This window comes from Vibrio zhugei (assembly GCF_003716875.1).
Classification (GTDB): domain Bacteria; phylum Pseudomonadota; class Gammaproteobacteria; order Enterobacterales; family Vibrionaceae; genus Vibrio; species Vibrio zhugei.
In genome coordinates this window covers 1211102-1672474 of record NZ_CP033078.1, presented here as the reverse complement: position 1 = coordinate 1672474, position 461373 = coordinate 1211102, and the positions used below count along the sequence as shown (strand labels likewise).

398 protein-coding genes, 7 tRNA genes, 7 pseudogenes, 4 CRISPR repeat arrays and 2 riboswitches (2 of these 418 only partly in view) are annotated in these 461373 nt (G+C 45.6%); of the genes and pseudogenes, 216 read left to right on the top strand and 196 right to left on the bottom strand.

Annotated features, from left to right (window positions below):
• The 12 genes from cydA to nadA all read left to right on the top strand — a co-directional run.
• Positions 1-980: the 3' portion of a cytochrome ubiquinol oxidase subunit I gene (gene cydA, locus EAE30_RS12990; RefSeq protein WP_123016298.1), read on the top strand. It extends 607 nt beyond the left edge of the window; 980 of the gene's 1587 nt are visible here — the last part of the coding sequence; its start codon lies off the left edge, out of view; it ends in the stop codon at positions 978-980.
• Between the two features lie 16 nt (positions 981-996).
• A complete protein-coding gene (gene cydB / locus EAE30_RS12985) occupies positions 997-2133 on the top strand; it encodes a cytochrome d ubiquinol oxidase subunit II (protein WP_123016297.1) in 1137 nt (378 codons plus the stop codon).
• A gap of 11 nt (positions 2134-2144) precedes the next feature.
• Entirely contained in the window at positions 2145-2252 is a 108-nt protein-coding gene (cydX, locus tag EAE30_RS12980) for a cytochrome bd-I oxidase subunit CydX (RefSeq protein ID WP_077312632.1), read from the top strand.
• Positions 2245-2550 carry a cyd operon protein YbgE gene (gene ybgE / locus EAE30_RS12975; protein WP_261809127.1) on the top strand — a complete coding sequence of 102 codons (306 nt, stop codon included), beginning with the start codon at positions 2245-2247 and terminating at the stop codon, positions 2548-2550. Before cydX ends, ybgE begins: the two co-directional genes overlap by 8 nt.
• Before the next feature lie 185 nt (positions 2551-2735).
• A complete protein-coding gene (ybgC, locus tag EAE30_RS12970) occupies positions 2736-3143 on the top strand; it encodes a tol-pal system-associated acyl-CoA thioesterase (protein ID WP_123016296.1) in 408 nt (135 codons plus the stop codon).
• Complete coding sequence (gene tolQ / locus EAE30_RS12965; protein ID WP_123016295.1) at positions 3133-3816, top strand: protein TolQ; 684 nt, start codon at positions 3133-3135, stop codon at positions 3814-3816. The genes ybgC and tolQ overlap by 11 nt, the downstream gene beginning before the upstream one ends.
• 3 nt (positions 3817-3819) lie before the next feature.
• A complete protein-coding gene (tolR, locus tag EAE30_RS12960; protein ID WP_123016294.1) occupies positions 3820-4266 on the top strand; it encodes a protein TolR in 447 nt (148 codons plus the stop codon).
• Positions 4267-4281: 15 nt separating this feature from the next.
• Entirely contained in the window at positions 4282-5304 is a 1023-nt protein-coding gene (tolA, locus tag EAE30_RS12955; RefSeq protein WP_123016293.1) for a cell envelope integrity protein TolA, read from the top strand.
• 13 nt (positions 5305-5317) lie between these two features.
• The gene (gene tolB, locus EAE30_RS12950) at positions 5318-6670 is read left to right on the top strand and encodes a Tol-Pal system beta propeller repeat protein TolB (protein WP_123017373.1); all 1353 of its coding nucleotides are present in this window, start codon (positions 5318-5320) and stop codon (positions 6668-6670) included.
• A gap of 34 nt (positions 6671-6704) precedes the next feature.
• Positions 6705-7259, top strand: coding sequence for a peptidoglycan-associated lipoprotein Pal (pal, locus tag EAE30_RS12945; protein ID WP_123016292.1), 555 nt, complete (start codon positions 6705-6707; stop codon positions 7257-7259).
• Positions 7260-7272: 13 nt separating this feature from the next.
• Complete coding sequence (gene ybgF / locus EAE30_RS12940) at positions 7273-8064, top strand: tol-pal system protein YbgF (RefSeq protein ID WP_123016291.1); 792 nt, start codon at positions 7273-7275, stop codon at positions 8062-8064.
• Positions 8065-8221: 157 nt separating this feature from the next.
• Positions 8222-9265 (top strand): quinolinate synthase NadA, encoded by a 1044-nt coding sequence (nadA, locus tag EAE30_RS12935; RefSeq protein ID WP_123016290.1) that lies wholly within the window; start codon positions 8222-8224, stop codon positions 9263-9265.
• A 95-nt stretch (positions 9266-9360) separates the two neighbouring features.
• Here nadA and EAE30_RS12930 read toward each other — a convergent pair whose 3' ends face one another.
• A complete protein-coding gene (locus tag EAE30_RS12930) occupies positions 9361-9930 on the bottom strand; it encodes a UPF0149 family protein (protein ID WP_123016289.1) in 570 nt (189 codons plus the stop codon).
• A 319-nt stretch (positions 9931-10249) separates the two neighbouring features.
• Between EAE30_RS12930 and EAE30_RS12925 the strand changes: the two genes are divergently transcribed.
• Together EAE30_RS12925 and EAE30_RS12920 are read left to right on the top strand one after the other, a co-directional pair.
• A complete protein-coding gene (locus EAE30_RS12925; protein WP_123016288.1) occupies positions 10250-10696 on the top strand; it encodes an L-alanine exporter AlaE in 447 nt (148 codons plus the stop codon).
• 154 nt (positions 10697-10850) lie between these two features.
• Positions 10851-10938, top strand: a tRNA-Ser gene (locus tag EAE30_RS12920).
• A gap of 195 nt (positions 10939-11133) precedes the next feature.
• On the opposite strand, the gene fdhA is transcribed toward EAE30_RS12920, so the two are convergent.
• The 4 genes from fdhA to EAE30_RS12900 all read right to left on the bottom strand — a co-directional run bounded on the left by fdhA (position 11134) and on the right by EAE30_RS12900 (position 17291).
• Complete coding sequence (gene fdhA, locus EAE30_RS12915) at positions 11134-12333, bottom strand: formaldehyde dehydrogenase, glutathione-independent (RefSeq protein WP_123016287.1); 1200 nt, start codon at positions 12331-12333, stop codon at positions 11134-11136.
• Positions 12334-13028: 695 nt separating this feature from the next.
• Entirely contained in the window at positions 13029-14348 is a 1320-nt protein-coding gene (locus EAE30_RS12910; protein ID WP_123016286.1) for an MFS transporter, read from the bottom strand.
• Positions 14349-14738: 390 nt separating this feature from the next.
• Positions 14739-16163: a diguanylate cyclase domain-containing protein gene (locus EAE30_RS12905; protein ID WP_164711862.1), complete on the bottom strand. Its 1425-nt coding sequence runs from the start codon at positions 16161-16163 to the stop codon at positions 14739-14741.
• A gap of 231 nt (positions 16164-16394) precedes the next feature.
• Positions 16395-17291 carry a 1-aminocyclopropane-1-carboxylate deaminase/D-cysteine desulfhydrase gene (locus tag EAE30_RS12900; RefSeq protein ID WP_123016284.1) on the bottom strand — a complete coding sequence of 299 codons (897 nt, stop codon included), beginning with the start codon at positions 17289-17291 and terminating at the stop codon, positions 16395-16397.
• Between the two features lie 550 nt (positions 17292-17841).
• Between EAE30_RS12900 and EAE30_RS12895 the strand changes: the two genes are divergently transcribed.
• Both EAE30_RS12895 and fabV read left to right on the top strand, forming a co-directional pair.
• On the top strand, positions 17842-20112 hold the full coding sequence (locus EAE30_RS12895; protein ID WP_123016283.1) for an acyl-CoA dehydrogenase: 2271 nt from the start codon (positions 17842-17844) through the stop codon (positions 20110-20112).
• 184 nt (positions 20113-20296) lie between these two features.
• A complete protein-coding gene (fabV, locus tag EAE30_RS12890; RefSeq protein ID WP_123016282.1) occupies positions 20297-21499 on the top strand; it encodes an enoyl-ACP reductase FabV in 1203 nt (400 codons plus the stop codon).
• Positions 21500-21592: 93 nt separating this feature from the next.
• Here the strand turns inward: fabV and EAE30_RS12885 are convergent, their stop codons facing one another.
• From EAE30_RS12885 to EAE30_RS12860, 6 genes are all read right to left on the bottom strand, one after another.
• Positions 21593-23275 (bottom strand): aspartate:alanine antiporter, encoded by a 1683-nt coding sequence (locus tag EAE30_RS12885; protein WP_123016281.1) that lies wholly within the window; start codon positions 23273-23275, stop codon positions 21593-21595.
• Between the two features lie 158 nt (positions 23276-23433).
• Entirely contained in the window at positions 23434-23697 is a 264-nt protein-coding gene (locus tag EAE30_RS12880) for a GrxA family glutaredoxin (RefSeq protein WP_123016280.1), read from the bottom strand.
• 210 nt (positions 23698-23907) lie between these two features.
• Positions 23908-24771, bottom strand: a complete 864-nt coding sequence (locus EAE30_RS12875; protein ID WP_123017372.1) for a MurR/RpiR family transcriptional regulator — start codon at positions 24769-24771, stop codon at positions 23908-23910.
• A gap of 259 nt (positions 24772-25030) precedes the next feature.
• Positions 25031-26683 (bottom strand): pyridoxal-dependent aspartate 1-decarboxylase PanP, encoded by a 1653-nt coding sequence (panP, locus tag EAE30_RS12870; RefSeq protein WP_123016279.1) that lies wholly within the window; start codon positions 26681-26683, stop codon positions 25031-25033.
• Between the two features lie 99 nt (positions 26684-26782).
• Positions 26783-27691 carry a LysO family transporter gene (locus tag EAE30_RS12865; protein ID WP_123016278.1) on the bottom strand — a complete coding sequence of 303 codons (909 nt, stop codon included), beginning with the start codon at positions 27689-27691 and terminating at the stop codon, positions 26783-26785.
• 22 nt (positions 27692-27713) lie between these two features.
• Positions 27714-28634: an HDOD domain-containing protein gene (locus tag EAE30_RS12860; protein WP_123016277.1), complete on the bottom strand. Its 921-nt coding sequence runs from the start codon at positions 28632-28634 to the stop codon at positions 27714-27716.
• Between the two features lie 315 nt (positions 28635-28949).
• On the opposite strand from EAE30_RS12860, the gene EAE30_RS12855 reads away from it, so the two are divergent.
• Positions 28950-29546, top strand: a complete 597-nt coding sequence (locus EAE30_RS12855) for a TfoX/Sxy family DNA transformation protein (RefSeq protein ID WP_164711861.1) — start codon at positions 28950-28952, stop codon at positions 29544-29546.
• Positions 29547-29593: 47 nt separating this feature from the next.
• On the opposite strand, the gene EAE30_RS12850 is transcribed toward EAE30_RS12855, so the two are convergent.
• A complete protein-coding gene (locus EAE30_RS12850) occupies positions 29594-30142 on the bottom strand; it encodes a hypothetical protein (RefSeq protein ID WP_123016275.1) in 549 nt (182 codons plus the stop codon).
• A gap of 386 nt (positions 30143-30528) precedes the next feature.
• Between EAE30_RS12850 and EAE30_RS12845 the strand changes: the two genes are divergently transcribed.
• From EAE30_RS12845 to EAE30_RS12830, 4 genes are all read left to right on the top strand, one after another.
• Positions 30529-31854 (top strand): DUF945 family protein, encoded by a 1326-nt coding sequence (locus tag EAE30_RS12845; RefSeq protein ID WP_123016274.1) that lies wholly within the window; start codon positions 30529-30531, stop codon positions 31852-31854.
• Positions 31855-31904: 50 nt separating this feature from the next.
• Positions 31905-32756 carry a hypothetical protein gene (locus tag EAE30_RS12840; protein ID WP_123016273.1) on the top strand — a complete coding sequence of 284 codons (852 nt, stop codon included), beginning with the start codon at positions 31905-31907 and terminating at the stop codon, positions 32754-32756.
• A 140-nt stretch (positions 32757-32896) separates the two neighbouring features.
• The gene (serC, locus tag EAE30_RS12835) at positions 32897-33991 is read left to right on the top strand and encodes a 3-phosphoserine/phosphohydroxythreonine transaminase (RefSeq protein WP_123016272.1); all 1095 of its coding nucleotides are present in this window, start codon (positions 32897-32899) and stop codon (positions 33989-33991) included.
• 198 nt (positions 33992-34189) lie between these two features.
• Positions 34190-34876 carry a hypothetical protein gene (locus EAE30_RS12830; protein ID WP_123017371.1) on the top strand — a complete coding sequence of 229 codons (687 nt, stop codon included), beginning with the start codon at positions 34190-34192 and terminating at the stop codon, positions 34874-34876.
• A gap of 89 nt (positions 34877-34965) precedes the next feature.
• Here the strand turns inward: EAE30_RS12830 and metR are convergent, their stop codons facing one another.
• The 12 genes from metR to EAE30_RS12770 form a co-directional block, all read right to left on the bottom strand.
• A complete protein-coding gene (gene metR / locus EAE30_RS12825; protein WP_123016271.1) occupies positions 34966-35877 on the bottom strand; it encodes an HTH-type transcriptional regulator MetR in 912 nt (303 codons plus the stop codon).
• 223 nt (positions 35878-36100) lie between these two features.
• The gene (locus EAE30_RS12820; RefSeq protein WP_123016270.1) at positions 36101-36508 is read right to left on the bottom strand and encodes a GspS/AspS pilotin family protein; all 408 of its coding nucleotides are present in this window, start codon (positions 36506-36508) and stop codon (positions 36101-36103) included.
• Between the two features lies 1 nt (position 36509).
• Positions 36510-36806: a YciI family protein gene (locus EAE30_RS12815; protein ID WP_123016269.1), complete on the bottom strand. Its 297-nt coding sequence runs from the start codon at positions 36804-36806 to the stop codon at positions 36510-36512.
• Positions 36807-36985: 179 nt separating this feature from the next.
• Entirely contained in the window at positions 36986-37387 is a 402-nt protein-coding gene (yciA, locus tag EAE30_RS12810; RefSeq protein ID WP_123016268.1) for an acyl-CoA thioester hydrolase YciA, read from the bottom strand.
• A 121-nt stretch (positions 37388-37508) separates the two neighbouring features.
• A complete protein-coding gene (locus EAE30_RS12805; RefSeq protein WP_123016267.1) occupies positions 37509-38048 on the bottom strand; it encodes a septation protein A in 540 nt (179 codons plus the stop codon).
• Positions 38049-38312: 264 nt separating this feature from the next.
• Positions 38313-39122 carry a tryptophan synthase subunit alpha gene (gene trpA / locus EAE30_RS12800; protein ID WP_123016266.1) on the bottom strand — a complete coding sequence of 270 codons (810 nt, stop codon included), beginning with the start codon at positions 39120-39122 and terminating at the stop codon, positions 38313-38315.
• Complete coding sequence (gene trpB, locus EAE30_RS12795) at positions 39122-40312, bottom strand: tryptophan synthase subunit beta (RefSeq protein ID WP_123016265.1); 1191 nt, start codon at positions 40310-40312, stop codon at positions 39122-39124. The genes trpA and trpB overlap by 1 nt, the downstream gene beginning before the upstream one ends.
• Positions 40313-40389: 77 nt before the next feature.
• Complete coding sequence (gene trpCF / locus EAE30_RS12790) at positions 40390-41799, bottom strand: bifunctional indole-3-glycerol-phosphate synthase TrpC/phosphoribosylanthranilate isomerase TrpF (RefSeq protein WP_123016264.1); 1410 nt, start codon at positions 41797-41799, stop codon at positions 40390-40392.
• A gap of 2 nt (positions 41800-41801) precedes the next feature.
• Complete coding sequence (gene trpD / locus EAE30_RS12785; protein WP_123016263.1) at positions 41802-42800, bottom strand: anthranilate phosphoribosyltransferase; 999 nt, start codon at positions 42798-42800, stop codon at positions 41802-41804.
• 23 nt (positions 42801-42823) lie between these two features.
• A complete protein-coding gene (locus EAE30_RS12780) occupies positions 42824-43426 on the bottom strand; it encodes an aminodeoxychorismate/anthranilate synthase component II (RefSeq protein ID WP_123016262.1) in 603 nt (200 codons plus the stop codon).
• A 12-nt stretch (positions 43427-43438) separates the two neighbouring features.
• Positions 43439-44962, bottom strand: coding sequence for an anthranilate synthase component 1 (locus EAE30_RS12775; protein WP_390259186.1), 1524 nt, complete (start codon positions 44960-44962; stop codon positions 43439-43441).
• Positions 44963-45135: 173 nt separating this feature from the next.
• On the bottom strand, positions 45136-45249 hold the full coding sequence (locus EAE30_RS12770; protein ID WP_123016260.1) for a Trp operon leader peptide: 114 nt from the start codon (positions 45247-45249) through the stop codon (positions 45136-45138).
• Positions 45250-45343: 94 nt separating this feature from the next.
• On the opposite strand from EAE30_RS12770, the gene rnm reads away from it, so the two are divergent.
• From rnm to rluB, 3 genes are all read left to right on the top strand, one after another.
• A complete protein-coding gene (rnm, locus tag EAE30_RS12765; protein ID WP_164711860.1) occupies positions 45344-46210 on the top strand; it encodes an RNase RNM in 867 nt (288 codons plus the stop codon).
• 9 nt (positions 46211-46219) lie between these two features.
• Positions 46220-46840, top strand: a complete 621-nt coding sequence (locus EAE30_RS12760) for an L-threonylcarbamoyladenylate synthase (RefSeq protein ID WP_123016259.1) — start codon at positions 46220-46222, stop codon at positions 46838-46840.
• 143 nt (positions 46841-46983) lie between these two features.
• Positions 46984-48000: a 23S rRNA pseudouridine(2605) synthase RluB gene (gene rluB, locus EAE30_RS12755; protein WP_123016258.1), complete on the top strand. Its 1017-nt coding sequence runs from the start codon at positions 46984-46986 to the stop codon at positions 47998-48000.
• A 148-nt stretch (positions 48001-48148) separates the two neighbouring features.
• On the opposite strand, the gene cydC is transcribed toward rluB, so the two are convergent.
• The 7 genes from cydC to EAE30_RS12720 all read right to left on the bottom strand — a co-directional run bounded on the left by cydC (position 48149) and on the right by EAE30_RS12720 (position 56688).
• The gene (gene cydC, locus EAE30_RS12750) at positions 48149-49870 is read right to left on the bottom strand and encodes a heme ABC transporter ATP-binding protein/permease CydC (protein ID WP_123016257.1); all 1722 of its coding nucleotides are present in this window, start codon (positions 49868-49870) and stop codon (positions 48149-48151) included.
• Positions 49863-51650, bottom strand: a complete 1788-nt coding sequence (cydD, locus tag EAE30_RS12745) for a heme ABC transporter permease/ATP-binding protein CydD (RefSeq protein WP_123016256.1) — start codon at positions 51648-51650, stop codon at positions 49863-49865. The genes cydC and cydD overlap by 8 nt, the downstream gene beginning before the upstream one ends.
• Before the next feature lie 137 nt (positions 51651-51787).
• The gene (gene trxB / locus EAE30_RS12740; protein ID WP_123016255.1) at positions 51788-52747 is read right to left on the bottom strand and encodes a thioredoxin-disulfide reductase; all 960 of its coding nucleotides are present in this window, start codon (positions 52745-52747) and stop codon (positions 51788-51790) included.
• A gap of 253 nt (positions 52748-53000) precedes the next feature.
• Positions 53001-53828, bottom strand: a complete 828-nt coding sequence (locus EAE30_RS12735) for a DUF2797 domain-containing protein (protein ID WP_123016254.1) — start codon at positions 53826-53828, stop codon at positions 53001-53003.
• A gap of 93 nt (positions 53829-53921) precedes the next feature.
• On the bottom strand, positions 53922-54554 hold the full coding sequence (locus tag EAE30_RS12730; protein WP_123016253.1) for a SanA/YdcF family protein: 633 nt from the start codon (positions 54552-54554) through the stop codon (positions 53922-53924).
• A gap of 65 nt (positions 54555-54619) precedes the next feature.
• A complete protein-coding gene (locus EAE30_RS12725; protein WP_123016252.1) occupies positions 54620-54949 on the bottom strand; it encodes a DUF3392 domain-containing protein in 330 nt (109 codons plus the stop codon).
• Positions 54950-54996: 47 nt separating this feature from the next.
• Positions 54997-56688, bottom strand: coding sequence for an NAD-dependent malic enzyme (locus EAE30_RS12720; protein WP_123016251.1), 1692 nt, complete (start codon positions 56686-56688; stop codon positions 54997-54999).
• Between the two features lie 509 nt (positions 56689-57197).
• On the opposite strand from EAE30_RS12720, the gene EAE30_RS12715 reads away from it, so the two are divergent.
• The 3 genes from EAE30_RS12715 to EAE30_RS12705 all read left to right on the top strand — a co-directional run bounded on the left by EAE30_RS12715 (position 57198) and on the right by EAE30_RS12705 (position 59985).
• The gene (locus EAE30_RS12715) at positions 57198-58265 is read left to right on the top strand and encodes a UDP-glucose--hexose-1-phosphate uridylyltransferase (protein WP_123016250.1); all 1068 of its coding nucleotides are present in this window, start codon (positions 57198-57200) and stop codon (positions 58263-58265) included.
• Positions 58266-58300: 35 nt separating this feature from the next.
• Entirely contained in the window at positions 58301-59452 is a 1152-nt protein-coding gene (gene galK / locus EAE30_RS12710) for a galactokinase (RefSeq protein WP_123016249.1), read from the top strand.
• Between the two features lie 233 nt (positions 59453-59685).
• Complete coding sequence (locus EAE30_RS12705; protein ID WP_123016248.1) at positions 59686-59985, top strand: type VI secretion system PAAR protein; 300 nt, start codon at positions 59686-59688, stop codon at positions 59983-59985.
• A gap of 67 nt (positions 59986-60052) precedes the next feature.
• Here the strand turns inward: EAE30_RS12705 and EAE30_RS12700 are convergent, their stop codons facing one another.
• The 6 genes from EAE30_RS12700 to EAE30_RS12675 form a co-directional block, all read right to left on the bottom strand.
• Positions 60053-61057 carry a substrate-binding domain-containing protein gene (locus EAE30_RS12700; protein WP_123016247.1) on the bottom strand — a complete coding sequence of 335 codons (1005 nt, stop codon included), beginning with the start codon at positions 61055-61057 and terminating at the stop codon, positions 60053-60055.
• 215 nt (positions 61058-61272) lie between these two features.
• Positions 61273-62379 (bottom strand): phosphoribosylaminoimidazolesuccinocarboxamide synthase, encoded by a 1107-nt coding sequence (locus EAE30_RS12695; protein ID WP_123016246.1) that lies wholly within the window; start codon positions 62377-62379, stop codon positions 61273-61275.
• Between the two features lie 224 nt (positions 62380-62603).
• Positions 62604-62996 (bottom strand): hypothetical protein, encoded by a 393-nt coding sequence (locus EAE30_RS12690; protein ID WP_123016245.1) that lies wholly within the window; start codon positions 62994-62996, stop codon positions 62604-62606.
• A gap of 209 nt (positions 62997-63205) precedes the next feature.
• Complete coding sequence (locus tag EAE30_RS12685) at positions 63206-64267, bottom strand: J domain-containing protein (protein WP_164711859.1); 1062 nt, start codon at positions 64265-64267, stop codon at positions 63206-63208.
• Between the two features lie 143 nt (positions 64268-64410).
• On the bottom strand, positions 64411-65106 hold the full coding sequence (locus EAE30_RS12680; protein WP_123016243.1) for a DUF2786 domain-containing protein: 696 nt from the start codon (positions 65104-65106) through the stop codon (positions 64411-64413).
• A 117-nt stretch (positions 65107-65223) separates the two neighbouring features.
• Positions 65224-65907 carry a DUF3334 family protein gene (locus EAE30_RS12675; RefSeq protein ID WP_123016242.1) on the bottom strand — a complete coding sequence of 228 codons (684 nt, stop codon included), beginning with the start codon at positions 65905-65907 and terminating at the stop codon, positions 65224-65226.
• A 210-nt stretch (positions 65908-66117) separates the two neighbouring features.
• Here EAE30_RS12675 and ydiJ point away from each other — a divergent pair, with 210 nt between their 5' ends.
• On the top strand, positions 66118-69177 hold the full coding sequence (ydiJ, locus tag EAE30_RS12670) for a D-2-hydroxyglutarate dehydrogenase YdiJ (RefSeq protein WP_123016241.1): 3060 nt from the start codon (positions 66118-66120) through the stop codon (positions 69175-69177).
• Between the two features lie 69 nt (positions 69178-69246).
• Here the strand turns inward: ydiJ and EAE30_RS12665 are convergent, their stop codons facing one another.
• Positions 69247-69969 (bottom strand): DUF3581 domain-containing protein, encoded by a 723-nt coding sequence (locus EAE30_RS12665; RefSeq protein WP_123017369.1) that lies wholly within the window; start codon positions 69967-69969, stop codon positions 69247-69249.
• Positions 69970-70308: 339 nt separating this feature from the next.
• Between EAE30_RS12665 and yqfB the strand changes: the two genes are divergently transcribed.
• Positions 70309-70614 (top strand): N(4)-acetylcytidine aminohydrolase, encoded by a 306-nt coding sequence (gene yqfB, locus EAE30_RS12660; RefSeq protein ID WP_123017368.1) that lies wholly within the window; start codon positions 70309-70311, stop codon positions 70612-70614.
• A gap of 93 nt (positions 70615-70707) precedes the next feature.
• Here the strand turns inward: yqfB and EAE30_RS12655 are convergent, their stop codons facing one another.
• Both EAE30_RS12655 and yeiP read right to left on the bottom strand, forming a co-directional pair.
• Positions 70708-71028 carry an HI1450 family dsDNA-mimic protein gene (locus tag EAE30_RS12655; RefSeq protein ID WP_123016240.1) on the bottom strand — a complete coding sequence of 107 codons (321 nt, stop codon included), beginning with the start codon at positions 71026-71028 and terminating at the stop codon, positions 70708-70710.
• A gap of 12 nt (positions 71029-71040) precedes the next feature.
• A complete protein-coding gene (yeiP, locus tag EAE30_RS12650) occupies positions 71041-71607 on the bottom strand; it encodes an elongation factor P-like protein YeiP (protein WP_123016239.1) in 567 nt (188 codons plus the stop codon).
• A gap of 198 nt (positions 71608-71805) precedes the next feature.
• Between yeiP and EAE30_RS12645 the strand changes: the two genes are divergently transcribed.
• Entirely contained in the window at positions 71806-72573 is a 768-nt protein-coding gene (locus EAE30_RS12645) for a nucleotidyltransferase domain-containing protein (RefSeq protein ID WP_123016238.1), read from the top strand.
• A 9-nt stretch (positions 72574-72582) separates the two neighbouring features.
• On the opposite strand, the gene EAE30_RS12640 is transcribed toward EAE30_RS12645, so the two are convergent.
• Positions 72583-74967, bottom strand: a complete 2385-nt coding sequence (locus tag EAE30_RS12640) for a DNA polymerase II (RefSeq protein WP_390259132.1) — start codon at positions 74965-74967, stop codon at positions 72583-72585.
• A 443-nt stretch (positions 74968-75410) separates the two neighbouring features.
• Between EAE30_RS12640 and uvrY the strand changes: the two genes are divergently transcribed.
• The 7 genes from uvrY (at position 75411) to EAE30_RS12605 (ending at position 79257) form a co-directional block, all read left to right on the top strand.
• Complete coding sequence (gene uvrY / locus EAE30_RS12635) at positions 75411-76055, top strand: UvrY/SirA/GacA family response regulator transcription factor (RefSeq protein WP_123016237.1); 645 nt, start codon at positions 75411-75413, stop codon at positions 76053-76055.
• Positions 76055-77884 carry an excinuclease ABC subunit UvrC gene (gene uvrC / locus EAE30_RS12630; protein WP_123016236.1) on the top strand — a complete coding sequence of 610 codons (1830 nt, stop codon included), beginning with the start codon at positions 76055-76057 and terminating at the stop codon, positions 77882-77884. Before uvrY ends, uvrC begins: the two co-directional genes overlap by 1 nt.
• A 46-nt stretch (positions 77885-77930) precedes the next feature.
• A complete protein-coding gene (gene pgsA, locus EAE30_RS12625) occupies positions 77931-78488 on the top strand; it encodes a CDP-diacylglycerol--glycerol-3-phosphate 3-phosphatidyltransferase (RefSeq protein WP_123016235.1) in 558 nt (185 codons plus the stop codon).
• A gap of 359 nt (positions 78489-78847) precedes the next feature.
• Positions 78848-78921, top strand: a tRNA-Cys gene (locus EAE30_RS12620).
• Between the two features lie 2 nt (positions 78922-78923).
• Positions 78924-78999: transfer RNA gene (locus EAE30_RS12615), tRNA-Gly, on the top strand.
• 65 nt (positions 79000-79064) lie between these two features.
• Positions 79065-79151 (top strand) — tRNA-Leu (locus EAE30_RS12610).
• 30 nt (positions 79152-79181) lie between these two features.
• A tRNA-Gly gene (locus EAE30_RS12605) sits at positions 79182-79257 on the top strand.
• A 127-nt stretch (positions 79258-79384) separates the two neighbouring features.
• Here EAE30_RS12605 and EAE30_RS12600 read toward each other — a convergent pair.
• Positions 79385-79867 (bottom strand): GNAT family N-acetyltransferase, encoded by a 483-nt coding sequence (locus EAE30_RS12600; RefSeq protein WP_123016234.1) that lies wholly within the window; start codon positions 79865-79867, stop codon positions 79385-79387.
• A gap of 289 nt (positions 79868-80156) precedes the next feature.
• Between EAE30_RS12600 and pheS the strand changes: the two genes are divergently transcribed.
• The 3 genes from pheS (at position 80157) to ihfA (ending at position 84291) form a co-directional block, all read left to right on the top strand.
• The gene (gene pheS / locus EAE30_RS12595) at positions 80157-81140 is read left to right on the top strand and encodes a phenylalanine--tRNA ligase subunit alpha (RefSeq protein WP_123016233.1); all 984 of its coding nucleotides are present in this window, start codon (positions 80157-80159) and stop codon (positions 81138-81140) included.
• 18 nt (positions 81141-81158) lie between these two features.
• Entirely contained in the window at positions 81159-83546 is a 2388-nt protein-coding gene (gene pheT, locus EAE30_RS12590; protein ID WP_123016232.1) for a phenylalanine--tRNA ligase subunit beta, read from the top strand.
• A gap of 448 nt (positions 83547-83994) precedes the next feature.
• Complete coding sequence (ihfA, locus tag EAE30_RS12585; RefSeq protein ID WP_123016231.1) at positions 83995-84291, top strand: integration host factor subunit alpha; 297 nt, start codon at positions 83995-83997, stop codon at positions 84289-84291.
• Between the two features lie 72 nt (positions 84292-84363).
• Here the strand turns inward: ihfA and EAE30_RS12580 are convergent, their stop codons facing one another.
• Positions 84364-85149, bottom strand: coding sequence for a nucleotidyltransferase family protein (locus tag EAE30_RS12580; RefSeq protein ID WP_123016230.1), 786 nt, complete (start codon positions 85147-85149; stop codon positions 84364-84366).
• A 323-nt stretch (positions 85150-85472) separates the two neighbouring features.
• Here EAE30_RS12580 and EAE30_RS12575 point away from each other — a divergent pair, with 323 nt between their 5' ends.
• On the top strand, positions 85473-86123 hold the full coding sequence (locus tag EAE30_RS12575; RefSeq protein ID WP_123017366.1) for a thiopurine S-methyltransferase: 651 nt from the start codon (positions 85473-85475) through the stop codon (positions 86121-86123).
• Between the two features lie 43 nt (positions 86124-86166).
• On the opposite strand, the gene purT is transcribed toward EAE30_RS12575, so the two are convergent.
• Positions 86167-87342 (bottom strand): formate-dependent phosphoribosylglycinamide formyltransferase, encoded by a 1176-nt coding sequence (gene purT, locus EAE30_RS12570; RefSeq protein WP_123016229.1) that lies wholly within the window; start codon positions 87340-87342, stop codon positions 86167-86169.
• A 307-nt stretch (positions 87343-87649) separates the two neighbouring features.
• Between purT and EAE30_RS12565 the strand changes: the two genes are divergently transcribed.
• Positions 87650-88342: a 2'-5' RNA ligase family protein gene (locus tag EAE30_RS12565; RefSeq protein ID WP_123016228.1), complete on the top strand. Its 693-nt coding sequence runs from the start codon at positions 87650-87652 to the stop codon at positions 88340-88342.
• Positions 88343-88406: 64 nt separating this feature from the next.
• A complete protein-coding gene (locus EAE30_RS12560) occupies positions 88407-88802 on the top strand; it encodes a thiol-disulfide oxidoreductase DCC family protein (protein ID WP_123016227.1) in 396 nt (131 codons plus the stop codon).
• Between the two features lie 103 nt (positions 88803-88905).
• On the opposite strand, the gene cdd is transcribed toward EAE30_RS12560, so the two are convergent.
• From cdd to sbcB, 4 genes are all read right to left on the bottom strand, one after another.
• Entirely contained in the window at positions 88906-89802 is an 897-nt protein-coding gene (gene cdd, locus EAE30_RS12555) for a cytidine deaminase (RefSeq protein WP_123016226.1), read from the bottom strand.
• A gap of 203 nt (positions 89803-90005) precedes the next feature.
• Positions 90006-90692 (bottom strand): LrgB family protein, encoded by a 687-nt coding sequence (locus tag EAE30_RS12550; RefSeq protein ID WP_123016225.1) that lies wholly within the window; start codon positions 90690-90692, stop codon positions 90006-90008.
• Positions 90692-91081: a CidA/LrgA family protein gene (locus EAE30_RS12545; protein WP_123016224.1), complete on the bottom strand. Its 390-nt coding sequence runs from the start codon at positions 91079-91081 to the stop codon at positions 90692-90694. Before EAE30_RS12545 ends, EAE30_RS12550 begins: the two co-directional genes overlap by 1 nt.
• A gap of 23 nt (positions 91082-91104) precedes the next feature.
• Positions 91105-92529, bottom strand: a complete 1425-nt coding sequence (sbcB, locus tag EAE30_RS12540) for an exodeoxyribonuclease I (protein WP_123016223.1) — start codon at positions 92527-92529, stop codon at positions 91105-91107.
• Positions 92530-92800: 271 nt separating this feature from the next.
• Between sbcB and EAE30_RS12535 the strand changes: the two genes are divergently transcribed.
• Together EAE30_RS12535 and EAE30_RS12530 are read left to right on the top strand one after the other, a co-directional pair.
• On the top strand, positions 92801-93136 hold the full coding sequence (locus EAE30_RS12535; RefSeq protein WP_123016222.1) for a hypothetical protein: 336 nt from the start codon (positions 92801-92803) through the stop codon (positions 93134-93136).
• Between the two features lie 262 nt (positions 93137-93398).
• Positions 93399-93875, top strand: coding sequence for a LabA-like NYN domain-containing protein (locus EAE30_RS12530; RefSeq protein ID WP_123016221.1), 477 nt, complete (start codon positions 93399-93401; stop codon positions 93873-93875).
• Positions 93876-93950: 75 nt separating this feature from the next.
• On the opposite strand, the gene EAE30_RS12525 is transcribed toward EAE30_RS12530, so the two are convergent.
• Positions 93951-94760, bottom strand: coding sequence for a DUF2076 domain-containing protein (locus tag EAE30_RS12525; RefSeq protein ID WP_123016220.1), 810 nt, complete (start codon positions 94758-94760; stop codon positions 93951-93953).
• A 230-nt stretch (positions 94761-94990) separates the two neighbouring features.
• Between EAE30_RS12525 and yegD the strand changes: the two genes are divergently transcribed.
• On the top strand, positions 94991-96370 hold the full coding sequence (gene yegD / locus EAE30_RS12520) for a molecular chaperone (RefSeq protein ID WP_123016219.1): 1380 nt from the start codon (positions 94991-94993) through the stop codon (positions 96368-96370).
• Between the two features lie 268 nt (positions 96371-96638).
• Here the strand turns inward: yegD and EAE30_RS12515 are convergent, their stop codons facing one another.
• Positions 96639-97070: a hypothetical protein gene (locus EAE30_RS12515; RefSeq protein WP_123016218.1), complete on the bottom strand. Its 432-nt coding sequence runs from the start codon at positions 97068-97070 to the stop codon at positions 96639-96641.
• Between the two features lie 877 nt (positions 97071-97947).
• Between EAE30_RS12515 and EAE30_RS12510 the strand changes: the two genes are divergently transcribed.
• The 4 genes and pseudogenes from EAE30_RS12510 to EAE30_RS12495 all read left to right on the top strand — a co-directional run bounded on the left by EAE30_RS12510 (position 97948) and on the right by EAE30_RS12495 (position 102218).
• Positions 97948-98982, top strand: a complete 1035-nt coding sequence (locus EAE30_RS12510) for a succinylglutamate desuccinylase (RefSeq protein ID WP_123016217.1) — start codon at positions 97948-97950, stop codon at positions 98980-98982.
• A 67-nt stretch (positions 98983-99049) separates the two neighbouring features.
• Entirely contained in the window at positions 99050-100039 is a 990-nt protein-coding gene (gene btuC / locus EAE30_RS12505) for a vitamin B12 ABC transporter permease BtuC (protein ID WP_123016216.1), read from the top strand.
• The gene (gene btuD, locus EAE30_RS12500; RefSeq protein WP_123016215.1) at positions 100032-100787 is read left to right on the top strand and encodes a vitamin B12 ABC transporter ATP-binding protein BtuD; all 756 of its coding nucleotides are present in this window, start codon (positions 100032-100034) and stop codon (positions 100785-100787) included. The genes btuC and btuD overlap by 8 nt, the downstream gene beginning before the upstream one ends.
• 484 nt (positions 100788-101271) lie before the next feature.
• Positions 101272-102218: pseudogene (locus EAE30_RS12495) on the top strand (IS30 family transposase).
• A 41-nt stretch (positions 102219-102259) separates the two neighbouring features.
• Here EAE30_RS12495 and EAE30_RS12490 read toward each other — a convergent pair.
• The 5 genes from EAE30_RS12490 to EAE30_RS12470 form a co-directional block, all read right to left on the bottom strand.
• Positions 102260-103210, bottom strand: a complete 951-nt coding sequence (locus tag EAE30_RS12490; RefSeq protein WP_123016214.1) for a hypothetical protein — start codon at positions 103208-103210, stop codon at positions 102260-102262.
• 613 nt (positions 103211-103823) lie between these two features.
• Positions 103824-104396 (bottom strand): nucleoside triphosphate pyrophosphohydrolase family protein, encoded by a 573-nt coding sequence (locus EAE30_RS12485; RefSeq protein WP_123016213.1) that lies wholly within the window; start codon positions 104394-104396, stop codon positions 103824-103826.
• A 128-nt stretch (positions 104397-104524) separates the two neighbouring features.
• Positions 104525-104875, bottom strand: coding sequence for a DUF2750 domain-containing protein (locus EAE30_RS12480; protein ID WP_123016212.1), 351 nt, complete (start codon positions 104873-104875; stop codon positions 104525-104527).
• 113 nt (positions 104876-104988) lie between these two features.
• Positions 104989-105555, bottom strand: coding sequence for a DUF1415 domain-containing protein (locus tag EAE30_RS12475; RefSeq protein ID WP_123016211.1), 567 nt, complete (start codon positions 105553-105555; stop codon positions 104989-104991).
• 92 nt (positions 105556-105647) lie between these two features.
• Positions 105648-105881 carry a glutaredoxin family protein gene (locus EAE30_RS12470; protein WP_123016210.1) on the bottom strand — a complete coding sequence of 78 codons (234 nt, stop codon included), beginning with the start codon at positions 105879-105881 and terminating at the stop codon, positions 105648-105650.
• 153 nt (positions 105882-106034) lie between these two features.
• Between EAE30_RS12470 and rlmF the strand changes: the two genes are divergently transcribed.
• Entirely contained in the window at positions 106035-107132 is a 1098-nt protein-coding gene (gene rlmF / locus EAE30_RS12465) for a 23S rRNA (adenine(1618)-N(6))-methyltransferase RlmF (RefSeq protein WP_123016209.1), read from the top strand.
• Between the two features lie 65 nt (positions 107133-107197).
• Positions 107198-107425, top strand: coding sequence for a hypothetical protein (locus EAE30_RS12460; protein WP_123016208.1), 228 nt, complete (start codon positions 107198-107200; stop codon positions 107423-107425).
• A 6-nt stretch (positions 107426-107431) separates the two neighbouring features.
• On the opposite strand, the gene EAE30_RS12455 is transcribed toward EAE30_RS12460, so the two are convergent.
• Both EAE30_RS12455 and metA read right to left on the bottom strand, forming a co-directional pair.
• The gene (locus EAE30_RS12455) at positions 107432-108043 is read right to left on the bottom strand and encodes a hypothetical protein (RefSeq protein ID WP_164711858.1); all 612 of its coding nucleotides are present in this window, start codon (positions 108041-108043) and stop codon (positions 107432-107434) included.
• Positions 108044-108324: 281 nt separating this feature from the next.
• A complete protein-coding gene (gene metA, locus EAE30_RS12450) occupies positions 108325-109269 on the bottom strand; it encodes a homoserine O-acetyltransferase MetA (RefSeq protein WP_123016206.1) in 945 nt (314 codons plus the stop codon).
• A 207-nt stretch (positions 109270-109476) separates the two neighbouring features.
• On the opposite strand from metA, the gene EAE30_RS12445 reads away from it, so the two are divergent.
• The gene (locus EAE30_RS12445) at positions 109477-109851 is read left to right on the top strand and encodes an ATP-binding protein (protein ID WP_123017365.1); all 375 of its coding nucleotides are present in this window, start codon (positions 109477-109479) and stop codon (positions 109849-109851) included.
• Here the strand turns inward: EAE30_RS12445 and EAE30_RS12440 are convergent.
• From EAE30_RS12440 to EAE30_RS12420, 5 genes and pseudogenes are all read right to left on the bottom strand, one after another.
• The gene (locus tag EAE30_RS12440) at positions 109817-110977 is read right to left on the bottom strand and encodes an ABC transporter permease (protein ID WP_123016205.1); all 1161 of its coding nucleotides are present in this window, start codon (positions 110975-110977) and stop codon (positions 109817-109819) included. The two genes, EAE30_RS12445 and EAE30_RS12440, sit on opposite strands and share 35 nt — an antisense overlap.
• The gene (locus EAE30_RS12435) at positions 110977-112134 is read right to left on the bottom strand and encodes an ABC transporter permease (RefSeq protein WP_123016204.1); all 1158 of its coding nucleotides are present in this window, start codon (positions 112132-112134) and stop codon (positions 110977-110979) included. The genes EAE30_RS12440 and EAE30_RS12435 overlap by 1 nt, the downstream gene beginning before the upstream one ends.
• A gap of 4 nt (positions 112135-112138) precedes the next feature.
• Positions 112139-113119: an HlyD family secretion protein gene (locus tag EAE30_RS12430; protein ID WP_123016203.1), complete on the bottom strand. Its 981-nt coding sequence runs from the start codon at positions 113117-113119 to the stop codon at positions 112139-112141.
• Positions 113116-114582: pseudogene (locus EAE30_RS12425) on the bottom strand (TolC family protein); the annotation flags it as partial. The pseudogene EAE30_RS12425 and the gene EAE30_RS12430, both read right to left, overlap by 4 nt.
• A 138-nt stretch (positions 114583-114720) precedes the next feature.
• Positions 114721-114954, bottom strand: a complete 234-nt coding sequence (locus EAE30_RS12420) for a hypothetical protein (RefSeq protein WP_123016201.1) — start codon at positions 114952-114954, stop codon at positions 114721-114723.
• A gap of 544 nt (positions 114955-115498) precedes the next feature.
• Here EAE30_RS12420 and EAE30_RS12415 point away from each other — a divergent pair.
• The 6 genes from EAE30_RS12415 (at position 115499) to EAE30_RS12390 (ending at position 119316) form a co-directional block, all read left to right on the top strand.
• Positions 115499-116470, top strand: coding sequence for a chemotaxis protein (locus EAE30_RS12415; protein WP_164711857.1), 972 nt, complete (start codon positions 115499-115501; stop codon positions 116468-116470).
• 163 nt (positions 116471-116633) lie between these two features.
• Positions 116634-117326 carry a DUF2726 domain-containing protein gene (locus tag EAE30_RS12410; RefSeq protein ID WP_123016200.1) on the top strand — a complete coding sequence of 231 codons (693 nt, stop codon included), beginning with the start codon at positions 116634-116636 and terminating at the stop codon, positions 117324-117326.
• Positions 117327-117437: 111 nt separating this feature from the next.
• A tRNA-Val gene (locus EAE30_RS12405) sits at positions 117438-117514 on the top strand.
• A gap of 16 nt (positions 117515-117530) precedes the next feature.
• Positions 117531-117607 (top strand) — tRNA-Val (locus tag EAE30_RS12400).
• A gap of 258 nt (positions 117608-117865) precedes the next feature.
• Positions 117866-118315: a hypothetical protein gene (locus EAE30_RS12395; protein ID WP_123016199.1), complete on the top strand. Its 450-nt coding sequence runs from the start codon at positions 117866-117868 to the stop codon at positions 118313-118315.
• A 227-nt stretch (positions 118316-118542) separates the two neighbouring features.
• Positions 118543-119316: a hypothetical protein gene (locus tag EAE30_RS12390; RefSeq protein ID WP_123016198.1), complete on the top strand. Its 774-nt coding sequence runs from the start codon at positions 118543-118545 to the stop codon at positions 119314-119316.
• Between the two features lie 83 nt (positions 119317-119399).
• Here the strand turns inward: EAE30_RS12390 and EAE30_RS12385 are convergent, their stop codons facing one another.
• From EAE30_RS12385 to EAE30_RS12375, 3 genes are all read right to left on the bottom strand, one after another.
• Complete coding sequence (locus EAE30_RS12385) at positions 119400-119582, bottom strand: hypothetical protein (RefSeq protein WP_164711856.1); 183 nt, start codon at positions 119580-119582, stop codon at positions 119400-119402.
• A gap of 125 nt (positions 119583-119707) precedes the next feature.
• Entirely contained in the window at positions 119708-120658 is a 951-nt protein-coding gene (locus EAE30_RS12380) for an MFS transporter (RefSeq protein WP_123016196.1), read from the bottom strand.
• Between the two features lie 375 nt (positions 120659-121033).
• Positions 121034-122704 (bottom strand): BCCT family transporter, encoded by a 1671-nt coding sequence (locus tag EAE30_RS12375; protein WP_123016195.1) that lies wholly within the window; start codon positions 122702-122704, stop codon positions 121034-121036.
• A gap of 422 nt (positions 122705-123126) precedes the next feature.
• Between EAE30_RS12375 and EAE30_RS12370 the strand changes: the two genes are divergently transcribed.
• The 15 genes and pseudogenes from EAE30_RS12370 (at position 123127) to EAE30_RS12300 (ending at position 138392) form a co-directional block, all read left to right on the top strand.
• Positions 123127-124806, top strand: a complete 1680-nt coding sequence (locus EAE30_RS12370) for a methyl-accepting chemotaxis protein (protein ID WP_123016194.1) — start codon at positions 123127-123129, stop codon at positions 124804-124806.
• A complete protein-coding gene (locus EAE30_RS12365) occupies positions 124728-124940 on the top strand; it encodes a DUF4144 family protein (RefSeq protein WP_123016193.1) in 213 nt (70 codons plus the stop codon). The genes EAE30_RS12370 and EAE30_RS12365 overlap by 79 nt, the downstream gene beginning before the upstream one ends.
• A 287-nt stretch (positions 124941-125227) precedes the next feature.
• On the top strand, positions 125228-125665 hold the full coding sequence (locus EAE30_RS12360; RefSeq protein WP_123016192.1) for a GNAT family N-acetyltransferase: 438 nt from the start codon (positions 125228-125230) through the stop codon (positions 125663-125665).
• 97 nt (positions 125666-125762) lie between these two features.
• On the top strand, positions 125763-126230 hold the full coding sequence (locus EAE30_RS12355) for a helix-turn-helix domain-containing protein (protein ID WP_123016191.1): 468 nt from the start codon (positions 125763-125765) through the stop codon (positions 126228-126230).
• Between the two features lie 43 nt (positions 126231-126273).
• Positions 126274-126558: a hypothetical protein gene (locus tag EAE30_RS12350; protein WP_123016190.1), complete on the top strand. Its 285-nt coding sequence runs from the start codon at positions 126274-126276 to the stop codon at positions 126556-126558.
• Positions 126559-126602: 44 nt separating this feature from the next.
• Positions 126603-127804 (top strand): annotated as a pseudogene (locus EAE30_RS12345) (IS256 family transposase).
• Positions 127805-127814: 10 nt separating this feature from the next.
• A complete protein-coding gene (locus EAE30_RS12340) occupies positions 127815-128069 on the top strand; it encodes a GNAT family N-acetyltransferase (RefSeq protein ID WP_123016189.1) in 255 nt (84 codons plus the stop codon).
• A 195-nt stretch (positions 128070-128264) separates the two neighbouring features.
• A complete protein-coding gene (locus EAE30_RS12335) occupies positions 128265-130088 on the top strand; it encodes an ABC transporter permease (protein WP_199287053.1) in 1824 nt (607 codons plus the stop codon).
• 1 nt (position 130089) lies between these two features.
• Positions 130090-131235: an ABC transporter ATP-binding protein gene (locus EAE30_RS12330; protein ID WP_123016188.1), complete on the top strand. Its 1146-nt coding sequence runs from the start codon at positions 130090-130092 to the stop codon at positions 131233-131235.
• A gap of 47 nt (positions 131236-131282) precedes the next feature.
• Complete coding sequence (locus tag EAE30_RS12325) at positions 131283-132395, top strand: ABC transporter substrate-binding protein (RefSeq protein WP_164711855.1); 1113 nt, start codon at positions 131283-131285, stop codon at positions 132393-132395.
• A gap of 73 nt (positions 132396-132468) precedes the next feature.
• Positions 132469-133998 (top strand): inositol monophosphatase family protein, encoded by a 1530-nt coding sequence (locus EAE30_RS12320; RefSeq protein ID WP_123016187.1) that lies wholly within the window; start codon positions 132469-132471, stop codon positions 133996-133998.
• Positions 133995-135011, top strand: coding sequence for a LacI family DNA-binding transcriptional regulator (locus tag EAE30_RS12315; RefSeq protein ID WP_199287052.1), 1017 nt, complete (start codon positions 133995-133997; stop codon positions 135009-135011). The genes EAE30_RS12320 and EAE30_RS12315 overlap by 4 nt, the downstream gene beginning before the upstream one ends.
• Positions 135012-135189: 178 nt before the next feature.
• Positions 135190-135879 (top strand): oligogalacturonate-specific porin KdgM family protein, encoded by a 690-nt coding sequence (locus EAE30_RS12310; RefSeq protein ID WP_123016186.1) that lies wholly within the window; start codon positions 135190-135192, stop codon positions 135877-135879.
• Positions 135880-135889: 10 nt separating this feature from the next.
• Positions 135890-137176 carry a histidine-type phosphatase gene (locus EAE30_RS12305; protein ID WP_123016185.1) on the top strand — a complete coding sequence of 429 codons (1287 nt, stop codon included), beginning with the start codon at positions 135890-135892 and terminating at the stop codon, positions 137174-137176.
• A 106-nt stretch (positions 137177-137282) separates the two neighbouring features.
• The gene (locus EAE30_RS12300; protein WP_123016184.1) at positions 137283-138392 is read left to right on the top strand and encodes an NAD(P)-dependent oxidoreductase; all 1110 of its coding nucleotides are present in this window, start codon (positions 137283-137285) and stop codon (positions 138390-138392) included.
• A 44-nt stretch (positions 138393-138436) separates the two neighbouring features.
• Here the strand turns inward: EAE30_RS12300 and EAE30_RS12295 are convergent, their stop codons facing one another.
• Together EAE30_RS12295 and EAE30_RS12290 are read right to left on the bottom strand one after the other, a co-directional pair.
• Positions 138437-139456, bottom strand: coding sequence for a HoxN/HupN/NixA family nickel/cobalt transporter (locus EAE30_RS12295; RefSeq protein ID WP_164711854.1), 1020 nt, complete (start codon positions 139454-139456; stop codon positions 138437-138439).
• 243 nt (positions 139457-139699) lie between these two features.
• Positions 139700-140893, bottom strand: coding sequence for a class I SAM-dependent methyltransferase (locus EAE30_RS12290; RefSeq protein WP_123016182.1), 1194 nt, complete (start codon positions 140891-140893; stop codon positions 139700-139702).
• A 170-nt stretch (positions 140894-141063) separates the two neighbouring features.
• Here EAE30_RS12290 and yccX point away from each other — a divergent pair, with 170 nt between their 5' ends.
• Positions 141064-141333, top strand: a complete 270-nt coding sequence (gene yccX, locus EAE30_RS12285) for an acylphosphatase (RefSeq protein WP_123016181.1) — start codon at positions 141064-141066, stop codon at positions 141331-141333.
• Between the two features lie 25 nt (positions 141334-141358).
• Here yccX and EAE30_RS12280 read toward each other — a convergent pair whose 3' ends face one another.
• The 6 genes from EAE30_RS12280 to EAE30_RS12255 form a co-directional block, all read right to left on the bottom strand.
• Positions 141359-141688 carry a TusE/DsrC/DsvC family sulfur relay protein gene (locus EAE30_RS12280; protein WP_123016180.1) on the bottom strand — a complete coding sequence of 110 codons (330 nt, stop codon included), beginning with the start codon at positions 141686-141688 and terminating at the stop codon, positions 141359-141361.
• Positions 141689-141827: 139 nt separating this feature from the next.
• Complete coding sequence (locus tag EAE30_RS12275; RefSeq protein WP_123016179.1) at positions 141828-142490, bottom strand: Bax inhibitor-1/YccA family protein; 663 nt, start codon at positions 142488-142490, stop codon at positions 141828-141830.
• A gap of 350 nt (positions 142491-142840) precedes the next feature.
• Positions 142841-143596: an amino acid ABC transporter ATP-binding protein gene (locus tag EAE30_RS12270; RefSeq protein WP_123016178.1), complete on the bottom strand. Its 756-nt coding sequence runs from the start codon at positions 143594-143596 to the stop codon at positions 142841-142843.
• Between the two features lie 18 nt (positions 143597-143614).
• Complete coding sequence (locus tag EAE30_RS12265) at positions 143615-144712, bottom strand: amino acid ABC transporter permease (RefSeq protein ID WP_123016177.1); 1098 nt, start codon at positions 144710-144712, stop codon at positions 143615-143617.
• Between the two features lies 1 nt (position 144713).
• Entirely contained in the window at positions 144714-145895 is a 1182-nt protein-coding gene (locus EAE30_RS12260; RefSeq protein ID WP_123016176.1) for an amino acid ABC transporter permease, read from the bottom strand.
• A 110-nt stretch (positions 145896-146005) separates the two neighbouring features.
• A complete protein-coding gene (locus EAE30_RS12255) occupies positions 146006-147037 on the bottom strand; it encodes an amino acid ABC transporter substrate-binding protein (protein ID WP_123016175.1) in 1032 nt (343 codons plus the stop codon).
• 448 nt (positions 147038-147485) lie between these two features.
• Here EAE30_RS12255 and EAE30_RS12250 point away from each other — a divergent pair, with 448 nt between their 5' ends.
• Positions 147486-148427, top strand: a complete 942-nt coding sequence (locus EAE30_RS12250) for a precorrin-2 dehydrogenase/sirohydrochlorin ferrochelatase family protein (RefSeq protein ID WP_123016174.1) — start codon at positions 147486-147488, stop codon at positions 148425-148427.
• A 57-nt stretch (positions 148428-148484) separates the two neighbouring features.
• Here EAE30_RS12250 and EAE30_RS12245 read toward each other — a convergent pair whose 3' ends face one another.
• Entirely contained in the window at positions 148485-149291 is an 807-nt protein-coding gene (locus EAE30_RS12245; protein ID WP_123016173.1) for a Cof-type HAD-IIB family hydrolase, read from the bottom strand.
• A gap of 237 nt (positions 149292-149528) precedes the next feature.
• On the opposite strand from EAE30_RS12245, the gene queE reads away from it, so the two are divergent.
• From queE to EAE30_RS12220, 5 genes are all read left to right on the top strand, one after another.
• Positions 149529-150197: a 7-carboxy-7-deazaguanine synthase QueE gene (gene queE, locus EAE30_RS12240; protein ID WP_199287105.1), complete on the top strand. Its 669-nt coding sequence runs from the start codon at positions 149529-149531 to the stop codon at positions 150195-150197.
• A gap of 14 nt (positions 150198-150211) precedes the next feature.
• Positions 150212-150895, top strand: a complete 684-nt coding sequence (gene queC / locus EAE30_RS12235; protein ID WP_123016172.1) for a 7-cyano-7-deazaguanine synthase QueC — start codon at positions 150212-150214, stop codon at positions 150893-150895.
• A 326-nt stretch (positions 150896-151221) separates the two neighbouring features.
• Positions 151222-151455, top strand: a complete 234-nt coding sequence (locus tag EAE30_RS12230) for a hypothetical protein (protein WP_123016171.1) — start codon at positions 151222-151224, stop codon at positions 151453-151455.
• A 202-nt stretch (positions 151456-151657) separates the two neighbouring features.
• Positions 151658-152662, top strand: a complete 1005-nt coding sequence (locus EAE30_RS12225) for an ABC transporter substrate-binding protein (RefSeq protein WP_241967659.1) — start codon at positions 151658-151660, stop codon at positions 152660-152662.
• Complete coding sequence (locus EAE30_RS12220) at positions 152659-154002, top strand: diguanylate cyclase domain-containing protein (protein WP_123016170.1); 1344 nt, start codon at positions 152659-152661, stop codon at positions 154000-154002. Before EAE30_RS12225 ends, EAE30_RS12220 begins: the two co-directional genes overlap by 4 nt.
• Before the next feature lie 5 nt (positions 154003-154007).
• Here the strand turns inward: EAE30_RS12220 and EAE30_RS12215 are convergent, their stop codons facing one another.
• Complete coding sequence (locus EAE30_RS12215; protein WP_123017358.1) at positions 154008-154556, bottom strand: MSHA operon transcriptional regulator; 549 nt, start codon at positions 154554-154556, stop codon at positions 154008-154010.
• A 536-nt stretch (positions 154557-155092) separates the two neighbouring features.
• On the opposite strand from EAE30_RS12215, the gene EAE30_RS12210 reads away from it, so the two are divergent.
• Positions 155093-156115, top strand: a complete 1023-nt coding sequence (locus tag EAE30_RS12210; RefSeq protein ID WP_164711853.1) for a GGDEF domain-containing protein — start codon at positions 155093-155095, stop codon at positions 156113-156115.
• Positions 156116-156164: 49 nt separating this feature from the next.
• Here the strand turns inward: EAE30_RS12210 and EAE30_RS12205 are convergent, their stop codons facing one another.
• The 4 genes from EAE30_RS12205 to EAE30_RS18785 all read right to left on the bottom strand — a co-directional run bounded on the left by EAE30_RS12205 (position 156165) and on the right by EAE30_RS18785 (position 161922).
• Positions 156165-158981 (bottom strand): Hsp70 family protein, encoded by a 2817-nt coding sequence (locus tag EAE30_RS12205; protein ID WP_123016168.1) that lies wholly within the window; start codon positions 158979-158981, stop codon positions 156165-156167.
• A 92-nt stretch (positions 158982-159073) separates the two neighbouring features.
• Entirely contained in the window at positions 159074-160954 is a 1881-nt protein-coding gene (locus EAE30_RS12200) for an Hsp70 family protein (protein ID WP_123016167.1), read from the bottom strand.
• Positions 160954-161586: a DUF2760 domain-containing protein gene (locus EAE30_RS12195; protein ID WP_123016166.1), complete on the bottom strand. Its 633-nt coding sequence runs from the start codon at positions 161584-161586 to the stop codon at positions 160954-160956. The genes EAE30_RS12200 and EAE30_RS12195 overlap by 1 nt, the downstream gene beginning before the upstream one ends.
• Positions 161587-161769: 183 nt before the next feature.
• Complete coding sequence (locus EAE30_RS18785) at positions 161770-161922, bottom strand: hypothetical protein (protein WP_164711852.1); 153 nt, start codon at positions 161920-161922, stop codon at positions 161770-161772.
• Between EAE30_RS18785 and EAE30_RS12190 the strand changes: the two genes are divergently transcribed.
• Positions 161921-162451 (top strand): 3'-5' exonuclease, encoded by a 531-nt coding sequence (locus EAE30_RS12190; protein ID WP_123016165.1) that lies wholly within the window; start codon positions 161921-161923, stop codon positions 162449-162451. The two genes, EAE30_RS18785 and EAE30_RS12190, sit on opposite strands and share 2 nt — an antisense overlap.
• Positions 162452-162614: 163 nt before the next feature.
• Here EAE30_RS12190 and EAE30_RS12185 read toward each other — a convergent pair whose 3' ends face one another.
• From EAE30_RS12185 to EAE30_RS12170, 4 genes are all read right to left on the bottom strand, one after another.
• Positions 162615-163061 carry a tellurite resistance TerB family protein gene (locus tag EAE30_RS12185; protein ID WP_123016164.1) on the bottom strand — a complete coding sequence of 149 codons (447 nt, stop codon included), beginning with the start codon at positions 163059-163061 and terminating at the stop codon, positions 162615-162617.
• A 102-nt stretch (positions 163062-163163) separates the two neighbouring features.
• Complete coding sequence (locus EAE30_RS12180; protein ID WP_123017357.1) at positions 163164-165074, bottom strand: metallophosphoesterase family protein; 1911 nt, start codon at positions 165072-165074, stop codon at positions 163164-163166.
• 31 nt (positions 165075-165105) lie between these two features.
• On the bottom strand, positions 165106-165468 hold the full coding sequence (locus EAE30_RS12175; RefSeq protein ID WP_123016163.1) for a VC1380 family protein: 363 nt from the start codon (positions 165466-165468) through the stop codon (positions 165106-165108).
• Positions 165469-165663: 195 nt separating this feature from the next.
• Complete coding sequence (locus EAE30_RS12170; protein ID WP_123016162.1) at positions 165664-166260, bottom strand: FMN-dependent NADH-azoreductase; 597 nt, start codon at positions 166258-166260, stop codon at positions 165664-165666.
• 339 nt (positions 166261-166599) lie between these two features.
• Between EAE30_RS12170 and hrpA the strand changes: the two genes are divergently transcribed.
• The 7 genes from hrpA (at position 166600) to EAE30_RS12135 (ending at position 178039) form a co-directional block, all read left to right on the top strand.
• A complete protein-coding gene (gene hrpA / locus EAE30_RS12165; RefSeq protein ID WP_123016161.1) occupies positions 166600-170529 on the top strand; it encodes an ATP-dependent RNA helicase HrpA in 3930 nt (1309 codons plus the stop codon).
• Positions 170530-170633: 104 nt separating this feature from the next.
• Positions 170634-171107 (top strand): outer membrane beta-barrel protein, encoded by a 474-nt coding sequence (locus tag EAE30_RS12160; RefSeq protein ID WP_123016160.1) that lies wholly within the window; start codon positions 170634-170636, stop codon positions 171105-171107.
• Positions 171108-171596: 489 nt separating this feature from the next.
• Positions 171597-172115 (top strand): Hcp family type VI secretion system effector, encoded by a 519-nt coding sequence (locus tag EAE30_RS12155; RefSeq protein WP_123016159.1) that lies wholly within the window; start codon positions 171597-171599, stop codon positions 172113-172115.
• Positions 172116-172251: 136 nt separating this feature from the next.
• Positions 172252-174324: a type VI secretion system Vgr family protein gene (locus tag EAE30_RS12150; RefSeq protein WP_123016158.1), complete on the top strand. Its 2073-nt coding sequence runs from the start codon at positions 172252-172254 to the stop codon at positions 174322-174324.
• Positions 174325-174413: 89 nt separating this feature from the next.
• Complete coding sequence (locus tag EAE30_RS12145; RefSeq protein WP_123015357.1) at positions 174414-175361, top strand: IS30 family transposase; 948 nt, start codon at positions 174414-174416, stop codon at positions 175359-175361.
• A 79-nt stretch (positions 175362-175440) separates the two neighbouring features.
• A complete protein-coding gene (locus EAE30_RS12140; protein WP_123016157.1) occupies positions 175441-176037 on the top strand; it encodes a DUF4123 domain-containing protein in 597 nt (198 codons plus the stop codon).
• A 13-nt stretch (positions 176038-176050) separates the two neighbouring features.
• Complete coding sequence (locus EAE30_RS12135; protein ID WP_123016156.1) at positions 176051-178039, top strand: LysM peptidoglycan-binding domain-containing protein; 1989 nt, start codon at positions 176051-176053, stop codon at positions 178037-178039.
• Here the strand turns inward: EAE30_RS12135 and EAE30_RS12130 are convergent.
• Positions 178008-178955, bottom strand: coding sequence for an IS30 family transposase (locus tag EAE30_RS12130; RefSeq protein WP_123014135.1), 948 nt, complete (start codon positions 178953-178955; stop codon positions 178008-178010). The two genes, EAE30_RS12135 and EAE30_RS12130, sit on opposite strands and share 32 nt — an antisense overlap.
• A gap of 139 nt (positions 178956-179094) precedes the next feature.
• On the opposite strand from EAE30_RS12130, the gene EAE30_RS12125 reads away from it, so the two are divergent.
• A complete protein-coding gene (locus EAE30_RS12125) occupies positions 179095-179763 on the top strand; it encodes a hypothetical protein (protein WP_164711851.1) in 669 nt (222 codons plus the stop codon).
• An 87-nt stretch (positions 179764-179850) separates the two neighbouring features.
• On the opposite strand, the gene EAE30_RS12120 is transcribed toward EAE30_RS12125, so the two are convergent.
• Positions 179851-180807 (bottom strand): formylglycine-generating enzyme family protein, encoded by a 957-nt coding sequence (locus EAE30_RS12120; protein WP_241967653.1) that lies wholly within the window; start codon positions 180805-180807, stop codon positions 179851-179853.
• A 121-nt stretch (positions 180808-180928) separates the two neighbouring features.
• On the opposite strand from EAE30_RS12120, the gene tssI reads away from it, so the two are divergent.
• Genes tssI through EAE30_RS12105 form a run of 3 tightly spaced genes read left to right on the top strand, consistent with a single transcriptional unit; the run spans position 180929 to position 185617 of the window.
• Positions 180929-182404 carry a type VI secretion system tip protein TssI/VgrG gene (tssI, locus tag EAE30_RS12115; RefSeq protein WP_390903949.1) on the top strand — a complete coding sequence of 492 codons (1476 nt, stop codon included), beginning with the start codon at positions 180929-180931 and terminating at the stop codon, positions 182402-182404.
• Positions 182386-182982: a DUF4123 domain-containing protein gene (locus EAE30_RS12110; RefSeq protein ID WP_123016152.1), complete on the top strand. Its 597-nt coding sequence runs from the start codon at positions 182386-182388 to the stop codon at positions 182980-182982. Before tssI ends, EAE30_RS12110 begins: the two co-directional genes overlap by 19 nt.
• A gap of 13 nt (positions 182983-182995) precedes the next feature.
• Complete coding sequence (locus EAE30_RS12105; protein WP_123016151.1) at positions 182996-185617, top strand: LysM peptidoglycan-binding domain-containing protein; 2622 nt, start codon at positions 182996-182998, stop codon at positions 185615-185617.
• Positions 185618-185670: 53 nt separating this feature from the next.
• On the opposite strand, the gene EAE30_RS12100 is transcribed toward EAE30_RS12105, so the two are convergent.
• A complete protein-coding gene (locus EAE30_RS12100; RefSeq protein WP_241967651.1) occupies positions 185671-186597 on the bottom strand; it encodes a formylglycine-generating enzyme family protein in 927 nt (308 codons plus the stop codon).
• A gap of 249 nt (positions 186598-186846) precedes the next feature.
• Between EAE30_RS12100 and EAE30_RS12095 the strand changes: the two are divergent.
• The 7 genes and pseudogenes from EAE30_RS12095 to EAE30_RS12070 form a co-directional block, all read left to right on the top strand.
• Positions 186847-188007: pseudogene (locus tag EAE30_RS12095) on the top strand (type VI secretion system Vgr family protein); the annotation flags it as partial.
• Between the two features lie 214 nt (positions 188008-188221).
• On the top strand, positions 188222-189169 hold the full coding sequence (locus EAE30_RS12090) for an IS30 family transposase (protein WP_123014135.1): 948 nt from the start codon (positions 188222-188224) through the stop codon (positions 189167-189169).
• Positions 189170-189363: 194 nt separating this feature from the next.
• Positions 189364-189534, top strand: coding sequence for a hypothetical protein (locus EAE30_RS18780; protein ID WP_164711850.1), 171 nt, complete (start codon positions 189364-189366; stop codon positions 189532-189534).
• 284 nt (positions 189535-189818) lie between these two features.
• Complete coding sequence (gene otsB / locus EAE30_RS12085) at positions 189819-190580, top strand: trehalose-phosphatase (protein ID WP_164711849.1); 762 nt, start codon at positions 189819-189821, stop codon at positions 190578-190580.
• On the top strand, positions 190567-192363 hold the full coding sequence (locus tag EAE30_RS12080; protein ID WP_123016147.1) for a glycoside hydrolase family 15 protein: 1797 nt from the start codon (positions 190567-190569) through the stop codon (positions 192361-192363). Before otsB ends, EAE30_RS12080 begins: the two co-directional genes overlap by 14 nt.
• The gene (otsA, locus tag EAE30_RS12075) at positions 192360-193745 is read left to right on the top strand and encodes an alpha,alpha-trehalose-phosphate synthase (UDP-forming) (RefSeq protein ID WP_123016146.1); all 1386 of its coding nucleotides are present in this window, start codon (positions 192360-192362) and stop codon (positions 193743-193745) included. The genes EAE30_RS12080 and otsA overlap by 4 nt, the downstream gene beginning before the upstream one ends.
• 133 nt (positions 193746-193878) lie before the next feature.
• Positions 193879-194520: a LysE family translocator gene (locus EAE30_RS12070; protein ID WP_123016145.1), complete on the top strand. Its 642-nt coding sequence runs from the start codon at positions 193879-193881 to the stop codon at positions 194518-194520.
• A 122-nt stretch (positions 194521-194642) separates the two neighbouring features.
• Here EAE30_RS12070 and EAE30_RS12065 read toward each other — a convergent pair whose 3' ends face one another.
• The gene (locus EAE30_RS12065; RefSeq protein ID WP_123016144.1) at positions 194643-196019 is read right to left on the bottom strand and encodes an alanine/glycine:cation symporter family protein; all 1377 of its coding nucleotides are present in this window, start codon (positions 196017-196019) and stop codon (positions 194643-194645) included.
• Between the two features lie 95 nt (positions 196020-196114).
• Positions 196115-196212, bottom strand: a riboswitch (glycine riboswitch).
• A gap of 401 nt (positions 196213-196613) precedes the next feature.
• On the opposite strand from EAE30_RS12065, the gene EAE30_RS18775 reads away from it, so the two are divergent.
• On the top strand, positions 196614-196772 hold the full coding sequence (locus EAE30_RS18775) for a hypothetical protein (protein WP_164711848.1): 159 nt from the start codon (positions 196614-196616) through the stop codon (positions 196770-196772).
• 22 nt (positions 196773-196794) lie between these two features.
• On the top strand, positions 196795-197538 hold the full coding sequence (locus tag EAE30_RS12060; RefSeq protein ID WP_123016143.1) for a chromosome partitioning protein ParA: 744 nt from the start codon (positions 196795-196797) through the stop codon (positions 197536-197538).
• Between the two features lie 102 nt (positions 197539-197640).
• Here EAE30_RS12060 and EAE30_RS12055 read toward each other — a convergent pair whose 3' ends face one another.
• Both EAE30_RS12055 and EAE30_RS12050 read right to left on the bottom strand, forming a co-directional pair.
• Positions 197641-198123 (bottom strand): YajQ family cyclic di-GMP-binding protein, encoded by a 483-nt coding sequence (locus tag EAE30_RS12055; protein ID WP_123016142.1) that lies wholly within the window; start codon positions 198121-198123, stop codon positions 197641-197643.
• A 19-nt stretch (positions 198124-198142) separates the two neighbouring features.
• A complete protein-coding gene (locus EAE30_RS12050) occupies positions 198143-199207 on the bottom strand; it encodes a 3-deoxy-7-phosphoheptulonate synthase (protein ID WP_123016141.1) in 1065 nt (354 codons plus the stop codon).
• A gap of 203 nt (positions 199208-199410) precedes the next feature.
• Here EAE30_RS12050 and EAE30_RS12045 point away from each other — a divergent pair, with 203 nt between their 5' ends.
• Positions 199411-200301: a putative PEP-binding protein gene (locus tag EAE30_RS12045; RefSeq protein WP_123016140.1), complete on the top strand. Its 891-nt coding sequence runs from the start codon at positions 199411-199413 to the stop codon at positions 200299-200301.
• Positions 200302-200405: 104 nt separating this feature from the next.
• Here the strand turns inward: EAE30_RS12045 and EAE30_RS12040 are convergent, their stop codons facing one another.
• Positions 200406-201776 carry a hypothetical protein gene (locus tag EAE30_RS12040; protein WP_123016139.1) on the bottom strand — a complete coding sequence of 457 codons (1371 nt, stop codon included), beginning with the start codon at positions 201774-201776 and terminating at the stop codon, positions 200406-200408.
• A gap of 98 nt (positions 201777-201874) precedes the next feature.
• Here EAE30_RS12040 and EAE30_RS12035 point away from each other — a divergent pair, with 98 nt between their 5' ends.
• Positions 201875-202708, top strand: coding sequence for a CvfB family protein (locus EAE30_RS12035; protein WP_123016138.1), 834 nt, complete (start codon positions 201875-201877; stop codon positions 202706-202708).
• Positions 202709-202875: 167 nt separating this feature from the next.
• Here EAE30_RS12035 and rsmF read toward each other — a convergent pair whose 3' ends face one another.
• The 4 genes from rsmF to EAE30_RS12015 form a co-directional block, all read right to left on the bottom strand.
• A complete protein-coding gene (gene rsmF / locus EAE30_RS12030; protein WP_123016137.1) occupies positions 202876-204300 on the bottom strand; it encodes a 16S rRNA (cytosine(1407)-C(5))-methyltransferase RsmF in 1425 nt (474 codons plus the stop codon).
• Positions 204301-204413: 113 nt separating this feature from the next.
• Complete coding sequence (locus EAE30_RS12025) at positions 204414-207047, bottom strand: PqiB family protein (RefSeq protein WP_123016136.1); 2634 nt, start codon at positions 207045-207047, stop codon at positions 204414-204416.
• On the bottom strand, positions 207040-208284 hold the full coding sequence (locus EAE30_RS12020; RefSeq protein ID WP_123016135.1) for a paraquat-inducible protein A: 1245 nt from the start codon (positions 208282-208284) through the stop codon (positions 207040-207042). The genes EAE30_RS12025 and EAE30_RS12020 overlap by 8 nt, the downstream gene beginning before the upstream one ends.
• A gap of 97 nt (positions 208285-208381) precedes the next feature.
• A complete protein-coding gene (locus EAE30_RS12015; protein ID WP_241967777.1) occupies positions 208382-210139 on the bottom strand; it encodes an ABC transporter ATP-binding protein in 1758 nt (585 codons plus the stop codon).
• Between the two features lie 130 nt (positions 210140-210269).
• Here EAE30_RS12015 and EAE30_RS12010 point away from each other — a divergent pair, with 130 nt between their 5' ends.
• The 13 genes from EAE30_RS12010 (at position 210270) to rmf (ending at position 231189) form a co-directional block, all read left to right on the top strand.
• Positions 210270-210746, top strand: a complete 477-nt coding sequence (locus EAE30_RS12010) for a GAF domain-containing protein (RefSeq protein WP_123016134.1) — start codon at positions 210270-210272, stop codon at positions 210744-210746.
• Between the two features lie 101 nt (positions 210747-210847).
• Positions 210848-211480 carry an RNA chaperone ProQ gene (gene proQ / locus EAE30_RS12005; RefSeq protein ID WP_123016133.1) on the top strand — a complete coding sequence of 211 codons (633 nt, stop codon included), beginning with the start codon at positions 210848-210850 and terminating at the stop codon, positions 211478-211480.
• Positions 211481-211497: 17 nt separating this feature from the next.
• Positions 211498-213504, top strand: coding sequence for a carboxy terminal-processing peptidase (gene prc, locus EAE30_RS12000; RefSeq protein ID WP_123016132.1), 2007 nt, complete (start codon positions 211498-211500; stop codon positions 213502-213504).
• 223 nt (positions 213505-213727) lie between these two features.
• Positions 213728-214402 carry a hypothetical protein gene (locus tag EAE30_RS11995; RefSeq protein WP_123016131.1) on the top strand — a complete coding sequence of 225 codons (675 nt, stop codon included), beginning with the start codon at positions 213728-213730 and terminating at the stop codon, positions 214400-214402.
• Positions 214403-214566: 164 nt separating this feature from the next.
• Positions 214567-217176 carry an aminopeptidase N gene (pepN, locus tag EAE30_RS11990; protein WP_123016130.1) on the top strand — a complete coding sequence of 870 codons (2610 nt, stop codon included), beginning with the start codon at positions 214567-214569 and terminating at the stop codon, positions 217174-217176.
• A gap of 118 nt (positions 217177-217294) precedes the next feature.
• Positions 217295-217513, top strand: a complete 219-nt coding sequence (locus EAE30_RS11985) for a DUF2835 domain-containing protein (RefSeq protein ID WP_123016129.1) — start codon at positions 217295-217297, stop codon at positions 217511-217513.
• Positions 217514-217706: 193 nt separating this feature from the next.
• Positions 217707-222539: an NAD-glutamate dehydrogenase gene (locus EAE30_RS11980; RefSeq protein ID WP_123016128.1), complete on the top strand. Its 4833-nt coding sequence runs from the start codon at positions 217707-217709 to the stop codon at positions 222537-222539.
• A 73-nt stretch (positions 222540-222612) separates the two neighbouring features.
• Complete coding sequence (gene pyrD, locus EAE30_RS11975) at positions 222613-223623, top strand: quinone-dependent dihydroorotate dehydrogenase (RefSeq protein ID WP_123016127.1); 1011 nt, start codon at positions 222613-222615, stop codon at positions 223621-223623.
• Positions 223624-223832: 209 nt separating this feature from the next.
• A complete protein-coding gene (locus EAE30_RS11970) occupies positions 223833-224375 on the top strand; it encodes a cell division protein ZapC (RefSeq protein ID WP_123016126.1) in 543 nt (180 codons plus the stop codon).
• Positions 224376-224873: 498 nt separating this feature from the next.
• Complete coding sequence (rlmKL, locus tag EAE30_RS11965; protein WP_123016125.1) at positions 224874-226997, top strand: bifunctional 23S rRNA (guanine(2069)-N(7))-methyltransferase RlmK/23S rRNA (guanine(2445)-N(2))-methyltransferase RlmL; 2124 nt, start codon at positions 224874-224876, stop codon at positions 226995-226997.
• 245 nt (positions 226998-227242) lie between these two features.
• Positions 227243-229162: an ABC transporter ATP-binding protein gene (locus EAE30_RS11960; protein WP_123016124.1), complete on the top strand. Its 1920-nt coding sequence runs from the start codon at positions 227243-227245 to the stop codon at positions 229160-229162.
• Positions 229163-229174: 12 nt separating this feature from the next.
• A complete protein-coding gene (locus EAE30_RS11955; protein ID WP_123016123.1) occupies positions 229175-230854 on the top strand; it encodes a DUF3466 family protein in 1680 nt (559 codons plus the stop codon).
• A 158-nt stretch (positions 230855-231012) separates the two neighbouring features.
• Positions 231013-231189, top strand: a complete 177-nt coding sequence (rmf, locus tag EAE30_RS11950) for a ribosome modulation factor (RefSeq protein ID WP_077313008.1) — start codon at positions 231013-231015, stop codon at positions 231187-231189.
• Between the two features lie 175 nt (positions 231190-231364).
• Here the strand turns inward: rmf and fabA are convergent, their stop codons facing one another.
• Positions 231365-231883: a bifunctional 3-hydroxydecanoyl-ACP dehydratase/trans-2-decenoyl-ACP isomerase gene (gene fabA / locus EAE30_RS11945; RefSeq protein ID WP_123016122.1), complete on the bottom strand. Its 519-nt coding sequence runs from the start codon at positions 231881-231883 to the stop codon at positions 231365-231367.
• A 64-nt stretch (positions 231884-231947) separates the two neighbouring features.
• On the bottom strand, positions 231948-233603 hold the full coding sequence (locus EAE30_RS11940) for a S16 family serine protease (RefSeq protein ID WP_123017356.1): 1656 nt from the start codon (positions 233601-233603) through the stop codon (positions 231948-231950).
• Positions 233604-233769: 166 nt separating this feature from the next.
• Between EAE30_RS11940 and matP the strand changes: the two genes are divergently transcribed.
• The 3 genes from matP (at position 233770) to EAE30_RS18770 (ending at position 235048) form a co-directional block, all read left to right on the top strand.
• Positions 233770-234225, top strand: a complete 456-nt coding sequence (gene matP, locus EAE30_RS11935) for a macrodomain Ter protein MatP (protein ID WP_123016121.1) — start codon at positions 233770-233772, stop codon at positions 234223-234225.
• Between the two features lie 10 nt (positions 234226-234235).
• Entirely contained in the window at positions 234236-234541 is a 306-nt protein-coding gene (locus EAE30_RS11930; protein WP_123016120.1) for a DUF3634 family protein, read from the top strand.
• A gap of 303 nt (positions 234542-234844) precedes the next feature.
• Positions 234845-235048, top strand: a complete 204-nt coding sequence (locus tag EAE30_RS18770) for a hypothetical protein (protein ID WP_164711847.1) — start codon at positions 234845-234847, stop codon at positions 235046-235048.
• 1099 nt (positions 235049-236147) lie between these two features.
• Here EAE30_RS18770 and EAE30_RS11920 read toward each other — a convergent pair.
• The 3 genes from EAE30_RS11920 to EAE30_RS11910 all read right to left on the bottom strand — a co-directional run bounded on the left by EAE30_RS11920 (position 236148) and on the right by EAE30_RS11910 (position 239510).
• On the bottom strand, positions 236148-237884 hold the full coding sequence (locus EAE30_RS11920) for an ATP-binding protein (RefSeq protein WP_123017355.1): 1737 nt from the start codon (positions 237882-237884) through the stop codon (positions 236148-236150).
• A gap of 4 nt (positions 237885-237888) precedes the next feature.
• The gene (locus EAE30_RS11915) at positions 237889-238986 is read right to left on the bottom strand and encodes an FIST signal transduction protein (RefSeq protein WP_315972115.1); all 1098 of its coding nucleotides are present in this window, start codon (positions 238984-238986) and stop codon (positions 237889-237891) included.
• 167 nt (positions 238987-239153) lie between these two features.
• Positions 239154-239510, bottom strand: coding sequence for a hypothetical protein (locus EAE30_RS11910; protein ID WP_123016118.1), 357 nt, complete (start codon positions 239508-239510; stop codon positions 239154-239156).
• A gap of 468 nt (positions 239511-239978) precedes the next feature.
• On the opposite strand from EAE30_RS11910, the gene EAE30_RS11905 reads away from it, so the two are divergent.
• The 3 genes from EAE30_RS11905 (at position 239979) to ttcA (ending at position 242882) form a co-directional block, all read left to right on the top strand.
• Positions 239979-240728: an FNR family transcription factor gene (locus EAE30_RS11905; RefSeq protein ID WP_123016117.1), complete on the top strand. Its 750-nt coding sequence runs from the start codon at positions 239979-239981 to the stop codon at positions 240726-240728.
• Positions 240729-240862: 134 nt separating this feature from the next.
• Positions 240863-241801: a universal stress protein UspE gene (gene uspE / locus EAE30_RS11900; protein WP_123016116.1), complete on the top strand. Its 939-nt coding sequence runs from the start codon at positions 240863-240865 to the stop codon at positions 241799-241801.
• 145 nt (positions 241802-241946) lie between these two features.
• Positions 241947-242882: a tRNA 2-thiocytidine(32) synthetase TtcA gene (gene ttcA, locus EAE30_RS11895; protein ID WP_123016115.1), complete on the top strand. Its 936-nt coding sequence runs from the start codon at positions 241947-241949 to the stop codon at positions 242880-242882.
• Positions 242883-242975: 93 nt separating this feature from the next.
• Here the strand turns inward: ttcA and EAE30_RS11890 are convergent, their stop codons facing one another.
• Both EAE30_RS11890 and EAE30_RS11885 read right to left on the bottom strand, forming a co-directional pair.
• Positions 242976-243800: a glucosaminidase domain-containing protein gene (locus tag EAE30_RS11890; RefSeq protein ID WP_241967765.1), complete on the bottom strand. Its 825-nt coding sequence runs from the start codon at positions 243798-243800 to the stop codon at positions 242976-242978.
• Positions 243763-244581, bottom strand: a complete 819-nt coding sequence (locus EAE30_RS11885; RefSeq protein WP_123016114.1) for a DUF2189 domain-containing protein — start codon at positions 244579-244581, stop codon at positions 243763-243765. Before EAE30_RS11885 ends, EAE30_RS11890 begins: the two co-directional genes overlap by 38 nt.
• Positions 244582-244940: 359 nt before the next feature.
• Here EAE30_RS11885 and potA point away from each other — a divergent pair, with 359 nt between their 5' ends.
• The 4 genes from potA to EAE30_RS11865 all read left to right on the top strand — a co-directional run bounded on the left by potA (position 244941) and on the right by EAE30_RS11865 (position 248935).
• Positions 244941-246050, top strand: a complete 1110-nt coding sequence (potA, locus tag EAE30_RS11880) for a spermidine/putrescine ABC transporter ATP-binding protein PotA (protein ID WP_123016113.1) — start codon at positions 244941-244943, stop codon at positions 246048-246050.
• On the top strand, positions 246037-246897 hold the full coding sequence (gene potB, locus EAE30_RS11875) for a spermidine/putrescine ABC transporter permease PotB (protein WP_123016112.1): 861 nt from the start codon (positions 246037-246039) through the stop codon (positions 246895-246897). Before potA ends, potB begins: the two co-directional genes overlap by 14 nt.
• Positions 246897-247667, top strand: coding sequence for a spermidine/putrescine ABC transporter permease PotC (gene potC, locus EAE30_RS11870; protein WP_123016111.1), 771 nt, complete (start codon positions 246897-246899; stop codon positions 247665-247667). Before potB ends, potC begins: the two co-directional genes overlap by 1 nt.
• Before the next feature lie 227 nt (positions 247668-247894).
• Complete coding sequence (locus tag EAE30_RS11865) at positions 247895-248935, top strand: extracellular solute-binding protein (protein ID WP_123016110.1); 1041 nt, start codon at positions 247895-247897, stop codon at positions 248933-248935.
• An 83-nt stretch (positions 248936-249018) separates the two neighbouring features.
• On the opposite strand, the gene cobB is transcribed toward EAE30_RS11865, so the two are convergent.
• Entirely contained in the window at positions 249019-249741 is a 723-nt protein-coding gene (gene cobB, locus EAE30_RS11860; RefSeq protein ID WP_123016109.1) for a Sir2 family NAD+-dependent deacetylase, read from the bottom strand.
• 152 nt (positions 249742-249893) lie between these two features.
• The gene (locus EAE30_RS11855) at positions 249894-251360 is read right to left on the bottom strand and encodes a sigma-54-dependent transcriptional regulator (protein ID WP_241967776.1); all 1467 of its coding nucleotides are present in this window, start codon (positions 251358-251360) and stop codon (positions 249894-249896) included.
• A gap of 167 nt (positions 251361-251527) precedes the next feature.
• Here EAE30_RS11855 and mobA point away from each other — a divergent pair, with 167 nt between their 5' ends.
• Together mobA and EAE30_RS11845 are read left to right on the top strand one after the other, a co-directional pair.
• The gene (mobA, locus tag EAE30_RS11850; protein ID WP_123016107.1) at positions 251528-252142 is read left to right on the top strand and encodes a molybdenum cofactor guanylyltransferase MobA; all 615 of its coding nucleotides are present in this window, start codon (positions 251528-251530) and stop codon (positions 252140-252142) included.
• Positions 252143-252232: 90 nt separating this feature from the next.
• Positions 252233-252505, top strand: coding sequence for a DUF2960 family protein (locus tag EAE30_RS11845; protein WP_123016106.1), 273 nt, complete (start codon positions 252233-252235; stop codon positions 252503-252505).
• Positions 252506-252585: 80 nt separating this feature from the next.
• On the opposite strand, the gene nagK is transcribed toward EAE30_RS11845, so the two are convergent.
• Both nagK and EAE30_RS11835 read right to left on the bottom strand, forming a co-directional pair.
• Positions 252586-253503: an N-acetylglucosamine kinase gene (gene nagK, locus EAE30_RS11840; protein WP_123016105.1), complete on the bottom strand. Its 918-nt coding sequence runs from the start codon at positions 253501-253503 to the stop codon at positions 252586-252588.
• Positions 253504-253541: 38 nt separating this feature from the next.
• Positions 253542-254294 carry a tRNA-uridine aminocarboxypropyltransferase gene (locus EAE30_RS11835; RefSeq protein WP_123016104.1) on the bottom strand — a complete coding sequence of 251 codons (753 nt, stop codon included), beginning with the start codon at positions 254292-254294 and terminating at the stop codon, positions 253542-253544.
• A gap of 112 nt (positions 254295-254406) precedes the next feature.
• Here EAE30_RS11835 and EAE30_RS11830 point away from each other — a divergent pair, with 112 nt between their 5' ends.
• Positions 254407-255207 carry a sterol desaturase family protein gene (locus EAE30_RS11830; RefSeq protein WP_123016103.1) on the top strand — a complete coding sequence of 267 codons (801 nt, stop codon included), beginning with the start codon at positions 254407-254409 and terminating at the stop codon, positions 255205-255207.
• Between the two features lie 106 nt (positions 255208-255313).
• Positions 255314-255838, top strand: coding sequence for a C40 family peptidase (locus tag EAE30_RS11825; RefSeq protein WP_123016102.1), 525 nt, complete (start codon positions 255314-255316; stop codon positions 255836-255838).
• A 14-nt stretch (positions 255839-255852) separates the two neighbouring features.
• Here EAE30_RS11825 and EAE30_RS11820 read toward each other — a convergent pair whose 3' ends face one another.
• The gene (locus tag EAE30_RS11820; protein WP_123016101.1) at positions 255853-256194 is read right to left on the bottom strand and encodes a DUF3802 family protein; all 342 of its coding nucleotides are present in this window, start codon (positions 256192-256194) and stop codon (positions 255853-255855) included.
• Positions 256195-256514: 320 nt separating this feature from the next.
• On the opposite strand from EAE30_RS11820, the gene EAE30_RS11815 reads away from it, so the two are divergent.
• The 4 genes from EAE30_RS11815 to EAE30_RS11800 all read left to right on the top strand — a co-directional run bounded on the left by EAE30_RS11815 (position 256515) and on the right by EAE30_RS11800 (position 260923).
• Positions 256515-257384 (top strand): fructosamine kinase family protein, encoded by an 870-nt coding sequence (locus EAE30_RS11815; protein ID WP_123016100.1) that lies wholly within the window; start codon positions 256515-256517, stop codon positions 257382-257384.
• Positions 257385-257516: 132 nt separating this feature from the next.
• A complete protein-coding gene (locus tag EAE30_RS11810; RefSeq protein WP_123016099.1) occupies positions 257517-258257 on the top strand; it encodes a riboflavin synthase subunit alpha in 741 nt (246 codons plus the stop codon).
• Between the two features lie 211 nt (positions 258258-258468).
• The gene (locus tag EAE30_RS11805) at positions 258469-259845 is read left to right on the top strand and encodes an MATE family efflux transporter (RefSeq protein WP_123016098.1); all 1377 of its coding nucleotides are present in this window, start codon (positions 258469-258471) and stop codon (positions 259843-259845) included.
• Between the two features lie 58 nt (positions 259846-259903).
• Complete coding sequence (locus tag EAE30_RS11800; RefSeq protein WP_123016097.1) at positions 259904-260923, top strand: DUF3080 family protein; 1020 nt, start codon at positions 259904-259906, stop codon at positions 260921-260923.
• A gap of 27 nt (positions 260924-260950) precedes the next feature.
• Here EAE30_RS11800 and EAE30_RS11795 read toward each other — a convergent pair whose 3' ends face one another.
• From EAE30_RS11795 to EAE30_RS11765, 7 genes are all read right to left on the bottom strand, one after another.
• On the bottom strand, positions 260951-261826 hold the full coding sequence (locus tag EAE30_RS11795) for a DNA ligase (protein WP_123016096.1): 876 nt from the start codon (positions 261824-261826) through the stop codon (positions 260951-260953).
• Positions 261827-262052: 226 nt separating this feature from the next.
• On the bottom strand, positions 262053-263249 hold the full coding sequence (locus EAE30_RS11790; RefSeq protein WP_164711845.1) for a tetratricopeptide repeat protein: 1197 nt from the start codon (positions 263247-263249) through the stop codon (positions 262053-262055).
• On the bottom strand, positions 263246-263878 hold the full coding sequence (locus EAE30_RS11785) for an energy transducer TonB (RefSeq protein WP_123016095.1): 633 nt from the start codon (positions 263876-263878) through the stop codon (positions 263246-263248). Before EAE30_RS11785 ends, EAE30_RS11790 begins: the two co-directional genes overlap by 4 nt.
• Complete coding sequence (locus EAE30_RS11780) at positions 263878-264282, bottom strand: ExbD/TolR family protein (RefSeq protein WP_123016094.1); 405 nt, start codon at positions 264280-264282, stop codon at positions 263878-263880. Before EAE30_RS11780 ends, EAE30_RS11785 begins: the two co-directional genes overlap by 1 nt.
• Positions 264279-264824, bottom strand: a complete 546-nt coding sequence (locus tag EAE30_RS11775) for a MotA/TolQ/ExbB proton channel family protein (RefSeq protein ID WP_390258298.1) — start codon at positions 264822-264824, stop codon at positions 264279-264281. The genes EAE30_RS11780 and EAE30_RS11775 overlap by 4 nt, the downstream gene beginning before the upstream one ends.
• Positions 264825-264836: 12 nt before the next feature.
• Positions 264837-266183: a MotA/TolQ/ExbB proton channel family protein gene (locus EAE30_RS11770; RefSeq protein ID WP_123016093.1), complete on the bottom strand. Its 1347-nt coding sequence runs from the start codon at positions 266181-266183 to the stop codon at positions 264837-264839.
• A 4-nt stretch (positions 266184-266187) separates the two neighbouring features.
• Entirely contained in the window at positions 266188-266952 is a 765-nt protein-coding gene (locus EAE30_RS11765; protein ID WP_123017350.1) for a DUF3450 domain-containing protein, read from the bottom strand.
• A 192-nt stretch (positions 266953-267144) separates the two neighbouring features.
• Here EAE30_RS11765 and EAE30_RS11760 point away from each other — a divergent pair, with 192 nt between their 5' ends.
• Positions 267145-267684 carry a lipocalin family protein gene (locus EAE30_RS11760; protein WP_123016092.1) on the top strand — a complete coding sequence of 180 codons (540 nt, stop codon included), beginning with the start codon at positions 267145-267147 and terminating at the stop codon, positions 267682-267684.
• An 80-nt stretch (positions 267685-267764) separates the two neighbouring features.
• Here the strand turns inward: EAE30_RS11760 and EAE30_RS11755 are convergent, their stop codons facing one another.
• Positions 267765-268718, bottom strand: coding sequence for a lactate/malate family dehydrogenase (locus tag EAE30_RS11755; RefSeq protein WP_123016091.1), 954 nt, complete (start codon positions 268716-268718; stop codon positions 267765-267767).
• A 297-nt stretch (positions 268719-269015) separates the two neighbouring features.
• Here EAE30_RS11755 and EAE30_RS11750 point away from each other — a divergent pair, with 297 nt between their 5' ends.
• From EAE30_RS11750 to EAE30_RS11725, 6 genes are all read left to right on the top strand, one after another.
• Complete coding sequence (locus EAE30_RS11750; RefSeq protein WP_123016090.1) at positions 269016-270308, top strand: extracellular solute-binding protein; 1293 nt, start codon at positions 269016-269018, stop codon at positions 270306-270308.
• A gap of 64 nt (positions 270309-270372) precedes the next feature.
• Entirely contained in the window at positions 270373-271254 is an 882-nt protein-coding gene (locus tag EAE30_RS11745; RefSeq protein ID WP_123016089.1) for an ABC transporter permease subunit, read from the top strand.
• A gap of 13 nt (positions 271255-271267) precedes the next feature.
• Positions 271268-272110, top strand: a complete 843-nt coding sequence (gene ugpE / locus EAE30_RS11740; RefSeq protein ID WP_123016088.1) for a sn-glycerol-3-phosphate ABC transporter permease UgpE — start codon at positions 271268-271270, stop codon at positions 272108-272110.
• A 61-nt stretch (positions 272111-272171) separates the two neighbouring features.
• Positions 272172-273260, top strand: coding sequence for a sn-glycerol-3-phosphate ABC transporter ATP-binding protein UgpC (gene ugpC / locus EAE30_RS11735; protein ID WP_123017349.1), 1089 nt, complete (start codon positions 272172-272174; stop codon positions 273258-273260).
• A gap of 7 nt (positions 273261-273267) precedes the next feature.
• On the top strand, positions 273268-274056 hold the full coding sequence (locus EAE30_RS11730) for a DeoR/GlpR family DNA-binding transcription regulator (protein WP_199287103.1): 789 nt from the start codon (positions 273268-273270) through the stop codon (positions 274054-274056).
• A gap of 2 nt (positions 274057-274058) precedes the next feature.
• Positions 274059-274772: a glycerophosphodiester phosphodiesterase family protein gene (locus EAE30_RS11725; protein ID WP_123016086.1), complete on the top strand. Its 714-nt coding sequence runs from the start codon at positions 274059-274061 to the stop codon at positions 274770-274772.
• Positions 274773-274825: 53 nt separating this feature from the next.
• Here EAE30_RS11725 and EAE30_RS11720 read toward each other — a convergent pair whose 3' ends face one another.
• The 3 genes from EAE30_RS11720 to EAE30_RS11710 all read right to left on the bottom strand — a co-directional run bounded on the left by EAE30_RS11720 (position 274826) and on the right by EAE30_RS11710 (position 278494).
• Complete coding sequence (locus EAE30_RS11720) at positions 274826-276361, bottom strand: methyl-accepting chemotaxis protein (protein ID WP_123016085.1); 1536 nt, start codon at positions 276359-276361, stop codon at positions 274826-274828.
• Between the two features lie 148 nt (positions 276362-276509).
• Positions 276510-277967, bottom strand: coding sequence for a bifunctional NUDIX hydrolase/phosphatase PAP2 family protein (locus EAE30_RS11715; protein ID WP_164711843.1), 1458 nt, complete (start codon positions 277965-277967; stop codon positions 276510-276512).
• Positions 277968-278011: 44 nt separating this feature from the next.
• Positions 278012-278494, bottom strand: a complete 483-nt coding sequence (locus EAE30_RS11710; RefSeq protein WP_123016083.1) for a GNAT family N-acetyltransferase — start codon at positions 278492-278494, stop codon at positions 278012-278014.
• 494 nt (positions 278495-278988) lie between these two features.
• On the opposite strand from EAE30_RS11710, the gene EAE30_RS11705 reads away from it, so the two are divergent.
• Entirely contained in the window at positions 278989-280239 is a 1251-nt protein-coding gene (locus EAE30_RS11705; protein ID WP_199287091.1) for a dicarboxylate/amino acid:cation symporter, read from the top strand.
• A gap of 68 nt (positions 280240-280307) precedes the next feature.
• Here EAE30_RS11705 and EAE30_RS11700 read toward each other — a convergent pair whose 3' ends face one another.
• The 7 genes from EAE30_RS11700 to EAE30_RS11670 form a co-directional block, all read right to left on the bottom strand.
• Positions 280308-280787 (bottom strand): DUF2947 domain-containing protein, encoded by a 480-nt coding sequence (locus EAE30_RS11700; RefSeq protein WP_123016082.1) that lies wholly within the window; start codon positions 280785-280787, stop codon positions 280308-280310.
• Between the two features lie 72 nt (positions 280788-280859).
• Complete coding sequence (gene rimJ / locus EAE30_RS11695; protein WP_123016081.1) at positions 280860-281426, bottom strand: ribosomal protein S5-alanine N-acetyltransferase; 567 nt, start codon at positions 281424-281426, stop codon at positions 280860-280862.
• Positions 281427-281436: 10 nt separating this feature from the next.
• Positions 281437-282975, bottom strand: coding sequence for a transcriptional regulator TyrR (gene tyrR, locus EAE30_RS11690; protein WP_123016080.1), 1539 nt, complete (start codon positions 282973-282975; stop codon positions 281437-281439).
• A 109-nt stretch (positions 282976-283084) separates the two neighbouring features.
• Positions 283085-284104 carry a YcjF family protein gene (locus EAE30_RS11685; protein WP_123016079.1) on the bottom strand — a complete coding sequence of 340 codons (1020 nt, stop codon included), beginning with the start codon at positions 284102-284104 and terminating at the stop codon, positions 283085-283087.
• Positions 284101-285477, bottom strand: coding sequence for a YcjX family GTP-binding protein (locus EAE30_RS11680; protein WP_390258303.1), 1377 nt, complete (start codon positions 285475-285477; stop codon positions 284101-284103). The genes EAE30_RS11685 and EAE30_RS11680 overlap by 4 nt, the downstream gene beginning before the upstream one ends.
• A 154-nt stretch (positions 285478-285631) precedes the next feature.
• Positions 285632-285817 carry a hypothetical protein gene (locus tag EAE30_RS11675; protein ID WP_123016078.1) on the bottom strand — a complete coding sequence of 62 codons (186 nt, stop codon included), beginning with the start codon at positions 285815-285817 and terminating at the stop codon, positions 285632-285634.
• 134 nt (positions 285818-285951) lie between these two features.
• Positions 285952-287475 (bottom strand): fumarate hydratase, encoded by a 1524-nt coding sequence (locus tag EAE30_RS11670; RefSeq protein WP_123016077.1) that lies wholly within the window; start codon positions 287473-287475, stop codon positions 285952-285954.
• A 185-nt stretch (positions 287476-287660) separates the two neighbouring features.
• On the opposite strand from EAE30_RS11670, the gene pabB reads away from it, so the two are divergent.
• From pabB to EAE30_RS11630, 8 genes are all read left to right on the top strand, one after another.
• Positions 287661-289022 carry an aminodeoxychorismate synthase component I gene (gene pabB / locus EAE30_RS11665; RefSeq protein WP_123016076.1) on the top strand — a complete coding sequence of 454 codons (1362 nt, stop codon included), beginning with the start codon at positions 287661-287663 and terminating at the stop codon, positions 289020-289022.
• A gap of 42 nt (positions 289023-289064) precedes the next feature.
• Complete coding sequence (locus EAE30_RS11660; protein WP_241967764.1) at positions 289065-289682, top strand: CoA pyrophosphatase; 618 nt, start codon at positions 289065-289067, stop codon at positions 289680-289682.
• A gap of 221 nt (positions 289683-289903) precedes the next feature.
• A complete protein-coding gene (locus EAE30_RS11655; protein WP_123016075.1) occupies positions 289904-291265 on the top strand; it encodes an L-serine ammonia-lyase in 1362 nt (453 codons plus the stop codon).
• Between the two features lie 171 nt (positions 291266-291436).
• Positions 291437-292618, top strand: coding sequence for a macrolide transporter subunit MacA (macA, locus tag EAE30_RS11650; RefSeq protein WP_123016074.1), 1182 nt, complete (start codon positions 291437-291439; stop codon positions 292616-292618).
• Positions 292618-294612 carry a MacB family efflux pump subunit gene (locus tag EAE30_RS11645; RefSeq protein ID WP_123016073.1) on the top strand — a complete coding sequence of 665 codons (1995 nt, stop codon included), beginning with the start codon at positions 292618-292620 and terminating at the stop codon, positions 294610-294612. Before macA ends, EAE30_RS11645 begins: the two co-directional genes overlap by 1 nt.
• A 7-nt stretch (positions 294613-294619) precedes the next feature.
• The gene (locus EAE30_RS11640) at positions 294620-296035 is read left to right on the top strand and encodes an efflux transporter outer membrane subunit (RefSeq protein WP_123017345.1); all 1416 of its coding nucleotides are present in this window, start codon (positions 294620-294622) and stop codon (positions 296033-296035) included.
• Between the two features lie 153 nt (positions 296036-296188).
• On the top strand, positions 296189-298132 hold the full coding sequence (locus tag EAE30_RS11635; RefSeq protein WP_123016072.1) for a RecQ family ATP-dependent DNA helicase: 1944 nt from the start codon (positions 296189-296191) through the stop codon (positions 298130-298132).
• Between the two features lie 127 nt (positions 298133-298259).
• The gene (locus tag EAE30_RS11630) at positions 298260-299285 is read left to right on the top strand and encodes a purine-nucleoside phosphorylase (RefSeq protein WP_123016071.1); all 1026 of its coding nucleotides are present in this window, start codon (positions 298260-298262) and stop codon (positions 299283-299285) included.
• 72 nt (positions 299286-299357) lie between these two features.
• On the opposite strand, the gene EAE30_RS11625 is transcribed toward EAE30_RS11630, so the two are convergent.
• Both EAE30_RS11625 and EAE30_RS11620 read right to left on the bottom strand, forming a co-directional pair.
• Positions 299358-299699 (bottom strand): MliC family protein, encoded by a 342-nt coding sequence (locus tag EAE30_RS11625; RefSeq protein ID WP_164711842.1) that lies wholly within the window; start codon positions 299697-299699, stop codon positions 299358-299360.
• 61 nt (positions 299700-299760) lie between these two features.
• Positions 299761-300804 (bottom strand): DUF1176 domain-containing protein, encoded by a 1044-nt coding sequence (locus EAE30_RS11620; protein ID WP_123016069.1) that lies wholly within the window; start codon positions 300802-300804, stop codon positions 299761-299763.
• 240 nt (positions 300805-301044) lie between these two features.
• Between EAE30_RS11620 and EAE30_RS11615 the strand changes: the two genes are divergently transcribed.
• From EAE30_RS11615 to EAE30_RS11605, 3 genes are all read left to right on the top strand, one after another.
• Positions 301045-301437 (top strand): DUF2946 domain-containing protein, encoded by a 393-nt coding sequence (locus tag EAE30_RS11615; protein WP_164711841.1) that lies wholly within the window; start codon positions 301045-301047, stop codon positions 301435-301437.
• A gap of 83 nt (positions 301438-301520) precedes the next feature.
• Positions 301521-302843, top strand: coding sequence for a PepSY-associated TM helix domain-containing protein (locus EAE30_RS11610; RefSeq protein WP_123016067.1), 1323 nt, complete (start codon positions 301521-301523; stop codon positions 302841-302843).
• A 161-nt stretch (positions 302844-303004) separates the two neighbouring features.
• Positions 303005-304021 (top strand): lipoate--protein ligase, encoded by a 1017-nt coding sequence (locus EAE30_RS11605; RefSeq protein WP_123016066.1) that lies wholly within the window; start codon positions 303005-303007, stop codon positions 304019-304021.
• 91 nt (positions 304022-304112) lie between these two features.
• Here the strand turns inward: EAE30_RS11605 and EAE30_RS11600 are convergent, their stop codons facing one another.
• From EAE30_RS11600 to EAE30_RS11570, 7 genes are all read right to left on the bottom strand, one after another.
• A complete protein-coding gene (locus tag EAE30_RS11600) occupies positions 304113-305330 on the bottom strand; it encodes a tetratricopeptide repeat protein (RefSeq protein WP_123016065.1) in 1218 nt (405 codons plus the stop codon).
• Positions 305331-305342: 12 nt separating this feature from the next.
• Positions 305343-305972, bottom strand: coding sequence for an energy transducer TonB (locus EAE30_RS11595; RefSeq protein ID WP_123016064.1), 630 nt, complete (start codon positions 305970-305972; stop codon positions 305343-305345).
• A 3-nt stretch (positions 305973-305975) separates the two neighbouring features.
• Positions 305976-306383, bottom strand: a complete 408-nt coding sequence (locus EAE30_RS11590) for an ExbD/TolR family protein (RefSeq protein WP_123016063.1) — start codon at positions 306381-306383, stop codon at positions 305976-305978.
• Positions 306384-306408: 25 nt separating this feature from the next.
• Positions 306409-306936, bottom strand: coding sequence for a MotA/TolQ/ExbB proton channel family protein (locus EAE30_RS11585; protein ID WP_123016062.1), 528 nt, complete (start codon positions 306934-306936; stop codon positions 306409-306411).
• A 9-nt stretch (positions 306937-306945) separates the two neighbouring features.
• Complete coding sequence (locus tag EAE30_RS11580; RefSeq protein ID WP_123016061.1) at positions 306946-308322, bottom strand: MotA/TolQ/ExbB proton channel family protein; 1377 nt, start codon at positions 308320-308322, stop codon at positions 306946-306948.
• Complete coding sequence (locus EAE30_RS11575; protein ID WP_123016060.1) at positions 308319-309089, bottom strand: DUF3450 domain-containing protein; 771 nt, start codon at positions 309087-309089, stop codon at positions 308319-308321. Before EAE30_RS11575 ends, EAE30_RS11580 begins: the two co-directional genes overlap by 4 nt.
• Before the next feature lie 76 nt (positions 309090-309165).
• A complete protein-coding gene (locus EAE30_RS11570; RefSeq protein ID WP_123016059.1) occupies positions 309166-311649 on the bottom strand; it encodes a TonB-dependent receptor plug domain-containing protein in 2484 nt (827 codons plus the stop codon).
• Between the two features lie 877 nt (positions 311650-312526).
• On the opposite strand from EAE30_RS11570, the gene EAE30_RS11565 reads away from it, so the two are divergent.
• The 5 genes from EAE30_RS11565 to EAE30_RS11545 all read left to right on the top strand — a co-directional run bounded on the left by EAE30_RS11565 (position 312527) and on the right by EAE30_RS11545 (position 318237).
• A complete protein-coding gene (locus EAE30_RS11565; protein ID WP_123016058.1) occupies positions 312527-313549 on the top strand; it encodes an ABC transporter permease subunit in 1023 nt (340 codons plus the stop codon).
• Position 313550: 1 nt separating this feature from the next.
• On the top strand, positions 313551-314594 hold the full coding sequence (locus tag EAE30_RS11560; RefSeq protein ID WP_123016057.1) for an ABC transporter permease: 1044 nt from the start codon (positions 313551-313553) through the stop codon (positions 314592-314594).
• A gap of 21 nt (positions 314595-314615) precedes the next feature.
• On the top strand, positions 314616-316463 hold the full coding sequence (locus tag EAE30_RS11555; RefSeq protein ID WP_123016056.1) for an extracellular solute-binding protein: 1848 nt from the start codon (positions 314616-314618) through the stop codon (positions 316461-316463).
• On the top strand, positions 316456-317310 hold the full coding sequence (locus EAE30_RS11550) for an ABC transporter ATP-binding protein (RefSeq protein WP_123016055.1): 855 nt from the start codon (positions 316456-316458) through the stop codon (positions 317308-317310). The genes EAE30_RS11555 and EAE30_RS11550 overlap by 8 nt, the downstream gene beginning before the upstream one ends.
• Before the next feature lie 102 nt (positions 317311-317412).
• Positions 317413-318237 (top strand): ABC transporter ATP-binding protein, encoded by an 825-nt coding sequence (locus EAE30_RS11545; RefSeq protein ID WP_123016054.1) that lies wholly within the window; start codon positions 317413-317415, stop codon positions 318235-318237.
• Positions 318238-318347: 110 nt separating this feature from the next.
• Here the strand turns inward: EAE30_RS11545 and EAE30_RS11540 are convergent, their stop codons facing one another.
• Together EAE30_RS11540 and EAE30_RS11535 are read right to left on the bottom strand one after the other, a co-directional pair.
• Positions 318348-320336 carry a HAMP domain-containing methyl-accepting chemotaxis protein gene (locus EAE30_RS11540; RefSeq protein WP_123016053.1) on the bottom strand — a complete coding sequence of 663 codons (1989 nt, stop codon included), beginning with the start codon at positions 320334-320336 and terminating at the stop codon, positions 318348-318350.
• Positions 320337-320372: 36 nt separating this feature from the next.
• A complete protein-coding gene (locus tag EAE30_RS11535; protein WP_164711840.1) occupies positions 320373-321374 on the bottom strand; it encodes a substrate-binding domain-containing protein in 1002 nt (333 codons plus the stop codon).
• 493 nt (positions 321375-321867) lie between these two features.
• Between EAE30_RS11535 and asnS the strand changes: the two genes are divergently transcribed.
• From asnS to EAE30_RS11510, 5 genes are all read left to right on the top strand, one after another.
• Positions 321868-323268, top strand: coding sequence for an asparagine--tRNA ligase (gene asnS, locus EAE30_RS11530; RefSeq protein ID WP_123016051.1), 1401 nt, complete (start codon positions 321868-321870; stop codon positions 323266-323268).
• A gap of 217 nt (positions 323269-323485) precedes the next feature.
• Positions 323486-324676 (top strand): amino acid aminotransferase, encoded by a 1191-nt coding sequence (locus EAE30_RS11525; RefSeq protein ID WP_123016050.1) that lies wholly within the window; start codon positions 323486-323488, stop codon positions 324674-324676.
• Positions 324677-324802: 126 nt separating this feature from the next.
• Entirely contained in the window at positions 324803-326116 is a 1314-nt protein-coding gene (locus EAE30_RS11520) for an IS4 family transposase (RefSeq protein WP_123017299.1), read from the top strand.
• A 207-nt stretch (positions 326117-326323) separates the two neighbouring features.
• Complete coding sequence (locus EAE30_RS11515) at positions 326324-328213, top strand: DUF294 nucleotidyltransferase-like domain-containing protein (RefSeq protein WP_123016049.1); 1890 nt, start codon at positions 326324-326326, stop codon at positions 328211-328213.
• A gap of 7 nt (positions 328214-328220) precedes the next feature.
• The gene (locus EAE30_RS11510) at positions 328221-328937 is read left to right on the top strand and encodes a 3'-5' exonuclease (protein WP_123016048.1); all 717 of its coding nucleotides are present in this window, start codon (positions 328221-328223) and stop codon (positions 328935-328937) included.
• Positions 328938-329043: 106 nt separating this feature from the next.
• Here the strand turns inward: EAE30_RS11510 and EAE30_RS11505 are convergent, their stop codons facing one another.
• Positions 329044-330927 (bottom strand): methyl-accepting chemotaxis protein, encoded by a 1884-nt coding sequence (locus tag EAE30_RS11505; protein WP_123016047.1) that lies wholly within the window; start codon positions 330925-330927, stop codon positions 329044-329046.
• A 234-nt stretch (positions 330928-331161) separates the two neighbouring features.
• Positions 331162-332733 (bottom strand): BCCT family transporter, encoded by a 1572-nt coding sequence (locus tag EAE30_RS11500; protein WP_123016046.1) that lies wholly within the window; start codon positions 332731-332733, stop codon positions 331162-331164.
• A gap of 386 nt (positions 332734-333119) precedes the next feature.
• On the opposite strand from EAE30_RS11500, the gene EAE30_RS11490 reads away from it, so the two are divergent.
• Positions 333120-333596, top strand: a complete 477-nt coding sequence (locus tag EAE30_RS11490) for a MarR family winged helix-turn-helix transcriptional regulator (protein WP_123016044.1) — start codon at positions 333120-333122, stop codon at positions 333594-333596.
• 84 nt (positions 333597-333680) lie between these two features.
• Here EAE30_RS11490 and EAE30_RS11485 read toward each other — a convergent pair whose 3' ends face one another.
• The gene (locus EAE30_RS11485; protein ID WP_123016043.1) at positions 333681-334085 is read right to left on the bottom strand and encodes a MarR family transcriptional regulator; all 405 of its coding nucleotides are present in this window, start codon (positions 334083-334085) and stop codon (positions 333681-333683) included.
• A gap of 213 nt (positions 334086-334298) precedes the next feature.
• Between EAE30_RS11485 and EAE30_RS11480 the strand changes: the two genes are divergently transcribed.
• A complete protein-coding gene (locus EAE30_RS11480) occupies positions 334299-334970 on the top strand; it encodes a DUF2982 domain-containing protein (protein WP_123016042.1) in 672 nt (223 codons plus the stop codon).
• Between the two features lie 4 nt (positions 334971-334974).
• Here the strand turns inward: EAE30_RS11480 and EAE30_RS11475 are convergent, their stop codons facing one another.
• The 5 genes from EAE30_RS11475 to gyrA all read right to left on the bottom strand — a co-directional run bounded on the left by EAE30_RS11475 (position 334975) and on the right by gyrA (position 341517).
• Entirely contained in the window at positions 334975-335628 is a 654-nt protein-coding gene (locus tag EAE30_RS11475) for an MBL fold metallo-hydrolase (RefSeq protein ID WP_123016041.1), read from the bottom strand.
• A gap of 52 nt (positions 335629-335680) precedes the next feature.
• Positions 335681-337297, bottom strand: a complete 1617-nt coding sequence (locus tag EAE30_RS11470; protein ID WP_164711839.1) for a L,D-transpeptidase family protein — start codon at positions 337295-337297, stop codon at positions 335681-335683.
• 161 nt (positions 337298-337458) lie between these two features.
• Positions 337459-338076, bottom strand: a complete 618-nt coding sequence (ribA, locus tag EAE30_RS11465; RefSeq protein WP_123016039.1) for a GTP cyclohydrolase II — start codon at positions 338074-338076, stop codon at positions 337459-337461.
• Positions 338077-338253: 177 nt separating this feature from the next.
• Positions 338254-338439 (bottom strand): hypothetical protein, encoded by a 186-nt coding sequence (locus EAE30_RS11460; RefSeq protein ID WP_123016038.1) that lies wholly within the window; start codon positions 338437-338439, stop codon positions 338254-338256.
• A gap of 420 nt (positions 338440-338859) precedes the next feature.
• On the bottom strand, positions 338860-341517 hold the full coding sequence (gene gyrA, locus EAE30_RS11455; protein ID WP_123016037.1) for a DNA topoisomerase (ATP-hydrolyzing) subunit A: 2658 nt from the start codon (positions 341515-341517) through the stop codon (positions 338860-338862).
• A 364-nt stretch (positions 341518-341881) separates the two neighbouring features.
• Here gyrA and ubiG point away from each other — a divergent pair, with 364 nt between their 5' ends.
• The 4 genes from ubiG (at position 341882) to yfaE (ending at position 346856) form a co-directional block, all read left to right on the top strand.
• Complete coding sequence (gene ubiG / locus EAE30_RS11450; RefSeq protein ID WP_123016036.1) at positions 341882-342589, top strand: bifunctional 2-polyprenyl-6-hydroxyphenol methylase/3-demethylubiquinol 3-O-methyltransferase UbiG; 708 nt, start codon at positions 341882-341884, stop codon at positions 342587-342589.
• A 440-nt stretch (positions 342590-343029) separates the two neighbouring features.
• Positions 343030-345312, top strand: a complete 2283-nt coding sequence (nrdA, locus tag EAE30_RS11445) for a class 1a ribonucleoside-diphosphate reductase subunit alpha (protein WP_123016035.1) — start codon at positions 343030-343032, stop codon at positions 345310-345312.
• Between the two features lie 132 nt (positions 345313-345444).
• A complete protein-coding gene (nrdB, locus tag EAE30_RS11440; RefSeq protein WP_123016034.1) occupies positions 345445-346578 on the top strand; it encodes a class Ia ribonucleoside-diphosphate reductase subunit beta in 1134 nt (377 codons plus the stop codon).
• Positions 346578-346856, top strand: coding sequence for a class I ribonucleotide reductase maintenance protein YfaE (gene yfaE, locus EAE30_RS11435; protein ID WP_123016033.1), 279 nt, complete (start codon positions 346578-346580; stop codon positions 346854-346856). Before nrdB ends, yfaE begins: the two co-directional genes overlap by 1 nt.
• A 60-nt stretch (positions 346857-346916) precedes the next feature.
• Here the strand turns inward: yfaE and EAE30_RS11430 are convergent, their stop codons facing one another.
• A complete protein-coding gene (locus EAE30_RS11430; protein ID WP_123016032.1) occupies positions 346917-347159 on the bottom strand; it encodes a 30S ribosomal protein S6 modification protein in 243 nt (80 codons plus the stop codon).
• Between the two features lie 229 nt (positions 347160-347388).
• On the bottom strand, positions 347389-348630 hold the full coding sequence (locus tag EAE30_RS11425; protein ID WP_123016031.1) for a CinA family nicotinamide mononucleotide deamidase-related protein: 1242 nt from the start codon (positions 348628-348630) through the stop codon (positions 347389-347391).
• A gap of 463 nt (positions 348631-349093) precedes the next feature.
• Here EAE30_RS11425 and EAE30_RS11420 point away from each other — a divergent pair, with 463 nt between their 5' ends.
• A complete protein-coding gene (locus tag EAE30_RS11420) occupies positions 349094-350704 on the top strand; it encodes a methyl-accepting chemotaxis protein (RefSeq protein WP_123016030.1) in 1611 nt (536 codons plus the stop codon).
• Between the two features lie 392 nt (positions 350705-351096).
• Here the strand turns inward: EAE30_RS11420 and nhaA are convergent, their stop codons facing one another.
• The 4 genes from nhaA to EAE30_RS11400 form a co-directional block, all read right to left on the bottom strand.
• A complete protein-coding gene (nhaA, locus tag EAE30_RS11415) occupies positions 351097-352275 on the bottom strand; it encodes a Na+/H+ antiporter NhaA (protein ID WP_123016029.1) in 1179 nt (392 codons plus the stop codon).
• 199 nt (positions 352276-352474) lie between these two features.
• Positions 352475-353614: a lipocalin-like domain-containing protein gene (locus EAE30_RS11410; protein WP_123016028.1), complete on the bottom strand. Its 1140-nt coding sequence runs from the start codon at positions 353612-353614 to the stop codon at positions 352475-352477.
• A complete protein-coding gene (locus tag EAE30_RS11405; protein WP_123016027.1) occupies positions 353614-356070 on the bottom strand; it encodes an ABC transporter permease in 2457 nt (818 codons plus the stop codon). Before EAE30_RS11405 ends, EAE30_RS11410 begins: the two co-directional genes overlap by 1 nt.
• A complete protein-coding gene (locus EAE30_RS11400; protein WP_123016026.1) occupies positions 356051-356722 on the bottom strand; it encodes an ABC transporter ATP-binding protein in 672 nt (223 codons plus the stop codon). The genes EAE30_RS11405 and EAE30_RS11400 overlap by 20 nt, the downstream gene beginning before the upstream one ends.
• Positions 356723-357147: 425 nt before the next feature.
• Here EAE30_RS11400 and EAE30_RS11390 point away from each other — a divergent pair, with 425 nt between their 5' ends.
• Positions 357148-358587, top strand: a complete 1440-nt coding sequence (locus EAE30_RS11390; RefSeq protein ID WP_123016024.1) for a DUF2867 domain-containing protein — start codon at positions 357148-357150, stop codon at positions 358585-358587.
• A 70-nt stretch (positions 358588-358657) separates the two neighbouring features.
• Here the strand turns inward: EAE30_RS11390 and EAE30_RS11385 are convergent, their stop codons facing one another.
• From EAE30_RS11385 to rsuA, 3 genes are all read right to left on the bottom strand, one after another.
• A complete protein-coding gene (locus EAE30_RS11385) occupies positions 358658-359308 on the bottom strand; it encodes a DUF2913 family protein (RefSeq protein ID WP_123016023.1) in 651 nt (216 codons plus the stop codon).
• Positions 359308-360507: a Bcr/CflA family multidrug efflux MFS transporter gene (locus EAE30_RS11380; RefSeq protein ID WP_123016022.1), complete on the bottom strand. Its 1200-nt coding sequence runs from the start codon at positions 360505-360507 to the stop codon at positions 359308-359310. Before EAE30_RS11380 ends, EAE30_RS11385 begins: the two co-directional genes overlap by 1 nt.
• 108 nt (positions 360508-360615) lie before the next feature.
• Positions 360616-361311 (bottom strand): 16S rRNA pseudouridine(516) synthase RsuA, encoded by a 696-nt coding sequence (rsuA, locus tag EAE30_RS11375; RefSeq protein WP_123016021.1) that lies wholly within the window; start codon positions 361309-361311, stop codon positions 360616-360618.
• 82 nt (positions 361312-361393) lie between these two features.
• Between rsuA and radD the strand changes: the two genes are divergently transcribed.
• From radD to EAE30_RS11355, 4 genes are all read left to right on the top strand, one after another.
• The gene (gene radD, locus EAE30_RS11370) at positions 361394-363169 is read left to right on the top strand and encodes a DNA repair helicase RadD (RefSeq protein WP_123016020.1); all 1776 of its coding nucleotides are present in this window, start codon (positions 361394-361396) and stop codon (positions 363167-363169) included.
• 119 nt (positions 363170-363288) lie between these two features.
• Positions 363289-363672 carry a PepSY domain-containing protein gene (locus tag EAE30_RS11365; RefSeq protein WP_241967763.1) on the top strand — a complete coding sequence of 128 codons (384 nt, stop codon included), beginning with the start codon at positions 363289-363291 and terminating at the stop codon, positions 363670-363672.
• A gap of 15 nt (positions 363673-363687) precedes the next feature.
• Positions 363688-364347 (top strand): response regulator transcription factor, encoded by a 660-nt coding sequence (locus EAE30_RS11360; protein ID WP_123016019.1) that lies wholly within the window; start codon positions 363688-363690, stop codon positions 364345-364347.
• Entirely contained in the window at positions 364337-365704 is a 1368-nt protein-coding gene (locus EAE30_RS11355; protein WP_123016018.1) for an ATP-binding protein, read from the top strand. The genes EAE30_RS11360 and EAE30_RS11355 overlap by 11 nt, the downstream gene beginning before the upstream one ends.
• A gap of 156 nt (positions 365705-365860) precedes the next feature.
• Here EAE30_RS11355 and EAE30_RS11350 read toward each other — a convergent pair.
• Positions 365861-366601: pseudogene (locus tag EAE30_RS11350) on the bottom strand (glycosyltransferase family 2 protein).
• A 287-nt stretch (positions 366602-366888) separates the two neighbouring features.
• Between EAE30_RS11350 and rplY the strand changes: the two are divergent.
• Complete coding sequence (gene rplY, locus EAE30_RS11345; protein WP_123016017.1) at positions 366889-367167, top strand: 50S ribosomal protein L25; 279 nt, start codon at positions 366889-366891, stop codon at positions 367165-367167.
• A 235-nt stretch (positions 367168-367402) separates the two neighbouring features.
• Positions 367403-368509: a CRISPR direct-repeat array (repeat unit 28 nt; unit sequence TTTCTAAGCCGCCTATACGGCGGTGAAC).
• A 248-nt stretch (positions 368510-368757) separates the two neighbouring features.
• Here rplY and EAE30_RS11340 read toward each other — a convergent pair.
• Genes EAE30_RS11340 through cas6f (EAE30_RS11305) form a run of 8 tightly spaced genes read right to left on the bottom strand, consistent with a single transcriptional unit; the run spans position 368758 to position 376831 of the window.
• Positions 368758-369555, bottom strand: a complete 798-nt coding sequence (locus tag EAE30_RS11340) for an MATE family efflux transporter (RefSeq protein ID WP_123016016.1) — start codon at positions 369553-369555, stop codon at positions 368758-368760.
• Entirely contained in the window at positions 369555-370670 is a 1116-nt protein-coding gene (cmr6, locus tag EAE30_RS11335) for a type III-B CRISPR module RAMP protein Cmr6 (protein ID WP_123016015.1), read from the bottom strand. The genes EAE30_RS11340 and cmr6 overlap by 1 nt, the downstream gene beginning before the upstream one ends.
• Positions 370663-371088, bottom strand: coding sequence for a type III-B CRISPR module-associated protein Cmr5 (gene cmr5 / locus EAE30_RS11330; RefSeq protein ID WP_123016014.1), 426 nt, complete (start codon positions 371086-371088; stop codon positions 370663-370665). Before cmr5 ends, cmr6 begins: the two co-directional genes overlap by 8 nt.
• Positions 371078-371956 carry a type III-B CRISPR module RAMP protein Cmr4 gene (gene cmr4, locus EAE30_RS11325; protein WP_123016013.1) on the bottom strand — a complete coding sequence of 293 codons (879 nt, stop codon included), beginning with the start codon at positions 371954-371956 and terminating at the stop codon, positions 371078-371080. Before cmr4 ends, cmr5 begins: the two co-directional genes overlap by 11 nt.
• Positions 371957-371970: 14 nt before the next feature.
• On the bottom strand, positions 371971-373164 hold the full coding sequence (locus EAE30_RS11320) for a type III-B CRISPR module-associated protein Cmr3 (RefSeq protein WP_241967762.1): 1194 nt from the start codon (positions 373162-373164) through the stop codon (positions 371971-371973).
• On the bottom strand, positions 373161-375032 hold the full coding sequence (cas10, locus tag EAE30_RS11315; protein WP_123016012.1) for a type III-B CRISPR-associated protein Cas10/Cmr2: 1872 nt from the start codon (positions 375030-375032) through the stop codon (positions 373161-373163). The genes EAE30_RS11320 and cas10 overlap by 4 nt, the downstream gene beginning before the upstream one ends.
• Before the next feature lie 2 nt (positions 375033-375034).
• Complete coding sequence (gene cmr1, locus EAE30_RS11310) at positions 375035-376249, bottom strand: type III-B CRISPR module RAMP protein Cmr1 (protein ID WP_123016011.1); 1215 nt, start codon at positions 376247-376249, stop codon at positions 375035-375037.
• Between the two features lie 24 nt (positions 376250-376273).
• Entirely contained in the window at positions 376274-376831 is a 558-nt protein-coding gene (gene cas6f / locus EAE30_RS11305; protein ID WP_123016010.1) for a type I-F CRISPR-associated endoribonuclease Cas6/Csy4, read from the bottom strand.
• A gap of 574 nt (positions 376832-377405) precedes the next feature.
• On the opposite strand from cas6f (EAE30_RS11305), the gene EAE30_RS11300 reads away from it, so the two are divergent.
• Complete coding sequence (locus EAE30_RS11300) at positions 377406-378605, top strand: IS4 family transposase (protein ID WP_123014377.1); 1200 nt, start codon at positions 377406-377408, stop codon at positions 378603-378605.
• A 37-nt stretch (positions 378606-378642) separates the two neighbouring features.
• A CRISPR array of direct repeats spans positions 378643-379390; the repeat unit is 28 nt; unit sequence TTTCTAAGCTGCCTGTGCGGCAGTGAAC.
• Between the two features lie 469 nt (positions 379391-379859).
• On the opposite strand, the gene EAE30_RS11295 is transcribed toward EAE30_RS11300, so the two are convergent.
• The 8 genes from EAE30_RS11295 to cas1f all read right to left on the bottom strand — a co-directional run bounded on the left by EAE30_RS11295 (position 379860) and on the right by cas1f (position 391058).
• Positions 379860-380234 carry a hypothetical protein gene (locus tag EAE30_RS11295; protein WP_164711838.1) on the bottom strand — a complete coding sequence of 125 codons (375 nt, stop codon included), beginning with the start codon at positions 380232-380234 and terminating at the stop codon, positions 379860-379862.
• Between the two features lie 62 nt (positions 380235-380296).
• Entirely contained in the window at positions 380297-381313 is a 1017-nt protein-coding gene (locus EAE30_RS11290) for a hypothetical protein (protein ID WP_164711837.1), read from the bottom strand.
• Between the two features lie 336 nt (positions 381314-381649).
• A CRISPR array of direct repeats spans positions 381650-382277; the repeat unit is 28 nt; unit sequence TTTCTAAGCCGCCTGTGCGGCGGTGAAC.
• Positions 382278-382409: 132 nt separating this feature from the next.
• The gene (cas6f, locus tag EAE30_RS11285) at positions 382410-382973 is read right to left on the bottom strand and encodes a type I-F CRISPR-associated endoribonuclease Cas6/Csy4 (protein ID WP_123016008.1); all 564 of its coding nucleotides are present in this window, start codon (positions 382971-382973) and stop codon (positions 382410-382412) included.
• Between the two features lie 3 nt (positions 382974-382976).
• Positions 382977-383984: a type I-F CRISPR-associated protein Csy3 gene (gene csy3, locus EAE30_RS11280; protein ID WP_123016007.1), complete on the bottom strand. Its 1008-nt coding sequence runs from the start codon at positions 383982-383984 to the stop codon at positions 382977-382979.
• 1 nt (position 383985) lies between these two features.
• Complete coding sequence (gene csy2, locus EAE30_RS11275; protein WP_123016006.1) at positions 383986-384972, bottom strand: type I-F CRISPR-associated protein Csy2; 987 nt, start codon at positions 384970-384972, stop codon at positions 383986-383988.
• Positions 384965-386308: a type I-F CRISPR-associated protein Csy1 gene (csy1, locus tag EAE30_RS11270; RefSeq protein WP_123016005.1), complete on the bottom strand. Its 1344-nt coding sequence runs from the start codon at positions 386306-386308 to the stop codon at positions 384965-384967. The genes csy2 and csy1 overlap by 8 nt, the downstream gene beginning before the upstream one ends.
• Before the next feature lie 421 nt (positions 386309-386729).
• Entirely contained in the window at positions 386730-390089 is a 3360-nt protein-coding gene (gene cas3f, locus EAE30_RS11260) for a type I-F CRISPR-associated helicase Cas3f (protein ID WP_123016003.1), read from the bottom strand.
• Positions 390090-391058 (bottom strand): type I-F CRISPR-associated endonuclease Cas1f, encoded by a 969-nt coding sequence (cas1f, locus tag EAE30_RS11255; protein WP_123016002.1) that lies wholly within the window; start codon positions 391056-391058, stop codon positions 390090-390092.
• Between the two features lie 318 nt (positions 391059-391376).
• Between cas1f and tssD the strand changes: the two genes are divergently transcribed.
• The 6 genes and pseudogenes from tssD to EAE30_RS11230 form a co-directional block, all read left to right on the top strand.
• Positions 391377-391850 carry a type VI secretion system tube protein TssD gene (tssD, locus tag EAE30_RS11250; protein ID WP_123016001.1) on the top strand — a complete coding sequence of 158 codons (474 nt, stop codon included), beginning with the start codon at positions 391377-391379 and terminating at the stop codon, positions 391848-391850.
• On the top strand, positions 391829-392770 hold the full coding sequence (locus EAE30_RS11245; protein ID WP_241967761.1) for a DUF4225 domain-containing protein: 942 nt from the start codon (positions 391829-391831) through the stop codon (positions 392768-392770). Before tssD ends, EAE30_RS11245 begins: the two co-directional genes overlap by 22 nt.
• Positions 392694-393119 (top strand): annotated as a pseudogene (locus EAE30_RS11240) (IS30 family transposase); the annotation flags it as partial. The gene EAE30_RS11245 and the pseudogene EAE30_RS11240, both read left to right, overlap by 77 nt.
• Positions 393120-393228: 109 nt before the next feature.
• On the top strand, positions 393229-393489 hold the full coding sequence (locus EAE30_RS19190) for a DUF6444 domain-containing protein (RefSeq protein WP_315972110.1): 261 nt from the start codon (positions 393229-393231) through the stop codon (positions 393487-393489).
• A 14-nt stretch (positions 393490-393503) separates the two neighbouring features.
• Positions 393504-394649 carry an IS66 family transposase gene (gene tnpC, locus EAE30_RS11235; RefSeq protein WP_315972111.1) on the top strand — a complete coding sequence of 382 codons (1146 nt, stop codon included), beginning with the start codon at positions 393504-393506 and terminating at the stop codon, positions 394647-394649.
• 35 nt (positions 394650-394684) lie between these two features.
• Positions 394685-395212 (top strand): annotated as a pseudogene (locus EAE30_RS11230) (IS30 family transposase); the annotation flags it as partial.
• 51 nt (positions 395213-395263) lie between these two features.
• Here the strand turns inward: EAE30_RS11230 and EAE30_RS11225 are convergent.
• Positions 395264-396463 carry an IS4 family transposase gene (locus tag EAE30_RS11225; protein WP_123014377.1) on the bottom strand — a complete coding sequence of 400 codons (1200 nt, stop codon included), beginning with the start codon at positions 396461-396463 and terminating at the stop codon, positions 395264-395266.
• A 1046-nt stretch (positions 396464-397509) separates the two neighbouring features.
• Positions 397510-399401: direct repeats of the CRISPR family, unit length 28 nt; unit sequence TTTCTAAGCTGCCTGTGCGGCAGTGAAC.
• A 388-nt stretch (positions 399402-399789) separates the two neighbouring features.
• Between EAE30_RS11225 and EAE30_RS11215 the strand changes: the two genes are divergently transcribed.
• Positions 399790-400398 carry a cytochrome c oxidase assembly factor Coa1 family protein gene (locus tag EAE30_RS11215; RefSeq protein WP_123015998.1) on the top strand — a complete coding sequence of 203 codons (609 nt, stop codon included), beginning with the start codon at positions 399790-399792 and terminating at the stop codon, positions 400396-400398.
• A gap of 192 nt (positions 400399-400590) precedes the next feature.
• Positions 400591-400914 (top strand): quaternary ammonium compound efflux SMR transporter SugE, encoded by a 324-nt coding sequence (gene sugE, locus EAE30_RS11210; RefSeq protein ID WP_123015997.1) that lies wholly within the window; start codon positions 400591-400593, stop codon positions 400912-400914.
• A gap of 76 nt (positions 400915-400990) precedes the next feature.
• On the opposite strand, the gene EAE30_RS11205 is transcribed toward sugE, so the two are convergent.
• Together EAE30_RS11205 and EAE30_RS11200 are read right to left on the bottom strand one after the other, a co-directional pair.
• Entirely contained in the window at positions 400991-402163 is a 1173-nt protein-coding gene (locus EAE30_RS11205) for a flagellin N-terminal helical domain-containing protein (RefSeq protein WP_123015996.1), read from the bottom strand.
• 183 nt (positions 402164-402346) lie between these two features.
• Positions 402347-403321 (bottom strand): calcium/sodium antiporter, encoded by a 975-nt coding sequence (locus EAE30_RS11200; RefSeq protein ID WP_123015995.1) that lies wholly within the window; start codon positions 403319-403321, stop codon positions 402347-402349.
• Positions 403322-403625: 304 nt separating this feature from the next.
• Between EAE30_RS11200 and EAE30_RS11195 the strand changes: the two genes are divergently transcribed.
• Both EAE30_RS11195 and EAE30_RS11190 read left to right on the top strand, forming a co-directional pair.
• On the top strand, positions 403626-404810 hold the full coding sequence (locus EAE30_RS11195) for a DEAD/DEAH box helicase (RefSeq protein ID WP_123015994.1): 1185 nt from the start codon (positions 403626-403628) through the stop codon (positions 404808-404810).
• Between the two features lie 244 nt (positions 404811-405054).
• On the top strand, positions 405055-405273 hold the full coding sequence (locus EAE30_RS11190; RefSeq protein WP_123015993.1) for a hypothetical protein: 219 nt from the start codon (positions 405055-405057) through the stop codon (positions 405271-405273).
• Positions 405274-405355: 82 nt separating this feature from the next.
• On the opposite strand, the gene EAE30_RS11185 is transcribed toward EAE30_RS11190, so the two are convergent.
• Positions 405356-405610, bottom strand: a complete 255-nt coding sequence (locus EAE30_RS11185; protein WP_123015992.1) for a DUF1289 domain-containing protein — start codon at positions 405608-405610, stop codon at positions 405356-405358.
• Positions 405611-405749: 139 nt separating this feature from the next.
• Between EAE30_RS11185 and EAE30_RS11180 the strand changes: the two genes are divergently transcribed.
• On the top strand, positions 405750-406199 hold the full coding sequence (locus tag EAE30_RS11180) for an META domain-containing protein (protein WP_164711836.1): 450 nt from the start codon (positions 405750-405752) through the stop codon (positions 406197-406199).
• Between the two features lie 51 nt (positions 406200-406250).
• Here EAE30_RS11180 and EAE30_RS11175 read toward each other — a convergent pair whose 3' ends face one another.
• The 3 genes from EAE30_RS11175 to EAE30_RS11165 all read right to left on the bottom strand — a co-directional run bounded on the left by EAE30_RS11175 (position 406251) and on the right by EAE30_RS11165 (position 409373).
• Positions 406251-407204, bottom strand: a complete 954-nt coding sequence (locus EAE30_RS11175; protein ID WP_123017341.1) for a class I SAM-dependent methyltransferase — start codon at positions 407202-407204, stop codon at positions 406251-406253.
• 43 nt (positions 407205-407247) lie between these two features.
• Complete coding sequence (locus tag EAE30_RS11170; RefSeq protein ID WP_123015990.1) at positions 407248-407952, bottom strand: TIGR01621 family pseudouridine synthase; 705 nt, start codon at positions 407950-407952, stop codon at positions 407248-407250.
• Between the two features lie 134 nt (positions 407953-408086).
• Positions 408087-409373: a sodium-dependent transporter gene (locus tag EAE30_RS11165; protein WP_241967775.1), complete on the bottom strand. Its 1287-nt coding sequence runs from the start codon at positions 409371-409373 to the stop codon at positions 408087-408089.
• A 475-nt stretch (positions 409374-409848) separates the two neighbouring features.
• Between EAE30_RS11165 and cls the strand changes: the two genes are divergently transcribed.
• Entirely contained in the window at positions 409849-411303 is a 1455-nt protein-coding gene (gene cls, locus EAE30_RS11160; protein ID WP_123015988.1) for a cardiolipin synthase, read from the top strand.
• Between the two features lie 74 nt (positions 411304-411377).
• Positions 411378-412568 (top strand): cystathionine beta-lyase, encoded by a 1191-nt coding sequence (locus EAE30_RS11155; protein WP_123015987.1) that lies wholly within the window; start codon positions 411378-411380, stop codon positions 412566-412568.
• A gap of 67 nt (positions 412569-412635) precedes the next feature.
• Here EAE30_RS11155 and EAE30_RS11150 read toward each other — a convergent pair whose 3' ends face one another.
• Genes EAE30_RS11150 through pspB form a run of 3 tightly spaced genes read right to left on the bottom strand, consistent with a single transcriptional unit; the run spans position 412636 to position 413865 of the window.
• The gene (locus EAE30_RS11150) at positions 412636-413250 is read right to left on the bottom strand and encodes a DNA-3-methyladenine glycosylase I (RefSeq protein ID WP_241967760.1); all 615 of its coding nucleotides are present in this window, start codon (positions 413248-413250) and stop codon (positions 412636-412638) included.
• A 17-nt stretch (positions 413251-413267) separates the two neighbouring features.
• Positions 413268-413639 carry an envelope stress response membrane protein PspC gene (pspC, locus tag EAE30_RS11145; protein ID WP_123015985.1) on the bottom strand — a complete coding sequence of 124 codons (372 nt, stop codon included), beginning with the start codon at positions 413637-413639 and terminating at the stop codon, positions 413268-413270.
• Positions 413632-413865: an envelope stress response membrane protein PspB gene (gene pspB, locus EAE30_RS11140; RefSeq protein ID WP_164711835.1), complete on the bottom strand. Its 234-nt coding sequence runs from the start codon at positions 413863-413865 to the stop codon at positions 413632-413634. The genes pspC and pspB overlap by 8 nt, the downstream gene beginning before the upstream one ends.
• A gap of 453 nt (positions 413866-414318) precedes the next feature.
• On the opposite strand from pspB, the gene sapA reads away from it, so the two are divergent.
• The 6 genes from sapA to EAE30_RS11110 all read left to right on the top strand — a co-directional run bounded on the left by sapA (position 414319) and on the right by EAE30_RS11110 (position 420468).
• Positions 414319-415941 carry an ABC transporter substrate-binding protein SapA gene (gene sapA, locus EAE30_RS11135; protein WP_123017340.1) on the top strand — a complete coding sequence of 541 codons (1623 nt, stop codon included), beginning with the start codon at positions 414319-414321 and terminating at the stop codon, positions 415939-415941.
• Positions 415941-416903: an ABC transporter permease gene (locus EAE30_RS11130; RefSeq protein WP_123015983.1), complete on the top strand. Its 963-nt coding sequence runs from the start codon at positions 415941-415943 to the stop codon at positions 416901-416903. The genes sapA and EAE30_RS11130 overlap by 1 nt, the downstream gene beginning before the upstream one ends.
• Positions 416890-417777: an ABC transporter permease subunit gene (locus EAE30_RS11125; protein WP_123015982.1), complete on the top strand. Its 888-nt coding sequence runs from the start codon at positions 416890-416892 to the stop codon at positions 417775-417777. The genes EAE30_RS11130 and EAE30_RS11125 overlap by 14 nt, the downstream gene beginning before the upstream one ends.
• The gene (locus EAE30_RS11120) at positions 417777-418763 is read left to right on the top strand and encodes a peptide ABC transporter ATP-binding protein (protein ID WP_123015981.1); all 987 of its coding nucleotides are present in this window, start codon (positions 417777-417779) and stop codon (positions 418761-418763) included. The genes EAE30_RS11125 and EAE30_RS11120 overlap by 1 nt, the downstream gene beginning before the upstream one ends.
• Positions 418764-418769: 6 nt before the next feature.
• Positions 418770-419588 carry a peptide ABC transporter ATP-binding protein gene (locus tag EAE30_RS11115; RefSeq protein ID WP_123015980.1) on the top strand — a complete coding sequence of 273 codons (819 nt, stop codon included), beginning with the start codon at positions 418770-418772 and terminating at the stop codon, positions 419586-419588.
• Between the two features lie 133 nt (positions 419589-419721).
• The gene (locus EAE30_RS11110; protein WP_164711834.1) at positions 419722-420468 is read left to right on the top strand and encodes a substrate-binding periplasmic protein; all 747 of its coding nucleotides are present in this window, start codon (positions 419722-419724) and stop codon (positions 420466-420468) included.
• Positions 420469-420682: 214 nt separating this feature from the next.
• Here EAE30_RS11110 and focA read toward each other — a convergent pair whose 3' ends face one another.
• Complete coding sequence (gene focA, locus EAE30_RS11105) at positions 420683-421531, bottom strand: formate transporter FocA (protein WP_123015978.1); 849 nt, start codon at positions 421529-421531, stop codon at positions 420683-420685.
• 369 nt (positions 421532-421900) lie between these two features.
• Between focA and EAE30_RS11100 the strand changes: the two genes are divergently transcribed.
• A complete protein-coding gene (locus tag EAE30_RS11100; RefSeq protein WP_123015977.1) occupies positions 421901-422131 on the top strand; it encodes a TIGR02647 family protein in 231 nt (76 codons plus the stop codon).
• A 221-nt stretch (positions 422132-422352) separates the two neighbouring features.
• The gene (locus tag EAE30_RS11095) at positions 422353-423177 is read left to right on the top strand and encodes an NAD(P)H-binding protein (RefSeq protein WP_123015976.1); all 825 of its coding nucleotides are present in this window, start codon (positions 422353-422355) and stop codon (positions 423175-423177) included.
• A 75-nt stretch (positions 423178-423252) separates the two neighbouring features.
• Here EAE30_RS11095 and EAE30_RS11090 read toward each other — a convergent pair whose 3' ends face one another.
• Together EAE30_RS11090 and aspS are read right to left on the bottom strand one after the other, a co-directional pair.
• Positions 423253-423831: a thymidine kinase gene (locus EAE30_RS11090; protein ID WP_123015975.1), complete on the bottom strand. Its 579-nt coding sequence runs from the start codon at positions 423829-423831 to the stop codon at positions 423253-423255.
• Positions 423832-424007: 176 nt separating this feature from the next.
• Complete coding sequence (gene aspS, locus EAE30_RS11085) at positions 424008-425786, bottom strand: aspartate--tRNA ligase (protein WP_123015974.1); 1779 nt, start codon at positions 425784-425786, stop codon at positions 424008-424010.
• A gap of 276 nt (positions 425787-426062) precedes the next feature.
• Between aspS and EAE30_RS11080 the strand changes: the two genes are divergently transcribed.
• The 6 genes from EAE30_RS11080 to EAE30_RS11055 all read left to right on the top strand — a co-directional run bounded on the left by EAE30_RS11080 (position 426063) and on the right by EAE30_RS11055 (position 432342).
• Entirely contained in the window at positions 426063-426929 is an 867-nt protein-coding gene (locus EAE30_RS11080; protein ID WP_123015973.1) for a DUF72 domain-containing protein, read from the top strand.
• 178 nt (positions 426930-427107) lie between these two features.
• A complete protein-coding gene (gene cmoA, locus EAE30_RS11075) occupies positions 427108-427839 on the top strand; it encodes a carboxy-S-adenosyl-L-methionine synthase CmoA (RefSeq protein WP_123015972.1) in 732 nt (243 codons plus the stop codon).
• A gap of 73 nt (positions 427840-427912) precedes the next feature.
• Positions 427913-428884, top strand: a complete 972-nt coding sequence (gene cmoB / locus EAE30_RS11070; RefSeq protein ID WP_123015971.1) for a tRNA 5-methoxyuridine(34)/uridine 5-oxyacetic acid(34) synthase CmoB — start codon at positions 427913-427915, stop codon at positions 428882-428884.
• Between the two features lie 184 nt (positions 428885-429068).
• Positions 429069-429824: an ATP-dependent zinc protease family protein gene (locus EAE30_RS11065; protein WP_123015970.1), complete on the top strand. Its 756-nt coding sequence runs from the start codon at positions 429069-429071 to the stop codon at positions 429822-429824.
• Positions 429825-429833: 9 nt separating this feature from the next.
• Positions 429834-431342: an inactive transglutaminase family protein gene (locus tag EAE30_RS11060; RefSeq protein WP_123015969.1), complete on the top strand. Its 1509-nt coding sequence runs from the start codon at positions 429834-429836 to the stop codon at positions 431340-431342.
• Between the two features lies 1 nt (position 431343).
• Positions 431344-432342 carry an alpha-L-glutamate ligase-like protein gene (locus EAE30_RS11055; RefSeq protein ID WP_123015968.1) on the top strand — a complete coding sequence of 333 codons (999 nt, stop codon included), beginning with the start codon at positions 431344-431346 and terminating at the stop codon, positions 432340-432342.
• Between the two features lie 217 nt (positions 432343-432559).
• On the opposite strand, the gene mukB is transcribed toward EAE30_RS11055, so the two are convergent.
• From mukB to cmoM, 4 genes are read right to left on the bottom strand one after another with little or no spacing between them, the layout of a single operon-like run.
• Positions 432560-437017, bottom strand: coding sequence for a chromosome partition protein MukB (gene mukB / locus EAE30_RS11050; protein WP_123015967.1), 4458 nt, complete (start codon positions 437015-437017; stop codon positions 432560-432562).
• A complete protein-coding gene (gene mukE, locus EAE30_RS11045; RefSeq protein ID WP_164711833.1) occupies positions 437014-437742 on the bottom strand; it encodes a chromosome partition protein MukE in 729 nt (242 codons plus the stop codon). Before mukE ends, mukB begins: the two co-directional genes overlap by 4 nt.
• Positions 437723-439060, bottom strand: a complete 1338-nt coding sequence (gene mukF / locus EAE30_RS11040) for a chromosome partition protein MukF (RefSeq protein ID WP_123015965.1) — start codon at positions 439058-439060, stop codon at positions 437723-437725. Before mukF ends, mukE begins: the two co-directional genes overlap by 20 nt.
• A gap of 14 nt (positions 439061-439074) precedes the next feature.
• Positions 439075-439854 (bottom strand): tRNA uridine 5-oxyacetic acid(34) methyltransferase CmoM, encoded by a 780-nt coding sequence (gene cmoM, locus EAE30_RS11035; RefSeq protein WP_123015964.1) that lies wholly within the window; start codon positions 439852-439854, stop codon positions 439075-439077.
• Positions 439855-439969: 115 nt separating this feature from the next.
• Between cmoM and elyC the strand changes: the two genes are divergently transcribed.
• Complete coding sequence (gene elyC, locus EAE30_RS11030) at positions 439970-440815, top strand: envelope biogenesis factor ElyC (protein WP_123015963.1); 846 nt, start codon at positions 439970-439972, stop codon at positions 440813-440815.
• Between the two features lie 90 nt (positions 440816-440905).
• Here elyC and torR read toward each other — a convergent pair whose 3' ends face one another.
• On the bottom strand, positions 440906-441613 hold the full coding sequence (torR, locus tag EAE30_RS11025; RefSeq protein WP_123015962.1) for a two-component system response regulator TorR: 708 nt from the start codon (positions 441611-441613) through the stop codon (positions 440906-440908).
• 471 nt (positions 441614-442084) lie between these two features.
• Here torR and purR point away from each other — a divergent pair, with 471 nt between their 5' ends.
• From purR to EAE30_RS11010, 3 genes are all read left to right on the top strand, one after another.
• Positions 442085-443086, top strand: coding sequence for an HTH-type transcriptional repressor PurR (gene purR / locus EAE30_RS11020; RefSeq protein WP_123015961.1), 1002 nt, complete (start codon positions 442085-442087; stop codon positions 443084-443086).
• A gap of 155 nt (positions 443087-443241) precedes the next feature.
• A riboswitch (cyclic di-GMP riboswitch) is annotated at positions 443242-443342 on the top strand.
• A 111-nt stretch (positions 443343-443453) separates the two neighbouring features.
• Positions 443454-444041 (top strand): TfoX/Sxy family DNA transformation protein, encoded by a 588-nt coding sequence (locus tag EAE30_RS11015; RefSeq protein WP_123015960.1) that lies wholly within the window; start codon positions 443454-443456, stop codon positions 444039-444041.
• Positions 444042-444147: 106 nt separating this feature from the next.
• A complete protein-coding gene (locus EAE30_RS11010) occupies positions 444148-444471 on the top strand; it encodes a putative signal transducing protein (protein ID WP_123015959.1) in 324 nt (107 codons plus the stop codon).
• Positions 444472-444488: 17 nt separating this feature from the next.
• Here EAE30_RS11010 and EAE30_RS11005 read toward each other — a convergent pair whose 3' ends face one another.
• The 4 genes from EAE30_RS11005 to topA all read right to left on the bottom strand — a co-directional run bounded on the left by EAE30_RS11005 (position 444489) and on the right by topA (position 451166).
• The gene (locus EAE30_RS11005; protein WP_123015958.1) at positions 444489-445292 is read right to left on the bottom strand and encodes an alpha/beta fold hydrolase; all 804 of its coding nucleotides are present in this window, start codon (positions 445290-445292) and stop codon (positions 444489-444491) included.
• Positions 445293-445430: 138 nt separating this feature from the next.
• A complete protein-coding gene (gene glgA, locus EAE30_RS11000) occupies positions 445431-446900 on the bottom strand; it encodes a glycogen synthase GlgA (RefSeq protein WP_123015957.1) in 1470 nt (489 codons plus the stop codon).
• A complete protein-coding gene (gene glgC, locus EAE30_RS10995) occupies positions 446890-448107 on the bottom strand; it encodes a glucose-1-phosphate adenylyltransferase (protein ID WP_123015956.1) in 1218 nt (405 codons plus the stop codon). The genes glgA and glgC overlap by 11 nt, the downstream gene beginning before the upstream one ends.
• A 431-nt stretch (positions 448108-448538) precedes the next feature.
• Positions 448539-451166, bottom strand: coding sequence for a type I DNA topoisomerase (gene topA / locus EAE30_RS10990; protein WP_123015955.1), 2628 nt, complete (start codon positions 451164-451166; stop codon positions 448539-448541).
• A gap of 325 nt (positions 451167-451491) precedes the next feature.
• Here topA and EAE30_RS10985 point away from each other — a divergent pair, with 325 nt between their 5' ends.
• Positions 451492-451743 carry a DUF2498 family protein gene (locus EAE30_RS10985; protein WP_123015954.1) on the top strand — a complete coding sequence of 84 codons (252 nt, stop codon included), beginning with the start codon at positions 451492-451494 and terminating at the stop codon, positions 451741-451743.
• 110 nt (positions 451744-451853) lie between these two features.
• Positions 451854-453185, top strand: coding sequence for an IS4 family transposase (locus EAE30_RS10980; RefSeq protein ID WP_123014367.1), 1332 nt, complete (start codon positions 451854-451856; stop codon positions 453183-453185).
• 47 nt (positions 453186-453232) lie between these two features.
• Here the strand turns inward: EAE30_RS10980 and aroA are convergent, their stop codons facing one another.
• Both aroA and EAE30_RS10970 read right to left on the bottom strand, forming a co-directional pair.
• Positions 453233-454516 carry a 3-phosphoshikimate 1-carboxyvinyltransferase gene (gene aroA, locus EAE30_RS10975; protein WP_123015953.1) on the bottom strand — a complete coding sequence of 428 codons (1284 nt, stop codon included), beginning with the start codon at positions 454514-454516 and terminating at the stop codon, positions 453233-453235.
• A gap of 216 nt (positions 454517-454732) precedes the next feature.
• The gene (locus EAE30_RS10970; RefSeq protein WP_123015952.1) at positions 454733-455197 is read right to left on the bottom strand and encodes an outer membrane lipoprotein; all 465 of its coding nucleotides are present in this window, start codon (positions 455195-455197) and stop codon (positions 454733-454735) included.
• 33 nt (positions 455198-455230) lie between these two features.
• On the opposite strand from EAE30_RS10970, the gene aat reads away from it, so the two are divergent.
• From aat to infA, 3 genes are all read left to right on the top strand, one after another.
• Complete coding sequence (aat, locus tag EAE30_RS10965; protein ID WP_123015951.1) at positions 455231-455968, top strand: leucyl/phenylalanyl-tRNA--protein transferase; 738 nt, start codon at positions 455231-455233, stop codon at positions 455966-455968.
• Entirely contained in the window at positions 455965-456666 is a 702-nt protein-coding gene (locus EAE30_RS10960) for an arginyltransferase (RefSeq protein ID WP_123015950.1), read from the top strand. Before aat ends, EAE30_RS10960 begins: the two co-directional genes overlap by 4 nt.
• 81 nt (positions 456667-456747) lie before the next feature.
• Positions 456748-456966: a translation initiation factor IF-1 gene (gene infA, locus EAE30_RS10955; protein ID WP_005493784.1), complete on the top strand. Its 219-nt coding sequence runs from the start codon at positions 456748-456750 to the stop codon at positions 456964-456966.
• A gap of 157 nt (positions 456967-457123) precedes the next feature.
• On the opposite strand, the gene clpA is transcribed toward infA, so the two are convergent.
• Both clpA and clpS read right to left on the bottom strand, forming a co-directional pair.
• Positions 457124-459394, bottom strand: a complete 2271-nt coding sequence (gene clpA, locus EAE30_RS10950) for an ATP-dependent Clp protease ATP-binding subunit ClpA (RefSeq protein WP_123015949.1) — start codon at positions 459392-459394, stop codon at positions 457124-457126.
• A gap of 50 nt (positions 459395-459444) precedes the next feature.
• Positions 459445-459765, bottom strand: a complete 321-nt coding sequence (gene clpS / locus EAE30_RS10945; RefSeq protein WP_123015948.1) for an ATP-dependent Clp protease adapter ClpS — start codon at positions 459763-459765, stop codon at positions 459445-459447.
• 472 nt (positions 459766-460237) lie between these two features.
• Here clpS and cspD point away from each other — a divergent pair, with 472 nt between their 5' ends.
• Entirely contained in the window at positions 460238-460459 is a 222-nt protein-coding gene (gene cspD, locus EAE30_RS10940; RefSeq protein ID WP_123015947.1) for a cold shock domain-containing protein CspD, read from the top strand.
• Between the two features lie 120 nt (positions 460460-460579).
• Here the strand turns inward: cspD and EAE30_RS10935 are convergent, their stop codons facing one another.
• Positions 460580-461373, bottom strand: partial view of an NADP-dependent isocitrate dehydrogenase gene (locus EAE30_RS10935; RefSeq protein WP_123015946.1) — the 3' portion only. It continues 1438 nt past the right edge of the window; the window shows 794 of its 2232 coding nt (coding positions 1439-2232); its start codon lies beyond the right edge, outside the window; it ends in the stop codon at positions 460580-460582.

Sequence of the window (461373 nt, the reverse complement as noted above, 5' to 3'; positions counted from 1 at the left end):
GTTCTTACTACCTATTGAAAGGTCGTGACCTACCGTTTGCTCGTCGTTCGTTTGCGGTTGCGGCATCATTTGGTATTGCAGCTGTCTTGTCTGTGATTGTCCTTGGTGATGAATCCGGCTATGAACTTGGTGATGTGCAAAAAACCAAACTGGCTGCGATTGAAGGTGAGTGGGAAACCCAACCTGCACCAGCTGCTTGGACCTTAATCGGCTTCCCTGATCAGGCTAAGCAAGAAACGAAATTTGCGCTGCAAGTGCCATGGGCTCTCGGTATTATTGCGACTCGCTCGCTAGATACTGAAGTTCACGGTCTGCGTGATTTGCGTAAAGAACACATTGAACGTATTCGTAACGGTATGTATGCGTACTCATTGTTAGAAAAACTTCGTAATGGCACGCAAACACCGGAAGAAAAAGCCGAGTTTGAAAAAGCCAAAGTCGACTTAGGTTACGGATTGCTTTTGAAACGCTACACAGACAATGTGAGCGATGCAACAGAGCAACAAATCCAAGCCGCGGCGGATGATTCTATCCCGAAAGTATGGCCGCTGTTCTGGGCGTTCCGTATCATGGTGGGTTGTGGCGTGATTATGTTAGTGATTTTTGCCGCGGCATTTATCCAAACTTGCCGTAATAAAATCCATCAGCATCCAATTTTATTGAAAGCCGCATTATTTGCCATTCCATTACCATGGATTGCCGTTGAAACGGGGTGGTTTGTTGCTGAGTATGGGCGTCAGCCATGGGCTGTTGGTGAAATTCTACCAACCAATGTTGCCGCTTCCGCGCTAACAGCTGGTGAATTAATCACGACTCTAGTGGCGATTCTAGCGCTTTATACAATCTTCTTGGTTGTTGAAGTATTCTTGATGGTTAAATTTTCTCGTACTGGTCCAAGTAGCTTGAAAACTGGCCGTTACCACTTTGAGCAAAACGGTAACTCTGTTGAAGACAAAGTTAACCGCCAAGTAGAAGCTTAAGTAAGGAGAGACGATAATGTTTGACTACGAAGCCCTACGATTTATTTGGTGGGTACTGATTGGTGTATTGTTCGTTGGTTTTGCGATTGCTGACGGTTTTGACATGGGTGTTGGGGCCTTAGTGCCTCTCATCGGTAAAACTAACACTGAACGCCGTATGATGATCAACACCATCGCACCACACTGGGATGGTAACCAAGTTTGGTTAGTTACAGCTGGTGGCGCGTTATTCGCGGCTTGGCCAATGGTATACGCTGCCTCATTTTCCGGTTTTTACCTAGCGATGATTTTAACGCTAGCTTCTTTATGGCTACGTCCTTTGTGCCTAGAGTACCGTGCTAAAATTGATGATGACGGCTGGCGTAAAGCGTTGGATGTCGGGATCTCTCTTAGCGGATTTATTCCACCGTTAATTATTGGTGTTGCTTTCGGTAATTTGTTGCAAGGTGTACCGCTAGAAATTAACAACCTACTTATGGTGAGCTACAAAGGCACTTTCTTTGGTCTGCTTAATCCATTTGGTATCTTGTGTGGTCTCGTGAGCGTATTGATGTTCTTGAACCAAGGAACAACATGGCTACAAATGAAAGCCTCGGATCAAGTGCATGCTCGTGCGACTCGCCTAGCTCAAATCACTGGTGTATTGAGTGCAGTGCTGTTTGTTGCGGCAGGCTTCTGGGTGAAAAACCTGGATGGTTTCATCGTCAACAGCGTGATCGATACCAATGCGGCGTCAAACCCACTAAATAAAGACGTGATGACTCAAGCAGGGGCTTGGATGAATAACTTCCACGAGTATCCGCTAATGTGGGCGGCACCTATCTTGGGTGTAGCTATGCCATTATTGGCTGCGTTGTTCTCACGTGTCGGCAAACCCGCATTTGCCTTTATTATGGCAAGTTTAGGGACCGTTGGTATCATCTTTACTGCTGGTTTCGCGATGTTCCCATTTGTGATGCCTTCAAGCATTCACCCAGATGTGAGCTTAACCATTTGGGATGCAACGTCCAGCGAAATGACGTTGAAACTGATGACGGGTGTGGCGGCTGTGTTTGTGCCAATCATCCTGCTATACACCGCATTCTGTTACTACAAAATGTTCGGTCGTATCAGCAAATCAGATATTGAAGACAACCAGAAATCAATGTACTAAGGAGCACGTCTATGTGGTATTTTGCTTGGATTTTAGGGGTGTTGCTAGCCTGTGCATTCGGTATCATTAATGCCTTATGGCTAGAACATCGTGAAATGATGGACGAAGACAGTGAATAGTCATTGTTCCGAACGTGTTGCCAAATGGCATGCTCCAATGGATAACTGGCCATTGCGCTTGTTATCCATTGTGCTGGGGTTTATCCACATTGGTTTAGTGATGTGGAACCCAGTCAGCTACGCTGATCACATCGGTGGTTTTAACATGGTGAAAGGCGTGTTATTGATCTGGGCGGTATGTTCTAGTGTCGTTTATGGCATTGGATTCAAACCCCGCCATTGGATTTGGCAAATCACGTTCAGTCCATATTTTTCTCTTATCATCTTAACGGTTCTGACAGTGGTTAGATTCTCGTAATCAGAAAGTCATTGTAAAGTAATGCGTTGGTGAGGAAATGAACACAATAGCGCTGTCTTATTGAGACAGCGCTATTTTTTTATCAGAACCTCGTGAAAAGTCCTGTTAAGCCTTGTACTCGTGTCACAGTATTGCGTTATAGTAACCAGTCAGTTGTATGAGGTAAAAATAGGGGCTCAACAATCATGAACATATTTGAATGGCCAGTACGTATCTATTATGAAGATACTGATGCTGGAGGTGTGGTCTATCATGCTAATTATCTGCGGTTTTTTGAGCGAGCTCGGACCGAAATGTTGCGCCATGCAGGTATGAATCAGCAGTCATTTTTGGAACAAGGCACCGGCTTTGTTGTCCGACACATGGATATCGATTTTATCAAGGGCGCACGGCTCGATGATCAACTCACTGTGAAGACTTGGGTGACTAATATGAAAAAGGCGTCCATGATTTTCTGTCAAGAGCTAGTCAATCCTGAGGGTAACGTATTGTGTAAAACCATCGTTAAGGTAGCATATATTGATAATGTAAACATGAAGCCTATTGCTATGCCTTCCACTTTAACCACGGAGTTGATCTCAAGTGAATGCTGATATTTCTATCCTAGACCTGTTTTTAGAGGCAAGCTTGCTTGTCAAATTTGTAATGCTACTGCTATTGGGAATGTCTGTGTGTTCATGGGCCATGATCTTTCAACGCAGTAAACGATTAAAAACAGCGCTACGTGAAGCGGATGCGTTTGAAGATAAATTTTGGTCTGGCAGCGATCTATCGCGTTTGTACCAAGAAAGCAAAACCCGCAAAGATTCGTTATCGGGAACCGAAGAAATTTTCTACAGCGGCTTTACTGAATTTGGCCGTTTACATAAATCGAATGCGGCATCCCCCGATTTTGTTATGGATGGCACGAGCCGAGCCATGCGCGTCGCTGTTGGACGTGAAGTTGAAGATCTCGAAACCAGTTTGCCATTCTTAGCGACGGTCGGTTCAATCAGTCCATACATTGGTCTATTTGGGACAGTATGGGGCATCATGCATTCATTCATTGCCCTTGGACAAGTTAAGCAAGCAACGTTAGCAATGGTCGCACCTGGCATTGCTGAAGCTTTGATCGCCACGGCAATGGGTCTGTTTGCTGCGATTCCTGCCGTTGTTGCGTATAACCGTTTAACGGACAAAGTGAGTAAGTTGGAACATGCTTACGCCAATTTCTCTGAAGAGTTTCACAGTATCTTACATCGCCAAGCGATGGCTGGTAAGGAATAATTTATGGCAAGTTATCAACCGAAAAAACGGAAGATGACAGCGGAAATTAATGTCGTGCCATACATTGATGTGATGTTGGTTTTGCTGATTATTTTCATGGTTACATCGCCTTTCGTGACACAAGGTGTCGATGTAGATTTACCTCAGACCACCACGGCTAAACCTGCATCAGAACTCGCGGGTGACAGTGCAAGCTTTATCATTGTTGAAATCGACAAACAAGGCGATTTAGGGATCAGCGTTGATAACCAAGAAATGGAACGAGGAGTGTCGTTGCAAGATGTTGTCGTTCGTATTAAAGCCGAGCGCCAGGTCAATCCAAACACCCAAGTTGCAGTGGGGGGAGATAAAGCGACGTCTTATTCCAATATTGTGATGGTCTTGGATCAACTGAGTAAAGCGGGCATTCCCAAAGTGGGATTGTTAACAGATATTAAAGATGATGAATAGGCTTGGTTAGCATTCATGAGATCAAAAAATCAAGAAAAGCCTCAGTTTACGGCACCAGTAATTATCTCGATAGCCTTACATGCTGTTTTGATTGGTGCGTTAGTTTGGAGTGCGGATTTTAATCTAGAAAAGCCGAAGCCTAAATCTTCTGGAAAGATGGTTGAGGCTGTGGTGGTGGATCCTAACTTGATTCATCAGCAAGCAGAGAAAATTCGTCAGCAACGTGCAGAGGCTGCGCAAAAAGAGCAAGCTCGCAAAGCGAGATTGGATAAAATGCGTCGTGAAGCCGATGAGTTAGCGAAAAAACGCAAGGCTGAAGAAGAAAGCATTCGTAAGCTGAAAGAGCAGCAAGCCCTCGAAGCGAAAAAGGCACGCGAAGCGGAAAAAGCGCGCCAAGAGCGTGCAGCGCAAGAGAAAAAAGCGGCCGCAGAAAAAGCCCGCCAAGAGAAAGAACGCGCGGCGAAAGCAGAAGCGAAGCGTAAGGCTGAAGCCGCGGCTGCAAAAGCGAAAGCTGAGAAAGAAGCCAAAGCGCGTGCCGAAAGAGAGAAAGCCGAAAAAGCGAAGCAAGCTGCTGCGGCCGCCAAGGCGAAGCAAGAGCGCTTAGCCAAAGAAAAGGCGGCCAAAGAAAAAGCCGCCAAAGAAGCGGCCGCTAAGGCAAAAGCGAAAGCTCAGCAACAAAAGCAGCTTGAAGATATCTTCAATGGATTAAAAAATGAATCCTCGGAGAACAGTGCAGCTCAAGCAAAGCACGTAGCCAGTGAATCAGACCGATGGGGTGCCATTTATCAACAGCTGATCCAGAAAAATTTGTTGCTTGACGACAATTTTAAAGGAAAAGACTGTAAAGTGAACCTGCGGTTGATTCCAACGGGGACTGGCGCAATATTGAAAAACATCACGGTGGAAGGTGGCGATTCTCGTTTATGCCGAGCAACACGGGCGGCTGTGGCGAAAGTTGGTACGTTCCCACTCCCGAAAAATGATCCAGCAGTTGTTGAAAAACTCAGAAATATCAACTTGACCGTTGCACCAGAGTAAAAAGGAAATGCTTGTGTTAAAGCGACTATTTTTAGGAAGTGTATTGATACTGCTTAGTAGTATCCAAATGGCCAACGCGGCGTTAGATCTTGTGATTACCGATGGGATCAGTGCGGCAAGGCCGATTGCTATTGTGCCATTTAAATGGGAAGGCAACTCGCGACCTCCGGAAGATTTGGCCTCAATTGTGTCCTCGGACTTAACCCGCAGTGGCAAATTCAGCCCCGTTCCTGTGAGCAAAATGCCACAGACTCCGTATAACACTCAAGATATCGACTATAAAGCGTGGACTCAATTGGGGGTCGATGCGCTTCTGACTGGTACTGTATCGCAAGATGCCAATGGCAAATATGTCATTCGCTATCAGCTGATTGATGTCGTGAGAGGACAATTAACTCAAGGTGCCAGTAAGTCCTTGAGCAATGATGGGCAGTTGGTTGTCTCTAATGACCAAGTTCTATTTAAGAAAGTCGCCCGTGTTTCAGAGAAGAAACTGCGTATGTACGCTCACCGTATTTCGGATTTGGTGTATGAGCAGTTAACAGGCGAAAAAGGTGCGTTCTTGACGCACATTGCTTATGTGGTAGTGAAACACGAAGACAAATACCCATATCAACTGCGCATTTCAGATTATGATGGTCATAATGAACGTATTGTACTGCGTTCTAAGCAGCCGATTATGTCACCGTCGTGGTCGCCTGATGGCAAAGAGTTGGCATACGTCAGTTTCCAAAATGGCCACGCAGAAATCTATATTCAAAATATTTATACAGCGAAGCGCGAAAAAGTGTCCGCTTACCCTCGGCATAATGGGGCGCCTGAATTTTCACCGGATGGGAAGAAATTGGCGATTGTTTTATCCAAAAGTGGGTCATTTCATGTCTATATTTTGGATTTAGCTAGCAGGAAGCTGACACAAGTGACCCATGGTCGATCTAATAATACGGAACCGTTTTGGATGCCGGATGGGAAGTCCCTCATATTTACGTCCGATCGGGGTGGTAAACCACAGATTTATCGAGTAAATTTAAGCGATGGTTCGACGAAGCGCCTCACTTGGCAGGGCAGTCAGAACTTGGGTGGGCAGATCACTCCAGATGGTCGTTATCTCATTATGGTAAACCGTAGTAACTCGGGCTTTAACTTAGCGAAGCAAGACTTGGAAACAGGTGCGGTGCAAATTTTAACGAAGACTTTACTTGATGAGTCTCCAAGTATTTCACCGAATGGTGCTATGGTTATCTACAGCTCTATTTATAATGGGAAAAACGTATTATCCATGGTATCAATAGATGGGCGCTTTAAAGCACGCTTACCGGCAACAAATGGACGTGTTCGAGCGCCAGCATGGTCACCATTTTTATAAGCACACACTTTTCAATTAAGTAAGGAAAATGAAGATGCAACTCAATAAAGTTCTTAAAGGATTGCTTATCGCGCTACCTGTTATGGCAATGTCCGCATGTAGTTCAAGCGATGACGCGACGGATGCTTCTGGTTCGCAAACTAATCAGCAGCAAACAACGGGTCAAAGCAGCCAATCAACAGATACTGACGATACAATGGCAACTCCAATGGAGAGCAGTGAATCGCAAATGTCTGAAGAAGAAGCTAAGAATCAAGCACTTCGTGAAAAGCAAACTGTTTACTTTGCGTTTGATAACTCAACAATTTCAAGCGATTACGAAGACATGTTAGAAGCACACGCCTCATACTTGAGTGAGCATCCAAACATGAAAGTGACGGTTGAAGGTTATACCGACGAACGTGGTACACCAGAGTACAACATTGCACTGGGTGAACGTCGTGCGAAAGCGGTTGAGAAATACCTAGAAGCATTAGGTGTTCAAGCAAGTCAAATCTCTATCGTTAGTTACGGTGAAGAGAAACCATTGGTTCTTGGCCAATCTCAAGCTGCATACGCGAAAAACCGTCGTGCAGTTCTAGTATACTAAGTAGGAATACTTTATGTTCAGTAACTTAAAGCAAGTTGTTATGCTTACGTTACTGGCAAGTGCAGCGAGCAGTACGCTCGCTGCACCGGCTCCAGTATCAGATATCGACTATTCATCAAATCAAAGCAATGGCCAAGCCAGTGCCTCTAACACGAGCGGCAGTCAAGACTCAGAAGTCCAACGCCTTGAAAGATTGGTAAAAAGCCGTAGTCGCATGCAATTGCAAATGCAACAGCAGTTGGATGATATGTCTCAAGAGATCCGCAGTTTGCGCGGCAAACTAGAGAAAAATTCGTATAATATGCAACAAATGACGAAGCGTCAGCGTGAGTTGTTTGTTGAGCTGGACGATCTGCGTAGTCAAATGAAAACGGCAAAAACCGCAGATGCTTCCCAGCAAGACATGAATAGTGACGATGAAGGTACGTTCTCAAGTAATAAAGATGAACGCAGCGCTTATCAAGATGCTGTTGATCTTATCTTGAAGAAACATGATTATGATGGCGCTATTCAAGCATTTGAGAAATTCCAAAAAGACTTTCCGGACTCCGTCTATACTCCGAACAGTCATTATTGGTTAGGACAGTTGTTCTTTGCCAAGAAAGATGATGTCAAAGCGGCTCAGAATTTTGCCAAAGTCGTGTCGTTTGAAAAATCGAATAAACGCCCCGATGCGTTAGTGAAGCTCGGTGATATCGCGCGTCGTAATGACCAAGATGCCCAGGCAAAGAAATACTATCAGCAAGTCGTCAGCGATTACCCTGACAGCTCATCGGCAGAAGTGGCCAAATCCCATCTGAAGTAATATGGGGTGTGGTAAAAAAGAGCCGCGTTTATCGCGGCTCTTTTTTTATGTGTTGTTACAATCAGACGGTCACACCCGCATACTCGGATGAGTTTTTGATTCTGCGTGAATATTCAGTGTAGAATACACGGATTATCATTTAGCCTAGATTTGAGCAATGAGTCATATACTGGATAAAATTGACACGATTTACCCATTTCCACCGAAACCTGCGCCATTAACTGCCAATGAGAAACAGGCTTACATAAGCCGTATCAAACGTCTTCTCAAAGACAAACAGGCCGTCTTAATTGCCCACTACTATACCGACCCAGAAATTCAAGCACTGGCTGAAGAGACGGGTGGTTTTGTGGGGGACTCTCTTGAAATGGCCAAATTTGGTCATCGTCATGAAGCGACAACCTTAATTATTGCTGGTGTCCGCTTTATGGGGGAATCGGCAAAAATATTGACGCCGGAAAAGCGCATTCTTATGCCTACTCTTGAAGCGGAGTGCTCCTTAGATTTAGGTTGTCCAGCCGATAAGTTCACTGAGTTCTGTGATGCCCATCCTGACCATACCGTTGTCGTGTACGCGAATACCTCCGCGGCAGTGAAAGCTCGCGCCGATTGGGTGGTCACATCCAGTATTGCCTTAGAGATTGTTGAGCACTTAGATAGCCACGATCACAAGATCATTTGGGGACCGGATCGTCATTTAGGGTCATACATTGCCAACCAAACGGGCGCTGATATGTTGCTGTGGAATGGCGAATGTGTGGTGCACGATGAATTCTCAGCGGATTCACTTCGTAAAATGAAAGCGGTTTATCCTGATGCCGCCATTCTTGTGCATCCAGAATCCCCAGCAAGTGTGGTTGCGCTAGCGGATGCCGTGGGCTCGACCAGTCAATTGATTAAAGCGGCCAAGGCATTACCACAGCAGCAAATGATTGTGGCAACGGACAAAGGCATCTTCTTTAAAATGCAACAGCTTGTGCCAGAGAAGACTCTTATCGAAGCTCCAACGGCCGGAGCGGGCGCAACGTGCCGTAGCTGCGCACATTGTCCATGGATGGCGATGAATGGTCTACAGGCGATTGAGCAGGCATTGACTGACGGAGGTGCAAATCACGAGATATTTGTCGATGAGTCTGTGCGTGTCCAATCATTAATACCACTGAATCGAATGTTGGACTTTGCTGAGCGGCTCAATGGCTAATGCAGTCCACAGATAAAGGGCTGAGTCATCGATAAAACAAAGCCCCAGTGATGGTATCTTAATCACTGGGGCTTTTGCTTATGGCAAGGCAAGGATTACGCTTGCTGAGCTAAGGCCACTCCACGTATGGTAAGCCCACATAACATGGTTGGAATCGCGTTAAAGATTTCCTCGAACTGTTCCAGTCCTTCGATACCTTGAGCGCTCAATGTGGCAATGGAGGTTTCCGGGTCGTACAGCATACTGACGGATAATAGGACACCGCCTAAGAGGGAGCTGTCTTCGCTCTCTTCAGGCATAATGGTTTCCCAATCGTCCTGAATAAGCTGCCAGCCTTGGAGTAATCCCTCACAAAAATCACGAACGTTACTGTTCACAATTTCTTGATCATCTAAGGCGTAACCTTCCGGCCAAGACCAAGTATTTTCTAATAGTGCAGGGCGGAAGCGATTCCACATCGCAATGATTTGCTCTAAATAATTTTCCAGCTGTTCGCCATCATTAAACGGAGCGACTTCCTCTCCCCCCCATAGATAAGGAATCCAAACTTCTGGAGGAAGCACATTCGGAGAGCATGCCATGGCGGTCACAAAACCGGTGGTTTTGGGTTCGTTTAATAATTTTTGGTTTAACTCTGGTTGAGCAAGAATTTCTTGAAGCGTCAAAATGCTTTCCCGTTGTTGATCATCGTTATTCTGCTCTTAGTGTACCCATAAACCTTGATGAAGTGCGAGGGATATAGGCGAACTTTTCGCATTTTCTCGTGCTTTTGCACTGATCCCCACGGTCAACGACCAGTAGGTAGTGCTGGTTTTTCTGACAAATCTGATGGTTTATTAAAAAATTCATTATAAAAATAGCATCAAAAACCAATAAATATTTGTTTTAATAGCGCCTTAAACTGCTTATTAGCTTTTAAGCCAGTTTTTAATACTACTTATAGGTTTTTAATTTAGTTTTTTATACTAATATGGAGAAAAGTGAGTGAAGTCAAACATCCCGGAACGACTGCGCAATGCGGCCGCCGATACCTTTGCGATGGTGGTATTTTGTTTTATTACAGGTATGGGAATCGAAATTTTTATTTCCGGAATGACGTTTGATCAGTCTTTAGCTTCACGCACCTTGTCCATTCCTGTGAACATCGCTATCGCGTTTCCCTACGGTTGGTTTCGTGACCGAGTTATGGCTTTGGGTAAACGCTTGTCTCCAGCACGTACCATGCGGAATGTGGCGGATTTGATCGCCTACGTCCTCTTTCAATCGCCAGTGTACGCCGGTATTTTATTGGTGGTTGGAGCTTCGTGGGAACAAACGATGGCGGCCGTGGCGAGTAACGCTGTCGTCTCATGTGCGATGGGCGTTTTTTACGGTTACTTTCTCGATTTTTGTCGTCGTTGTTTCCGTGTGCCCGGTTATTATCAAGTCTAAAGAAACGTAGGAAAAAGACACAAATTAGCTACTTTGTGAGCAAACACACTGGTACTTAAGGTTTTTTATCAGTTTATGCTTGACCAAAGTGAAGATAATCATTAAATTACGCTCCGTTAACGCAAACAAGCCGTTGCTGTTGACCACAAAATTTGGTGAGTTGTCCGAGTGGCTGAAGGAGCACGCCTGGAAAGTGTGTATACGGCAACGTATCGAGAGTTCGAATCTCTCACTCACCGCCAAATATAAAAAAGACGCCTATAAGGCGTCTTTTTGCGTTTCTGAGATATGTGAAATTATCGTTTGTCGGTCGCTTTACTGGTACGTTGTCATCTTTGCCACAATCTCAGTGGGTCGGAGTTTTGAGAGGGTATCAGTGTAAAAAGCCGCAGAGTTTGCGGCTTGATTATTTCAATTGATACGACGAGTCGAGCGGCTTAGCTAAACTCACCATGTGGGTCGATAACAAATTTCTTCGCGGCGCCGCCATCGAAATCAGCATAGCCTTGTGGGGCTTGATCAAGCGAAATCATTTGCACGTTTACCGCATCGGCAATTTTTACTTTATCAAACAAAATCGATTGCATAAGGCCACGGTGGTATTTCATCACAGGGCATTGGCCAGTGTGGAATGAGTGAGACTTCGCCCAACCTAAACCAAAACGCATACTCAGCGCGCCATGTTTGGCGGATTCATCTTTTGCTCCCGGATCTTCGGTCACGTACAGGCCCGGAATACCAATAGAGCCTCCCGCTCGCGTCACTTGCATTGCAGAGTTAAGCACCGCCGCCGGAGCTTCCTCATGGCTTTGTCCACAGCCACAACCGTGAGCTTCAAACCCCACACAATCGACAAAACAATCGACCTCACGTTCTTTCGTGATGGCTTCAATTTTATCTTCCATGCTGCCATCTTCGCGTAAATCGATGGTTTCACAGCCAAAGCTGCGCGCCTGTTCTAGGCGATCTGGGATCATGTCCCCGACAATCACGCAGGCGGCGCCAAGTAGCTGAGCAGAGACGGCTGCCGCCAAGCCAACGGGGCCAGCGCCTGCCACGTAAACCGTTGAACCAGGGCCAACACCTGCCGTGACACAGCCATGGAAGCCTGTGGGGAAAATATCGGATAACAATGTGAGATCTTTGATTTTTTCTTTGGCTTGATCCGGATCGGGGAATTTCAGCAGATTAAAATCGGCGTAGGGCACCATCACGTATTCAGATTGGCCGCCAACCCAGCCCCCCATATCCACGTAGCCATAGGCTGCGCCTGGACGCGAGGGGTTCACATTCAAACAAATGCCAGTTAACCCCGATTTACAATTGCGACAACGACCACAGGCAATATTGAATGGCACTGAGACGATGTCGCCGACATCAACAAATTCAACATCGCGGCCTTTTTCCAAAATGATGCCCGTAATTTCATGCCCAAGCATAAGTCCTTCTTCAGCGGTGGTTCTACCGCGAACCATATGTTGGTCACTGCCACAAATATTGGTGGTTAAGACTTTCAAGATAACACCGTGTTCGCATTTACGGTTACCCAAAGCAAGTTCTGGATAAGCGATGGATTCAACGGCCACTTTTCCTGCGCCTTTATAAACGACGCCGCGGTTAGATTGTTGATTGGACATAGGGTATTTCCTTATTGAGGCTGTTTATCGTTGTAGAGGTTCTATCACCAAATCGGCGGAATGCTAAACATCACGAGCGATAGAGATCACAGCAAAGCGTGTGTAGGCAAGCAAAGCATGATTCTTGTTAAGTAATCGCTGATCGATTGAGTGAACATTCTGCAGTGTGGTTGATTATTTATAGTAAGCACGATGAACATACCGCCCAATCTGGAAGTATGGGGGTATGAATACGTCTTTCCTTTGCCTAATTGCGACATGGTAGGGTGGTTAAACTGGAAGCTGAGATAGGGCTCACAAGCCTGATAATGAACTTATTACTCTTTGAAAGGGATGATCTGTTGAGTGTGATAAAAATATGTAGAGAGTGACATGTCTATGAGTTGAGCAAAAAACCGCGATTTTGATGCATAATTTTTAGCCATGAAAAGCAGTCAATGGAGAAAATTTCGACAAAATAATCCGATTTTTCTGTATTTTTTAATGGTTAGTCGAGATATGAGTGACGAATGAGGCAAAATTAAAGATTAACAGTTTGAGATGTATCGCTCACGTAGCCTGATTGAAGGTGATATAAGGGGTTCTATAAGTGACATTGTCACATATTGGTCGTTGGGTTCCTGACTCTTGTCAGGTTTATCAAGAAATCCTCCTCTCTTCTTGAGAGAGGAGGATGGATGAGCGAGGGGATTTGTTTACGCGATGCCTGCCGTCAAATCCAGTTTTGGCCGGAAACAAATCACGGCAACACTGGCAATGATTCCGACAACGGACACGGCTGCGACGTAATAAACCGGTGACATTGGATCGTTAACGATCATGGTACTGACGAGCATTGGGGTCATGCCACCGAAGATGGCGTAAGCGACATTGTACGAAAACGACAATCCTGAAAAGCGAATCGCGGCTGGAAAGCTCTTGACGGCAATGGCCGGAACCACTCCAACAATCCCGACAAAGAACCCGACGACGGCATACATTGGGAAGAGATATGTGGTGTCGTGTAGCATGGTGCTATAGAACGCCCAAAAACTTGCGGCTAATCCAAGGCTGAAAATGGCCATGATTGGTCCATTACCAAAGCGGTCTGCCAGTGACCCAGAAACAATGCAGCCAATTAAGATAAAGATAATAGCTAAGCTATTGGCCTCCAATGCCTTAGTCGGATCTAAGTGAATCAAGTTTTGTAATAACGATGGGGTCATTAAAATTGTCACGACGATTGCCGCGGTGAGTACCCAAGTGACCGCCATCGATACAAAGACGGAAGGTAAGTGGTGTTTTAGTACCGCTTTGATAGGCATATCCGCCGCCAGTGTTTTTTGTGACTGCATGGCTTTGAAAATTGGCGTCTCATGCAACCAACGACGAAGATACATGGTTATAAACCCAAAGATTCCGCCTAATAAAAAGGGAATACGCCAAGCGTAATTATGTACTTGTTCGACGGTATAGGTGGCGTGGATGGCCGTCGCGACCAGTGATCCGATTAAAATGCCTGCGACTAACCCCGCTGATAATGTGCCACATGCAATACCGATGCGATGCTTTGAGACGTGTTCGGTGACAAATACCCAAGCCCCCGGTGCTTCACCCCCAATCGCCGCACCTTGTAAAACACGGCACAATAGCAATAATAACGGCGCAGCGAGACCAATGGTCTCATAAGTGGGCATTAAACCAATTGCCATTGTTGGGACGGCCATAAGGAAAATACTTAGCATAAACATGCGTTTACGGCCTAACAAGTCACCAAAGTGGGCCATAATGATGCCGCCCAGTGGACGGGCTAAATAGCCGGCAGCAAAAATGCCGTACGTTTGTACTTGGCGCATCCATTCAGGCATATCGCTGGGGAAAAATAACCCTCCAACGACATTGGCAAAATAGACAAAAATAACAAAATCGTAAAATTCCAGTGCGCCACCGAGTGCGGATAGGCTAAGTGTTTTTGCATCACTTTTTGTTAGTTTTTTATTCTGCTCGGTTGATACTTTTCCCGGTTCTGTGTTCATAAAATTGTTCCATCAAATTACGTTCATTTTTATAGTAGATTATGCTGTTTCGTTATTGCGTGGCTGACCTAGAACGGCCTAGGTTAATCCGCAACTAAAAGTGGATTAAACCAGCATATAGCTATGATAATAACGATGGTAACGCATTCGTAAAGAGGCGAATGGTAATCGGTGGAATGGAATGTAACACTCAGAAACGATATTGCTTGGGCAGTTGGGGAGACGACATTTTTTGATCGGGATCAATTTATTTTTTATGGAATAAAAAACCAGATAAATGCCATATTGCAATATTTGCTATAAATGCAAAAAAATGAATTTTATTTATTTTTGCGGTCATATGTGCGGCAATGTGTCGCATTATATCGCATCCTCTCTAAGGATAATGTGCTAGCGATGACGATTTTTTGAAGCTTTCGACATATCGATAACTTGAGAATTCCGTTGATTGGACTCGTGATCCGCCGTTACCGTCATCCGCTTTTTCGCAAAACTTAACAGCGTATCTGGTTCGATACTGTCGTCAGGGCATACGGACGAGCCAATATTGAGATACACATCCACTTGATTGGAGTTGTTAATATTAAACGAGTGATAATTTGTTCCCGCGATTTTTTTGGTGATGGTGGCGAGAGAGTCGTCATGATTGCTGAGATCGGCGATGATGACGAATTCGTGACCATTAATATGATAGATAAAGTCACTATCGCGCTTCACGCTGCACAGTCGATAGGTCAGCTCTTTCAGCGTATCGTCGCCAATCGTCTGGCCATGTTCATTCACGATCTCGTTATAGTTGTGAAGCTTAATATAGAAACAAGCAAATCGTCCTCCAAGAAACTTAATTTGTTGGGTTTTATGGTACAACGCTGTATTGAGTGCGTTATGGTTGAGTAAACCCGTCAACGTGTTGCGATTGGCTAAAGTAAAGAGGTTTTGTTCGTGTTCAATGTATTGGCTTTTTTCAATGATGGTTGCAATTGAAATGCTCGCGTCTTCTCGAATGAGTTCACGCTGATGAATGATGGCAGGTTGTTGCTGTCCATTGCTGTCAATGATCATGGGTTCACTGCTATCGAGCTTAAAAATTTGTGATTTTTTCAATGTCTGCATCGTTGCTTCATCATAATGAAAAAGAGCATGCGCTGCTTCATTCGACATGATAACGCGGTCTTGCTTATCAAAAATAATCAGTGCGGCTTTGGCCGATTGGATTAAGTCGCTTAATACATGGATAGTTTGTTCTGACTCTAACCGATTACGGCGGAAGCGGTAGAGAATAAACGCAAAGTTAATCAAAGCCAGTAAAAAAGTCATCAGCTGTATGATGCGCAGATCTTGCGTGTGAGCGTTGGCACTTTTTTGAACGATGGAGGTTAACTGATTCATTTTATCGAGAACTTTCGTGTTAACCGCTTCCATAATCGAGCGAATTTTTTCATATCGACCGATCGTTAACCCGTTACGCAAGACGCTGGAGTTAATGGCATGTAAAGACTGCACTGAATCGAGAGTTTGTTTGATGATCGTTTGGGCTTGCGGGCTATCAATTTTTTGAATTTCGATTAATTTTTTCTCGGTATCAATAACATATCCACTATTTTCAAATGCTCGCAGGGTATCGATAAACATGTCGTAGGCACTAATGTAGCCCATGAGGTTCTCTTGAGCGGACTTGTTTGATAGCTGCTGTGGGTCAATCGCAAAAATATACTTTGCCATGGTCTGTGAGAGCATACGCTGACGCCCCGCAAGATTGACCACGATTGTTTGCTCGGTGACTTGACGAGTTATCTGGAAATTGAGAAACAGCATAAAAACATCTAAGCACAAAAAAAGAGCAATTGCGCTGAATAGATAAGCTTGTCCTCTTTTGGTTGAACTGGTTAGTAACATGAGTGCCTACGTCGTATTAAATGCCTAAATAAATACTAGTCTAGGTCTGTACAATCTTCTAACCCCTAAGAGGTATTTCTTTGCTTAAAGGGTTGATTGATTGTTTTTTAAGCAGAAAATGCGCAAAATTTACTGTTAATTAGCATGTTTTTAAGCGTATTTTCTTTGATAGCGTTTTATCATGGTGGTGTTTCCTAATTGCCCACCTTGGTGTAAATACAATAGATTCATGCCTTCTTTAGCGTGTTTTGGCCACCATTCTAGCAATTGTTGCCACATAAAAGGGTCATAAAGTAAATCAAACTCGATCTCTGTTTCTTGGGCTAATTGTTGCCAAATACTCCAATCTCGTGGATACAGTTTACCAAAATGATGCTTTTGATCTAACCCTAGGATCGTTGGATAATCAGTCTCTCCGAGCTCCTGCCATTGAGATTGCAAATATTCTGCGCCGCCGACACATGCACAGGTGACAACCTGTATATTCTTAGGAGCAAGCGCTTTATGAAGATAGAGAGCCGAGGTTCCTGTCCCCGATGGGAGGGCAACCACCCAGTGTTGGGGAGGTTGATGGCGGAACCATTCAAGGAGCTCGGCAGCAAGGGTGTTAATGCCTGCCTCGGCTTGTGGAAAACGCCCACCCTCAGGAATGAAACAGGCATTCTGGGGAACCGATAGGGTGCTTAAGTGGTCAGTGAGAGAAGTGTCATAATACGCTCTTGTTGAAATAATATTGGCCCCTAATTCCAGCGCTTTGGCGTAATTACCCAGAGGGTTTTGCTGCAACCAAGCCGGAATATGGTCGACATAGTAATCCAATGACCAACCTTTTAAGTGCGCAAGCGCGGCCATTGAAAATAAAGAATTCGCCTGAGCCGAGCCATAACTGATGAGGCGATCAAATGTTGCGCTCGGTGTGTGCAAGAGCGTCATTAATTTGCGGGCCTTATTTCCTGAAAATTGCGGGTGAAGCAGATCATCGCGCTTTAAGGCAAAGGAGATACCATTAAATTGATGATAAGTGACAGGCGAATGGGCGAGTTGCATATTGTTCTTTAAACATTGTGAATGGCGCTAGGGCGCAGTGTAGCATTTTATAAGAATCATTTATCCCTATGTTGTCTACCATATTTTGGCGTCATCATGAACGTTAGACAAAAAAAACCCAGAACAAAGCGAACTGGGTATATACAAACGTAGGAGTGATAAATATGAAAAATAAACGTAAATTCGTGATAAAAACCAATACAATGAAATGTTGTTGATGATTTCGAATCACACTAGATATGACTGCCTCTTCGCAGAAGAGTTCCAACTGCCTCAAAAGTTTTTTGAGTTTTCTTGCTCATTCCTCCTACCGTTGTCTCAAAAACGACCATTTCTTGTGGGCTTATATTGTGAGCATAAGGAAGTGGACTATAGTTTTAATTAAGGTGAATAACGCATGGATTGCTGTTCTTATCGTCTACATTAGCTAGGTGAAAACAACGAACGTTGAGAGTGTTCAGCCACGCATGAGCGATACAGTAACGGAGTACTGAGTCGTTATGCTAGCTCTGTTCGGTTTATACACACCGCGTAATAGAAGGGACATGATATGGGCTCTCTACGCCGTAAATGGGTCAGTGATTCGGTATTAAATTGGTTTAAACGCGCGTTACCACCGCTGTCGGAAACCGAAACACAAGCTATGGAAGCAGGAAGTATCTGGTGGGAAGGGGAACTATTTTCTGGCGCGCCAGCTTATCAAACCTTGTTGGATTACCCTAAACCAACATTGAGTGAGCGAGAACAATCATTCATTGATAATCAACTGAATCAATTACTGGCAATGGTGGATGATTTCAGTGTGATGAATCATGACCGCAATCTGTCGCCAGAGGTTTGGGATTTTCTTCGAAAAGAACGCTTTTTCTCGCTCATCATTGACCAGAAATTTGGTGGGTTGGGGTTTTCTTCATACGCTAATTCTACCATAGTGACAAAAATTGCTACGCGCAGTATCAGCGCGGCAGTCACTGTGATGGTCCCTAACTCCTTAGGTCCAGGAGAGCTACTTTCTCATTACGGCACGCAAGAGCAACAAGACCACTGGTTGCCACGTTTAGCCGATGGGCGTGAAATCCCTTGCTTTGCATTAACTGGACCAGAAGCCGGCTCGGATGCGGGCAGTATTCCCGATAATGGCATCGTCTGTATGGGGGAGCATGAGGGCGAGCAGGTTCTTGGTATCCGGCTGAATTGGAATAAACGGTATATTACGTTAGCGCCGGTCGCGACCGTACTGGGTCTAGCGTTTAAATTGTATGATCCCGACCATCTACTGGGAGAGCAAACGGCATTAGGCATTACTTGTGCTTTGATTCCGGTTGATCATCCCGGCGTGGTGACTGGCGAACGCCATGATCCAATGGGGCTAGCCTTTATGAATGGCCCGACCCGTGGGGAAGATGTATTTATTCCGATGGATTGGTTAATTGGAGGGACGGAATACGCCGGTAAAGGCTGGCGAATGCTGGTGGAATGCTTATCGGCAGGACGGGGTATTTCTCTGCCCGCGTTAGGCGCGGCTCTGGGACATCTGAGCTTAAGAACCACGGGTGCTTATTCTTATGTTCGTAAGCAGTTTGGTTTATCAATTGGCCGTTTTGAAGGGGTCGCGGAATCGCTTGGGCGTATTGGTGGGCTGACTTATCTTCTTGAAGCGACCAGAACGTTGACGACGACCGGTCTGGATTTGGGTGAGAACCCTGGCGTGGTAACGGCGATAGCAAAATATCATATGACCGAATTAGGACGACTGATCTTAACAAATGCGATGGATGTGCATGCAGGCCGTGCGATTCAACGAGGTCCGATGAACTATTTCAGTGCTCATTATCTCGGTGTGCCGATTGCCATCACGGTGGAAGGGGCCAATATCCTGACACGTAATTTAATGATTTTCGGACAAGGCGCCATTCGCTGCCATCCTTATATTCTAAAAGAAATGGAGGCGGCAGCGAATCCTGATACCCAAGAAGGGAAAAAAGCGTTTGATCGTTGGTTATTTAAGCATATTGCGCATACCAGTAAAAACGCTCTGCGCGGTTTTGCTCACGGCCTAACGGGGAATCATTTCGTTAAAGTACCGAAGAATGTCAGTTTTACTCGTCCTTATCAGCACATTACCCGTTTAAGTGCTGGCTTAGCTTTGTTATCCGATGTCGCTATGTTGACACTGGGTGGGCAACTCAAGCGCAAGGAGTTATTGTCGGCTAGGCTTGGGGATGCTTTGGCGCACTTATATATGGCGAGCGCCGTTATGAAACGTTTTCATGATGAAGGAGAGAAAGCGCAAGATCGCCCCTTTGTTGATTATGCATTACAGCATTGTTTTTATCAGGCGGCTCATGCGCTTGATGAAACCTGTGTGAACTTTCCAAAACCTTGGTTAGGAAAAGTGCTAAAACGTTTGATCTTCCCACTGGGGCAAGGTTTTTCTCCACCGAATGACCGCAGTACTTTGTCGGTGGCCCGTTTACTGATGAAACCGGGTGAGCAACGTGATCGCTTTTCGCATTTATGCTTTGTCGGTTCAGACGATTCGGACAATATTGGTTTGATGGATCGTGCCTTTGAGGCCATGATTGCGGTAGCGCCTTATGAGCAGCATCTGCAAGAAGCGGTAGCTTCTGGTATGATTGACCGTTCTTTGCCTCTTGCGGAAAAGCTAAAACAAGCACAGGACGCGGGAGTATTGACCGAGTCGATGGTCGAAGAAGTGTTAAAGGCCGAAGCGTTACGAGTGAAAGCCATTCAAGTGGATCATTTTAGTTATGATTTTAAAGAAGTTTTGACCAACGCGAGTGGGCACTCTACACTTTGACACGTTATTAAAAATGATATTGGCGTACGCAAGGGCTTCAAGTAGAGGCCCTTGCTGTTTTTTCGTTTAAGATTGCATCGTTAGTGATCCAACCACTTGGGATTTCAACGCATTTTGACAAAAATAAGGTGCGCTCTGACGAGGAAACTTTTATCCTTACGCTGATTTTGAAAGGAAGTTGAATATGATCATCAAACCTAAGATTCGCGGATTTATCTGCACGACAACGCACCCAGTGGGTTGTGAAGAAAATGTAAAACAACAAATTGCACACACCAAGGCCCAAGGTCCTATCAAAAACGCACCTAAACGTGTGTTAGTTGTAGGTTCATCAAGCGGTTATGGTTTGTCTTCTCGAATTGCTGCGGCATTCGGTGGCGGTGCAGCGACAATCGGTGTCTTTTTTGAAAAGCCAGGCACAGAGAAAAAACCAGGTACTGCGGGTTACTATAACTCAGCAGCATTTGATAAGTTTGCAAAAGAAGAAGGCTTGTACTCGAAGAGCTTGAATGGTGATGCTTTCTCGCATGAAGCGAAGCAAAAAACCATTGATTTGATCAAAGAAGATTTGGGTCAAATCGATATGGTGGTGTATTCCTTGGCATCGCCAGTACGTAAACTTCCAGACTCAGATGAAGTGGTACGCTCTTGCTTGAAACCGGTTGGTGAAACGTACACGTCAACAGCGGTCGATACCAACCGTGATGTGATTATTGAAGCCAGCGTTGAACCCGCAACCGAACAAGAAATTGAAGATACTGTCACCGTGATGGGTGGCCAAGATTGGGAATTGTGGATCAATGCATTAGATGAAGCTGGCGTTTTGGCTGATGGTTGTAAAACCGTTGCTTACAGCTACATCGGTACTGAGCTTACTTGGCCTATCTACTGGCATGGTGCTCTTGGCCGTGCAAAAATGGATTTGGATCGTGCTGCTGCTGAGCTTAACGAGAAGTTAGCTGCGAAAAATGGTACAGCGAACGTGGCTGTATTGAAATCAGTGATTACTCAAGCAAGTTCCGCGATTCCAGTTATGCCTCTTTATATCGCAATGGTATTCAAAAAAATGCGTGAAGAAGGTGTGCACGAAGGCTGTATGGACCAGATTTTACGCATGTTTAACGAGCGTTTATTTAAAGAAGATGGTTCTGCACCAGACGTTGACGATCAAAACCGCCTGCGTCTTGATGACTTAGAATTGCGTGAAGATATTCAAGCATACTGTCAGGCGCTATGGCCACAAATCACCACAGAAAACTTGAAAGAGTTGACGGATTACGTAAGTTACAAACAAGAGTTTTTGAAACTGTTTGGCTTTGGTATTGAAGGCGTTGATTACGATGCTGATGTTAACCCACAAGTTGAGTTTGATGTTCAAGACATCTAATCAATGGAACTTTCAGTTGGCTTAGCTTTCATGAATGGATAAAAAAAGCGCTCTTCGGAGCGCTTTTTTATGGGTTATTATTGGTCTCTACTCTTAATTTAGCAGTATTAAAATTGTACCAGCTAGCGTCATCAGAATATTGGCAATGGCATACGTGCCTGCATAGCCTAATGCAGGAACCGTTGATTTAGCGTAGTCGTTAACAATATCCATTGCAGGCGCGCATGTACGAGCACCGATGATGGCGCCAAACAGCAACGCGCGGTTCATTTTCAATATATAAGCGCCGACCACATAGGCAAAAAATACTGGAACCACACTGACCAAAAAGGCTAAGCCAATCACTTTAAAACCGATATCTGACAAATGGTCAAACATCTGAGCCCCGGCGCTGAGACCAATACTCACCATGAAAAACATCAAGCCTAAGTCCTTCACCATATTAAGCGCCCCCTGCGGAACGTAGCCAAACGTCGGGTGGTTGGCTCGTAAAAAGCCGAGTGTAATACCCGCTAATAGCAGACCGACGGCATTGCCAAGACTGAAGGATACTTGGCCAAATGTCATCGTTACTAAACCAAGCAAGATGCCTAAGATAAAGAAGCTACAAAATGCGAGGAGGTCAGCCATTTGACTGTGAATGGAGATAAAACCGATTTTATCTGCCAAACCTTGCACACGGGACTTTTCGCCGCTGACTTGTAATACGTCGCCTTTGGCTAACACAATCTCTGAGTCCATTGGCATTTCGATTTGTGCTCGGACGACGCGATTGAGGAAACACCCGTATTCAGACATATTAAGATCCGTTAACCGTTTCCCTGCAACGGCATCGCTTTTTACCACGATCTCTTCTTCAGAAATTCTTAAATCCAGCAAGTTACGATCAAAGACTTCTTTGCCATTACGAAAGCTGGGATCAAGTCGTGCGTGGCTATCTGGGTAGCCGACTAACGCGATTTCATCACCTTCTTGTAAAATGGCATCACCGTCTGGATGGGCAAGAATGCCATTACGACGAATGCGTTCGATATAGCAACCCGTTTGACGATAGATTCCGAGCTCACGCAAGTTGCGGCCATCCACCCAGTTCACCAATTCAGGACCGACGCGATAGGCACGAATAATCGGTAAATAGACTTTGCGTTGACTGTTTGCCCCTAAGCCTCGCTCTTTCGCAATTTGCTGAGCCGAATCGGAAAGATTCTGCTTTTGAATTTTCGGGAGCAGCTTCGCGAACATAATCATGCTGATTAAACCGATCAGGTAGGCCATGGCATAACCAACAGAAACGCTGTTGAGTATCAAACTGATGTCTTTATTATGTGGAACTTGCGATAACCCTGAGTTGATGGCGTCTTGAGCACCAACCAACACGGGGGTCGAGGTGAGGGCACCAGCCATCATACCTGCTGATAATCCGTAGTCGAGGTCGAGATAATAACTGCCAAAATAGGTGATCCATGTGGCGGTGACTAGGACGACTAAGCTCAGTATTAAATAGTGTTTGCCGTCGCGAAAGAAAATGCCAAAAAAGTTAGGACCCGCTTCAATACCAACACAGTATATGAATAGCATAAAGCCAATGGTCAGAGCGTCCGCATCAAAGGAAAAACCGAGATGGCCCATGATCAAAGACGTAGCTAACACACCGATAGAATTACCGAGCTGCAGACTGCCTATGCGGATTTTACCAATAGCAAGCCCAATGGCCAACGCGACGAAAATAAGTAGGATGGGATTTTGTTTAAGTAGAAAGACTACGTCAATATTCACAGGTACCGCTCAAATAGCATAATTGTCTGAACAAGAGTATACGCATCATTGTATATAACTATAAGGAAAATATAAGGGGAAATATTCATCTTTCACAAAGATTTTATAAATAAAAAAGCCCGCAGCATCAGCGCGGGCTTCTTTATGAAAAATCCGTTTTAGTCAAACAGACCTAAATGTTCTTTTGCGTAGGCTTCAAATTCACTACAACCACCGATAGGTTCTTGATCGATGAAGATTTGAGGAACCGTTTCAACCGGTTTACCAACACTCTTAGACAAATCTTCTTTAGAGATACCTTCTGCTTGAATATCAACATAGCGGTAGTTAAAGTCTTCATGCTTCTCTTTTAATGTTTCTGCGTGCTCTTTTGCACGAACACAGAAAGGACAAGCAGGACGACCAAAAATAACAACAAACATAACTCTCTCCTTAATTGCTTTAGTAGCCAATATGCCCTATTCAATATAGAAAATAAAGGTGCATTTACCATTCAATCCAATAGGTAAAATCTATTGCTTATAAAATACACATATTGAAAGAGAAGGGGCGATGCATTGATCAAGTTTCAAAAACAACAGGTCAATGCATCCGTTCACGCTAATCGTCAGCCTTAGGTGAGCAATGTAAACTTATTCACTGGTAAACTGCGAGAATTTATCGTAACGCGAGTCTTTTAGCGACTCTTTCACGCGCTTCAAGTTGTCTCTAAAACCTGACCCTCGTCTTAAGGTAAATCCGGTAGCTAACACATCAATGACCGTCATTTGAACCACACGGCTTGCCATTGGCATATAAATGTCCGTATCTTCCGGCACATCGAGGCAAATCGAGAGAGAGCTGACTTGATCCAGCGGTGAATCTTTTGCGGTAATCGCGATCACTGTTGCGCCGTTTTCAATAGCGAGTTGGGCAATGTCGACTTGACTCTTCGTTCTACCAGTATGAGAAATGAGAACCACGACATCGTTATCAGTGCAGTTAATGCAGCTCATCCGTTGCATGACCACATCTTCAAAGCAAGTGATCGGAATATTAAAACGAATGAACTTATTTTGAGCGTCTCGTGCTACCGCAGAAGATGCCCCTAAGCCAAAAAATGAAACGCGTTTGGCTTGCGTTAATAAATCGACTGCTCGATTGATTTGGGCCGGATCGAGACTATTTTTTGCTACATCGAGGCAAGCCATGGTGGATTCGAAAATTTTGTGGGTATAGGCATCTGGGCCATCATCTTCTTCCACATTTCGGTTCACATATGGGGTACCGTTGGCCAAGCTTTGCGCAAGATGCAATTTAAAGTCAGGGAACCCTTTGGTGTCTAAACGGCGACAGAAGCGATTCACTGTTGGCTCACTCACATCGGCCATTTTAGCTAACGTTGCAATGCTTGAATGAATGGCTTCCTGCGGAGCAGCCATGATCACTTCGGCAACTTTACGCTCAGATTTGCTGAAGTTTTCTAGGTTTTTTTGGATTTTTTCTATTGTATTCATTGTCATCACGCAGGCATAAATAAGTAGTCGTCGATCTCATCCTAGCTCTAAAAAGCACGTATTCGAGTACAACTAGGTTCAATGGCATTGGAGGGAGTATAAACCCTCCATGGCGCATTTCATAAATGAAACGCGCTATCAATCAATGATTCTATGACAGGCCTCAAACTACGTTTGATTAGAATGACATAAAACCCAAGGATTCATTCAATATATACAGGTTTTTATGTGTCATTGACACTGAAATTCACGTGAAGTGTCACGATTGGTCGAGTATTGCTCGGCAGTCGGCTTCAATCATTTTTAGTAACGATGTGGCTTGCTGAGCTAAATGGCGCTGTTCATCGAGTACTGACCTGAGTATGTCTTCTGTTGTTAGGGGATTCGCGAGCACCACTCGAAAAACCACAATGGGGTAAGATGACCAACGCAATGGCGTTAACTGAGTTCGTGAGACAAATGAGCGACCATTTTCGCGTTGTTTTTTCTGCATAAAAATAGTCAGTTCATTGAGTAACGCATTGAGTTTGTTTTGCTGTTCTTGCGTCGCAATTGCTAGCGCTTTGACAGCGATGTGTGGAACATAACGATAGGTGAGCAAGCATAATTCAGGCTTGGAGACCAATTCAAAATCCGCTTGCTCACTAATAAGCCTCGCAAAAAAGTGGGCTTTTTGAATACTTTGATCAATGAGTAACTGATAACCACGACGGCCTAAAATGTGTAAGCTTGAGTACACCAGCATCGCGATTCCCGAGCGCGAACCTTCCAGCGTATGACTGCCCAAATCTTTTGAGCCCGCCCGCAAAATGTATTGTGCATGATGTTCGATTGCCTGTAATGCACTCGGGTTTTTAAATAACACCATGCCAGCGCCCATGGGAATGTAAAGCTGTTTATGCGCATCGATGGTGACAGAGTCCGCTTGTTCAATACCGCGCAATAAATGGCGATGGGTGTCAGAAAATAAGGTGGCACCTCCCCAGGCGGCGTCAACGTGAAAGTGGATGTTTTCTCTTTGGCATATCTTAGCCATTGCTGGCAATGGATCGACGTTACCGGTTTCCGTTGTCCCGGCTATTCCCACAACCGCAAAGACACACACATTTTTCTGCTTTAATTGCGTGAGCGTCGTTTCAAACGCCGCGAGATCGAGACGATTGTGTTCATCGGTGGGGATGGTAACCACATTGTTTTGTCCTATTCCGAGAACATCAGCGGCTTTTTTTAACGAGTAGTGACCACGCTCAGAAACAAGGATCGCTAAATCATCGTAGCCGTAATGGCGCAAAGCCGCGTTCAAGCCCGAATGAGCAATGCCTGCAAAGCCTCCATCAGCGGGTAAAGCGTGGTTTCTTGCCACCCACAGTGCCGTGATATTGGCGACCGTCCCCCCGGAACAAAATGCCCCAAGAGAATGGGAGGCACTGTGCATGAGTGGTGCATAAAACGCATCGCTACGCTGATAGATCAGATGATGAAGCATGCCAAGCACTTGACGCTCTAAGGGGGTGAAAGCTTTAGACGTTTCAATTTTCACTAAGTTTTGGTTAAGTGCGGTCATGACCTTCGCGAGAGGCAGTAAAAAGTATGGCAACGCAGAGGTCATATGCCCAATAAAGTGAGGAGAAGCCGTATGCACAGAATGAGCGACGACTTTTTCAAGCAGATGATCGGTGTGGACAGAAACAAATTCCGGCTCATCGGGAATCTGCGCTTGTGCAAAATCTCGCTCTATATCAGCCAACGGTTTTTCTTCGGCCACAATATGATCGTTTAAAAAAGCGTTGAGGTTATGAGAAAGTGCTGATTCGATTTGCGTTAATGTTGACTCAGGCCCTTCGGGCACCGTAAAGATTTTTAGCAGGCTTTCAAAACTCACTGTCGCTTTTTTATTACTATTTATTGTCATGCATTCAACCTAAATGTACAAAAAGTGGTGCGATAGAGAAGGTAATATTCACTCTGGTACTGAAATATCGAGCCACTTTTTGAATGTGTAGCGCTGCTTTTAGAGTGTCGATAAGGAAACAAATAACAGCATAAACACGGGCACAAAGAGACTCAGTATAAAGCCACTGACAATCGCTACCGGTACACAGTGCACCCCACCTGTAGTCTGAATCACGGGCAAGGTAAAATCCATTGCCGTTGCCCCCGCATAACCGATGCTGGTACAGGGACGACGATGAATTAACAGTGGAATCAAGACCAATGCAATTAATTCTCGTACTAGCTCGATGATAAATGAGCTACCACCAAAAATCGGACCATAAGCATCGCCCATCAGTATGCCTGAAAGCGAGTACCAGCCGAAGCCCGACGACATGGCTAATCCTTGTAATATGGGCAAGTGTAAAACAAGCGCCGCTAAGACTCCACCAACCCAACAACTGACGACGACAACAAGCGCAATCAGCGTACCACGCTTGTTAAGCAAAATTTGTTTTAATGTCAGGCCACTATTGCGCAATTGGATCCCGATAAAGAAGAGCAAAAGAAATAAGACCCCTTCACTGACAGAAGCGACCCAGTTGAGCCGATAAGGTTGCAATATGCCAACGATAAGACCTGCACCGACGACGAATAGAAGTTTACACGAGTCCATTGCCATATGATGAAGGGGGACATGCTGCTTACTGGCAGCGGCGTTCATCGGCAGCAGTTTATCGACAATGGGTAATACGGAAAAATTGCACAGTGCCATGAGCCCGATAAAGACTGCTGAGTATTTGCCAATTTCTAAAATATTGTCATCAAGATTATCAAGAGCTGAAATGCTCAACCCCATCAGAAACAAAATAATATAAATAAGATACGTTGTGGACTGATTGATGACATGCAGGCAGCGTGCATTTTTAAACGACAAAAAATAGCCCACAACGAGTGGGGCAAAAATCAGTAACATCCCTGAAAACATACGATACCTGAGGCGTTAAAATTTAAAATCCACTCGAAAGAATGGCAGAGCGAAGTTTTTCGTTGAAGTCATGATCGGAAAGATTACTCAATTCGAACAGGACCTCTGCGCCTTCAGCATTGAGTTCGACTTCATGTTCTGCGATGGCGTCATCACGCTTACGAAACATCAATAAATGGCTGGCGATTCGGGCAATATCTAAGTAACGCACTTCGTGTTGTGGGGATTGCAATTCTTGATTGCTTGCGACCTCTTGGAAATCCAGATCGAAACCCCAGTTTTTTAGCACGAATTGGCTGATGCTTGAACAGCGCGATTGAAACACCTGCATGGCGATGTCTTCGTGTAAATAATTGCCACGTTCTAGGTACAAATGGTATTCGTTGACTAAGCAAAACAGCCCGATGTCGGCAAGAAGACCGACTAATAGCGCTTTTTCATCTTTGAGGTAATCGTATTCTTTTGGCGCTAATGTTTTAAATGTCTCAGTAACGAGCAGCATGGTCGCACCGAGCTCTCGTGCGTTGTGGGCACTGCTTGCGAGCATCTTATTACACTCTGAACTTAAGTCGATACTGTGTTTGAGCTGCTCGATCGCTTGTGCGGTCACGATATCTCGGACTCGTATGATCCCCAAACGACCCACAGCGGTCATTAAATCGTTACATGTGATGTTGCGGCGGTTAAATACGACGGAGTTCGCGATACGAATCACGACGGCTGCCAGACTAGGATCATCGATCAAACAGTCGGCAACGTCAGAAACGGTCGTGGACTCTTTTGTACACAACTGTTGAATTCGTGCAACGGCTGCAGGAAGTGGCGGCAATGAAATCCTGCCAGTCTTAAGTGATTGTTCGACTAACTCAGAGAACTCGCTCTTCAAGCTTTGCATCAATGCTTGATGGTTGTCTGCTAGCCAATAAAAAGATAAATGATTCATAACCGCATTAACTTAGAGAAAACTGTTCCATATTTTACCTATGTCGTACGGTGAAGTACAAGTGAATCTGATTTTTCAATCGCTATTTAGAGTTATTTACAGCGCAATAAGAGGTGGCCAACACTTTTCACAACAATGATAAACAATAACTGACATTACTTGCGAGATGTGTTCGGTAGTTCACATGACGATTCGTGACAATTTCATGACTAGAGCTAATACTTTAATTTCACTGAGTTGACTAGCTCCAGTCAGAGAGGGACCGTATCCAGAGAGGTACAGGCTAAAAGATATGCACAAAGGAGGATGTCCAGGATGTCAAAAGAGGTTTTTAATAAAGTCGTAGAACAATACGGTGCGCAAACTACACGCTCTATGTTTGGTGGTATTGGTTTTTTTCATTGTGATGTGATGTACGCATTGTATAGCCGATCGCACATTTATCTTCGTGGAACTCAGCCATTTGAATCTCAGTTACAAGCGCTCGGGTGCCAAAAATTTAAGCATGTCAAAAAAACGACAGTGGCGACGGTCAATTATTACGATATTTCAGCGTTTTTATTGGACAATATTGATCTGGCGAAAGCTCTGATTGATGGCACTATGCAGGCGGTTATTGAGGAAGAAGATAATCGGCGCAGCGTTTATAATCAACGTTTACGAGACTTACTTAATCTTCAATTGACGACGGAAAGGATGTTGAAGAAAGTGGGGATTAGTGATGTGTCGACATTTTTTCATGTTGGCGCTGTTGCTGCTTTTGTTCGAATCACAGAATTTTATGGCCATAAAACCGATATTCGTCTTTTGTGGAAATTAGCAGCCGCTCAAGAGGGCATTTATTGGGAGCTTTTAGAAGAGACGCGTAAACAAGCTTTACTGAATGAATATGAGCAGCGAGTGTATGTTTAGCGATTTAATAGTTAGCGTTGAGCTAATTAGCTCAACGCTAATATCAATCAGTATTTAAAACGGGCTGAGAACATGAGTTGGTCATCATAGGTGCCATTGATACGAGCGGCCGCCCCTAGAGAGAACAATTCTGTTGAATGAAAACGTGCATAAACGGTACCTGTCCAATCATCGTTATCATCAATAGAGACATAACCAACATCACCACCCACTTCCAGTTGTGGACCTAACCACTGGCGAACACCGACATTCAACTCCATACCAGAATCGGGGCTATTTTGGTGTTTTTTATCGACCACTCGCCATAACATAGCACCGGTTAAATCCGCCCAGTTATTAATTGGCGCATGAAAACCCAATCCAGTTGCCGCATCGAAATCACCATTAAACTCAGAATCAACGCTGGCAAGAAAATGTGCATTGGGATGAATAGAATGGCTTAGTTTGGCGCCATAAGTCACGGGACTAACACCGATTCGCGCGTCTACGTAGTCATAGTTAAAATTGCTCATTGACGCAGAGCCTTCTAGATCGGTGGCAGCCAGAGTTTGGCCTGATGCTAGCAGCAATGCTGCTGCCATTAACATTTTACGCATAGTTTCCATAAACCTATATTGTAATGTGATTTTCAATCGGAGAGCGACCGTCAATAGGCGCCATTAGCCCAACGACCATCTTAATCCTGAGTATCAAAAAATTGTCGCTATTCAGTTATGGACTAAAATAAAGCAAGTTCAATGCCATAGTAAAACTTTCTGATCTCATTGTGTGTAAAAATATGAGATCACTTAAAAGTAGACAATACCAATACGTGTTTGCAAGTACGCTTCTGGATCAAAAAACATGAAAAGCGATGTTATTGAAGGATTTTAACAAAAAAAGCTTAAAAATTCGCTTTTTTTTAAAATTCTCTGGAGGTTAGTCCGCTAAACTGTGAAGATATTGGAATAAATAATGCCGACGACATCGACAGGAAAATGATATGAACAACGTTAAGAAGGTTGGAGCCATCGCAGGAGCGATCGCGATTGCTGCATGTTGGCCACTTGCCGTGGGCCAGATTGGCCAGAATGTCCTTGAAAAAGGAATAAAGAATATTCATTCACCCGATGTGGATGTGTCATTAGTGAAGTACGACCGCGGATACTTGTCGTCAGATATGACGTCACGTGTGACTATTACGGACAGTAAACTGGCACGTCAGTTCAAAGCGGATGGTTTACCAACGACTTTTTTGGTTCACAGTGACATTGACCATGAATTATTCAGTTTATCCTCAAATACGACTTTACCAGATTACCCCAATTTCCCATTCACGCTGGACACGCAGACACAATTGAATGGCAACACCAACTTCAAGCTTAATATTGAGAAATGGAATTATCAGCATGATGGCAAAGATGCGTACTCGATCTCGACCTCTGCGGGTAATGTGACGGGCATGATCACCAAACTCGGTGAGTTAAGCTTTAAATCGACGCTTCCGTCTGTGGCGGTTGATTTTTCTAACGATGCTAAGATTACCATTCATGACATTGCTATTGAGGGTTCAGGTAAACGGTCGGGAAGTTTGTGGGTCGGTGACCAAACCTTAACTGTTGGTCGGATTAATGCAGTTGGGAACTCTGCCAATCCGCCTAAGCCGAATGCGGGCGCACAATCTATGCAACAAGCTGAACCTATCAGTGCGACGATTGAAGGGTTAACGTATGAGTTCTCATCGCGCCTTGATCAAAAAGAGACGCGTTTTACCAGTCAGCATAAAATTACCATTGATGAATTTAAATCGGATGATTTTGACGCGCACGATTTAACGTTAGGGGCGGCATTGAATAATGTTGACCGAGCTTCGTTTGTGCAGCTTTCTGATCTTTATAACGGCCGCTCTAACGTCACTGGGCAAGATTTAGGACAAGCGTTGCCGTTTATTGATACTTTATTTGCCAAAGGGTTTTCTGTCGAAATCAGTCAATTGGATGGTAATATCGATGACGGTGATTTTACCTCACAATTGAAAATTTCTATGCCAGAGGGAACCGAGCATGTGACCCGCAACCCAGCACAAGTGATGCAATTATTGCAGGGCAACTTAGGTGTGACGTTATCCGAATCGCTCGCCAAGCAGTTTCCTATGTTGCAGCGTACTGCGGACGAATTGGTTGTCTCAGAAATCGCGAAGCAAGGCAAAGACGGCTATACCATGAAGGCGACCATTGAGAAAGGGAACTTGGTGTTTGACAAAGACCATAAGATTCCTTTGCAAGTATTAATGATGATGAGTATGGGGTTATTACAATACGCTCATTGATCATCATGCGGAGCCGGTAGGCTCCGCTTTTTTATAAGGACACCAACAAGATGAGACAGTTATCCCGTTACCATCGAGCCATGCTTTGCATCGTTGTATTATTGATGATGGTGTTAGCGAGTATGCGTAGTCTCGATGAGCGAACTCATCTTATGATAGACCAAGCGTTGGTCACCACGGCAAGTAGCTACGCGATAGCTCGTACATTAGATGCCGCAATTTCGACGCTTAAAAGCTCCGAGGTATCGGCTGGGGTAGTCTCGATTGATGTTGGGCAGGTGCTCAATCCGATCAGCGATTTGATCGATAAATTCAGCGATATTATGGTCGTCGCGTTTACGTCACTGACGCTACAGAAGGTGTGGTTAGTCATGTTATCTTCCTTACCAGCCAATGCGCTGTTTGTTACCGTGGGCGCATTGCTTATTGTCAGCGTATGGTTACCGCAGCGTTGGCGTGAACAACGCTGGTTATGGAAAGTCTTCGCATTTTTAGCCATTAGCCGTTTTATTATTTTATTCAGTGTGTTGAGTACCTTATTGGTCGATCATTGGTTTATTGATCAACAAATTCAGCACCGCCAAGTCAGTGTGGCTCGTGTCAGTGATGCCAGCCCGACGTCTGCGCTAACCAGTGACCCTGACGTGAAAAAAAATGACGACAGTTTTTTAGGGATGATAGAACGGATTAAAGCACAATGGAGCGCATTGGCTGATAATGTGCAGCAACGTAAAGAGCAATTGTTGCAATTTGCACAAAAAGCGGAAGACTCTGTGCTTGATATGTTGACCTTAATGGCTTTGTATATATTGAAAACTGTGATATTACCATTGGTCTTCTTAGGGCTGTTTTATGTGTGGATGCGTCGGGTATTCTCGGTACCGAGGGTGTTTACGCATTAACGTGTAAGAAAATTTCCCGTTTTATAAGAAAAGTTCTTGAGTGCATGAAAAAGGCTCTTGTGCCACTTTTTATTCATTTCGAAAAGTGCTATTAATCATAAGCAGTTATATTCAAATACATTAGCAGGAGCGAGATACTCATGGAGCCTAATAAGGACGTCATCTTTAATTTTTCAGCTGGACCCGCCATTTTACCGAAAGCCGTGATGGAGCAAGCGCAACAGGAATTCGTGAACTGGCATGATATGGGCACATCAGTGATGGAGATTAGCCATCGCAGCCAACCTTTCTTACGTGTAGCAAGTGAAGCTGAGCAAGATTTACGTGATCTCTTGAGTGTTCCTGATAACTATAAAGTTCTGTTCTGTCAGGGCGGCGCTCGTGCGCAATTTGCGGCAGTACCAATGAACCTTTTAGGTGACCACAAGAAAGCGACCTATATTGATGGTGGGTATTGGGCAATGAGCGCAGTCAAAGAAGCTCAAAAATATTGCCACATTGATTTGTACGACGCGAAGATGGAAAAAGACGGAAAGACCGCAATTCAGCCGGCCTCTGAGTGGATGATTGCTGACGATGCGGCTTATGTTCATTTTTGTCCGAATGAAACCATTGATGGTGTCGAGATCAGTGAGCTTCCTGTGACTGACAAACCCATCGTTGCTGATATGTCATCCAACATTTTGTCAAAGAAAATCGATGTGAGTCAGTACGGTGTTATTTATGCGGGCGCTCAGAAGAACATCGGTCCTGCTGGGATCACGATTGTGATTGTTCGCGATGATTTATTAGATATGGCCAATGAGCTGTTACCAAGCATACTCAATTATAAGGTTTTGGCCGAGGGAGACTCGATGTTTAATACTCCGCCAACCTTTGCTTGGTATATGTCAGGGTTGGTCTTCAAATGGCTGAAAAAACAGGGTGGATTGGCGGCTGTCGAAGCGACGAATCAACAAAAAGCCGAATTGCTGTACGATGCAATTGACCGTTCTGATTTTTATCGCAATACCATTCATCCTGACAACCGTTCACGTATGAATGTGCCTTTCCAATTGGCCAAGCCGGAGCTTGACGAGCTATTTCTTGAGCAAGCACAACAGGCCGGATTGATTTCCTTAAAAGGCCACCGAGCGGTGGGCGGGATGCGTGCCTCTATCTATAATGCGATGCCGATAGAAGGTGTGCAGGCGCTGGTGGATTTTATGACGAAGTTTGAACAGCAATACGCGTAATGACTTAACGTACGGTTGATGTACTGATTGATAAAAAAGCCTCGCCTTACGGTGAGGCTTTTTTTATAAGGTTATCCTCATGATGTCTACGATAGCGCTGTCTGGCACTGACAAACTCGGTAACTCATGATCGCGACTATTACCTGCATGGACATTTCTGGTATTATCCGCCGCACGATGTATTTAACGGTTTTTATCATGCTTCATTCTTTACTACTCATATTACCTGCGATGCTTCTTGGAGCGCAGCTCATTCTGACACTTGTGTTAGTCAAAGGCGAAATTTGTCCGGGTCAGAGAGGGCGTATTCATAAAGTGCTGCCTGTGATTGGTGTACTTTGGTTAGCGACGGCGATGGTGCAACCGAGCTCATTATTGGTTGGGGCAGGGATCTTTTATTTTTACTCACAAGTACAAACGAAGAAAACACGCAAAGAAGGGCCGCTCTGGGTGTTACACGCCTCCAGCGTTTACGCCTCAGTGATTTTAGTTTGGAATGCATTCAGCTTGCCACTGTGGTCAATCGGTGTGTCTTCTTTATTGAGTGTCGGATTGCTAGGAGCCTTGTTTGCCCATTTGTTGTTGACGATTGCCCGGACACGTTTACAAGCCTTTCATCGTCTTTTGCCTGTGGGAGGGATCCTCTTTGCCATGGCGGTAGTGTTGTGTGTGGTACCTTATGCTTTGCAATTGCCACAAGAGAGTTTGCACGTTGCCACACAACAGCTTTTGACCTATTTTGCACTGCTCGTGTTAAGCATCATTATTTGGGCGTGGCATATGCTGACGGGAAAAGCTGTGATGAAAACTCAGCTCGCGATCGCACAGGTTGTATTGTTGGGCGCTATGATGGGCTTTGAACAGGTGTATTTGTCGATAGCATGATTTTCAATTCGGCTCTGGGCGTAGCACTTTGTCAGGATGGGTAGGGCAATGGTCGCCGAGCGCGACCGTGTGATTGAGCCAGTTGCTCGCTAAGCAACATGAATGCCATCAAGATGAAGCTGACATTGCTGGCGTGCGGTTGAGAAAAAAGCCTGTAAATAGTTTTTGTTTTTCTCACTATTACGGGTGGCGGCAAATAAACGCCGTTTTAATCCTTGCCCTAATGGTAAACTCGTTACCAATCCTTGACGAGAAAACTCACTGATTGCCCAGTTCGGTAGGGCGGCAACGCCAAGACCCGCCGAAACCATTTGTACGAGCATTAAGGTATTATCGGCTTGTTTCCATTTTAATGGTTCGATACCAGCAGGTTGGAGAAAGTGTTTAACCACATCCAGCCGTTGTTTTTGAACTGGATAACTGAGCATCGTTTGATCGGCGAGATCGCTCGGTTCAATTCGGCTTTTTTGCGCTAATGGATGGTTTGTTGCGGTGATCAAGCACATTTCAAAGTCGAACAAGGGTTCATAATGCACTTCTGAGCGCGGCAGAATATCGGAAGTGATCACGAGATCCAATTCACCCGCGAGTAAAGCCGGAAGGGGTTCAAAACCAAAACCGGAAGAGAAGTCCAACGTGACATTGGGCCAAGCGATTTGGTATTCCCGTAGCGCTGGCATCAGCCATTGAAAGCAAGAATGACATTCGATCGCCATGTGTAAGCGGCCATTGATGTCTTCTTTTAAACTCGCTAAATCCTGTTCCGCCTGTGCCATTTTAGGCAGGATCTCATCCGCGAGTTGTAATAAGATTTGCCCTTCTGACGTGAATTTCACTGGACGCGTCTTCCGCAAAAATAATTGCCCCCCTAGGCGTGCTTCCAAATCCTTGATTTGATGAGAGAGTGCCGATTGGGTCAAATGTAAGGCGGTCGCGGTTGACGTGAGCGAGCCACTATCTCGCAAAGAGACTAAGGTTTTTAGATGCTTTAACTCAATCATTGATGACGTTTCCTTTGTCTAATCGGCTGAGAAGGTCAAGGATTCATTTCCTTGGGTAATCCATGCATTACAATGTACATCGATAACTTGGGTGTGTAAACATCTAGACGGCTATATATGATTTGGTGTGTTACCTTACTAGGCTGTATCAGTGTGATTGAAGGGGACCCTCATCACATAAAAAAGCCCTATTCGTTATGAATAGGGCTTGCTAGAAAGGACACTATTTTTTCGGCAGCAACTTATCACAGCTTTTATCTGTGATGATATTATCAATCAGTAATTTACCCCGGCTATCACGTATTTTGATTCGATAATCAATTCCTTGGGTAAGATTATCGGAAATAGTGGGGTTCTGACAAAACGACATCGCACTGTGTGTCATGACATCTTGTACTGGTTTGGCTTCTGCGGCGTCAGTGTTGTAAACCATCATCATTTCAATCATGGAACCTCTGGAATTGGCTCGCATGATGTGTAACGGACCATACTGTAATGGCAGTTCAGAAGAGAGTAACGCTGCGCGATTAGTGGCGATCATCTCGAGACGCTTTTGGTCTTTATTAGCCGAACTGCAACCCGCCAGTAGTGCTATGATCAACCCAACAGCGCCTAACGTACGAATTTTCATATTAAAATACTTTCTTATAAGGTTTAACAACAGTTTTAGCGTATACGCCTGCACCCACATACGGATCGGCAGCAGCCCATGCATGAGCCTCTTCAAGAGAGGAAAATTCTGCGATAACGGTTGAGCCTGTAAATCCAGCGTCTCCAGGGTTTTCAACATCCAGTGCGGGCATTGGACCTGCAGTTAAAAGGCGTCCTTCATCTTGCAGTTTTTGCAATCGTTCAAGGTGTTGAGTTCGCACACTCATACGTTTTTCTAGTGAATTCTCAACATCTTGAGAGTAAATAACATACCACATCGGCTCTTCCTTTTACGTTGAATCACAGTCACGGTGAATCCATTATTCTGCTGGTAATGAAGATGATTGCAACCTTTAATCGCACGTGACTGAATCAGAGTCAAACATCCTCATTTTTCTGATTGATAATCAATACTATAGTTCAATTAGTTTACACTCACCACCGCAAATTAATGTGATCATTTATCCATATTAATCGCCCGGGGACGCCCATCAGCATCAACGGCGACATAGTGAAAGGTTGCTTCGGTCACTTGAAAACGGTCGTGTACACCATCTTCTTTCACGGGTTTAACCCATAACTCTAGGTTTATGGTCATTGACGTCCGTCCAATCTTGATACAATCACCATAGCAGCAGACGACATCGCCGACTCTGACTGGTTTTTTAAAGGTAATACTGGAAACTGAAACGGTGACAATACGGCCAGAAGAAATTTCTTTGGCTAAAATGCCACCCGCTAAATCGAGTTGTGACATGATCCAGCCACCAAAAATATCGCCATTGGCGTTAGTATCGGCAGGCATGGCTAAAGTACGGAGCAACATTTGACCTTTCGGTGAATGTACGTCTTGTGTCATAAATAACTATCCACGAGGTATAAAATTACAGCGGCCATTGGCCGCTGATAAAAATAGCATTATACCTTGAAATATCTGAAAGCGGCACTGAAAAGCCACGCTTTCTTCGGCACACTGCGTACTAGGCTTCCGGATCTTTTTTCGGCATATGCTTGTACATATACAAGACCGTCAGCACGGTAAAGACCAGTGTTGCGATAAAGAGGCCAAACACTTTAAAGTTGACCCACACATCCAAAGACACGTGGTAGGCTAAAATGATATTGACGATACCACTTAAGGTAAAAAATCCGACCCACGCCCAAGTCACGCGTGTCCAGACTGTATCTGGTAAGGTGAGCTCTTTACCTAACATACTTTTTATTAGAGATTTTCCCATCAAATGGCTCACCATAAGACCAATCGCAAAGATCCAATTGATGAGAGAAACTTTCCACTTAATAAAATCGGGGTTATGGAAAGCGATCGTCATTCCACCAAAAATCGTTACCAGTGCGAAAGTGATCAGTTGCATCTTTTCGCATTTTTTATAGACCATATAAGTGATAGCGATTTGCAATGCGGTCGCGGCAATCAGCGCACCTGTTGCGGTATAAATGTCCGCATACTTATAAAGCACAAAAAAGACAATCAGTGGAATAAAGTCGAGTAACTGTTTCATGGATAGGGGATTCCTCATTAAATACAACGGACAGTCTATCGGAAAGCGACATGAAGAAAAATAGTCATGGCAACTCCCAGACAAAATAGCTTAGCTGGCAGGTGTTGACCACCCTAAATTGTCGCCTCGTAACAATTGTTTACTAACGAGTGTGATCGAGACAGACAAACGGGCAACGATGAGGGGCTGTGTGGGATAGAGAGGGCCGCTTAGTATTGAGTGGCGAACAAAGGCCATCGAACGGAATTCGATGGCCATCGAAGGTTAGGCGCGGTGTGTCGCGGCTTTCATTGACTGGATAAATTCGCCTAAATGCTCTAACAGCGCTTCGGGATTGTTTAACCGTGTTTCAATGATTTTCACAACCGCCGATCCTGAAATGGCACCCGCTGCGCCAGCTTGGATTGCCTGTTGCACTTGCTCCGGTTGCGAAATACCGAAGCCGAGTAAAGCCGGGGGAGCATCAAACTCGGCTAATCGGTCGAGCAGCTCGTGAACCGGCATGTTGGCCTTGGTTTCGGCGCCTGTCACGCCTTGACGCGAGAGGAGGTAAGTGTATCCATCACCATATTTCGCGACTTTGGATAATGTGTCATCGTCGGCTTGAGGCGGAGCAATAAAAATAGGTTTAATACCATATTGCTGGGCGGCAGCAACGAACGGGGCACTTTCATCTGTCGGTACATCGGCGATCAGGACGGAATCCACCCCGGCTTTTTGACACCGTTGGTAAAAGTTTTCAATGCCTCGTGAGTACACCAAATTCGCATAAATCAGCAAGCCAATGGGAATGTCGGGATTGGTATCGCGCACATCGCGAATGATGTCAAAACAGGTATCCGGCGTGGTTCCTGCATTTAAGGCGCGCACGTTCGCACTTTGAATGGTGGGGCCATCCGCGAGCGGATCGGAAAAAGGAAAACCGAGCTCTAGGGCATCAGCACCAGAATCAATCAAGGTTTGTATGATTTGGCGCGACAACTCTGGACTGGGATCGCCAATGGTCACGAAGGGCACAAACGCCCCTTGTTTTGCTTCGTCGAGTTGAGCAAATAAGTGGTGATAACGATCCATTAGAGTTCTCCTTTTTCTTCGAGGATTTTGTTCACGGTGAAGATGTCTTTATCGCCACGGCCAGATAAGTTGACCACCAGCAATTGCTCTTTCTCTGGTTCCTCGTAAGCCATTTTTACAGCATGGGCGAGGGCATGAGCCGACTCTAGCGCGGGAATGATGCCCTCATGGCGCGCCAAGTTTTGAAAGGCTTCCAGAGCTTCATCGTCAGTCGCATTGACATATTCAGCGCGGCCAGTGGCGTTAAGATGCGCATGTTGAGGGCCGACCGATGGGAAATCTAATCCTGCCGAAACCGAATAAGACTCTTCAATTTGCCCAAAATCATCTTGCATCAACGGCGATTTCATTCCAAAAAAGATACCGGTTGTCCCATGTTTTAATGGAGCCCCATGCTGCGGTGTATCGATGCCTTTTCCGCCGGGTTCCACACCGATCAAACGGACCGATTTCTCTTCGATGAAATCGGCGAACATCCCAATCGCATTGGAACCGCCACCCACACACGCGATGACTGCATCAGGAAGGCGACCTTCTCTAGCGAGGATTTGATTTTTGGTTTCTTCGCCAATAATACGCTGAAATTCTCGCACAATGGTTGGGAAGGGGTGAGGGCCCGCTGCCGTCCCGAGTAGATAGTGCGCCGTTTCATAGCTGCCCGCCCAATCGCGCATGGCTTCATTACAGGCATCTTTGAGTGTGGCCGCGCCAGAGTGTACCGGAATCACTTCGGCGCCCATTAAACGCATCCGAAAGACGTTCGGGCTTTGACGTTCTACGTCTTTTGCGCCCATGTATACTCGGCATTTTAGATCCAGCAACGCACAGGCCAATGCTGTGGCGACGCCATGTTGTCCCGCTCCGGTTTCGGCAATGATTTCGGTTTTGCCCATCCGTTTCGCAAGCAACGCTTGTCCAAGCACTTGGTTGGTTTTGTGCGCGCCGCCATGCAATAAATCTTCTCGTTTTAGGTAAAGGCGAGTCTTGGTGCCTTTGGTCAGGTTACGCGTTAATGTTAGCGCGGTTGGACGTCCCGCGTATTCTTGTAATAACCCCATAAACTCGGAACGAAATTCATCGTCTTCTTGGGCATCGATGAATGCTTGCTCGAGCTGGTCAAGTGCAGGGACTAAGAGTTGAGGCACATATTGGCCACCAAACTCGCCGAAATAGGCATCTAATTTCGCCATGATGAATTCCTTTTAATATCGTCGCCTGTGTTTAATCAGACGATTGGATGAATAAAATAGTGACAGCCTGAGGACGGTTAATAGTCTCGCAGCGCTGAAAAAACGTTCGCTAATTTCTGTGCATCTTTTTTACCCGGCGCGCTTTCCACGCCCGAGTTGAAATCAAGGCCGATACACCCGAGTTGATGAGCGCGTTTAGCATTGTCTGGGTTGAGGCCACCCGCCAGTATGATCTTTTCTGGTTTATCGATCAGTGACCAATCGAACGTCGCACCAGTACCGCCACTTTGACCATTCTGCTTGCTATCAAAGACGTGACGGTCAATGTTGCGTTCCATAAGCTGAGGAAGGTCGGTTTGCACGCCATAGGCTTTCCAAATCTGCATCGATTCTGGTAACACTGCGCGCAATGCATCAACATAGGATTGATCTTCTTGGCCGTGCAATTGTACCGCGGTTAATCCCAGTGTCTTGGCTGTGTGCGCAAGCGTATCGATGGCCGCGTCTCTGAACACTCCCACATAGTGTAAGGGGGCGTCAGCCATGATCTCTGCCGCTTGCTCTGTGGTAACACAACGCGGAGAACCATCGACAAAAATCAATCCGCCGTAGACCGCTCCTGCTTGGTATGCCTTCATTGCATCGCCACTTGAGGTCAGTCCGCAGACTTTATTTTCACCCAGTAATACCCGACGTGTCGCCAATTCCAAATTGTCTTCGCTCATCAGCGAGCTACCAATCAAAAATCCGCTCGCATAAGGGATGAGATCAAGTACTTGCTGATGGGTATACACGCCTGATTCAGAAATAATGGTAGTGCCCTTAGGAATCAGTGGCGCCAGTTGTTTGGTGCGATTTAAATCCGTGGTTAAGTCACGTAAGTTACGGTTATTTATCCCGATAACCCGTGCGTTCAGTGCAAGAGCTCGGTGCACCTCTTCTTCCGTGCTGGCTTCAGTGAGCACGCCCATTCCTAGTTGATGGGCCACGTTGGCGAATGCTTGGTACTGCTCATCAGACAAGACAGATAACATTAATAAAATGGCATCTGCTCCGTAATGACGGGCCAAGTAAATTTGATAGTCGTCGACGATAAAATCTTTACATAGGACCGGCTGTGAGACCTGATGACGGACTTCTGGAAGAAAATCGAGCTTACCTTGGAAGTATTTTTCATCGGTGAGCACCGAGATTGCACTGGCATAGTTTTTATAGACCGAAGCGATGTCTCCTAGATGGAAGTTGTCGCGGATCAGTCCTTTTGAAGGCGAGGCCTTTTTACACTCTAAAATGAAAGCGGTGTTCGGTTGGCTGAGCGCATCATAGAAACTGCGGTCAGACGTCGTTAACAGCGACTGGAAACTCTCCAAAGGTTGTGCCGTTTTGCGCTCAGCAACCCAGGTGTATTTGTCGTTCACGATACGTGCGAGCACTTGTGCCATTTTAGTGTGCTCGACAGAAATATGAGGTGAAAGCAGATCTGACATAATTAGCCTCGCTGTGCCAGTTGTTGTAACAATTGATACGCTTCGCCAGACGCCATGACATCCTGAGCTTGGCGTACGTTTTGTTGCAGATCTTCATGGCCGAAGAGTTTCAGCAGTAGAGCCACATTCGCCACCACGGCGGCATTGTGAGCAGGTTTGCCTTGACCTGTTAAAATATCGCGGCTCAATATTTGATTCTCTTCTGGGCTACCACCTTGGATATCTTCCAGGTTATAGCGCGGCAAACCAAAATCTTCTGGCTCTAATGTATATTCTTCGATGCGGCCTTCACGAATTTCTGCGACATGCGTCGTGCCATGTATTGCAACTTCGTCGAGGCCGGCACCATGAACGACTGCAGCACGTTTCATCCCCATTTGTACCATGGTTTCGGCAATAGGGCGAATCAAGGTTTGGCTATACACGCCCATTAATTCAATGTTGGGGCGTGCTGGATTAATCAAAGGGCCCAGAATGTTAAAAATCGTGCGGGTTTTCAATGCTTGGCGCACAGGCACGGCATGACGGACCCCCCCGTGATATTGCGGTGCAAATAAAAACGCCACGCCAAGCTCATCCAGAGCACGACGGCTTTCTTCGGCCGGCATGGTTAAGTTAATGCCAAAGGCTTCCAATAAATCGGAGGAACCAGAACGACTTGAGACGCTGCGGTTACCGTGCTTGGCGACCTTCACTCCACAAGCCGCTGCGACAAACGCAGAGGTCGTTGAAATATTGATGGTATTCGCACCATCGCCACCAGTGCCCACAATGTCAGCAAAGTCATAATCGGGACGAGGAAATGCACTGGCGTTTTTTTGCAATGCTTTGGCTGCGCCTGCAATTTCACTCGGGGTTTCCCCTTTAATTTTTAATGCGGTAAGTGCGGCACTCATACTGATCGCATCAAGTTCGCCACGAATAATATGATCAAATAAGTGTTGGCTTTCCAATTCGCTTAGCGAGTGTTGTTGGTATAATTTTTCAATAATCTTTTGCATGATCGTCGTTCCTTGAATAAGCACTAAGCGGATATCGGTGTGGAGTGAGATGGCAATGTCCACGTTATTGCGTTTTCTAATAGCTGTGCACCTTGAGTGGTCATAATGGACTCAGGATGGAACTGGAAACCGCACACTTTATGCTCTTCGTGACAGACCGCCATGACCATATCGTCCACGCAAGCTAACACTGATAAATCGTTGGAAACCGATGTGGCGACCAAAGAATGATAACGAGCCACAGCCAAAGGGGATGGCAACCCAGTAAAAAGCGCATGTCCTTGATGAGTAATGTGTGACACTTTGCCGTGAACGATCGCGTCGGCATTACCCACGTGTCCACCATAGGCTTCGACAATGGCTTGATGACCCAAGCAGATGCCTAAGATGGGCACTTGCCCTTTAAAATATTGGATCAGCGCTGGCATATTACCAGCCGCCGCTGGCGTTCCCGGTCCAGGAGACAACACAAGCAAAGGCTGCTCGGTGTTTTTGATCATTGCTTCTATGTGTTCAATGGAGACCGTATTTCGGTAAATATGGACTTCATGACCTAATGCACGGAACTGGTCAACGAGGTTATAGGTAAATGAGTCGAAATTATCGATAAAAATAATATTTGCCATGGGAGACCGTCCTTATGCTTGATGCGCTTGCTGAATGGCCGTGATCACGGCTTGAGCTTTTGTGCGAGTTTCATCGGCTTCTGATTGTGGGTCTGAGTCGTAAACCACCCCCGCGCCCGCTTGAACTGAGGCAATGCCGTTTTGTACATAAGCCGAACGAATAACAATGCAGGTATCCATTTCTCCTTGCCCTGTGAGATAGCCCACCGCGCCACCGTAGCTACCACGGCGCTCTTGTTCTACGTCTCGAATTAATTGCATCGCACGAATTTTCGGTGCGCCTGTTAGGGTCCCCATGTTCATGCTGGCTTGATAGGCATGCAGTGCATCGAGATCGTCGCGCAGTTGCCCCACAACACGGGACACCAAGTGCATGACATGACTGTAGCGATCCACTTTCAGTAAATCGGCCACATATCGAGTCCCTGCTTTTGAAATACGTGCCACATCATTGCGCGCCAAATCGACGAGCATCATGTGCTCTGCCGTTTCTTTTTTATCGGTACGCAGCTCCAATTCAATACGACTGTCCAAATCAGGGTCGATACTGCCATCAGCATGCTTACCTCGACGTCGAGTACCCGCGATGGGATATATTTCCACTTGATTCGTCATGTGCGAATATTTCAACGCACTTTCCGGTGATGCCCCGAATAAAGTGAACTTTTCATCCTGCATATAGAACATGTAAGGACTGGGGTTATTGATTTTGAGCTGTTCATAAGCTGCTAGGGGGGAAGGGCAAGGAAGAGTGAATCGACGTGATGGCACGACCTGAAAAATATCCCCTTGCACAATCGAGTGCTTCAGTGATTCCACAATGTCACAGAAACCGCGATCACTGATGTTGGTCGTGAGTTCACAGTGAACAAGCGGTTGGGCGACGACCGAGGCCAACGGCTCAGAAATGGTTTGCTTAATATCCTCAAGACGTTGTTGCATCGCTGAGCAGGCAGTGTCTTGGCTATTAAATACAGCGCCTTGCAGGTAAGAGGTTTGTTTTTGGTGGTCAATGACCATCAAGGTTTCAGCGACATAAAAAACATAATCTGGACATTGCGTCGTATCGGCCACATCGCCTACCTGCTCAAAGTTTGCTGCGAGGTCGTAGGCAAACAGCCCGCCGATAAACAGAGCAAAAGGGTCATGATTATCCGTATTGACCGTCTGTTGCACAAGTCGTAACGCATCAAAGGTGGAATGTTGACGTAAACGGCTATCCTCATCCAATGACTCATCCGACTCAGTAAAGCTGAGGAGCAGATGAGTGATTGAGGAACGTTCATGGGTCACTGCTGATGGAATATTGTGTTCAATAGTATTCAATAAACGCTGTCCATTCTCGGTAAGCGCTTGCAGTGTGACGGTATTGCCATGACACGTAATGCGTAATGCGCTATCGATAATCAACAGGCTTTTTAAATCTTGCTTCGAGTGGATTTCCGCTGATTCTAGGAGTAAACAGTCAGAATGATCAGCGCAGAGCGTATGAAAGAGCGTTGTGGGATTACGCGTATAAGTCAATACCTGTGTCATGACTTCGAGAGAAACGCTTTGTTGGATAGCTATGGTCTTTTTCACAAGACCTCCTTATTCATCACTGTATTCTTTGAAAAGTGGGGCTCGATAAAATGGAATGTCGCCCGAATGAGAGTAAAAATAAAAAGCCCGCTGGCTGGGCGGGCTATAATGCAGTGTGCAATCCGTTGTTACGATGCGTACACTTCAGCCCAAAACATAATAGGCCAGCGTTGCCAACGTACGGATTGTTTCGTTGCCATTGCGGGTTTCACTTTATGTGTTGGGTTAAATTCTTGTAACATGATAGTCCTTAAGTGTGTACGCCATATCTGTGTACTAGTTAACTAGTGTGCGGGTTAATTGTCAAGCACCAAATCGGCAAAAAATGAGATAATCATGAAAATAGATCTACATAGCCATACGACGGCATCGGATGGTCGCTTTACCTACGATGCTTTGATCGAACGCGCTCATGAGTTTGACATTGACGTATTGGCCATCACAGATCATGACTCTGTGGATTCCTTACAGCCCGCTCAAGCGTATATCGAGCAACAAGGGTATTCGATGACCTTGATCCCAGGGATTGAAATCTCCACAGTATGGCAAAACAAAGACATTCACATCGTGGGCTTAAATATTGATCCGGCCAACCCACAGTTAGCTCAGTTAATTGCTGAGCAGAAGCAGCGCCGCCGAGCGCGAGCCGCTTTGATTGGAGAGCGCCTAGAGAAGGTGACTCGCCCAGGTATTCTTGAAGAGGTGCAAGCGTTAGCGGGGGAGGCCGAAATCACTCGCGCGCATTTTGCCAAATGGTTGGTTGATCAGGGATATGCCAAGAGTATGCAGAAAGTCTTTAAGAACTATATGACACGCAATAATCCCGGTTATGTTCCACCCAATTGGTGTACGATGTCTGATGCGATTGAAGCGATCCACGCTGCAGGAGGGCAAGCGGTATTGGCGCATCCGGCGCGATATCAATTGACCACCAAGTGGGTGAAACGCATGTTGGAAACCTTTTCTGCCGCGGGTGGCGATGCCATGGAAGTGGCTCAGCCGCAACAAGCGCCACAAGAAAAGCGCATACTTGGCGATTATGCGATACAATACAATCTATTAGCTTCTCAAGGCAGCGACTTTCATTACCCGTCCCCGTGGATGGATTTAGGACGCAATTTATGGCTGCCGAAGGGAGTAACGCCCATTTGGGAAACGTGGGAAGCATCGTGTTTCCCCACATTGTCAGAACAGGATGATTAAGGAAGCGCCATGAGCCAGTATTTTTATGTTCACCCTGAAACGCCACAGACACGCTTGATGAACCAAGCGGTCGCGATTATTCGTAATGGTGGAGTGGTCGTCTATCCGACCGATTCAGGCTATGCACTAGGGTGCCAGTTAGAAAACAAGAACGCGTTGGAGCGTATTTGTCAGATTCGTCGTCTCGATGATAAACACAACTTTACTTTGTTATGTCGTGATTTGTCTGAGCTGTCGTTGTACGCACGCGTCGATAATAGTGCCTTTCGTTTATTGAAAAACAATACACCGGGGCCTTATACCTTTATTTTCAAAGGTACGAAAGAAGTGCCTCGTCGTCTGATGAACGCGAAGCGTAAAACCATTGGTATTCGTGTACCAGATAATATCGTTGCGTTAGAGTTACTTGAAGCCTTAGGCGAGCCATTGATGTCGACATCGCTGATTTTACCCGGTAAAGACACCACCGAGTCTGATCCTGAAGAGATTCGTGCGCAGCTTGAGCACGCGGTCGATGTGATTCTTGATGGCGGCATTGTTGGCGAACAACCTACCACGGTGATCAATTTCAGTGATGATAGTATTGTGATTGAACGTCACGGTTCCGGTGACACCTCGCCATTTGAGTGAGCGTGAACGATGCTGTGTGCCAGAGGATTTGACACACAAAAGAGATGCTTTTTATTATCGGATTTGAGATACTACTCGGCCGCGGTCGAGTCGGATCGCATTTTGTTAATTGACGTCTGAGAAGACGACAGATAGGTAAATAGATGAGCGAAAAGTTACAAAAGGTTTTAGCACGTGCTGGGCACGGTTCTCGTCGAGAGCTTGAAGCTCTTATTAGAGCAGGTCGTGTCAGTGTTAATGGCAAGGTAGCTGCACTGGGTGAACGCCTAGAAGATGATAACGCTGTTGTGCGTATTGATGGTCACACTGTGTCAATCAAACCGCATGAAGAAGAAGTGTGCCGAGTTCTGGCGTATTACAAGCCAGAAGGTGAGCTATGTACTCGCCACGATCCAGAAGGTCGTCGCACGGTATTTGATCGTTTACCAAAAATTCGAGGTTCACGGTGGATTTCTGTTGGTCGTTTGGATGCGAACACATCAGGTCTGTTGTTATTTACAACGGATGGTGAACTAGCAAACCGATTGATGCACCCAAGCCGTCAAGTTGAACGTGAATATTTGGTGCGTGTTTTTGGTGACGTTGACGAACATAAAGTTCGTAACCTCGTCACGGGTGTCGAGCTTGAAGACGGTAAGGCCCGTTTTGAAGATATCGTTTATACCGGTGGTGAAGGTTTAAACCATACGTTTTACGTTGTGATCAACGAAGGCCGTAACCGCGAAGTGCGTCGTTTATGGGAATCGCAAGATACCACAGTAAGCCGTCTAAAGCGTGTGCGTTACGGTGATATCTTCCTTGAGAAAAGTCTGCCACGTGGTGGGTGGATGGAGTTGACGTTGAAGCAAGTCAACTATCTGCGTGAACTGGTTGATCTTGCGCCGGAATCAAATACGATGCTGGATCAATCAAAAGACAATACCTCTCGCAAACGTGAGCGCTCGCGCAGTCAAAAAATTCGTCGCGCCGTACGTCGTCATGAAGAACGTGTGACGACGCCGAGTAAAGGGCGCGGCAGCAAGCCGAGTGATGCCGGCGGTCGTGGTCGAGCCAATAACGCGAAGACACAGACAGACGGTAAAGACTCAGGCCAGCGTCCAGCAAAACGTACGCCGAGAAAGCCGCAAGTGGGCAAAAAGCAGCGTCGTACTCGCCAATAATCGTATGATGGTGAGGTACAAATAATAATCCCGAGCTTAGGCTCGGGATTTTTTTATGTGCAAATAAGCTTAGGAACAGTGCGGTGATCGCACCATATGAAGAGACGCCACCTGCATACTAAGCACGCAGCTGGCGCCTCTGCCGCCTTTAGAGGGTTTGGTTCAGTTGGAAATAACGACCGCCTTGCGCCATCAGTTCAGTATGGCTGCCATGTTCCACCACTTCGCCTTCCTCAATTAAACAAATGCTGTCCATATGATCCAAATCGACTAAACGGTGGGTAATGAAGACCACTGTTTTGCCAGCAAAGTGTTGTTGGAATAGCGCAAGAATGTTTTTCTCAGTTTGCTTATCCAAGCCCTCAGTGGGTTCGTCGAGGAGTAAAATAGGTCCATCATGTAAAATCGCGCGAGCGATCCCAATACGGCGTTTCTCGCCACCGGATAGCTGACGACCGCCATCACCCACCCAGCCATCAAGCCCGGGCGCGTCCAATAATTTCTCTAAACCAACATTGATCAAAATACGCTGTAATTCGTCATCGCTGGCCTGAGGCTTCGCCAAAATTAAGTTATCACGCAGTGAGCCATTGAGTATATCGACCCGCTGACTCACGACACTGATAGCCGCTCGTAAATCGCTTTCAGCCCATTGTTTAAGTGGCGTTCCTGCGATACGAATCTCACCATCTTGTGTATCCCAATAGCGTGATAATAATTGCATTAACGTAGATTTGCCGGACCCGGTTTGCCCGACGATCGCGACTTTATGTTGTGCCGGGATGGATAACGACACCTGATTGACCGCTTTACGTTCGTCGGCATTATATCTGAAGGTGACATTATCAAAGTCGAGGGAAAACTCCCCAGAATGGGGGGCCGACTGATTTGGGAACACAACATCAGGTTCCGCCAGAATGACATCATTAAGGCGACGCGCGGAAGACAATGTTTGGCTTAAGTATTGGAATGCTCCTGCAATCGGCATCAATAACTCCACACTTGCCATGGTCGCAAACACAATCAAAGCGATGAGTGGGCTAGGGGGTTGTCCCCCGACACCGTCAGCAGATAACCACAACATCAGTACCATGGTCCAACCATTGGCTAGCATCAATAAAGCTTGAGCCAAGCCGGCAATGTGCGCGTTAATGCGCTGGTTATTAATGAGTTTATCTTGGGCTTCATTAATGGCTGTACGGTAGCGTGCTTCAGCACCAAACAAGGTCAGCTCGCTAAATCCTTCTAACCAATCCAGCATGGTAATACGAAAATCAGCGCGGTTTTGCGTCAGCTCTTGACCGTTTCGTTGACCTAGTTTGTAAAAAATGACCGGCCAAGTCAGCAGGATCGCTAATAAAATACCGCCTAAAATCAAGCCGAGACGTTCATCAAACCAGCACACCAGTACGGTGATTGATGCGATGCCTAAGGTGCCGACAACCACTGGGCTAATTAAGCGAAGATAGACATGATCCATGCTATCAATGTCGGCGACAACGCGGTTGAGAATATCGGCGTCTCGCAAGTTAGAAATACGACCTGGGATCAAAGGCGTGAGCTTTTGAAAGAAGAAAATACGCAAGTCGGTTAACAGCTTAAAAGTGGCATTATGACTGACAACGCGCTCGCCCCAGCGCCCCGCGGTACGTCCCATGGCAAAGCCACGTACAAAACCACTAGGAAGCATAAAATTGAAGGTTTCTTTGGCAACGGACAGTCCGGCTACCGCGGCTGCGGAGAGAAACCAACCGGAAATGGTTAACAAGCCAATTGAGGCCGCGAGTGTTGCAAAACCGAGCAGCATCCCGAGAGACAAGCCGAACCAATGTTTTTTATACAATTTGAGGTATGGCAGTAGTTCACGCATCGAGATTCCCCTTATCGGCTTCTTGATGGGCTTGGTTGGCGGCTAGCATGGTCGCAAATAACCCGTCTTTTTGTTGACTTAATGTTGTAAAATCACCGCTTTGTACCAGTCGACCATTGTCCAGTACAAGAATATGGTCCACGGTTTTCAACGGTGATAGCTGGTGGGTGACCAGCAAGGCGGTATTTTTCTGGATTTGAGTTTCTAATCCTTTCATCACAAGTTGTTCACTACGAGCATCTAAGCTTGCCGTGGGCTCATCCAATAGCCAGAAAGAACCATGCTGTAACATGGCACGGGCTAATGCTAACCGTTGCGCTTGCCCTACGGATAATCCCCCAGAGCGATCAGTAATCGCATAATCGAGGCCATGATACTGAACGAACTCCGCCGCAAAACTGCTTTCTAGTACGGCTTCAAGCTGCTCGTCACTGACTTGCTTGCCCATAGTGACGTTGTCACGAATAGTGCCGTTCAGTAATAGCGGATTTTGACCGACCCAACTGATGTAACGCCGCCAATCGGTATGACCCAGATCGCTCAGCTCTATACCATTGATGGTTAAGCTACCATCGTAAGGCATGAAGCCTAAGATGGCGTTAATAAGACTGGTTTTACCCGCGCCACTTGGACCAACCAGTGCTGTGGTATGGTTTTTACCAATCGTAAATGAGATAGGACCGACCAATTCATCGCCTTCTGGACTAAAGACTTTTAAATCTGTCGCGACAATCTCAACCGAATCGGTATCAGCCAGTGGCGTAGTGCCCGAGGTGACTTTACTGACATCAACCTCTAAAAACTCGACGATGCTCTCTGCCGCACCGACCGCCAACTGTTTAGCGTGATAAAACGTCCCTAAATCTCGTAACGGTTGATAAAATTCCGGTGCTAGAATCAGGATGAACATCCCAGAAAATAGTGTCACGCCTGCACCGTAATAACCAAAATCGAGTTTGTCGATAAAGCTAAAACCAAAGTACACAGCGGTCAGCGCAATCGCGATAGACGTGAAAAATTCCAATACCGCTGAAGATAAAAAGGCGATACGTAACACATCCATCGTGCGATTACGGAAGACTTCTGATGCCCCGCGCATGACTTCTGTTTCTGCATCGGCGCGATCAAACAATCGGATCGTTGTCATCGACTGTAATCGATCGTAAAAGTGCCCAGATAATCGGCGTAAAGCTTTAAAGTTACGACGGCCAGCGTCCGCCGCTTTCATGCCAACGAGCGCCATAAACAAGGGGACGAGCGGAGCCGTCAGTAAGAAAATTAAGCCTGCGGCCCAGTTGACTGGGAACACAACCACCAATATCACCACTGGAATCATGACCGATAACGCCATTTGCGGCAGGTAACGAGCAAAGAAATCATGCATGTTTTCTACTTGCTCAAGCGTGAGCGCCGCCCACGTTCCCGCGGGTTGGCCTTTAATGTAGGCTGGGCCAAGTTCACGCAGTTTATCCATGATGAGTTGGCGGATATAAATACGAATTTCTTCGCCACAGCGGAATCCAGCGATTTCTCGCGCCCATGAGCATAATGCTCGTAAGCCGATTAAGGCGAGAAGACCCAAGAAGTAGGGGATCAATTCCGATTTGTCTGTGTGGTCGATGATCAAGTCATGCAGTAAGGTGGCCAAGAGAGCGGCCTGTCCCACTAAAAACACACTCGATAAGACACCAAGGCCGATGGCAAGCATTAACCAGCGCTTGGCGAGTTTGCTTTGCGCTTTTAACCATTGGTTTAAGCTACGTTGTTTTTTCTTATCCATTATGAGGGCTTTATTTAGAAATGTAGGTTGAGCGAGCAGCTAGTATACATAAGAAAGCCCAGCGGTTATACCGCTGGGCTTTTTTGATTCACTGGAATACTGCAAAATAAAGTTACATTTAAGTTTATTTATTCAGCTTATTTATCAGTTAGGCTATCTAAATAACGCTCAGCATCTAACGCTGCCATACAGCCCGTTCCCGCCGAGGTGATTGCCTGACGGTAGTTATGGTCCATGACATCGCCTGCCGCATAAATTCCTTCAACACTGGTTTGTGTGGCATTACCGTTGAGACCAGAATTGACCACAATATAGCCGTTACTCATGTCCAGTTGGCCGACAAACATTGCGGTGTTAGGCTGATGACCAATGGCAATAAATGCGCCCATAACCTCAAGGTCTTCGGTCTCGTGTGTTTGGGTATCCTTGATGCGTACGCCAGTGACGCCCATCTCGTCGCCAAGAACCTCATCGAGGGTGCGATTAGTGTGCAGCACAATTTTCCCTGCTTCGACTTTTTCATAGAGACGGTCGATGAGGATTTTTTCTGCGCGGAAGGTATCACGGCGGTGAATCATGTGGACTTCAGACGCGATATTGGCAAGATACAGAGCTTCTTCAACCGCGGTATTACCACCACCGACAACGGCGACTTTTTGGTTACGGTAAAAGAAACCGTCACAGGTTGCACAAGCAGAGACGCCACGCCCTTTGAACGCTTCTTCGGAATCTAAGCCAAGGTATTTTGCTGACGCGCCCGTTGAGATGATGAGCGCATCACAAGTATATTCGGTGCTGTCACCAAATAAACGAAAAGGACGTTTTGAGAAATCGACGCGATTGATATGATCAAAGAGAATTTCGGTATTGAATTTTTCCGCGTGTTCTTTCATGCGATCCATGAGGCCAGGGCCGGTGAGATCGTCTGGGTCACCTGGCCAGTTTTCTACCTCTGTTGTTGTGGTCAATTGACCGCCTTGTTGCATCCCGGTGACGAGAACAGGGTTAAGGTTCGCGCGAGCGGCATATACGGCCGCAGTATAGCCAGCAGGACCTGAACCAAGAATTAATAGATTTGCATGTTTTACTTCACTCATGTGAGCTCCCATCTCTTAGATGCATGTGACTGTTGTTATCATTGTAAGGACTATATATGGGGTTGCAAAGCACATACAAGGGCACAACGAGAAAAATGTGCTTATAAAACCCCATATAGTGTAGCGATTTTATCTGGCCAGTCGTACAACTTTTACTTATATGGTAGGGCGTTATCGCATGTCGACAGTATCGGCCAGACATACCCGGTCTCCCCTCTACACGCTGTTTAGAAGCCATACCGAGTCCTTGGGTTTAGACGGTGGTCACCGTCACTTCATACGAGGTAAATTTACGCACGTTGATGACTCCAGTATCGAAAATTAAGTACTGGCCTTTGATGCCTTGTAAGGTGCCTTGCACTACTGGATTTTTGTCAAAGTTGTGAGAGACGATCTTACTTGGGTAATGGTCAACCGGATAGCGGATATCGGTAGTTTGTGTATGCAACTCTTCAATCGCATCTTCGCCAAAACGAGCACGGATTTCGGCAATTTTATCGTCTAAAAGAGGTCTTAGTTCGATGAAATGTTCAGTGAGTGACATGGGTGTCGCATCCATTTTTAATAGGGTTCGCCAATTGGTTTTATCCGCGATGTGTTTGGCGAGTTCCACTTCAATCAGTCCAGAAATATGACGGGTTTTCACCTTAAAAATCGGTAATCCTTGCATGGCGCCCTGATCTATCCAGCGGGTCGGGATCTGGGTATGGCGAGTGATGCCCACTTTTAAACCTGAGGTATTAGAGAGATAGACGAAATGGTCAACCATACAGTTTTTCTCGCCCCATTCTGGTTCACGACATGTGCCTTGATCGTAATGACATAGCTCAGGCTTCATAATGCACATATCGCAGCTCGCCAATTTTTTCATGCAAGGAAAACAATGACCTTGTGCATAGCTCTTTTTCGTTTTTTTACCGCAGTTACTGCAGAAAATATTGCCTGTGTGTTCCAAATGCAATTCGGTACCGATTAATGGGTTAAGTTCTACGAATTGCTCACCGACGGGAAGACGATAAGAGGTAACACTCCCAAGGTTGGCGTGCATCTTATGTAATACACCTGTTGCAGTAAAAGACATGACATTACTCATTATTGTTGATTTGCGGGCAATGTTACCAGAAGTCGGCGGGGGATAAAGAACAAATCCCCCGGTGCCAGCGCGAAATGTCTGCTAAGACGCGCTGGCGGCAGATGGGCTGAGTTGAATCGGATGTTTCGGGCCGAGGAATTTCGGCTGAGTGTTCATGATATATAAGTCAAACATGGCTTTTGCCCTCGCTAACACTTCGCGCAAACGAACGCTGTAACCAGAGTGATTGACTGGGCCGGGGACGGCCAGACATTTGGCATTGATGTCATGGTATTGCGCAATATAGAGCGCGCGCTCGCAATGGAACCCTTGCGTGATAATCAGAAAATGGTCTTCTGAAAAGATGCGTTTTGCTCGGACGATAGAGTCCAAGGTGCGAAATCCCGCATAGTCTAAATAGATTTTATCCTCAGGAATGCCCGACTTTAATAAATCACGCTTCATGGTCCAAGGTTCATTATAAGAACGGTGGGCATTATCCCCACTGAGCAGAAAGCCCGATAATTTGCCTTGATGATACAGTTTCACTGCCGCATCGATGCGGTTGGCATAATAGACGTTTAATATTTTTCCTAAATATTTACTGGTTCCGAGGACAACGCCAACTTGAAAATGTGACACGTCATCGATGTCATAAATAATGTTGTCTTGGGTTTGCCATGCCACCCAACGATCATTGGCGATTAAGCAGGCACCCAAAACGAGGAGACTCATGAGTCCCCAGAGAAAAATACGGCGAATTATCCTCCAACACTGGGAGAAAAAGGCGCCGAGCGGTATTAGATTTGACGGTTCTTTTGTGCCCATAGGCCAATGACAATAAAGCTCGCTAAAATAAGAATAAACATCATGCCTCGTTCCATGTTAGCGAGTGTCCGAGCTAAGTAAGGGCTTGCTTTTACAATGATTAATCCGTAACCAAACGCATTAATCAAAATAAACACCACGGTACGGACAATAAAATGTTGATGGCGCATCATACGACGTATTGCGTTATTGATTTCACCACCCAGCATGACAAGAAAACAGGCAATAAATGCGGTTGAAATATCGGAGACATAGGGTGCGATAAAGCGACCAGCAGGTGCAAAAAAATGTAGTAGTTCCATAGATATTTATCAATAAAAAAAAGCCCCAAATAGGGGCTTAAGATAACTTAAAAAGCAGTTCGTTTGTAGCGGCGATACTCTGGCTGCCAGAAGTGCTGGTCAATGGCATCGATGATCGCTTTCTCAGAACGTTCAGGCGCGACACCTTGTTCAATCGCTTTTTTCGCGACAGCAAGGGCAATTTTCTTCGATACCGAGTGAATCGATTCCAGTGGTGGAAGCAATGCGCCATGACCATTAATGGCTAATGGTGAGGTTTCTGCTAGCGCGCGGCTGGATTCTTGCAGCATTTCGTCGGTAACACGTTTTGCATTCACCGCTAACACGCCAAGGCCAATCCCCGGGAAGATATAGCTATTGTTACACTGGGCAATCGGGTAAGTCTTACCATTGAGAACGACGGGTTCGAATGGGCTACCTGTTGCGACCAATGCTTCGCCATTTGTCCACGTAAGGATGTCTGCAGGCGTCGCTTCAACGCGGCTGGTTGGGTTAGACAATGGGAACACAATCGGGCGCTCACAATTGGCGTGCATGGTTTTGATCACGTCTTCACTGAACAGACCAGGCGCACCAGAAACCCCGATAAGTACCGTTGGCTTCGCTTGACGAACAACGTCGATCAATGAGTAGCCATTGTTGCCTTCAGATGTCCAATCTTTGGTGTTCGCTTTGGTTTGTACCAAGCGTTGTTGGAAGTCGAGTAGGTTAGGCATACCTTCTTCAAGAAGACCCCAACGATCCACCATGTACACTTGTGAACGTGCTTGTGAATCTGAAATGCCTTCCGATACCATTTGTGCGATGATGGCTTCTGCAATACCACATCCGGCTGAGCCGGCACCCACGAAAGTAATACGCTGTTGTGATAACTTGGTTCCTGCTGCTTTACAAGCGGCAAGTAATGAGCCGACTGCAATTGCGGCTGTGCCTTGAATGTCATCGTTGAAGCAGCAAACGCGATCTTTGTAACGCTTCAATAACGGCATAGCATTTTTTTGCGCAAAATCTTCAAACTGGATCAACGCATCCGGCCAGCGACGTTTCACCGCTTGAATGAATTCTTCAACAAAGGCATCGTATTCGGCACCAGTAATACGCGTATGACGCCACCCCATGTACATTGGATCGGCAAGACGTTGCGGGTTATTGGTACCAGCATCTAAGACAACTGGTAACGTGTAGGCTGGGCTGATACCACCACAAGCGGTGTACAGTGCCAATTTACCAATTGGGATACCCATACCGCCGATACCTTGGTCGCCCAGACCAAGAATACGTTCGCCGTCGGTCACAACAATGACTTTGACGTTTTGGTTTGCCGCATTGTTTAAAATATCATCAATGCGATCGCGGTTGGCATAAGAAACAAAGACGCCACGTCCACGGCGATAGATATTAGAGAAGTTTTCGCAAGCTGCACCCACGGTTGGGGTATAGATGACCGGCATCATCTCAGAAATGTGGTTTTGGACAAGGCGATAAAATAACGTTTCATTCGTATCTTGTATGTTACGAAGATAGATATGTTTATCCATATCATTTTCAAAGTTGCAGTACTGTTGATAGGCACGGACAACTTGTTCTTGGATGGTTTCTGTTGCTTCAGGCAATAGCCCTTCCAAGTTAAAAGATACACGCTCTTCTGCGGAGAAAGCGCTGCCTTTGTTCAATAATGGTGTACTCATTAGAGCCGCACCAGCATAGGGTAAATATAGTGGACGTTTATCGTTGTTCATTTTTGGCCTTAAGGGGGATATTGAAGACGCGAAAATCATACGGATAACCGATGAAGTTGTAAATAGAAAGCCTTGGTGGAAATAGGATTATTTCCGGTGTTTTGTCTAATAAGTCGCCAGTTTATCGGCAAAACTGCTAGCACTCGCTGAAAAAGCGGATGAGTACTGATGGTTCTATTGACAATCTCACCATGAAACGAGAAATCGCTCCGTTTTCATTGTAAACGTTATCATGTGGTTTTGCTCGGATTTAAGCGGATGGAAAATCGTATCTCAGTGGGCGAAGAAAGAGAATGTGATAATTTTGTGGTAACGTTTACACAATGTGTCGATTCTCACAGAATCACGGAGGTAAGCCCGTTAAACTAGTGTAAATGAGGATGAGTTGTCTCCAGAGAACCAGACGTCATATCGATTGACAGGTAAGCGCTGAGAACGATTTATCGATACCCATTATCACAGCTATGCGTGCGTCATAGTTGAGTACCACCAACGAAAGAGTAACCTTCATGGCAGAGTTGACCTTTGATCCTGTTGAACACCCCCATCGCCGTTTAAACCCGTTGACTGGACAGTATGTACTGGTCTCGCCACATCGAGCGAAACGTCCATGGAGTGGGCAAAATGACCTCGCCCCGACAGAGTTGTTGCCTGACTATGATGCGGAGTGTTTTTTATGTCCTACCAATACTCGAGTGTCCGGTGATGTCAATCCGGATTATTCAGGAACCTTTGTCTTTAAAAACGATTTTGCCGCGCTCCAGCCTGATACTCCAAGCGCTCCAGCTCGTGATAATGCTTTGTTCCATTGTGAAGACGCACGCGGGTTAAGCCGCGTCATCTGTTTTTCACCGGATCACAGCAAAACGCTACCGGAATTATCGCTTAACGCGATTCGGGGCGTGATTGATACGTGGGATGCGCAGATTGCTGAATTAGGGCGTGATTATGTCTGGGTACAGGTTTTTGAAAACAAAGGCGCGATGATGGGGTGTTCGCAGCCACATCCTCATGGCCAAGTGTGGGCAAATAGCTTTTTACCGAATGAAGTCGCTAATAAAGAACGGCATTTACGTGAGTATTTTGCAAAAAATGGACGTAACCTGCTGATGGATTATGTTCAGGCGGAAATAGAGGATGGGGCTCGAACCGTCGTCGATACGCAATATTGGTTGGCCGTGGTGCCGTATTGGGCGGCCTGGCCATTTGAAACTTTATTATTGCCTAAAATGCCTGTACGTCGTATGGCTGAGTTAACTGGCGAGCAGCGCGATGATCTCGCGCTGGCGTTAAAGAAACTGACCAGTCGCTATGACAATCTTTTTCAGTGCTCGTTTCCCTATTCGATGGGATGGCATTATGCGCCCTTTTTTGAAGAAGGGAGTGTGCTTGATCATTGGCAGTTGCACGCCATGTTCTACCCACCGCTCTTGCGCAGTGCAACCGTAAAAAAATTCATGGTGGGCTATGAAATGCTGGCAGAATCGCAACGTGATCTTACCCCAGAGCAAGCGGCCGAACGCCTACGCGCAGTTAGCGATGTACACTTTAATGAACCATCGTCATCCTCCTCGTAACCAGTTTTTGTCAATTTTTATAGAGTAAATCAATTATGTCTGAACCAAAACATATTGTGTGCGACACGTTTCAACGCGTTTTCTATTATCAACCTCAGTCGTTGATCCATGCTCCAGGTCGCGTCAACCTGATCGGTGAACATACCGATTATAACGATGGATTTGTTTTACCATGTGCGATTGACTATCACACTGTCGTGGCAGCCAGTCCTCGTCCGGACCGCATCGTGCGGGTTGTGGCGTGTGATTATGATGATGAACAAGATGAGTTTGATCTGGATGCGCCGATCACGTTTATCGAAAACAAGCTGTGGGCGAATTACATTCGTGGCGTGGTGCAGTGTTTAATCACGCGTGGTTATGCCTTGTCTGGCGCCGATCTTGTAATAAGCGGTAACGTGCCACAAGGGGCGGGGCTCAGTTCGTCCGCAGCGTTAGAGGTCGTGATCGGACAAACGTTTAAGACATTGTGTCAGTTGCCCTTATCACAAAGTGAGATCGCTCTTATCGGCCAACAAGCCGAGAACGAGTTTGTCGGGTGTAATTGTGGCATCATGGACCAATTAATTTCGGCGCAAGGTCAACAGGATCATGCATTATTGATTGATTGCCGTTCATTGGACACACAGGCGATTCCGATGCCTTCTGACGTTGCCGTTATGATCATTAATAGCAACAAGCAGAGAGGGTTAGTGGACAGTGAATACAATGCGCGCCGACAACAATGTGAAGAAGCGGCGCGGCATTTAGGTGTCAACGCTCTGCGTGATGTTACGCTTGCCGACTTTGAGCGCCAGCAAGATCAACTCTCGCCTGTTGTTGCCAAACGGGCACGGCATGTGATTTCAGAAAACCACCGTACAGAGTTAGCCGCGAAGGCGCTGGCGGCCGGTGATTTGGCGCAGATGGGAGAGCTCATGGAGCAATCGCATCGCTCAATGCGTGATGATTTTGAAATCACGGTTCAAGAAATCGATACGCTCGTTACGATCATTAAAGAGGTCATCCATTCGCAAGGGGGCGTGCGTATGACGGGCGGCGGATTCGGTGGATGTGTGGTGGCTTTAGTGCCACCGCATCTCGTCGAAGCAGTGCGTCATGCTGTGACGACTCAGTATCATGCGAAGACAGGGTTAAAAGAGACCATTTATGTGTGTAAAGCGGTCAATGGGGCCGGTTGTTTGTGAGCGTGTGAAGGACTTTTTTTCGAGCAAGAACTTGCTTCATAGGCAAACTCTTGCTCGCTGAGACAATACTTTGCCTACGTTTGTGTAAAATAACTCGCTAAGTGATTGTTTTCTGGTTTTTCATCATAGGTGCGATTCTTGCAAGTTATATGAATTCGCGCGCTAGCGAATTCATATTATCGACAGAGACGGCGGAGTGCCGCGTTCTAGAAAACGATCAATAAGGAGCAAGTATGCCAAATGCAGCACGAGTAGGGGATATTGACACCGGACACGGCTGTTTTCCACCCACCTCGATTACCGCAGGCAGTGGCGATGTATTTATTGACGGAATTGCTGCTGCACGTGTTGGCGATCCGTTAATGCTTCATGCGTGTCCATGTCCAACTATGCCACATGGTGTGCACGGACGTAGTATTGCCGCAGGCTCTGGTACAGTGAAAATCAATGGTCAACCCGCTGCCCGTATTGGCGATGCGATTGATTGTGGCGGGAGTATTGCAGTGGGATCCGGCACGGTCATTATTGGTTAGTGTTTGTTCATTGTATGGAAATAAAAAACCAGCCTCGGCTGGTTTTTTTCTAGGCATAAATGCGTGATCAGAGTAATGACTTGACCGAATCTCTTTTCACCATTGTCGGGGCGTACTGCGTTGACATATTCGGATCCAGCGGTTTGTTCTCGGCGAGTGTTAACGCAATATGCGCCGCACGTTCAGCCATCACATGGATAGGGTAGCGTACTGTCGTTAGGCGTGGCTTCACATAGCGCGCAATTAACCCATCATCAAAACCGACAATCGACATTTGCTTGGGAACGTCAATATCATTGTCATCCAGTGTTGAGAGCGCCCCAGCGGCCATATAATCGTTATAACCGACGACGCCCGTAATTGGCAGTGACCGATTTAATAGATTGGTCATGGCATCTTCACCCCCTTCTAAGCTTGGTGAGCCATAACTGATATAGTCTTCCGGTTGTGCCAAACCATAATCTTTTAGGGCCTGACGATAGCCATTGATGCGTTTTTCGACATCTTCAATATTGTGATTTGAAGCGATACACGCAATATGCTTATGCCCATGGCGAATCAAATACTCAGTGGCTAAATACGCCCCTTGAACATTATCTAACGATACGCAGCGTTCTGCGATTGCGGGAATATGTCGATTAATGATCACCATTCCTTTGGCTTCGTTGGCAAAGGCGATGAGTTCGTCATCAGACAGTGCTTTGGCATGCACAACGAGCGCATCACAACGATTATTGATCAATAACTCTAATGCTTGTCGTTCACCGTCGGCTGAATGGTAGCCATTACCAATCAGTAGGTGCTTACCGTGCTGATGTGCCACCGTATCGACCGCTTTGATCAGTGTGCCAAAAAACGGATCGGAGACATCGGCCACCAACACGCCCATGGTTTGGGTACTTTGGCTGACTAAGGCTCTCGCAGTCGCATTTGGTCGATAGCCAAGCTCCTGCATGGCTTTTGTCACGGCATCGATGGATGCGCTGCTGGCTTTAGGTGATTTATTGATAACACGTGAAACGGTGGCAACAGAAACACCGGACAATTTTGCCACATCTTTAATGGTTGCCATGGAGAGGACTCAATATACATTCAATGGAATAATTAAACACTTTTCAGTGGATTAAGGCAAATTTCTTAGTCACAAGTTTCCACAAAGTTGTTGGCGTTGGCCTGTTGATGCCATGGTGATACTGGCGACAGGACAACCTTGCGCGAGTGACCACCGAAAAAAGAGAAGCGATTGCTTCTCTTTATTCTGGCGTATACGTATTGGCATATACGAACTTAATGGTCGATCAATTGATATTCTTTATCCAAAATATCGATGATTTCTTGTTTGGGATTGGCACTGAGTGGTATCGCTTGGCCAATAATTTTTTCGGCAATACCAAGATAAGTACGTGAAATATCCATTAGTGCCTCATGGGGTAGGGCATTGTCACGAGCCAACGCTTCACGCTCTGGCATGCGCTCTTTGTTTAGCAAAATATCTGGGTCAGGGAAGTAACGCAATAAAAACTGGCGAAACCCTTCTTTAGAGTTTTCAATAATCTCACCTTTGGCATAGGCATGACCATCCCAAATACGCGAGGAATCTGGCGTGCCGACCTCATCCATATAGATGAGCTTTTCTTTGCCTTGCGCATCGGTGATATAACCGAATTCGAATTTAGTATCGACAAATAATTGGTCAATATTGGCCAATGCGTCCCTGATCACACTAAAACCTTGCTTGAGGAGCGTTTCGTAGCGATCAATATCGCTGGGCTGAGCAAAGTTAAACGCTTGGTAGTTCGCTTCAAGATCATGGCGAGTGATGTCGACATCGTCGGCTTCCGGTACGCCCGGAATACCACGCAGAATGCCTTTAGTCGATGGCGTGATTAACAGTTCATCGAGGCGAGCGTCTTTTTGTAAGCCATCGGGTAATTCAATGCCACAGAAAGTTCGTTCGCCTTTTTCATAAGCTCGCCACATTGAACCGGTAATGTATTGACGGCATATCGCTTCTACTTTTACTGGTTTCGCCTGCTGTACGATCCACACGAAAGGATGAGGAATATCGACGATGTGACTTTCGGCAAGTCCATGCTGTTTGAAGCATTCAAACCAATGATTTGAGATTGCATTTAGTGCTGCGCCTTTTCCTGGTACACCGTTTAAACCGCCTTCAGCGTGCCAAACACAGTCAAATGCCGATATGCGGTCACTAATGACCATGATCGCCAATGGCGCATTGGGAGCCACATTGTAGCCCTTTTCTTGAATAAGCCGCTGGCTATCTTCTTCGGTTAGCCAATACACGGAACGAACTTTACCGCTGTGTACGGGAAGGCGGGTGCGAATCGGGAGGTCGTCGTTGACGGCAAGAACTTGTTCAGCAAGACTCATGAGACATTCCTATCAGATGTAAAATGGCAAAAGCGTCACCATCACGCACTCAGGCGAGATTGACTATGCGCATGATACCAGAAACACATAAGGCTTCCAGAGAAAAAGCAAACGTTTGCTTTTTCTCTGGGTATTTTTCTTTATTTTGACGAGCATTAGCGCGGTGGCATTGGATGAGCACGCCAGTTGAGCGGCGGTGGAATAAGCCCTTCCCACAAAAACTGTTAATGCAATGCCTGGGTCGTGGGCGAGACAAAAAACACTTCGCACTGATGTTGTTTACCTTTCGTAATTAACAACTGTCGAAGCGCTGTAGGAATGCGGTGTGATGCGACTACAGCACTTGCCGTACCACTGCGAATCGCTTGGAGAACCGTATTGACTTCATCATGACGCTGTGACGGTTTCATGTGAATGACTTTATGGAAATCAACGTGATAAGAGCTTAACTCACTGATTTGAGGACGTGGACACTCGGCAGTATATAAGATCCATTGACGCTGATTAGAAAGCAGTGCCAAACGTTGCATCATTGAGGAAGCTTGAACAGATAACGCAGGGTGAGCGTGTAAACCCGTTGGCAATAACGAAGTCATTGAGTCATTTGAATGAAGCATAATACTGGTTTCCTATACATACTGTATGAATAAACAGCACTGTGTTTTTATGGCATGATCAAGTCTTTTTTGTTGGTTTTTTGAACATGGATCGTGTTTGTTTATTCAAAGGAAGGCGGCAGGCTGCGGGCAAAAATAGAGGGATTGATGACGTTATTGGCGATTTAAAGTCTTAGCAGAAAGCGGCGACGCGTTACTGTGCACTGGCGCTAGCGGCGTTGGGCCAGCAGATATTTTACTGCATGGTTCAGGCGTTTCATTTCTTCATCACTGCCTTTCATATCGGGATGATAAATTTTACACAGTTGTTTGTAGCGAATTTTGATGGTTTTATTATCAGGCAATGTGGTGGGGGTATAGCCAAGGATCGCGCAGGCTACGGCCATTTTTTGACTGTGGGGTTCATTAGGTTGGGGCGGTGACGACGGTGCGGATTGTTGTGCCAATTGTTGTTGCAGTTCTTTATGGCTTTTTTGCAGCAGCTGTAATTGTCCAAATAGACGCTTTAACTGCTGTTTTTGTTGTTTAATGGTTTTGGATTTTGTCAATAACTCGCCTGCCTGTTCGGCGGCGCGTTGTTTCATCGCGTGCTGATAGCCTTGCGTTTGCTGTCGCTTCATTCGCATAAACCCAAGTAATGCCATCCCCAATAAGATTACGAGTACAATCAATAGATTGGAACGTGAGACATAACCGGAAGTTTCGAGCTGGTCATCGGTTTTATCGGCGCCACTTGTGGCAACTGGCTCCGTGACCGCTTGTTCTAGCTGATTAATTGACGCGACTTGACGGGCGCGCTGTTGATTAAATTTCTCTTCCAGCAACTGAGCGTATTTTTTTTCCGCACGGGGATCGCTGGTACTGGCAATGTGGTACCAAAGCTCAGCGAGTACGCTTGTGGGAATAGAGGCTTGCTTGAGGTTCTCATAGTAACTCCCAAGTTGAAACGATGCCTGTGGCGCGCCCTTTAGGGCTAAGCGAGTGAGCCAAAATTGTACTTTCTGTGAATCTGGGGCTGTCCCATTACCGGTTTGATATGCCGCAACGAGTTGCTGCATCGCCTTGATATTGCCTTGCTCGGCGGCTTTTTCAAACCAGAACACAGCTTGTGAAGGGGAGGCACTCACCTGTTCACCTTGTTGATAGGCAAGCGCAAGTGCATATTGGGCTTGGGCATCATTGGCGTCTGCTTGACGCTTAAGTACGGCGAAATCAGCAGCATACGCTGAGCTGGCAAAGAAGACACTTACGATGAAGATCAGTTTCAACACGGATTCACTGCTCACTGGTTGACTAAGAATACGGTATCGGTTTTTTCGCGAAAAACCAAAGTGGCGCGGAAAACACACCACTAAGTCAATAAGGATAGAGGGTCTGAGCGGGTAATGCCATTGCTCGCGAGAAAGAGCAGGGTTTAGGAAGACGTCCGTTTGAGCATTTTCGGTTTTTGAGCTCCGTCGACCGCTCGATTGACTGACAGTCGGCGACCTTTCTTTAATCCCACCTCATAATCATCGGTCAGGTTTTTAATCGCTTCGCTCATCTGTTTTTTGAACGTTTCACGGTCAATATTTTCAAATTCTTTATCAATGTAATTATTGATTTTATTGGCAGACTCTTCATCTGGGGCAATTTCAGGCAGCTTTTCTAGCGCCCCTTCAATCCAACCTGAGATAAAAGAATTAACACGTCGTGTGACTTCGTTGGTCGAGGTGCCTGATCCAGAAAAACTATTTCTAAATTGACCTGTTTGCTCATTCAATTCGCGATAGACAATATCAAACGCAAACGCTGCAAAAATAGCACGGTCTGCTTCGCCAATAAATTCACAACGTTTCAATCCTTTATGATTGAGTAATACCGCTTCTACACCGAACTTGGTGTTAATCCCGCGAATGATGCGCAGAATATTAGAAGAGATATTAGTGGGTAACAGATGTGTCGATTGGGTTTTCCCCATTTTGATGAATTCGATATCATCTTTATCCAACCCATACTTCACCATTAAGCGGTGCGCCATTTTTATCGCGCTGGCTGCTTCGTTTACATTGGCAGAATTACCCAATTCAAGACATTTGGCGATTCTTTTAAGTGCTTTCTGTTTATCCATAGGCTTGCTAAAAACGATCTTAGGCAGTCGGAAAAGTCCGGTATTTTACCGTTTTTGCATGAGAATATAAAGGGGAAGAGGCTGCTCGTTGACCAAGCAGCCGGTAACTGGATGAAATTAAATACCTAACTCATCTAATAAATCAGAATTCAAATCATCGACATCTTGTTTGGAAGCGGCGGTATTTTTGGCCATGGTTTCTTGTGTCGCTGCTAGAATATCATCAGGACTTTCATCTTGTTGGATTTCAAAGTCTTCTAATTGGATAAATTCGGTTTTATCCATGGCAAGTTCAAGATAAAAAATATTGTTTTTCTGAGTAGAAAACGTTACACGACGCGCTTGCGGGCGGTCTAAGTTGGTATCAACCGATAAGTTGACCTGCTTATTGAGGCACAACATTTTAGGTTGGTTTTGGGTTATGTTGGTTTGGAGCTCTTTACGGACTTTATTGGTGAAGTCACCGACAAGCTGGTTCATCAGTTCACCTAGCACGTCACCCACTTCATCAGAGGTGTGCAAAACAGCAAGTTCGTCTTCCGGGATGCCCATATTGATCATATAACTTGAGTAAAGCTCTAAAGCGGCTTTGGCGGTAAAGTTGATCACCACTAACCCTGAAAATCCACCATCAAAGAGTACGAAACAACCAAAGTCGGGTTTGAGCGAGGTTTTTGTGATTTTTTGTACCATCGCTGAATAGCTGACTTTCTCGTTGGTAGCAGAACTTAGAACGGTTGAAACTGACTGACAAAGCTTCAACAGAATGTCTTCAGTGGTAATGGTTTTGTTTTTTCTCATTATGGTAACCCGTTAATTCGATTTATGATAAAAATTGAAAGTAGACAACATCTTGTATTATAGCATTTTTTGCTAGTATGCATTTTGTCACTCAGATTCTGTTTTGAACACCTTTTTAAATGTTGTAAAGTGAACTCACTCAAAGATTAATGTTAAAATTAACTCATTCCTTCTACTCAATGATGCAGTAGACGTAGGGGCAGGAAGCACATGTTACCAAGACTTCACCACCATTCTGATATAGAGCCAAGCGTCGTTCATTTCTTGAATGAACTTGATGCTGCGGGCTTTCAAGGAGATATTGAAACCCAATACTCCAGTCGATTTTCTGTTGCCACTGATAACAGTGTTTATCAGCAATTGCCTCAGGCTGTCGTTCATCCACGCACGTCTGAAGATGTGGTGCTCATAGGAAAGATTAGTTCAAAACCAGAATTTGAAAATGTCACTTTTTCACCACGAGGCGGTGGGACAGGAACGAACGGGCAATCCTTAACGCAAGGCGTGGTGGTTGATTTGTCTCGTCACATGAATAAAGTGATTGAAATTAATGAAAAAGAAGGGTGGGTTCGTGTACAGGCAGGCGTGGTTAAAGACCAGCTTAACGATGCCGTTCGCCCTTACGGATATTTTTTCTCGCCGGATCTTTCGACGAGCAATCGTGCAACCTTGGGTGGGATGATCAATACCGATGCTTCCGGACAAGGGTCATTAAAATACGGGAAAACCTCCGATCACGTACTCTCACTGCAAGCGGTATTTGCTGATGGTTCCCTCTTAGAGACCGATGGTAGCGGGCCCGATCCACAAGAGACTTCGTTCGCGGCTCAAGCGCTATCGGTTACCGAGCATATCTGCCGCACTCAGCGTGATGCCATTGTCGCCAAGTTTCCACCGCTGAACCGTTTTTTAACGGGGTATGATTTAAAGAACGCCATCAATGAAGCCGATGACAGTTTTGATATCACACGGGTTTTGTGTGGTGCCGAAGGATCGCTTGCGTTCATTACCGAAGCCACGCTCAATTTAACGCCGATTCCTACTGCTCGCACGTTGGTCACTGTTAAGTATGACAGTTTTGACTCTGCGCTTCGTAACGCGCCGCTGATGGTGGAAGCGCAAGCACTGTCGGTTGAAACCGTTGATTCCAAGGTACTGAATTTAGCCAAACAAGACATCGTTTGGCATGGGGTTCGCGATTTGATCACCGATGTGCCTGGGCTTGAGATGCAAGGAATTAATATTGTCGAGTTTGCCGATCAAGACCAAGCGAGTGTCGATCACTTAGTGGCTGAACTGGTGGCGCGTCTGGATGAGACCATGCAAAAAGGTCAATCGGGTATTATCGGTTATCAAGTGTGTACGGATTTGGCGAGTATTCAACGTATTTATGGAATGCGTAAGAAAGCTGTCGGCCTGTTAGGCGCGGCGAAAGGTCGAGCGAAACCTGTCCCATTCACGGAAGATACCTGTGTCCCGCCCGAGCATTTGGCGGACTATATTAGTGAATTTCGGGCACTGCTCGATAAAAATCAACTGACGTATGGCATGTTCGGTCACGTTGACGCTGGGGTATTGCACGTACGCCCTGCGCTGGATATGTGCGATCCGCAGCAAGAGAAAATCATGCTGCACATCTCGGATGAGGTGGTGAAGCTGGTGGCGAAGTATGGTGGATTGATGTGGGGCGAACATGGTAAAGGCTATCGCTCAGAATACAGTCCTGCTTTTTTTGGTGAGGCGCTCTATCAAGAATTACGGCGCGTTAAAGGCGCATTTGATCCGCACAATAAAATGAATCCTGGCAAAATTTGTACCCCGCTGGAATCACAAGCCGAGCTGGTGAAAGTCGCGAGCGTGACACGGGGCTACTATGACCGCCAAATTGATGTGCAAGTTCGCGATAGCTTTAAGCAAGCAATGCTGTGCAATGGTAATGGTTTGTGTTTTAACTACGATACCAGCTCGCCGATGTGCCCATCGATGAAAGTGTCTGCTGACCGCCGTCATTCGCCGAAAGGCCGGGCTGGCTTAGTCCGAGAATGGCTACGCCAATTGAGTGAAGAAGGCATCGACATTTTAAGCCTAGAGCAGGAAACCTATGAGCGGACATCCACCGTCAAAGCTCTGGTGAATCGCGTGCGTCATCGTCTCAATCAACGTCATGAATACGATTTTTCTCACGAAGTGTTTGAAGCCATGAACGGGTGTTTGGCCTGTAAGGCATGCGCCAGCCAGTGTCCAATCAAAGTCGATGTTCCAAGCTTTCGCTCACGCTTTTTGAATATTTATCATTCGCGATATCAGCGTCCGGCGAAAGATTATTTAGTGGCGAATATTGAAACCCTATTGCCGACGATGGCGAAAATTCCCCATGTTGTCAATCGCCTATTGTCGCAAGGCTGGGTTAAACATGTCACAAAAAAAACCATTGGTTATGTGGATGCACCGTTGTTGTCGGTTCCCGTGTTGGCCAAGCGAATCCGTCGCCATCCGCTGGAAGCTTTCGATGTGCAGCGTTTGTCGCGGCTATCTGAGGAGGAGAAACAACAATACGTCATTTTGGTACAAGATCCTTTTACCTCCTATTATGATGCTGACGTGGTTGAGGATATGATTGCGCTCGCCGTCAAGCTGGGTAAAAAGCCCGTTTTATTACCGTTTAAACCTAACGGTAAATCCCAGCACGTGAAAGGCTTTATGCAGAAATTTAAGTCGACAGCGACGAATACCGCAGAATTTTTAACGCAAGTCGCTGAGTTAGGTATTCCGCTGATCGGGGTGGATCCTGCGATGGTGCTTTGTTATCGCGATGAGTACGTGGAATTGCTTGGTGACCATCGTGGACAATTTGATGTTTTGTTGGTGCACGAATGGTTATTACCCCAGTTGTCGGAATCCACTCACGAGCAAGGGATGACGGATACAACGCCGTGGTATTTGTTTAGCCATTGTACCGAAAAAACGAAGCTACCCAATACAGAAGCCGAGTGGGGGACCATTTTTGCGCATTTTGGGGCTCAATTACAGGCAGTGCCGGTGGGATGTTGTGGTATGGCTGGCACGTTTGGTCATGAAGCCGATAAGCTGCAAATGTCGACGGATATTTATGGGTTGAGCTGGAAACCCAATCTTGCACAATTGCCACAAGAGCGATGTTTGATGACCGGTTACAGTTGCCGCAGTCAGGTCAAGCGCTTTGAGCACTATCAGCCTAAACATCCACTACAAGCCGTACTGTCAATTTTAAATGGTATGACGCGGGTGTGAAAGGGGAAGTGATTCTCGATACAAAAAAACGAGCCAGAGGGCTCGTTTTTTATTTGTCTTGCTTGATGATTATGCCGTGCAATACTCAGAAATAAACTCTTTTTTGAGCGTGTTAAACCGAGTCACCAAGTCATCAATGTCGTCTTGATTATAGGGTTTTAAGCCGCTTGCTACCATACGCTTCACCCCTTTGCCAATCACAATACCGTCTTCTTTGAAGGTAAAGTTTAATGTGACGAGGCCACGTTTACCTTCTACATCAAAGGTAGCGCCAGTGTATTCAATTTCTGGGTGGATAAGATCAAGGCGCTCAAATTCGACTTCCATACTTTCGTATATAACCAACGGGCGCTGGCAATTGATCATCATCTGTTTCTCTTTCATAAGAGGAACGAGGATGTGAGGAAAGTTTTTTCCAGAGAACTGCACGTAGTTGGTCACCACATGTTCAATGAATTCGTCATTATGAGTGGTTTCGCCAGAGCGATTCAGGTGTAAAAATTCTTTGCCGGCATCGTTGACGACCGCACTTTCTTCGTCGCTACGCTGTTCAATATGCAGCAAGACATCGTCACTGACCATGCCAGAAAAATCGAAGCGCATTTTTTGGCTGATGCCCTCTTGCTTTAAGAGCACGGCAAAAAGTAAATCCCCAGGGACACAAAAACGTTTATTGTCTTCGTCGTGAATAGGGTTGTAATCACCGGCTATTTTCTTAGCGAAGTGACTTGCTTGACGGCGAGTGAATCGAAACTGTGACTCTTGAGATGAAAAATAGGGATTTAAAAACATAATATACGCTACGTGACCAAAACCGTGCGGCATTATAACGGACAAATGGGATGAATTGGTCTATCCAGTCGAAAAAAAACATTTTTTATTATGTGAATTTAGATGGTTTTATTTTAATCAGTTGTTTTTATTTGAATTATTGGGTTTTTAGCCAATGAGTAAAAATGAAAAAACGGAATAAATATAGCGTGATTAGGCGCCAAAAGTGATGGGAAAAGTCATCTCTTGCTCGTTCTTCTCGTCTTATTGTGTTTGGAACTCTGGTGGATTGAGTGTTTAATAGCGGCCACATTGTTGAGTAAAGTAACGCCGAAATTAGGGGGTGACACGATGAAATACATGACGTTTTTTGAACGGTTTGAGGACGATATTCTGGCCGGTAAGAAAGTGATTACATTGCGCGATGACAGTGAAAAAGACTATCAGCAGGGCGATATTGTTGAAGTCGCAACGTTAGAGCAAGGCCGCACGTTTTGTCATATTCGTATCCGTGAAGTGACAGAAGTGGGGTTTGATCAACTGACGACTCGTCACGCCGAGCAAGAGAACATGACGTTGCCTGAGTTAAAGCAGGTTATTCAAGCCATTTATCCTGGTATTACGCACTTATATATGTTGGCTTTTGAGCTCTACGACCATGCGTAAACTGCGTCATTTTTCAGGCATTTATGTGCGGTGGTAATGTGCGCGAGCGATACAATAAAAAGCCAACGTTTGACCGTTGGCTTTTTGATTATCTTAGTCTCGTTTCCACAACATGTGACAGAACTTATGTTCTGGATCGCGGCTTACCAGCATACGAGCGAAGACATCATCCAAGACATCATCGTCTTCATTGACTAGCCCGATACGAACTTCTGCATAGCGTTCTTTATCGACCTCGAAACCGACATGTTCCACCCAGTCGTCACCCGTTTCAACCACTTCAGCTGCACCGCGTTCATCAAACTGAGCGGTAAATAGAATGACATCGGCTGGCTCTAAGTTATCTTCTGCCATTTCCAAAAAAATGTCATAGGCCGTATCAATGGTATCGTCGTAAGAAATCAAGTCTGTCATAGCGCCTCTTTATTATGCTCGGCTCATGAATTTACGTTCTGCAATGTTGATGACAACACGTTCACCGCTGGCAATATACTCTGGTACTTGTACCACTAGGCCAGTTGCAAAATAGGCTGGTTTGGTGCGTGCCGATGCCGATGCGCCTTTGATGGAAGGGTCGGTTTCTTCAATCACTAACTCAACCGAAGATGGCATTTCCAAGGCGACAGGTTTACCGTCAACGAGCACCACATGCAAACCTTGAATTTCTTCCGTCATAAATAACAGTTCGTCAGCAATGTCGGTCGATTTAAAGTTGAATTGAGTATAGTCTTCGTTGTCCATGAACACATGCTCATCGCCATCGACGTAAGAAAATGACACAGCACGCTTATTCATGTCGACGGTATCCAATACATCGTCCGATTTATATCGTTCGTCGACGCGAGCGCCTGTTTCTAAGTCCGTACAACGCAGTTTGTATATTTTTGAACCGCCACGACCACCGGGTGTCGTAACTTCAATGTCTTTGATCAATAGGGTTTTGTTATTTGCGAGAATCGCGAGCCCTTTTTTTAATTCACTTGCCTTTGGCATGAACGGTATCCTTCATTGTATGAGTCGGGGCATTATAGCGAAGGTTGCCCGCGAAAACATCTCTCTTTATGGTGTTCTCTGACTTAACACTGATGATAATTTATTCACCATTCCAGCAAGATAGCGACAATATATTGATTAAGCGTCAGGGATCAGCGAACATAGCAGTCATCTTGATTAACAGAGTGAACGTCAGCGATGCCATTGAATGTGTTAACGGCACAATCGCCGTTACAATCGGATTATGTGCCTGCCATCGGCGAGCTCGTGAAATTTTTTCGGGCTGGCTTAGGGGATAACTTACACAGCTTGTATGTGTATGGCAGCGTCGCACGTGGCACCGCCAAACCGGGGCGTTCGAATATTGATGTTATTGTGGTGACTCATGAGTCGTTTGACGCCAATCGTGTCACTTTGATCAATACCATCCGCTATCGCTTCCAACGGCATTACCCCTTTGTGATCGATTTAAACGTGAAAACGGCCTTAGCCAGTCATGTTGCTTCTCTGGACAGTTTGTTTTCTTGGGGGTTTTTGTTACGTCATTGTGCGCGATGCGTGTATGGCAGCGATTTGGGCGAGTGCTTTGGTGACTATGAGCCGAGTTGGGAAATCGCCAAACACTGGAACATGGATGTGGGATACAAAGTGGCGTATTACCGAGCGAAAATTGCCAAAGCCACTCGCGGGGAAGAGCAAATCAAAGCCCAAATCGATGTGGGTAAAAAGCTCCTACGCGCGAGCTATTCCTTGATTATGCACCGTGACAAACAATGGTTTGATGATCCCATAGAATGTGGTCGTCAGTTTTTAGTGTATCACCCGGAAAAACATCGAGAGATTGACCGCTTAGCCCTGCTGCTGCGTGGGAAAGTCATTCCCAAGCGCTCTGTTGTCGGTTTATTAGATGACTTTGGTCCATGGCTTGCTAAGCAATATGAAAAAACCGAGTTCAAAATTGGCTGATTTGTGGGGTTAGAACAGCCCTAGTTGCGGTGCATTCAGCGCATCGAATTGGCGACCCACAAACGGCAAAATGGCGTCGGCCACGGGTTTTAATTGTTTCTCGATATAGTGGTCATAGTCGAGCGGGCTTCGGCAATATTCTTTAGGTTCCGGCCCATTGACGGTGATCACATAGCTGATGCTGCCTTTATTTTGATATTGTGGGGCGCGGCCTAGTTTGATGTTAATTTCATCCGCAAGACGAGCCGCCCGCACTTGCGGTGGGACGTTACGTTGGTAGTCAGTGAGCTTTTGGCGTAGACGTTTGCGATATACCAATTCTTCATCAAATTCTCCAGCCCGAGTGCGCTGCGTGATATCTCGGATGTAATCATCAGGCGATTGATCGTGGAAAATCATCTGATACAACTCTTTTTGAAAGCGTTGCGCTAAGGCTGTCCAATCGGTGCGTACACTCTCTAATCCTTTAAATATCATGCGTTCATTCTCACCTTCACCCAGTAAGCCAGCGTAGCGCTTTTTGGATCCCGTTTCTGAGCCGCGGATCGTTGGCATCAAAAATTTTCGGTAATGATTTTCGTACTCAATTTCTAAAATCGATTTGAGTTGGTAGTCGTCCTGCAAGTGGGTCATCCACCATTGATTGATCGATTCAACCAATGTAGCGCCAATGCGATCGGCGTCTGGTTGTGTGCATTCATAGCCTAAAGAGACAAACGTGGAGTCGGTGTCGCCGTAGATGACCTGATAGCCATAAGACTCAATTAATTCACGAGTTTTTTTCATGATTTCATGGCCACGCATGGTAATACTGGAAGCCAAGCGTGTATCAAAAAAACGGCATCCTGACGAGCCGAGTACGCCATAAAACGAGTTCATGATGATTTTTATGGCTTGGGAAAAGGCGCTTTCATTATCCCTCTTGGCTTGGTCGCGCGCGATCCATAATTGTTCGATCATCTCGGGTAGAAAATGGCGAGTGCGATGAAATTGGCCACCACGGAAACCGGGAACGGCTTGGTGCATGTCTTTGCCAACGTCGAGTTTCAAGCCTTCAATCAGCCCGAGTGGGTCAATCAAAAAGGAGCGTATAATGGATGGGTACAGGCTTTTGAAATCCAACACGAGAACCGAATCATATAAGCCGGGTAAGGAGTCCATGACATAACCGCCAGGGCTCGCTTGCCAGTCTTCTGATTGCAGATTTGGCGCAATATAGCCAGCACGATGCAATTGCGGTAAGTACAGATTCGTAAACGCCGCAACCGATCCGCCAACACGATCAAGTTCTAGGCCAGTGAGACGTGAGCGCTGTATAGCAAATTCCAATAAGTGGGCATGCTGAAATAATCGATTCACCAACACACAATCTTGTAAGTTGTATTTGGCCAGTGACGGCTTATCGTGAGCAAACATGTGATTGATTTCGGCCATACGGTCATGCACATTATGAATCGCTTTTCCTTCTCCCAGTAGTTCCTGAGACACCGCCTCGAGAGACCAAGAGCGAAACTGGTAAGTGGCGGTTTTGAATGTATCAATGCCATCCAATACCACTCGGCCCGGGATGGTAATAAATCCCTGCTGTGTTTTTGATGCGCTACGGAAATAGCTGGTTTGTTTTCCCCGGCCAATGCGCAGAGCAATGCGGTGCCACTGCGCTCGGCGATGCAATAACCGAAAATCAAAATCAATGACGTTCCAGCCAATGATCACGTCGGGGTCGTATTGCTGAAACCAATCGACCAGCGCGTGAATCAGCGCTTTCTCATCCTTGACCCATTCAATGGGCGTGTCTGCCTCTTGCGCGTTGCCCACCATAATAACGCGTCGATCCATTGGGCTATCTAGTCCAACGGAATATAAGACGCCTTTTTCGGAGCATTCAAAATCCAGCGATACGACAGATAACTGGGGAATATAATCGGTTGGGCGACATTTGGCATCGCGAATTTGAATAAAATGACCATGATGGATTGGTGTCCCAGTAAACGCCACACTGCCACGAATAAAGCGCTCCATAAGATAGCGATCAGCAAGGCGAATGTCCGTTTCATAGATAGCGATCCCCTGTTGTCGCAGGCGCTGTTGACATAATTGGGATTGTGCCAACGTTGGCGCATACACCGCACTCACTGCGGCACCGGAGAAATGAGCCATCTCAAGGGGACGCAATTCGATTTGGGGCTCCGATTGTAAGAGATTGCTGGCCTGAGCCTGTGCGGTTTGCTCAATAAAAAACACTGGGCGTTGCTGCGAAATTAAGAGCTGTGTTGGGCCTTGGGGGGTGGCTAGCCAAAGTTCAATAGAGGTCGTTGTACCGACGTCACGAGCGTGTCGAGTGAGCAAAAAGCCTGTGTGATGAGTCATAATATCCGCTGAGTGGTTGTTCATACTGCCAGTGTGTCACCCGTGGTATCTTATCATAGAAAATCACCAAAACTGATAGGCGACGTAATGAAGCTGGTACTGGGACAATCCGGTTATTTTTTCTCGAAATGTGCACCATAACCTTGGTTCATCGACTGATTTTGTTATTATCGGTCTCCGCTACTTTTTAATGACTGTCATTGTCAATGATGTGATGCCGACGCTTTTGGCTGCGCGGCGGATTTGTTTGTGAAAGATCATTCACCGAGCTGAGTAATTTGTGGCAATACGTTGATTTTGACTTTTTTTACTATAGGGTAGGAAAAGTGAGGCAATAAGTGCTTGCTAAACGTGATGTTTCAGCACATAGTCAAGAACTATATTGTGAATTAAGTTTAACTGGGCGAGCGTCTCATTGAGGTTAAACCTCGACGTTGTCGCCAACGAATAAGTGTGGAGATACAAGTTTGATAAATGTTTTCCTTGTAGATGATCACGAACTGGTTCGCACAGGGATACGACGTATTATTGAAGACGTCCGTGGGATGAGTATAGCAGGGGAAGCTGTCAGTGGTGAAGACGCGGTAAAATGGTGCCGCCATAGTCATGCCGATGTCGTGTTGATGGATATGAACATGCCAGGTATCGGTGGATTAGAAGCAACCAAGAAAATTTTGCGTTTCAATCCGGACGTAAAAATCATTGTATTAACCATTCATACTGAAAATCCGTTTCCGACACGCGTTATGCAAGCCGGCGCTGCTGGGTATTTGACCAAAGGTGCTGCACCTGATGAAATGGTGAACGCCATCCGCGTGGTGAATAGTGGACAACGCTATATTTCGCCGGAGATCGCGCAACAAATGGCGCTGAGCCAATTTTCTCCAGCTTCTGAAAACCCTTTTGCTGATTTGTCTGAACGTGAATTGCAGATCATGATGATGATTACGCAAGGACAAAAAGTCACGGACATTTCTGAGCAACTGAATTTAAGTCCTAAAACCGTGAATAGCTACCGCTATCGATTGTTTGCGAAGCTCAACATCGGTGGTGATGTGGAACTGACACACTTAGCGATTCGCCATGGAATGCTAGACACAGAGAAGTTGTAGTGCCTGAATTTGATTCTGTCGCTTTTCTAAAAACGGTGACTGATCAGCCTGGCGTTTATCGTATGTATAACGCTGATGCTGAGGTCATTTATGTCGGAAAAGCTAAAGACCTAAAGAAACGTTTAACCAGCTATTTTCGTAAAAATGTGGATAGCGAGAAAACGCGAGCGTTAGTCAGTAATATTTGTAAGATTGATGTCACCGTCACGCATACGGAGACAGAGGCTCTCATACTCGAGCACAATTATATTAAGCAGTATCTACCGAAATATAATGTGTTACTGCGAGACGACAAATCTTATCCTTACATTTTTATCAGTAATCACAAACACCCTCGTTTATCCAGTCATCGTGGCGCTAAAAAACGCAAAGGGGAGTACTTTGGCCCGTATCCTGACTCCCGAGCCGTACGAGAAACGTTGCACCTGTTGCAGAAGATCATTCCGGTACGCCAGTGTGAAGATTCTGTCTATAGTAATCGCACACGCCCATGTTTGATGTATCAAATTGGTCGATGTGCTGGACCGTGCGTGGATGAACTTGTCTCTGATGACGATTATGCTGAGCTGGTGGATTTGGTGCGGCTGTTTTTGCGTGGTAAAGATCAGCAAGTATTGCAGCAATTGATTGATAAAATGGAACAGGCTAGCACACAGTTGCGTTTTGAAGATGCGGCAAAGTTTCGTGATCAAATCCAAGCGATTCGTCGTGTACAAGAGCAGCAGTACGTGTCCGATGACAGTATGGAAGACATGGATGTGTTGGGCTTTGCTCAGGAAAATGGGATTGCCTGTGTCTATATTTTAATGATACGCCAAGGCAAGATTTTAGGCAGTCGTAGTCATTTTCCAAAGATTCCAAACAACACAACCCGTGAAGAAGTGTTTGAGAGTTTCTTAACGCAGTATTATTTGAATCACAATGAAGCGCGTTCTATGCCAAATCGCATTGTGGTTAACCGGGAATTGTGTGATGACTCCGCGCTATTGCAGTCCGCATTAAGTGAGATTGCTGGTAGAAAAGTCTATTTTCATTTGGATCCCAGTGGTTATCGTGGTCGGTATTTGAATCTGTCGAATACCAATGCGCGCACAGCGATCACGACAAAAATCAATCATAAGATGACGATTAGCCAACGTTTTAAAGCGTTGCAAGAAGAATTAGGGCTTGAGTCCATTCAACGTATGGAATGTTTTGATATTTCCCATACAATGGGGGAAAGTACCATTGCCTCTTGTGTCGTCTTCAATCAAGAGGGGCCACTCAAATCTGAGTATCGCCGTTATAATATCACTGGCATTACGGGCGGGGATGATTACGCTGCGATGGGGCAAGTTTTAGAACGTCGCTATTCCAAGCAATTAGACGTCGACAAGATCCCTGATATTATTTTCATCGATGGCGGTAAAGGGCAGCTCAATCGTGCCTATGAAATATTGCAACAGTGCTGGGTGGATTGGCCAAGGCGACCTCTATTAATGGGGATCGCGAAAGGCGTGACTCGCAAGCCCGGTTTGGAAACGCTCATTACGGTTGATGGACGTGAGTCCAATTTACCCAGTGATGCTCCTGCGTTGCATTTAATTCAGCATATTCGTGACGAAAGCCATAATCATGCCATTAGTGGTCACAGAGCAAAACGGGGTAAAACTCGTCGTACAAGCAGTTTGGAAGGAATCGAAGGTGTGGGGCCGAAACGTCGGCAAGCACTATTAACACACATGGGAGGGTTGCAAGAACTGAAACGAGCCACTGTAGAAGAAATCGCCAAAGTCCCAGGGATCAGTCATTCTCTGGCAGAAAACATTTATCAGGCATTGAAACAATAGTAAAAATGCCGCACCATAAACGCGCTGTCGATAAGAGCTTATAATTATGCGTTTTAACATCCCAAATATTCTTTCTTTAATACGACTTTTTCTAATACCAGTTTTTGTCGTGACGTTTTATCTCCCATTTACTTGGGCTCCGTTTGCTGCTGCTATGGTTTTTTGGGTTGCAGGATTCACTGATTGGCTCGACGGTATGTTGGCAAGAAAACTTGGCCAAACCTCCCGTTTTGGCGCCTTTATTGATCCGGTTGCGGATAAGGTCTTAGTGGCATCGGCTTTGATTGTCATCACTGAGCATTATCATACGATTTGGATTACCATACCTGCGGTAACCATGATAGCCCGTGAAATCATTATCTCAGCCTTGCGTGAATGGATGGCGGAAATTGGTAAGCGTGCGAGCGTTAAGGTATCTTGGATTGGTAAAGTGAAAACACTGTCACAAATGTTTGCTTTATGGGTATTGATTTGGCGCTATGATGATTGGATGATTTGGCTCGGCTATGCAGCGATTTATTTGGCGACAATATTAACGTACTGGTCAATGGCACAGTATCTTGCGGCCGCAAAAGACGATTTATTAAGTGAAGAAAATCTGTGACTGGGGTGTGACCGCACACCGGTGAATTCATGAGAAAAGCGAGGCTCCTGTTGAGTCTCGTTTTTTTGTATCATGACCTATCAATGTGGACAGATTATCGAATCAGCTCTCCGCCTTTGGCTCAATAGGGGAGTTTATCCTGTTAACGAGATAGTGTTTTCTCATGATTAACGTGACTTATGTCTCGGAAATATAACTCTTTTAGTCGGTATTTTAATCAAAATGTCCTGTTTTGAACGCAAAATAGTCAAACGATACAAAATGATAAAAAATTCTGTTGACTCATTGTCGTGAATCCGTAAAATGCATTCCCGTACTCAAGAGGAAGCGCACAGCGTGTCATCCGATTCAGTATCGAAGGCGTGTTGGCAGAGTGGCTATGCAGCGGATTGCAAATCCGTGGACCTCGGTTCAACTCCGGGACGCGCCTCCATTGCGACACTAGCTCAGTTGGTAGAGCGCGACCTTGCCAAGGTCGAGGTCACGAGTTCGAACCTCGTGTGTCGCTCCAAATTAAAGAATATGGAGTGTACTCGGTATTCTAGATGGTGTGCCTATCATCGCAAAGTATTGCGTGCCCTGGTGGTGGAATTGGTAGACACAAGGGATTTAAAATCCCTCGGCGTTCGCGCTGTGCCGGTTCAAGTCCGGCCCGGGGCACCATCTATTAAAGTCTGCATTATGATGTAGCATGCGACACTAGCTCAGTTGGTAGAGCGCGACCTTGCCAAGGTCGAGGTCACGAGTTCGAACCTCGTGTGTCGCTCCAAATAAAAAGCCCGAGTTTCGACTCGGGCTTTTTTCGTTTTTACCTATTTTGTACCAATCAGAACGGCAGTGAATTCCGATACGCCGTTCCTCCTTCCTAAACTTATCGTGGGCTGCGTTATCGCTGTTTATAGCGTCATATCCATCCAGACATCACAGCCAGTATGAATGACACCGGGCATCGGTTCACTGCGATGCTCGAAACCCAGGCGCTCATACAGACTGATAGCCGATTTCATCGCACTTAATGTATCCAAATAGCATTGGCGGTAGCCTAACTGCCGGGCAACGTCTAAACAAGTCTGAACCAATTGTTTTCCCGCGCCTTTACCGCGCGCTGCTGGTAATAAAAAGACTTTGCGTAATTCACACGTGTCTGATGAATCTAAAAAAGGAGCGATACCGCCACCTCCAATCACTTGGCCATGTTCGATCGCCACGAAGTATTGTGAACCTTGCTCAGGGTTATAGTATTGGCTCATGGCTTGTACTTCGGCATCCGAAGGCCCAAATCCATCGCCAATTGCACCATACTCCTTGCCAACGGTTTCGATAATATCGCGTACCGAAGCATCATATTGCTCAGTAATTGGGATAATATGCATGCTCATCTTTCCTTTTTATATAACTCTCCAAGGTGGCTCATTCTATCCATATGAGATCGCCCGTGCAAGAATGTGACAACGGTTGGTCAGCGCGGCCGATAAATGCTCGAATTTGTGCTTAATCACGCATTTCATTTGGCAATGGGGGCTGCATTCGGTACTATGTAAAGCTATCTAAAAACACCCCCAGAATCCCTTACGGTCAACCCATTGGGTGTCGTTTGGACTCTCGATCGGGACTTTGGAATGGAGACCATTCCCAAAGGAAACTGCTTAACGAGCAGGCGAGGACATAATGCAACATCTACAAGAGATTATTGCTAACGCGACAGCGGCGATTGAGTCAGCTGAATCGTTAGTCGCACTGGATGAAGTGCGAGTTCAATATCTAGGTAAAAAGGGTGAGCTTACCGCTCAACTGCAAAGCCTAGGTAAACTACCACCAGAAGAACGACGTACCGCAGGTCAAGAGATCAATGCAGCGAAAGGTCAAGTTCAACAAGCGATTGTCGCACGTAAAGAAGCGCTACAAAGCGCTGAACTTGAAGCAAAGTTAGCCGCGGAAACGATCGATGTGACCCTACCTGGGCGCCGCATTGAAAATGGCGGTTTACATCCAGTGACACGTACTATCGAGCGTATTGAAAGTTTCTTTGGTGAGCTTGGGTTTACAACACAAGCTGGACCTGAAATCGAAGATGCATTCCACAACTTTGATGCGCTGAATATCGCTGAGGATCACCCAGCGCGCACCGATCACGATACGTTCTTTTTTAATCCTGATTTGATGCTACGTACTCATACTTCTGGTGTGCAAATTCGTACTATGGAAAATGGTAAACCACCGTTCCGTTTCATTGCACCAGGCCGTGTATACCGTAACGACTACGATCAGACACATACACCCATGTTCCACCAAGTGGAAGGCATGCTGGTTGATGAGAAAGTGAATTTTGCGCAGCTTAAAGGTGTGCTCTACGACTTTTTAACCAACTTCTTTGAAGAAGAGTTGGAAGTGCGTTTCCGTCCGTCTTACTTCCCATTCACCGAGCCTTCTGCGGAAGTTGACGTGAAGCGTAAAGATGGAAAATGGTTAGAAATTTTGGGTTGTGGCATGGTCCACCCGAATGTGCTGCGCAGTGTCGGGATTGATCCTGAAAAATACTCGGGTTTTGCTTTTGGTATTGGTATTGAACGTTTAGCCATGCTTCGTTATGGGGTTAACGATCTTCGTGCCTTCTTCGAAAATGATCTTCGTTTCCTAAAACAGTTTAAGTAATCCAGAGGTTTAATCACTATGAAATTCAGCGAAACATGGCTTCGTGAGTGGGTGAACCCTGCGGTCACAACTGACGAACTGACTCATCAAATTACAATGGCTGGCTTGGAAGTAGACGATGTACTTCCTGTTGCGGGCGACTTTAAAGGCGTGAAAGTAGGTCAAGTTGTGGAGTGTGCTCAACACCCCGATGCCGACAAGCTTCGCGTGACAAAAATTGATATCGGTGCCGATGAATTACTCGACATCGTCTGTGGTGCGCCGAACTGTCGCCAAGGCATCAAAGTGGCCGTCGCCACGGTAGGCGCCGTGTTACCGGGTGACTTTAAAATCAAGAAAGCGAAACTTCGCGGTCAACCATCGCATGGCATGCTTTGTTCATTCAGCGAATTGGGTATTGATATTGAATCAGACGGTATTATGGAACTGGCAGACGATGCGGTTCTTGGTACCGATTTCCGTGAGTTCTTGGGTCTTGACGACGTGACCATTGATGTGGACCTAACGGCGAACCGAGCGGATTGCTTCAGCATTCGTGGTCTTGCACGTGAAGTGGGCGTGTTAAATCGTACTGACGTCAGTGAACCCGAATTGACTCCGGCGACCAATACCATCGAAGACACGGTCTCAGTCGATGTACAAGCGCCTGCGGCTTGTCCTCGTTATTTGAGTCGTGTGATTAAAAACGTCGATGCTAGCGCGCCGTCACCGTTATGGATGCAAGAGAAATTGCGTCGTTGTGGTATTCGCAGCGTTGATGCGATTGTAGATGTGACCAACTATGTCATGCTTGAACAAGGTCAACCTATGCACGCCTTTGATCTTGCTAAGATTGAAGGTGGCATCGTGGTACGCATGGCTACCGTTGGTGAAAAACTTACCTTGCTTGATGGATCAGAAGTGGAGCTTCAAGAGGGAACGCTTGTGATTGCTGATCACGATAAGGCTTTGGCTTTAGCGGGTATTTTTGGCGGTCAAGACTCAGGCGTTAGTACGACGACACAAGATATCATGTTGGAATGTGCCTTCTTTGCCCCTTCGGCAATTCGTGGGCGTGCTCGTGAATACGGTTTGCATACCGATTCTTCGCTACGTTTTGAGCGTGGGGTGGATTATCAGTTACAAGCGATCGCCATGGACAGAGCAACACAGTTATTGGTTGAGATCTGCGGTGGTGATGTGGCGCCAGTCGTGAGTGCCGAATCGCAAGCCGACTTACCTCAGGCGAATCGTGTCGCTTTACGTCGTAGTAAATTGGACGACCTATTAGGTCATCACATTGCCGATGACGATGTGGTCGAAATTTTACAACGTTTAGGACTGAGCGTGACAGCCACGGATGCCGGTTGGGAAGCCACCGCACCAAGCTGGCGTTTTGATATTGCCATTGAGCAAGATCTGATCGAGGAAGTGGGTCGTATCTATGGTTACGATAACATTCCCAATCAGTCACCTGTCGCTGCGTTGAGCATGAATCGTCACAAAGAAGCGAACATGCCGTTAAAGCGCGTTCGTGATTTGCTGGTCGATCGAGGCTACCATGAGGCGATCACTTATAGCTTTGTAGAACCAGAGCAGCAAAAACTCACAGTGCCTGGAGTGGAGCCACTCATTCTGCCTAATCCAATTTCTGCAGATATGTCAGCAATGCGTTTGGGGTTAATCCAAGGGTTGCTTAATACAGTGGTCCGTAACCAGAAACGTCAGCGGCCACGCGTGCGCTTGTTTGAATACGGTTTACGGTTTACGCCAGACAGCACGGCTGAAAATGGTATGCGCCAAGAGCCGATGTTGGCGGGTGTACTAGCCGGTAGCTGCAGTGAAGAACATTGGGATATCGCGACTGCTACGGTCGATTTCTTTGATTTAAAAGGCGATGTTGAAGGCATTCTTGAGCTTACAGCCAATGATAAAGCGTATCACTTTGAAGCGGTTAAGCATCCTGCGCTGCATCCAGGACAAAGCGCTGCGATTATGTTTGATGGTCAGCAGATCGGTGTCATTGGTACAGTGCATCCAGAACTCGAGCGTAAGTTTGGTTTGAACGGCCGTACTGTTGTATTCGAAATTGAATGGAATGCAATTGCGACCCGTGTGATTCCTGAAGCGGTAACGTTATCCAAATTCCCAGCAAACCGTCGTGATATTGCTGTCGTAGTGGATGACAGTACTGCGTCTGGAGACATAGTACAAGCTTGTGTCGATGCTGGTGGGCAATGGCTTAAAGATGCGCAACTATTTGATGTGTATGTAGGCAAAGGGGTTGAAGAGGGTAAGAAGAGTCTTGCCATCGCCTTGCTCCTACAATCGACAGAGCGAACGCTGGAAGAAGCGGATATTACGGCAAGTGTCGATGCCATTGTTGCGGCGATCGGTGAGAAATTTGGTGCAACATTGCGCGATTAATTGTTAGCTACACCGCAAAAACAGAAAACGGGCTCCGTCAAGGGGCCCGTTTTTTTATCGATAAGATTAAATTTGCGCGGATAATGTCAACATAACGTCATGTAACGTAATGATTTATAATAAAAATTATTTTTTTTTGCGGTGGCGTTTTTTTTTCAAAAAATTTTCATTTGGTTTTTAATTCTACTGAATTTTATTATTTAGATTAAATCACTGAAAAACGACATCAATAACCCTGATATCGACGTCAAATACTATCATTTTGATATTGATATGCGTCTATATTTTGTTGGCAACAAAATTTTTTGAGTGAAAAAAGTTGGCGAAAATCATAAGCTTGGCATACACTTTTCAAGTGCTGTCGATAGGTTGTTGATTCGGCAAGGCAATTATTGCCAAGGCGCTGCCGATAGGGCAGCAAGATTAACTAAGCTTTGAGGGAAGTTTTATGGCGCTCACAAAAGCCGATTTGGCAGAAAGCCTGTTTGAAGAATTGGGTTTTAGCAAACGTGATGCCAAGGAAACGGTGGAAGTGTTTTTTGAAGAAATTCGTAAGGCACTAGAAAGTGGAGAACAGGTCAAGCTCTCAGGATTTGGAAACTTTGACTTACGTGATAAAAATCAACGTCCTGGTCGTAACCCTAAAACAGGGGAAGATATTCCGATTTCAGCTCGCCGCGTCGTAACGTTCCGCCCAGGGCAGAAACTAAAAGCCCGAGTCGAGAACATTAAAGTCGCGAATTAAGTTCGAGCAAAAAAGACCACGCTTGTTGGCGTGGTCTTTGTGTGTTTGGCGATGTATATCATGTTGTAGAGATTATGCCGCTTGAGCTTGTAGGCGCGTTGTAATGTACGGATGCCATGCATCGTGATAAAGGTTCTTTGCTTGAGCACGCAGTTGCTCAATTTTTACGGTTTCTATCTCATTCAATGCACGCTGTTGTATTGCTGCTGTCCGTTCTATTGCTTGAATGTTTTCGTATATAGCATGCTCGGCCCCACTTTTCACTTTTTCAATTCCGGCTAAATGTAATTGTACTTCGGCAATCATGTGAGTTTTAGGGAGACGAACGAGTACGTTTAAGTCACGGTAACCTGAGGCTGTTGGATTTTTAAAGCGATTTTTCACTTTCACAATGGTGGCTGAGCGATTGAGCATTTCATAAGCTTTGACCAAACTCGGTACATCATTGGCAACAAGGGTGGCACGTGCTAAATCCGTGATACGCTCATTCTGACCAGAGAAATCGGCACGGATTTTTTCTTGGGCGCGTTGACGTGATTTTACTCCGCAAGTGTAGGGGATGGTATCGGTTAACATCGCGGTTTCTTTACATAGGTTAGTGAGTTCGTATTGGGCTTGATGCGCTTTGCTGTAAAGCACGTCAAAATCGCGGTAGGGTTGCAGTGGCGTGGATGAGATAGGCTGAATGCCATATAACCCGCTTAGGCTATGTTTAAATACTTCAGAACTGATTTCACTTTGAGATTCCCCTGTGCGGCTGTCCTCGATGCTCGTATCGATTGGCATCGGCGCTGCAAACGCGGGGGCACGGCTTAGAATTAAAAGCATCAGGGCCGTGGTACGGAATAAGAGGCTCATAGTCACTCTCCTTGGCTAACGCTGTATGAGTCAGAATGGGCACGAAAAGGATTTCATGACAACAGCTCGCGAAAGGTACTTAGCTCTTTGTTCTAATAGTTATATCTGGTCTGCAATAGAAAAAACAATGCCTATGACACGAAAATGACAATACATTTGCACAACGGGTCACTGGCGTAGCGTGTACATACTGGATTCTCCTCTAGAATGATTTGAAAATAGTCAACGATATCAATGATAAAAAAGCGGTAGCGTTAGGGGCTATCGTTTTTTTTGAGAATCGGTTAGGCTTAGCTCATGATGACAGCTTAGAGAAAAATAGTATGCAAGATCCGGAATTTTGGCATCAAAAATGGGCGGATAATAAGATTGGTTTCCATAACGGAGAGGTTCATCCCTTTCTCGCCAAATATTGGTCAGCGTTGGCTCCTAAACGCCACGAGCGCGTTCTCGTGCCATTGTGTGGAAAGAGCGAAGATTTGGTCTGGTTGGCAGAGCGCCATGATGATGTGGTAGGGGTGGAACTGAGTCCAATCGCAGTGCGTGCCTTTTTCGCCGAACATTTTTATACGCCGATGGTCACTCAGCTAAGCAGTGCTCACGAGCTATATCAATTTGATGAACTGTCGATCTACACGGGCGATTTCTTTACCGTACCGGTAGAGACAGTTGATATTGTTTACGATCGTGCTGCGTTAGTCGCGCTTCCTGCGGAAATGCGCATCGACTATGCTGAGCGTGTAAAGCGCTTACTGTCACCGCAAGGACGACTGTTGGTGGTGACGTTGGATTATTCTCAAGATGAAATGGCGGGGCCTCCGTTTAGTGTGGATGAGCAAGAGCTACAACGCTTGTTCTCCGGCTACACATTAACGCTACTTGAGAGTGAGCAAGCCGATGAAGTGCATCCTAAACGTGTGGATAAAGGTTTGTCTCGGTTTGCCGAAAACGTATGGTTGATTACTGCGCCATAATAACAGCGTTAGGTGGACCAATGTCCACCTAACATCGATGGATTTAATAATGAATCTGGATCGCGTTACGACATTCTGCGGCAAGCTCAATGGCGTGCTCGACCGTTTCCCCGCGCGCAAGGGCCACGCCTAGTCGGCGGCGGCCATCAATCTCTGGTTTGGCGAATAAACGAACTTGGGTATGCGGTACCAGAAGCGCATGTTCCAAACCACCAAAGCCGAGTGAAGTCGATACCCCTTGACCTAAAATAGCCGCGGAAGCGCTGGCACCGTATTGCGTGATATGCCCAATAGGCAAGCCTGTGAACGCGCGGACATGGAGCGCGAACTCTGAAAGATCTTGTGAAATCAGCGTCACTAAACCCGTGTCATGCGGGCGAGGGGAGACTTCATTAAAAATAACGCTATCGCCTTTGACAAAGAGTTCGACCCCAAACAGGCCATAACCGCCTAACGCATTGACCACTTCTTTGGCCACATATTCGGCTGCCTTGCGTGCTTTTTCGGTCATTGCTTGTGGCTGCCAAGACTCACGGTAATCGCCATCCTCTTGACGGTGACCCACTGGAGCACAGAAATGCACGCCATCGACGGCACGGACGGTGAGGAGTGTAATTTCGTAATCAAAGTCAATGAAGCCTTCAACGATAACGCGACCTGCACCACTGCGACCACCCGCTTGTGCGTACTCCCATGCGGTTGGAATGTCTGACGAGGAGTTAAGGACACTTTGACCTTTGCCTGATGAGCTCATTACGGGTTTGCAGACACAGGGAAAACCGACGGCTTCGACGCCTGCGTTAAATTCTTCGTAAGTATCAGCGAAGCGGAAAGGTGAGGTTGGCAACGCGAGGGTTTCTGCGGCTAGGCGACGGATGCCTTCACGATCCATGGTGAGGCGAGTGGCGTTCGCCGTTGGCACGACATTAAATCCTCTCTGTTCTAATTCAATCAGTTTTGACGTGGCGATCGCTTCAACTTCAGGAACGATATAGTGAGGCTGCTCTTGTTCGATGATGCGATGCAGCATCTCACCATCTAGCATATTAAAAACATGACGACGATGGGCAATTTGCATGGCTGGCGCGTTATCATACCGGTCGCAGGCGATCACTTCCAAACCAAGGCGCTGACATTCAATCGCAACTTCTTTACCTAATTCTCCTGAACCAAGTAACAGGACACGAGTTGCATTTGTACTTGTAGCGGTTCCCAACATAAAAAATCCTTCCCAATGTATAGAGTGCTGATAATAAACAGCGCACATAATACGGATTTTAATGCAAAAAGCAAACGTTTGCGTAGTCGAAATTATTGACTATGAATTAATAAAGAGGAGCCCGGACATACCGCATTGAGTGTGTGAGTAAGCGAGAGTTATGGTGATACATGAATCTCAGAGATGGGCGCTGTATCACGAGAATGTCATGTACAAACGGTATACTTTAGGGCGATTATTTAATGATATTGTATTTTCCATCAATAAGTTAAGTCGTCTATGCCATTGGATTATTTAAGAGGAATGTATGACTTCTGTTTTTATGTCTACCGTTAAGGCTGGGATGAGCGCTTGTCTGCTTGTTGCCTTACCGCTATGGGCTCATGCAACCAGTATCGACGTTTTTGCTATGCCGTCAGACAGTGTGGTGAAAACAATGCAGCAAACCAGTGATACGCTGCACTCTTACGGTATTGACAGTTTTTATCGTCAAGGTAAGCCTGTTCATATCACTCTGTATTTGACAGAGTTTCCATCTTCAGCTCAAGAAAAAATCACTCAGATTGTCCAACGGTTTGCGAAAACACAGGCGCCGTTTCCTATTACGGCCAGTGGTGTCACCGTGACCAAAGGGCACTGGGCGTTTATCGATGTGAAGCGCAGCGCCGCGCTGCAGCGTTTGGCTGATGAAATCACACTCGCGCTCGAACCGTTACGCGTTTCTGATCCGACGATGCCTGACTGGGTCAAAGCGTATCCGAATAAACAGGCGGCATTTGAGCGCTATGGCAGTCCAAATGTGTTTCAAAATTTCACGCCTCACTTAACGCTCGTTGGGGGCGAAACCAACCCTAACTTAGCCAAGTTCGCGAAGGCCATGCACCAGCATCCCCCCTATGTGCAGGGAAAAATTGTAGGAATCGGCGTGGGCATTACGGATAAGTGGGGTCAGCAAAAAACGATTTTGGGTGAATACCGCTTCAACAAGGCGCAGCCATAGTGAGTCACCTACAGGTGTGATAGAGTGTAGATTCACTCGAACACCACTAGGTAGAAGTCAGATAATGAGCTCATTGATCGTGTTTTATGATGGAACGTGCCCGTTGTGTGCAAAAGAAATGGACCAGTTACGTAAGCGTGATACGCAGCAGCGTCTCCATCTCGTTGATCTACATAGTGACGAGTTTGCGCAATTTCCCGATATTGACCCGGTTGCCGCCAGCGAAATCTTGCATGCGGTTGATCAGCAAGGTCGATTATTACTTGGGCTAGATGCGGTGCATAAAGCGTGGCAAATGGTAGGGAAAGGATGGGTCTATGCGCCATTGCGCTGGCCTTTAATTCGACCTGTTGCAGATTGGTGTTATTTGTTTTTTGCTCGCCATCGTTACCGTATTTCGTTTCTTTTTACCGGTACCTCGAGGTGCGAGAGCGGACAATGTTCCATTAACAAGAAATAATCCTTCGGTCATCTGATGTTATAGAAGCCCTTTCATGTTGCAGTGAAAGGGCTTTTTATATTCGTCTTGCAGTGTTGTCTTCGTTTGCTCGACGAATACTCAATCACTTTGATGGGACGGACGCGTAGCTGAATTCAATGTCTGGGTTGAGCCCATCAAGTGTGGCTTGCGTGCTATCGAGATGACTGATCGGCGTATTTCCCATTTCGACCAATGCCACATGAGTGACCAGAGAAAAGTCCAAGCCTGCCATGCGCATTTGAATTAACGCCACTTGCAATGGCGCAAGGCTGGGATTAAACGCCGCATTTTCAGCATAAGCGCCTTGGAAGGTGTCCTGCGTCGTGGTCCGTAGAGCCACGCCACTGACATTATGGGTATAAGGCGCATGGCTGATATTCAGTGCTGCGAGTGCCTGCGTCAAGAGAGGATCATCTAACGGATGCTCAACGCCTTGATGAGACTTATCCATCAAACGCTGCGCAATGTCTAAATCATCAGGGCCAAAAGATTCAGGAAGATAGTGTTGCAACGACAACTCGTCTCGTTGTGGTAATTGAATCATCAACGAGGAGGCCGTAGTCAACTCATTCATGAACTGGCGACAGTGACCGCAGGGAGTATGATTGACCGTGACGTCTTTAATACCCGTTTCACCTTTCATCCATGCATGACTAATGGCCGCTTGTTCTGCATGGATGGATTGACCCAATTGTACCCCTGAGAACTCCATGTTGGCGCCAAAGTACAGCGTACCAGTCAGTCCTCGTGCTATGGCTCCCACATAAAATTTTGAAATAGGCACATGCGCATAACAGGCGGCTAGGGGGAGAAGCGCGACACGTAAATCGGCATCATTGAGCCCAGAGCATTTGAGGAGTGTATCAAACTGTTGGCTAGAGAGTGTTGCGTCAAAATCCTTGTCTAAAACAATCGGAGTAAGAGAGTCGGCAATTGACTCAGGAAGGCGGCTTAACGCCTGCTCGAGTAAATCTTTCATTGGAGCATCCTAATTGATTATGGATAGTCAGTTTAGGGAAAATGCCAGTTATTGAAGTGATGATGGTCACATTTCAAATGAAAGGTGTTATTTTTATTGCATTAATAGTTATAGATCACGCAAGAAGGCGCGTCTTCCACGCGCCTTTAAGCTTTGCATTGCGCCACAATGGCATCTGGGGGACGCCATGGTAGGCAGCAGCATCAGTGAAGGAGTTGATCGAGCCAGACTGTCAACGTGAAGAGAAACGGCGCCAAAATTGACGTAATAACTCCGCATAATACCAATGCCAGAGAGCTGAATGCCCCGTCTTTGGGATCGGTTTCTGCGCAGGTTGCCGTTCCTAAGGCATGTGAGACCGAGCCCATCGATAACCCTCTGGCAAGCGAATGTTGGATATTCAAAAAGCGAAGAATCGGATAGCCCATGATGGCCCCGAACAGTCCTACAATCATCACCACGATCGCCGAAATCGAAGGTTCCCCACCAAGGTGACTCGCGACTTCCATTGCTATCGGAGTGGTCACCGATTTGGCCATAAGCGCGGCGACTAAGTGCATGTCTGTATGTAATAACACCGCAATGACGCTGGCCGTTATCATTGACATCACGCTACTTAAGAGGCAAGCCAATAAAATCACTCGCCAATTGGCACGGATTTGCGGGAGTTGTTCGTATAGCGGAAAGGCTAAGGCAACGACCGCAGGACCGAGTAGCTGGCTTAAATAAATGTTATCGGCGTAATACGTTTTAAAGGGAATATTCAATGCCGTCAGCAGTACGATCAGTAGAGCAATACAAATCAGTAAAGGGTTTGCGATGGGGGAGGAGATTTTCGCGCAAAACCAACGACAAATGAAAAATACCGCAATGGTAACAACCAACCACATTAGTGATGCTCCTTATGAGACGCCTGAGGTTCAATACGATTCATAAACTTGTTGAGAACAAGGCTTAATATCACCAAGACGATGAGTGAGCCACCAATCGCACTGGCTAAGATCGCCCAAGCATTATTAATCATGAGATCAAAGTGGTCCATTAATCCCACACTGATGGGAACAAAGAGCAGCATCATGTAGCGAATGAAGAAGTGGCAACCGGGCTTCACCCAGTTGACAGGCGTGATACCACTGACAAGCAATGCAAATAAGATCAACATACCAAAGATACTGCCGGGGATAGCAATGGCGAGGAGGCTTTGAATCCAATTACCGAGGGTTAAACTAAGATAAATGAGCGCGAATGACACGCCGTACTGCAATAGTGTTTTGGGCATAGTGGTGATGTCGTAATGTAAAGTTAAGACGCGATGTGTTCGACGTACTGATAAACTGCTTTCAGCAGAGCCATTTTCTTGGAGTCGCTTTCATGCTCATGCATTAAGTTCTCCAAATTCAACATGTATGATTCGATATGACTTTCGAAATACTCTCGGCAATGATCTTTCCAACGATGTTGTTCACTTTCGCTGAGCGTCCAAGGGAAGTGACGGGCACGATAGCGAAACAGCAAAGGCTTGATGCGCGGATCATGAAATTGAATGTCTAATGCACCAAGATTCTCTGGGTGGCTGTCGCGAATGATGGCCATAGCGGCTTTATCTGTGGGAGAGAAGAACCCGTCATAGAGTTGGGTATCAACATCGGTACTGGCCGGATATTCTCGTTCATGAGAGAACAAAGTGACGAGTTTTTCCCGAATTTGTGTATTCTCACGCAGGATTGCAAGATGCGCTAAACACTGTTGACGATCGATGCCGATTTGCGCCGCATTGTCAGCGGTTAGGGTTTTCGCTGGTGCCAGTATTGGGCACTTATTAATGTGGACGAGTTTTACTGGTACCGGATCTTCGTCGGGCCCTAATGCTTCTTTCTTAGTGTACAGTCGCTCTGTCAATTCGTCGGCGGTTAAATCCAGGAGGACTTGCGGGTCTTTAGCCAGATCGACCATGATCACCGCATTCTTATTGGTGGGATGCCACGCAACCGGAACGACCCAACTGGTGTAGTGACAGTCGCGGCCCAGCATGCCAGAGACATGCATCAGTGGCGTCATATTGACAATATCGATCAAATCGTTGAGTGGACGCTTATTGCGCATACTAAAGAAATAGTCAAACAGTTTAGGCTGAGCCAATTTTACTTTCTTTGCCATTTCAATGGTTGCGATGACATCGGCTAATGCATCATGCGCATTTTCGTGTTCTATACCATTGGCTTTCGACAAGTGTTCCAGTTTAAAGCTGGTGTAGCCGTCCTCGTTTTGAGGCCATTCGATGCCCTCAGGACGTAAGGCATGACAAGCACGCAGTACATCAAGGAGGTCCCAGCGAGAGTTGCCATTTTTATAACTCCACTCATAGGGATCAAGAAAGTTACGATAGGCGGTATAGCGAGTGACTTCATCATCAAAACGAATATTGTTGTAGCCGAGGTTGGTCGTATTGGGGGTAGCAAGCTCTTGATAAATGCGCTGAATGAATTCAGGCTCAGGCACGCCTTTTTGCATCGCGACTTGAGGTTTGATACCGGTAATTAACGCAGCTTCAGGATTGGGCAGGTAATCTGCAGGTAATTGACAATAGAGGACGACCGGTTCACCAATGATATTAAAATCTTTATCTGTACGAATTCCAGCAAATTGGCTTGGCCGATCTTTTGCTGGGCTGGTCCCCCACGTTTCATAGTCAAAGAAAAAGAAAGTTGGTTGGTGGTCCTGTTGCATGGTTATATTACCGTATTTATCAATGGTTCCCCGCTATTAGACCACTGGAGTATGCAAATGGCAATGGCAGAAAAAATAAAAGCGATGATCGATAAAAATGTCATTACTGCGCGATGATCTAAAAAGTTTGCTAACAAGGCCCTATGTGTATTAAGTTGGGGACATATCACAGTATTGACGGATGATGAGCATAGCTTAGTGTATGGAGTGATTTTCGTCCGTTAGGCATGCAATATCATAATTTGGCTCATAGCAGAGTAGGAATAACACAATGAAACTGATGATGAAGTATGTTTTGCTATTTGCAGTATTGTCACTATCTCCTGGCGCTTTCGCCTATATGAATCCATCTGCTTATAATATGATGGGTGGAGCGATGATGGATCCTAAAAATCCTCAGTATCAACTCTCTGATAGTGACAATAAAACGAAGTCAACGTCTCGAAAATCGACGAGTGCGACACGCAGTAAAAAGATGAGTTATTCTGAGCGAGAACAGCTGCGTCGCAAGCGAATGCGTCAAGTCGTTAATCGCCATGAAAGCCAAGCGGCTAAGGATAACCGAGAAATGTTATATGGTGATGATGGCCTGCCTTTAACGCACTAATGATAGAAAACAGTGAAGTATGGTAGTAAGACTGGAACCCTGTTAACACTCCTAGATGTGTGATCCGTCAGACCCGTACTTATGTCTTGATTAATAAGTGATTGTCGTCGAAACTGAACAGACTGCCTTTGTGTTAATTTCCTCCTACTTGTTAGGGGGATTTTTTTGTTTAGTGGAAAATATCCGCTCAGCGCTCGTTAAGCATCGACTGGCGATAGGGTAACTATGATATGCTTGCTCATTTCACTGAAAGGTCACTCCCATGGAAAAAATCGTCATACTCGTTGATGTGCAAAATGTGTATTACACTACGCGCGAAGCTTATCAATGCAATTTTGATTATAACGTTTTTTGGCGCTCTGTGACCCAAAATAGAGAAGTGGTTAAGGCCATTGCATACGCCATTGACCGTGGTGATGAAAAGCAGCGCCAGTTTCAAAATATTTTGCGGGCGATTGGCTTTGACGTGAAAACCAAGCCTTTTATTCAACGAGCTGATGGAACCGCGAAAGGCGATTGGGACGTCGGCATTACACTTGATGCGGTTGAATTTGGACAACAAGCGGATACGGTGGTCTTGTTGTCCGGTGATGGCGATTTTAGCTTACTTCTGGATCACATGGCCGACCGTTATGGCTGTGCAACGGAAGTGTATGGTGTGGCACCATTGACCGCGTATGCACTTATTCAATCGGCGACGCGCTTTATTCCAATCGACGGCCCACTTTTACTCAAGTAGTGAAAGATGACCGAGAACACGTCTGATTGGAATACGTGGCTGACTGTGATTAGGTGATGTGACGTTCATCACCGATCAATTGAAGTCATCAAAGTCTCCTCCGCCAAAACCTCCGTCGTCGAAGCCGCCACCGAAGCTGTCGTCACCGCCAAACCCATTCGAAAAGGGATCATTAAAGTCATTATTATCGAACCCACCCATGGTATTTGGATCCATGTTGTCACTGGCAATGTTTTGATCAGCGAAGCTGCTATTGTCAAAACCAGCTGGTCCAAAACCCTCTGAGCCCATGCCATTATTCATAAAGTCTGACTGGTTCATCATATCGTTGGGATCGCCCATTGATTGTGTGGGATCATCGTTAATAATGTTCACGATTTCTTCTGGTCGATGACCAGAAAACATATCCATCATCATATTGCCGAGCATCATGCCGCCAGCAACGCCGGCCGCGGTTTGTAAGGCCCCACCAAGGAAGCTGTTATTTCTCTGATATCCGCCGCCGTAATTGGGTGGATACCCTCCCGCTTGGGGGCCATATTGGTTTGAGCCAAAGCTGGGGCCTCTAGTATCAAAATTAGCACGGCGAGTATTGGAAGAACGGCGTTGATTGCCACCGAAGACGCGAGAAAAAAAGCCGCCAGATGGCTTTTGTTTCTCTTGCTCTAGCTGTGTTTGTAAGGCTTCAACTTGCGAGTGCAATTGCTTGATCGTCGCCTCTTGCATGATCATGGTTTGCGCCATGTAGTAGGGGGCAGAAGGTTGTTGTACTACATGCTTTTCAATCAATGACTCGGCATCTCGGTCGCGATTAGTATTTTGCTTTTCAACGTGATTAAGACGTTGAAACAGTTCATCAATCACTGTTTGAGTGTGTTTATCCATTTTTTACCTCATGCGTACGACTCTTAGTGAATATTTATTTAGTCTATAAATTTTAGAGAGAGTTCAAATTTCTATGCATGTGAATGTAACGATATAACAGATAGGCTGGGTGATAGTCGTGATACTCAGGGAGTGATAAGGATTTATTTCGTGACGCTGTCACATAAACTGGTGTTTAGCGTTTAATACGTGTAAAGTATCGGGCTATTTTTTCGACAAGGGAAGAGGCTGTGTTTATTGGATTTGATTATGGAACCTCGAGTTGTTCTGTCGCTTACATGCAAGACGGAACACCATCTCCGATTGCACTTGAAGGCGATAATATTTACATCCCTTCAACGCTGGCGGCTCCGACACGCGAAGCGGTCACGGAAAGTTTATATCGATTTTATAATATTGTGCCGGACACTCAAAATGGGCAAGCGTCGCTCAGACGTGCCGTGGCGGTGAATCGAGAAGAGGGCATCGAGCTCGCTCCAGGTGATATCGCCTTCGGGCAAGCAGCATTACAGCAATACTTGTCGGATCCCGAATTTACCTATTACGTCAAATCTCCGAAATCCTTTCTTGGAAGTACTGGCCTACGTGATGCACAACTGCAATTTTTTGAAGATCTGGTATGTGCAATGATGGCGAATATTAAGCAGCGTAGTGAGCAAGCACTGCAGGAACATATTGACGATACAGTCATTGGTCGTCCGATTCATTTCCAAGGCCGGGGCGGCACACTCGCTGACCAGCAAGCCGAGGCTATCTTGCTGAATGCCGCTAAGCGAGTCGGATTTAAGCATGTTGAGTTTCAGTTCGAACCGGTTGCTGCTGGTTTGGAATTTGAAGCATCGCTTACTGAGGATAAGATCGTTTTGATCGTCGATATTGGTGGAGGTACGACCGATTGTTCCATGATTGAGATGGGGCCTAATTATCGACATAAGCAGGATCGCACACGGTCTATTTTGGGCCATACGGGTCAGCGTATTGGAGGAAATGATTTAGACATTCATCTCGCTTTCCGTCAATTGATGCCTGAATTTGGTTACGGCTCACTCATGCGCTCGGGATTAGAAATGCCGATTACCCAATTTTGGAACCCTGTCGCAATCAATGATGTACCAGCACAAACGGATTTTTATTCACAAGCCAATAAGACACGTTTGCAGGAATTATATAAAAACGCTCGAGAACCTGAAAAACTTGCACGTTTGTTGCAATTACAGCAATCCATTCTAGGACACGGTGTGGTGAGACGGGCAGAAGAAGCGAAAATTGCCTTGTCGCAGCAACAGCAGATACAGTCGCAGTTGGATTTTTTACAGGATGAGGTGACTATTACGCTTACTCAGCAGGCCATGATGGAGTCGATTCAGGCGCCGAAACTTAAAATGATGCGATTAGTGAAAGAAGCGGTGGACCAAAGTGGCGTGACTCCTGATGTCATTTATATGACAGGCGGCTCTGCAAAGTCCCCGATATTACGTCAAACTGTTGCAGACTTACTACCCGATATTCCCGTAGTGGGCGGCAATGACTTTGGTTCGGTAACCGCAGGGCTCGCTCGTTGGGCTCAAATGTGCTTTGGTGTTTCACCTAGTTCGGTCACTGAAAAATAGATGTTATAGGATATTTGTCATTAATAACCTTTTTGAATGAGCGATTATTTTTTTATTTTAAGGTTGGAATAAAAAGGTATATTGGGCGGTATTGATTTGGCTATATTGAGAAGACAAATAGAATGGTTTCGTTACTTAAATATATTTCTGACCTAGTTTTGACAATATATATTTAATTATGACATTTTCATGACAATAAGGTAGGTGTATTTATTTTTCCCATAAAAAAGGCTCCCATATGGGAGCCTTTTATCAATCTATAAGCGAATTATTTTACGCTTTTGATTGTACCTTTGTAGCCCATTACTTTTACGTGTACTTTTTTGAATACAAAGTAATCTTGAGTGTTGATTTCGTAGCGTGGAGCAACGATTAGATCTGCACCAGATGCTTTGATTGCATTGTAAGCTGCTGCTGATTTAGCAGGTGCTGTTGGATCTGCGAAAGATAGAGCGCCGCCGCCTGCACCGTAGCTTACACCGTCAACGAAGTGATCGCCAGCACCCCATTTGATAACGCCCATAAGTACGTTTACAGTTGCTTCGCCAGAGATTTTTTGACCAACTTGGATGTCAGCTTTAACTGAAGATTCTACGTTAGCTTGTAGAGCAGTTGAAGGCTGGCTAGCGTTGTAAGAAGAACAACCTGCAAGAACAGTAAGAGCGATTGCAGCTGCAGATAGTTTTAGTTTATTAGTCATTGTGTATCCTACTTTGTTTGAAATTAAATCTCTCGGGTAAAGCCCATAGAAATTTTTAATTAGTCGAAGATGTTTAATAAAAACAAATCTAAAATTTGTTTAAGCCGTTTATTAAACTTATATAGATTAATAAACCAATGAAAAACGTCAAGGGTATCTTTCTTCGCCTTGTGTCATCTCATCGGTGAGACTATAGAATAAATTTAAAAAAAATAAAACACTTAATAATTATCAAAATTTTTGAATAAAACGAGAAAAAGTATTTTAGTCACAAAAGCGTAGTCTCTTTGTCATACTTTTAAAGAGTTATCTTTGGAATATATGTCTCATTTTTTGTTTTCATTTTGCGAATGAAAGACGATTTATCGAAGAGAGCGGTGCACCTTATCAATAAATACGGCATGGCTGTTAACAAATTACTAAAAATTGGTTTTCTAATATATGGGATTAGAATCACAAATACTCAGTGTTTAGATGAGTGATTTACTATTTGTGTGTGATTAAAAAGTAAACAAAAAGTGCATATTTAGTGTTTTTCTTTATTGATTCGACTTTTCGCAGATCATTATTGGCGACTGTTTTTATCCGTTTAACACTTAACTGTTGGTGTGTTGCTTATAAAATGTACGATTATTGCTGTCTTCAAGTCGACACTGTGGACATGCTCGTGTGCTCGTATTGATGTCGTCTATTCCTGTTCCAATAGTTGCTGGGATGTGATGGCTATTGCTTTACTTAGTTCTATAAACCTTTCAAAATGAGTTTATGCATTATGAGTATGCCGATCAGCAGTGTTGAGTGTCGAGAGATGACACGTCTCTTCCGTTGTGGATTCAACCAAGGTGATCAGAGTCGATTACGATAGGAAGGAGTAATAATGACCACGCCACTTTTTCAAACTAGTTTTCTTGCTGATACGTTAGATATGACGTGTTCTAATGATCCCGTATCCGTTACCACTTCTGCTGGCGTGACGATAAAGCGCTGGGAGCGGGGAGTGATTGAGGTGCTCCCTTCCTCTGCACGTGCGACGGATAAGCATGTGCTTGTTTCGGCGGGAGTGCATGGAAACGAGACGGCGCCTTTAGAGATGATGGATCATTGGGTGAATGACATTGTGGCAGGCAAGCTCAACGTAGGTTGCCACTGTCTGTTCATTATTGCGCATCCACAAGCAATTAATCGACATACTCGTTTTATTGAGACTAACCTAAACCGTTTATTTGATGCTCACCATGACGCAGCGACTCTGGAGTCGACCATTGCACAGCGCTTAAAACACTATACGGATACCTTTTTCCTGAATACCCCGAGAGAATCACGCTGGCATTTTGATTTACATTGTTCTATCCGCGATTCTAAGCATGTGTCATTTGCGGTCAGTCCACGCTCGCGTCATGAGACTCGCCATGCCGATCTTATGCGGTTTTTGAGTGTTGCTCATATTGAAGCCCTCATCTTGTCGAATGCCCCATCGAGTACTTACAGTTGGTATTCTGCAGAGCATCATGCCGCGCAAGCTCTGACGATTGAACTCGGTAAAGTGAACCGCTTAGGGGAAAATAATTTAGCGCGCTTTGAGGCATTTATGAATGCCATGGGTGATGTCATTGCTGGGCAAGATAACGAGTCAACTCGATCGCCAGCGTCACCTGTTGTCTACCGAGTGACTCGCACTCTCATGCGACTAAGCGAAGATTTCAATTTCTTATTTCAGGATGATGTACCAAACTTCACATCATTTGTTCACGGCGAGGTGTTTGGGCATGATGGCGAAAAACCCTTAATGGCGCAGAATGAGCACGAAGCGATTGTTTTTCCCAACCCGAAGGTCGCTATCGGTCAACGCGCAGCGCTGATGGTGTGTAAAGTAACGGTTCGTTATGAACGTGGGCAGATCATTTGCGACTAGTCGAGAATGTCATTTTTATTCGTGGGCGTGCTCGGTGGGTAACCTCACTAACGCATGTTTTGGGTGTATGAACTTCCAACAACTATTGAAACGTAAGCAACAGCGTTGGCGCCGAGCGACGCTAATCATGTCGGTTGGGTTGCTCATCGTGTGTGCATTGTATTTAACGTTAGGTAGCGTTTCAATCAATCTATTTCATCCCACCTCACCGCTCGCATCGCGATTGTTATGGGAACTGCGTTTGCCCCGTTTGCTTGCCGCATTATTGGTTGGGTCTGCGCTGAGTGTTGCCGGCGCGACGTTACAGGTTTTACTGAACAATAGTTTGGCTGAGCCTGGTGTCATTGGCATTTCGGGTGGTGCCAGCGTCGGTATGCTTATCGCGTTTTTTTTCTTTCCAACGATTTTTATGACTCCAGCATTGATGTTGTGTGCGATGGCTGGTGCCTTAGTGTTTACATTATTGCTTGTCTTGTTTGGACAGAGTTTGCGGTTAACCACAGCCAAGTTATTACTCGTTGGCGTGGCATTAGGGGTATCGGCGAGTGCGGTTGTGACTTGGAGCTTTTATTTTAGTGATACGATGCATTTGCGTCAGCTCATGTATTGGTTGATGGGGAGTTTAAGTGGGGTCACTTGGGCACAGGATGCGGTTGGACTGCTGTTACTTCCTGTGATGGTGTGGTTGATAAGTAAAGGGTACATCTTGGATCAATGGATGATAGGTGAAGCGCATGCTAGGCAGCTTGGACTCAATATTGAACGTCTTCGATGGCAGCTTATTATTGCCGTCGCTATCTTAGTCGGTGGGGCTGTGGCGTTAGGAGGCGTGATCGGATTTGTTGGCTTAATTGTTCCTCATTTACTGCGTTTGTCGTTGGGCAGTGAGAATCGTCGGCTGTTACCTTTGTGTGTGCTCGGGGGCGCGGGCTTATTGGTATTCGCCGACTTGATAGCAAGAACCGCAATATCGGCAGGCGAATTACCGCTTGGTGTGGTGACGACGACAATTGGTGCCCCCATTTTTATTTGGATACTGATAAAACATCATGATTGAGATTAACAACGTCCAAGTAGACCAGCGTTTGTTGCCTTGTTCCGTCACATTCTCAGCGGGATCAATTGTACATATTGTCGGGCCCAACGGCAGTGGAAAAAGCTCATTGCTCAGCGCCATTTCCGGTTTATTACCTTATCAAGGAGAGGTGCTTTATGATGGGGAGAATATTGCGGCCGTGAGCACACGTCAATTGGCTCAATGGCGTGCATACCTACCTCAATATCAGACCCCAGCTTTCCATGTCGACGTGTTTCAATATCTGGCTTTATCTTTACCAAGTTACGTCGATGCTCTCCGAGACGATGTGAATACCGTGATTCATCAATTGTGTGACAAGTTGCAATTGACGGATAAATTATCCCGGTCTATCCATCAACTGTCGGGTGGCGAATGGCAACGGGTTCGATTAATTGGTGCGTGCTTACAGTTGTGGCCTGAGTGGAACACTCAAGGAAAAGTGCTTATTTTGGATGAGCCTGCGGCGCCGCTAGATATTGCTCAGCAAGCACTTTTATATACGCTTCTAGAGGAAATCAGTCGATTGGGGATAACGATCATCATGGCCAATCATGATCTCAACCGTACGTTTCAGCAGGCCCATCATGTTGTGCTTCTGCAGCAAGGTCGTTTGTTCGCCAGTGGTTCTCCAGCGCAAGTCCTTACGGAAGAACGAGTCGAGGCCGCGTTTGGAACGCCCGTCATATTAGCAAAGCTATCGGAGCGCACGGTATTATTGTTTGATTAGTTTTGGTGCAAAAAGCACAAACTTGGAACAGTGATGTTTATTGACGACAATAAATAAAATCGGATGGCTATTTATTTATATAAAAAACAATGACTTATAAATATTTAAAACTTGGCATACAATTAGCATTAATAAGATTGATACATTCTCGTTCTTGTTAGGCTTTTATAGTCTCCTTTACCACTTTGTTTAACAAAGTGGTTTTTTTTTGTTTTTACTATCGGTATGAAAATGGTGAAAGAGGGATGCGATGGAGCGGATAATCCAAGTCATGGCCGCTTTAGCCGAATACGAATCAGCTTATTGGATAAACGTCATAATAAATAGGCTACTTCTGCACGGAGCGAAAGTGGCCATATGAGAGTATTACTGAGTTAGTCCCGATTTCAGATAATAAGTGCGACATTCATGGAAATATGTAGAAGAGGAAGCCAACTGCTGAAAGTGGTACGCTCTTCTCGCCAAAGAAACAAGCAGTACTACCATGAATTATCAACAGTTGACCGAAGGCAGAAGATACCAGATTTCTGCTCTTTTGGAACGGGGAATTTCGGTTCCTGAAATAGCTAAAACAGTTCAGTGCCACCGCTCGACGGTATACCGTGAGCTTAAACGCGGTCGGAAGGGAGAGCATTATTGCCCTAACGAAGCCCAGATGTCGTCTACCAAAAAGCGCAAAACAGCACGTAAATACCGAATACCAAAGGAACGTGTCGATTTTATCCGCCTTCTTTTAGAAACAGATTGGAGTCCAGAGCAGATTTCTAATGTATTAACGAAAATTGGTGCATCTGTCAGTCATGAGTGGATCTATCGCTTTGTTGCTCAAGATAAACGCTTGGGCGGTAAGTTATATCGTCACTTGAGACAAGGTCATAAGCGGTATCGCCGAGGTAAACAAGAGAAAGCTCCAGCGATAAAAAATGCCGTTTCGATTGATATAGACCAAGCATCGTTGACAGTAAGGAGCGGTTTGGTGACTGGGAAATCGACACTGTGCTAGGTAAGCATGGTACAGGTGCAATGGTGACTATTTTAGAGCGTAAGACTCGATTTTACGTGGTAAAGAAAGTGCCATCTAAGTCAGCGGATGATGTCACCAAAGCGACAATAGAGCTACTGAAGCCCTATAAGAAACATGTCCATACCATTACGGCAGATAACGGGCGAGAGTTTGCAGGTCATGAAACCATCGCAAAAGAATTAAAGGCTGATGTGTACTTTGCTCATCCGTACAGTTCTTGGGAGCGTGGTGCTAATGAGAATGCGAACGGTCTTTTAAGGCAATATGTGAAGAAAGGAACCGATCTAACGACAGTGACGGACATCGATATAGAGTTCGCTTTATCGCGGATAAATTACCGTCCGAGAAAGTGTTTAGGCTTCAAGCAGGCAGCCATTATATTTGAGGAGATGGCTTTAGCTTCTTGATATTGGAGAGTGTCGCACTTCGCAGTTGAATTCGGGGTGTATTAAAAGTGGAAATCAATTTGAGTACGGAATAAATTACGATCGGCTTTACGATCCATACCATCTAATTCACCAGAACGATTACGCTCTTGATACGAGTAAAAAGTTTCCCAAACAACATTGGTATACAATACATACTTCGCACCGATGATACCGCCTCTTGTATCGGCAGGTAATGAACCCCATTCATCATCATGTGAGTAATCACCATAGCGCTCGAAATCAAAGTAACGCCCATAGACGCTATAGGAACCGACATCTTTGAGGTTCACTTCTTTATAATCGATACGATATTCTTGGCTGGTATTATAATCATCGGCATTGGTTAATACGAATGCACCACGAAGCACAATATCAGATGTAGCTTGCATTTTTAGCTCGACCGCGCCCATGCGATCCATTTTTTGATCATCACTATGATTTTCGTTGGTCGCAAATGTCAAACTGGTTTCTAAGCCCTGAGCAAGTTGTCCAGTGACATTCAAGCCGCTGATTTGAGTTTCTTGTCCATTTGGCATAGTGACCAAATCCCCTTGACGAGGGCGTAACCAGAAGGCTTTCGTATTCCATTGGTCGGTAATGTTATAGTCAAGTTGTACACCATCTGCCGCATGGCCAAATGGTACGGCTTGGAAGCCAAGTCCCCACCATTTTGTACCCAAAGCAATACCGACACCGCCACCAGGTCGTCCTTCAACCCAAATCCGTTGTACGGTACCGTCTTGGTCATCACTGCCGGCATTTCCATCACGCCACGATTGGTTGACGGTGTAGCCTTTACGAGCTTCTAATTCGAAGCGGGCAATCCATTCATCCGAGACTTTCATTTTACCTTGTAAATCCATATAAAAGTGTCGGTTATTGGTGCCAGAGCCTACGGGTTCATTATCATCATGATCGTATTTTGCGCGGAAGAAACCATAGATAGAGACTCGATCGATAAGAGATTGCAAAGATTGGTATGACGATCCGTCTTCTTGTTTGGTTTTATTTTCGTAATCTGCACGTAGTAATTCTAAGTCAGCAAATTGTTTTTCGTATTACTTTTGAAGGTCTTGCACCTTCTTTATTTGTGCATCTAACGCTGCATTGTCAGCCGAGTGCGCAGCAAAAGGTAACATTGCAGTGACTGCAAGAGCCAGAGTAGTAAGGGGTAGAGAGGTTTTCATCGTTATTTCCTTTTACGTTTATTTCATTATTATTTTGTATTTAGAGTAGGTGTTGTTCGATTGCAGTATATAAATCTCCACGCATAGATATTGTGGAATTGAGCACGAATTTTTTCTAAATAGGTGGGAATAGGAAAGTGGTGTTCAATATGATCGGTTTGATCACTTTTTTGAGGATGAAAATTTAGTCAATAGCTGAACAATAATAAACGGAAACGGCAATGTGTCTTATTTTGGCAGGGAGTGTTTTTTGGCTGGAATTATTGCGTTGTTACGTGGATGTAACCAATTGGTGAGTAAACTGGGGCGGTATCCAATCAATAAAAATGGCAATGCATTAAACACGCATTGCCATTTTTATATAACTATCATTCACTCGTAATGAGACGTTACCTTATTAAGCGATCGGCGCCAAATTCGCTGGGCGATAATACACCGATTTTAATACTTTACCAGCCTTGATGGTTTTGGCGTCAGACGTAAAATCCTTGGCACACTTGGCAATGATGTAGTCGCCTTTGGTGATAGGAGTCAGTGTGATGCCTTGTTTGGCATAAAAGGCTTGTGTTTCGTCGTACTCTTGTTGAGTGCGACATACCTTACTCATGTTGGAGCTGTGTACTTCGTCCCAGCAAGCAAGGAAATTAATTTGGCAGTTGGCGGCGACGTTTAGTAACACATCAATAAAGTAACTGATTGATAGGTTGTCGTGAATTTGGCTAGCGCCTAGATGGACTAAGCGCCCCATGAGTACGTAAATACTATCCACGATGGCATCGGCTTGTTCTATTTTATCTGGTGCTTGTGCAAGCTCAGTCAATTCTTCAATGATGAGGGATGAGTGTAATGTATCTTGTTGAGCATCCAGCGTGTCTGGTTGAGCGACCGGCAAATCAAAAGTCGTGCGGAATTCACGAATATCGCGGTATAAGTGATCAAAGAGTTCTTGAGAGAGTTGGGTAAGTTGCATGAATCCAGTCCAATAAATAAAGATTGGCGCTTATAGTAGCAAAGCCGCGTACGCCTCGCTATGGAAGAGTGTTGGAGGAGGAAAGAACAAGGTGTACGAGACACCTTGTTGTATAATCGTATTGCGGTTTATAGGTACAATTTCACAAGATCGGCCGGTTCGACTTCCTTACCGTCTAAATTTTGATTCCAGTTAGGACCGATTAATACACCGTCTTCATCTAACGTGACCAACCAATCTTCAATAAAGACATCCAGTGGAATGCTCACTACTTCAAATTCTGCCCACTCTTCAATATTGTGTGTTTCAGCGTCTTCTTTTGTTGACCAAAATGGCATCACTTCGCTGTTGGCGAATTCAGTTGAGTCACATGATAACCAACCTTCTTCTGTTTGCAGGCCCCACACGGTTTGTGTATTTTGGGTTTCTTCTACGAAAAGTGCTAGGTTTGCTTGGAGATCAGTGCTTAATTTGCTCATGTTTTATTCTCTTTATGATGATGGCGCTCAGGGTAGCATTCAATGGTGAAAATGCCCATGATGAATTGCGCTTGCTTGCGTACTTATCGATGTTCGTTGCTGGGTGAGTGACCTTATGAGCGACGATATAAATAGGGAAACAATCGGTGTTTTTCACTGGTGGTGAGATTCGTGACACGCTGAATGTTATTGTCTGGAATCGCTTCCGGATCCGGGTAGTGTTTCAATACTTTTTCCATACTGTCTTCTCGGATCAAGTGATAAATAGGATAGGGGGCTCGATTCGTCAAATTGGCGGGATCTTCTGGGTCGCAGTCTGCAAAACAATAATCAGGATGGAATGTGGCAACCTGATAAGTCCCCTCCCAGTTTTCTTGGCGAATAAGAGCGTCGATCCAATCGATGAAAAAATTGTAGTCAAAAAAGTGATGTAACATATCCGGAACCACGAGTAATGTGGTTTCGAGATCCTCTGCAGATTTGGCATCCAATTCACGTAAGCACTGTTCGATATCGCTCAACAGGACCTCCTCAGAGGTGGCCAAGCTGACATGAATCTTAATTTGCTGATTTCTTTGGGGTTTGGCTGCAAAGGGGCATAAGTTTAATCCGATCACAACATCATCAAGCCATTGATTAACTTGTTGTGAGATGGAATCAATACGTTGGAGTGTGTTCATAGCGATAAGACGTCAATAATAATGGGACGATAATAGCACAAATCGAGCATGAGCATTCGTACAACTCTTATTTGTGCCCGTGCTTTTTGTATTTACTGACGTGAACGATATAGCTTTTCAAAATTCCCAGAATTCCAGCCGATCATCACCCGATCGCCGACTTTTAACACAGGCAGACTGCGGGCACCTATCGCATCCAATTCTTTACGACCGCGCTGCATTTTCGCATTACAGAGTCGATAAGGAATGTTTTTACTATCCAAATAGCGCTGAGCATCCTTACAGTGAGGACATTTATCTTTGACATACAAAACGACGCGTTTCACAACAAAACTCCTTAAGCGAATATTAGGAAGCGCAGTGTAGCGGTGCACTGACTTCGATGCAATTGTTCTGCAGTGGCATAATTGTAGGATTCAGGTAAACTTTGCGCGTTAATCTGTACCTACCACGATCATCTGCAATGAGAACAAATCATCATGGGAACGCCCGCCACTTCGAAACACCGTAAGCCTTATCCTTCATCACGCAAAAAAGTGTCTCGCGGTACGAAGCCGACTCCATCGTCAGGAAATGCTGTGTCGATGAATGTGGTAACGTGTCATTCTCAACCGGGTCTGCATGCCAAGAACCGTCATCAGGGCTTATATAATTTTGAGTTATTAAGCCAAGCAGTCCCTGAACTTCGGGCTTATTTAGTGAAAAATCCACGTGGACAGTGGACTATCCCGTTTAGTGACCCTCAAGCGGTGTTGTTATTAAATCAAGCGCTATTGTCGCATCATTATGGTATTCACTTTTGGCAAATTCCAGTGGGATATTTGTGCCCGCCAATCCCTGGGCGCGCGGACTACATTCATCGTGCTGCCGAGCTTCTATTCTCAGATTGTCCAACATTACAAGGACAAGCGATCACCATGCTCGATATTGGTATGGGAGCGAATGCGATTTATCCGATTATTGCCGCCACCGAGTATGACTGGCAGGTTGTGGGGAGCGACATTGATCCTGTGTCTATTCGCAATGCCGCCAATATTGTTGAGAATAACTCACGCTTAAAAGATAAGGTGGTTGTACGTTTACAATCTCAGCCAACAACCATGTTTACAGGGATTATTTTGCCCAAAGAGCGCTATGCACTGACAACCTGTAATCCGCCGTTTCATGCGTCTGCCGAAGAGGCTCAGCAGAGGACGCGGCGTAAATTAACCAACTTAGGTAAACATCAACACAAACGGACGAAATCTGCGAACGTATCATCGTCTAAACAGACCAAATCGACGGCACTAACGTTAAATTTTGGTGGTCAACAAGGCGAGTTGTGGTGTCAGGGGGGAGAAGCCAGCTTTTTGCGCCGCTTAGTCCAAGATAGTGCGAACTATGCAACGCAAGTACTTTGGTTTTCCAGTTTGATTTCGAAAAAAGACAATGTACGTTGGATGAAAAAGCAGTTAGCGAAAGTCGGGGCGTGTGATGTGCGAATTGTCGATATGGCTCAAGGTCAAAAAATCAGCCGTTTTATTGCGTGGAGCTTTCAAAACGCTGAGCAGCGCAAACAATGGTCGCAAGAAGCATGATAGGTTAAGTTGTGTACATCTTGGCCGATACAGGTATAACGACTGCTGATCCTCTTGGAGGTAACATGGACTTTGAATTTTTTGTGCCTTGCCAACCGAATTGGTTATGTAAGCCATTTTTTTTCGTGTTTACCCTGTTATTACTTGTTGGGTTGGGGTTTTTTATCCGCATTGTTTATCGTGAATATCTCAAATCGGTTCGCGTGAAAAACACTCATCATCGTCGTCGCATGCATTATCGCGATCGCAAAGGTGGCGATGATGGTAGGCCTACCAATTTAAGAAAGCATTAATGGTCATCACTGTGCTGCCAATACTGACTCGGTTGTGTGGTGGCGGTGAAATATCGTTTCCCAGCCTTGTTGCTGAGCGCGACTGAACAACTGCTGGTGTTGTTGGTATACGTGCTCGGCTTCTTCATACCGGTCTTCTTCTATATACATACGCAATAGTCTTACTAGCATGTGCGGACGACTCGGTGCATGATTGACCGCTTGTTGCATAAACCGTATGGCCTTGTCTTTTTCTCTTGCGCGCCACCAGCATTGGGCCGCACTGTCATAACTGAGCGCCACATTTTGGTAATAGGGTTGTTTGATGGCTTTATCGAAATAGTGCTGAGCTTGAATATAATGGGTCTGTTGACAAAGGAATACCGCAAAATTGTGCAATAGTTGGCTATTATGCGGGTAGTGTTGTAAAGCCTTGTGATACGTGGTTGTGGCGCGTTCGGTTTCTTTCACGGTGGTGTAGTAATGCGCGAAAGCCATTAGTGTCGGTAGGTAATGTGGTGCCGCTCGCTGCGCGCGATATAAATTCGTCAGTGCTTTTTTCGATTGCCCTCGTTCTAGATAGGCCATCGCTAACGTCAGTCGATTATCGGCAATCTGTGTATTATCAACGTTGCTCATAGGCGCATGAACACAGCCTGAGAGTGCGAATAATCCCCCAAGTATGATTATCACGATGACCAACCGATTGAGTCGACAGTATCGCGGTTTCTGAATGGTATGTGCCTTTGAAGGAGAGATTAGCATCGGACTTTTTATATCGATTATGGAACGAGTGATCGATAGTAAAGACCACACAGCCAATCGACAGTGTGTGGTCAGGACACTGCGACTGACGTATCAAAATTGTTTCGTAGCCAGTGTGTTTATGGGCACCGCTGTGTGATGCCCATCGAAGCCTTCTATTCATCGTCCTTGGTGAATTTATCTTCACTAAAGTTATCCAAATCAAAGGGTGTTTGTTGGTAAACGCAGTAATTTAACCAATTTGCAAAGAGTAAGTGACCGTGGCTGCGCCACGTGGCGCTCGGCGTATTACTTGGATCCCCGTCCGGATAATAATTAATGGGCATCATGGGAGCGAGCCCTTGGCTGAGATCACGTTGATATTCATCATGCAGAGTGTCAGCATCATATTCTGGGTGACCAGTGACAAACACATTCCGTTTGTCTTTTGTGCAGGCAAGGTACACTCCAGCTTGTGGTGATACGGCGAGGATATCAATGTCGGTATGTTCGGCGAGATAATTTGGATCGAAATCCGCATGGCGTGAATGCGGTGCTAAAAAGGTATCATCGAAACCACGAGTGAGTGGATGATATTGAAACTGAGTGTCATGGGCATAGACCCCAGACAGTTTTTCTTTGCGGGTGCGTTTAGGAAGATGATAAATCGATTTTAACGCGGCTTGAGCGGCCCAACAAACATACATGGTAGACGTAACATGATCCTTTGCCCAAGCAATGACAGCTTGTAGGTGGCTCCAATAAATCACATCTTCAAATTCTACTAGACCCAATGGCGCACCAGTAATGATGAGACCATCGAAATTGCGATTCTTCACCACATCGAATTGGCGGTAAAAAGAGTTTAAGTGTTCTTCTGGTGTATTTTTACTGGGTCTATCATCAATCCGCAATAGCTCCACATCAATTTGCAATGGAGAGTTAGAGAGTAGGCGTAAAAACTGGGTTTCCGTTTCTATTTTTTTTGGCATGAGATTCAGGATCAAGACTTTCAGCGGACGAATTTGCTGTGTGGTTGCTCGTGATTCTGGCATGACAAAAATATGCTCTTGGCGTAGCACATCTCTCGCTGGTAGTTGATCGGGGATCTTAATAGGCACAACATACTCCCTTTGTTATTTTGGACGTCTATACATCTAGACTTATAACCTAAAACATCGATAATGTCGAGACTAAAGTCCGACTTTAGTTACGATCCTGCGCTCATGTGTGTGGTTTTTTATCAAAAAAATAGTGGATGTAAATCGATGAGTAGTGAGGCTCACCGAGATACTGATGGTACGCATTCAGACTGTGGTGTAATGGAAATGACTTTGACTGTCACACTTATTCGCGGTTTACCAGGTTCCGGTAAATCGACGTTGGCACAACGTTTACCAGGAGTGCATTTGGAAGCGGATATGTTTTTTATCAATGCACAAGGCGAGTATTGTTTTCAGCCTGACCAACTGAGTGCTGCACACACCTGGTGTCAGCAACGCAGTGAATATTGGCTCCAACAGGGGCAAAGTATCGTGGTGTCGAACACGTTTGTTCGCCATTGGGAAATGGCTTTCTATAAAAGGTTAGCACAGCGCTACCGGGCTAAGCTCAAGATCATCGTGTGCCAAGATGAATTCGGCAGCATACATGATATTGAGCCCGCCGTTATCGAGAAAATGCGCCGTCGTTGGCAAGATTAGTCGATGCCATTCGGCCATGACGAGCAAACTGCCACCAAGCTAATCCCCCCCAAAATAAGGCTTGTAGCCAGAGCTGTGTCCATTGGGTTGAGATTTGCTGCCAATGGACGCCCATTTGGTTTAACGCGAGGAAACCCTGTATTCCTGGCGTACTTGGAAACAGATTGGCGACCCAGACGATAGGTTGTGGAATACTTTCTATTGGCCAGATGAACCCAGCGGAAAAAACCAGAGGCATTGAGCTGACCAAGACAATTAATGTGACGTATTCTCGACTGGGTGTTATGGCGCCTAAAAAGATACCAATGAAACAGGTACTGAATAAAAACGGCAACAATAGGAGTAATACGTTGGTTGGCGCAGCGATGGTTTTGACGCCATGCCAGTGAAAGCTTCCTCCCATATAGTAGGCACTCAATATATAGTAAATCAATATGAGTACGATGGTACGAGCACCGAGTAGAGCCCATTGTGAACTGTCTGACCAATATCCATGGCTTTGCTTTTGTGTGCCACCCAGTAACCCCGCAGCCATGACCATGGTTTGTTGTAAAATTAGCACAAATACCGCAGGCACTACGTAGTCGACATAGCCCATACGTGCATTAAATGTGGGCTTGAGATTGTTTTGCAGTGGCGAGAGGGTCTGCTTAGCTTGTGTCAATGCATCACCGCTGCTGAGTAAGTGTTGAATTTTGACTTTTGCAGCTAAGGTGCCAGCGGCTTGTGATAGCCCTTCAACCACGGTTCCGTATACCAAAAAATAAGAGGCATCACCCGCATAAGCGAGTGTCGGGTGGTGGCTCATGGCAAGATCACGATAAAAGTGATTTGGAATGACCAAAAAGCCCGCAATCTTTCCTTGATAAAAGTCGAGTTTTGCTCGTTCGATAGAATGAATGCGTTCCACCACTTGCAATTGAGGCGTGGCATCCACCATACGTTCTAGATGGTAACTGATTTGGCTGTTGTCTAAATTGACGATCGCAATGGGTTGATCTCTGGGAATTTGATGTTCGTAGGGCAGGGGGTATAAAAACGAGTAAAAAAACACGCCGCCAAAGACTGTGATGACCACAACGCTATTAGTGAACAAGGCTTTGCATTCTTGAATTAGCTGACGCATTAATGATTGTCTCCCTGATACTGTATCGATGTCGCTGCTGCGCGAAGACGTAAACGTACCAGCCCCAGACCAATAAGGAGCGGAATAAGATACATCGTCATCCATAACATGGGTTGCAGACTGGGGAATGGGGCGAGGTCGTAATTCACTTGATTGATTTGCACCTTGATGTAGTGAGTCACTGGCAGTAGGTTACGCCAAACTTGCGCAAGTGTATCCATATTGGAGGCAGGGAAAGTGATCCCCATAAAGGCAAAACTTGGCGCGGTATATGCCGCCGAAAAGCTGAGGGCACGAGCAGGATCGAGGGTGATAAAATAAAATAGCCCCCCCATAATGATGCAGGCCGCAATTGTCAGCCATTGCGCGAGTACCACGACCCAAAGTTGCCCTTGTTGTGGCCAATCTAGCACATAATAAAACCATCCTATAAACGCGATACCTTGCGCGGCAAACCACAGGGCAAATGGCCAGAGTGCGTCAGCCAAACGGTGAAATGGTGTCTCACCTAGCCACGTTATGAGGCCAAAACGTTGATGGTAGGTCGACAACACCAAAATAGTACTAGTGACAATGGCAATTTGCCATAACGCGGGGATGATCCCTGACACCAAAAACTGTGCGTAGTTCATGTTGAGATTGAATAGGGGGGTGAGCTGAGTCCCCACAGGAACGGCTTCCCCTTTCACTTGGCTTAATGTTTGATTGCCTTTGGCTAAGCGATGCCCTGCATCGATTTGAGCGCTCATGGTTTGCATGACTTTAGTCATGGCCGAGCTTATCAAACGGCCAGTTAAAATATACTGACTATTGTAAAACGTGGTGATCTTAGGGGACTGATGACGTTGGATATCCCGGTCAAAATGACGAGGAATGACGGTGTACGCATAGATATGACTTTCAATGAGATCGGATTTTGCCATGGTTTGACTGGGGTACACGCGTATCACGTTTAATGCCGAGGTGGCGTCAATGTTCCTAATAACTTGGCGTGAGCGTTCGCTGTGTGATAAATCGACAACGCCCACCGGTAAGGCGCGGACAATCCCCTGAGAAAAAATCCACCATAATAGCAACGCCAGACCCAGAGGCATCCACACGATAGCACTCTGTAGCCATTTATCTTGCTTGATGAGGGTCCATGCATTAACACTCATAAGACTATGGCGCCAGCTCTACAGCAACAGTCATTCCCATGCGAAGTTGAGGCTGCGGTTTGATCGGGTGAGCTTCGACCTCGAAAGTACGCAAATCAAAACCTTGTGAGGCATCAGTCGAACGCCATGTGGCAAAATCTCCCATCACTGCAATATGGGTCACTTTAAATGTGAGAGTTTGATTAAGCGCAGGCACAAATGCCTGAATTTCTTTGCCTTTTTTAAAGTGTGAAAGGCGATCTTCACGAACATTAAATACTGCCCATGTATCGCTTGTATCGATGACGGTGACAACGGGGAAACCTTGTGGCGCCAGCTCTCCACTATGCAACAACACTTGCGAAACTTCGCCATTAAACCAACTGGTGATGTGAGTATCATCAGCGTAAGCTTGGACTTCAGCCACCGCACCCGCGGCCGCTTTGGCTTTCTCACTCGCGGCTTCAATGGTTTCTTTTCGAGCCCCTTCTTTAGCGAGCTGGTACATTTGTCGAGCGGCACTTTCTGTGTAGCTTGCGGCTTGCCATTGTGTTTTGGCTTCATCACGTTTTTGTTCGGAGATCACCCCATCATTGTATAAATTATTAATCCGGCGATAGGTTTTTTCCGCAAGTAAGGCGGCACTGCGTGCTTTCATCCATTTATCTTTTGCGGCTCGAATTTTTTGTTCGCGCGCTCCGTTGCGTGCTTCGGCTTCCATGGCTCCAGCCGCTTTTTGACCGGCGACGGCTTGCTCTAATTTAGCGTCAATTTCTGGGCTATGGAGTGTAAAAATAGATTCGCCTTTTGTGACGCGGTCACCTTTTCTCACAAGCACTTCATCAATACGACCGCCGACTTTCGAGGAAATACTATATTGTTGTGCATCGATTTGGCCTTGAATTCGAATGGGTTGAGGTTGATAGGCTTGATAAAACCCCCAAGCGATAACGCCGATGAGGAGGAGGGCGAACAAAGCAATCAAACTTTGAGTGATACGTTTCATTTTACAACCTCAGATCTAGGTGAAGGAGCAGCGCTTGGAGCGTGATATAACGTTATAGCGGAGCGGCGATAGTGTGAGAATGTGTCCACTTCGCTACTGAGTGCTAATAGTGTGGTGAGGGCTATCAAATAATTGTAACTGGCAACCGCTTGCTGAGTACGTACTTGTGCTTGATACAGCTCTGCATCCACGACATCGACGGATGTCGACAGCCCTTGATTAAAGGCTTTCTGACGTAAACGTAGGTTTTCTTTGGCTAAATCGAGACTGGAGTTTAATCCAGACACTTCTTCGAGCGCTTGCTCAGCTTGTTGGTAGGTACGTTGAACTAAAACAGACAGATCCTCATGTGCTTGAGCTCGCAAATAGTGAATTTGGGAAATCGCACTTGATGCGGCTTTTTCTCGATCACTTCGCCCTGTACTTTCAATCAAGGGAATATTCACGCCAATACCCGCCACCCAATCCGGTTTTAGCTGGCTAGCGATAGAGTCATCTTCATAGAGGTTGTAGCTACCAAAAAGGTAAACATTCGGATAATACTTACCTTGTTCCGATTTTCTTAAGCTGGTGGCTTGCTTCTCTTTGGCATCTAAGATGGCCAGTCCAGGGTAGGTGGCGAGCGTTTGCTGAGTAAACGCGCTCATGGGTGGCAGAGTCCGATTGGTAAATAGCCCATCTTTAGGAGAGACCACGGAGTTTTGGCCTAAAATCGTAGTGAGTGCACTTTGCGCTATGTCGACATTTTTTTGTGCTTTTTTGCGCTCAATGATGGCTTTATCAAGAGCCACGTCTGCCTGTAAACGTTCAACATGGGCTATTTGACCTTGTTGTTCGAGTTTGACTGCATTATCGCGATGTTTCGTGAGTCCTGCTTCTACGGCTAAACGCGTATTCAACACTTCTTTTGTTAACACGACACTGAAATAGTATTTTGCTAAATCTTCATATCGAGCGAGTGTTTCCATTTTCAATTGACTGGAGGCTTCATTCTGCTTGCCTTGAGCGGCATCCTGCGCAGCGCTAATACGGCCACCAGTGAATATCGGCCAGATAGCACGAATCGACGAATGTACCACATCCTGCTTGCTTATTTGCGTGGTACTTCCAATGCCACCAAGAGCGGAGAGTTCTTGATTGATGGTCTCAATGAGAGTCGATAATGTTGAGGTTACCTGTTTGGGGCCGGTGAGTTTGGTGTTATCGAGGATCTTTTTACCCGATAATGTAATGTCATCATCCAAACGAGTATAACTGGCTCCGACTGAAACACGAGGGTAGGACAGATTATCCGTGGCATCTTTGAGATGTTGGTAACGCGCCACATTTTCTCTTTCTGCTGCTAATGAGTTGTTATCTTGTTGCAACACTTCCCACGCTTGCATAAAAGAAATAGGCGCGGCTGATATTGGAAACGCGTGAAAAGCGATTGCCGTGCTAATGAGATAAGAAGCCAATGATTTCATTGTATATGTAACCAACCTTGGTTAGGATAAGCTGAATAAATGATTATAAGTCAGACATATAGCATAGCAATCACTTTGATGCATACAAGGAATGTAAAAACATCACTGCGCTCCACATTTTTTGACGAATCTTAGCTAAAAATGACAGGTTTCACAGCACAGATGCTCCGCACGCCATTCAAGATCGTCCTCGGTATCCATGGATTTCAGTACATCTCGCCCTGTCATCTGAGGGCTAGAGAAAATCACGATCACTTCATTGTGCTCAGATGAATCAACTTTATAGGCACGGACACTTGTAAATGTCGAATGTAAGTGATGCCCGAGTAAACGATAGTTTAAACAGATTCCTAAATCGTCGCGTTCCATAATTGCCTCCTGTATTCCGGTGATAAAAAGTGGATGAAGGATATTTGGCATATCTACCTATTAAGTATAGTTCTATTGACGATAGGTGCGGGAGGAATAACGTTATATATGGCACAGTTCGGGAGCGAAACAGCCTAAGGGATTACATTTTGACTCGCCTCCTTGCTGGAGGCTAGGTATGCATTACGCGGAGCCTCTGTTTTAAACACGATTGGATGACTAGACGAAGGCCTGAATAGCAACTAAAGTCTTATTGAAATAAGTGGATTCCGCATCGTTCTCCTGCGTCACAAAAAAGAGATGTTATTGAGTTGATAGGATTGTAATTTTCACTTATGTGGTTATGCTAAGCGTTAATTAATATATTGAAAATAAGTACTAATACTAAATAGGTAAGGGTGGCTTAGAATATCCAACCTGGTAAATCTATATAGAAGCACTGTTGTAATTTATACCCAAGATAGCGTGGTCTCGCTCGATGGTGACTACGAGACATACGGTGTACTTTAGAACCCACTCCCAATTTTCGAATGATGTGACAATTATGAGCAAAAGTGATGCAATTTTACTAGAAAGTGGAACAAATGAACTTGAAATTATCGAATTTCATTTAGAAAAACATTTGCCAAATGGTAAAACAAAAACGTGTTATTACGGCATTAACGTTGCGAAAGTACGGGAAGTGATTCGCGTTCCTGAAACCACGGATTATCCTAACGCTCAGCCACATATGATTGGGGTGTTCTCTTCTCGAGATATTTTGACACCGCTTGTTGATTTAGCCGGCTGGTTAGGGGTACCCGTACAAAGCGATATTGAGAAAAAATTTGTGATTGTGACGGATTTCAATCGTATGACGAATGGCTTTTTAATTGATAGCGTCAGTCGCATCCACCGTATCTCATGGAATGATGTCGAATCGCCGAGTCAATTTTTGGAGGCGGGAGAGCAAGATTGTGTCGTCGCGGTGGTCCGCAAAGAAGACAAACTGATTATGATTTTGGATTTTGAAAAAATAATTGCCGATATTAATCCAGAATTGAGTATGGAAAAATACGACGTGACCATTGACCGTAGCGTCGATTTAAATCAAGCCATGATCGCAAAACGCAATGCCAAGACGATTATGCTGGTGGATGACTCAGCATTTATTCGCAGTCTTATTCAGGATACGCTGACCTCGGCAGGCTTTAATATTATCGCCTGTAAGGATGGCGGAGAAGCCCATGAAAAACTCACTGAATTAGCCGAGCATGCCAAGTCCGAAGGGGTGAATGTTACGACCTTTGTCGACGCCATCGTGACGGATGTAGAGATGCCGAGAATGGACGGTATGCACTTATTGAAGCGTTTGCGTGAGCATTCAGACTACAGCGATATGCCTATCATTATGTTTTCATCTATCATGAGTGAAGATAACCGAGAGAAAGCCCTGGCGCTTGGCGCCAACGATACGATTACCAAACCTGAAATTGGTAAAATGGTCTCTCTCATGGATAAGTATGTTTTTGAGTAGCTAGCGTGGATGACAAAAAAACGGAGCACTTCATGCTCCGTTTTTTTATGTTTCGTGTAAACTTGGTTGAGTAACTGAATGAAAGCTTTAATGATTTCAAAATGAAGCATGAATGAACAGTGGCCTAACAAGGCATTTGGATGATTTGAGGAGTAGTGCTCATATGTTCGACATCTTTATTGTTGTCGCAATTTTAGTGACGTTTTTTTATGTGATTCAAAAGTATGTGTTGAAGCAGGAAGACACCAAACGTTATCAATATCGTGTAAAAGGCCCCGTTTTGTCGGCCAATGAAGGAGCTTTCTATAATGCACTGGTTGCTGCGGTTGGTGAACATGGTGTGGTGTTAACCCGAGTCGCCATGAGCTCAGTGCTCACACCGCATAAAGCGACGAATAAGAAGGCGTGGTTTATTGCAAATAACTATATTTCTCGGAGCTATTTTGATTATTTGGTGTGTGATGCGCGTACGCTAGAGCCTCGAGTGGTGTTGGAATTGGATAATGGTAAAGCGTTAGATAAAGGCAAAGTTGAGCGCGAAAAACTGGTCATGCAAGTCTGTAAATCGGCGAACCTGCCCTTAATTGGCGCTAATATAAAATTGAGTTATCAGGTTGGGAAATTACGCCGTTTACTGGCAACACATATTGACTTAATTGAACCGGATAAAGAAGTGCGTTTCTGCAAACGCTGTGGTAGTCCCATGATTTTGAAAGTGGCCTCTCAAGGTGAGTATAAAGGTCGGCGCTTCTTTACTTGCAGCCGACAACCACATTGTACTTATACGGAAAATTATAATGTCGTGTTTGATGAGATGGAGCAAAATGCCTTGCCCACACTTTTTAATGAGCAATAAGGCTTAAAAGTGAACAAATTGTTCATCTAAGCGGCAACTGATTCAAAAACTGAGATTTTTTTCTTGCGTCGCTTCATCACAGCCGTTAATATTCTTCCCGTTCCTTGGAATGCGTCCGTAGCTCAGTTGGTTAGAGTATCGCCTTGACATGGCGGGGGTCGGTGGTTCGAATCCACTCGGACGCACCATAGGAAAACACATTTAGCGTCTGTAGCTCAGTTGGTTAGAGTATCGCCTTGACATGGCGGGGGTCGGTGGTTCGAATCCACTCAGACGCACCAGTTTTTAAAAGCCTGCTATTTTTAGCAGGCTTTTTTCATTTCTATAGTCCACTCTATTTATCCTCATGATGCGCGTCTCTCATTGGCGTATATTGTCATCCTTCCTTATTCAATACTTGACTGAGCATTGTTCGTGCGGTTGACATCATTTTCTCGTCAATTACCAAGAGAGTCGATTGATAAGTCGTCTGTATCAAGGTAATTTAATTGATGAAAGGAATACTAAATTGAACCGATAAGCAATGAGGGAGAGTTAGGATGAAAAAACTATTGACGATTTTCATGGGAGCGATCTTTGTAACGAATATTGTGGGTTGTGGCACCATTATTTACCCTGAACGTAAAGGTCAGGTGGATGGCAGACTTGATGCCGGTATTGTTGCTTTGGATGCTGTTGGACTGTTGTTTTTCTTCATACCCGGTATCGTGGCATTCGCTGTCGATTTTTCCAATGGCACGATTTATTTACCAGGCGGTCAATCTGCTCAGTTAACGCCGGAGGATAAGGCGTTTTTAAAACAACATAAACAAGGTGACAGCATTGAAATGTCAGCGGTGCGTACCGTCGCGGAAAGACATCATATCGCTGTGCCTCAACAGTCCTCATTAAATGCCGTCTCGGTGGCGGATACACAAGACTTACCCGCATTATTTCAACGTAACCTGACTCGTAATAACAGCGTCCAATTAGCGAGTGTGGCCCAGTAAACGATGGTTTGATAGTGATGGCACTGACTCTTCTATTCTGTTATGAGTCGTGCCTATCATGATCGTGAAGCGTACTATTTTGGTAATCTAACTATTCTCAATGTATTTATTCAAACTATAGAGTATTTATACTATTCTAATATTGCGGTAAAAATCTTGTCCTGCTGGCGCTCAACCTCTGTAGGTTAACGCATCAAGCATGATGAACTCATTAGGTGTAAGGTGTCATGTTTACAAATTATTCTCGTTCAGTTGGAAAGGTCACCGCGGTCAGTGCGTGTCGACCTGTTGAATTAGGTATTCGAGTTCACCAATCACTCTCTTCTCAACTTGAGGTTGGTTCGGAGTTGATTATCGATGGTGTAAAAGTACCGGTTGCTCGGCTTGAGGGGGATGCGTTGTTTTGTTCTCTTGATGCGTGTGCAATGAATTCAACACTCTCGACAGCAGCGCTCCATTCTCTGGTGAATGTTGTCTCTCTTGGTTGTACTGATCCTCATGACGAATATCGAGTCATTACCGGTCAAATAGATTTTCAAAGCGAAATTCAGTCTATGCTCAGGCATGAGGATATTTTGCGTTTAGAGGTTTCTTTCCCTGTGGACGATGGTTGGTTAAAGAGCCTCGTTCCCGAAGCTTATCTGGCCATCAATGGAATGAAAGGTGTTGTCGAGCAGGTGGATGCTGAGGCAGGGCGCATGACCATCAGTATTGACGCGACGCTTAGCAATATTCAAATTATCGAGATGAAGTTCGTCGGAGATGTCGTCAATGTTGAAGTTGAGCGATTGAGTCCGAAAGCGTTACAGGCGGTCGATAATGGATTAAGCCAAACGCTTGGAGAACTGTACCCCATGTTCCATCAGCTGTTGAAGCTACAGGGAACCACCTTGGAGAATTTGGCTTATCGAGCAAGAGCCAAGCTTCATCAAGAAATTGTAGGAACTACAGCAAAAGAAGCGACCGTATTACAAGAGTTAGAATTATTGGAAGATGTTTAAGTGTGAATCTTTCTGTGTGGTTACCTTAAGCTGATAAAATAAAGGCACCCTAGGGGGCCTTTATTCATCTGTACAGAAAATCGTTACTTATTTGGTATTTCTTGCTCAAACACGGAATGATAGCTTTCATCATTATCGTGATATGTTTCAATCAAGAGTTCACTGCCTTCAAATGGTTGTGACGCTTGGCCAGCTTGGGCAAGTAAATGGAACATACGCGTCCACATGCCATCTTGTGGTTGTTGTGATTTTAAGTGATCCATCATTACCCCTTATTACCATCTCGACTTCGTTAGTAATAATATTCTCACTTCTGCACAATAGTGACGAATGCTTTTGGGGTAATATCAGGCTTTGGTCACATTGGTTAATTTCAATATGAGACCTAGCGCTAATATTGGCGTGATGAGAGATAACCAGAAACCGGGAACACTGCAATCCATGCCGCCATGAAGATGAGCGTATCGGTATAACCGAACCATTGGCTCATTGAAGTTGAAAACACGGCTGTCCAATCGAGTGGCCCAATAAATTGCTGTAACAAAGCAAGACCCAAACCGAATAATGTAAAGGCCCAAAAATACGACTGCTTCATCAGAGTCAGCATCGATACCGGCTCTTTTGAAATTAAATCTCTTTCTTTGAGTGAAGCCTCAATATCCACTAACATCACTTGGGCGTAATGGACGTCTACCATCTTTTCTAACGTTAAAAAGGCATCATTTTGGCGTTGTACCATTGCAAGCCAACGAGGTGAGTCGGGCATAAATAAAATGACGCTTGCAAATAGGAAACATGGATAAAGTTCTAGCTGAAGTAAGCCGTGCCAAGTTTGTGTTGTCGTCGGTATTTGATGAGCTAGAAAAAAGCCAAGGATAAACAAACCGATTAACGTCGTGATCAGGGTTCCGCTTTGAAACCAGTTGAGTTTACCTTGTTCATCTCTTGGGATGACTTCACTAATATAGAGTGGTAATACAACCGCTACAATGCCTACGGACATGGCACTCGCGATTCTAAAGAAAACAAACCACGAAAACGTATCAGCATGAGATGACCCTAATGATGATACTAGGAAAAGTACGCTGGCCAGTAACATTGCGTTTTTTCTTCCCATACGTGCGGCCAACCAACTGGCACCAAATACACCAGCGATGACGCCAATTCCAATATTAAGCATTGCCCAAGATAAACTGAGAGAATCTAATTGGAATTGAGTCGATACGGATGCGATGATCGTCGACATGACGGCAGTATCAAAACCTAGCAGAATACCGCTTAGCGCAACCGCGCTAAAAATCATAATAATAAATTGTGTTTTGTAATTTGAGATTGCAGACATAACTGACTCCTTTTTTCATTGTTATTGGAGTAGATGGTGTCTGGATTTGAAAGGTGATTGATGACAAAACTGACATATCCAAAGACTCTACTCATTATGCATCGACGTGGTCGAAACAAGGCTAGATCAGTGATGTCAGGAACAAATATCAATATGCGATATGGAAATCAGTGGTCTTAAATGCGCTTTGATGGAACGGAGTGAGAAACTCGCTCTTGAACCCAAAATATATCTCCTCTTTTATTCAACTGCATAAATCCTAACACAAAAGGAGGGGAGGTTCAAAATGCCACCCTTCGTGATTGTTTGTAAACCATTCATAAAAAAGGCCTCTAAACGAGGCCTTTGACGATACAATCATGAATAATTCAGGCCCTAACTTTTGGGACTGATGATTTTCTTAGCTCTAGGCTCGGACATGAGGCCTTTGATGAGTGAAATCGTGGCGACGATGAGTACGATTGTGAAGGGGAAGCCTGTCGCGACAGCCATTGCTTGGGTGGATGCTAAACCGCCACCAAGCATCAGTGCGATAGCAACTAAGCCTTCAAAAGTACACCAGAAAACACGTTGTGGCGTTGGTGACTCTACTTTACCGCCTGACGCGATCGTATCAATAACCAATGATCCGGAGTCCGATGACGTAATGAAGAAGACAATCACTAAAACAATGCCAACAAATGAGGTAATAGAATGCCAAGGCATAATTTCCAACATTTTAAACAGTTTTAGTGAGAGTTCTGCATTTTTCACCGCTTCATAGCCATGGTTCAAGTACTGATCAATCGCGGTGCCACCGAATGCGGTCATCCAAAAAACACAAACCAAAGAAGGGACGAGCATCACACACACAATAAACTCACGAACTGAGCGACCGCGAGAGACACGTGCGATGAACATACCTACGAATGGTGACCAAGATATCCACCAAGCCCAATAGAACGCAGTCCAACCTTGTGAGTAGTTCAAGTCTTCACGTCCAAAAGGCATCGATAATTGCGGGAAGTATTCAACATATCCCACGAGGTTAGTGAAAAAACCTTCTAGGATTTGCATTGTTGGTCCGGCAAACACGATAAAGAACAGTAATACCCCGGCGACGATCATATTGATCTCAGACAAACGTTTCACACCACTATCCATACCCGCGAGTACGGACATTAAGGCTAGCGCTGTAATACATACGATCAAGACCACTTTGGTCGTATCCGTCAACGGAACACCAAATAAGAAGTTCAATCCTGTGGCCGCTTGTTCTGCTCCGAATCCCAGCGAGGTCGCAAGACCAAAGACCGTTGCGATAACCGCTAAAATATCAATGATATGACCAGTCCATCCCCAAACGCGTTCGCCAAAAAGTGGATAGAAAATTGAACGCATAGTAAGAGGTAACCCTTTATTAAACGAAAAGATAGCTAATCCTAACGCCAACAAAGAATAAATTGCCCATGGATGCAATGCCCAATGATAAATGGTCGATGCCATTCCTAACTGACGAGCGAGTTCTGGATCGTTCAATGCTCCATCAAGAGGTGCCCAGTCGGTTCGAATGCCATTTTCCATCACAGTACCACCGAGTGCCGTACTGAAATGAGACATGGGCTCTGACACACCGAAGAACACTAAACCGATCCCCATACCGGCGGCAAACAGCATCGCTAACCATCCAGAGTAGGAATAATCGGGTGTTGCATCGGTACCACCAATTCTTACACGGCCTAGAGGGGAAAACGCGATAAGAATACAGGCAATCACGAAGAAATCACCGGACAGTAAGAAGAACCAATCAAAGGTTGACACCATACCGGATTTTATCGACTCAAATAGCGGCTCGACTTGATCGCGAAAAGCTAGTGTGGCAATCACAAAAAGGACAATAGCCAAACCAGAAATCGCAAACACTCGGTTATGGATGTCTAGGCCAAATGGCCCCACAGATACAACAACATTGTCTTGACCCACGGTATAGTCGGTATCAATTGGGTTAGCTTTCCCTGTAGGACGCGGGATGCCACCATTATCATCTTTGTTATGGTCGCTGCTCACGGTATCTCCTTTTTACAGCTTATAAAGTTGGCTAAGTATAGATGAATTAACCTGGATTTTAAAAGATATAGTTGCGATGAATAGGTAATTTACGATCTAAGTAAGAACAATCGTATTTATGGCGGTGAATTTGCGTTATTTATGAACTAATCAGAATAAAATCAGTTGCATAATATCAATGACAGTAACGCAATCGCTGTCTTTATGAATTTGTGATCTGGAATATCTAATTTAGGCACGCTCTCAAAACTTACAACTATACTAGTAACATAATTAATCTGAATATCATCAACATCAGTTTGTTAGCTCAGAAAAATCCATTCACGGGATAGGTTTCATTGAGCGTAACACAGTGTGACGTAATGTGCCCTGCGCTTGATATTCTGCCTTGATAATTTAGGCGACTAAGGTGGTATAATTTTATGAAGATAAGAACCAAATTAATTCTTGCCTTTAGTATTGCAGTGATCATTCCGACTGGGATTTTAGCGTCATTGTCAATTAATGAGGCCGCGAAGATAGCCAAAGAGCAATTTAAGAAGGCGACATATAAAGAAATTCTCCAAGTCGACCGAGCTTTCACGATGTTTTTCGACAATGCCAAACGCAATATCAGCTACTTGGCTCAGCTCCCTATAGTGAAAAATGAAGTACCAAATGGACCTAATTTTACGACTCAGCAGGGAATTGACGCATTCCCAGGCTGGAAGAACTTACCGGGTAAATCGGGCGAACTCTGGAGATTATTTGAGAACTATGCAGATTCGCATCGCGACCTTGCCTATGTGTACAGCGGGCGTGCAGATGGTGCCTACATCGAATGGCCGGGAAGTACATTAACAAAGCCTTATGACCCACGAGTAAGACCATGGTACAAGTCGGCAATGGCCAGTGAGGGTAAGCCTGTGGTGACCAACGCCTATTATTGGGCGGGCGATGATGCTACTTATATCGCCATTACGCAGGCATTAAAGGACGATCAAGGCAAGTCTGTCGGGGTGGTCAGTTTTGATGTCTCTGTGAATGAACTGACGGATATTGTGAAAAACATCACTATTGGTGATAACGGCTTCATCGTGTTAATCGAGGATAACAATAATATTTTAGTCGACTCTTTGCATCCAGATAATACGTTTAAACCGATAAGCAAAGTGAACACACCGTTTTTTAAACTTTTGTCGGAAAATCCTAAGGGATTATTTGAAGTTGAGCGGGATAATGTCGCGTATTTCGGTCAAGTGATCACGTCTAAAGCACTTGGATGGCATTTTGTGGCGATGGTACCTCAATCGGAAGTCTACGCTGCGGCAAAACGTCAAAGCTACATGACAGCTGTTATCACCATTCCATTGGTGGTGATCTTTATCATTATGGCGGTCTTTGTTGCGCGAGCCATTACCTCGCAAATTAATAATGTGACTCATGTGCTACAACAAATCTCCCAAGGTCATGGGGACTTAACGGTAAAATTGGATGCTTCCAGTAACGATGAAGTGGGTGAGTTATCGTTGGCATTTAATCGTTTTGTCGACAAGCTTGCCTCGTTGATAAGCGAAGTATCGGGATTGAGCACGCAATTAAAAGTGATGGCGGAAGCCACTACCACAAAAGCGCATCAATGGCAGGATAATTCAAGGCAACAATTGGAAAAAGTGACCTTGGTGACTGATGCTATCAGTGAAATGTCGAAAGCCACAGCTGAGATTGCGTCCAATTCAGAGCAAGCCGCAAGTGTGGCCGAAGAGGGTTCAACCGCGTGTAACGATGGTAAAACCGTTGTGGAGAACACTCGCACGTCGATAGAAACGTTGGCGGTTGAAGTGAAAAATACCAACGATATTATTGGTAAACTGAATGATAATTCTCAGCATATTACGGCAATTATTACCACCATTCAGGGTATTGCCGAGCAAACGAACTTGCTTGCACTCAATGCTGCGATTGAAGCGGCTCGTGCTGGAGAGCATGGACGGGGTTTTGCCGTCGTTGCCGACGAGGTGCGTAACTTGTCGCAGAAAACGACATCGTCGACCGAAGAAATATTGATAGTGTTGGAAAGTGTTACTTTGTACGCTCAGTTGCAGGACGAAGTATTGAATTAGTTCGCCACAAACACACTTTTACATTGCAACAAGTGACAGAACTGATTCAAGCTCATGAGTTTAGTCAGCAACAAATGTGTATTATAAAAATACACTTTCCTTCGATTGAATCCGCCATTCTCGCATTAAAATAGAATTCCTCCCCACACCACATACTATGATTCAATAGAAAGGGTGATTCATCGGTTTTATTTTAATATCAATAAACCGCAGTAACTGTCTGAAAGTGAGACTATTTCATCCTATTATCATTCTAATGGATTAATTGAATGGATTTATTCAAATACACTGATGGTATCAAGATTAAAGCGTTCGTGATTGATTAACTCTATGAAGCGAAAATAGCTTGGCGCTCGATATTCATCGCGGTAGAGTGAATTCATCGACCTGTTTACTATTGATGAATCATAAGGATATGTCCATGGAAGTCCGTTTTTTAGAAAACAATCATGACTATGAAGCTGTATTAACAATCTTGTTGCAATTACGACCAAGCTATACGTTAGCGACTCTGAGCGAACAAGTCGAAAAGCAACGCCAACAGGGGTATCACGTTGTGTATGTTACCTCTGATTCTGACATATTGGCGGTGGCAGGATTTTGTTTTTGTGAAAAACTGGCTTGGGGTAAGGCCATTTATATCGATGATCTTGTCACAAATAATCAGCATCGTTCGGGGGGTGTCGGCGGCTTTCTCATGTCGTGGTTTCGGCAATATGCCGTAGAAAAGGAGTGTGAGCAAATTCACTTAGATTCTGGGGTTCAGCGTTTTTTGGCCCATAAATTTTATCTGAGAGAAGGGTTTCATATTGCGAGTCATCATTTTTCTATTACCGATTTTAATAAATTAAGTGACTGATTTTTATATTATGTCATAGGGATGTCGTGCTGGTGTCGTTATCATTTTTACTTCGTGACGGTAGTGTTGTGCTCGACACAGCAGAAGGATAAAACGAATGATTATTAGGAAACTCAGGTTACAGCGGGGATGGTCGCAAGAACAGTTATCACAATTCACTGGATTAAGCAGTCGTACCATTCAGCGTATTGAGAAAGGGCAAACCCCCAGCTTAGAATCACTAAAATCGTTGGCTGCTGTATTTGAAATTGATGTAAATGATCTTCAAATGGAGCCAAATATGAATAGTAAACTCTACGTGACCGATGAAGAAAGGCAAGCACTGGATGCCGTACGAAAACTGAAAGGCTTTTATGGTCACTTATGTAAATACGTGTGTGTGATGGTGTTGTTATTTGCCATTAATTTGATTACTCACCCTGATTATATATGGGCCTTTTGGCCGTTATTCGGGTGGGGAGCAGGCCTCACATTTCACGGGTTAAGAGTATTTAATGTGGTCAAGTTATGGGGGCCTGAATGGGAAAGAAAACAAGTTGAGAAGCGTTTGGGACGTAAGCTGTAATCACGTTATTACAAGGGTGTGAATGAGAATCAAGGACAACGGATTGGATAGGAATAAAACGTTATTATTTAAACCGGTGGATGTCGAGCGCGATCTGAATCGGTGTATTAAGGCCAGACGAGATGCTTATTTTTGTTCCTTTGGAACGTATGAAGGCGTTGAGCAGCTATTGGATGGTTATACCGAAAGAGTCATCGAGCGCAGCACTCAAGATGAGTGGTACTATGTGCATGTCTGGATGGACGGAGGCTTTGCTGGACAATTGGAGTTTCGCTGCTTTTCACCAGAGCCCGAACCGCACACCGGCTATGTTCACGGTAGTGTTTAGAAATCTGTGTCATTTCAGTAGAATATACAAAACAGGAATGACACATGACCAACGAATTCGATTTAGCACAAGCCATTAAAGCACTTCAGTCCGGACAAGACCTAACGGGTAAGGATGGCTTTTTAACTCCGCTCATTAAACAGATCACCGAAGCAGCCTTGAAGGCAGAGCTTCAACAACATCTGGAAAATGATGAGCAACCAAACAGAAAGAATGGCTCCAGCAAGAAAACAATTAAGTCTTCTGTAGGCTCGTTTGAACTGGATACCCCACGTGACCGCACTGGGTCGTTTGAACCGCAATTAGTTAAGAAAAACCAGACCAAATTAACAGATGAGATCGACCGCAAGATCTTATCTATGTTCTCCCTCGGGATGAGCTATCGTGACATCCGTGGTCATGTGGAAGACATGTATGGTATTGATGTATCAGAAGCCACCATTACAAGTATTACAGACAGTTTGATACCAGAACTTAAAGAGTGGCAACAACGTCCACTCGATGCCCTCTATCCATTTGTCTGGCTTGATGCTATCCACTACAAAATCAAAGAAGACGGACGCTATATTAGCAAAGCGATATACACGATCTTAGGGTTAAATATTGAAGGTAAAAAGGAACTGCTTGGTCTGTATCTGTCAGAATCTGAAGGGGCAAATTATTGGCTTTCAGTACTAACGGATCTGTATAACCGTGGTGTGGAAGATATCTTGATTGCCTGTGTAGATGGACTGACTGGCTTCCCAGAAGCCATAGCAACCATTTATCCTGATACCGAAGTCAGCAGTGCATTGTTCACCAGCTCCGCAATTCCATGAAGTACGTAGCCTCTAAGCACCAAAAAGAGTTTATGGCAGATCTGAAGCCAGTCTATCGAGCAGTCAGTAAAGCAGCCGCAGAAACGGAACTCGATCGTTTAGAATCAAAATGGGGGCAACAGTACCCGATCGTGTTACGTTCTTGGCGTAATAAGTGGGAAAATCTATCGGTTTTCTTCAAATACCCAGCCTATGTACGCAAAGCGATTTATACAACCAATGCTATTGAAGCGGTGCACCGTCAGTTCCGCAAACTGACCAAAACCAAAGGTGGGTTCCCGAACGAAAATAGCTTGCTAAAGCTGCTGTACGCTGGGATATTGAATGCCTCTAAGAAATGGACAATGCCAATCCAGAATTGGAATATGACATTGTCTCAGTTGGCGATCCACTTTGAAGGTCGCTTAGATGACGTCTTAGATATTTAGTCAACATTAGCTGACACAGAATTCTGAACGCCCTCATGTTCACCTTATTTATCTTTGCCCAGAGTATCGTGGGCAAGGCCTTGCTAAGTATTTACAGCACTATATTAAGCAAACGTTATTGGGGGCAGAGTGCTCGCGTGCCGTGTTGTCAGTCAGTCGCGATAATGTTCGAGCCTTACGCTTTTATCAGCGACATGGCTGGCAATATTTAAGGCCTAACCTGAAACATTCATCAACCGATTTTTATTGTTGTCATTTCCATTAACCTCTGCCGCATAAGCAGCCTCCAATGTCTCCTTATGCGGCATCTTCTCTGCGTTTTGCTTCATTCTATGTCTCACGTTTTCTTTACACTTCTGTCATAAAAACTTATTGCACACGTGTGCAAAACCATCATGGAATTGTCATATAACTTCCTTAGCCTAATCACTCATTCATTGCGTTGATTTGGAGTCTGACTGTGGGAAGGATCAGTGATACTCAGGTGGCTTCTTTATGGTGTGCCAAGTTAAAGCACACGGTTGCGTTTTCTTATCGCGAGCCAGCGAATTGGATGGGCATACTCTTGGTGAGTGTATTCGCCTATGTGATTTTGGCGCCTATCGTTTCAATTATGCTCAATGCTGGGATTGTTCAGGTGGGGGATGCAACTCGCATCCATGCGATGGAAGGGACATGGACGGGGTATTATTTGATGCGTGCACTCGCATCACGAATGTCCAACTTACTCGTGTGGACGCCACTCATTCATACTGTCGTCATCGCCTTAACCACGGTGATATTCAGTGTGATCATCGGTGTCACGTTAGCATGGTTTGTCAATCGGACGGATATCGCTGGGCGGAAATGGTTTTTAACGGCGCTGATTGTGCCTTTTATGTTGCCATCGTGGACGTTTGCTTTGGCTTGGAAAACCGTTTTTAAAAATGGTGTCGTCGGAGGACAGCCCGGCTGGTTAACGAGCATGGGCATAGAGACACCCAACTGGTTGGCGTATGGCTATGTTCCCACCATTGTCATTCTCACCTTACATTTTACCCCCATGGTGATTCTTATTGTCGGGAATGCGATGAAGCGATTTGATAGTCAGTTGGAAGACTGTGCACGCATTCTTGGCGCCTCACGACGAACCATTGCTTGGTCGATTATGTTACCCATGATGCGTCCTGCGCTCATGTCAGCAGCACTGTTGATTTTTGCCGACTGCATTGGTGAGTTTGCCATTCCTTACATCCTAGGCTTACCGGTGCACTTTGATACCTTGTCGACTCAGCTCTATCGATCTTTGAATTCTCGTCAAAATGGGGTTGCCGCCGTCATTGCTTTGGTGATTATGCTCATGGGCATGCTGACCTTGCTGTTGGATTTACGAATGATGCGTGAAGCAAAACGCTTTATCACCATCGGCGGCAAAGGTGGGATGGAAAGAGTCTCTCAGCTTGGCCGCTGGCGGTGGCTCGCGGCGCTATTCCCTTGCAGCTTTATTGCGCTGGGTGTGGTTATTCCTCTCGTAATCTTATTTTTATCCACCGTCATGATTTTGCCCGGTAGGTTTACATTCGACAATTTTACTTGGGATTTTTGGGTAGGGCGTCAGCTCGATACTGTGGCATTGAAGCAAGGAATATTACTGACTCCAGACTTTTGGCATTCAATGGGCAATACGCTTCTGATTGTAGGCAGTGCTTCTATTGCCTCTGGGATACTGGGTTTGTTCGTTGGCTATACGGTGATGCGTTGTTCTTTTCAACCGCTAAGTCGCTTTCTTCGCCAAATAACCTTCTTGCCTTATTTGGTGCCAGGCATTGCTTTTGCGACGGCGTTTTTATCCTTATTTGCTGAATCACACGGGCCGATTCCCGCCTTATACGGCACACCATTCTTATTGATTATCGCATTGATAGCAGAAAAGATGCCGTATGCCAGTCGTTCGGGAATTGTCGCCATGACTCAGTTGGGAAAAGAACCTGAAGACGCTGCGCAACTCGCTGGGGCTGGTTGGTTGACGCGTATGACCCACATTATTATTCCGATTCAAAAAGGGCCGCTAGTCACGGGTATTTTACTGCCGTTTATTTCTGGCATTAAAGGCGTCAGCCTGTTCATTATTTTAGCGATTCCGTCTACCGATGTCCTCACGACTTACTCGTTACGTTTAATCGATTATAACTATGACCAAGCGGCCAATGCGGTGGTGCTGATGATTGCATTGATTGCTTGGCTAGGTACGGTCGCCATCCAAACATTGTCTGGTAATGCATTATCTGCCGGACTGGAGAATTAGTATGCCATCTATCCACTTACATGATTTAACCAAGCGTTATCACGCGAATGCAGCTCCTGCGGTAGATCAACTGAACCTAACTATTAACGACGGTGAATTTCTGTGTTTACTCGGGCCATCAGGCTGCGGAAAAACCACGATATTACGGATGATCGCTGGAATTGAGCCGATCAGTGGCGGCCGTATTGCACTTGATGATGTCGTCATTGATTCGGTCGAAGAGGGGCGATTTGTTCCGCCAGAGCAGCGTGAGATTGGATTAGTCTTTCAAAGCTATGCCTTATGGCCGCATATGACGGTGGAGCAAAATGTGGCATTTGGCTTAAAGCTTAAGAAAGTGCCGTTAGAGGAGCGTCAGCGGCGTTGCCGAGAGGTCATGGAGAAACTGCGTATTCGTGACTATGCCACCCGTTATCCGGCACAGTTATCTGGTGGACAACAACAGCGTGTGGCGTTAGCAAGAATGTTAGCCGTCAATCCCAAAGTATTATTACTCGATGAACCGTTATCGAATTTGGACGCCACATTGCGGTTAGAAATGCGAAATGAATTGCGCCGCTTGCATCAGATCTATGGAACCACAATTGTTTTCGTCAGTCATGACCAATGGGAAGCGATGACATTGGCGACTCGGATTGTGGTGATGAGTGAGGGGTGCCTACAACAACTCGGTACGCCCAATGAGATCTATGCCACGCCAAGAAATCGCTTCGTGGCGGAGTTCATCGGTAATCCGCCAATGAACATGATTGATATGCAAGCCCGTCATTCGTTATTAGTTCACCATCTGCATGCATTGACCCCCATGGCAGCGAATAGCCACTGGTGCGGCATACGCCCAGAAGCGATAGAGGTTGTCAAGACCGCAGGAGCGGATACATTGCCAATGCTGGTCGAGAGTATTATTCCTACTGGCGGCAATTGGATCATTGAAATGACCTATGGCGAGGACACCGTACGCTGTTGCCTCAATCGATTACCCAGCTTTGCGATGCAAGAGATTGTCTACGTGATGTTGCCAGCCTTGGAACTGCATTTTTTTGATCATGACCATCAACGACTTTGGCAGCAAAGCGAGCAAAATTTTGCTGAGCCAGTTGATGTTATGCCGTCTTCCCACCTTAATCCGACCTATCAATTTGGCTGAGACACAAGACGGCAATACAGCCTAAGAGCTTATATAAGGAAATTACCATGACTTTGAAAGCGATACCAACGTGCCTAGCGACCATGATAGCCATCAGTATCGGCCATCAGGCCACCGCGGCTCAACTTGACCCATCCGCAGGTTTGATTCAGGCCGCTCAGCAGGAAGGCCAACTCACGATTTATGCGTCTACTGGCAAAATAGTGCAGCAAGCTCACGCGTTCGCGAAAAAATATCATATCAATGCCGTGGGCATTAAAGCGAAAGCCCCGCAAATCATTGACATCATGAGCCGCGAAGCGAAGGCCAATAATGTGCGTGCCGATGTTGCTTTATTGGAGGACGCGCCAGCGGCATCCATGCAACTTCTCCAACAGCATGTCGTGTTTACTTATGTTCCTGATGAGTTGCAATCTAAGATAGCTCAGCGTTATCAGCACCCATTGGCGGTCGTGCTTGCGCCCAATGTACTTGCGTATAACACGGCGCACCATGCGACTTGTCCTATCCGTAATTTATGGCAACTGACGCTCCCACAATGGAAAGGACATGTTGCCATGCAAGACCCAACGGGTAAGCCTGCGTATACCGATTGGTTTAATCAAATGGCAGAACACCAAGACCAGGCACTGCGTCACGCGTATCAAGCGCAGTTTTCTGAGCCACTGATGACCGATGAAACCAGTGCGATGGCGGAGTTTGTTAAACGTCTGGCTCATAACCGTCCATTGCTGACCCATTCGGATTCGGATTCTGCCGCAGCGATTGGCTCGCCAGATGCGAAACAAGATTTTGTTGGGTTCATTTCCACGGCAAAATTTCGCAAAAATAAGCAGGGCATGAAGCTCGGTCTATGTACGGGGGTGACACCCGTTATTGGGTGGAAGTATCCAAGTATAGGGGTGATCGCCACAGGATCGCAGCATAAAGCGGCCGCCAAGTTATTTATGCATTACGTTCTCACCAAGCAAGGCATTGCTCCGCAAAGCGTGGATGGAAAAATGTCGACCAATCAGGATGTTCATTTACCCAACAAGGAAGCCTCTGGGATAGAAGCCTATCGTCAGCAGCTGATGGACTTCAGTTTGCAAACCGTGAAATCAGATTGGGAACATCGCCAAGACTGGCAAGATTTATGGACGTTGAGCTACATGCAATAGCCGCGAGTCAATGATAGCCATGTGGCGCTTTGTCGGCTGGACGTGAACCATCAAAATTTATGAGGACAGACTTTTGAAGCACTATATTGCGCAACGTGAAGCAGCGCTGAATACCATTATTAAGCAAGCAGGGGAGCTGGCATGGGCCTTGTTCCGCTCTCGCGCGGCGGGTGAATATGAATTGAAAGGGACCCAAGATTATTTAACCGAAGCGGATGGGCAAGTCGAACGTTTTATCATTGAGGCCTTGCGAGAACACTTTCCCCATGATGCGGTACTCGGCGAAGAGTCGGGAAAACGGGGCGCGGATGAACAGGCGATGTGGGTGATCGATCCCATCGATGGTACGGCCAATTTTGCTCGAGGAATTGAACATTTTTGCGTGTCGATTGCGTTTGTCCATGCTGGAGTCACGGAATTAGGCGCAATTTATAACCCCGTGAGCGATGAGCTGTACCGAGCACGACGTGGCGGCTTAGCCTATAAAAATGACGTATTGATGACCGTTTCTCGCACCTCATCTTGGGCTGCGGCTACGTTTGAGCTCGGTTGGTCGAATCGTGTGCCTCGGTCTCGTTATCTCTCCACCCTCTCGGCCATGCTCGACTGTGGGGCGAACGTAAGGCGAGGCGCATCTGGGGCTTTAGCATTGGCTTGGGTCGCCGAGGGAAGAATTGATGGCTATATCGAATTACATATGAATGCGTGGGATTGTTTAGCTGGGCTGCTCATGGTGCGTGAAGCTCAGGGAAAAACAGGCGACTACCCACAAACGATGAGCGATATTTTTTCCGGAGGCGCTATATTGGCAACCTCAGCCGAGTTTGCGTCGCGACTTGCTTCGTTGACACACATTCCACTCGCTGGCGTGGCGAGCACGACCACCAAGCCACCAGCCACGTTCCACTATCCTCGGCCGCCCATCAGTTTAATTTATCCGCAGTTACCGGGATGGCAGGCAGACCTCTACATCGGAGGTGCTGCGGGGGCAACGGATCTCACCTTACTGGCTGAGCATGGCATTAAAACCGTCGTGAACTGCGCCGTTAATTTAGATATTGATTGGGTCATTGAGCCAGGCAAAGACATGGAGGCGCATCGGGTTATGCATGGAGCCGGCGCGCTACGCTATTATAAATTAGGGTTGATTGATGGGCCGGGCAACACGCCCGAGCAGGTGTATGCTGGCTATCAACTCCTGCGAGCGGCCTTGTTGCAACGTTTACCTAATAAGCCATCCTATCGTCATCACGATCACGGTAATGTGTTGGTGCATTGCCGTGGCGGCCGCAGTCGTTCGGTCATTGTGGTGGCGGTTTTTTTACATTTGGAATATCCCGTGCAATTTCCTTCACTGCAAGCCGCCATTGGCCATATTCGTGAAAAACGCCAGTTGCACCCCCAAGAGTGGCATGAAACGCCAAAACCAGAATTGATTGCGCTAGGTGAATATGCGATTGCCATGCATCACGCGATCAGCAATCAGGAAGATGCTCAATTGGCGAGCCGCCTTGGCTGGGATAGCACCATGAGCAAGACGTTTGTTGATGGTGCCCACCGTCAGGGAGCGGATGTAGACACCTCTCTTAAGGTGTGTAAATGATGAATAAGACGAAAATGTTTCCGGTGGCGACAGCCAGTGATGTTGCACGGCAAGCGGGGGTATCCCGATCTGCGGTTTCTCGCACCTTTACTCCCGGGTGCAGTGTGTCCGAAGAAACGCGGCGTAAAGTGTTAGCCGCTGCTAAGGATCTCAATTATCACGTCAATATGTTGGCAAGGGGGTTATCCAAAGAAGACAGCCGACCTGTGTGTATTCTGGGGGGAAAATTGGCTCAGCCATTCCAAGCCAGCCTGTTAGACCAATTGACGCGACAACTCCAGCTATCGCAACGTGCCGTGATGGTGATTAATACGGCTGGCGGTGAAGCCAGTGCCAATCAAGCGCTTAAGCAGACGTTAAATTATCGCGCAGCGGCCACGGTGGTATTGTCGGGCACACCACAAGCCTCGCTCGTTGAACAGTGTGTACAAAGTGGTCAGCAAGTGGTGCTCGTCAATCGCCTAGGGCAGTTTGATGGTGTCGACCACGTAGGCATTGATTACCGCCACACCATGAGTGACGCCTATGGGATGTTGGCGCGTGCTCAGTGTGACAACATCGCTCTTATTTCATCGAAGATACAGTCGCCGAGTATGGTCAGCCGCGAGCAGGGCTTTTTACAGGCTGCGGCCCTGAGCGGACAGGAATGCTCGGTATACCGGTGTGAAGCGACGTCTTATGAAGGCGGAGCGCGTATGGCTCGTCAGCTATTTGCACGTCGTCATCGTCCCGATGGGGTATTTTGTGTCACCGATTTGGTGGCTTGTGGTGTGATTGACGTTGCGCGCTATGAGTTCGGTTTGCGTATTCCAGAGGATCTGTGTGTCGTAGGGTTTGACGATATCGAACAAGCGGGTTGGGGCGCTTATCAATTAACCACATTTGCTCAGCCGTTACAGCATATGGCCGCCGCGATTAATCAGTTACTTGCACCTGAAGGGCGAGGGGCCACTTCTTTAACGCAATTATTTACCGCCTCGCCTGTGTGGCGTAAGACTGTCAGGCCAAGTTAGCCGCAACTATCAGTCAAAGGCGGACGACAACGTCGTCTTGTTTATAGACCCATTATTTCACCACGCTGAGCGTCATTGCTCAGCCCGGCGGGCTTGCTACGCCTGATTCTTTCTTAACGTAATAGACGTGCCATTTTTTAAATCACGTTGACAATATATCACTAGATAGGAACCTAGTATGAAAAAAACAAGGATATGGTCACTAGCCACATGCGCTATAGTGGTCTCTCTGAATGCCCAAGCGACCAGCGTCTCATACAGTCATCAATACGAAGATGTTGCAAAAACGCACACCGACGAAATTGGTGTCAGTCATCATTTGTCTATAGGACCGAAGATTTCCGCGGCATTGAAATTTGAACCTAATGAGGAAAAGAATGGTGAGGCAGGGATTGCTTTTCATGATGAACGTTGGCACGAAACCAAGTTGAAGTTGAGTTATCCGTTAGCGGCCGCTGACCACTTGACGCTTGAACCTGGCGTGTCGTGGGCACGCAAGCAAGATAGCTATAAGTACAAACCCTTTATTAAATTCAAATATAAGGCGTTAACTGCACTAACATTGACCAGCCGTTATCGCTATGAGATCTCGGACTATGCGTATAAACCAACACGTAAGAAGCATCGTGTTGATATTGGGGTGAATACCACGTTTCACCATGTGGGTATTGGTTATCAATATACCTATTACCATGGTGATAGCGCGTTATATGATCACAGTCGTCATGATTACGAACAAGCCATCACGGTTGCGTATCCTGTCACTCATGCGTTCGCACCGTATTTAGAGTTGACCAATGAATCCGTCAGCAAAAGTAGTGACCGTCGTCAAACTGAATTTGAAGTTGGCTTCAAATATACCTTTTAGGAGTTGAAATATGTGGTATTTAACAAAACAATCCCTGATCGTCATTTTTGTTAGTATGGCGAGTGTGGCTTGCTCAGTGCAGGCGAGCGACTATACCTTAGACAAAGTGGTGACGGTGACTCGTCATGGTGTGCGACCACAAACCAATAGTGAAAAACTGGATAAAGGGACGGGGAAAGTATGGCCTCGTTTTACCGTTGCTGACGGTCATTTAACGGGACACGGTTATACTGGGATGTGGCAGCAAGGGCGTTATCAATTGGCTGAGTGGAAACGGCAAGGCTTGGCGTTAGCCACCGATTGTGCCAGTGCCCATGAGAATGTTTTTTTATGGACCAGCCCGAAACAGCGCATTAAGGCAACAGGAAAAGCGATGGCTGATGGTATGTTCCCAGGGTGTGGCATCGCACCACTTAGTGTCGATGCGGAATATGGGCCACTGTTTGAATTGTATCATCTGCATGCAGCCCATATGGATAAAGACATTATGCGCCAGCAGATTATGGCGCGCATGATCTCACCGCAACACGCTCGAGAGCGTTATCATGATGCTGTGACATTATTGCGCTCGACGGTCTGCGCACCCGATGAGTGTAGGTTTCTTGATCAGCCTTGGGGAGTGGCCTTTAAATCGACAGGTAAACCAATGTTAACCGGGCCGGGTAAACTGGGGGCGACGATTGGTGAGACCATTCGTTTGCAATACAGTGATAACTTGCCGCTGGACAAGGTTGCCTTCGGACATGCGAGCGATGCCGACGCCGTCAAAGCCTTGATGGCGATTCATGCCGCGCAGTACAACTACGCACTCAATACCTTGGAGTTCGCATCGCACAGCGGATCGTTATTGATGCGCCAAGTGTTATCAGCCCTCACCTCTGGCACGGCATTGCAAGCACAATGGCCGGGAGATACACGTCTGCGGCATCGTTTAGTGATGTTAGTTGGGCATGATTCAAACATTGCAGAACTTCAAACCTTACTGGGCTTTTCTTGGACACTTGCCGGTTACCCGAGTAACGATATTCCTCCCGGTGGAACACTGAGCTTTGCTCGTTTTCATCAAGCGAACAGTACTCAACCTTGGGTCCGAGTACGCTTCTCTGCGCGCAGTCTGGATCAATGGAGAAATCTAACGACATTGGATCATCAGCATCCGCTATTGCACGTAGATTTGCATCTCCCCGGCTGCCGCAACACTGACGTCGGGACGCTATGCCCACTGGATACGGTAGTGAAAAAAGCGAGCCAACATTTAGTGAAAGATGGCATGGCGTTACCGGTATTTAAATCCTAAATTATGTCGTCAATGAGAGTCGATGGCTTTGCTCCTAGGCGAAGGATCGACTTTCCTATATAGTCATTGATTGAATTATTTTGCATGACGAGATGGGAAGGAATTCATGTACAAGGACTTTACAGCTGAACTGAGTTGGGCAACTCAGCACATGCCTCGCACCAAATACGCGTTAGAAGCTTTACCTGATTTAAGCCAAGTGCGTTTAGCGTGCAATATGCACTTAGATTTAAAAATGGCACCGCTGGTGGCGGGGCTGCTCGACAAAGGTGCTGCTATCTATTTGACGACGTGTAATCCAACGACGGTACAAGATGAGGTTGTCGAACACTTAAAAAGCAAAGGCGCTGTTGGTGAGGCATGGCGTGATATGGATGACAACGCTTGGCAGCGGTCGTTTGATAACGCGTTGGCTTGGCAGCCCACGCATTTGTGTGAGATGGGAGCTGATTTGACGACACGTTTCCATCAAACTGGCCGTCCTAACTCGATTGTGGCGGGATTAGAAGCGACCGGTTCGGGGATCAGTCGTTTAGCTGGCGTTACCCCCCAGTATCCCATCTTCAATTGGGATGACTTGCCAGTAAAAGAAGGCTTGCATAACCGACACATGGTTGGCTTGACCGCTTGGCATACCTTTTTTCAAACCACGCACTTAACGTTGCACGAGAAAGTCGTGATTATTATTGGTTATGGGTTAGTCGGACAAGGCACAGCAACATCGGCCAAAGCGTACGGTGGAAAAGTTGAAATTGTTGAACGCGATCCGGCTCGAGCACTGCAAGCTCAATACGATGGTTGGCATGTGGTGACTCTCGATGAGGCGGCACAATATGGTGATGTTTTTGCAACGGCGACCGGGGCTGAGAATGTCATTGGTGCGCATCATCTTGAGGCCATGAAATCAGGTGCGTTTGTTTTAAATGTCGGGCACGTGGCAAAAGAGATTGCCGTTGATTATCTGCGATCTAATGCGGTGATGAGTGAGCCGATGCCCTACATCAATGCCTATACTTGGCATGATAAGACGGTCTATTTATTGGCAAACGGTTCGATGTTTAATCTCACTGCCGGTTATGGCGACAGCTTGAATGCGTTTGATGTCACCTTAGCCGTAATGGTGGCAGGCATTGGTCATATTGTGAGCCCCGAAGCGCAGCAGCAGGGGGCTGGGGTTTATCTGTTGCCTGAGCGGATTTGGAAAGGTGTTTTGTAGAGGCGTGATATCACGCCTCCATCCTCAATAAGGCCGATAAGTGCTTATTGAGGGTGATAAACCGCCCTATGGTAATAGCCACGCCAGCGATAATGGCAAAAGGCGACTATCCAAAAGATCAAGAGTGTCACAATCATCATTAAGCCGATGTGCTGAGTGACTTGCGCAATATACGTGAAGTCTGCGCTGAGTGATGGATTAAGTGGCCAATATTGGGTAATGGCGTAAATTAAACACAGTGTGCCAACATAAATCGCCATTATTATGGAGGCGACAGTTAAGGCTGTATTGTAATAGAGCTTTAAAAATGGATTGTCGAGAGTCCAACGGTAGGCATGCCCCACTGCGATATTATTAATGCTATCGACGAGTAACATCCCTAGGGTAAACAGGGCAGAGAAAATGATCATTGTGGTGATTGAAATGCCCGTTTTTACGTAGGACATCGCAATCGACATCACACTGAGCTCAGTGGTGGTCATGGCACACAAGCCGAATATAAATCCGATGAAATACATTTGCTTACTGCTTTTTAAACGTTTATCCAAAAAGGTATACACTTTCGCTAGTGGTGTACACGCGGTTTTACCCATCGGTGTGTTCTTTTTGGCGTGGCGATAATTTTTCCACAGTTTTCTGAGCGCGATTCCGTTTAAAGTGGCAATCGTCAGTAAAAAACTCCCGCAGATGAAATGGCCAGCGTTGTGCCCTAAGTGAAGCATCGTCTGGGTTATTGCTGGGTATTGATGAATCAACGCACTCACTATGATAGTAATCAGAATGATCATGGTGGCATGCCCAAGAGAAAAGTAAGTGCCGACATTCACCGGAATGTAAGCTCGGTTCTGCATGAGTTTACGCGTTGAATTCTGGATAACTGCGACATGGATAGGGCTAAGTGCGTGGCGTATGCCAAGCATCCATGACATAGACGCCATGGCAAACAAGGCCGAGCTTTGGGCAAACGCGATCAACGCCCAATCCCAAATGAGGATATTTGCAATAACGACAACACTAAAAAGGCCAATAGAGCCGCGAATATCAGATTTTAATGTGGCTAACATGGCTCCCTCAACACAGATAACCCAAGTTCGGAATGAATATAAATGAAAGCGTTTACAGTAATATGGTGCAAGCAAATATACTTGAAAACAAACATTGATTCCACAATATTTGTTTTTATATGATAATTTTAATAATACTTGTATGTTATTATTTTTTGTATAACCAAATGAATGGCTTAAATAATAAAAAGGAGCCATAGATATTTAATCTATGGCTCCTTTTAATACTAAGCATTCTGTTGATTATAATACTTTACAAGCAAATCCTTTCAGGTAAAAACCTTCTGGGTAGGCGGTGTCGATTGGATGATCAGCGGCTTGCTCAAAGCGTTCAACAAATTTAACTGACCGTTTGGCATCTAAAGCCGCATCGGCGATGATCTTCTGAAAAAGCACTTGATCCATTAAGCCTGAGCAGGAATAGGTAAGCAGTGTGCCACCCGGTTTTAAAATTTGCATTGCTAACATATTAATGTCTTTATACCCACGACAAGCACCATTCAATTGTGCTTTTGACTCAGCAAATTTAGGTGGGTCCATGATCACCACATCAAACTGAGTTCCTTGATCGCGGTATTCGCGTAACAATTTAAAGACATCTGCATTGAGGAATACTGCTCGTTTCTTGCTAATGTCAAAGTCATTTAACTGCGCATTAAACTTGGCACTCTCTAATGCAGGTTGAGAGACATCTGCATTGATGACACGTTTAGCGCCACCTTTCAGGGCATATAAACCGAAACCACCTGTATAAGAAAAACAGTTTAATACTTCTTTATCTTCAACGTATTTCATTGAGTTTAAGCGACTGTCTCGTTGGTCTAAATAAAATCCGGTCTTATGTCCATTCACAATATCAACACTGATTTTAACGCCATTTTCTTCGATAATCACCGACTCAGGTGGTGTGTCGCCGTGCAATACGCCAATGCTTTCTGCTAAGCCTTCTTTTTTACGGACCGCGACATCAGAGCGCTCATAGATGTGACAATTGGGATAACAATGTACTAAGGCCTGCACTAAATGTGTTTTATGGTATTCAGCGCCTGCGCTTAGCAACTGGCAAACAAGATAATCTTGGTATTTATCAATGGTGATACCCGGTACGCCATCGGATTCTGCCGCAAGTAAGCGGTAACCGGTCAGACCATCGCGTTTTATCACTTCGTCACGTAATTGCTGTGCAACTTGAATACGCTTGATAAAGAAATCGCGATCGATCGGCTCTTTTTCAAAACTCCAAATGCGAGCGCGAATCTGTGATTCGGGGGAGTAGGCCGCTTTTGCTAACCAACGACCGTCATGGGCGTAGACATCAACAGTCTCACCTGATTCAGGCGTGCCTTCGACGTGTTGAATGCCTCGAGAAAAAATCCATGGATGGCGACGTAATACAGATTTTTCACGGCCTTTGGCTAGACGGATGGATGATGTCATTAGTGTTACTCAAATCGAAAATAAAAGAGGCGGGTATTGTCTGGCAACTGGCTATGAAAAGCAAATGATTCACGCGTGACGGTGGTCGTCACAAGATGTTCAATCGAGGGTTTGATCGTAGAAATTCTCGCGTTAGTATGAATTAGCCATAACTAGCGAAGTGAGGAATTATGAAGTGTGAAAAAATGGTGGTATCTGGCGTCGTTCAAGGTGTTGGCTTTCGTTATTTTACCGCTAACGAATGTCTAAAACGATCACTGACCGGGTATGCTAAAAATTTATCCGATGGACGAGTTGAAGTTGTGGTATGCGGTGATCAATCACAGCTTGACGATGTATTCTTGCAATTGCAAAAGGGTCCAAGAACAGCTGTTGTCGACAACGTCACTCGAGAACCCTATGAGCCGACTCATCCTATTGATGACTTTCGTATCCACTGACCGCCGCTATAAAGCTGCGTGATGGTTATAAACATTTGGCGGGTTTGGGTAAACCTGCCAATTTTGTTGCCTGTTTCGCTGGGCCTTCTGGGAACAACTTAAAGAGATATTTACTGTTGCCTTTTTCTTTGCCGTATTCTTTTTCCATGGCTTTAACGAGCATGCGAATGGCTGGCGAGGTATTAAATTCTTCATAAAAGTTGCGTACAAAATAAATGACTTCTTTGTGCGCGTCTGTTAAATCAATGCCTTCATGTTCTGCTAACACAGGGATCAGGCCAGCTTCCCATTGAGTGTGATCTAACAGGTAGCCTTCTGCATCAGTCTCAATGAGGGTGTCTTGGTAGTGAATCATTCTTGGTTATTCCGTATTGATATTGTCTATAGGGTAACGAAGCTCGATCATAGGCTCAAGTAGAAAATAAGAAGCCCGAGCGATGGGCTCGGGCTTCTAAGTGAGATTTCCAGTGGGTTAACCACTGATACCGCATTGTTTAGTCGTCGTTCATGACACCCAGAATGCTGAGCAAGCTGATGAACAAGTTATAGATCGACACATAAAGCGAGACGGTTGCCGAAATGTAGTTGGTTTCACCACCGCGTACAATTTGTTGCGTTGTCAGCATAATCACACCCGTTGAGAACAACACGAACATACCGCTCATTGCTAAGTGAAGCATTGGCATTTGTAGGAAGATGTTCGCGACCATGCCGATCAGTAGGACAACGAACCCAGCCATCAGTAATCCACCCAAGAAGGAGAGATCACGCTTGGTGGTCAGGGCATACGCGGATGAGCCTAGGAATGCGAGAGCTGTACCACCGAGAGCGGTAACAATCACATCGCCCATCCCAGCGCCAACGTACATATTTAGAATCGGGCCTAACGTATAACCCAAGAAGCCGGTAAACAGGAACGTAAAGACGAGTCCCATACCGTTATTACGGTTCTTTTCGGTTAGGAACAACAAACCGTAGAAGCCGACTAACATAATGATAATGTTTGGTCGAGGAAGGTTCATCGCCATGGAGACGCCTGCCACAACCGCTGACCAAAGCAGAGTCATAGAAAGCAGTGCGTAAGTATTCTTAAGCACTTTGTTCGTTTGCAACACACCAGTTTGGGTGTTTGAGCGAGAGTACATTGAATTATTCATATTCTTCCTCGTAAAGGCATTACGTTTACTCATATAGACATTTATGGGGCCGAAAGTTCACTTTTTCAAGCTTAAATGTCTTTACTAACGTTTCTCGACGTTGGTTTATGTAGTGTTATCAGCTTAACAGTGAAACCATTAAGGTGCTAACGTTGATTTTATTTATATTTTTCATGTCTCATCATAATCAAGTTTGCGCTATGACAGTATCAGCAAGTTGTAACACGATATGTCTTATTGCTTAAGCTAAGCGGCTAAAATGCCGATCGTCCAGCGTCTATGAGTAGGATTTGTATGAACATTCGCGGTATAGCAACGTGCGACTGACTTTCGGCTACTTATGGTTTACTTCAATGAGAGAGAATTTGTGCCAAGAAGTTTTGTGTACGCTCTGATTGCGGATGATTAAAAAACTGTGTTGGGGTGTTTTCTTCGATGATTTCACCAGCATCCATGAAAATAACGCGATCAGCGACTTCTTTGGCAAACCCCATTTCATGAGTCACGCACAGCATGGTCATGCCTTCTTGAGCCAGCTCGACCATCACATCTAAGACTTCTCGAACCATTTCTGGATCCAGTGCAGATGTCGGTTCATCAAATAGCATGACTTGCGGGTTCATACACAGTGAGCGAGCGATGGCAACCCGTTGTTGCTGTCCTCCAGACAATTGCCCAGGGTATTTCTCCGTCTGATCGGCAATTTTGACTCGTTCGAGATAGGTCATCGCCAGCTCTTGTGCTTGAGCTTTGGGCATATTTTTGACCCAAAGCGGGGCGAGCGTACAGTTTTCTAATACCGTGAGGTGTGGAAATAAGTTGAAGTGCTGAAAACACATGCCCACGTTTTTTCTTACCGCTTCAATATTCTTTAAATCATCATTTAATGGACGACCTGCTACGATGATGTCACCAGCTTGATGCTCCTCTAGCCGATTAATACATCGGATCATGGTGGATTTTCCCGAGCCAGATGGACCACAAATTACAATGCGTTCGCCTTTTTTTACGGTTAGATTGATGTTTTTTAAAACATGAAAGTCTCCATACCATTTATTCATTTTATTCAGTTCTATCATGGGCTGGGTATCTTGATACTGCGTCATACAAATTCCTTTTTATTGCTATGATCTGTGGCCTGTATGCAGGCGTTTTTCTAGCCAAATCGAGTAACGGGACATTCCAAAACAAAATATCCAAAAGACAAGAGCGACAAAGACATAGCTTTCTGTGGCAAAGCCTAACCAATCCGGATCATTGATGGCCGCTTGTCTAATGCCTAATACATCAAACATGCCGATGATCATGACTAAACTGGTATCTTTAAATAGGCCGATAAACGTATTCACGATTGAAGGGATGGTAATTTTGAGCGCTTGCGGCAAAATGACTAACCCCATCTTTTTCCAATAACTCAATCCTAATGCATCCGCCGCTTCGTATTGGCCGTTCGGGATGGCTTGCAAGCTGCCACGCACGACTTCGGCCATATAAGCGGCACTAAATAATGCGACGCCAATCAATGCACGTAACAGTTTATTCAAATCGTGCCCTTGAGATAGGAAGAGTGGAATCATCACGGACGCCATAAAAAGTACTGTGATGAGAGGAACGCCGCGCCATAGTTCGATATAGAGGGTACTCAAACTGCGAATGATTGGCATAGTAGAACGGCGGCCTAAAGCCAGCACGATACCGACTGGTAAGGAAACGACAATCCCAATCAGTGCAATGACTAGGGTAACCAGTAAACCACCCCAGAGGTGGGTATCGACCGTACTGAGGCCAGCAATATTCCCATAGAGTAATCCAGCGATAATAAAGGGATACACACCAATGAAAAAAGCAAAGATCCAACGTCTGGCTGGCATTTTCTCATAGGCTAGCATGGCGACCAGTAGTGCTAGCGTGGCGTAAAACAGCCGTGGGCGCCAAAGCTGATCGCTCGGATAAAAACCATATAAGAATTGCTCCCAGCGCACGTGTATCATCACCCAGCATGCCCCCTCACCGTGACAAGCCGTGCGACTGTTCCCCACCCAGTCCGCTTTTATTAGTGCCCAATCTACGATGTGCCAAATCCCTTTGAGTGCAAAGTAACCAATGACTAACGTCATGAGTGTATTGATTACATCGCTAAATAAGTGAGTTTTGAGCCAGCCGATGATCCCGGTGGTTTTTGTTGGTGGGGGAAGGTCGGGTTGAAATTGATGTTGAGTCATATTAACGCTCCACTAATGCCATTTTTTTGTTATAGAGATTCATCAGCAGTGACGTCACAATACTGAGTGTTAAGTACACCCCCATTGTCATGGCAATAATTTCGATTGCTTGACCAGTTTGGTTCATGGTGGTCCCAGCAAATACGGCCACCAAATCGGGGTAACCAATGGCGGTCGCTAATGAGGAATTCTTGGTTAAATTTAAATATTGGCTGGTTAATGGTGGAATAATAATGAGCATCGCTTGAGGAATGACGATCAAGCGTAACGTTTTATTACGCGATAATCCTAAGGACATGGCAGCTTCACTTTGACCATGCTCGACAGCGTTAATCCCAGACCGGACGATTTCGGCGATAAATGACGCCGTATATATTGAGAGGGCAAACCAAAGTGCCACTAATTCGGGGAGCACGGTTAAGCCACCGCGAAAGTTAAAACCTTTCAATACGGGGTAGTCGGCAGAAATAGGGCTGCCTAAAGACCAAAATACGACAAGCGGTAATATAAAAATCAATACCAAGCCGTAAGGCCAGACAGAATGGGTCTGCCCTGTGTTATAAAAGCGTCGTTTCGTCCATAAGGCAATCAGTAGTGTTGCTCCGATTCCCACGAGAACACTGATTGCCACCCATCCGCTGCCATTATTGAATACTGGAGCCGGTAAATATAATCCCCGAACGTTGAGAAACAGGCTCTCACCCAGATGGTAGCTCTGCCGTGCCGACGGTAAGGTTTGCAGTACGGCGACATACCAAAACAGGATTTGCAATAAGAGCGGGATGTTGCGAAAAATTTCGATATAGACTGCGGCACAACGATTGATTAGCCAATTGCGGGAAAGCCTCGCAATGCCAATGATAAAGCCAATCAACGTAGCGAAAATAATGCCTAAGATGGACACTAAGGCCGTATTGAGTAGACCGACAAAAAATGTTCTTCCGTAAGAGTAGGTTTCATCGTAGTCAATGAGGGTAAAACCAATCCCGAATCCAGCGGTTTGGTTTAAAAAATCAAAGCCTGTCGTAATTCCTCGGGATTCGAGGTTGCTCATGGTGTTGGCTACAATCGTGAACAGGCCATAACCTAATACGATAACGGTTATCAATTGAAAAACGATGGAACGGTATTTGGGGTTGTATAACCAATGGCTTTTTGGCGTGTTGTGTGTCGTGGTATTCATAAGACATAACCTTCTTTCCTTGAACTGCGCGAAGAGGCTCCTGCCAACGCGACTTCATAACGGGCAGCGGCCAAGATACGCCGCACTGCCCGTATTATTCTGTTCGAAAGTTATCGAATCGGTGGGGCATACATGAAACCGCCCGCATTCCAAAGAGCATTGACACCGCGGTCAATTTTTAAGGGTGAATCTTCTCCTACGGCTTGTTTGAAAACTTCACCATAGTTACCGACTTGCTTAATAATTTGATAACCCCAGTCATCGCGAATGCCTAGCCCGGATCCTTTTGGACCGTCGACACCTAAAATACGCTGTATATTGGGATCGTTGGACTTGAGCATTTGATCGACATTTTTCGAGGTAATGCCGTATTCTTCTGCATTAATTAGCGCGAATAATGTCCATTTGGCGACATTAAACCACTTGTCGTCGTTTTGACGAACCACAGGGCCTAGGGGCTCTTTTGAGATGATCTCTGGGAGCACTTTCGCGCTATTGGGTTTTGCTAACGTGAGGCGTAAGGCGTACAAACCCGATTGGTCGGTGGTCATTGCATCGCAGCGACCAGATTCAAACCCAGCCACCATTTGTTGCACTTTATCAAATACCACTGACTGGTATTTCATTTTATTTTTTCGGAAATAGTCTGCCAAATTTAACTCAGTGGTGGTGCCTGATTGCACACAGACAGAGGCGCCATCAAGCTCTTTCGCACTATTGACTCCCAGTGACTTTTTCACCATAAATCCTTGACCATCGTAGAACAGGGTGCCCGCAAAATTGAGTCCGAGAGAGGTGTCGCGAGTCAGGGTCCAAGTGGTGTTGCGTGATAGCACATCGATCTCACCAGTTTGTAGCGCGGTTAAACGCTCTTTGGCGGTGAGTGGTACATATTTAACTTTGTTTTTATCGCCTAGTACAGCGGCTGCGAGCGCTTGGCAATAGGCCACATCAATGCCTTTCCAATGCCCCTTGGCATCTGGGTTCGAAAAGCCAGGTAAACCAGTGCTGACTCCGCACGTTAATTCTCCCTTTTTCATCACACTATCCAAGGTGCTTTGCTCAGCAGCATTGACTTGGGAGGTCATCATTGTTGTGCTTGCGGCAATGATACAAGCGAGAAGTGTTTTATTATTTACCATTATGTATCCATCCTATGTACGTCGTGGTCCTTCCGATCGCCCAACAGGCGGCATGTTGTAATCCGTCGTTTAGAAACAGGCTTATTGACCTTGGGTCAAGTAAGTGTGACTGACTTATACGATCCAGTAAGAGCATATTCCTACCGCACCATATAAATTTGACCTGATTTATTTTATGCTTGCCCATCGTTCAAGAAATAGAATGACCAAATGGCAATCTTTTGTAAATAGAGCAAATAGTGACCAAGTCGGTGCAATGTAGTGAATGTGGTTTGAATAGCACTTTTTGTGAAACAAAAGGGCGGGTATAAGCTAAAACCACAGAGCGATTCACTGGATCACCAATGAAGTTCACACATATATTATGGAACGGATGTCAGGGTGATTGAGTTTTGCACCAAAATGGAACAGACACCACTGATTGATTAACGAAGGTACCTCATACATTATGCAGTATTTCCCAGTATTTCTTAAATTGACCGATCAGCCTGTACTTGTTGTAGGTGGCGGCGAAGTGGCGTGCCGTAAGACCGATGCCTTATTAAGAGCCGGGGCTCGTGTCACGATTATTTCGCCAACATTGGCCGATCCATTGCGATTACTCGTTGAAGCAGGGCAATGTGAGTGGATTCAAAACTTTTATTCGGCACAGTTTTTAGACGCCCAATACGTGCAAGTGTGGGCAACGACTGATAATCCAAGTTTGAATCATGAGGTGTATCACGATGCGAAGCGGATGGGGATTTTAGTCAATGTTGTGGACGATCAACCCTATTGCCAATTTATTACGCCTGCCATGATAGAGCGTGGGCGGATTCAAATTGCAATTTCAAGTGGTGGGGCGTCTCCGGTATTAATTCGTAATTTGCGAGAAAAGATTGAAGCCATCTTACCCAATAATTTAGGGTTACTGGCTGAATTCGGTGCCTCGAAGCGAAACTCGATAAAAAGCGTGTTGACCGATCTTGATAGTCGTCGTGCTTTTTGGGAGCAATTTTTTGATCAACCGGAAGTCAAAAATGCTCATGCACGAGAGCAATTAGAAAAGGTTTATGTGGCGTTGTTGGAGTCCAACCCGGTTAAACAGGGACAGCGGCTGTGGATTGAATATACGCCTGATATTAACCGTTTGTCATTAGGAGCAGTGCGTCAACTTCAGCAAGCGGATCGCGTATTGCACCCAGAGGAGTGTCCCAATGAGATCATGGATCTATGTCGACGGGATGCCGAGCGAGAACGGTTTAGTGAGGCAGGAGAATTGGGCACGCGCCTGCAGGAGCTGCAAGGTATGAGTGAGCAGGTGTGCATCCTGGTGCCCGAAGCGCAGCAAGATTTTGGTCTGTTGCAGCAATATGATCAGGTGATGAAATTGGCCCCAACCATAGGATAAGTAGACTCAGCGCACCTTATCATCGTGTGATCTTGGTGCGCTTTGGTATGGGGGCGATTAACGTAAAGCGTATTTTTCTATTGCAATGGCGACACCATCATCATCATTGCTTGCGGTGATGGCATCGGCCACGGCCTTTGTTTCATCCATTGCATTATCCATGGCGATCCCGAGTCCAGCATATTCCAGCATATGGATATCATTGCCGGCATCGCCCATGCTAATGATTTGTTCGCGAGGCACGTTCAGTAACGCGGCAACCGCGGCAAGACCCGCGCCTTTATTGCTAGCAGGGTTTAGAAACTCTAAAAAGTAAGGCGCACTTTGTACAATGGTAAACTCATTGTAGAGTTCCGGTGGGAGTACTTTTATAACCTCACTGAGCACAGCAGGCTCATCAATGATCATGGTCTTAATAATCGGGTGTTCATCATCCAGTGTTTCAAAGTCTAATTCGGTAATCCCAATCCCGTTAATGGTCGCTTCTACCTCTGTATAACGACTATTTTTTGGAGTGATAAGTCCATGGATGGTACTGAAAGCATGCACGTTAACGCCGAGTTTTTGCGCAATTCGAGCAATCTTCTTGGCAGCTTTACCATCTGTAATGTTTTGATGAACGATTTCTCCGGCCCCAAGGTTTTCAACTAAAGAGCCGTTGTAATACAAAACATAATCATCATCGCCGTGGATGTCTAATTCCGCCAACTGTTGACGCATTCCTTCAATCGGGCGCCCAGATGCTAACACAATTTTTATGCCTTGCTGGCGAGCTTTGGTGATCGCTTCTTTGGTTCTTGGTGAAATGTGTTTTTGGCTATTAAGTAACGTGCCATCCATATCAAGCGCAATAATTTTATACATAGGTAACCTTAACCACTAACCGAAACAGTAAAATGTGAGCGATAAACATTCGATGTGGTTGATTCACCGAAATGTCATCACACCATGATGTGCAGAAGAAACATCTTACAATGAAAGTGTATAGGATGAAAATGACCTTATGTTTTTGCGAGCTCGCGCATGTTTAGTTTGACCTTGTCTCTGGCTTGCATTATCGTCAGCGTCCTTAAATTGAGTGACTGAGTTAGACAAATGACCTTGTATAAAATCAACGAAATGTTTGAGACAATCCAAGGCGAGGGCGTTTTTACTGGTGTTCCCGCCGTCTTTGTTCGATTACAACAATGTCCGGTAGGGTGTGCATGGTGTGATACCAAGCACACTTGGGACGCGACGCCACAAGATGAAACAACATTTGATACTGTGCTTGAGAAAGTGGAGGACAACCCGCAATGGTGTTCAGCGTCAGCGGCCGATGTTGTGCAACGTTACCAAGCACAAGGTTATACTGCGAAACATATTGTGATCACAGGCGGAGAGCCTTGCATTTATAATTTGCATGCTTTAACAGAAGCATTTGAAGCGATCGGTTGTCGTTGCCAAATTGAAACCAGTGGCACTTATCCAGTACAGGCGACAGAGAATACATGGGTGACAGTGTCACCAAAAGTGGCGATGAAAGGTAAACTGCCCGTTATCGACAGTGCTTTATTACGCGCGAATGAAATCAAGCATCCTGTGGCTACAATGAAAGATATCGATAATCTTGATGAGCTTATTACCCGGGTCGATTTGCCTGTCTCTACGGAAATCGCTTTGCAACCCATCAGCCAGAAGCAACGCGCAACAGAATTGTGTATTGAGGTATGTGTTAAGCGTAACTGGCGTTTGTCGATTCAAACTCATAAATACCTCAGCATTGCATAAGAGAGTAAAGCATCATGAAAAAAGCAGTAGTTGTCTTTAGCGGCGGACAAGATTCCACGACTTGTCTTGTACAGGCACTGAAAGAGTTCGATGAAGTGCATGCAATAACGTTTGATTATGGACAGCGACATAAACTGGAAATTGAAGTGGCACAATCGCTAAGTGCGCAGTTAGGCGTTGCTGCTCATAAAGTCATGGATGTCAGTTTGTTAAATGAATTAGCGGTGAGTTCGTTGACGCGTGATGACATTCCAGTATCCAATGAACTACAAGACAATGGTCTGCCGAATTCTTTTGTGCCCGGACGTAACATTTTGTTTTTAACCTTGGCGGGCATTTATGCTTATCAAATTGGCGCACAGACGGTCATAACTGGCGTGTGTGAAACGGATTTTTCTGGGTACCCAGATTGTCGTAACGATTTTGTCAAAGCGATGAACTCAGCTTTAGTACAAGGTATGGACAGAGAACTAGAGATTCGTACCCCTTTGATGTGGCTCAATAAAGCGCAAACATGGGCGTTAGCGGATCAGCATGACGCTTTGGATCTCATTCGTCATCACACTCTAACATGTTATAACGGCATCATTGGTGATGGCTGTGGAGAGTGTCCTGCGTGTCATTTGAGAAAAGCAGGGCTCAATGATTATTTGAATGAGAAAGAAACCGTAATGGCAGAGCTCATTGCTAAACAATAAGTTACGTTGTTTTTCCCTAAGCCACGCAGATTGCGTGGCTTTTTTTGCTTATTATATGGTAGGGCGTGTATCAGGCCATCAAACACGTTGGATGAGATTACGCAAAATGGAGTCGGACTTTGGGCAGATGGTAAGCCGTGGTTATTAATGAGTAATCTGCGATAAACCAGTTGGCGTGTTTAAGATATATCCATTTGAAATATCGTTATTTTCTATTATATATAAGGTATAAGTATTTAAGATTCGTTAATTTGTTTTGTTTGAATATTGACCATTTTGATAAGCGACCTATACTGTATATAAAGCCAGTAGTAAGGAGGTGTTGTATGCTGTGGGATACATTAAAACGCGTTAATCAACTACGACAAGCAGCAATGTCGGATCCTGAATTTATTAAGTTAGCTCAAGAACACGAAGAAACGCTGCAACTGGTTGAGCAGAACTTTGAACCGAAGAGGTTTAGGCGAGCTGCACCGTCTAAATCGAAAAAAGTGAAAGCGTTGGCTGATATCTATGAACAAGCCGCTTTTGGCGAGAATCTGTCTGATCATGAGCATTGATATCGACCACCATTATATTGTTGAAGTCAGCCTTGGTTGTGAGGCTGACTTTTGTTTGCATTAAATAATCTTGCAAATTATTGCAAGGCATCTCATTTCTATAAAAATAACCCATAAGTAATAGAGAATATATCGATGTTGTCTATAATTTATACCATTGCGTTTAATAGAAGCGTATAAAGAAAAGTATGAGGGATAAAGGTTGCGAGTCGCACTAAAAGTTACGTTTGGTCTAGCGGTTGTTGCATTCGGTATTGTTAGCGTTTATTGGCTAATGAAAGAAGACGATATGGATAGTAATATCAGTAATGAAATTCCCGCAAGCATTGCGGTCTCTCAAACGCCATTATCGACGCCTTTCTTCATTGCGCACAAGCTTGGGCTATTTAAACTGCAGGGTATTGATATCTCGTTGGTCCCCTGTAATGGCGGGGTGGAGTGCATGGCCATGATGCAAAAAGGCGCTGCTGATTACGCAACTATTTCAGAGTCCGTGGCGATGTTTAATAGTTTTAAGAACACCGATTTTTCTATTCTCAGTACTTTTGTGACGTCAGATAATGATCTGAAACTGTTATCACTGACCAATCGTGGATTTTCGTCGATTCGAGACTTAAAAGGAAAATCCATTGGTGTCATAAAAAGTAGTGCTAGTGAGTTTTATCTTGATTCACTGCTTTTAGCGTCCGGCATGGATACCGCTGATGTCAATCGAGTGTACATGGGACCAGATAAACTCGTTCAAATGATGAAAATCGGGAAAGTGGATGCGATTTCTTCTTGGGAGCCGTGGGGATATCGAGCGCAGACGACCATGGATATTGCTAATTTGGGATTTAAGGGAATGTATACCTTATCGTTTAATTTGGCCACGTTGAAAAAGGAAGGCCAGTATTATGATGAGCGTTCAAAGCGTATTCTGATAGCTTTGCGGCATGCAATTAAATGGATCATCGAGCATCCAGAAAAAGCGAAGAAGATCGTGAGTGGCAGTTTGAATATTGAGATAAGCCAGCTGAATTGGATATGGGGCGACTACGTTTTTAGACTATCGATGACGAATGTGCTTTTGGCGAATATGCAGTTACAAGCTCGTTGGGCGTTAGAGCATGATCTCGTCAAAGGAAAAAGCATGCCAGATTTGAGGGGCATACTTGATGATTCGGCATTCAGGGCGAGCCAGGAAGATGGAGGCCTCGAGCCATGATGAATTCTCTTACTCGTAAACTAACAGTACTGACGATATCGTCAGTACTGTTAGTTGGCTTTATTTTTTTCTCATTGTGCAAAATATGGCAGGAGCAAAATCATACTCTTGAGCAACTTGGCAGGCTGGCAGAAATTGAACGAAGTGTCGACGGATTGCGAGGTCAGCTTTGGGTGTTTCTGCAGTACGGTGATCGCAGTAGTTTAGATCAGGTTGCGGTTGAGCAAAAATCACTGGAAAAACGCTTAGTACTGTCAGCGGATAAAGGCCTGAATTTGCATAACTTACTCAATATGAATCGCAGTCTGGATGTGTTGTTAGAGCAAGAGCGTGTTCTGGTGTCTGACTCTGAAAGTAAAAGTGGAAAAGAGGGGCAGCGTTATTCTGTCGGATCTGGCGAGTTGCTCCATGCTCGCTACAACATGCTAATTCAAAATATGACAGATGAACTGAGTTATCTTGAACAACTTGTTCTTGATAAAAGTGAGAAAAACCAAAAGCTTGCATTAGTTTCTACCTTAATACAACAGTTAATTCTTTCTGTGTTAGTCTGTGGTTTTGCTTTTTTCATTCGCCATCACTTCAAACGTGGTTTTTCTCTGCTTAGCCAGGGGATCGGGGATCTCGCAAAAGGGAATCTTGATAGCCGTCTTTCCTATCATAACGTTGATTCAGAATTCGAAACCTTAATTAAATTTTTTAATCAAATGAAACGTTCTTTGCAGGATACAACGTATAGTAAAGATGAATTAGCGCATGAGGTGGCGAGACAAACCAGTAAGATCAATAAGCAGAAACAACAATTACAATTTTTGTCAGAAAAAGACGTGCTAACTGGTGTGCTGAATCGTCGCGCATTTAAAGAGTATTTACAACGTTCACTTGTTAATGCTCAGCGCACCAAGCTGCAACCTGCCATCTTATTTATCGATCTGGACGAGTTCAAGCAAATCAATGATCAATATGGCCACGAGGCGGGTGATAAAGTGCTTTGTGTGATTGCGAAACGATTACACGATAACTTAAGAGAGTCCGATTTCTTGGGGCGTTTTGGTGGGGATGAGTTTTTAGTGTGTTTAGATCTACTAGAAGATCATTATGGCGTTAAAAGTAAAGCTCATCAGTTGCTTAAAGCGTTGAGTAAACCTATTTTAATCGGTAATCAAGGTGAGGTCACGATTGGTGCGAGTATCGGCATTGCCTTGTATCCATCACAAGCAGAGGATGTGGATGGATTAATAAATTTAGCTGATCAGGCAATGTACAAAGCCAAGTTTTCGACAGATTACAGTGTGTATAGTGAAGGATTTGTTCGCTTTGACGAAATAAAAAGCGACTAATCATTCTATATGACGACATGTTCCACATAAAAAGGATTAGTGAATTTCTTCGGTGAGCCGAACTTAGAGTAAACCAGCTTGTTCCAAAGTTTACTGTCAAACTCTCCTTTGGGTATGGCAGGGTATAAGGTATCGAGTTCCTCACGGGCAAAGTGCAAAAATTCTTTTTTCTTTATCTGATTGTATCGTTCGACAATTTGGTTGTATTTTTTCAGCCATTCGATTTTGAATGCTCGCAATGTTTGATACGCTTGCTGCTCAGGCACACGTGATAAATAGACACGCTTATACGCGACTTTTCTGTCTATCATAGTCAGCATTGTTGTCTGAATATAGCGACCGTGATGGGTAATGGATATCTCTTCTTCTTTAAACGTCGAGAAACTCCACCCTTTTGGTAGAAATTGTCGTTTTCGATATTCTTGGTTACGCACACGAATAGCGTCGTACAAAATGATATCAGATGTCCCCTTAAAGGTTCTCTGCCATTTTGCAATACGAATTTGTATCGAACCGGGAAGGCGGTATATGTTCGTAAATTTATCTAGAGTCATACGTTGCTCAGTGTATCGATAGATCGTTAACGCATCGTGAATGATGCCACCATGACCATGACAGTTTTTGATGAAAGTACTTATAGTTAGTATTAAAACTATACACTGAATCGAGGTTATCGTATAGAGCCACTTATTACTTAAATATCCCGCTTTATTCTCAATTATGAGATATTTTATCATTAAGTTTTATGAATATCGGTTCTTGTTAACATTAAAATATTCTTTTCTCTTAAAAGCCCAGTAACCTACGTTAAGTCTTTCTATTCTAAGCATGTTATCTACGATAAAAAGTGACTGAATTCAGGTTAACTAGGAATATGGCTTAAGTTCATGCAATAAATGTTGGAGATTGAAGAAATTTTTTATTGTATGATTCGTCTCCTACATTTAAAGACGATTTAGCAATAATGGCCAACGGGAATATTAACTTTATTAACATAGCTGTAATAATCAGTGATCTCTTATTTTTTGGTGTTGCAGCGTTTCTTATATATACGGTTAAACAACAGTTTAAACACCAAAAACGTCAGCCGATGTTATGGTTTATCGCCTATTGGTTTGTGAGCAGCAGTATTTATGGAATCTTTGTTTTATTAGATAATACTAGCCATGCGATGAGCCTTCTGGTCAGCAGTAGCTTACTGCAGTTGATTCCTTATCTGTTTATCATCTCTATTTTTGAATTGTATAATCGTTCAATCCCACAACGACTATATATTATTTGTGTACTACATGTCGTTGGCTTTACGATGATTAATACATCCGTGCACTTATTCAGCGATATTCATAGTTACGCGAATGGTATCGTGACGTACTTTAGTATTATGAGTGTATTTTTATATGCGGCATATCGTATTTATATCGAGAGTTCAATAAAAAAATTAGGTGATAAGATATTATTTTTAAGTGTCTTATTATCGGTTGCTATGAGTCTGGTTGCGTTGATTGCAGATTTTATTCTGCAGTCTTATTTAGATGACATTATTATGGTGGTGCTGATAAAAAACATCATATTTTGTATGCAGCTAGTTGCTATTATTGCTCGTTTTTTCTTCCATGAAATTGAGTGGCATCATGAACGTTCAATTCGAGATAAGTTGACAGGCTTATATAATCGACGATATTTCGAAGAGCAAGCGAAATCGTTTTTGAAAAATAACAATTCTCATTGTTATCTCGCGGTACTAGATATTGATCACTTTAAACCGATTAATGATAAGTATGGGCACCTCAACGGTGATGTCGTGTTAGAAACCATCGCGGAATTATTATTAACATTTTTTAGCAAGGATCTCGTTGCGCGCTATGGCGGGGAAGAATTCGTTATTTTGCTGAGAGAGCAGAGTGAGAGTGACGTTAAGAAGAAACTGACTAAATTTCGCAAGACCATTGCGATGTATCCATTTTCAGTGGCGGACGATATTGTCAAAGTCACGGTCAGTATTGGTGTATCGAGGTTGGAAAAAGAGAATGAGCTGAGGACGAGTTTTTCTCGAGCCGATAAGGCGTTATATGATGCGAAATTTAGTGGGCGAAACCAATTGGTCACCACCTAGTACTAAGATAACCAGCAGTGATGTTATCACCACCGGTTACCTTGCACGCTCAGTTGATTAGGAAAAGGCCGGTAGGAAGGGCATCACCATAAGCACGTTTTGACTCTTGTTCCGATAATTCCATTTTATGGCTTACTAATTGATACCAAGAATCGGGCAGTTTATTTTCACTGAGTTTAGTGAGCACTTGCGAGCGGAGGTCATCACCCACATCGCGCGTTCTGTCACCACTTTTACGACACATCATTACCGTCGCAAACGCCGCCATTTTATCGTGTTGCCAATCTTGCTCCAGCAATGTCGGTAGCCATTGTTGGATTTGCTCACGCGGAATCACATTGTGCGCACTGCCATACAAAGGTACGCGGCTTGCGATGCGTCCGAGCGCCCACCAATGCTCAGGTTTGAACTGAGGCTGTTTCAACGCTTTATTTAAGAACCAAGTCGCCAGTAACGTCTTATCTTCTACGTCAAGATGCTCTAAGGATGCCGCTAACCGCACCATTGCCTCATAGCCTTTGTCCTGTGTCTCCTTGCTATTTTTTGCATGACGAGCCGAGCCGGGATGTAAGTATTTGGCAATATCTGCGAGTAACGTTTCTTGTTGTTCTTGATCGAGCCCTCCGCAGACACGGCGCCAAAACGTCCACCAATCAGACCATGTGGAATGCGTTGGGAACTGTAAACCCTGTTGATACAGAGGCCAAATTTGTTCGATACGCCAGCTGTCTGTGCTATCGCCAAACCCCGGGCGAAGTGTATAGCCTGCCAATCGTAACCAATGCTGCTCGTGTAATTCGGAGCGTCGACGCCGTTTGCGTCCTGATACTAATGTATCAAACAGCCGACGCAGCGTAGCAAACGGCCAATCTTCTCGTTTACCTAGTCGTTTTTCCAGTGTTTTATTTAAGGTTTTTATGGTTTTCGGATCCGTACTGTTTTTATTACCACTGTATATTTTACTTAATAAGTCTATTGCAGCCTGTTCATTGTGGGGGATATCCGGCGTGTGATCCGCTAAGCTTTCACCTTCTTCTCCTCGCACGGCAAATTCGACTTGCCAACGCTGCGTTTCATCATCGCTACGCACACATTCGATTTTCAATGTTCCCACTTCGGTGAGCTGACACGCTAATTGTACTTCTACGCGATGTTTTTGATTGGCCTGTAAGGACGATGGCGATTCATTACTTTTTAGTGTGGTGATGTAAGGGGGCAACGGTTGAAACAGTTCTGGATCAACCGTATATAAAGCCCCATTTTGTACTGCTTTAGCTTGTCCGATAGTGTCATGAGTAGAGGTCAACAGAGTAAAACGCACGGGCTCTTCAAGCGTGAGTGAAAAGCGCCGGCTCGTTAACCGGATTTCCTGTCCTTCCTCAGTGCCTTTGGCGAGTAAGCACAACGCCTGAGATGGGCCTTTTTTCTGTGGTAGGTGTAAGAAATAAGACCGAGCGGCACCACCACCAATCAGTATTTGTGCACCATGACGCGCTTTGCCGTAAGCCACCGCGCCTAAAGCGACCGAGCAATCAGGGCTTGGGTTGTGAAGCAGAGTAAGTGGGGTGTCACTCCAACTGTCCATCAGTTGTGTGACGCGCTCGGTGATTGATCGGCTATTAAAAGCGCCACCGTTTAAGAGTAAACCCACGGGAACGGCGACGTGTTCACTGTTCGATGGCATTGCGTCACGCGCGACGCTTTGGTGTTGATGAAGAAAAGCCGCGATATGCTTGCTCACTGCAGGATCTGCCACGTAGGGGAGGCCGAACTCGACCATGGCGCTCCGACGCGTATTCGGTGTATCACTCAGCTCACAAAGCGGGAAAAAACCTTCTAAAGCGATGTTATGAACATCCTCACGGCTTAGACCTATACTCTTTGCGCCCCCAAGTAAGCGAGACCCACTTCCTAACAACGTAATTTTAGTCTGCTCGGGGGCATTGTCCGCTAAGAGTGTTTCTTTCGCTTTGCGAGTTTGTTGGATCAATTTTGTCAATGAGGCCGCATTTAACTGTTTCGCTTCCCCAAAACGTTGCTCGGCCAAATGGGCGAGTGCGAGGTCGATATTATCTCCCCCTAACATCAGGTGGTCACCCACGCCAATTCGATTGAGTGCTAATTGATCGCGCTCAAAATTGGTACTGACCAAGCTTAAATCCGTTGTACCACCGCCAACATCGCACACAAGAAGCAGCGGGATATCGCTTAATTCTTGATGGGCGGTGTCTTGATGGCGTGCATACCAGTCGTAGACAACCGCTTGTGGTTCTTCGAGTAAAGCAATATCCGTCAATCCGGCTAACTCTGCCGCTTGTAACGTGAATTTACGCGCTGATTCGTCGAATGAAGCGGGAACCGTGATCACAACTTGCTGTTGTTCGAGCGGTTGGTTGGGATGACGATAATTCCATGCTTGGCGAATATGATTAAGATAACTGGCACTCGCGACGATAGGAGAGACTTTTTCGACATCGGATGATCCAGCCCAAGGAAGAATCGCTTGAGTACGGTCGACGCCGGTATGAGAAAGCCAGCTTTTCGCGCTCGCAACTTGGCGTCCCTCGACTTTTGTTCCTAATTCTCGCGCCCACTCACCAATGATCACCTGAGGCAAATCACCGTCCACAAGGTGTTCGTCCCACGGAAGCATCATATCGGTCTTGGCAAATTGTTGTTTGGCTGGGTGATAGCGAAAAGAGGGCAGCAGGGGCTTACGGACCACCTCACCAGGACCAATAAGCTGATCGATGGGAAAAATTTCAACAGGTTGTTGCGAGAGATTCTCGCCCAGCTCGCAATACGCGACAACGGTATTCGTGGTGCCTAAGTCAATACCGACAAGAAATTGAGCAGCGGTTGTCATGATATGACCTCATTGAGTCGACAAAGTTGTCATCGAGATGACAGACAAAAATACAACAAAAACGGCGCCGAGGGGCACCGTTTAATGGCTGTTTATGAATATAGATCGCCCGCGGTATCTTGGTGTTGATCGCGAACGTCAAATTCGACATGCCAACGCTGTTGATTATCCACAGCGACCGCATGTAACTCTAACGTCCCCAATTCGGTCACGTGTGATTGCAGCGTCACAGGAACAACGTCGCCTTCGCTACGGCCTTCTGATACCGGTAAGGTCACCTGTATCTCAGGTAGCTCTTGCAGTTCAGCAGGCGCCCAGTAATCAAGATGAGTACCAGCTATGTCATCACGACGTACCGTGGAACCATAGAACTGAAAATGCACCGGCTGGCCAATGACTAAGCCAAATTGCTGACTGGGCACGTCAACGTGTGAACCTTCTTCCATGCCAAACGGGGCGACACAGAGTGCTTCCATTGGTGTGGGCATTCCGGGAATAGCTGGCATCGCGCTTTCAATACCAACATAGTAAGCAGAAGCAATACCGCCACGGATGCGAACCCCTTCACCACGGCGTACAGACCCATAATAGGCGGCACCATTGGCGACCGAAAGATCCAAATCCGCGCCTTCCAGCTGACGAATCGGCTCGGCATCCGCTTGAATTAACCATAAATTGATGGTTTCTAACAAGCGTTCAGCGACTTGGGGGGATTTTAATACTCCGCCATTAAATAAAATGGTATTGGGTTTGATAAAATTGGTTGCGGGAACAGGCATGCCGGGCACCTGAAACGGCATACTCGCATCATTCTCTTGCTGCGCATCGGCTTGCTTGGTTAAAAATGCAGCAATGTGGCGAGTAATCCCCGCATCTTGTGCGTAAGGTAGGCCCATTTGAGTTAAAGCACCACGAGCACGTTGTACTGGATGCTCATGAATGTCCACTTGTGGAAAGAATCCATCAATAATGGTTTGTTCTACTTCTTCTCGAGTCAGCTCCGTTTTGAGTGTACTGCCCATCAGTTTAGAACCTCGGCTCGGTACAACAATGGGCATACTCTGAGTATCATTCTCACTCAGTAGAGTTTCTTTTGCGTCGCGACAGGCATGCGACATCGCTTGGATTTGCCAAGGCTGCAGCTCTTTGCCTTCTTGAGCCAGTTTCATTTTGAGTCGGTAAGCCAGTGCGAGATCCATATTGTCACCGCCCAGCAAAATATGCTCGCCAACGGCAATTCGATTAAGCACGAGGTTGCCATCTTCTTCGGTTACTTCAACTAAAGAGAGGTCCGTCGTCCCTCCACCAATATCCACGACAAGTACGATATCGCCGACGTTGACCTGATCACGCCACGCCGTTTGCGTGTGATCAATCCAGTGATACATCGCCGCTTGCGGCTCTTCTAGAAGCGTTATGTTGGAGAGGCCAATATTGCGTGCGGCTTCGGCGGTTAACTCACGAGCCGCTGGATCAAACGATGCGGGTACCGTGATGGTGACATCCTGTTGGGCAAGTGGCGCATCCGGATGTTGGTACAACCAAGCTTGTGCAAGATGGTCAAGGTATAATTCTGTGGCTCGTAGCGGAGAGATTTTGTCGACATCTTCAGGGCTGCCAACAGGCAAGAAGGATTGACGACGGTTGACTCCACCATGGCATAGCCAGGATTTTGCGCTGGAGACTAAGCGAATCGGCGTTTTTGCACCAAGGTTACGCGCGATCGCGCCAACCAGAGCCTTCGGCTGATCGGTCCAAGGCAGGCGACGGGATTCGGCGGTCATTTCATGTTCATGAGGCTGATACAAAAATGACCCCAGTTGAGTGTACTCTTCTACGGTGCCGGGAGCGGTCATTTGAGCAATCGGCATGACTTGAACAGACGCGTCTTCGTTGCCGAGTTCTAAAAATGACATAACACAGTGTGTGGTTCCTAAATCGATCCCCACACTGTAATGTGGTTGTTGTTCCATTACAGTTCTACCTCCGCAGGTGCCACGATTGAGGCGTCATAATTCTCTGCTAGCTTGGGTAAGTTGACATCACTTGCTTGCCATCCTTTATGGATGAGAGTACCAGTAAATGGCGCTTGTCCGGTGACGTGTCCGGTTAAACGAATGGCTTGTGGATTAAAGTTTTCTCCGATGGTAATGCGTGATTCTTCCTCTTCATTACGAACCGGTGTAAGAGTGAGGTAATCATCAAGCACTTTCTTACCACCTGAGTGAATAACACGCGCTGCTGCGCCCACTTCTTCATCACTAAACTGGGTAACATCTTCTTGTAAAAAGTCGATTAAGCGAGCTTCGTGTTGAAACAAGGATAACAGCTGGAGAGCGGAATCGGTTGAGGCCGTGGCGAGTTTCGACTCGACTTCGACAATCTTTTCGACTTCTTTTTCAACTTCAACAATTTTTTCGACCTCGACGATTTTTTCAACCGGCTTTTCAACTTCAACAATTTTTTCAACGGGTTTTTCGACGATTTTTTCAACGGTTTTTGTTTTACGCGTAATCGCATAAATCAGTAAAGCGATAGTGGACGCGGCTAAACCAGCATGAAGCATATCGAATGTGTGAGGAATCGCGTTTATATCGAAGTTCATTTTAAATTCTCTATTAGATCTGGCATTGTCAGACGCTCTGAAACGACCGAAACAATTGGGTTGACTTTGAGTTTTAGAATTGCGCCGATAGTACCATATTTAGGGTTTAACGCGCGCAAAAAATCACAATATGCTTACCATATGGGGTTGATAGTGCACGTTTTAAACGTTCTTTAGCGAGCTTTAGCCCAATATTTCAGCAAAACGCGCTTGGTAGGGTGGCGTTGATAATATTTTCGGCAGAAATTCATCAAAATCATGTCCAGAGTGGCTGTCCTTTGATGTCTCAGGTAAACTGTGCGCCGTCTTATCGTCATAAAGGATAGAAATCGGCATGAACCATAACCGTGTTGTATGTTTTGATCTGGAAATGTGTTGTTGGAACGAGAATGGTGTCGGGCGCACGGGCGAGATCATTGAAATTGGTTTAGCCGAAGTGGATCTAAAATTGGGTCAGATAGTCAAGCGCGCGCAATATTACGTCAAACCTGAGAAAGATGAGATATCAGAGTTTTGTGTCCAGTTAACGGGGATTACTCCGCGTACCATTGAAAAACAAGGTCGTCCGCTTGGTGAGGTATTGCAATCGATGATTAAAAATTACGGTGGCAATAAAAAAATCTACGCAGCATGGGGGCGCGATGATGACATTCTTCGCACAGAATGCCAGCAAAAAGGCTTGGAGATGCCGTTTAAAGAATTCATCAATCTCGCCACGTTATATCGTATACAGCAGCGTATGAAAGAAAAACGTATTGGTCACCGTGATGCACAGCTAGCGCTGGGGATCGATTGGGAAGGCCGACAACACAGTGGCTATATTGATGCCTATAACTTGGCCAAAGTGGCGTTAGCGATATTGTAATCAAGCTGTCATTAAACTGCCTTGTGATCATCATTAAAATGCAATGAATACACCGTAACTTTATACAGACTCAGACGAGTAGCATCATACGAGTAGCATTATTATAACAAGGTAGTTAACTGGTATTTATGAAAGTACACTGATCATGTACTTTCATTTTTTACTATGTGTTTTCGACCACCATCAATTTCGCCCGAATGAACTCGCTGTGATCAACGTAGAGGAGTTCAGCGGCTTTACGAATCACGGCTTCTTCCAAAGGGTCGATCTCTTTGTCAGCGTACGCCACCTTCCATAGAGCATGAATGACATCAAAACGTGCGTCTTGAGACAACTCGCGTAATTGACTGGTGAATTCATAAATAGACGCCGATTGTTTTATTTTTTCATTCGCCTGCTGGATCAAATCTGACGCTTGTGTCGCGTCAACTTCGATAAGCTTCGCGAGCAGATCTCGTTTAGCTTGCTCTTCTTCTGGGGAGATATCATGATCCGCCCCTGAGACTTCAGCAAGGAGGCAGGCCATCGCAAGATCGGGATTGTGTTGTTGTTGATTAAAATCCGTCCCTTCAGTGAGTTGTTTAAAAATGGAGGTTAAGGAATTGAGCATAAGAAATACCTTTGTTGCCTAGAGGGGGCGTTTGTTGACGCTAAGACTATTATGGATAAAGTAAGGGGTTTATTGGCCCCTCACAACAGGATAGTGACGGATTTAACGCGATTCTGACTTACGCATGGCGGGTGTTGGAGGGAATTCAACCTGTTTGCCTTCGCTGGTCATAATCCCCACATACCTTGGTTTGCCTGATTCAGCTAATTTCAAAACGCCGACCGCAGTATGATTATACAAATGTCGAAATGTCTTACGCGCGGGATGACGTTTGCGAATTTCAAGTCGCTTACGTTTCGTCAGTCTATTTAATGGAGAATGCGGACTGTATAATACCGCATCGGCATAGTCGCAGAGCGTTAATAGTGGCTCGGGGAACTGATTCTTAAACCCACTGCAGGTCACCTGAAAAATATTAGGGCTGGAATTGCGTGAGCGCAATTTGATGTCATAGGCGAAAGAGTAATGCACGTCGCCTGAAAGGATGACGTAGTTACTGGGGGTGCGGCTGTGTGTGAAAATGTTCATCAATGTATTGGCGCAGCCGCGATGCGCCATCCAGTTTTCCGCATCGACCATCAATGGCTTGCCAAACCACGTCATCACGCGCTGTAATGCCTCGATAAATTTGACGCCAAACATGGGGGCGGCAGACACAATAATGACTTTATCTTTGTTCTCGATCGCTTGTTGAAGTTCCATTAATGCTTCCCAATCCATCAACCCTGAAGGGCGATGACTGTGAGACTGTGAACGCCAGCGGCGTGTACGAGTATCAAGCACGATCATGGACGGTGAAGTATCGGTAATGTAGTGCCAGTGTTTGAAGTCATTGATATGATCAATCAAGGCGTCTTGATGGGCAGTATTAGGCGAATGACAGTACTGTGCAATGCGCTGATGGAACGTGTCATCGAAGTGATGAGGCGCGTTCCCCCAACCTTGGAAAAACCAATAGCTCACTAACGCATTGCCGATAATACGTCGCGAGAAGGGATGGGTTTGCGCTGCATGCTCCCAGCTGTCGGTTAAGTTCCAATCATCGGTCACATCATGATCATCAAATATCATATAGATAGGGATATGCGCCATCATGGACTGCAGCGCGGGCAGCCCGTCAACAAATTCGCTCAGCGTCGCTCTTTCTGACAACCATATAGCTTGGTGATCTTCTGAAAGTTGTTGGTACGCTGCTTGTTTGCCATGGTGATGAACATTCAGGAGATCGTACTGTTGCCAAAGGATGTCTGACCAAACTAACAGATACATGCCGGCAAATTCACCGAGCGTGATTAGGTGGTTGTCGTTTTCGGTTGAGGTAAAAATAGGTTGAGTTCGGCGACCTTTGAGCCGATGACCTCTGTGCGTAACGTGAGGCAAAATATCATCACGGTGATAATAACTTAACGGGTGAGCATACAGCGCATTCGCATCGTTGACGATGGCTTCAGGCAAGACTTCGTTATAGAGTCCGAGCTTTTCTATTACCGTATGAATCGCGGCTAACATTGCTCCAGCGACATGATCCGCGTAGATTTGATCACCACTCATCATAATTAAATCAGGCCGCTCTTCTGGCGTGGTTTTGACTAATGATTGGCTTGCGGTGAGCAGGGCGTCGCGGCATGGATCGTGCGGGTTGCGACAGGAGCCATGCATAATATGATCGGCTCGACCACTCAGATAAAAGGTCAGTTCGGTTTCATCCTCACTCAGCAGTGCGGGATACAGCTCGGTAAGTGAGCCCTGTTGTGTGTCGATGCGATAATGGTAGCGCTGCTCAGCGGCGAACTCACCAGTCAGTTCAACCAATGTAATCCAGGCATGCTCACCGATTTGATACTGTTGAACCGTCTCTAACGGCAGAGTAAGCAGCGGTGTTGGAGTATGAGGGTGAGAAAGCGTAATGGAGCCAGTAAGCGGTTGCGAGGTTGCCAGCCAAATAACGATAGAACTTGTTGTGCATTGACGTAATAGTGGACCCGCTAACAGAAAAGGGACGTCATTTCGCAAATTCGACAATACGGCTTCCTACATGGTTGGATTATGAAGACTCTTCTGGGTGATTTAAGGCACCTAACATTTCAATAAACTCAGCGCTGCTGTGTTCATGAGCCATAAGCAATATGGCTAATAATGCCTCTGTTTTTTCTGGTTGTCCGCTTTCTTCTTGTAATATGTTTGTCAATTGTTCGCGAATGAAATTCTCTTCGTGCTCAACAAACCCTCGGCCTTCTTCTTCGCCTTGTTCTTCTTCTGGCGCATTATCAAAATCAAGAAATAAAAATCCCTCATGGAGATTGCCGCGCGTGAGGCGTTCGGGCAACCATACCTCACCGGTGACCACTTCAGGGTCTTGGTCTAAAGGGATAGAATGTAAAATCTTAAGAAGTTGCGATGCTTTCACGGTATCCGCTTATTTAGTCAGAAAAATAATGAGGGTGTGTCTTATGTTCTTTAAACATAAACTTCAAGTTTGATAAGAGCAAACTTTTGCAACCAGATTCTCTCTAATTTGCAGGCCTCACAGTATAAGCGCATCCATAAAAAAAGCCATTCAGAGAATGGCTTTTTACTGTTAATGCAATCTGTTATATGACGATTAAGCCAGTTTTAGAGTGCTTAACTCCGCTTTAGCCGTTTGTAAACCTTGTGCTTGATGTTCATCACCCATTGCCAAGGCTTCTGCGTAAGCAAATTCCACATCAGTAATACCGATGAAACCAAGAATGGTTTTTAGGTAAGGTTCAACGATGTCGTGCTCGGTTCCTTTGTGAATACCGCCACGAGTGGTAATCACGATCGCTTTTTTGCCTTTAACCAGACCTTCAACACCATTTTCAGTGTATTGGAAAGTAATCCCCGCACGAGCAATAAGATCGAACCAGTTTTTCAACTGAGTAGAAATCGTGAAGTTATACATTGGCGCTGCAATGACGATCGTATCCGCGGTTTTCGCTTCTTCAATCAAGGTGTCGGATAGATTGACAATTGCTTGTTGTTCGTCTGTTAGATCACCGCTTGCCGCTGCACCGAATGCGCCGACAATGGACATATCCAATACAGGCAGTGGTTCGGCCGCAAGATCACGCAATGTCACTTGTGCACCTTCGGCAGAGGCCAAGTATTCATCAAGAAGTTTGCTAGATTGAGAGTATTCACCAAGAATACTAGATTTAAGAGCTAAAATACGAGACATACCGTTATCCTTTCTATTGAAGTGATGAGTGTTAATTCGTTTAAGTGGTTCATATGTTAGCGTTTGACAAGCAAGAGCAACAGTCGTCAATCTTGCTTATCTTGTTCAATTTTTTTGAATGAAGGTGGCGTAACTCCCGTTCGATTAAGCAAATGAGACCCACACAATGATGAGTGTCGCATACGGTGGGACAAGGTTCACCGCGCTGTCGGTCAACGAACCATGCTGTGTGTGAATGAGTGTTATCTGATTGATGATGCGTGGGAAGGTTGCTGCGACATGAGGAGTCTGTGTTACAATTCGTGCAGTTTCGTCTTCAAATCATAAATAGGACACGTTTTGACTCAATCTCCAGTCAACTCAGAACAGCCTGTTAAAGCACAGGCCAATACGGCAAAGTCGCTGAAAAAAGCACTCGAACAATGCTTAATTAAAGACCGTTTTCGTTTGAATAAGCGAATCAACGGTGCGAGCCGTATCAAAAAAGACGCGGCACGCCATGCCGTATTCGATGAAATTGCCCAAGACATCGCCCAATCAATGATGGTGGTGCAGCAACGTTTGAATAAACCCGTACATATTGATTACCCCGATCAACTGCCTGTTAGTCAAAAACGTGACGATATTGCTCAGGCGATAGCAAACCATCAAGTGGTGATTGTTGCCGGTGAGACAGGTTCAGGGAAAACCACGCAGTTACCGAAAATTTGTGCGGAGTTAGGCCGAGGCAAGCATGGCTTAATTGGTCATACTCAGCCACGCCGTTTGGCGGCTCGCTCAGTGGCCAATCGTATTGCTGAAGAAATGAAAACGCCGCTCGGCGACGTGGTTGGCTATAAAGTTCGTTTTAGTGATCAAGTTTCATCAGATACCCAAATTAAGTTAATGACGGATGGGATATTACTGGCAGAAATACAGAATGATCGGTTTTTAAATCAATATGATACCATCATTATTGATGAGGCTCATGAACGCAGTCTCAACATTGATTTCATTTTGGGGTATTTGAAAGAACTGTTACCACGCCGCCCTGATCTCAAAGTGGTGATTACCTCGGCAACCATTGATCCAGAGCGTTTTTCTCAGCACTTTTACAATGCGCCGATTATCGAGGTGTCTGGTCGTACTTATCCTGTTGAAACCCGTTATCGTCCGTTGTCTGGCGATGATGAAAGCGATCGCGATCAACAAGAAGGCATTATTCAAGCTGTTGAAGAACTGTCTGATGAAGGCCTTGGCGATATTTTGGTTTTCATGAGCGGTGAGCGAGAAATTCGTGATACCGCCGATGCGCTCAACAAACTGAAGTTGCGTGATACTGAAGTTGTACCACTGTTTGCGCGCTTGTCTGCCTCGGAACAAAATCGCATTTTCCAATCTCACACCGGTCGACGTATTGTACTGGCGACCAACGTCGCAGAGACCTCACTTACGGTTCCTGGCATTAAATATGTGATTGATCCCGGTACGGCACGGGTGAGTCGTTATAGCTACCGGACGAAAGTACAGCGCTTGCCGATTGAACCGATTTCCCAAGCGAGTGCCAATCAGCGAAAAGGACGGTGTGGGCGTGTTACTGAAGGGATTTGCATTCGGTTATATTCTGAAGAGGACTTTGAATCACGTCCTGAATTTACTGATCCTGAAATTCTCCGTACCAATTTAGCCTCAGTGATTTTGCAGATGACGGCCTTGGGGTTAGGGGATATCGAAGCGTTTCCGTTTGTGGAAGCGCCAGATAAGCGCAATATTCAAGATGGCGTGCGTTTATTAGACGAGCTGGGAGCGATCACGGAGAAAGCCAAAGGTGAACGTAAAACCAAAGCCTTGACCCCGTTAGGACGGCAACTCGCTGCGTTGCCGATTGATCCGCGTTTAGCCCGTATGGTCATTGCTGCCCCACAATTAGGGTGTTTAAAAGATGTCATGATCATTGCGTCGGCTTTGTCGATTCAAGACCCACGTGAGCGACCCAGTGATAAAAAGCAAGCGTCTGATGAGAAACATCGCCGCTTTGCTAATGAAGAGTCCGATTTCTTGACCTTTATTAATCTGTGGGACTATTTGCAAGAACAGCAGAAGGCTTTGAGCAATAATCAATTTCGCCGTCAATGTAAGCAAGACTATCTGAACTACCTCCGTGTTCGTGAGTGGCAAGATGTGTATACCCAGTTGCGCCAAGCAACGCGAGAAATGGGGTTTAAACTGAATAGTGAACCGGGTAACTATGACAGTGTTCATACCGCGATTTTAAGCGGACTGCTTTCTCATGTCGGATTAAAAGATCAAGAAAAAAACGAGTATCAAGGTGCGCGCAATGCTCGCTTTCATATTTTTCCTGCTTCGGGTCTTTTCAAAAAACAGCCCAAGTGGGTGATGTCTGCCGAGTTGGTAGAAACTTCAAAACTGTGGGCGCGTGTGGTGGCTAAAATTCAGCCAGAGTGGGTGGAGTCATTAGCTGGGCATCTCGTGAAGCGTAGCTACAGCGAACCTCATTGGTCGAAAAAACGCGCCACCGTGATGGCTTATGAAAAAGTTATGTTATTTGGGATTCCATTGGTGGCAAAACGGTTAGTGAATTACAGTCACATTGATCCTGTTGTGAGTCGAGAACTGTTTATTCGCAGCGCATTAGTCGAAGGCGAGTGGGAGACTCGCCACGAGTTCTTCAAGCAGAACCGTTCGTTATTGTTAGAAGTGGAAGAATTAGAACACAAATCACGTCGCCGCGATATTTTGGTCGATGACGATGAATTGTTTGAGTTTTATGATCAGCGTATTGGCACCGAAGTGGTGTCCGGTCGCCACTTTGATACATGGTGGAAACAGCAGCGTAAACAGAATCCAGAGTTACTTAACTTTGAAAAAGAGATGCTGTTTAAAAATGATGCCAGTCATGTGACGGATTTAGATTATCCCAACTTCTGGCATCAAAATGGTATTAAGCTCAAGCTGAGCTACCAATTTGAACCGGGAGAAGATAGTGACGGTGTCACGGTACACATTCCGTTACCAATCTTGAACCAAATCGAGCCTCATGGGTTTGATTGGCAAATCCCAGGTCTGCGACAAGAATTGGTAACCACCTTAATCAAGTCACTACCAAAGACCCTGCGTAAAAACTTTGTGCCAGCACCGAATTATGCGGAGGCATTTTTAGCCAGAGTGACGCCAATGGAATTGCCGCTGCTGGATGCACTTGAGAAAGAGTTGCGTCGTATGACTGGGGCAGAAGTAAAGCGTGATGATTGGAATATCGATCAATTACCCGATCACTTAAAAATGACGTTCCGAGCGGTCGATCATCGCCGTCGTAAAATCAAAGAAAACAATGATCTGTTTGCTTTGAAAGAGAGCTTAAAAGAACAAGTACAAGAGACCTTATCTAAGGTTGCCGATGACGATATCGAACAGCAGAATTTACACACATGGTCGTTTGGGACGCTACCACAGGTGTATCAACAAAAACGTGGTGGCTTTGAGGTCAAGGCGTTCCCCGCCATTGTCGACAACAAAGACAGTGTTGAGATTAAACTGTTTGAAACCGAGCAAGAGCAGATCGAAGCGATGCGTCAAGGTCAACGTCGCCTTGTCTTATTGAACGTGCCTTCTCCAATCAAATACTTACACAGCAATTTACCGAATAAATCGAAACTTGGCTTATATTTTAATCCCTATGGCAAGGTATTGGATTTGATTGATGACTGCATTGCCTGTGGAGTGGATAAATTGATCGAACAACACGGTGGTGTGGTGTGGGAGCCAGAGCAATTTGAAGCATTAAAAGAGTCTATTCGTGGGGAGCTCGGTGATACCGTTGTGGACATTGCCAAGCAAGTGGAAACGATTCTGACGAAGGCGTTTGAAATCAATAAGCGCTTGAAAGGCAAAGTCGACCTTTCGATGGCCTTTGCGTTGTCTGATATTAAAGCACAAATCGAAGGGCTGATTTTTAAAGGGTTTGCAACCGAATGTGGCTGGCAACGTTTGCCAGATATTCTACGCTATATGAAGGCGATAGAGCGTCGTATGGACAAGTTGCCGATCGATCCCAATAAAGATCGTGCTCATATGCTGAAAATTGAATCGGTGACCAATGATTATAAAGAGTTGCTGAATAAAATTCCGAGAGGAATGGATATTCCGGAAAAAGTGAAAGACATTCGCTGGATGATAGAGGAGCTGCGCGTGAGCTATTTTGCTCAGCAACTCGGTACTCCGTATCCGGTATCCGATAAACGCATTAAAAATGCGATTAATGATATTTAGGAATGAAATTTGCTTAATTCTGACAGAATACGATATTATGGCGCTTTAGCGGCAATAGTTATCCGTTCTAAGTTGTCACTTAACTGACTGAGAGAAGATTACTCATGAAAAAAACACTACTTGCACTGGCACTGATTGGTGCTTCAACATCTGCTTTCGCTGACTCATGGATTTACGGCGGCGCATCAGTCGGTAATGCAAAAATTGATGGCGTTGATGGTACTGCGTACAACATCCATGCAGGGACCGGTCTTTTGCCAATTATCGGTGTCGAAGCGGGTTTAAATAAATTTGATAGTTTTGACCACCGCAGTGATTTATCATTCAACGATACTTATATTGCCTTGAAACCAAGCATCAACTTTGGCCCACTGCAAGTGTACGCGAAAGGCGGTCTACATAAGTGGGATAAAGACTCTGATAATGGCAGTGATGATGGTTACGATGTGATGTACAGCGTCGGTGCGGATTACGAAGTGTTTGGTCCTATTTCTGTGGGTGCGAACTATTCGAACTACAAAATGGATCACGATGATATGGAAACGTATAACCTAACGGTATCGTTCAATATCCTTTAATTTCTCTACCATGTTGTATTGAAGACCGTTGAAATAAAATGCCAGCATTCATGCTGGCATTTTTTATGGGCCCTCAGACAAGAGTGACTGACACTGCAAGCCACTCTTGAAAAGGCGGGTGACCCAGTCATCGACTACTCTTGGGATGAATCGGTCAACTAGCTATGATTGCTCCGTAGGTAAAACAGCCAATGTATGCTGGATCGCTTACTGTGCCTACGCTCTCCGTCACGGGAAAAATGAAACAATAAACCATACAGAACAGCGTAAAGTGGAAGAGGAACTCTATAAAAGCTATTGAGCGTTAGGTGAGTCGAAGTTTGCCCAGCGAGCAAGATCTTGCTCAGCTATAGGCAGCTTATTGCTTTATTAATTGGAGTGTAATTATAACCTACTGAAAAATAAAGATACCAATATTGGCATCGACTTTGCTCTCTTGTTGGTACGCAATACAAATTTGATGAAACAAGTAAATTAAGGAATTAAGCCATGCCAACTCCATGTTATATCTCTATCGAAGGTCAAACTCAGGGTCTTATCACTGCAGGCGCATGTACTGCTGATTCAATCGGTGACTCATTTGTTGAAGGTCACGAAGACGAGATGCTGGTTCAGTACTTTGACCACAATGTGACCGTACCAACGGATCCACAATCGGGTCAGCCATCTGGTCAGCGTGTTCACAAGCCGTTCCAGTTTACCGTAACGCTGAACAAAGCCGTGCCTCTACTATACAACGCATTGGCGTCAGGTGAAAAGATGACGAATGTGGAATTGAAATGGTACCGCACATCGATTGAAGGTAAGCAAGAAAACTTCTTCACGACGAAGCTAGAAAATGCTTCTATCGTCGACATTCGATGTGAAATGCCACACTGTCAAGATCCAGCGAAAGCGGACTTTACACAAAACTTAACCGTATCGATGACTTACCGCAAAATTACGTGGGATCACGTGAATGCTGGTACTTCAGGTTCTGATGACTGGCGTAAGCCGATTGAAGCGTAATTTACGCGCGCTTAACATTGCCCGAGGACCCTCGGGCAATAATATTAAACCTTAAGCACAACGCATTCCTTTTTGGATTCAATGTGTTGTGCTTAAGGTTTTTGACGTATATAAGAACACGAAAGGAAATGTCAGGATGGCGACGTTACACTATGCAATCACAATCGATGGCCTAGACGACGACACACTGGTGGTGCGTCGATTTGATGGACATGAATCCATCTCCGATAGTGAATTTCGAAATGAGGCATGCTATGGCTTTCGCTATATGATTGATTTAGCAAGCCGACAGTCTCATATCACTCCAGATCAAGTCGTTGATAGGAACGCTGAGCTTACTCTCTACCGAAACGGTGAATTGGTGCAGCGTGTTAATGGTATCGTCAGTCATTTCAGCCAAGGCGACATTGGCCATCATTTTAGCTTTTATTCGTTAACGCTCGTACCCTCTCTCGAGCGTCTTGCCCTGCGACACAATAGCCGTTCGTTTCAGTTAAAAACCGTTCCAGAAATCATTTCTATCTTGTTGCAAGAGATGAATATCAACGATTATGCGTTCTCCATTGATCGAGAGTGCGCGCAGCGTGAATTCTGTGTGCAGTACCGAGAAACGGATATGGAATTTCTACACCGCATAGCGGCAGAAGAAGGACTGGTTTACAGTTTTATTCATGAAGAAGGTAAGCACACGCTGTTGTTTACGGATAAAACCGCCAGTTTTCCTTGGGTCGCGGAGCCGGTACCTTACAATGCTTTAGCTGGTGGTGCGAATGACGCCCCATTTATCAAAGAGTTGGCCGCTCATACTCAGTCAGAATTTACCCATTCCGTTACTCGTGATTATAGCTTTAAAAAACCCACTTATACGTTTGCACAAAGCGCTATTGCGGCCGATATCGATTATCAACTGACGGGTTATGAACACTACGATGCCCCAGGTCGTTTTAAAGATGATGAAAGTGGTAAAGCGTTTAATGATATCCGCTTGGCTTATCTACGTCGTGAATCCCAAACCCTGACGGGCAAAAGTAATCAGCAAAGCTTAAAAGCGGGCTATCAATTTTCACTCTCTGAGCATCTGAATGAGCAGTTCAATCGTGATTATTTAGTGGTCGGTTTGAGCGTTCAAGGCGAGCAGCCGCAGGCGTTAGAAGAGGAGGGCGGCTCTGGGGCGACGACGTATGCGAATCAGTTCACCGTCATTCCTTCCACTCTACGCTGGCAAGCTAAGCCAACGCCGAAACCCCAAGTCGATGGTCCTATGATTGCTTTTGTGGTTGGCCCGGATGGCGAAGAAATCTTTTGTGATGAGCACGGCCGCGTTAAATTGCATTTCCCGTGGGATCGCTATTCCAACAGTGATGAGCAAAGCTCGTGCTGGGTGCGCGTGTCTCAAGGTTGGGCGGGCAGCCAATATGGCATGTCCGCCATTCCGCGCATTGGTCATGAAGTGATTGTGTCATTTTTAAATGGCGATCCGGATCAACCGATTGTGACGGGTGGGACCTACAACGAGAACAACATTCCGCCGTACGTATTACCGGATCATAAAACCAAGACAGTGCTTCGCACTGAAACCCATCAAGGGGATGGCTACAACGAGCTGAGTTTTGAAGATCAGGTGGATGAAGAAACCATCTTCTTACACGCGCAGAAAGATTACGACGGCATCACCAACAATGACCATACGCGCGTTATACACAATGACAAACATCTCACGGTCGATCGACATGACTACACCAAGATCAAACGCAATCATCATGAGTCGACCAAAGGGGAAAGCCGAACCGCAGTCGATAAAAACCGCACCTTTGTGATTGATGGTGATATGCACGTGAAAGCGGGCAAAGTATGGGTCAATGAATCGGGCAGTGAAATTCATATCAAAGCGGGCCAAAAAGTGGTGATTGAATCTGGAGCGGAAATTACCGCCGTGGCCGGTGGCAGTTTTGTGAAAGTCGACCCAGCGGGGGTGCATCTTTCTGGCGCGGGTATCAACCTTAACTCAGGCGGTAGCGCCGGCGCCGGCAGCGGCTTTAGTGGACTGGTAGCGAAGTTGCCAGGGGGCGTGGACGCGGCCGATGCCCCCGAGGAAGCGGTTGCTTACACAGCCACACCCAGTCAGTCTGGGTTATCCCCTAACGTTTATACCGCAGTCACGCCCGGTACTTATAGTCAAATGGTTTCAAACGGTCCCGATTTCAGATAATAAGTGCGACATTCATGGAAAGCGTAGAAGAAGAAGCCAACTGCTGAAAGTGGTACGCTCTTCTCGCCAAAGAAACAAGCAGTACTACCATGAATTATCAGCAGTTGACCGAGGGCAGAAGATACCAGATTTCTGCTCTTTTGGAACGGGGAATTTCGGTTTCTGAAATAGCTAAAACCGTTCAGTGCCACCGCTCGACAGTATATCGGGAGCTTAAGCGAGGTCGTAAAGGCAACATTTATTGCCCAAATAAAGCCCAGCTGTTGTCGATTAAAAAGCGCAGAACAGCGCGTAAATACCGCATACCAAAGGAGCGTGTGGATTTTATCCGTCTTCTTTTAGAAACAGATTGGAGTCCAGAGCAGATTTCCAATGTATTAACGAAAGTTGGGGCCGCTGTCAGTCACGAGTGGGTCTATCGCTTTGTCGCACAAGATAAACGCATGGGCGGTAAGTTATATCGCCACTTGAGGCAAGGACACAAGCGTTATCGCCGCGGTAAAAAAGAGAAAGCGCCAGCGATAAAGAATGCCGTTTCGATTGATGACAGACCAAGCATCGTTGACGGTAAGGAGCGGTTTGGTGACTGGGAAATCGACACCGTGCTAGGTAAGCATGGTACAGGTGCGATGGTGACTATTTTAGAGCGTAAGACACGATTTTACGTAGTAAAGAAAGTGCCATCTAAGTCAGCGAATGATGTTACCAAAGCCACCATAGAGCTACTCATGCCTTATAAGAACCATGTCCATACCATTACGGCAGATAACGGACGAGAGTTTGCAGGTCATGAAACCATCGCAAAAGAATTAGAGGCTGATGTCTACTTTGCTCATCCTTATAGCTCTTGGGAGCGTGGTGCTAATGAGAATGCGAACGGTCTTTTAAGGCAATATGTGAAGAAAGGAACTGACTTAACGACGGTGACTGACATAGATATAGAGTTCGCTTTATCTCGGATAAACTATCGTCCAAGAAAGTGCTTAGGCTTCAAGCAGCCAGCCATTATATTTGAGGAAATGGCTTTGGTTGCTTGATATTGGAGAATGTCGCACTTCGCAGTTGAATTCGGGGCGAATTAACCAAAGAAATTTGTAATTGTGGAAAAGGTGGAACATGTCCAGTGCACCAATAAATCCCGAATGGCGAATTCATCCTTTTGATTTAAATTCACTTTATCATTCTCCAGCGCTTTATATGATTGTTGAAACGCTACTTTGGGAAGATTGGAAATTTAACTTATATAAACATGGTGTCGAGCCTGAATTTGCCCTTTTATTTCATACGACGCCTTATCAACATATTGATGAAGGACCGGTTGTGATGCGTATTACGCGCTCCAAGGAGTTGATTGATATGTGCGTTGAACACATGAATGCATCGCCGTGTGGGTGTTTTATTACGACGAGCGACGACATTGAATGGAAGACGTTACTGAGTACATTGCGTCAAGCCATAATGGCACCGAATGAAAGAACCGAAGTGTTATTGCGTTATTACGATCCAAGAACATTACTCCCTCTTTTAGCCGTAATGAGTGACGAAGAGCGCACTCAGTTATTTCCAGGCATTCAGCAGTTTATCTGGACATCACAGCAACAATGGCTTGTCTCTACGATGGATGCGGCCCAACAAAAAGATGAATCGCAGCCTTGGATCTTAACCGATGCAAAACTTGAACACATGCAAACTGTTTTAGACCAGTGGTCATAGGGGATAATTTTTAATGTCGAATTCTTACACGATACAATCGGGTGACACTCTTTTAGGCATTGCCGTTGAACACAATGTATTATTTGACGATATTCTCGCGTTGAATCCTGAATATCAAGCCAATCCTGATAAGATTTTTCCGGGGAAAACGATCCGTTTACCTGAAGAAGAGACACTCAAACACACGGAAGCAGCGAATCAAGTTCCGCCTCCTGGTATTTTGAGAGGTACCTGCGAAAAAGGCGCGATTAGCAGTGCGCCAACGTGTGTGGCGGAAGAGTTGGTCGATATCGTCTTTGTTTTAGATGACGAACATAAGCCAGCAGATTTTTATTGTCTCACGCAAAAAGATAAAGATTTACTGCTTGAAGAAGAGACCATCACACAAGGATTTATCAAGCAATTAAAAGAGTTAAATAGTAAAGCGCCCAACCCAGAGACAGCAACGGAAGAAGACGTTAAACAGCACATATTGGATCGTCAAGCTTGGTTAGAGTCGGTGATCAATGCGGGCGCTGTGGGGTATGGAGAAGACACGTCGAGTCATCAGCCTCAAGTCGCTTCGACAGGCGAGAGTACGAGTGAACCGTCGCAAGTTGCCACAACAGGCGAGAGTGATACATCGGGGAATAAGTCTGGTCTTGATAAGGATGAAAATAAGAAACAGATCGAATCAAGGATTGAAGAAATAAGCCAAAAAATTGGATTTGTCGATGAATATACCCATGAGTTTTTTCAAGATAAATCTGGCAAAATTATCGGCGAAAAACTGCTTGCTGAGCTCGAAGATGATCAACAATATTGGCAATCATTATTGGATAAAGCAGAAAAAAAATCAGTCTCGGCCACGAAACAAAAAGTAGATTTAAACGATTTTGCTCATATTAGAAAGAAAACATTGAAACCAGCAGCAACCGATCATATCAAAGAGATTGTAGTGGCGGGCGAGAATCGGACGATATATGTGCGTCCTCAGTTTTTATTGAGAGAAAAAGATAAACATTGGGTTTCGAATACATCGGATGTCGGTTTCAAAGAAGCGTTGGATGCATTGGATCCGCAGAAATTTAAAAAGAAACTCCAAGAGAGCCTAAGACAAGATTTATTTAAAAATAAAGAGATCCCCAAAACGCTCAAAGCCAATCTTGCGAAGTGGGAGGTCGAAGGGTGGAACTGGGTCGCATGGGAGGCGCATGGTTACCTCAATAATAGTGATGGTAAAACGGTATTTGCTTTAAGTAGTAGTGCCCAATTATTCCGCTGGGCGGCTCAGGCCAGCGCTGGTAGCAAATTAGAGTTACAAGATGGTGTCTCGGCGGACATTGGTGTGGGGGCCGACGCCTCGTTTTCATTGGCAGAGGCGGCGGTCAAAACAGAAGCCTACGTGCCTTATAAGCAAGGGTGGGAGCTCAGTTTAACCTACCAAAATGAGAAAAAAGAGGATTGTCGTTATTCATTTGGGCGTTTCCGATTTAAAGCGGCGATTGAGCTCAGTGCATTTCTTGGTGTGACGGCATCCGGGAATGTGGGGGCGGCTGCGACGACCGATAAAAAGGTGGAAAACCCGAACCCTGGTACGGATATTATTATTGCGCCCAACGTTAGCATTGAGCCACAACGTAAAACTGAGAATACTCCCGGCGGCAATATCGGTGTCAAGGCGGGCGGCTTTGCAGGCGCCCAATTGGGCGGGCAGGTCACAGGCGCAGTTGAGTGGTTAGATCCGGATGATGCCCCCAAACTTGATTTTTCCGCGTTAGCGCAAGTGTCTGCAGAAGGCAATGTGGCCTTTGGTGCCGGCGCGGGCGTCGATTTTCAGCTAGCTTTAATTGACAACAGTAAATTTTATTTACATTGCTCTGCACAAGTGGTTTGGGGCCCTGGTGCCAAAGGCGGATTTGCCACAGAAATCGATGGCGATAAATTATTTGATTCCCGAATTCAACTGCGAAGTGCGACACTCTCCAATATCAAGAAGCTAAAGCCATCTCCTCAAATATAATGGCTGCCTGCTTGAAGCCTAAACACTTTCTCGGACGGTAATTTATCCGCGATAAAGCGAACTCTATATCGATGTCCGTCACTGTCGTTAGATCGGTTCCTTTCTTCACATATTGCCTTAAAAGACCGTTCGCATTCTCATTAGCACCACGCTCCCAAGAACTGTACGGATGAGCAAAGTACACATCAGCCTTTAATTCTTTTGCGATGGTTTCATGACCTGCAAACTCTCGCCCGTTATCTGCCGTAATGGTATGGACATGTTTCTTATAGGGCTTCAGTAGCTCTATTGTCGCTTTGGTGACATCATCCGCTGACTTAGATGGCACTTTCTTTACCACGTAAAATCGAGTCTTACGCTCTAAAATAGTCACCATTGCACCTGTACCATGCTTACCTAGCACAGTGTCGATTTCCCAGTCACCAAACCGCTCCTTACTGTCAACGATGCTTGGTCTATCATCAATCGAAACGGCATTTTTTATCGCTGGAGCTTTCTCTTGTTTACCTCGGCGATACCGCTTATGACCTTGTCTCAAGTGACGATATAACTTACCGCCCAAGCGTTTATCTTGAGCAACAAAGCGATAGATCCACTCATGACTGACAGATGCACCAATTTTCGTTAATACATTAGAAATCTGCTCTGGACTCCAATCTGTTTCTAAAAGAAGGCGGATAAAATCGACACGTTCCTTTGGTATTCGGTATTTACGTGCTGTTTTGCGCTTTTTGGTAGACGACATCTGGGCTTCGTTAGGGCAATAATGCTCTCCCTTCCGACCGCGTTTAAGCTCACGGTATACCGTCGAGCGGTGGCACTGAACTGTTTTAGCTATTTCAGGAACCGAAATTCCCCGTTCCAAAAGAGCAGAAATCTGGTATCTTCTGCCTTCGGTCAACTGTTGATAATTCATGGTAGTACTGCTTGTTTCTTTGGCGAGAAGAGCGTACCACTTTCAGCAGTTGGCTTCCTCTTCTACATATTTCCATGAATGTCGCACTTATTATCTGAAATCGGGTTTATTTATTGTCCTCGCTAAAGGGTTACAGTATGTGGATTATCGACAATTAAAAAATATAGCAGAAGATGTATATAAATATTTCCAAGATTCTACTTATGTTGCTTTTGCTTCTGAGCTGATTGATGATCCAAGTAGTATCATTACTAAATATATGAACAAGGGATTTGATTTTTTTGATCGCTATTTTGATGCAGAAAGAGCATTAAGAGAAGAAGCATTGAACATTGCTGACAATGTATTAAATGACAATAGCCAAGTATGGGAAAAGTACGATCAATCATTACTGTTACCAGAAACGATTGCCATGATGTTGCATACTTTAGTCACTGACTTTTTCTGGAAATCCACAGAAAAGCAAGAAAAAGCCATTTGCTATTTATTAAGTAACACCGTGACAAGTTGGCGTAAATTATCGGAAATATTATGCCGCATGAATAAAGACGGTCATAAAGAAGGCAAAGTGAACGCTATGATTGCTAATTTAAAACGCATTAATGCGATATTAGATGGCGATCAGCAAGATGAATTTGATGATTGGATTTTAGAGTTAAGCGTTAAAGATAAACGAGATCTACTCAATAGAGACGGTCGCTTAGCATTTACGCCATTAACTGGCGATCAGTTCAGAAATAAAGAAGCCGAAGTGAGAGGTAAGATTGCTCGCCTAACGACACCGGATTCGAATGAGTATTTTGTATAAGTTTCTATTTATATGCTAGGTATCGAGTTTTCTCGATACCTAATGTTTATCTGTAATAGCTCAGACTTCTTAATCTGACAGTTATCGTTAATTTGCTGCACATCTAAAGCTGTCGCTTATTGAATGATGTTTCAGTTGTGGATCTTGACCTCCTCGGCCAAAGACTCTGACGGCTCTACCAGAACGAACAATTTTTTGAGCCCCTTTTTCTGGTCCTTGGGGGTTTTTTATTGGAGAATGTAGATAGTAATCTTTACTATACCAATCATTAACCCATTGTCTATTGACGCTTGTCATATCATAAAGGCCTAATGGGTTTGGAGGGTAAATACCTATATTTTCTATACTTAACGAGGCGTTGACTTCATTATCTGTATATTCAACATATTTCTTGGTTTTGGGGTCATAATAACTGCCTTCGCGAACCTGACGATAGCCGGTATTCGTGGCATAATACACATGTTTCCCACGGCTACGCGCGGCATATTCCCATTGGGCTTCTGTAGGGAGATCGAAATTGATTGTTGAAATTTTCCTAAGCCACAAACAATAATCTTTGGCTTCTTGCCAGCTTTTGGTTGACGCCGGACGATTTGATTTATGATCGACTCTGTCTTGGTAATCTGGGTCACTGCGTTTTACTTGGCGTTTTTCATGAAACGCATACAGCGCAACTGGTAATTGGTTAATTTTACGCATCCATTCCATATCGCCAAATGAGGTCATATATTTTGATATGGAATAGGAATCAAGCGTAACTTTATGAAGGTGTTGCGCGCCATTCGCTACGCTTGCAGGAGAGGCTAAACAGCTGGCATCGGGCGACCAATCCATGCGAGTGAACGTTTTTGATGGAATATTACAGTTGGTTTTAAAATCGCCCATGTCAAAGGTGCCACCTTTAACATACACCAAGTTTTCGACGGCGCGGACCACCACATCGGCGGCTTTTTCTTTCAGATCTTTAGAGGCATCCGGGTACAGGGTATTAATATTGTCAACAATCGTCTTCACCTGTTTTTTCGACAATGTCTCGCTAGTCACGTCCAGATCATTGGATTGCGACTGACAACCAACGAGTAATATAGGTAGAGTAAGCCAATAGAGTTTCATAGCGCAAAATAATGGTATTTGAATGATGGTATTATTGTAATCGATTGACGGTTTGCTTTCAGTAGCCACGCACAAATTAACAAGAATTTGTCATTATAATTGGGAGCATGCTCGCTCTGTATCTATAGGAGCAATCGCTATATTATTACATAAAAGAGGTAAACCGACCTATACGTTTGCACAAAGCGCCGTTGCCTCAGATATTGATTATCAATTATCCGGGTATGAGCATTATGATGCGCCAGGTCGCTATAAAGACGACGAAAGCGGTAAAGCGTTTAATGCTATTCGTCTTGCTTATCTACGCCGTGAATCGCAAACGCTCACAGGGAAAAGTAACCAGCAATGTTTACAAGCTGGGTATCAATTTTCGCTGACTGAGCATCTGAACGATGAGTTGAATCGCGATTATTTAGTGGTTGGGCTGAGCGTGCAAGGTGAACAGCCACAAGCCTTAGAAGAAGAAGGCGGTTCAGGCGCAACCACGTATGCGAACCAGTTTACGGTGATCCCCGCGACGCTCACTTGGCAAGCCAAGCCCACCCCGAAACCGCAAGTGGATGGCCCGATGATTGCGTTTGTGGTGGGGCCGGATGGCGAAGAAATCTTTTGTGATGAGCACGGCCGCGTTAAATTGCATTTCCCGTGGGATCGCTATTCCAACAGTGATGAGCAAAGCTCTTGCTGGGTGCGCGTGTCTCAAGGTTGGGCGGGCAGCCAATATGGGATGTCCGCCATTCCGCGTATTGGTCATGAAGTGATTGTGTCATTTTTAAATGGCGATCCGGATCAACCGATTGTGACGGGTGGGACCTACAACGAGAACAACATTCCGCCGTACGTATTACCGGATCATAAAACCAAGACAGTGCTTCGCACTGAAACCCATCAAGGGGATGGCTACAACGAGCTGAGTTTTGAAGATCAGGTGGATGAAGAAACCATCTTCTTACACGCGCAGAAAGATTACGACGGCATCACCAACAATGACCATACGCGTGTGGTGCACAATGATAAGCACCTTACTGTTGACCGACATGACTACACCAAGGTCAAGCGCAATCAGCATGAATCGACCAAAGGCGAAAGCCGCACCGCAGTGGATAAAAACCGCACCTTTGTGATTGATGGCGACATGCACGTGAAAGCGGGCAAAGTGTGGGTGAATGAATCGGGCACGGAAATTCATATCAAAGCCGGTCAAAAAGTGGTGATTGAATCCGGCGCAGAAATTACCGCGGTGGCCGGTGGCAGCTTTGTCAAAGTCGATCCAGCAGGCGTGCATCTTTCTGGCGCGGGCATTAATCTCAACTGTGGCCTGGTGGCGAAGTTGCCAGGTGGTGTGGACGCGGCCGATGCCCCTGAGGAAGCGGTTGCTTACACAGCGACACCCAGTCAGTCTGGGTTATCCCCTAACGTTTATACCGCAGTCACGCCCGGTACTTATAGTCAAATGGTTTCAAACGGCGAATTAACCAAAGAAATTTGTAATTGTGGAAAAGGTGGAACATGTCCAGTGCACCAATAAATCCCGAATGGCGAATTTATCCTTTTGATTTAGATTCACTCTATCATTCGCCCGCTCTTTATATGATCGTTGAAACGCTACTTTGGGAAGATTGGAAATTTAACTTATATAAACATGGTGTCGAGCCTGAATTTGCCCCTTTATTTCATACGACGCCTTATCAACATATTGATGAAGGACCGGTTGTGATGCGTATTACGCGCTCCAAGGAATTGATTGATATGTGCGTGGAACACATGAATGCATCGCCGTGTGGGTGTTTTATTACGACGAGCGACGACATTGAATGGAAGACGTTACTGAGTACATTGCGTCAAGCCATAATGGCACCGAATGAAAGAACCGAAGTGTTATTGCGTTATTACGATCCAAGAACATTACTCCCTCTTTTAGCCGTAATGAGTGACGAAGAGCGCACTCAGTTATTTCCAGGCATTCAGCAGTTTATTTGGACGTCACAGCAACAATGGCTTGTCTCTACGATGGATGCGGCCCAACAAAAAGATGAATCGCAGCCTTGGATCTTAACCGATGCAAAACTTGAACACATGCAAACTGTTTTAGACCAGTGGTCATAGGGGATAATTTTTAATGTCGAATTCTTACACGATACAATCGGGTGACACTCTTTTAGGCATTGCCGTTGAACACAATGTATTATTTGACGATATTCTCGCGTTGAATCCTGAATATCAAGCCAATCCTGATAAGATTTTTCCGGGGAAAACGATCCGTTTACCTGAAGAAGAGACACTCAAACAAACGGAAGCAGCGAATCAAGTTCCGCCTCCTGGTATTTTGAGAGGTACCTGCGAAAAAGGCGCGATTAGCAGTGCGCCAACGTGTGTGGCGGAAGAGTTGGTCGATATCGTCTTTGTTTTAGATGACGAACATAAGCCAGCAGATTTTTATTGTCTCACGCAAAAAGATAAAGATTTACTGCTTGAAGAAGAGACCATCACACAAGGATTTATCAAGCAATTAAAAGAGTTAAATAGTAAAGCGCCCAACCCAGAGACAGCAACGGAAGAAGACGTTAAACAGCACATATTGGATCGTCAAGCTTGGTTAGAGTCGGTGATCAATGCGGGCGCTGTGGGGTATGGAGAAGACACGTCGAGTCATCAGCCTCAAGTCGCTTCGACAGGCGAGAGTACGAGTGAACCGTCGCAAGTTGCCACAACAGGCGAGAGTGATACATCGGGGAATAAGTCTGGTCTTGATAAGGATGAAAATAAGAAACAGATCGAATCAAGGATTGAAGAAATAAGCCAAAAAATTGGATTTGTCGATGAATATACCCATGAGTTTTTTCAAGATAAATCTGGCAAAATTATCGGCGAAAAACTGCTTGCTGAGCTCGAAGATGATCAACAATATTGGCAATCATTATTGGATAAAGCAGAAAAAAAATCAGTCTCGGCCACGAAACAAAAAGTAGATTTAAACGATTTTGCTCATATTAGAAAGAAAACATTGAAACCAGCAGCAACCGATCATATCAAAGAGATTGTAGTGGCGGGCGAGAATCGGACGATATATGTGCGTCCTCAGTTTTTATTGAGAGAAAAAGATAAACATTGGGTTTCGAATACATCGGATGTCGGTTTCAAAGAAGCGTTGGATGCATTGGATCCGCAGAAATTTAAAAAGAAACTCCAAGAGAGCCTAAGACAAGATTTATTTAAAAATAAAGAGATCCCCAAAACGCTCAAAGCCAATCTTGCGAAGTGGGAGGTCGAAGGGTGGAACTGGGTCGCATGGGAGGCGCATGGTTACCTCAATAATAGTGATGGTAAAACGGTATTTGCTTTAAGTAGTAGTGCCCAATTATTCCGCTGGGCGGCTCAGGCCAGCGCTGGTAGCAAATTAGAGTTACAAGATGGTGTCTCGGCGGACATTGGTGTGGGGGCCGACGCCTCGTTTTCATTGGCAGAGGCGGCGGTCAAAACAGAAGCCTACGTGCCTTATAAGCAAGGGTGGGAGCTCAGTTTAACCTACCAAAATGAGAAAAAAGAGGATTGTCGTTATTCATTTGGGCGTTTCCGATTTAAAGCGGCGATTGAGCTCAGTGCATTTCTTGGTGTGACGGCATCCGGGAATGTGGGGGCGGCTGCGACGACCGATAAAAAGGTGGAAAACCCGAACCCTGGTACGGATATTATTATTGCGCCCAACGTTAGCATTGAGCCACAACGTAAAACTGAGAATACTCCCGGCGGCAATATCGGTGTCAAGGCGGGCGGCTTTGCAGGCGCCCAATCGGGCGGGCAGGTCACAGGCGCAGTTGAGTGGTTAGATCCGGATGATGCCCCCAAACTTGATTTTTCCGCGTTAGCGCAAGTGTCTGCAGAAGGCAATGTGGCCTTTGGTGCCGGCGCGGGCGTCGATTTTCAGCTAGCTTTAATTGACAACAGTAAATTTTATTTACATTGCTCTGCACAAGTGGTTTGGGGCCCTGGTGCCAAAGGCGGATTTGCCACAGAAATTGATGTGGGCAAATTGTTTGATTTGTTTATTGTTATCGCTAAAGGGTTACAGTATGTAGATTATCGTCAGTTAAGAAACATTGAGCCTCCAGTATACGAATATTTTAAAAACTCGACTTATGTTGCTTTTGCCTCTGAACTGATTGATGACCCCAGTGAAACCTTTACTAAATATATGGGGAAAGGGTTTGATTTCTTTGAGGACTATTTCGCTAGAAGAAGAAAAGTAAGAGAAGACGCCTTGAAAATAGCAGATAATGTATTGAATGATAATAGCCAAGTATGGGAAAAATATGATCAGTCATTACTCTTTCCGGAAACAATTGGCATGATGTTGCATACTCTTGTGACTGATTTTTTCTGGAAGTCCACAGAAAAGCAAGAGAAAGCTATTTGTTACCTATTAAGTAACACAGTCACAAGTTGGCGTAAGTTGTCGGAAGTATTATGCCGGATGAATAAAGATGGTCATAAAGAAGGCAACGTGGATGCTATGATTGCTAATTTAAAACGCATTAATGCGATATTAGATGGCGATCAGCAAGATGAATTTGATGATTGGATTTTAGAGTTAAGCGTTAAAGATAAACGAGATTTACTCAACAGAGACGGTCGCTTAGCATTTACGCCATTAACTGGCGATCAGTTCAGAAATAAAGAAGCCGAAGTGAGAGGTAAGATTGCTCGTCTAACGACACCGGATTCGAATGAGTATTTTGTATAAGTTTATATTTATATACTAGGTATCGAGTTATATCGATACCTAGTATATAATAGTTAATTTGCTGAACAACGAAAACTATAATTTACTGAATGGTATTTCAGTTGTGGATCTTGACCTCTTCGGCCAAATACTCTAACGGCTACACCACTGCGAACAACCTTTTCAGAGCCTGTTTTTGGTCCTTTTGGGTTTTTTTCAGGAGAGTGTAGGTAGTAATTCTTACTATACCAATCATTAACCCATTGTTTATTGACACTCGTCATATCATAAAGGCCTAATGGATTAGGGGGATAGACACCTATCTTTTCAATATGATTCGAGGCGTTCACTTGATTGTTGTTATATTCAACATATTTTTGGGTTTTGGGATTATAGTAACTGCCTTCGCGAACCTGGCGATAGCCGGTATTCGTTGCATAATACACATGTTTCCCACGGCTACGCGCGGCGTATTCCCACTGAGCTTCGGTAGGGAGGTCGAACTTGATTGTTGAAATTTTGCCAAGCCACAAACAATAATCTTTGGCTTCTTGCCAGCTTTTGGTTGACGCGGGGTAATCTGAAGCATAATCGACTCTGTCTTGGTAATCTGCATCGCTGCGTTTTACTTGACGTTTTTCATGAAACGCATACAGCGCAACTGGTAATTGGTTGATTTTATGCATCCATTCCATATCACCGAATGAAGTCATATATTTCGAGATAGAGTAGGAATCAAGCGTAACTTGGTGTAAATGTTGCGCGCCATTCGCCACGCTTGCAGGAGAGGCTAAACAGCTGGCATCCGGTGACCAATCCATGCGGTCAAACGTTTTTGATGGAATATTACAGTTGGTTTTAAAATCGCCCATATCAAAGGTGCCACCTTTAACATACACCAAGTTTTCGACGGCGCGGATGACCACATCGGCGGCTTTTTCTTTCAGATTTTTAGAGGCATCCGGGTACAGGGTGTTAATATTATCAACAATCGTATTCACCTGCTTTTTTGACAATGTCTCGCTAGTCACGTCCAGATCATTGGATTGCGACTGACAACCAACGAGTAATATAGGTAGAGTAAGCCAATAGAGTTTCATAGCGCAAAATAATGGTATTTGAATGATGGTATTATGGTAATCGATTTATAGTTTACCTTCAGTAGCAGCGTAAGATTTAACAAGAACTTGTCATTATAATGGGAGCATGCTCGCCATATAGGTATAGGAGCAATTCGCTATACCGAGTTCAATCGCGATTATTTAGTGGTTGGGCTGAGCGTGCAAGGTGAACAGCCACAAGCCTTAGAAGAAGAAGGCGGCTCAGGCGCGACAACGTATGCGAACCAGTTTACGGTGATCCCCGCGACGCTCACTTGGCAAGCTAAGCCCACCCCGAAACCGCAAGTGGATGGCCCGATGATTGCGTTTGTGGTGGGGCCGGATGGCGAAGAAATCTTTTGTGATGAGCACGGCCGCGTTAAATTGCATTTCCCGTGGGATCGCTATTCCAACAGTGATGAGCAAAGCTCTTGCTGGGTGCGCGTGTCCCAAGGTTGGGCGGGCAGCCAATATGGCATGTCCGCCATTCCGCGCATTGGTCATGAAGTGATTGTGTCATTTTTAAATGGCGATCCGGATCAACCGATTGTGACGGGTGGGACCTACAACGAGAACAACATTCCGCCGTACGTATTACCGGATCATAAAACCAAGACAGTGCTGCGCACTGAAACCCATCAAGGGGATGGCTACAACGAGCTGAGTTTTGAAGATCAGGTGGATGAAGAAACCATCTTCTTACACGCGCAGAAAGATTACGACGGCATCACCAACAATGACCATACGCGTGTAGTGCACAATGACAAGCACCTTACCGTTGACCGACATGACTACACCAAGGTCAAGCGCAATCAGCATGAATCGACCAAAGGCGAAAGCCGCACCGCAGTGGATAAAAACCGCACCTTTGTGATTGATGGTGATATGCACGTGAAAGCGGGCAAAGTATGGGTCAATGAATCGGGCAGTGAAATTCATATCAAAGCGGGCCAAAAAGTGGTGATTGAATCTGGAGCGGAAATTACCGCCGTGGCCGGTGGCAGTTTTGTGAAAGTCGACCCAGCGGGGGTGCATCTTTCTGGCGCGGGTATCAACCTTAACTCAGGCGGTAGCGCCGGCGCCGGCAGCGGCTTTAGTGGATTGGTAGCTAAGTTGCCAGGGGGCGTGGACGCGGCCGATGCCCCCGAGGAAGCGGTTGCTTACACAGCCACACCCAGTCAGTCTGGGTTATCCCCTAACGTTTATACCGCAGTCACGCCCGGTACTTATAGTCAAATGGTTTCAAACGGCGAATTAACCAAAGAAATTTGTAATTGTGGAAAAGGTGGAACATGTCCAGTGCACCAATAAATCCCGAATGGCGAATTCATCCTTTTGATTTAAATTCACTTTATCATTCTCCAGCGCTTTATATGATTGTTGAAACGCTACTTTGGGAAGATTGGAAATTTAACTTATACCCGATTTCAGATAATAAGTGCGACATTCATGGAAATATGTAGAAGAGGAAGCCAACTGCTGAAAGTGGTACGCTCTTCTCGCCAAAGAAACAAGCAGTACTACCATGAATTATCAACAGTTGACCGAAGGCAGAAGATACCAGATTTCTGCTCTTTTGGAACGGGGAATTTCGGTTCCTGAAATAGCTAAAACAGTTCAGTGCCACCGCTCGACGGTATACCGTGAGCTTAAACGCGGTCGGAAGGGAGAGCATTATTGCCCTAACGAAGCCCAGATGTCGTCTACCAAAAAGCGCAAAACAGCACGTAAATACCGAATACCAAAGGAACGTGTCGATTTTATCCGCCTTCTTTTAGAAACAGATTGGAGTCCAGAGCAGATTTCTAATGTATTAACGAAAATTGGTGCATCTGTCAGTCATGAGTGGATCTATCGCTTTGTTGCTCAAGATAAACGTTTGGGCGGTAAGTTATATCGTCACTTGAGACAAGGTCATAAGCGGTATCGCCGAGGTAAACAAGAGAAAGCTCCAGCGATAAAAAATGCCGTTTCGATTGATGATAGACCAAGCATCGTTGACAGTAAGGAGCGGTTTGGTGACTGGGAAATCGACACTGTGCTAGGTAAGCATGGTACAGGTGCAATGGTGACTATTTTAGAGCGTAAGACTCGATTTTACGTGGTAAAGAAAGTGCCATCTAAGTCAGCGGATGATGTCACCAAAGCGACAATAGAGCTACTGAAGCCCTATAAGAAACATGTCCATACCATTACGGCAGATAACGGGCGAGAGTTTGCAGGTCATGAAACCATCGCAAAAGAATTAAAGGCTGATGTGTACTTTGCTCATCCGTACAGTTCTTGGGAGCGTGGTGCTAATGAGAATGCGAACGGTCTTTTAAGGCAATATGTGAAGAAAGGAACCGATCTAACGACAGTGACGGACATCGATATAGAGTTCGCTTTATCGCGAATAAATTACCGTCCGAGAAAGTGTTTAGGCTTCAAGCAGGCAGCGATTATATTTGAGGAGATGGCTTTAGCTTCTTGATATTGGAGAGTGTCGCACTTCGCAGTTGAATTCGGGAATTACCGTCCGAGAAAGTGTTTAGGCTTCAAGCAGGCAGCCATTATATTTGAGGAGATGGCTTTAGCTTCTTGATATTGGAGAGTGTCGCACTTCGCAGTTGAATTCGGGGACAACTTGCGGCAAGAACGAATGCAACAACGAATGAGATTATCACCATGGTTTCTGAAAATTTATCGAAAACAGAGTCAACGGTGAATCTGATCACTGAGTGTCAATCGCAAACCACTGAAGCATTGGATTCTTCTAATAGTGCAGGAGAGGTCATTCAAGAGATTGAGCTCGGTGCAGATAGAGTCAATGATGCGATTCAACACATGAAAATGTAATATTTATTAGGCATAACGATGAGAGGCATATATAAGGTGTCGGTCGTTTTCAAGACAATAAATAACTAGGATGGCGGGCCGAGTGCCCGCTATTTTTTTTGCCACATTACTTGATGGAATTGTTATTTAAATATTCATTATATTCGAATTTTTTTTAATTTTTGTTGTCAGATAAAACTGTGAATGGGTTAACGCTATAGAACTAAATGCAATTTTTTTCAAGATTGTTTTATTAAGTTTATCACGTTATTGTAATTATGAACTTACAAAAAGCGAGCAAGGAAATGAATAAGACATTACCCCCGCTGCCTTTTGACAACGTTGCACTTTTTTTCGACTTTGATGGAACGTTAGTCGAGCTTCAAGCTACTCCGGAAGCCGTGATCGTCGGCGATGAATTACGCACATTAGTCACATCGTTAGGCAGAGAACTCAACCAAGCGCTAGCGTTAATTTCAGGGCGCAGTTTGGACTCGTTAGATCACTTACTTGCCATGCCGACAGTCAATGTCAGTGGCAGCCATGGCATGCAATTTAGATGTGGATCATCCGGTGATACATTTCTTCATCCCAATACGGTGACATTGCCTGATGCATTAATTAAAGATTGCCAACAATTTTGTCACAAGCATGATTTATTGCTCGAAGATAAACCGTTGACGGTAGCCATTCATTACCGTTCAAAACCCGAAATGGAAAACCAAGTAGAAGCGTATCTCCAGCAGTTAGCTGCCCGTTTTTCTTCATTGGATCTGAGTATCCAAGCAGGAAAACGTATCCGAGAACTCAAGCCCTCTGGTATCAATAAAGCTTCCGCACTCGACTACTTCATGAGTCAACCCCAATTCAAAGACAGAACCCCCTGGTATTTTGGTGATGATGTCACCGATGAAGATGCGTTTACATGGGTTAATGAGCGACATGGCGTGTCAGTCAAAATTGGTGAGGGCGAATCGAATGCGCAATATCACTTAGCATCACCACAAGAGGTGATGGCTTTTCTTCAAGACAGACTAGCGGTAAGGGATAACCATGATAGAAAATAATTTGGATTTAGCACTGATCGGTAACTGTCGAATTAGTGCTCTGATCGATAAAATGGGTGAGGTCGTGTGGTCTTGCATGCCACGGTTTGACAGTGACCCGGTCTTTGCTTCGTTACTAAAAACGGGAGATAAGTCTGAGCTTATCGGGACTTATGGGATTGATCTTGATGGCTTTTCTCACAGTGAGCAGCAATACCGTAAAAACACCGCCATTCTAGAAACTACGTTGTATGATTTGCAGGGTAACAGCGTCAAAATAGTCGATTTTGCCCCTCGCTTAATGTTGTATGGACGTATGCACCGACCTGTGACTTTAATGAGGATTTTAACGCCTGTTGGTTCGCCGCGCATACGCATTCGTTTACGCCCTGCAGACAATGAGAATAATCAGGCCTACAAAAGGATTGAAGGCACCAATCATATTAAATACACCAGCGATACTCTGTCACTGAGGTTGACGACGGATTTATCCGTCTCCAGTATCTATGATGAGAGCTGGTTTATTTTAGACAGTGAATCGCATTTAGTCCTTGGTAATGATGAGAGCCTAGAAGAGCCGATTCAACAGCTTTCACAGCGATTCGCTAATGAAACCGAGCTGCATTGGCGAAGTTGGGTGTACAACTTAGCGATTCCATTTGAGTGGCAAGATGCGGTCATCCGCTCGGCCATTACGCTCAAACTCAGCGCCTTTGAGGATACTGGGGCCATTGTGGCCGCCATGACGACCTCTATTCCTGAAGCTAAAGATACCGAACGTAACTGGGATTATCGTTTCTGTTGGTTGCGTGATAGTTACTTCACCGTGCATGCGCTGAATCGTTTAGGTGTCACAGCGACAATGGAGCAGTATCTGCGTTACTTAGTTAATCTCGCTACCCATATCGATGATCAGTATCTACAGCCAGTATTTTGTATCAATGGCCGTAAACAGATGGAAGAGAAGATCGTTGATAAGCTGGATGGATATCGAGGCATGGGGCCCGTTCGTTTTGGAAATCAAGCGGCGGATCAAATCCAGCATGATGTCTACGGTGCCGTGGTACTTTCCGCCACGCAGATGTTTTTTGATGAGAGGATTCGCAAACCGGATGACAAACGCCTATTTCCTATTTTAGAGAAAGTCGGTGAGAAAGCCGTGCAGTACTTTGACCAGCCTGATGCGGGGTTGTGGGAGTTACGTGGCAGTCAGCATATTCATACTTTTTCGAGCATCATGTGTTGGGCTGCAGCGGATCGTCTCGCCAAGATCGCTCACAACTTACAATTGCCCGGCCGTCAAGAGTATTGGCGCAAACATGCAGACACGATTAAAGCGACCATTGATGAAAAAGCCTTTAATCGTGAGCTTAATAGCTACACGGCAACATGGGGCGGCGATACCATGGATGCGAGCCTACTGTTAGCTTGTTCACTGGGGTTTGTGTCTGGAGACGACCCTCGTTTCGTCGGGACGGTAGAAGCTATTGAAAGCCATTTACGTCCAAAAGGTAGCAAATACATTTTCCGATATGTGGTGGAAGATGACTTTGGTGAGCCAGAAAATGCGTTCACGATTTGTTCTTTCTGGTACATCGAAGCCTTATCCGCGATCGGTCGTCAAGCCGAAGCCCGTGCCTTGTTTGAAGATTTACTCGAGCGACGTAATCACGTTGGGTTACTGTCTGAAGATCTTGAACCCGATACTGGAGAGTTATGGGGTAACTTCCCACAAACTTACAGCATGGTTGGTATTATTAACTGCGCGCGTATGTTGAGTAAGCGTTGGGAGGAAGAATTATGAGTCGTTTAGTGGTGGTATCCAATCGTGTTGCGAGACCCGAAGCACTGAAAGGTGGGGCGCAAGGCGGACTCGCAGTGGGTGTGTTAGCGGCCATGTCGGAAGCGGGGGGGTTATGGTTTGGCTGGAATGGCCGTATTGAAAACCGACCCACAACCGACGTCCGTGAAGAGCGCAAGGATAATATTGACTTCGTCACTATAGGTTTGCGGCAAAAAGAGTATCAAAACTTTTACGCGGGTTTTTCGAATAACGTGATTTGGCCGCTTTTCCACCAGCGACCGGATTTGATGCGTTATCGTAATCATTACCGCGCGGGATATCTGGGCGTTAATCGTAAATATGCCAATCATTTATTGTCCTACTTGCGTCCAGATGACACCATTTGGATTCATGATTATCAGTTAATTCCTATGGCAAAAATGCTGCGTGAAGCGGGAGTGACGTGTCCGATTGGCTTCTTTTTGCATACGCCGTTTCCGGCCTTTGATTTGCTACGAGCGTTACCCTGTTACGAAAAAATGCTCGAAGAGTTATTAAATTATGACCTTGTCGGCTTTCATACTGGTATTGATGAACATAACTACCATGAAGCGATTCGGGTGGCGTGTCAGGGGAATACTGTCGATGGCCATGTCACCTGTGGCGACCATCAACAACAAACGGGTGTTTATCCCATTGGTGTTGCACCAGATGCAATTGTTGAATCCGCCAGTCGTGGACAAAGTACCCAAGAATATAAACAACTGAGAAAAGAGCTTGGAGATCGTAAGCTCATTATTGGAGTTGATAGGCTGGATTACAGTAAAGGTATCTTCCATCGCTTTCAGTCTTATGACTTGCTTTTGAAGAACAATCCAAAATTACATCGTAAGTTGGTGTATATGCAGGTCGCTCCGACGTCGCGTGGCGATGTAAAAGCTTACGCACAATTGGCTCAACAAGTTGAACAATCAGCCGGACATGTTAATGGTACTTACGCCGATTTTGATTGGACTCCGATTCGTTATATCAACCGCGGATTTCGACGTAAAACCATCATTGCTCTCTACAATATGTCGCATATTGGTTTTGTGACGCCCTTGCGTGATGGTATGAATTTGGTTGCGAAAGAATATGTGGCGGCGCAAAACCCAGAGGATCCTGGCGTATTAGTGCTCTCAAAAATGGCTGGCGCGGCGGAAGAGTTAGACGGTGCGTTGATCGTCAATCCCTACGATATTGAGAGTGTATCGGAGGCATTGGCGAAAGCGATACAAATGCCGCTTGAAGAACGTATTGACCGTTGGAAACGGATGATGGAAGTGTTGCATCGTAATGATATCGATACTTGGCAGAGACGCTTCAGGCAAGATTTGAAAGTGCACCCGCATCCCGCACTCTAAACGAAAACAAAGCCAGCATGATGGATACTGGCTTTTTTCTTTCTTAATGGCTGATGGGATCAATATTCTCCGCAGACAATGGCGGATGAATAAGGTATAACGTTATTTAGAATAAACTTGTATAGGTAATGGAATGTATATACATAATTTTGAAGCATTTATTATTGCTATCACCATACTGACGCTGACACCAGGCTTAGATACGGCTTTGGTGATTCGTAATACTTCTCGCTCTGGCTTACAAGGCGGATGTGTGACGAGTTTCGGTATTTGTTCCGGCTTATTTGTGCATGCATTGTGCTCTGCTATCGGTGTGTCTGCTATCTTGACGCAGTCTGCGGAGTTATTTCAGATCGTTAAATGGGTCGGGGCCGCGTATTTGATTTGGTTAGGATTCAGTAGCTTAAGAACCGTTTTGCACGGTGCGGTCAAAGGGATGGACGCCGATAAAGTGCAACCGGTGAATGCCGACTTTAACGTGCGTCGTTCGTTGAGAGAAGGGTTTCTTTCCAATGTTCTTAACCCGAAAACCGCGGTATTTTACTTGGCATTTTTACCTCAATTTATTAATCCAGAGCACTCTGCCGTTCTACAATCCCTGTTTATGGCGGGCATACATTTTATTATTGCCATGGTTTGGCAGTGTTGCTTGTCGGGGATGCTCAGTAAGGCCAAGCATTTGTTGAAAAGTGCCAAGTTTACGGCCTCCATGGAAGGAACAACGGGCACCGTATTAATTGCCTTAGGCGTCAAGCTGATGTTAGAGCAGCGCTAAATCGCTATTGACAAGCCGCTTTGATGGTTATGAAAAAGGCGAAGCCCAGAAGGGGCTTCGCCTACATATACATCGTCATCGTGTGACTTTACTGTTCATCGCTGATTGACAACGCCTCACCATTAAGACGTTTGTGAGGCTAGGGCATCATTTTGATTGGCTGGCGTAAAGTAAAGACGCGTTTCTTCTGCAACGACATGACGCAGTAATATCAGACCGATCAAATTCGGGATCGCCATCAGTCCATTGACGATGTCTGCGATGATCCAAATGAGATCCAGTTGTAGAAATGCGCCAGAAGCGATTAAGGCAATAAACAGCAACTTGTAAGGTAATACGGCTTTGGTGCCCAACAAGAACACCACGCAGCGCTCACCGTAGTAGTTCCAACCTAAAATGGTGGTAAACGCAAAAAACATTAAGCCAATTGAAACGAGAATGGGGCCCCAAGTTTGCGAATCTAAACCAACGGCAAAGGCATGAGTGGTCATTTCGGCCCCCGCGTAGTCACTTTGCCACGCTCCAGTTAAGATCAATGCTAAGCCCGTCATCGTACAAATCAGTAGGGTATCAAAAAACGTCCCCGTCATCGAAATCAGGCCTTGCCGTACACACGAGTGCGTTTTTGCCGCCGCAGCGGCCATTGGTGCACTGCCGAGCCCGGATTCATTGGAGAAAACCCCCCGTGCAATGCCTGATTGAATGGCGAGCATGATAGACGCGCCCAAGAATCCGCCTGTTGCCGCACTAGACTGGAACGCGGATTGCAACACCAATTGAATGGCTGGCAAAACATGTTCTGCATTGGTGATGATAATCGTCATACAGGCGACCACATAGAAGACTGCCATGGTCGGTACGACTTTTCCTGCCACTTTTGAAATAGACTGAATGCCGCCAATGGTGACAATCGTGACTAGCACGGTTAACACGGTTGCGGTATAGATTTTATTAATACCGAATGAAATTTGCGTCGCGTCGACGATGGCGTTGACTTGCGCGAAAGTGCCGATCCCAAAACACGCCACGCCAAGTGCGAAAATCGCAAAGAGTACGGCTAAGACATTCGAACCCACACCATACTTTAAGTAGTACATGGGACCGCCAACCATGTGGCCTTTATCATCCGTTTTACGGTATTTGATCGCTAACAAACATTCTGCGTACTTGGTGGCCATACCAAATAATGCTGCGAGCCACATCCAAAAAAGCGCGCCTGGTCCGCCGATTTTGATTGCGGTAGCGACACCGACAATGTTGCCGGTGCCAATGGTGGCCGACAACGCGGTACACAGAGCCGCAAATGCAGAGACATCACCAGGTGTTTTGCTGGCTTTATCCTTACTAAATACCATTTTGAGCGCCGTCGGTAGGTGGCGAAACTGGATGAAACCTAAACGAAAAGTGAAATAAGCCCCGGTACCAACAAGCAAAATGAGTAATGGTGGTCCCCACACGAAGTGGTCAATAGTATTGAGTGTATCTGTCAAAGTGGTCATTAGTTCCCCTTAATAAACAAAAGCTAAGGAGAAGAGGGAAAGGGTATATCGGCAGGTATCGTGCGTATGTAGACTTGTGTGGATACAAAGTCGCCTTTCTCTCCTCTGTCCTTTTGCCTGAGAGTTTCGTCTCACAGAGGTGAGATTTGCTCCTTCGGCGACCGATTAAACGATTCTCTCCAGAGGTTCCTCCAACTACAGTCCTCGCCTATTCTGATTAAACAGAATAACGCACCTGAAAGATTTACTTCTTCGGCGGGTATGCATGCCTCAATAGCATTTCGCTAGGCAAACATCCTCTCTCCTGCAGTCTTCATCGGAACAATTATCTAGTGCATAGATAATTTGTGGCCAAGATAGTAGCGAAAAGATCGTGTGATGTCATCCACAAAATTTCGTTTCAATAAAAAGGCGTGTACAGACACTCAAACCAGTATGAGCAAAAATGCATAGAGGTGTATGATAGTGTCTGATTTTGTCTTAAACTGATGAAATACAATTCAAATGAAACAAAATTACCAAGCAGCAGACTTTTCTCTGACCATTCATTTTGTTTCAATGGTATAAAGCATTATGCTAAGGAGCATATCCAGTATGACTCGACTGATTGCGATAGCGGTATTGCTTATTATTGCTTTTGTATTAGTGCGGTATGGAACGAATGCGCGCTTACAAAAAAGTGTAGTGATTACGGTGGGCTTAGGTCTTGTTTTGTATGTCGCGTCAGTGGTGATTGTTGAATTATTTCGCTGAGCTATGAGTGAGGAGAAAAAGCGTGAAGCAAAATCATTCTGATGAGCATGATGATGTTGTCGTTATTGAAGAGCGTGACAAACGTACGTATCTATACATCGGGATTGCCGCTGCCATCGGATTAGCGTTAGGTGGGCTGGTGGGATCTACGGTCACATCGTCGAAATGGGAAAGCGCTTATCATCAATTGAATAAACGTTATGGCGATTTAAAACAAGAGACTCATCGTCAAACGAACGATGCGCAAGCGACGATTGCCAAAACGAAAGACAGTGTGCAGGAACAAATTGATGCGGCTGTGGCGAAGGTGAATGCCGAGAAAGACGATAAGATCAAAGCATTAGAGAAACAAGTGTCTGAGCTTGAGAAAGTAAACTCGTCGCTCGATGAAAAGGTCACCACGCAGAAGCAGACGATTGCAAAAGTGGATAAGCAGAAGCAGTCATTGAACCGTAAAGCCAATCTGCAAGCGAGTGTGTTTGAACGCTCACGAGAGATCTTTCAAAAAGAACTAAAAACCAAGCAAGAGCTTGAGCAACTGCAAAAAGAGCGTGATGAGTTGGCACCTAAAATTAAGACACTGAAAGAAGAGTGCGATTTGTACCTTGCAGGCACATCTTGGGATGCAAAATCCGATGCCTGTGATAAGCAAGATGAAGCCAAGTCTCGCCTTTCTCAATTGGATCAAATGATCCATGTCCATCGTATGGATCTGAAGCAAATACAAGCACTAACCAATGACATTGGTCTTGATGGCTCGCACTAGGTAGCATGAAAGACATAAAAAAGTCCAGCTCTACGCTGGACTTTTTTATTGGTAGCATCCGAGCGCGCGGCCAGACCTTGCTGATCGCGCTTGGCATCTAACTCAGTCTCTAAAGTTTTCAAACTGAAGTGGTAACTCAAGCTCAGCGGCACGTAAATGAGCAATGGCCGTTTGCAAATCATCCCGTTTTTTACCGGTGACACGAACTTTCTCGCCTTGAATAGAGGCTTGAACTTTCAGTTTCGCATCTTTTAGCATTTTCACGATTTTCTTACATGTTGCCGTATCAATACCTTGCTTGAAAATGACATCTTGATGCCACTTCTTGCCTGTACGGGTTGGCGTTTGGATGTCCATCGCCCGCTGATCCACTCCCCGTTTGGCTAACTGATTACGGAGGATATCCATTAATTGACGTAGCTGGAATTCACCTTCACAAGTAAAAGAAACGGTAATGTCCTTGAGTTCAATCGACGCATCAACATTACGAAAATCGAAACGTGTGGTGAGCTCTCGGGCCGCGTTTTCTACGGCATTACGCAGTTCAACGGAGTCGGTTTCAGAGACAATATCAAAAGACGGCATAACGAGGGTTCCTTATCGGCTATTTTTGACGTTGGCGGCGAGCTTGTACGGCATTCGCGAGCATATTGAGCATGGTGACGGTATCTTCCCATCCTAAACACGGATCAGTAATCGATTGCCCATAGGTTAAGCGAGTAATGTCTTTCATGGGCTGATTACCTTCGACAATAAAACTTTCTGCCATGATGCCAGCGATAGCCGTACTTCCAGACTGTAATTGTTGGCTGATATTTTTCGCAACATCGAGTTGTTTTCTATGCTGTTTTTGACAATTTGCATGGCTAAAGTCAATCACTAAACGCTGAGGCAGCCCGTGTTGGTCTAAGTGTGCGCATGCCGCATTAATCGATGATTCATCAAAGTTAGGGCCATCGGATCCTCCGCGCAGAATCACATGGCCGAATGGGTTACCATGCGTTTGATAAACCGTCATTTGGCCATGTTTGTCAGGGGAGTAAAAATAGTGGCGCGCTTGCGCAGCCCGAATGGCATCCACGGCAATTTTGACATTACCGTTCGTTGCATTTTTAAATCCGACTGGGCAAGAAAGGGCGGAAGCCATTTCACGGTGAATTTGTGATTCTGTCGTCCGCGCACCGATTGCTCCCCATGAAATCAGATCAGCAATATATTGCCCGGTGATCATATCGAGAAATTCTGTGGCTGTTGCTAGACCCATTTCATTGATTTTCAGTAATAAGTCTCGAGCTTGGCTCAACCCATCACGGAGTGCATAGGAACCATCAAGATGGGGGTCAGTAATTAAACCTTTCCAACCAACGACAGTACGCGGTTTTTCAAAATACGTCCGCATGACAATACACAAATCTTGTTGGTATTGTGTTTGGATATCCGCTAAACGACGTCCGTAGTCGAGAGCCGCATCGGTATCGTGAATAGAACATGGTCCGACGATCACCAGCAGGCGGTCGTCTTGACCCGTTAAAATGGCTTCCACTTGTTGGCGAGAATTGGCAATCCGTGTTGCCACTTCGTGACTGATTGGGAAGCATTCATTTAACTCGGCCGGGGTTGGCATTGGCCCTAATGCATGGGTTCTTAATTCGTCGGTTTTTATTGGCATGATGTGCCTGTCCATTTATTGCGAAGCCGTTAAGATAGCGAATTTAGAGATGGGAATAAACTCTTGTTATTGAAAACAGGCATTTTTTATTCACAAATGAAAAATTATGCAAAATATCGAGATAAATATTAAAATAATCTTGAGTTTTTGAGCATCCATGGGTATTTTCACCCTAATGATAATAAAGAAGTAACGGAGCAAGAATGAGTGAGCAAAATATGAGTGTGATAAATGCGGGCCTAAACATAGGAACGGGCGTGCTTAGCAATGCGGCTCAAGGCGATAGCTCTGCCGTGTTCGTATCCTTGTCTGAGCTTATTGCTGAGCATGTATTTTATCATCCTGCATTAGTGTCGGGTACGGAAAGCCTCAGTGATCTCGAGTTACAGTCTCTTGCTAGTATTTTGAATGAAAAATCGATTAAAGAGCATTTTATTGCAACTCTCGTCAGTCATATTGAAGAAGCGATCACCGATAAGAACGCGGTGATTCAAGTATCGTTGAGTGACAGTGATAGCCATCATTTTAAAACGTTGATCGGTGGCCGCAGTGTCGAGAGTGATGAAGTGAACCCAGCGATCGGTTTACGTGGTGTATCGCGATTTGCGTCGCCAGATTACGCGGATGGTTTTAAATTAGAGTGCGAGGTGATTAAAGCGCTACAGCAATTGGGGTACCAAATTGAAATTGTGGTTCCTTTTGTGCGGTCACTGAGTGACGCGGCGACCATTATCGATCGCTTAGCTGAACAAGGGTTACCCCGCGGTTTGAATGGACTCAAGGTCTCTTATATGTGTCATGTGCCATCAGCTGCACTGCTGGCCGATCGGTTATTACAATATTTCGATGGGGTATTGATTGATTGGGATGCGTTAACGCAATGTATTCTCGGAATCGATAAATATAATGAGAAGCTGGCGTACTTGTACAACCCTGAGAGTCAGTCGATCACCATGTTGGCCGATTACGTGACGTCTGCGGCAGAAAAAGTCAATAAACCGTTGTCGATTGTGACAACCGATTTAGGATCCTACCCTAAATTACAAACGTATTTGTTAGACAATCATAGCACGACGCGAGTGTTCAACTTTTAAAGGCAACAAGCGAGTCGTCGCACGAGGTTGATGAGGGCGACGAGTGATAAAGGTATCCGCGTGAGCAGATACCTTTTTTATTTACACCGACCGCATTGGGTTTGTTAATCGATCGGGTTGAAGTTATTTGGTAGAGGGATCGCTTCAATATCGACAATACGACTTCGATTCAGTACGACTTTCCAGCGATAATATTTCGCCGGGCCAACATGACTATTTTCTTTAACGATTAAGTTCAATAAATGGCGCTTTTCGACTTTTTCTTTGCTGACTTGACCATTATTGAGCACGTATAGCTTATTTGAGCCTTTATCCATCAACCGTGTAATCGGGCGTAAGTCTATCATCATCGACTCGCGTGTCTGTTCATAACCGCTTAAGAAACGTGAGGTACGCATTTGCACTTTGGCGTGATAATGCAAAATCTGCTCTTCGCGTTGTACGACCCGTTTTTTGCGTATGACTTGGATGGTATCGGGTAGCTCTGCCAGTTGTTTATAGTCAAGCCATTCAAATTTTTGTCCCACGGGTTTTCCACGAGTCGGATCGTGGTAGATACGCATCCAGCGCGGTTTGCCTTTACGAGCTCTTCGCCACAACCAATCTTTCATTTCATCTTTAAATATTTCACGAATGGCGTACAAAACTGCCATAACGATAATAAAAGAAGCGGTAATTTCGCCTAAATAATCTCTAGCAGTAACGGCGAGAATGGTGACAAAAATCATGATAAAACCGGTGGCGCCACCTTTCACCATGCGGCGCACGTTTTTACCTAACAGCTCCAGTTTTTCATTCAAAACGACTGGGTGTTCGATCAAGCGGCGTAATAAACGCATTTTATTGCTTAATCGAGTAGGGTCTTCACTGACCTTAGAGCTGTTATAGTGGTTCAGGGCGCGATGAGCTTGTTCTTTCTCAGCGAGTGTGATCAGGCGCTCTTTTACGGTTTTATAGTCTTTATCGCGAGGTAGGGACGAGACAATGGATAAAAATTTTTGTTCGGTATACCAAGACAAATAATTATCAATATTAGAGTAATAGCGTTTGATCCCTTCATCGTAAGGAACGTTACGTCGCAAGCGTTTGAGAATGTCGAGCGAGAGTTCGATCACAATGTCGACTTCGTCCGAAATATCCGCATCTTCATTGCTCTTGATTTGACTCACCGCCAAATCTAACGCCGTCACATATTGATAAGCAAACAGACTCAGACTGACGCGATATTGTTGTGTCGATAGGCGGCCACGTTGGGCAAGTCGACTGTGAACAAGCGGAAGTAACATCTCATCACTGAAGTACGCCCGTTTTTGGTGAAAGGCGGTGTGATAAAACTCGGTTTCGGAGATAATGTCAGGTCCCAAGCCGAGTTCACCAGGAACAAACAGGTAGAAATCGACATCGACTTCTTTACTTTCGGAGATTTGTGTACTGATTTTTAACGTGACAGCGTCATGTTTATCAACTCTGATCAACTAATACTCCCCAAAATAGTGATTATTTTATTTTTCGTTAGAGAAAGCATAACAGAGATAACGTATAATCTCTGCAAATTTGATGTGAGACAGTTTAGATGATGAATATAGGTCGAATAAACCGCCTAGAAGTCGTGAATAAAGCCGAATTTGGGGTATTTCTTGATGCGGGTGAGTATGGCAGAGCATTGCTACCCAATCGTTATACTTCGGATGATATTGAAGTCGGTCAATACGTTGAGGCGTTTTTGTACTTTGATTCGGAAAATCAGATTGCTGCTACCACGGAAACGCCCATTGCCCAAGTCGGTGAGTGGGGATTGATGAAAGTGGAAGGCGTGAACAACGTTGGCGCATTTGTCAGTTGGGGAATTAAAGAAAAAGATTTGTTGATTCCTTATAGCGAACAGCGTGGACAACTGTACGAAGGTCAAACCATTTTAGTCTACGTATATAGCGACAAGGCGTCGGGACGTATCGTGGGGACCACCAAATTTAATAAATGGCTCGATCAGACCCCCGCAAACTACCAACCGAATCAGGAAGTGGACTTGTTGATCGCTGAGCGTTCTGAATTGGGCTTTAAAGCCATAATCAATGGGCAACATTGGGGGATGCTATTCCCATCCGATGTGTTTGGTAAGTTGTTTGTTGGTAAAAAGCTTAAAGGTTATATCAAAGAGATCCGTGACGATGGCAAGATCAATTTAGCATTACAAAAACAAGGTGTTGCTAAAATGGATGACTTGAGCAGTAAGATCCTTGATCTGCTAGAGAAAAAAGGCGGCTTTTTACCGTTGAGTGATAAATCGTCCCCGGATGCCATTTTTGCCACCTTTCGAACCAGCAAAGGCACGTTTAAGAAAACCATTGGCGGCTTGTATAAGCAGGGAAAAATTCGGATCTCGGCTGACGGCCTAACGTTATTGTAGGGCGATTCATGGTCAAATAAGCCCATATTTAATCAATATGGGCTTGATAACAGATCTTGTAGCCAGCGTATGAATCGTGTTTGATCACGTTCGTTGCAGTCATAAACGTGTAGCTGTCCACTACACGTTGACCGCCATACCCACCTCATTGTGGTAGGCCCTATGGCTCAAAAGAAAGTTTTATCGCGAACCAATTCGCGTGGCAGGGCATTTTTAATACGATTTCCCACCCATTTGCCAAGACCAATAACGGCATTATCAAAACAGACAATCACTTCACCACTACCTGAGACCGTCTCTGGTCGAATATCGCGCCCCATGAACCACTCACGGGCTTCGTTGATACCAATGTCAACTCGGTGAGTGTTATCGTTTTGCACCAGTGTGGTCGCCACTTGATGTTGCCAGCGGAATCCTTTTTTGTGGGTTTCGGCAATTTTTATCCCCATGCGGGAGAAGCGCATTTCACTTAACAATGGTTCGAGAGCGGTTGGGAACAACCAAATGTCTTTATCTCTTTCCCATAGGCGAGCATCTGTGGGGAGCGTGACGCCTAAGTCGTTGTACAGAGCTTCACTGATGGTGTTCGCCATGTTTCGAGAGACCTTACGAAAAGGAAATTTACCGAGACGTTTTGTCACATCAGGTGGAGTCACGGAAGCATTTTTACGAATCCGAGCAACGAAAAACCCTTCGCAATCGTACATTTGAGGCCAGATGTGCAAAAAACCTTCTTCCGTCAGTGATGTTTTTGCTTCAGGGAAGAGATCGTGCAAACTGTCAAAAGTGACAGTGTCACCAAAAGTATGTTTTAAATGTGCACACACGTCTTGGTTTTCTTCTCGGCTTAACGTGCATGTCGAATAGACTAAAATACCGCCAGGTTTTAAGGCGTGAAAGGCACTCTCGATAAGGGCTTTTTGCGTCGTTGCGATCGATGTAATGGCCTCATGACTCCAGTTTTTAAGCGCATCCGCATCTTTACGAATGGTGCCTTCACCAGAACATGGCGCATCAAGTAAGACCGCATCAAAGTATTCAGGCAGCCAAGCACCGAAGACGCAACCATCATAATTGGTGAGGGCGGTATTGCGAATACCACAGCGTTCAATGTTGGCATGCAGTACTTTCACGCGACTGGCAGAATATTCATTAGCGACTAATATTCCTTGGTTCTCCATAAGCGCGGCTATTTGGGTCGTTTTTGAGCCTGGGGCTGCCGCTGTATCAAGTATGGCCTCCAATGGTGCGGTATTGTGATGGAATAGTGCACTAACAGGCATCATTGAACTGGCTTCTTGGATGTAAAATAGACCAGCCATATGCTCAGCCGTATTGCCTAAAGAAACAGAAGATTCATCAGCATCAATCCAAAATCCTTCCTGACACCAAGGGATGGGGGTTAACTGCCATCCATGGTTGTGTGCGATTTGTTGGAACTGTTGAATACTGAGTTTGAGCGTGTTGACTCGAATGCTTTTTCGCAATGGACGCTGGCAGGCGGCAGTGAAATCTTCCATTGATAAATGACTCGGCAGAATATCCGCCATGGAAGAAAGGAAACGCTCTGGGAATGTAATGTTGGAATGCACAATGGTTCTCTGTCGCAATGAATTCGGCGTTAGTATAGCTTGAATGATGGACTAGTGGCAGTCTAGAAAGAGAAAAAGCCGTCGCTGAGCGACGGCTTTTTGAGGCAGAGAGGTTACGGTTTAGGGATAACCGTCGACCATTCTTTCCAATCTTCTTCTGCGCTTTGATGGAGGATGAAAGATTGTCCTTCTTTGGCAGCGTGTAGCAGCGGTTGCTTGTCTGGTGTTGCAAAGCTGATACCACCACGAATAAGGCTATCGAGTGTTCCTGACTTAACGCTCGCACCACTGATGCCAATCGATACATCAACACCAGACGTATTCCAGAATACGGTGTTTTGACGCACTAAATAGGCGTATTGAGGTTTGATTTCAATGGTGGATACGATCCTGTCGGCAAGACTGCTTAATGCGACTTTCTTGACGTGACCCACTTCTAATCCACGATACAACACAGGCGTGCCAACCATGACTGACTGGCGAGAAGCGCTTTGTAATACAAAGGTGGTGCCCATCGCTTTGTAAGGGGATTTACTTAAAGAAAACTCGGTGGTCGCAGCGCCATTCCCCGGCTCCACCGAAATACTGTTATGAAACAGTTTGTCGATGTTATCGATGCCTTTTAAGCTGATCTTCACTTTTGATACCCAAAATACGCTGCCTGCACGTGCTAGCTGTTGGCTATAGTCAGGCTGAATCTGGGCTTTAATCGTCACATTGTGGTGGGCAAAGTCTGGAGCAATGCTGATGACTTTGCCGACGTTAACCCCTTTGTATTGGAGGGGAGTACCGACTTTTAAGTCAGGGTTATCCTCAGTGACGAGGGTGACTTCTGTACCATGGTGACGTGCTTGATCGTAATCAGGATAGAGCTTCCAATGATCATTGACACGATTGTCGATACCTTTGAAATTATCAAACTCAATTCCGCCTTTGAGCAGGCTTTGTAGCGGTGCCGCTTGCATACTGATCCCAGATAAAGACGCTTGAATGTCAATGCCGGAATGGTTCCAAAACACGGTGTTCTCGGTCAGTAAATGCCGATATTGATTCTCAATGTTTACGGTGACTTCGACGTCCGCATCGGTTAAATGATATTGGGTGACTGTTCCCACTTTGAGGTTTCGATAGAGCAGCGGACTGCCCGTGCTAATGGGCGGCAGTTTATCGGCCACTAAGGTCAGAGCTTGTGAACCACTTTGATTGACCTGCGCTAAATTGGCTAAGGACTGGTTTTCATACAATTGATAATGTTTGGCAGCGTGCTTTTGACCTGCGCTCATAAAACTGATTGAGCCCGTCAATAGTCGTTTTGCTGGTGGTATGCTCACGCTTACGCCGTCATCGCTTAGCTGTGCACGAGCACTACTCGATAGGTAAAAACGATTTTGTGAACGTACGAGGTGGCGATATTTATCATCAATCGTGATGGAGAAGGCGACCTTGTCTTTTTGTAACTGCACGTCCACGACACGCCCAACCGTGATACCACGATAATAAATGGGCGTGCCAGTTTCTAAACCGTAAGAATCGGGTGCCCATAGTGTCAAACTCATCGCATGGCGTTTATCAAACGCAGCTTGACGCTTAGCGACGAATTGACGCACGGTTTTATCACTGGCTTTATGTTCACTCGGAATCAACGTTAAAAAGTTGCCTTTAACGAAATTGGTTAAATTCTTGCTTCCAGAAACGGACAGCTCCGGTTCTTCTAGCAAAAACTGTGTGCCAGAGGTGAGTAAATCACTAAAGGCGGGTTCAACGGCGGCACTTGCGACGACGTGTGAACGATCATCGTTAAAGTTTAGGTCGGTAATCTGACCAATCTCGATGCCTCGATACATAATCGGGGACCCATCTGGGTTGACCTGACTATTATCGGGTAGGGTGATCGTAATGGGAATGCCGCGACCAGCGGTCTTTAAGTTCTTATATAAGTGAAATTGTGCATGCTCTTTTACCGGCTCCCCACCATCAGGAGAGTCGACCGCAATCGCTCCACCGATGAGGGCACTGAGGCTTTCTAGGTGTACATCAATGCCATTAAAGCCCATATTGGCGCCGATACCACTCACGTTCCAGAAGCGACTTTTGTTGGTAATGACATCTTTATAATCTTCTTTGATTGACGCCTGAATGAGTACCGACTTATTATTTTTATCCAACTGATAACTTAATACTTCACCGATTGGAATTTTCTTATAGACAATTTGCGAGCCGACGGAAAGGCCGCCTAGGTTGCTGGCGTTTAATTGTACGGACATGCCATGGTGCGCAATTTGGTTCGCGGGGGCACTGTCTAACGCTTGGTATTCGTCTGGGTGATTATTGGTCTCCGTTTCGCCTGGTTGAATGGCGATGTAGTTTCCGGATACCAAAGCGTCAAGGCCGGAAACCCCAGATAAACTGGCTTTTGGTTTCACGAGCCAAAATTGGGTGTCTTTTGATAAAAGTTTGATTGCTTCCGGATAAATTTCCGCGTCCACAAAAATACTCTCGAGATCCGGAGAGAGTTTGATATTTCTTACCATGCCGACTTCTAACCCTTGATAGCGAATCGTTGTTCGACCTGCTACTAGGCCTTGTCCATTGGAAAAGTGGATTTGAACTCGCACCCCAGCATCATTAATGGCTTTATAGACCAGCCATCCCGCTAAAACCATGGTTAAGATCGGCAATATCCAGAGAGGGGAAATTCCCCGGCTGCGCTTAATCTCCGGTTCATATGACTTCGAATTGTTATTCATCAACAGACCTTTTTTGAGTGTTATCGTCGGTGGCGGCACAGTCCCACATCAAGCGAGGATCAAGGCTTTCAGTGGCAAGAAGTGTCAATACCACGACCAATCCGAACGCGACAGCGCCATTACCAGGAATAAAATTCAGGAGCTGACCACGGTCAACAAGGGTTAACATAATAGAAATGACAAATAAGTCCAACATCGACCATTTACCAATCATTTTGATAATAAAAAATATCCGCATGCGATGCTTGGCAAAGGTCATGCGTTTAAATTGAATGCTTACCAAGATATATCCAAGCCCAAGGATCTTCGCCATCGGCACTAAAATGCTGGCGATCAGTATAATGATAGCAATACCCGCCATATGACTATTAAATAAAGAAACGACGCCAGAATAGATCGTATCGTCGAGATGCTGGCCATTAGTAAGCAGTATCGAAATTGGAATCAAATTCGCTGGAAAAATCGCGACAGTGGCCGCGATTAAATAGGCCCACGTTCGTTCGATCGATTGAGGACGGCGTTTGTGTAAGCGATGGTGGCATCGTTGGCAATGGGTACCCGCGGGTTGCGAAAAATGACAATACAAGCAATGAACATCTTTGCTTTCATGCTGATAAGTGATTTCACTTCTCCAGGCTTCCCAATAGCGACGAATACTCACACGGCTGATCAGTAACACGGTGAGGATTTGTAACATAATCAAAGCGTAAAGGGCTGGGCCCACCATCAGATCGGCATAATCTTTTAATTTGAAACTCGCAATCGCAATGGCGACTAAAAAAACATCGATCATTGCCCAGCCTTTGAGTCGATAGATAATGTCACTCCCGATGCGTAACCCCATGAACCAACGCTTATGTAAGGCGATGTGGCAAAGTATCAGTGCACTGCATAATAAGACTGGGGCAATGATCGCACAGAACATCACCAAGGCGGCTAACTCGGCAAAGCCATCGTTATAGAGGTGCTCAATGCCATGCCATAAGGAACCATTAATGGTCACTCCCAATAAACGTACTGAGAGAAAAGGCATGGTGTAAGCGGGAATGAATAAACACATACATGTGATGGCAATCGCCAAATTACCGGAAAGTGAAGGGCTGCCTCCGCGACTGAGTTGCGTATTACAACGAGGACAGTAGGCGTCATGCTTAGCATCTAACGGCTGTGGCTGCAAAGGAAGATCACAACCTTGGCACAGGCGCGTCGTCGCAATGGCGGGCGTCTTATCACACATTTGTAGCGTTCTCTACTCTTTCATATTAAGTGACAGTGTCACAAAAGGCACGCTTTCAGGGATGGTCGTTGACTCAGCGCCATATAACCCGAAACGATTAAACAGAATGCTGCACTGTACCATATAATGTTTGATAGAGCCCAGCTTCATTCAGCAACTCTTTATGAGTGCCTCGTTGAGATATTTGTCCATCTTCAAGAACATAGATTAAATCCGCTTGTTTTACCGCGGACAAACGATGGGCAACAATTAAGGTGGTTCTGCCTTGTAAAAAGACACTCAATGCGTGATGGAGAGCGGCTTCAGTTGCCGTATCGAGTGCCGACGTCGCTTCATCTAAGATGACAAATTTCGGATCACTTAAGACCATGCGGGCAATGGCGAGCCGTTGTCGTTGCCCGCCAGATAACCGCACGCCATTGCGGCCGACCGGTGTGTCTAACCCTTCGGTGAGCTGCTCCATCACATCATTCATTTGTGCGACTTGGAGGGCTTGCCATAGCGCCGCTTCACTGTAGTTTTCTCCTAACGTCAAGTTATTGCGCAACGTGTCGTTGAACAACACGGGCTGCTGTAAGACCACCGCGATTTCTTCACGAATCACATCGAAGCTGATGTCGTTGGCTTTTTCGCCGTTGTAGTAGATATGGCCTTGAGTGGGTTGGTAGACCCCAATTAAGAGTTGAATCAGCGTTGATTTTCCGCCACCACTGGCTCCGACTAATGCAACGGTTTTTCCCGCGGGAATGGTTAAGTTTAGCGCACTCAGCACGGCGTGCTCGTGGTTGTAAGAAAAAGATAAGTCGTTAACTTCTACCGCGACTTTGTTGGTGTGCGTAAAAGGATTCACTTTACTGATGGAAGTGGGCTCTTCTTCTAAGGCGAGCAGTTGGTTAATGCGCTTTAAGGCGGCTTTTGCCCCGTACCAAGAAAACTGAATCCCCAGTAACTCTTGTACTGGACCCAGCATGAACCATAGATAGCTAAATACGGCGAGAATCTCACCAATGGACAGATCACTAAATAACACCATTAACATGGCAACCGCGCGAAAGAGCTCGAAGCCTACCAAGAACAGCAAAAACGATAAGCGACCTGCTGCTTCAGAGCGCCAAGCGAATTTGTCTGCGCTGCTTCTGATGTCATCGGCCTGAGCTTTTAACTGTTGTAAAAAGATGCGTTCACGATTTGCCGCACGCAATTGATAAATCCCGTCGAGCGTTTCTACTAAGCGTGTTTGAAAACGTTCAAACGATTGGTTTTCTAATTTTTTCAGGTGTTTTACTTTACTGCCGAGACGACGTGATAGAAAGATGACGACTGGGTTAACACATAAAATAAATAGCCCCAGGCGCCAATCTAGCCACAACAACACCAAAGCCGTGCCGGTAACGGTTAACAACCCAATGATGAAGCGACTTAATGTGGTTCCGATAAATTGGTCGATGGTTTCGATATCGGTAATTAAATGGGCGTTGATTCCGCCACTGCCCTGAGTTTCATATTGCTTTATGCTAATTCGCCCCAATTTATCAATCATCTTGCATCGCATGCGGTAGGTGATGGTTTTTGATACCAAGGTAAATTGACGTCCTTGCAAAATATTGAGCAATTGTCCTATGGTTCGCATAATGATGACGAGAAACAGTGCAAATAGGATGTACCCAGTAGCAGTTTGATAGTGACTGGGAAGAATGAGGTTGAGTACTTCAAGCCCACTTCCGGGCTTGTTGAGCAATACTTCATCGACCATGAGTGGCATTAACAAAGGCACGGGCACCGTCATTAGCGTCGCGAGAATCGCAACGAGATTCGCGAACAAAAGCTTGGATTTATGCTGTTTTGCTTGAGTTATTAGCTAAGAAACGCTAATAGTGTCCTGTGAATCTGTCATAGCAATGATGGAAACATCCTATTTTTATCAATGAGTTTGTATTGTACGAGCTCAGAATTATGAAGTCTTTAAGTTTTAATTGGAAATGTATATGAATATCGAACAATACCAGCGTCTCACTAAGCAAGCGGTCTCGTTGGTGGAAAGTGAACCCAACTTGATTGCCAATCTCGCTAACATCAGTGCGCTACTCAATATGGAATTAGAAGACATCAATTGGGTCGGCTTTTATGTGATGGATAGTGAAGACGAAATGGTATTAGGCCCTTTCCAAGGATTGCCAGCGTGTGTCCGTATTCCGGTTGGAAAAGGAGTTTGTGGTACCGCAGTCTCGACAAATACAGTACAACGCATTTATGATGTACATGAATTCGAAGGACATATTGCCTGTGATGCCGCAAGTAACTCTGAGTTAGTCATCCCGTTTTCGATCAACGGCAAGGTGGCAGGCGTATTAGATATCGACAGTCCAAATATCGGTCGTTTTAGTGAAATTGATCAATCTGGATTAACAGAATTGATGAATCAGGTTGAAAACCTGCTCAATTCACACGCTAACAAAGCATAAATTGGTGTTTGCCTGTGGTTTTTCCCATTCAGGTCACTATAATACCGAACATATTTATTGAAAATGCTTTGCGGAAGTAGCCGCACCAACCAGGAACCCTCATGGAAAACACTGAAAAGTTAAAAAACAGCAAAGAAGTTATCGCATACATTGCTGAATGTTTCCCTAAATGCTTTACTTTAGAAGGTGAAGCCAAGCCATTAAAAATTGGTATTTTTCAAGATCTTGCAGAACGTCTAAGTGACGACTCAAAAGTCAGCAAGACACAGCTACGTGCTGCTTTAAGACAGTACACTTCTTCTTGGCGTTATCTGCATGGTGTTAAACCTGGTGCTGTGCGTGTCGATCTCGATGGTAATGACTGTGGTGAATTAGAAGAACAACACATTGAACATGCAAAAACAGCGTTAGCCGAGAGCAAAGCTCGTGTTGACGCTCGTCGTAAAGAGCAAAACAAGAAAGCACGTGAAGAAGGTAAAGCGAAGACAGCGCAAAAACCGCAAAATCGTCGCCCTAAATCTCAATCAAAAGCACCTGCAAAAGCAAGTAATAATAAGCCAGTTGAAACACGTGCTTTGAATACTGATGAAGCATCGGTCGGTAAACAAGTAAATGTAAATATGGGCAAAGGCAACATGGCAGCGACCATTGTTGAAATTAATAAGGAAGATGTGCGTGTCCAACTTGTTAACGGCCTACAAATGGTTGTCAAGATGGAGCACTTGCGCGCTTAAAGGAGATATTCCTACGCATGAAATGCCGTTCAAAATTGACACTGATTGCTGCTAGCGTTTGGCTAGCAGCATTTTCAGCTCAGGCTGTAGAAGCCAATATTAGTGAAGAAAGCTTACCTAAGCTCAAGCCTGAATCCCAGCAGTCTATCGCTGCAAAACGGGTCACTTCACGGTTCACACGCTCTCATTACAAGCATTTTTCTCTCGATAATCAGTTCTCTCAAAAGATTTTTAACCGTTATTTGAAAATGTTGGATTACAACCGCAATATTTTCACTCAAGCGGATATCGATTCTTTTCACTCTTGGTCCACACAAATTGATGATCAATTGAAGGCAGGTAACAACGAGATTGCCTTTAAATTGTATAATTTGTCTCAACAAAAACGTTATGAACGTTATCAATATGCATTGTCGCTACTCGACAAAAAAATGTCATTTGATAAAAACGAATCCATTCAGCTCGATCGCTCTGAAGCCGCGTGGCCAAAGAACGTCGCCGAATTGGATGATTTATGGCGTAAACGAGTTAAATACGATGCATTAAACTTGAAACTGGCTGGAAAAGATTGGCCGGAAATCAAGAAAACATTGACTAAGCGATACAACAACGCCATCAAGCGTTTGAGTCAAACGCACAGTGAAGATGTATTCCAGATTTACATGAATGCGTTTGCACGCTCCATTGATCCGCATACCAGTTATTTATCGCCACGCAGTGCCAAACAATTTCAAACCGATATGAATTTGTCTTTGGAAGGCATTGGCGCGGTACTGCAAGCGAGTGACGATTACACTGAAATTCGTTCACTCGTGAAAGGTGGCCCGGCTGAAAAAAGTCACAAGTTGTCCAAAGGCGATAAAATTATTGGCGTCGGGCAGGACGGTGAGAAAATCGTCGATGTGGTCGGCTGGCGTCTCGATGATATTGTCGATTTAATTAAGGGACCGAAAGGTACCAAAGTTAAATTGCAAATTTTACCAGACAGTAAAGGCGCTAAAAGTCACGTTGTCACAATTGTTCGGGATAAGATTCGTCTTGAAGACCGTGCAGTGAAATCGGAAGTGAAAACGGTAGACGGGCATAAGATTGGCGTCCTTGAAGTGCCAAGTTTTTACGTCGGTTTATCGAAAGATACGGATAAGCTTATCGAAAAGCTGAAAGCCAAACACGTCGATGGGATCGTTGTTGATCTGCGTAACAATGGGGGTGGTGCGTTAACTGAAGCGATTGGCTTGAGTGGATTGTTCATTAAGAGCGGCCCTGTTGTCCAAGTGCGAGATAGTTACGGTCGCGTCAATATTGACAGTGATACCGATGGTAAAGAAGCGTATTCAGGGCCGATGACGGTGTTGATTAATCGATACAGTGCTTCGGCCTCAGAGATTTTTGCGGCTGCCATGCAAGATTATGGTCGAGCGGTCATTTTGGGCGAGAATTCCTATGGGAAAGGCACGGTTCAGCAGCACCGTTCGTTGAATCATATTTATGATGTCTTCGATGATCCATTGGGATACGTACAATACACTATCCAGAAGTTCTATCGTATTGATGGTGGCAGTACGCAAGAGAAGGGAGTGAAGCCCGATATTGCGTTCCCAACTCCGATCGATCCTAAAGATACGGGCGAGAGTGTGGAAGATAATGCGTTGCCTTGGGACAGTATCGCGAAAGCGGACTATCGTCCGGTTCATAATGATCGAGATCTGATCAAGGAATTGACGACTCAGCACAAGGCGCGTATCGCCCACGACCGTGAATTTGGCTTTATTGCTGAAGATATTGCCAAGTACAAAAAAGAGAAAGACGATAAATTCTTATCTCTTAACGAGCAGGTTCGTCAGAAAAAAGCGGAAGAAGCGGATAGCGAGCAGCTGCAACGTGTGAATGAACGTCGCAAAGCCGACGGTAAAAAACCGTACGCTTCGTTTGATGATATTCCCAAAGATTATGAGTCGCCAGACGCATACTTAGATGAAGCCGTTGCCGTGACGGGCGATATGGTTGATGATATGAAACATTAATATCATCGCTAGCACTCTATCGAAAAACGAGCCTATATGGCTCGTTTTTATTTTTGTCGCGAGCGTCGTTGTCATCACATCGCGAAGTAACACCCCGCAGAAACAAGGTTCGTTACTGTCTGTAGCGATCACATCCACAGCGCCATTATGGCAAATTCTCCTACCAGCCCCATCAGCTTTGTCTACGCTTAGCATAGAGTCTAGTAATGGTAAGGAGTGGCTTATGAAGTGGCTGCGCTGCGTAATTTTGAGCTTATGGGTGATGGTGACGCCCTTTAGTTGGGCACATCAAGATGGTCAGCATGACATCACTTATTTTGATCATCCCTTTCTCTTAGGCGATTGGTATTTTATCAATCCCCATCCAGAAGACACACCAGAGGGTTATCGTTCTATTCATGTGCAGCTGCGCTCCGATTATCGCTTCCAAATTGATGTAAAAAAGCAGGATCATTCCGTTCAACATTGGCAAGGACACTTCTCTGCCAACGATGAAGCGTTGCAATTTCAATTTACGAATGGAGAAAAGCACAATTATGCTTACCAAGGTAGCCATAATACCTTGTATATGAATGGGCTCTATTTTTATAAAGCGTTGCCACGCGAGCTAGCAGGACAATGGAAAAGTGATGATGTAAAAAACCTCGAAGCTAGAGGCAAGCATGCTGTTGACCATATTGAATTGCTCATCAAACCGGATTTCGTCTTCTTGTTTCGCTCTGTGACGTCTCAAGGCGATGAAACGGTGCATCAAGGCGTGTTTTATATCGAACAGAATCATTTTGTTTTCATGTATGAGCATGGTCAGCATGATGCTAAGTATTCGTTGCATAACGATACGATGACGTTAGATATGGAAAATGGATCGCTCCTTACGACGTTGAGTCGAGCGCCTTAATGGCACAGATACAATTGGCGCTTTTATCAGCAATAATGCGAGCTATTCTCATAAAATACCGAGTTTTTTGCAGATAGGGGTTGTTATTGTCGATTGTCGGCTTAAGATCATTAGCATCTATATTGGATAGTCACAATATCATTACGTCAAAAAGGATTACGGCAATGGCTCAAACTCCTCAAGCCAAATACAGAAAAGATTATACTCAACCTTCGCATACCATTACGGACATTGAGTTAACTTTTGATTTGCACGATACGGCGACAACGGTCACCGCGGTTTCTTACGTTAAGCAATTATCAGACAGTGATACATTATGTTTACATGGTGACGGTCTCACACTAGAAGCGTTAAAAGTCGATGGGGCTGACTGGGATGCGTACGAACAAAAAGACGATCAATTAGAGATTCGTGATCTGCCCGCCCATTGTGAGCTGACCATCATCACTCTCATCAATCCAGAAGCGAATACTGCATTGGAAGGGCTTTACAAATCTGGCGGTGCATTTTGTACGCAATGTGAAGCAGAAGGGTTCCGTCGCATTACATACTATCTCGATCGTCCCGATGTTCTGGCTAAATTCACAACGACAGTGATTGCCGATAAACAGGCGTATCCATACTTATTAAGTAATGGTAACCGTATCGAAGAAGGGCTGACAGACAATGGTCGTCATTGGGTGAAATGGCAAGACCCTCATCCAAAACCCAGCTATCTGTTTGCATTGGTCGCCGGGGATTTTGACGTCCGTCGAGATCACTACACCACCAAATCAGGGCGTGATGTGACATTAGAGATTTTCGTCGATAAAGGGAACCACGAGCGTTCCAAGCATGCGATGACGTCTCTTATCAACTCAATGAAATGGGATGAAGAGCGCTTTGGTTTAGAGTACGATCTGGATATTTATATGGTCGTTGCTGTGGACTTCTTCAACATGGGAGCGATGGAAAATAAAGGCCTGAATGTCTTTAACTCTAAATACGTTCTAGCTGATGATCAATCCGCGACTGACAGTGATTATCTTGGTATTGAGGCGGTCATTGGTCACGAGTATTTCCACAACTGGACGGGTAACCGTGTGACCTGTCGTGATTGGTTCCAATTGAGCTTGAAAGAGGGGCTGACTGTATTCCGAGATCAAGAATTCTCTTCTGATCTTGGTTCACGAGCGGTGAATCGTATTAACAATGTGTGCGTGATTCGTGGTGCACAGTTTGAACAAGATGCCGGCCCAATGTCTCATCCTATTCGTCCAGAGAAAGTGATAGAAATGAATAATTTCTATACCGTAACTGTGTATGAAAAAGGCAGTGAAGTGATCCGAATGATGCACACACTGTTGGGTGAAACTCAGTTCCAAAAAGGCATGACACTGTATTTTGATCGTCATGATGGTACCGCAGCAACGTGTGAAGATTTTGTTTGTGCGATGGAAGATGCCTCTGGAATTGACCTGACACAATTCCGTTTATGGTATAGCCAGTCTGGCACGCCAACGTTAACGGTGAGCAGCGAATACGATGCCACGGCACAAACGTACGCTTTGACCGTAGCACAGCATACCCCCGCCACTCATGATCAAAAAGACAAGCAAGCTTTGCACATTCCTTTTGATATTGAGTTATACGCTGCTGATGGCAGTGTGATTGAGTTACAGCGTAACGGTGAGAAAATTGATCACGTTCTGAATGTGACCCAAGACTCGCAAACGTTCGTGTTTGATAACGTGGCTGAATGCCCAATCCCTTCTTTACTGCGTGAATTTTCTGCGCCAGTAAAATTGGTCTATGACTATAGCGATGAAGAGCTGACATTCTTAATGGTGCATGCGACGAATGAATTTGCTCGCTGGGATGCGGGTCAAATGTTATTGGCTAAGTACATTCGTCATAATGTAGAGCAAGTGCAAGCGGGTAACGAGATTGAGTTACCAGAGCATATCATCGATGCGTTCCGCGGTGTATTGCTTAATGACAGTCTCGAACCGGCCTTTATTGCTGAAGTGCTGACCATGCCAAGCTATAACGAAGTGTCTGGCTGGTTTGATACGATTGATGTCGATGCCATTGCGAAAGTGCTTCATGAGATTAAATTCACGTTAGCAACGGCGTTGGTCGATGAACTGAGCGCGACTTACCATACACTTAAACAAACAACATATACGATTGACCATGCGGCAATTGGGCAACGTTCACTGCGTAATGTGTGCCTAGGCTACTTAGCTTATACAGAAGCAGGCAATCAGTTAGTTGAAGCACAGTATCGTGATGCGAATAATATGACGGATACGATGGCCGCGATGACTGCAGCTAACCGTGCCCAACTGCCATGTCGCGCAGCACTTATGGCTGATTATAGTGATAAGTGGAGTGCTGATGGCTTAGTGATGGATAAATGGTTTATGGTTCAAGGAACCAATCCAGCCAGTGATGCACTTGAGGTGATTCGTCAAACTATGGACTCACACCCTGCATTCAGTTTGAAAAATCCAAACCGAACTCGCAGTTTAGTGGGGGCATTTTTCCGAGCGAATCCAGTTAACTTCCACGCAAAAACCGGGGAAGGATATCAATTTGCAGGGCAAATCATTCGTGAATTAAACAGCTCGAATCCACAACTGGCAGCGGGTATGATTGATTCATTGATCCAGTTCCCGCGTTACGATAACGAGCGACAAGCGATGTTGAAAGCGGAGCTCGAAAAATTGGTCGCGCTGGATAACTTATCATCGGATCTGTATGAGAAAGTGACCAAAGCGTTGGAACAATAAATCGGTGTAACGGGTGGCGAAACCTCCATTCATCCATCCAAATATTTTACATCACTGATGAATAAAAAAGTGGCACTTGCGGGTGCCACTTTTTCTATCAGTTTGCGTAGCATCTATAATGAAAGACTATTATTTTTCTCTAAATATCTCTTATCAAGAGTTTGTCGCTCACTATTCGGGAGTCGCGGCCAATGTTGTGGTAATGACGGAGCAAAACTTACGCCTGCAATTACCCGCTTCGCGTTTTCGACCCTATTTAAGTCAGTTGGGTATAAGAGGGCGTTTTCGTCTTGTAACGGACGACAATAACAAGTTTCACAAACTCGAGATTCTATAATCTGTTACTTTTCCAGCATATTATTGCGTTGAGGTATCGTGTCATGCACAGTAATACTGTGTAGCAGTTAACATTATTAACATTCACCAAATAAGTTACTTACAATTAGCGAGTTAAGTCAAAGCGTAACGGTGCAGTAAGGTCTATTATTACAGGGTACTATACTCATTATAATGTAATTTTGGAGTTGCTTATGCCCACGCGAGATACTCTTATGCCGGTTCTACTTGAAAAAGTATATCAATTGATCCAAGACCGGCTAGAGCTTGCTCAACAGCCACTTGTGACACAACTGGCCCAACATCTTTTCAGTAATATTTCCCAAGATGATTTAGTCGCTCGCAATGAATCGGATCTTTACGGTGCGATTGTGAGTCTTTGGCATCATATCAATGAAAAGTCTCCAGACAGCTTATCCGTTAGGGTATTTAATCCGTCGATCAGTCGCCAAGGTTGGCAATCAACTCATACCATCATCGAAATTGTTGTGCCAGATACGCCGTTTCTGGTGGATTCTGTCAAAATGACATTAAGTCGTCTCGATTTGACTTCCCATTTAATGCTCAATGGTCCCACACAGATTTCACGTAAAAAAGATTACAGTGTCACTTCTATTAATCAGGCGAAAGGTGAATGGCACTCGCTCTTTCATATTGAAGTGGACCGCTTAAATACAAAAGAAGAAATGAGCGAACTCAAAGAAGAGATATTGTCGGTGCTGCAAGATACTGCCTTGGTTGTGCAAGATTGGCAGCCGATGGTCAGCCGTTTAACGAGCGTGATCACACAGCTTGAGAAGGAGCGTAAAAACATTCCGATCGAAGATGATCGTTATGAAGAGACGCTCGCGTTTTTGCGTTGGTTGGGGGATCATAACTTTACGTTCATGGGATACAAAGAATTCGATTTGATCGAAGCCGATGGAGAAAGCATCCTTGAGCCGACAAAAGATCAAGGGCTAGGTTTATTCTCAGATACCACTCATATCCGTTCTATTAAACTGTCAGAATTTCCGGATCCTGCCCGTTTGGAAGCGAAGAAGCCGTATTTATTGATTGTGACGAAAGGCAATAAACAGTCGCGTATTCATCGACCAGCGTATACCGATTACATTGGCATTAAAAAATTCGATAAAAATGGCAAAGTGATTGGCGAACATCGGTTTACTGGGCTTTATACCTCGGCTGTTTATAATCAAAGCGTTGAGAATATTCCCTTAATCAATGAGAAAGTTCAGCGTATCTTAGCAGCAAGTAGTTATCGACAAAGTTCCTACGCCTATAAAGCACTGCATAATATCTTAGAAAACTATCCACGTGATGAGTTGTTGCAATCCTCGGAAGAGGAATTATTAGAAGTCGGAACTGGCGTGGTACAGATGCAAGATAGAGATATGTTGCGTCTGTTTGTTCGTCGTGATCCTTTTGGACGCTTTTTCAGCTGTATGGTGTATGTCTCTAAAGAGCGTTACAACACTGAACTGCGTCGGCAAACCCAGCGTATTTTCAAACAATATTTCGGTTGTGATCAGGATGTTGAATTCACAACGTATTTTTCCGAAAGTCCATTGGCTCGTACGCACTATATTGTGCGTGTCGACGACAACAGTATGGAAGTCAACGTAAACAAGATAGAGCGAAATTTAATGGAAGCATCCACCAGCTGGGACGATCGTTTATCAGAAGCCATCATTGCCAACTTTGGGGAAAGTAAGGGTCTACCTCTATCAAAAGAATACATGAGAGCGTTTCCGCGTTCATATAAAGAAGACATGATGCCAGGTTCGGCTGTGGCTGATATTGAGCGCATGGAAAATCTTAACGAAACTCATCGTTTAGGCATGCTGTTCTATCGCCCACAAGAAGAACAAACCAATTCTAAAGCGGTCCGCTTAAAGCTGTATCATCGAGCAGAGCCGATTCATTTGTCAGATGTTATGCCGATGTTGGAGAATTTGGGTTTGCGAGTGATCGGTGAATCACCTTATGAAGTCGTAAAAACCAATATGCAAACCTATTGGATCCTTGAGTTTTCCATGTTGCACAAAAGCGACAAGGTAGTGGATCTGCGCGAAGCGCGGGATCGTTTCCAACAAGCGTTTGCACAAATCTGGCGTGGTGAATTGGAAAGCGATGGGTTTAACCGTTTGGTTCTAAGCTCGGGCCTGACAGGACGGGAAGTGTCTATTTTGCGTGCTTATGCACGATATATGCGCCAAGTTGGATTTCCGTTCAGCCAACAGTACATTGAAGATACTCTGCATCATTATCCGGATCTTGCCAGAGCGCTGGTGGAACTCTTCAAACGTCGCTTTGATCCTAAGTTCAAAGGCGATATGAAAGGCCAGCAGGGCTTTATCCAGTCGATCACCGAGCAATTAGAGCATGTCGATGTATTGGATGACGATCGTATCATCCGTCGTTACATGGATATGATCATGGCAACGTTACGGACCAACTATTATCAACTGGATGATCAGCAGCAGCCAAAACCTTGGTTAGCACTGAAAATGAGTCCGAGAGACATTCCGGACATTCCAGAACCGGTTCCTGCTTATGAAATCTTTGTGTATGCGCCAGATATGGAAGGGGTGCACCTACGTGGTGGCAAAGTGGCACGAGGTGGCTTACGTTGGTCGGATCGTCAGGAAGATTTCCGTACAGAAATTCTAGGCTTAGTGAAAGCTCAACAGGTGAAGAATACGGTGATTGTCCCTGTTGGAGCCAAAGGCGGCTTCGTCTGTAAGAAGCAGCCAATGTTGTCGAGTCGTGATGAAATTTTTGCTGAAGGCAAACGGTGTTATCAGCGTTTCATTCATGCGCTATTGGATGTGACGGATAATATTCTCGAAGGACAGTTAGTTGCTCCTGAGCAAGTGGTCCGTCATGATGACGACGACCCTTACTTGGTAGTGGCGGCCGATAAGGGCACAGCGACGTTTTCTGACTTAGCGAATGCGGTATCAGACGAATATCAATTCTGGTTAGGCGATGCGTTTGCTTCTGGTGGCTCTAATGGTTACGACCATAAAGCCATGGGTATTACGGCCAAAGGTGCGTGGGAATCAGTCAAACGCCATTTCCGAGAAATGGGAATAAACTGTCAAACCACAGACTTTACCGTTATTGGTGTCGGTGATATGGCGGGCGATGTATTTGGCAACGGTATGCTTTTGTCCAAGCATATTCGATTACAAGCCGCGTTTAACCATATGCATATTTTCATTGATCCCAATCCTGATGCCGCAGCAAGCTGGGCCGAACGGGATCGATTATTTGCGTTACCCCGTTCAAGTTGGGAAGATTATGACAAGTCACTGATCTCGAAAGGCGGGGGTATTTTCTCTCGTAAGGCGAAATCCATCCCACTCAGTGCTGAGATCCAGACGATGCTCGGTACTAAGAAAGCGGCACTACCACCGAATGAATTGATCCGTATGATCCTTAGCATGAAAGTGGATCTGTTGTGGAATGGGGGCATTGGGACGTACGTTAAAGCATCGACGGAAACCCACACCGATGTGGGCGATCGTGCCAATGATGGTTTACGCATTGATGGCAACCAGCTGAGAGCTCGTGTGGTCGGTGAAGGCGGAAACTTGGGCATGACTCAAAAGGGTCGAATTGAATACGCCTTAAATGGTGGCCGCGTCAACACTGACTTTGTTGATAACGTCGGGGGCGTGGATTGTTCTGATAACGAAGTGAATATTAAAATCTTCCTGAATACCTTGGTGGCCAGCGGTGATTTGACCGTAAAACAACGTAACCAAGTGCTCGAGAAAATGGAAGAGGAAGTGGGTCACATTGTATTGGATGATGCTTATTGCCAGTCAGAGTCCATTTCGGTTTCTGATTATCAGGGTGTGCAAGTGGTTAAAGAGCAAATTCGCTTTATCCATTCATTGGAGAAGACCGGTTACTTGGATCGTGCGCTTGAATACATCCCTGATGATGAGACCTTATTGAGTCGTGAGAAAAAAGGGGTAGGTCTGACGCGTCCAGAAATTGCAGTATTAGTGGCCTATAGCAAGATGTTGCTTAAAGAGCAATTGGCCTGCGAAGAGATCGCGAGCGACAGTTATCATTCTCAGCAGTTAGCACAATACTTCCCAACTGAGTTACGCCGTCACTACGCGGAAACAATGCCACAGCATCCATTGCGTAAAGAGATCATTGCTACCGCGCTTGCAAACCAAATGGTGAACGAGATGGGCAGTAATTTTGTCGCGCGCTTACATGATGAAACGGGCGCGGAAACCATTGAGATTGCGAATGCGTATGCGGCTACTCGCGAGATCTTCGGTTTGCCTTGGGTCTTTGAGCAGGTTCGTCGTTTAGATAATATCGCGACCGCGCAAGCTCAGTATCATGTTATTAAAGTGGTGCGTCGTACCTTACGCCGACTGACACGCTGGATTTTACGTAATCGCATGGGGAATTTATCAGTACAAGAGTTGATCGACCGTTATCAAGCGGATGTAACAACGATCATTGAGAAGTTGGAGAGTGTGCTCGTCAGCGACGAATTGGCAGAGCATAATAAAGAAGCTGAGGGTTGGGTTGAACAAGGTATTGATCCAGAGACTGCGGCTTATGTGTCGCGACTATCAAGCTTGTACAGTGCTCTGGATATTGCCAGTGTTGCCAAAGATCAGCAGCAAAGCGTGGAAAAAACCGCACGTGTCTACTTTAGCTTAGGTGAACGTTTATCGTTGCATTGGTTCCTAAAACAAATCAATCAGCAAGCGGTGGACAATAACTGGCAGGCGTTAGCACGAGCGGCATTTAGAGAAGATCTTGATTGGCAGCAACGTCAATTGACGGCACAAGTGCTTTCATGCGATGGTGATGAGGAAATCGGGGTGGCTATCGACCGCTGGATAGAAGCGAATCAAGTGGCACTCTCGCGTTGGGAAAACATTCTCAATGAGTTTAAAGTCGGGACCGTTCATGAGTTCGCCAAGTTCTCGGTCGCATTACGAGAATTGATGTTGCTCAACTTAAATTGTCAGTCTGTGCAATAACATTTGAATTGTGTACGCGACTCGTCAATAATAACGCCCCGTTTATTCGGGGCTTTTTTCTTTCGGAGGCACAATGCTTTACCGCTTAGCCAGAACTGGCTTTTTCCAATTGGATGCTGAAAAGGCACACGATCTTGCCATTCAGAACTTCAAACGTTTCACCGGTACGCCTATTGAGTTGTGCTACCGTCAGCAACTTCCTTTCCGTCCTGTAGAGTGCATGGGCATTACCTTTAAAAACCCGGTAGGTTTAGCCGCGGGGCTTGATAAGAACGGCGAATGTATCGATGCATTTGGTGCGATGGGCTTTGGCTTTGTTGAAGTCGGTACGGTGACACCGCGCCCGCAGCCAGGGAATGATAAACCGCGTTTATTCCGTGTATTGCCAGCGGAAGCGATCATCAATCGTATGGGGTTTAACAATGAAGGTGTGGATGTTCTTGTTGAGAACGTGAAACGAGCGAACTTCGATGGTGTTATTGGCATCAATATCGGTAAGAACAAAGATACCCCGATAGAAGAGGGGGTGAATGATTATCTGGTGTGTATGGAAAAGGTGTACCCCTATGCCGGTTACATTGCCGTCAACATCAGTTCACCGAACACACCAGGACTGCGCACCTTGCAATATGGTGAAACACTGAACGATTTATTAGCGACATTAAAAGCCAAACAAACGGAACTGGCCGAACAGCATGATAAATACGTTCCGTTGGCATTAAAAATTGCACCAGATTTAAGTGATGATGAGATCGCACAAATTTGTCAGTCTTTGATCGACAATAAGATTGATGGCGTGATCGCGACGAACACCACATTGGATCGCAGTTATGTTGAAGGCTTGAAGCACGGCCGTGAAACGGGCGGATTGAGTGGACGTCCTCTTGCTTCACGCAGTACCCAAGTTATTAAACAGCTCTATCAGGCACTAGGCGATCAAGTTCCCATTATTGGGGTCGGTGGTATTGATGATTATGTCTCAGCAAAAGAAAAGTTGTTAGCCGGGGCGAAGTTGGTTCAGGTGTACAGTGGATTTATCTATAAAGGCCCGACTTTGGTCAAAGATATTGTGACTCACTTGTAGATCGTTCGCAGTATAGGCGAATGAGCCGTAGGGTGGGCCGCTAAGCCTAGCTCTCAATAGAAGTGACAAGGTGACGTTAAGAGGAAATGACCCGTTCATTTCCTCTTTTTTTTTATTGTCTCACTAATAGAATTACCTCTATTCATTGGCAAAGGTAATTAAGCGTTTACCTAAATTCCAAAAAAAGATGAGCATATCGAGAGGGCACAATGCTTAAACCCAGTGATAAATGGAATTGGTACTATTCGGATGACGAAGGTTATCTGATGATGGAACTGGACGATAATATGTTGTTTCGTACTAATCTCAGTCGTAATGTACTGGTTGAGTGTGCGTTTCATCCATCTTCATTTTCGGTCGATGATGCCTCTGACTATCAAACCTTCAAAGAACAGATTGTGTGTTTGCCTCTGAGTGAGCCACGCAAAGCAGAATTAGCGCTGTATTGTGTCGCTGCCAAGCGATTCCATAAGCCTGTACAGCCTAAAAGCTGGTTTTTTTCCTACCAAGGGGCCGGTTATGAACCGGAAATGGGGGATATCATCACCTTGATCAATGACCTTAATGAAGGGCATTTTATTGTTTTGGATGTCGGTAGTAATGCCAGTTTATGTGCATTAGTCGATCTGGATGATTTCAGTTTAAATGGGTCCAAATCGTTATCGTTTGGTTGTGTTATTAAAGTAATGCATGATCGTATGGCCAGTGCCAATCATAAGCTCATTACTGAAACCATTGCCTTGGTTGGTTAACAGACCCTCGCTTCATTCTCTCTCCCGCATCGGCTTAATGGCCGATTTTTTTTATCTATTGATTCCATCTTTCCCTGTCCGCTTCAGTTTTTATGGTTCCTGCTTTGCTAAAAGTGCGCGCTTATGCTGTATTCCGATGTAATCGGTGCTGTATTTGTGTGAGAGTTGTGCAAAATTATTCAGACTTTTACTGCAATAAGTGACACTTTTTAGACAACAATAGCGGTTTATCTTCGCAAAAAATTCCTCATTTCCTGTTATATCTGGTTATTTTTTAACGAATATTTTTATCTGGTATAGTCCAGGTTAGGTGTGAATAATTAGTCATTTTTGCTTAAGGGGTTGTACCATGTTTGGCGATACGAAGAGGACGCGAAGCTAAGTTGGCGAGTGGTTAGGCAATTGCACGGGCGTTTCATGAAAAAAATGGATTAGATTTAGGCATGGCCTTTAATGTCGGTTATAATCACAGACCATTTTTACCATTCGAAGAGCACTATGAATCAGTATCTGGCGGTGACGTCCAACGGACTTGAGAACTTGTTAGTGGAAGAGCTAACGCAATTAGGCATTACCAATGCAAAACCGGTACAAGCCGGAGTGAAATTTAAAGCAACTAATGAACAAATTTATCGTTGCTGCTTGTGGAGCCGTATTGCTTCACGTTTTGTGCGCATTGTGTCTGAGTTCACTTGCCAAGATGATATGGATTTGTACCTCGCAACGTCTGCTGTGAACTGGGTGAATCATTTCCACAGTTCTAAGCGATTTGTTGTTGACTTTAACGGCACCAATCGCGAAATACGCAATAGCCAGTACGGTGCGATGAAGGTCAAAGATGGTGTCGTTGATTGCTTTACGAAAAAGGATTTGCCACGGCCATCGATCGATCGTGATAACGCCGATGTACGCATTCATGTTCGCCTACACAAAGATAACGCGTTGCTGGGGATTGATATGGTTGGCCCAGGATTGCATATTCGTGGCTATCGCCCCGAGTCAGGGCGTGCTCCTTTACGTGAAACGTTAGCGGCGGCCATTATCATGCGCAGTGGCTGGCAAGCGGATAAGCCGCTACTCGATCCGATGTGTGGTTCTGGTACGCTATTGATTGAAGCGGCCATGATGGCGGCGAATATGGCGCCTGGAGTCAAACGTCAGAAATGGTGTTTTGAAGCGCTGGAAGACTTTGAACCAGAGGTCTGGGCGGAAATTAAAGCGGAAGCCAATGTACAAGCACGCCGAGGCGTCAAAAAAGTTGACGCTCAATTTTTTGGGCGTGATAACGATGAACGTGTACTGCAGGTCGCCCGTGACAATGCGCGCCGAGCGGGGGTTGATCACTTAATTGATTTTGCCGTCAGTGATGCTGCAACGGTTACTCGACCAGACAACTTTGAGCAGGGGGTGGTGGTCTGTAACCCACCTTATGGCGAGCGTTTAGGTACCCATCCTGGCTTGATTGCACTTTACACCGCATTTGGTGCGCAACTGAAAGCGGAGTTTGGCGGTTGTAAGGCTTCGATTTTCTCAAGTTCTGATGAGCTGTTAAGCTGCTTGCGTATGCGCGCCGATAAGCAGTTTAAAATGCATAACGGTGCGTTACAGTGTCACCTTAAAAACTACGGTATTACTGGCCGTGCACATGATAAAGGGCAAGATCATGAGCCTAGTGTCGTTGCTCCCGATTTTGCTAACCGCCTTAAAAAGAACCTAGGGAAAATTGGTAAATGGGCGAAGCGAGAAGGTCTAGATTGCTACCGTGTCTACGATGCCGATTTACCCGAATACAATGTTGCGATAGACGTGTATTTAGACCATTTAGTGATTCAAGAGTATGCTGCGCCCAAAGATATCCCAGAAGAAAAGGCGAAGCGACGTTTGACCGACATTATTCGCGCCGCTATTCAAGTACTTGACATGGATGCGAATAAAGTCGTGATTAAGGTGCGCGAAAAGCAAAAAGGGACATCGCAGTACCAGAAATTGAGTCAAGAGTCTCACACGATGATTGTGCATGAGTATGGCGTGAAACTGGCGGTCAATCTGTACGATTATTTAGATACTGGTTTATTTTTGGATCACAAGCTTACGCGGCGTAAATTGGGTGAAATGGCGCCAGGAAAAGATTTCCTGAACTTGTTTGCTTATACCGGATCTGCGACGGTACATGCCGCGTGTGGCGGGGCACGTTCTACGACGACGGTCGATATGTCAAAAACGTATTTAGCGTGGGCGCAAGAAAATATGGCCTTAAATGGTCAGGTAGGACGTCAGCATCAGTACGAGCAAGCAGATTGTTTGCAGTGGTTAGAGAGCGCGAAAGGTCAATACGATCTAATTTTTATTGATCCACCGACGTTCTCTAACTCGAAACGCATGTCTGGTACATTTGACGTGCAACGTGATCACATTGATGTGCTCGCCCAATTGAAACGCTTACTGCGCCCGGATGGCGTGATTGTATTTTCTAATAACAAGCGGCAATTTAAAATGGACAATGCTGGGGTGGAAGAGCTAGGCCTGCAGGCGAAGAATATTTCTTCTCAGACCTTACCGCTGGATTTTGCGCGCAATAAAAACATCCACAATTGTTGGATTGTCACGCATCAATCGGCATAAGCCAATGAGACCGAAGACGCCGCTTGCCAACCAAGCGGCGTCTTATTATACCAACCGCATTGTCGTTTACGTTAAAAACGAGATGAGGGGTTTATAAGTATCATCAGGATAATCGGCGTCGTCTGACTGGGGAGTTTGTTATTTTTAGTTACCTTGTCACTTTTCTCAGACGCTGATCGGCGTTGCTAGCACACCGATTATCCTGATACTTTCAACAAATAACGTTAATGGTTAAATAAAATATAATGGCATTGATTACTATCAATAATGGATTACTGGCATTTGGCGACCATCCATTACTCGACGGTGCGGATTTCGCACTGCAAGAAAACGAACGAGTCTGTCTGGTTGGACGTAACGGGGCGGGCAAATCAACGCTGATGAAGATCTTAGCGGGCCGTATCGTGATGGATGACGGTAAGATGCAAGTGACTCAAGATGTTGTCGTGTCACGCTTAGAGCAGGATCCCCCTCGTGACCAAGCAGGATCTGTTTATGACTACGTCAGTGGTGGGTTGCAAGACATTGGTGAATTACTGAAAAGTTATAATCATTTGTTAGAAACCATTGCCACTGATCCTTCTGAACGTAACTTTAAAAAACTTTCAGACGTTCAAGAGCAGTTGGATCACAATGGTGGCTGGCGCTTTGAAGAACGCATTAACAATGTGTTGTCCTCATTGAAATTGAATGGCCAAATATTACTAACAGAATTATCTGGCGGGTGGCAGCGTAAGGCCGCGTTAGCTCGTGCCTTGGTATGTGATCCCGACGTATTGTTACTCGATGAGCCAACCAACCACTTGGATGTGGGAACGATTGAGTGGTTAGAAGGGTTTCTGAAAGATTTCCGTGGTTCGATCATCTTTATTTCCCACGACCGGACCTTTATTAAATCAATGGCAACCCGCATTGTCGATTTAGACCGTGGCAAATTAGCGTCTTTTCCTGGTGACTATGAGAATTATTTGGTTGCGAAAGAAGAAGCGCTGCGTGTTGAAGAAATGCAGAATGCTGAGTTTGATAAGAAACTGGCACAAGAAGAAGTGTGGATTCGCCAAGGTATTAAAGCGCGCCGAACACGTAATGAAGGCCGCGTACGGGCCCTAAAACAGTTGCGTGAAGAGCGTAACCAACGTCGTGAAGTGCAAGGTAAGGTTAACTTACAAATTGATGACGGTACCCGTTCCGGTAAGATTGTCTTTGAAGCGGAGCATCTTAGCTATAGCATCGAAGACAAAACGCTGATTGATGATTTCTCATTTACGATTCAGCGTGGCGATCGTATCGCACTGATTGGTCCTAATGGATGTGGTAAGAGTACGCTACTCAAACTACTTCTTGAGAAATTGTCGCCAGACAGTGGCTTTGTACGCTGTGGAACGAAGTTAGAAGTCGCGTACTTCGATCAGTATCGTGAAATTCTCGATCCAGAGAAATCGGTGATTGATAATTTGGCCGATGGGAAACAGGAAGTGATGGTCGGTGGACGTCAGCGACATGCGTTGAGTTATCTGCAAGATTTCCTATTTGCTCCTAAACGTGCTCGCACTCCCGTCAAAGCGCTTTCTGGGGGAGAGAAAAACCGGCTGTTATTAGCGCGTATTTTCCTGCGTTCTAACAACTTATTGATTCTTGATGAACCAACCAACGATTTAGATATCGAAACATTGGAACTTTTGGAAGATTTGCTTGCCAATTACCAAGGCACATTACTGCTTGTGAGTCACGATCGTGAGTTTGTCGATAATACCGTGACGACAAGTTGGATTTTTGAAGGTAATGGGCATATCGAAGAGTTTGTCGGTGGGTATCACGATGCGCAGCAACAACGCAGACAGGTGAAAGAAACGCGTCAAGAGACCTCACCACGTCAAGAAAGCGTTAAACAGGTTGAGGAACCTCGTAAAACCGCGGATCCGAAGCCGAAAGCGAAGAAGTTATCTTATAAACTGCAGCGCGAATTAGAAGCTTTACCACAAACGCTCGAACGATTAGAAACTGAGATCAATACACTCCAGGAAGAAGTGAATAACCCTGAGTTTTTCGCGAAACCTGTTGAGGAAACGCAACCCATTTTAGACAAGTTGACTGCCAAAGAGCAGGAGCTTGACATTGCTTTTGAACGCTGGGAAGAGCTGGAAGCAATTCAACAGGACAGTTAAGACATCGAACTTATGGAACACAAAACTTTTAAAAGAACGTGCGTATCAGCGGCTATCCTATTGGCATCCACGCACGCATCCGCTGCGCTTTATCAAGTCGTAGAAAGTACGCCACCAGTGAATGGGTATCAAAGCGCTTATGGCGTTGCCATTACCCAAGGGACAGACGGAACCAATAGCCCACAAGGCTGTTTTTCGGCCAGTGCCACAAACTGTGATACGAGCGATTTCCCGATGGCTGTGGAAACTCGTGCTAATCAGTCCAATGGCGGGCAAGCCGTCGATGGCGTTGGCTATAACGAAGAAGCGCCGTTTGGTATTGATAATGAGTTTGAGTATGTTGATACTCAAGACGATTTTAAAAACTACTGTGACAGCCAATTACGTTACGCAACCTGTGAATCGTGGGCCGCGACTCGCTGGCAGGCTTGGAACCTTGGCTCAGTGAATGCGCGCAGCTTCATTGAGCAGACGCAAGTGGGCGATGATACTCATAATACCGTGATTAACCATTTGGATGAGAATGGTGATGCGGTAGGAGTGCAACAAAACTTAGGTAGTGCAGCGATCAGAAGCACGAAAGGAGTGGCAGGGGTATATAGTAATAGCGCGTTTAAGGATCCAAGTGGCGATCAGGTGCGCGCATTTGATACCGATGGAACGTTTGTTTCTGGCAGTATAGGTACTATCACTTCGTTTAACAGTAGCTCATTTGCCAAAACCAAAGCGGCCTTGTGGTCAACCGATGGCAGTCAGCAAGTTGCATTAAATTGGCCATCTAAGGTGGAAGACAGTAGTGGCAACGAGCATGATCAATTAGCCCAAGCGAGCATGCGCAGTTTTAAAGTGATTGGCGATACCATTTATGGTGTGGGTTATACGACGGTTGAAGATGATGACCGGTTCTATATGCGCGCCGCGGTGTTTACAGCGAATAAGAACTCATGGACAGAACCATCTGACTGGGGGACCCCCAAGCTGGTGACTGGTAACGATATTAACGATGATGATGTGTACATTAACAGCCGTTTAACGGATGTGAACAATAACAAAGTCGCGATTGGTGAAGCGAAACGCTTTGGTAGCAAGCCAGAAAATCGCGCCGCTGTGCAGCGCATTTTTGTGATGCCCAATGTGGATAACACTGGCTCTGAGCAATTCTTGTCCGGCGGCATTTTCTTTAGTGGTGCTGGTGGTAAAGCGCAAGCCATTAATAACTACAATGAAATTGTCGGCCAAATTGATACCGAGAATAACGCTGAGATCGACGGTAAAGTTCGTCGTAAACGCGCGTTTATCTATCCATACAGTGGTGAGAGAACGGACAATACCCGTCGTAATCTATTCAACGGCAAAGGCTGGTGGTTAGATAACTTAACCAATGGCGGCTCTTTTTCTAACACCAACAACCAATACCGTATTATTGATGCTGCGGATATTAACGATGCGGGTGTGATTGCGGCAACCGCACTGAAATGTGAAGGGGGGTATCAAACTACCGCCTATAATTCGCGTTGTGATGGCACAGAACAAGTTGTCGCTGTGAAATTGCTCCCAATTTCTGGTGCAACGTCGAGCGATATTAAACCTCGCCCAGAGGACAACCAGAGCGTCTCTCGTAGCGGCGGCGGTAGCCTTGGCTGGGGGGCTTTGACTTTACTCGCATTATTTGGGTTCCGTCGTAAGAAATAAAATTTTTGTCAATAAGGGCATGGGGTCACAAAATGACGTCATGCCTTTTTTTTGTCTTGTATCTCATCATATTTTGAGCAATTCTAAATATGTGGTCATGAAAATGACGCATAGCGGTAATTATTTTGTAACACGAAATACTGTAGAGGACTCCAAGTATGAAGAGACAAAAGCGTGATCGCCTAGAAAGAGCACAATCTCAAGGCTATAAAGCAGGGATTAATGGTCGTTCTCAAGAGATGTGTCCTTACTCACAGCAACTTGATGCCCGTTCCTATTGGTTAGGGGGTTGGCGTGATGCTCGAGAAGATAAAAACATGGGGCTCTTTAAGTAATAGAGTGAAAATAACAGAGTAGATTAACTATCGTGATTCCTTAAATGGAAGTATTAAGCCCCTTATCACAGGGGCTTTTCTATATCTTAATACAACCTAATGCACTATAACTAAATGTTTTGAACTTAAAAAAACGGCGCTGAGAGCGCCGTTTAACGATAAGGTAATCTCTATATTAGAACGCAGAGGTGTCAGTAAATAGACCCACTTTTAGGTCTTTAGCGGCGTAAATTTCTTTACCATCCACTAAAACACGACCATCAGCAAGACCCATAACCAAACGACGGTTAACCACACGTTTCATATGAATTTCATACGTGACTTTTTTTGCTGTCGGTAGGATTTGACCGGTGAATTTAACCTCACCAACACCAAGAGCACGGCCTTTACCTTTGCCGCCAACCCAGCCAAGGAAAAAGCCAACCAGCTGCCACATCGCATCTAGACCAAGACATCCCGGCATTACTGGGTCGCCAGGGAAGTGACAGTCAAAGAACCAAAGGTCTGGAGTAATATCCAGCTCAGCAATAATTAGGCCTTTACCGTAATCACCTTCGGTTTCTGACATTTTAGCGACACGATCCATCATCAACATGTTTGGCGCTGGTAGTTGTGGATACCCAGGACCAAATAGCTCACCACGGCTAGAAGCTAGCAAGTCGTCACGGTTGTATGAATCTCGTTTATTCTGCATTATCAATTACTCCAATTTTTGATAGGTGCATGTTAGTGAACACCTGTACGCCAAACAACTCCGATCAGTTTGAAAACAGTTTGTTTTTAAGTCGTTCAAACCAAGAGTCAGGCGTATCATCTTTGTCAAAATTATCAATACGGTCCGCAATACGGCGCAGCACATTGTCTTTTTCTTCTTTCCCTCGAAATGGCGTGTCCAATAAAATCGGCATCACGTCATCGACGGTTTCGACTGGCCAAATTGAAAACTGACCCTGTTTTATACTCTCTACTACTGTGGGATGCAGTGCAAGATGTTTCAAATTACTTGCCGGCATAATCACACCTTGCTGGCCGGTGAAGCCTTGGTGTTCACAGACGCGGTAAAACCCTTCAATTTTTTCATTTAGGCCGCCAACGGCCTGAACACGGCCAAATTGGTCCACGGCGCCTGTCACGGCCTTTTGTTGATCGATAGGTAGCCCAGACAGGGCGCTCACCCAAGCACACAGCTCAGCGAGTGAGGCGCTGTCGCCATCGACTTCACTGTATGACTGCTCAAAGACCACAGAGGCAGAAAAGGGCAAGGGCACATCTAAATCGAGTGCACTACTGACAAAGGCTTGCATGATCATCATACCTTTGGCATGCAAGCTACCGCCCAATTCTACTTTTCTTTCCACATCAGAAATATCACCATCCCCAAAGTGGACAACACAAGAGATACGCGCTGGCTCACCATAAGACAGGGGATGACCGGCCACATCAACCACGGTGAGTCCATTGACTTGGCCAATCTGTTTCCCTTCCGTTTCGATGATCACCTGCCCATCGAGGATGTCATCCATTGCTCGTTCTGGTAAGTAGGATGCACGATCATAGCGTTGACGAATAACGGCTTCCACATCATCAGCATCAATTCTTTTTCCTTGAGTATAGCTTTTACACTCGGCCAGAATAGCGCGATGCCAAAGTAAGCACAGTGGAGCGTAGTGTTGATCTTCTGTATAACGCGCGCCGGCCTTCATCAAGGTATGAATCGCATCAATGCTCAACTCAGGAATCTCATAGAGGCGACACAGCCATTTTAAAAACCCGAGGTATTCCAGTAGTGAGTCGGCATTGAGTTTAATATCGGGTTCTAATTCGCTAAATAAACATAAGCCGGCATGAATGTCTGAATCGAGGTAATCTATGTCACCTAGCTGCGCGCGATCGCCTAATACAATGACACGGATATCGAAACGACGACGCGGCCATTGCAAAACAGGAGACTCTGAATCACAATTTATTGGTGTTGTTTCTTCCCCAAGGATCGCAGCTTTCAGAACTGGCCAAGATTTTGGATTCGCCAATAGTAAGTTAGCAGAAATAATCAGAATTCCACCGTCAGCTTGTTCGAGCAAACCAGGAACATGTTGAGTGATTTCTCCATTGTGGGCTTTAACTTGGCCCAATACGTCGACCATATTTAACGTCTCAGTACGAACCACTGGACGGCATCCTTGCAAGCTCTGCTGAAGAGATTGCTCAATATGTTGGCGATAAATGGAATTATCTGGGGCATTAATCAGTAATAGGCGTGTAAAGCCTTCCATTTCTATGAACTGAGATAGCGTAGCGGCCAAACGAGGTTGCACCTCGAGCAGTGTTTTTTCGGGGAGAGAAGCATACTGAGTAAACTGCGCGTCGTATTCGTCATACTGAGGCGTCACTGAACGCCAAATTTCTTGAGTCATTGAAATGTAATACTGATGAAAAGGGGCTAAATTATATAGAAAAATAACGCTGGCGAATAGCATAGAAATGACCAATGATTATCGACAAGTTTTGATGGACTAAAATTGAATATGAGCGTCGTATGGGTTACGCTGTCACACTAAACAGACACGGATTTTGTGAAACATGAAATATCAGCAGCTTGAAAATTTAGAATGTGGATGGAAATGGCAATACCTAGTCAATAAGTGGAAAGCCGGTGAGCATATCACGCGCTATGTTGATACTAGTGAAATTGAGTTGGCGATCCATCAACTCCGTTCTCTTGAAAGTGATCCTACATTGGTGTTGGAGTGGATAGACAACCATATGGCACCGGAATTTGACAATAAGTTAAAGCAAGCTATTCGTGCAAAGCGTAAACGTCATTTCAATGCAGAGCAGGTCCATACACGTAAAAAGTCGATTGACCTTGATTATCGCGTTTGGGAAAAACTGTCCGAACGAGCGACAGAATTGGGTTGTACCTTGTCTGACGCGATAGAATATCTATTGAGTGAGGCATCTCGTAGTGAAAAGGCCAGTCGTACAGTCTCTAGCTTGAAACAAGATTTGAATAAATTGTTATCTTCGGACTCGTGAGGTTCAATGTATGTGGTATTTAGTTGGGATAGGCTTAGTTGTGGTGATTTGGTTGGTTGCGGATAGACCGATACTGAAAATGACATTTAAACATGGCCATGTTAAAACAGACAAAGGTCATTGCCCACCGTCATTTTTACGAGAATTGAAACAGATTGCCGAGCGTGATGGTCTTGACGGGAATCTAAAAGTCTATCAGTTAAGTACTGGAATGAAATTGGTGTTTTCGAAAAGTATACCGAATAATGTCCAACAACATATCCGTAATGTTTTCCCTCATCAAGGACTCAAATCTAAGGGTAAAAAGAAAGCCTAAGCCTATGGTCGTCTCCTTACGTTTAACCGGTGTTATTCCCATTTATAATGCACTATAACTAAATTATTTTTAACAAAAGATATCATACTTGAGCAACACTATTTGTCACTCATTTACAATGAAATCATAAGCTTAACTAGTAAACTAGTCATTAATAGAGGGGGGATCTCTCCATTTGTTGATCTAACTCACGCCATGATTATTCAATAATGCTGCCTATGTCACCTTTGCATGACGCATTGAACACTACCTTAGTTGTATAACAAGACAATAACTTTCAACGTGAACGAAAAGGTGTACATCATGACGGTATATTATTTAGATAGACATCCGCAGAGCAATGGTGAATATCAATTGCATGAAGATGGATGCACAAAACTGCCTTTACCCAGTGACAGAACGTATCTTGGTACTTTTCAAACCCTTGATACGGCCATACAAAAAGCCACTCGCATTCATCATCGTTGTCGACCTTGTGCGATGTGTTGCGAACCAATCAAGGTATAAAGTAGGGTACAGATTCACGATTCATCAAATACTGTTTTTATATACAGGCACATAATTATCCGTGAAAGAGAAATATACGAGCTGTTGGCCTTTTTTCGTCATATTCTGCTCATTAAAGTAGCGTTTCTTTTTAAGTGACAAAATGACTGTATATAATCACAGTATTTATCTCGATAGAAGTAGAAAAGACGCTGTTGCAATAAGTGATACTGTAACAAAATTAAATAATCGTTGGATCTGTGACATTCATCTTAAAGCTAAATCTGATTGAGATCACAATAATGTATAACAAAGAATAAAAATCCCTGATGAAATTAGATAAATAAAATAGAGCATCTACACTAATAAAGTAAGTTTACTTGGGATGACTTTTGTTGGATAACTCCTTTGACCCGCTATAGGCGGTTTTCTTTTTGCCTGCCGTCAGGCAAAGCAAGTAAACACAAGGTCACTGACGCCAACGCTCATCGTATTGAATCCAACCGTAAACGTGATTTCTTTATTACTTACCATGACTGCTTACTCAGTTTTTAATGTCACTAATATTACCTGATGAAGGCTCACTAGGTTCGGCTTGTTTAAGTTGCCAAGATGGTTTTTGGCAGTAAACATACTAAGCGAAGGAAAACGATGACTTCGTGGATTCGGTGAGTTCCGAACAGTCATAAAGAATAAGGTTTGGCTGATGATTGAGATAAGACGTAATTTGCAGCCAATTTATCCAAAATAATCCTGGCGGTGGATGTTGGTGACATGTGCAAACAATCATTGGCAAGTCGTTCGAACTTATCCAAGTTAATAATGAGGATAATCGTCAGATAGTTTAAGGCGATGGCAACATCGAATTTCACTAGAGCTCAGCGTAAAACAGCATGTTATAAAGACTTAACAAACCGTGTTAAATTATAATACATTAGTTCGCATTATGTATATTATGTTAAATATGGTTTAGGTATCCATCATCTGCTTGCCTATGTGCTGTCCCCTTGTGTTTGGTGAGACATTGCCATTGAACATAACTATTTACCATAAAATACCTAATAATCATATTTATCATCTTCGATTAAAAATAGGATTATTAGTGAAGCTAACAATGAGCTTAACGTAAGTATTGCTGTAGTACAGTATTTAAATCCTGTGTTCGTATCGGTTTCATGATGAAATCATTCATACCCACATTCATACAGCTGGCTTTTTCTTGATTCATCGCATGCGCGGTCAATGCAATGATTGGAATGGAAATGTGTTTCTCGCGAATCAAACGCGTTGCTTCAATCCCATCCATGACGGGCATGGAGAGATCCATAAACACCAAATCGTAATCGTGATCGCACGATAATAAATCAATCGCCTCCAGTCCATTATTGGCGAGTGACACTTTATAACCCATGCGTGTTAATAATAACTTGATGACCATTTGGTTTGTTTTCGTATCTTCAACGACCAAAATATGATGGGCTTTGCTCTCAATTTCAACGCTCGCATTGAGAGCTTCTACTGGCTCTATCAGGTTTTGCTCTTGGCCACTCAACGGTGTTTGAGATTGCAACGGAACGCGAATACTAAATCGAGTGCCTTTACCTACATGACTTTCGATATGTATTTCGCCATCCATCATATCCACTAAGTATTTTGTAATAGTCAGGCCCAAGCCTGTACCGCCATAGTTGCGTGTTATCGAGTTATCCGCTTGGATAAAGGGACTAAACAGCTGTTCTAACCGAGATTGATCAATACCAATACCTGTATCGGTTACCACTATCTCTAACCATTCTTGCTGATAAGTGGTTAACTTGACTGAAACTTTTCCTTTGGCTGTAAACTTGATCGCATTACCTACAACGTTATAGAGAATTTGAGTTAACCGCGTGGGATCTAGCCAGTAATTTGAAATGGTATCAACATCTTGTTCAATCTCGAATTGGATGCCTTTTTCCACAGCAAGCTGCTCATGATATGACAAGGAATGCCGCAACTGCTTATCTAGATTTATCCAGTTACACTGTAACTTAAAGTGGCCTGATTCAATACGACTGACATCGAGGATATCATTAATAATAATGAGTAACAGCTCGGCTGAATTCTCCATTTGTTCTAATAACACGCATTGCTCGGTACTGCTTTTTTGACGTAACACATCAATCAAACCTAAAACGGCATTCAATGGTGTACGCAATTCATGACTCATCATCGCTAAAAATTGCGATTTTGATTCGTTCGCTTGTTCTGCTTGCTGTTGAGCTATTGATAATTCTCGTGTTTTTATATTAACGAGTTGTTGTAACTCTTCCTTATACTCAATATCACTGATTGCGCGCTCTAACAACGGGCGAAACCGGAGTAATGTCGCTTTCGTTTCAATACTAAACTGCCCTTTTTTCGTGCCTGTCAGCAATAATACCGAGTCACTGGCTTCCGCTCGAATTCCTGTCATTAACACCGACTTTAATTGCTGTTGCAGTTCACGACTTAAATATTGAAATTCTTCTTGTTCTTCTGGTTCAAAAAGAATGATACTTTCGCCATCTAGAACACGCTTAAATTTCTTGGTGTGTTGCCATTGTTTACCGTCGAAATCATTACTCGACGTCAGAAACGTAAAGAAAGATGAGCAAGTTTTACTTTTTGAAATTACGACAAAGTCATCAAAATCAATATACTGGCTGAGTGATTTTTTTAGCTCTTCAAATATTTGATATTTATTATCGGCATTACTTAACGCAGAAAGCGTTGCTAGAATCACGCGATTTTCTTCGGCTAAACGTTGCTCTCTTTCTTTACTTCGCTCAAGTTCTAACAAAGTTTCATTGAGGAGCTCGACATGTTCTGAATTCATAGCATCATTCTGAATCATAGAAAATTACCGAAGATATCATAAGGTTACCATGAGCATTTTCTCCACCAATAAATCGTCCTTGCTCTCCAAATGTAAATGGGCAAATAAAAGACTGGCCATTCATTTGAGAATTCAGCTTTTCATAAACTTGTTGAATACCATCACCTAACCACAGCATCGAACCGGCACAATGAATAATGATCGCTCCGCATACTAAGGACTCATGATAATTTTGTGTATTTGCTTCTTTAACGACTCGTGACGCACGACAGATAAGTTGCTCTCGAGATCCCGTCATGAGCTGAATTTCTTTACCGGTTTGAATTTCAGCAAATAATTCCACACACCCATTAGGAAGGAAGTAGATGGGATGAGTCAGTTTATAATACGGTTGCTGATAGATTGATCCCGCGACAACCCCGAGTGGGAACCGCGCAATATGGTCGAAAATGTATTGTTCAGAAATGCTTTCACCTGCATGTTCATTTATCCACTGTTGATAAACGTTCTTTGCGGGTAACCCATCTATTTCACAAATAAGCCGACCTTGCGCTAAGGTAATTTCACCTTTAAATGTCGTCGGAGAATACCCGGCACCGAACCCCGTGGTCAAAGGCTTACTCGTGAAGCAGAGCTGAATTGCAATGCCATTTCGACTCGCACCTTTATCGGAAATCAACGACCAACGACTTTGAATCATATTGTCTGCCGCGCTGCCGCCAATAATGGGAATATGAGTCCCAAACGTCTCATCAATGGCATCAATATAGCGCTCTTCACAACCTGGAGTTGCATGCAATAGAATCAAGTTAGGGACTTCCCCTACTCGATCGGCATCCTGCAACGCTTCATCAATCAATCGCTGTATCAATTGAGGATCACCATGACTCTCATGCTCCAAATCGGCTATCGCTGAACCATAAGCGCACGCTGAATCATTATGAATAAACAGCACACCGACTACGGGCCCTTCATGATAACCGTGTTCCGTCATGATGCCCTTACAGGAAGAACATCCGATAAACGGGACATTGGGTAATCTGGATTTGAGTGCGTGAGAAAGTGCTTCCGGACAATATTCTTCTGTGTAATAACACAGCATTGCAACAGGAGTCTCTTGCGCGACCTCTTCGCATATACTCTGAACGGCGGCTGAACTATCGAGTAAATGAGAAAATGCGGTTAAAAAACGCATCGGATGATTAGTGTGTTCGGACAACGTCATCGGTGACTCCAAAGGAACGTAATTGTGCTATAGCGCGGCCAGATTTAAATCGAAATACGCACGCGAACTTTATCGGTCAAAGTCACGTATAATGGTTTGTCTAGTTGGTTTGGTGACACTTGGAATGCCCAACTTTGTGGCATGATTGGTGTCACTTCCCCCTGTTGAGAGCTAGGTGACCAATTTTTTGGCACTTGATGAAGTTCATAACTCGATAAGCTGGTTTTGACGATCTCAATCATATGGTCATCGATTTTTACTTTACATTGATCTCGACCTATACATGACAGAGTTTTCTCATTTTCATAAGTAAAACTGCGCCAAGTAAACGCCCCGATAAGCAGTAACATCATAATAACAACTTGTAGTAATCGTTGTTTAGTGAGCTTTTCTGCAGGCATAGTTGGAATCTCCGGATCGGGTGTATTTCTGACGACATGATCAGCATTTAATAAGGGCCGTATTCTACTGGAAATTAGAGGTAATGACATATTACATGGAATAATTAACCATTATTTTGCGACAAGATCTCTATTTGAGTAATTACTCCACGCCTTATGCGGTAGGAGTTACATAGTCGTGAAGAGGCGTTCTGTGCTCAAATGAATCACTGATTTTTACAAATTATGATGGTGTACAGAATGCATATTGTTATTATTTTGTTATTATTGAGAGGAGTCGCGGTGATTTGTTTTCAGTTCATACTGATTGTATAGAATCAAAAAAGCGCGATTTTTATAATAGTTCTATCAATAATGAATTATGATCAATTATGTTAACCAATTGATATATGGAGTTTTATTTATCTATCCTTTGTTAAGTATGAGTGTTAACATACCCGCGTACATCAATATTAGTGAAAGGTTATTATGATATCTGATAAACCAGCATCAAAGCGTATTCAGTCCGGTGGATGTGCCATTCATTGCCAAGATTGTAGTATCAGTCAACTTTGTATCCCTTTTACGCTGAATGATTCAGAACTTGATCAGTTGGATCAAATTATCGAGCGTAAGAAACCGATTCAAAAAGGCCAAGAGCTTTTTAAAGCTGGAGATGAGCTTAAATCCCTGTATGCGATTCGCTCAGGTACGGTAAAAAGTTACACGATTACTGAGCAAGGCGATGAGCAAATCACAGCATTTCATCTTGCAGGCGATATCGTCGGTTTTGATGCCATCACATCAGATTCTCATCCGAGTTTTGCACAGGCTCTCGAAACCTCGATGGTGTGTGAGATTCCGTATGAAATCGTCGATGACCTTTCCGGTAAAATGCCGAAATTACGTCAACAGATCATGCGTTTGATGAGTAACGAAATCAAAGGTGATCAAGAAATGATTCTTCTGTTGTCGAAAAAGAATGCGGAAGAGCGTTTGGCGGCGTTCCTTTATCATCTCTCTACACGCTTTTCTCAGCGTGGTTTCTCCCAGCGAGAGTTCCGTTTGACCATGACTCGTGGTGATATTGGTAACTATCTAGGGTTAACGGTAGAGACAATTAGCCGCTTACTTGGTCGTTTTCAAAAATCTGAACTGCTTGCGGTGAAAGGTAAATACATTACCATCTTAGATCATGATGCGATCAAAGAACTCGCCGGCGTAACGGATAACGATTAACAGATTGATATGATGTAGCTTTCTATCGAGCTACATCATATTTTTATCGACTCTTCTTTCTTCTTTCTATCCCTGCCCCCACATTTGCGCTAGAGTATTACTAAGCTCGACAGACAATCATAAGGGGTTTGTTTATGAGTATTTATAGCAATATTCTCGCCGTCGCAGACATCAATCGCGATGAACAAGTCGCATTGGCTCGTGCTGCAAAGCTGGCCGCGCACAGCCGCTCTCGCAGTCAACTCACCTTTTTTTTGTCCATCTACGATTTTTCTTATGATATGACGTCCATGCTCTCTTCAGAAGAGCGAGATGCAATGCGTCAAGGCGTCATTTCTCAGCGAGAACAATGGATGAAATCCATCGCTCAGCCTTACTTAAATGATCATTTCGACTTGCATATTAAAGTGGTCTGGCATAACCGCCCGTACGAAGCGATTATTCGAGAAGTGTTTGAAGGTCAACACGACATTGTCATCAAGGGGACTCGCAAACATGACTTACTTGAATCTGTTTTATTTACCCCCACAGATTGGCATTTGCTACGCAAGTGTCCAACGCCAGTTGCCCTAGTGAAAAATGCCCATTGGCCACAAGGCGCGAGTATCATTACCTCTGTTCATGTCGGTTCAGAATTGGCTACCCATCAAGCTTTGAACGACCGCATGGTGGAACGCGCACTCAGTATGAGTGAACGATTGAATGCAACGCCCTACCTCGTCAATGCCTACCCTGCGACTCCTGCCAATATTGCAGCTGAGCTACCAGAATTTGATCCGACCTCGTATGCGGATGCGATTCGTGGTCATCATTTAACCTCAATGAAAGCGTTAAGACAAAAGCATGGCATTGCCGAAGAGCACACTCGGGTTGAGCAAGGGTTACCTGAAGATGTTATCCCGAAAGCCGCAAAAGAACTCAATGCCGGCATTTGTATTATTGGAACGACCGGACGCACTGGCCTTTCCGCTGTCTTTCTCGGCAATACGGCAGAACAAGTCATCGATAAAATTGGTTGTGATATTTTAGCACTCAAACCAGAAGGCTTTGTGAGCCCTCTCGACCCGAACTAATCGATCATAGACGGGGTTTAAACCGTATCCCTCGTGAATTATCACGGGGGATTTGCTTTTCAGTGTGCTAAAAACTGGAATCTCTGGTATTTATGCGTATCATACGCACTTCATTTTGTTACCAAGATAAAAGAGCGCCAGCTAAATGACCGAGCAAACTCCAGAGCGTACCAAAGCGCAACAATATAACCTTAATAAACTGCAAAAACGTCTGCGTCGTAATACGGGTCAGGCGATAGCTGATTTCAACATGATTGAAGATGGCGATCGTATTATGGTCTGTCTGTCCGGTGGTAAGGACAGTTTCACTATGCTTGATATTCTGATGAGTTTGCAAAAGAGCGCTCCCGTCTCTTTTGAACTGATCGCGGTAAACTTAGACCAAAAGCAGCCCGGCTTTCCAGAAGATATCTTACCTCAATACCTCGAGAATCTCGGTGTACCATACAAAATAGTTGAAGAAGACACGTATTCCATTGTTCAAGACAAAGTGCCAGAGGGGAAAACGACCTGTTCACTCTGTTCACGTTTGCGTCGAGGCATTTTATATCGCACAGCCAAAGAGCTTGGCGCCACGAAAATTGCTTTAGGTCACCACCGTGATGACATCTTGGAAACCTTATTCTTAAATATGTTTTACGGTGGAAAAATGAAAGGCATGCCACCGAAATTGGTGTCCGATAATGGCGAGCATGTTGTGATTCGTCCGTTAGCTTATTGCCGTGAAAAAGACATCATCAAATTTTCTGAAGCCCGCGCATATCCGATCATTCCATGTAATCTATGCGGCACTCAGCCTAATATGCAACGTCAAAACATCAAAGCCATGCTTAATGGCTGGGATAAACAGTTTCCTGGTCGGATTGAGACGATGTTTAAAGCGATGCAGAACGTGGTCCCTAGCCACCTAGCAGACCATAACCTCTTTGATTTTAAATCCATTGATAGCGATTCTGGAATCATTGATGGCGGAGATATTGGCTTCGACAAAGACAGTTTTCCGATGCAACCGGAAATGGACGACGACGTGGCAATTGAGGTGGATCCCTCACTGACGTTGAACGTGACAAATGTATCGTAACTGCTATTAAGTGACCCCGTCACGTTATGACTATGTGATCATACAAAAAAGGCTACCCTAGGTAGCCTTTTTTCATCACCAACGTTTGTCTTTTTAATATTCCCAATATTGCTCGTTATGCTTAATCATTGAACTGATAATATTGACATACTCTTGCCCACGTTCAGAATAATTGGTTAAGCCCTGAACCAGTTTGAGCGCCGCTTGTGTACTGAGAATTTTTTCACCTCGTTGGCGTCGTTCATAACGAATATGACGCAGTGGCTGATAAGCTTTATTGCGATTCACATTCATAAAGTAACGATGGATCGATTGACTCACGGAAGAAAACTTCGCAACTTCATGCGTCATGTCGGCCCCTCGTTGTTTGGGTACTAGGCCGCATCCCGATTGATAACACCATTGTCCAAAAAAGTTATTGGCATTTCTGGCAAATCGTGAGGTTCCCCACGCCGATTCGTTCGCGGCTTGAGATAACGCAAGGGCTTCGGGTATCACATCCACTCTACGTAGCATATGATTGACCCATTTCTTGGTCACTACACCGCCGTTAATTTTCAAATCATAAAGCTCTCCTAAGAGTTTGGCGTTCACTTTTTCCTTCTTGGATAGCGTGTCCCCGTTGTCTAAAGTTTGCTTGATTTGTTTAAGCTGTTGGCGTTCATGCAGTATGCGTTGATTCTCGTTTTGTATGCCATCACGCATATAATCGAAAAACTCCGCTTTACGTGCATCAATATTGTGCATGGCAGCAAAATCTGGCGGTGGGCCCATACTTTGGCGTTGGTAGCTATCTTTGCTCGATTCACTATCCGTTGTTTTGGTAACCAGTTGATAGCCGCAACTGGCTAAAATCGCCACGACACCAACAATGAGAATATTACGCATTAAAGATTTGGCTTGGTTTGTCTTGATCATTTTCCCCTCCACTATCATTGCTATCATCATGCGGAGTCGCGACAATTTTTAAGCGCACGCCGAACATATTACGATATATGATCCCTTTAACATGAAAGAAAAAAGGCAGAACCAATACTAAGCCTATGCCATAAAACATTAATGCCGCAAGAAATAAACCCATTATCACCGCATAAATGACGGCTAGCTGCAGAAGTTTGCGGTTGGCTGCACGTAACGATATCCACAATGCATTAAAGGGGCGAATCCGCTTTTCACAAACAAGTAACCCTGCGTTGGTAAACGCTAAAGAGAGATAGAGTGAAATGACAGGAACCAACAAATTGGCGATGCCTTGCAAAACCAAACTGACTAACGTAACGATAATAACAGGAATGGTGTACTGTAATCCGCTTCCGATTTGCTTGGTTGTGGTCTTTAAACCGACAGCATGGCTCATTGCCATTAGTGACACGCCGGCATAGAAAGGGGCGCTAATCACTTCGTAACTAAAATTCGCGATATACAATGAACGCATGAACCCTTCGGGTAATTTGCCATTTTTTGCAAAGTTCTCAAAGATTTCGGTCACATTGGAGACTTGGAAATGCAGCGCGAGAAAGAAAATGGCTAATTGCAAAATGGCTAATAAAATAATCGCTGGACTAAATGAAAGAAAGTGCTTGATGGTGCAATCCCAAGCTTCTTTAAACACGCTAGTAATGCTCAGTTGATATTGTCCAGAAAGCGCAGTATCAATACTACCGCCTAAGTTGAAATCTTTTTCTGTTTCGTTATTCATACACTGCTCTAGTGGGCTGAATGGAGTGTTAAAAAATCTCAGCCGAGACTGAGATTCATGCAAACCTGATTGCGAGTCATTATTTCACAAAAGTCATGCGTTATTATACGGTAATGTGTGATACGACTAAATGAGTAATGTGACTCATGTGTGGTTTTTGGCTCAATAATAGACATTCTTTACCATTATGGGCTGTCCTAACATAGTTAAATTGTTAGTGTATGTAACGGATTTTTTTCATCCAGAGACTAAAATGTTTTGACTTCCCGTTCGCGATGATTATGATGCGCGGATCAGTATATGACACATGGTTAAATTTGACTAAACCACGCTAGACCAAGGTAGGAGAAAAACAGACGTTGAATAACGAGCATTCCGCTGAAAATACAGTCATCAAACTGACTCACGTGACGAAGAGTTTTGATGGCAAGGAAATCATTTCTGATTTAGATTTAAACGTAAACCACGGTGAGTTTCTCACTATTCTTGGCCCTTCTGGCTGTGGTAAAACGACCGTATTAAGAATGATCGCAGGCTTCGAAAGTGTCGATTCTGGTTCCATCTTGTTAGACAATCAAGATGTCACAGAAACACCGGCTGAAAGCCGTCATGTAAATACTGTTTTTCAAAGTTACGCCCTCTTCCCTCACATGACCGTATTTGACAATGTGGCCTTTGGCTTGCGCATGCAAAAAGTGCCAAGTGCAGAGATTGAACCACGTGTCATGGAAGTGTTGAGCATGGTGCGTCTTGATCATATGGCGCAGCGACGTCCCCATCAGCTTTCCGGTGGCCAACAACAACGGATTGCAATTGCACGTGCTGTGGTTAATAAGCCCAAGGTATTGCTTCTCGATGAGTCGCTTTCTGCATTGGACTATAAGCTGCGTAAACAAATGCAAACTGAGTTAAAGCAGTTGCAGCGTAAGCTTGGTATTACCTTTATCTTCGTGACGCACGATCAGGAAGAAGCCTTATCGATGTCGGATCGCATTATCGTGATGCGTGATGGCGTGATTGAACAAGATGGTAGCCCTCGCGAAATTTACGAAGAGCCTAAAAATCTCTTTGTCGCGCGTTTTATCGGTGAAATTAATGTATTCCCTGCCGTCGCCAAAGAACGTTTGGATGCAGAACGTATTTTAGTGAGCATTCATGGCGTGGACAACAGTGTCTACTACAAAAAGCCGATTGAAGCGGGCCAGAAGTTACAAGTTCTACTTCGCCCCGAAGACTTACGTATTGAAGAAATCTCACAAGCGGAATCAAAAGGATTGGTTGGTTACGTGCGTGATCGTACCTATAAAGGGATGACGCTGGATTCAGAAGTTGAAATGGAATCGGGTGACATCGTGATGATCAGTGAGTTTTTCAATGAAGATGACCCTGATGTTGATCACTCCATTGGACAAAAAGTCTCGGTCACTTGGGTGGAAAGCTGGGAGGTTATTCTCGATGACGAAGCGTAAGTTTAATCTACAAAAGACCATTGTTTTTTTAGTTGTAGGTTGGCTCACGTTATTTGTGTTGGTACCAAATTTAATGATCATTGGTACAAGCTTTTTAACCAAAGATGACGCGAACCTGCTGAGCTTTGACCTAACGTTTGATAACTATTTTCGCTTAATTGATCCTCTCTATGCGAAGGTGCTTGCACATTCGTTCTATATGGCGATTCTGGCGACATTTTTTTGTCTGATCTTGGGGTATCCATTTGCGTATCTGATTACTAAAATGCCAGCGAAATGGCGCAGCTTTATGTTGTTTTTGGTGATCATTCCCTTTTGGACAAACTCGCTTATTCGTACCTATGGAATGAAAATGGTGCTGGGAACTCACGGTGTATTGAATACCGCGTTACTGTCTCTCAATATTATTGACCGCCCTATTCGTATTATGTACTCCGAGACGGCTGTCATGATTGGATTGGTGTACATTTTATTGCCATTTATGATTTTGCCTTTGTATTCATCGATTGAAAAATTGGACAAAACATTTTTAGAAGCAGCACGCGATCTCGGCGCTAACAAGATACAAATCTTGTTGAAGATTGTGTTTCCTTTGACCATGCCTGGAATCATTGGTGGGTGCCTGCTGGTGTTACTGCCAGCATTGGGGATGTTCTATGTTTCTGATTTACTTGGCGGAGCGAAGAACCCATTGGTGGGTAATGTGATTAAGAGTCAAGTACTGAATGCTCGCGATTGGCCATTTGGTGCGGCAACCAGTATCGCTTTGACCATTGTGATGGCCTTATTAATGTATGCTTACTATCGAGCAAGCAAACTCCTAAATAAAAAAGTGGAGCTGGATTAATGGGAAAATCGATTAAATTTAGCTTTGTTGGGGTGATCTACCTGTTTTTGTATCTCCCCATTGTGGTTTTGATTGTTAACTCATTCAATGCCAGTCGTTTTGGCTTGCGTTGGCAAGGGTTTACCACTAAATGGTATGAATCATTAGTGCATAATGACAGCTTAATGCAAGCGGCGTGGCACTCGCTCACGGTCTCGGTTATTTCCGCCACTGCGGCAACCATTATCGGTACATTAACTGCTGTAGCGCTATTTCGTTACCAATTTAAGGGAAAAGCCATGGTCAGTGGCCTGCTTTTTGTTGTCATGATGTCGCCAGATATTGTTATGGCCATTTCGTTTTTAGCCCTATTTTTGGTGCTGGGAGCGCAGCTGGGCTTGATGACATTATTGATCGCGCACATTACGTTTTGTCTACCGTTTGTTGTTATTACCGTTTACAGCCGTCTCAACGGGTTTGATGTCAAAATGTTAGAAGCGGCGAAAGATCTCGGCGCGGGTGAGTGGACGATTTTAAAAAGCATTATCATTCCATTAGCAAAGCCAGCGGTTGCCGCAGGTTGGCTGTTGAGTTTCACTCTGTCTTTGGACGATGTCATTATCAGCTCTTTTGTCACTGGGCCGAGTTATGAAATCTTACCATTGAAGATTTACTCGATGGTTCGCATCGGACTCTCTCCAGATGTGAATGCCTTAGCGACGGTTATGCTGGTCTTATCCCTATTGTTGGTCATGGGATCACAGTGGCTGGCACGAGACGGAAAACCGTAATTCTTCCCAAATCGACTACAATGATGGAAGCGTGACTGTTCGCTTTCATCATTGTGCGAGAAACTCATGCGCGATTGGCCATTTCTCGAGGTTCGAGGCGATAGTATGGTGCATGGTTGTCATGAAGCGTAGTAACACGCACTTATTGAGTAATCACATTCTGAGTGGAAGCTCTGAGTGAAAAGACACTCAACGTATCATTTCAATAAACTAGACATGGAAACGTAATGAAAAATAAATTGTATGCTGGCATGTTATGCGCATCAGCACTATTCAGCGGTAGTGCAATGGCACAAGATGACAATGTGCTCTACTTTTACAACTGGTCTGAATATATCCCACAAGAAGTGTTACAAGACTTCACTAAGCAAACGGGTATCAAAGTCATTTATTCGACTTATGAGTCGAATGAGACGATGTATGCGAAGTTGAAGACGCAAAAAACCGGGTATGATCTTGTTGTACCTTCAACATATTTCGTTTCTAAAATGCGCAAAGAAGGAATGATTCAAAAAATCGATCATTCAAAATTAAGCCATTTTAAAGATATCGATCCCAACTACCTCAACAAGTCTTTCGATCCGCACAGTGATTATTCCATCCCGTACGTATGGGGAGCGACTGGCATTGGTGTGAACACCGAATATCATGATAAGTCTAAGTTCACTAGCTGGAGTCAGTTATGGGATAAAGACTACGAAGGTCAACTGATGTTAATGGATGACGCTCGTGAAGTCTTCCATATCGCTCTAGTGAAACTTGGCTATAGCCCTAATACTACGGATCCTAAGAAAATCCATGAAGCGTATGAAGAACTGAAAAAGCTCATGCCAAATGTGTTGGTGTTTAACTCCGATTTCCCAGCTCGTCCTTATATGGCTGGTGAAGTAACCTTGGGTATGCTTTGGAATGGTTCGGCTTACGCGGCGCATAAAGACGGTGCTCCGATTGAAATCGCTTGGCCTAAGAAAGGCGCTATCTTCTGGATGGATAACCTTTCCATTCCAACAGGTGCGAAGAATGTTGATGCGGCTTACAAAATGATTGATTTCTTATTGGAGCCACAAAACGCAGCGAAGATTTCGCAAATGACTGGCTACCCAACTCCGGTGAAAACGGCGTACCAATATCTACCGAAATCGTATAAGAATGATACCAGTGTCTTCCCGCCAGCTGATGTCATGAAAAACGGCGTTTTCCAAGACGATGTGGGCGAAGCTTCTGCACTTTATGAAGAGCTATTCCAAAAGCTGAAAGTGAGTCAGTAATTGGTCTGCCTAACAACTGAATAAGCCAAAGCCACTTTCGATGAAAGTGGCTTTTTTATTGGATGAGCTCAGTGAAAGCAACGTTACTCTGTTTGTAACGCCAACAGCTCATCGACCAGTTTAGGGACCTCAATACTGGCTTTCCCATAGCGTTTCTCGGCAAATTCCGTTTGCACGGCGCTAGGTTCAATGTTTACTTCGATAGTATGCGCGCCAGCTATTTTGGCCTCATGCACAAGACCGGCAGCAGGATAAACAACGCCAGATGTGCCGATAGCAATGAACAAATCCGCCTCTTGGATGGCCTGATAGATATCGCCCATAAATAATGGCATTTCACCAAACCAAACGATGTGAGGTCGCAATTGCGAAGGCATTTGGCAACAATGACACAGATCGCCCGTATGAAGATCCGTCTTTTGCTCGACCGTTTGCTGTGATTCGGTGCATCGCGATTTCAATAGCTCACCGTGCATATGCAGCACATGCTGACTGCCGCCACGCTCATGTAAATTGTCAATATTTTGCGTGATGATCGTGACGTTACCTTCTAATTCGCGTTCTAATTGTCCTAAAGCTTGATGAGCCGCATTCGGTTGAATGTCGGTTTTTTGCAAATCACGACGCCGTTGATTATAAAATTCTTGAACTAAATCAGGGTCTCGGGCAAACCCTTCAGGGGTTGCCACATCTTCAATACGATGCTGTTCCCATAAGCCATCTTCACTGCGAAAGGTTTGGATACCAGATTCTGCTGAAATACCAGCGCCAGTGAGGACAACGATATTACGATAAGGAAACTTCATGATTGATCCTTTTATCCATGGTTGGTGTGTTCATTTATGTGACAGTGTCACCATGTTATGCAGGTAATAACAACCAAGCCAATGGTAACGGACTGTAACCCAATACCAGTGTAAATAAATCGTGTTATAAAAAAAGAGTCAAGCCACCCTTTTTACTGAAAAAACGCCGTTTTATCCGACAGTGTCATCACCTTCCCCCACTCTTTGAATTTTCGTTCCAGTGTTTTGCGATTGACGCCAAGCACTTTCGCAGCCGAGGAGCGATTCCCCTGATGCGCACGAACGACCTGTTCAATATGATGTCGTTCTACGTCTTTGAGAGTCCAGTTATGCGGATAATCATGCGGCTGACGTGGATCGAACTGGTGGTCCTCATGAAGTGTCGGCATGCTCATGCCATTCGAAACTGTCACAGTGACGGGCGTTTTATAGGACATCGAATGGGTGCGTAACCAATAATCTGAGGGAGATTGTTTCAGTAGAATGCAGTTTTCGACGAGATTCTTCAGCTCTCTGACATTTCCCGGCCAATGATAATCACGAATGATGGCGATGTCTTCTTCTGTCCACCCTGGGAGAGGTAAACATAAGTCGCGACAGAGCCGCTTTGCGAAATAAGGCAACAGCAACTTTAAATCCGACTTGCGTTGTCTTAATGGTATGACCGTGAGACGGTCGGCATACAGGCGGCCGAGTAACGGTGATGGACTGCGAGCAACCAGTTGATCACAGAGAGGACGATTGGTCGCCATAACGACCCGCACATCAATCGGCAAATCATAATCCGCTCCCACTGGACGAATGTGCCCGGTATCAAAAACGTTGAGTAGTCTCTTCTGTACGCCAATCGGTAGATTGTCTATTTCATCAATATACAGGGTTCCTCCATTGGCTCGTTTCAGTAATCCCGGCTGGTACACTTTACTTTGCATGGTATTACGGTGTTGCCCGTACAATATTTGCTCCAAGGTATCTTCTTGAGAAATATGCCCAGCTAATGGCACAAAAGGTCCATCGCGCAAGCTAAGTGCATGTAGACGCCGAGCGACCAGTTCTTTCCCCGTCCCCGGCTCTCCTTCAATTAACAGTGGTGTGGTATCATGGCAACGTAGATGTGTACTCTGCTTAAGCGCTAAGGTGAACTCGGATTCACCAATGATCTTATGCGAATGATGTCGAGAAAAGTCTTGGGCGAGTAGCACGGCCTTGTGGTTCTGCTGAATGGTTCGCATGCAATGATGAATCACATGGCTGGCTTGCTGTATATTGACTGGGGTAATGATGAATGACGCGTAAGAACGATACCAGTATGTAAATACGGATTTTAGCTGGTCTTGTTCGATCAGCAGTAACACTTGAGAATACTGACGATGCCATGCTTGTATCTGTTCGAATACTTGCGTGTGATCGGCGAAAAGCGTGGGATCAATAATCACCACATCGTATTGATATTCTTTCATGGCTTTAGCAACGTCTATCACATTATCGACGACAACACATGTGCTAAACCACGATGCGAAATGCTCGGTCAGTGCGGCCGTTGTTTGCCGCGAAGCACTAGCCAGTAAGACGGAATAAGCTTGGTAGACAGGTTTATTATCTGAGCCGTTGGTCATCATCAAGTACATCACCTTCGAATCAGGAGACATCTCCTCTATTAAAGGTAGAACGTAAACCAGAAAAGGCGAATTAATACGCTGAGTAAGCCAGAAACCATCACTCACAGCGATGATTTCTCTCTTTCTTTTACACAGGCATAAACCAGTGATTACAACGGAGTTTTATCATGATCGATCCTAAAGACATGACCTGGGTCATTTTGGCTGGCGGTCAAGCAACACGCATGCACCATAACGACAAAGGGCTCGTGATATTCCAAGATCAACCACTTGTCGAACACGTGTTAACTCGCTTACGACAACAACTGCCCACTCCTATTTTAATTAATGCTAATCGTCATATCGAAGATTACGCCCACTATGGGCGCGTGATTGAGGATATATGGCCGGGGTATCTGGGTCCATTAGCGGGGATGCATTCTGGTTTACAACATGCTCAAACGCCTTGGGTCGGTTTTTCACCGTGCGATAGTCCGTTTCTTCACAGCCAACTCATTGCACGCTTCTGTCAACAAGAAGACGACGGTATGGACGCGTTTGTCGCAAGCGATGGGGAGCGAGTACAGCCAGCGTTCGTGGTCATCCGGCGTCGTTGCTTACCGGTTCTTGAAGCCTATCTTGCCGCTGGAGAGCGCCGTCTCATGGGCTTCATCAGGCAATTGAGTCACCGTCACGTTGTGTTCAATGATGAAGCGTACGCGTTTGTTAATATTAATTCTCTTGAGGAAATAGAAGACTATCGTCTCATTTCCCCATCGTCGCCATCATTAGATGTGTGTTGATTCTAGTAATAAATGCCGTGTAATGCGTGACAATTAGGTGAGTTCAAGGCAGAATTCGCCAGTCAAGATTATGAAATAAGAGAAACGACTATGTCTCGTACTATTCTGTACACGTATAATGATGAAGAAAAGACCCTTGTCTTCTCTTATCAAGAATATCGCTCAGCACATGAAGCCGTCGCTGCAGCAGAAGGGATCGATTTAACCCATTACCTGAAAATGGAGCAACAAATTGAAGCGATCTCGGATACAAAAGCAGTGCGTAATTATCGTGACAATCATTTTCGTCAATTAGGTTTTACTCGTATCACGCTAAAGCCGAAAGAAAATGTTGGTATTGGTAAAAAACCGACTCAGAAGTAAGAATGGAATCTATGTAAGGGGAGCTCTCTAGCGCCCCTTTCTATTCTCTGGCATGAGCATGCTGTATCACTGTGCGTCACTCATTTCGAGGTGTCTAAATTCAGGAATGCCGCGCCGCGAACGCCGCCGGAATCGCCATGACGAGCTTGAATAATTTTAGGGCAGGTTGCGACCGACATCAGATAACGAGGAATGCGTTTAGGAAGTTCTTCATACAACAATTCAAAGTTTGATAACCCGCCACCCAGCACAACAACCCCAGGGTCCAAGGCTGTGAACAAACCGCCAAAACAGATGGCAGTAAACTCTAAGTAGCGATCGACAAACGCCACCGCATTTTTCTCATTGGACTGATACGCTTTAATGATGTCTTCCGCCGAACATTGTTCATCATAATCGTGCGCATAAAGCGTTTCAAAGCCACGACCAGATAAATAATTATCTAGGCAGCCTTGTTTACCGCAACCGCATTCCAGTAAAGGTGGATTGTCTCCTAATGCAAACCATGCATCAATTGGCACACGCATATGACCGACTTCGCCAGCAACGTGATTGCGTCCAGACAGCACTTGGCCATCAATAATAATACCGCCGCCAAATCCCGTTCCCATAATCAACCCTAATACCGAACCTTGGCCTTGGAATTCATCGTCCCATGCTTCGGAGAGAGCAAAGCAGTTCGCATCATTTTCGATATTTACGTCACGCTGTAACTTTTCTTGCAAGTCCTGACGTAACTCTTTGCCATTCGCTGCGGGAATGTTCACGGTGAGCAGAGTCCCGTCTTTGGCATTTTCCATCCCCGGTAGGCCAATACCGATTTTCCCTTTTTCACCAAACTTCTTATCATGACGTTCGACCAATTCGATGATCGATTCAAGTAATTGGTCATAATCATCAGTACTGGTCGCTAAGCGTTCTTTCGCCACGCGCTCTAACTGATTATTGAAAGCGCCAAACTCAATTTTTGTACCACCAATATCAAATCCATAATACATGGGACATCCTCTTACTGTCATCACGTTACCATCGTAACCTATGTGCGGTGTGCCTCTATCGACGTGAACCGTTTTTTCCATTGTAAATATAAGGATAGCTGTGGTCGAGAGTCATCGGCCACACCTCGGCTCTTCGTCATTAAATAGGTTTCTTTAAAGGCGTTAAACCAATAGTGCAAAGCGTTTGCTGCCTGTGGTTCCCCTATTTCTTGCAAAATCAATGAGGCCACTTCGGCGGTTGCCAAGTACTGCTCGTTCTCAGACTTACGCATAATATAATCAGAAACCGTATCAGGTGTAATTGACATCATTGGCAAAGACTGTAAATAGGCGGATTTTCGATAAATACGCCTAGCTTCACGCCAACTGCCATCAATGAAGACCAAGAGCGGTATTTTGTCATCGGCGACGAATGATGATGCAGTGACGACTTTGGCCTTCTCCTCGACACTGGTTGCGGGGAATACCAGTACAGGCGCATATTTTTCATCCGCGAGTTGCGCCAACATGTCTGCGCAAGGCTCTGTTCGGTGCCATTGAAAAACGCTGGTATCTTTAATCGTATCCGCGATTAATCGCCCAGTATTACTCGGTTTAAACACTTCATTCTCCGAGACGATCAACATTGCCGCGACACGGGTGTTGATATCGGGTTGGTGGGCACATAAACATAATGACTCGGCTACGCGGCAATACATACAGCGTGTAATTTGCGCCCCTCTCGCAATAAAAGGTTTAGTTGATTGTTTGAGTCTGAATTGATACAAATGATGGAAGCCGTGAATTCTCATGACATGCTTAAATAAAAAACCATAATGAGAATTCTACGTATACCGGTGACAGTTCGCTAGTAAACTTTGATAAATGCTGAATAAAACCGTTCGTTGGTAAAAAGGATTAACCATGAATTACTATAATGCTTGGCTGCAGTGGGGATTTTTCTTACTGGTATTTTTGGTGCTCGCAATTTGGGAATCCAATCGACCACGGCGCACCTTAGCACAAGTCAAAATCTTACGTTGGCTCAATCACTTCTCGTTATTCGCTATTAACATGACGTTGTCACATTTCATCATTCCTTTCTTTGCGATAAGTTCCGCATTGTGGGCACGAGAACACAATTTTGGCATTTTAGTTACACTGAATATTAACCCCTATATCGCTGTTATCGTGACAGTATTGGCGCTGGATTTAGCCCTCTATCTTTTTCATGTATTGATGCATCGTTTACCTGTGTTGTGGCGAGTACATCAAGTACACCATAGCGATACTGACCTTGATACTTCAACAGCACTTCGTTTTCACCCGATCGAGTTTTTATTAATGTTGTGGGTACGAATCGGTGCCGTCACTCTACTGGGTGCGCCAGTATTAGGGGTTGTCGTCTATGAATTACTTTTTAGTGGTATGCTTATTTTTAATCACTGTAATATCAAACTGCATCCCCTGAGAGAGCGTCAATTGCGCTGGCTCATCGTCACACCGGACGTCCACCGTATTCATCACAGTTTGAATGAAAAAGAACATAATAGTAATTTAGGCTTTGTCTTTTCTTTCTGGGATCGGTCATTAGGGACGCATATCATTGATCCTTTGCTGGGTCATCCCGCCATGCGGTTAGGTTTATCTTTTGCAAGAAGAAGTCGCGAGCAATGGTTAGATCGTTTAATTTGCCTGCCCTTTCGCCGTAATATAGATAAATAATGGTCGCGGTGATTAAATTTTACTGGGAATGTGTTGTTTATTGACACAGTAATAATTTAGTTATGGTGCACTAGAAATGCTTAGATTTCTCTCACTCAAGGACATTATGACAACATCACATCTCACTGTTGGGCTCCTAAACACATGGACACGATCAGTCACGGTTATTCTATTTGTTGTTGTCAGTTTGTCTGGATGCAACACCACCCCTTCAGCGTCATCTCCCCCAGAAACGCGAACAACCATAAACCAGGAGAGTCTCTCTCAGCCTAGGCCACTGAATCAATTCTATGAAAAGTGGCGCGGTGTTCCCTACCGCTGGGGCGGAACCACACCAACAGGTGTGGATTGCTCAGCATTGGTTCAAATTGCCTATGAAAAAACTTGGCAAGTGGCGCTTCCCAGAACCACCAAACAACAAAGTTTAGTGGGAAAGCGTATTGCGCCATCCCATGCTCGTTATGGCGATTTGGTCTTCTTTCATATCACTAAAAATGAGAAACACGTGGGCTTATATTTAGGTAAGCAAAGATTTATCCACGCCTCATCATCCAAAGGCGTAATGATTTCACGATTGAATAACCCGTATTGGGCGGCTCGATTTTGGCAATTTCGTCATATCAACAAATGAGACGAGATTGAGCATTAATCGTAAGTGGCAACGGCTGAGTCAAATAAGTTTTTCAACAAAGCAACATATTCATCCAGAAAACGAATTTGCTCATTCGTGGCATTTTTTTCCCATACCCCAGCCAAGACTTCTCCCAAATCTTCAACCACCGCATCCGCTTCCTTTAAAAGCTTAAAGCGAATACTTGAATGGAGCTCAGGGTTTTGTTCAAAAATGGCCATAATGTTACTTGCCACCATGTCAGTCACCACATCTTCAATACTTTCTTCACCGATATCGCCATCTTTAGTAAAAATATCAAGATTAAAGGAAAGATGTTCGATCAGTGCTAGGTAACCATCGGTATCTACAACCACTTTGTTTCTCCGCTTCAAATGCTTGGATTAATTGCGTTTCTTTATACTAAGCGATGACACCTAACTGTGACAAATGCTTTGCTGTAATTTGCAGGTATTTCTCTTAATATTGTGTACTGCCTACTCACAGTTCACTCGACATGAACCCTAAAATACTATTATAGTCAAAGCTCATGAGAATACTCTAGCGGGCATAATAATACTCGTCAGCGTAACAGGTAAAATTAATCGGTATCACGGAACGTAGAGAACCGGATTTCTAATCTGTCTCTAATTCACTACACTCTCAGTATCAAGTCATGCCAATTTAGGGGGCGACGATGTGGGCATCCATTAGTGAACAACTGACACAAGCGTTGGGTCACGCTTTTCCGATAAAAGAGAAACAAGCGATCGACGGCGGCAATATTAGCCATGTTTACCGTATCAGCAATGGCCTCGATAGCTATGTGGTCAAGGTCAATACCCGAGATTTCCTTCCTCAATATCAAGCAGAAGAAGACTCTCTCACGCGTTTATCTCACACGCACACTATTATGGTTCCTAAAGCCATCATTAGCGGTCAAACAAAAAGTCACGCCTTTATCATACTAGAAGACCTTCCAAGTTCTCCATTACAGTCAGAGTCTTGCAGTTATCAGTTGGGTCAACAACTGGCTAAGCTGCACCAATGGGGAGAACAAAAGCAATATGGCTATGACGACGATAATTTTATTGGCGCGACCCCACAGCCAAATGTGTGGACCAATAAGTGGCATCAGTTTTTTGCCGAACAGCGCATTGGTTGGCAGCTACAATTACTTAAAGAAAAGAATATGGCCTTGGTGGAAATTGAGGCATTTGTCGCACTGATCAAAGAACGGTTGTCTCATCACCACCCGAAACCGGCTCTACTTCATGGCGATTTATGGCGAGGCAATGTCGGACAAACGCCTTCTGCACCGATATGCTATGACCCTGCTAGCTACTGGGGCGATCGTGAATGTGACCTCGCTATGACAGAACTGTTTGGCGAATTTCCAGCCGCGTTTTATGATGGCTATCACTCGATTTGGCCACTGGATGATGGCTACTGGCATCGCAAAGCCATTTATAACCTGTATCATATCTTGAATCACTGCTATCTGTTTGGCGGAGACTACTTAAACCACGCCATCGTATTGATTGATGAGATAACCAAAAGCGAATAACACGTGTTATGCATAAATATGATTGAACGCGCCAGTGAGTTGCTAATCACTGTGAGATACAGGTAAGATAAGCCAGAGTTTCCACGTGCCATTCAGTATAAGTGGCTTACACCACATCAGGGATAACGCATTATGTTTACCGGTATCATTCAATCTGTCGCTCACATTGCTTCCATTCAAGATCATCAAGGTATCCGAACTTTCGAGATTGAGTTCGAAACCGGTTTTTGCGAAGACTTATCCATCGGTGCCAGTGTCGCAGTTGATGGAGTCTGTTTAACGGTAACGGCACTATTATCACCTACACGGGTTAAATTTGACGTGATGCTCAAGAGCTTAATGATTACCACCTTGAGTGAATTCGTCGAAGGACAAGCGATCAATGTTGAACGTGCGGCCAAAGATGGCGCAGAGATTGGCGGTCATCCGCTGTCAGGGCATGTAGACTTTCGAGCCACCGTGCTGGATGTGCAAGCCATCGATGACAATTATCGTATTCGTATTCGTGTAGAACCACACTGGTTGAAATACATTTTCCCAAAAGGCTATATCGCCCTCAATGGCGCAAGCCTGACCATTTCTGACGTTAATAAACAAGAGCATTGGTTTGATGTTTGGTTAATTCCAGAAACGCGTCGTATGACGACCTTCGAGTTAAAACAGCCAGGATCTGAGATCAATATTGAAATCGAGCGCGGAACACAAGTGGTCGTGGATACGGTGCGAGACGCGATTGAAGAAAAACTCGGAGCGGTTCTTCCCTTATTAAATACACTGCTCGCAGCCAACGGGGAAGACATAGATTCATTAGCGCAGCAAGTTCAGCATAATATGAGAACCCATCAACAAAGTGACACTATCAAGCGAGAATAGACCACGGCGATCTTTTTCTAGCGAAAAGCATCGTCGATGGCGATGCTTTTTTTGTGTCATAGAATAAGTGATATGTCTTGATACAATAAGTCCAATGCAAACCTATGAAATAGCTGGCTCTATTCACCACATTTCATTATGATTCGTTCCAAAAATCACAATAATAATCGGTAAATCCGCCTATCATCTTTACGTCCTTTGGGAGAACTTTGTGCAACACTACAAACAAGAAACGTTGAACTTGATCAAGTTAGCATCGCCGATTTTGGTCGCTTCCATTGCGCAAACAGGAATGAGTTTTGTCGACACCATCATGGCCGGTGGTGTCAGCGCAACGGACATGGCCGCCGTGTCAGTGGCCGCCAGTTTATGGACGCCTATTATTTTATTCGGTGTCGGCTTACTGATGTCGTTAGTGCCAGTCATTGCCCAGTTAAACGGGGCGTCTCGTCAAAAGAAAATTCCCTTTGAAGTACAGCAAGGCATTTCGATGGCGCTCTTACTCAGTATTCCAACGATTATATTATTATTGAATGCTGGCGTGATTGTCGAACTCATGGGGATAGAGAAAACCATGCAGGACAAAACCATCGGCTATTTGCATGCGGTGGTATTTGCCGTTCCGGCATTTTTATTATTTCAAGCTTTTCGTAGTTATACCGACGGGATGGCCTTAACAAAACCCGCGATGGTGATTGGTTTCATCGGTTTATTATGCAACGTGCCATTAAACTGGATCTTTGTGTATGGCAAGTTTGGGGTCCCAGCTTTTGGCGGGGTCGGCTGTGGCATTGCGACGGCGATTGTATATTGGATCATGTTAGCACTTATCGTCTTTTACGTGATCACCTCCAAAAAGTTGGCTCACATTGACGTGTTTGGTCAATTTCATAAACCGCAGTGGCAAACCCAATTCAATTTATTTCGCCTAGGTTTTCCTGTTGCGGCTTCAATTTTCTTTGAAGTGACCTTGTTTGCTGTAGTCGCACTGCTGGTTGCTCCGCTTGGTCCAATGGTCGTCGCTTCTCATCAAATTGCGGTTAACTTTTCATCTCTTATTTTTATGTTACCCATGAGTATTGGTGGTGCTGTTTCTATCCGCGTTGGGGGCAAATTAGGTGAAGAGAACCTGCGTGGAGCAACCATTGCTTCTAATGTTGGCTTGATAGTGGCGTTAGGCACCGCAGTGATTACCGCGGCATTGACCGTAGTGTTACGTCAAAGCATTGCTGAGATTTATACAGACAACGAGCAAGTGATCACTCTGGCGATGCAACTGCTTTTATTTGCGGCTATCTATCAATGTGCGGACGCGGTTCAAGTCGTGGCGGCAGGTGCCCTGCGCGGATACAAAGATATGAATGCCATACTGGTGCGCACCTTCTTTGCCTATTGGATACTGGGCTTACCCGTCGGCTATATTTTAGGACGAACCAACCTTGTGGTGCCATCAATGGGAGCCAAAGGCTTTTGGTTTGGATTTATTGTTGCACTTGTGGCTGCCGCGTTATTGCTTGGTAAACGCTTGCACTGGTTGCAAAGATGCGGTGGGGCTGAAAAAATGGGCGACGGAATCAATCATGATTAGCCACTGATATATTCTAAACTAAAGGTATCGCTATTCACCGAAAAAGGAGAGCATCACGATGAAACTGTGTATCCGTGTAATGATCGGTTTCTTGGCTCTCCTCATCAGCGCTTGCCAGTGGAATACTGGCTCGTCAATTGACAACCAGTTCAATACTTACCTACAGCGCATCGCCAATGTGCAAAACGTGAGCTCATTATCCTCACCATCGTTTCACAGCAAGCCATTACCCAGTAAAAGACAATTGCATCACCCTATTCCTTCAGTCTCTCTTGGATTACTGGACAGTTATCAGTTTCGCCAATGTGATCTTTTCCATTTAATTGCTAACCGCAACTCAATATTAGGCAAAGTCCAAGATGCGTTTCGCAACCTCGATTACCAATTGCAGATCCTACATGGCCTTCATCAATGCGGCCAGAATACAAAGCTAAGTACACAGTTTCGCAAACAAATTCAAGTCTTAGCATTGGTTAAACAAGAGCACATCATCCAGCATTGGCAGAATTTTTTATACACCAGTGATGTCATGCGACGCCAATTCACACCGCAACGCTGGTATAAAGAGCAACGCAACTATGGACACACCCGCGCCGCCTTAACCCAGCTCAATCACATTCATCGCTGGATCGCCGCCCGCGACTGGCAACACGCGCCCCCCACCATCACGTCTTACCAAGAAACGTTGGACAAGCACCCACTCATTGGCGATCTCCGCTATTCGATGCAACACGCCACACAATGGTTAACGGTTATCACCCGTCAGTTACGAAGCAATGATGCCCAAATATGGTGTGGCCGACACGCAGACAAGACACGCCTTGAACATCTACGTAATGTCTTTCAGCGCTTTTTCATTGGTGAGATTCAGCCGTACTTATCACGTATTGATGGCGCTTACCTCGATATTGAGCCGCAATTGTCGCTATTGTCACCATTGTCCCCTGACAGCGCGCCTACTTACACGCTGCCAATTGTCACCACGCACCGTCAGTTTCGTCATGCCATTTCTGCACATATCCAGTATTGGCAAGATCTCTTCAAACGATGCTCCATCGCTGTCGGACAAAATCATTAGCCAGTGCCTTTCCCATTGGCGATGCACTTACTGATCGAGACGGGTTCGTAAAAATCGAGCAAATCTTGGTTTTCCGGTATGAGTGAGCCCATTAAACCGAAAAGTGACCGTGCTACCAATGGCAGGTGGATGGCGACGTTGCTGCTCGGTTAAGCCGCTTCCCAAATAAAATACTTGGCCATTCGCGTCTCGAACTTTTAACGAGCCGACCAATCCATGCCATTGACCCTGCCCTGGCTTATACCCAATCACCACCGCTTCAGCATCGGCGACTCGTTTCAATTTCAATAACGCATCACTGCGCCCTGGATGATACTCGTCTTGAACCGATTGCAGCATCACACCTTCCCCCTGTTGCTCATCAATGTGAGACAGCGCCTTGAAGAGTTGCTGGTGAGATTGAATCGATTGATGCCTAACACGTTGAACATGAGAGCGCTGGAAATCGTCGACCCATTGCGACAGGCGCGCATAGCGTTGCGGGTAAAGCCCCTCACTGTGAGGCATATCGAAAACCATCCAACGGATCCTTCGCCAAGCGTTATCATCTGGATTGCGATCGAGAACCGTGTTTTGCACCGTATTAAAGTGACCACGCCCAGCCCAGAGCTCTCCTTCGATCCATACCTCTGGGAAATCCGCCGTGAACCAATCAGGCGCATGAATCCGTTTGCCGGTCCGTGTGATCAGTTGGTGACCATCCCAAATAGCTCGAATTCCATCGTATTTTTCACTAAACCAATAGCGATGAATCTCGATGGATGGGCGATATTCGTTGGCTAATGCGACATCCGGATCGGTGGCATTCGTCGCGCTCTCGCTCGCGGCTAGTGGCGCGCTGACTAAACTGGGGAAAAGTGACCATAACGATATCGTTACCGCCTTAGATGTGAGTCGTCTCATCACTATCACCTACTGGGTTGACTATAAGAAACCTCAGTATAACGGGAGTGACCCTCCGTCCTTTCACACAAGATAGGCTGCCGCGAAGCACCTCAAGAATAAAAAATGCTTTAATGAATCAGGCGGTCTGTGTTTTCGAGTGACCTCTCAAACCACAGACGAGGCAATGAAAAAAGCCAATGACAAACACGCTCATTGGCTTGAAGCAATACGATGTATTCGTCCTCTACGAGGTGTGCTTTTTGCTTAATCGTTTCAAGTGTTTTAAGTATCGAATCCAACTTTTCGCTTCCACGGAGGGTTGAACACGATTGGCATAATAAGCTTGCTTTAATGCATGATCGACTTGGTGAAGCTGATAGAGAGCCCGTGTTCGTGCTAACGCCACATCGGCTTTGTGCTCAGGCTCCTCAACCTTGTCGAGTACACTTAAAACCGCTTGATATTGGCCTTGCTGCAGCATCAGTTGCGCGACCTGCCAATGGTATTGCTTATCGCGCCGCGCCGCCAATTGCCATGTTTCAATGGCCTTATCCCATGCTTTCGCTCGTTGCCAATACTGTGCTTGTGTGACCAATAAGTTAGTATTATTTGCCAACCCTTTTATCGTACTCATTACCTGCGCCGCACGTTCAGGAATGCCGTTCTGAGCATATAGCTGAGCCAACAATTGACGGTCATGTTGCTCAAAGGGAATGCCTTGTAATCGAGCTAAAGCCAGTGAATCCAAGGCATCGCCATAGCGTTTTGTGCGCATTTCAAGGTTCACTAATTGCATCCACCATTGCTTTTTATCCGGCTCAAGCAAGAGCAAGCGTTTCAAGCTAATGATCGCGCCTGCCCATTGCGATAGCTGCAGCTGGGCACCGACTTTTAACGACAATGGCTGCACAGCATCGGGCATTCCCAGCTGCTCATAGTGTTGCACGCCTCTCAGGGTCTTTCGCCATTGGCCTAATTGATAATGAATTTGGCTAATGCGCAACCAAATTTTATCGCCTTTATTCCCCTTAGGTAAGCGTTTAGCTAAGCGGTAGTATTGATGTAAAGCTTTGTCATACTGTTTGTCTATTAGCAAAACATCCGCCAACATATGTCGCGTTGACCACATGGATTGTGCTTCCAGCTCATTGGAATTGACCGCAATGGTGAGCGCCTTTATTGACGGTTCAAGCTGTTCATTTTGCCAATAAAAGATGCCCAGCATACGTGCAATATAAGCTTGGTCATAACCACGTTTTGGCATCGGTACCAACACATCAATCGCCTGTTGGTAGTGCTCTTTATCCGCAAGCTTTTTGGCTTTCAATGCCTTGGCTGCAATAGGCGCACTTAATGTGGCGGCTTGTGTCGACGCCACTAAGGTAATCCAGCCCGCTGTTAGCCACACCGCAGCTCGTAACAATCTATGCGCTTTCATCATTTTGTTAACCTAAATTGTAACTTAACCGTTTGCCCTGGTTGCGACACCGCTTTGCCATTCACTTCTTTCGGTTTGTACTTCCAACGCTTCAAAGCGCGAATAGCCTCACGTTCAAACATATGCTTCGGTTTTGCTTTGATAATGTCAATATCAACAGGTTGACCAGAGGCATTAATCGTAAATTTCAGCAACACGAAGCCTTCCACACCTCGTCGTTGTGCCCGTGTAGGGTAACGAGGATTCACGCGATACATCGGCATGGCCTGTTGATTGACGTTAATATCACCAATCGTAGGCGCACTCACGTTGATGCCTGTGATTGCCGTATCTAGCCCTAGCGCCTTGACGCTGACCGGAGAAGCCTGTGGTGACACATCGGGAGAAGACGTGCGCGCTGTCGGCTTAACCATTTGCTGGGTCTTTGGCGGCTTGGGTGCCTCTGGCTTGGGAGGGGGTCGACGCTCGCGTCGATGTACCTCTGACTCTTTTTCCACCATCATCATCGTAAACCGGACAGGATCACTGTGATCGGGGGCTTTGGCACCGTTATGCGTCATCCATGCCATCAACATAAATAAGCCAAACGCAACAGATAACGCTACCGGCAACGCGATAAGAAATCGACGCATTACTTTTTCTCCGCCGCCAGTGCTATCTGCTCGATGCCCGCGCCTTTCGCCGCATCCATCACTTTGACGACCGTGCCGTTGTAGGCATGTTCGTCGGCTTGAATCACTAACGATGTATTCGGTTTATCCAAACGTAACTGCTCAAGTGCCGCTTGGACACGCTCGATATCGACGCGATGCTTATCGATGATCACGTCATTGGCATCAGTGATTGCGACAAAAATACTGGCATTTTTCTGACTAGACACATGAGAGGCGGTGGGTCGATTAACATCCACACCGGATTCAGTGACAAAAGAGCTGGTCACGATAAAGAAAATTAACATGATGAACACAATGTCCAACATTGAGGTCAAATCAACCTGTGCTTCTTCTTGTTTCGATGGTCGTCGCCCCAATCTCATCGTTGACTCCTTAACGCCTTTTCTAATTTAAATTCAGTCATTTCGCATTTTTTCACAAGTCGTGAATGAGCAAATAAACCGGAGAGTGCGGCAACCATACCCGCCATCGTTGGCAATGTCGCCAGTGAGATTCCAGACGCCATTTGCTTGGGATCATTGGTTCCTAGGTTGGCCATCACATCAAACACCGAAATCATGCCTGTGACGGTGCCAAGTAGCCCTAGCATGGGGCATAAGGTGACCAATACCTTGATCACACTTAAATTCCGCGTCAATGCTAAGTGCGCTTTATCTAACCAAGCCGCGCGGATTGCTAACGCATACCACGATTCATGATCTTGGCGTTGTTGCCAACGTTCTATCCACTGCTGACGTTGCTTGGGAAACGTACACAGCAAAAATAGGATGCGTTCAACGACAAGCAGCCAGCAGACGACCACAACGGCAGCCAAGCCCCATAAAACGACCCCACCTTGTGACATGAACTGCTCTAAAGGAACCAATACGTTCTGAAAAGACAGCATGATACTTTGATGATCCATACTCGCTTTACCTTACTCGTGTGACGCCGCTAAACCGTCTTTTTCTGCTTGTTCAGCTACCATGCCAATACCTTGTTTTTCAAGAATATTGCGAATAATTTCCGCTTGAGAACTCAATACATTATGGCTAAGCAGTAATGGAATGGCGGCGACCAAACCCAGTACCGTGGTGACCAAGGCCATCGATATACCCCCGGCCATCACCTTGGGATCCCCGTTCCCGAATTGAGTGATCACTTGGAATGTTTCAATCATGCCCGTTACGGTGCCTAGCAATCCGAGCATAGGAGCCAATGCCGCCAATAATTTCAACATTGACAAACCTCGCTCTAATTGCGCTTGCTCATCGACCACCGCTTCAAGTAAACGCAATTCCAATGCTTCCACACTGCGAGGTTTTTCTTTGCTGTAAACCGCTAAGACTCGCCCCAATGGATTATCCGTTAAGGTTTGTGGATGACTGAGTTGATGATTGATTTGACGACGCGCAATCAGCAAACGCATACCGCGATAACCCGCAATGCCTAGACCAACAACGAGTAAGGCAATAATAATATTCCCCACCGCGCCACCAGCTTTTAGACGATCAAACAATGTCGGTTCGTTTGCCAATTGTTTGATCAAGGTGCCTTGTGACGGATCAATCGTCATTGGTACAACTTTCCCCTGTAACAACGCATTGATTGAGGTGAGCGTTGGCCCCTCATCCGGTTGGCGCGCATATTGGCTTGCCTCATGGGCCGCATTATCCCAGTTGACGTAACCTTGGTCCGTGATTAGCGCCAATGCGCCAAGCCGGATCGCCTTGGTCGGTTCGGTTTTGCCGTCACCATTGACATAATTGATGGTCACCGGAGCAACTTGGCCACTGGCGTTGATCTGTGCTTGCATCGCATGCCATAACCCCGTGAGTTGTGCCATGGAAGGCAACGTACGGGCAGGCACAATATCATTCACTACATCCAGATGATGTTGACCATCAGCGCCGGTCACCGAGTGTGATAGATCACGCTGCACTTCTTTCGCATTTTGGCGAATGACGCCAAAGACCTCACCAAGCGAGCCAGTGGCTAAACGCAATTTTTCTTCCCGCTTCGTTAAGGTGTCTTCGTTGTGACTAAACGTCTTAGATAAGTCATCAGCTTGCTGTTGCAAAGTATTACGCAACGCAATCAGTTTTTTCTGTTGCTTTTTCAGTTGTGCTTCTTGTGCTCTGAAATCACGCTCGCGCTGCACATTATGCGCATGCTGAGTCTGTTGCTCAGTTCGCGCCTTAGCCGGTAAATTATCCGCGCCCAAAGTCGGAAATGAAACAATGCTGGTCAGCGCAAGTAATGTGACGATGGATTTAACAGTCATAAAGTTACTTCGCCTCTGCAGTTTTTAAAGATACGGGTAAAGAAAGAAAAGACGGAGATTCTTTTTCTTTGGCTACTTTAAAGGCATGATCAATGCCCTCTTTGGCATCACTATCGAGCGCTTGCCATTGGTTGGCTTGCGTATTCCATGTCCAATATTGGCTTCTATTTAAATTACGAGCCACCAGCGAAAGGCGACCTAAATACAATACTTGAGCTTCAATCTGCGACTGATTGACGGTGATTCGACCACGGTAAGTCCCTAATTTCGTCCCGTAATCCAGTTCAATCTGATAAGCCTCTAGGATACGACGAAATTTCTCCGCTTCAGACACATCTGCGCGCGGCATTAATTGCTTGAGTTTGTGAAGACGATTCTGACGCGCTTGACGTCGCAACGGCTTATCATTCTGAATGCTGTGTTCCAAGCCATCAAGCATCTCGTACATGAGTGGCACGATCCCTTGACGGGTGGTTTTCACTTGCGCGATTTGCTCGTCAATATTCGCTATTTCTTGCTGCTGGCTTTCCACCATTGCTTGCACATGATCACGATAGATACGTAAGTTTTTGGTTTCTTGTTGCAACTGCTCGATTTGTGCCTTGAGTTTTATGGCGGACTCTGCACTGCGATCCACCTTCTGCTGACTGTTTGCAGAGGAATGATTGGTGTCATGTTCAATCGATTTTGCAGTGTCTATGGGGTTTGCCAAACCAGGAAAGGCATAAGCGAGCGCAACAATGGCTAAGGTCGGTTTTATCATGGTCATCATTTTGGTTGGTTATCGTAACAATCCCTCTATTTGATATTGATAAACACTCTCATTATCAAATAGATTTAAATTCTAACGTGTTTTAGAAAATTCTACAATAAACCTTTGTACATTCGTATTTCTATGCATTGGATCGCTTGCAAACCCATTCAACTCGTTGATAATGGCGTAAAACAAAGGAGTTTTACCATGAATGTATTCAAAACGATCAGTTTGACTCTGTGTAGTCTACTTTTATTGGCTGGCTGTACCGGAAAACCGGATAATATTGACCCAGTCACCAATTTTCAGCTCGATCGCTATCTAGGACATTGGTATGAAATCGCGCGCCTCGACCACAGTTTTGAAAGTGAGCTATCGAATGTGACTGCGACTTATCTTATGAATAATGATGGAAGCGTGAATGTCATTAATCGTGGCTATAGCAAAGAAGACCAAGAGTGGCAACAAGCCGTGGGTAAAGCGAAGTTCGTGAAAAGTTCCGACATTGGCCATTTGAAAGTTTCCTTTTTCGGTCCCTTTTACGGCAGCTATATTGTTTTCTATTTAGCGCCGGACTACTCAATGGCATTGATCACGAGCTACAACCGTGATTACTTTTGGCTACTGTCACGAACGCCTACATTGTCGAAAGAGAAAATGGCCAAAGCCCGAGAATTGGCTGAGCAAGCTGGATTTGATCCTAACCAATTTATCTACCCGTCACAAACCCCCATTAGCATTCAGTAAAGTCTGACTGATGCCTCTCCTATCCCGCAAGTCACGGTGATTTGCGGGATAGCGTTTCGATAAAGACACCCCACCAAGTCCTACATCACCAGACCCGTTTTTTCCGATACCTTCACCATATTTCGGTGCATCTCTTCGGCAATCGCTAACATGATGCGTGTCTCTTCATCGGTAAACGGGTGAATCAGTACTTTTTCGATCCCTTGGCGACCAATAATCGCAGGTAAGCTCATCACCACATCCTCTAGGCCATACTCGCCTTGTAAAAAAGTCCCCACAGGCAACACTGACCGTTCATTAATCACGATAGCCTGAATAATACGAAACACACTCGCCGCAATCCCGTGGGTGGTATTGTGTTTACGCCGAAAAATCTCATATCCCGCTTGTTTGACAGAATCCAGCAGTTCATCCGCGTCAATACGATCAAGATGATTGGCATCGCAATAATAATCCGCGGGTTGGCCTGCGATACTAATCAGACTTTTAGGTGCAAAACAGTGACGACCATGTTCACCTAACACATAACCGAAAACGTTCTTAGGATCGAGATTGACACGTTCAGCGACAATCGTCATCAAGCGAGCCGTATCAACCACACATCCGGCTGAAATCACACGTTCAGGTGGAAATCGTGTATTGGTAATAATACTGTGCGTGACAATATCACAAGGATTCGACACCACAATCACAACAGCGTTAGGCGCCACTCGTTCAATGTTATTGGCGATATCAACCCCGATCTTGCTATTGATTTCCGCAAGATCGAGTCGGTTTTGTCCTTCTTTGATCTGCGCGCCTGCCGTCACCACGACAATATCCGCCCCAAGCATATCCATATACTCATCACTCGGCGTAATGCGAGTATTTTTCGTAAACGTCAACGCTGCCGTATGGTGAAAATCAAACACTTCCCCTTCGGCCCTCTCAACATTACGATCAAGTAAGACGAGCTCGCGAATACTGCCCAGCGTTAATAAGTAATTACAAATACTCACGCCAACGGCCCCTGCGCCAATAATCCCTATTTTCATCTGTCACTCCTGTGATCCATTCCCGATGCAATAATCATAGCGGTTACTAGAGACACAAATCAAATGAATATTTTGAATACACAAAATAAATTAGTTTTTTATTTTTATAAAAAGCATCAAAGTAGTGCATTATATTATTATTTTCACCAAATTGGTGCGTTTACACGGACAGCGCCTGCTTTCTATCTGGTCATCATTTCGACATATTTCATCCATATAACCGTCATGTTTCACCGTCATGCTAGTGGTGAACGAAACATAATCGTATTCGCTCGAAACTTAATAAGGATGCAAGTTATGAAAAAGCTATGGGTAGCGGGGTTACTCTCTACGATGATGGCCACACCCACATGGGCCAGTACCAACATTACATGGTGGCACGCCATGGGAGGTCAATTAGGTGAGACTGTGAATAAAATCGCACACGATTTTAACGCCTCACAGGATAAATATACGATTACCCCCGTATTCAAAGGAACCTATACAGAGACGTTAACCGCCGGCATCGCTGCCTATCGTGGTGGCGAAGCCCCCAATATTCTACAAGTATTTGACGCGGGCTCAGCCACCATCATCAATGCCAAAGGCGTCGCTATTCCTGTTCAAGATCTCATGACTCAATCAGGCTACGACTTTAATACCCAAGATTACATTGCAGGGGTGCGTAACTTCTATGCCAATGATGACGGCAAAATGATCGGGATGCCCTTTAATAGCTCTACTCCAGTGTTGTACTACAACAAAGACATTCTGGCCAAAGTAAACGGAAAACCACCAAAAACCTACGAACAGCTCGAAGCCCTCGCCAAAAAACTGAAAGCGAAAGGCTATGCCACTTTTTCTGAATCTTTGACCCCTTGGACCATGTTCGAAAACTTTAAGTCGCGTCACAACCTACAGTTGGCCGACAAAGAAAATGGTTACCGTGGATTATCAACAAAAATCATGATTAACAGTCCAGATGTCGTTATGCATTTCACCAAGTTGCAACAATGGGCTAAAAAAGGCTACTTCAAATATTATGGTACCGATTGGAATGCCAATCAGACCCCATTTGAACGCCAAAAAGTGGCCATGTGGGTCGGCTCATCAGGCTCATTTGGTGGCCTTCGTGAACGTGTTAAGTTCCATATGGGAACCACGTTCCTGCCCTATTGGAAGTCACTGACGCCGAAGGGATACCATACCTTCATCGGTGGCGCCGCCTTATTTGCCTTAAGCGGTCATGATAAAGCTCAGAATCAAGGCGTTGCCGCGTTCTTTCATTACCTGACTAGCCCGAAAGTTCAAATGTATTGGCATAAAGCCACGGGCTATGTGCCGGTGACAAAAGCCGCGTATAAAATGACAAAAGAGTCGGGCTATTACCAGAAGACTCCCGATGCCCAAGTCGGTGTCGAACAGTTATCCCTTCCTTCCGGCGAGTGGACAAAAGGTTATCAACTGGGTTTCTATCCACAAATTCGTACCGATATGGAAAAACAGTTTGACCGTATTTTCTCAGGCCAAGCAGATGTCAAAGCCAGCTTGGATAAGGTAGCGAAGCAAAGCGAAGCACTTCTCAAGCGCTTCAAACGCACTGTTCAATAATCATCACGCGGTGGCCCAATGTCGCACAGACATTGGGCCTTATTGAGGCGTTAAGGATAATCCTGTGGCTCGACGACAACAATTTTTTCATTCACCACTTCCGTATTTACTGCTGTTTCCGCAGATCGCTATCATCATTGCCTTTTTTGTCTACCCAGCCGTCGAAGCGATCTATCTGTCGTTTCGTTTGGAAGACCCATGGGGGTTGAACTCAAACTTCGTTTGGTTTGAAAACTATACGCGGCTCTTTACCTCGCCCGATTACTTATCATCCCTCAGCTTTACACTACTGTTTGCGCTATTAGTGACGGTGGTCTCATTGGGTATCGCGTTACTCCTTGCGGTTAAAACCAACAATATTTTACACGGTAAAGGGGCCTACCGAACCACGTTAACTTGGGTCTATGCCGTGGCTCCAGCGGTAGCGGGCATCATTGGCAGTTTCATGTTTGACCCAAGCATCGGTATTTTAACCCGTTTCTTTCATCACCTCGGCTGGGCGTTTAGCTTACAAACGGATCCCTTTGATGCCACGTTTGGCTTGATATTGGTATCAGTATGGAAGCAAATTCCCGTCAATTTCATTTATTTTCTTGCAGGGCTTCAGTCGATTTCCCAAGGGGTCAAAGAAGCCTCATTGCTCGATTGTGAGAGCGATTCCAAGCGTTTTTGGACCATCACGTTTCCCTTGCTGGCTCCAACAGGTTTCTTCCTATTGGTTATCAATATCACGTATGCGTTCTTTGAAACCTTTGGTGTCATTGACACGATGACCGCTGGCGGGCCAGGCGGTAGTACCACGTCTCTCGTCTACAAAGTGTATCAAGATGGCTTTATTGGGGCCGACTTAGGCGGCAGTTCTGCTCAGTCGGTGGTGTTGCTCATATTGGTGCTTATTCTGACCATCATTCAATTTCGCGTGGTTGAAAAGCGCGTGCATTACTAATCAGGAGGATAGTATGCGTTCAAAACAAGGGTGGGATCATGTCATTCTCATACTCGGTGTGCTGTTTATGCTCGCCCCAGTCTGGCTCATTTTTGCCAACTCGACACATACCCCCAACGAGATTCTAACTCATGGGTTGCAATGGGGAATTGGCGACCATCTGGTCGCGACCTATTCTGAAGCCTGGGATAAAACGTTAGGTTTTACTGGCGGTATTACCGCAAAGTCTATGGTGATCAATTCTCTTATCATGGGGTTGGGGTTTTCAATTGGCAAAATTTGTATTTCAATGCTAGCAGCTTACGCCTTGGTGTATTTTAGGTTACCGTACGCGACCGCATGGTTTTGGTTGATCTTTGTCACCCTACTACTGCCTTTAGAAGTGCGTATCATCCCTTCTTATGAAGTGGTCTCGAAACTGGGTATGTTAAACAGTTACTCTGGTCTCATCGTGCCTCTAATTGCTTCAGCCACCGCCACCTTTTTCTTTCGCCAGTATTACAAAACCATTCCTGACGAATTGCTTGAGGCCGCTCAGCTCGACAATGCCGGTCCGATTCGCTTCTTCATTGACATTCTGGTTCCACTGTCACGCACCATGATGGCGGCCATTTTCATCATCATGTTCGTCGTCGGATGGAATCAATATCTCTGGCCCATAATGATTACCACCAATGAAGATTATTACACCATCGTCATGGGCATAAAGCAGCTATTAAATAATGTCTATGACACGAGCACACCACGCTTCGATTATGCGTTTGCCATGGTGATGATCGCCATGTTACCGCCGATGCTGGTCGTAATGATATTTCAACGTTGGTTTGTTAAAGGACTGGTCGAAAGTGAAAAATAACCCAAAAAAATCTCAGCGAATGGATAGCCACGACATGACTCAATCGACACAAACAAATACCATGCTGGATATACGTCAGCTGGTCAAAACCTACGATAATGGCCATCAAGCGGTCAAAGGGGTTGATCTTGCGATCAAGCCGGGGGAATTTCTTGTTTTAGTGGGGCCTTCGGGATGTGGTAAATCCTCCATCTTGCGGTGTATTGCCGGTTTAGAGAGTTTAACATCCGGCGAAATCCACCTTGCTGATCGACGTGTCGATACGGCCAAGCCTTCCCAACGCGATATCGCGATGGTGTTTCAAAACTATGCGTTGTATCCGCACATGTCGGTTTACCAAAACTTAGCGTATGGCTTGAAAAACCGAGGGGTCGATAAAGCCACGATCGAGAGTAAAATCCAGCACGTCGCGACTATCTTGAAAATAGAAGACTATTTAGAACGTAAGCCTGCCAAACTCTCGGGAGGCCAGCGCCAACGTGTGGCGATGGGACGCGCGATTGTGCGTGATCCGCAACTGTTTCTATTTGACGAACCACTCTCCAACTTGGATGCGGCGCTACGCGCTCATATGCGACTGGAAATAAAAAAAATCCAACGTGAACTGGGGGTCACTAGCGTCTATGTTACCCATGATCAAGTCGAAGCGATGACATTAGCCGATCGTATTGTCGTACTGCGTCATGGCGAAATTGAGCAAATTGGCCCACCTTCTGAGGTTTATCATTACCCCGCCAGCACCTTTGTCGCGAGCTTCATTGGAAGCCCTGCGATGAACTTTGTCACCGGATCACTGGTTGAAGGCACCTTAACACTCAATCAACACAGTGTTTACCTACCAGACTACGCAGGCTTTTCATGTGACAACGTCACAGTAGGAATTCGCCCCGAACATGCCAGCTTAGATGCGGCAAGTCCTGAGCGTTTATTGCTGCCACTGAGCGTCAGTGTCGTTGAGCCGTTAGGTCCAAATCAGTTAGTGCATGGTCAGTTAACTCAGCAATCCTCGGCCTCTTTTATCGCCGTAACCCCAGAAATGCCCATCGACCAAGGCAATACCTTGCCCTTATCGGTATTGGCAGAGCATATTCACCTGTTTGATGAACAAGGGATTCGGATAGCCCCTCAGCGGGCTCACACCGTCGTATGAGGTGCACATCGTGAAATTGAGCGAACGACAGAAGCACATCATGCAATGGTTGCACACATCCAATAGCATTTTGCCCAGTGGACTCATGGCGCAACATTTTGGAGTGTCGGTACAAACCATTCGCAAAGATATGAATGAAATGAGCGATTTGGGGTTGGTCCGCCGTGTGCATGGTGGCATTCGTTTACCCAGTGACAACGACAACTTATCCTTCACCAATCGTGAGTTACTGCACTTTGCCGCCAAAGAACACATTGCCCAGCAGGTCGCTCAGGCTCTTCCACCGAACTCAAGCATTTTTCTTGGCATTGGTACCACACCGAAACAAGTGGCTCAGGCATTGCTAGACCATTCAGGATTAACCGTTGTGACCAATAATATCAATGTGGCGTTAATCCTTAGCCGTAATCCAGATATCCAAGTACATCTTGCTGGCGGCTTGGTACGTTCGTCAGATGAAGATACCATTGGTGAAGTCAGTACCGCTTTCTATCGCCGTTTCAATATACAATATGGTATTTTTGGTGTCGGTGGCATCAGCCAACATGGGCGACTGCTCGATTTTTATGCAGAAGAAGCCCATTTAAATCGTGCCATTATCGAACACAGTCAATACTGCTGGTTGGTTGCCGACCAGCACAAATACGGGCGTTATGCCCCAGTGGTGAGCGGACAACTCAGTGAAATTGATCGGTTATTTACCGATGCAGTGAGCACCGATTTGGCTCGTCTTTGTCATCAATATCAGGTGGATGTGTTTCATGATACAACCCATGAATTTAATCAGAAGGAATAACCATGTCTTATACACTGGTAGGACACCGTGGCGTCGCTGGCCATTATCCTGAAAATACCCCCGTAAGCGTACAAGCGGCGATTGACATGGGGTTAAGATGGATTGAGGTGGATGTGCAGCCAACAAAAGATAATATCCTCGTGATCTGTCATGATCATAAAATTGACCGTTGCAGCAACGGACAAGGCCGTGTTGATGAATTGACCTATGAACAACTCTGTCAACATGACTTCGGCTCTTGGTTTGACCCACGTTTTGCTGACCAAACCATCATAACTTTGTCACAGCTGTTAAGCTTGGCCGCCTCTTGGCAATTGCGGTTAAATCTTGAAATAAAAATTGATCGCCACGACCCTCGATTGGTTGTCGAGCTGCTCACACAACAACTCTCCGAGAGCCCCCTCGCTCCTGAGCATGTTTTGTTATCAAGTTTTAATCATGACGTGATTCGCTATGCAGAGCAATTATGTCCTAATTACAAACTCGGCGTGCTAACAGAGCGGCTGACCAACAAAGATCGCAAGTTATTAGATCAAGTTGACGCTTTCAGTTGCCATGTGAACTATCGCTGGCTTACGGAGCGTCACCTCACTGAGCTGCAACGCGCAGGCAGACAAGTGTGGTGTTATACCGTGAACCAGCCGGAAACCTTTAAGCTACTCGACCAAGTGGATGGGGTTTTCAGTGATTTCCCCGAGCGATTCTACTCAGCATAGTCACGCCCCTGCCAGCCCAACAGACTGTTAAGCTGGCAGGGAGTTCTCACGCGCTACTCAAATGTTTTGCCGAGCGCAGCTAAATTTTGCGCACTCTGTTCAACATCGCCCGACAGTTCATAGACGCGATTAGCATCCGATAACGTTCTGTTCGACGCCTCTTTTATTGTCGACAAATTCAAATTGATTTCTTTCGCGACGACACTTTGTTCCTCTGCCGACGTTGAAATAAGCGTGGCGGCATCGTCAATGATAGCCATTGCCTCCGATAATTCATTAATGCTGGTTTTCGTTACCACCGTATCCTGCTTGCAACTGAGCGCCGCCTCTTCCCCCGTACTCATGGTGTGCTTTAATGAAGTTAAGGTGGCGGTCACTTCTTGCATGGAGGATTGAATGTTCTTCGTGGCATCATGGGTGCGTTGACTGAGAGCTCTAACCTCATCGGCGACAACAGCAAATCCTCTTCCTTGCTCACCGGCCCGGGCAGCTTCGATCGCCGCATTCAAGGCTAACAAGTTAGTTTGTGACGCCACTCCTTGGATATCTGACATTACGTGGTTAATTGTCTCAATTTTTGCTTCCAACTCTGTAGTGGCCTGAGTAGAACGATTGACCTCTTCCGCTAACAAGTTCACCTTATTTTCTGTTGAATCAATGTTTGTCATCACTTGTCGACATGTGTCATTGGCGGAGCGTACTTGCATCGACGTTTCTTGGCTGTGCCTCGCCACTTCATCGATAGTGGCGACCATTTGTTCGACTGCCGCAGAGATTTTCTCCAGTTCCGTTGCTTGAATTTCGATGCTACTCTCGCTGCTTCTCGCCAATTTTTGCATTTCTTGCACTTGTTCCAGTAACTGATGACCACTGTCTGCTGTGCGTCCAATGATGGTACGTACCTTGCCCGTTTGCATCTTCAAATGAAATTCTGCATCGTTTTGCGGACTCTTACAGTAAACCCAACGAGAAATACTATCGTAATGGTCACGCAGCCTTTGTGAGTATTTAGGATGGCGCACGACGTCTCGATAAAATAACAGCATGAACATCATGGGGAGCAGCAGAGAAAACCAAGGATCAAAGACGACAGTGGTGACAAGCAACAGCACCGTCAAGAGTGAAAATAGAGTGAGTCGCTGAACGAGGTTTAACTGTATCCACGGCAATGCTCGGCGATGATTCACCAGTTTGGCATAAAGCGCTTCAGCTCGCTGGCGAGTCTCTGGCAATAAACGCCGTCTTACCGATTGATAACCGACGAAGGTATCATCTTTATAAATAGGCGTAACATAGGCATCTACCCAATAATAACGCCCATCTTTACAACGATTTTTAACCGCTCCACGCCAAGGCTGATTGGCTTTTAAATGTGCCCACATATCTTTGAAGGCTTCTTTAGGCATATCTGGGTGCCGCACGATATTATGAGGCTGATTGAGCATTTCATCTAAAGTAAAACCCGATACACGGCAAAATTCATCGTTCGCATAGGTAATCATACCTTGCTTATCTGTTGTGGATACGAGTTGGACGTCAGCAGGAAAGGTGACTTCTTCATCAATGATGGATGCGTGTGTTGTCTTCATAGTAAGTGTTACACCAAGCTAAGTTCTTAACATAAGTGTAGACTCAAAACATGCAATCCGAGAAGTAAGTCTGTGACACCATTAATAAAAATAAAGCTCATGTGTCAATACATGAGCTTTGTTAGAAAAATAGGTATCAATAGAGTAACTAAGGCAATGACGGTTTGCGCTTGGTCAACAATGCTATTTGAAAACCAATATCATGCAAACTGATGCGACGGAAGGTTAAAAGAAAGACCATCAGGGTTATCGTGCTGTAATGCAAAAACGACAGCCATAAACTTAAGGTCGTACTATAAGAAAAATGATGTAAGAGCAATTTGAACACAAGATGACAGCACACTAATGCTCCCATGCTTCCCAACGCCCGAAAAAACGTCTTTTTATGATCAAAGGGACGACCAAAACCTAATGCCACCACGACCGCCGCTAATATCGCGAGCCACTCACGGAAACCTGGGGTAGACCATAGATAGGTCAACATGGCGCTGAGCACTAATAAGGCAAGCCAAATTTTGTAAGAGAGCAGTTGTTCGTTAAAGTCGACCGTGGCACGACTTTCCAATTGATACACGTTCCAAGTAATGGTCATTCCCAATATCGCGCCAGCCAAACAATCGGAAATAAACACGTCACCAGAAAGAAATTGCGCCACAATTTGCCAAACAATCGCGATTCCTAACGCTGGCATCCATTGATGTGAAGTAATGTGTTCACGTTCTTGCCACAGAATGAAAAAACAACTGGTTAAGATCGCCGTCACGACGCACGGCATGCTATAACCCGCTTCCATTATGGGGTCCAAGGTGGGTAGATACACATAGGGTCTTGGCAACGCGATGCCACGTTGTAGCAAGAGACAAACTAAACTCACAAAAGCAACCGTAAACAGAAGCTTAAGCATTACCCTAGTCCCAAAGAAATAGATAAAGAGTGGAAAAAGAATCAATGCCAATATCGGATTAGCCAGCATATTGCCAAGCGATATAGCCCCGCCAATCAATTTTACCCCCCAATCGGGCAAACTTTGCAGCATATGTTGAAAGCCAACGAGAAAATGCAGTTCATGCTGCTGGAAAGAAGGGGCGATAGCGATCAAGTCTGGCACACTTCGCATCGGCTGATCCGTTGCATGCTTAAACATGTTTTTCATTAAAGCCCATTGTTCTGGATAGCGATAATCACGGGCATTAACGCGTTTTGGATCAATCAACATACCACTCAATGTTTCAATACCAAAATCTGGCGCGCCCCAAATAGGAAGGTTTTTTCCACCTAGAGCATTGTTGGTATCTAGCGCAATGACATTCGATTGACTGACACAATCAAACACATAGGCTGTTGGGGTTTGGCCTATTTGTTTGACGACATCAATCACCAACCCTGTTTCTTCCCACATCTCACGTTGCGCTGCTTGGCCTGGTAACTCTCCGGCTTCAATATTGCCGCCAGGTAATGATAATTTCCCCGTGATATACTCACGAATCATTAACAGCTGATTATTCACTTTGGTTATACAGACTGCACCGCGCTGCGTATGAACGGGTTCAATACTTTCTTGTGCATTCACTGTACCGACGGTCATGAGACCTACTAATGTGGCCATAAGGCAAAGTAGTCGTTGATACACTTGTTTTATCCCAATCTTAGTCAGCATCCCGCTACTGACTTCCTTAGCCAATGAATATGCTGGGTAAAACCACTATTGTGGTAAAAACCCTGTGCTCCCACATTAAAATCCCACACTTCGACAAATATTTCTTTTACCCCATACTGTTGAAACATGTGTTCAATACGTACCATGAGTTGCTTAGCAGCCCCATGATGACGAACATCTGGTTTGACATATAACTCATCAATACTTCCCATCAAAACTGGCTTACTGACGGTCGACATTAATTCGCAAAAATGACCAGAAATAAAACCAATAACTTGGCTGGCAAGCGTTGCAACAAAGACCAAACATTCCGGGTCATCAAGATATTGAGCGATACTTTTCTCTGACTCAATCTCTTGTGCTGTTTTAAAATACTCCGGACATCCCCGATGATGTTCATCATGAAGTTGAAACATCAACTGATTGAGAATGCTTAAATCCTCACTGCATGCAGGTCTTACGACAACATTGGGCATGGTTAAGTGTCCATAATAAATAGATAAACGCTATGCAGCGCCGAGCTGAGTGTTGCGATTATCATCATCTTCAATCCAATCACAAGTCACCTGAAATCGTCACTCATTGACTGGAGTATACGAACTTAAAATGACAGTTCAAACAATTTATTGACCAAAACATGACAATCTTTCATATAAAATGCGTTTCGATTCTCTTGGTCTCATTTTTAAGACAATGATTCATTTCTATAAATACCTATTATTTCATTGAATTACAAATATTACTCTACCAGTTAAGTACTTTCTGTCATTCAATATCCACGGTTTAGGGTACCAAGCCGTTAGACCGTGGACCGGGTGATCATACACTGCAGTGCCATCCAACCGGATGAAAGGTACGGTTGCACAGACCTAACGCCCACAGTTTTTTCTCGCGAAATGTCACTTTATCCTGCAAAAATACGATCTTTTAGTGTAAGTTACCGCATTCATCAAAAACTGGAACGTTTATTATGAATTTGAAAACACTACTGAGCAGCTGGTCAAACATGCTGCTTTGGAAAAAAATTGGTATCGGCATGATCTTAGGGATTGTCGTTGGCGCATTGATGGGACCCGATGCTGCCATTTTCAAACCTATTGGCTCGCTATTTATCAATGCCATCAAAATGCTGATTGTACCGCTGGTATTCTGCTCACTGATTGTCGGCATCACATCGATGAAAGATACCCGCAAAATGGGACGAATTGGCGGGAAAGCGATCGTGCTCTATATGCTAACCACTGCGATAGCGATTGCCATCGGGTTGGGCCTGTCAGCCATTATTCAGCCGGGCGCTGGCTTAAACATGTCGGTTGACCCTAATCAATCCGCTCAAGCCGCGCAACAGTCGCCTACGCTTATCCATACTCTGCTCAATATGGTGCCTAAAAACCCCATCAATGCACTGGCTGCTGGCAATATCTTGCAGATTATCGTTTTTGCGTTGGGCCTAGGTATCTCTTTAGTTTTAATTGGCGAAGAAAAATCCGCTCCCGCCGTCAAACTTTTTAATAGCCTAGCGGAAGCCATGTACAAATTGACCGAATTGGTGATGAAGCTGGCGCCTTACGGCATTTTTGGTTTAATGGCATGGGTGTCTGGCAAGTACGGTATGGACGTACTCTGGCCGCTAATTAAAGTGATCGGCGCCGTTTATATTGGTGCGGTCCTCCATATTTTGGTGTTCTACTCAGGGATGCTGGCGTTTATTGGTCGTTTAAATCCTATGCGCTACCTGAAAGCCATCACCAACCCAGCCGCGGTGTCATTTACTACGTCGAGTAGCTCAGGAACACTGCCAGCAACCATCAAAGCCAGTCGAGAAGAAATGGGCGTTTCAGAAGGTGTGTCTGGATTTGTCTTACCACTTGGCGCAACAATTAATATGGATGGAACAGCGCTGTACCAAGGGGTATGTGCCCTGTTTATCGCGCAAGCCTTTGGTATTGATCTCAGTATGGCGGATTATGCGACCATCATTGTAACCGCTACCTTAGCGTCGATTGGAACAGCGGGCGTCCCTGGCGCAGGACTTATCATGCTGTCACTGGTATTGAGTACAGTCGGATTACCGATTGAAGGCTTAGCCATTGTTGCTGGGATTGACCGAATCTTAGACATGGCACGCACGACCATTAATGTGTGTGGCGACATGATGGTGGCAGTCTTGATTGCCAAGAGTGAAAAAGAATTGGATAACGATATTTATAACAAAGCCTAGTCGTTATCTAGTATCAAAACAATGCCAACGCAAAACGTTGGCATTGTTTGTTTTTCTAACCCGCTCAGTTATTGGGTATAGCGCTGGCCTAAGCTGACCGTGCCATTGGTATGGAACCATAACGCTTGTTGACGTCGGCGACCCAGCAGAATCGGGCCATCATCATAGAATAAAAAATTCTTCCAATGACGTTTAAATATCGACCACTTCGTCTCAATGATGTTGTACTTTTCATAACAAAAATACACCGTAACATCATCTTGCCAATCGATATGCTCTAAAATAGCGTCTGGCATTGACGCCTCATCACTCTCCCATTCTGGCATCCAATTAATGGTTTCAAACCAAGCGTCTTTACGGCTCGGCCAGTCCTGTGCGCTAAGGCGCTCAGAATCGGGACTTTGCGCGCTGATATTATCTTTCCAGAACTGAGCCGCACGTTGCGCCGTCATCGGCTTGATGTAAGCCAAATCCTCTTCTGGGACTGGCATGGATTGATGAGTGAAAATCCATTTTCTTTGGTATTCGTCCAAAGGTAAAAATGACATGAAGTGTCCTTTATAATTTGATAGAGACAGCGAAACCGTCACAATACCGCATTGTGAGCGGTACTGACTTTGTCATTCGGCCTGCCAATGCTCGTTAAGCAATGCGACTAAACGATGATCGCGCCATTGGCCATCGATCAATAAATAATTGGCAGCAAACCCCTCTTCAACAAAACCGACGCGTTTAAGTACTGCAGCGCTACGCTGGTTATGAGGCATGTAAGCGGCGTTGATGCGATGCATATTTTGCTCTGAGAACATATACTCACAGGCCATTTTGAGTGCTCGGCTCATGATGCCGCGCCCTTGTGCTTTTTCAGCCAGTGAGTATCCGACCGAACAAGAATACAGCGGAAATTTTGCCAAGTTACTGAACGAAATGGTGCCAAGCATTTCACTGGTGGCCTGATCAATGATCAACAAGTAATACGCCATGCCCAAGCGATGTAATTCATGCAGTTTAACCAACCGATCCCGCCAAGTAATCGGCGCATAAAATGCGGGGGTTCGCTGTGGTTCCCAAGGCTTTAAATACTCACGATTATCACAGAAATATTGACTGATCAACACAGCGTCGTCGACCGTCGCCGTGCGTAAGGCAATATCATTATCGACTTGGTGAACATAATACAATGACATGGGTTTCTCACTAGCGTTTTTTGATGCCATACTCGCGTAACTTGTTCGCAATAGAAGTATGTGACACGTCAAGACGTTTTGCCAATTTCCGACTCGATGGAAAAGACTGGTAGAGGCGATCTAACACCTGATGCTCATACGTTTTCATGATGTCATCTAAGGAACCGTCTAAGAACAACTGCCCCGTCACGCCCGCCGTGGATTCACTATGTGGTAAATGAAAATGGCCAATACCTAAAGGTTCATCTTGTATTTCAGTCAACGCACGCAACACCATGTTATCCAATTGGCGCATGTTGCCAGGCCAATGGTAGTGTGCCAACTCATCCAGCAACGTGTCTTCCATCTCAGGGCGTGAAATGCCCAGGCTGCGGCTGTGCTTGGTGATAAATAACTCAAGTAACGGCGCAATATCACTGGGTCTATCACGTAATGGTGGAATGCGTAAGGTTAAAACATTCAGGCGATAATATAAATCCTCGCGGAAACTGCCTGCATCCGATAGCGCCAGCAGTTGATGGCGCGTCGATGCAATGACACGTACATCCAGATGGATTTCTTGCTCTTCCCCTACGCGTCGGAATGTTCCGTCCTGCAAAAAGCGCAATAACTTAATTTGCAAGTGAGGGCTCATTTCCCCAATTTCATCGAGAAACACCGTGCCACCATTCGCCAACTCAAAAATGCCCTTGCTGCTAGGCTCAGTGTTGCCCGCAATACGGCCAAACAGTTCCGTCTCGGCCACATCGTCCGGCATGGACGCACAGTTAACGACTAAAAATGGCTGTTCACCTCGAGGGGAACGATGATGACAGGCGCGTGCAAGCATTTCTTTGCCTGTACCGGTTTCCCCTTCAATCAGTAGCGGTTGATCCAAGCTGGATAGCTTCTTCGCTTGATTCAACAAGGTTTTATGCCGATGAGAAACGCCGACAAAGTGCTCAAACCCCAATAAAGAATCGAGCGGAACGCGATCATCGAACGCTGACGATCCTTTCATCGGTTTAAGCATCATCATCGCCCCTGCGAGCGTCGATTCTTTCGACTCCCCAGTAATGTAGACCGGCGTGACTTCAAGTTGATAATCGAGCCCTTCAAGCACAACATGATCACGTAAACGCGCTTTACTGCCTTCTATCCAGCGAGGGAAGTTAAAAGTTGGCACGAGATGAGAAATGGGTTGATCAATCACTTCATTGGCAGGTTTATTCAGTGTCGCAATGGCACTGAGATTGGCCATGTCGACTTCGCCTTTAAGATTGATCGACAAAACACAATCTGGGAGGTTGTCGAGTAACGAGATGAGCTCCGTATTGTGGCGCTCCATCGGCATAAACTGAATTTTACGCACATCTTTTACACCAGTAATACGACGAATTTCCGTCATCAACTCACTGAAGGTGGCGAAATCACTATCTGGGCAATTCAGGTAAATAATGCCGCTAATGTCAATTTCAATACCTCGGAGATCAATATTTCTCGAGGCGAGGATATCAAGCAGTTCTCGGGTTAATCCGAGTCTGTCTTCGCATAAGACTTCAAGACGCACGATGCTTTCCTACCAAGTGTCACGAAAAGTTGACAGTAGTGTCTACCAAGCAACTCAGTGCGTCAAGTCATGTCTGTGGTTATCGCATTGAATACGCTGGCTATCCGGCCTATTTTACCGCTACCGCTGCTACTTTCGCCAAGATATGTTTACGAACCTGCGATAATTTCACTCGGCGTTGTTCAACCCAAGGCAAAGGCCGCAGTAGCGCCATCGCTTTAATACCAAGCCGCGCCGTTAAAATACCGACGCCAATACCTTGCCCTGCACGAGTGGAGACTTTCGCGGCCAAGTCCATCGAGAGTAAATCGAAACTCGCATCCACCACCATCTCACTCGCGCCTGCGGTTGCCATATTCACGAGCACCGCTTTAAACAACTTCAACCGTGACCAGTAACCCAATTCAATCCCGTACAAATCAGCGAGCTTTTCGACCATTTTGAAGCTGCGCCAACCAACTAATATCATATCGGCCATCGCGAGTGGGCTCACGGCCACCAGCACCGCCGCTTCTGTTGAATAGCGCGTCACGATATCTAAAGCCTGCTTATCTTGTTGTTCAAGCACGAGCGCGTCATACAACTCCAAGATTTCCGCATCGCTATGACTGTTATTAATGCTGTTTTTCCAGCGTTGATAACCCAAATTGGTGGCGTGGATATCGCCAAGTTCAGCCAGCTTGTGGCAGAACGCTTCGCCTTGTCCGACTTGATTGTCTAAGATTAAGCGCTCCGCTTGCTCTTGAATTGAAAAATGACGCTTGAGCTTACGTAGGTGCCATAATTCTTTACATAATGCGCCGACACCGACAGCGGCCAAACCCGCAATGAATGCACTCCACCCAACACTTAACCAGTCAGAGCTACGAATAGCAGTTAACACCGAATCGACGGTTTGCCACACCACTAAACCACCAAAAACCGCGATCGCCGTACTGATTTTCCAAAGCCGGCCATTGCGTGGGCGCACCACCTCATCGAGACTCGCCTCAATCGCGTGCTCATCCTGCTCTTGCTCTGAAGGGACAAACATTTCTGCTTGGTGAAAGGCCTGCTTTTCGCCAAGTTCGAGTTCTTGCTCTGGGTATAACTCACCCTCAAAGTGCCTTTTTTGTTTATAGTGACTCATCGTAATTTGTCTCCCAATAATACATCGAGGGCTTTATCTAAACGAATGTGGGCAAGTGGCGCATCTCGCTCTGATCTGAGTGGCCGAAACTCACTAAAATCAAACCGATGCTGCTCAAAGTACTCTGGATCAGGCAGTTTTTCTGGGACGTCGCCAGGGTAAAGAGTTTGCTCTTCGCCAGTAAGCAATGTGCCTTGAATTGCGGGATGTTGAGTGTCTTTCACCGCAATATAACCAGACTGTGTCGCTCTTACTGACGCCATGCTAATGCAGCTCATATCGATGTTTTCAAAAGCCGCATGCTGCCATGCCGGATGCACCATTTGCTGAAGTAAACTCACCAAGTTCGTGTGTTGATCTGGCGTAATATGATCCGCCTTGGTGGCCGCAAACACGACCTTATCAATTTTAGGCGCAAATAAACGGCTCAATAACCCCGAGCGACCGTAACGAAAACTGTGCATCAACTGTTCCAGCGCGCTGCGCATATCCATAAAGGAATCAAACCCAGCATTGAGCGGTGATAAGCAATCAACCAAAACCAATTGTCTATCAAACGTTGAAAAATATTGCTTATAAAAACGCTTCACTACTTTCGATTGGTACTCTTGATAGCGCGCTTGCAACAAAGTTAAATAACTGCCTGACGGCACCTCTTCGGATGCCAACGAGCTCACTACGGGAAAGAATTGCAAAACCGGAGCACCAGCCAATTCTCCCGGTAACACAAAGCGTCCCGGCTGAACCCAGTGAAGTCCTTCCGCTTTACAGCGATGTAAATAATCCGTGTATAACTTGGCAATATTTGCCATCACCTGTTCATCGGCGGGTGCGTGCAGATCCAAAGCCTCGAGTGCCGAGAGCCATTCTGCCGCGAAGGCTTTGCGCTGGCCATGCAATGCTTGCATTTGCTGCTGACTCCACGCAAAAAAATCGAGTTCTAATAAGGGCAAATCTAGCAACCATTCACCAGGATAATCAATAATATCCAGGTACAACGTCGCTTGTGAGCTCAGTAAACGTTTGGTTCTTTTTTGCGGCCGATAACGAATGGCTAAACGGATTTCACTGACGTCTCTTGTCGGTTCCGGCCATGCAGGCGGTACACCATATAAAGACGCCTCGGCTTCATCATACGAAAAACGTGGCACCATTAAGTTCGTTTGCGGCACACGGCGCGCACCAATCAAACGATGATCGCGAGCGGCTGAAAATAACGGTAAGTTGTCATGAGACGAGCTATGTAACAACTGGTTGACCAATGACGTGATAAAGGCCGTCTTGCCTGCCCGCGATAATCCCGTGACCGCAAGGCGGATATGCGAATCGGTCGTTCTGTGAACCAACTGGGCCATGTCTTTACGCAGTGACATTATTTGGACTCCTAGGGCCGAAAAGAAAGTGGCCAATCTTGCACTATAGAATGGGAAGAAATGGGGACGGTAGTACGATTAAACAACCAGTTAGATGCAAAGTTGACAACGCATTGACATAACAAACCACCGCCTCTCCCGTCATCTGAGTGGCTTAATCATCTTCTGTGAGCTTATAAATGACCCACAAGGCTAATTCCAGCATTAACGCTAACACTGTGCTGATAACCACGTATTTATTTTGGAAAATATTCAAGCCAGAAAACAAAAAGTCATAGGTGAGAATACCGCCAAAAATGATCAATACCGCCCATTGTAAAAACCGAATGAAACGTGACATACACAGCGTCCCTTTTAGTGAAAAGTGAATCAAATCTAATATCAAGATAAGCGTAAAATCAAGACTATACAAACAAAAAGCGCGGCTTGAGCCGCGCTTATGTCGTTTTTATCGCACACGATAACAAAAACCGATTACTGATTGTGCTCGGCTTCTTGAATTTTAACTCGCCATGTATCAGGGCCTAAACGATGGACGTTGGCGCCAGAGGAGTCCACTGCCACCGTGACTGGCATATCTTCGACTTCAAACTCATAAATCGCTTCCATCCCCAAGTCTTCAAATGCCACCACTCGCGCTTTTTTAATGGCTTTGGCGACTAAATATGCCGCGCCACCCACGGCCATTAAATACACCGCTTTGTGTTTTTTCAACGATGCGACCGTGTCATCACCCCGTTCAGACTTACCAATCATGCCCATCACACCAATGTCTTCCAGCATCATATCGGTAAACTTATCCATACGGGTTGCGGTTGTCGGTCCTGCTGGCCCAACGACTTCATCACCCACCGCATCAACCGGACCGACGTAGTAAATGAATTTACCTTTGAGATCGACGCCCTCAGGTAAAGACTCGCCTTTGTCCAACAGCGCTTGAATACGTTTATGCGCGGCATCACGTCCGGTGAGAATTTTACCGGATAGTAACACCGTTTCTCCGGTACGCCATGTTTGTACGTCTTCTTTGGTGATGGTATCGAGATTCACCCGGCGCGTATTACTGTTCACTTCACGAGTGATTTGTGGCCAATCTTCCAATTTTGGTGGCGTCAATTGCGCAGGACCAGAGCCATCTAATGTGAAATGGATATGCCGTGTCGCTGCGCAGTTGGGGATCATACATACCGGTTTTGAAGCCGCATGCGTGGGGGCTGATTTAATTTTAACATCCACCACAGTGGTCAATCCGCCCAATCCTTGCGCGCCAATGCCTAACTTATTGACGCGATTAAAAATATCCACACGCAGCTCTTCTTCCGCATTTTGCGGACCACGTGCGATTAAATCTTGAATATCAATGTGTTCCATCAAAGACTCTTTTGCCAGCACAGCCGCTTTTTCTGCCGTACCACCAATACCAATACCGAGCATTCCCGGTGGACACCAGCCTGCGCCCATGGTCGGCAAGGTTTTTTCGACCCAAGCAGCAATGTCGTCTGATGGGTTTAACATGACCATTTTGCTCTTGTTTTCACTGCCGCCACCTTTGGCCGCGATACGCACGTCGACTTTGTCGCCTTTCACCATATTGATATGAACAACGGCTGGTGCGTTATCTTGTGTGTTGATGCGCGCGCCAGCAGGATCTTTGAGAATCGACTTACGCAATGGATTATAGGGATTGCAGTATGCTTGACGTACGCCTTCATCCACCATTTCTTGTACCGTCATATCGGTTTCATCCCATTGGACGTCCATACCAATATCAACAAAGCATGTTACGATCCCGGTATCCTGACAGATAGGACGATGCCCTTCTGCCGACATGCGAGAGTTAATCAAAATTTGAGCGATCGCATCTTTTGCCGCCGGGTTTTCCTCACGTTCATGTGCACTTTCGAGTGCTTTCACAAAATCCACGGGATGGTAGTAGGAAATGTATTGAAGCGCATCAGCCACACTGCTGATGACATCTTGCTTGCTTATTACCGTCATTGCTTGCCTCGTTATTATCGTATACGTCCAGTAAGGGTGGTTGACTGAATGGTGGTTTACAAGCCCACGCCAATACTCAGTAATGAGATTAACCACCCTCAATTGTTCTATTTTTATGATACTCTTGGATATCACGATACGCTATGTAATCCATTGTTTTACAGAATCTAAATCAAATAAAGTCCATGAATCACAAAAAAAATACGCTCATCGATATCGAGAAACTCGCTTATGCTCCTAAACTTGCCGAGCAATTATTCGAACCCATACAACATCTTCCATGGGCGATGTTGCTACGTTCTTCTGCCGAGAATCATCAAGATAGCCGATTTGATGTGCTAGTGGCTAAGCCACTCGTCACATTAACCACATTTGCAGGTCAAACCACCATCGAGACAGCGCAACAACACATGGTGAGTCATGACGACCCATTTGTCTTGACCGCGCAGTATCAAGAGCAGTATTTGCCCGATTTAACGTGTGATTTAGATGTTCCCTTTGTCGGCGGAGCACTAGGCTATTGGGCCTATGATTTAGGTCGGCGGATTGAAACGCTCCCAGCCACAGCAGAGCACGATATTGCAATGCCCGACATGGCGGTAGGGCTGTATGAATGGGCAGTGATTGTCGATCACCAAACACAAAGCGCTTTCGTGGTCGGTCAGAATGTGCTCGACGCATGGACTTGGTTAAAAAATCAGCCGCGTCCACCAGCTGCATCGCTCACTGTCGGTCCGTGGCAGTCGAATATGACTCAAGCGCAATACGCTAAGAAATTCAATGCGGTGCAAGCGTATTTACGCAGTGGAGATTGCTATCAAGTCAATTTAACGCAACGCTTTTGTGCGCCCTATCAAGGGAGTGAATGGCATATTTACACTCAGCTCGAACAGGCGAACCGCGCGCCCTTCTCTGCTTTTCTGCGCTTGCCACAAGGGGCCATCATCAGTCTTTCTCCGGAGCGGTTTTTGCGAGTCAATGACCGCCACATTGATACCAAGCCGATTAAAGGCACTCGACCACGCAGTGAGGATGCCAACCAAGATAAGAAACTCGCCAATGAACTGGCTCACTCGGCGAAAGATCAAGCGGAAAACTTAATGATCGTTGATCTGTTAAGAAACGATGTGGGGAAAGTGGCGATGCCTGGCTCCGTGCGAGTTCCCCATTTGTTTGCGGTCGAATCGTTCCCAGCCGTGCACCATTTAGTCTCGACGATTACCGCTCAGCTTGATGAGCGCTATACCATGGCACAACTGCTGCGCGCCTGTTTTCCCGGCGGCTCTATCACCGGAGCCCCCAAAATTCGCGCCATGCAGATCATTGAAGAGCTCGAACCGCACCGACGCAGTCTTTACTGTGGCTCGATCGGTTACATAAGCCGTCATGGCCGAATGGATACCAGTATTACCATTCGCACTCTGATTGCCTGTCAAAACTTGTTGTATGTTTGGGCCGGTGGTGGTTTAGTTGCAGATAGCCAAGTTGATGATGAATATCAAGAAACGCTGGATAAGCTCTCACGTATTCTCCCATTATTGGGATAAGCTCTTTACTATTTTACGCCCCGAACGCTATAGGAGTCTGCCGTGTCGTCCTTCTCGAAACTCGATTTTTTAAATCACTTCGTGCTAAGCCCTGCGGCACAATATCCAACCGCGACTCAACAACCAGCCAAGACTCTAGCAGGAAAAGCAAACTCATTGCGCCATGCAGGAGTATTAATCGGCTTAGTGGAACGCCCGAATGGGTTGCACGTCATTTTTACACGGCGAGCCGACCATTTGCGGCACCACCCAGGAGAAGTCAGTTTTCCAGGGGGGCGCTATGAACATGACGACGCCTCTCTCAGTGATACCGCACAACGTGAAGCGCGCGAAGAAATCGGCGTGCCGATTGAGGATATTGACGTCATTGGTCAATTGCCGCCCTTGGTGACCGTCAGCCAGTTTTGTGTGACCCCCATCGTCGCGTTTATTCCCTGTGATTATACGCCACGCATCGATCCCAATGAGGTGGCTGAAGTGTTCGAAGTCCCAGCTCAACACATCTTCCATCCAAGCTCTCTTGGGTCTTATACATTTACCATTCGCAATCAAGCCCATCAAGTCTTTGGTATGACGTACAACCACCATTTAATATGGGGAGTCACCGCGCAAATTATTCATGCATTACAACAACAATTAGCGCTACCTGAGCACCGCTAAATCGGCCCTAATTTTGATGGGCAACCATCACGTTATCTTGCGTGATTCACAGACAGCTTTTTTATTCTCAATTTTCTGACTTATTGGTGGTGTTTCCCCATTGAGTTAGGTAGTCTACGCCGCTCAAACGTTATCAACTTGTTATTGGGTAAATTCTTCCCCCAAACGATCATAATCGGTTTCTCTTTCATGCCATGAGAAGTCGTTTTCGAGGTAAATGCATGATTAGTGTCTTTGATATCTTTAAAATTGGCGTCGGTCCATCAAGCTCTCACACTGTGGGGCCAATGAAAGCCGGTAAACAATTTATTGATGATCTGCAACAAGCAGGAACACTTCACCACGTCGATACCATCACGGTGGATGTCTATGGATCACTATCACTGACAGGGAAAGGTCATCATACGGATATTGCGATCATTATGGGGCTGTCTGGGCAGTCACCAGAAACGGTAGATATTGATAGCATCCCTTCTTTCATTGCTCAAGTAGAGCAATCTGAACGGTTACCGATTGAAAACTATCAACATCAGGTTATTTTTCCCCGTGAAGGTGGCATGAATTTCCATCAAAGTAATCTGTCATTACATGAAAATGGGATGCAAATTCACGCTTGGCAAGATGGTCAACGTCTATTGAGTAAAACCTACTACAGTATCGGTGGTGGCTTTATTGTCGACGAAGAACATTTTGGCCAATCATTGGAAACCGATGTCACCCTACCTTATCCTTTTTCTAGTGCTGATTCCTTAGTGAGTTTATGCCATGAACATGGCCTATCGATCAGTGCGCTCGTCATGAAAAACGAACAGGCCATTCATTCTCAAGACGAGATCAAAGAATACTTTGCCAAAGTGTGGCGCGTGATGAAGGACTGCATGGACAGAGGCATTGATTCCGAAGGTTTACTGCCAGGGCCATTGCGTGTGCCTCGCCGCGCCTCCGCGCTTCACCAACAGCTATTAACCTCAGAAAAATTGACGAACGATCCGATGGCGGTCGTAGATTGGGTCAACATGTACGCCTTTGCTGTCAATGAGGAAAATGCCGCCGGTGGACGCGTGGTCACCGCCCCCACCAATGGTGCGTGCGGAATTATCCCAGCGGTTCTTGCCTATTACGACAAGTTTATCCAAACCGTGACGGAAAAAGACTATTTACGCTACTTTGCGACGTCAGGTGCCATCGGCGGGTTATATAAGCAAAATGCCTCTATCTCTGGTGCTGAAGTCGGTTGCCAAGGGGAAGTGGGCGTCGCATGCTCAATGGCCGCCGCTGGGTTGGCGGAATTATTAGGCGGTAGCCCGGAGCAAGTCTGCATTGCCGCAGAAATTGGGATGGAACACAACCTTGGCCTAACGTGTGACCCTGTTGCAGGGCAAGTGCAAGTGCCTTGTATTGAAAGAAATGGCATTGCCGCGGTAAAAGCCATTAACTCAACACGTATGGCGATGCGCCGCTCGTCAGCCCCGCGCGTCTCCTTAGACAAAGTGATTGAAACCATGTTTGAAACAGGCAAAGACATGAACGCGAAATATCGTGAAACCTCACAAGGGGGTTTAGCCGTTAAAGTCTTCTGTTAGAAACAGAAAATAGGCATAGAACGATAAAAAGACCGACACCACCCATTGTCGGTCTTTTTTGTAGATAACACTCGAATCATGGGATATTTAAGTGGTTTTATCTTTGCTTCTATAGCCAATTCGTTTTATAAATACCTCATACGTGTTATTAACTCTGAGCCCCTACGACCTATGCCAACTTTTTTAAAACGTAAAATCGTTTTTATTCCTCTTCTTGTCATTGTTATTGCAGCTAGTCTTTATAGCGTTTTGAAGCCCGAGCCAGAAAAACCTCAGTACACGACTCAACCTGTCACCAAGGGTAATATTGAAAAAACGGTGATTGCCACTGGTATGTTACATGCGTCAAACATGGTTGAAGTCGGGGCGCAAGCCTCAGGGCAAATTAATCGTCTAGCGGTGAATTTAGGCGATAACATCAAACAGGGTCAATTAGTCGCGCAAATCGATAGCATGACACAGCAAAATACGCTCAAAGAAGCCGAAGCCTCTCTCAATAGCTTGCAAGCGCAATTACGTGCTAAACAAGCGCAAATTCGTCAAGCACAAGCTGAATATCAGCGTCAACAAGCCATGCTAAAAGATAAGGCAAGCTCAAAAGCCGATTATGAAAGTGCAGAAGCCAATCTTGCTGTGTATCAAGCAGAAGCACAGCAGCTAGATGCCAAAATCCAACAAGCCAAAATTTCTGTGGATACCGCTAAAGTGGATTTAGGCTATACCACGATTTCTGCTCCTATGGACGGTACCGTGGTTTATAAAGCGGTCTCAGAGGGACAAACGGTCAATGCCAATCAAACCACGCCAACGATCATTGAGCTTGCCAATCTCGATAAAATGACCGTCAAAGTAGAAATTTCTGAAGCGGATATTATCCATGTCAAACCCGGAATGCCGGTGCATTTTACCATTATGGGCGATCCAGAACATCAATACGTCGCAACGTTACGGGCCATTGAGCCAGGTCCAACCATTATGACGGGGGATGACAGTAATCTATCCGCCGGTGACAATGATGCCATCTACTATTATGGTCTCTTCGATATTGCCAATCCAGATCATATCCTGCGTATTGGTATGACAGCGCAAGTGTCCATCGTGCTGCAACACGCCAATGATGTCTTGATGGTGCCCTCGCAAGCGGTAAGCTCAACCACTGACGACACGGGTAAAAACCATTATCAAGTCCCTGTATTAGACAACGGCAAATTGGTTTATCGTGATGTCACAGTGGGCGTGAATAACAAAGTGAATACCGAGATACAATCTGGTCTTAAACAAGGAGAGGAAGTGATCGTTGGTATGCCAAGTGGTAGCAACTTCGCTGACCACATCGGACGAGGACCTTTTTAATGTCATCACCTTTACTTGAAGTTCGCCATGTATCTCGCACTTTCAGTGCTGGCGACGAATCATTAACGGTACTGAAAGACATTAACTTAACGATTCACCGAGGTGAAATGGTCGCGATTGTCGGCTCGTCTGGTTCAGGTAAATCGACGCTGATGAATACATTAGGTTGTCTTGATCAACCCAATCAGGGTCAGTATCTCGTTAATGGTCAAGATACATCGCACATGGACTCCGATGAACTCGCGCGATTAAGACGCGAGTATTTTGGTTTTATTTTTCAACGCTATCACTTGCTTGGGGATCTTAACGCTTTAGGAAATGTCGAAATGCCTGCCGTCTATGCGGGCGTCGATCGTAAAACCCGAGAAGCGCGTGCCACCGAATTGCTCACTCGCTTAGGCTTACACGACCGGCTTGATCACAAGCCCAACCAACTTAGCGGCGGACAACAACAACGTGTGTCTGTGGCACGAGCGCTGATGAATGGTGGTGACGTTATTCTGGCCGATGAACCGACCGGAGCGCTTGATAGTAAAAGCGGTCAGGAAATGATGCAGTTATTGCGTGAATTGCATCAACAAGGTCATACCATTGTGCTCGTGACCCATGATATGGCGGTGGCCGAGTTCGCCGATCGCATTATTGAAATTAAAGATGGCGAAATATTAAGTGACACCGTCACAAAAAGAGCGAAGCAGGCCTCTGCAACCACCACCGATTCTGAACATTTATCCGCTTCCTCTCACGAGATTGATCCGCCATCACCAACGCGTACCTTTAATCTTGGGGGCCGATTCATCGACGCCTTACTTGAGTCGTTTAAAATGGCGCTCATTGCCATGTCCAATCATAAGTTACGCACATTTCTGACGATGCTGGGAATCATCATTGGTATTGCGTCTGTGGTGTCGGTCGTTGCACTCGGACGTGGGTCCCAACAAGCGATTTTAGCCAACTTTAAATCGATGGGCACCAATACCATCAGTGTGTATCCTGGCAGTGGCTTTGGAGATCGAAAATCAGGGCGTATCCGTACGCTTAATTACAGTGATGTTGAGGCTTTGCAAGCCGCTCCCTATGTCGATAGTGCCACTCCGCAAATCTCCACTTCTGCCGTTGTGCGCTATTTAGATAAAAATAAAACCGCCCGTCTTACTGGTGTCAATGAAGACTTTTTCCGTGTGAAAGGATTTAGCTTAGCGAGCGGGCAATTACTCGATGCACAAAGTACGCGAGCCATTGCGTTAGAAGCGGTGATTAACGACAACACAAAGAAAGAAATCTTCCCAGACACCAACGCGGTCGGAAAAGTGCTGATCATCAATAATATTCCCGTTCGTATTATCGGGGTGACCGAGCCCACCAGCAGTCCATTTGGTAATAGTGAGCAATTGGAAATTTGGGTGCCCTACACCACAGTCAACACGCGCTTTTTGGGCAGCTACTATTTGAGCACGATCATCATCCGCATCAAAGATGGCACACCGATGAAATCGGGAGAGCAAGCCATCAACTCACTGATGAAAATGCGCCATGGCGTCAAGGACTTTTTTACCTTCAACTTCGATACCGTACGTAAAAATGTCGAGAAATCCACTCAAACCATGGCGATTTTGATCTCTGCGATTGCGATTATTTCGCTGATTGTCGGCGGCATCGGCGTCATGAATATCATGCTGGTATCGGTCACTGAACGCACCAAAGAAATCGGCGTGCGTATGGCGGTCGGCGCTAGACAAGCCGATATTTTACGACAATTTCTTATCGAAGCCGTTCTCGTTTGTTTATGTGGAGGCGCCATCGGTATCGGTTTAGCGTTTGGGATTGGTGCGGTGTTTGATGCAATGGTGAAAGGCAACATTCAGATGGTGTACTCGACCGCCTCTATTATCTATGCGTTTGTCTGCTCTACCCTTATAGGGATCGTCTTCGGCTTCTTGCCAGCACGTAATGCAGCAAAACTGAATCCCATTGATGCGTTATCAAGAGAGTAGCTTTGTAATGATAAAATCTGTAACACAAATAACCACGATCGCGGTGTGCGTTTCACTGCTTATCGGCTGTGCTAACCGTTCAGAGTTCACGATGCCACAAACGGACGTACCGCAACACTGGCAACCGAGTAATGCCACCAATGCGCAGCAAGCCATTACGAGCCAATGGTGGACGCAATTAAACGACCCGACGCTCGATCACTTGATTGCACGCGCGCTAAAGACCAACAACAACCTCATTTTAGCCGCGTTAACGTTGAAAAAGGCGCGCTTAAACGCGGGGCTTGATGAACGTGCTCTCTATCCAGATCTTTCATCTACAACGTCGGCACAACGCACAAAGTCCCTCGATAACGGTAATAGTACGCCCAATTTCTCCACCTCTCTTAACCTCAATTATGAAGTCGACTTGTGGCGTAAATTAGCGAGACAAAAAGATGCCAGCGCTTGGGCCGCCATAGCTAGCCAGCAAGACTTAGAAGCAACAGCACAAAGCTTGGTGGCCACCACCGCTCAACTGTATTGGCAAGTGAATTACCTCCATCAAAGACTCGCGTTGAGTCAAGAAAATAAGAAAGCGGCGCAAGCCATTCTAAAATTAGTAAACAGTCAATATTCTCATGGTGCAGTGTCACGACTCAATGTGTTAGAAGCCAAACGTAATTTGGCTGGATTAGAAGCCACACACAGCAGCTTGGTACAACAATTCATTGAGTCTCGCAACGCGCTGGCGGTCTTGTTTAATCAAGCGCCCAAAGCAATGACATTGCCACTCACCCCATTGCCAACAGGGGAGCTGCCTAAAATCAATGCGGGAATTCCCGCGCAGCTTTTGAAACGCCGGCCAGATGTCAAAGCGGCGTTATTTCAATTAAAATCCGCTTTAGCCGCGAAAGACGCGACGGATGCAGCCTTCTTTCCTCAGCTCAACTTAACGGGCGCCTTAGGCAGTTCGTCCGATCAACTGAGTCATTTATTATCCAATCCGATTGGCACATTAGGCGCGAGCCTGACACTGCCCTTTTTAAATTGGAATCAAATGCAGATCCAGCGAGATCTCTCAGATGTAAACTATCAAACGGCCATCGTCAATTATCGCCAAACCTTGTATGCCGCATTTGAAGACGTCAATAATGCCCTATCCTCACGGATTAATTTGCGAATTCAACAGGATAAACTGCAGCAGCAATTTGATAATGCCGCGGAAGCTGAAAGTATCTATCTTAGCCAATACGAAAATGGAGCGATCGGTATTAATGATTTACTCGATGCCCAAGAAAATGCGCGGAACGCCAAAGCCGCGCTGTTAGAGAATCGCTATAATCAATTAGTCAATTTAGCCACGGTCTACCAAAGTCTTGGTGGCAACGATCTGATTCGCGCCCCAGAAACCCTACTGGGCAACACCGAGCCTTCCGCCTAGCGCTCCGCTCCTGTGTCATGCCTTAGCAAGCAATAACGCCAAGGCATGACATACCTCAAAAGCTCGTATGGCGTCACCACCATTGATTGGCATGCGGCAACCCTATATGCTACGCGGTGTTTCGTTACCCCAGCCCTATGCCAAGGAGATGATATGGCCAACGCAATAGAAGACACCCTTCGTGATTACTTTGGTTTTGACCAGTTACGTCGCGGTCAATCCGACGTTATTTCACGTGTCATCGCGGGTCAATCTGCGGCGGCTATTTTTCCGACCGGCTCGGGAAAGTCGCTATGCTATCAATTGCCCGCATTGCACCTTCCTCATCTTACGCTGGTGATATCCCCGTTGTTGGCGCTAATGAATGATCAATTAGAATTTCTGCGCAGTAAAGGCATCGCCGCAGCGAGTATTGACTCAACTCAAGACCGTGCCAGTACCCAACAAATCATGCAACAAGCTCGATCTGGAACGCTGCGCATTTTAATGATCTCCGTTGAACGCCTAAAAAACGAACGTTTTCGTCAATTCATCGCGCAGGTCCCCATTTCTCTGTTAGTGGTGGATGAGGCGCATTGTATTTCAGAGTGGGGACATAATTTTCGTCCCGATTACTTAAAACTGCCTCAATATCGTGAAGAGCTGAACATACCTCAAGTCTTGTTGCTGACAGCCACCGCAACCCAGCAAGTCGTCGAAGACATGAGTCAGAAATTCGCGATCCCACGCGAAGCGATTACCATCACCGGATTTTATCGTGATAATTTGGACTTAACTGTGCAACCCTGCTCGGATGCGGATAAACCTCAACATTTGAGCGACCTTATCCAAAGGGAGCCAAACGCCTCCACTATCGTGTACGTTACCCTTCAGAAAACAGCGGAAAATGTGGCACGTCAGTTGCAGCAAATCGGCATCAATGCAGCGGCCTATCACGCTGGGCTGCCTCATGAGCAGCGCGATGCCATTCAAGCCGCATTTATGCAAGGAAAAACCCCTTGTATCGTCGCTACTATTGCCTTTGGCATGGGGATCGATAAAGCCGATATTCGTCGGGTGATTCACTACGACTTACCCAAATCCATCGAAAACTATTCCCAAGAAATCGGTCGTGCAGGCCGGGATGGTCAACGTTCCCATTGCATAACCTTAGCCAATACCGAACACGTCAATGTTCTTGAAAACTTTGTCTATGGTGATACACCAGACAAATCGTCGATTGCCATTGTCATTGAACATATTTATCAAAGCCAAGACGGTCATTGGGAAGTGATGATGAATCGCCTATCGCGTGACAGTCACATTCGTCTATTACCACTCAAAACATTATTGGTCTATTTAGAACTTGAGCACGTTATTGAAGCTCAGTATAGCTATTTTGCGAGCTATCGATTTAAGTTGATTGAATCGATTGACCACATCGTCGCTCGTTTTGAAGGGGAACGCCGTCACTTTGTCGACGCCATTTTTCAATGCGCGACTCCAGCAAAAGTTTGGTTTTCTCTCGATTTTGACCGCTTGTGGCAGCAATTTCAGGCGGATCGCCGTCGAGTGGTGACGGCGCTGGATTATTTTCATGAGCAAGGCTGGATCGAACTAGAAAGTAAACAAATGACGGATGTCTATCGTGTATTGGATACACAGTTGCCGGTGAATGTATTGGTTGAACGACTGCACCATTTATTTCTCACTAAAGAACATAGTGAAATCACACGCATTCAAGTGATGCTGGACTTTTTTGCCAGTGAACGCTGTCTGAGCCATACATTGGCCAGCTATTTTTCTGATCACCATGCCCCCAAACAATGTGGGCACTGCTCCGTGTGCGCTGGGAACATTGCACAGCTGCCCAAAGCTCAACGACCGCCGCTTCCAGAGGAGAATCTCGGTACTTGGATCGCACCTTTTGCCAACGCGTGTCACGAGCTCGGGGTCACACTCACTCAGGGAGCGATCAGCCGCTTTCTGTGTGGCTTAACCAATCCTTTGATAACCAAACTGAAAGCGAATAAAATGCGTGGATTCGCGCAGCTCGAACACTACCCGTTCGCCGACGTCAAGGATGCGGTTGCGCGCCAGATGCCACACATTCACTGAAATGTCTAAGGCCAGACAGTGTAAAATAAGCCAGCGACGGTCTCCAATCGTCATCACCGAAGATGACTGAACCACTCACGCTTTTCCTATATGAATAGGAATTGATATTTTTGATAAAAAGGATGTTATGAAGATCCGCTCTTTACTCTGGGCACTAAGCCTTCTCGTTAGCGCCGCTTCGTCTCACGCACATACGATCGATTTACACCAAATTATTACGCCCAAAGTCATGATCGTCACCAGTTCGTCTGGCGACACTAAGCCTTGGCTAGAACATATCAAGTTTACCCAATCCATTGCTTTATCCGGCCTGAATCCACAACATCCGGATCTGTATTGCACGGATGATGCGGTGTGTCTCGTCACCACGGGGATGGGCTATGCCAACGCGGCGACGACAATGATGGCCCTGTCATTTAGCGCTCGACTCGATCTATCCAACACCTATTTTATGATTGCTGGGACAGGTGGCATTGATCCAAAGTATGGCACGCTAGGCTCCGCACATTGGGCGCGCTATGTCGTTGATGGTGGCTTGCTTCATCGTATTGATGCTAAGCAGACGCCCGAAAAATGGCAGCAAACACTCTTCGCGTTAGGCACTCACGCGCCAAATAAAAAGCCCAAGATATACGCAGGAACAGAGGTGTATCATCTCAATGACGCACTCGTAAACAAAGCTTATAAAATCAGTCAATCGGTGACATTATTCGATACCGAGCAAGCGCAAAAAGCTCGCGCGTCATTTCCTGACTACTCCATTGCCGCCAAAAAACCGAGCGTTTCCATTTGTGATACTTTGTCCAGTGACACGTTCTGGGCTGGGTCTCGTATTGCAAAAGCCATGCATCAACATGCTGCGCTGCTAACCAACGGCAAAGCGAAAATCTGCACCACACAAATGGAAGATAATGCCAGTTTAACGGCTCTCAAACGTGCCGCGGAGGCTGGGCGACTCGACTTTAATCGAGTCTTAATTTTACGCACTGGCGCGAATTTCGACCAAGAAACCCCAAAAAAGAGCGCGTTAGAGACCTTAACGCAAGATAAATCGGGGGCTCTGCCCGCGACAAAAAATGCCTATCGTGTTGCAAATGCTGTGATTTATCATATCACTCATCATTGGTCACAATGGCAACACGGCATCAAATAACCAATACGGCACCCATATAAATGGGCAGCCCTGAGGCTGCCCATTTTTACGTCAGGAAACACATCAGTCACACTAACGCGGGGCTACGCAGTGATACAACGTCCCATCCATTGTCAATAATGCAGTCTCACCTTTTGTCCAAAATTCAACGTGTTCCCCAACATAACGTGCCCCCGAGGCTGACTCAGCCCCTTTTAATATACTGGTCTCATGCTGAGTCGATAATGTAATGACATCAGAGTCGGTATATTGCACATAGATATCTTGTAATGAGCCACAACGATAAGTCACCGCATGAGGAATAAGCTCATCGGAGTCTAACGGCGCTGATTGAGAATCGACATCAACACAGCCGGTCAAACCAAGACTTCCTAGTGCCAAACCAGTCACCAGGCTCGATTTTTTCCATATCATATTTAACCTCCTGTCCATTTCATTCACTGTGAACGATACGTTTATCCATGGCCGTTCAATGTTACTGCCCCGCCACCACAGCGTGATATTCGGTCATTTCATCGATGCCACCGCCAATTTCTCGGCACAATCCGGTCGTACTTTTAGAGACTTTCGCAAATTTGAAACCATCAAATACCCACTTACCATGAGTCATGCAATCTCCAAGCCCGCGTCCTTTATTGGTATAGGTCAGCACACCTTGGCGGTATTGATTGACTTTGTTGCTGACAATTTGTGGTTCGAAGAACGGCTTGTCATTTTTTACCACCAACGCAAGGGAACTACGATTATAGGCGCCGGAAAAGCAGGTCGCCATCAGTAGAGTTCGTTTGTCAGTCAACTTAGCCACACGAAAATGCGGTAACGCCTTGGGTTTATCGTCTTGCTGAGCAAGCGCCATTGGACACTGTTCTTGCATCATTTTATTCATCACAGGACCAAAGTGCTGATAATCGGCTTGACCTTTATCGACCTGATGAGTGTGACTATCGACAACGTTGACGGGATACACAACCGGAACAAACGGTGCGTTCGGCACCAAAGAGTTCGACATACTCCCCTTATCAATCACGGCACTTGGCGTACCAGTACGTTCTTGAACTTCATCCATATGACGAAAGACATCACGCGCACCTTGAGTTGATATCGGCCAAGATTCTTTTCCCTTCGATACAACAATGCTCGGTGAGTTACTTTGCATGCCGTCAATCAGGGCTTGTACTTGAGGACGCGTTAAATAGCCGCTGGGAGCAATCCGCCCTAGCGCTTGCCCGTTAACTTCAAGACGATAATTCGGATGAGGGACGTTGCCAGACTGTGTTGACTGAAAGTACATTTTCCCTTCAAACATCGCCTCTCCGCCCGCACGACGCGTCAACTTGACGGCGGAGGGGTGTTCACTTCCGGGCTTGGTATATCCTGCTGCATTACAAGTATTCTCATTGTTACACACTAATATCCAGTCTTGACGTTTCAATGGCGTGCTGTTGGTCGACTCGGATAACGACGTACTGCAACCCACCATGAAAAACGGCACACTAAATATGAGTAATGGCTTTAACATGCTAATGTCATTCCTTATTTTTCTATAATCTCAATCAAATAGCTCTTCACTGAACCGCTGAGGCCGATCCAGATGGATACATAACGGCTCGATTCTAAAAGGCTTCATTGTGTTATATGTCAACATAATCACAAAACCGAGGCTAACCATCGAAAATAACTGACGAATTCTCTTCAATTGGGTAAAAATTGTTAAAAATATGATATATTCGCTGCACTTTCGGGAGTCGGACTGTGTTCTTTGTTGCTACAACGTTTTAGATCTACAAAATATCAACATCTTGTCAGTAAGTTAGCCTTATTTGCTATCTTGCTTATTTATGTTGCTCCTTTGATTTCTATGTCGATCGTGATGATTGGTCATCATCCACTGATGGAGCACTCAACCGCCCAATCCACTTCCATGATGACCGTGTCCTCTGGAACGCCATCTCATCACAGTGGCTGGTGTCAGTATTGTGATCTCCTTGCGAGTTTGCATGGCGCGACCGATTTTGCCCTAGCAATCATTCCATCGATGAGTGGTTTGGTGTACATGGATACGCCAAAACTCTTGAGCCAATCATTAGCGAAGCACTCGACACAACATCGCCCACGAGCACCACCATACGCTTTCTCACTTCGTCTGATATAAATATCTACTATTGATTCGCTTACTGCCGCAAGCGGCAAGTAAAGGCGTTGGTTTTCTATTAGCTAATGAGAAATCTCTCAACTATGACGCATTCAAAGCACACCCCGCCCAAGACACTGGCGGCATTCATTAAACGTTTACACTTTTACATTGGCTTATTTGTTGGCCCATTCATTTTTATCTCGGCACTAACGGGGACCTTATATGTCATGACCCCACAGCTAGAGCATTGGGTGTATCACGATCAACTCACCGCTCACGCTCAAGGCCAGCCCCAGCCATTAAGTAAACAAATCGAAGCCGCGCAAGCGAGCCTCGATTCACCACTGATTATCAAATCCGTTCGACCTGCACCACAAGCTGGCGACACGACTCGTGTACTTTTTCGCGATCCCACTTTAACTCGCTATCGTGCCAAAACCGTCTTTGTTGATCCTGTCACTCTCGAAGTGAAAGGCGATCTCGCCAGCTATGGGACAAGTGGTATTTTGCCACTGCGTATTACGCTCGACTTCTTGCATAAAGATCTCTTGCTCGGCGATGTTGGTCGCTATTACAGTGAGCTGGCCGCATCGTGGATGTGGATAGCGGCGCTAGGAGGCCTATTTCTTTGGTGGCGCCAACGCCGCAGTCTTTCTCGCCAAGTAAAAGCGGGGTCATTGGCACATTACCGTTCAAGACACAGTAAAGTGGCTCTTTGGATCTCGGCTGGCCTGATTTTCTTCTCAGCCACCGGCCTCACTTGGTCAAAATGGGCAGGAGGCAACATTGCTCAATGGCGTCAAGATATCGGTTGGGTTACCCCATCTCCGTCACGCCAGTTAAATGATGGTCCGGGACACTCGGTATCCATCACCAACCAAGAGTTTGATCAGGTACTTGAAAGTGCTCGGCAGGCGGGTATTCATGCGGGGAAAATAGAGATTGTTCCCTCTTATACCAGCGATCGTGCTTGGTTTGTTCGAGAAATTCACCGTGCTTGGCCGACTCAGGTAGACTCGGTTGCCGTCAACCCTAACAATATGCAAGTGATCTCGCATGCTGAGTTCGAACATTTTCCCTTGATTGCAAAATTAATCCGTTGGGGTATTGATGCCCATATGGGGGTATTATTCGGCTTACCCAATCAGCTGATATTGGTAGCCTTTGGTTTAGCGTTATGTACCGTGATCATTTGGGGCTACCGGATGTGGTGGAAACGTCGGCCAACCTCCGGGGACTCTCTGATTCCATTGACACAAGCTTGGTTAAGCCTAACTCCACTAATGCGACTTTGCGTCATCATTCTCGCGGTACTACTGGGAATCGCATTGCCCGTCATGGGGGTAAGCCTACTTCTGTTTTGCTTTATTGACATCTTACGCTGGAAATACTCAACGCATCGTTCTAGTCAATCAGCGTCTTAACCCAAATTTGAGGTGCCATCGGCACCTCTTTCTTTTATGGCGTGGCATGACACACAAGATTCGCGTGGCCTCCTGATTGAAATATGCTATCGTCTCATCGACCAATCACCCTGCCTGTTTTCAACCATGAGTATCATAGGCAATCGTCACAGAGGTAGATAATGAAGAAAACTCGAGTGCTCATTTCCAACTCGCATAATCCTTGGTTTAACTTAGCCGTTGAAGACATTATATTTCGCTCGATGTCGGCGGATCAGCGTGTCTTATTTTTGTGGCAAAACGACGATACCGTTGTGATTGGTCGCGCACAAAACCCATGGAAAGAATGCCGTACAGAACAAATGGAACGTGACAACGTCACTTTGGCGCGTCGCCAAACCGGAGGCGGCGCGGTATTTCATGACTTGGGCAATACCTGTTTCACGTTTATGGCAGGCAAACCAGAATACGACAAAACTGTCTCAACACAGATCGTACTGAATGCCCTCGCCTCGCTCGGTATCAATGCCGAAGCTAACGGTCGGAACGATTTGGTGATTACCGACGAAAACGGCATTCGCAAGTTTTCGGGCTCAGCCTACCGAGAGACCGTCAATCGAGGCTTTCATCACGGAACTATCTTGATGAGTACCGATATGACACGTTTGGGCGATTACTTAAACCCTGACGAAAAAAAATTGAAAGCGAAAGGCATTACCTCAGTGAAATCACGCGTGATTAATCTCAATACCGTGATTGCAGACATCGATCATCAAATGATCTGTGATGCCATAATTGCCGCTTACTGCGCGTACTTCGATACTAAGGTCGATATTGAGTGGATCTCACCTGAAAATGCCGAGTACTTACCCGATTTTAAAGAGAAATTCGCTAAGCAAAGCAGTTGGGAATGGAACTTTGGTAGCACACCGGCATTTGAACATTCCCTCAGTGAGCGCTTCAGTTGGGGGGGCGTCGATGTGTATTTGGATGTGGAAAAAGGCCAAATCACCCGAGCACAACTCTTCACGGATATGCTTGACCCGACACCGATTGAAGCGCTAGAAACGGCCATAATTGGCTGCGATTATACGCCGCAAGCCTTATCGCACTGTCTGAGTCAAATGCAAACAACGCATCCAGAATACGCCGACTTACTCAGCGACGTAAGCACTTGGCTTCACCAGCAAGTGAGCTAACCTGATAAAAAAAGGGAAGCCGAAGCTTCCCTTTGCTGCGTGCGACTGACTCACACTTAGCATACATGGTATGTTGCAGTGGTCCATTCCCCTATCCTTGCAGATAGGCTATCCAAGCTTGTGCCATGGGTTTGACCTCTTTCGAGTGGGCTGCTTGCTTCATCGCATCTAACGCTTGAGCGGTTTTATCTAACTCAAAGTACGCCATGCCCGTTAAATATTTTAGCTCAGCCTTATTATCGGCATTCGCATCCGGTGATGGCGCCGCAGCAAACGTCACGACTTGTTGGTAATCTTTATTTTGTAGCATCAGTTTGGCAATGCGTTGTTGTGCATCCCAAGTCGGTGCCATATGGTACGCGTCCTTGTAGGCATCAATCGCTTTATCCAATTCTTGTGCTTGATGATAAAATCCCCCTAATAGCTTGACGTGCTTCGCCGTGCGTTCCACTTTTCCCTGTTGCATCGCGGTATCGAGAATCGTGGCAGCCCGATAGGGAATACTCATAAACGCTTCGAAGTTCGCTAATCGTAAGATTTCCTTTTCGTCGTTCATTAAGCCTAATGTGTAAGGCATTTCTAACGCTGCCAAGGCTTTTTTCTCTTGATTCAACTCCATGTATGCACCGGACAGTTGAGTCCAATAGCGTTTCTTATTTGGGTATTTCGTGGTTAACGTTTTTAATACCCCGACCATGTTTTGATATTGGCCTAACTCGTGATAAGCCGCCATCAAGAGCAAATACCAATTTTCGCTCGGTGACTTGCTGAGTTTGATGGCTTGTTTCATTGGCGCAATGACGTGACGATAGTCTTCTAGCTGAACATAAGCACTGGCCAGCATCACATACGCACGAGCTTGCGGCTTATCTTTTGTGGTTTTACTCACCTCAAACCATTGCTTTAATGTTGCGATTGACGACTTATACTGCTCTTGGGCAAGGTAGAGTTGTCCGAGCGCATAGCGGATCTGCTGAGCCACTTCGACAGGCAATCCCCCCGTTTTAATGGCACCTGCAAAATACTCAATGGCCTTAGGGTAGTTATCTTGCATCGAGTACAAATACCCAATTTGCTGCATCAAAACCGCTTTATCGAATTTTCTCGACGCACTACCTAGTGCACTTTGCAGCTTTTCATGGGCATCCGAGTACTTCTTCAGCGCAATTAATCGCTGCACGCTGTTCACCACTCGATAAGTATAATCCGACAACTGAGGCTTAGATTTCGCATACCCATTTGTTGACGTCACAACGTTGGTGAATAGCAAAGTCAACGATGCCAGCAACAATGTCAGTAATTTTCTCATTGTTTACCTTCCTTAGTTCACCGTAAACTCAATTTCTTGAGAAATACGTGCCGATGTCGGTTTCCCATCGACCATTTTAGGTTTGAAGGTCCATTTAGAGACAGTACGCCGTGCCACCCGTCCTAGATTGAGATGACGAGGATCTTCTTTGACCACTTTGACGTTTTCTACAGCGCCATTCGCGTTCACGGTAAACTCCAACCGTACGATCCCTTTTTTCAACCCAGAGCGAGCCGCTTTACGTGGCATTTGAGGTAAAAATGTTGCCAACGGTGTTGGCCCATTATTGCCTACCACTTGTCCCCCGCCTTGGCCAAAACTCCCCAGAACCGACCCTCCACTGATATTCACTGGTAGGTCCAAATTTGGCATGTCCATCGCCATTTGCTGCATAACGGGTTTAACGGTCGCCGTCACTTTCAACTTCGGTGGCGGCGGCGGACGCTTCGGTGGCTTAGGTTTAGGAAGCTCTCGCTTTTTCTCTTCAACTTTGCTCTCGCGTTTTACGCGTACAAAGTCAACCATACTGACATCATCGCCAGATTTCAGCTGGTGGTGCTCTTTATTGACCAGCTTGTCCATGCCCCAAAATAGGCTTAAACAGACAATGAGCGCCAGTGCTATTGAAGCCAAATAGCGCATAGCTTACCCCTTATGCTTCGCGGCAATCGATATATTCTGTACTCCAGCCATTCGGATTTGATCCATGACTTTAACAACGACCCCAGCACCGGCGTCTTCGTCTGCTTGAATCACGACTGCCCCTTCAGGACTTTCGGCTCTTAATCTTTCGATATTGGCTCGTACCGCATCGACGTCAATATGACGCTTATCGATCCAAACCTCGCCACCAGCATCAACCGCTACCATAATGTTGCCTTTAGCCACCGTTTGCGCGGTGTTGGCACTTGGGCGGTTCACCTCGATCCCCGCCTCTTTAACAAATGACGTTGTCACAATAAAGAAGATCAACATAATGAATACGATATCCAGCATCGGTGTCATATCGATGGCTGCTTCTTCATCGTTTTCTGTACTATAACGTCGTTTCATGATCTATTCCCTCTCAATCCTTTGTTCAGACCATGTGCTTAAGCTGGTCTTCTAATTTCTGAGTTGTCACTTTCGCCAAATGGTCAAGGCGAGAGCTAAAAAATAACCCAGACAATGAGGCCACCATACCGGCTAGCGTCGGAATCGTTGCTTTCGAAATCCCTGAGGCCATAGCTCGCGGGCTACCTGTCCCGACCACCGCAAGAATGTCGAACACGTGAATCATACCAACCACGGTACCGAGCAAGCCTAATAATGGGCACAGTGCAATCAATACTTTAATCACCGACAATCCTCGTCGGTTCTCAACGCTCTGTTGCGACACCAATTCATTACGAATAGCGTGTGCATTCCAGCTCTTCTTATCGCCACGAACCTTCCAGGTGTCTATCGCTTGCTTGCGCAGCTTAGGCGCCATCGTGGCAAAGTAGAACCAGCGTTCTAACATCATGACCCATAAGAGAATGGTCAGGAAGAAAATGGCAACAAGGACATTTCCTCCCATCCCCAAAAAGCGTTGTATATGGTCAAATTGTGCATATAACCACCACATAGTCGCTCCTTAGGCGCTCGCCGCATTCATTTTTTCTTGATAACGAGCGATGAAACCAGCACTTTGTTCTTCAAGAATTTGGACGAGACGGCGGCCTTTACTGTGCACGAGGGAGTATAGGAACAATAAAGGAATCGCCACAACCAAACCTAACATCGTGGTCACCAAGGCTTCGGAAATACCTCCTGCCATCAGTTTTGGATCGCCAGTACCAAATAAAGTAATCGCTTGGAATGTACCAATCATCCCCATAACGGTTCCTAATAATCCTAGCAATGGGGCCACAGAAGCAATGAGCTTAATAATGCTGATAAAGCGCTGAATGCGGGGACCATGGCGCAAGATAACTTCATCCAACTTAGACTCTAAGTCTTCCAAGTTATCGCCAGCATGATTTTTATACGCAGCGATCACTTCCCCGAGCGGATTCCCTTCAATGACCTCATCGGATTTCGCTTGTTTACGCATTTTCCCACCAATCATGGTGAGGCGGACATAGCAGAAAATAGCGATTAATGCACCAATGGCCCCCAAAGCTAGGATGACATAACCTACAATCCCGCCTTGCTCCACACGTTCTTCCACTGTTGGACTTTGCACCATCAGTGACAAAATCGCACCACGCGACGGATCCAAGTAGATCGGCTGGTAATCCTGTTTACTGTGAGTGAAGGGTTTCAATAAATCGGTCATCGTACTCGACGGTTGACGAGATAACTCTTCAAACTTACCCGTTGCTGGGGTATATGTTAGGTATTTACCATCGGCAATCGCATTAAACTCACCGACTAATGTCACATCTGTTGTTTGCTGCTTACCACCGCCATAGACAACCGTCGCTTTCGTGGTGGTTGTCTCACCAGAGGCGACTAACTGATGCAAAATGATCTGCCAAAATGACTCTAACTCTTCAGTGGAAGGCAGTTCTTTGCTAGCGGCTAATTTACTTAATATTGCATCACGCTTTGGAAAGCGGACATCATTCTGTGAGGCATGGAACGATCCTTTAAACTCTCCCGCGTATTGACGTACCACACCAAACATTTCACCCAACGACCCTGAGCGCTGTTTGAGCTTTTCTGATAACGCGGTAAGCTGTTTATCATTGCCGTCAAAAGTCGCTTTTAACGTGTCTCCGCGCTGAGTTTCCGCTTTGAGATCCGCTTTGGCTTTTTGCAGTAGTTGCGCCTGTTGTTTTTCATCGTGCAAAAACCGTTGTTCACGCTCCTTGTTGAGCTTAGATTCGATCACACTTTGTGACTGAATTTTATTCAATAAATCAGACAATGTTTTGGCTGGTGCTGTTGATGTCTCTGCCGACCATGCTGATGAGGCCATGCACACACTCGAGATCAGTGTCAGTACCCCAATTTTTACATGTTTCATAGTGAGGTCTCCCCTGTGTAAACTGGCAATTTGATAAGTGCAGGTGGCGCTTGTTTCTTAGCGATACGAATCCCTTCTTGTACCGATGAACGGTAGCTCTCAGGTAACGTTACCCAAGCGTGGGTTTTATTGTTCCACATGCCAGTTTCATCACCATCAGGAGATTGATATAGCAGTGCGACACGACCTAAACGTAGGAAGTCATAAGTCACTGTTTTTCCATCACGTTTCAGGCTAGCTTTGTAGGATTCAATCGTGCGCGAGAAGCCTTCTTCAATCTGATAGGCATCCATGACCTTACGAAATTTTTCAGAAGTAGTGACATCAGGGCTATCCATCAACTCACGTAGATTGGCAATGCGTTGCGTCCGTTCTTTTTTCTGAAAAGGCAGATCCAGCGCAATAAATTCATCCAATGCATCAACCATCTTCAGCATCAACGGCACGACTTCCATCGACGTTTGATCAATTTGCTCAATTTGACGATGCAGTGATGCCAACTCAGCTTGTTGTTTGGTGACCATGCGCTCAACTTGATTGTTGTACACTCGCATGCTGTCGAGTTGGCGTAATGTGGCTTTATAGTCCGCGAACATACTTTGAGTTTTCTCAGAGTATTGATCGATTTTCTTCTGCGACACTTGCGCTGAAGTGTCTGTTTTTTGCTGTGTGTTCACCACAGAATGGGTATCTGCAGCAAACAACGAACTGCTTGAAAGAATCAAAGCGGTTGTCACTGCGCCGATGCGAAAGTGCTTGCACTTCATATCGTCTCCTTGTGTAAAGTCAGTCTTAAATCTGGCGCGAAAATCCTTTCGCGCCATTTAGGGTAGATCATGAATGTTAGAGTGAATAACTCAAACCAGCGTAGACATAACGGCCGATGTTATTGGCATTTGAAAAGTCATAACCGTTGGAGTCGTTATAATACGGTGCTTCTTTATCCAACACGTTATCGACACCAAACGTTAACGTTAAACGATCGAAACCGGTGTAGTTCACTTGAGCATCCCACGTCGTCCAAGCATCAACATATTTATGTTCAGATGTTTCATAAAGTTGGGTGTAGCGGCCCGTGTAGTTCACCGTGTTGATAACCGCATAATCGGCAATGTTCCACACGAGATTCGCTTTACCTTTAAAGCGCGCACCGTCATAGTAGGTACCGATGTAATCTTCAATATTACCTGCAGAATCACTACGCTTATGCTCGATATTGTAGGTACCACGTAGTGTGGTTTTAAACTCGCCCACATTCGCAGTATCGAAAACGTAGCGGATTTCGCCATCCAACCCAGAGACTTCTTGCTTGGAAACGTTCACATAACTGTTTTGCACGCTTCGAATTCGGCCATCGGGTTCGTACGTCACACCGATATCCTTATTGACCAAATCTTGCTCATCTAAGGTATCAATCATATTGGTATTGGTAATATGGAAATAGTCCAATTTCAACGTCAAACCATCCGTTGGATTAACGACCGTACCAAAGTTAAAGCTGTAGGAATGCTCGGCTTCTAAGTCTTTATTACCGCCGCTGACAATTTCAACTTCTTCCTTTTCATCACCTTTACGCGGGTTTTTGACTGTCTTATAGCTCCGTGTTTCGCTCATGTTCACTTCTGGAAGCGTTGGCGCTTTAAACCCTTCGCTGTACGATGAGCGGAACATGATAATGTCAGAAGGCTGATAGCGTAGCGCCACTTTCGGGCTAAATGCGCTGCCGAAATCACTGTAGTGCTCACCACGTGCTGCTAATTGCATCTCTAACGTTTCATGAAGAGGGATATGCAATTCCGAGTAAGCCGCAACGACGTTCCGGTGCCCATCAGATCCTGTCCCACCCGAGCCAATAATGGCATTACGAGCATTGAGTGGATCAGGTGTATCTTCCCCTGCTTCATAGCGGAACTCGGTACCGACGGCGAGTTGCATATCACCCGCCGACATTGCGTAAACAGGGAAAGATGCATCAGCATTAAAGAATGCCAATTTTGATTCACCTTTCCGTTGTGTGGTCACTTTTGCACCCGCTAAGGAACTCGGGTCGTTATTGGTCACAAACGGGTTATAAGCGCCGCTATCGATGGCTGCTTTATAGCCCGTTTTGGTCACGTAATTTTTGCCATCCGACGTGGTTTTCGTGTAGTGATAGCCACCAGACACACTCCAATCCACATCGGTCTCAAAGAGAGAGGCGTAGCCTTCCAGCCCCGTCACAAATCGCACAGAATCGGTGGTGATTTCATTCTTACGCGGTCCCGCTTCCATAATACGGTGATATAAATACACATCTTCACCATAGGTATTATTCGGGTTAGACGCTCCGACTTGGGTAAGCTCACTATCCGGCGTTGGGGCTGCATGCGTTTTCGTGTCTACGCGGTTGTAGCTCAATTCACTATTCCACGTAAGATCTGGTGTAATTTGATGCGTTACTGTCGATAGCACACTAAACCGTTCGGTTTGTGGTTCTATTTGTCCATACTCAGCAAAATCGTAAACACAATCTTCGCTGCCGCCACACAATGAATCGAGTTCTTCTCCGTCATCAGCGGCCATCACCGTACCTGGAACACCGTAAGAACTGCGCCAATCATCGCCGCCTAAGCGAGTTTGATCAGCGGTATGTGTGTTAGAACGGTTCTTACTCTCAATGTTATTCTTGCGTACAAAGTTTGCTGTCACCATGACGTTAGTACGACCATCATTGAAATTTTTCCCCGCTGTTGCCGTTAAGTCGAGGGTTTCACCATCTTTTTTGGTGGTTTCCCCTACTTTGGCATCAAAATCAAACCCTTCGTAGTCACGCTTGGTGATTAAATTGATGACACCGCCAATCGCATCTGCGCCATAAATCGCTGACGCGCCATCTTTCAAAATATCAATACGCTTAATCGCAGAAAGGGGGATGGAGTTGAGATCGACAAACGTATCTGAGGTATTCTGCGCAAACGCATAATTGGCGACACGTCGACCATTGAGAAGGACCAAAGTACGGCTTTGTCCTAAACCGCGTAGCGACACACCTGACGATCCAGCTGCGAAGCCGTTCGTGAAAGAAGCGCCATAGCTGTTCCCACCATTTTGCGTTAAGCCACGTAACACATCACTGACATCCGTTGCTCCCATCTGTTTGATGTCTTTGGCAGTATACACATCCACCGGGCTTGGACCTTCCATGTCCGTTGTCGCAATATGCGAACCGGTGACTTTCATTTTTTGCATTTTTTCGACATTGTCTTCGGCATTAGCGGATGACACACATACAACAGTGCCTAATACCAAACCAATGGCCACTGATAGGCTGGTTCTTTTATTTAACATCCATATTCCTTACGTTTGCTTTCCATAGTTTTTCGAAATTCTCACTACTACTCACTTAGTGAAAGCGATCACGCTCATGGTGGTGAACACACAAGTTTTTCAAATCAATCACTAAGCAAGCAGAGGTATACACCCAGCCAGATTACTTCGTCAACTTAGGCCCCAACGGCAATAAGAAAGGATAAAGGACCGATTAATTTTAAAAATTCAGACTATTGTCATGGTAATGTCACTCAATGTCAGAACAAAAACAATGAATACGTCAGGTATTTATGATTTATTAATGTTTTATGACAAACTTAAAAATATAACTATCAAAAAGAACATTATTTTAGGATTCATTTAATCATTAGAGTTTTTACTCTTTTTGATAAAAGAATCATTAAAATCTGATACCTGAAGTTTTATGCTATAAAAATGAAGAAAAACATAGGTAAAATAGGACTATAGTGGCCTTAGACAGCAGTTCTATAAGCATCAACACCTAGTTGATGGTGGTTTTTTATTCAAAAAAAGCCCTCTAATTGACCCGTTATCTAGTGAATGTAAAGAGTAATAAAAACTCTATTTTTAATTTTTACAGTTTTTTTTACTTATTTTTATTATCTATTACTTTCAAATAACTCAGTTGAAGTAATATTTTATTTGTTATATGTTTCGATTGCTAAAGGGATTCACTGCTTTTGGTGTTTATATCGCACAATGATCGTGCTAATACACCATCTTGGTGCAATTGATGTATATTGCTTATTTTCATTTATTGCGTTTCCAATTTATGGATCGAGAAGCGCGATGGTGAAAGTCACTGATATATTCCTATCGAACCCCTCTATTTCGTTATGCATTGGATGCTGACAGTACACATGGAGTTTTTATTATGCTGTCTTACTTTTTGCGGCGTTTCGCATTAATTATTCCGACCTTTTTGGGTATTACGGTATTAATTTTTGCTATCACTCGCTTTGTTCCTGGCGGCCCTGTTGAGCGCATGATTTCAAAGATGCAGTCTCAAAACGAGGGTGGCGCAGCAGTCTCTGGCGGGCACTCTAACGCGCTATCCCCTGACCAAATTGCTGAATTAAATGCTTTTTATGGGTTAGATAAACCGGTAACAACTGCCTACATTGAGTGGTTGACCAAACTCGTACATCTCGACCTCGGGGAATCCACACGTTATTACGAGCCCGTCACAGATATGATAGCCGAGCGTTTGCCCGTATCTTTATTTTATGGCGCCATGACCTTTTTCATTAGCTATTTCATTTCAATTCCTTTGGGATATTGGAAAGCGATGAAACACGGTTCATTATTCGACTCAACCTCTTCTGTTATGATCTTCATTGGTTTCGCCCTGCCTGGATATGTGGTTGGTGTATTATTAATCACCTTCTTTAGTTATCAACTCGAATGGTTGCCTATGGGGAGCTTTGTGAGTGATGATTATGATGACATGACCTCTACCTATTTGCAGTTCAAAGATATTATGTGGCATGCCATATTACCACTCACTTGTTATTTAATTGGCGATTTTGCCATGCTGACAATGACAATGAAAAACAACCTTATGGAGAACTTGTCGTCAGATTATATCCGTACGGCTATCGCCAAAGGATTACCATTTAGAACTGCCGTACGAAAACACGCCTTGAGAAATAGCTTAATTCCAGTCGCCAGTCACTTTGGCAACTCACTGTTATTTTTCATGACAGGCTCATTTCTCATTGAAGTCATATTCAATATCGATGGCATTGGATTATTAGGGTATGAGTCCATTATGGAGCGGGATTATCCTGTTGTAATGGGCATTGTTGCCATTAACGCAATCTTATTAATGCTTGGCAATATATTGTCAGACATCTGCGTTGCATTAGTCGATCCTCGTGTAAAATTCGGAGCCTAGCATGTTTGCAGTCAGCCCATTAACTCGCAAGAAGATAACGAATTTTAAACGAATTCGTCGCGGGTATTACTCTTTTATTATTCTGTCTATTTTCATTCTTCTTTCACTGGTTGCTGAACTATTCATTAATAGCCAAGCGCTTGTTGTACATTATCAAGGTCATTATTATTTCCCGGTATTCAGTCGCGTTCATCAAGCTAACGAGTTTGGTCAGTCTGGTAGTGGTGAGGCAAATTACCGAAAACTGCAAAAAACATTTGCCGCGCAGAACACGGACAATTACGTCATTATGCCTCTCGTCCCTTTTAATCCTTTAGAGCAAGATTTTAGTGGCCACTATCCCCCAACCTCTCCTAGTGCACAGGATCAACACTACCTGGGTACCGACGTAATAGGACGTGACATATTGGCACGCTTAGTCTACGGATTTCGAACCGCCATCGGTTTTGCTCTCATTACCATGGTTTTATCCTTCATGATTGGGATTACCATTGGGTGTGCAATGGGCTTCATCGGCGGCAAATTCGATATGTTTTTTCAACGGTTTATTGAAGTGTGGTCGATGGTGCCGTTTCTTTACGTCATTATGATCTTAGTCTCAATTATACAACCGAGCTTTTCTCTCTTTGTCGCGATCAACGTATTGTTTAATTGGATAGGCATTACTTGGTATATGCGGACCATGACCTACAAAGAAGCGGCTCGTGATTATGTAATGGCGGCGAAAGCATTGGGCGCGTCTTCAACACGCATTATATTTAAACACATTCTACCCAATACCATGGTCATGGTTGTGACATTAGCGCCCTTTGCTATTGCCGGCAATATTACTGCGCTCACGGCACTCGATTATCTTGGATTAGGCTTGATGCCGCCAACCCCGAGTTGGGGAGAACTGTTACAACAAGGCAAGTCCAACTTAGATTCACCATGGATTGTATCGTCGGTGGTGTGTTCCATCGTGGCGATATTGGTCATGGTGACATTTATTGGTGAAGCGGTACGTGCTGCTTTCGATCCAAAAAAATTCACACGTTATACATAATCTCATAACAAGGATTCGTTTATGAAAGGATTATCTCTTACTACGTTAGCTCTGCTAAGCGCACTCTCGAGTGGTGTTTCTGCGGCCAACCTGCCGACTCAATTGCAGTGGATACATCATGATGATGAACCACTATTTGCTTCCGACAAAGCGCAATTTGGCGGCACTTTCCACACCTTTATGATGAGCTTTCCACAAACATTGCGTAGCGTAGGGCCTGATGCCAACTCCGGCTTCCGAGCTTATTTAATGGATAATGTACCAAAACTGGCTGGACGCCACCCGAATACTGGAAAATGGATCCCGCAACTGGCCACCGCTTGGGCCTATGGTGACGATCACCAAACCGTGTATTTTAAACTCGATCCACAAGCACGTTGGTCCGACGGTGAAAAAGTCACCGCAGATGACTACTTGTTTATGCTGACTTACAACCGTTCAAAAGACATTGTTGATCCTTGGTATAACGACTTTTTTACCAACAAAATCACTGATGTCATTAAGTATGATGACTACACCATCGCCATCAAGTCTGCCACTAAGATGACTCATGATGAACTGATGATTCAAATCAATATGCCGAGTAATGGCGTGCAACCCCGTCCAAAACACTTCTTTGCTAAAATAAAGAACGACAAAAATCATGATGGCATACCGGATGATTTCGTTCGTCGCTATAATTTTAAAACCGAACCCACAACAGGTCCTTACTATATCGATAAGATCAAACGTGGTAAGCAGGTTGTTTTCAAGCACGTCAAAAACTGGTGGGGTTACCACAATCGCTATTATAAAAACCGCTATAACGTTGAAAAAGTGAATTATCGCGTGATCCGCGATGCGGATATTGCACGTAAGCACTTTGAACGCGGTAACCTCGATACCTTCGGATTAGTTCTTCCTTCCCTATGGCATGAAAAGTCGAATACCTCTCCTTATCAAAATGGATATATCGATAAGTTCTGGGGTTACAACCAAACACCACAAGGTGCTGGCGGATTGTGGATGAATACCAAAGATCCTTTACTAAGCAATCGTGATATCCGTGCTGGAATTACCTACGCGACAGATGTTGATGGCATGATAAAACAAGTACTGCGCGGCGATTATATGCGACTGCCAAGTGCCATGGGCTATGGTCATGGCGACTACGATATTAAAGATGAGACAGCCCCAACCTTCGACCCTAAGCGCGCGATCGAATTCTTTAATAAAGCAGGGTTTGACCATATTGGTCCAGATGGCATTCGCATCAATGATAAGGGGCAGCGCTTGAGTGTTGCCATTACCTACAGCAGCAGGCTGCATACTCGCCGCATAGCCTATTTAAAAGAGCAAGCCAAAAAAGCCGGCCTTGAGTTCACACTCAATCTATTGGACGGCTCATCCGCATTCAAATACATGCTTGAGAAAAAGCATCAAATTGCATTTTTACACATGGGCGGAGGCGAAGTTCCAGCGTATTGGGAATACTTAGACTCGGTCAATGCGAAACCACAGAGCAATAACTTCACCAACTACAGTAATCCACAAATGGATCAATTGATTGACCAATATGATCATGAATTTGACGTGAAGGCTAAACAAAAACTCTCTCATCAGATTTTAGAAAAAGTGGCCAATGAATACTTAATTGTTCCCGGTTATATGGTGCCATATACACGTGAAGCTTATTGGCGTTGGTTGAAATTTCCGAAGCATGCCATGACCAAACGCACAGAAGGTCTGTTTTCGCCCATTGGTATCTCGAATTTTTGGATTGATAGCCAAACGAAAGAAGAGACACAAAAAGCGATAGACCAAGGAAAGACCTTCCCTCCTGTCACCATCATTGATGATCGTTTTAAAATGGGAGCGAGCGATGAGTAAAGAGATCATCCTTGAGGTCAAAGATTTACATGTTTCTTTTGCGAACGATGATGACATTGTCGAAGTACTTCATGGCGTGGACCTCACTGTCTACGCCGGACGAACATTAGGATTAGTCGGAGAATCGGGAAGCGGTAAAAGTGTCACAGCGATGTCCATCATGGGGCTGCTTCCGCAGCCTTATGGACAAGTGACGAAAGGCTGCATTTTGTACCGCGACGTGGATACCGTTACCTTACCAGCAAAGAAACTCTGGCAAATGCGCGGCAACCGTATTTCGATCATTTTTCAAGATCCGATGACCGCCCTCAACCCAGTCCATACAATACGACGTCAGTTACACGAAATACTGGAATTACATCGCCCAGAGCTCAATAAGAAAGCCCGCAATGCGGTTGCCCTAGAAATGCTGGAGAAAGTACGTATTCCCCTGCCCGAAAAACGCCTGGATGAATATCCTCATAACCTATCGGGGGGGATGCGTCAACGCGTGATGATCGCAATGGCTCTTGCCTGCAAACCCGATATTTTGATCTGTGATGAGCCGACAACCGCACTCGATGTCACAGTACAAGCGTCCATTCTCGATTTAATGAATGACTTACAGGCGGAAACAGGGATGGCGATGATTTTTATTACGCATGATCTGGGTGTCGTAGCCGAGGTTTGTGATGATGTCGCCGTGATGTATAACGGTCGTATTGTCGAATATGGCGAGATTTTTGAATTGTTCGACCATCCTAAGCACCCCTATACAGAAAAGCTACTCGGATTAATGCCACGCTTAGACAGTGCCCCCAAACAGATGATTGACATCAAAACACTTCCTGATGATGCATTTGTATAACCCTATGTCATCCACCAACTGTATCGCACTCTCTATCTCACCCTATTTTGGACAACTGTGTAGATGACTTATGGTTATCAGGACAGACATCAAGAGGATCGTATGGCTGAACTATTAAAAATCGATAATATTAAACAGCACTTTGTATCAGGCAAGCGCCTTTTCAATCAAGGCTACGTCATTAAGGCGGTCGATGGCGTGTCTTTTTCGTTGCAACAAGGTGAAACGCTTGGCTTGGTCGGCGAATCTGGCTGCGGAAAAAGTACCTTGGGGCGGACCATTCTAAAACTGTTTGAGCCAACGGAAGGACGTATCTACTTTGAAGGTAAAGATATTACTGATTTTACCCCCAAGCAAATGGCTCCCTTGCGCCGCGAAATGCAAATCGTGTTTCAAGATCCCATGGAGTCACTGAATCCGCGTCATAATATTGGAATGATCATACAAGAGCCCTTCGATATTCATGGCATCGGCACCCAGGCCGAGCGACAACAATGGGTTAAAGAATTGTTGGTTAAGGTCGGGCTACCTGAAAACGCGGTCAGTCGGTATCCGCATGAATTTTCAGGAGGACAGCGCCAGCGTATTGGTATCGCTCGCGCCATCGCACTGAAACCGAAATTGTTGATCTGTGATGAATCCGTCTCCGCGCTAGATGTTTCCGTACAAGCGCAAATTTTAAATTTATTACTGAAACTGCAGCAAGAAATGAATCTTGCCATGATTTTTATTTCACACGATTTATCGGTAGTCAGACACGTGTCAGATACGGTTGCGGTCATGTATTTTGGTAAAATAGTAGAAATGAAAGACGCCGTGTCCCTCTATCAAAATCCGGAGCATGACTATACTCGTACATTGTTATCCGCCATTCCCATTTCTCATCCCAAAGATCGTAAAAAGCATCGCGCTGCACAGCTAACCTGAACCTTGACACTGTCAACGCTGCTAGATAAACAGTGAGCTGAACCATACGTTAAATACCATCCATAAAAAAGGGAGCCAATGCTCCCTTTTGTCTTATCCGACCTATAGAATTAGACGTTGAATTGTTCTATAAGAGCAAGCTGTCGGCGAGCTTGGTCGCGCAGTTCATCACTTGACTTGGCGTTACTTGCCGCCCCTGCAGCCGTTTCTTCCGCTGAGTCGCTGATGTCTACCACACTGCGACTGATCTCTTTAGCCGTCGAACTCTGCTCTTCGGTGGCAGTGGCGATTTGCATGTTCATATCGACGATCTGACCAATCAATTGACTCATCGCCACCAGCCCTTGGCCAGCTTGCTCGGAGACGGCAATGTTGGAGTCGTTTTTGCTCAAGTTCACATTGATGACGTCCACAACCGCTTTAATCAAGCGTTGCATGATTTCAATCATTTGCTGAATTTCTTCGGTCGATTGTTTGGTGCGACTGGCAAGGTTGCGCACCTCATCCGCGACAACAGCAAACCCGCGACCTTGTTCGCCCGCTCGAGCCGCTTCTATCGCCGCATTCAACGCGAGCAAGTTTGTTTGCTCTGCGATGTTTTGAATCGTATCGATGATCGTATCTATTTTCTCACCATACTCATTCAACTCAATCGCAGTTTTTGATGTTTTCTCGATTTGCTCTGCTTGCTCTTTAATATTTGCAATGGCTTGTTCAATACTGGAGCCAACCTCTTTTGTCTGGCTGTGCGCTTGCTCTGCAGACATCATGGTATCTTGCGCACGCTGAGCCACTTCAGACACCGAACTTTCCATTTCTGTCATGGCAGAGGCCGTGGTTTCTAATAACGAACGTTGATTTGAAACCGCAGCAGTGGTCGTATTACTGATGGAGGCATTACTGTCCGCCACTTGTGAGAGCATTTGCGCCGAATCAGTCAACTGCGTGAAGGTACTGCGTAAATTGATCACCAACCCATTAAGATAACGGCCGAGCTCTCCAAATTCATCTTTTGACGCTTGCTGGAACGTGACGGTTAAATCGCCTTCGGTCATTTTAATCAGTGCCCGTTTGAAATCGCCAATGGCTTTGCGTACCCATTTCGCGATCCAGAGCGACACAAGAACCGCAATCACAAGAGCAATCGCACTGACAGTAAACATGGCATTCTTAATAAACACAATACTGCTATGAGTACGATTGCGTGCCTGTTCGGCCATATGCGCCGCAGCTTGATCAAACTCAATCATGGTACTTTGCAGTTTTTGCGTATCAGAGCGGATGCTGGCAAGGTTCACATTCGTTTCTTGTTCTAAACGATGCTGATTCAGATAAAGATGATACAAGCCATCCTCTGCGGTCATTTCATGCAAGAGCGGAACTAACATGACGCTGAATAACTTGCCCATATCGGCACTGTTATCTTTAATCGCTTCAAAGCGATTTTTAATCACAATATCCATTCCATCTAAGCGCTTCGTCAGCGCTTGCAAATCGCGACTGACCATATATTGACTAAACGCTTTAAGAACTTGGGTCGCCTCGCGGTTTAAGCCAGTAATGGTGGATTTGAAATTGGGATTATCTTGATAGTAACGTTCTTTCGAGTATTTTGATAAATAGTAGGTAAGGCGCTGATCAATGTTATTAATCACCTTACTATGGCGATCAATCGCACTCGCATTGACCAGCAGTTCACGGTGAATGCTCAATAACGCCTTACTGGCCTTCGTATATTGCGTGCGTAAAGCTTCTATCGCGGTTAATTTGGTTTCAAGCGCCCCATTATTATTCAGCGCTTGCACTTTTAATTGTTCGATATTGCGATCAATTTTATCGCCTTGTTGCTGAAAATCCTTCTCTAGTTGATTAATACGTGAAACGGATGTCTCAGCAAACACACCAATAACGTAGTTATTTTGCTGGAGCATATCACTCCGTAGGCTCGCCACTTTCTGATTAATTGGAAACGCTACATCGGTCACTTGACCAAGGTCGGACTCAATTTTTCCCACAGAAAAATAGTTAACGCCAACAAGCCCCAGTAAAAATATGACCAATACGGCAAAGCCCATAATAATTCGATAGACTAATGACATAATCTGTTACTCCAATTCTTAACGTCCATGACTCAACTATTGTTCACCGTCGAGCAACAGCTTGTAATTCTCTTTTGTGATTAACTTAAACGGTACCCAATGAGGGTTTTTAACGCTTTGGTGATTAAGCAAACGATAAGTCATGTCGACCACGGCTTTTCCTTGCCCTTTCCCGTCTTGCAATACAGTGATGTCTAAATTGCCTTTGTCCATCTCTAAAAGTGCATCATATATTCCGTCAATTCCGCCAGTGTAATAAGACTTCACGTCTTTACCGTTATCACGTAATGCCATGAGTCCCCCCATGAGCATCTCGTCATTATTTGACACTAAGATATTGAAATCGAGATTATCTTTGATCCATTTTTCGACAATATTATATCCTTGGTTACGTTGCCAATTTCCGGTTTCTGCCGCTACCACCGAGAGATTGGGATATTTTGCAACAACATCATACACATCCTTAGTCCGAGTAATCGCCGCCGGATGATTCATTTCACCTTTGAGCAAAGCGACCTTGCCTTGATAACCGGCCAATTGCGCCAACGCCTCCATTTGCATCGTCCCAGAGTCGACCTCATTTGAGCCAACATAAACCGTATTCGCGGGCATCGTAGACAAATCCGCAACGGGCTCAGTGTTGACAAACACTAATGGGACATCTTTAGCAAATTCAAGCAACTGTTTATTTTGCTCATGGGTGCCAGTGGCAAACACCACCACAGCATCGGCTCCAGAATCAATATAATGTTGAATCTGTTTCACTTGCTCATCAAAATCATTGTCCACATCGTCGACGTACACATAATCGTGACGAGCGTCTACCGCCTCTTCAATACTGTCAGTAATGGAATTCCTAAAGTTATCTTGCGAACTCACCGAGACGGCAAAAAACGTTGCATTCGCATAAGCACTGAATAGACACACGTTGAGAATAACGAATAGACGCATCATCCAACGTTGTACTGGGGGGACGACCTTTTCACCTTTTAATACATTGATTGCCCTTTTTTTGGCAACTCGAACCATACGACTCATTACCACTTCCTCATACGCACGGGAAAACCCATTCATTTCTCTTCATTCTGCGAGGAAAACAAGAGAAATTCGGTCATTGTTTATACATTCAAATATAGTTATATAATTGTATTCCTGAGTTATTATTCATTTAATATTCAGGCGATGTGTGTGCTTTAAACGAAGATATGCAACACGATGTAAATGTCTAACAAGTGAGACGAAAAGACTGTGATAGTTGCTGCATATTGAATTAATGCGAACAGGAAATTAATTATTTGTGAGTTGCAACTCATCCTTACCCGCAGAGCGTAAACTAAGAGCAACAATGTCAATTGCTTAAATAATATCCAGTTTCCTCATATTAAGGCTTGAAGCCTAGGAATTGACAGGTAATATGGAGCATCGCAATTGTAAAATCCCCTACAACTCGATGTTTTGGCTGTTTTTCGCTCAAGATTGGGCAAAAACCACGCGAGATTGTATTTTTACTTCTATGGAGACATAACAAAACATGACTTACGCGCCTGTAACAGACGTACTAAGCGGAAAGCTCGCAGTTGACAGTGAAGTCACTGTTCGTGGCTGGGTTCGCACACGTCGTGATTCCAAAGCTGGAATCTCTTTTCTCGCCATTTACGACGGCTCTTGTTTCAACCCGATTCAGGCCGTGGTTCCGAATAATCTGAATAATTATGAGAACGAAGTCCTAAAACTGACAACAGGTTGTTCTGTGGAAGTGACGGGTACGATTGTTGCGTCTCCAGCAAAAGGCCAAGACTTCGAACTCGCAGCAACATCGGTGAATGTGGTGGGTTGGGTAGAAGATGCTGATACTTACCCTATGGCGAAAACGCGTCACTCGATTGAATATCTTCGTGAAGTCGCGCATCTACGTCCGCGTACCAACGTTATCGGTGCGGTAGCCCGTGTCCGCCATTGTCTATCCCAAGCGATCCATCGTTTTTATCACGAACAAGGGTTTTTCTGGGTATCCGCGCCATTGATTACTGCTGCTGATGCAGAAGGTGCCGGTGAAATGTTCCGCGTTTCAACACTGGATTTGGAAAACTTGCCTTTAACCGATGCGGGTAAAGTGGATTACAACGAAGATTTCTTTGGTAAAGAAACCTTTCTAACTGTATCCGGCCAGTTAAACGGTGAAGCGTATGCATGTGCTCTCTCTAAAGTGTACACGTTTGGCCCAACATTCCGCGCCGAGAACTCCAATACTAGCCGTCACTTAGCAGAATTTTGGATGGTGGAACCTGAAGTCGCGTTTGCCGATTTAGAAGACATCGCCAAATTGTCTGAAGATATGCTTAAGTATGTGTTTAAAGCCGTGCTTGAAGAGCGTCGTGATGACCTTGAGTTTTTCGCGCAACGTATCGATAAAGAAGCCGTTACTCGCCTTGAAAAGTTTGTTGAGTCAGACTTTGCGCAAGTTGATTACACCGATGCCATTGATATCCTTATTCAATCGGGCAAAACGTTTGAATTCCCTGTTGAATGGGGCATTGATCTTGCGTCTGAGCACGAACGTTTCCTTGCTGAAGAACACTTTAAAGCCCCGGTTATTGTTAAAAACTATCCAAAAGACATTAAAGCCTTCTACATGCGTATGAATGAAGATGGTAAAACCGTTGCCGCCATGGACGTTTTGGCTCCAGGTATCGGTGAAATTATCGGTGGTTCTCAACGTGAAGAACGCCTAGATGTGCTTGACGAGCGCATGCGTGCCATGAATATCGCTCCAGAAGACATGAACTGGTATCGTGACTTACGTCGTTACGGCACCGTTCCTCATGCAGGCTTTGGCCTAGGTTTTGAACGTTTGGTGTCTTATGTTACTGGCATGGGTAACGTTCGTGACGTGATTCCTTTCCCGCGTACGCCACGTAACGCCAACTACTAAAATCATTCGTCTGAGTGATACGGATAAGGCGACCTTCGGGTCGTCTTTTTATTGCTACCCACTAGGTCGATTGATCTCCCCTACGCTCTGCCTATCCAATATTCACAACACGCCCATCAGTTATTTGTACTTTTTCTCTTTTGATGAGTTGTTTCAACGACACGAGACAGGTATAAATAGATCATGATTTCTCTTTTACCCCGACACGGATACTATTATGTTTGAAAAAATTGTCGCAGCGCCTGCCGATCCAATTCTAGGCCTCACGGAAGAATTTAAAAAAGACACTCGCCCAGAGAAAATTAATCTCGGGGTCGGTATTTATAAAGACGAATCAGGGGAAACCCCCGTTCTTGCGACAGTCAAAAAAGCAGAAGCGGATTTATTGGCGAACGAAAAAACCAAATCCTACCTTAGCATTGAAGGCACGGCGGATTATGGATTAGCGGTGCAGAAACTCCTGTTCGGTGACGACGCTGCCATCATTACTCAACAACGAGCAAAAACCGCTCAAGCGCCTGGCGGTACCGGTGCTCTGCGCATTGCGGCTGAGTTTGTTAAACGCCATTTTGGCGCGGTGAAGGTTTGGATTAGTAATCCAACTTGGGCGAACCATCATGCCGTATTCAGCAGTGCAGGCCTAGAAATCGCCCAATATACCTATTACAACGCAGAGTCACATGATAAAGATTTTGCTGCAATGGTGACCGATTTAGAACAAGCGTCTGCAGGCGATGTGGTCTTATTACACGGCTGCTGTCATAACCCGACCGGCATTGACCCAACCTTTGAAGAATGGCAAACCCTTGCTAAGTTGGTCGCCGATAAAGGGCTTATCCCACTGTTTGACTTTGCTTATCAAGGATTTGCTTCTGGCGTTCAAGAAGATGCCGACGGATTACGGGAATTTGCGAAGTGCAATGACGAAATTCTGGTTGCCAGCTCATTTTCCAAGAACTTCGGCTTATACAATGAACGCGTCGGTGCGTTTACCTTGGTGGCCGCCAATACTACGATTGCAACTGACGCCTTTTCTCAAGTAAAAAAAATCATTCGTGCCATCTACTCAAATCCTCCAGCACATGGGGCCGCTGTCGTCACCCATATTCTCAATTCCGCAGAACTGCGTGCGGAGTGGGAACAAGAAGTCGCCGATATGCGTCAACGTATCCACGAAATGCGTCGTCTGTTTGTACAAACATTAAAAGACAAAGGCGTCAGTGCGGATTTCAGTTTCATCGAACGTCAAAATGGCATGTTCTCATTCTCCGGCCTTAACAAAGCACAAGTGGCTCGCTTGAAAGACGAAGCGGCCATTTACATCGTCGGTTCAGGACGTATCAGCGTCGCGGGTATGACGAAAACTAACATGCAGCCGTTATGTGAAGGGATTGCCAACGTCCTATAATCGTTATTTCAAGTGATAAAAAGCCAGCCCTATGCTTAATGCCGATCAGTTAAGACTAAAATGATCGGTTGAAGGATCCATCTAACGTGTCAAAATCCGAGTGTATTCATGCACTCGGATTTTTTTATGTTTTTAAGACAAGCACTTAACCAAGTACACAAATTTTCTGCTGAACAACTTTCGGGGTTATCTGACCTACTTTCCCCTGAACTCATTTCGCAATGTTTAGAAGATACCGGAATTACCACAGTTCGTAGACGAAGATTGCCTATGGAGATGATGGTATGGAGTGTCGTTGGGATGTCTTTATATCGTCACTTGTCTATGGAGAAAGTTGTGTCGAAACTGGATATCCTCCTTCCAGGTAAGAAGCCATTTGTTGCTCCAAGTGCCGTCATCCAAGCCAGACAACGGTTGGGCTCCGATGTCATGAAATCCGTTTTTACTCAAACACAGAAGATTTGGCATGATAAAACGCCTCATCCAGACTGGCATGGACTCACGCTTCATGCTGTCGACGGCGTCGTCTGGCGAACGCCAGATACGAAAGAAAACGGTGAGACATTCAGTCGGACTCGGAATCAAAAGTGCTCGTCCGAATATCCTCAAGTGCGCATGGTCTGCCACATGGAACTGACTAGTCATCTTCTAAATAGCGCTTCGTTCGATTCCACATCAACAAGTGAAGTGGACCTAACAACGGAGCTCATAGAGCAATCACCAGATAATAGCCTGACTATCTTCGATAGAGGTTTTTATGCGCTAGGGCTTTTACACCGTTGGCAGACAACAGGGACAGAAAGACATTGGCTAATTCCCATGCGTAAAGGGGCGCAATACACGACACTTCGCCAATTAGGACGTGGTCAAGAGCTGGTTGAGTTAACGCTATCCCCACAAGCGAAGAAGAAGTGGCACGATGCACCAGAAACACTCGAGGCTCGATTAATCACCAAGACGATAAAGGGGAAGGAAGTTCGGTTATTAACCTCAATGACAGATCCCTTGCGTTACCCAGGGCAAGACATAGCCGAGCTATATAGCCATCGGTGGGAAATCGAACTTGGTTATCGAGAAATGAAGCAATATATGCTGCAAAACACCCTAACCCTAAGAAGTAAAAAGCCTGAGCTAGTAGAACAAGAATTATGGGGCATGCTGCTGGCTTACAACTTACTTAGGTTCTTGATGTGCCAAATGGCTTACGATCAAAACAAGGTCATGCCTTACCAGATAGGGTTCAAACAAGCTTCGTTGTTCTTAATAGGGCAATTACAGCAACTGCCGTCAGTGGCACCGGGAAGGGTCCCGGAGGTGATGAATTACATCTTAGATATGGCTGAGAGTTTTACGCTGCCAGAAAGGAGAGAACGAAGCTATCCAAGAGCAGTAAAAAGAAGGCCCAGTCGCTATGCGACCAGGCCTTCTAAAAGATGTTAAATGCCTCTTAACTTACAAGCATTAAGCCCTATGCTGGCTTTTTTTCTCTTCCGGTGCTCTCAGTGTCAGGTCTTGGTCTCAATGTCTCTCAACGCGCGTCACAACACAGCGCAGCGCCGTGTTTTAGTGTAAAATGATGTATTCAGCCATTGGCAAACCGTGACACTGAAGATATACAAAACAACACGTTATTATAAGGAGCCTTCAATGGATGCTGAGCTACAAGAAATTATAACCTTTCTCAGCCAATACCCTCCGTTTAGCGATCTGTCAGAAGAAGTATTGGCAGACGTCACCGGACAAATTGAGATTGCCTACTATCGACAAGATACTCCAATTATCCATTTTGGCGATTACATCGAAGACTTATTCATTATTCGCAGTGGCGTCGTGGAAGTGTATCGCCGAAAAGGTGAACTCTATAATCGCTTAACCGAAGGCGACATGTTTGGTCAAATGGGATTACTGACCAACAATAAAGTCCGCTTTCCAGTAACCGCCATTGAAGATACGCTCGTATACTGCATTCCCGTATCTCTATTTCAAAAGCTGTATGATGAATATGACAACTTCGCCGATTTTGTTGAAGTAGAAGATAATGCACGCCTACGCCAAGCGGTATCAAGCCAGACTGATGAAAACGATTTAACTACCGTCAAAGTCACGAGTTTATTGGCCGGCGAACCTTTATTCGTGCACACGGATGCGACCATCCAAGAAACCGCTATCAAGATGTCTGAGGAAAATACGTCCTCCGTGCTTATCATTGACCCCAATCGTACCGACGACGATGACGATGACAGTTCAGCTGTCGCTGGCATTATTACCGACCGCGATTTATGTCGTCGTGTTCTGGTCACGGGGATGGATCATAGTCGTACCGTCAGTGAGGTCATGACCACAGACGTCATTTCATTGGATCACAATGCGTATGTCTATGAAGCGATGTTAATGATGCTGCGTTATAACGTTCATCACCTTCCGGTTTTAAAAGAAAACAAACCCATTGGTATTATCGAGATTTCCGATATCGTGCGTTACGAATCGCAAAACTCACTCCTATTGGTGAGCAGCATCTACCAACAAAAAACCGTCGATGACCTGGCGCAAGTGGCGACACAGTTACAAGAAAGCTTTGTTCGCATGGTTCGCGAAGACGCGAACTCACATATGATCGGTACGGCGATGTCCACCATTGGGCGCAGCTTTAAGCAACGCATCATTGAGTTAGCAGAAGAAGAGTTCGGCCCAGCCCCTATCCCCTTCTGTTTCCTCGCACTGGGCTCCATGGGACGTGACGAGCAGTTAGTCGTGACCGATCAAGATAATGCGATCATCCTTGATGACAGTTACGATGAAGACAAGCACGGTGCGTACTTTGAGAAGCTGTCTCGCTTTATTTGCGATGCCCTGAACCAATGTGGTTATACGTATTGTACTGGCGATATCATGGCAACCAACCCAGAATGGCGTATGACTCGCCGTCAATGGGAAGCGTGCTTTGCCGACTGGATTGATAATCCCAATCCCAAAGCGCTGCTCAATGCCTCAATCTTTTTTGATTTAGATGGGGTTTATGGCCGCTTGAAATGGGCCGAGCAGTTGAATGGATTTGTGGTTCGCCGAGCTCGTCGCAACAACCGCTTCTTAGCTTGTCTCGCGCGTAACTCGCTCAATCGCACCCCCCCATTGGGCTTTTTCAAAAATTTCGTTATGGAAAAAGATGGCCAGCACAATAATTCCATCAACTTAAAGCGACGAGGCACTGCGCCATTAGCGGATTTAATCCGAGTACATGCCCTCGCGGTTGGCTCACGCGCCAAAAACTCATTTGAGCGCCTCGATGACATTATTGATGCCGGTATCCTACCGAAAGGACGAGGGCAAGACTTGCGTGATGCCTTAGAGTTTATTTCCGTGGTACGTATTCGCCATCAAGCCATCGATATTGAGAATGGCCAAGAGCCAGATAACAACATCGAGCCTGAAAATTTATCCGATTTTGAGCGACGTAACCTTAAAGATGCTTTCCAGATCTTGAGTAACGCCCAAAACTTTTTGAAATATCGCTATCAAGCAAGCGGCAGCTTTAAGTAGGTAGAACATGATACAGTCATTTGGAGCACCGAGCATTGATTGGCCTTATAAGTTTCGTAGTAAGCTAAAACTGGCTAAATATGAACCATTGCGGCAATTTTATGCTGCCACGCTACCAGAAAAAGGCACGCCTTTGCGCGAGGTAGAGTTTTTGGCCATGGATTTTGAAACCACCGGCCTCAATACCGACAAAGATGAGATCATCACTATCGGTATCGTCCCCTTTTCCTTTGATCGCGTCTACCTTAATCGCGCTCGTCATTGGACGGTACGCCCCCGCCAAAAGTTACAGGATAACTCGGTGGTCATTCACGGTATTACCCATAATGATATTATGGATGCCCCAGATTTAACCGAAATTATCAGTGACGTACTCGAGTCCATGCAAGGCAAAATCATGGTGGTACACTTTCGGAAGATCGAAAGAATAATGCTCGATAAAGCCCTGAAAAGGCGGATTAAAGAAGGAATAGAGTTTCCTGTCATTGACACAATGGAGATCGAAACCCGAATTCAACGGCAAACGTCAGGTAGTTTTTGGAATCGACTGCTGGGGCGTCGTCCCGCCTCTGTTCGGTTAGGACAATCTCGCTTGCGTTATAACCTACCACCTTATACTGCCCACCATGCGCTTACGGATGCGATAGCCACGGCGGAGTTATTTCAAGCACAAATGGCTCATCATTTTACCCCCGATGATCCCATTCAAAATTTCTGGCTGTAAACCACCGATTCGGCATGCGGGTCTCTCGTGATTCCCATAAAAAAACCGGCTCTTGCAGAGCCGGTTTTTTGTTATTCGACGAATTGCCGCGCGTCGCTGGATAGCATTACAATTTAAATCGACCGATTTGTTCTTGTAATTGATGAGAAAGCGCAGAAAGCTCAGAAGCTTGCTTGGCCGCTTCGCCCGCTTCTTTCGCAAGCTCTTCAGATACATCACGAATGCCTGAAGTATTGCGCGTAATTTCCGAAGTCACCGAGGATTGCTCTTCAGCAGCAGAGGCAATTTGCGTTGCCATATCACTGATCACCTCAACCGATTGCTGAATTTGCGTTAAACTGGCGGCCGCTTCGGTGGCATCGTCTACCGATGTATCGGATAACTTGTGGCTATCACCCATGATATTAACGGCTTTATGCGTTGTCGCTTGCAGGGTTTCAATCATGGTTTGAATTTCCGTTGTTGACGAATGCGTACGCTGACTTAATACTCGGACTTCGTCAGCCACCACCGCAAATCCACGTCCCTGCTCACCAGCACGCGCTGCCTCAATCGCAGCGTTGAGTGCCAGTAAATTGGTTTGTTCGGCAATCCCTTGGATAGTCGATAGAATCGAATTAATGCCATCGGCATGAGTTTGCAACTCCTCAATCACAGAAGTCGCAACGCCCACTTCTTCAGCTAAGCGTGCGATGGAGCTCTGAGTCTTAGTCACTTGATCGCTACCATGTTGCGCCGCGGATACCGCCTCATTCGAACTGCTCGCAGTGTTATCTGCATTGCCAGCGATTTCATGAGTCGCAGCCGCCATTTCATTAATCGCCGTGGCGACCATATTGATTTCATCTTGCTGCACGCGAATGCGCTCGCTACGATTTGCAGCATGAGCTGCGGTCGTCGTCGATTGGCTATGTAAACTCTGAGAAATACCTCTTAATGTCATCATCATGCTGTGCATGTTACTAACAAACACGTTGAAATTAGACGCAAGTTTCCCCACCTCATCGTGACTCGATACGGTCAAGCGTTGAGTCAGATCGCCTTCGCCAGAAGCAATCTCTTCCAACGCACTGGAAACACGCAGCAGATCCTTGGTTAGCACACTTACCACATAGGCAACGGCAAACAACATAATAATGGTGATCACAATACCCGTGATAATCAGTTGATTTAACATACTGTAATACAATGCAAACTCAGTTTCTTTATCGAGTTTCAGCATGAGAATCCAGTGCGTATTAGGGACTTTAGAAAAATACAGCAGTTTCTCTTGACCATTAATATCAAATTGGGCCAACTGACCACTTTGCATGGCTTTTTCAATACTGTTCATGGACAGATCGTCATCCAAAGCGCTCACTGGCTTAAGAATGTTTTCTGCTTTTTGGGTCGCGAGAATGGTTCCATTTTGACTGTCTATTAACGAGGCGGAGGCATTTTTACCAATATCCAAGCTAATCACATTATTGACCAACTGCGCAATGAGCACGTCGCCAGCTAACACGCCCTCACGGCCACCCGTGTGATGGATAGGCGTCGCAAGCGTCACCAATAGCTCGTTGGTCGCAGCATCACGATAAGCTGAGGTCAACACCATTTTATTAGCCTGAGTGGCACTTTTATACCAGCCACGTACTCGAGGATCATACCCTGCACTGTTTCTTTCAGGGTGAGAACGTAGCATGTCGCCTTGACTCGTGCCAAAATACACATCATCAAAATCCCCAGCTTTTCTTGCTTGCACAAGGAAGGGTTCTATGTCTTCGGCTTGAGTATTATCTTTCAGCGCTTTAATTAACGCGACTCGTTGACTGATCCAGTCGGAAATTCCTTTCTCCGCACTTTGTGAAACAGTCTGAGCTCTCACCTGGACACTATTTTGAGTTTCTGTTTTTAATTTGGCAGCAGCAATCCAAATCAAGGCAATGGCCATAATAGCGAGCATCGCAATGCTCACGGCAATTAATTTTTGTTTCAACGATAAACTCATAACGACATCAGTCTCATAGTAAGTAAACTTATTGCTATCATTCCATAATTGTCCGAGTTACGACACTATTTTTTACCGTTAGCTGGCTTATTTTTTACCTAAAAATAACACTCGTTATTTACTTAATACACAGTAAGCATGGCGAATGGGAAAATCAAGGGGCGCAACGGCGGAATAAAAAAGGGCTGAGTCATAAACTCAGCCCTTGAAACGATTTAAACCAACCATTGATAGTTAATATTCTTCCGTATTCATTCCCTTCACGAGACTGAAACACATCAATAATAAAATAATCGTGAACGGTAGCGCCGTACAAATGGCCGCTGCCTGCATAGCTTGTACAGCGTTACTTCCGCCAATCCATAACAATGCAATGGCAATCGCACCTTCCAATACAGCCCAAAATACCCGCTGCAGTATTGGTGCATCGAGCTTCCCGCCCGCCGTGATGCTATCGATAACCAATGAGCCTGAATCTGAAGACGTAATAAAGAAGACCAGCACTAACACAACACCAATGATGGACAGCACCGTTCCGTAAGGAAGCGCATCAAACATCTCAAACATCGCAAGAGAGACATTAGTCACACCTTTATCGCCTAATACGCCGACATGATGGATGATTTGATCAATGGCAAGCCCACCGAATACTGACATCCATACCAGTGTCACAGCTGTTGGGACAATCAAGACAGCCGTCATAAACTGACGAACAGTCCGTCCACGTGATACTCGAGCAATAAACATCCCCACGAATGGTGACCATGAAATCCACCAAGCCCAATAGAAGATAGTCCATGCTTTCAACCAAGTTTCATCAGGGCGATCATGCGGGTTACTTAGTGCCACGATATTTTGGATATAAGAGACTAAGGTTTCTGGGATCGCAGCGAAGGTGACATCATAGCCAATAAATGCAACCACAAAGAGCAAAAGGAAAGCCAGAATCATATTGATGTTAGAGATGACTTTCACCCCACCGTCAATGCCTCGAATCACTGAAATGGTTGCCAGCAGAGTGACACCAACAATCACGATGATTTGTAGACTGATACCATCTTTAAAACCAAACACGTGATGCAGGCCACTTGCCGCTTGCTGCGCGCCTAAACCTAATGATGTTGCTAAACCAAACAAAGTGGAAATCACAGCGAGAATATCAACAATGTGACCGGCCCATCCCCAAGCTCTATCACCTAAAACAGGGAAAAATATAGAACGGATAGAAAGTGGTAGACCTTTGTTATAGCAGAAAAACGCAAGAGACAGCGACATAACGCCATAAATGGCCCAAGGATGTAATCCCCAGTGGAACATGGTTGCACCCAAAGCCAATTTTGCGGCCTCCGGGGTATTCGCTGTCACATCTAAAGGAGTACCATAGGCGCCAGTGTAGTAACCAGCAGGCTCGGCAACACTCCAAAACATCAGACCAATACCCATGCCCGCAGCAAACAACATGGATAACCATGAAAAGAAAGAATGTTCAGGTGCGGCATCTTTACCACCGAGACGGATCCGACCGTAAGGCAACACAATCATTGCTAAGCAAAAGACGATAAAAAAGTTCCCTGCCCACATGAAGAGAACATCAAAATTATCAATGATTTGCCCTTTAATCCCATTCAACACACTTTTCGCAGTATCCGCATCTGACAGTAGCGTTGCCACTAAGAAAATCAGGATTAAGCCAGCACTTACTCCGAAAACTGGGTTATGTACATCAAAACCCCACTTTTGGACATTATCTTGTCCTACCGTATAGTCGGTATTATCAATACTGTATTTATCAATACTCTTCTTCATTTGACCTCTCTATATAGATAGTTCTTGATTGAGTATGATAGTAACGAACACGAACGCTTTGCATGCCTAATCCATCAGCATTTATTTCGTGTTCGATTTATTTACTATGCACTCATCAGGCCAATGATTATACATAATCATAAATTACAGTCTAATAAATTACTCATTAAAATGGAAAAAGCTCGACAAACGCTCAATTTAGTACATTTACTGTTCAACATGACGCATAATAATGATTTGCCTACTAAATATTTCACAACTTTACATTTATATAAAAATGCCCATGATCGAGGATAAAAAAAAGTATGACATCAACACTTTTCAACCGTTGGTAAGTGCGCTATTGTCCCCGCTAAGTACAACCATTCTCTTTCGGACACAAAAAATTGGAAAAACATGAAGAAGTTCTGGTCGCCATTCGCCAGATCATCCGAGCCATCGACTTACATTCAAAACAATTAAGTAAACATGCTGGTTTGACGGGACCGCAATTGATTTTAATGCGCTCTATCGAAAAACTTGGGCAGGTCACTATCCGTGAGTTATCCAAGCATACGAACATGAGCCAAGCGACCGCCACCACCATCTTGGACCGATTAGAGCGTAATGGGTACGTTACACGTACTCGCAGCCAATCGGACAAGCGCAAAGTCCATGCGTACTTAACCGAGTCTGGTCAAGAGATTCTTGCCAAAGCGCCACAGCCGTTACAAGATAACTTTGTCGAGCGATTCCATAAACTGGACGAATGGGAGCAAACCTTATTGCTGTCATCTGTGCAACGCTTGTCGACGATGATGAATGCAGAAAATATGGATGTGGCCCCGATGCTAGAGCTAGGCAGTATTTCTAAAAGTGTCTAAGGTTTGTCTGTTTCCACAATTAAAAAGGCCCTGAATTCGTTCAGGGCCTTTTTAATACTGGTAAGGTTATTCACTTAACGTCACTTATACCGCTTTATAAATAACTTTATTTCCACTGAGCTGTTCTTTGGTAACAAGCTCTTCTTGAAGGAGTTTTTTCAGTGCACCAGTCGCCCAAGAAGCCGCTTTTGTGTCTTCTTGACCTGCCGCTAGACCGATGGATTTTGGATTGATACCATTGGCATTCGCAACGACAATATCTAACACTTGTTGCTGTTTAGGCGTCAGTGTTACGGTTACTTCTGCTGGTTGAGCAACACGCTCTTTTTTAGGTGTTACCATCGCCGCTTTCTTTGCTACAGGCTCAACCTTCGCTGATGTATCCGCTTTCGGTGTCGAAGCTTTCGGTGTCGAAGATAGGTTCGCCACAATCGCTTTCATACGCTTTTGCAGTTTAGACTGCACTTTACGCTTATGAGCAAGTCTCATTGAGTATGTCTCCATTTCACTGCGTGGGGCAGTGGTGAAAATTGAAGCGCGCTTTATACCAAATAATCACTGTCTTTTGTAGTGGCGGGCATCACTTCCCGATAAAAAAGCGCCGTTTCACCGACAAGCGGCTATTATTTGTCCATTAGTTGGCGATTTATTAACTAAAATCCATGGCACTAAAATTGGCTTTACAAATGACGAAGAACCTTTATGCAAACCTTACATCTTCATAATCATACATGGGATACCAGCTCTAAAAGCTTTAGATTACTCAGTCTAGCGGGCGTCATTGTCGCGCTGGTTGCCATCATGTTTTCGCCTACCTTACCGATTGCTATCGCAGTCGCAGTATTAGTCAGTTTGCTTTGGGGAGTGAGTTACTGGCTATTAATCAGCAGTCGAGTCCAGTACACCCTCACCGCCACGCATCTTCAACAACATCTCGCCAAAGGCGGATGGGTCGTTAAGTGGAATAACATTAGTCGGATTGATATTTGTCAAGACGTACGTGCCGATGGCTGGAGAGAACCGCTCCCTTGGGTTGGCATTCGTTTAAAACACTATCCGCCCTATTTACAGAGTATTTGTCCACGGATCGCCAGTGATATTCTTATGGATCAACGTTCCTTATTGTATCTTGGCGTCAAACGTCATCCTCAGTATGCTTTAGAAGATATTCTGCTGGATTCAGAGCCCTATTATGATGAACATGGACATCGATATGCGGGTCTCATGGGAATGTTAGCCAACCGTATGCGCTATCAGAGGGAGTTTCATGGGTATGATGTGTATGTGTCTGCATCGGACTTAGATCGCAGTCCTGAAGAGTTTGTAGGATTGGCTCGGCGGTATCTTGCCGCCGCCGAGCCAGAGTCCACATAAAGCGCTACAGCGGTACTTCATCGCCGACAAAGGGATTGCTCGCTCTCTCCTGACCAATGGTGGATTTAGGCCCATGTCCCGGTAGAAAAGTGACATCGTTACCCAGTGGCCACAGCTTGGTTTTAATCGAATGCACTAGCTGATTAAAGTCTCCTTGAGGAAAATCTGTGCGGCCAATACTGCCGTTAAATAGAACATCACCCACAATCAATAATCGATGACTCTCACTAAATAAAACCACATGTCCTGGGGTATGTCCTGGCGTATGATACACAGATAACGTTTCTTGACCAAAGGACACGCGGTCACCGTCTTGTAGCCATTGGTCGGGCAAAAACGGCGAAACGGGTTCAAAGCCAAACATTTGACATTGCTGCGCCATGCCTTCTAACCAAAACGTATCCGCTTGATGTGGTCCAATAATCGGCATTGAACCCAATCGTTGGACCAACTCCTGCGTGCCCCCGACATGATCCAAGTGACCATGAGTCAGCACAATCTTGACCACTTTTACGTTCAGTTGCTCGACAATCGTCGCGAGCTGCTGCGCATCGCCCCCCGGATCCACCACAATGCCTTCCATCGTTTCATCGCACCATACGATTGAACAGTTCTGTGCAAAAGCCGTGACTGGAACCACTTGATATTGTAGAGACATAAACGTTAAAACCTTAGCTATTCGTATTGTTTGTTACTATGACACTGTGGCTTTATTTTGACAAGCGAGCCGACACATCCTGCCAAGCAGCCGCTGAGGTTCGTGGCTCTGGTAGACGATCGTGCTGATAAATGTCTGCACGGTAATGAACCTCACCCTTGGCATACCATGCCGTTTGATAAATCAGTTGTACCGGAATAGAGTGCTGCAAACGCACCCGCCGATTCGCAGCCAATGCATCCTGCGGTTGAGTATCGGCAGAAGACTTTGCTCCGGGCTGTTTCATTAACACTTGTGCAAACTGCTTAGCATGTTCCACTCTGACACATCCTGAGCTTAAGGCGCGTTGTTGGCGAGCAAACAAATACTTATGTGGGGTATCGTGTAAATAAATCGCTCGGCGATTGGGCGTAACAAACTTATATTCACCAAGAGAATTATGACGGCCCGCTTTTTGACGTAAGCGATAAGGAAACGTCTGTGACGCGTCAACGTGCTGCCAGTCAATCGATTGAGGTTCGACCGGCGTCGGATTTCGCCAACTGTGAATGACCTCTAGCTGATGGGAGTCTAAATAATGCGGGTCGCGCTGCATTTTAGGTAAAATGTCGTCCATCATAATACGATAAGGAACATTCCAAGTGGGATTAAATACCACGGTTTGCAAACGCGTATTCATTATCGGTGTTGGTCGGCTCTCACGCCCTACAATGACATTCGATTCAAATGCCAAATGTCCCTGATACCAATATTGCATGTGATAAGCAGGAATATTAACTTGTACATAGGATGCTGCCGTATCTGCCCATAGTCGTATGCGTTCGGCATTGACGGCCAATAGATAACGTCGCTGAACGATGGGCATATTCAACCATCGCAACGTGGCTCTGTCTAACTGTCCACTCACCTTCAGTCCATGCATGTTTTGGAATGTCTTGATGGCAGTGTCTAACGGCTGACCAACATGGGATGAATGACGATCAATATCGCTAACATCAATATTGACTAATGCTAATCGCCCAACCAGTGTCCTTTTCTGTAGCGGTGTCAGTTCCTGATTCAAACGACCCTCTAAATGGAAAACTGGAATCGTCTCCTCGTTATGCTGCGACAAAAAGCGATAAGCGGAGACCAACTGCCAGTAAGCATCGCGTTTTGGCGTCGCACTGAGGATCAATTGAGTCAGAGTCAAATCGGCGCCAGCCTGCTGAACGTCTGCAATAACAGAGGCGCTCGGTGGGGGTAACGGCGCGTTTAACGGCCGCTTAAAAAACCAGTATTGCCCCCGCATCGGCGCATAATGTGCATACTGCAAGTAAAGCAGTAACGTATCCGTTGCAAGTACATCATAGCGTTGCCAATCCCGGCGAGATTCATAGAGACGCAAATACTTACGCTGGCGGTCGAATAAAGGGCTGACTCTGGCCTCTTGAATTAAGGCCAGTTGCATATCGAGCGCTTGCCTATCTTGCCGATTCTGCCATAAACGCTGAAACTGATTATGCGTATAAATTTGTTCAAGTCGCGTTGGGTACTCGAGAAAATACGTAATCGGCTCTTTCGGTGAAATCCAGCCGCGTTGCACAAATGCGTTCAGGCTTTGTGCATATAACGTATGGGAAAAGCACAGAGTGGCAACAAAGAAACAACAGGCTATCAATTTGATCATTACGGACATCCGTCACTGTGTATCGCTTAAAGAGTATGGCAAAGTTTTTCTCTTTGCGCACTCCCGTTACCCATTATTACACTAATTAAATCAATGATTAGGCGAGATATAATAAAAAAGCTCCAGTGGCGACTGGAGCTTTCATATCGGAAGGAATTGCATTAAGTGAGCTTGAGCTGATGATGGCCGTGTGAGACCTTTGCTTTTAAATACTCTTCATTACCGTCTTTAATATGAGCACTCGTATGCACCACATCGACAATCTCAATACCGAATTCTTTGAGGTCATGAATTTTTTTAGGATTGTTGGTGACTAAACGAATTTTATCGACATTCAGTGCCTGTAACATTTGAGCCGCTTCAGAGAAATCACGCAGATCATCCGGAAAGCCTAAATGGTTGTTCGCTTGATAGGTATCCATCCCTTCGCTTTGTAACTTGTAAGCATCGATTTTATTGTACAAACCAATACCTCGCCCTTCTTGGCGTAAATACAATATGATACCGCCGGTATTCCCCATTTTCGCGAGCGTTTCATCCAGTTGTTCACCACAATCACAACGAGAAGAATGGAAGACATCCCCCGTTAAACATTCAGAGTGCATACGCACGAGAGGAACCGCTTGTTGATCCGCGTGTTTAAATATTAATGCAACATGTTCCTTGTCCGTATTTAAACCACGAAATGATAAAATTTCAGCATCAATATTGCTGTTAGCGCCGACTTTTAAGTCGACTCTGGCTCTTACTTCCGCCATATCTTTACTCACTTTATTCATTGTTGCTGCATCTTAGCGAAACACGCAGACAATTTCTATTTTTTGTTAGTCTTACTATGGGGGCAAAAATACGGGTTTTCAATGGTCAGCAGCCAGTCAACGCGATACGACAACAACAAAAAAACTCGATACTGGCAATATCGGGTTTATCTATGGGGCAATAGAATGATGCAGCGATCAATGACGCTGATTGTTCTTCCACATGGTCAATTCAATCCAAACTTGTTCGAGTTCTTTTAACTCTTCTTGCGTCAAAAACGATAAGGTTGGTTTACATTGAGGCATCGCATTCGCCTGTAGCAAACTTATGCGCTTATAGAAATCCTGTTTTAATTGAATAATTGCTTCTTGTTCCAATGCCATTCCCCATAAACTTTACTTAAGTCTCAAAAATAATACCATTTTTCATTTATTCATGCCAAATAAACAATGTCTTTGGGACAAAAGTCACAAAAAATAGGTTTATCGTGACAATGCTCCCCCTCAGTAAGCATGAACTCACATCCCAGTCACCAGTGCAGAGCGCTGTTTATTTATTAAGTATAGAAAAAGAAAGGTGAAACAGAGAAAAAAATTAACGATTGTAGACACTTATCATTATAAGAAACCTAACGTCTTTTTCTGAAAAGGATCCAAATCGACTCGCCTTTGATCGTTAACACCTTGTGACTGATGAGACCCCATCATCGATCAACCGTAAGGTATTGATTAGCCGATGCAGGCAAAAAAAAAGCCGAAGATCATCTTCGGCTTTTTCACGTTCATAATAACGATCAATCTATATTAAGACTCATCGGAATCAACGTCGTCATCATTATCGACGGCTTGGTCAGAGTCACTCACATCATCTGCTGATGTTTGCGCGTCGACGGGTGTCACTGACTCATCACTCTCTACCGGTAAATCTTCTTCTGCGATTTCTTCGATGCGTTGCAACGCAACCACATCTTCGCCTTCCGACGTACGAATCAGAGTAACGCCTTGCGTATTACGACCCACTTGGCTGACTTCATCAACACGAGTACGCACTAACGTTCCCGCATTAGTGATCATCATGAATTCATCACGCTCATCAACCTGAACGGCACCAACGACCGAGCCATTACGCTCAGAGACTTTGATAGAAACCACACCTTGAGTGGCACGGCTCTTCGCTGGGTATTCGGCAAGTTGCGTCCGTTTACCGTAACCGTTTTGTGTCACGGTCAGAATATCACCCTCGGTATGCGGCACAATCAACGACATGACATGGTCACCTTCTGGTAACTTCATACCACGTACACCCGATGCCGTCCGTCCCATTGCTCGCACGTGGCTTTCGTTAAAGCGAACCACTTTACCGGATGCCGAGAACAGCATGATGTCATTATCGCCATGCGTAATATCGACACCAATCAGTGAATCCTCGTCACGTAAGTTAACAGCGATCAAACCGTTCTTACGCACGTTAGAGAACTGATCTAACGAGGTTTTCTTCACGGTACCATCGCTGGTTGCCATAAAGATGTAGTGATCTTCAGAATATTCACTCACCGGAAGAATGGCCGTAATGCGCTCTTCTGGCTCAAGCGGTAAAATATTCACGATCGGTTTACCACGGGCCGTACGAGTCGCATGCGGCAGTTGATAAACTTTCAAGCGATAAGCTTTACCTCGTGTTGAGAAACACAAAATATTGTCATGAGTATTCGCAACCAGAAGACGCTCAATAAAGTCTTCGTCTTTCATGCGGGTGGCACTCTTACCACGACCACCACGACGTTGCGCTTCATAATCACTCAGGATTTGGTATTTCACATAGCCTTCATGTGACAACGTCACAACAACATTCTCACGAGCAATCAGCTCTTCCATGTCAATATCATGGCTCGCTGCGGTGATTTCTGTCAGACGTTCATCACCGAAATTGTCACGAACAATTTCCAGCTCTTCACGAATCACTTCCATCAAACGTTCCGTGCTGGCCAGAATATGTAAGTACTCAGCGATTTGGTCTAATAGGCCTTTATATTCTTCTAGAATTTTTTCATGTTCTAGACCGGTTAGACGGTGCAAACGCAATTCAAGAATCGCTTGCGCTTGTTGCTCCGTGAGGTAATACATACCATCACGAATACCAAACTCTGGTTCTAACCAAGCTGGGCGAGCCGTACCTTCATCACCGGCACGCTCTAGCATGCTGGCAACATGACCCAATTCCCAACCACGGGAAATTAAGCCAGTTTTCGCTTCTGCTGGTGTTGCTGCTTGACGAATCAGCTCAATCACTTCATCGATATTGGCAAGCGCTAACGCTAACCCTTCCAAGATATGAGCACGATCGCGCGCTTTACGCAGTTCGTAAACCGTACGACGCGTGACGACTTCACGACGGTGGTTAACGAAGCACTTCAGCATGTCTTTTAAATTAAACAGCTGCGGTTGGCCTTCGTTCAATGCCACCATGTTAATGCCGAATGTCGTTTGCAATTGCGTATTGGTATAAAGGTTGTTTAGAACAACTTCACCTACCGCATCACGCTTACATTCGATAACAATGCGCATACCTTCTTTGTCGGATTCATCACGCAGAGCGCTAATGCCTTCGACTTTTTTATCTTTCACCAGCTCAGCAATTTTCTCAATCAACCGCGCTTTGTTCACTTGGTAGGGAATCTCAGTGACAATAATGGTTTCGCGACCATGCTTGTCCGCTTCGATATTCGCCTTAGAACGCATGTAAATCTTACCGCGTCCTGTTTTGTAAGCATCCACAATCCCTTTACGCCCACTGATCATCGCCGCTGTCGGGAAATCTGGGCCAGGAATGTATTCCATCAACTCATCAATAGTGATGTCTTCATTATCGATGTAAGCAAGACAGCCACTTACCACTTCGTTCAAGTTATGAGGCGGAATATTGGTCGCCATACCGACAGCAATACCAGACGAACCGTTGACCAGTAGGTTTGGAATTTTCGTTGGTAGCACCGCTGGAATGCGTTCCGTACCGTCATAGTTATCAACATAATCAACAGTATCTTTGTCTAGATCAGCCAATAGCTCATGCGCCATTTTGGCCATACGGACTTCCGTATAACGCATAGCCGCCGCTGAGTCACCATCGATCGAACCAAAGTTACCTTGGCCATCCACCAGCATATAACGCAGTGAGAAAGGCTGTGCCATACGCACAATCGTGTCATATACCGCGGTATCCCCGTGTGGGTGATACTTACCAATTACGTCTCCGACCACACGGGCGGATTTTTTATAAGGTTTATTCCAGTCATTTCCCAGTACATTCATTGCAAATAGCACACGACGGTGTACTGGTTTTAGGCCATCACGCACATCAGGAAGAGCACGACCAACGATAACTGACATCGCATAGTCGAGGTATGAACCGCGAAGCTCGTCCTCAATGTTGATGGGCGTGATCTCTTTAGCAAGATCGCTCATAGAGCCATTATCCCTCTATAGTTTGATCGGTATATTCAGAACCGAAAGTAAGGCGGGTTTCACGACTCATCAGTCCTTAAACACCCAATCATTATTTTGTCTGAATATAATTGATACGTATAAGGTGAAAAAATATAACACAAAAATCGAAACTTCGGCATTACTTTCCCTGTCCTTTTATTAGCATGTGATATGAAGTCCACTGTGGTTGATGATAAAAACACCGATCTTCAGTTCCGCCCACCACCATCGAACAAAAAAACATCACCTAAGCAAGAATATGAGCCAACCGCTAGGAAACTTGCACCGGAAAGTTATAATACCCTCTCCTTATTCAATGGCGATAAACGATTAGTAGGCTCCCATGACACAATCACAGAATGTTGATCCGCTCGAAATTAAAAAATTTGAAGATATGGCTTCACGCTGGTGGGATTTAAACGGCGAATTCAAGCCCTTACACCAGATTAATCCATTAAGGCTACAGTATGTGATGGACAAGGCAAACGGACTCTTTGGCAAAACGGTACTGGATGTGGGCTGCGGTGGTGGCATCTTGGCAGAAAGTATGGCGAAAGAAGGCGCCGACGTCACGGGTTTAGATATGGGTAAAGAACCCTTAGAAGTGGCTCGCTTACACGCACTCGAAACTGGGACCCAACTGTCTTACATTCAAAGCACCATTGAAGATCATGCAACCACGCATCGCCATCATTATGATGTGGTGACGTGCATGGAAATGTTAGAACACGTCCCAGACCCACAGTCCGTGATCAGCGCCTGCTGTGAACTGGTGAAACCCGGCGGTGACGTTTTTTTCTCAACACTCAACCGTAATTTCAAATCCTATCTGTTTGCGATTGTCGGTGCAGAAAAACTCTTGAAAATCGTGCCCAACAATACTCACGATCATAATAAATTTATCCGTCCATCGGAACTGATGTCGATGGTCGATAATACCTCTCTGCAATCACAGGGCATCACTGGCTTGCTCTACAACCCATTAACGGATACCTATCGCTTGGGTCGTAATGTGGATGTGAATTATATTGTGCACACTCGCGCTTCTTAATCAGTCATGACTCAGCGCTGAATCCGCGCGCGTCTCTACAAAACGTAGAAAGGCGCGGATTTGAGCAATCGTTGTTGGTTTATCCAACAAATTATCGAGAGCGTTTTTGAAGGAAAGATCAAGCGATTTTTTTTTGATTTGGTCGATAATAAATCGATTACAGGAAAGCAAAATTCTCGCTCCAATCCTAACCGTTTGTTCTCAGTTAGCGATTACTAACCGTTTTTTTTTGTTTGTCGAGTTATCCACAAATTGTCCAAGATCTCAGGCTTGCAATAGCCCCTCAATAGCACTATCTTGTAATACGAAAACATACAGACCCCTACATATAGTGTTTTGACCCACTAGATATAGGGTGAGCTTTTTTGAAGAAAGCGGCATTAGCAAGCATTCAAACGCATAATGCCGTTTTTTCAGTTTCATTAGGGAAATAAAGCAGAATGAACCAAGAACTCACTGTCACTAAGCGTGATGGCCGTACAGAAAAAATCAACTTAGATAAGATTCACCGCGTAATCACATGGGCGGCAGAAGGTTTAACTAATGTTTCAGTTTCTCAAGTAGAACTTCGCGCTCATATTCAGTTCTATGAAGGCATCACTACTTCTGATATTCATGAAACCATCATCAAATCTGCAGCTGATCTTATCTCAGAAGAGAGTCCTGATTATCAGTATTTGGCTGCACGTCTTGCCATTTTCCATTTACGCAAGAAAGCCTATGGTGAGTACCAGCCACCACGACTTTTCGATCAAGTCACTAAAATGGTGGAACTGGGTAAGTACGACAAACATCTGATTGAAGACTACACAGAAGAAGAATTTGATATTCTTGATTCCTACATTGATCACAACCGCGATTTGAACTTCTCGTATGCGGCAGTGAAACAATTAGAAGGAAAATACTTCGTTCAAAACCGCGTGACAGGTCAAATCTACGAAAGCGCGCAGTTCTTGTACATGTTGGTCGCAGCCTGCTTATTCGAAAACTACCCGAAAGAAACGCGTTTGGACTACATCAAACGTTTTTATGATGCGACATCGACGTTCAAAATTTCATTACCTACCCCGATCATGTCTGGGGTGCGTACTCCAACACGCCAATTCAGTTCTTGTGTATTAATTGAATGTGGCGATAGCCTTGACTCGATCAATGCCACAGCAAGTTCCATCGTGCGTTACGTGTCACAACGTGCTGGCATCGGTATTAACGCGGGTCGCATTCGTGCATTAGGGTCAGAAATTCGTGGCGGTGAAGCTTTCCATACTGGTTGTATCCCATTTTATAAGTACTTCCAAACGTCAGTGAAATGCTGCTCACAAGGTGGGGTTCGTGGTGGCGCCGCAACAGTATTCTATCCACTATGGCACGGCGAAGCGCAATCTCTATTAGTGCTGAAAAACAACCGTGGTGTGGAAGAGAACCGTGTTCGTCACATGGACTACGGCGTACAGTTGAATAAGTTGATGTATCAACGTCTGGTTGATGGCGGCAATATCTCACTCTTCTCACCTTCTGATGTACCCGGTCTGTACGATGCTTTCTTCCAAGACCAGGACGAATTTGAACGTCTATATGTTCAATACGAAAACGATCCTGCGATTAAGAAAGAAACCGTCAAAGCGGTCGATTTATTCTCATTGTTGATGCAAGAACGTGCTTCAACCGGTCGAATCTATATTCAAAACGTCGACCACTGTAACACGCACAGCCCATTTGATGAGAAAGTCGCGCCAGTACGTCAGTCCAACTTATGTTTGGAAGTGGCTCTACCGACCAAACCGCTATCAAACGTCGAAGATGATCAAGGCGAAATTGCACTGTGTACGCTCTCCGCATTCAACCTTGGTGAGATACACTCTCTGGATGATTTCGAAGAGCTCTCAGATCTTGTTGTACGCGCACTCGACTCGTTACTCGACTATCAAGACTACCCTCTACCCGCTGCACGCGTTTCAACCATGAACCGCCGCACACTGGGTGTGGGTGTGATTAACTATGCGTATTACTTAGCCAAAAATGGCGTGAAATACTCAGATGACAGTGCATTGGCTCTGACCCATCGTACCTTTGAAGCCATTCAGTATTACTTGCTCAAAGCATCGCTGGAGCTAGCAAAAGAACGCGGTCGTTGCCCATCGTTCCATGAAACAACGTACGCTCAAGGCAAATTGCCAATCGACACGTACAAGAAAGACTTGGATGCGATTTGTGATGAATCGCTGCATTACGACTGGGACACGCTACGTCAGGATATTATGACCCACGGCTTACGTAACTCGACGTTAACTGCATTAATGCCGTCAGAGACCTCGTCACAAATCTCGAATGCCACCAATGGTATTGAGCCACCACGTGGCTTCGTCTCGGTCAAAGCATCGAAAGATGGTATCCTTAAGCAGGTGGTGCCTGAGTACAGCAAGTACAAAGACAATTACGAGTTACTGTGGAATATCCGCGGTAATGACGGCTATTTACACCTTGTTGGTATCATGCAGAAATTCGTTGACCAATCGATTTCAGCGAACACTAACTATGATCCAAGTGTGTATGGCTCAGGTAAAGTACCAATGAAGCAGTTACTCAAAGATCTGCTCACTGCGTATAAATATGGTGTCAAAACGCTGTACTACCATAACACTCGTGATGGCGCATCAGATGCCCAAAACGATGCGGTGCAACCTCAAGATGACGATTGTGCTGGCGGCGGTTGTAAGATTTAACCGTATTCGACAAGAACTCAAAGGGGAGCACATGGTAGTGTGTCTCCCCTGCTCCATTCGAGCATTAACCTATAAATTCTCACGTCTTTACTCACATACTGGTTGGTAAAGATGCATAACGGATGAAGTGACATGGCTTATAGTACTTTTACACAGATTAAAAATAACCAGTTGAAAGAACCCATGTTCTTAGGTCAACCTGTCAACGTGGCGCGTTATGACCAACAAAAATATGAAATTTTTGAAAAACTGATCGAGAAACAACTGTCATTCTTCTGGCGTCCAGAAGAAGTCGACGTCTCTTCTGATCGAATCGATTACGCTAAGTTACCTGAGCATGAAAAGCACATTTTCATCTCGAACTTGAAATACCAAACCTTGCTCGATTCAATCCAAGGTCGCAGTCCAAACGTGGCTTTATTGCCGTTGGTGTCGCTGCCAGAATTGGAAACGTGGATTGAAACCTGGTCTTTCTCAGAAACCATTCACTCTCGCTCTTACACACATATCATTCGTAATATTGTTAACGATCCTGCTCTCGTGTTTGATGACATTGTCGAAAACGAATATATCGTCAAACGTGCTGGGGATATTTCCAAGTACTACGATGAACTTATCACGCTGTCCAATGATTACCATCGCTATGGTGAAGGTACCCACAACATCAATGGCAAAGAAGTAACGGTCAGTCTGAATGGCTTGAAAAAACAGTTGTATTTGTGCTTGATGTCAGTCAACGCGCTCGAAGCTATTCGCTTCTATGTCAGCTTTGCCTGTTCCTTTGCCTTTGCTGAACGTGAACTGATGGAAGGCAATGCCAAAATCATTAAATTGATCGCCCGTGATGAAGCACTGCATCTCACAGGGACACAGCATATGTTGAACCTACTTCGCAATGGTATGGATGACTTCTCATTCCTACAAATTGCAGAAGAAGCCAAGCAAGAATGTTTTGATATCTTTAAAGAAGCGGCCGAGCAAGAAAAAGAATGGGCGGAATATCTTTTCAAAGATGGCTCTATGATTGGCCTGAACAAGGATATCTTGTGTCAGTATGTTGAATATATTACCAATATTCGTATGCAGGCAGTGGGCCTAGAAGCCGCTTATCCAGAAGCGACAACGAACCCAATTCCTTGGATCAATGCTTGGTTGTCGTCAGATAACGTGCAAGTCGCGCCACAAGAAGCAGAAATCAGTTCTTATTTAGTCGGTCAAATTGATAACGAAATCAGCTCTGATGACTTTGAGGGCTTCGAACTGTAATGGCAGCGGTCAAAATCAACAAACATTTAGTGATTGAATCCAATACATCAGATACGTTATTGGAAACCATGGAGAAAGCCGGCTTAGAGCCCGAATACAATTGCCGTGATGGACACTGTGGCGCCTGTCGCTGCAAATTAACCAGTGGTTCGGTGGAATATGTTGGCTTTGCTATGGCATTTCTTCAACCGGGTGAAGTGCTGCCTTGCATCAGTAAAGCAAAAACAGCGCTTCAGCTCGACGAAGTGAATTATCAACCTAGCTCCAAGTTTGCTTGATGACCTCTCTGTCATAAAAAAAGCCAGACGCTGATGCTCTGGCTTTTTTTAATCTTTAATCTATTTTTCACTTAACAAAAAATCTTCTACAAATGCACCGGATACCGCTTTTGCACCAATCTCACGTCCATCTGCATCAAATAGTGATAAACGATAGCCCAGATCATCCTGATCTTCTTGATAAAATGGAATACCCCGCCAAAGTGAGACCATATCGTAACCACTATGACTAAGTATCTCTCCCAACACTACTTTTTGACTAGATACTGCATACCAAACTGATATTTTCGATTGATTAAACATACCTGCCTCGTGACACTTCCTTGGTTATTTAGAGCTTTCAGTGTAACGACAATCGAAGCAGGAAAAAGCACAATTTTTACGGTTTCTTCAGCATCACATCAAAATCATACGCTTAGTAATTAGACTAATTAAGCATATTAAATAACATTTTCGTTAAATCGTATAATAAGATTAAAAATCATAACCCTACAGTAATACTAAGTGACGATGTCACCGAAAAAGGGGAAATTTAAACCAACTCACTCGCGGGAATAAATAACGCTTTCACTTCTTCTGCTCCACCACATTGTGTGAGTACTGGCTTGCCTGAGAGATACCGTCTGAGCATGTCCGAAAGCAACGTACCGATCAACATTTTTTGATCATCCGCAGAATATTGGCGGGTAAAGCGGAAAATTTGCCCCCATTCACCTTCTGGTGCTGAGAGTGCTATCGAAAACTGTCCTTCTTCAGAGAGAGGCCCCGTCACCAACGCCAATTCTGTCCCGCATTTATCACGCGTCGCCCCTGCCAATGCAAACACAGGTGCCAACCCATCGCTTTCACCCAAGTCTGCTTCAACATCATGACTTAAAATCCAGTTATGTCCACTGCGTGACTCAATCTCTGGATTGCTCATCAACCAATGAGATAACCAGCCTTTCGTCGACTGTTCAGCAATCGATAAACGCAGACCTTTGCTCGCAACAAGCTGACCCAAATGGTCGAGCATAGGCTGATCAATACTGACCGTGTACGGCTCGATATGTTGAAAAATCAATTTTGCGACTTTTAAACGCCGTTCATTATCCCCTTTGGGACCAAACAGTTTGACCTCAATAAACGGTAAATACGAACGGTATCCCAACGAATACCCTTGTGGTAACTGCAATTTATCCAAACGATCTGAAAGCCCGGATTCGGAAGAACCAAAGGTATAGAAGTAGCTACACTCTTGCCCAGCTTGATCGGGGTACATAACGTGTAAGTCCGGTATGATCTGCTCTTCAACCATCCGCTTAAACTCACTCGGCACTCCGGGAGTAAAATAAAACCAGCAGTCATGAATCTTCATCTTAAACCCGCAAGCCGTTCCTATTGGGTTCGGTATAATTTGCGCGCCTTCCGGAAGCATCGCTTGTTTTATGTTGCTCTGCGGCATGGTTTTATGGCGGCTATTAAAATAGTGACGCATCGTCTCTACCCAAGATTCAAACAAGACTAAGGGGAGACTCGCAGCGTCTGCGGCCGCTTCAGCACTCAAATCATCAGTGGTGGGGCCTAAACCACCATTTACAATCACGACATCACAATTAAACGCGAGCATGGTCAACTCTTCGACTAACGCCTGCTTCGCATCTCCGACGGTCGAACGCTTACACAGCGCAAAACCATGACGAAAGCATTCTTGGCCTAACCAAGCCGCATTAGTATCGACAATATCACCATGTAAGACTTCTTCGCCTGTACTTAACATTGCTATTTTTAGCATGGATCTCTACCTCTGATTTACCGGCTATGTGGACATGAAGTCCTATCACTTCCATTAAGCGCCAAATTAGCCGCAATCGCGTCAATGGATTCGTGGTGTTTTTGTGAGTATGTCATGTCCGGATCTATTTGATAATAGGCATTCGTTTTCTTATTTTATTCGCCTCACCAAGCGAGAGTCGCTAGCGTGGCGGTAACGCTCTCCTTGAACAAGGATTCAACCTCGATAAATAGAGAAAAATGGTCGGTTGACATAGCCGTTTTTCATTTTTTTTCAACCAAATGGGCAAGTTTATATTTTTCTAAAAAACTTGATCTATTTAACATTATGCTAGGTTCAAATTAGAAAAAAAACCGTCTTAGGCCAACCTTAGATGGGGAAAAAATATTCGTACACAGTCGGATCCCCCCGCAAACCTTATTTCACATAAAAATTAGACCAATTTGCTAGGTGGTACATCAATATGCTTCAACTAAAACATATCAAGGTTGGCCGTAAGTTCACAATATTGACCTCAGCCAGTTTACTGGGATTCATTCTCCTTCTCTGTTTGGCCGCAAGCGAACTCAACGACGGCCTAAAGAATGAACGTAAAGCCCAGTTAACCTCCATCGTTCAAGGTACCATTAAACAGTTGGCTTACCTTAATAACACCTATCCAGAAGAGCAAGCCAAAGCGATGGCCAAAAAGCTGCTTACTGAATTTCGCTATTCGGATAATAACTATCTGTTCGTTATGAACCCACAACGATTCTTATTGGTTCATCCCAATCCAAAAATAATCGGCCAGCAAATGGGCGAACCCGGTTCGGCCTCGGGGCAATTAGAGTTTTGGAAAGAGGTCGTCTCAATCGCTGATGGGGGTAACCATGGGACAATTGAATATACGTGGCCCGAACCTAACGGTGAAGAATCGAAAAAAGTCGCCTATGTTCAGGGTTTTGCCCCATGGGGATGGGTCGTCGGCACAGGCGTTCGTATCGATGATATTGATGCGGCGGTGTATAAGCAGATCCTCAATATGGCCATTGTGGCGTTACTCGTCATGATTTTGATGTTCACACTCAGTATTATTATTCGCCGTTCTATCGTCAATCCACTCACTTTGATTATGGAAACCATGAAGAAAATTTCCAAAGGCGATATGACCGCTCGCATTGAGTATGACGGTCGTGATGAGATTGGTATTTTAGGACGAGGCATTAATGAAAGTATTTCAGACGTGCATACGGCCTTAAAAAATTCCGTTGATTCGGCCAATTCCGTCTCGGGAGCGGCAATACGAATCGCATCCAGTGCAGAAGAAACCAGCCTAGCTGTCAGCAGTCAGCAAAATCAATTAAGCAACCTCGCCACCGCTATGAACGAAATGAGCGCAACGGTATCAGAAGTGGCCCGTCATGCAGAAGATACCGCACAAGACACGCAAAGTGCTACCCAAGAAGCCAGTACGGGTGATCGCGATGTTAACGCGAGTGTCGACAGTATCAAAGCATTAACCGATGAACTGGAAGCTGCGAATAAACAAGTGAACGAGCTGAAAGAAGGCGTCATGGAAATCAGTGCGGTCACGGCTGTCATCAGTGGTATCTCCGAGCAAACTAACTTACTGGCTCTTAACGCTGCCATTGAAGCAGCACGTGCCGGTGAGCAAGGTAGAGGTTTCGCCGTAGTGGCAGATGAAGTGCGTAACTTAGCCAGCCGCACCCATCATTCAACGGATGAGATCCAGACCACAATCACACGACTACAGCAATTAGCGATGGCCTCAGTCAACTCGATGGAAGCGAGTCAAAAACTGGCCTACTCGAGTGTGGAACGCGCAGAAAATGCAGGAAAAGATTTAGGCCTGATCGTCAATCACATTCAAAAAGTGAATGACAATGCCGCGCAAATCGCCACAGCAGCAGAAGAACAAAGTGTCGTAGCCGAAGACATGAACAAAAATGTCAGCAGTATCAATGACTCCTCATCAGAGATGTCTACTGCGGCCAATTATCTTGCCAAGGAAAGTGAGCAATTGGCTTTACTATCTCGCCAGTTGGATGAAGAACTCAAACACTTTATCTTATAGCACTTGATCGCCTAGCAACGACCAAGAGGCTATGTGGTGATGTCTAATAATAGGCATCACCACGCCACTCAGCTCAAGTGATACCAATATTGGCATCAACCTCATCCGGTAAACCCTGTTTACCGGATTTTTTTATTATTCACATTCTCGTAACGCTCTATTGCCTCTCTGTCGACGCCTAAGACCAAACTTTGAAGCACACCATTCCAACATCTTGGTGCGCCCTGTGTAAGAAACAACACGCGCACGAACAAGCCTTGTCGAATCCATGCGATATCAACCACCCGCTAAGCACAACAAGCACAGCTCCATTGACGAGCAAAAACAAAGCCGCCCACATCAAGTGGGCGGCTTTAAGCAATCAATATTGAGTGAAGTGACGTAAGTAAGAATTAACGCTCTTCTGTCATCGGATGCAAGACATTTTCTTTTTTCGGCAAGGCCAAACTCAATAGTATAAACCCGACGACTGCCGCCGTGGTTGACCCCATCAAAATGCCCAAACGCGCATAGGTATCATAATGAGATAACTCACTGCCGAAGGCTAACGAGGCGATGAATATCGACATCGTAAAGCCGATACCGCACAACACCGCTACGGCGAAAATGTGCTTCATATTCACTCCTTTAGGTAGCTGAGCAATCCCGGATTTAACCGCAATCCAACTGAAGGTAAAGATGCCCAATGGTTTACCAATAAAGAGCCCTAATGCCGCACCAAGCGGTAACATGGAGGTCAACCCATCAATGGAAACCCCTTTCAAAGAGATACCCGCATTGGCAAACGCAAACAAGGGTAAAATAGCGAAAGAGACGTAAGGATGCAGAGCGTGCTCTAAGCGCTCCAATGGACTGTGAGACTCATCGGTTTTCCCTTTGAGAGGGATAGCAAAACCAATCACCACACCCGCTAGCGTCGCGTGGACACCGGATTTCAGAACGGCGACCCAAAGAATCACACCCACTATCATGTAGGCCGTAATACTCGTCACGCGTTTGGCATTCATAATAAATAATACCGCTGTCGCAACAAAACCGACGCCTAATGCAATCGTTGATAAATCACTGCTATAGAATAACGCGATAATGATGATCACGCCCAAATCATCAATAATGGCAAGCGCCAACAAGAATACTTTTAAGCTGACCGGAACGCGCGGCCCTAATAGCGCCATAATACCCAGTGCAAATGCGATATCGGTCGCCGCTGGAATCGCCCATCCTTGTATCGCTTGCGGATCTTCGGCGTTAAAGGCCACATAAATCAGTGCGGGTGCCAACATCCCCCCTACGGCAGCGATCGCTGGAAATATTGCCGTTTCTTTCGACTGAAGCGCCCCATCCAATAGTTCGCGTTTAACTTCAAGGCCTATCAATAGGAAAAAGATCGCCATTAAGCCATCGTTAATCCAATGTGCCACTGAAAGTCCCAAAACATATTGGTGCAAAGTTCCATTATACAGATCATACAATGGGGAGTTGGCGACGATCATGGCTATGATTGCAGCAATAACGAGTAATATACCACCCGACGATTCTGTTTTAAAAAACTTGGTTAACAGCGCAGTCATTCAATTATCCTTATAATTGTATTGAAGATAACAACTTATCATACAGTGTAGCCTTAAATCACCTATCTGAATAATCGCTTGTAATGAACAAACTCATCGGAAAAACCGAAAGAATAGAAGTCTAGCCACGTAAATTCTGATATAAAGAGTATAGTTCAAAACACAATATACGCGGCCTGTCTGTCAAGAAAACGACAAACTAATACCCAGTTAACTGCATAAATCCGGTCGCGGTGTGTGAACCACTGACATTAATTGGGCCACTCCAACTCGGTACCAGTAAGGGTAACCAGTCAGCTCGGTTGATTGCCGTTGCGGTCAAATTGACATGATAGTCAGGCACACGGATATTCCATTGATAAGGAATGTAATGAGATTGACCACTCACCCCCATTAATGTCGGTGTCATGATGATATCGCGGGCAGACAAATTCACCACCGTACCTCCCGGATAAGTCAACACCCCGCGGAACTGGGGCTTTTCTCCAGCTTGACGAAAACGCGTAACCGATAAAGTCATGCCGGATGAAAAATGAAAAACAAACCAGTCTCTACCCGATTGAGGTTGGAGCAATAATTGATTTCCCCATCGTTGCCCCAACCATGCCTGACCAGAAACCTGAATCGGCTTATCATGATGAGGCAACCTTAAACGACCAGAAATATCCGCCATAGGGGCCTGCCATCCAAACGATGATGCATTACCTACAGGGTGTTGAGCATGAGTTTTACCCCACTGTTGCCGCCCATTTTGACCAGGGCGTACCCATTGTGACGTCGTCCCCAGCGCCAATTGCATACTCCATTGCTCTGTCGCTACATGTAACTTTCCAGGTAATGGCACGGATCCCGTTCCATCTAAATACCAATTATCAATCCATAGATTAAAAGGGGTTGTTTGCAGGCCAGCCTGAGCTGAACTACTGCGGGCGATACGTTGCGCATACCAATGATGACCACGATCAGAAATCGTCACTTGCGCGAGGTACAGCTGAGTATGACTTCCTCCACCATGTCCTAAGCGAATATATTGCCACTGGATACCATAGTGATGACCATCGTCTGTCTTGACGTTCGCCGCGATCGTCCACCATTCATGTTGATAATGAGGATGAAAGGCAAAATCCGTAGGTAAGGTAACGTTACGCAAGTCTGCCAGCGAGGCAGTAGCGTGATCGCCTGTCCGGTACCAGGTGTCACTCACTTGCTTGCTTGATTTAATGGATAACGGATGCGTATCATTATGGGTTTGAAAGAGCAGATACCCGACCGCGCCCATCAGTAAAAACAACACAATAATGGCAGTAATGGTAATAATACGCAGAGTACGAGCTGTCATTAAACCGCATCCCGAAACGATTTCATTGGAGAACGACGCACCAAACGCAGGACAGGCAACGCACCTGCGACTAATAATGCAAGCATAGAGAACATCGCCGTTTGTAGGTATTTCTCGGGGATCATTTGCACATCCATCGTCCAACCAAACGAGTCTTGAATAAAGACATTCATCATCAGTTGTGAAGACCAAATGCCCAACGGAATTGCAATGATCACGGCAATCGCCCAAAAGACCAGTAATTGTAACGCCCCCATGCAGACTAACTCTTTGGTTGAAACCCCTAACACGCGCAGCAGTGCCACGTGACGCTTGCGAGAAAACTCACCCGCAACAGTGGCAAAGAAAATACCGAATACCGCAATGAGCATTGTGATATTGCCTAAGGTGTCAGTGATGAGGAAAGTCCGGTCGAACACTTTCATCGCCTGAGTGTGCAAATAGCTATTACTGTGTACTCGCTCAACATCAAACAAGAACCGCGAATTCAGGCGAGACTTAAGCTCAGCCACATCATGCTGTCGATCGCGCGTTAATACGGCCAAACCAACCCGACCTTGCCCAACAAACGCCGACAACCAATGATGTTGCGACATCATGATTTGTCCGTAAGGATTGCCATAATCATAATACACCCCTGCAATCAACCAATGTTTACCCATCGGTGCTGGCAAATCGATAAATTCGCCAGGACGTAAATGGTGTTTGGACGCTAAGGTTTCACTGATCATCACTGCGCGCGAAGAGTGCAGAAAATACCAGTAATGCGGCACTGCCAATTTTACGGTCAGCGCATCTCGCTCCCGCGGGGAATTCCCGGTACTGACAACCTGCAGCGTCCCTTTATTGGAAGACACATCTTTTTCCCAGCGCCACCATACCGCGTTCACTTCTGGTTGTTTTTCCAACCATTGACTGACAACCGACGCTTTATCTGAGCTTGGATATAAGTACAAATCGGCGGCCAAACGTTCGTCTAACCATTTATCGGTGGTTAAACGAAAGCTGCCAACAATGGTTTCCACGCCAATATTGGCTGCCATTGCAATAATAAATGCCATGGTGGCAATCCCTCGAAAACTCATACTCGCCGCCGCATCGGCAAAGAACCAACGCACTTTGACCCAAGGCAAACGAAACGACAAAATATCAAAGGTTTTCCATATAATATAAGGCGTTAATAACGCGACACTGAGTAAAATCAACCCGATCAACGCAAAGCTCTGCATCTGTGTTTTAGGCAGCTGATGAATCACCAACGCGGCCACGATGAGCAGAAACGCCAATATGGCCTGTATCGCAAATTCTCGCCCGGCAAAGCAAATCAATGACAACTTAGCCGTCAGGCGAATCGGTGGCGATTTGAGCAAACGTACCAGCGGCCATGCGCACGACAACAATGCCCCTGCCGTCGCCATCATCAAGGTGTATAAGCTCCAGCTCCAATCCCAATGAACGGAGAGCCCGACGTTCGCTTCATACAAGTCTCGTAAACTTTGCGAAACCGACGGAATGATTTGATTTGCCAACATCAAGCCAAACACGTTACCACACAGCCAACTCACCAAAATTAATCCAAGCAGCTCTAACGTAATCGCTTGTGCCAATTGTCGGTGTGAAGCCCCCGCTTGGCGCAGTAGCCCAACCAGCGGCTGACGTTGAATCATCGACAGTGACATGGCTTGATAGAAAATGAACAGCCCGACCAAAAAGGACAGCATGCCCATCGCGGTTAAATTTAGGTGGAACGCCTCGGTCAGTCGCTGTAATTCCGGCTTAGCGGTACGCACCACCACTAAATTAGCGGGTAAATGGTCTTTGAGTGCTTGCAACTGATTCGCCGTCATCGTGCCACATGCGATAACGCCTAACCCCGAGTCATGCTTTAACGCACGCACCACAGATAAATCCGTAATGGCATGTGTCCCTTTCACCTGACCTTGATGGTCAATCATCACCGGGCCAATGACCGTGCCATTATCCAGTGTGACTTTCTGACCTTGCCGCCATTTCTGGCGTTTTGCCAAATCGGCGCTGACCATCACCGGATACGGTGGATACATCAATGCCAACGTTGTCGCATCGGTCAGTTTCAAGCCGCGATTTAATGGCAGCATCGCAGTGGGATCGATGCCCATCAAGGTTAACTCTTGTCCATTGGCGGTCGTGATAGGATAGCTGTCTAACGGCACACACTGAGAAAAACCAGCGCGGCGCAATGCCACATAGACATCTTCCGGAACCCGATCTGCCATGCGTTGCGGACGAATACGATAAGACAGTGGCGTCGAGAACAGCTTCTCTCCACTTTGATAGGATTGCCGAGCATAATGGTTGATGGCCGTGACCCCAGAGAGCAGTGACACGCCCAATGTTAAACCAAGCCACACCAGTACCAATTGCATTGGATAGCGGCGATAATGACCAAGTAGCGCTTTAACTACGGGCCATAACATGCAGATGTCCTCCTTGCAATTTAATGCACCCATCCATATGTTGCGCCACCTTTTTACTGTGCGTGACCAGTAATAACGTGCAGGACACTTCCCGCGCAAGATGAGTAAGCAACCGCATCACCGCTTCTGCATTACGCTCATCAAGACTGCCAGTTGGCTCATCAGCCAATAGGATGCTCGGCTCCATATACAACGCACGAGCAATTGCAGCACGCTGCTGCTGCCCGCCCGACATTTCTTCCGGGTAGCGTCCAAGTAAAGGCATGAGATCCAACGCGGAGAGTATTTGTCGCCATAGACCGGGATCTTGCGGCAACCCTTTTAACTGACGACAAAAGCGAATGTTGTCGGCAATATTGAGTGTTGGCAGTAAATTAAACTGTTGAAATATATGACCAATATTACGACGACGAAATAGCGTACGTTGCCTCTCGTCAATGTTATGCATGGGGAAATTATCAAACCAAATCTCCCCACTATCGACCACATCCAATCCAGAAATGAGATTGAGTAAGGTGCTTTTCCCCGAGCCACTTTCCCCCATCAGGGCAAGTTGTTCGCCACGGTGAACGGTTAACTTTGCCCCTTGAAGTACAGGATGGAATTCTCCTCCATCTTTATAGCCTTTGGATAAGTTAACCAGCTCTAACATCCTTTCTCTCACCGTGATTATTTTGGAAATGCGAATCTACACGAAAACCGTCAGTTGAGAAAGCGTTAAGCTCATTGTGTCTATTAAGGAGACCATCATAGCCTTATCACCATAAAACAGACGCGCTGACGTCAACGATAACGGGACTTTCGCATAAAGAATAAAGGGATAGACGTAACGCTTTTTCGGTATACGGCCGAAAGCGGCGCCTACCATGATAGGAAATCCCTCATTTTTATGTGATTATGTTAGCATATTTAAGTATCGAATGTGCAATCCTAGATAACTAATAAGATCATAAGCTTAGCAAGCAAACACGCCAAGCTTAATACCAGCGTATTCCAGCGGGTTGATCGCCCATAAAATGCCAGACTGGGAAGGCGTTAGAATGCGCATTGCTTTACCTGTCGATTAAGGATGGCTATATGACACATATTATTGTTCTCGGCGCGTCAGGCTACATCGGGTCACAACTGGTCCCTTTGTTATTATCACAAGGTCATACAGTCACCGCGACGGCGCGGCAGCGAGAAACACTAGAAAAACAATTAACAGAGCACCCTAACCTCACCTTGCATGCATTGGATCTCGCAGACAGTGAAGCGGTCAACGCCTTGCTCCCTCACTTCGATACGGTGTTTTTCTTAGTGCATGGCATGTCGCACGGAGATTACTTCGTCGATTACGAATTGTCCTTAGCGGACAATGTCAGTCACGCGCTGCAAGGCAGCCACGTCAAACATGTGATCTATCTCAGTGCGTTACAGCCGAAATACGGTTCATCAGAGCATGTGAAAGCACGTAAGAAGACCGGCGATATCCTAAGAAAAAGTGGCGTTGCGATCAGTGAACTCAGAGCCGGGATCATCGTTGGCCCAGGCTCCGCCGCCTTCGAAATTATGCGCGATTTTGTGTATAACCTCCCCATACTGATTACCCCAAAATGGGTCGATGCCAAAGCCAACCCTATCGCGTTAGATAACCTTAATCATTACTTGCTTGCCTTGGTGATGGAGCCCCCTTCCACGCATCAGATCCTCGAAGTGGGTGGACCGAATGTCCTGACCTATCGTGAGCAATTTAAAATTATCAGCCGTTTAGCCAATAAACCGTATCGTTTATGGTCAACCTCGTTACTGACGCCCAATATGGCCTCACATTGGCTCACCCTCATCACATCGGTTCCGGCGCCAATAGGAAAAGCGCTCCTAGGCGGATTGGAGCATGACTTCATCGCGAATTCCATGCCGATTTCAATCCGTTTTCCCCAGCATTTATTGACCTATGAGGAAGCCGTCTCTGCAGCCATTAAACACGATGGGGATTTTATTCGTAATAAAGTGTGGGGGTATGATCCGGTTGCCTTATATCGCTGGCAACCCGGCTTTGGTTATTACCCCAAACAAGCGGGCGCCACCCTCAAAACCGATGTATCAGCCGAAGCGCTCTGGCAAGTGATTCAACATATTGGCAGTCGTCAACACGGCTATTTTTACGCCAATGTGTTGTGGCGCTTGAGAGAGTGGTTAGATGTACTCGTCGGAGCAGGTAAACCCATCAGACGCAGTCCACCGGGGCCTCAATTACAAGTCGGTGATTATATTGATTCTTGGAAAGTGATTCGCTGCGAGCCCAACCAGTTTTTATCACTGCTGTTTGGATTACGCGCTCCCGGCTTAGGCCGCTTAGAATTTACGATTCGCGAAGACAATGGGCAACGCACTTTGGATATTCGAGCGTGGTGGCACCCCAAAGGATGTCGTGGGCTCCTCTATTGGTTTGCTATGATGCCGGCACATTTGTTCATTTTTCGCGGCATGGTCAAAGTGATTGAACGAAAAGCGCGAGCATTAAGCGAAACCTAACCTCCCAAACCGCTGGCACCAAATAAAAAAACGCGGCTATCAAGCCGCGTTTTTCACATAAAAGGCTCAGCTAAACTTGAAAACTCAACGGAATTTGCGCCAATTGATTGCCTTGGTTGCCCGGGAAGATGTGATATTCACCATGGTATTTAACGACCGATTTATAATCGGTTTGTTTGTGCAATACAAACCCTGCCTGCGACGCTAACTCGATAAACACCTGATGATCGCCGCGCACGAACCAGCTCATAACACTAACCAAGGTGTCACCCTCAAAACAATCGTCACACTGATTGGCACATAATGCCAAAGAGTTTTGTCCATCCGTGTAGATTTGCACTTTGCGCTGTCCAACAATCGGCTCCGAGGTAGACACCTCCCACCCGAGCTCTTCCAGTTGATCCAAAAAGGTTTCAATGTTCTTATCGGTAATCGTAACCGGTTGTGCATAGCATTGACGGTAGTACGCGGCAATACGACGGAAGGTAGGTAACAAATGCGCATCGTTACCTTGCGAGCGCCCAGCTTTTTGCCAACGCACTAAATCATCACGTACGCAACGATCAAAGCGTTGGCTCTTCAACGCTTTCGTTACCCAACGGACTAAAAAGTGGTTATTGGCCACAGGAGCATCGACCAATTTTCCAGCCACATGCTCCGCTTCCAACTCTTCCAATGCCGAGTTGACAACGTTTTGAATCTCTAAATAATAATCAGTCATTATGCCTTTCTTCCAAACAGCCAATAAAATCCACCAGAGAGTACCGAACATGCGGACATAACCACAATCATCGGCCATTGCACGCCACCAGGCAGCGCTGCCACTAACGTGCCTACTAACGAGCCCACACCAAAACGTAACGTGCCCGCCAGCGACGAAGCGGTGCCGGCCATGTGAGGGTAACCACTCAGCAACAACCCCATCGAATTACTGCCGATCGTGGAAATGGTGCCTATGAACATCATGACAAATGGAACCATGCCCCATAAGCCAAGGTTAAGCCACCAACCGACGAACAAGCCTATCCCTGCGATCAATTGAACAAGCAGGCCAAAGCGCAGCATGGCGTGCGACCCAACCTTTTTCACCAAACGGCTATTCACTAATGTGAAGATGATCAGGGCAACAATATTCAAACCGAACAAATAACCAAAGTCATTCGGTGTGACGTGAAATAAATCAATATAAACAAAAGAGCCCGCGGTTAAAAAGGCAAACATACCAGAAAACGAAAACGCGCCTGATAAAATCAACCCCATCGCTTGAGGATTCGTCAGTAACGTTTTGTAATGGCGCAATGTCCCCATCAGATGGACTGGCTGACGATTTTCCGGTTGCAACGTTTCTGGGATTTTCCACAACACTAAGGCAATCACCAAGACGGAAAATAACGTTAACACCCAAAACACCGAGCGCCACCCAAACCATACGGCCAAATGTCCACCGAGCATCGGAGCCAATAACGGAGCTAAGGTCACCACTAATGTGACAAACGACATCGCACGAGCAAAATCTTCTCGGTCAAACATATCGCGTACCACAGCTTGAATCACGACCGCTGCCGCGGCCCCCGCAAACCCTTGCGCCGCACGTACGAAGGTCAGTTCCAGTACGCTTTCTGCGGTGGCACACGTCATCGCGGCCAACATAAACAACAGCGTACCCACAATCATCACCGGACGCCGCCCGTAACTGTCCGCAAGCGGGCCATGAATCAACTGGCCAATCGCAAAGCCTGCCGTATACACCGTTAACGTCACCTGCACCGCACCGGACGTCACACCAAAGTCTTTCGCAATATTCGGCATTGCGGGTAAATACATGTCTATCGCCAGCGGAGTTAATGCCCCGATGGAGCCCAGAACAATGAACATGAGAAGGCCAATATGGGACTGGGAATTTGATGTGGTTGAATTCATAAATCTCCAAAAAAATGAAGTGATGCCAGGCATCACTTCATGTCATTCATTAATATAAGACGTGAAGGGGGTTTTACCGACCTCCCCCAACGCTTGTATCGTCGTGGCTTAAGACCATACCGAGTTTACTTCTTCCTCGGTTAAGAAACGGTAATCACCGGGTTCTAAGTCTTCATCCAACACAATCTTGCCAACACGCTCACGGTGTAGCCTTACGACTTTATTACCTAAGGCCGCAAACATCCGCTTCACTTGATGATATTTGCCTTCGTGGATGGTCAGTAACACCTCAGTGTCATCGATGATGTCAAGTTTGGCAGGTAAGGTATTGTCCCGCTCATTGCGCAGTTCAATCCCTGATGCAAATTGTTGCACGTAATCCGCTTGTACGGGATCTGCCAACCAGACGCGATACGTTTTCTCGCATTTGTGTTTTGGTGAAGTAACTCGGTGAGACCATTGCCCATCGTCAGTAATCAACACTAAACCCGTGGTATCCGCATCGAGACGACCGGCAAAGTGCAAATCTTTCGTATTGGCTTCATCTAATAAAACAAACGCCGTGTCGTTATAGTCATCAATGTGGGTACACACGACCCCTTGAGGCTTATGCAACATAATATAACGTGGCCCAGATAAGGTCAGTTCACGGTCACCCCATACCACGGTATTGTCTTCAGTGACATGCACCGCCCCTTTTTTAAGGACCGCCCCATCCACTTCAATCTCACCACTTTTAAGAAGCATGGTGGCTTCTTTACGTGTCACGCCTAACACATCACACAAAAATTTATCTAAACGCATGCATACCTCATCTGCTTTAAGTCAGGTATTATACCTATCCTAATTCAATTAGTTGAGCCATTTCACAGAATTTATTTCAATCATGTATCAATTACGCCCGTACCAGAGTGACTCGGTCAAAGCCGTGATCCATTATTTCCGTCATCATCACACCCCAGCGGTCATCGTGTTACCCACCGGTGCTGGCAAGAGTTTGGTGATTGCAGAGCTCGCTCGGCTCGCCAAAGGGCGCGTGCTGGTGCTGACGCACGTCAAAGAATTAGTCGAGCAAAATCATGCGAAATACGAAAGCTACGGCCTGAAAGCCGCGATTTTTTCGGCAGGATTAGGGCGCAAGGAAACCGATGAAAAAGTGGTCTTCGCCTCTGTTCAATCTATGGTCAATGGCCTTGACGAGTTTTCGGAGCAATTTTCTTTATTAGTCATCGATGAATGCCATCGTGTTCCCGATAATGAAAACAGCGCGTATCGCAAAGCCATTACGCATTTACAGTCCGTCAATCCGAACATTAAAGTGCTCGGTTTAACGGCGACGCCATACCGCTTAGATATGGGCTGGATTTATCGTTATCACACGCGCGGCCAAGTGCGTACCGAGCAAGCGCGCTTTTTTCACGATTGCATTTTCGAGCTGCCAATTCGTTATCTTCTTGATGAAGGCTTTCTCACTCCCGCTCGCATTCTTGACATGGCGGTGCTCGGGTACGATTTTTCCTCCATCCGGCCTTCTACGAACGGCTACTACAAACAAGATGACTTAAACTCCGTGTTGAAAGACTCACAACGTGCGACGCCCGCCATCATCGAGCAAGTGATCGACTACGCACAAACACGCAAAGGCGTCATGATTTTTGCCTCGACGGTCGACCACGCCAAGGAAATTCTTGGTTATTTACCGCCTTCAGAGTCGGCTCTGGTGATCGGTGACACCAGTGCCGATGACCGTGATGACATCATTGAACGCTTTAAACAAAAAAAGCTCAAATATTTAGTCAATGTCTCAGTGCTCACTACTGGCTTTGATGCCCCGCACGTGGATTTAATTGCCATTTTACGCCCCACCGAATCGATCAGCTTATACCAACAAATTATTGGCCGCGGCTTACGTTTAGCACCGGAGAAAACAGACTGTTTGGTTTTAGAATACGCAGGCAATCATTACGATCTCTATCAGCCTGAAGTGGGCGAGCCGCCCCCAGACTCAGACAGCGAAATCGTCACCATTCCCTGCCCGGCTTGCGGTTTTAATAACAACTTCTGGGGCAAACTGGATGCCAATGGCTTTCTTATCGAGCATTATGGCCGGCGTTGCCAAGGCTACTTTGAAGAGGAAGACACGGGCGAAAAAGAAGAATGCGGATATCGGTTCCGCGCCAAGTTCTGTGGTGAGTGCGGCGCTGACAACGACATCGCGGCGCGGCGCTGCCATACCTGCGATGCCGTCTTAGTTGACCCGGATAAAAAATTACGAGACGCACTCAAACTCAAAGACGCAATAATCATGCATTGTGTCGACTTACGCATGGAAGCGGGTAAAAACCAATTGGGGAAACCGCAGCTCAAAGTGATTTACCAAAGCGATCAAGATGCCGAGATCAGTGAAGTCTGGCCACTATGGACAAAAACACAAAAGACGGTTTTCTTACAACGTTTTGTTAATCCACAGCTGGTCGACCGCCACCGCCCCTTCACCGATACCGCGCCGACTAAAATCGCCAATCAAGTGCATCGTTTCCGACCACCGGAAATTATCATTGCCCACAAAAAAGGCCGTTTTTGGAACATTCGCGATAAGCTGTTTGAGCGTCCAACGGATCCCACACTTTTATCCGGTGATGACGACAAGGTTCAGTTTTGATTCATCTTCGCTCCGTTACTATAGACATTCATGTACAAACTGGTGGTAGAATTGCGGTGAGGGATGGCTTGATACCCTTACCGTGACCACCAGAGATAAAAAGGGTGTTCACTATGCGGATGAATCAGTTAAAAATGTGTCTATGGCCAGCAATACTCCTTGGGGTCACACTACCGGCGTGGGCCAATGATCACTTTCCTTCGCCCGCAACCGATATGTATGATGCGCCAAATGGCACACAAGTCGAGATCGCCGACGATCAGCAACAAGTCTATCAAGCGGTGCATGATGGTGACATCCATCCGTTTTCGGCCCTGTATGCCAAAGTCGATCAACAATTACATGGACGCGTCATCAAGGTTGAACTCAATAAAAACAATAACCAATGGGTGTACAATCTCAGACTGGTCTATCAAAACACCGTGTATAGCGTCAGCTATAATGCAAAATCATTGAATATGACGGCCATTCGTGGACGGGATGTTACAGCCGTACTTAAATAAACACAGTGGAAAATCATGAAAATACTCGTTGTCGAAGACGATGTTCGCCTAGGCCAACAAATTATCGAAACCCTCGAAAATCACGATTGGGTGCCAGAGCTGTCACAAGATGGCGTGGATGCCTTGTACCGTGCCACGTCTGAAGAATGGGACGTGATCGTATTGGATTTAGGCTTACCTAAGCTCGATGGTTTAACCGTACTCAAAAGCATGCGCGATGAAAACATTAACACCCCCGTCGTGGTGCTCAGTGCACGCGATAACCTTACTCAACGAGTAGAAGGCCTGAATGCAGGCGCGGATGATTACTTAACCAAACCTTTCGAAGTGGTCGAGCTTATCGCGCGCATTCGCGCTCAGCTGCGCCGGGCCTCTGGCAACGCGTCTCCTATTCTCCAAGTTGGCGATCTCAGTCTCGATACTCGCAGCTCGAAAGTGATGTGGAAAGGCACGCCGGTCAGTTTAACAGCGCTCGAGTATAAGGTCATTGCCTACTTCATGCATAACGCCGATAAAGTCATCTCACGCACCGAGTTAGTCGAACACATTTATAAACAAGACTTCGACCGTGACTCCAACACCATTGAAGTGTTCATCGGCCGTATACGCCGTAAAATTGCCCCCAACATCATTAAAACCGTCCGTGGTTTAGGTTACCAACTGCATGCCGAATAAACACGCTGACGGGCATAAAACGCAACTCAGTTTAAAAAGCCGCTTTTTATGGGCCGCGACACTTTGGGTCAGTATCATGGTGGTCTCCGCGGGATACTTGATCCCGTCGCTGGTGAAAAACTATTTGGTCGAAAGCACCCAAGATCAAATGCGCTTAGCATTAGATGAGATCACCGCCAACCTCAATACCGACAAACAAGGCAATTTGCTGTTATCTCATCGCTTGTCCGATCCTCGCTATAGTCAGCCGTACAGCGGCTATTATTGGTCGGTCAGCCTGAATAAAGACCAACTGCGCTCGCGCTCTCTGTGGGATAAAACGCTGCGTACCGATACGTCAGGGCTCAAACCAGTGGTCAAAGGTGCGAGAGGTGAACCGCTTTTGACACTCAGCCGGACCATTTATTTGCCCAACGTCGCCCATGGCATTCATATCACGGTGGGTATCGATCAAGCGCCGATGCAAAGCACCTTACAACAGATTATGGGTCAGCTTTGGACCATTCTTGGCCTGCTGTTTTTTGGCATATTGCTGTTTGTCAGCATTCAAGTGTCTTGGTCATTACTGCCGTTAAAACGCATGCAGCGTGAGCTCGCCGCATTGCGCAATGGCGAACAATCTTCACTCAACAATCGCTACCCTCAGGAAGTGTCCCCCCTAGCGGATGACTTAAATGCCCTGCTGTTCCATTATCAAGAGTTATTGGAAAGAGCGAGAAACCAATCAGGCAATCTGTCCCACGCGTTAAAAACGCCACTATCGGTACTCAAAAACGACGTCGCACAACTCAACCCAGAGGACAGTGCTCGGTTAGCCGAACCACTCAAGCAAATTCAGGCGCAAATTGATTATCACCTAGGCCGTGCACGCATGGCAGGGTCTAGCAATATCTTGTCGGTAAGAACAAACCCGTGCTCAAGGGTGGATGCCATCGCCATGGCATTTGATAAAGTGTACGTTACACGCGATATCACCTTGGTCAACGAACTCGATTCCGATTTGTACATTGCAGTGGAAGGCTCAGACTTCGACGAAATGGCAGGCAATCTGTTAGAGAATGCGTACAAATGGTCGACGTCATTAATTCGAGTCTATACCGAGAATGAGCACGACGGTTGGATTGACTTGTGTATTGAAGATAATGGGAGCGGTATTGAGCCAGCCCTTATGAAGCAAGCCGTGCAGCGTGGCGTACGTTTGGATGAAACCACCCCCGGAACGGGGCTTGGCTTAAACATTGTGAGTGAAATGGCGCACAGCTATCGTGGCGAACTGCGCTTAGAGCCGGGTCATTTGGGCGGCCTTAAAGCGTGCTTACGTTTTAAAATAGCCGCGGCGACCACGCTTCCTAGTTAACCTTCCCCACTTCCTATGGCGCTACGCCTTATCGCCATAAAAAACCTCGAACACTGGCGGTGTTCGAGGTTTATTCGCATAACGTCATCACGTTTTTGTGGACAACCTAAAGAGAAGACTCACTCTCTTTATGTGAGGACTAAAGCGAATTCTAGGTTAACGAGATTGCTCGCTGTAATGCCCAAAGGGATACGGAATTTCACGGTTATGCATCTCGCCCAAAATTAAGCGACGGATATTCGCTCGTAGATACAACGCCCCGGTGGATAAATACCCGTCCTAAATTAGACGCCTCGGATCAAACTCAAAGGAAATCGTGTGAGAAAGCATTCTATAACGGGACACTTTCGATGCACGTCTGGCATAATCACAGTCTTCACATAACTCTATCTCCTCATCAAAGCCACCAATGTCGAGATGCGTTTGCTTTGTCGAGAACAAACAAGCGCCTACTGCAGTCGGGAAAAAGAACTGACTGAGGAACAATCCCGCATTAAACACGCCATAGCCGGCTTTGTATTTGAGTGGCGCTTTATTCACGTTTCGGTACACGCCAGCCACATCCAAGTTGCGCTTATCCAAATCTTTCATCGCGCTCGCCAAAAAATCCGGCTCTAGACGCGTATCGGCGTCTAAAAATAATAATCTATCATACTGGGCCAATGTTGCACCGGTATTACGGCCCAAACTGACACCCCGTTTTTTCATAGTATGCACACGTAAATTTGGCAGATGAGGCGCATACGTATTGGCAATCTTCACGGTTAAATCGTCACTGGCTGAATCGACGACGATCACTTCAAAATTACGATAATTCTGAACGACTAAATCACTTAACAAACGACTAATGCGTTTTTGCTCATTCAACGTAATGATCACGATACTGATTGGTTTCATAAGGCTTATCCTTGTTGGTTGCGCCACGTTGATGATTACACTAACAAAGCCCAACTGAACGAAGAATGAGCCCGTCATTCACATTCCATTCATACTCCTAAAGACGTATGCAAACGCGTATTGTCTTGAAAACTCAGCATGTTCCATTTTTTCTGTTGCTCTACCGTGGGAGTAATGATAGTATCCGCGCTCGCTTTGTTGCAGTTTTCTCTGTAACCGCGATGTACCACGGAGTGCAAGGTCGCATGCACACGTGATGTTTTTTTACTATTTTGAGAGTAAATACTATGAAATTTGAAGCAGTAGTACGTACTGAGCTAGGTAAAGGTGCGAGCCGCCGCCTACGTCTCGCTGGCAACTTCCCTGCTATCGTATACGGTGGTGAAGAAGCGCCTGTATCAATCGTTTTGAACCACGATGACGTTCTTAACCAAATGGACAAGCCTGAATTCTACGAAGCAATCACTCTTGTGATTGACGGTAAAGAAGTGAAGGTTAAGCCTCAAGACGTTCAACGTCACGCGTTCAAGCCAAAAGTTGAACACATGGACTTCATCCGTATCTAATTCCCTTACCAGGAATTCTTCGGATTACCTCCAGCCTTTTGCATATAGTTGATGTTCGGTTTTACCACCCGAGATATCACAGAAAATTCGAAACCCCGATGCTACCAACATCGGGGTTTCACTGTTTTAGAGCAAACCAAACCAATATAACCCCACCCGCTCCTTTTCTCATCTCTCACCAAGCTGCCTACTCGGCAGTGAACTATCTCGCAAGGCTCATAACCTAGAGGTCGGGTTTCTAAGCTGCCTGTGCGGCAGTGAACAAAACTTAACCTTACACATAAAACGGTTTATGTTTCTAAGCCGCCTATACGGCGGTGAACACCAAGAGTTTTGTAACTGCATTAATATAAATTTTCTAAGCCGCCTATACGGCGGTGAACATTACTGCGTTATCGACACCCCGCCGACCCTGTTTCTAAGCCGCCTATACGGCGGTGAACGTTTAGCTTTAATACAAATTTAGCTTGACTTTTTTCTAAGCCGCCTATACGGCGGTGAACCTAAGGGAAATTGAATTTAACGCCCGGTCAATTTCTAAGCCGCCTATACGGCGGTGAACCGCGACCGTAAGGCCGTAGAGAAGCAGCACCATTTCTAAGCCGCCTATACGGCGGTGAACCATCAGTGAGATACGCTGGTCAAGAGGTTGGCTTTCTAAGCCGCCCATACGGCGGTGAACATATTATTCGGGAGCAGCTAACAACTTATTTCTTTCTAAGCCGCCTATACGGCGGTGAACGCATTCGATCTGCAATAACCTTTGTCGAATATTTTCTAAGCCGCCTATACGGCGGTGAACAGTATTGGATTGGCGTGCCGTTGGCCGGAGTGTTTCTAAGCCGCCTATACGGCGGTGAACTCGAAATGTGCCGCGTCGCCCTTCGCGCAAATTTTCTAAGCCGCCTATACGGCGGTGAACACCATCAGCAGCACGAGTAAATCGCCCTTGTCTTTCTAAGCCGCCTATACGGCGGTGAACATACTATTCCAGAAAATATGGTAGTTGGTATCTTTCTAAGCCGCCTATACGGCGGTGAACAAGACAGCTAAGACCTGGGAAGAGCTGCACCATTTCTAAGCCGCCTATACGGCGGTGAACACAAGGAGGTCGAGCGCGAATCCGGCCGGGCTTTTCTAAGCCGCCTATACGGCGGTGAACTCCTTGTCGGCATCCAGGCGCAACTGCTTCCCTTTCTAAGCCGCCTATACGGCGGTGAACTCACCGAGCCGGGCCACATGCTGATTTTCGTGTTTCTAAGCCGCCTATACGGCGGTGAACGCACCGTCTCGATGTAGAGGGTAACTAGTATGTTTCTAAGCCGCCTATACGGCGGTGAACTAGACCAATATAGCACAAAGCAACGTAAGACCAAGGACTTAACTCAAATACCCTCTTTTTACCCTTTTTTCAGAGCCACTTCTAAGTTATTGTTTTTATTAATGGGTTAAAACAGCGAAAAATAAAGGGTCAGATGGTTGATATCAAAATCACCGCCTCCCCTTTGCTTGCATGATGCACCGAGTACATTGTTTCTCGTGGGGAAATCTATATAGAACCACAGCTATGCTCAGAAGCAACCTATGCGGCTACTTCTCTTTCATGCAACAATCATCAAATTGCTCCATTTCTTTATCAGTACAATCAACGATAAATTTTTGCTGGCCTTTGGTTTTCGTCACTTTCAATAGGTCTTTGCCAAATTTTGGGGTTTTAAGACTGGCGATATCAAAACCTTGTGTCTCAGTGCACTTGTTTTTACTGACCATTTGTATATAAGCAAGTACTTCGCTACGGCAAAAGTTTTTTCTTGGTATGGCCGGACAGGTCACTTTATTATCCGGACTCGAATCAGATTGCAAAACAACCGTTATATCATCATTCTCAAGGTAGTCAGGATCAAATTGCTTAAACTCCTCATCTGTACACGCTATGGTTAGTACATCATTCCCTTTTCCCCGCTGTATTTCGAGGATGCGCTTTCCAAACTCTTTCTTTTTCATATAATTCAATGAAAATCGCTCCGATCCGCCCAGCATTCCTAAATAACCCAACACCTCTTGGCGACAAAAGTCTTTACGGCTTATCGGTGGACATTCTTTGGTATCACCGTGCTTGGTTTTTAAAACGACCGTAATCACTTCATCGTGAGACAATAGCTCTCGTAATTTTTTATCAATAAACAGATACACAACCCCCGCCGCCAACAAACTGGTTGAGACTGAAACGACAAGGCTGTAAATAAAGCTACCTTCAATATACAATCTAGCCTTGTCACCAATCGAGTAAATACCGATTTCATTGCCGCATATCCCAGCTAAAATAATGGCGAATACTGGAATTAGAAATACAATGAACCAAAAAAGCCCAGTTCGTTTGAAAGCCATTATTTTTCACCTCGTAATTGTTTTAATCGGGCTTTTCTTATCCCATGATTTTTATTTTTCTTATTCTTTGGAATGTAACCTATATCATTTAAGCATTTAGCTAGCGATAAACGATCTTCCATGCCCCAGCTCTGAATAGCGTAATCAATACGCTCTTCCAATTTATCACGGTATTGTTCATTATCACTTTGCGTCTTATATTGCTTTTGTAGCTCTTTGCAAACGTCTTCCACGGTTTTAGCGTTTTCGGCTCGCTGCTGACGTTGTATTGCTTCCAATTCTCGTTTTTCACGTACTTCAGGGGGTAATCTTAGTTCAGCTTCTTTTTGCAGTTCATCGTGCAGCTGCTGATTCATTCCCATATATCCATATCCCGCCGCTGTTTTCGCGCCGATGCCATTATCTTGCAAGGCTTTGGTAAGCATTGTCTGACACAGTTTAACGTGCTCGGGATCGCCTTCGATAACAAACAAAAAACTCCCTCGCACGGTGAGTAAGTGATTGGGGACTGGGCTGTCTTTATCCGAAGGTTCGGTTTGATTACCGTTGTAATAGGCTTGATGATGGGTAGTGACGACATCCAGTACAAACGGCTTCGTACTTTCTAGTGGAACCCACCATGCGTCATGAAATATCACAGTGCCTGAAACTCGATCAGGCTGGTCGCTGTCATAGGTGCCAAATAACTGTTCGATGGCTTTTGTAGAGCCTGTTAAATTTTTCTTTGCCCACGCCCTAACCACACCTTTGACACTGGCGCCGGGGATATAGGGCATGCCGTAATTCCGGCTTAAACTGCAGCCGGTTTCTAATGCGCCATTGCCCGTAAGGCCAATCAATAAACGGTTTTCAAGTGTCATCACTGTTTGGCTAAAACGATTGCCGTCACTCGTTAGATCAAACCAGCGATTAAAGGCCTTCGGGTATAGATCGCATGTAAAATCAGCAATCTCTTTTAGATGCTTGGTTTTAGGCGTTTCACCATCTTTGCCAATCTTATCGCTGTCTTCTTTTTGCTGATTCAACCCCTTTTGTAACCAAAGACTAGGATTAATCGATTGGCTTTTCTGCACCTTGAGTAAATCATCAATATCTTTTCTGCGAAGATCAGTCATGACTTACCTCCTCCTGATCTTGCATATCACCAGATGGGCCTCGTTTTAGCACACCTTGTACATAGCGGCGCAACCAGCCAGAGATTTCCAGTGCTTCACGGGTGTAGCGCATGATTTGCTTGAGATCTGAGTCAATGATTTTTTTATGGAACGCTTCACTATTTTGAACATCGTCAAAATCGTTATCAATCTTCTTAAAAGTAGCGAGTAGATGATCCAATAATTTTGCATGGGAATCTTCAGACGCTTTTGAAAGCAAAAATCCCGTGGCTTGTGGTAAACCATTTTGTAGAATCATCGTGGGCAGTTTATGCGCAATGGTGGCATAGCTCTTATTGAGTGTTTCGTCCCCGCCCTCTTCGAGCTTAGCCACCTGTTGATAGGTAGTTTGAGCAATGATTTGATTTCTAGGCATCATCTCTTACTTCTCCTTGTACCATCATTTGCACCAAGCCACTCCCTACGCCGGCATTGCCGCCCATTTGTAACAATGCTAAATGAGCGAGGGCTTTAAACTGCGCTGCGTGTTCTGATTGGTATTGTTTCGTACTTTCATTGAAGCTATAGCTCCCCCATAATACACACTCAGCAGGCAGGTTTTCTTCCGTCCATAATGCGCCGTTATCCACTACCCCTGTGTCTTGATTGATACGAATGCGAGTCCGGACTTCGGTCGCCGTTTCTGCTAAATAGGCAAACACATCATCTGGCAAAATCACAAAATGCCGTTGGAAAACCTCTCGAGCCGCTTTATCTTTATCATCCGCATACATGACTTTCGATAAACACTCGGCCCATTGTTGCGTTTGTTCATCGCCTTTAACCGCATCGATATCCAGCTCTTCAAACACGACTTTATCAGCGGGGCTATTTTCGCTGTCTTTGCCAACATAGGCTTTATCTTTGCTTTCAGTTGGCAGATCAATGGCTATTCCCAGCGCCTTTTTATAGCGCTGCAAAATAAATGGGCACGTGGCATACGCTACAATCCCATATAGGCTGCGCACCGGCAGTAATAGTAAATGCGCATCGGTAATGGAGAGTGCTCCGGCAAAATTATCGTTCGTTCCTTTCGCTGGACGCCCAAACAGTACACTTGTTAAATCATTGTCGTTACTGCTTGTCGATAAATGCGCACGCAGCACGCCACGTAGGGTTGCACCTGGCACGATGGGCAGATTTGTCGCTCGCTCACGAATAATCGGTTGATCGACAATCCCAACCGATTGGCCTGAGCCACAATGCAGGATCGTTTGCGTAATAAGATGATAGGTCTGAAATGACATAATATGGTCCTTATTTAATTCTTTGATTCGTTCCATGCATACGCCATGGGAAGCATCAGGCCAAAGCCATTGAGGTTATGTTGTTTTTCGTCACACAGGTGTGCCATCCAAAGCTTTTCTATCTCTTGCTCTGTGGCAGTGCCGTCAACGATCTCAAACCAATAGGTTGCCCCGGCGGGGATCATGCGTTCACTTGCGCGCGGTTTATTGCTAGCCAGATCCCAACCGGACTGAGGCTGCCATCGATCAAGTGCAGCGGCTTTCAGTCTAAGCTTTAATGTTTTACATCCTGGAGGTGTGCCCTCAAGCTTCTCTTCGTCAAGCCAAGCTGGGCGCCAGCCAGCGTTAAAAATAGCTGGGGTTAGCAACGTCAAGGTGAGTCCTTGCGCAGTAACAATATCCGAAGCAAAATTTTGTGGACGTTGCGGCCATATACAACAAGGAGAAACCTCGGCCAAACGGCGCTCGCCGCCTAAATTCATTGCCGTGAGCGAGATCTCACCACGAATACCTGCCAAAATGCCAACGCGTTCAGAGGGAAACACATCATGTTCATTTGGCTGTTGCCACATGGTTAAGCCCGTGGTTTGAAATATTTGCCCATCAACAGACGAGCGCGTTGTGTTATCACGCTCGATATGGGTACGAATATCGGGCTTGGTGGGTGTCCAACCGTTCTCTTTTATATTTGAAAATTCGAGTTTTTTACCGCGCCGCCATTCCAATAAATCGTTGATCGACCACCATTTGGGGCCACTCACCGATTTACCATCAATGTCTTGCGATAAAATTATTAGCGGCAGTAAGCCGTTGGGCAGATCACAACCTTCATCAGCTTTCGGCTTTTCCGGTTGCAGCCCAACCAAGGTGGACTTACCGTCTACCGCAAAGTACTGCGCATCCGCCGGTTTGGGCACCAGAATATGTTTTTGTTCAAGGTTATCAGTCGACTGATCGGCTGGAATTTTTATCGCTAACGGACCACTAATCTGTACCTCAAGCAGTGCCTTAAGCTGTTCTTGATTATTCTTTCTATCATTAAAATCAATGCCAATCGTGCGGCCATGTAAGTTGCGCAACGCTCCCGCGATGGTCGATGGTGGTGGAAACTTTGCGGCCTCAGCATCGGAAATCGCTTCAAACGGGCGACTGGAGCGAATAATTAATGGATCTTTCGGGTTTAATATAAAGTAATTCAAATCACTCATTCGCTCTCTCCTGCGGCTAAATCGGTAGACGTTTTCGCCGATAACCAACGGGCAATACGCAACATATTGGCTAATTCATCCAAAGGCTGCGCCTGTGCTTGCTGTCGCAACTGCTGCTTTAACAAGGCCACTTGTTGTCCCAATGTGCGCTTCGACTTTTCTTTTGGTGGTTCATCATATTGATCAACCTGTTCAAGCTGTGCTTGCGTATATTGATGAGCAAAGGAAGCTCGAGCGAGCATACGTTCCATTTCACTGAGGCGAATGCCCTCACCCGTTTCTTTATCCACTTTTTCTGCATCCTGTGTCCACTTAAGGCGTTGGGACATGGCTAACACCTCTTGCATAATGCGGGTGGGCATTAAGCCGTTTTTAAAGCCGGCTACAAATGCTTTTAAAGCATGCAAAGTTGGTTCCTCATCCCAACGGCAGCGCCAGGTAATTTCATGCCCAGAACGAATGCCTAAATGAATGGCTAGTGCGTTGCGCGGTTTTTCCAGTCCATTTCCTTTGGCTAGTTTTTCCGCTTGAATGGCACGATGGCGAAGTTGGCGCATCGGCTGCACAAAATGGCCGACTGCCAAGCCCACTGATAATGTCGGTGACGTTTTAACGACTAGATTGCGTTGTTCTATGACATCCTCCATAGTTTCAGCGAACATATTTTTCAACTCTTGCGCGCACACCAAAGCCGTATTGAGCGGCAGGAACGCGAGCACATCATCCCCGCCCGTGTAAATGGCATGGCCGCCATGTTGGCGAACCACACTACGTACCTCGGTCGCAAATTTGTGTAAAGCTTTAGATATGGCGATAGAATCGGCGGTCTCTTTAGCTTCTGATAATAACTTGCCCATGTGGTCGCCATCGGCCTTGAGTAATACGCCGTAAGGCGCTGGCGCGCCTTTATTATCCTTAACGAGATCAGACAAACATTGGAGCAAATTCGTTTTGATGGTCTCATCAAGCTCTTTTTCTTGCTCAATGCGGCTAGCAAATAGGTATTCACCGTCAAACGGGAAAGCTTGATATCTTTCCTTATTGCCCTTGACGGGCGTCGCAAGCTTCGCCTCGTCAACTAAGGGCTGGTAACATGTTTTAAGGTTCTCCAGTTGCTCTGAACTTAGAGACTGTAACCAAGGCTCCGCCACCACTCGTGAAAATGGCGTAAATTGCTCAAAATGCCCCGCTTTACGCTTGATAAGCCCTAAAATGTCCAACTCTTCACGTTCACTCAGCCGCAACTGGTGCTGGTGGTCTGGATTGCTACGAGATTGTTCCGTTAAGGTATTATTCGCCCCGTCCAACGTGGATTTAAACAACCCCAGCTTCGTATCTTTAATGGGTAGAAAGTCTTTGGTTTGTTTACGTGCGGCCAGCAGTTTGCCTAATCGCTTAGATGCCTTGCCATATTGGTTAGATTCCAGTTTGACCCACGCGGCATAGGTTTCGAGAATATCGTTCTGTTGTTGTTCAAAGCGCGCCCAGTCCACATGAAAGCCTAGCAGCTTTTCCTCACGAACTTGCTCTATGATGTCATCCAAGCGTTCTTTTGCCGCGAGTTTCGCATCATCAACAATGCGACGTACCTGCTCAGAATTATCCGCTTTAATCACCGCACGAATCACATTGGCGATATTGGCTTCGGTCTTTTGATTAGAATCAGGATCTTGCGGCAGTAGATCAATATCAGGATGTTCTGGGCTTGGGAAGACCAAGCAACGGCTTTGGGCTTGATGTAGATTCAGCGCCACCGCACGCGACACTTCCGACAATAACCACGAGCCACACCATAAATCTTGGCTACGCCGCCCTGCTTCAATAAAACTCTGTACCGGGCCAATACTAATCGCGACTAAATACTCCATGGTTATTGTCCTTTTTCAAAATAGTCGAGGAAGGCGGAAAGCGGGTCGTTAGGTCGGCCTTTCATTGGTTTGATGCCTTTAATGTCGTTAGTGAGTCTATCCCTCTCAGCTTGCTGATTTTCATCTGGCCAATGATTAACTTGATAAGTCACCTTTTTATTATTTGAAGATAACCTTAACTCTAATGGTTCTACCAAAGCCTTTTCCCAGTGCGGTAGTAATAACGCAGCCGCTCGCCATTTTTCACCGTCTTTGTAAGGGCGAATAATCAGTGGGCTTGCCATTCGTTCAGAATCAATTGGTTGGAGCGTCATATCATCAGGATCATTATTTTTACCAGGGAATTGAAACTTGATAGGCATACCAAATGCAGCCCTAGGAAAAATCAAATTTTTCTCAAATTCTGGCATATGACGTTTGTTATCATTCTTGCCTGTCAAATGACGTAATTGGTCGGCTTCCGGCCAAAAACTTCGTCCGGCTTTGCCCGATGAATTATTTCGCCCCGACCCCGGTTTTTGACGGAATTCAAACAACCTTTCTGCGGCATATTTCCAAGCTTCCTGAGCGCTGCTAAACGTTTTCTGTGAAAATTTAAGACGAGGAATCTCAATATCTTTGCGTTTCAATGCAGGGTGTTCGGCAGTGATAAGATCTACATTTTCAATACTGACCGCACCAAAACCTCTTCGAGTACGACCACCAATGCCGCCAAACGAACACCACCAACGTAATGCTTCTTCAACATCGCGCTTCACAGCATCGTTATAGCGGATAAATAGGGTAAACTTATAATTATCCTTAAGCCAATCTACCGCCCCGTTGATACTGGAAGAACCAAAAATATACTTAATTCCGTCATAATACTTATTTGATTTTATGAAATCCTTATCAAATACTGGCTGAGATTGAACTCGAATCTCCACCTGACTGGCCATCGCCCCATCATCACCAATCCCACCCCAAATTTCCTTTTCCTTTTTGAACAATTCATTAGGATCTTTAGGTCCACAGGCAATCCGCCACCAAAAGCGCAGTTGCCCACGAATCGAACTGGCGCGGATCGGCATATTGGTATCGACTTTACTGGCTTCAACGCCACCACCATACATGGGCGTGACCAGCGTACATTGGTATGTTTGCCACTGTTTTTCTGTTGCTTTATTTAACTCGTCGCTTAGGCCTTCAAGCAACTTTCCATCTATTTGTCGGCGCATAAGCCACCTCTTCCTGACATTGAATTAGAACCAAGGCACGCTTGCTGTGTTGCTTAGGCCATATTTGGAGAATGCCTGATCGGCCTGACTCGCTGGACATCGCGTTTGCTGAATAAACAGGCGAAACGTCTCTCCTGTAGATTGGCTTTTGATTTGCACAAAAGGCAGATCTAAACGCTTGGTCTTATCTTCGGGGAGCTGTTGGCAGGCTTCTTGATAGCTGATGGAATGTCGCTTCATGGCACGGCGCCGTAAATTGTCTATATTGTTTTTGGCATGAACTCGTGATACCAAACAATGCTGGTCAGTAGCGGGGATGGGTTGAATATCGCTGGCCTGCGTGTAATCACTCAGACCTTTTCGCCATGATAGGGCTTCTAGCTTGGTCAATGCCGCAAGGCTTCCATGGATACGTAAAATTTGACCTAAATTGCGTGCATTTAGCAACGGAAAACTAACCGCAATATCACCTTGAGACACACTCACCAACGCTCGATGTAATTTACTAAACAATGCATTCATTAGCACGGGTGCCGAAAACTCCGGATCCGCCATCACCTTAATTTCAAAAAAATAATCCATAGGACATCCTAGTTCTTATCGACACCTTTTCGTAGTTTATAACGCTCGTTTTTTAGCGGCGTATATTGTGGAACCTCTAGTTAGCCATTATTTAAAGCAAACATCATTTTTATTAACAAAATCTTATACATGGATCAAATTTTATGACCGAATATCACTAAGCCGTGAGCACGCCGCTGCCTGTGCGGCAGTGAACTTAGATGGGTGAGTGCCTGCGGTCATGGGGGTTTTCTAAGCTGCCTGTGCGGCAGTGAACTTATAGTAAACTCTCCGTTCAGAGGCGCTATTTTTCTAAGCTGCCTGTGCGGCAGTGAACCTAAATTCTGCTCTTAAGCTTCTAATTTCTGCTTTCTAAGCTGCCTGTGCGGCAGTGAACAATGGGGTAAATCCTACATCTCAAGTTTTAACTTTCTAAGCTGCCTGTGCGGCAGTGAACGTATTTAACGCGCTTGTCTTACGAATCCCCTCATAATTTCTATATAAAACAATGAGTAGACGCACATCGCTCATTCTGATCTAATGAATTTCGCCAAAAACACACTTGATTCAATGAATTTAATAGGGAGCCCTAACGATGCGCGATGTTCAAATTCTACAGCAAACTCTTGAAAACCAATGCCCTGGTATTCACAAAAAACGACTTAGATCTCTTATGCTTGCAACCAGAGCGGTACTGGGCGGCTCTGATCTCACCCTCACTAAAATTGGACGAGCTCTCGACACTGATACCACGGTGAAACATGCCATCAAACGTATTGACCGATTGCTTGGTAATCGCAGTCTACATCGTGAAAAAGAGTCCATATATAAATGGCATGCGTCCCTTATTACCCGAGCCAATCCTTTTCCTGTACTACTGGTTGATTGGTCGGATGTTCGTGAGCAACTGCGCTATATGACATTGCGAGCTTCGATATCCGTTAAAGGTCGCGCCGTCACGCTTTATGAACAGGCATTTGAGTACAAAAACTACAACTCACCCAAGAGCCATCAGCACTTTCTCGATAAGCTTCAATCCTTGCTCCCCCAAGGTTGCACCCCTATCATTATCTCCGACGCTGGCTTTAGAAATACGTGGTTCAGGCAAGTCGCCAACAAAGGTTGGTTCTGGCTTGGGCGTGTACGGGGCGAAGTCTCGATTAAGTGTGGCGAGAGCGCTTGGCAATGGAATAAAGCCTTTTACCCTCAAGCGACTGATAAGCCGCTGTTTTTAGGAGAAAGCCAACTGGCTAAGCGCTCACCGCTTCAGTGCTTTGCTTACTTATACAAGAGTCATCCCAAAGGCAGAAAAGCCCATCGGCATAGTCGAACCTGTCAGAAACACTCGGCTGGAAAAGTGTTCCATAAAGGAGCGAAAGAGCCTTGGCTTCTGGTCACTAACATCCCCAACCATGTACTTAACGGCATTAAAATTACCCGTTTGTACGCCAAAAGAATGCAAATTGAAGAGTCGTTCCGAGATCTAAAAAGTCCAGCCTACGGGTTGGCGCTTCGCCATAACCGAACACGTTGCACCAAACGTATTGATATCTTGTTGCTCATGGCATTGATGGCCGAAATCATCATGTGGTGGAATGGCTTAATCGCCATGCAAGCCAAATGGCATTATGACTTCCAAGCCAACACCATCAAGCATCGCCGTGTGCTCTCCATTCCTAGACTTGGTAAGGAAGTACGTTGCCACCGAAGATACCGAATACAAGAGTCCCAATATCATTGGGCAATGGTCGAATATCAACGCCTTACGCATACCTGTGGGTTGGGGGAATTATGAGGGGATCCGCCAGCGCGCTTGTTGTTGAGCAGTTAACTTTCTAAGCTGCCTGTGCAGCAGTGAACCTATCTGGCGTAAACATGGCGATTGGCGGCGCTTTCTAAGCTGCCTGTGCGGCAGTGAACTGGCGGATTACTTAAAGCCTACTTACCGATATTTTCTAAGCTGCCTGTGCGGCAGTGAACATCTTTAAGTAGAGAGTTTTTATTTTGCGACGTTTCTAAGCTGCCTGTGCGGCAGTGAACCTCCATTCACCATTCCTGTTATTTCTTGGAATTTTCTAAGCTGCCTGTGCGGCAGTGAACTCTGGATTCTTACACCCTGCCATATCGGGACATTTCTAAGCTGCCTGTGCGGCAGTGAACCAGAGAGAGCATCAATATTGAAGCCCTATTCTTTTCTAAGCTGCCTGTGCGGCAGTGAACATTTATTCTGCTTTTTTGATGGCTGGAAAAACTTTCTAAGCTGCCTGTGCGGCAGTGAACCTGGGTTCTCACACCCTGCCATGTCTGGGCAATTTCTAAGCTGCCTGTGCGGCAGTGAACAAAACCTTTTACATTGTAGCAATCTAACACCATTTCTAAGCTGCCTGTGCGGCAGTGAACATCTGAGAATTTGTATTCTCGTTCGCTGTTCATTTCTAAGCTGCCTGTGCGGCAGTGAACAACAACAAGGTCAGCCTCAATATCAACAGCAATTTCTAAGCTGCCTGTGCGGCAGTGAACTGGGATACCGATACTATTCCAGAAAATATGGTTTTCTAAGCTGCCTGTGCGGCAGTGAACTAGACTGTTATAACAGAAAGAGACCGGATAGCAAAGGATTAGCCAGAAAAACCCTTTTTACCCCTCTTTTGAGAGCGATTTATAACTTATTGTTTTTATTGGCATTAAAAAATCGAGAAAATAAAGGGTCTAGCACTAACCCATCCTCCCCCCTCTGGGGGAATTAGAGGGGGGCGCACAGCACCAAGGTCGCTATGGTGATAGCGCCCGCTCAGCGTGTTCCAGACCATTCAAATTGACTGAGGTGATTGGCGGCCAATCACGCCAAGCAAACATGCCACGCCACCAGAGAGCGCGCGGAGAGTCCCCTCCCCAGCCCTCCCCAAGGGGGAGGGAGCCGGATTCGGATTCAGATTCAGATTGTGCACTATGCAACCGCGACGTACTATTTACTGAAAAATATCAATTAAACGCCGCCTGTGCGGCGATGGACTGGTACAATACCACAAAAAAACAGCCTATCTACTCCTTAACCGCCCAGCGTTTGATGGCGAAGTTTTTCGCACACCTTAGGAGAAATAGCATAAGTGTGGCTTGAGAAACGTCTTGCTGAGCGAGATAGCTCCTTGCATTCCACAAAACCAGTCGCGGTTGTTTTAAGTTGATAAAATAACGCTCCCGCAAGCAATGGCGCAATGAGCAAGGCACTAATGAGACCTGATCTGACATACAACTTATTGTACTTAGACTGCCTCCAACTCCCTGTGGTCACAAGAGTCATAACAAAAGCACAAATACCGAAAAAAAAGAAACTAAACATTGCCCATATATTCACTGCTCCCGTAATAACAACATAGTTAGGTTGACTTTCAAAAATAGTACTGATGTTTTCGAGAATAAACATTGCTGAAACTATGATAATCAATATCGATACTATTAATTTAAAAACCCGACTCGCTATTTTCCTCACTGTGCTAAAGCCTCTAATTTGTTTGTAATCTCAGACGATAATCCATAACTTTCATCCAATTTATCAAGGAGCTGACCAATCGCCCATGATGCAAAAGCAAAGATTGCCCCTGCAAATAAAACACTACCACCAGAGCCTACAACCGCTAACGCTCCGGCAACCACCGTTGCGGTCATGCCTTTCACAATATCCCCCGCTGAGTTAACACCTAACTCGGTCAATGTTGCCTCATCTCTTAAAATATAATCCGCCGCATTGATACCAATAGAAAAGGCTACCTCACATCCCGGATTCGCCTTAATATACGTAATCGCACCTTTTATTTCGGTTAACCCTATCGCGGCTTCAACCACTCTAGGGTTATTGGCTAACCACTTATTTCCTTTCATTAGCGTCTGCTTATGTCGGCGAAAATTATTAATAATAATCCAATCCACACCATTGATGTTTTTGATCCTTGATTCAACACCTAACCCGCCTAAACCTTTGGCGGTGGATATCGCATCTATAATACCTTCACCTAAGTTTTTATAAGCTTTAGTATCAGAAATATTCTGTTTGACCGATAGATTTTCATAAAATTCTTGCGCTTCAGCTAAGGATAATACCGCAATACTTGTCACTTCACTGACATAGTCAACATTAATGATTTTTTCACCATTCGGTGCGAGAGGATTATAAGGAGGCCAATACATATTTGAGCGGCTCATCTTGACCGTTCTTGATTGCGCGGCAGCAAAAGCCTTGTCACTTTCTTCTAAATTTGCGATACGTTGTGCTTGCAATCTTTCTTTTACCGAGGCTCTAACCGGCTCTGACGAGGGCGGCGTATGAATACTCGTAATGCTCGCACCAGTGGAGGCAACATTTTGTTTTATTACCTTTTGTAACTGCGCGTCGCTTTCATGCCATTCTCTCGTCATCACACAAGATGCACAGCTGCACGTTTCAGGGTTGTATCCTATTGGGCACTGATACAAAGTTTCTTTATCAAAGATGTCGTAAAAAGCCATTATGTTTTCTCAATGATGTGCACATAAGTCAATCATACCCCCAAAAATAGCGAGGCAAAAACTTGCTTAAGCGAAGGGCGCGTTATAGTTGTGGTCAACTTGACCAAGGTGGTTGGCGGCCAATCATGCCACGCAGCCTCATCACGTAACTACGCCAAACAGACATACCACTCCACCAGAGATCGCGCGGAGAGTCCCTCCACAGCCCTCCCCAAGGGGGAGGGAGCGAGATTGGCGCACTTTACAGCGACGTATTATTTTCTGGAAACCATCAATAAAAAGCTGCCTGTGCGGCAGTGAACGAAACTGAATTGCAAGGACTTGATGCATCGCTTTTTTCTAAGCCGCCTGTGCGGCGGTGTAGCTCTAGAACCTGCAACGGAATTTGAAATGAAATTTCTAAGCCGCCTGTGCGGCGGTGTAGTTGAGCGTATCAAATATAAGGAAGCGGCAAGCTTTCTAAGCCGCCTGTGCGGCGGTGTAGGAATACTGGGGGCTGACGCTGAAATGACGATATTTCTAAGCCGCCTGTGCGGCGGTGTAGATTGCATTCCGTTAGATTTATAAGCTTGCGGATTTCTAAGCCGCCTGTGCGGCGGTGAACAAACTGGAAACGAACACATGGCGTATTTAATCTTTCTAAGCCGCCTGTGCGGCGGTGAACATCCCATTCTGGCCGCTGACATTGGTTGTTGTTTTCTAAGCCGCCTGTGCGGCGGTGAACCAAAATGCAAATGTGGAGCATCTAATCTGACATTTCTAAGCCGCCTGTGCGGCGGTGAACGGAATTAATGGTTGCCACGTGGCCGACAAAGGTTTCTAAGCCGCCTGTGCGGCGGTGAACTTCCCCCTTGTCTCGTTCCGCTTCTCTATCCATTTCTAAGCCGCCTGTGCGGCGGTGAACTGGCGTATTTACCATTATTAGCACCGTAAAATTTTCTAAGCCGCCTGTGCGGCGGTGAACTAGATGAAATTACCAATATATTGCTGATTTTAAAAGAGCTTTAAGTCTTTCTAGGTAAAACACCCTTTTTTTTTCGCTGAGTATCACAAAGCCCGTCATAGCGGGCTTGGTGAGTGGTCAGAAAAAAAAGGGTTAAAACTTAGGTACCACTGTCGTTGCGCTTAAGCCGTATTTAGAAAAGCCAATATCTGAGTGATTCGGCTCAGAGACAACGGTTTGCTTTATAAATAAAGGAAACTGTCGTCTTCCCGTCGATTGGCTTTTAATACGTACAAAAGGCAATTCCGAGCTTTCAGCTACGCTATCAGGAAGCTGCGCGACAGCTTGGTCATAGGTTAATCCATGGCGTTTCATCGCGCGGCGACGTAAACGCTCAGGACTACTTTGTACATGCACCCTTTGCACCTGCCAATAATCATTGACATCGGGAGCCGCCGCAATCGCTGAAACGGCCGTAAAATCCCCTAGCCCTTTACGCCACGGTAGCGCTTCTAACTGTGTTAAACGGTGTTGGCTACCATGCAATCGCAGTGTTTTCCCTAAGGATTTTTTACTTGCCTTAGGAAAACTCACACCGATATCGCCATTGGATACCTCAACCAATGCCCGATGCAATTTACTAAATAACGCATTCATCAGGATAGGCGCAGTAAATTCTGGGTCTTCTAGGATGTTAATATCTAGATAGTAGTCCATACATTACTCCGATTTACTGCCAAACACGCCACCGCGAATCAGATTAGCCATGACATAATGCTGCTGTTCAAGCTCAGGTACTTGGCCTTTTTCCATCCATTTATCGAACAAGGTATAGAAATCATCTTTGTTACTGCGGTAGGCTTTACCTCGGCTGGTCACCGAGCCAAACGGTTCGGCTGAAATCGGGCCCACTTCCTCTGCGCCTTGATACCAGGTATCAACAGTGCGAATCGCATTGCCGATTTTTTGTGAGTGTAGCGCGGCGGTACCGTCCACATCGTAAAGCACTTTACTCTTACGAGAATTGCTATCCAACACCAACTCTTGAGATGGGAACACCTCTTGGCCTTCACCCAGTTTTACAAACGCTTCGACTTTCAGGTAAGTAAATTGATCACTGGCAAGCCCTTGTTCGATCGCCGCTGACAACGCGTTGAGATCCTCACTTTGATAATCAAAGTCACGCAGTGATAAGTCATAACCATTAAATGTCCACACCGTTTCCCCTTCCTTGGTCACTTGGGTTACGCGAACTTTGATATCTTCTGCGCCAACGCGGTTACGCCATAGGAAGCGACCATTGGCTAAGTTGGAGGCATAACGGTGCGCTAATGTTGCAAACGACTGATCCGTAATGTAGGAATGAATGGTGTCACTTAACACCGCTTGATAGTCAGGATTATTACAAGCCGATGGCGTAGCAAGATCCCCCAATACCCGTAAGCTGAAGACGATTTTTAGGGTATCGCAATCAAAGGGTAACGCTGCCGTATCCACTTTTTGTAAGTTGGCTTTATTCACTTCTTGGTCTAATTTCGCTGGATCATTCAAAACCGCATTTTTTTGACGGTTCGAAATTGTGCCGCGTACGGCTTTTTCTTGCAAAGCGATCGGTTGCCACTGACTGTCACTGTTGATATCAGACCAATTACCTGCGAGAAGCAGGCCATCCGAGTTGGCCAATTTACGTTCAAATGCTAAGACTGATGCGGTTTTTACGGCTGCCATGCTAGTTCTCCTCAGAGGTTACGGTATCGTCATTCATTAATAAGACAGAAATATCCGGTTGGTAAGTGTTATTACATAAATACAGTGAGCGTTCGGCGTCATAAGATTGCGTCCAAAGGAGATGCTCAATATCTTTGATTCGATGCGGGCTAATCCACTGCCCAAGTGAATAAATCGACTCAACAAACTGAACGGGCACGCCACGATCACGAACATGACCAACACATCCAGGATCGTATAATTCAGAAATGCCTTGATAGCCGATCATGATGGGTTTAAGCCAGCCACTAAACTCTGGGCGCTCTACCTCCCATTTCGACTTATCGCCTTCTTGAGCGGGAGCGTCTGAGCGCATTTTTCGAGCACTAAAATCCAGCCAAGCTTCCATCAGGGGTTGTTGCGTTTGCTCAGCGTGCGCTTGCAAGACATCGTGGCGGCTCACCAACGCGAAACCTGGTAGAAATTGACGTAAGAATTGCTTACGCGCTTTGTCATCACGCTTCATTGACCCCGCATCTCGCACTACCTCGACGGCTTCGATTGACTCAATGATTCCGCCTGCGAGCCGCATAGGCGCGATCATTTGCGGGACAAACTCAGCAAAATCATCCAGATCGTCTGGCTCGATGTAACCGTCATCCTCTTTGCTTGATACCAAGATCAACACGCTGACGTCCATACGCATCTTACCCTCTTCATTAAAAGGGGCGGTGACGGCTTCTTTCCCTTTAAGCACCAGTGGATTACGGGTTAAAGCAAAGTAATTTTCGCGGCTCATGTTGTTGTTATAAGACTGAACCTGGCTGCTGTGGCAAATCACCGCACACCCTTTTAGCACAATATCGGTTGATATTTTTTGCTGAACTTTACGCTGTAAGGCATGGGTAAACCCTAAAAAGCTCGTCATCGCCGGAAAGCCCCACGTTAGCCCAGCAATGGCGTTTGCCCCTTGTACCTGTGCATGTTTGATGACAAGTAACTTATCCATGGAACGCTCCTTCTACATCGTCTTTCACTAGGCGCAACTCTTGGGCGGTCAACACTTTCCATTGCATAAATTCCACATCACCTGTGGCAATCTCTGAGTTACGCGCTAACTCAGCGTTTAAAAAGCGCGAAAAGTCTTCAGCCACTTGGACTTGCCACATTTTTTTATCGTATGCGTCGTTAAAATCTGAGTCGCTATAACGTCGTTGAGGATCAAGCCAAAGGGTTTGATGCTCGGGTAAATGACAATCAGGATGACTTGACCAGCCCGCCGGAAACGCTCGCACACTGGCACCATAAGCAATCAGGCGATCAACAATCTCATCAACACGGCGAGCTCGCTCTGCGCGAATTTCCCACGTGCTACGCTCATGCAGATGCGCCGCGAGGAATTTCTTAAGCCCCATAAGTAGCGGGTAAACCTGTCGCGAGAAGGGGCCTCGGAAAATGGATGTTACTTTTAAAGGCGGCTGCTCTTGGCTCTGCCATGTTGGCGGGGCGCTGCTGAGTAGATAAGCACGACCACCACGCGTCGAGTTGAGTTGACTGATATTTTGCGGTTTAGTGCCCCCAAAGGCCTGCACCGCCAGATAGGGGTATTCAACGGTTGGAGTGTCACTGTGCTTTTCATTGCGGCGGGCATCGCGTGCCGCTTTTTGCGCTTCTGAAAAGCGAGCGGTTTGCACGCGATCATAAATCGCATGGGTGAGTGATGTAGCAAACACAGGTAATATTAGATGGTAACCGCCCTCTTCGAGCGGCCAAAAGAGCTGTTTCGCGAGTTTATGGGAACTGGGATCTTTTGCTGTTACCGCGAGTTTAAAGCCGGCTAACCATTCGGCTAGCTGCTGATCGGATTCCGCGAAAGGTTCAAAAGGGGTCATATCACCTTGCTGAATAAAGTGGACCAGTCGCTTACCCTTTTGCTCAAGCATTAAAAGCTTGCCCACATCCAACGCAGCGGCGTTGCCCACAATATCAATCGCAGGCTCTGCGATACTGTTGGTTCCAATAAAATCTCGCTTTCCCGTAAACTGGTCAGCAAAAATACTGGTGCCTTTGGCATCCGAGTGGGTAAACTTTAACGCATGGGTCACCAGTTGGAGCTGCTTGGCGCGGCTCGCCGCATCCGTTAACCATACGCTTGGTTTAAAGCGTGCTTCCTCTTCTAACCTCCGCTCAAAGCGCTGCTGCTCATACGCTGCCACCTCTTCTGCTTTAGCCGCTTTGATGCCTTTTGCGGTATCCTTATCAAACTTCTCTAACCGATCGTCTCGACGGCCATGGATATAGTCGCGGATTTTGTCGGTAATGCTATTATCCCATTCAGTTGACATCAGGCATTCCTTCACTAGAAAAAAGTTTTAAATGTAGAGAAAGCATTCATTAAAGATGGCTTTATCAATGTAAGTATGGAGCAGACCATCATCATACTTTTAAAGATATTACACTCCCAAGTTTCTGTTTCGGTGACAACAAGCTTGCTGTTTTGTTTAAAATCAATCGCTCTGATTTTTTCTTTTTTAATAAACACCATATCCACTCCAATAGTTAACATAGAGTAAGCATATCTCTACAAGCCAAAAATATCAACCATTATAATATTTTCTAAATTTTCATTTTTTAAAAATCTCTACCATAGATTTACAGAGTTAAATGCTACGTATAATATACGCTGACCATAGCGATATGGCTCAGAAGATTATGATATTCTCTAATCATATTAACTTAACCGCTGAATAAGCGGCTCTACAAGCCCTACCTCAAGGGCTTGTAGAAACCTAAAACATCACTTCGCTGCCACAGGTTGTTTTCAGAGCTAGCGCGCAGCTGTATCGAGCCAAACTGTATGCACGCTTCAGCCAAGCTAAGATCTAACCGTTCCGCCAATACTTCAATCTCCTGCTGGTAATCAAATTCACCACCCCATACATGCACACCGCTGGCGAATCTCGGTGGCGGCTGCCGCTGAAAGCTTTGTTTATCATCCAGTTTTAGCTCTCCATCATCATGCCAGCGGTGCATTTTAGGAGCATCAAACACCTCTTCCATGTAATAACAGTAATCATTGCTAGGCGTGTGACGGCGAAACGGGAGCTGGCGCTGAATATGATTGGTCCAATGCATGGGCTGTTGCCACCACAAGCTCGCATAGGCGTGTTCGGTTTGCTTTTCCTCCCCCCAAAGCTGAGTGGCGAGCGCGGCATGCTCTAAATCCACAAACCGCGTGGTGGGATCGAGTACGTCATTTTTTTGAATGCGCGGCAAGGCATTGATCGTTTGATACTCGTGCGCGTTAAGTAGCTGCTCCAGCTTGTGCGTTGCTAAGGTGTGAGTGGCACTTTCAAAACCCGGCTTCACATAAGCCAAAGCGTCGCCCTGCAGCGCCCGATAGTTTTGATCCAGCCAGTGTATGTTTGGCGTGGTCACTTTGGTGATTTGGTCGTGGCGCAACACTCGGCCAGCGAGCTGAATCAAGGAACGAATCGACGAGGGTTCTACCACCGCCCAATCATAGGAATGATCTCGCCCGACTTCCGTCACTGGGCTACCCAGCACCACAAATATATGCTGATCATTCGGAGCTTTATTGAGTGCATCGCGCACACTGGGCTGTTGCCATAGTTGCTCTGGGTCTTTTCGGTGGAGCACCGTATCCAACATACGCTCGATATGAGAACGCTGCAAAAGCAAGAACTGGCTGTGATAGACGCAATAATGAACCTGCACGCCGTGCGGGCTGGGTAGATTCATCAGCTGCTGCGCCACCGCCACTAACGGTTTGATATTGGCCATGCGCACCAAGCCAAAACTTACCTTAGCAGTGCCGTTGGGCGACAGGTGGTAGTAGTTTTCATGCAAGGCTAGCGTGCTTTGCCAAATACGCTGCGCCATCCTACTCACGAGACTGTCGTCGTTATTCTCAGCAACAGACACCAGCTCTACCCGACGACGAATCTCTTGTGGTGCCAATTTTGCCGCGCGCTTGGCCATCACACGCTCATGCTCGAGTTTGAACGCGTCTAAATCCGGCACTGGTATGGAGGCGCTTTGGAATTCATCAAACCATGCACAGACAACATTAGTGCTAGTACTTGGGTTCACACCAATCGCCTTTTCATAATGACGACGCCCGGCTTGATAAGCATCAAACAGCGCTTGGACTAAATCTGGCGGCAAGGTCGCAGAAGACAGTAAAACATGGCTGCCCAGCAGCCCAGCCCAATTGACTAAGCGGCATAAGCCGGGCAAATCTTCTAAGCCAAAGTCATCGGGTTCATCCAGCACCAAATCCGAGGTTAATAAACGCAGCATCGGCGCCATCTGTTTGCCCCCACGACTGCCTTCCGTGGCGGGCATGAGATGGTCAATGGTGCTCACCAACACAGGTGCATTGACGAGTTTGTTCGTTTTAGGGGAGCTTTCCAGCCATTTCGATAAGAATCCATCGCCTAGCATGCCTTCGTAACTGACATAGCTATCTTGATCGGCAAACTCATTGGCCGACTCGGAACCCAGCACTTTGTCTGTTGGCTGATGTGCTAAGTCCGCGTCTTTACCTTGATGATCATCGTGCAGCGCTTTTACCGCTTTAGAACCAATCATTACCGCGAGGTCTTCTTCATCCAGCCGAAGCAGCGCTTTAAAGGCATCACCAGTTTGCAACGTTAATGTTCGAAGGCCTAGCGCGACGCTAAAACGGCAGCCTTTGCGCTCATCCGCTAAGCCATACATGATACGGGCATTGGCAAAAGTTTTTCCCATACCTGTGGAGGCGACATTGATGCCAAAGAAACCCTGTTGCCTCGCGTTATCACGCACACTCACTGCTAATTCATAGGCTTTGTTTTGCCATGCAAAACGCGTATTGGTCGTGCGTTTTTTTAACTCGGGGTGCCGCGTAATCACAGGTAAGGATTCTTTGAGGGCAGGCAACAAGCGCACCATCTGGTGACCATGGCGGTAAACCCCTATCAGGTGATCGTCTAACGCCTGATTGTATTTGCCGTTCTGCTTGCTGCCATGCTCGCGCCATGTATTAGCAAACACGGTGTCTTTCTGTGTTTTTCCCCAAGCGTGATCGTGCCAAGGACTTTTTACGCCGACACGATTCTGCCCCGAGTAGTAGTGATCCGCCAGCATTAAGCTCAGGCGAGAAAGGTGTAATGTAAACGGGTCAAACAGCCAATGCGCCTTGATAAAACTGGGGCGTTTCAATGCCTGTGCCGCAGTACGCGCCAACCGCGCACGCCACACGTTACTGCAAAATGGCGTCCCTTTGGGAAAAGACCACACCGCTTCGAGCTCTTTACCCGTCCAATCCTTATCGCTCTGCGGTGAGTTCCAAGGGCCTTTAATCGATTTGAGTATTTGCGCTGGGCGAGTAATAAACTCCGTCTGCCCTCTCACCTCTTCTGGGGGTTCTGGTAATTTATGGTGACTCAAAATCAACCAAGCCACAGCTTGGGCAACGGGTGGCAGCTTGCCAAATGGGGAACGCACGCGATCACTGAGCTTATCTCTGGTTAAAGAGGCTTGCACTTGCTGGTCGGTAGTTTCATCTATTTGGGTTAAGGCGCTTAACCACGCCTCATCGTGTTGAGCAGCATCAACGCCTTCGATGGCGTTTTTTACAAAAGCTTCAAAGACACGCAACGATACCCATTCATGACGGTATGGCTCGTAGCTATCCGTTTTCTTGCGCGGATTGATCTTATCTTGAAACGCTTGATTGGCTTTGCCCACATCGTGAAATAATGCTGCGATAGCAGTGAGCAAGCGCATGTCTTCGGCGGTGTGCCAGACATTTTCATCTTTAGCTCTGACAATATCTCGCCCCGTTACATTGGTGGGGACACTACCTTCGCTATTAAAACGCCGCGGATTGCCGACAATCCATTTAAGATCGGTGCGGTTATGCCCGCGTATCCAGTGGCAAGCGACAGAGGTATTACGCCGCGCCGTTTTCTTCAGCAATTTACGTAATGTCGTTAAACCTTGCTCAGTAATCGCCGTTTGCCATGTACGCTCACCGGTGCGTTCAGCAAATTGGTCGATCACTCGGCGCGTTTCTTTCAGGGCTTTTTTGGAACATTGAGAAACCAGAAGAATATTCATTTAAACGGCGCATTCCTCACTGATCGCTTTAAGGCTATCAATCATAAAATCCAGCGCCTCGCTTTGCCTAATCGCCGCGATACATGCTTGACGAAACTCTTGTTCACTGTCGCCATTCATCGCGCTTAAAAACGCTTGTGGCAGAACCACACCATCTTTGACTAAATCGGCCACATCAAACACCAACCCACCACGGCGGGTTTTACCATGCAATACCGATAAGCCATGGGGCAAGCCTAATACCCAAGTGGCCGTCGCCCCCAAGCCATAAGCCAAATAATTGCCGTGGTCTAAAAAACGATTGGCAAAATCGGTGCCCGCGCCTTGTTTCACACGTGAGAAATCATTATAGCCAGTGACAGCGCAGATGATTTTATACAGGGTTTTGGTCAGCCGAGCTTCGCTCAACATTAAGGCTTGCGTATCCGTGGCTTCATCCACTTGCTGAGCAAACTGATCTAAAGCCTTAGTAAGAGCGGCGACATTCAGCGCAAGGCCAGCGTCTTTGAGCTGTTTGTTTTTCACCCACTGAGTTTGGATAAATTCGATGCGGTATTGCTGAATATGCTTAGCGGCGGCGAGGCGCTTGGCGTCATCAAACCAAAACGATACCCAGTTTTGCAGATAACCAACAGGACGATATTCGCTTTGTGGACTGAAGAAAGACACATCAAAATCCACTTCATTGGTCGAAAACAGTGGCGCGCCACCACCGCCACAAAATCCCAGTAATACACCTGCTTTAGCCAGCTCTCTGACAGCGGCTTGCGTTATCGACGTGCCGTTGCCGAGTAACAGCGTGGTAGTATTAGCAATGGGAATATTCCAATAATAGGATTGTTTACCTTCATCGGTGACATATTCGACCCGACCGTCTTTGACCAACACACGACAATATTCGAGGTAATACATATTGGCACGTTTGGAGTGCAATATGGTTTTCATATCCGTGGGCGAGAACTGCTCCATGTCCTGTTTCCTAGCTGCGCTGTGATTACGAATGCCATGGTCGACACGGCCACTATCTCGTTACGTCCGCCTAAGATAACAAAATACCGCAGGTAGGTATTCTAGCCCTATCACCTTTTCACACAAAACAACTGATACTCTCAACAGCTAATCGCGCGAATCATTCACGGCCTATTCCGCCATGCCAGCAGATACTCAACATCAACTGCGGAAATTCACAAAAGATCACATTACGTCGACTTATATTAAATCTTCATTGAAAATTCCCTATAAAAACCTTCTAATAGTCAACACAATTCATAATAACCAATGTTTATAATGGCTCATACAGCATATCTCTCTATTATTGGTAGATCACAAGGTAGCATCTCTCAAGGGTGTAATACTAAATATTCTATTGGTAACAAAGCTCAAGAATCTCATTCTGATGAAATCACGGTTTTAGCATGTAACTTTACCTTAAGCAAACACGGTGGACCTGCCGAGGTCGTCATAACGAAACCTATTGATAAAGCCTCGCCACTCCTTGGTAACGCTTTTTCTAAACAAGAGCACTTACAATACACTATTAAGTTCTATCGCACCAATGAGCAAGGCTACAACGAGAATTTTTATGCCATTGAATTGGTTGATGCCTTAATTTCAACCCTGTCTTTTGATCAACCCAATGTGCTGAGTTCAGGGGATGAAGACATGTCAGAAGTTCTTTACCTCTCTTACCGAGATATCATCTGGAAACACAAAATAGCCGGTACAGAAGGCTATGAAACGTGGGCGATGTTACAGAAATGAGAAACAAAACGACTCCGGACTCATGGGATATTAGAGAAGTAGAAAAAGCGGGCAAAGGGCTCACCATGCAAGCTGTGACACTTTCACACCGCTACATCTCTGATGGAAGCCTCAAGATGCAGTTTGTTCGTGACGTCGATCGTTTTGAGCAATGCCTTGTTAATGACTTCAAGAGCGGAAAAAAGAACAAAGAAACGGTAGTCAAAGAGCTTCGCAAAGAAAGACAAAGCCTGATAGAACAAGGCGGCATGATCATGCAAAAAGGGATCGGTTTTATCGCTGGCGTCATGCAAGTAACCGCCGGAGCTGGAATGTGCTACGCCTCAGTGGGAACCTTATGTTTAATTGGTGCTCCTATGGCAGCTCATGGTATGAATAACATGTACGAAAATGGAAAGTATTTTGTCGATGGTGATGAAAATGCTACTGGGCTCGTTCGAGAAGGCTACCAATATGCATCTGAATCTTTAGGCTACTCAAAAACCCAAGGTGATATCGCCTACTATGGTATTGACTTAGCTATGTCAGCTTATGGATTAGTCGCAAAAACCACAACAGCTAAAAATGCCGCAGAGGCTTATCAAGTAACATCCAAGACTAACTTAAAACCGATGCTATGGAAAAACACTAGGAAAGCTAAACAATTTAAGTTATTTAGATATAGTGCTGAGGATTACCTAAGGGGTTATCAAGCAATGAGTAAATCAGCATTAGGAGCCGAGATGGGCGCTGATTACTCCCGATTTCAGATAATAAGTGCGACATTCATGGAAATATGTAGAAGAGGAAGCCAACTGCTGAAAGTGGTACGCTCTTCTCGCCAAAGAAACAAGCAGTACTACCATGAATTATCAACAGTTGACCGAAGGCAGAAGATACCAGATTTCTGCTCTTTTGGAACGGGGAATTTCGGTTCCTGAAATAGCTAAAACAGTTCAGTGCCACCGCTCGACGGTATACCGTGAGCTTAAACGCGGTCGGAAGGGAGAGCATTATTGCCCTAACGAAGCCCAGATGTCGTCTACCAAAAAGCGCAAAACAGCACGTAAATACCGAATACCAAAGGAACGTGTCGATTTTATCCGCCTTCTTTTAGAAACAGATTGGAGTCCAGAGCAGATTTCTAATGTATTAACGAAAATTGGTGCATCTGTCAGTCATGAGTGGATCTATCGCTTTGTTGCTCAAGATAAACGCTTGGGCGGTAAGTTATATCGTCACTTGAGACAAGGTCATAAGCGGTATCGCCGAGGTAAACAAGAGAAAGCTCGTAACCGTTCACCAGCCCCCCATTGACATATCAAATGTGATCAACAGCACTGGATCCACATTTTACTGTTGAGTGATCATTTCTAAGCGTCATCCTGTTTGCATGAAAATGAAAAAATCCAAATTCACAGAAGCGCCACCTGTGGCTTCTGATATCAAAGAAGCTAACGCACTCATTCAAGAGCTGTGGGAACAACTGCGTTTTTATGAAGATAAACTCAAGACCAATTGCTCCAACTCTTCAAAACCTCCTTCAACCGATGGGCCAAAAGAGCGAGCTGAAAGAAAAAAGCTCAAAGCTCTGGTGGTCGCCATTCGCGCGGAGCTAAACCGGGTCACTCAGGGCATCAACGACAACTCTCAGAACTAAAAGACAGTGATGTCGTGGTTGATTGCTTTCCTGACTCAACTTGTCCATGTTGCGGTAACACTGACGTCACGGTTCATGACACGCCTTTTTATCGTCACCAGGTCCATGAAATTCCTAAACCAACGATAGATATTACTGAGTACCGACTGTATTCAGGACAATGCCAGCACTGCAATGAACTGCTCAGAGCAAAGAAACCTGACCATGTTTCTCAAGGGATCATGGGGCCGAATCTTCTCAGCTATATTGCGGTATTAGCCGGTCAGTACCATTTAAGTATCCGTAAAACCCGCTCACTTCTGAAAGAGCAATTTGGAACCACATTCTCTATTGGAGCCATTAGCGAAGCGCAAACGAAAGTCGCTTCGATGTTAACGCCACTCCACCAAGCCATTCGAGATAGTATCCAAACCGCACCACTGGTACATGTTGATGAAACCTCTCATCCTCGTAATGACGAAGAAGGGCTTCGATGGTGCTGGCTTGTGGCCAGTGAAAACCTTGTTTATGAGAAAATCTTATTCTCTCGTTCCATGCATTCTGCGAAAACGGTGCTTGGTGAACATTACTCAGGCTTCGTTGTGAGTGACCAATGCCCAAGCTACAACTGGATAAACCCAGAAAAACATCAACTCTGCTGGTCGCATGTCACACGTAACCTTCAACAAATAGCGGACTATAGTGGCGGAGGATATACCGCTTACGTCGGCCGTCGTTTAACTCTGATTGCCAATATGATTTTCCGTATTCGTCATCGTCTTGAAAGAAAGGAAATCACGCACGGTCAATATCTTCGGCGAATGCAACGACTGCAAAAATCCCTCGATGACTGGCTTGAAAAAGGCAGTACACTGATAGTCCAAAGATATAAAGGACGATGCGAAAAATTGCAGCAGCATAGGCAAAGCTTATGGTTGTTCCTGAACGATACCTCAATACCGCTGACAAATAATGAAGCGGAGAGGCGCATACGTGGTTGCGTCATTCAGAGAAAAATCAGCTATGGAACGACATCCGATGCGGGTGATAAATTTAGAGGTCGCATCCACTCGCTTGTTGAGACGTGTAAAAAACGCGGACTATCAACGTATGCAGTACTCTCTGAGATAGTACAAGCGGTCACCGCACGCCAACCCTATCCCAACGTGTTCAACCTATAGCGAGCAAATCAAGTACCTACTGGTGAACGGTTACGAAAGCTCCAGCGATAAAAAATGCCGTTTCGATTGATGATAGACCAAGCATCGTTGACAGTAAGGAGCGGTTTGGTGACTGGGAAATCGACACTGTGCTAGGTAAGCATGGTACAGGTGCAATGGTGACTATTTTAGAGCGTAAGACTCGATTTTACGTGGTAAAGAAAGTGCCATCTAAGTCAGCGGATGATGTCACCAAAGCGACAATAGAGCTACTGAAGCCCTATAAGAAACATGTCCATACCATTACGGCAGATAACGGGCGAGAGTTTGCAGGTCATGAAACCATCGCAAAAGAATTAAAGGCTGATGTGTACTTTGCTCATCCGTACAGTTCTTGGGAGCGTGGTGCTAATGAGAATGCGAACGGTCTTTTAAGGCAATATGTGAAGAAAGGAACCGATCTAACGACAGTGACGGACATCGATATAGAGTTCGCTTTATCGCGGATAAATTACCGTCCGAGAAAGTGTTTAGGCTTCAAGCAGGCAGCCATTATATTTGAGGAGATGGCTTTAGCTTCTTGATATTGGAGAGTGTCGCACTTCGCAGTTGAATTCGGGCTCTGGCGGATCCCCTCATAATTCCCCCAACCCACAGGTATGCGTAAGGCGTTGATATTCGACCATTGCCCAATGATATTGGGACTCTTGTATTCGGTATCTTCGGTGGCAACGTACTTCCTTACCAAGTCTAGGAATGGAGAGCACACGGCGATGCTTGATGGTGTTGGCTTGGAAGTCATAATGCCATTTGGCTTGCATGGCGATTAAGCCATTCCACCACATGATGATTTCGGCCATCAATGCCATGAGCAACAAGATATCAATACGTTTGGTGCAACGTGTTCGGTTATGGCGAAGCGCCAACCCGTAGGCTGGACTTTTTAGATCTCGGAACGACTCTTCAATTTGCATTCTTTTGGCGTACAAACGGGTAATTTTAATGCCGTTAAGTACATGGTTGGGGATGTTAGTGACCAGAAGCCAAGGCTCTTTCGCTCCTTTATGGAACACTTTTCCAGCCGAGTGTTTCTGACAGGTTCGACTATGCCGATGGGCTTTTCTGCCTTTGGGATGACTCTTGTATAAGTAAGCAAAGCACTGAAGCGGTGAGCGCTTAGCCAGTTGGCTTTCTCCTAAAAACAGCGGCTTATCAGTCGCTTGAGGGTAAAAGGCTTTATTCCATTGCCAAGCGCTCTCGCCACACTTAATCGAGACTTCGCCCCGTACACGCCCAAGCCAGAACCAACCTTTGTTGGCGACTTGCCTGAACCACGTATTTCTAAAGCCAGCGTCGGAGATAATGATAGGGGTGCAACCTTGGGGGAGCAAGGATTGAAGCTTATCGAGAAAGTGCTGATGGCTCTTGGGTGAGTTGTAGTTTTTGTACTCAAATGCCTGTTCATAAAGCGTGACGGCGCGACCTTTAACGGATATCGAAGCTCGCAATGTCATATAGCGCAGTTGCTCACGAACATCCGACCAATCAACCAGTAGTACAGGAAAAGGATTGGCTCGGGTAATAAGGGACGCATGCCATTTATATATGGACTCTTTTTCACGATGTAGACTGCGATTACCAAGCAATCGGTCAATACGTTTGATGGCATGTTTCACCGTGGTATCAGTGTCGAGAGCTCGTCCAATTTTAGTGAGGGTGAGATCAGAGCCGCCCAGTACCGCTCTGGTTGCAAGCATAAGAGATCTAAGTCGTTTTTTGTGAATACCAGGGCATTGGTTTTCAAGAGTTTGCTGTAGAATTTGAACATCGCGCATCGTTAGGGCTCCCTATTAAATTCATTGAATCAAGTGTGTTTTTGGCGAAATTCATTAGATCAGAATGAGCGATGTGCGTCTACTCATTGTTTTATATAGAAATTATGAGGGGATTCGTAAGATTCGGGCTAAACAAACAACGTTCAAAAGGCATCATGTTTTTTAATACTCTCTTATGCTTACAGTAATGGCTCAATTTTTTTCCATATTCCTCTACGGAGGTAATATAATAGGTGCGCCTGTAAATATATTATTTTTCGAGAAATTTATTGTTAATCATCTAAACTTGCCCGGAAATGTACAGTTAATTGCCTTACCTATATTTTTATATCTCGCTTTTTTCTGTCACCCGAAACATAAAAAAAATGTGTGATAAAAGTCATCACAGACACCCATTCATTTACGAGTCAACGATTGATTTAGCGCAGGATATTTTCTAATGGGTTTGACAAAAGAATGGGAGTTTTGGTTTATCGGAGTTCCCACGATCTTATTCGGTAGCTACGTACTTATCTGGGCGATTCCAGGGACAATATGTGGAGTGATACTGGCTTTGGGTAATTCAAAGCGCATGATTTGGATTGATAATCAACTATCCAAAGATGCAAAGAAATTACATTCCAACGATCAAAGCATGATGCCTTACAGCATTACGTCTCGATTTATGCGCTATTGTTTAACTTATCCGTTTATTTCTCACCGTATAACGACAACCTCGACCAAATTCAGAGTCTTCATGTGGATAAATACTTTAGGGTTTTGGAGCTTTTTAAGCGTTAGCTTTCTTGTTTTTATCGCAAAAGCGATAAAAATTATTCCGTGATAATTAAGGCCGGAGAGACGTTTCTTTTTGCATTTATTGCTCCTTTATTCTTTCAAATCATCGCTGCTAGCTCCAATGTCTTCTTCACAAAAGGCTATTTAGTCTAGAACTAACCAAGCTGATTCGAATAAAATGCTGCGCTAAACAAAATTCGCAGACGACGAAAATAGACATTGACATGAAGCACATCCTTTGGAATAAAGCGACGCCGATTTCAGTTACATTTTATAGCTGCCTGTACGTCAGTGAACGCGGTCAGTCGTTACGACCAGGCTGGCTTCCATTTCTAAACTGCCTGTACAGCAGTGAAACAACAATCAGCAAGCAAAAGCGCGAGCCTTACCTTTTCTAAGCTGCCTGTGCGGCAGTGAACTTGGAGAGAAAGATGAAAATCGATTATGAATTTTTCTAAGCTGCCTGTGCGGCAGTGAACGAATGACGCTCTTAACTTGCGAGCGACTGACTTTTCTAAGCTGTCTGTGCGGCAGTGAACCGAATTGTGCGATATGTCACGGAAAATCGGACATTTCTAAGCTGCCTGTGCGGCAGTGAACGAAACAAGCGAAGCCAACGCGGCGACGTCCGATTTCTAAGCTGCCTGTGCGGCAGTGAACGCCTAATGACATCAAATATTCTATTACAGTAATTTCTAAGCTGCCTGTGCGGCAGTGAACTTGCTGAAGAAAGTTCTGTTGCCCCATTTCTCTTTCTAAGCTGCCTGTGCGGCAGTGAACGTTGATTTCGGTTACCGCTTCTTTAATTTCGCTTTCTAAGCTGCCTGTGCGGCAGTGAACCGATAGGCGCGGAAATCTCTCGCTTTCTGGATTTTCTAAGCTGCCTGTGCGGCAGTGAACTCCACCGGACAGGTCGCGGTCCAGGCGGGAAGTTTCTAAGCTGCCTGTGCGGCAGTGAACGCCTGTTGCTGCCGGACGAGTTCACGGCCATGTTTCTAAGCTGCCTGTGCGGCAGTGAACAACAAGCGGTTCAAAATATCACAGCCCCTACGTTTCTAAGCTGCCTGTGCGGCAGTGAACTTAAGCAAAACAAGCAAGATAGTAATAGTTCTTTTCTAAGCTGCCTGTGCGGCAGTGAACTTGATTGAGTACGATGTATCGAACGCATACATTTTCTAAGCTGCCTGTGCGGCAGTGAACTTCGCACAAGATTGTGTCGATGTGTTCGTAATTTTCTAAGCTGCCTGTGCGGCAGTGAACGCGTAATCTTTTGGACAACAAACATATCCAATTTTCTAAGCTGCCTGTGCGGCAGTGAACGGTTGGATAAATGGCTTCCGAATGGCGCGTATTTTCTAAGCTGCCTGTGCGGCAGTGAACAAACGGTGCGAATGATACTTCATGGTCTACATTTTCTAAGCTGCCTGTGCGGCAGTGAACGCTTTGGCGTAAATAAAGCTAATTTCAATAATTTTCTAAGCTGCCTGTGCGGCAGTGAACAAAGAGAAAATCCTTTAGGACAATGCGTCAAACTTTCTAAGCTGCCTGTGCGGCAGTGAACTGTTTGTACTTCCAAAGCCGCCTGAGCCTCTGTTTCTAAGCTGCCTGTGCGGCAGTGAACAGACTTATCATCTTGTTGTTTCTTTTCCTGCTTTTCTAAGCTGCCTGTGCGGCAGTGAACCCGGCCGGGCTGGTGATATGGAGTCCCATTCCTTTCTAAGCTGCCTGTGCGGCAGTGAACGTTCCTGGAACTGCGTGCGGTCACTGGTTTTCTTTCTAAGCTGCCTGTGCGGCAGTGAACTATTAACTCGTTGTTATCTTTAAACTCTTCAATTTCTAAGCTGCCTGTGCGGCAGTGAACCAGAGCAATCATCATTTATCTGTGCGCTCATATTTCTAAGCTGCCTGTGCGGCAGTGAACGGGAAGCAAGAAGAAAAACCATCGGTGCCAGATTTCTAAGCTGCCTGTGCGGCAGTGAACATGGCCTCCAATTCTCATCCCAGAGACTACGTTTTCTAAGCTGCCTGTGCGGCAGTGAACCAGGTGTTTTAGGCTGCACGCTGAAATCATCATTTCTAAGCTGCCTGTGCGGCAGTGAACAAAGTGGTCACAGTGATAAAGTGGTCACAGACTTTCTAAGCTGCCTGTGCGGCAGTGAACTAGAAAAATATAACAAAAAACGACGAAATAGCAACAGATTAGCCAGAAAAACCCTTTTTTACCCTTTTATTTTGACCAAAGTTTAACTATCTGTTTTTAAATGATTTTTTATAAAGGCCAAAAAAAAGGGTCTACCGATAAAATAAAAGGGTCAAAGAAGGCGCGGTTTATCTCACCGTGTCGAACTCCACTGTATGTCCATAGCCGAGCGATGGTATCGTCTTCAACCCCTCATCATGCAGTTTTAGATCTGTATCTAAAGAACCAACAAAACATGGCGGCCTAATTACACTTACTATGACTTGTCTCTATAATCTGCGCGGCAAAACCCACGATACGTGGTTGGCGAGTAAAAATAAGCAATACGACAATAAAAACGAGGATTGAAATGGAAAATAATACGTCAGGTCAAGGCAAATATGCCGATATCCCGAGTGAAATACAAGGTTGGAACTGGGGCGCTTTTTTGCTGACTTGGGTGTGGGGCATTGGCAATAATACCTACCGCGCATTTTGGATGTTCTGTCCATTTGTGAATATAGTCATGTTTATTGCGCTTGGTCTAAAAGGCAATGAGTGGGCATGGCGACATAAACGCTGGCAAAGTGTTGAACATTTTAAACGAGTACAAAAAAAGTGGACGATAGCGAGTCTCATCTTTATCGCGGCCATGTTGATATTTTTTGTCTCACTATTTTTTGGCGTGGGTAGCTTGATGAAAGGCTCTAAGCCTTACCAAGTGTCTGTCTACCAAGTCCAACAATCCTCTGAGGTCGTCGCCCAATTAGGCACACCAATCACGAGCGGCTTTGTTAATGGCAGTATCGATTCATCAGGTGCCGGAGGTGCTGCCAACTTTTCGTATAGCATTGAAGGCCCCAAAGGCAGTGGCACCGTGTATGTCAAAGCGAACAAAGATCTCGGTGCATGGTCCATCCAATGTCTTGTAGTCGACTATGAAGGAACGTCGGGCCGCACCATTATTGTTCCATGCTAAAGTGAGCAAACAGAAAGTAGCGTGATAGCAAAGGGGGGGAGATGGACAAGCCATTATCCCCCTTTCTTTTAGTCCCAACTTTTAGCGCCATTGCTGAGCCGTGGCTTGCGTGATAGATTCGCACAACTGTTCTCAGGGACGACCCTGCGAATGTCTGACCGATTGGGGACGACCCCGTTAATAGGTGTTCTTATGAACTGGTTAATTCTCATTGTTGCAGGCTTGCTCGAAGTCGTTTGGGCCATCGGCCTTAAATACTCACATGGATTCAGTAAGCCCCTACCGTCATTGATGACTCTCACCGCGGTTGCTGCCAGCTTTTATTTACTGAGTCTGGCGCTTCGTTCACTGCCGTTAAGCATTGCCTATGCCGTTTGGGTGGGGATCGGCGTGATTGGAACCGTTCTGTTTGGCTTTGTGGTTTTTAAAGAACCGATTTCTCTACTGAAAGTCATTAGCCTAATGCTGATCATAACAGGCATCATTGGCTTAAAAGTCGCCACAACAGCACACTGATCGGCCGTCGCGGCGTGCAGGAAGCAACACATCAGGGTTTTCTGCACGCCAGCATATCATTCGAGTGAATCCGGCACTAACCGAGTAAACGCAGCGCTTGCTGCGGGATGTGATTCGCTTGAGCAAGCATGGTGGTGTCTCCTTGCTTAATCATTGAATGCTGGGTGAATGCGGTGGTTTCACGGGCGTAATCGGTATCCACGATCTGACTATGACTGTGCGCCACATTCGATTGTGCCCCAGTCAAATTACTGATGGCATGAGAAAAACGGTTGGCAACGGCGCCTAAGCGGCCTCGTCCGGAGTCCACATATTGCTGAATATGGTCAATGGCTTTGATGACTTCATCCACGGAATGCGCATTACTCAGTTCCGGCAGCGGATACGCCTCGTCCACCTCATCGCCAAGTGGCTCTTCTCCTTTTACCCCCGTAAACAGGCCATTGCTCGTAGCACTTGGCCCTTCTAGCGGGTTGTGCAATACCACATCGCCATTGCTGGCATAATACACTAGGCGTCGGCCACTGTGCTCATCGGTCTGTTCAATGCGTGCTGTTATCGAGGTTTGCTGATTAATTTGGTTGGCGAGTTGTTCTAGGGAGGATTGAGGGGCCAAGAGCACCGTCTGATCCGCTTGCTCTGGATGTGTGCGATTACGAAAACTTAGCGAATCTCCTTGCTGAGAACGCCAGCCGGGTTTGACATAGGCATACTGAGCCCGTTTGGCATCGCTTTCGTCCTGACGCCGAATGACACTTAAATCGGGCATGACCACTTTTACGGCTTCGCCAGAAAAAGCGCCAATCTGAAAAGCTCGCTCCTCATACAACCCATTGAGCAAAGGTTGCCCGGCAAAACGCGTCGTAGCCGTAATATGGCTTAGCCCATCACGCAGGGATTCGTACTCTTGGCTTAGGCTCTCGTTCTCTGTTTGTGTATTGGCACCATTGCCAAACTGTAAGGCAAGCTCGCGCATCCGCATCAAGATTTCCGAGTATTCTTGCATGCCGCTTTCAGCGGTTTGCACAATCGAGATGCCATCATTAGCATTGCGCACTGCCATCCCCATGCCACTGTCTTGCGCCTGTAGGCGGTTCGCAATTTGTAATCCTGAGGCATCATCACGCGCCGAGTTAACTTTTTGCCCCGTGGTCAATCGTTCCATAGACAATTGCACGCGCTCATCGGTTTGATTTAACTGATGCCGAGTATGCTGCGCTGCAAAGTTTGTCTTAATACCGATTGCCATGGCCGTGAATGAAATCCATTAAGTCCGATCCGATGGATATACAATGCGCTGTATATCGCCCATTCCTTTATGTCGGCATCAACGCCAAAAAATAAAGGAAAATTAAGCGATTCATTGCTCATCACATCAATAAAAGACGAGAACCCCACCCGCCACGACGCAGACAACGCGAGCTTGGCGTGTCTACTGGAGCACGCTGGAAATCAAATAGCCGTTATACAATAGATAAAACATCAACAAAATTGCCCCTTCCACTCGGTTAATCCGGCCGGGACGCCCTTTGATACTGATCGCCGTCATCAAAAGAACCACGGTCACGGCAAGCATCGTCATCCAATCGCGCCAGAAAATTTCTGGACCAATATCTTTCACCGGATGAATCACTCCGGCGATACCAATCACCGCGAGGATATTAAACATGTTGGAACCAAGAATATTCCCCAATGCGAGATCGTGCTCACCTCGCCGAGCGGCAATCACCGTCGCTGCCAACTCAGGTAATGACGTGCCCAACGCAATCACCGTCAAGCCAATCATTAAATCGCTCACTCCCATCGCATGGGCAATATTGACAGCGCCATAAACCAGCAAGCGCGAGCTGCCGATCAATAACGCAAGGCTAAACGCCAACCAAATGAGTGCGGTCTTGAGTGTCATGGTCGCCACTTGCGGGTCCAGCTCAGCTTCGGGAGTCATACTGTCATTGTTGCCACGCAAGCCGCTGTAGATCGACCATACGACAAAGGCGAAAAACCCAGCCAGCAACACCCATGACTCGAGTTGGGTCAAGGTGTTATCCCATAACATCACCCCCAAACCTAAGGTGATCACCAACAAAATAGGCAGTTCTTTACTGACGATTTTAGAACGGACAGAAAGCGGGGCAATCAGTGCGGTAAATCCAAGCACCAAACTGATATTCACAATGTTCGATCCCAGCGCGTTGCCCAGTGCCAATGAAGGTGCACCTTGCAAAGCCGCCATGGCCGAGACCACCATTTCTGGGGCCGAGGTACCAAAGCCGACAATCACCATACCGATTAACAAAGGCGGCATGCCTGCATAACGCGCCGTTGCAGAAGCGCTTAATACAAACCGATCGGCGCTCCAAACCAAAATAACAAATCCAGCGATAATTGCTGCAATCGATAATAACATTGCTATGTACTCTTTATAGGTAAAAAGGAAGAATCAACCGCATGAGCGAGTCAATGCAAAGGCATCCTACAAAGAGAAGTGAGTCGCACGCCCCCTCCTCGCGCTCAAGCCTTGAGGAAAGACGCGTTCATAAGGGGTCATGGATCGTTAGCGATTATAAATAAGCCACACACTAAACACAATGACTGTGCGTGCATCGTGTGCCAGAAAGCAAAAATACGCTCTTAAGGCCATCAAGAAGTATGTTATGATAAGTGCTTAGATATTACTTGGCACTAACGCCATTAACTGATTGAGCTATTTCATGTCATTTGAAAAACTAGGCCTGAGCCAACCCCTCATTGACGCTGTGCACGCGTGTGATTATACCGCCCCAACTGAGATCCAAACGCAGTCGATTCCCGTCATTTTACAAGGCAGGAATATCATTGCGGCGGCGCAAACTGGCACAGGTAAAACGGCCAGTTACCTGTTACCGATCCTTGAAAAACTGTCTGCCGGTACCACACAACGTAAGAAACGCATTCGCGCTTTGGTGTTGGTTCCCACTCGCGAGCTTGCTGTGCAGGTCGCTCGCAACATTGATCAATACACTCAATTCAGTGCGTTAAGTGGCACAGCCGCGTATGGTGGCGTAGACGATAAGCACCAAAAGCAAGCCCTGCTGACCCCCGTTGATATTTTGGTTGCCACACCGGGTCGCCTGCTCGATCTGTATGGTCAACACGCGGTGCATTTTGATGAAGTGCAAACCATTGTGCTTGATGAAGCGGATCGCATGCTCGATATGGGGTTCATTGATGATATCAATAAGATTCTCGATCGTTTACCTCAAGATGCGCAGCAACTGCTGTTCTCTGCAACGTTATCCAATAAAGTTCGTGATTTAGCCAAAACGGCCGTGCCTGATGCGTACGAAGTAAAAATTGCCGCTACGGACGCGTCCAAAGCCAGCATTAAGCAATGGATGATTCCAGTGGATAAAGATAAAAAATCCGCGCTATTAAGTCACTTGATTACCACCCAAGGCTGGCAGCAAGCTCTGATCTTCATTGAAACAAAACGTGGCGCCGCGAAGTTAAGTGAACAACTGGCAAAACGGTGCATTGAAGCGGAAGCGTTTCATAGCGGGCGTAGCCAAGCCATTCGTAATCAACTATTAGACGATTTTAAAGCCGGCCACATACGCTTTATGATCGCCACTGGGGTTGGGGCGCGCGGGATTGATATCGATCACTTAGAGCGTGTTGTGAATTACGACTTACCCTTCCCTGCCGATGATTATGTCCACCGCATTGGACGGACCGGACGCGCCGATGCCACTGGAGAAGCGATCTCGTTTGTCTCCAAAGACGATTTTAAGAATCTTTGCATGATCGAAAGTCGCTTAGGTCACCTGCTTGATCGTGAAATTATCGCTGGTTTTGAACCGAAAAAACCACTGCCGATTAGTATTTTAAATTACGTGCCCAAACACAAACGATCATAATTTTAACACCGACTGAGCCAATAATCAGTCGGTGTCTCCTTACCTAACCGCCGATCCACGCCCGTGGTGATGACGATATTTCGCTTCACCATACAAAATCTAATGTGACAATACCGCAACGAACGCGCAAACGGCTCTACCTCTTTGTGACACATTAGAAAAGATACCTCGCTTACCTGTTGCTTTTTTATACAACAAAGGTTAATTTTTAACCTTCACTGGTTAATAATAGGTGTCACATACTATGAAACGAACTGGCAACACATATCGTCTCGATCTAATAAAACAAGTCGCAAGTAAAACACAGCAACATAAGCCGGATCCAATGGCAGAATATATCAATACAATGCTCACGAAGAGCGAGAAGAAAGTACAACGGCCGACAACGAAAGGGAATTTTTCTGGGGTGCATTATGATGAGCATATCGGTGGCTGGGTCAGCGATCGCTGGAATGGACAATAGCAATAATTCTGGCTGTTGTCGTCTCAACAGCCTGCTTTTCTCCCTGTAAATCTATCCCTCTCCTCCTTGATTCAACCCACCACTAAAACAAATCTTGTTGCGGATTATCGCTCGTCTGATTGTCTGTCGCGCTCGCTTTTTGATGGCCTTTGCCCATTTTTCGTCGATAACGGAGCTGACATAAACGAATCACATGACGTTGCTCCACCGGAGACATGGTTTGCCAACGGAAGCGTTCATCACGTGTGCGCATGCAGCCGAGACAATACCCTTTGGCGTCGGTACTACACCGTCGGATACAAGGGCTGGGGACAGAAAAAAACTCTAATTGCTCCATGAATCCATCACCTCCTCTTTCAACAAGGCGGAATCAACATCACATCTCTCAGTAATCTCAATACTTATAACGCATTAATGACATTTTCTGCGTATAATGCACTCTACGTCAGAATATGCATATTATTTGGAGTGCTAGCATGAAGCTTAGTTCAATTTCGACCATTACAGCAATCGCCTCAGCTGTCATCATCGCAGGGTGTGCCAGTCATAAAGCCACACCGATCACCGCTAAAGACCTTCAAGCGCATCGCTGGGTACTGACCACTGTTGATAAAAAAGCGGTCAAAACCGATCCAACGTCTACCCAACCTTTTATCCAATTTGACGACACCATGATGGCAAGCGGGAATGCGAGCTGCAATGATTTTTTCGGCAAAGCCAAACTGGATAAAAATCGCCTACTTCTCGACAAGTTGGCGCTGACCATGAAGTTGTGCTCAGATGACATCATGAAACAAGAACAAATGATCCACAGAAGCTTATCGTCATGGACCGATTTAAGCTTAGCGAAAGAAACGCTGACGATTAAAACCCCGAAACATACCTTGGTTTATCAGGCGGATAATACCACTGAAGCGAAGCAATAATGTTGGGTGAATGACTGCGCCTCGTTCACTAAGAAGCGCAGTGATACAACGTTATTCTGGTGATGGCGCTTGGTAATTGAAAACCAGCGCCTTTAATGCGGCTTCATTATCGATATCGGCAAATTCGGGTGGATTATCGAGCCGATGAGAAAATACCACATCTGGCGCATGCTCGCGCATCGCATCAAGCAGAAAATCACTGCTGACCATCGGCGAATTCACACAAGCCAGTACTTGCCCACCGTCGGCTAATAAATCGGGTAAGCGACGCAAAATCTTTTGATAATCTTTGGTTAACGCGAAACTGCCTTTTTGAAAAGATGGCGGATCGATAATGATCAATTCATAAGGCCCAGACTTACGAATTTTCCCCCATGATTTAAAAATATCGTGACCTAAAAACTTCACTTGATTGAGGTTATGCTCATTAAGCTGATGGTTGACCCGCCCTTTTGCTAACGACCCCCGCGACATATCGACATTGACCACTTGGTCCGCACCACCAGCCATCGCCGCCACCGAAAAACCACAAGTATAAGCAAAGAGATTTAATACGTTCTTATGCTGAGCATGTTGTTGTACCCATTGTCGCCCAAAACGCATATCTAAGAAGATGCCCATGTTTTGGTTACGGCCGAGATCCAACTGAAAACTCAAACCATGCTCTTGCACAATCGGTCGGTCGTTGATCTCACCGACAATCACCTTCGTCGGTGCGCCATCGGCATAGCGGTGTTGAATAAAAATACTTTGCCCTTGTTGTTGCTGCCACAACGCAGACTGGCTGAGTCGCACTAACCCAGCAACAAGCTCGTTCAAAAATGCGTCATCCACCGCTTTGAACAAGGTGACCTCTAATTGGCCTTGTAACCAATCGCACGTCAATTGCTCAAGACCGGGCCATTGTTGACCACGACCATGAAATAAGCGACGCACTTCATGCGGGGCATGTTCAAGTGCCTGTTCGACATGCTCAAAAAACAGCGGCAACGCACTGGCGGCCATCGCTGAGGGTGAAGTAGACAATGCTGTCATGTCTTTTCCTTAATTAAGAAGCGAGATGAGGAAGTGCAGGCCACGGAAGTTCCCAAGGCGCTGACCACTGTTCAATGGCATCCTGTATTACCGAGTCTAACCATAAGCGGCCACAGGCGCTAAAGGCGCGCGGATCACAGACCACAGTGTACGGTGTGCCATCGTAATCAAATTGCAGCGCAAAAGCATGTAAGTAACCACGGTCGGCGGCATTCGCTTGGTGATATATTGGGTCGCCGACAATCGCGGATCCAACGGATTTTAACGCCACACGAATCTGATGCGTTTTGCCCGTATACGGTTTACACAAAAACAGTCGCTGTCCCGGTTGAGCTGCGACGGAGACAAACTGGGTGATCGCAGGATTGGTGCGTGTCGTAGCCAGTTTCCAGGCCGAGCGGCGTGAGCGCGTCATATCACCAATGATGGTGCCCTGTTTCTTTTTCGGTTTTTTCGCACCAATCGCCAAATACCATTTATTCACCGCGCGCTGCGCAAACTGCTGAGATAGCAGGCTGGCAGCGGTGGCATGACGCGCTAATAACAGTACCCCCGAGGTCATCTTATCTAAACGATGAACCAAGTAGAGTTGTATATCCTGCGTCACTTTCGCCACCTCTTGCAATAGCATGGTCTCACCGTCATCTTTATGCACGGAAATACCGGGGTGCTTATTAATCACGACAAAATCTGGATGCTCTAACAAAATATCAAACATGGGGCCTCACTTATTTAGCCGCACATTATACCCATGTCAGGCAAAACATCAGCATTCCCTGCATTTTTTATCTCGGTGATCGAGTGATACGGGCATAAAAAAGCGGCCGAAGCCGCTTTCTCCTTTACCCAACGTTATGTAAAAAACACCATCAGCATCAACACTGGGCAAACAATACGCACATACCATGGCCAAATTTTCCAAAACCAACCCTGTTCTAGCTCTGGATAACCTTGCTTAAGCTCACCAAGGATTTGGTGGCGATTCCATATCCACCCGACGGTCAGGGTAATAAGAAGAGCAATGATCGGTTGAGAATACACCGTCGTCAGTTGAATAACGGCGCCAAATAACGAACCAAAGTTGCAGACGATCGTCGCCGATACCGCTGTAATGATACTACCTATCACCAGAACCGCTTTTGTACGGCTCATTTTTAACTCTTCTGAGACACAAGATACTGGCACTTCCAGCATGGAGATGGATGAGGTCATCGCGGCAATGATCATTAATAAGAAGAAGATAATACCGACTAGCGCACCGATCATGCCCATACTATCGAACATCGCTGGCAATACCGTAAACACCAAGGTATCTGAATTGAGAAGTGCACCACTGTCTGAAAAAATCTGTACGCCGTTATGTTTGGCAACGAACATGGCTGGCAAAATCATGAGTCCTGCAATAAACGCGACGCCGGTATCAATCAACGCCACTTGCGCGGCCGTCTTGGGAATGTTGCTGTTTTTCGGCAAATACGACCCATACGTGGTCATCACGCATACGCCCAGTGATAAAGAAAAGAATGCCTGTCCCATGGCACTGACCGCTAAGCTCGGTGTCAATTGTGAAAAGTCAGGCACTAAGTACATTTTCAAACCTTCAAGTGCACCGTCTTGAGTGAAAATGTAGAGTGTCAGGACAATAAATAACACAAACAGTAACGGCATCAATCGGGTTGACCACTTTTCAATGCCCTGTGCAACACCATTGCGGACCACATACATGGTCAATAACATGAACGCCAGCATCAAAACTAAGTTACGCGGAATGCTGTAGGTCGTTAGCCACACCCCTTGCTGCTTCATGCCAAATAAAGTCAATCCACTTTCCGTAAATGAACCCATTAACCAACCCGCCACGATGCCATAAAAGCTCAGGATCAGGGAAACGACGATCATTCCGATAATGCCTAACGCAATCATCGCCACTTTGCCTTTCGGCCACGCCGCGCGAAACGCACGGATCGAGTTGGCTTGTGCATAACGACCAATGGTTAATTCGGCCACCAGCATTGGGAAAGCCAACAAAAACACCATCAATAAGTACACAATTAAAAATACTGCACCGCCATTACTGGCCGCTTGTGTCGGGAATCCCCATACATTGCCAAGACCCACCGCCGACCCGGCAGCGGCCATAATAAAACCAAATCGTGAACTAAATTGGCTTCTAGAACTACTCGCCATACAAGGATTCCCACCTGTGCTATCAATAAACTGAAGTCATAATGTGGCTGTGTATACAAAAATGTACACCTCATAAAAAAGCCACATTTGAAAGAAGATGGTAAGTAAACCAGCAAGAGATTATAATTGAAAGGCCTTTATGCTAATTTTATAAAATAGTTCATCGTCAATACCTCTAATTGATGAATTATTATGCACCTCTACCCGACTGATGCCGCCTCAGTCACATCGACCCGCACGTTGTGTCATATTTTATTGTCCATCGGTGACTATCATGTTAATGATGTTTCATGAATGTCAGGCTCCGCTTCATGAACCACACGACAAGATACTGGCTTAGAAATCCAATGCTGTGATCGAAATCCTCTTTGCTCCAAGGATAAATCGAATTACTATCCTAATTACGCGCATTTTAAGAACAGGTTGTATGGATAAAATTTATCATTTACTGACAATTATGGGCATTGCCCTGTACTGGCTTTTAGTTGCAGGTGTGACCTTACGAGTGGTACTCAAACGCAAAGCCGTGAGTGTGTCGCTCTCTTGGCTGATGATCATCTATATTGTGCCTGTAGTTGGCGTTGTCTGTTATTTTCTCTTCGGCGAATTGAACTTAGGTAGAAAGCGTGCCGAACGTGCGAAAGAAATGTTTGCTCCATTTGAAATCTGGTTTCGCTCACTCAATGATTGCCAAGCTCACCGCCCCCAGAGCATGCGCGCCCACATTCTCAAAATTGATGAATTATGTAACTACCGCATGGGCATTCCAGCGTTGAGCGGCAATAGCTTGTCCTTGAAGAGCACACCCAGTGATATTTTCCATTCTATCTTACGTGATATTGAACTGGCAGAGCACTCCATCAACATGGTGTTTTATATCTGGCACCCCGGTGGATACGCCGACGCAGTGGGTTCCGCGTTGATCCGTGCCGCCAAACGGGGCGTGGATGTCAAACTGTTGCTGGATTCCGCCGGCAGTGCACGCTTTTTTCGCAGTCACTGGCACTCGATGATGCAACAATCGGGAATTCGCGTTATTGAAGTGATGAAGGTCAGTCCGTGGCGGATTTTTTTCGCACGTTTGGATTTACGCCAACACCGCAAGCTCATCGTCATTGATGATTCCGTGGCGTATACCGGTTCAATGAACTTAGTCGACCCGGCGTTTTTCGAAAAATCCGCTCAAGTGGGTCAATGGGTGGATGTTATGGTGCGCATTACCGGACCGAGTGTGAACGTCTTGGCCTGTATTTTTGCGTGGGACTGGGAATTAGAGACCGGAGAACGGTCGTTTCCACACATTCCAGAATGTGCTTTGGAAAGCCAAGAGGCGTACCTCCCGGTTCAAGTGGTCCCTTCCGGCCCGGGCATGCCTGAATATCTGATTTCTCAAGTATTGACCTTGGCCATTCACCAAGCACAAAGTTCTCTGTGCATCACCAGTCCCTACTTTGTGCCCAGCTCTGATCTGGTCTACGCGCTAAAATTAACCGCGCAACGTGGGGTAAAAGTCGACATCATCATTCCCAAGTTTAATGACTCGATGTTGGTCAAATGGGCGTCGCGCGCCTATTACAGCGAGCTGATGTCAGCCGGAATTCGTATTCATGAATTTGAAGGCGGACTACTCCATACCAAATCGGTGGTGATCGACGAAGCCTTTTGCTTAATTGGGACAGTCAATATCGATATGCGCAGTTTATGGCTGAATTTTGAAGTCACATTGGCGGTGGATGATGAAACATTCACGCACACCCTGTCGCAACAACAACAAGAATACATTCGTCAATCGCATATGATCGACGCCGATCTTTGGGCACAACGTTCTCTATGGCAACGCTTTATGGAAAGGTTGTTTTACTTATGCAGTCCGTTACTATAAAGCGTGTAAGTAATGTCCCAATAGACAAACACAATATTATTGATTCACCAAAAGAACACAAACAAGGATAGGACATGTCAGAAGGCAAGAAAACGCAATTTGTCACCGCAGGCCGTAACAAACAATGGACACATGGCGTGGTCAATCCCCCCGTACAGCGTGCATCCACCGTCGTCTTTAATACCGTTGCAGAAAAAAAACGCGCGACGGCAAATCGAACCAAGCAAACGCTTTTTTATGGTCGTCGGGGCACAGAGACGCACTTCGCTCTTCAAGAAGCCATGACGACACTAGAAGGCGGTGCGGGCTGCGCCCTCTTCCCATGTGGCGCTGCCGCGATCAGTAATACCATTCTCTCCTTTGTCGAATCCGGCGATCACATCTTAATGGTGGATACCGTTTATGAACCCACCCGCGATTTTTGTGAGCAAGTATTGCGTAAGTTCGGTATTGAAACCACCTACTACGATCCGTTAATTGGCGCAGAGATAGAAACACTGATTCAAGACAATACCAAGCTTATCTTCACCGAATCTCCGGGTTCCATCACCATGGAAGTGCAAGACGTGCCCGCCATTGCCAAAGTGGCGCACGAGCATGACATTATCGTGATGTTGGATAACACATGGAGTGCAGGGGTTCAATTTGACGCCTTTGCTCATGGTGTGGATATCTCGATTCAAGCGGCGACAAAATACATTGTTGGCCATTCTGACGTGATGTTGGGTACGGCTGTGGCTTCAGAAAAATACTGGCCTCAACTCCGCGAGCATGCGTATCTCATGGGTCAATGCGTCTCGCCCGACGATGCCTACTTAGCGTTACGCGGAATTCGTACGCTCGGTGTCCGCATGGCGCAGCATCATGACAATAGCTTGGCGGTTGCCAAATGGCTTGAGCAACGCCCTGAAGTGAATCATGTGCGCCACCCCGGTCTGCCTAGTTGCCCTGGCCACGAGGTGTTTAAGCGGGATTTCGCTGGAGGAAATGGTTTATTTTCTTTCGTGTTAAATACGTCATGCCCAGCGGCAACGACAGCGTTCTTGGACAATCTACAGCACTTTAGTATGGGATTTTCGTGGGGAGGGTTTGAAAGCTTGGTGCTCGCCAATGAGCCAGCCAGTTTTAAAACTTTGCGCACCATTGCCAACCCAAATTTTGAAGGGACCCTCGTGCGTATTCATGTCGGGCTCGAAGACATTAACGATTTAATTGCCGATTTAGAGCAAGGCTTGGCTCACTACAACGCCGCATTGACCGCGTAACTCCCCCGTAAGTCTATCAATGAAGATTCTCTCATTTCTCTTGCCAAATGAGGGAATCTTCCGTTTTTCAACTCGTCGTTTCATCGGGTTTTGTTTCGTGGTTGTGCTTGTACGGACACCCCTCTAGATGATCGTTGACCATGCCAGTTGCTTGCATAAACGCATAACAAATGGTCTCGCCCACAAATTTAAAGCCGCGTTTCTTGAGAAATTGACTCATGGCTTTTGAGGTATCAGTCCAAGCTGGGACTTGCTCGCGCGATGTCCAGTGATTGACCACGGGTTGATATTGCACAAACTGCCATAACGCCTTATCTAGTGAGCCAAACTCGTCTTGCAGGGCAATTGCGGCGCGCGCATTCGAAAATACTGAGGCGATTTTACGGCGATTTTTGACGATATCATAAGGACCAATAAACGCATCAACATCCTCTTCGGTTTTTTGCGCAAGACGCGCGATATCGTAGTTCATAAAGGCCGTGCGATAGCCTGATCGCTTTTTTAAAATGGTCAGCCAGTTTAAGCCGGCTTGCGCGCCTTCTAAAGTCAAAAATTCAAACAGCGTGGTGTCATCATGCTGAGGTTTGCCCCATTCGTTATCGTGATAATCTTGCTCTAACGGATGGTTCAATGGCCAAGCGCAATATACGCTCTCTTGGGGCGTGTCTGTGTGTGTTTCCAACGGTGTCATCCTTATACTTATGTGTCATCTTGGGAGCGCTGGTTGTCGGACATAACCTGCTTTTCAAGAGCGTTCACGCGCTGCTCCATCTCATCAAATTCGCGTTGCAACACGCTCAATAACTGCGCTGGGCTGCTGCCTTGCTCCCAAGGACGGCTTTTGATCGTATGCGCAATCCGAGCGTCCCATTGAGCAACCGATTCAGACTCTAGCATGAACATCAGTGCCACGTAACCCAGCACCACAATGACACCGCCACCGAGTAATAACGCAGATATCGTCAAAATACGGACTAGCCATATTTCTAAGCCTAAAAAGCGAGCTAACCCCGCACACACCCCGGCAATCACACCGTGCTGTGTATCTTTACTGAGCGAGCGGTCATTCATAATGTTGCCGCCAATCCGGCGCTTCAACATCGAGAATGTGCTCGAGGGTACGAATCCGCGCATCTAATTGCCGTGCTTGCTCAGATAAGCGGGTTAATTGCACGGCATCATCTTCATTTAAGTTATTGGTAAACTTACGCTTACTTCTATAATGTAAGACTAACCAAAGAGGGGCGACAAATAATAGAAAGATCATTAACGGGCCCAACAACAATAACATTATCACCTATCTCTCGCTCCCACCGGATTACATTCTGACATTTTGATGACGCTATCTTATCATGCTTTTCCTATGCACTACTGCCTAGTTGTGCGAATCTGTTCACGAGAGCGCGAGTCAGTATGCATTGTGTCACGGCTCTCTAAACTGAGATTAACCCGCATCCTGAACGATAAAACATGGTAACCCACACAAGAAATCGCTATTGTTAGTGAAGCGCCTTGTTATGACACCGAACGATCTATACCCTGCCATCAACATGGCAGTGGCGCGAGTCTCATCAACGCTGAAAACGAACGACATTCTTCAATTCAGACAGCAAATGAGCAAACAATTCGACGATGTCTCGACGTCATACGTTTTCTCTTGGTTTAATCGATTTAAAAATGGTAAATTAGCGTGATTTTCTTTAAGGCCATGTATTCTGAGAAGCCTTGCCACCTCAGACACGTTTTTGATATGAAAGTATTCTGCAAAATAGCGTTAAGTATTTGCGCGCTCAACCTTTTAACGGGCTGTGAAAAAGCTGTTGACCAAGAAAAAGTCCGTCAAACTGGGTTTGTCTATTGTGGGCAAGGCAGCCTCAATACCTTTAACCCTCAACTCGTCGATAGTGGTATCACAGTCGACGTGCTCAGTCCGCAGATCTATAACACACTGTTGACCCTCGATCCTGACACGCTAAAGCCCGTGCCTAGCCTCGCCAAGGGCTGGCATGTGAATCAAGCGGGAACGGAATATACCTTTGACTTGCGTCACGGTGTGCACTTTCAAACCACGCCTTGGTTCACCCCGACTCGCACCATGAATGCCCATGACGTTGTCTTCAGCTTTCGTCGAATTATTGATGCTACCAACCCATATCACTACACCCATGGTGGTGTATACCCGTGGTTTACTGGACTAGATTTTCAAAACATGCTGTTAAGTGTGGAAGCGGTAGATGACTATACGGTGAAGTTTACCTTGAGTCGCCCCAACAATAGCTTCCTTGAGAATATCGCCACGCCCCATGCGATCGTATTATCAAAGGAATACGCCGATGAACTGCAGCGGGATGGAGAAAAAGAACATCTTGATAACCGTCCTGTTGGCACCGGTCCGTTCTATTTAAGCAGTTACGAAATCAACAACTATGTGCGCTTAAAACGAAATGGCCAATATTGGGATGGCGTGGCCAAAATGGAACAAGTGGTACTGAATATCGCCCAGCGAGGGACAGGGTCTCTGGCGAAGCTCTTAAGTGGTGAATGTGATGTGCTTAACGCGCCGATTGCCAGCCAATTACCCACGATTAAGCGCCATAAGAAAATCGAATTATCTTCAAAACCGGCGATGAATGTGGCTTTTATCGCGCTGAATACCGATAAACGCGGCCTCGACGATGTGCGTGTGCGTAAAGCGATTAGCTATGCGATTAACCGTCAGAATATTTTGGATTCCGTTTTTTATGGAACCGGCAGTATCGCTTATAACATTCTTCCACCAACGTCATGGGCTTATAATCGTGATGCGTCGCAAATTCGCTTTGATCGAAACTACGCGTTAGCCTTACTGCGTGATGCAGGCTATGAACAAGGGTTAGAACTGACCATGTCGGTCCCCACCGTTCCGCGTCGTTACGATCCCAGCCCGCGTAAAACGGCGGAGCTCATTCAATCTAACCTCGCTGATATCGGAATCAAAGTGACCCTCGTACCGGAAGAGCGAGTGACACGCAATGAACTCGCCGCGCGTGATGACATTGATATGTACTTAACAGGATGGGAAGGCACCACCACCGACCCAGACAGTTTTTTACGTCCGCTGTTATCCTGCGATGCGAATCGAGCCGGCCTTAACTATTCCATGTGGTGTAATAAAGATTTTGATTTTATTCTCGATTTAGCATTGGAAGTGACGCGGCCACGCTATCGTCTAAACTTGTATAAACAAGCACAAAATATCCTGAATCAAGAGTTTCCTTTGATCCCATTAGCTCATGGTAAACAGTTCAATGCTTATAACGAGTCTCTCTCAGGACTGCAAATGACACCCTTCAATTTGCAACCGTTTAATACTGTCGAGAGGGTCAAAGACTGATGTTGAACTATACGGTACGCCGCTTATTCCTATTCACTGTCACGTTACTGGTGCTGACCTTGGTCGGTTATAACTTGTTGCGCCTTGACCCCATTTCTCCGTGGTCACAACAAGCCTTCTTCCCTGGCTGGTTGGCCTACATTAAAGAGTTGATGCACCTCAATTTTGGCACCAGTAAAGATGGCATCCCGATTATCAAAGAGTTGGCGTCGGTGTTTCCTGCCACCTTGGATTTATGCATTGTCGCATTTTTATTTTCTTTGTTGATCGGCTTACCTATCGGCACGGTAGCAGGCATGAAACAAGGCAAAACGTTGGATACAGTCATTAAGTTTATTTCGATGTCCGGCTATTCGGCTCCCATCTTTTGGGTGGCGCTAATGATGATCATGCTTTTCTCGTTCCATTTAGGCCTGTTGCCCGTTTCCGGTCGCTATGATTTGCTCTATGAGATCAAACACGTCACCGGCTTTGCTTTGATTGATGCGCTACTATCAACCAGTCCTTACCATACGGCGGCATTACAAAGTGTGATTTCTCATATGATCATGCCCTGCTTGGTCTTAGCCATTTCCCCAACCACCCAAGTCATCACCTTGATGCGGGCATCCGTGTCCGATGTGATGTCGCAAAACTATGTGCGAGCAGCGCGAATTAAAGGTTTATCCAATTTCGAAATTATTACCCAACACGTATTACGTAATGCCATACCTCCGATCATTCCTAAATTCGGGGTGCAATTATCCAGCATGCTGACGCTTGCCATTATTACTGAGTCGATCTTTGACTGGCCCGGCATTGGTCGCTGGTTACTGGATGCGTTATCCAGCCAAGACTACACGTCGATTCAAGCGGGCGTGATGGTGATTGGTTCGTTAGTGTTAACGGCCATTATTATTTCGGATCTGGTTGGCGCTATGGTCAACCCTCTGGTAAGAAAGGATTGGTATGCTAACCACTAATATTTATCAAGAAGATCACGTCCCGACGCAGTTCCAGCGTTTTTGGCGCAGTTATCGCACCGATAAACTGAGCATGTTTGGGCTGTGGGCATTGCTAATTCTGGTTATCATTACCCTGTTATCTTTATGGGTGGTTCCGCACGATCCTCACGCACAAAGTCATCAATTACTGTTACCGCCCTCTTGGGAGCCCAATGGCAAAGTTGAATATTTCTTTGGGACCGACGATTTAGGCCGCGATATTCTATCTCGTCTTATCGACGGAACGCGCCTGACCTTTGGCGCCTCCATAGTGATCACGTTTTTGGCCAGTCTCGCGGGCTGTTCTATCGGCTTTATGGCCGGGATGACCAAAGGTTGGGCTTCCAGCGTGTTGAATCACTTATTTGATACCGTGATGTCCATTCCCTCCCTGCTGCTCGCGATCATTTTTGTGGCGTTTTTAGGGTTTGGTGAATTCAATGTATTACTTGCGATTGGGTTAGCGCTCATCCCAAGGTTCATTCGCTCAATCTACCTTGCTGTTCATAATGAAGTGGAAAAAGACTACATTATGGCCGCACGCCTTGATGGTGCCAGCGATTTTTACTTGTTCTGGCACTCCATTTTGCCCAATATTCTCCCGATGATTGTCGCCGAAATGGCTCTGGCTCTCACCAGTGCCATTCTTGATATTACAGCGCTGGGATTTCTTGGTTTAGGGGCGCAGGCGCCAAGCACAGAATGGGGCGCGATGCTTGGCGATGCCGTCGAGTTGATCTATCTTGCCCCTTGGACAGTGACATTACCGGGAATTGCGATCATGTTTACTGTGATTGTGGTCAATTTAGTTGGTGAAGGTGTACGACAGTCACTAAAAGCGGGAGTGGAATAATGCCGATCTTAGATATCCGTCATCTCACCATTGAAATCGACACCCCACAAGGGCTAGTCAAAGCGGTTGACCGCATGAGCCTGACCATGTCTGAAGGTCAAATTCGCGGCCTAGTGGGTGAATCTGGTTCAGGTAAAAGTCTGGTTGCCAAAGCACTGGTCGGCGTGACCAAAGACAACTGGCGTATCACCGCTGATCGCCTTCGTCTCGATAATATTGACTTGTTACAGCTCACACCAAGAGAGCGACGTCGCGTTATTGCTCGTGATATCGCGATGATTTTTCAGGAGCCGTCGACCTGTCTGGACCCTTCTGATGAAGTCGGTAAACAGCTCGAAGAGTCGATCCCCGATCGCACCTTCAAAGGTCGTTGGTGGCAAAAATCGCGTTGGCGCAAACAGCAAGCCATCGCCCTACTGCACAAAGTCGGCATTAAAGATCATCGCCGCGTCATGAAAAGTTATTCCTATGAATTGACCGATGGGGAATGTCAGAAAATCATGATCGCGATGGCGATCGCGACCAAACCTAAGTTGCTGATTGCAGATGAGCCGACCAATGACTTAGATCCCATTACCCAGTCACAAATCTTGCGCTTACTCAGCCGAATGAACCAAGTGGGTAACACCTCCATTTTATTGATTGGTCACGATTTGAATACCATTACGCAATGGGCAGATCGCATTACCGTGATGTACTGTGGACAATCCGTTGAATCAGCAGAAACGCCACACTTACTGCAATACCCTAAGCATCCTTATACCGTGGCGCTACTGAGAGCCATGCCTGATTTTAGTGATTGGATTCCACCAAAGCAAAAGTTGCAGTCGTTACCGGGATCCATTCCGCCCCTTCAGCACTTGCCGATTGGGTGTCGTTTAGGACCACGTTGTCCACACGCCCAACGTCAGTGTGTTGAAGTGCCGAGAACACGTTGGGTCAAAACCCATAAATATTCGTGCCATTTTCCACTGAACATGGAGTAACTCATTATGATAAATACCTCTCTATTGGAAGTGGATAACTTATCAAAGAAGTTTGTTACACGTTCCGGACTGTTTCATAAAGAAGAACATCTGGTCGTCAAACCCGTAAGCTTTTGCCTTGAAGCCGGACAAACGGTTGGTTTTATAGGTAAAAACGGCTCTGGAAAATCGACACTGGCTCGTATGCTTGCTGGCATGATAGAACCCAGCAGCGGTGAAATTCGTGTGAACGGTGAGCCACTGGCGCACAAAGACTACAGCACGCGCTGTAAGTTAATCCGCATGATATTTCAAGATCCCAATACCTCGTTAAATCCCCGTCTACAAATCGGGCGAATCTTAGATGGGCCGTTAAAGCGTAACACGGCCATGTCGCCCAAAGATCGTATGAAACGCGTCAAAGATACGTTAGTGCGAGTCGGTCTACTTCCGGAACACGCCTATTTTTATCCGCAAATGCTTGCAACCGGTCAAAAGCAGCGGGTGTGTCTGGCTCGCGCATTGATTCTCCAACCGTCTATCATAGTGGCAGATGAAGCGCTAAACGGCTTAGATATGGCGATGCGCTCACAAATCATCAATCTCTTTTTAGAACTGCAAGAAGAAATGGGCGTTTCATTCGTCTATGTGTCCCAGCATATCGGTGTCATTAAGCACATTACCGACAAAGTCATGGTGATGCATGAAGGTGAAGTGGTTGAATTTGGTAACACCCAAGATGTCTTATCCAACCCACAACATCCCATCACTGAGCGGATGATCGAGAGTCATTTTCATAAAGCACCGACCTTTAAATCCAATAGCAAACGCGGAGCAACTCGTTAACCTCCGCTCGCTTTAATAATAAAAACGTCGCTTCAAGTCACTCAAAAATTTATTAATTAATTCTATCGAGGTACGCAGTTGACCAGATTTTGAACTATATTATATCGAGTGAAAACTTGAGGAAATGACAGTAATGATGCCTATCGCTCGATATTTGCTTCTACTAGTTTGTTACGCCGTCACAATACCGTTCACTCATGCGGCAGAAAAACGCATCATTGTGGCAGTACAAGATGAATGGCCGCCCTACGTCATTGACTCACAGCCAGCGTCAGGGTTATCGGTTGACATCGCCAGAGCTGCATTTAAAACACAAAACTATGCGTTAACCGTTGAGATAAAACCTTGGTCTCGTGCCCTTAAAGAAGCACAATATGGCCGTGATATTGTCCTCATCGCCGCTTGGCATTCTAAAGAGCGGGATAAGTTTTTATATTTTTCTAAGCCCTACCTGTATAACGAAATCAGCTTAATTTCCTTGAAAGACAATAATTTTGATTGGCGCACCTTCGCCGATCTCGATGGAAAAACTGTGGGTACCATACAAAACTACGCGTACGATGACGAGTTCATGGCAAACCCTTGGACCAATAAAGTGCTTGGGAAAACACTCGAGTACAATATACGTCAAGTGCTCAATGGGCGTATTGATATGTTCATTGAAGAGTATCGCGTAGCAAAATGGACCATGCAAAAACATGGCATTGATGTGAATCGCTTTAGAAAAGTCCATCCCAATGTCGCCTACAGCGGTTTATACCTCGCCGCGGGGAAAAGCAACCCTAACGCGAAAGAATACGTGGCCGCCTTCAATCGTGGCCTCAAAAAAATACGCATTTCTGGCGAGCTCGATCGTATCATCCGTCATTATGAGCAGTAGTCTGTGACGACTTTTCTCGCTGCTTAACCGCTCACCATTTGTGCAAACAATGCACTGTTTTTTAGCAAATTTAGTTACCCACGCGTTCTGAAACAGGTTATCCACAGAAAATGTGGATAACCCTTTCGTCTTATAGGGACTAACCGCCCCAGACAAAAAAAGGTGCGATTATCTCGCACCTTTTTTCACGTGTTGCATAATGCTATCGGCAGATTTAGTCATGCTTTTTTAAAAAAACTAACCAATATAACAAGCCAACCACGAGACCACCGCCAATCATATTGCCGATTGTCACTGGAATTAAATTATTAATAATAAACGTTGACCAATTTAAGTCACTGAATTGAGATAATGTCGCGCCAGTCATTTGCCAAAAAGACTCAGGCGCAAAGGCTTTGATGCCAATCGCCATCGGAACTTGGAACATGTTCGCAATACAGTGCTCAAAACCACAGGCCACAAACATCGCAACAGGTAACACCAACAGGAGTACTTTGTCTGACATGGAGCGCGCACCAAATGTCATCCATACCGCTAAACACACCAGCAGGTTACACATTAATCCCAAAGCGACGGCCTGAATAAATGTATGATGGAGCTTATGTTGTGAAATGTGCATCGCGTGAATACCCACAGCACCGTGGTCACTGATATATTGCTGCGTTAAAAGCATAATACCGACTAACAGCAATGAACCACAAAAATTCCCTGCGTAGACAACGGCCCAATTACTTAACATTTGCTTCCAAGTAATTTTACCGCAAGCTTTGGCAACCAGCGTGAGTACGGAGCTGGTAAAAAGCTCTCCACCGGTCACAACAACAAGAATTAAGCCTAAACTAAATGCAAGGCCGCCAATCAATTTACTGAACCCGAAAGCAACGTCTTGTGTTCCGGTGGTCACTAATGTGTAAAAAACAAAGGCGATACCAATCTGCATGCCCGCAGAGATGGCGAGTAAAAAGGATTTAAAAAGTGGTTTAGTTGCCTTGCCCACCCCAACTTCAGAAGCACGCAATGCCATTTGCTGAGGGGATAATGCATCGATTTGATTCAATTCCATAATAAGTAGACACGTTTTGATACAAAAAGTGGCAGAATCATCGCGTTAATTTCGCAGCAATTCAAGCGTTATTTGGTCTTTTTAACCAAACAATACAAACTCATTCATACATTAAAAGTATTTGGTAACGATTTTGATCATTAGTGCTGATGACTCATTATATTTCGGTACAAGTAGCAACACTTCTCTGAAAAAAGTGACATTGTTATGAACTTGATAACGTCCTTTTATCACGCTGATCCTTTTTTATAAACTCATCGTGTTCTCTCCCTTATTTTCATTGGCTTAGCTAACACTTCTACAGAAAATACCTTGCGCGGCAAGACAATTCGCTTATGTTAGAAGGACGCCTTTACTTAGGAGAGTATGATGAAATTTTCCCCAGAACACGTAGACGAATTAAACCTGTTATTGCATTTTAATCTCGACAGTTCAGCGATTGGGATTAAAGTCCACAGCGATGCCCCTAATACCCACCAATACGCCATTGATCGACTGTATAAGAAAGGCCTCTGCACCTTACCTGATGGTGGTTATTTGACCAACGAAGGCATTGAAGCAGCCGAGCATGCACAGCGCCTATATCGCATTATCAATTAAATCGCCATTGCTGCAGTAAAGGGTATTTACTGCAGCTATTAAGCGCGTCCCCGGCCAATATCCATTCCCCTCCCATAACCTTGCAAGGCCAAGGATTGTCATCGCATTTCAACTGGTTATTCACTTCTGATGTGAGATGTGTAAGATAGAGACAGTGAACATGTGGGCAATACGTTTGATCCGTATGAACGACACACTATCCGCGAAACAGGAGCACAACCATGAGCCAAATAGTCATTATCGGTGCCGGCTGGCTAGGTAAACCCCTTGCCCAAGCGCTACTCGCTGACGGACATCATGTCAGTGCCACGAGCACAAGCACTGACGGCGTCAATCGTCTACAAGATGACGGTATCCCAGCTTTTGAGTGCGATCTCGCGAAACCGGAAACGCTTCAAGAACATTTAAAACAACGTAACTGTGAGATTGTTATCGGATGTTTTCCGCCTGGATTTCGCCGTGGTAACGCTGATGATTATATCCACTATTGGGCGAGTATCGTCACACACGCACGCACCGCGGGCGTGAAAAAAATCCTCATGGTGAGCTCCACCTCGGTCTATCCAACCGAAGCCAAAACCATGGTGGAATCCGACGCCAGCTACGTACAATCCACAGCGTCTGACGCCTTTACAGACAACGCTAAGCGCCTCTTACAAGCCGAGCAATGTGTCATTGATTCTGGATTGGATTACGCGATTGTTCGTTGCAGTGGACTCATGGGGCCTGAGCGCCATCCCAGCCGGTTTGTCGCCCGTTTATCGGCCATTAGTGATCAAGCGCCTGCCAATATGATCCATCAAACCGATGCCATTGGGGTGCTAAGATTTGCGCTCTCCAACATCCATCGCGACGTTGTTAACGCCACCACGCCAACCACGGTCGATAAAGCACAGTTCTATCGCGCCGCATTGAAGCAGGCAAACATGACGACGCCCTTGCCCCCCATCACCCATACTGGCGATAAGCGAGTCAGTGCGGAAAAGTTGGTTAAGCTCGGGTATGTGTTTCACTATCAGAGCACGCTTGATGCTCTCGCGTTATAAGCCACTCGCTGCGGCGTTCAACGCTCAATATCATGGTCTTTATCAGGGGTGACGCATGCGTCACCCCAAGCATGACTAACGATTAAGTAACTCTTTATAATGCAGACGACACACTGACACGTATTTGTCATTGCCTCCAATGGAGACTTGCTCACCTTCGTCAATCGGCACGCCCTGCTCATCGGTACGGATCACCATATTCGCCTTACGACCACAGTGACAAATGGTTTTTAACTCTACCAACTTATCGGCCCAAGACAGCAAATAGCGGCTCCCCTCAAACAGCTCCCCTTGGAAATCGGTTCGCAAGCCATAACAAAGCACAGGGATGCGTAACTTATCCACCACTTCGGTGAGTTGGTACACTTGTTGTTTGGTTAAAAACTGGCACTCATCGACCAAAATACAGTGATGACGCTGTGCTTCATGCAACGACTTGATCTCTGCATACAAATCGGTCTCTGCATTGTATAAATGTGCTGGCTCTTCCAATCCAATACGTGAGCTAACTTTCCCCACACCAAAACGATCATCAATTGCTGCGGTATAGATGGCGGGCGTCATCCCTCGTTCTTTATAATTGAAGGCCGACTGTAACAGCGTGGTCGATTTACCCGCATTCATTGCGGAGTAATAAAAATACATTTGAGCCAAGTGGAGGTTCCTTATGTCGTTGAGCAAGGCGTCAACCGTAAGCGATAAATTATGCGCGGCATTGTAGCAAAAAACCGCTGTGACCGCATGCGCCAGCCATCAGGTTATTTTCACCTGATCACAAACAATAAAGGCGCCATAAGGCGCCTTTATGATTAACAAAGTGGAGTCAATTCTTACTCTTCGTTCTCCGCTTGTGCTTCTTTCACGGTGAGTGCCAACTCTTCTAACGCAGCCGGGTTTGCGTAGCTTGGCGCATCCGTTAACGGACAAGCCGCCGCTGTAGTTTTCGGGAACGCAATCACGTCACGAATATTTTCAGTGCCGCATAACAGCATCACCAGACGGTCCAAACCAAATGCCAAGCCAGCGTGCGGTGGCGTACCGTATTTAAGCGCATCCAGTAGGAAGCCAAACTTCTTACGCTGCTCGTCTTCTGTAATGCCTAGAACATCAAATACGGCTTGTTGCATTTCCGCGTTGTGAATACGTACAGAGCCCCCACCGACTTCATAACCATTCAAGACCATATCGTAGGCATTAGAATTGGCAGCCGCAGGATTGGCTTTCAACTCTTCGGCGGTAACGCCTAATGGCGCGGTAAATGGGTGATGCATCGCCGCAATGTTCCCTTCGTCATCGCTTTCAAACATTGGGAAGTCAATCACCCAAAGTGGTGCCCAAGCGGACTCATTGGTTAAGCCCAGATCCAAGCCCACTTTCAAACGCAACGCCCCCATTGCACTAGCAACGACGTTTTCGTTATCAGCACCAAACAAAATGATGTCGCCAGACTGCGCATTCGTGCGGTCTAACAAACTTTCAATAATGTCTGCAGATAAGAATTTAGCCACTGGAGATTGTACGCCATCGGCCCCAGCATCACGATCGTTCACTTTCATCCAAGCCAGACCGCGCGCACCGTAAACAGAGACGTACTGAGTGTACTCATCAATTTGTTTACGCGTTAATGCCGCACCGCCTGGTACACATAACACGGCAACACGCCCTTTTTCATCGTTGGCAGGACCGGCGAACACTTTGAACTCAACATCTTTAAGAAGATCAGCAACGTCAATCATTTCCAGTGGGTTACGTAGATCTGGCTTGTCTGAGCCGAAACGACGCATCGCTTCGCTGTATGGCATGATTGGGAATTCGCCCAGTTCAACGTCTAACAGATCTTTCCACATGTCACGAACCATTTTTTCGGTAACGTCGCGGACTTGCTCGGCCGTCATGAATGAGGTTTCAATATCGATCTGTGTAAATTCAGGCTGACGATCAGCACGTAAATCTTCATCACGGAAACATTTAACGATCTGGTAGTAACGATCAAAACCCGACATCATCAGCAACTGTTTAAACAACTGCGGAGATTGTGGTAAGGCGTAGAACTTACCTTTGTGCACACGACTTGGAACCAAGTAATCGCGCGCGCCTTCTGGCGTTGCTTTCGTCAATACAGGGGTTTCAATATCTAAGAAGCCATTGTCATCAAGGAAACGACGCACATAGCTACTGGCTTTGGCACGCAGTTTAATGCGATCGCTCATCTCTGGACGACGCAAATCAAGGTAACGATACTTTAGACGCTGCTCTTCAGAGTTTTTCTGATTTGAATCCAAAGGGAGCGGTTCTGAACGGTTAATAATGGTGATAGCCGTTGCCAGCACTTCAACACTGCCAGTAGGCATGTCTTTGTTCACTTGACTATCAGGACGCTCACGTACCGTTCCCGATAATTGAATGCAGAATTCACCGCGCAATTGGTTTGCTACTGCAAACACGTCTGCCATATCTGGGTCGACCACTACCTGAACGATACCTTCACGATCTCGCATATCAATGAAAATAAGACCGCCTAAATCACGACGGCGATTAACCCAGCCGCTCAGTTCTACAGTTTGCCCTGCTAGGGACTTGTTCAGGTGACCGCAATAATGGCTACGCATAATGAATTTCCCAATCTCTCTAATTTATCTATCAACTTGAATACGACAGTACACCACTGTCCTTATATGCCATTTATACGCTGAACAGGTCTCAAAATCGACCATTGAGCGTATAAATTCCTCGTATTTCCCGACGCTTGATGAAATTTGATACAAATTCACTCCCTGATGGGCATCACCAAACGAAAATGGCCGACGATTATACCGTTAAACTACCGTAATACACAAAGCCCTGTTACAGTGGATTTCAGTAAACCACAGATTTGATCACCGCTTATGACAACACTCCCATTACGTTTAGGTTTAACTTTATGGTCGCATTCCGCTTGGCAACCGTTCTTTTATGGCAAAGGAACACAAAGTAGCGACCGATTGGCAAAGTACGCCGAGGTCTTTCATACGGTGGAAGGAAACACCACCTTCTATGCCTCCCCGTCGGCCAGTACCGTACGTAATTGGCGCGATGCAACGCCGGATGAATTTCGTTTCACTTTCAAGCTGCCCAAATTCATTACCCATGAACAGCAACTACGGGGTTGTCAGCAGGCTTTGCATGATTTCTTGACACTCATGGCACCACTGCACGAAAAAATTGGCCAGTGGACATTGCAGCTACCTGCGCAGTTTTCACCGAATGAATTTGCCACACTTCAACAATTTTGCCGCCTGTTCCCTGCCGAATTGCCTTTAGGCATCGAAGTGCGTCATCCGGCATTTTTCCGAAAAGGCCCAGAGGAGATCGCGTTGAATCAGTGGCTCATGGCTGAGCAGTATGATCGTATTATCATGGACAGTCGTCCGGTGTTTTCGGTACCGCCAACTAACGATATTTTAGTGGAAGCACAGAAAAAGAAACCGCAAGTGCCAGTCCATGCGTTAGCCACTGCCAATCATCCAATGATCCGCTTTATTGGATTGCCCTCCGTGGACGACAACCTGACGTTTTTCCAGCCGTGGCTCAAAAAATTGCCCCAATGGATCAGTGAAGGAAAACACCCCTATTTAATGATTCATACCGCGGATAACCATTATGCTCCGCAATTGGCTCAATCCCTCTATCAACAGCTTGCCGATATCGTCACTCTGCCGCCACTGGCGAGTTTTCCAGCGACCCAAGGTCAACATCAGATCTCAATGTTTTAGCGATGAAAATCCATAAAGGAGAGGTTGAATGGGCTGACCGCAAGGCTGGTATTTAGGTTGGATTGACCGTCGAATTGCAATCAGTAATGACACCGAGACGAATTTTGCATAAAATACGCGCCTTTTCGACGCTCGCACGGTGTGAGTGTTCGGCATGTCATGCTGTAAAGAGGTCCACATGAGTAATAAAGATACCATTTTTTCGGCACCTATCAATAAGATCGGTGATTTTACCTTTGACGAGCGCGTCGCAGAAGTGTTTCCGGATATGATTCAACGCTCCGTACCTGGTTACAGCAACATCATTTCAGCGATTGGCATGCTGGCTGAACGTTTCGCAAAACCCAACACACGTGTTTATGATCTTGGCTGTTCTCTTGGCGCGGCAACGCTCTCCATGCGCCGCCACATTGAGGGCTGCGAAGGCGCACGGATCATCGCTGTGGACAACTCTCATGCAATGGTTGAGCGCTGCAAGCTTCACGTGAATGCCTATCGCTCTGACATTGCGGTCGATGTGCTTGAAGAAGACATTCGTCAGGTGGATATCACCAACGCGTCGGTGGTGGTACTCAATTTCACGCTACAATTCTTATCGTTAGAAGACAGACAACAATTGCTGCAAAAAATTTACGATGGCCTGCGTCCCGGTGGGATTTTAATTTTGTCTGAAAAGTACATTTTTGAAAATGACACTGCCCATGAGTTACTGATTGATCTTCACCATGACTTTAAACGGGCGAACGGTTACAGCGAATTAGAAATTTCTCAAAAACGCAGCGCCATAGAAAATGTGATGAAACCCGACTCCATCACCACACATCGTGAGCGTTTTAAAGCATTAGGTTTTAGCAGCTACGAAGTGTGGTTCCAGTGCTTCAACTTTGGCTCAATGTTCGCAATAAAATAATTTCAATAAAAGACGTCACCGATAGAAAGTGACGTCTCAATCTGTTTCAGATTCGTTTTCAGGTAATAATTTCATGTTTAATTTTGGTCACATTTATCAACTTCTCGCGCAAGATACCCGTCTGCAATCATGGTTAAATGTCCTGCCACAACAACTCGATGAGTGGCAATCGCAATCGCATGGCGATCTCGACCGCTGGCTACGGGCACTCAAAAAAATCTCAGACGCGACCCCTGATCACGTGGATGTTAAAGACTCGGTATCGGTTCACAATGAACAACCGCTGAGCGAAGGCGAACGACAAAAACTCGAAAATATCCTGAAAATTCTACACCCATGGCGCAAAGGCCCTTATCATATGCATGGCGTCCACATCGATACCGAGTGGCGTTCAGACTGGAAATGGGACCGCTTATTACCGCACATTAGCGATCTGACCAATCGGACGGTATTGGATGTCGGTTGTGGCAATGGCTATCACATGTGGCGTATGCTTGGCGCTGGCGCTCGGCAAGTCTATGGCATTGATCCTTCAACGTTATTTTTAGTTCAGTTTGAAGCGATTCGTAAAATAATGGGCAATGACCAGCGCGTGAATCTCTTACCTTTGGGGATTGAGCAGCTGCCCAAACTGGAAACCTTTGATACGGTATTTAGTATGGGTGTGCTTTATCATCGTCGCTCCCCTTTAGATCACCTCATTCAATTGAAAGATCAACTGGTCTCTGGTGGGGAACTGATTCTAGAAACGTTGGTGATTGAGGGCGATGAAAATGCCGTATTACTTCCGGCGGATCGCTATGCACAAATGCGCAATGTCTATTTTTTCCCATCCGCTAAGGCCTTGAAAGTTTGGCTGGAAAAAGTCGGATTTATTGACGTCAATATTGTCGATGAAAATGAAACATCGCTTGAAGAACAACGTACTACCGAGTGGATGACGCACAATTCCTTACCCGATTATATTGATCCCAATAATCCGTCACTGACAATTGAAGGCTATCCAGCACCACGGCGCGCAATATTAGTGGCAAAAAAACCATAATTGACATTACGCTAACTATCCTTTCCATAAATCTCGATAATCTAATAGCAAGGGAGCCCGTATGCTCCCTTGTTTTACGTATTCTTAACGTATATCGCACATTTCACCTATTCTTTTCCCGGTTAAATGCGATATTATTAAATAATTCAGTCACTCACATCACTATCACGAAATAAGGTCGCAAATGTTTAAGCGAATAGCCCCCATCGTCGCACTAAGTCTGTTATCTGGTTGTACGATGATGCACGGTGATAATTATCATCAAGCTACGCTAGCCGCCATCCATCGCTCAGAGTCAAACGTCAATGCTCATTTGACCAATGTTGAATTACAACTGAGCAACCAAATGGATTTTATTGACAGCTTGCAAAGGGAAATCCAAGAATTAAAAAACCATGTCGATAAACTCGAAAATACCGCATCTAAAGCCCAATCACGGCAATTCAACGACACCAATCAAGACACTCGCAACGACAACTTAACGATTTCCGAGCCTAAGCCACGTAATAAAATCGTGCTTGGGGGAATTGAGAACGTGTCAATCGATGCCATCAATCAATCTTTTAAAGCTCGTGTCGATACTGGCGCAGCCACCTCTTCTTTGAATGCTGTTGATGTGCAAGAATTCGAAAGAAACGGCAAAGATTGGGTTCGGTTTCATTTAGTAAAGGGTGATGACACGAATGCACACACACCATGGATAGAAGCACCAATTATACGCCACGTTCGTATTCGTCAAGCCAACACGGAAACTCCGGAACGTCGTGCCGTAATTAAACTTTGGGTGAAGTTAGGTAATATTCATGAACAAACCCCCTTTACCTTGGCAGACCGTAAAGAAATGAGTCACGCTATTTTACTCGGTCGCGAATTTATTCGTGACATTGCAGTAGTGGATGTAAGTAAACAATTTATCCGATCTGATAATACTAAAAAATAAAGGCCAATTATGACATCAAGAGTGCCATTTTATATATCGATATTACTATTGATTATTGCTGGAATTACATTAAGCATACTTCGCCATCAACAATATGGCGTACCTTGGACACCCGGAGAAACACGACAAGTTTGGGATCTTGAAGCCCGTATTGAATTTAATGCGATGGATAAACCCGTTAAAGTCTCTCTTGCTGCACCTGCAACGCAAGATGGTTTTACCTTAATCAGTGAAAGTGCCTCGTCACCGGGTTACGGCGTCTCTTATATCAGTGGCACAACTGGACGTCGTGCTGAGTGGTCTATCCGCAAAGCAAAAGGTCCACAAACCATTTATTACAAAGCGCAGTTTTTAGTTGATCCCAATGCAAAAGCGGTCACCATTCCGCCTACAGGTGAAATAGAAAAACCGACGTTTAGTGGTCCGGAGCAAGCCGCGGCAGTGGCACTGATCAATGAAGCGACTCGCTTGTCATCGGATTCAGTGAGCTTCACTCGAGAATTGATTAAAACGCTGAACGATCCAGACAGCCAAAACGCCTCATTAATTCTGAATAATATGACCAAGTACGAAGCCACTCAAAAGTTGCTATCCTACTCTCAAATTCAGAATAAAGTCGTGGGGGTTATCGAACTAGAAGATGGTCGTCGTCGTCAATCGATTCAGATGATGAACCAAGTTTGGAACGGTAAAAAGTGGGTCCTATTTAATCCTGAAACCGGCACCCAGCCTTCTCACCCGAACTTGTTAGTCTGGGATGAATCCAATGTGTCACTGCTTGACGTGGTCGGTGGACAAAACAGTGAAGTCTACTTCAGTATGATTTCCCAAGACGTATCGCCAAGCCAAGCAACGTCCAGCAAAGTTGATGCAGACGGTTTATTGAACCTATCCATCCATAGTCTACCGCTGGAAGAGCAAGCGATGTTTAAAACCATCATGCTGATCCCAATTGGTGCGCTGATTGTGGTGTTCTTGCGCGTGATTGTCGGTTTGAAAACCTCAGGTACCTTTATGCCGGTGCTGATTGCGGTCGCCTTCGTACAGACTCAGCTTATGACCGGGATTATCGGCTTCTTATTGATTGTCGGAACCGGACTTATCATTCGAAGTTACCTGTCTAAATTGAACTTACTTCTGGTGTCGCGAATATCTGCGGTGATCATCGCGGTTATCTTAATCATCTCGCTGTTCACTGTCGTGGCGTTTAAACTTGGCCTAACAGAAGGCTTAACCATTACGTTCTTCCCGATGATCATCTTGTCATGGACCATTGAACGTATGTCGATTCTGTGGGAAGAAGAAGGCGCGACAGAAGTGCTTATGCAGGGTGGTGGTTCATTATTTACGGCCATTTTGATTTATCTAGCGATGACCAACTCATACATCCAACACCTAACCTTTAACTTTATTGGGTTACAGTTAGTTGTTATGGCGATTATCTTGCTGCTTGGTACCTATACTGGTTACCGAATTTCAGAATTACGTCGATTTAAGCCACTAGCTGACGAGGGTTGATATGTTGTTTTCAATATCAGAATACACTTCACCATTTAAGCTACGCCGAAAAGGCATTATGGGCATGAATCAACGTAACCATAGTTACATTGGTCGCTATAATGATCGTTCGAAGTATCCATTGGTGGATGACAAATTACAGACCAAAATGATTGCTCGCAAAGCCGGGGCGACCGTACCCGAGCTGATTGGCGTGGTCACAGACCAAGGCGCTGTGCGTGACATTCATAAAATGGTTGAATCATGGCCTGGCTTTGTCATTAAACCCGCTCGAGGCAGTGGCGGTAAAGGCATCTTAGTGGTTACCTCACACAAAGATGGCTCATACACTAAGCCAAGTGGTGCCGTCATTGGTAAACAAGACGTTGAACGCCATATTAGTAATACCTTGGCGGGATTGTTTTCTTTAGGGGGTAAAAATGACGTTGCAGTCGTCGAAAACTTAATTGAATTCGATGATTGTTTCGAAGGCTTCAGTTATGAAGGGGTACCGGATGTACGTATTATCGTGTTCCAAGGTTACCCAGTGATGGCAATGATGCGTTTATCCACCGCCGCATCCGATGGCAAAGCGAACTTACACCAAGGCGCTGTTGGCGTGGGTATCGATTTAGGGACAGGCAAAGCGGTCAAAGCCGTACAATTCAACCGCCCTATCACACATCATCCCGACACCGGCAAAGATCTATCGACGCTGCAAGTGCCGCACTGGCGTAAGCTGCTGACGTTAGCAGCCAGTGCTTGGGATATGACTGGCTTAGGTTACATGGGAACAGATATGGTGCTGGATAAACAAAAAGGACCGATGGTTCTTGAGCTGAATGCCCGCCCAGGTTTGGCGATTCAAATTGCCAATGGCGCGGGTTTGCTACCACGCTTAAGGCATTTAGAAGAGCAAGAGAAGCCGTTGATTCCACCACGCGGTGACGAACGCGTCGACTACGCAATGAAGCATTTTGCCGTTCAAGACGATCATTTTAGTGAAATCAAATCGTCATGATGCGTGGTTGGTGAGCAGCAACGCTGCTTAATCCCAATCTCAACAAGCCCGTTACTCTTCGTAACGGGCTTTTTTATTCCCCTGCACAACCCTCTGCTTGTGTGTTATTCGCGCCCTTCTCACTGACTATTGAGCATAAGACAAAAAAAGCGCCTTCATCAGAAGGCGCTTGTAACCGTGTCACTCTTCTGGCAACAGAAAACACATCCTATACCGACTAGAGCGACTCCGCGATAGCTTGTTCAGGTGTGGTCGCTTTCGGCTCTTGACCAAAGCCACGTAAGCCAACCACGTGCACATGCTCGTGATCTTTAAAGACCTTACGCACCAATTTATAGGTCGTTCCTTTTTCTGGGCTGATATTTTCAGGCGCAGCAATTAAAAGCTGCATATCTAAGCGATGACACAACTCAAATAGTGTTGCGATCGATTTGCCATCCAAACGAGCGGCCTCATCCAAGAACAACAAGCGACATGGCACGATGTCTTTGCTACGTAAACGACGCGACTCTTCTTCCCAACTTTGCACCACCATCAATAGAATAGACTGACCCGTACCAATCGCTTCACCGGTTGATAACGCGCCGGACTCTGCTTGCAACCAACCATCGGTACCACGATGGACCTCGACACTGAGCTCAAGGTAGTTACGATAGTCCAGTAGTTCATCCCCTAAGATTTGTGGAGAACGTTGCCCAAGATCGATATGCGGGTTCACTCGTTGGAATAATTTCGCCATGGATTCAGAGAAACTGTAGCGATTATTTTCAAACAAATCACGGTGCTGCTCGTGCTCATCAACCAAACCAGACAGTAAGACTTCATGGCTCTCGCGCACTTTCACATTCAAACGCACACCACTGACCTGACCAAATGAAATGTTCGACAAGCCTTGGTTCAGCATGCGAATGCGGTTTTGTTCTCTCTGGATGGTCTTACGAATCAAGTTAGCGACTGAATCCGAGCTGATCGCTAAACGGTGTTCACGCTGAGTGAGCTCTTCTGTTAAGCGCGCAAGCTCTACTTCCATCTCTTCAATCGCTTCCACCGGATCATCAGTGCGGATAATGTCTTGGCGAATACGCTCACGTAAATGCTGATAAACCGCAATGTAGAACATCACTTTGCGTTCAGGATACGCCGTATCTTCTGACTGACGCAGTGCATCACGTAGATTTTCATTGTCCGAGACGGCTAAACGCAATGCGCCGAGCGATTTGTCCGACATCGAGCGTAAATCATTGGCCGAGAGGTACGCCAACTCCCGTTTGTGCAAACGACGCTCAACATCGTTGTCACGGGCGAGACGGAGCACTGAACACCAGCCAGCTTTGGCATTCACCACGTAAAGGCGCAACTCATGATAGGTTTTTTCTAACTTCTTCAGTCGCTTAGCTAGCGTTTTCATTTCCAATTCAGAGGATGTGATCAAACGCTCACACTCACTCTTACGCTGGCGTAGCGCATGTAAACGCTCTTGCAACTCTTGGCGACGGTACTGGGCTCGCTCGAGTGCGCTTTCATCGGCTTGGACGCCCAATTCTTGCAAATCTTGCTTAAATTCCTGAACCGTTTCCAGTTTGGCTTGATGCGAGCTTTTTAGTGACGCCATCACTTGATGATATTGACTCAGCTGCGCTTGCGCTTGCTTGAGCTGCTCGCGGCTCTGTGTCCGTTGTTTCTCGGCTTGCGCCAATTTCACTTTCAGCTTTTCACTCAATTCACTGTTGTGATCGAGTAAACTGACAGAATCCGAATACGCAAAGTAGTGACGACGTTCCACCAAATCAGACAGTGCGAAAATCTGTTGCTTCAACTGCTGTAGCGCTTGGTCTGCCTGCTCATATTCTTTCTCCAAAGCATCAAACTGCTCTGGATCCGCATCAAGTGCAGAAACAATCGGTGCCAATGCATCCACGGCAGCACGATGCTTAGTAAGGAAAGTTTTCGAGACTTCTAATTGCTCAAGTTGACGGTTAACCTCATCCAAACGCTCATCGATGGTGTCATCCGCGAACAACCCAAACATTGGCGTTATTTTATCCAGTAACGCTAAGGCTTGTTTGCTTAACTGACGTTGCGAGCGTTGCTGCTGCTCTTGGTTTTGCAACTCGCTAAGCTGACGCTGAATCTGGTTACGTTGAGTTCGAATATTCGTCAACGCTTGCTCCGGATCATCGTTAAATGCAACGTACATATGTTGAGCAATGAACGCATTAAAACTGTGATACTGACGGAGTAACTTTTGTGAATCAAAGGCCGCTTTCGCGTAATTTTCAACGGTTTCTTCACGTTCTTGGCGCAGGTTTTCTAAGCGCTGCTCACGCGCTGCCCGTCCAAACAACGGCAGCTCAGGAAAACGAGAATAGCGCATTTGCCGTTGATTAAATTGAACACACACCGCGTTATCGAGTTCTTCCGCGTTGAAGCAACTGTCATCAAATGCATCGACATCCCCTTCGATTAAATACAAATCTTCTGGGCAATCGTCGAGTTCAACCAGACGCTCTTTCACAGCACTTAAATCTGGCACCACAATAGCGTGACGTGCTGGGCCATACATTGCACTGAAATACGGCGCATCATCTAGGGTGATATCATCGTAAATCTCCGCTAATAGTACCCCGCCCAGACTATCGGCTAACCCTTTTAAGCGAGGATCGTTCGAGCCACCCGGAGCGGCTAAACGGGCAATTTCATCATCCAACTCATCACGTTGTAGGGCTAAACGATCTTTTTCCGCAGACGCACTTTTCTCTTGTTCAAGCACAGACTGCATCTGCGCCATCACAGCTTGCGCATTATCGAGTGGCGCATCACTGATTTCACGTAATTGCGTCAAGGCCTCATGTGCGTGAATCCATGCAGGAGCGGCGTCTTCAAGTTGGCGGATTTGCCCTTGTAACTCCTGCTCTTTCTGACGCGCGAGACTGCACTCTTCGCGTAACTCTTCATAAGACGCATCAAGCTGTTCCAGTATGGCACTATGGCGCTCATACTCTTGCTCAAGAATGCCATCCTCATCCAATGTCACCTGAGTAAGATTGTGATACTCATTTAGGGACTGCTGCATTTGCTGACGCTGCTGGATACGACGGGTTAAATCACGCTGCTGAGCGACCCACTGATGTTCCTGACTGACGGTATGCTGGGCATCACGCGCCTCGTTGAGTACCTCGCGCGCAACATCGCGAGCCCGTTCACGGAGAACCTCGCCTTTCACAGAGGTTAACAGCCCATATGCACGTTCAAACTGTTCCGCGGCGGCTGATGACATATCCAAACGGTGCTTCACGCTCAATAAGGTTTGAGTTTGCTCATCTTGGTGTTGCTTCAGTTTCGCAACACGGGGAATGGCATTCTCAGCCGTTAATGACTCGTCCCCCAGTAAGGTCTGCGCTTTTTCAAGGGCATTGACCGCTTGTTGATATTGCAACGTTCGGGTTTGCTGCACATCGAGCGCTTGCTGGTAGTCCGCCAATTGGGTTTTTAAGCTGTCCACTTCCTCTTCAGAGACAAGCGACTGCTCTTCCGCCTGCATGACGCGCTCTTGTGCTTCTTCAACCACCATCATTTGTTCTTCAAGACGAACGCTCAGCTCTTCTAAATCGTCTTGATAACGTGTGATTTTTTCTTGTTGCCGCAGCGCATTTTGCACGAGTTGGGCATGATCCGAGGCAGATTGATAATCTTGCTCTAGACCACTTTCTTGATCAGCAAACTGAGCCAATTCACTCTGCACATCATTGAGTATGCGGTTGTGCTCAATCAAATGATTGCGCGTCTCAAATAAATCACGACGCAAGGCGAGCGTCTCATCAATTTTATGACGACGTTCGTTGGCATGGCGCATATAATCCGCCGCCACATAGTTGGTTGATTCGGTGATCAGATGTTTAAACAGATCCCGATCCGCTTGCGTCGTTTTGATCGCTTCCAACGTCATACGGTTTTCACGCAGTGCGGATTCCATATCTTGGAATGCTTTCTTTACACCGCCATTTTGCGGTAATAAATAATCACGAAGCGAGCGGGTAATTGCGCTGGAAATACCGCCATACAGCGACGCTTCGATCAAGCGGTAAAACTTAGAACGATCGCCACCATTGCGTAATTTCTTAGGAATCACACCAAATTCAAACATCTGACTGTGGTAGTCAGTAACCGATGAGAACGTCTTGAACAAGACTTCTTCCCACTCGCCGACTGCGGCTTTGACTTCATCAAGTTGACGAACACGCGCTTGATTATTCGAGACCGTTTCCACCAGCACATCCGTCGGTTTCACGTGACTCGGTAAGCCTTGAATGACGAATGGCTTGATGTCTACTTTCTTATCACGCCCGGCCACCTGCTGCAGTTTTACGCCAAACAATAAGCGCTGATGTCGCGAGTTCACCACATCTAGCGTGGCATAACAGGTTCCCGGCTGGAGCTTACCGAATAAGCCTTTGTCTCGCGACGACTGAGAGCTTCCTGCTTCGGTTGTGTTGCGAAAGTGCAGTAGAGTCTGATCGGGAATCAATGCGGTGATGAACGCGGCCATCGTGGTTGATTTACCGGCACCGTTACCGCCAGATAACGTGGTCACCAAATTATCAATATCAAAAGTACGAGCAAAAAAGCCGTTCCAGTTGATCATGGTTAGCGATTGATATTTACCTCGTTCAATCATGCGTCATCCTCTACTTCTGTTGCCGTATCCAATGGGTCATTATTTGAATCTTGTCCGTCAAACAAAGTGGGTTGGCTCGGTTCTTCGTGATACACCACTGCTTCACCATCGCGAATTAAACGTAATTGTGCATCGCGCATATCATCACCAACACGCACATCGGCACCAAAACGAAAGACCGCTTCAGAGATATGAAATTTATTGGTTTCGCCAACGGTAATAATCATACCAAGCCGTTTGAGACGTCTAAGTGAGGTGCGAACTTTGTCGAACAGTTTCTCTTTATCAAGATCAGACCCGGTCGCGCGATGCGTGACCAACTTCATCAACTTACTTTCATCCGCTAACTGTAACAGCTCGTCATACAGCTCTTGATTGGTAAAAATACCTTCGTGGGCCAAACGTTCTGGGCTTAAGTAAAGAAAGCACAATACTTTACCCACTAGCATGTCTAACTCTGATAAGACACTGCGATTAATCAATGAGGTAGAACGTGGGCGTAAATAGAAAAAGCCTTCTGGCGCTCGAACCAGTTCTGTATTGTAACGCTGATAGAAAACGGCCAACTCCGATTCAAAGTCGCTTAAAAACGCGTGATTGTCCAAATCTTCACTGGCGATATGACGTCCCGCCCGTAACAGGCTGTCTAAAGCCGGAAAGAGCGGGTTCGCGATCGCTTTTGCCAGATTTACTGACATGTATTCATTAATATCGGTCGATGACATTTGCTTGTACCTTTGCACCAAATTCGTTGATTGCTTGCCAATCGGGTTGAATCGCTTGATAGTCGGATTCTGAATAACCCAGTCGGACCGCTTGGTCAACAACAATGCGAGCGAGATCAAAATGATGAGTATGGGGGTGCGTTGCAAGATAGTCTTGCAGCACCGAGCCTAAATCAATAGGACGGTTGTGTTGTTTAAAATCACTGAGCATTTCACCGATGCGTTCGCCCAGTTCATCATGCACATGTTGAAATTCTTCGTATTCCACTTCTTGCGGAACAAACCCGGTGACTTCGTCATCACGCAGCACGAGGGCCTCATCGCGTAAATCGCGTAGACGCTCGGCGTCGGCATACGTGAGGTACCAAGGCTGGTCAAAGTAATCCGTGAGGGATTGTCTCAAGCGTTGACTGAACGCCCGGTTTTGGTCCATATCAATCGCGGTACGAATAAATTTATGCACATGACGGTCATAGCCAATCCATAAATCAATCGCTTGCTGACCCCAGCTGACGATACGATCCAACTTCATCTGTAAACCAAACAAAATCTCAGCAATGAACTCCAACGCTTCGTTTCCGTAGGTCAATTCTTGAATATCAAGAATTTGCGTTTGCAGTTCATCCCCCGCCGCTTGCAAGGTATCTTGCAATTCCCGCAATGTGGTCGAGGTTTCCGTTAACAACTGTTCACAACTTGAGATAGCATCTTGCCAGTTCTGGTTGAGCAGTTCCGCAATTTGCTCTTTCACTAAGTGCTGCTGCTCATCCATCACGCGTTGGTTGAGATCGATTTGATCAAAAATCTCGCCCACCGAATACTTCAATACGCCATAGACATTCTTACGCCACTCTTCGGGCTCTGCGCTTTGCTGCGCAGCCTCAACGGCTTTGGCCATTTCACTGGCCACCATCGAAAGTTGAATCGAGAGTTTCAGCTTCGAGAATTGTCGATGACGAATATAATAGTCGGTGATGCCAATGGCTAACGGCGACAAACGATAAATGCTCACCCCATCGTTTACTTCGCTAGTAAAACGGCGAATTAAACGCTGACTGACCATTTCATTAATCGCATTATTCGCGCGGAAAGCGGAGGCTTCTCCGGTCTCTGAAAATTGTTGTGTTACTATTTTAAATGTATCTTGCAGCTCACCTTCCCCTAACTCGTCCTCATAGCGTTCACTACTCAATACTGATATTGCAATCAGGAAAGCTAAACGCTCAGGTGTTAGGTTCAAGGAAAAATCATGCTGTTTGACCCACCCGACTAATTCGTCAATGGACTGAGTCTCAGCAGTATGAGTTAACTCACTCATGCTTCATCCTGTTGTTATTGCTTTTGCGCCCATACATGAATGTATCGGCCTAATGAGAGATAAGGCTCTTGCCGGCAAAATTGTCGTTCCAACGCCAAAAGGTCCTCGTGCTCAAACTCTCCCATGTGAGTCACATTCCCCATGTAATCACTAAAACAGCGAATACCACTTTTTCCACACAGCGTAAAACCCGCTTCTTCAATCCAATGGTAAACCTCATTAGGAAGCAAGCCTTGTTGCGGTTGCAACTTAAACCGTTTTTTATGCGGCATACCGTTCAAAATATGTGGCAAGTTACCACAGACGGCATTCTTCATAACTAACCCATGATAGTTATAGAACATAATGGATGCCATGCCACCGGGTTTAACCTGAGCTAATACCGTCTCTAATGCCGCTTTAGGATCGGCTAACCATTCCATCACAGCGTGAAAGAGTACGAGGTCTACTGGCTCGGTTAAATAGCCGCCAATCTCCTGCACTGGAGCATGAATCAAGCGATACTGCTCAATTAATCCAGCATATTCAATCGACTCTTTTGCCAAGCCCAACATCTTGGAAGACAAATCACACAGTGTGACTTTGTGACCCAAGTGGGCAAGTTTTTGAGATAACTGTGCTAATCCACCACCAGCATCTAAGATATTTAAAGGCTTGTCATTGGGAGTAAAATGCGTTAACAATTGCACTATATCTTCCCAAACAATGACTTGACGTATTTCACCTTTGTCAGAACCATAGATGTTTTTTGTGAATTTGTGGGCAATATCGTCGAAATTGCGATCTTTAGTCACGGCTGCTTGCGTTATGATAACTAATCGTGCTGTTATTCTGTCATAGGAATGGCAGGAATAAAGAGGCTTTTATCCTTTTTTTACGCCAAGTGCTGTTTTTTCGGACTATTTATATATGTTTGAGCTGAAAAAAATTATTTCGTCCCTATTTATGCCGCTACCAGCACTGCTGATTATCGGGTTTTTAGGTTTATCATTAATCATGTTTACTGCCAAGCGCAAGAGTGGCTGTGTCATCGTGCTGTTTTCTTTAGTGGGCATTTTTCTCGTGTCATTTCAGCCTGTCTCATCGCGCCTATTGATGCCGTTAGAACGGCAATACAAAGGCTTTTTGCCCGTCGACGCCAGCATTGACTATGTGATGGTATTAGGCAGTGGCCATGTCGTCGATGATCAACTCCCCCCCACCTCCGAGCTCAGTCGTACTGCCTTGATGCGCTTAACGGAAGGCATTCGTATTTTTCGCATGTACCCAGGATCGAAGCTGATTTTGTCGGGCTACGCTGGAGGAAGTGAATTTAGTCATGCGCGGATGCTCGCTCAGGTCGCGCTGGGGCTCGGCGTACCGAAAGCCGATATTATTTTATTAGAAACCGCCAAAGATACGTGGGAGGAAGCGCGCCAAGCCGCGGCATTTGTCAAACAGAAGAAAATGGTCTTGGTCACTTCCGCATCGCACATGCATCGAGCTCTGCACGAATTTCATGCCGCAGGGTTGGCACCTGTGCCGGCACCAACCAACTATTTAGCCCAAAAGAACATTCGCCAACCTTGGGAAAAGTATGCCCCCAAAGCGCGATACTTAGAACAAACCGAACGATACTGGCACGAGACCATGGGGAGCCTTTGGCAAGATCTACGTGATTGGTTACTGAAAACCACACCAGAACCTTTACCAACAACGCCGAAAGCCTCGACCGCTGAAGACATGCCCGACCCTGTGAAGAAGCCATCTTCCTAATTGGCATATCCAACAGGCCATCACAAAAAACGCCAATTCTCGCTGTCGGGAATTGGCGTTTTTGTGTTTCGACTGGTCTTAACGTGAGATTTATGTCCCTGCGAACATATACCCTTCACCATGTACCGTCACAATAATCTGTGGGGTTTTGGGATCACACTCCATCTTTGACCGTAATCGACGAATTAATACATCAATGGTGCGGTCATTAGGGGTATCAACACGATGGCTGATCATCGCTAAAATCGCTTCTCTTGTGAGCACTTGATGCGGATTAGACGCAAGAGCGACTAATAATTCATACTCCGCTTTGGTTAATTTAATCGGTTCGCCATTCTGGCTCAAAGAACGCCGTTGAATATCAAAGAACCAATCACCAAACTGGATTTGCTGACAGTCCGAATGTTGAGTTAGTGGCGCATGCTCACGGGCACGCGACACCCGCCACATCAAGTTTTTCACTCTGACGAGTAACTCTCTTAATTCAAACGGTTTCGCAACGTAGTCGTCGGCCCCCATTTCTAAACCAATAATTTTATCGATATTGTCTTCTCGTCCATTGAGAAGAATAATTCCTACGTCGGACTGATTACGTAATTCGCGAGTGATCATTAAACTGTCACCCGATAACAATTGCGCGTCCAACAATATGACATCGAATTCCTGTTGGTTTAAGTGTTCACGCATTTCTATACTAGTCTCAGCCGACAGTACATCGTATCCTTCCTGCTGAAAGTAATTGACTAAAATAAGCCGCGTATCGCGCTCACTTTCTACAACTAATAACGGATAATTCATAGGCGTTACTGGCTTCCGATTCAATACACACTCAGTTCATTCTATTCATAGTCCGTAATATTTCTAGGGTTACTCATAAAAACCTCATGCTTTATTGATTCAAAACAAGCTAGCATCGAGTTTTCACACTTAGCTAACGCGTTACGTGGTTTACACTCAACTATTCAGGGTGGTTTTCCACGCCCTAACGCCTCTCAATATCCTCAGCGTCACACGTCCGCCGCCGACATGCGCCATCGAAAAATAAGGCACTGACTCGCCTGCGCGGGGCAAATCGGACAAATATGAATTTTTCATTGCGGCAAGACAGAGAGCAGTCTAAAATCACACCCAGTTTGTTATCAAAATTATCCAATTGAACCGCTCATCGTTAGCGGTTTTTTTGCTTAAATTTCGGCTTCATAAAAGCCTTCTGTTGGCTGAGTTCAGTAATTGACCCTTCCTAGCCAGCAGCTGTTATAGGAAAAACCAATGGCGACAATTAAAGACGTAGCCCGCCTTGCTGGCGTGTCGACAACGACTGTGTCACATGTGATCAATAAAACACGCTTTGTGGCGGAAACAACGCAAGAGCGAGTACTTAACGCTGTGAAAGAGTTGAATTATGCGCCGAGTGCCGTGGCAAGAAGTCTAAAATGCAACACGACTCGGACCATAGGGATGTTGGTTACCCAATCGACCAATCAGTTCTTTTCCGAAGTTATCGATGGTGTCGAAAGCTATTGCTACCGTCAAGGCTATACACTCGTACTGTGTAATACGGGCGGCATTTATGAAAAACAGCGTGATTATGTGCGTATGCTGGCGGAAAAGCGTGTCGATGGTATTTTGGTCATGTGTTCGGATATGACTCCGCAGCTGATGGAAATGCTCGATAACCATGCCGACATTCCAAAAGTCATCATGGATTGGGGATTGGAAGATTCACAAGCCGACAACATACTCGATAATTCAGAAGAAGGTGGCTATCTGGCGACCAAGCATTTGATTGAGAATGGTCACTCCGATATCGCTTGCCTCAGTGGTCATCTTTCTAAAGTGGCGTGTCAAGAACGCATTCGTGGTTTCCGCCGCGCGATGCAAGAAGCCAAATTGCCGGTCAATGAAGATTGGATTTTAGAAGGTAACTTCGAGTGTGATACCGCAGTACTTGCCGCAGACAAACTGTTGGCAATGGACTCGTTACCGACGGCAGTTTTTTGCTTTAACGATACCATGGCGCTCGGTTTGATCAGCCGCTTACAACAAAAAGGATGCCGTGTGCCTGATGATATTTCAGTCATCGGCTACGACAACATAGAGTTGGCGGAATATTTCTCCCCCCCACTGACCACGATTCACCAACCGAAACGTCGTGTGGGTAAAAACGCCTTTGAAATTTTGTTGGAACGGATAAAAAACAAACAACACGAGCGTCGTACCTTCGAAATGCACCCAGAATTAGTCATTCGCGACACTGTAAAGAAATTGTAAATTGAAATTCATCTATATAAGTGTCATTATGGGAACGATCACATATAATTAATACTCATTGACAGTAACACTTATGTTTATGGTTTTTGGGGGATAGGACATTCTCTCCTTCTCCCTTTGTAGTAAGCTCATAAAAGTTCTATTAAACTTAAATGTCACGTACAGGGCAAACCAATTGAAAAGTTGGGACGCAAAGCCTCCGGCCTTCACCAATATGCACTATACTTTGGTATGGAAAGGTAGCGGGGTTACCGATGAACTATGTACAATGTAAGTTTACGTTTTGTTGACAAAGTAAAATCATTGTATTGCTACACTCTCGGACCTGATTTTGGTGGCGTATTTAAATTACACCGAGACTAAAGGCATGGATAAACCTATATTAAAAAACTCAATGCGTCTGTTTGAATCATTAGGACGCGTAAAATCTCGTTCAATGTTCGGCGGATTTGGTATTTTTGTTGATGACACAATGTTCGCATTGGTCGTACAAGACAAACTTCATATTCGCGCTGATGATCACTGTGCAGAGAAATATCGTTCAGAAGGCTTAGAACCCTATATTTATAAAAAACGTGGGTTCCCAGTTATTACTAAGTATTTTGCTCTTCCTGATAGCTACTGGGATAATACTGATAAAATCCTACAAGAAGCCAATCAGGCGCTGCTTGTCGCGAAGAAAGAACGCGAATCACAAGCAAAAGCGAAACCGACTCGGCTTAAAGATTTACCAAACTTACGTTTAGCCACAGAACGTATGCTTCGTAAAGCGGGAATCGAGTCTGTGGAAATGCTGCATCAAAAAGGCGCAGTAGAAGCTTACAAGGCGATTCAAGATACCCATACAAGCACTGTTAACATCGAGTTGCTTTGGGCTCTAGAAGGGGCGATAGAAGGACAGCACTGGTCGGTCATTGCTAAACATCGTCGAGATGAACTGATGCAACGGTTATAGTTGTTTTCAGATAGAAAAAAGCACTCATAGGAGTGCTTTTTTATTGCCCATTACTTTGTTTTAATGCTCTGCTATGATGTCCGCATATCGAGACAAGGAGTGGGTAATGAAAATCTACTTAGCCAATAATCCGACAGAAGCACACATCATCTGTGGCTTGCTACAATCTGAAAATATCGCCTGTGAAGTCAGAGGTGAACAGTGGTTTAGCTTACTTGGTGAAATCCCCATGGATGAAAATTCCATGCCGTACATATGGCTTTTTCATGCTTTTCAAGCCGATGAAGCCCACACCATTATTCGCAAGTTCCAAAAAGAATCGACAGACACCGTCTTTCCCAACTGGACTTGTCGTCAATGTCACGAAGTTAACGAAGGGCAATTTGCTATTTGTTGGCACTGTGGGTGCGCATTGGCAGAGTATGCTTAAGTCTATGGGCTTAAGCGTCATCCTGTTTGACTTTGCTGGGCAATAAATTCAATAGAATGTCGGTTAAACATTTGCGCGTTTTCGATATTACAGACATGCCCACAGTCGCCAATTTCAACCAATGCGCTAAGCGAGTGATCGCGAACCCAGGCTTTGACTGGCGCGAGGAATAAATAGTCTTTATCACCCATGACATACAGCGTCGGTACCGGGTTCATATTCTCCTGGTAGCGCGCCATCATCGGGTTAACATTCAACGCGAGACGAAACCAGCGCTTAAATTCACTTTGGCACAACTTTTTCGCTTCACGAATAAACAAACGCCGAGATTCCTGCTGCCTAGAGGTTGGCATCACAATATAAGCAAATAATCGATACAGCCACATATAGGGCACGATATTTTTAAGACTATCGCCTAAGTGAATCAAACAGCGAGTGCGACAATCGAGTGATAAAATCGCCCCACCTAACACCATACTTTTGACTCGTTGCGGCCAATGCTGAGCAAGAGTGTGTGCAATCAATGTGCCTAACGACATCGCCACAATATGGGCACAAGTAATCTTTAACTCATCCATCACCGATAGCACATCATCTGACACACTTCGAAAGGTATACGCATCCCGGTGTTGACTTGTCAGCTTCTCGGCCGAACGTCCGTGGCCGCGTAAATCCACTAACAAGACATTAAACTGCTGACGGTACGCTTTGAGTTGCTTGAACCATATGGACGAACTGCCACCGGCTCCGTGAATGAACACAACCCATTCGCGACTATTCGAGTGATAAAATGCTTTGTGAAACAGCAGAGTGTCAGGCATTACTACCCCAAAAATACAAAAAGGCCGATAATCATAGCACAGTAAAAAACAATAGCGGGAGATAATATCGCACAAAACAGAGGGGCGTCAAAAAGTAAGAGATCCGCGTGCGATCTCTTACTCTGTGTCATTAGATACTTATTGTTCTAATGCATTCCGATACATTTTGACGTACTGCACCGCTGATTCATGCCAACTAAAGTCGCGCTGCATTGCTCTTTGCTGCACCTCTAACATGGCTTGTGGCGACTGTAAATAAAACAGCAATGCGCGCTGCATCACGATCAGTAACGCTTGAGGGGTGGGTTCGAGAAAACCAAATCCGGTCGCTTCTTGTGGGAACTTATCGTAATCGGCAACCGTATCTTTGAGTCCGCCGACTTCGCGCACAATCGGTAACGTTCCATAAGCCATACTGTATATCTGGTTCAGTCCGCACGCCTCAAACTCTGAAGGCATTAAGAAGAAATCCCCTCCCGCTTCGACCAAGTGGGCCAATTCATTACTATAGGCTTCAATAAACATCAATTTATCACTATAGCGATTAGCGAGTTGATGCAAGGTCGCGGCGATGTTTGGATCGCCAGTCCCGACAATGACCATTTGCACATCATTGTGTAAAAACTGTTCGATGATGGGCAAGAGATAATGGAAACCTTTTTGGTGTGTTAAACGGCAAACCATACCAAACACCGCGACACCACTGCGCAGAGGTAATCCCACCTTCTGCTGTAAACACTGTTTGCAGGCTCGTTTACCTGCACGTAACGACTCCGCTTCCCAGTGATAGGTTTGAGGCAAGAACGCATCGGTTGCCGGATTCCACTCCGAGTAATCACACCCGTTAACAATTCCGACGAAATCGCGTTCGCGACGCACAAAGTCATCAACGAACCCATGAGCACCCAAAGGCGTCAACAGCTCCGTGGCATAATTGGCACTCACCGCGTTAACTTTATCGGCGAAAGCGATTCCGGCACGCAACATACTCACCTGCCCCGCTCCATAACGTAGAAACTCCATACCAGTGAGGTTGAGCTCAGGAATACATTCCAGTTCTTCGTAAGTAAATAGCCCCTTAAAAATGGCATTATGCACGGTCAACACACTTTTCATGTTGGCATAATAAGCATCATCGCGATAACGAGTTTTTAAGAGGAAGGGAACAAATCCGGTATGCCAATCATTAGTATGAATGATTGATGGTTGTATATTGAGTTTTGGTAATACGTCTAAACTTGCCGCCGAAAAGAAACTAAAGCGCTCACCATTATCGTCATACGCTTGATTGTGTTCCGCATAAAGCTCTGGACGCTCAAAATACGCATCACAATCGATGAGGTAGACCGTCACCCCATCTAACTCAGTTTGGCGTACCTGATAGTGCGTGTGGGGCCAATGAGCTAACTCTGTTTCTAAAATGACTGGCATGTCCGCTTTGTGGGCGATTTTTTGATAGCCAGGAAGAACGATCGCGACTTGATGACCTAAATCGGATAACGCTTTCGGCAATGCTTTCGCAACATCGGCTAGCCCTCCGCTTTTGACCACCCCTTGTGCTTCTGAGACAACAAACCATATGTTGACTTGATCATGATTAGAATCCAACTTTCATTCCTTTTGCCACTACCACTATTCCACTGGATGACACCTCAAAACGCGCGCGATCAGCGTCTAAATCTTCGCCAATCACTGTGCCAGCAGCAATTTCGACATCTTTATCAATGATGGCCCGCTTGATGGTACATCCTGCACCAACTTTTACATCACCTAAGATAACAGATTCACTGATACAACAGCCAGTGGCAATATTGGTTCGATAACCTAAAACCGATTTATAAATATCTGAGCCATGAATAAAACTGCCGCCAGATACCATGCTATCGGTAATTTTAACCTTTTGCTCGGCAGAATCCACGAAAGTCGCTGGGGGTAATGGAGGGTAAAAAGTATGTAATGGCCATCGGCGATTATATAACGAGAATTTTTGGTCATCGCCTAATAAGTCCATATGTGCTTCCCAATAGGCTTCGACCGTACCAACATCACGCCAATAATTGTCATGACGTTCTCCAGGGATTTTATTGGTCGAAAAGTCATAAACATAAACCGTTCCTTGCGGGTACATCTTCGGAATAATGTCATGGCCAAAATCATGGTTAGATTGTGGGTTTTCCGCATCAAGCGCTAATTCTCGACATAAGCAATCGGTATTAAAAATATAGTTGCCCATCGACACTAATGCCCACTGTGGCTCTCCGGGTATGCATTTAGGGTGGGCAGGTTTTTCTTCAAATCCAATCATACGCCCTTGCATATCGACCTCAATGATACCAAAGTCGCTGGCCTTTTCTACTGGCATACGAATGGCTGATACGGTCAGCTCAGCACCCGACTGCCGGTGTGCGTCCAGCATCTGCCGTATATCCATTTTATAAATATGATCAGAGCCAAAAATACACACTTCATCGGGTTCGGCCAATTCAACAAACCGTAAATTTTGATAAATCGCATCGGCCGTGCCCTCATACCAACGCTTTCCATCGCGCATCTGCGCTGGAATAGGATCAATAAAGCGCTCAGTAATCCCACCAACATTCCACCCTTTTTTTAGGTGTAAATACAAGGATTGAGATTTAAACTGCGTTAACACATAAATCCGTAACAGATCCGCATTAACAAAATTATTGAGCGCGAAATCAATGAGTCGATAACTGCCACCGAAAGGTACTGATGGTTTACTTCTGGTTCCCGTCAGAGGCATTAAGCGCTTGCCTTCCCCACCAGCTAAAATCATACCTAGTACACCAGCCATTGCTGTCTCCATCCCTTTTTATCGCTGCTTATCATGCTAAACCAGCACGGCAGCGGATCACATTCTCGTTTTCCATACACATAATGGAGCAACAAGTCAGATGCTCCAATCAATAGAGAGAAACAAAGCATGCCTAGAGCACTCCATTTCCTCTCATTTACACCCTACGCACGGACAATCCCACTCGTGACGTAAGCACCGTATCAACGACCGCCATACTGGAACGTTCCAATCGACAGCCTAAGCCTGCCAATACCGTGTTTTCAGTGCTCTTATAAAGGTAGTCAACTTATTGAATATAATCTGTGCTTTTTGAAAATTTTTACATCAAAACAACACATTATCTGAAAAGTGAGAATGCAGTAGCAAAAAAAAAGAGCAGCAATACTGCTACTCTTTCACAAATCGATGAACGATTGATGAAGCATCAATTATTTTTTCTTCTTACGCTTATCGGTTACTTCCCATTTACCGTCAATATACAGTGCTGTCCAGCCAGAAGGCTTGCCATCATTTTCAGTACGCACATAGTGCTCTTTCGACTTACGGCTAAAACGGACAACCGTGGGTAAACCATCCGGATCGCTTTGTGGCGCGTCCGCAAGATACTTAAATTTATCCGCTAAACGTTCTTTATACTGAGCCAGTTCTTGCACTAATGGCGCACGTGTTTCACGCGATTTTGGAAAGTTACTCGCCGCAAAGAATAAGCCAGATGCCCCATCACGCAGAACGAAATACGCATCAGACTGAGTACAAGGTAACTCAGGAAAATGAACTGGATCTTCTTTTGGTGGTGCGACATCGCCATTACGCAGAATCTTACGTGTATTGGTACACTCTTCATTGGTACAGGCCATGTATTTTCCAAATCGGCCGTTTTTCAAGACCATATCGGAGCCACATTTATCACATTCGACCACGGGTCCATCATAACCTTTCAGTTTGAACTCACCATGCTCAACTTCATAGCCTTCACAATTCGGATTGTTACCACACACGTGCAGCTTGCGCGTTTCATCGATCAGATACGCGTCCATCGCAGTATCACAAATCGGACAACGTTTCTTCGCACGCAGCGCCGCCGTTTCAACATCTTCTTCCAAGACATTCACAACGCCTTCTTCATCACCTAAGTTAATGGTGGTTTTACAGCGCTCTTTTGGCGGTAATGCATAACCGGAACATCCAAGGAACACCCCAGTAGAAGCCGTACGAATCACCATTTTACGGCCACACGTTGGGCAGTCGATATCCGTCTCAACCATGTGGTTGGGTTTCATGCCGCCCTTTTCTTCTTCAAGCTCCGCTTGCGACAGATTTTGACTGAAATCCTTAAAGAAATCGTCTAGCATGCCCTTCCAATTGACTTCCCCTTCCGCGATCTGGTCGAGTTTTTCTTCCATCCTCGCGGTGAAGTCATAGTTCATAAGGTCATCGAAACTGTCGTCTAAACGATCCGTGACAATCTCACCCATTTTTTCTGCATAGAAGCGGCGCTGTTCAACTTTCACATAGCCACGATCTTGAATGGTTGAAATGATGGATGCATAGGTTGAAGGACGGCCGATTCCTCGTTTTTCCAGCTCTTTAACCAATGCCGCTTCCGTAAAGCGAGCGGGTGGCTTAGTAAAGTGCTGCTTAGGCTCTAACGTCTGTAATGTTAATTCATCACCGACTTTCACCGCCGGTAAGATCTGATCATCATTCTTACCCAGTGGACGTTGTACGCGGGTCCAACCATCAAATTTAAGAATGCGCCCTTTAGCTTTAAGCGTGTAGTCTGCCGCTTTGACACTGACCGTGGTTGAATCGTATTTCGCGGGTGTCATTTGGCACGCCACAAACTGATTCCAAATCAACGCGTACAGCTTATGCGCATCCTTATCCATGCCTTCCAGTTGTGACTCTATCACAGAGACACTCGAAGGACGGATCGCTTCGTGAGCTTCCTGCGCATTTTCTTTACTACCGTAAACATTCGGTTTTTCCGGTAAATAGGCGTCACCAAACTCACTGGTAATATAGTCACGTACGCTGTCGACCGCTTCTTGACTCAAGTTGGTCGAATCGGTACGCATGTAAGTGATATAACCGGCCTCATACAGTCGCTGCGCCAGCATCATGGTCTTTTTCACACCATAACCTAAACGGGTACTGGCCGCCTGCTGGAGCGTTGAGGTGATAAACGGTGCACTTGGCTTACTGGTCGTAGGTCGGTCTTCACGTTTACAGACTTCATAATTCGCGTTTTCCAACTCGGCCAACGCGCTATTCGCTTGCGCTTCATTGACTGGTTTAAAAGCCACGCCATCTTTTTGCGCCACCATCAAACGAAATGCTTGGTCTGCACTCGTCAACGTATCAGCATGAATATCCCAAAACTCTTCTGGCGTAAATGCTTTGATTGAACGCTCGCGCTCAACCAACAGTTTTACCGCAACCGATTGTACGCGCCCAGCGGACAAACCTCGTGCCACTTTTTTCCACAGCAGTGGAGACACCATGAAGCCCACCACACGGTCCATAAAGCGACGCGCCTGTTGAGCATTCACACCATCCATATTCAAGTCGCCTGGTTTATCGAAGGCTTGCTTGATCGCACTTTTAGTGATTTCGTTAAACACAACACGCTTATATCGCTCTTCATCGCCACCGATGAGCTCACGAAGGTGCCAAGCGATGGCTTCTCCCTCGCGGTCCAAATCGGTTGCTAGATAAACGTTATCCGCGTCTTTTGCTAACTTCTGCAGCTCAGAAACGACTTTTTCCTTGCCTGGTAATATCTGATAGTTGGCTTCCCAATCATGATAAGGGTCGATCCCCATTTTCTTGATGAGCGCAGCACGTTCTTTCTCTTTCTTCACACGTGCTTTTTCTTCTGCACTCAAATTTTTAGTCGATTGAGGCGCGGCTTTTTTCCCACCTGTCGATTGCCCTGCGGTTGGTAGATCGCGGACATGACCGACACTGGATTTTACGATAAAGTCTTTACCAAGATATTTGTTGATTGTTTTGGCCTTGGCTGGAGACTCTACGATAACGAGTGATTTACCCATAATTTGATTCAAATGTCCTTAACCATAGTGCGAATGGTTTATCGCATAATGTTCTACAATGTTGATTCTTTTTTTACTATCGAGGCAGATTACCAGAAGATCAACATGTTTTTTAAAAAAGCGATGTATTTGTTCGACAATTAGTCGCATTCCGTCAACGTATCACCCTCTTTTTATCTTCTGAATACCCCTTCGGTAAAGTTTACAGCAACTTATTGATTCTCAAAGCATGAAATAACCATTTTCTCATTTATTGCGCCCGATCAAAGCGGCATTATGAGAGGCGATTTAGAGTCGCGTTATGATTTATAAAAAATAACTGCCGATGTCACAAAAAATAGCGATACCCAAAAGCGACCTATTAATGATTGCGAATCAAGCACTGCACGACCATGACCAATATGTAGAAGGGATCTATGCCACGGATGTAGAAGAAAAAAATGACGTTCTTATTTTTAAAGGCGACTGCTTTTTGGATCATCAAGGCTTACCGACCACCAAAACGAACACCGTATTTAATCTCTTTAAATTTTTAGCCCATGAGCTATCGACAAAATTCACTATTCAGGAAAAATAAAAGCCTCATCACGAGTAATGCCGATCAGTTAAGAAATTTTTGAGATCATTTGACCGATCTTTAAAAGGCTTCAAAATCCGATATTAGTGATTTAATATCGGATTTTTTTTATGCGTTTTGAAAGTGAATTAGCCACAGCCTTTAAGTCCTGTAATACCTTCCATACTTTTGAAAAGTATGCTGAGTTACTATCGCCAGAGCTTATTCAGCAAGGCTTTAAACAAGCTGGAGTCGCCACGTTGAGAAAGCGCCGACTACCACTCGAAACGGTTCTATGGTCCATCATCGGCATGGCACTATATCGTCAGAAGTCTGTCTGGGATATTGCAACTCAGATGGATATTATGCTGCCAGATAAAAAGCCTTTGGTTGCCCCAAGTGCTTTGGTTCAAGCAAGGCAACGTTTGGGGGCTGATGCCGTAAAAGAGGTATTTAAAGCCGTCGCTCAACACGGCTATGAAACGAATTCGTTTGAGCAATGGGGAGGGCTGAATTTATTCGCCGTTGATGGCGTTGTATGGCGAACTGCAGACACGTTAGAAAATCATCAAGTCTTTGAAACTCAAAGTAATCAACATCGTGAAAATACTTACCCTCAAATTAGAATGGTCTGTCATATGGAGTTGACAAGCCATCAGCTCATTAACAGTGCTTTTTCTGGTTATCGAACGAGTGAAATGGTGCTCGCAGAACAGCTCATTGATAGTACGCCAGATCATTCATTAACCTTGTTCGATAAAGGTTATTACTCATTGGGGTTACTTAACCGATGGTCTCAAACAGGGACAGAGCGGCATTGGCTAATCCCCGCGCGAAAGGACTTAAACTATGAAGTGCTGCATCGGTCGGGAAAAAATGACTATCGTGTTCGCCTGAAAACGACGCCTCAGTCTCGCAAAAAGTTCGATGAGTTACCGGAATTTATCGAGGCTCGTTTAGTGAGTAAAACCATTAAGGGAAAAGAGTATCGAATCCTCACCTCTATGGTCGATGAATTACGTTTCCCGAGCGACGAAATGGTTGAGTTATATCGTTACCGGTGGGAAATAGAACTGGGGTATAGAGAAATGAAGCAGTCTCTGTTAAACAGCCAATATACACTGAGAAGTAAAAGACCGGACATGATAGAGCAAGAGCTATGGGGAGTGTTGCTCTGTTACAACCTCATACGATTAGGGATGACAGCGGCCGCTAAAAAACTGGATAGTGTTTGGCCAAATCAACTCAGTTTTACCAGTTGTTCAATGGCTATCACTCAGTTTTTTGCAACTTTACCGCTGACAAGTCCGGGAAATATCCCAAAACATTATGAGTCCTTATTGGAACAAATGGGCTATTTTAAACTTCCACCAAGGCGAGAAGACCGAACTTACCCAAGGTGGGTAAAACCAAAACCTCGGAAATATCCGTATAAAAAGAAAAATGCCAATCAGCTTAACTGACTGGCATTACTCATCATGAGGCCTTTTGTCTGTTCCAACGCCCTCGCTCACGAACGGCTGAGTGCGGTAAAGGTTTCAAAATAACCGGGAAATGTTTTGGACGTACACTTCGGATCATTGATGGTTACAGGCGTTGACCCGAGCGCAACCAAAGAGAAACACATTGCCATACGATGATCATCGTAGGTATCGATCACTGCATGTTGACACACCGCTGGTGGGGTGATGGTAATATAATCCTCGCCCTCTTCAACAACCGCACCGACTTTGCGTAATTCTGTTGCCATTGCCGTTAAGCGATCAGTTTCTTTCACTCGCCAGTTATACACATTACGAATCGAGGTTGTGCCCTTGGCAAACAAAGCCGTCGTCGCAATGGTCATTGCCGCATCAGGGATATGATTAAAGTCCATATCTATGGCATCCAGACGTCCACGTGTCGCCTGAACGTAATCCTCACCCCACTCAATAATGGCGCCCATTTTCTCCAACGCGTCGGCAAAACGAATATCCCCTTGAATACTGTTTTTGCTTATGCCCGTTACTCGAATCGAGCCCCCTTTGATTGCCGCGGCCGCAAGAAAATACGACGCAGAAGATGCATCACCTTCCACGAGGAAATCACCGGGTGACACATACTGCTGGCCGGCTTTGACCACAAACGTTTGATATTGATTGTTCTCCACCACAACGCCAAATTTGCCCATGATATCGAGAGTGATATCGATATACGGCTTGGACACCAAGTCGCCCTCAATCACGATGGTTGTATCGTGTTGAGCAAAAGGCGCCGCCATCAAAAACGCCGTCAAAAACTGACTGGAAATGGAGCCATCAATAACGACTTCTCCGCCCTTTAATCCTGTACTATGAATCGCTAAAGGTGGGTAATTCTCATTCTCGAGATAATCGATTTTTGCACCCGCAGAACGCAGGGCATCGACAAGATGACCAATGGGACGCTCTTTCATGCGCGGCTCACCAGTAAGAACGTATTCACCCTTACCTAAACACAGAGCCGCCGCTAATGGTCGCATCGCGGTACCCGCATTGCCGAGGAACAATTCCAGCGTATGTTCAGAGGCAAACGGCTGTCCTAACCCCTCAACGACGCATTCTGTCTTATCTTCAGACAGCTGATAATTCACCCCAAGCTTGGTCAGCGCCGCCAACATATGACGAATGTCATCGCTATCGAGTAAATTGGTTAAACGAGTGGTCCCCTTTGCTAATGCCGCCAGCAGCAGGGCACGGTTTGATACACTTTTTGATCCCGGAAGATTAACGCTACCTTCGATAATATCAATGGGTTGTAAGGTCAGGCTTTCCATTTATTGCTCTAGTCCTTGCTCTGCCCACATCACCATGATGAGTACTGGGCAGAAAAATTTTTCATACCCGCAGATTAGCGAAAAATGAATGGTGATGCTAGTGCCAATCGAGGGATCCGGCCCTTTTCCTATCAGCGCGGGAATTCGTGTTCACTCACCTAAGCGGTAACGCCTTTTCGATGACTGTTCACCTCGCGATGACAACGCCGCACAGGGTTACATTTCTTTGTCCACTCGCACGCCATCATCAAAATATAAAATTCGCACACTATCGCCAGAGCCAAACAGCATATTCGGATCCACATCTTGAATTACATCGATCAATTTATCGTCATGGGTTTTAATCAACAGCTCAACCAATTTGTCTTGCTGACGATAAATCGGATCCGCCGATTGTGTATAACCCACACCCGCACCTGCCGCCGTGCCAACAATCGTGGCTAAATCATTACCACGACCTGAGCCAAACTGATGACCGATCACTCCGCCAATCGCCGCGCCGAGTAACGTTTCCCAACCACCATGATGTTGCTGGCTTTTCGTCACTGTTTCTTCTGAAATATAGCGCACGGTTTGCACGGCACCAAACACGACTTTATTTACTGGCCTTGCTTGGTTACGCTGATACGCCGCATTGGCAAACAGTGGAAAAATGACTAATATCCAAATCCACTTTTTCATTTCTTCATCTCCTTTATGGATAATGGCTTGTGTATGACGATTTATTTAACCGAACTCGCACCCGACGACAACACATTTCCGTCGCCACATGATGCCTTAGATGAACCCAATGGTTTATTAGCGTTTGGCGACGATTTAACGCCGTCACGCTTAGTCTCCGCCTATCGCTCAGGCATCTTTCCATGGTATGGACCGGGTGAGCCCATTTTATGGTGGAGCCCAGCTCCAAGAGCGGTATTTGATACTAAGACATTCAAACCCAGTAAAAGTCTTAAAAAATTTTATAAAAAATGCGGCTATACCGTCAGTTTAAATCACGCAACCTCTCAAGTGATTGAGTTATGTGCAGCGGTGAGACCCGCAAGTGAAACATGGCTCAACCACGATATGCGTCGCGCCTATCAAGCACTGGCTCAGCAAGGCGATTGCCACTCGGTTGAAGTCTGGCTCAATGGTGACCTCGTCGGAGGCCTATATGGCATTATGGTTGGACAGATATTCTGCGGCGAATCCATGTTCAGTTTGTGTGATAATGCATCCAAAATTGCGCTCTGGCATTGGTGTGAGTACTTTAAGCAATTGGGCGGGCAATGGATCGATTGCCAGGTCATGAATCCGCACTTGGCCTCGTTGGGCGCTCAAGAGTTACCCAGAAACCTTTTTATTGATACCGTGCTCTCATTAAGAGACAACCTCATTGACCGTTCGCACTTAACACCCCGTTGGCTGAGCCAGTGTCCACCAGCAAAACAAGGCAAGGAGCCAGAATGACATCCAACATGCAATCGATCCGAATCGGATTAAGCACACAACACCCGTGCAGTTATTTACCTGAAGAAAAAGAACGCCTCGCGGTGGCTCTCGATGCAGATATGCAGACCACAGACAATTTCGAGTTATTATTGTCCAATGGTTTTCGTCGTAGCGGTGATATTATTTATCGTCCACATTGTCCTCATTGTCAGGCATGCGAAGCGCTACGTATTCATACACCGAGCACGGCCCCCAGCAAAAGTCAGAAACGTTTACTCAATAAAGCGCAGTCGAGCTTTCACTGGGAATTAAAGTCACATATGGATGATAATTGGTTCAATCTTTACGCTCGCTATATCAATGCGCGTCATCGTAGTGGTAGTATGTATCCACCAAATCAAGAGAATTTCGCGACGTTTGCGCGCTGCGATTGGCTCAATACTGGCTACTTACATGTCTATGAGCATCATCAACTGGTTGCCATTGCAATTACAGACATAATGAACGACAGCGCCAGTGCGTTTTATACATTCTTTGACCCAGACATCCCCTTATCATTGGGAACACTGTGTGTGCTCTATCAAATTGAAATGTGTAAACAACAACAGAAACAGTGGCTCTATTTAGGTTATCAAATAGACGAATGCCCAGCGATGAACTACAAAGTACGCTTTAACGCACACCAAAGGCTAGTAAATCAGCGTTGGCAAGGGTAGAATACGCCACAACTTTACTTATTGACCTTTTAAGGGCACAATTGTTGCCGTTAAAAATTGCCTATTTCTAAAGAGGATTAAATGGCTAAAGAAGACGTTATTGAGATGCAAGGCACTGTCCTTGATACTCTTCCAAACACAATGTTCCGTGTCGAGCTGGAAAACGGCCATGTTGTTACTGCTCATATTTCTGGCAAAATGCGTAAAAACTACATCCGTATTTTGACTGGCGATAAAGTAACTGTTGAGTTGACTCCGTACGATCTCTCCAAAGGACGTATCGTCTTCCGTGCACGTTAATCTCTGATTCTCAGTTGTTACGCAAATAGGCAGGGCAAGTACCCTGCTTTTTTGTGTCTGCATGCACTGAAGAACCTGTGTTCTCAAGTGGCTCATCACCTGACGACCAATATAAAAAAAGCGTGCCTCAGCACGCTTTTTCATTACCTGTATCCCATCAGTCGACCTGAGCCGCCTGTTTGGCGCTTTGATAGTCGAATGTGAGGCTATCACCGTCTAACGCAACTCGCACCGTACCACCGTCCACAAGGCTACCGAATAGCAATTCATTCGCTAACGGTTTCTTCAACTGCTCTTGAATCACACGTCCCATTGGGCGTGCCCCCATTTCGCGGTCGTAACCTTTATGAGCTAACCAGTTACGTGCTTCTTCTTGCACTTCTAAAGACACACCACGTTGATCAAGCTGCGCTTGCAGTTCCACAATGAACTTGTCAACCACTTGTGCAATCACAGACTCGGCTAAGTTATTAAACCAAATAATATGGTCTAAACGGTTACGAAACTCCGGCGTAAACACTTTTTTGATTTCCGACATCGCATCGTGGCTGTGATCTTGTTGAATCAAGCCGATCGATTTTTTCACCGTTTCCGCGACACCCGCATTGGTGGTCATCACCAAAATAACGTTACGAAAATCGGCTTTACGACCGTTATTATCTGTCAGTGTCCCATTATCCATCACTTGCAATAGCAAGTTAAAAATATCGGGGTGAGCCTTCTCTATCTCGTCAAGCAGTACGACCGAATGTGGGTTTTTAATCACAGCATCGGTTAACAAACCACCTTGGTCGTAACCCACGTAACCCGGAGGTGCACCGATTAAACGGCTGACAGAGTGACGCTCGCCATACTCAGACATATCAAAGCGTAGCAACTCAATGCCCAACACTTTTGCCAATTGCACAGTCACTTCGGTTTTACCAACCCCAGTAGGACCGGCAAATAAGAAGGACCCCACAGGGCGGTTCTCTGCCCCCAAACCAGCGCGAGTCAATTTGATCGATTCAGACAACACATCGATCGCATCATCTTGACCAAACACCATCATTTTCATCTTAGAATCCAACACTTTTAAGGTGTCTTTATCCGAAGACGAGACGGATTTCTCTGGAATACGAGCCATTTTCGCTACCATGGCCTCAATTTCAGGTACACCAATCGTTTTGCGACGTTTGCTTACAGGCAGCAAACGAATCCGCGCCCCCGCTTCATCAATCACATCAATGGCTTTATCCGGCAAATGCCGATCATTAATATATTTCGCTGACAACTCAACCGCTGCACGCAGCGCTTTGTTGGTATAACGAACGTCATGATGCGCTTCGTATTTTGACTTCAAACCCGCCAAAATTTTCACGGTGTCGTCAATGGATGGCTCGACCACATCGATTTTCTGGAAACGTCGCGACAAGGCCCGTTCTTTCTCGAAGATATTACTGTGCTCTTGGTAAGTCGTTGACCCAATACAGCGCAGTTTTCCACTACTCAACAATGGTTTAATCAGGTTTGCGGCATCCACCTGACCACCGGAGGCGGCACCAGCACCAATGATGGTGTGAATCTCATCGATAAACAGAACCGCATCTTTTTCCTTCTCTAACTGTTTTAAAATCGCTTTAAACCGTTTTTCAAAGTCTCCTCGATATTTGGTTCCCGCTAATAGAGAACCAATATCCAGTGAGTAGATAACGCTGTCTTTAATCACATCAGGAACACTGCCTTCCACGATTCGCCAAGCAAGCCCTTCGGCAATCGCCGTTTTCCCAACACCCGCTTCACCGACCAGTAATGGGTTGTTTTTACGACGTCGGCACAACACCTGAATCGTACGTTCAAGCTCTTTATCTCGGCCAATCAGTGGGTCAATTTGCCCTTTCTTCGCTAACTGATTCAAATTGGTGGCAAAGCTTTCTAAACGCTCTTCGCTACTCGCCTCTTCGCTGCTTTCTGGACCAAAGGACTCAGAAGAGGGATCTTCACTGGAATTCGATGCTTTGGTAATACCATGAGAAATGAAATTGACAATGTCTAAGCGACTGACATCGTTCTTTTTCAGTAAATAGGCCGCATGGGATTCTTGTTCGCTGAAAATCGCGACTAATACATTCGCGCCAGTGACTTCACTACGACCAGAGGATTGCACATGGAACACCGCGCGTTGTAACACACGCTGAAAGCTTAAAGTGGGTTGAGTTTCTCGAGCTTCGTCATCCGTTGGAATCAGCGGCGTTGTTTGGTCGATGAAAGTATCAAGTTCACGGCGCAGTGTTTCAATCTCCGCCTGACACGCGACTAATGCTTCCTTAGCTGCGTCGTTTTCTAATAACGCAAGTAGGAGGTGCTCCACGGTCATAAACTCGTGTCGTTTATCTCGAGCTCGTGCAAATGCACCGTTCAAGCTCGATTCTAGTTCTTTGTTAAGCATAAAGCCTCCTTAAAGAAACAACCACAGTATTTTTCATCTGTTCTAAGATGCTACGCCTGCTCCATGGTACAGAGCAATGGATGCTCATGCTCTTTGGAATACATCGTAACTTGGGCGACTTTTGTTTCAGCAATGTCAGCGGTAAAAGTGCCACAAACCGCTTTACCAGCATAATGAACTTTCAGCATGATTTGTGTCGCTTGTTCAATATCTTTCGAGAAAAATCGCTCTAAAACCTCTATGACAAAATCCATCGGTGTATAATCATCATTAATTAGCATAACGTTGTACATCGATGGGGGCTTTAATCCGGTTTTTTCTAGCTCCAGTAAATCTGAGCCTGGAGTAACCCATTCAAAATTATTACTCATAATTACATTGTGTGAGTGCTACCTAGCTCTATTGTGCTCTGTCAGAACATTCAGTGCAATGCCAATTGTAAAAGGATAGCGAACACTTACGAGCGAGAATACAACCTGCCCTTATTAAAAAGATTAATCTACCAATCTATCCCCTGCAAATAAAAGATGCCGATTGTGATCACTGCCCTAAGTTACTGCATCAGCATGACACAGATAACACCGTAAGATGTCTAACCAATTCATACATATCAAAACAAACGTAACAAAAAATCAACCGTTAACTGATTAACTTACCCTCATAAGCGTGACCCACTCTAAAAATGAACAATTTTTCTTCAATTCGACTATTGACTGTCCGTTATCATTAGCTAAATTGGTCGATGAATGACTCATTTTTAGCGGATGGGTGAGCGAGTCATTAAGAGCCATTCATTATGGTTGGCGATTATCACCCTAGACACAATGCATGAGGGATGTAAGCATGGCTACAGGTACAGTAAAATGGTTTAATAACGCAAAAGGGTTTGGCTTTATTTGTCCTGAAGGGACTAATGATGACATTTTTGCACACTACTCAACCATTCAGATGGAAGGCTACCGTACACTTAAAGCTGGTCAACAAGTATCTTATGAGGTCGAGGAAGGGCCTAAAGGCTACCACGCAAGTACTGTTGTACCAATTGGAGGTGATGCAGCCAAATAGTTTAGCCATGCCATGGCTCCCCCACTGCCGTTTAACGAGTGAATCATCGAGTCATATAATGGCTTTAATAGACATAAAAAAACCCGCTACTGCGGGTTTTTATGTTTAATGTCATGAGCCTTACTGTAAGGCATTAATGATCTGATTGAATGTTTGGCTTGCACGCATCACAGCAGAGGCTTTTGCAAAATCCGGATAGTAATACCCACCAATGTCTGTTGCAACACCTTGAGCTTGATTCAGCTCATTGACGATTTTCTCTTCATTGTCAGCCAACTCTTGCTCTACTTGCTTAAATTGCTTAGCCAACTCGGCATCTTGTGTTTGCGCAGCCAATGCCTGAGCCCAATACATCGCCAAGTAGAAATGGCTACCACGGTTATCCAACTCACCGACTTTACGTGACGGCGATTTGTTCTCATCAAGGAAGCGACCGGTTGCCTGATCTAAGGTGTCGGCCAATACTTGTGCTTTGGGGAACGTACCGCTTAAGTTCATGTACTCAAGTGAGGCAGACAAGGCTAGGAATTCGCCGAGTGAATCCCAACGTAAGTGGTTTTCTTTTTCTACCTGTTGAACGTGCTTCGGTGCAGAGCCACCCGCGCCCGTCTCAAACAATCCGCCACCATTCATCAACGGAACAATTGAAAGCATTTTCGCAGAAGTTCCCAATTCCAAAATCGGGAATAGATCCGTTAAGTAATCACGTAATACGTTACCAGTGACGGAAATCGTATCTTTACCTTCTTTAATCCGTTCTAGCGAATACTGGGTCGCATCCACGGTCGATAAAATACGGATATCTAAGCCATCAGTATCATGTAATGGTAAGTATTCATTGACTTTCTTGATCAACTCAGCATCATGCGCTCGTTCTGCATCCAGCCAAAAAACCGCTGGCGTTTGTGATGCAC

Excerpts from the sequence above, each read along its gene's own strand:
- EAE30_RS12035 (WP_123016138.1), top strand. The coding sequence starts at position 201,875 with ATGATGAATATAGGTCGAATAAACCGCCTAGAAGTCGTGAATAAAGCC.
- EAE30_RS11560 (WP_123016057.1), top strand. The coding sequence starts at position 313,551 with ATGTTTGCAGTCAGCCCATTAACTCGCAAGAAGATAACGAATTTTAAA.
- EAE30_RS12065 (WP_123016144.1), bottom strand. The coding sequence starts at position 196,019 with ATGACCACTTTGACAGATACACTCAATACTATTGACCACTTCGTGTGG.
- EAE30_RS11405 (WP_123016027.1), bottom strand. The coding sequence starts at position 356,070 with ATGTTATGGCCCGTAGTTAAAGCGCTACTTGGTCATTATCGCCGCTAT.
- EAE30_RS11180 (WP_164711836.1), top strand. The coding sequence starts at position 405,750 with ATGAAGCTTAGTTCAATTTCGACCATTACAGCAATCGCCTCAGCTGTC.
- nagK (WP_123016105.1), bottom strand. The coding sequence starts at position 253,503 with ATGTATTATGGATTTGATATTGGTGGTACAAAAATTGAGTTTGGCGCT.
- EAE30_RS12105 (WP_123016151.1), top strand. The coding sequence starts at position 182,996 with ATGTCGAATTCTTACACGATACAATCGGGTGACACTCTTTTAGGCATT.
- EAE30_RS11630 (WP_123016071.1), top strand. The coding sequence starts at position 298,260 with ATGAAGATCCGCTCTTTACTCTGGGCACTAAGCCTTCTCGTTAGCGCC.
- EAE30_RS11670 (WP_123016077.1), bottom strand. The coding sequence starts at position 287,475 with ATGACGGTAATAAGCAAGCAAGATGTCATCAGCAGTGTGGCTGATGCG.
- EAE30_RS11920 (WP_123017355.1), bottom strand. The coding sequence starts at position 237,884 with ATGAATTCAGAACATGTCGAGCTCCTCAATGAAACTTTGTTAGAACTT.
- EAE30_RS11360 (WP_123016019.1), top strand. The coding sequence starts at position 363,688 with ATGAAAATACTCGTTGTCGAAGACGATGTTCGCCTAGGCCAACAAATT.
- aroA (WP_123015953.1), bottom strand. The coding sequence starts at position 454,516 with ATGGAAAGCCTGACCTTACAACCCATTGATATTATCGAAGGTAGCGTT.
- mukF (WP_123015965.1), bottom strand. The coding sequence starts at position 439,060 with ATGAGTGAGTTAACTCATACTGCTGAGACTCAGTCCATTGACGAATTA.
- cydD (WP_123016256.1), bottom strand. The coding sequence starts at position 51,650 with ATGGATAAGAAAAAACAACGTAGCTTAAACCAATGGTTAAAAGCGCAA.
- fabV (WP_123016282.1), top strand. The coding sequence starts at position 20,297 with ATGATCATCAAACCTAAGATTCGCGGATTTATCTGCACGACAACGCAC.
- EAE30_RS12545 (WP_123016224.1), bottom strand. The coding sequence starts at position 91,081 with ATGCCCAAAACACTATTGCAGTACGGCGTGTCATTCGCGCTCATTTAT.
- EAE30_RS11595 (WP_123016064.1), bottom strand. The coding sequence starts at position 305,972 with ATGCGCTATTTGGCTTCAATAGCACTGGCGCTCATTGTCTGTTTAAGC.
- EAE30_RS12900 (WP_123016284.1), bottom strand. The coding sequence starts at position 17,291 with ATGCAACTCGCCCATTCGCCTGTCACTTATCATCAATTTAATGGTATC.
- EAE30_RS11790 (WP_164711845.1), bottom strand. The coding sequence starts at position 263,249 with ATGATGAAAGCGCATAGATTGTTACGAGCTGCGGTGTGGCTAACAGCG.
- EAE30_RS11480 (WP_123016042.1), top strand. The coding sequence starts at position 334,299 with ATGCAAACCTTACATCTTCATAATCATACATGGGATACCAGCTCTAAA.
- EAE30_RS12720 (WP_123016251.1), bottom strand. The coding sequence starts at position 56,688 with ATGAACAACGATAAACGTCCACTATATTTACCCTATGCTGGTGCGGCT.
- EAE30_RS11890 (WP_241967765.1), bottom strand. The coding sequence starts at position 243,800 with ATGATCAAGACAAACCAAGCCAAATCTTTAATGCGTAATATTCTCATT.
- macA (WP_123016074.1), top strand. The coding sequence starts at position 291,437 with ATGCCAACTTTTTTAAAACGTAAAATCGTTTTTATTCCTCTTCTTGTC.
- cmoB (WP_123015971.1), top strand. The coding sequence starts at position 427,913 with ATGTTTAATTTTGGTCACATTTATCAACTTCTCGCGCAAGATACCCGT.
- EAE30_RS11845 (WP_123016106.1), top strand. The coding sequence starts at position 252,233 with ATGTCTCGTACTATTCTGTACACGTATAATGATGAAGAAAAGACCCTT.
- glgC (WP_123015956.1), bottom strand. The coding sequence starts at position 448,107 with ATGGCTGGTGTACTAGGTATGATTTTAGCTGGTGGGGAAGGCAAGCGC.
- EAE30_RS11770 (WP_123016093.1), bottom strand. The coding sequence starts at position 266,183 with ATGACTGTTAAATCCATCGTCACATTACTTGCGCTGACCAGCATTGTT.
- EAE30_RS11195 (WP_123015994.1), top strand. The coding sequence starts at position 403,626 with ATGTCATTTGAAAAACTAGGCCTGAGCCAACCCCTCATTGACGCTGTG.
- EAE30_RS12770 (WP_123016260.1), bottom strand. The coding sequence starts at position 45,249 with ATGTTACAAGAATTTAACCCAACACATAAAGTGAAACCCGCAATGGCA.
- purR (WP_123015961.1), top strand. The coding sequence starts at position 442,085 with ATGGCGACAATTAAAGACGTAGCCCGCCTTGCTGGCGTGTCGACAACG.
- EAE30_RS11780 (WP_123016094.1), bottom strand. The coding sequence starts at position 264,282 with ATGAGATTGGGGCGACGACCATCGAAACAAGAAGAAGCACAGGTTGAT.
- EAE30_RS12295 (WP_164711854.1), bottom strand. The coding sequence starts at position 139,456 with ATGTTAGCCACATTAAAATCTGATATTCGCGGCTCTATTGGCCTTTTT.
- EAE30_RS11190 (WP_123015993.1), top strand. The coding sequence starts at position 405,055 with ATGAAACGAACTGGCAACACATATCGTCTCGATCTAATAAAACAAGTC.
- EAE30_RS12215 (WP_123017358.1), bottom strand. The coding sequence starts at position 154,556 with ATGACTCTAGATAAATTTACGAACATATACCGCCTTCCCGGTTCGATA.
- tssD (WP_123016001.1), top strand. The coding sequence starts at position 391,377 with ATGGCTCATACAGCATATCTCTCTATTATTGGTAGATCACAAGGTAGC.
- EAE30_RS10980 (WP_123014367.1), top strand. The coding sequence starts at position 451,854 with ATGCGTTTTGAAAGTGAATTAGCCACAGCCTTTAAGTCCTGTAATACC.
- EAE30_RS12565 (WP_123016228.1), top strand. The coding sequence starts at position 87,650 with ATGACTTCTGTTTTTATGTCTACCGTTAAGGCTGGGATGAGCGCTTGT.
- EAE30_RS11125 (WP_123015982.1), top strand. The coding sequence starts at position 416,890 with ATGCTAACCACTAATATTTATCAAGAAGATCACGTCCCGACGCAGTTC.
- EAE30_RS18785 (WP_164711852.1), bottom strand. The coding sequence starts at position 161,922 with ATGCCGATTTCTATCCTTTATGACGATAAGACGGCGCACAGTTTACCT.
- EAE30_RS12385 (WP_164711856.1), bottom strand. The coding sequence starts at position 119,582 with ATGATGGATCACTTAAAATCACAACAACCACAAGATGGCATGTGGACG.
- EAE30_RS12360 (WP_123016192.1), top strand. The coding sequence starts at position 125,228 with ATGGAAGTCCGTTTTTTAGAAAACAATCATGACTATGAAGCTGTATTA.
- EAE30_RS11425 (WP_123016031.1), bottom strand. The coding sequence starts at position 348,630 with ATGCTAAAAATAGCAATGTTAAGTACAGGCGAAGAAGTCTTACATGGT.
- panP (WP_123016279.1), bottom strand. The coding sequence starts at position 26,683 with ATGACAATAAATAGTAATAAAAAAGCGACAGTGAGTTTTGAAAGCCTG.
- EAE30_RS12580 (WP_123016230.1), bottom strand. The coding sequence starts at position 85,149 with ATGAGCCTCTTATTCCGTACCACGGCCCTGATGCTTTTAATTCTAAGC.
- otsA (WP_123016146.1), top strand. The coding sequence starts at position 192,360 with ATGAGTCGTTTAGTGGTGGTATCCAATCGTGTTGCGAGACCCGAAGCA.
- EAE30_RS11175 (WP_123017341.1), bottom strand. The coding sequence starts at position 407,204 with ATGGCCGCCAGTGCGTTGCCGCTGTTTTTTGAGCATGTCGAACAGGCA.
- EAE30_RS12185 (WP_123016164.1), bottom strand. The coding sequence starts at position 163,061 with ATGCTCAATTCCTTAACCTCCATTTTTAAACAACTCACTGAAGGGACG.
- EAE30_RS12560 (WP_123016227.1), top strand. The coding sequence starts at position 88,407 with ATGAGCTCATTGATCGTGTTTTATGATGGAACGTGCCCGTTGTGTGCA.
- pal (WP_123016292.1), top strand. The coding sequence starts at position 6,705 with ATGCAACTCAATAAAGTTCTTAAAGGATTGCTTATCGCGCTACCTGTT.
- pheT (WP_123016232.1), top strand. The coding sequence starts at position 81,159 with ATGAAATTCAGCGAAACATGGCTTCGTGAGTGGGTGAACCCTGCGGTC.
- EAE30_RS12430 (WP_123016203.1), bottom strand. The coding sequence starts at position 113,119 with ATGAAACGTATCACTCAAAGTTTGATTGCTTTGTTCGCCCTCCTCCTC.
- EAE30_RS11605 (WP_123016066.1), top strand. The coding sequence starts at position 303,005 with ATGAAGAAAACTCGAGTGCTCATTTCCAACTCGCATAATCCTTGGTTT.
- EAE30_RS11620 (WP_123016069.1), bottom strand. The coding sequence starts at position 300,804 with ATGTTAAAGCCATTACTCATATTTAGTGTGCCGTTTTTCATGGTGGGT.
- EAE30_RS12695 (WP_123016246.1), bottom strand. The coding sequence starts at position 62,379 with ATGAGTCTTGCTGAACAAGTTCTTGCCGTCAACGACGACCTCCCGATT.
- EAE30_RS11655 (WP_123016075.1), top strand. The coding sequence starts at position 289,904 with ATGATTAGTGTCTTTGATATCTTTAAAATTGGCGTCGGTCCATCAAGC.
- ybgF (WP_123016291.1), top strand. The coding sequence starts at position 7,273 with ATGTTCAGTAACTTAAAGCAAGTTGTTATGCTTACGTTACTGGCAAGT.
- trpD (WP_123016263.1), bottom strand. The coding sequence starts at position 42,800 with ATGCAAAAGATTATTGAAAAATTATACCAACAACACTCGCTAAGCGAA.
- yqfB (WP_123017368.1), top strand. The coding sequence starts at position 70,309 with ATGACGTTTTTTGAACGGTTTGAGGACGATATTCTGGCCGGTAAGAAA.
- infA (WP_005493784.1), top strand. The coding sequence starts at position 456,748 with ATGGCTAAAGAAGACGTTATTGAGATGCAAGGCACTGTCCTTGATACT.
- elyC (WP_123015963.1), top strand. The coding sequence starts at position 439,970 with ATGTTTGAGCTGAAAAAAATTATTTCGTCCCTATTTATGCCGCTACCA.
- EAE30_RS11200 (WP_123015995.1), bottom strand. The coding sequence starts at position 403,321 with ATGTTATTATCGATTGCAGCAATTATCGCTGGATTTGTTATTTTGGTT.
- cas3f (WP_123016003.1), bottom strand. The coding sequence starts at position 390,089 with ATGAATATTCTTCTGGTTTCTCAATGTTCCAAAAAAGCCCTGAAAGAA.
- EAE30_RS11970 (WP_123016126.1), top strand. The coding sequence starts at position 223,833 with ATGCTTAAACCCAGTGATAAATGGAATTGGTACTATTCGGATGACGAA.
- cmr1 (WP_123016011.1), bottom strand. The coding sequence starts at position 376,249 with ATGCGCCGACAAATAGATGGAAAGTTGCTTGAAGGCCTAAGCGACGAG.
- EAE30_RS12190 (WP_123016165.1), top strand. The coding sequence starts at position 161,921 with ATGAACCATAACCGTGTTGTATGTTTTGATCTGGAAATGTGTTGTTGG.
- EAE30_RS11855 (WP_241967776.1), bottom strand. The coding sequence starts at position 251,360 with ATGATGACCAACGGCTCAGATAATAAACCTGTCTACCAAGCTTATTCC.
- EAE30_RS11865 (WP_123016110.1), top strand. The coding sequence starts at position 247,895 with ATGAAAAATAAATTGTATGCTGGCATGTTATGCGCATCAGCACTATTC.
- EAE30_RS12250 (WP_123016174.1), top strand. The coding sequence starts at position 147,486 with ATGCAGTATTTCCCAGTATTTCTTAAATTGACCGATCAGCCTGTACTT.
- trxB (WP_123016255.1), bottom strand. The coding sequence starts at position 52,747 with ATGAGTGAAGTAAAACATGCAAATCTATTAATTCTTGGTTCAGGTCCT.
- EAE30_RS11500 (WP_123016046.1), bottom strand. The coding sequence starts at position 332,733 with ATGAAGAAGAGTATTGATAAATACAGTATTGATAATACCGACTATACG.
- EAE30_RS11170 (WP_123015990.1), bottom strand. The coding sequence starts at position 407,952 with ATGTTTGATATTTTGTTAGAGCATCCAGATTTTGTCGTGATTAATAAG.
- aat (WP_123015951.1), top strand. The coding sequence starts at position 455,231 with ATGACGATTTATTTAACCGAACTCGCACCCGACGACAACACATTTCCG.
- EAE30_RS11380 (WP_123016022.1), bottom strand. The coding sequence starts at position 360,507 with ATGAATTCAACCACATCAAATTCCCAGTCCCATATTGGCCTTCTCATG.
- sbcB (WP_123016223.1), bottom strand. The coding sequence starts at position 92,529 with ATGCAACAGGACCACCAACCAACTTTCTTTTTCTTTGACTATGAAACG.
- EAE30_RS11700 (WP_123016082.1), bottom strand. The coding sequence starts at position 280,787 with ATGTCATTTTTACCTTTGGACGAATACCAAAGAAAATGGATTTTCACT.
- EAE30_RS11995 (WP_123016131.1), top strand. The coding sequence starts at position 213,728 with ATGAAGTGGCTGCGCTGCGTAATTTTGAGCTTATGGGTGATGGTGACG.
- rsuA (WP_123016021.1), bottom strand. The coding sequence starts at position 361,311 with ATGCGTTTAGATAAATTTTTGTGTGATGTGTTAGGCGTGACACGTAAA.
- EAE30_RS12290 (WP_123016182.1), bottom strand. The coding sequence starts at position 140,893 with ATGACATCATCCATCCGTCTAGCCAAAGGCCGTGAAAAATCTGTATTA.
- EAE30_RS11940 (WP_123017356.1), bottom strand. The coding sequence starts at position 233,603 with ATGACTCAAGAAATTTGGCGTTCAGTGACGCCTCAGTATGACGAATAC.
- rmf (WP_077313008.1), top strand. The coding sequence starts at position 231,013 with ATGAAGAGACAAAAGCGTGATCGCCTAGAAAGAGCACAATCTCAAGGC.
- EAE30_RS11520 (WP_123017299.1), top strand. The coding sequence starts at position 324,803 with ATGTTTTTAAGACAAGCACTTAACCAAGTACACAAATTTTCTGCTGAA.
- EAE30_RS12045 (WP_123016140.1), top strand. The coding sequence starts at position 199,411 with ATGAGTGAGCAAAATATGAGTGTGATAAATGCGGGCCTAAACATAGGA.
- matP (WP_123016121.1), top strand. The coding sequence starts at position 233,770 with ATGAAATATCAGCAGCTTGAAAATTTAGAATGTGGATGGAAATGGCAA.
- aspS (WP_123015974.1), bottom strand. The coding sequence starts at position 425,786 with ATGCGTAGCCATTATTGCGGTCACCTGAACAAGTCCCTAGCAGGGCAA.
- EAE30_RS12370 (WP_123016194.1), top strand. The coding sequence starts at position 123,127 with ATGAAGATAAGAACCAAATTAATTCTTGCCTTTAGTATTGCAGTGATC.
- EAE30_RS11685 (WP_123016079.1), bottom strand. The coding sequence starts at position 284,104 with ATGAGTCACTATAAACAAAAAAGGCACTTTGAGGGTGAGTTATACCCA.
- gyrA (WP_123016037.1), bottom strand. The coding sequence starts at position 341,517 with ATGAGCGATCTTGCTAAAGAGATCACGCCCATCAACATTGAGGACGAG.
- trpCF (WP_123016264.1), bottom strand. The coding sequence starts at position 41,799 with ATGTCAGATCTGCTTTCACCTCATATTTCTGTCGAGCACACTAAAATG.
- EAE30_RS11300 (WP_123014377.1), top strand. The coding sequence starts at position 377,406 with ATGCGCGATGTTCAAATTCTACAGCAAACTCTTGAAAACCAATGCCCT.
- EAE30_RS12300 (WP_123016184.1), top strand. The coding sequence starts at position 137,283 with ATGTACAAGGACTTTACAGCTGAACTGAGTTGGGCAACTCAGCACATG.
- EAE30_RS11710 (WP_123016083.1), bottom strand. The coding sequence starts at position 278,494 with ATGCCCAATGTTGTCGTAAGACCTGCATGCAGTGAGGATTTAAGCATT.
- fdhA (WP_123016287.1), bottom strand. The coding sequence starts at position 12,333 with ATGTCCAATCAACAATCTAACCGCGGCGTCGTTTATAAAGGCGCAGGA.
- EAE30_RS11570 (WP_123016059.1), bottom strand. The coding sequence starts at position 311,649 with ATGTTAAATAAAAGAACCAGCCTATCAGTGGCCATTGGTTTGGTATTA.
- cls (WP_123015988.1), top strand. The coding sequence starts at position 409,849 with ATGGATAAAATTTATCATTTACTGACAATTATGGGCATTGCCCTGTAC.
- EAE30_RS12780 (WP_123016262.1), bottom strand. The coding sequence starts at position 43,426 with ATGGCAAATATTATTTTTATCGATAATTTCGACTCATTTACCTATAAC.
- EAE30_RS11545 (WP_123016054.1), top strand. The coding sequence starts at position 317,413 with ATGGCTGAACTATTAAAAATCGATAATATTAAACAGCACTTTGTATCA.
- EAE30_RS12435 (WP_123016204.1), bottom strand. The coding sequence starts at position 112,134 with ATGAGTGTTAATGCATGGACCCTCATCAAGCAAGATAAATGGCTACAG.
- EAE30_RS12905 (WP_164711862.1), bottom strand. The coding sequence starts at position 16,163 with ATGCTGTTTCTCAATTTCCAGATAACTCGTCAAGTCACCGAGCAAACA.
- EAE30_RS12530 (WP_123016221.1), top strand. The coding sequence starts at position 93,399 with ATGGAAAAAATCGTCATACTCGTTGATGTGCAAAATGTGTATTACACT.
- EAE30_RS11095 (WP_123015976.1), top strand. The coding sequence starts at position 422,353 with ATGAGCCAAATAGTCATTATCGGTGCCGGCTGGCTAGGTAAACCCCTT.
- cspD (WP_123015947.1), top strand. The coding sequence starts at position 460,238 with ATGGCTACAGGTACAGTAAAATGGTTTAATAACGCAAAAGGGTTTGGC.
- EAE30_RS12410 (WP_123016200.1), top strand. The coding sequence starts at position 116,634 with ATGTTCGACATCTTTATTGTTGTCGCAATTTTAGTGACGTTTTTTTAT.
- EAE30_RS11720 (WP_123016085.1), bottom strand. The coding sequence starts at position 276,361 with ATGAAGACAACACACGCATCCATCATTGATGAAGAAGTCACCTTTCCT.
- EAE30_RS12840 (WP_123016273.1), top strand. The coding sequence starts at position 31,905 with ATGAGACAGTTATCCCGTTACCATCGAGCCATGCTTTGCATCGTTGTA.
- mukE (WP_164711833.1), bottom strand. The coding sequence starts at position 437,742 with ATGTCATCGACCGATATTAATGAATACATGTCAGTAAATCTGGCAAAA.
- EAE30_RS12315 (WP_199287052.1), top strand. The coding sequence starts at position 133,995 with ATGATGAATAAGACGAAAATGTTTCCGGTGGCGACAGCCAGTGATGTT.
- topA (WP_123015955.1), bottom strand. The coding sequence starts at position 451,166 with ATGGGTAAATCACTCGTTATCGTAGAGTCTCCAGCCAAGGCCAAAACA.
- torR (WP_123015962.1), bottom strand. The coding sequence starts at position 441,613 with ATGAATTATCCGTTATTAGTTGTAGAAAGTGAGCGCGATACGCGGCTT.
- EAE30_RS12575 (WP_123017366.1), top strand. The coding sequence starts at position 85,473 with ATGCAAGATCCGGAATTTTGGCATCAAAAATGGGCGGATAATAAGATT.
- asnS (WP_123016051.1), top strand. The coding sequence starts at position 321,868 with ATGACTTACGCGCCTGTAACAGACGTACTAAGCGGAAAGCTCGCAGTT.
- nadA (WP_123016290.1), top strand. The coding sequence starts at position 8,222 with ATGAGTCATATACTGGATAAAATTGACACGATTTACCCATTTCCACCG.
- otsB (WP_164711849.1), top strand. The coding sequence starts at position 189,819 with ATGAATAAGACATTACCCCCGCTGCCTTTTGACAACGTTGCACTTTTT.
- EAE30_RS12220 (WP_123016170.1), top strand. The coding sequence starts at position 152,659 with ATGATGAATTCTCTTACTCGTAAACTAACAGTACTGACGATATCGTCA.
- EAE30_RS12480 (WP_123016212.1), bottom strand. The coding sequence starts at position 104,875 with ATGAGCAAATTAAGCACTGATCTCCAAGCAAACCTAGCACTTTTCGTA.
- cydX (WP_077312632.1), top strand. The coding sequence starts at position 2,145 with ATGTGGTATTTTGCTTGGATTTTAGGGGTGTTGCTAGCCTGTGCATTC.
- EAE30_RS11110 (WP_164711834.1), top strand. The coding sequence starts at position 419,722 with ATGATGCCTATCGCTCGATATTTGCTTCTACTAGTTTGTTACGCCGTC.
- EAE30_RS11750 (WP_123016090.1), top strand. The coding sequence starts at position 269,016 with ATGAAAAAGCTATGGGTAGCGGGGTTACTCTCTACGATGATGGCCACA.
- EAE30_RS12150 (WP_123016158.1), top strand. The coding sequence starts at position 172,252 with ATGGCGACGTTACACTATGCAATCACAATCGATGGCCTAGACGACGAC.
- EAE30_RS12255 (WP_123016175.1), bottom strand. The coding sequence starts at position 147,037 with ATGGTAAATAATAAAACACTTCTCGCTTGTATCATTGCCGCAAGCACA.
- EAE30_RS11580 (WP_123016061.1), bottom strand. The coding sequence starts at position 308,322 with ATGAAACATGTAAAAATTGGGGTACTGACACTGATCTCGAGTGTGTGC.
- nrdB (WP_123016034.1), top strand. The coding sequence starts at position 345,445 with ATGGCTTATAGTACTTTTACACAGATTAAAAATAACCAGTTGAAAGAA.
- EAE30_RS11120 (WP_123015981.1), top strand. The coding sequence starts at position 417,777 with ATGCCGATCTTAGATATCCGTCATCTCACCATTGAAATCGACACCCCA.
- ttcA (WP_123016115.1), top strand. The coding sequence starts at position 241,947 with ATGACCGAGCAAACTCCAGAGCGTACCAAAGCGCAACAATATAACCTT.
- cmoA (WP_123015972.1), top strand. The coding sequence starts at position 427,108 with ATGAGTAATAAAGATACCATTTTTTCGGCACCTATCAATAAGATCGGT.
- EAE30_RS12550 (WP_123016225.1), bottom strand. The coding sequence starts at position 90,692 with ATGTGGTTGGTTGTTACCATTGCGGTATTTTTCATTTGTCGTTGGTTT.
- EAE30_RS12775 (WP_390259186.1), bottom strand. The coding sequence starts at position 44,962 with ATGACACAGGTATTGACTTATACGCGTAATCCCACAACGCTCTTTCAT.
- EAE30_RS11810 (WP_123016099.1), top strand. The coding sequence starts at position 257,517 with ATGTTTACCGGTATCATTCAATCTGTCGCTCACATTGCTTCCATTCAA.
- EAE30_RS12910 (WP_123016286.1), bottom strand. The coding sequence starts at position 14,348 with ATGAACACAGAACCGGGAAAAGTATCAACCGAGCAGAATAAAAAACTA.
- EAE30_RS12260 (WP_123016176.1), bottom strand. The coding sequence starts at position 145,895 with ATGAATACCACGACACACAACACGCCAAAAAGCCATTGGTTATACAAC.
- EAE30_RS12330 (WP_123016188.1), top strand. The coding sequence starts at position 130,090 with ATGCCATCTATCCACTTACATGATTTAACCAAGCGTTATCACGCGAAT.
- EAE30_RS12820 (WP_123016270.1), bottom strand. The coding sequence starts at position 36,508 with ATGAAAATTCGTACGTTAGGCGCTGTTGGGTTGATCATAGCACTACTG.
- EAE30_RS12525 (WP_123016220.1), bottom strand. The coding sequence starts at position 94,760 with ATGGATAAACACACTCAAACAGTGATTGATGAACTGTTTCAACGTCTT.
- EAE30_RS12640 (WP_390259132.1), bottom strand. The coding sequence starts at position 74,967 with ATGAACAACCACTCAGCGGATATTATGACTCATCACACAGGCTTTTTG.
- ugpC (WP_123017349.1), top strand. The coding sequence starts at position 272,172 with ATGCTGGATATACGTCAGCTGGTCAAAACCTACGATAATGGCCATCAA.
- EAE30_RS11385 (WP_123016023.1), bottom strand. The coding sequence starts at position 359,308 with ATGACTGATTATTATTTAGAGATTCAAAACGTTGTCAACTCGGCATTG.
- EAE30_RS11060 (WP_123015969.1), top strand. The coding sequence starts at position 429,834 with ATGACATCAAGAGTGCCATTTTATATATCGATATTACTATTGATTATT.
- EAE30_RS11130 (WP_123015983.1), top strand. The coding sequence starts at position 415,941 with ATGTTGAACTATACGGTACGCCGCTTATTCCTATTCACTGTCACGTTA.
- rlmF (WP_123016209.1), top strand. The coding sequence starts at position 106,035 with ATGGGAACGCCCGCCACTTCGAAACACCGTAAGCCTTATCCTTCATCA.
- nrdA (WP_123016035.1), top strand. The coding sequence starts at position 343,030 with ATGAACCAAGAACTCACTGTCACTAAGCGTGATGGCCGTACAGAAAAA.
- EAE30_RS12815 (WP_123016269.1), bottom strand. The coding sequence starts at position 36,806 with ATGTGGTATGTTATTTACTCTCAAGATGTTGAGAATTCACTAGAAAAA.
- EAE30_RS12880 (WP_123016280.1), bottom strand. The coding sequence starts at position 23,697 with ATGTTTGTTGTTATTTTTGGTCGTCCTGCTTGTCCTTTCTGTGTTCGT.
- trpB (WP_123016265.1), bottom strand. The coding sequence starts at position 40,312 with ATGGCGAAATTAGATGCCTATTTCGGCGAGTTTGGTGGCCAATATGTG.
- EAE30_RS11915 (WP_315972115.1), bottom strand. The coding sequence starts at position 238,986 with ATGCTGTGTTATTACACAGAAGAATATTGTCCGGAAGCACTTTCTCAC.
- mobA (WP_123016107.1), top strand. The coding sequence starts at position 251,528 with ATGATCGATCCTAAAGACATGACCTGGGTCATTTTGGCTGGCGGTCAA.
- EAE30_RS11065 (WP_123015970.1), top strand. The coding sequence starts at position 429,069 with ATGTTTAAGCGAATAGCCCCCATCGTCGCACTAAGTCTGTTATCTGGT.
- csy3 (WP_123016007.1), bottom strand. The coding sequence starts at position 383,984 with ATGGCAGCCGTAAAAACCGCATCAGTCTTAGCATTTGAACGTAAATTG.
- EAE30_RS12420 (WP_123016201.1), bottom strand. The coding sequence starts at position 114,954 with ATGGAACGCGACGATTTAGGAATCTGTTTAAACTATCGTTTACTCGGG.
- EAE30_RS11185 (WP_123015992.1), bottom strand. The coding sequence starts at position 405,610 with ATGGAGCAATTAGAGTTTTTTTCTGTCCCCAGCCCTTGTATCCGACGG.
- EAE30_RS11055 (WP_123015968.1), top strand. The coding sequence starts at position 431,344 with ATGTTGTTTTCAATATCAGAATACACTTCACCATTTAAGCTACGCCGA.
- EAE30_RS12070 (WP_123016145.1), top strand. The coding sequence starts at position 193,879 with ATGTATATACATAATTTTGAAGCATTTATTATTGCTATCACCATACTG.
- sapA (WP_123017340.1), top strand. The coding sequence starts at position 414,319 with ATGAAAGTATTCTGCAAAATAGCGTTAAGTATTTGCGCGCTCAACCTT.
- btuC (WP_123016216.1), top strand. The coding sequence starts at position 99,050 with ATGAACTTCCAACAACTATTGAAACGTAAGCAACAGCGTTGGCGCCGA.
- EAE30_RS11510 (WP_123016048.1), top strand. The coding sequence starts at position 328,221 with ATGATACAGTCATTTGGAGCACCGAGCATTGATTGGCCTTATAAGTTT.
- queC (WP_123016172.1), top strand. The coding sequence starts at position 150,212 with ATGAAAAAAGCAGTAGTTGTCTTTAGCGGCGGACAAGATTCCACGACT.
- metR (WP_123016271.1), bottom strand. The coding sequence starts at position 35,877 with ATGATTGAGTTAAAGCATCTAAAAACCTTAGTCTCTTTGCGAGATAGT.
- yciA (WP_123016268.1), bottom strand. The coding sequence starts at position 37,387 with ATGACACAAGACGTACATTCACCGAAAGGTCAAATGTTGCTCCGTACT.
- EAE30_RS11080 (WP_123015973.1), top strand. The coding sequence starts at position 426,063 with ATGACAACACTCCCATTACGTTTAGGTTTAACTTTATGGTCGCATTCC.
- EAE30_RS12230 (WP_123016171.1), top strand. The coding sequence starts at position 151,222 with ATGCTGTGGGATACATTAAAACGCGTTAATCAACTACGACAAGCAGCA.
- EAE30_RS11390 (WP_123016024.1), top strand. The coding sequence starts at position 357,148 with ATGACACATATTATTGTTCTCGGCGCGTCAGGCTACATCGGGTCACAA.
- EAE30_RS11645 (WP_123016073.1), top strand. The coding sequence starts at position 292,618 with ATGTCATCACCTTTACTTGAAGTTCGCCATGTATCTCGCACTTTCAGT.
- EAE30_RS11985 (WP_123016129.1), top strand. The coding sequence starts at position 217,295 with ATGAAAGACTATTATTTTTCTCTAAATATCTCTTATCAAGAGTTTGTC.
- EAE30_RS11815 (WP_123016100.1), top strand. The coding sequence starts at position 256,515 with ATGTGGGCATCCATTAGTGAACAACTGACACAAGCGTTGGGTCACGCT.
- EAE30_RS11485 (WP_123016043.1), bottom strand. The coding sequence starts at position 334,085 with ATGAGACTTGCTCATAAGCGTAAAGTGCAGTCTAAACTGCAAAAGCGT.
- EAE30_RS12600 (WP_123016234.1), bottom strand. The coding sequence starts at position 79,867 with ATGAGCATGCATATTATCCCAATTACTGAGCAATATGATGCTTCGGTA.
- EAE30_RS11960 (WP_123016124.1), top strand. The coding sequence starts at position 227,243 with ATGGCATTGATTACTATCAATAATGGATTACTGGCATTTGGCGACCAT.
- EAE30_RS11165 (WP_241967775.1), bottom strand. The coding sequence starts at position 409,373 with ATGGCCGCTGCCGGGTCGGCGGTGGGTCTTGGCAATGTATGGGGATTC.
- EAE30_RS12355 (WP_123016191.1), top strand. The coding sequence starts at position 125,763 with ATGATTATTAGGAAACTCAGGTTACAGCGGGGATGGTCGCAAGAACAG.
- btuD (WP_123016215.1), top strand. The coding sequence starts at position 100,032 with ATGATTGAGATTAACAACGTCCAAGTAGACCAGCGTTTGTTGCCTTGT.
- EAE30_RS18775 (WP_164711848.1), top strand. The coding sequence starts at position 196,614 with ATGACTCGACTGATTGCGATAGCGGTATTGCTTATTATTGCTTTTGTA.
- EAE30_RS12160 (WP_123016160.1), top strand. The coding sequence starts at position 170,634 with ATGAAAAAAACACTACTTGCACTGGCACTGATTGGTGCTTCAACATCT.
- EAE30_RS12730 (WP_123016253.1), bottom strand. The coding sequence starts at position 54,554 with ATGAGTCTCCTCGTTTTGGGTGCCTGCTTAATCGCCAATGATCGTTGG.
- EAE30_RS12210 (WP_164711853.1), top strand. The coding sequence starts at position 155,093 with ATGTTATGGTTTATCGCCTATTGGTTTGTGAGCAGCAGTATTTATGGA.
- EAE30_RS11475 (WP_123016041.1), bottom strand. The coding sequence starts at position 335,628 with ATGTCTCTACAATATCAAGTGGTTCCAGTCACGGCTTTTGCACAGAAC.
- EAE30_RS12725 (WP_123016252.1), bottom strand. The coding sequence starts at position 54,949 with ATGGAACTACTACATTTTTTTGCACCTGCTGGTCGCTTTATCGCACCC.
- EAE30_RS12055 (WP_123016142.1), bottom strand. The coding sequence starts at position 198,123 with ATGCCGTCTTTTGATATTGTCTCTGAAACCGACTCCGTTGAACTGCGT.
- pgsA (WP_123016235.1), top strand. The coding sequence starts at position 77,931 with ATGCGTTTTAACATCCCAAATATTCTTTCTTTAATACGACTTTTTCTA.
- EAE30_RS12830 (WP_123017371.1), top strand. The coding sequence starts at position 34,190 with ATGCTTCATTCTTTACTACTCATATTACCTGCGATGCTTCTTGGAGCG.
- EAE30_RS12280 (WP_123016180.1), bottom strand. The coding sequence starts at position 141,688 with ATGATTCACTACCAAGACACCCTCATTGAGACTGATGCAGAAGGCTAC.
- EAE30_RS11540 (WP_123016053.1), bottom strand. The coding sequence starts at position 320,336 with ATGTCATTAGTCTATCGAATTATTATGGGCTTTGCCGTATTGGTCATA.
- radD (WP_123016020.1), top strand. The coding sequence starts at position 361,394 with ATGTATCAATTACGCCCGTACCAGAGTGACTCGGTCAAAGCCGTGATC.
- tolR (WP_123016294.1), top strand. The coding sequence starts at position 3,820 with ATGGCAAGTTATCAACCGAAAAAACGGAAGATGACAGCGGAAATTAAT.
- EAE30_RS12170 (WP_123016162.1), bottom strand. The coding sequence starts at position 166,260 with ATGTCTCGTATTTTAGCTCTTAAATCTAGTATTCTTGGTGAATACTCT.
- EAE30_RS11555 (WP_123016056.1), top strand. The coding sequence starts at position 314,616 with ATGAAAGGATTATCTCTTACTACGTTAGCTCTGCTAAGCGCACTCTCG.
- EAE30_RS11590 (WP_123016063.1), bottom strand. The coding sequence starts at position 306,383 with ATGAAACGACGTTATAGTACAGAAAACGATGAAGAAGCAGCCATCGAT.
- EAE30_RS18780 (WP_164711850.1), top strand. The coding sequence starts at position 189,364 with ATGGTTTCTGAAAATTTATCGAAAACAGAGTCAACGGTGAATCTGATC.
- rluB (WP_123016258.1), top strand. The coding sequence starts at position 46,984 with ATGAGCGAAAAGTTACAAAAGGTTTTAGCACGTGCTGGGCACGGTTCT.
- EAE30_RS11885 (WP_123016114.1), bottom strand. The coding sequence starts at position 244,581 with ATGAATAACGAAACAGAAAAAGATTTCAACTTAGGCGGTAGTATTGAT.
- cmr4 (WP_123016013.1), bottom strand. The coding sequence starts at position 371,956 with ATGTCATTTCAGACCTATCATCTTATTACGCAAACGATCCTGCATTGT.
- EAE30_RS12805 (WP_123016267.1), bottom strand. The coding sequence starts at position 38,048 with ATGAAACAGTTACTCGACTTTATTCCACTGATTGTCTTTTTTGTGCTT.
- EAE30_RS11225 (WP_123014377.1), bottom strand. The coding sequence starts at position 396,463 with ATGCGCGATGTTCAAATTCTACAGCAAACTCTTGAAAACCAATGCCCT.
- focA (WP_123015978.1), bottom strand. The coding sequence starts at position 421,531 with ATGGAATTGAATCAAATCGATGCATTATCCCCTCAGCAAATGGCATTG.
- cas6f (WP_123016010.1), bottom strand. The coding sequence starts at position 376,831 with ATGGATTATTTTTTTGAAATTAAGGTGATGGCGGATCCGGAGTTTTCG.
- fabA (WP_123016122.1), bottom strand. The coding sequence starts at position 231,883 with ATGCAGAATAAACGAGATTCATACAACCGTGACGACTTGCTAGCTTCT.
- ydiJ (WP_123016241.1), top strand. The coding sequence starts at position 66,118 with ATGTTACCAAGACTTCACCACCATTCTGATATAGAGCCAAGCGTCGTT.
- EAE30_RS11015 (WP_123015960.1), top strand. The coding sequence starts at position 443,454 with ATGGATAAACCTATATTAAAAAACTCAATGCGTCTGTTTGAATCATTA.
- EAE30_RS12275 (WP_123016179.1), bottom strand. The coding sequence starts at position 142,490 with ATGAATAATTCAATGTACTCTCGCTCAAACACCCAAACTGGTGTGTTG.
- EAE30_RS12440 (WP_123016205.1), bottom strand. The coding sequence starts at position 110,977 with ATGCGTCAGCTAATTCAAGAATGCAAAGCCTTGTTCACTAATAGCGTT.
- pspC (WP_123015985.1), bottom strand. The coding sequence starts at position 413,639 with ATGAATGACCGCTCGCTCAGTAAAGATACACAGCACGGTGTGATTGCC.
- EAE30_RS11460 (WP_123016038.1), bottom strand. The coding sequence starts at position 338,439 with ATGGCATTGGAACAAGAAGCAATTATTCAATTAAAACAGGATTTCTAT.
- EAE30_RS11470 (WP_164711839.1), bottom strand. The coding sequence starts at position 337,297 with ATGATCAAATTGATAGCCTGTTGTTTCTTTGTTGCCACTCTGTGCTTT.
- ubiG (WP_123016036.1), top strand. The coding sequence starts at position 341,882 with ATGACACAATCACAGAATGTTGATCCGCTCGAAATTAAAAAATTTGAA.
- EAE30_RS12735 (WP_123016254.1), bottom strand. The coding sequence starts at position 53,828 with ATGTCTTTTACTGCAACAGGTGTATTACATAAGATGCACGCCAACCTT.
- EAE30_RS12510 (WP_123016217.1), top strand. The coding sequence starts at position 97,948 with ATGACCACGCCACTTTTTCAAACTAGTTTTCTTGCTGATACGTTAGAT.
- cas1f (WP_123016002.1), bottom strand. The coding sequence starts at position 391,058 with ATGGAGCAGTTCTCGCCCACGGATATGAAAACCATATTGCACTCCAAA.
- EAE30_RS11550 (WP_123016055.1), top strand. The coding sequence starts at position 316,456 with ATGAGTAAAGAGATCATCCTTGAGGTCAAAGATTTACATGTTTCTTTT.
- galK (WP_123016249.1), top strand. The coding sequence starts at position 58,301 with ATGTCTGAACCAAAACATATTGTGTGCGACACGTTTCAACGCGTTTTC.
- sugE (WP_123015997.1), top strand. The coding sequence starts at position 400,591 with ATGAACTGGTTAATTCTCATTGTTGCAGGCTTGCTCGAAGTCGTTTGG.
- EAE30_RS12865 (WP_123016278.1), bottom strand. The coding sequence starts at position 27,691 with ATGTTTTCAGGGATGTTACTGATTTTTGCCCCACTCGTTGTGGGCTAT.
- EAE30_RS11100 (WP_123015977.1), top strand. The coding sequence starts at position 421,901 with ATGAAATTTTCCCCAGAACACGTAGACGAATTAAACCTGTTATTGCAT.
- EAE30_RS12390 (WP_123016198.1), top strand. The coding sequence starts at position 118,543 with ATGTTTACAAATTATTCTCGTTCAGTTGGAAAGGTCACCGCGGTCAGT.
- ihfA (WP_123016231.1), top strand. The coding sequence starts at position 83,995 with ATGGCGCTCACAAAAGCCGATTTGGCAGAAAGCCTGTTTGAAGAATTG.
- EAE30_RS18770 (WP_164711847.1), top strand. The coding sequence starts at position 234,845 with ATGACGGTATATTATTTAGATAGACATCCGCAGAGCAATGGTGAATAT.
- EAE30_RS11955 (WP_123016123.1), top strand. The coding sequence starts at position 229,175 with ATGGAACACAAAACTTTTAAAAGAACGTGCGTATCAGCGGCTATCCTA.
- EAE30_RS11430 (WP_123016032.1), bottom strand. The coding sequence starts at position 347,159 with ATGTTTAATCAATCGAAAATATCAGTTTGGTATGCAGTATCTAGTCAA.
- trpA (WP_123016266.1), bottom strand. The coding sequence starts at position 39,122 with ATGGATCGTTATCACCACTTATTTGCTCAACTCGACGAAGCAAAACAA.
- EAE30_RS12200 (WP_123016167.1), bottom strand. The coding sequence starts at position 160,954 with ATGGAACAACAACCACATTACAGTGTGGGGATCGATTTAGGAACCACA.
- EAE30_RS11705 (WP_199287091.1), top strand. The coding sequence starts at position 278,989 with ATGAATTTGAAAACACTACTGAGCAGCTGGTCAAACATGCTGCTTTGG.
- EAE30_RS12700 (WP_123016247.1), bottom strand. The coding sequence starts at position 61,057 with ATGGCAACCATTAAAGATGTGGCAAAATTGTCCGGTGTTTCTGTTGCC.
- EAE30_RS12460 (WP_123016208.1), top strand. The coding sequence starts at position 107,198 with ATGGACTTTGAATTTTTTGTGCCTTGCCAACCGAATTGGTTATGTAAG.
- EAE30_RS12145 (WP_123015357.1), top strand. The coding sequence starts at position 174,414 with ATGAATTATCAGCAGTTGACCGAGGGCAGAAGATACCAGATTTCTGCT.
- EAE30_RS12195 (WP_123016166.1), bottom strand. The coding sequence starts at position 161,586 with ATGAACTTCGATATAAACGCGATTCCTCACACATTCGATATGCTTCAT.
- EAE30_RS11585 (WP_123016062.1), bottom strand. The coding sequence starts at position 306,936 with ATGTGGTGGTTATATGCACAATTTGACCATATACAACGCTTTTTGGGG.
- EAE30_RS11365 (WP_241967763.1), top strand. The coding sequence starts at position 363,289 with ATGAATCAGTTAAAAATGTGTCTATGGCCAGCAATACTCCTTGGGGTC.
- EAE30_RS11725 (WP_123016086.1), top strand. The coding sequence starts at position 274,059 with ATGTCTTATACACTGGTAGGACACCGTGGCGTCGCTGGCCATTATCCT.
- prc (WP_123016132.1), top strand. The coding sequence starts at position 211,498 with ATGAAATGCCGTTCAAAATTGACACTGATTGCTGCTAGCGTTTGGCTA.
- EAE30_RS11835 (WP_123016104.1), bottom strand. The coding sequence starts at position 254,294 with ATGAGAATTCACGGCTTCCATCATTTGTATCAATTCAGACTCAAACAA.
- EAE30_RS19190 (WP_315972110.1), top strand. The coding sequence starts at position 393,229 with ATGAAAAAATCCAAATTCACAGAAGCGCCACCTGTGGCTTCTGATATC.
- EAE30_RS11765 (WP_123017350.1), bottom strand. The coding sequence starts at position 266,952 with ATGACCATGATAAAACCGACCTTAGCCATTGTTGCGCTCGCTTATGCC.
- EAE30_RS12475 (WP_123016211.1), bottom strand. The coding sequence starts at position 105,555 with ATGAACACACTCCAACGTATTGATTCCATCTCACAACAAGTTAATCAA.
- EAE30_RS12845 (WP_123016274.1), top strand. The coding sequence starts at position 30,529 with ATGAACAACGTTAAGAAGGTTGGAGCCATCGCAGGAGCGATCGCGATT.
- pabB (WP_123016076.1), top strand. The coding sequence starts at position 287,661 with ATGAATCACAAAAAAAATACGCTCATCGATATCGAGAAACTCGCTTAT.
- EAE30_RS11400 (WP_123016026.1), bottom strand. The coding sequence starts at position 356,722 with ATGTTAGAGCTGGTTAACTTATCCAAAGGCTATAAAGATGGAGGAGAA.
- EAE30_RS11115 (WP_123015980.1), top strand. The coding sequence starts at position 418,770 with ATGATAAATACCTCTCTATTGGAAGTGGATAACTTATCAAAGAAGTTT.
- csy2 (WP_123016006.1), bottom strand. The coding sequence starts at position 384,972 with ATGGATAAGTTACTTGTCATCAAACATGCACAGGTACAAGGGGCAAAC.
- EAE30_RS12515 (WP_123016218.1), bottom strand. The coding sequence starts at position 97,070 with ATGACTAATAAACTAAAACTATCTGCAGCTGCAATCGCTCTTACTGTT.
- EAE30_RS11535 (WP_164711840.1), bottom strand. The coding sequence starts at position 321,374 with ATGAGTCGTATGGTTCGAGTTGCCAAAAAAAGGGCAATCAATGTATTA.
- EAE30_RS12485 (WP_123016213.1), bottom strand. The coding sequence starts at position 104,396 with ATGCAACTTACCCAACTCTCTCAAGAACTCTTTGATCACTTATACCGC.
- EAE30_RS11290 (WP_164711837.1), bottom strand. The coding sequence starts at position 381,313 with ATGGCTTTTTACGACATCTTTGATAAAGAAACTTTGTATCAGTGCCCA.
- EAE30_RS12645 (WP_123016238.1), top strand. The coding sequence starts at position 71,806 with ATGCCATTGAATGTGTTAACGGCACAATCGCCGTTACAATCGGATTAT.
- EAE30_RS12445 (WP_123017365.1), top strand. The coding sequence starts at position 109,477 with ATGACTTTGACTGTCACACTTATTCGCGGTTTACCAGGTTCCGGTAAA.
- EAE30_RS11355 (WP_123016018.1), top strand. The coding sequence starts at position 364,337 with ATGCCGAATAAACACGCTGACGGGCATAAAACGCAACTCAGTTTAAAA.
- EAE30_RS11825 (WP_123016102.1), top strand. The coding sequence starts at position 255,314 with ATGACAACATCACATCTCACTGTTGGGCTCCTAAACACATGGACACGA.
- EAE30_RS12760 (WP_123016259.1), top strand. The coding sequence starts at position 46,220 with ATGAGCCAGTATTTTTATGTTCACCCTGAAACGCCACAGACACGCTTG.
- EAE30_RS12875 (WP_123017372.1), bottom strand. The coding sequence starts at position 24,771 with ATGAATACAATAGAAAAAATCCAAAAAAACCTAGAAAACTTCAGCAAA.
- EAE30_RS11610 (WP_123016067.1), top strand. The coding sequence starts at position 301,521 with ATGACGCATTCAAAGCACACCCCGCCCAAGACACTGGCGGCATTCATT.
- rnm (WP_164711860.1), top strand. The coding sequence starts at position 45,344 with ATGAAAATAGATCTACATAGCCATACGACGGCATCGGATGGTCGCTTT.
- EAE30_RS12680 (WP_123016243.1), bottom strand. The coding sequence starts at position 65,106 with ATGGATAAACAGAAAGCACTTAAAAGAATCGCCAAATGTCTTGAATTG.
- ugpE (WP_123016088.1), top strand. The coding sequence starts at position 271,268 with ATGCGTTCAAAACAAGGGTGGGATCATGTCATTCTCATACTCGGTGTG.
- EAE30_RS12140 (WP_123016157.1), top strand. The coding sequence starts at position 175,441 with ATGTCCAGTGCACCAATAAATCCCGAATGGCGAATTCATCCTTTTGAT.
- EAE30_RS11680 (WP_390258303.1), bottom strand. The coding sequence starts at position 285,477 with ATGTCACTGCGTAAAGACATGGCCCAGTTGGTTCACAGAACGACCGAT.
- serC (WP_123016272.1), top strand. The coding sequence starts at position 32,897 with ATGGAGCCTAATAAGGACGTCATCTTTAATTTTTCAGCTGGACCCGCC.
- EAE30_RS11785 (WP_123016095.1), bottom strand. The coding sequence starts at position 263,878 with ATGCGTCGATTTCTTATCGCGTTGCCGGTAGCGTTATCTGTTGCGTTT.
- EAE30_RS11295 (WP_164711838.1), bottom strand. The coding sequence starts at position 380,234 with ATGTTTATTCTCGAAAACATCAGTACTATTTTTGAAAGTCAACCTAAC.
- EAE30_RS11640 (WP_123017345.1), top strand. The coding sequence starts at position 294,620 with ATGATAAAATCTGTAACACAAATAACCACGATCGCGGTGTGCGTTTCA.
- EAE30_RS12655 (WP_123016240.1), bottom strand. The coding sequence starts at position 71,028 with ATGACAGACTTGATTTCTTACGACGATACCATTGATACGGCCTATGAC.
- EAE30_RS11515 (WP_123016049.1), top strand. The coding sequence starts at position 326,324 with ATGGATGCTGAGCTACAAGAAATTATAACCTTTCTCAGCCAATACCCT.
- EAE30_RS11525 (WP_123016050.1), top strand. The coding sequence starts at position 323,486 with ATGTTTGAAAAAATTGTCGCAGCGCCTGCCGATCCAATTCTAGGCCTC.
- cmr6 (WP_123016015.1), bottom strand. The coding sequence starts at position 370,670 with ATGACTGATCTTCGCAGAAAAGATATTGATGATTTACTCAAGGTGCAG.
- EAE30_RS12850 (WP_123016275.1), bottom strand. The coding sequence starts at position 30,142 with ATGCGTAAAATGTTAATGGCAGCAGCATTGCTGCTAGCATCAGGCCAA.
- EAE30_RS11505 (WP_123016047.1), bottom strand. The coding sequence starts at position 330,927 with ATGAGTTTATCGTTGAAACAAAAATTAATTGCCGTGAGCATTGCGATG.
- EAE30_RS11760 (WP_123016092.1), top strand. The coding sequence starts at position 267,145 with ATGAATGTATTCAAAACGATCAGTTTGACTCTGTGTAGTCTACTTTTA.
- EAE30_RS12855 (WP_164711861.1), top strand. The coding sequence starts at position 28,950 with ATGTCAAAAGAGGTTTTTAATAAAGTCGTAGAACAATACGGTGCGCAA.
- EAE30_RS12155 (WP_123016159.1), top strand. The coding sequence starts at position 171,597 with ATGCCAACTCCATGTTATATCTCTATCGAAGGTCAAACTCAGGGTCTT.
- EAE30_RS12395 (WP_123016199.1), top strand. The coding sequence starts at position 117,866 with ATGAAAAAACTATTGACGATTTTCATGGGAGCGATCTTTGTAACGAAT.
- EAE30_RS12130 (WP_123014135.1), bottom strand. The coding sequence starts at position 178,955 with ATGAATTATCAACAGTTGACCGAAGGCAGAAGATACCAGATTTCTGCT.
- cas10 (WP_123016012.1), bottom strand. The coding sequence starts at position 375,032 with ATGGAGTATTTAGTCGCGATTAGTATTGGCCCGGTACAGAGTTTTATT.
- EAE30_RS12080 (WP_123016147.1), top strand. The coding sequence starts at position 190,567 with ATGATAGAAAATAATTTGGATTTAGCACTGATCGGTAACTGTCGAATT.
- EAE30_RS10960 (WP_123015950.1), top strand. The coding sequence starts at position 455,965 with ATGACATCCAACATGCAATCGATCCGAATCGGATTAAGCACACAACAC.
- EAE30_RS12715 (WP_123016250.1), top strand. The coding sequence starts at position 57,198 with ATGGCAGAGTTGACCTTTGATCCTGTTGAACACCCCCATCGCCGTTTA.
- yfaE (WP_123016033.1), top strand. The coding sequence starts at position 346,578 with ATGGCAGCGGTCAAAATCAACAAACATTTAGTGATTGAATCCAATACA.
- EAE30_RS11565 (WP_123016058.1), top strand. The coding sequence starts at position 312,527 with ATGCTGTCTTACTTTTTGCGGCGTTTCGCATTAATTATTCCGACCTTT.
- EAE30_RS12455 (WP_164711858.1), bottom strand. The coding sequence starts at position 108,043 with ATGAGCAACGTTGATAATACACAGATTGCCGATAATCGACTGACGTTA.
- EAE30_RS11340 (WP_123016016.1), bottom strand. The coding sequence starts at position 369,555 with ATGGCTTTCAAACGAACTGGGCTTTTTTGGTTCATTGTATTTCTAATT.
- cas6f (WP_123016008.1), bottom strand. The coding sequence starts at position 382,973 with ATGGACTACTATCTAGATATTAACATCCTAGAAGACCCAGAATTTACT.
- EAE30_RS12265 (WP_123016177.1), bottom strand. The coding sequence starts at position 144,712 with ATGACTCAACATCAATTTCAACCCGACCTTCCCCCACCAACAAAAACC.
- EAE30_RS12310 (WP_123016186.1), top strand. The coding sequence starts at position 135,190 with ATGAAAAAAACAAGGATATGGTCACTAGCCACATGCGCTATAGTGGTC.
- rimJ (WP_123016081.1), bottom strand. The coding sequence starts at position 281,426 with ATGTCATTGTATTATGTTCACCAAGTCGATAATGATATTGCCTTACGC.
- EAE30_RS11600 (WP_123016065.1), bottom strand. The coding sequence starts at position 305,330 with ATGAGAAAATTACTGACATTGTTGCTGGCATCGTTGACTTTGCTATTC.
- cobB (WP_123016109.1), bottom strand. The coding sequence starts at position 249,741 with ATGAAGTTTCCTTATCGTAATATCGTTGTCCTCACTGGCGCTGGTATT.
- uspE (WP_123016116.1), top strand. The coding sequence starts at position 240,863 with ATGAGTATTTATAGCAATATTCTCGCCGTCGCAGACATCAATCGCGAT.
- EAE30_RS12380 (WP_123016196.1), bottom strand. The coding sequence starts at position 120,658 with ATGTCTGCAATCTCAAATTACAAAACACAATTTATTATTATGATTTTT.
- EAE30_RS11410 (WP_123016028.1), bottom strand. The coding sequence starts at position 353,614 with ATGACAGCTCGTACTCTGCGTATTATTACCATTACTGCCATTATTGTG.
- pyrD (WP_123016127.1), top strand. The coding sequence starts at position 222,613 with ATGCTTTACCGCTTAGCCAGAACTGGCTTTTTCCAATTGGATGCTGAA.
- EAE30_RS12050 (WP_123016141.1), bottom strand. The coding sequence starts at position 199,207 with ATGCCAATAAAAACCGACGAATTAAGAACCCATGCATTAGGGCCAATG.
- csy1 (WP_123016005.1), bottom strand. The coding sequence starts at position 386,308 with ATGTCAACTGAATGGGATAATAGCATTACCGACAAAATCCGCGACTAT.
- EAE30_RS12895 (WP_123016283.1), top strand. The coding sequence starts at position 17,842 with ATGGGCTCTCTACGCCGTAAATGGGTCAGTGATTCGGTATTAAATTGG.
- proQ (WP_123016133.1), top strand. The coding sequence starts at position 210,848 with ATGGAAAACACTGAAAAGTTAAAAAACAGCAAAGAAGTTATCGCATAC.
- clpA (WP_123015949.1), bottom strand. The coding sequence starts at position 459,394 with ATGCTTAACAAAGAACTAGAATCGAGCTTGAACGGTGCATTTGCACGA.
- EAE30_RS12415 (WP_164711857.1), top strand. The coding sequence starts at position 115,499 with ATGAGCAAAAGTGATGCAATTTTACTAGAAAGTGGAACAAATGAACTT.
- EAE30_RS11205 (WP_123015996.1), bottom strand. The coding sequence starts at position 402,163 with ATGGCAATCGGTATTAAGACAAACTTTGCAGCGCAGCATACTCGGCAT.
- EAE30_RS11155 (WP_123015987.1), top strand. The coding sequence starts at position 411,378 with ATGTCAGAAGGCAAGAAAACGCAATTTGTCACCGCAGGCCGTAACAAA.
- ribA (WP_123016039.1), bottom strand. The coding sequence starts at position 338,076 with ATGAATAAAGTGAGTAAAGATATGGCGGAAGTAAGAGCCAGAGTCGAC.
- EAE30_RS11800 (WP_123016097.1), top strand. The coding sequence starts at position 259,904 with ATGAAACTGTGTATCCGTGTAATGATCGGTTTCTTGGCTCTCCTCATC.
- pheS (WP_123016233.1), top strand. The coding sequence starts at position 80,157 with ATGCAACATCTACAAGAGATTATTGCTAACGCGACAGCGGCGATTGAG.
- EAE30_RS11635 (WP_123016072.1), top strand. The coding sequence starts at position 296,189 with ATGGCCAACGCAATAGAAGACACCCTTCGTGATTACTTTGGTTTTGAC.
- rplY (WP_123016017.1), top strand. The coding sequence starts at position 366,889 with ATGAAATTTGAAGCAGTAGTACGTACTGAGCTAGGTAAAGGTGCGAGC.
- cmr5 (WP_123016014.1), bottom strand. The coding sequence starts at position 371,088 with ATGATGCCTAGAAATCAAATCATTGCTCAAACTACCTATCAACAGGTG.
- EAE30_RS11420 (WP_123016030.1), top strand. The coding sequence starts at position 349,094 with ATGCTTCAACTAAAACATATCAAGGTTGGCCGTAAGTTCACAATATTG.
- EAE30_RS12245 (WP_123016173.1), bottom strand. The coding sequence starts at position 149,291 with ATGTATAAAATTATTGCGCTTGATATGGATGGCACGTTACTTAATAGC.
- EAE30_RS11910 (WP_123016118.1), bottom strand. The coding sequence starts at position 239,510 with ATGCCTGCAGAAAAGCTCACTAAACAACGATTACTACAAGTTGTTATT.
- cydC (WP_123016257.1), bottom strand. The coding sequence starts at position 49,870 with ATGCGTGAACTACTGCCATACCTCAAATTGTATAAAAAACATTGGTTC.
- EAE30_RS11010 (WP_123015959.1), top strand. The coding sequence starts at position 444,148 with ATGAAAATCTACTTAGCCAATAATCCGACAGAAGCACACATCATCTGT.
- EAE30_RS11755 (WP_123016091.1), bottom strand. The coding sequence starts at position 268,718 with ATGAAAATAGGGATTATTGGCGCAGGGGCCGTTGGCGTGAGTATTTGT.
- EAE30_RS11795 (WP_123016096.1), bottom strand. The coding sequence starts at position 261,826 with ATGAGACGACTCACATCTAAGGCGGTAACGATATCGTTATGGTCACTT.
- EAE30_RS12690 (WP_123016245.1), bottom strand. The coding sequence starts at position 62,996 with ATGCTTCATTCAAATGACTCAATGACTTCGTTATTGCCAACGGGTTTA.
- EAE30_RS11625 (WP_164711842.1), bottom strand. The coding sequence starts at position 299,699 with ATGATATGGAAAAAATCGAGCCTGGTGACTGGTTTGGCACTAGGAAGT.
- EAE30_RS11905 (WP_123016117.1), top strand. The coding sequence starts at position 239,979 with ATGATATCTGATAAACCAGCATCAAAGCGTATTCAGTCCGGTGGATGT.
- yccX (WP_123016181.1), top strand. The coding sequence starts at position 141,064 with ATGAAGTGTGAAAAAATGGTGGTATCTGGCGTCGTTCAAGGTGTTGGC.
- clpS (WP_123015948.1), bottom strand. The coding sequence starts at position 459,765 with ATGAGTAATAATTTTGAATGGGTTACTCCAGGCTCAGATTTACTGGAG.
- EAE30_RS11775 (WP_390258298.1), bottom strand. The coding sequence starts at position 264,824 with ATGGATCATCAAAGTATCATGCTGTCTTTTCAGAACGTATTGGTTCCT.
- ybgC (WP_123016296.1), top strand. The coding sequence starts at position 2,736 with ATGAACATATTTGAATGGCCAGTACGTATCTATTATGAAGATACTGAT.
- rlmKL (WP_123016125.1), top strand. The coding sequence starts at position 224,874 with ATGAATCAGTATCTGGCGGTGACGTCCAACGGACTTGAGAACTTGTTA.
- EAE30_RS12860 (WP_123016277.1), bottom strand. The coding sequence starts at position 28,634 with ATGAATCATTTATCTTTTTATTGGCTAGCAGACAACCATCAAGCATTG.
- EAE30_RS11980 (WP_123016128.1), top strand. The coding sequence starts at position 217,707 with ATGCCCACGCGAGATACTCTTATGCCGGTTCTACTTGAAAAAGTATAT.
- EAE30_RS11715 (WP_164711843.1), bottom strand. The coding sequence starts at position 277,967 with ATGGCCACATTAGTAGGTCTCATGACCGTCGGTACAGTGAATGCACAA.
- EAE30_RS11215 (WP_123015998.1), top strand. The coding sequence starts at position 399,790 with ATGGAAAATAATACGTCAGGTCAAGGCAAATATGCCGATATCCCGAGT.
- EAE30_RS11575 (WP_123016060.1), bottom strand. The coding sequence starts at position 309,089 with ATGAAGTGCAAGCACTTTCGCATCGGCGCAGTGACAACCGCTTTGATT.
- potC (WP_123016111.1), top strand. The coding sequence starts at position 246,897 with ATGGGAAAATCGATTAAATTTAGCTTTGTTGGGGTGATCTACCTGTTT.
- purT (WP_123016229.1), bottom strand. The coding sequence starts at position 87,342 with ATGTTGGGAACCGCTACAAGTACAAATGCAACTCGTGTCCTGTTACTT.
- EAE30_RS12135 (WP_123016156.1), top strand. The coding sequence starts at position 176,051 with ATGTCGAATTCTTACACGATACAATCGGGTGACACTCTTTTAGGCATT.
- potB (WP_123016112.1), top strand. The coding sequence starts at position 246,037 with ATGACGAAGCGTAAGTTTAATCTACAAAAGACCATTGTTTTTTTAGTT.
- EAE30_RS11005 (WP_123015958.1), bottom strand. The coding sequence starts at position 445,292 with ATGCCTGACACTCTGCTGTTTCACAAAGCATTTTATCACTCGAATAGT.
- EAE30_RS12270 (WP_123016178.1), bottom strand. The coding sequence starts at position 143,596 with ATGACGCAGTATCAAGATACCCAGCCCATGATAGAACTGAATAAAATG.
- EAE30_RS12535 (WP_123016222.1), top strand. The coding sequence starts at position 92,801 with ATGAAACTGATGATGAAGTATGTTTTGCTATTTGCAGTATTGTCACTA.
- nhaA (WP_123016029.1), bottom strand. The coding sequence starts at position 352,275 with ATGACTGCGCTGTTAACCAAGTTTTTTAAAACAGAATCGTCGGGTGGT.
- EAE30_RS10985 (WP_123015954.1), top strand. The coding sequence starts at position 451,492 with ATGTCACAAAAAATAGCGATACCCAAAAGCGACCTATTAATGATTGCG.
- tolA (WP_123016293.1), top strand. The coding sequence starts at position 4,282 with ATGAGATCAAAAAATCAAGAAAAGCCTCAGTTTACGGCACCAGTAATT.
- EAE30_RS12665 (WP_123017369.1), bottom strand. The coding sequence starts at position 69,969 with ATGTTTTTAAATCCCTATTTTTCATCTCAAGAGTCACAGTTTCGATTC.
- EAE30_RS12325 (WP_164711855.1), top strand. The coding sequence starts at position 131,283 with ATGACTTTGAAAGCGATACCAACGTGCCTAGCGACCATGATAGCCATC.
- EAE30_RS11320 (WP_241967762.1), bottom strand. The coding sequence starts at position 373,164 with ATGAGTGATTTGAATTACTTTATATTAAACCCGAAAGATCCATTAATT.
- EAE30_RS11675 (WP_123016078.1), bottom strand. The coding sequence starts at position 285,817 with ATGTCACGTTTCATTCGGTTTTTACAATGGGCGGTATTGATCATTTTT.
- EAE30_RS12010 (WP_123016134.1), top strand. The coding sequence starts at position 210,270 with ATGAATATCGAACAATACCAGCGTCTCACTAAGCAAGCGGTCTCGTTG.
- cydB (WP_123016297.1), top strand. The coding sequence starts at position 997 with ATGTTTGACTACGAAGCCCTACGATTTATTTGGTGGGTACTGATTGGT.
- cdd (WP_123016226.1), bottom strand. The coding sequence starts at position 89,802 with ATGAAAGATTTACTCGAGCAGGCGTTAAGCCGCCTTCCTGAGTCAATT.
- EAE30_RS12110 (WP_123016152.1), top strand. The coding sequence starts at position 182,386 with ATGTCCAGTGCACCAATAAATCCCGAATGGCGAATTTATCCTTTTGAT.
- EAE30_RS12705 (WP_123016248.1), top strand. The coding sequence starts at position 59,686 with ATGCCAAATGCAGCACGAGTAGGGGATATTGACACCGGACACGGCTGT.
- EAE30_RS12025 (WP_123016136.1), bottom strand. The coding sequence starts at position 207,047 with ATGAATAACAATTCGAAGTCATATGAACCGGAGATTAAGCGCAGCCGG.
- yeiP (WP_123016239.1), bottom strand. The coding sequence starts at position 71,607 with ATGCCAAAGGCAAGTGAATTAAAAAAAGGGCTCGCGATTCTCGCAAAT.
- mukB (WP_123015967.1), bottom strand. The coding sequence starts at position 437,017 with ATGATTGAACGAGGTAAATATCAATCGCTAACCATGATCAACTGGAAC.
- EAE30_RS12020 (WP_123016135.1), bottom strand. The coding sequence starts at position 208,284 with ATGTGTGATAAGACGCCCGCCATTGCGACGACGCGCCTGTGCCAAGGT.
- EAE30_RS12305 (WP_123016185.1), top strand. The coding sequence starts at position 135,890 with ATGTGGTATTTAACAAAACAATCCCTGATCGTCATTTTTGTTAGTATG.
- EAE30_RS11930 (WP_123016120.1), top strand. The coding sequence starts at position 234,236 with ATGTGGTATTTAGTTGGGATAGGCTTAGTTGTGGTGATTTGGTTGGTT.
- pepN (WP_123016130.1), top strand. The coding sequence starts at position 214,567 with ATGGCTCAAACTCCTCAAGCCAAATACAGAAAAGATTATACTCAACCT.
- EAE30_RS12090 (WP_123014135.1), top strand. The coding sequence starts at position 188,222 with ATGAATTATCAACAGTTGACCGAAGGCAGAAGATACCAGATTTCTGCT.
- EAE30_RS12205 (WP_123016168.1), bottom strand. The coding sequence starts at position 158,981 with ATGACAACCGCTGCTCAATTTCTTGTCGGTATTGACTTAGGCACCACG.
- EAE30_RS11830 (WP_123016103.1), top strand. The coding sequence starts at position 254,407 with ATGAATTACTATAATGCTTGGCTGCAGTGGGGATTTTTCTTACTGGTA.
- EAE30_RS12675 (WP_123016242.1), bottom strand. The coding sequence starts at position 65,907 with ATGAGAAAAAACAAAACCATTACCACTGAAGACATTCTGTTGAAGCTT.
- EAE30_RS10970 (WP_123015952.1), bottom strand. The coding sequence starts at position 455,197 with ATGAAAAAGTGGATTTGGATATTAGTCATTTTTCCACTGTTTGCCAAT.